Source organism: Robiginitalea biformata HTCC2501, from assembly GCF_000024125.1.
Taxonomy (GTDB): domain Bacteria; phylum Bacteroidota; class Bacteroidia; order Flavobacteriales; family Flavobacteriaceae; genus Robiginitalea; species Robiginitalea biformata.
In genome coordinates, this window is sequence record NC_013222.1 from 57,672 (window position 1) to 519,044 (window position 461,373).

Below are 461,373 nucleotides of genomic sequence, written 5' to 3' on the forward strand. Positions count from 1 at the left end.
TACTTCCAGGACCATGCCGCTTACCGTGGCGCGGATCAGCGTGTTGGCCGCACTGCTCAGCCCGCTGGTGGTACCGGTACGCACAATGTCGTACCGCTTGTTGGCTGCAGAGTACGCCTGTTTGGCCTGGTCGTAACTCACCTGGGCCCGGTCCAGGTCGGCCTGGGAAATGACCCCTTTCTCAAACAGGGTCTGCTGGCGGGAGAAATTGCGGCGCTGGTCGTCCAGGGTAATCTTGGCGTCCTCTATGGCGTTCTTGGCGTCGTTCAGGGCGCTCAGGTTCGGGACTACCTTGAGTTTGGCGATCAGGTCGCCGGATTTGACAAAGTCGCCGCCTTCCACGTAGATCTCCTCGATCACCCCGGAGATGTTCGGTTTGATAAGGACTTCCTCCAGGGGCAGGATGCTGCCCGTGGCCACGGTTTTCTTGATGATGTTCTGGCGGCTCGGCTTTTCGGTCTGGTAGACCACCGGGTCCTCCGCGTTCTTTTTATAGAGGTAATACATGGACCCCCCAAAGGTCAGGGCGATCACAACGAGGATTACAACAGTTACTGACTTTTTCATATGGCTCAATTATTTGACTTCAGAATTCTTCGTGTTATTGATGGTTTTTTGTTATTCAAGAGGTTATTCCGTCCGCAGGGCATCGATGGGCTTTACGCGGATGGCGCTCTGGGCCGGGATGAAACCGGCCAGCAGGCCGGAAGCCATAAGGATCAGCAGGGCCCCCACAACCACCCCGAGACTGACGCTCGGGTTCATAAACATATCCACCGGGCCGTTGGCGTCGAGCAGGGAGTTAACCGCGTAAATAAAAAGGGCGCCCATGGCAATACCCGCCATCCCGGAGATAATCGTCAGGAATATGGATTCCAGCAGGATCTGCAGCTTGATACTCCAGGGTTGTTCTCCCAGGGCCCTGCGAATTCCAATTTCCTTGGTGCGTTCCTTGACCACGATCAACATGATGTTGCTCACCCCGATGATCCCGGACAACAAAACGAGGATCCCCACAAAGTAGGCGATAAACCGCATAGCCCCGAAGAGGCTTTCCACCCTGTTGTACTGTTCGTACAGGTCAAAGTACCCGATGGCCCGCTGGTCGTCCGGGTGAACCTTGTGCTTCTCCTTCAGCGTATTGACGATTTGTTCCTTCAGGGAGGTGATGGACGTCCCGTCGTTGGCGGTAATGGCCATCCAACCGACGTTGTCCGCCCGGTTGAAGGCCTGGGAGAACGTAGTAAACGGCACAAATATTTGTTTCTGCCCTTCTTCCCCGTCCCCGTCATTCGATTTTTTCTTGTAGGTACCCACGACCATGAAATTGACGCCCTGGATTTTCAGGTAGCTGCCGAGGACTTCCTCCCCCGGGTCGTACATTTCGCTGACCACGCCCTCCCCGATCACCGCGATCTTTCGTTTTTCCCGGATATCGTTCTGGTTCAGGAACCGGCCGGCCGTAATCCCCATGGGGTCCTGGTTGATGATTTCCGGGTAATCGCCATAGATGTTATAGGCCCCGGTCTTGATCCCCCGGATGACGTTGCTCCCCCCGCGGAACCCGCCCAGTTGGTTCCGGGGCGAGATATACCGCAATTCCGGGAAACGGCTCTCGAGCAATTCGCGGTCGGAAGTCTTGAAACTGAATTCCCGGTCCTTGGGCAAACCCATGTGGGCCTTGGTGGTCCTGCGGGTCCAGATAAACATCGTGTTGGTCGCGATATCGCCAAAATCCGATTTGATGCCGTTCTCCAGCCCCTTGCCCGCGGCGAGCAGGATGATCAGGATCAGGATCCCCCAGAACACGCCGAATGCCGTGAGTACCGTGCGAAACCAATTGCTGGTGAGCACTTCGAGTATTTCCTTCCAACGATCCCGGTTAAACATGGCGCAGTTCTTTTATGGTTCGTATCGGGCTATTCATCCCGCAGCGCATTGATGACACGGATGTTGGCGGCCCTCCAGGCGGGAAAAAAACCCGCTATCGTCCCGGCCAGGATCAGCACGAACACCGTAGAGAGGGCCACCGTCAGGTTCACTGAAGGGTTCATGATATAATCCACCTCCACATGCGGCCCCACCAGTTCCAGCAGGCCCATGCTCAGGATGAGCCCAAAAAAGCCGGAGAGGGCGGTTACAAAAATGGCCTCGTGCAAAATCATGCCGACAATGGACCAGGGCTTGGCCCCCAGGGCCTTGCGGATACCGATTTCCCGGGTGCGTTCCTTGACCACGATCAGCATGATGTTGCTGACCCCGACCACCCCGGCGATAATCGTACAAATGCCGACAAACCAGAAAAAGAACTTGATGTTGCCCGTAAGGCTGTAGTAGCGCTTGGCTTCTTCCATGGCGCTCCAGACCTGGATCGCGCTCGTATCCTCGGGGGCAATGGTATGCGCCTGCTGCAGGTATTGCCGGAGCTCGTCCTTGAAGGCGACGGCCTCGGCTACCGCCTGGTCAAAATTCCCGGCCGGCGGGAGCGTATAGGCCAGGTTGCTGACCCGATCGCCTCCGTTAAATACTTTCTGGGCGGTTGTGAGCGGGATATACAGTGTTTCCTCTTCCCGTTCCCGCAATTCCTTGTAAACGCCCACAATCTTGAAGGGAAGGCCGGAGAATTCGATGTATTCCCCGATGGGGGTCTCCAGGTGGCCGAATACGTCCTTGCGGATTTTGTCGCCGATAACCACCACCTTGGCCGTACTCTCGATATCCGTCAAATTGATAAACCGCCCCTGGGACATCTTGGCGTTTTCGATAAACTGGAACCCGGAGGCCACGCCGTGGATCCCGTAAACCAGGGCCTCATTCCCGTAGTTTACCGAGACGTCCCGAACGAACAGACGGGGCGATTCCCGCTCAATGCGGTCGCCTTCCGCCCGGCTCCAGTACTCGAAGTTACCGTTGCGGAGCTGGATGCGCCGCCCGGGGTTCATCCCCTTGTATTCCATGGTCGTCATCCCCGGCCAGACCCAGACGGAGGTCGAAGCATCCTGTTCAAACTCGTGGGCAATGCCGTTCTGCATACCCTGGCCAAACCCCAGAAGGATTACCAGTATAAAGATCCCGGAGGCCACTGACAGCCCGGTGAGAAAAGTGCGGAGCTTATTTTTTCGGATGGTATCGAAAATCTCCTGCCATCGCTCGATATCGAACATGGGTTGGTACTTTTGATTGATGAAAACCCGATACGGGTGTTATATAGAAGACGGGAACCCGGCGGGATTGTTACATCTTCCGGCAGGGAATTTTTGTTAAATTTCAGGAGCGTACCTTCCGGTATACCAGGAAGATGAGGGCGCCTACCAGCACGTAGGGGATGGCCATCAGGTAGACGATGCCGTTGTTGATCCCCTCGGCAACAGAGGTGTCCCCGCTGCTCTCCAGCACGGCCCGGCACATGGCGCACTGGGCATTGGCCGCCTCCGGGGCCAGCAGTGCGGCAACCAGTAAAACGACATATGCGGTGGCGTGCTTCATGGGGTCTAGTACGGGTAGTAAGGTGCGATCATCAAATATACGACAACCCCGGTAACCGCCACGTAGAGCCAGACCGGGAATGTAATCCGGGCCAGGCGGCGGTGCCCCCGGAAATCCTTTAAATACGCCTTGGCATATGTGCGCAGCACAAGGGGTATTACTGCGATGGATAACACGATGTGGCTGATCAGGATGGCGTAATAGAGGTAGCGGACATAGCCTTCGCCTCCAAAGGGGGTGGAATCCGAGGTCATGTGGTAGGCCACATACATCACCAGGAATAGCAGGGAAAGGACGATGCAGGTAGTCATCAAGCGGCTGTGCAATACCTGGCGCTTAGTGCGGATGGCCCACAGGGCCGCCAGCAGCAACACGGCGGTAAGCCCGTTGATGGTAGCGTAAATGGGGGGCAAAAACCCCAGGGGTTCCACATCCGGGATGCGGATGCCGAACAACAGGGCCACGACCACGGGGATCAGGATGGACACCCCGTTGATCCAACGGTTCAACTTGCCTTCTTGTACTGATATGTTGCCCGCTTTGGGCGATCCGTTATTCTTATTTTCCATTTTCTTCTTTAAGCAATTTCAACAAGTCTTCCTTGAGCAGGCTGATTTGTTCGGTTTCGCCTGTGTCGTTCGTCCCGTCGGCCCGGCTGATTGTCCCGCGATAATAGACGATCGGGTTGCCGAATTGGTCTTTGCGGGACCGGATATAGCCTTCCCGGTCAATCAGGGCAAACAACCCGGAGTGTTCAAACCCGCCAGGGACATCCGGGATCTCCGCCGCAAAGATATTGAAGCCGGCATTGGCGAGTTCGTAGATACTGTCCCGGGGCCCGGTGAGCAGGTGCCAGTCCATATCCGTAATCCCGTAGCGTTCCGCGTAGTCCTTGAGGACCGCCGGGGTGTCGTGGCGCGGGTTGATCGTAAATGACGCGACCCCGAAATCCTCGTATTCCGCCAGTTCGTCCTGGAGTTCCACCAAGTTGGCGGTCATTTGAGGACAAATGGTGGGGCAGGTGGTGAAAAAGAATTCGGCTACCCAAACCTTCCCGAGATAGTCCGCATCGGTAATAAGCAGGCTGTCCTGATTGGTTAGGGCAAAATCCGGTACTTTGCGGCGCTCCCCGTTCAGGGTGATGTACTCCAGGGGAGCCGAGCCGGCTTCGGACCCCGCTGCGACACTCATCCGATCCCGCTCAACAACCGACCCTTCCCCGAGCCGGTCTGCAATCTTCGGCACAAAAATCGCCCCGAAAACCAGGATGACCGCCCCGATCCAGATGTAGTTGTAATTGCGTTTCTCCGCCATGGTTTCCTGTTATTGCTCCTGGGTGTTCCTCCCCGCCTGATTGCTCTTTAACGCCAGGCGGTATTCCGCCAGGATAATTTTCATATCGTCCTCCATCTTGTTGTTCAGGTCGGCAACCGATGTGGCATCGAACCCGAACTTAAGGCCGGTATCCTCGTCCTTTTTCCTTCCCCTGAGCATCCGGTCCTTGTCGATGATAAACACATAGGGTGTGGCCCCGGTGGCATCCAATTCCAGACCGGTCTCCAGGCTGTTGAAAAACCGGCGAATCTCCGGCATCTCGCCATATACAAAACGCCAATTGCCGATATCCGTAAATGTTTCCAGTTCCCGCATCACGCCGGCTACTTTTTGCTGGGTGCCGTCAGGAGCTACCATCAGCATCTGGAAATCCTGAAATTCATGGAACCGCTTGTAGATCTTCTGGTTCAGGTTAAACATCCGCCCCTGTTGCAACTCTACGGAATCCCCCAGGAACCCAAGCACCGTAATCTTACCCTGCAGGCGCTGCTCCCCCGCAAAGCCATCAAGCTCCGATACAGGTCCGGAAAGAACCGGCAAGCGACCAAAATTTGTGACCCCCGAGGCAAAAAACATATACACCACCAGCGGCAGGATAAACAGGACGGTAAGGACAAATTTCTTCTTCATGGCAACCGATTGCAAAAATAAAAAAAGACGGCCCAACGGCCGCCTTATGTTGTGTTAATTCGCATGGGGTAATACGCCCGGGGGACATGGTGCAAACTCAATAGAGAAGATTTCCTTTTCAGGCAGGCATGTTGTAGAAAAAGATGGGTTCATGCAAAGCCAAACGAAGTAGCTCTGATTTATTTTTTTCTGGTATTAGGCTCTTTCCGCAGCGCATAGCAGCGCTACGCGCAAGGGAAGCAACGCAGCAAGTGGGATAAAGAATGGGAAATGCGAGCTGGTATCGCAGAACCTCCCGCCTGGCGCGTTGGCGCAAGAGAACAGCGAAGGATTTCGCAGAGATTTATTCAAATTTCAAGGCGCTTTCCGCAGCGCATAGCAGCGCTACGCGCAATGGAAGCAACGCAGAAAGGGGGGATTAAAAATGGGAAATGCGAGCTGGTATCGCAGAACCTCCCGCCTGGCGCGTTGGCGCAAGAGAACAGCGAAGGATTTCGCAGAGATTTATTCAAATTTCAAGGCGCTTTCCGCAGCGCATAGCAGCGCTACGCGCAAGGGAAGCAACGCAGCAAGTGGGATAAAGAATGGGAAATGCGAGCTGGTATCGCAGCGCCAACGCGCTTAAAAATCCCAAGCCACAAACCCGTCCTTCCAGACATTGTAGATGTAATCCGCTTCGAAAAGGAGGATGAATATCAGGTAGGCCACCAGGAAAATGGGCGTCCAGACAATGGCGCGACGCAGCGAACTCTTCTCGTCCCGCAGGTGCATGAAGTCCCAGGCGATATAATACGCCTTAACCAGGGTCAGGATGATGAAGATCCAGTTCAGAAGCTTCATCCCCAGGAAATAGTTCCCGGTAAGCGCTGCCGGCTTGAGGATACCCAGTGCCACTTCAATAGCGGTGACAATGGAGAGGAATATCAGTACGCCCCAGATTTTTTGCGTGTTGGAGCGGAATTTGAGCAGGCCCCTGAAAATTTCGAGTTTATGTTCGTGTGCCATCTGTAGCTATTATTCGTTTGATTAAACCAGGTAGAAGAAGGTGAATACGAATACCCATACCAAATCTACAAAGTGCCAGTACAATCCGACCTTTTCGACCATTTCGTAGTGCTTGCGGCGCTCGTAGGTACCCAGGATCACATTAAAGAAAATAATCACATTGATAACCACTCCCGAGAATACGTGGAAGCCGTGGAAGCCGGTGATAAAGAAAAAGAAGTCCGCAAAGAGGCGACTGCCGTATTCGTTGCGGATCAGGTTGGCCCCTTCCACGACCAGGCGCGCATCCCGGATCTTATCGAGGGACTCCTCCCGGTTCAGGATGGTTTTTTCGCCTTCCTCATTGATGGTTTCGGTGCGGATCAGGATGTTCGGGTTGGCGCGGAGACCGGCGGCCACTTCCTCTACCGTGTAAGTAGGCAGGGTGCCTTCGGCTTCAAACCACACGCCGTTGTCCCGGTCGTGCTCCACCCGGGCATCGGCCTGGGGAACCACAAAATCAGCCAGTGCGGCGCGCTCTCCGGTATCTGCATTCACAAATTGCAGGATACGCCCCCCTTTGGTTTCCACGGCGCCGTAATCGCCGCGGATGAATGTCGCCCATTCCCAGGCCTGGGAACCGACGAAAATGGCCCCACCGATAATGGTCAGGAACATATAGAGGATGACCCGGTTCTTCATCATGCGGTGACCGGCGTCGACAGCGAGTACCATGGTCACCGAAGACATGATGAGGATAAAGGTCATAAAGGCCACATAGTACATCGGATACGTCCCGTGGAAAAACGGCACGTGCGTAAACACCTCGTCGGCAATCGGCCAGGTTTCGATGAATTTAAAGCGGGAAAAACCGTAGGAGGCCAGAAAGCCGGAAAATGTCAGGGCATCCGAGACGATGAAGAACCACATCATCAATTTGCCGTAGCTCGCACCCAGCGGGCGGTTACCGCCTCCCCAGACTTTCTCTTCAGCCGTGGTGGTTACCGTTGTATCCATAGTGTCAGTTAGGGTATTAGGATAATTTTAGCAAAAATACATTTTTTTATCTGTTAGAAAAGAAGATTTGAACCACAAACCTCCCCTTTTCTAACCGAAGAAATAGAAGAAAAGCATCAGGTACACCCAAAGCAGGTCCAGGAAATGCCAGAAGGTGCTGCCGAGCTCCATCCCCAGCATGCGGCCGGGGCCGTATTTCCCCCGGAGTTGTTTCACTACGACCACTACCAGGGAGATGAGCCCGGCTACCACGTGGGCAATGTGCACGGCTGCAATCAAGAACAGGTAGGAAAGGGTGATGTTGCTGGTGGGTCCCGTAAAATAGTACCCGTAACCGATCATCTGGGAGAACCCGCTAAACTGCGAATAGATAAATACCAGGCCCGCCACAAGGGTAATCCCGAGCCAGAGCGAACCCGCCCGCTGCTGTCCCTGTCGCACCGACCGGAGCGCCATCATGTAAGTGAGGCTGCTCAATAGGAGGATGCCCGTACTGTACCAGAAAGCCATGGGTAACTGAAAGTCCTCCATCCAGTCCTCCCGGGAACTGCTTACGATGTAGGCACTGGTCCAACCGGCAAATGTCATGATCAGGCTGACGATGCCGAACCAGAGCATCATTTTACTGGCCCGTTCCTTTTTTATCGGGTCCGGTTGTTGGGTGAGATCGCGATTCTTCATATAAAACTATCGACTACGTAAACGATTTGCATCAGGGTGATATAGGTGACGCTGCTGAGCATCAGGCTGCGTGCCGATTGACGGTCGCGCAGCTCGTACAGGCGGAGCGCGAACCACAGCATCACGAGCCCCATCAAAAAGATGAGCACGGCAGCGGGAACGGAGAGGGACAGGCGCCCGGTAATTCCGAAAACGGGGATAATCGATATGACGATCATCCAAATGGTATACATAATAATCTGAACAACAGTACCCGTATCCTTTTTTCCGGTGGGCAGCATCTTGAAGCCGCCCCTGCGGTAGTCTTCGTCCAGCATCCAGCCAAGTGCCCAGAAATGGGGGAATTGCCAGAAAAACTGGATCATGAACAACGTCCCGGGTTCAATCCCAAAGTTGTCTGTGGCCGCCACCCACCCGAGCATAAAGGGAATGGCCCCGGGGATCGCCCCGACAAATACTGCCAGGGGAGTGACGGTTTTCAGCGGGGTATAGACACAGGTGTAGAGGAAAATCGACAGGGCGCCGAAAAAGGCCGTCCGCGGGTTGAGCTGGTAGAGCAAGGCCACCCCGGCCAGCGTCATGACAATCGCTATGGCCATGGCAGTAGATACACGCATCCTCCCGGAGGGGATCGGCCGGTGCCGGGTCCGGTGCATCCGCTTATCGAGGGAGCGTTCAATCACCTGGTTGTAGGCGTTGGAGGCCCCTACCATGCAGTAACCCCCGAGAACGAGGAGCAGCAAGGGAACCGCCCGGATTTCCGAGGCGCCCAGCAGATACCCCGCCACTGCAGAGAATACCACACTGATGGCCAGGCGGGCCTTGGTAATCTCCTTAAAGTCGGTGAAAGCCAGCTGGATGGCGCCGGTCTCTGCAGTACCTGTGGCGGATTTCATACACGGGGTCAATCGGGTGTGCAAAGATACGCACCACCAACCTTCTTTCCAACGCCAAACCGGGGCAAAAAAAATCCCGGCGCCAAGGCCGGGATTTGAATTTTATCAATGGAAACCCTATTGGAGTTTAAACATGATCGGGATAGAAAAGGGAACCCGAACAGCGCGACCCCGCTGCTTTCCAGGGGTCATCTTGGGAAGCCGCTCGATAATCCGGCGCGCTTCTGCCTCGAGGTTCTTATCCGGTCCGCGGAGGCGGATATTGCCGATGCTTCCGTCCTTCTGGATGGTAAACATTACGGACACCCGACCCTGGATCCCCATTTCCTGGGCAATCTCGGGGTAGCGGAAATTCTTGCGGATGTGTTTCTGCATCATTTCGTTAAAGCAGGCACGCTTGTCGCTGGCGCCTTCGCATCCCGGAAATACCGGTACATCTTCAATAACAGCAAAGGGAACGTCGATATCCTCTTCGACTTCTTCCACCACCACGTCATCCACTTCAATAATCTCTTCTTCCTGGCTGGTTTCCGTAGATTCGATAATGGTTTCCTCCACTTCTTCCTCATCCTCCACTACCTCGATCACCTCGGGGGCGGCAGGCGGCGGGGGCGGTGGCGGCGTCTTGATCTGCTCGGTCATCGGCACCTCTTCGTCCAGAAGCTCCTCGACATCCATGGATATATCGTAGTTATTCACTTCGTCGTACGTCTTCCATTCCAGGGCCACATAAACCAGAGCCATTACAAGGGCCAGGCCAAGTACAAAATACAGGCCGCTGTTCCTTCTTAAATCGGCTTTCGGACTCTTTTTCGTTTCCATGCTTATGCTTATTTAATGCATGCTAATTTAACTATTCTTTTGGGAAAAATACAATTAATCCGGCCAATTTAACGCCCCCAGTTCGTGAAACGCCACTTTGAGTGAGGCAACTGCCGCCAGCAGCCCCAGGGAATTCGCCAGGAAATCCCCCCACTCCGGGCTGCGGCCTGTGGGCAAAACAGCCTGAAGGGCCTCAATCACACCGCCATAGGCGGTCAGGACCACTGCGGCCAGCCATAAAGCACCGTTTAACCCCACGCGCCGGCCGGCCCGTTCCCGCAGGGCCAGCACACCCAGGACGGCTGCTATAAGGTAAAAAGTAAAATGGGCGATTTTATCTGCATGTGGCAGCTCAAAACCCGGATCGTCCAGGTCGTCGAAAGGGGCGAGGCAGGCATAGGTGACGGCCGCCATCCAGAGCATAAAAGCCGGGGCGAACCAGCGCCGTTTACCCACCGATCAGCTCTTTGTAGTCGTCCGGCGTGAGCAGGTCGTCGGCCTCCGAGGGATCGCTGAGTTTGATTTTGATCATCCAGCCGTCCCCGTAAGGATCCGTATTGACCTTTTCCGGCTCGTCTTCCAGGGCCTCGTTGAATTCCACAATCTCCCCGCTCAGGGGCAGGAAGAGATCGGATACCGTCTTCACGGCTTCCACCGTGCCAAAAACGGCTTCGCGCTCCAGTTCTTCGTCCAGGGCGTCCACTTCCACGTAGACAATATCACCCAGTTCCCCCTGGGCAAAATCGGTAATTCCCACGATAGCGGTATCCCCTTCGATGCGGACCCACTCGTGATCCTTGGTATATTTCAATTCGGACGGTATATTCATCGGTTTACATTTACAAGTCAGCAAATGTAACTTTTTCCGGGCGTAGAAACCAAACGACCCGGGAAATTCCGGCCGGGCCTGCCCGGGGGCTAGTTCCCGAAGTTGTAACGGAGGGTGAAGCCGGTGTTGATGGTGGTTTGGGGAAAGGCGGTGGACACGGCGAATTCGGAGAAGGAATGGTCGTAGAAAAACAGGGCGTTCAGGTTTTTGCTCAGCGCGTAGTCGGCGGTGAACTTGATGGAAACCAGGTTTTGCCCCGATGTGATCTGGTTGCTGTCCAGGTCCAGGTTCCGGATAATGGTGATGTTGTCCCGGAGGCTCAGGTCGGCTTTCAGGTTCAGATCGCCCTTGAGGCGCTGGCGTTCCCCCCCGATGCGGGTGACGAACTGCACGTCCTTGAACCGGTAGCCGAGGCCCAGGGTGTATTCCTTCCCGTTGATCTCGGTTAGCAGGTTGTTGTCGAAACTCAGGGACAGGGCACGGTCCATGCGCACCTCGGCCAGGACGCTGACGGAATTCTGCATTTCAAAATCCACCCGGACCAGCGGGTTAAACGCGTCGTTCAGCACCACATTGTTGATCAGGATCTCGGGCATCAAATCGCCGGTCTCCACCTCAAACGGGTTGGTCCCCGGGTCGTTGTCGTTTACCAGCTGGTAACGCTCCAGGTTGGTCTGGAACGAGTTGATCGTATAGGCCGAACGATAGCCGTGGCTCAGGGAGAACCGTTTGAATTGTTTCTGAAACCACTTGTTCTTCATCAGGCCCGTATACTTGATATTCCAGTTGGGGATTGGGATATCCCGGAACGTATCCAGGTTGACGCGTTCGGCGTCCTGGCCCGTATAGGCGGCAAAAAAGGCCGGCAGCAACACCTCTTGCTGGGTCTTTCCGTAGCGGATGGGGAAGCCGTCGTCATCCACCCCGATATCTGCACCGTTCCGGTCCGACAGGAGGCGGTTGGCGATGGTCAGCCGGTTGTCCTTGAAGGCCTCGAAGGTCTCCGAGCTTTGTTCGTCGCTCCGGTTAAAGGCGGTGGCCAGCATCATGGTGGAAATGCTGAAACTGCCGTAGGTATTGGGCGCCTGGGGGATGTACTCCCCGTCGGTGACGTTGAAATTCTCCTGGAGCGTCTCGGAGTATTGGCGGTCGGCAATCAGGTCGATGGTGAGTTCGGGTACGGGCTGGGCCGTGGCCGTGATGTTCAATTGCTTGCTGGTCCGCTGGACGAACTGCTCGTTGAACTCATTGAAATTCGTCAACCACCCGTTTTGCGCGGCCAGTTGGCGCACATCTGCCTGGCTCCCGAAGACAAAGCCGACAGTGGGGCGCGTAGTGCCGATAAAGCCGACGCTCTGAGTATAGCCGGGCAGGACAGTCCCGTTGTTTTCGCTGTAGTTCACGTTGATCCGCTTGACCATCGTCAGCAGGTCGATGGCCGTGTTAAAGGCCTTCCCCGTCCGTTTGGGGGCAGCCGACTCCCCATCTTCGCGGGCATTACCGGCCTTGTCCGTACGCGGGGCGGCAATCCCGGTAGTGGGTTTCCCCGTGGATTTCTTCAGGCCGAGCTTGTCGTAGAGGCGCTGCATGCTGAGGGCGGCCGTAAGCGTATGGGTGTTCGCATTCTGTATCGTATTGATGGACGACAGGCTGAGCTGGTCTTCCGGGATGCCCGGATTCTGCGCCTTCGCCACGGCGAGGTTCAGGGCGTCCCCGCCCCGTTGCCAGTCGAAGTTGCTCGTATAGGTGTACTGGGCATTCACAAAGTCGAAAATCGGGATCTTGCTCAGCGGAATCTCGTAGTTCAGGGTCATCTGCTGGGCGTGGCGGTTCGGCTCGCCGATATCGAAGAAGCCGTCCCAGAGCGTGCGGTCTGCCAGGATGTTCGAAAAGGGGTTCCCCTCCTCCTCGTAATAGTTCCGCACAATGCTGTTGTTAGACCCGGTAAGCTGCACCCGCAGGGACTTGGTGAGCGCATAGTTCAGGTTGTACTGCCAGTTAAACCGGTAGTTCCGCTGTTGCAGCAGGGGCAGTTCCAGGGTTTCCACCCCGGGCTCCAGCACATCCCGGAAGCGCTGCTGGTTGAATTGGCGATTGATGTCGGATTGCAGGGAGATGCTCGTGGGGAGCAGGTTGAAGTTGAGCTCCTTGAGCCATTGCCAGTAGCTGCCCCGGAAAAGCGAATCGTTTTTGGCGAAGGGCGCCACCGGGACCGGCTTAAAATTGTGGTTGTACACCACCCCGGCCTGGACGTTCTGGTCCCGGAGTTCGGCCACTTCAAAATCCCGGTGGTCGGTTTCGTTGTAGGAGTAGTTGAAGGTGAAGTTTTCGATGTCGAAGAAATTTGCCTCGGCCTCTTCCCCCCGGTTTTTTCGGACACCGATAAAATTGATGCTCGTCCGCTTGGTATAATCTTCCGCCTGTTCCCGGATCTGTTCGGCATCCGCCGGGCTATCGGCCGCGGCAATCCGGTCCTCGAGTTTTAAGTCGTCGTACACCGGGTCGAATTCCGGGGTGATGAGCTGTTCGGATATCCCGTAATTAAACGGGATCTGCAGGTTCCATTTGGCCGGGAAGAGCTTCCCGATTTCCACGTTGGTCACCACGTCGTAGGAGATGGCGTCCTCCCGGGCCCGCTCGTTCGGCATCTGGTCGATGGCGCCAAAGCCGGAGGTGGAGGTATTCCCCGTAGCCGACACGTTGGCAAAATCGGCCATGTTCGCATCGACGGCTGCCACGGCCGCCCAGCCCCCGTTGTTGTCCAGGCCAGCCAGCCGGAGCTCGTTAAACCAGACCTCAGCGCGGAGCGGGATGTTGTCGATGTTCTTGACCCCTACCATCATGCTCCGGATGCTCCCCAGGGAGGGGTTCCCCCGGATACCGATCCGGGCCCGTCCGGGCTGGCGGGGGGCAAATTCGTCCACCTCCACGGCCACCCCGTCGATCACCTCGTAAAAGGTGATCTCCCCAAGTGTCTGGCTGGCAATGCCTTCTGATTTTACCTTGTTCAGGTCGTCCAGGGCCACGTCGAGTTCATTGATGGCGGGCCAGACCTGCTCGGCCGTGGAAGCGCTGAAGTCCGTAAACTCCAGGGGCACCTCAATCTGGTAGAAGTTCTCCGAGAAGTCCGTCCCGATCCGCAGGAAACCCACCAGGGACTCCGTGTTGAGAAACGGGTCGGATTGGGCGATTTTTTCGGCGTGCAGGAACATCTTGATCCGCTGGTACTGCCGCATGTCCATGCTGACATTTTTAAAGACCCCGCGCGAATCTTCCGGCTCCAGGTTTTCCACCACCATGGACAGGGATTGCTCGTTCTGCCGGACAATCGTGTTGTTGTTGTTGAGTTGCTCCCGGACTACGCCTGGCGGCAATACGTAAGGAATCGGGATACGGGCCTCATTCTCCTCCACGTTAACGGTATTCACGTCCACGCTCGTCCCGTCGTCGGCCGGGTTGTCGTTATTGGTCTGCAGGGTTTTGGTGTAGTTCCGCCAGTCCCCGCGCACCAGGTCGAGGGTTGCGAAACGCAGTACCACCGGGTCGGTAAAACCGGTGACATACATCCGCATAAAACTGATGGAGCGGAAGTCCGTAATCCCCCCCACGGCATCCGTAAAGTCGCTCAGCGGGATCTTGTACTGGATCCAGCGGCGGTTCAGCTGGGTTCCGTTGGGCAGGTTGGGGGTCACCCCTTCCTTAATATCCGTCACATACGGATCGTCCACCGTCACCCCGGGGCGTATCGGGATCCGGTATTCGTAGTAGCTGTTGACCGTGTTCATGGTCAGGTCCCGGTCCACATCCTCCACGTCGGGAAGCGTGGTATTCCCCCGGTTTGTATTGGTGACGGCCACCGGGGAATTCCCTTCCGTGTTGTTGAAGTCCAGGTAGCGTTCCAGCAGGCTGCCCTCCCGGTTAAGGTAGTACGTATAGTTGTCCAGGGCAGGATCCTCGGCAGGCCCGTTGTAGCCTTCCGCCGCCTCATCCGCATCTGCAAGGCCGTCGTACCCGATATCCTGCAGGCTCCGGTTTGTCTCATCGGCGTCAAAGGCGTAGACCAGCGCCTGGGTAGCCGGCACCCGGCCCCAGATTGTCTGGGTGGTGAGGTCGTTGGAGTTTACGCCCGGCAAGCCGTTTTCGTATTGCTTCCGTCCGTCCTCCAGGATGTCCTCGCTGATATTCCCCAGGTTGATCACGAGTTCCCCCGGGCCCGTTGCCTGTCCGTCCACATAGGGGTCCAGGACCCAGAATTGCACGAATTCCACGTTGGACTGCTCAAAATTTGTACTGGAGAGGGACCGCATGATGCCGCCCCATTTCTCCTGGGGGGATTCCGCTTCAAAATTGGGGTTTGCGTTGTACGGCCCTTTCAGGTTCGGGTAATACGCCAGGTCCAGCGTGTTCTGGACGGTTGTCTGCCCCTGGGCGATATCGATGCGCGGGAAGACCTCGTCGATAAAGATGCGCCGGGTGGCATTCAGGGAAATATCGTTGTCGCTGATCCCGGGCGGGCGCTGGTTTGTATAAAATATCGGGTCGATCGTATACCAGGCCAGTTTGGCGCGTTCATAGCCGGTTTCCAGGTCCTCTTCCCCTTCGTCCAAAAACTCCAGCGGAGTACTCGCCAGGCTCCAGCCCAGGGAGGCACGGATATCGATCAGCGCCTGGGCCCCTTCAAAATCATCCAGGTAACTCGTGGTTTCCCCCCGGAAATTCGCGTTGTCCGGTGCATTCGGCTTTAAAAATGCCACCTCTCCCCTCAGGGACAGGTTTGAGGCCACATCCGTATCGACATTGGGCAGCATGTTGGCCAGTCGCGTCAGGAAGGGGACTTCCGTCGAGAAATTCCCGTTCAGGCCAAAAATCGTATTGTTCACCGGCTCCACCCCAAAGTTTGCCTTCTGGGTGAGCGGGCGTTCGTTCAGATTCAGCAACGTGGCCCCGAGCACAAAGTTTTCATTGAACTGGTGCTCTACGTTCACCCCGGTAAACCGCCGGGTCTGTTGCCCGAAAACCGCATTGTTCTCCACGGAGATGTTGATGGGCGTATTGGACGCCTGCAGGCTGGGGTCGAGGATCTGAACGGTCCCCGCCTGGTAGTTTACCGTATAATCGATGCCCTCCTGCAACTGCCGCCCCCCGGCCGTAACCCGAACAGACCCCCTGGGTACGTTGAATGCGCCGATGGGGATACCGTTCCCGGTCTCGGACTTGTAGCGCCCCTTGATCCGGAACCGGTTCTTCTCCGCATCCTGCAGGGAGGCCGCCTTGGTCTGGTTATACATATTGCGGAAGACATACTTCTGCTGATTCTGGTTGTACCCCTGGTCGTCATCCACATCGTAGGTGCCCCCGCCAAGCAGTTCAAACAGGTACTCCCCAAAGGGTTCTACCTTGGTAAAGATGATCTGCCCGTTCTGGGTATTTACGGTGATGCCGGGCACAAAGTCGAAAAACCCGTCGCCCCCGGGCTGCACGTCGTTGTACACATTGAGCCGATCCAGGTTAAACACATCCAGCAATATCCGCTCCTCCAACGGCCTCGGCGTATCCGGCCACCCCACATCCGGGTTGACGGGGGTAATGTAGTTCCTGGGCGTCGGGTCGTTGTAGAGGATGTTCAGCTTAAAATCTTCCTCGCTCAGCTGGAAGGCGCCCGTGGCGTAGATGTTCTTCATCATCAGGTCCCAGATGGGGTCGCTGACGTTGGTGATGTTGCTCTTGAGCAACTTCAGTACCAACGTGTTGTTGTTGATCTCCACCTGGGCCCCCGGGCTCACCGAGGTGGCATCCAGCCCGCCGTTGGCAAATTCCCCCACCTGGTAAATCTGGCCGTTGTAGGTGTACTGGAAGGCCACAGCCAGCACCTCGTCGTTGCTGAGCCGCTGGTTCAGGGAGATATAGCCAAGTTGGGAATTAAACGCGTAATCCCGACCCTGGTCGAGTTTGCGGGCGTTCTCCAGGATGGCGTAATCGAATCCCTGGTTGACGGTATACCCGCCGGGGATTTGGAAGCCGTCGTCCACGGTTGCGATGTCGCGGATATCCGGGGTCAGCACGCCTCCGCTCCCAATCAGGGCCGGGTCGTAGTCGTTGGCGCCGTTGCGCGGCAGGTTCACCGGGGCCCCGCCCGAGTTGAAAAATCCACCAGGCGCCCCGCCGGCCTGGCCGATCCGGGTTTTTTCCGGCAGGCTTTCTCCCAGGTCCTGGATGGCCACCACATTCCGGACGTTGAGCGTCTGCTGGCTCCGGTTGGTTACCCAAACCTCCAGCCGGGTAATCTGTACCTGGCTATTGATATAGGGGTAATCGGCCAGGGCCTGGTCGTACTGGTCGCGGAAATACTGGGAGAGGAAGAAGTGGCGGTCTTCGTCGTAGTCCAGGGCCGTCAGTTCAAATTCGTTGATCGTCCCGCCCCCCTGGGCCACCACCGTATTGCTCTGGGAACGCTGTTCGGAGAATACGGCCGTCACGGTGGTTTTGCCGAACTGCAGCTGGGTCTTTACCCCAAAGAGGCTCTGGGCTCCTGAGATCAGCGAGCTGTTGAGCGGCATGTTTACGTTTCCGATCTCGATTTTTTGGATGATATCGTCTTCGGTGGGGGTATAATCGAGCTTGATAAGGTTTTGGAAGTCGAAGGTTGCCTCCGTGTCGTACTGGGCGGTAATCTGCAGGCGCTCCCCGATCTGCCCGAGCATACTCAGGGAGATTCGCTGGTCGAAGTCAAAGGCGAGGTTGGTCCGGTTGCGGGGCGAAAGGGCCGGGTTGTCGTTTTTCTGCCAGATGACGCCCAGGTCCATCGCCACGGAACCCTGCGGAATCACTTCGATGGTATTCCCCCCGAAAATGGTTTCGAAAAAGCTGTTGTTTACATAAAAATTCGGGAGCAGGTTTTTCCGGGCCTCTTCGCTCCCTTCCTTCCGTCCGCTGAAGGCGTCGATTTTATCTTTGAAATAGGATTTCATGCCCTCCCTGCGGACCAGTTCAAAATAGTCCTCCGGGGTCAGGATGATCGGGTAGGAAATGTCGTAATTCCCAACCGACTCCGTATAGATATAGCGGTCGAGTTTCGCATCATAGGTGTATTTGGAGACGATGCTGGGCGGGTTCTCCATGCGGAGCGACCCCAGTGCTACCCCCGTCTGCACCGAATCCGCCTCGGTTTCCCCGTCCTGGGCATGCGCCGGAAGGGCCGCGAAGACCAGTAGAAAAAGAAGGGAAAATAAAGAAAGACGGTACTTTGTGTAAAATGCCGATGCCCCTGTTTTCAAACTTTTTACAAATTTTTAAGCGTCTGTTTGATAATGCCCTCGACGCTTGCGGAAGGATCCTGGCGAAGTACCGTATCCACGGCCTTTTCGGACTGCTTTCGGGAATAGCCAAGAACCTCTAAAGCAGATAACGCTTCTTCTTTATTTGTATTGTCTGGTTTTAGGGAAACTTCATCGAGGTCGTAGATTTTCAAAATCTTGTCCCTCAGGTCCAGAATAACGCGCTGGGCAGTCTTGGCGCCGATCCCCTTGACAGCCTGTATGGCGGGCACATCCCCGGAGGCAATTGCCTCCCGGAGCTGGGCAGGGGTCATGGAGGACAACATGGTGCGGGCGGTGCTCGCGCCCACGCCGGAAACCGAAATCAGCAGGCGGAAAGCCTCGCGCTCCGCAACAGAGTAGAATCCAAAGAGCGTGTGGGCATCTTCCCGGACCTGCAAATGCGTATAGATCCGGAGTTGTTCCTCGTCCGGCAGGGCCGAAAAGGTATTCAGGGAAATATTGACAAAATAGCCCACCCCGGCACATTCAATTACCAGGTGGGTTGGGTGTTTTTCAATAAGGCGGCCGGTTAGGTGTTCTATCATGGGAATCGGTTGTCAGTACCGGAAATCTCTTCCGGCTGCAGGTGGTTATTTTTTCCTTTTGGCGCGCCGGCGCTTTTCGCGTTCCTGGGCGTCGATCACCGCCACAGCGGTCATGTTGACGATCTCCTCGACGCTGGCCCCCATCTGCAGGATGTGGACGGCGCGCCGAAGACCCAGCATGATGGGGCCAATCGTATCGGTAGCCTGCAATTCCTTGATGAGCTTGTAGGTGATGTTGGCCGATTCCAGGTTTGGGAAAACCAGGGTGTTCACGTTTTTCCCCGCCAGTTTGGAGAACGGGAACTGGCTCTGGCGGAGTTTCCGGTTCAGGGCAAAATCGGTCTGGATTTCCCCGTCTACCACCAGGTCGGGCTCCTGTTCGTGCAGGATGCGGATGGCCTCCCGCACCTTCACCGCCCGCGGGTGTTCGGAGGAACCGAAATTCGCATAGGACAGGAGGGCGATGTTCGGTTCAAAGTTGAATGCCCGGGCCAGGTTGGCCGTCATCCGGGTAATCTCCGCGAGTTCCTCGGCGGTCGGGTCGATATTCAGGGAGGTATCCGCCAGGAAAATCGGCCCCCGGGATGTGATCATCACGTGTACCGTAGCCGCCCGGGACACTTCGCTCGCGCGCCCGATCACCTCAAAGATCGGCTTCACCACGGAGGAATAAGAACGGGAGTACCCTGAAATCATGCCGTCGGCATCCCCCTCCCGGACCATCATCGCGCCAAAGTAGTTTCGCTCCCGCATCTTACTCCGGGAGTTGTACAGGGTACTCCCTTTTCGCTGGCGCAATTCCCAGTAGCTCCGGGCATAGGCCTCCCGTTTTTCGAGGGAATCCTCTTCGTACTGGTCGATGATGGGAATTTCCGCATCGAATTCCAATTCTTCTTTCAGTTCCTCGATGACTTTTCGATTTCCAAGCAGGATGGGGTGGGCAATCCCTTCGTCATGGGCTATTTGCGCCGCTTTGAGCACATCCAGCTGGTCCGCCTCGGCAAAGACGATCTTCTTGGGCATCGATTTGGCCCGGCTCATCAACCAGCGGATCACCTTTTTGTCGTCCCCGGACCGCTGCAGGAGTTCCTCCCGGTAGCGGCCCCAGTCCGCAATGGGCGCCCGCGCCACCCCGCTTTCCATAGCTGCCCGGGCAACGGCCGGCGGCACCTCGGCAATCAGCCGCGGGTCGAAGGGTTTCGGGATGATGTACTCCCTCCCGAAAGTGAGGCGGGTTTCCCCGTAGGCGATATTGACCTGTTCCGGGACGGGTTGTTTGGCCAGGTCGGCCAGGGCTTTGACGGCGGCCATTTTCATTTCTTCGTTGATCTTGGTTGCCCGCACGTCCAGCGCCCCCCGGAAAATAAAGGGGAATCCGAGCACGTTGTTCACCTGATTCGGGTGGTCGGAACGCCCGGTGGCCATGATGATGTCCTTCCGGGTTTTCATCGCCAGGTTATAGTCAATCTCGGGATTCGGGTTTGCCATCGCAAAGACGATGGCGTTTTTGTTCATCGTCTTCAGCATGGCCGGGGTCAGGATATCCGCGATAGACAACCCGATAAACACATCGGAATCCCGGACCGCCTCCTCCAGGGTATCGATCTTCCGGTCGGTTGCAAATTCTTTTTTCTCGGCGGAAAGCTCCGGGCGGTCGCTGCGGATGACCCCCTTGCTGTCGAGCATTACCATGTTCTCCCGGGAAGCCCCGAGCGAACGGTAGAGCCGGCTGCAGGAAATGGCTGCGGCCCCTGCCCCGCTGATCACGATCCGGACGTCCTCAATTTTCTTTTCGGCCAGGTCCAGCGCATTGAGCAGGGCAGCCGCCGAGATGATGGCCGTCCCGTGCTGGTCATCGTGCATCACCGGGATGTTCAGCTCCTCCTTGAGGCGTCGTTCGATTTCAAATGCCTCCGGCGCCTTGATGTCTTCCAGGTTGATCCCCCCGAAAGTCGGGGCCATGATCTTTACCGTTTCGACAAACTTGTCAACATCCTTGGTGTCCAGTTCAATATCTATCCCGTCGATGTCCGCAAAAATCTTGAACAAGAGGCTCTTGCCCTCCATCACCGGTTTGGAGGCCTCCGGGCCGATGTCCCCCAGGCCCAGGACCGCGGTCCCGTTGGAGATCACCGCAACGATATTCCCCTTGGCCGTGTATTTGTACACCTGCTCCACATCCTTATGGATCTCCAGGCAGGGTTCCGCAACCCCCGGGGAATAGGCCAGGGCCAGGTCGCGCTGGGTGGCATAGGGTTTCGTCGGGACGATCTTGATCTTGCCGGGGGTGGGCTTCGCGTGGTAAATCAGGGCCTCCCGGCGTTTTTTTTCCTTGCTCATAATAGCTGTGTTCTACCGCAAAGGTACGCGGGACTGGTCAATTTGGAAATTTGAAAATGGGTCAATTTGAAAAATTGCCGATTTGAAAAATCGAAAATCGCCCATGGGCCGCTTTTCCCTGCCGGAAACTGATGGGTTCTTGCGGGATACAGGGGTATTTTGGTTTTAGGGGGAAGAAGGGGTTCCCCCTGGGGGGCCGCGGGCAAATGACTTTTGGCCTACTCCCCCATAACCTCAGCCACCTCTGCCCTGGCCTTTGCCACGTTCAGCCGCAGGGCCAGCAACCCGGCTATAGCAAAAAAGGCCCCGGCAAACAACATCGCGTTGACGGAGTCCGATCCCAGGAAATTCGAGAAAATCGCCCCGAAAGACAGCGTCTCGATCCCCATCGGGATCACGATCATCATATTCAGGATTCCCATATAGACGCCCCGCCGATCCTGGGGTACGATCTTGGAGACCATACTGTAAGGGATTCCCATCATGGCCGCCCAGCCAATGCCGAAGAGGATCATCGGGAAGAGTACATTCACCGGGTCGTCGATAAACGGAATCCAGAACAATGCCACGGCCGTGCCGAAGAGGCTGAGCGCATAGACCTTTTTCCCTCCAAACCGCATGGTGAGGGGCACGAGGACCAGGGCTACCAGGGCGGTCACAATGTTGTAGGTGGTACTCATCTTGGCCGCCTGGGCCGCTGCCTGGGAAGTGTCAAAGCCCATCGTGGTCCGGAACAGGGGCGTGATAAACTGCCAGTAAACAAAAAGGGCATACCATTGGAACAGGTAAACCCCGGCCAGCTTCCACATAAATTTGGGCATATCCCGGACAGCCTCGGCAATCTCCACAAAAGGCACTTTAAGGCGCTGCGCAAAAGGCAGGGCCTTGTGCCGGTTGATCTCGGCCAGCTCCTTGGCGTCCGGCGGGATTTCCGGGGTTTTCAGTACCGACCAGAGGATGGTGGCCAGCGAGAGGAAGGAGCCGATAAAAAACGAATAATAGAGCCACTTCGGAACGGACCCGGTAAGCTCCTCCCCTCCCCCGAACCAGTCCTGGAACAGGAAGATCGAAGCATTGGCCAGCAGGATGCCGGCTCCCACAAAAAGGCTTTGCATTTGGTAGCCCAGGCTCATCTGCTTATCCGGCAATTTATCGCCTACAAAGGCGCGATAAGGCTCCATAGCCATGTTGTTCCCCACATCGAGCAGCCAGAGCAAACCGACGGCAAACCAGAGGGCCGGGCTCAGCGGGAAGAGGAAGAGGCAGATACTGCCGATCAGCGCACCGATCAGGAAAAAGGGTTTCCTGCGGCCCCAGCGGGGCGACCAGGTTTTATCGGATATCGCCCCGATAATCGGCTGGACGATCAGGCCGGTCACCGGGCCCGCGATATTCAGGATGGGCAATAATTCCTCCGAGGCCCCGAGAAATAGGAATATCGGGTTGATGGCGCTTTGCTGCAAGCCAAAGCTGTACTGGATGCCCAGGAAGCCGACATTCATATTGAATATCTGCCAGAAACTGAGCTGCGGTTTGGGTAGTGACATAAGGAGTTAGTTGGTTGGCTTCCGGTTATCGGCAATTGCGGAATCCGCATAAAATCGGACTTCAATATAGCAACTTAATGGTTTTGCCTCTCTTAAAATGCGAATATTTGCACCTTATTCCCTTTCGAAATCGTTTTCGGAGGCCGTGTCCCCATCCGAAAGGAAGGCGATATTCCGTTTAAGGCCGGAAAACTTGGTCCGCTTAACCGCCGATTTCGGGAAGACCTGGCGAAATACTTCTTCGGTGAGTTCCTCCCAGTCCGCCCGGGTCATTTCCATCAATTCCGGATGGGCGTTAAACCGGGGTTCGCTATGCGGGGTGGCAAATCGGTTCCAGGGGCAGACGTCCTGGCAAATATCGCAGCCGAAAATCCAATCGGCCCACTGTCCGCTAGCCGAAGCCGGGATTTCCGATTTCAATTCAATGGTATAGTAGGATATACATTTGCTGCCATCCACCACATAGGGCTCCGTGATGGCCTGGGTGGGGCAGGCGTCGATACAGGCCGTACAGGTCCCGCAGTGGTCGGTCACCGGGGCGTCCGGGGGCAATTCCAGGTCCAGGATCAATTCGGCTATAAAATAATAGGACCCCACTTCCTTGGTGAGCAGGTTGGAGTGTTTGCCCATCCAGCCCAGGCCGCTCCGCGCCGCCCAGGCCTTGTCCAATACGGGGGCCGAATCTACAAAAGCGCGTCCTTCCACCTCCCCGATTTCGGTGCGTATTACATGCAACAGCTCCCGGAGGCGATCCTTGATGACCCGGTGGTAATCCTCCCCGTACGCGTATTTGGAAACCTGGTAGGTGGATTCCGGTTGCTGCTCTGCCGGGTAGTAATTAAGCAGGAGGGAGACGACGGATTTGGCACCCGGGACCAACAGCGTCGGGTCGAGGCGCTTGTCGAAATGGTTTTCCATCCAGCCCATCTCCCCGTGCATCCCGGCCTTGAGCCAGCGTTCCAGGCGCGGGGCCTCCTCTTCCAGGAAACCGGCCCTGGAGATGCCGCAAGACAAAAAGCCCAGGCGTTTGGCCTCGGCTTTTATCAGTTTCGCATGTGCATCAGCTCCCATGGCATCCCATTTATCCCGAAGGTAGGCGGAATATACGGGAAAAGAAAGTCAGGGACCGGATGGCGGCATATATGCGGGAACGACGTTCCGGACGGGTTTAAGGGATTTCAAATAGGTAAAGATCGCCTCCAGGTCTGCGTCCGAAAGCTTGCTGTAGGCCTCCACCGGCATGGGTGGCATGATCGGGCGACCTCCATCGAGACCCTTGAATTTGCCTTCGCGAACGGCCTTGCCGAATTGATCCAGCGTCCAGGTCCCGATCCCGGTGTCGTCCGGGGTCAGGTTGGCCGCATAGGTAGTCCCCCAGGGACCAACGGCTGCCGTCAGGTCGCCTTTGAACAACACCCATGGGCCTATCGGCACGCTTTCGGGTACAGGGGGCATCGCCTGGCTGGCGTCGTATCCCATCATGTATTTATCCATGTCGGGAACCGGCCCGCGTTCGGTCATCTTCTTGGGCGTGTGGCAATCTGCGCAACCGATGACCCCGACCAGGTATTCCCCCCGGGCCAGCCGGTCGGTTTCGGAGGTTTCGGCCGGCGATCCTGCCGTTGCCATTGTCGTTTGAGTTGCCTGCTCCTTGCAGGAGCTCCCCATAAGGGCCGCCAGGAATAAGCCCGACAGGCAAAGGTGGATTTTGGTTTTCATTGCTTATATACAGTTCGTTACTTCCAGGGTGCGTTAAAAATCAATCCAGCGAAGGGTCGGAAACTGGGACATCCGGGTTGAAGGATGCAAAAACCCCATCCGGATTATCCATCACCACCCAGGCGTGCAGTGTCCAGGCTCCCCCGGCCACTTCCGGGTTGTAATGCCAGTGGTCCTCATCCCCAATAAATCCTTCAGGGGCCTCCGAGTCCGGGGCTGCCGGTATGGCGTATTCAATCCCGACGAGTTTCAGTTTTCCTTGCTTGTTGGGGACATAGAGGAGTATTTCCGGGCGATCCACTTCAAAAGTGCCATCCATCAGGCCCACGTTGATATAGTGGAAGCCCATATTCGGAACGTAAGGGGACGGGTTGAACGGATAGGGGTCGGCATAACCGTGTTTGACGGCCTGCTGAAAACTGTGAAAGCGCATGGCAGCCTTTCGGGCTTGTTTCAACTGGGAATCCAGGGTCTCCACTTTGGTTTTGGCACTCACTGCGCTCAGGGTGGCATCCTCCCCGGTTTCGGGCTTGCTGCAACCGCTGGCCAGCAGCAAAAACACCGCGGCTGCCAACAGGCCCGGCAGGCTCGTTTGGCGGAGCATGGTTCGACATTTCAATAATCGTTCAGACGGATGTTGTACAGAAGTTTTCATAAAACATGGCTTTTAAGTTGTTATGTGCAATGCGCACAAGGTGAATACAGCCACAAGTTGTCCAATCCGTTCCGGGCCGGCCAAAAGAAATGTCGCAATTCCTGACAATTATGTTGCATGGGCCTGAAGCACCCCATTCTACCGGGGGTTTCAACGGTTGAATAGCTACTCAGTATCAGCGATGAACGCACTCGGCGTCATCCCATAACGTTCCCGAAAGCGCTTTGTGAAGTAAGATAGATTGGAAAACCCGACGGAATAGGCCACCTCGGAGACTGTCGCCGAACGGCTTTGCAGGAGCAGGCGCGCCTTTTCCAGGCGGACCTCATTGATTAGCTGGTTGGGTGACTTCCCCGTAAGCGCTTTGAGCTTCCGGTGCAATTGGGCCCGGCTAAAACCCACCTGCTGGGCCAGGAATTCCACGGAGAGCTCCGCACTGTCCAGGTGTGACTCTATGGCACTTCCCACCTTTTTCAGGAAGGCGTCGTCCAATGAAGGCAGGTCGAGTTCCCCCGAAAGCACGAGGGAGGAATGTTGCATTTTTTCCCAGAGTGCCTTTTGCCGACCCATCAGGTTCCGGATTCGGACAAGGAGTTCCCGTGCCTCAAAAGGCTTTGTGAGGTAAGCCTCGGCCCCCTGGAACAGACCTTCCATCTTGTTTTCCTGTCCGGCACGGGCAGTTAGCAGGATTATCGGAATATGACTGGTCTTTGTATTGGTCTTCAGGGCATGGCATAACTCATAACCGTCCTTGCGGGGCATCATCACATCGGATACCACCACGTCCGGTATGTGTTCAATAGCCATCCGCTCACCTTGAAATCCGTCTTCCGCATAGAGGACCCGGTATTTTTCCTGAAGCACTTCCCCTACAAACCGGCGCAAGTCTGCATTGTCTTCCACAAGCAGGATGCAGGGCCGGGAGGGGGCGTCCGGCAACTGTTCCCCGATTCCAGGTTCCCCGGCCTCTTTCGGTTTTACGGCCGTGGGCCGGGCAGCCGGCATCCCGGAGGCGGCCACATGCTCCAGCCGGTTCGGCTTGGGAAAATCCTCCCGTCTAGCCGGCAGGCCAACACGGAAGGATGTACCCTTGCCCGGCATGCTTTCCACGCTAAGCTCCCCTCCCTGGAGTTCTACCAGCTCCTTACAAAGGGCCAGGCCAATCCCGGTACCGTGTGCTTCATCTCCCTCCACCCGGTAGAACCTCTCAAAAATTTGCCCTAGATCAGCGGCTGGTATGCCTTTCCCGGTATCTGAAATTTCCATGAGCAGACGACCGGATTCCAGGCGGGACCGGAAGGAAACTATTCCACCTTCAGGCGTATACTTAAAGGCGTTTGACAGGAGATTGTAAACGATCTTTTCGAGTTTGTTCCGATCGTACCAGGCGGCAACCTCGCTGGAATCCTGCCCCATCTCTGCTGCCTGGGCCGCACCTGCATCCCCCAGGTCCACCCGGAGGGCAATATTGCTGCGCTCAGCCAAGCTCTCAAAGGCAAAGACCACAGATTTCAGAACTTGCTCAACATCGCCGTGGGTCAGCAGGATTTCTGCCTTCCCGCTTTCGATACGAGACAACTCCAGCAATTCGTCCACGAGTCCTTCCAGACGCTCTGTGTTCCGCCTGACCATGTCCAGGTCGCGGGCGGGCAGGCGCACCTCGCTTCCGCCTTCCTTTCCTGAACGGTCCAGTGCTGCCTGAATCGGGCCGCGTATCAGGGTAAGCGGTGTTCGGAACTCATGACTGATATTGGTAAAAAATCGGCTCTTTAAGGCGTTCAGGTCGCTGATGCGCCTGACTTCGCTTTCGGAGACAGCCGCCCGCACCCGTTCTTCAGCCGCCTGTTTGGCAAGGGTCTGCCGTCGGTAGGCGATTCCAAGGGAATAGATCAGCAATTGGAGGAAAATGCCCGTCGCATAGGGGTCCACCCCCAAAAACCGCAAATTGATCAGGCCCATGGACCAAAAGATGCCCACCAGCAGCCCAAGCCCCCCTACCAGGGTACCGATCCCAAAATAGCGTGCAAAAGCATCCCGCTTCAGCACGAGGGCTATGGCCAGGCCCAGGCTACCCAGGGTGTAGACCAGAAGAAATGGGTAGTGCCAACCCACCGCAGTGAAATACGCCTGGGGATCAAAAACGATGACATAGGCCACCACCGTGATGATTTCCGCCAGGGTCAACAGGGCCAACCCCTTGATAAACCGGTCCAGGACAGGAAACTTCTGACGGGAGCCCACATAGGCACGGCCAAAGAACCAAAACGTGTAAAAAACACCGTTGGAAATGGCAATTTGGACTGGGAGCCGGAAGCGGGAGATATCCCCGATCAGCAGGCCTACGGTCATGGCCTGGGTGAGCGTACAAAATCCCAGCCAGAGAACGAACCACAGAATTACCCGCTCGCGCATGTACAGGAATTGGAGCAGGTGGTAGATAAAGATAATCAGTGCCGCCCCGAACATAAAGACGTTAAAACTTGTATTGAATTGGAATATCTGGTGGTAAAAGGGTTGTTCCGGGCTTCGGGCGGTCAGGTGGAAATACGGCGGATAGCCAATGCTGTTTCCCTCCACCCGGATCACCAGGGTCACCGGCACCCCGGAGGGAATCCCGTCGAGCCCCACACTGTTGAGCACCCAGTGGGGCGCCCGGTCGCGCACTGTCTTGGGGTACTCCACCCCGCTCCTCTTGTGAAAGAGCAACTCCCCTCGGGCATAGGCCCAGACATCCACCTTGCCATTGCTCTTGGTCCATGCGGGAGGCCCGATCATTTTATCCTCGAAATGCAGCCTCCAGCCCGGCAGGGTATCGGTGGCCAGCAGGGTAAGCTTCCCCCAGTAGGGCCAGCGTACATCCAGGTATTGCGGCAGTGCATCCCCTTGTTCTGCCCCCATCGGCGGGGCTTCCAGCAAGATTTCCGGCGACAGGACTTCTGTGGAATCCTTCCAGACAGATAAAACTCCATCCAGGGAATGGACCGGGTATTTGGGGTTCAATTCATAGGGCGCCTGGGCTTGTAACCCAAGGGCCCAGACCAGGAAAATGAGGAGGAAGAACCGATTGGTTGGCATGGTCTAATTTAGAACCCGGCGGGGTCCGGGTTTCAAAATACAAAAAATGACGGCTCATAGTATCCGTGAGCCGGGTGGATCCTTCCCTAAAAAAGTCCGGGTTGCCCCCCGCCTTTGATGCGGCCCAGGTGTTGATAGGCGAGTTCGGTGACCTCCCGGCCGCGGGGGGTGCGCATGATAAAACCCTGCTGTATCAGGAAGGGTTCGTACACCTCCTCGATGGTTTCGGCGTTTTCGGAGACCGCCGTGGCCAGGGTGGTAAGCCCTACTGGCCCTCCCTTGAACTTGTCGATGATGGTTGCGAGGATCTTGTTGTCCATCTCGTCCAGGCCGTAGGCATCCACGTGGAGCGCCTTCAGGCCAAAACGGGAGATCTCCATATCGATGTTCCCGTTCCCCTTGATCTGGGCAAAATCCCGGACGCGGCGAAGCAGCGCATTGCAGATCCGGGGGGTACCCCGGCTGCGGCCGGCAATCTCGATGGCGGCGTCCTCCGTGATGGGGACTTTCAGTATTTCCGCAGAGCGCTGCACAATGGTGGCCAGGAGCTCCGTGTTGTAGTATTCCAACCGGCTGGAAATGCCAAAGCGCGCCCTCATGGGGGCCGTAAGCAGGCCCGAACGCGTGGTGGCGCCAACCAGCGTAAAGGGGTTCAGGTGTAATTGTACCGATCGGGCATTCGGCCCGGTCTCGATCATGATATCGATCTTGAAATCTTCCATGGCCGAATAGAGGTATTCCTCCACCACCGGGCTGAGCCGGTGGATCTCGTCGATGAACAGGACATCCCTGGGTTCCAGGTTGGTAAGCAACCCTGCCAGGTCGCCCGGCTTGTCCAAAACAGGCCCGGAGGTAACCTTCAGCCCCACCCCGAGTTCGTTGGCCAGGATATGCGCCAGGGTGGTCTTCCCCAGCCCGGGCGGGCCGTGCAGGAGCGTGTGGTCCAGGGCTTCCTGCCTGAGGTTGGCCGCCTGAACAAAGACCGTGAGGTTTTCCAGGACCTGGGCCTGGCCCGTAAAATCGTCAAAGGAAACCGGCCTGAGTGCGCGCTCAATGTCGAGCTCCTCAGGGGATAGTCCGTCTGCCGTAGGGTCCAGATGTTCATTCATATCACAGACAAAGATAACAATACGGGCCACATACCCCGGTGGCCTAACGGCCCAATTCTTTTTATTTCGTTGATAATTATCATATTTTCTACTGGGAAGATTCTGCTACTTTGTAATGTGATATTCTTGCCGGCCCTGTCCGGCCCTTCCGGCGGCAGGCCGAATGCCACATCGGACCCCCTGGGGTAAACAAACAAGAAACCCTTTTAACACCTTTTAAACATGGCAGCATTCGACCTCTCCAAATACGGCATTACCGTCACAGACATCCACCGGAATACCTCAGTACCCGTCCTCTATGAAATTGGCCTTCGCAACGAACCCGGCACCGCAATTTCCGACGTGGGCGCCCTGCTGGTCTATTCCGGGGAAAAAACGGGCCGGAGCCCCAAAGACAAACGGATCGTCCGCCACCCGGAGTCGGAAAAGCACATCGATTGGGGGGATATCAACATCGGCCTGGACGAACACACCTATATGGTGAACCACGAACGGGCCATCGACTACCTGAATATCTGCAAGCGGCTTTTTGTGGTGGACGCCTTTGCCGGCTGGGACCCGGACTACCGGTTGAAAGTGCGCATCATCTGTACCCGGGCCTACCACGCCCTGTTTATGCAGAACATGCTGATCATGCCAACGGCCAAAGAGCTCGAGGATTTCGGGGAACCCGACTACGTAGTCTTTAACGGAGGCGGTTTCCCGGCGAATATCTATACCAGCGAAATGACCTCCAAGACATCCGTGGATGTACACCTGGAGCGGCGGGAAATCGTGATCCTGGGCACCCAGTATGCCGGGGAGATGAAAAAGGGCATCTTCGGCGTGATGAATTACCTGATGCCGCTTCGCGACGTACTCCCGATGCACTGCTCGGCCAATGTGGGCCACGACGGGGATGTGACCATCCTCTTCGGCTTGTCGGGTACCGGGAAAACCACCCTCAGCGCCGACCCGAAGCGAAAGCTCATCGGGGATGACGAGCACTGCTGGACAGATTCCGGCACCTTCAATATCGAAGGCGGTTGCTATGCAAAGGCCATTGACCTTTCCGAAGAAAGCGAACCGGATATTTTCAATGCCATCCGTTTTGGTACCGTCCTGGAAAATGTGGTCTACGATGAGAAAACGCGGAAGGTGGATTACACCGACACCTCCATTACCCAGAATACCCGGGCCTCCTACCCGATCGAGCATATCGAAAACGTACAGATCCCCTGTGTGGCCGGCCACCCCAAAAACATCATATTCCTCACCTGTGACGCCTTTGGGGTCCTCCCCCCGGTAAGCAAGCTCACCCCGGAGCAGGCCAGCTACCATTTTATCTCCGGGTATACGGCCAAGGTAGCCGGGACGGAAATGGGGGTCACCGAGCCCGAGGCCACCTTCAGTGCCTGCTTTGGGGCCGCATTCATGATGTGGCACCCGAACCGTTACGCGGAATTGCTGGCGGAGAAAATCAGGAAACACGAGGTCACCGCCTGGCTGGTAAATACCGGCTGGACCGGAGGGGCCTACGGGGAGGGTTCCCGGATTAAGCTCAAATACACCCGGGCGATGCTCGACGCCATCCACAATGGGGATTTCGAGCGCGTATCCTATAAGGAAGACCCGGCTTTTGGACTGCAGATCCCGGAGTCCTGCCCGGATGTGCCCGCGGAAGTATTGCTGCCCCGGTCTACCTGGAAGGACCCGAAAGCCTACGACGCCACGATGTCCAAACTCGTTACACTCTTCCGGGAGAATTTCAAACGATTCGAATCGGGGGTTAACCCGGAAATCGTTGCGGCCGGCCCCCAATAAGTGCAAAATCGCATATCCGCTTGGGACCAGGCCACCAGATGCAAGGGAAACCCCGCCTGCCAGCGGGGTTTTTTATTCGCTGATAGCACTTGAAGGGAAACCGGGGAAATCGTAATTTACGGGAATGCAAACCTATTCGTATTCCCAGGGAATCTACCCCTACCTGCCCGTATTCTACGTGATCTGGTCGGACGACCTCCTTTCCGCATCCGAAATAGCCGTGGTGAAAAAAGCCATCGCAGCCGACCCCGGCCTGAGCCATGAAGAACGCAACCGGCTGTTGGGGTGGCTGGACCGGGATTCCCCCCCGGACGCGGAGGAGTTCCGCCACTGGAACCACCTGATTGTCCGAAGCGGGGTCACCTACCGGGAAGATGCCGACTACCCCCTGAGCGAATTTGCGGCAGCTTTTGCCGAATCGCAGGCGCCGGGGGGTTCGCCCCATCCCGTCCTGAGGGATATCGAAGTCAACCTGGGCATACAGCCCAACCACTACCGGCACCTTTTCGGGCAGAATGCGGTACCGGTAGCCGTGGCCAGCGAATTCCAGGGGGAAGTTCTGGCGGAAATGGGCCTCCGCCCGCATTATCCGGACTACCTGACGTGCCGGGAATTCCTGCAGGCCCCCGTTTTTGAGCAGCATCTGGAGCGGGATAAGGAAGCCCATCGGCAACGGGTGCTCCAACAGTTAAAACGCCTGGCTGCCGAGGGGTATGGAGCCCTGGCGTATCCCCCGGAGTACGGGGGGAAAAACGACATGCCCGCCTATGCCACCCTTTTCGAAAACCTGATGTTTATCGACGGGAGTCTGTGCGTCAAATTCGGGGTGCAGTTCGGGCTGTTCGGCGGCAGCATCCAGAAACTGGGCACGAAACGGCACTGGGAGGCCTATCTGAAAGACGCCGGTACGGCCAAATTGCTGGGCTGCTTTGCCATGACCGAAACGCGTCACGGATCGAATGTGCGGGGAATCCGCACCACGGCCACTTATGTAAAGGAGTCCGATGAATTGGTCGTGCATACCCCGGGCCCTGACGACAACAAAGAGTATATCGGCAATGCGCTTCACGCGCAGATGGCTACGGTGTTTGCCCAACTGATCGTGGACGGTGAAAACCAGGGGGTCCACGCCGTGCTGGTACCCATGCGAGACGGGAGCGGCGAGCTGTTGCCTGGAATCCGGGTGGAAGACAACGGCTACAAAATGGGTCTTAACGGGGTGGATAACGGCAAGATCTGGTTCAACCAGGTACGCGTTCCCCGAGGAAACCTCCTGGACCGGTACGGCAGCATTACCGAATCGGGCAGCTACCACTCGGATATCAAAAACCCGAACAAGCGGTTTTTCACCATGCTGGGGACCCTGGTGGGCGGCAGGATTTGTGTGGCCCGGGGAGCCCTGGCCGGGGCGCGGTTTGGCCTGTCGATTGCGGTCCGCTATGCGCTCAGGCGCCGGCAGTTCAACGACGCCGCCCGTGTACAGGAGGACTTGATCATGGATTACCCGAGCCACCAGGTGCGTCTATTGCCCGCGGTGGCCAGCAGTTATGTATACCAGGCTGCCCTGACCCGGTTGCTGAAATCCTATGACGGGGCGGACGGTACGGACACGCGTCAGCTGGAGGCCGGGGTTGCCGGCTTGAAGGCCCTGGTGACCGAGTTCGCGGACCGGACCCTGCAGGAGTGCCGGGAAGCCTGCGGCGGAAAAGGCTACCTCCTGGAAAACCGGATCGGCCAGTTGAAGAACGACGTGGACATTTTCACCACATTTGAGGGGGACAATACCGTCCTGCTGCAACTGGCGGCCAAAAGCCGCCTGACAGATTTCCGGGCGGAATTCAATTCGGACGATTTCTTCGGGGTCTTGCGGCTTCTCGGGACCCAGATCGGAAAGCGCCTGTCCGCCATCAACCCGGCCTATACGAATAAAACGGATAGGGAACATCTCTACAACCCGGCCTTCCACCTGCACGCCCTAACCTACCGCACGGACCGGCTAACCTATACGCTGGCCCTACGGATCCGCGATTATATCAAAAAGGGGGTCCCCGCCTACCAGGCCTTCCTGAAGGTACAGACGCATCTGCTGGCCCTGGGCCGGGCCTATGCCGCCCTGCTGGCATTTGAATTATTCCTCGAACACACGGAGGATCTTTCGGACGACCCGCATGCAGACCTGATCCGGAAACTCGGGACGCTCCACGCCCTGTCGGAGATCCGGGCGGATGCTGCCTGGTACCTGGAACAGGGGTACATCGGCAAAAGGAAGTCGAAGGCTATCCGCAGCCGGGTAGAACGTTTATGTACCGAATTGCGACCCCATGCCCGGGCCCTGGTGGATGGATTTGGCATCCCGCCGACCCGCTTAAGTGAAGTCCCGATTGCCGATCAGTCGGGTTCCTTGTGAAGTTCGGCCCGGTCCGCAAACCGGCGCAAGGTCACCGCGGGTTCCCCATAGAGGTAAGTGCGGGACTGTCCGCTGGCATCCAGGATCAGGGAGGTCCCTGCATGGATGCGGGCCGTTGTCGCCCCGGAGAGGTTTGCTTCCAGGATACCCGCCACCAGTTTTCGGGCGGATAAACCGCTTTCGCCCGAGAGCCTCAACACCGCGTGGTCGCCGATACCCTCGAGTGTCAGGTCGGCATTGTCCCCGAGTTCAGCGGATATCGTATCACTATCCGTGTAGATAGTCGCATCCGAGCGTTCGGCCATCCGAACCACCAGGGATTCCGCCCGGATATTCAGGTCGGCCCTGCTGTTGCCCGCAAGCGTCACATCGCAGAGGGAAGCGCGCAGGCGCAACTCGGCCCCGGCCGCCCCTTCCGTACGGATGCTGAACAGGTCGGCATTAAACTCAGCCTCGCCGATGAGCTTGCCCGCAAGCACTTCCACCCCGGACAGCTCCCGGAAAAAAACGGTGATGTCCAGGGCCCGGCTCCCGGTAATATCGTAAAACGAAGAAATTACAAGCGTGCTGTCCTGCACCTGGAACTGCAAAACATCCACCAGGTTGTCGTCTACCCGCAGCTCGTATCCATCCGATCCCTGCTGGCGGATCCGGACCTCCAGGTCGTCCTCCAGGCGGAGATACTTAAAGGGCGGGAGGCTTTCGGAGATTTTCACCGGGTTGCGGTTTCCCTTGATCCTGGGTTTGCGCTGGGCCCAGGCGCCGGCACCGACCAACAAGGCCAGGACCAGGGCCAGTGCGCGCATTTTCTCTATTCGCTTCATACGGTTCTTTATTCGGACCTAAAGATAAACCAATTCCCGCTTCCCCCGATTCGGCTTGCCCCTTCCTGTCTGCGGCACATGCCCGCACCCCTATCCGGCCACCCGAGCCCTGCCGGCCAATAAAAAGGCCCGTCGGAAGACGGGCCTTCTAAATAATTTGTTGCAGAAATCGCTAATGCTGCAATTCCTCTTCTTCATCCTGGAGCGGGATGTGCTGGGGCACATAATCCTGTCCGGGCAGGATGTATTCCCCGTTCTCGTAGGTCTTGCTGTAATCGTACGGCCAGCGGTGCACCTCCGGGATGGCGCCCGGCCAGTTGCCGTGGATGTGCTCCTGGGGAGCCGTCCATTCCAGGGTTGTGGCCTGCCAGGGGTTCTGGGGTCCGCGCTTGCCGTAAAAGATGCTGCGGACAAAGTTGAAGGCAAAGACCAATTGTGCGGCCGCCGTAATAATGGCAAATACCGTCATCAGCACCTGGATGTCCACGAGTTCATCGAACATCGGGAAGGCGGTGTTTTCGTAATATCTCCGGGGTACGCCGGCCATCCCGACAAAGTGCATCGGGAAGAACACCCCATAGGAGCCTACTGCGGTAACCCAGAAGTGGACATAGCCCAGGTTCTTGTTCATCATCCGGCCCTGGAACATTTTCGGGAACCAGTGGTAGACCCCGGCAAAAAGTCCGTAAAGGGCCGAAATACCCATTACCAGGTGGAAGTGGGCCACCACGAAATACGTGTCGTGTACGTTGATGTCCAGGGTGCTGTCACCCAGGATAATCCCGGTGAGCCCCCCCGTGATAAACGTGGATACCATCCCGATTGAGAACAGCATGCCCGGGTTCAGTTGCAGGTTCCCCTTCCAGAGCGTGGTGATCCAGTTAAACGCCTTAACGGCCGAAGGGATCGCGATCAGGAGGGTGGTAAAGGTAAATACCGAGCCCAGGAACGGGTTCATCCCTGAGATAAACATGTGGTGCCCCCATACGATGGTGGACAAAAAGGCAATCGCCAGGATGGAGGCAATCATCGCCCGGTACCCGAAAATGGGCTTCCGCGCATTGACCGACATCACTTCGGAAACTATTCCCATCGCCGGGAGGATCACGATATATACTTCCGGGTGTCCCAGGAACCAGAACAGGTGTTCAAACAGAACCGGGGATCCGCCCTGGTAGTGCAAAACTTCGCCCTGAATAAAAATATCGGACAGAAAGAACGAGGTTCCGAAACTCCGGTCCATCAAAAGCAACAAGGCGGCAGACAGGAGCACCGGGAAAGAGATCACCCCGATGATGGCCGTGACGAAAAACGCCCAGATGGTTAGCGGCAGGCGCGTCATGGACATCCCCTTGGTCCGCAGGTTGATAACCGTTACAATATAGTTCAGGGATCCCAGCAGGGAGGAAGCGATAAATATCGCCATGGAGACCAGCCAGAGGGTCATTCCCATACCCGAACCCGGCTGGGCCATCGGCAGGGCACTCAATGGCGGGTAGATCGTCCAACCGGCGGCTGCCGGTCCGGCCTCCACAAACAGGGAAATCACCATGATTACACTCGAGAGGAAGAACATCCAGTACGACAGCATATTCAGAAACCCGGATGCCATATCCCGGGCGCCGATCTGCAGTGGGATCAGCAGGTTACTGAACGTACCGCTCAATCCGGCTGTCAATACAAAGAAGACCATGATGGTCCCGTGGATCGTAACAAGGGCCAGGTAGATGTCCGCATCCATAACGCCTTCCGGGGCCCACTTCCCCAACACAGCTTCAAACACCGGGAAGGATTCCCCGGGCCAGGCGAGCTGCATCCGGAAAAGCAGGGACATGGCAATACCGATAAAGCCCATGATCAGGCCGGTAATCAGGTATTGCTTGGAGATCATCTTGTGATCCTGGCTGAAAATATATTTGGTGACAAAAGTCTCTTTGTGGTGATGTCCGTGATCGTCGTGCGCGTGATCATCGGCGATCGCATGTGCGTGTGCTGACATAGTGCTTTTGTTTTATTCTTTTTCTTTTATAGCAATTTTATTCGGCGGCGGTTACGGTCTCCCCAAAAGTCGTCTGACTCTCTATCCACGCCTGGTAATCTTCCTCGCTCTCCACAATGATCTTCATCTGCATGTTGTAGTGCGACTTGCCGCAGATCTTGTTGCAGAGCAAAATAAAATCAAATTCCCACGGATCCGAATTCGGCTCACCTGCCGCTGCGCGTTCTGCCCGAATGGCATTGGTGCGTGCCACTTTTTCCATGACTTCCGGCTTCTGGCGCATCTCGGCGGTGGTGATCGTCGGGGTGAAGGAAAACTCGGTAATCATCCCGGGTACGCAGTTCATCTGGGCCCGGAAGTGGGGCATGTAGGCAGAGTGAAGTACGTCCTGGGAACGCATCTTGAAATTTACCTTCCGCCCAACGGGCAGATGCAATTCCTTCACGATAATGTCGTCGGCGGCATTCGGGTCGGACTCATCCAGCCCGAGCACGTTTGCCCGGTCGATATCGATCATCCGGACATTGGCATCCCCCAGCACATTATCCGCCCCCCCGTAACGAGCCGTCCAGTTGAATTGCTGGGCATAGAGCTCCACAATCAGCGGGTCGTCTTCCTCGTTGACGTCCATGATATTCGTCCAGGTATACAGGCCCCAGATAATCAGTCCGGCCAGGACAATCACCGGGATAATGGTCCAGATAAATTCCAGACGGTCATTGTCCGCGTAAAACAGCGCTTTTTTGCCCTCTTCGCCCCGGTATTTGAAGGCGAAGTAGTGCAGGAGCGCCTGGGTGATGAACTGGACGATAAAGATGATCACAAAGCTCCAGAGCATCAACTGGTCGTAATCCCCCCCGTGTTCGCTGGCGGCTTCCGGCAACAGGAACTTGCTGTATTTCCAGAAACAGAATATGGTGAGCAAATAGATGAACACCAAAAACCCGAACATCAGGTACCCGTTGTTCTTGTTGTCCTCGTCGCTGGCAACTTCCGAATTCGCTGTTTTAGCCTTGAGTTGGGAGAATTCAAAGATCTTGGTCATCTGCCAGATGGCGATAGCCACTAAAACCAAAACAGAGATCGTCAATAATGCTGTCATTGTAAACGGATATAATTCGCTAAATATCTTCTAATAATGAAATTGTCTGCTCTCTTCGATAAACGGGTTCCGCGTCGGTTGCAGCGGCGCCTTGGTCATTGCCCGGAATATCCAGAAAATAAACGCCCCTCCGAAGAACAGCACAGCCCCGATCTCCGGCACCCCGATATACCACTGGTCGCCAACCGTAGCGGGGGTGATCATCAGGTAGACGTCCAGGTAGTGCCCCAGCAGGACCACGATCCCGGTCATGACCACAAACCAATTGATGCGTTTGTAGTCGCTGTTCATCAATACCAGGAGCGGGAACAAAAAGTTCATCGCCACCATACCGAAGAACGGCAGTTTAAAATCTTCAATCCGCGTGACGAAGTAGGTCACCTCTTCCGGGATATCCGCATACCAGATCAGCATGAACTGGCCAAACCAGAGATACGTCCAGAAAATACTGATGCCAAACATGAATTTACCCAAATCGTGGATGTGGCTGTCGTTGACATCCGGCAGGTACCCCCGGGACTTCAGGTAGATTGTTACCAGGGCAATGGTGGTAATTCCCGAGACAAACATGCTCGCGAAAACATACCATCCGAACAGCGTGCTGAACCAGTGCGGGTCAACGCTCATAATCCAGTCCCAGGACATGATGGACTCAGTGACCAGGTAGAACACCAGGAATCCGGCAGACCAGCGGAAATTCTTGATAAAATTCGAGTTGTCATTGGCCTCGTCCTGCGCAAGCGACAGGCGGCGGGACACTTCGCGGTAGGCGATCCATCCCCCAAGGAACACGGCAGCGCGGATCAGGAAAAAGGTCGGGTTCAGGTAGCCGGCCTTTCCCTGCAGTAACTCATCGTGGGCAACCGTTTCGGCATCCATCCACACAAAGAGGTGGTTCATGTGGAGTACGGAAAGGACCAGGATCACAAAAATGGCAATCCCCCCGGGTACCAGGTAGGCGGTAATCCCCTCCATCACCCGGAACAACAAGGGCGACCAACCGGCCTGGGCTGCCCGCTGGACCGCGTAAAAGGCCAGGGTACCCAGCGCCAGCATAAAGAAAAAGAAAGCGGCGATATAGATGGCCGACCAGGGGCGGTTCTGCAACTGGTGGAGCAGATGCTCGTCGTGGTCGAGGGAGTGGTCCGCATCCTGGGCAGCTGCCCCGTGCTCGGTCGTACTGTCGTACGAGGTAGTTTCGTGGGTTTGCGCAGCAGCTTCATGGCCTCCGCCGTGACCGTCGTCGTGGGAAGCCGCGACCATGGCCTTGGCCTCCTCAACCGTTGAAGGGGCAGAGATAAACCCTATGGCCATGCCCATGAGCCCGAGGGCCATGAGTATGACGGATCCGATTTTCAATCTGTTCGAGAAAGTATACATCTGCAATGCTGCTTTATTGTGTTAAATCTTCCTTGAGTTTCATCACGTATTCGGAAACCTGCCACCGCTCTTTCTCATCCAGCTGCGTGGCATAAGACCCCATAGCGTTCTGGCCGTAATAGATCACGTGGTAGGTGGTCCCGACATTGATATTCCGTCCCGGGTCCGCATAGCTGGGAACCCCCAGGATTTTCTCGCGTTTTACCAGGTTCCCCTGCCCGTCGCCCTTGGGCCCGTGGCAAATGGCACAGTACAGCGCGTACAACGCCGCCCCCTCGGCCAGGTTCTCTTCCCGGTTCAGGGAATCCAACGGGCTGGTCAGCGCACGGGACAATTCCTTGCCTTCCGGGGTATTCTCCAGGCCGTAGGGTAAAGCGCCCCGGGCGATGGTGTTTTCTGCCGGGAGCAGGGCCATGGAACCCCCGGGGAGCCATTCCACCTCGTCGTAGGCTTCATAGCCAACCGGTTCGTACATATTGGGCATGTACTGGTAATTGGGCTCCCGCTTGTCCTGGCAGGAGGCCAGGATCAGGATGCCGGTGAATATCAGGGCGGTATAGAGCGTATTCTTCATTGCGCTGTTTTACTTTTCGACTCGGTTGATCTCTACGGCGCCGGTTTCCCGGAGCAGGTCGGTCAGGGCAGCCTCGTCGCCGTGCAATTCGATTTCCATGATAAAGTGGTCGTCCGTGCTGCGCGGATCCGGGTTTTCGGCCTTCTTGAATGGCCAGAGCCGGCTCCTGAGGTAGAAGGTGATCACCATCAGGTGGGCGGCGAAAAACACCGTCATCTCGAACATAACCGGTACAAACGCCGGCATGTTCTCAATATAGCTGAAGCTGGGCTTGCCCCCGATATCCTGGGGCCAGTCCTGGATCATGATGTAATTCATCATCACGATAGCGACTGTCAGCCCGAGGCAGCCGTACATAAACGAGGTAATGGCGATCCGCGTGGGCGCCAGGCCCATGGCCTTATCGAGGCCGTGTACGGGGAAGGGGCAATACACCTCCTCAATGTGGTGCCTGGCGGCCTTAACCTTCTTCACGGCGTGCATCAGCACGTCGTCGTCATCGTAGTATGCCTGTATAACCTTGGATGCCATTGCTGTTATTGTTTTTCATTTAAAAGTTTCGCCTGCCCGGCCCAGTCGTCGCGCTGGGCGCGTCCCGGGAAGGAACCGGTAATCGAATCCAGCAGGTCGTATTCCCGCTGGGTCATCCGGCTCACCTGGGCGAAGGTGTATATTCCGATCTGGTTCAGTTTTTCTTCCATCTGCGGTCCGATACCCTTGATCCGTTTCAAATTGTCCGGGGTTTGGGTAACCGGGTCGAAGGCTCCTACCGCATCCAGCAGGCTGCTCACCTGGGCAGGATCATCGCCCGCAGGGGGCGGAGTGGTTGCCTGTGCAGCCGGCGGAACCTGGTCGGCCGTACGGGGAACTGCTGTGCGGATCTCGTACAGCGGCTTCCCGGCATCCCGCAATTTCTTATAGCGCTCCCCGGAGGATTTCAAAATAGACTTCACCTCGGCCTGGGCGATAACCGGGAAGGTCCTCGCGTAGAGCAGGAACAGGACGAAGAAGAAACCGATGGTGCCGATGAAAATTCCAATATCCACAAAGGTCGGCGAGAACATCGTCCAGGAAGACGGCAGGTAGTCCCGGTGCAGGGAGGTTACGATGATCACGAAACGCTCAAACCACATCCCGATGTTCACCACAATTGAAATGATGAAGGAAACCAGGATACTCGTGCGGATTTTCTTGAACCACATTACCTGGGGAGAGACCACGTTACAGGTCATCATCAGGGTGTAGGCCCACCAGTAGGGCCCGGTGGCCCGGTTCAGGAATGCGTACTGCTCGTACTCCACGCCCGAATACCAGGCGATGAACAGCTCGGTGATATAGGCGCAGCCCACGATGGAACCGGTGATCATGATGATGATATTCATCAACTCGATGTGCTGTACGGTGATATACGCTTCCAGGTTGCAGACCTTCCGCATGATGATCAGCAGGGTCTGTACCATTGCGAAGCCGGAGAAAATGGCCCCCGCCACAAAGTAAGGCGGGAAGATGGTGGTGTGCCATCCCGGGATTACCGAGGTGGCAAAGTCAAAGGATACGATGGTGTGTACGGAGAGTACCAGAGGCGTGGCCAGACCGGCCAGTACCAGGGATACCTCCTCAAAGCGCTGCCAGTCCTTGGCGCGCCCGCTCCAGCCGAAACTCACCAGGCTGTAGATCTTTTTCTGGAAGGGCTTTACGGCCCGGTCGCGGATCATCGCAAAATCCGGTAACAGTCCGGTCCACCAGAAGACCAGGGAAACGGACAGATAGGTGGAGATCGCAAACACGTCCCAGAGCAGGGGCGAGTTGAAATTCACCCAAAGCGACCCAAACTGGTTCGGGATGGGCACCACCCAGTAGGCCAGCCAGGGACGGCCCATGTGAATGATCGGGAAGAGTCCCGCCTGGACCACGGAAAATATCGTCATCGCCTCCGCAGAGCGGTTAATGGCCATACGCCATTTCTGGCGGAAGAGCAGCAATACAGCCGAGATAAGCGTTCCGGCGTGGCCGATACCCACCCACCAGACAAAGTTGGTGATGTCCCAGGCCCAGTTTACCGTGCGGTTCAGGCCCCATGTACCGATACCGGTAGAAATCGTATAGATGATACACCCGATCCCCCACAGAAATGCAGCCAGCGCAATGGTAAATACAATCCACCACTGCTTGTTGGCCCTCCCCTCCACCGGGGCAGCGATATCCACGGAAACATCGTGGTATCCCTTATCACCCAGTACCAGGGGCTTGCGTATCGGTGCTTCGTAATGCGACGCCATAGAATCTTATTTACGTTTCTTAAATTTTATGCTTCGTTGGTATTACGGACTTTGACCTGGTAAAATACATTGGGCCGGGTTCCCACATGCTCGAGCAGGTGGTACATCCGGTCGTCGGCGGCCAGTTTGGACACTTCGCTTTCCGCGTCGTTGATGTCGCCAAAGACGATGGCCCCGCTGCTGCAGGCATTCGAACAGGCGGTCTGGAATTCCTCGTCGGTAACGGGGCGTCCCTCGCGCTTGGCGTCCAGGATGGATTTCTGGGTCATCTGGATACACCAGGAGCACTTCTCCATCACCCCGCGGGAACGCACGTTCACATCCGGGTTCAGGACCATCTTGCCCAGGTCGTTATTCATGTGGTAGTCGAATTCCTCGTTATCGCTGTAGAGGAACCAGTTGAAACGGCGCACCTTGTACGGACAGTTGTTCGCACAATACCGGGTTCCCACGCAGCGGTTGTACGCCATGTGGTTGTGACCCTGGCGGCTGTGCGCGGTAGCTGCAACCGGGCAGACAGTTTCGCAGGGAGCGTGGTTACAGTGCTGGCACATCACCGGCTGGAAGGCCACCTGCGGGTTGGCCGCCGGGTCTTCCATCTCCTCGAAACCGGCCTTGGATTCCATGGCGCCGGATAATTCGTCTTTCTTAATATTGTCTCCCTCAAAGGTGTCTTCCGATGAGTAATACCGGTCGATCCGCAGCCAGTGCATGTCGCGGGAGCGGCGAATTTCCTGCTTCCCTACCACCGGCACGTTGTTCTCGGCGTGGCAGGCAATGACGCAGGCCCCGCAGCCCGTACAGGCATTCAGGTCGATGGACATGTTGAAATGGTGTCCGACCGAGCGGTCGAAGTGGTCCCAGAGGTCGACGCTTGTGGCGGGCACCTCCTGGTGGTTCAGGGACACTTGCGGCACATGGTTCCAGTGGGATGGATCTTCCGTGTTAAAAATTTCCAGGGTCGTCTCCTTGATGATGTCGCCCCGGCCCATCAGCGTATTGTGCAGCTGGATACAGGCAAATTCGTGCATGCCGGCAGCTTTCTCAACAGCTACTTCCTGGACGGAATCCATATTCTCGTACAGGGCAAAAGCGTTCACCCCGGTCTGCATCTCCGATTTCATCCCCACCTGCCTGCCGTATCCGAAGGACAGCCCAAGGGTGCCGGGAGCCTGGCCAGGCTGGATGATTACAGGGACATTTTGCAGGGTGGCGCCATTTACCGTGAGGTTCACATAACTGCCGTCGAGGCCGCCATTGGCGACGTGTTCGTTGACCAGTCCGAGGTCCGCGGCATCCGCCTTGGATACAGTGACGTAATTATCCCAGCTCACCCGGGTGATCGGGTCGGGGAATTCCTGCAGCCAGGGGTTACCCGCCTGCCGGCCGTCTCCCATCCCCACCTTGGAATACAAGATGAGGCTCATGCCCCCGCCTGTGGCGGCGGCCAGTCGCTGGAGCGAGGAGGCAATCGGTACGACGCTGCTGACTTCGCCTTCCGGGGAAGCAGCTTCGGTTTCTTTATCGGTAGCAATTGCAGCGGCTGTTTCCGGGTCGGCCATCCCCATACCTCCCGGTGCGTAGACGCCGTCGTGCAAGGCCTGGTTCCAATCGCCGCCGGCGAGGATTCCCTCCTCCCAGGTCTGGGCGATATAGTCGTGCCATGTCTGTTCTGACCCCATCCAAACCAGCAGGCTCTGCTGGAACTGGCGGGTGTCGAACAGCTCCCGGATCACGGGCTGCATCAGGCTGTAATGTCCTTTCTTGAACTGTGCATCCCCCCAGGATTCCAGGTAATGGTTCGCCGCTGCCGTAAAGGTGCAGAGCTCGGTGGTTTCATTCCAGTTGGTGGAGAAAGATACCGACAGGTCTACTTGCTGCATGGCTTCTGCAAACCCGGCGGATGCAGGGAGGGAATAGGCCGGGTTCACCCCGTCCATGATCAGGGCGCCCACACGGCCGGCCTGCATGTCGGCAATCAGCTGACGTACGGCAGCCGAATTCCCCTGGCGCACATAGCGCGGGGCATCGGGCTCAAAAGCTTCGCTGCCGAGCATTTCGTTGATGGACAGGGCCACGGATTGTGCATCCACATCGTCCAGGCCCGTGAGGACTACGGCGCGGCGCCGGTTCTTTGCAATCTGGCTAACCGCCCGGTCCAGGGCCCGGACCGCCGCTTCGGGCAGGTCTCCGGAAACACTGGTGCCATTGAGCTTGGCATACAGGTGGGCCAGGGCAACCTTCTGCTGGGCCGGGGTCAGGGGCACGCGTTGGTCCGCATTCGCCCCAGTCAGGCTCATATTCGATTCAAACTGTACGTGCCGGGACATCTTCCCGTCCTTGGGAATCCGGCCTTTGGCATACCCGCCGTCGTAGCCTCCACCCTGCCAGTCACCCAGGAAATCTGCGCCGAAGGAGATAATCAGGTCGGCCTTGGACAGGTCGTAATCCGCCAGGGCGCGTTCCCCGTATTTCGCCTCAAAGGCATTCAGCGCAGCATCCGAGCTGATAGCGTCGTAGGTGACGTGAACCGTTTCCGGGTAGGCTTCGGCAAACTCGGCTACGAGCTTTTCCGTAGACGGGCTCGCATAGGTCTGGGTCAGCAGGGCAATCTGCCGGCCGCTACCCTGCAAACTTCCCAGTTTGGCGCGGACGGCTGCATCGAGGCCATCCCAGGCAACATCCCCTTCCGCACTCCGGGGGCCTTGCAGGCGCGTACTGTCGTAGAGGGAAAGGACGGAAGCCTGGATCCGGGCATTCGAACTGCCCAGTACAGCGGCTTCCTTGTTGTTTTCTATTTTGATCGGGCGACCCTCCCGGGTTTTCACCAGGATGCTGGCAAAATCGTACCCGTCGGCAATCGTCGTGGCATAGTAATTGGCGACACCCGGGATGATCCGCTCGGGTTGCATCACGTAAGGGATGGACTTATGCACCGGCCCCTCACAGGCCGCCAGGGAAGCCGCCGCCGTGCTGAAGCCGACATATTTCAGGAAGTCCCGACGGGAAGTCTGGCTCCCCGCCAGCTGCTCCTTGTCGCCCAGGAACGCATCCTCCGGGAGTTTCTCCGGGAATTCGTTTTGTTTCAGCTTCTCAACAATGGAATTGTCCGGGGAAAGTTCCGCCTCGCTCTTCCAATATTTCTTGTTTGATGCCATATGCGATCTGTCTAAACTGATTTGATCCTTAAATTAATAGTGGCACTTGCCGCATTCCAGGCCGCCCATCTGGGCCGCTGTAACCTGTTCCACACCATACTTCCTGGCAAGCTCCTCGTGAATTTTCTCGTAGTAGTCGTTCCCCTCCATACGGACGTTGGTCTCCCGGTGGCAGTTGATGCACCACCCCATAGTGAGCGGGGCATCCTGGTACATGATTTCCATTTCCTCCACGGGGCCGTGGCAGGTCTGGCACTGGATCTGACCCACTTCTACGTGCTGGGAGTGGTTAAAGTAGACGAAGTCCGGCAGGTTATGGATGCGGACCCACTCCACAGGCTGACTCTCGCCCGTATAGCTCTGGGTTTCCTCGTCCCAACCCACGGCGGCGTACAATTTCTTGATTTCGCCCGTGTAGAATTCGTTGGTATACCCCTTGGCCAGGTCTTCCGCAGACGGCCCTTCCGGGTTGCCCGTGTACTCGTAAATAGACTTGTGACAGTTCATGCACACATTCAGGGAAGGAATTCCAGAGTGCTTCGATTTCCGGGCGGAAGAGTGGCAGTACTTACATTCAATACCGTTATCCCCGGCGTGGATCTTGTGCGAGTAGTGGATGGGTTGGATGGGCTGGTAGCCCTGGTCCACGCCCACCTGCATCATCCAGCCGTAGGCAAAATAGGCAGCGCCGAGCATCAGGAAGATGACCGTTACCAGGACCAGGAACTGGTTCTGTGCAAAGGCTTTCCAGATAGGCGTCCCTTTTTGCGCCTTCTCCCTCTCGAGGACCACGCCGCTGGCTTCCGCAATACGGCGCAGCGTCTTGTTGACCAAAACGAGCATCACCACGAGGATCCCGAATACGAGTAACAGCGCCCCCAGCACCAAATCGTTGGACAGGCCGGAACCGGACCCTCCCCCGGCAGCCTGGCCGGCCGCTGGCGCTGCAGCTGTGGCAGGGGCGGGAGGCGGCGCCTCGGTGTATGCCAGGATATCCGCAATATCCTGATCGCTCAGGGTCGGGAAGGCCGTCATGGCCGCCTGGTTGTATTCCGCGTAAATTTCGTTGGCGTAGGCATCGCCGGAAGCAATCTTCCCGGCACTGTTCCGGATCCAGGAGTAGATCCACTCGCAGTCCAGGCCTTCCTCCTCGGTGAGGCGAACGGCGACGTTTGCCAGGGCCGGCCCCGTCATACGGCGGTCCAGGGCGTGGCACGCTGCGCAGTTCTGGTTAAACAATTGTTTTCCGTTGGCAGCATCCCCGGGGCCGCAGGGCCCTTCCTCCCCACCGGCTGCAGCCGAAGCCTCGGCTGCCGGCTCTTGGGCCGCCGCATCATCCTGGGCGGAAAGTGTAGGTGAAAAGAGCAGAGAAACTACTAAACAAAAACCAAAAATAGCAGGAAACGGATGGCGGTTCGGAACCTTTTTCATGTGTCGCTGTTCAATATTTTTTGAAGCCCGGTGAACACAGTCACCAAACTTGGCACGCTTTTGGCATTTATGTTCGCAATGGCCGTGGTTGCTGGCCTTGTGGTAGGAATCGGCTGGTTGAAAAACTCAAAAAATACTGCCAATTCAGACCGTTAAAATTGCGCCCAAATTGTCAGCAAAAATACGACATAGACTTTATTTTGGAAATCTTAAAGGTTTTATAATTTCTAATTTATAAAGGTTCTAAATAATGTATTTCAGTAGCTTAAAAAGCCGTAAAAAAGGTACCTTTAGCCTCACTAAAAGTCACACTTTCACCACTATGAGAAACCGGTTCGCCCCCCTGTTGATCCTCCTGATGTCAACTGCCGGGCTCTTTGCCCAAAGCGGCCGGGTCACTATCGAACAGGACCCGGAAATAGGCAGGTTGCTCGAAATCTACACCAAAAGCAACAGCGAGACGGATTTCTACACCATCCAAGTGGGTTTCGGCTCCTATTCCCTGGCCGAGGAACTCAAGGACGAAGTGGAGCAGGAATTTCCCCAGTGGACAGCCAAGATCGTATTTGATTCCCCCACCTACCGGGTGCAAGTGGGTCGATTCCGGGAGCGGCTTGAAGCCGAGCGCGAATTCCGGGAAGTCCGCAAGAAGTTTCCCGGGGCCCTGCTGCTAAGGCCTGGAGATCGGTAATTGATTTGAAGATTTGCCGATTTGAAAATTTGAAGATGAACAGGGGATAGGCGATTTCAAGCTGAGTTTTGTTCTGCGCGCACATAAATATGTGATGAAGAAGCCGGTGGTATAAAAATTAAGCTACTCCAAAATCCAGGAAATCGAACCCCCAGAAATAAAAAACCGGGGCCCTATGAGGACTCCCGGGTTCTTTTTTATTCGTTCGTTTACAAGCTAGCCCGGCGCACGCAGGCTCATCAATTTCCAGGCTATCTTCGAGATACCCGACACTGGAAATCCCAGTTATTTAACTCACCGAAATCGAGACGTTGCCTGGTTTTCAATTTGCTTAATCTTCAAAATCGGCAAATCTTCAAATCCTCAAATTACCTACAGCGTCTTCTTCACCGCCACCTCCTGGAAGGCCTCCACAACGTCTCCTTCCTTGATGTCGTTGTAGTTCTTGATCTGCAGGCCGCAATCGTATCCTTTGGAGACTTCCTTCACGTCGTCTTTAAACCGCTTCAGGGAAGCGAGCTCCCCGGTGAAGATCACCACGCCGTCGCGAATCAGGCGGATATTGGAATTGCGGAACACCTTGCCGCTGGTAACCATACACCCGGCGATCGTACCGATTTTGGAGATCTTGAAGGTCTCGCGGATTTCGGCGGTACCGGTAACTTCCTCCTTGATCTCGGGGGAGAGCATCCCCTCCATGGCATCCTTGACGTCGTTGATGGCGTCGTAGATGATGGAATACATCCGGATGTCGATTTCCTCCTTGTCGGCAACCTCCCGCGCATTCCCCATGGGCCGTACGTTGAAGCCGATGATGATGGCGTCGGAAGCCGAGGCGAGCAGCACGTCCGATTCGGTAATCGCGCCCACGCCCTTGTGGATGATATTCACCTGGATCTCGTCGGTGGACAACTTCTGGAAGGAATCCGACAGGGCTTCCACCGAACCGTCCACATCCCCCTTGAGGATGATGTTGAGCTCCTGGAAATCTCCAAGTGCAATCCGCCTTCCGATCTCGTCCAGGGTGATGTGCCGCTGGGTGCGTACGTTCTGCTCGCGCAGGAGCTGGGAACGCTTGGAAGCAATCTGCTTGGCCTCGCGCTCGTCTTCCAGGACGTTGAATTTATCCCCGGCTTGGGGGGCGCCGTCCAGACCCAGGATGGATATGGGTGTTGATGGGCCTGCGGATTTTACGTTCTTGCCGCGTTCGTCCTGCATGGCCTTGACCTTCCCGCTGCAGGTCCCCGCCAGGACATAGTCCCCGATGTGCAGGGTCCCGGCAGTTACCAAAACGGTGGATACGTAGCCGCGTCCCTTGTCCAGGAAGGCTTCCACCACGGTTCCCGAAGCGAGTTTGTCCGGGTTGGCTTTGAGTTCGAGGAGTTCCGCCTCGAGCAATACTTTTTCAAGGAGTTCCTTAACCCCCTGCCCGGTTTTGGCCGAGATGTCGTGCGACTGGATCTTACCGCCCCAGTCCTCCACGAGCAGGTTCATGTTGGCCAGGCCTTCCTTGATCTTGTCCGGGTTGGCCGTGGGCTTGTCCACCTTGTTGATGGCAAAGACGATGGGCACCCCGGCCGCCTGGGCGTGGCTTATGGCTTCCTTGGTTTGCGGCATGATGTCGTCATCCGCCGCGATTACGATAATCGCGATATCCGTTACCTGGGCCCCCCGGGCCCGCATGGCTGTAAAGGCCTCGTGACCCGGCGTATCCAGGAAGGCAATTTTCTGCCCGTTCTCCAGGCTCACGCCGTAAGCCCCGATGTGTTGGGTAATCCCCCCGCTCTCGCCGGCAATTACATTCTCCTCCCGGATATAGTCCAGCAGGGACGTTTTTCCGTGGTCCACGTGCCCCATCACCGTGACGATGGGCGCCCGGGGCTGCAGGTCTTCCGGTGCATCCTCTTCTTCCTCGATCGATTCCTCGATCTCGGCGGTTACGAATTCCACTTCATAGCCGAATTCCTCGGCTACGATGGTGAGGGTTTCCGCGTCGAGACGCTGGTTCATGGTTACCATGATGCCCAGGGACATACAGGCGGAAATAATATCGGTGGTGGAGACGTCCATCATGGTGGCCACTTCGCCAACGGTGACGAATTCGGTTACCTTGAGGGTTTTGCTTTCCAGTTCCTGGGCCTCCAGGTCCTTTTCGGTCTGCTGTCGGTGCTGGTCCCGCTTGTCGCGGCGGTACTTCGCGCCCTTTCCTTTTTTGGATTTCCCCTGCAGTTTCTCCAGGGTTTCCCGAACCTGCTTTTGCACTTCCTCCTCGGTAGGCTCTACCTTGTTGGCTGCAAAGCGCTGCTTCCGGCCCCCGGCTTTCCCGCGGCCCCCGGAATCCGTTTTGCTGGTGATCCTCCGGCGGCGGCGTTTGCGGTCGCCGTCGTCCTTCTTCTCTTTCTTTTTCTTCTCGAACTGCGTCAGGTCGATCTTGTCCTTGATCTTGGGGCCGGAGAGTTTCTTGTATTCGGTCTCCATCACCTCGGGCTTTTCGGCAGCGGGCTTTTCCGCCTCCGGCTTTTCGTCGGCCTGGGTTTTAGCCGCCGGCGCCTCTGCGGGCTTTTCTGCCTCCCCGGGCGTCTCCGCAGCCGGCTTTTCAACAGCAGGCTCCTCTTTCTTGGTGGGCGCCCCCTGTTTTTTGGTCTCCTCCAGGTCAATCTTACCTACCTGGGTCGGGCCCGCCAGGTCGGCCTTGGCCTTGACGACTTCAGAACGCGATTGGCGCCTTTCCCGCGCCAGCCGCTTCTCTTCCTGTTCCTGTTCCAGTTGTTGACGAAGCGCTTCCTTCTCCTTCCGCTTCTCCTCCCCTACTTCCTTGGAGGCAACCTTTTTGCTCTTGTCCGAGCGGAACTCATCCAGCAAAACCTGGTATACCTCGCCGGAAATTTTGGTCGTAGGCCGGGCCTCTACCTCATGCCCCTGAGAGGTCAGGTAGTCTACCGCCCTGTCCAGCGAAATATTGAGTTCTCTAAGGACTTTGTTAAGCCTTATGGTTGCGTTTTCTGCCATAGAAATCCTTCGTTCTTACAATAAAAGTGCTAATATATAGCTTAATCTTCAAATTCTTCTTTGAGGATCCGGATCACATCCAAAATGGTTTCCTCCTCCAAATCGGTGCGTTTCACCAGGTCTTCCACGTCCTGTTCGAGCACGGCGCGGGCCGTGTCCAGGCCAATTTTCCGGAGCTCCATAATAATCCACTCCTCGATCTCGTCCCGGAACTCGGTGAGCTCCACATCCTCCTCCACGCCCTCGCGGTACACGTCGATCTCGTAACCGGTCAGCTGGCCGGCCAGGCGGATGTTGTGGCCCCCGCGGCCGATGGCCTTGGAAACCTCCTCCGGCTTCAGGTACACCTGGGCCGTCATGTTCTCATCGTTCAGCTTTACCTGGGTAACGCGGGCCGGGCTCAGGGACCGGGTGACCATGAGCTGGGGGTTGTTCGTCCAGTTGATCACGTCGATGTTCTCGTTGCCCAGCTCGCGGACAATCCCGTGGATGCGGGAACCCTTCATCCCCACGCAGGCACCCACCGGGTCGATCCGGTCGTCGTAGGAATCCACTGCCACCTTGGCCTTCTCGCCCGGTATCCGGACCGCCTTCTTGATGGTGATGAGCCCGTCGAATACCTCGGGGATCTCCTGGTGGAAGAGCTGCTCGAGGAACTTGGGCGAGGTGCGCGACATGATGATCAGCGGCTTGTTGCCCTTGAGCTCCACGCTCTCGATGATCCCGCGGACATTGTCCCCCTTGCGGAAAAAGTCGGAAGGGATCTGTTTCTCCTTGGGCATAATCAGTTCGTTCCCCTCATCGTCCAGCAGGATAATCGCCTTGTGGCGGATGTGGTGAACCTCGGCGGTGTAAATTTCGCCTTCCAGGTCCTTGAACTGCTTGTAGATGGTCGTATTGTCGTGCTCGTGGATCTTGGCGATCAGGTTCTGGCGGAGGGCCAGGATGGAGCGCCGCCCCAGGTCGATGAGCTTCACTTCTTCCGAAACGTCTTCCCCCACCTCAAAATCGGGCTCGATCTTGCGGGCTTCGGAAAGGGAGATCTCCTCGTTGGGCTCTTCTACTTCCCCATCCGGTACCACCACGCGGTTCCGCCAGATTTCGAGGTCCCCCTTGTCGGGGTTAATGATGATGTCAAAATTGTCATCGGAGCCAAACTTGCGCTTCAGAGCCGCCCGGAATACCTCCTCCAGGATGGCCATTAGCGTTACCCGGTCAATGAACTTGTCGTCCTTGAACTCGGAGAATGATTCGATCAATGCGAGATTTTCCATTTTTTCAATCTGCCGTTAAAATTTTAAAACAACTTTTGCCTGTTCGATTTCGGAATGCGGAATGGTTTCCTCCTTCCGAACGGTATGTTTCCCCTTGCCAACCGGCTTGGGTTCCCGCGCTTTCCAGCTCAGGGTAATGTCCTTGTCATCCGCGGCCGTCAGGGTGCCCTGCACCTCCTTCCCGGCCCGGCGTACAGCCAGCTTGCGGCCGATGTGCTTCCGGTACTGCCGGGGCATCAGCAAGGGAGCCGTAGCCCCCGCAGATCCGACTTCCAGCGAAAAATTGAATTCGTCCCTGTCCAGGGAGTGTTCCACGGCCCGGCTGATATCCATGCAGTCCTGGAGGCTGATGCCTTCATCCCCGTCGAGGGTTACCTGTATAGACTGGTCCGGGTTGACTTTCAGGTCGATCAAAAACAATTCCGGCCGGCCCGCGAGGGCCTCGTCGAGCAGTTCGCTCACCCGTTTTTCCAATCGATTGCTATCCATGGTGCCGTCCTAATTTACTTACTGGCAACAAAAGAGGGGACTTTTCGTCCCCTCATTGAATAACCATTTATTCCATAAGTGCTGCAAATATACGACTTTTTCTCTGATATACTAAAATGTTCCCACCTAAGTTTTAAGTATATAGGGCCGCCGAAATCCGGTATCTTTACCCTGCCAACCCAACCGAACTCCATGGAAATTTTCACCTCCTACAACCTGATCATCGCCGCATCGGTGGTCCTGATCCTCTCCTTCTGGTTCAATGGCCTCGCAAAGCGTACGAGCATCCCCTCCGTTTTGATGCTCATCGTCCTCGGGGTGGTCATCCAGTACGGGCTCAAGCTATTCGGCGCCTCTCTGCCGGACCTCTTCGGGGCCCTGGAAGTGCTCGGCATCATCGGCCTGATCATGATCGTTCTGGAAGCCGCCCTGGAACTCGAACTCCGGCGGGATAAGGTTTGGCCCATCCTCAAGGCGCTGTTTATCGCCCTGGCCGGGCTGCTGGCATCCACCTGGGTGGCCGCCCTGATCCTCGAAGCCCTGGTACCCGGCATGGATACCGCTTCGGCCTGGTTGTACGCCACCCCCCTGTCCATCCTCTCGAGTGCCATTATCATCCCGAGCGTCGGGGGCCTTTCGCCGGACAAAAAGGAATTCCATATTTACGAAAGCACGTTTTCGGATATCGCGGGGATCATCCTTTTCTATTTCCTGGCCGGGCAGCTGAACCCGGCAGAGGCGGTGGGCCCGGCGGGCTTTGCGGGCACCATCCTGCTCACCGTGGTGATTGCCCTGGCGGCCAGTTACGGCATCATCCTGATCTTCCAGGGCATCAAGAGCCAGGCCAAGCAATTCCTGCTTATCGCCGTGTTATTGTTGCTCTACGCCATCGGGAAGAAACTCCACCTGAGTTCCCTGATCATCATCCTGGTTTTTGGCCTGGTCATCGCCAATATGAAGTTGTTCTTTGCGGGCCCCTTGCGGAAACACCTCAACGAGGAGCGCGCCCGGCAGATTTACCACGAACTCCATATCATCACCCTGGAAACCGCTTTTGTGGTGCGGACTTTCTTTTTTGTGGTCTTTGGCCTCACCATCGTTTTGTCGTCCCTGCTCAGCATCCGCGTTTTGCTCATCAGCCTCCTGGTCCTGGCGTCCATCTACGCCATCCGCTTTATACTGCTCCGGCCCATTTTCGGCAGGGACTACACCCCCCAGTTGTTCATTGCGCCCCGCGGCCTGATTACCGTCCTGCTCTTTTATGCCATCCCCCCCGAGGCGCAGGTGGCCGGCTTTGACCCGGGCATCCTGCTGTTCATCATCATCGGCACCAGCCTGGTAATGACCTGGGCGATGATCCGGGACAAGCAAAAGCCCGCCACGCTCCTGGATGAAATCGACGAGGAATACGACCTGCTGGACGAGGCATATGATTCAGAGGATGCACTTGAATCCGACCCGTCTTCCGATTCGGCCAGGGAGGACGATGCAGCCAGGGGGGATCATCCGGCAGGCAGCAGGCCGGCGGATGGCAACGGGGGCACCGGACCAAAAAATCCTCCGCCAAACCATTGAGGATCCGCAACGCACCTTGCGCCATCTATTTTTATTGCTGCGACTTGGCCGGATACCCTGCTTGTGTGTACATTTGCAGCAACTTATGACGCCAACCCGACTTTGTTTTGCCCTGTTGCTGCTTTTATTCCTGCCCCTGCCTGGTCTGGCGCAGCCGTCTGTACCTGCGGGCGGAATCCCACACGCGGGCGCAACCACGGGCGAAGATGCTGCTGTTGCGGAATCGGTTGCTGTCACAGCGGTGGAGATCCCCGAACACATCGGGGCCATCGTCGATTCCCTGGCACTTGTCAATGAAATTCACGGAAGCTATGTGGGCTTCTCCGGGGCAACCACCCGGCAATACGAGCATTTTATCCAGCTCTCCCAGCTTGCCTGCCCGGAGGAACTGCTGTTGTTCACCTCCCACGAGAACGCCGTGGTCCGGGCGTACGCCTTCTGGGCCCTGGCCCGCCAACAGTACGAAGGGCTTGAAAAAGTCCTGCTGGAGCACGCGCGGGACGAGGCGCTGGTCCGCGAAGTACAGGGCGGCATGGTTACCACGGTACCCCTCATCGACTTCATGCAATGGGTTGTAGACCCGGACCTGCTGGACACGGAGTCTAAAAAACTGGATACGGATGTATTCCGGCAAATCAGTGAAATCCGGTTTTCGGACCGATGACCCCGAAAGGCCGGCCGCATGAAATCTTCCTTCCTCAAAAAACACGAAGCCTACCTGAGTGAATTTGTCTATGGCGGCATGGACGGGTGCGTGACCACCTTTGCCGTGGTCGCCGGCTCGGTGGGGGCCAGCCTGGACAGCGCCGTGATCATCATCCTGGGCTTTGCCAACCTGATCGCCGACGGCTTTGCCATGTCGGTGGGCGCCTACCTCTCGCACAATACGGCACGGGACAACCGGCTGAAACTCCAGGCTACGGAAAACCCCGCAGCCGGGCAAACCCCGGCAGGTGTGCCGGACCCCGAGCCCGGGAAATCCGCCCTCCGTATCGGGGGGGTGACGTTTGCCTCCTTCCTCGCCATCGGCCTGGTGCCCCTGCTGGTCTATGTGGTGGACTATTTGTACCCCCTGGACGTAAACCACTTCCTGGTGGCCTGCATCCTCACGGGGATCGGTTTCCTCTTTATCGGCCTGCTCAAGGCCTATGTAAACCGCACCCGCATGCTCCGCGCCGTTGTAGAAGTCCTGGCCCTCGGCGCCGCGGCCGCGATTGTCGCCTACTACGTGGGGGATTTGCTGGAGCGGCTGATATCTGGGTGAGAATAAAAAACCCCGGGAGGAAACCCGGGGCTTTCAGCGTTGGCCTACTAGGACTCGAACCTAGAATGACTGAACCAAAATCAGTAGTGTTGCCAATTACACCATAGGCCAGTGCCATAAGAGGCTGCAAATTTAAAACAAACTTTCATTTCGACAAACAAAATTCGCCACATTGTGCGATTGCTGGCAGGCCCTGTGGCAATTGCAATCACGCCTCCGCCCCCTGTTAAACCTTTGCGAAAAAGTCCGGCCCAAGTGGGGGTTATTTACTAAATTCGCCCCAACCCTTTTAAAAGGAACGCTTCATGTTTGCCAAAAACTTCGATAAGTGGGACACCCTCCTCGGGTGGTTTGTTTTTTTAGTAGCTCTTGTAATCTACGGAATTACCACAGAACCAACAGGGAGCTTCTGGGATGCAGGGGAGTATATTTCCACCTCGGCAAAACTGCAGGTGGCCCACCCGCCGGGGGCCCCATTTATGCAGATGATGGGGGCGTTTTTTGCCATGTTCGCCCCGGGGCCCGAAAACGTGGCATTTCTGGTAAACATGATGTCCGGGGTTTCCTCCGCATTTGCCCTGCTGTTTATGTTCTGGACCATCACGAACCTGGGGCGCAAACTCACAGGTTGGAACCAATCGGCTACGGATGCGAAAGGGATGGCCATTCTCGGGGCCGCCCTGGTGGGCTGCCTGTCGCTGGCCTTTTCGGATAGTTTCTGGTTCAATGCGGTGGAAACCGAGGTATACGCCATGGCGAGCCTGGTCATGTCCCTGCTGTTCTGGTTGGGCCTGAAGTGGACGGACAATATGGACAACCCGAGGGGCAACCGCTACCTGGTACTGATCGCCTTTGTAACGGGGCTTACTTTCGGGATACAGTTTATGGGGTTTCTGGCCATCCCATCCATCGGCCTGCTCTATTTCTTCAAACGCTTTGGCGATGCCATCACCCCCTGGAAGTTTATCCTGGCCAACGTGGCCGTGGTAGCCGTGCTGATGCTCGTCTACAAATTCTCGCTCACCTACGTTTTGGTGCTCTTTGGATGGAGCGAGGTGTTCTTTATCAACGAGGTGGGCCTGCCCTTTAACTCGGGGACGATCATCATGGGGCTGCTTTTTGCAGGCGCCTTTTACTACGGGCTGCGCTACACGCGGAAAAACAATTATATCAAGGCGAATACGGTGGTGCTCTGCGGCCTGTTTATGTTTATCGGCTTTTCCTCCTGGCTCATGCTGCCCATCCGCGCCAATGCCAACGTGGTGATCAACGAGAACAACCCGGCAGACGCCCGGGCGCTGCTGGCCTATTACAACCGGGAACAATACCCGGGGGTGGACAGCCCCATCTACGGCACCTATTATTCGGACCGCTTTGCCCCGGCCGGGGAAAACCGGGATGACGAACCCAAATACGAACAGAACCACGAACTCGGCAAGTACGAGATCGTCAACTATTACAAGGAAGCCCTGCCCGGGCCAAACCCGGAACACGTGGGCCTGCTCCCCCGGATGTGGAGCGACCAGCACGCGGAGAACTACATGCGGTACTTCGGCCCCCTGGAGTTCAGCCTTACCGAAAACAACGCCGAATTGCGGCAGGCGGCCAACCAGCTCCGACAGGGCCTGGCCTCCGGAGAAATCGACGAAGGGCAGTACATCGGGTTCCTCAGCAGGTTCGGGGACTACCTCAAGGTGCATCCGCCCAGTTTCGGCCAGAACCTGGACTATATGGTGCGCTTCCAGTTCGGCTATATGTACTGGCGCTATTTCATGTGGAATTTTGTCGGGAAACAGGACGACAAGCAGGGCCGCTACAATGGCAATGGCGAATGGCTGAGCGGGATCGGGTTTATCGACGCGCTCCGGCTGGGCAGCCAGGAGAACCTGCCACAGGACAAACTGGACAACAAGGGTCGGAATACCTACTACTTCCTCCCGCTGCTGCTCGGGATCATCGGCCTGGTATTCCAGCTTTCGCGCAATCCGAGGCAATTCTGGGTACTCCTGGTCTTCTTCCTTTTTACCGGCATCGCGATACAGTTCTATACGAACCCCTACATTTTCCAACCCCGGGAGCGGGATTATTCGCTGGTGGGGTCGTTTTACGTTTTTGCCATCTGGATCGGGCTGGGCGTACTGGCCCTGTTTGAAGAATTCAAGCGCTGGGTGAAACCGAAAATCTGGGCGCCGGCCGTTACCGCCATCTGCCTGCTGGCCGTACCGCTGTTGATGGCGGCCCAAAACTGGGACGACCACGACCGCTCCGGCCGCTACACCGCCAAATCCACGGCCATGGCCTACCTGGACAGTTGCCAGGAAGATGCGGGGGCCATGCTCTTCACCATCGGGGACAACGATACCTTCCCGCTGTGGTATGTGCAGGAAATCGAAAAGTACCGCACGGACGTCCGCATTATTTGTACAAGCCTGTTTGCCACGGACTGGTACGTGGACCAGATGAAGCGAAAGGCCTACGAAAGCGACCCGATCCCCTCCCAGCTCACGCACAACCTCTACCGCTACGGGAACCGGGATGTGATCTACCACCAGCAGCTTACGGAAAACCGGTGGGACATTAAGGATTTCATGAACTGGATTGCCAGCGACCGGCCGGAAACCAAACTGCGCTCCTACCTGCAGCGCATCGGAGCGGATACTTCGGAATACCCCGAAAGCACCCTGGAAACCGTCTTCTACCCCACCAATAAAATCCGGGTGCCCGTAAACAAGGAAAACGTCCTGGCTTCGGGCCTGGTCAAGGAAAAGGACTCCGCGCTGATCGTGGACTACATCGACATCGACCTGCCGGGAGTACTGCCCAAAAACCGGATATTGATGCTCGACCTCCTCGCCAACAACGATTGGAAACGGCCGATTTATTTCTCTGGCGGCAGCTTTGACCAGGCGGAATACCTGTGGATGAAGGAATACCTGCAACTCGACGGGCTCGCCTATAAACTGGTGCCGATCCGGACCGGGAACCGCAACAGTTTTGAGCTGGGGCGCATCGATACGGACCTGATGTACGACGTGGCCATGAACTGGTACTGGGGGAATTCCGGCAGCGATGACATCTATCACGATGTACAGACGCGTTCCCAGGGGCTCTCTTTCCGGTCCAACCTGGCCCGGCTTATGGAGGAGCTGATCGCAGAGAACAAGATTGACAAAGCCCGCGACATCATCGACCTGGCCATGACCCACCTGCCGGTGGAACACTTTGAATTCTACACCTTTGTGGAGCCCTTCGTGGACGGGTATTACAAGGTGGGAGATACCGAGAAAGCCCGGGAGCTATACTACCAGCTAAAAGGCATTTACGTAGATCGCATCGACTATTACGCCGGGATCCCCCTGGACGAACAATACGAACGGGCAGAGGAAATCCTCTCGGACCTGGAGGCCTACAAGCGCCTGAACAATATCCTGATCGACAACAACGACCGGGAACTGGCCGAAAAGGAAACGCTTATTTTCAATGAGCAGATTGACCGGATTGCCTTTATGAACCGGGATAACCTGCTGGACCAGCTGCCCCCTGCCGACCCCGGTGAGATGGCCGACCCGGACCTTATAGACACGATGCCGGTTTCGGATACGACTATGGAAGACAATGTCCGCACGGTGGTACCGGCGGATAGTATTTCTAATTGATTTGAAGGTTTGAGGATTTGAGGATTTGAAAATTTGGTTGAGGTAGTTCAATCCAGCCGAAGACATGCTATCCGAAACGCTTAAGACATACTACTTCATGTCATTAAACCTTTATGTCGGGAGTATGGGAGCTAGTCAATCTTCAAATCGACAAAACCTCATCTTGAAAGATTGCCCATCTTCAAATCGGCAAATTCTCCTATTGAAAGATTCCCAATCTTCAAATTGGCAAATTTTCAAATTTTCAAATCAAACTAAACGTATTCGTTGAGAATACCAATCAGCGTATTCGCATCCTGTTCGCCGCTTTGGCGCCAGACCATTTCCCCCTTTTTGTAGATCATCAGGGTGGGCAGGCCTTTGATGCGAAGTGCCTGGGAAAGTTCCTTGTTCTTGTCGACATCTATCTTGATGACTTTACCCTTGTCGCCCAGGGCGGCGGCCACGTCCCTCAAAACGGGGTGCATGGCGGTGGATTGCTCGTTCCATTCCGCGTAGAAATCCAGCAGTACCGGATGATTCTGATCGATGAGTTCACCGAATTTTGACATACAGATGGCATTGGGTTACCGCTCAAAAGTAAGAAATTTTGCCAAATGGGAATTGAAAGTGCCTGTTATTGAAGGGCGCAGGCCGTTAAATTCAAGTTAAACCGGTTTTTTTCAGCGTTATCACCGTAATCTCCGGCCAGATGCCCACCCGGCCCGGATACCCGAGGAAACCGAACCCCCTGTTCACATTGATGAACTGCCCAAGCTCTTCGTAAATGCCCGCCCAGTAGCGGTAGCGCCATTTCACCGGGCTCCATTTAACCAGGCCGGGAATCTCTATACCGAATTGCATGCCGTGGGTGTGGCCGCTCAGTGTCAGGTGGAAGTGCATCGGGTCGTGGATGACCTTGTCTTCCCAGTGGGAAGGGTCGTGGCTGAGCAAAATCTTGAAATCGTTTTCCCTTATACCCTGCGTGGCCTGCCGCAAATCGCCGGCTTTCTTGAACCCCCCGCGACCCCAGTTTTCCACGCCTACCAGGGCGATCCGGTCATCCCCCCGCTGCAGGTAACGGTGCTCGTTCAGCAGCAGGTCGAAGCCCATCTCCCGCTGCAGCGCCTTCAGGTCTTCCAGATTTTGGGCCTTGAGCTCCTCCGACTCCCATTCCACGTAATCCCCGTAATCGTGGTTCCCTAGGATGGAATATACCCCGTCGGGAGCTCGGAGCCGGGAAAACAGATCCTTCCAGGGATCCATTTCGGACGCTTTGTTATTCACCAGATCGCCAGTAAAGAATATCACATCGCTTTCCTGCTGGTTAATGAGGTCCACCCCGTAGGATATCCGGGGCCAGTTGTCGAAGCTGCCGCTGTGCACGTCGGAAATCTGCGTAATCCGGTAGCCGTGGAAAGCCAGCGGGAGGTCTTTGAATTCCAACTCGTACTTCAGCACCTTGAAGTTGTACTTCCCCCGATACATCCCGTAGAGCAGCGCCCCGAAAGGCAGGGAGGCCACCCCCAGTGCCAGCAGGCTCAAAAAGCGCCTCCGCCCCGGCAGGCTGAACTCGCCCTTCCCTCCCAGGACCTTGTGATAGCCCGCCACCAACACCCGGAAAATATCCTCTGAAAAGAGGAATATCATCGTGATCAGGTTAAAGGTCAGGACGGCCAGCAGGAAACCAAAGGCGTAGCTTTTTGGCCGGCTAAGCACCCGGCCCTCGGCCTCGCCCCAGGTAAACTGGTAGACAAAATTCCCGAGGACCAGAAGGGTGATGGCGATGTAGAGGTAATGGATCCAGGGCAGGCGTGTCCCCGAACGGAGGGCCTGCAAGGTATAGAGGCAAATCAGGAGATAAACAAGGATAAAAAGCAGCCAGCGGATCATTCGTTGCGTTTTTCAAATATACCGTTTTTTGTGCGGCTCCTAGCCCCCGTCGGCTATCGCTTTCAGGCTGTCCACGACCGCTTTCACCACCTCCGGGTCGGAGACCAGCGGCTTCGTTTCCCGAAGCAGTCCCGGGGCATTCATGGGCGGGCCCGGATAGGTTTCTCTCGCAGGCCCCTTGCGGATGCCGGATAGGTGGACCGCCTCAAATCCCTTGCCGGCGAAGAGGCGGATATTCCCCGGGTGGATGCCGCCACCGGGCATCATCCGGATGCGGCGCGCGCGTTGTTGCAGGGATTCGAGAAGCGGGAGGCCTTCCGGAGCCGAAAGGGCCTGGCCGCTGCTCAGGATGGTCTGTACGCCGAGTTCCTCCAGGGCTTCCAGGGCCGCATGGGGGTCCGTGCTCCGGTCGAAGGCGCGGTGGAAGGTAAACCGGGCGTTCCCGGTTGCGCCGAGGAGTTCCCGGGTCCGGGCCACATCTACCCGCCCGTCCGGCTGCAGGCAACCGCTGACAATTCCCTCAAACCCCATCCCCACGCAATGGCGTATATCGCTTAACATGGCGCGGAACTCCGCGTGGGAATACGTAAAATCCCCGCTGCGGGGGCGGATCAGGACGTGGACGGGAATGGAAACCGCCTGCCGGACCTCCTCGAGGAGCCCTCGTGACGGGGTGATGCCGCCCACGGCCAACTCGCTGCAAAACTCCACCCGGTCGGCCCCTGCATCCTGGGCGGCACGGGCCGATTCCACCGAATTGGCGCAAACCTCAACAAGCATAAATACGTATCTTTAGGATCCTAAAATAACCGCTTCAAACCATGCACAGAAGAAAATTCCTAAAAAATTCCTCCCTGGGGTCAGCCGGCCTCATCGGCGCTGCGACCCTGGCGGGATGCCGGGATCATCCGGCCTCCCACGGAGAAGCCAACCTGGCAGGGACCCCTCCTGCACCGGGCCCTGTTGCCCTCTGCACCTGGGATTTCGGGAACGCCACGGAAAAAGCCTGGTCCGTGCTGAACGCGGGGGGCAATGCCCTGGATGCATCCGAAGCAGGCGTCCGGGTGGAGGAGGCCAATGCAGGGAACCAGACGGTGGGGCTGGGCGGGCGGCCGGATCGGGACGGTTTCGTGACCCTGGATGCGTGCATCATGGATGCCAACGGAAATTGCGGCTCGGTAATGGGCCTGGAAGGCTACGTCCACCCGGTATCCGTGGCCCGGAAAGTGATGGAGGAAACCCCCCACGTCATCCTGATCGGGGAAGGTGCGGCCCAGTTTGCCCGGGACCAGGGTTTCGAAAAGCGGGAGTTGCTCACGGAAGCTTCCCGCAGCGATTGGGAGGAGTGGAAAGAGACCGCGGAATATCAACCCATTATCAATATCGAGAACCACGACACCATCGGCATGCTCTGCATGGACTGGGCCGGGGATATTTGCGGCGCCTGTACCACCAGCGGCCTGGCCTTTAAAATGCGGGGGCGCGTCGGGGATTCCCCGGTCATCGGCGCCGGGCTGTACGTGGACAATGAGGTGGGCGGGGCCACCGCCACCGGCCTGGGCGAGGAGGTAATCCGGACTGTGGGAAGTTTTTTGATCGTCGAACTGATGCGCCAGGGAATGTCCCCCCAGCAGGCCTGCGAAGAAGGCGTTCGCCGCATCATGGCAAAGAACCGGGGACGCACCGATTTCCAAATCGGGTTTATCGCCCTGAACAAACAGGGGCAAACCGGCGCGTATTGCATTCACCCCGGCTTCAGTTACCGGCTTTACAACGGGGAAGGACACCGGAACATCCCGAGCGAAACCTACCTGAAATCCTGAGAATCTTAGTAGTTTTAAACCACCATAAAACCGCCATCCATGTCTGAGAAAAAACGCCTGTTCCTGCTCGATGCCTATGCCTTGATCTTCAGGGGGTACTACGCGCTGATCAAGAATCCCCGCATCAATTCCAAGGGCATGGATACCTCGGCGATCATGGGGTTCATGAATTCGCTTTTCGACGTGATCCGCCGCGAACAACCCGACCACCTGGCCGTATGTTTCGACAAGGACGGCAGTGCGGAGCGCACTGAACTCTTCCCGGAATACAAGGCAAACCGGGACGAAACCCCGGATGCCATACGGGTAGCCGTCCCCTGGATCCAGGATATTCTCAAGGCCATGCACATCCCCTGCATTGAACGCAGCGGCCTGGAAGCGGACGACATCATCGGCACCCTGGCCCGCCAGGCCGAGGCGCAGGGATACCAGGTCTATATGGTCACCCCGGATAAGGATTTCGGGCAACTGGTGACCGAAAACACCTTTATGTACCGCCCGGCGCGCATGGGGAACGGAATTGAGATCTGGGGCATTCCCGAGGTCCAGAAACGCTTTGGGGTGGAGCGTCCCGAACAGGTGATCGACTATTTGGGGATGATGGGGGATGCCAGCGACAACATCCCGGGGTTCCCGGGGGTCGGCGACAAGACCGCCAAGAAATTCATCGACCAGTTCGGATCCCTGGAAGGCCTGCTTGAAAACACCGAACAGCTCAAGGGGAAGATGAAAGAGCGGATCATCGAAAACGCGGAGCTCGGCAAACTCTCCAAGAAACTGGCCACCATTTGCGTGGATTGCGACGTCACCTTTGACGAAAAAGACTTTGAACTGAGTATGCCGGACAGCCAGAAAGTACAGGAGCTGTTTGAAGAACTGGAATTTCGCAGGCTCCGGGACCAATTCCTCAAACTCTTTTCAGGGGAGACCGAGAGCGGCCCGGCCGTTGGCACCACGGAAACGGCAAAAAAACAAAACCGCGAAGCGGGCAGCGGGCAGTTTTCCCTCTTTGAGGCGGACGCCAAGGGGGAGCAGGTGGAAGCCTATTCGGGCCGTAAGACCATCAAAGATGTATCCCACCTCTACCAGGCCGTGGGAGACGGCATGGAGCGGAAATTATTCCTGAAAAGCCTCATGGCGCAAAACCGCGTTTGTTTTGACACAGAGACCACCTCCCTGGACCCGCTTGAGGCGGAGCTCGTGGGGATTGCCTTTAGCTGGGAGGCCCATAAAGGATTTTACCTGCCCGTACCGGAAGGCCGGGAAGCCGCTGGGGAAGTCCTCGAAGAACTCCGGCCGTTCTTTGAGTCGGACACCATTGAAAAAGTGGGGCAGAACCTCAAGTACGACATCAAGGTGCTCAGCACCTATGGAATTCCGGTACGGGGGCCGCTATTCGACACGATGCTGGCGCATTACCTGATCAACCCGGATATGCGGCACAACATGGACGTGCTGGCCGAAACCTACCTGAATTACACCCCGGTCCCCATCAGCGACCTGATCGGCAAAAAAGGCAAGAACCAACTGAGCATGCGGGACGTCCCCCTGGAGGACCAGACCGAGTACGCCGTGGAGGATGCGGATATCACGCTCCAGCTCGCCCAGCTCTTTGGGCCGGAACTCCGGGAGGCCCAGACCGAAGAACTTTTCAAGGAAATCGAAATCCCGTTGTTGCGGGTGCTGGCCGACATGGAGCTCGAGGGCATCAACCTGGATACGGGTTTTCTGGAGAAACTCTCCGGGGAGCTCGAAAAGGATATCGAAGGCCTGGTGGGAAAGATCTACGAAGCAGCCGGGGAAGAATTCAACATCGGGTCGCCCAAACAACTCGGGGAAATCCTCTTCGATAAAATGAAGCTGGTGGACAAACCCAAGAAAACGCGGACCGGGCAATACTCCACCGCGGAAGACGTGCTTTCCGGCCTGGCCAAGGAGCACGAAATTGTACAGATGGTCCTGGACTACCGGGGCCTGACCAAACTCAAGAGCACCTATGTGGATGCCCTGCCACAGCAGGTGGCGCCGTCCACCGGCCGGGTGCATACAGACTACATGCAGACCGTGGCGGCTACCGGCCGGCTGAGCAGCAACAACCCGAACCTGCAGAATATCCCGATCCGCACCGAACGGGGCCGGCAAATCCGGAAAGCTTTTATCCCGCGCAGCCCGGAGTACCAATTACTGGCCGCAGATTACTCCCAGATCGAACTCCGGATCATCGCGGCCCTGAGCGAGGAGGACACGATGATTGAATCCTTCAAACGGGGCGAAGACATCCACGCAGCGACCGCCGCCCAGGTATTCCAGGTCCCCCTGGAAGAGGTGACCCGGGAGCAGCGGTCGAACGCCAAAACGGTTAATTTCGGGATCATCTACGGGGTGTCAGCCTTTGGGCTGAGCAACCAGACGAACCTCAGCCGCACCGAGGCCAAGGAATTGATCGACACGTATTACAAAACGTACCCGAAACTTCGGAACTATATCAGCGACCAGATCGATTTTGCCCGGGAGCACGGCTACGTACAGACCGTCCTGGGCCGCCGTCGCTACCTCAAGGACATCAATGGCAGCAACGCCGTGGTTCGGGGTGCTGCCGAGCGGAACGCCGTCAACGCCCCGATTCAGGGAAGCGCGGCCGACATTATCAAGATTGCGATGATCCGGATCTACCAAAAGCTGCGGGAAGGCAACTTCAAAACCCGGATGCTCCTGCAGGTCCACGACGAACTGGTCTTTGACTGCTACCGGGGAGAAGCCGATACGGTGAGCGCCCTGATCAAATCGGAGATGGAGAGCGCCTATGAACTCGCCGTCCCCCTGGTAGTGGATATGGGCTTCGGGGAAACCTGGCTGGAAGCGCATTAGGCGCGTGTCCCCCTATTTTAATCGAAGGAAAAATTGTAGGTAATCGCAAAGAGCGGGCTGTTCAGCACGGATAGTTCGTAGGCACCCAGCGGGCTTTCCAGGAAGATATCGCCGAATTCGCCCCCCTGGCGCTGGGAGTAGAACAGGTTGAAGGGGTTCCGCCGGCCGTACACGTTGTAAATGGTAAAGGTCCAGTCCCCCACCCAGCGGCGGTCCAGTTTTTTACCGTACCGGACCGTCCAGGAGAAATCCAGGCGGTGGTAGGGCCTCAGGCGGGCATTGTTCCGGTCCAGGAAAATCGGGATATCGATATCCTGGTATCTGAAGACGCTGTTCGGGGCTGAATAGGGCCGCCCGGACTGCAATGTAAAATTAAAGCTCCAGGTGTTGTACAGGTCGCCCTCAAAGTTAACCGTGCTGTTGAATACATGGGGGCGGTCAAATTCCGAGGGGTACCAATCGTTGTCGTTGATCCGTTCGCGGAGCCCCGTGCCGTTACTGCGCAGGAAGCTCCTGGCGTAGGTATAATTCAGCCAGCCGTTGACCTTCCCCTCGGGTTTGCGGAAGCTGAGTTCCACCCCATAGGCTTTCCCGTCGGCCTGGATCACTTCCCGCTGCAGGTAGGGCTCCAGGAAAAAATCCGCGCCTGCCTTGTAGGTCAGGTTATTCCGGGACGCGCGGTAGTATCCCTCCAGGGAAATTTCCATCTCGTTGTCCGCGAGCCCCTGATAGATCCCCAGCCCGAAGGCATCGCTCTGTTGCGGGCCGATGAGCGGGTCGGAGGTCTTCCATCGGGAGGTGGGAAGCGGGGTGGTGGTATTGTACAGGTTTTGCAGGTACTGATTCAGCCGGGCGTAACTGGCCTTGACGGAGGTGAACTCCCCCAGGGAGTAATTCAGGCCCAGACGGGGTTCCAACCCATTGTATGTCTTGACTCCTGCCCCGTCCTCGAAGAATGTGGTGGCGATCAGGTTTCCGGTATCCGGGTCGAAGGCGGGCTGGGAAAACGGGCCCACCAATACAAAATGGTTGAGTCGCAACCCGGCGGAAAGCGACAGGTTTTCCAGGGGGGACCAGTTCAGGTTGGCGTAGGCCCCGAACTCATAGCTGTGCTCGGATTGCAGTTCCACCGGGTTGATGCTGTTGCCGGAACCCGGGTCCAGGCTGCCGGGTGCTATCCGGTACCGGGCTGCCTGCAAACCGGCATACCAGTCCAGTCCCTCGCCTACAAAGCGCTGGTATTCCGAGTTCAGGCTCAGATAGCGGACAGAGGAATTATACCGTATCTCATTGTCGCTTTCGGCTTCGGGGAAAATGTTTTCCGGCTGGTAATCCGAGGCTACCAGGATGTTGCGCAAGGTAGAGGAATCATCCAATACATGGGTCCATGCCAGGGTGCCGTTCAGGGTCCGGAACTTATACTGGTTATTCGCAGCATTGATATCCTGAATACGGGTGATCAGGTCCAGCTGGTAAAAATCCCAGGAATAGAACCCGGTCAGGGCCACCTGGTCGTTTTCCCCCGCCAGCCAGAGCAGTTTCATCGTGGCGTCGTGGAAGCGCGCCCGGGTATTGTCCAGCCGTTCGGAAAATAATGGCAGCAGGAAGTCCGTAAAACCGGCCCGCCCCCCGAGGGACAAATTCAGCTTGTCCTTTATGAGGGGGGTCTCAATAGCCAGGCGCGACGAGACCAGGCCCACCCCCCCATTCAGCTTGAATTTGGACGGGAAGGGGTTCCGCGTCTTGACGTCCAGGACAGAGCTCGTCCGTCCGCCAAACCGCGCCGGTATGTTCGCCCGGTACAGGTCTACCTGGGAGATTACCTCCGGCGTGAATACGGAAAACAACCCGAACAGGTGGGTCGGGTTAAATACCGGGGCGTAGTCGTAGAGGATCAGGTTCTGGTCCAGGGACCCTCCGCGAACCGACAACCCGTTGCTGATCTCCCCGGCATTATTGACCCCCGGCAGGAGCGTCATGCCCCGCAACACGTCGAATTCCCCGGCGGCCATGGGAATCTTTTTGATTTCCTGCATCTCGAGTTCCAGGGCCCCCATCTGGGGCGATTCCAGGTTCTCGGCAATCCGTCGGGCCCGCAAAACCACTTCGGACAGCTCCTCGGCTTGCTCCTGCATCCGCACTACCAGGTCCACGGATTCGCGAAGGTCCACCTGCCGCTGTACCCCCTGGAAACCCAGGTAGAAGAATTCCACTGAATAACTCCCCTGTGGAAGGACCCTGGAATAGCGCCCGTCCCGGTCGGTTATCCCCCCGCAGCGGCATTCCCGGATGGCTACCTGTACCCCTTCCAGCGGGGCGTTTCCCGCCGCATCCAGCACCTGTACGGAGAGGGTGGCTTCCCGCTGCTGGGCATTTGCAGGCGCAAGGCAGAAGAGGAGCAGGAGAATGCACCCAAGGTGGCTCCTGAATTGGCTGCAGGTATGTCCGGCTGGCTTGTTCATTCCGGCCATCCTTCGGGTTCGACTGCCGTGCGGTAGGGTCCAGAAAGACAGGGGGCGCTGGAGGTAACGGGCGGGGGCACCGACCCGTATTCCTCGGCTTGTCCTACGATCCGATCTTCCAGTTGGGCTTCTTCCAGGCCAATCCGTTCGATAAAAACGTCCCGGGACACCTGGGCGGCTGCGGTAAACCGCCCCAGGACATACTCGTCCGGGTTGTCCGGGTTGTACAGGTTGCCCAGGAGGGCCGCGGGTAGCGGGGCGTTGAAGCCTGAGTTGTTGTCCACCAGGTCCTTCAGCGTCTTGTAATACCGGTAGGCATCCCGGCCCAGGGTATATTGCTGCAGTTTAACGAGGACGTTGCGCTTTTGGTACAGGAGGATATCGGCCACCGGCAGGCCCGTGGTGGTGGTCCCGTCGGAGAATTCATCCGAGTACACCTCTACCCGGTCGTTGTAGCGGATCTGCCAGCAGGCATCCTCGCAACTGTAGGTGTAGTATTCCTTCAGGGGCGGGCCCGGGCGATCCGGGTCCGGGGTAAAACACTCGCCGTCCCGGTAGACGGAATAATTGTAACAGATGTGGCAATACACCAATTGCTCATAACTGCGGAACTGCCAGAAATAATAGTTTTCCTCCCCCGCAGGATCTGAAAAAGTTACCGAAAGCCGATGCCCGGGGACCTCCCGGTCGTAGTCTTCCGCAAATACGAGCTGCGGGTCGTAGGATACCGATACCTCCCGGATGGGCACAGGCGCTACAGGGCTCTCGGCTGTGGAAAAGTAACGGCGTCCGTCTGCCAGTTCAACCCGGAGTTGCCACTGCTCGCCGATTCGCACTGCAAAATCAGCCGGCGGCAGGTACCGGTCCCCGGATTCGAACAACACTACTTCACGGCCGTCCGGACTGCGGATAAACCGCACATCGGCCCCCTCCAGGAATTCATTCGTCTGCCGGCCAAAAGATTCCCCGGATTCAAAAACCTGGACATAGGAGGCGCCGGGGTCATTAGATGCAAAGGCATCGATATAGACAAGCCCCTCCCGGTAGCTGAATTCCGGGTCCACGGGATCCGTACATCCGGCCAGGCTCCAAAGCAGCAGGAAAATAACAGGGATTCCGCCGAGAATTCGCGGAAACAGGGTTGGCATTCAGTTAGGTTTGTTTGGACTAAAAATAAGGCTTAATGCTTCTGCGGGATATGCGCCAAAAGTTAAAAAGAGTTAAATGTGTGGTTTTAACACGAAATGAATTACAGCGCAAACCGGTAAGTGGCCTTGAGCAGCAGGATATTGCGCGGTTGCGTTTCCCCGAAGATATTCGATTCCAGACTGCCCAGCAGGGCTGCGGCCGGGTCCCCGGAAGCGGTCAGGTCCTGGGACCAGACCAGGAACAATTCGGACCCGGGTACGTACTCCCACCGAAGTACCAGGTTGGACCGGAACTGTATAAAGGAAAAATCCGGGTCCCCGAAGGTGAAATCCACCGTCCCGTCCTGCGCCCGGTCTACGGAATACACCCCGTCCTCAAAGGTGATCTGCCCAGGGCCAAAGGGGGTAATCCGCTCGGCTATCTGCGGGGCCAGCGGGTTTGAAATATGTTTAAATTCCGAATAGCGGCCCCGGGATATAAAGGGTTGCCCCCAATACTGCAGGGTGAGGTTCGGGTTGATTGTATAATTGACCCGCAGCGACATGGACAGCGTGCGCTGCTCGATTGTGCCATTCAGGTATACCGGCTCTCCCCCGCTGACCAGGTTGTCGATATACTGGAGTTTGTCGTTGTTCAGCTCAAAGCCCGGGTAAGCGGAAATCCGCAGGGCGTTGAATGGCTGATAGGTAAACCCGCCTTCCACATAATAGTAATCCCGGGACCCGTCCAGGGCCTGCGAGCCGTTCTGGAAAATGTTAAACCGGAGCTTCTTCCTGCTGTCCGTATTGATGCCATTCCAGAAACTGATGCTGGCGGATTGCCGGAGGCGCGGCCCGCCCCTCAGGGCGAAATTGTCGTATTGGAGTGGCCGGAAGGTGAGCCCGAGGTTCGTGAACCAGTTGCCTGCCCAATTCTGCCAACTGTTTGTGTTGAAAGCCACCAGGTTGTGGTTCCCCGCAAAATCCCAGGCGCTCCAGTGGTTGTAGTTAATCCCCACCCGCCTGAAGGTTTTATCCGGTTTCAGGGTTTGGTAGCCCACCCAGGTATAATGGCGGATGTCGTCCGCCTGCCGCTGAAAGCCGATATCGTTGAGTTCCAGTTCCGGGGAACGCCAGGTGGCCCCGCTCTCAAAACGCCAATGCCCGTTGCCCACCTTGCCCAACTGCAGGTTGCCCCCGGTTCCCGTCAGGGAAGTCCTGGCCGGGTCTACATCCACATGGTCCGCCCCCACGCGCTGGAACAAATGCGCAATGGATTCCTGCGTCCTGAGAATGGCGGCCTCGCTGCCGCTGACATGGCTCCACACCAGACTGCCCCCCAGGTACCAGTCGCGGTTGTTCCACTGGTGCTTAAAATCCACCCCACCCGTATAGGCCGCCTCGTGCAACCATTCCAGGGTTTCCGGCAGGGCTTCCCGGTTGGTGGCCGTAACGATGGTGCCCACGTAGGTGTCCCCTTCGTTGAAATCCTTCTGGACCCGCCCCACCAGGTAATTGGTGAGGGGTTCCACCACTTCGCGCCGACGCTGCCCCGCATTGTCGATTACTGCAGACCGCCGCGCCGTCAGGCTCTCGAGCAGGCCCACAGACCAGCCGTCGCGTGTCTTGCCGCTGAATTTTGCCGCGCCGAGGATGGGCGTGGTGGCCGGCTGGTCCACGAATTCCCCCTCGGCCGTCTCGGGAAACCCCTGGGGGCTCCGTCCAATCCGGCGGGAATAAAACACATTGTCCGAGCCAAAGGTGTTGCCCGCCTGGGACGGGGACACCGGATAGTCAAAGATGTTTTTGTTCTCGATAAAAAACGGGCGCTGTTCGCGGAAAAAAATCTGGAAACCGTCCAGCGCAATAGCCGACGGATCGGCTTCCACCTGGCCAAAGTCCGGGTTGATGGTCAAGTCCAGGGTCAGGTCGTTGGTTATGCCAATCTTGGCATCCAGCCCCCCGGTAAGACCGGTTTCGCTCCCGTCTTCAAAGGGGTTGCCCGCCTGGGGATCAAACGTCTCGCTCCTGGCCACCGTGTAGGGTTGGATCTCCAACTGGTTTTGCGACTCGATATTCCTCAACCCCGTGAGCAGGCCGAATTCGCTGGTAAATCCCGGGGTGTCCACGGGGAGGCGCTGCCAGACAGACCGCTCTTCATCCCGGAAAAACCGGCGCATCACCTGCAGCCCCCATACCTGTTCCGGGGCCTCGCTGAACTTTAACTGACTCATGGGGATGCGCATCTCGGCGGTCCAGCCCGCTGCATCCGTCCGGGTCTTCACATACCAGATGGGGTTCCAGGTATCGTCTTCATTGTTTCCGTTGTTGGAGCCAAAAACATCCCCCTTGACCCCGGCTGCTGAAACGATAAATCCGAAACTGGTCCGCTTGTCGTGGTAACTGTCGATAAAGATCCCCACCCAGTCCCCGTCAAACCCGTCCCTCCGGGAGAGGCGTTTGACGATTTTATCCGGTTCGGTGTCAAAGGCCCGGATACCCACATAGAGGTTTTTGGCGTCGTAGAGGATTTTAAATTGGGTCTGCTGGGCCGGGGGCGTATTCTCGTCGGGGCGCTGTTCGATAAAATCCCCGGCCCATTCCACCTGGTTCCATACCGTTTCGTCCAGAGTGCCGTCGATGACCGGGACGCTCTCCGCACCGATTGCCGCCGTAATATAGTTGCGCCTGGGCACCTCATCGGCCGTAACGGCGCTGGCAGGGGGTTCGGGTTCCGGGATTTCGGCGGTATCCTGCCCCCGTGAAAGGGCGATAACCCCCAGCGAGCAGAGGAGGGCCGTGGAGAATCTGGTCATGGCTGTCAGTTGATTGATGTCTGAATAAAAGACCGGGGAAAACGACAACTGTTACAGGATTTAACCGTTATTTGCGTTCTTTTAACACATCGATCCGGCGCAGCCTGAAAAAGTTGCAGGGAGACAAAAAAATATTGCCGGACAGGCATTTGTAATTCAACTTATTAATCGTACATTTGCAGCCCGTTATTCGGGATTGAAGTGTTTAATGCATAAAAGAAATAAGTAGTGGATACATTAAGCTACAAAACCAAATCCGCCAATAAAAGCACCGTTCAGAAGGAGTGGTTGCTGGTGGATGCCGAGGGGCAGACCCTGGGAAGGCTCGCCTCCAAGGTGGCCAAAATCCTGAGGGGAAAGTACAAGCCGGACTTCACGCCCCACGTAGACTGCGGCGACAATGTCGTGGTGATCAACGCCGAAAAAGTTTCCCTTTCCGGAAATAAATGGGATGCCAAGGAATATATCCGTTATACGGGATATCCGGGCGGTCAGCGCGTACAGACTGCGCGTACGCTTCACGAGAAAAACCCGACTGCACTGGTCGAGAAAGCCGTTAAAGGCATGCTCCCGAAAAACCGGCTCGGCGCGGACCTGTTCCGCAACCTGCGGGTCTACGCCGGCGAGCAGCACGACCAGGAAGCCCAAAAACCCAGAGCAATCAATCTTAACGACCTTAGATAATGGAGGTGATTCATAAAATCGGCAGGAGGAAAACAGCCGTGGCACGGGTATATGTTTCCCAGGGCAATGGCTCCATCACTGTGAACAAAAAAGACCTGGCGGAATACTTCCCGACGGCAACACTTCAATACAAGGTGAAACAACCTTTCACCCTGACGGAAAACGAGAACAACTACGATGTAAGCGTCAACGTATTTGGCGGGGGCATCACCGGGCAGGCGGAAGCCGTGCGCCTGGCGCTTTCCCGCGCTTTGTGCGAGATTGACGAGGAACACCGGGCCACCCTGAAGCCGGAAGGCCTCCTGACCCGGGATCCGAGAATGGTGGAACGCAAGAAGTACGGTCAGAAAAAAGCCCGGAAGAAGTTCCAGTTCTCCAAACGTTAATATCCTGTATCCCCTGCCGCGCGCAGGGGGTACCCTTTATATTTTTTCAATAACCCAAGTTCCTTGAAACGATCTCTTCGGAGAGACTAGTTACCCCCTGAACCGGAAATCCCGGGACAGGGACCCATTTAGTTTAGCATCTAAATGGCGGAGGCATGTGCCGGCCCCAGGGTCGGGACCACCACTCGGCCATTGCTCATTCAAAGAACGTAAACTAAGTTTTCAAAAATGGCTGTAAAAGCTGAAGTAAAAGACCTGTTAGAGGCTGGGGTGCATTTTGGCCACCTCACACGCAAGTGGAATCCCAACATGGCTCCCTATATCTACATGGAGCGCAACGGGATACACGTTATCAACCTGTACAAGACCGTCGCCAAGCTGGACGAAGCTGGCGAAGCCCTCAAAAAAATCGCCGCTTCCGGGCGCAAAATCCTTTTTGTCGCCACCAAGAAGCAGGCCAAGGACATCGTTGCCCAGAAGGTAGCCGAGGTGAATATGCCGTATATCACCGAGCGCTGGCCGGGCGGGATGCTGACAAACTTCGTCACCATCCGCAGGGCGGTGAAGAAGATGGCTTCCATCGACCGGATGAAAAAAGACGGAACCTTCAATACACTTTCCAAAAAAGAGCGCCTGCAGGTAGACCGGCTCCGCGCCAAGTTGGAAAAGAACCTCGGTTCCATCGCGGACATGACGCGCCTGCCGGGCGCCCTCTTCGTGGTGGACACCATGCGGGAGCACATCGCCGTGAAAGAGGCCCAGAAACTCAACATCCCCATCTTTGCCATGGTGGATACCAACTCGGACCCGCGCCCGATCGATTTTGTGATCCCGGCCAATGACGACGCCTCCAAATCCATCGAGGTGATCATGAGCCAGGTGACCCAATTCGTCGCCGACGGGCTTGCCGAGCGCAAATCCGAAAAATCCGCCGAGAAAGAAGGCAGGGATGCCGATACGGACGTGGTTGAAAAAGCCCCGGCTGTTGCCAAGACCGACAAGGCTCCGGCTCCGGCAAAGCAGACCAAGGAAATTGAGTCCGAACCGGTGGTAGAGCAGGAAAAGCCGGCTGAAAAACAGGTGAAGGCCGAGAATGCAGCCGAGCCCGAAACCGTAAAATCCGACTCCCCGGTTGAACAGCCGAAAGCTGCTGAAAAGGAGCAGAAAGAGGAGGGAAAAGCCCCGGCAAAGAAAGAAGCAGCCGCTGAAAAAGCAACCGATAGCAAAGCCGAGGACCTGACGAAAATCGAAGGTATCGGGCCGAAGGCTGCCGAAGCCCTGACCAAAGCGGGGGTAAGCACCTATTCCGCCCTGGCCGGGACCAAGCCGGATGCCATCAAGGAAATCCTTACGGAAGCAAGTTCGCGCATGGCGCACCTGGATCCGGAAAGCTGGCCGAAACAAGCCAAATTGGCCGCTGACGGCAAGTGGGAAGAACTTGCCGAGTGGCAGGAAAAAGCGAAAGGCGGGGTAGAGTAAAACCGCTTTAAGCCAGGAATATTTTATTTAACACAACGGGGGGATACCGTCCCCCTCAAATTCATAAAGAACATGGTTAAGATTACCGCCTCTGAGGTAAACAAATTGAGAAAATCTACCGGTGCAGGCATGATGGACTGTAAAAATGCGTTGGTGGAAGCCGAGGGAGACTTCGACAAAGCCATCGAAATCCTCCGTAAAAAAGGTCAGAAGGTGGCTGCCAAGCGCGCAGACCGCGATTCGTCCGAAGGAGCTGCCATCGCCAGGGTCAATGATTCAAACACCGAAGGTGTGATCGTTTCCCTGAACTGCGAGACCGACTTTGTGGCCAAAAACGATACGTTTGTATCCCTGGCGCAGAAGTTGGCCGAAATTGCCCTGGGACATGCCAGCAAAGAAGAGCTGCTGGCCGCAGATTTCGAAGGGATCAGCGTACAGGAAAAACTCATTGAGCAAACCGGCGTTATCGGCGAAAAAATTGAGATCGGCGACTTCCGCCGCCTCAGCGCTCCGTTTGTCGGGTCGTATATCCACGCGGGGAACAAGATTGCCACGCTTGTGGGCTTGTCTGCCGAAGTAGACGGCGCCTCCGAGGTAGCTAAAGACGTGGCCATGCAGGCTGCGGCTATGAACCCGGTTGCCCTGGACGAAAGCGGGGTGGACCAGGAGACCATCGACAAGGAAATCGAGATTGCCAAGGACCAACTCCGGGAGGAGGGCAAGCCGGAGGCGATGCTCGACAATATTGCCAAAGGCAAGCTCAAGCGTTTTTTCAAGGATAATACGCTGGTGAACCAGGCCTTTATCAAAGACGGTAAGATCAGTGTTGCCGAGTATGTAAAATCGGCCGACAAGGACCTGAAGGTCACCGGTTTTGAGCGCGTTGCCCTTGGGTAAACCGCGCTGTATCCACAGTAAAAAAGCCTCCCCTGCCCGGGGAGGCTTTTTTTATGCCTCGTCGCAAATTCCGTCGGCCGGTACAAGCCGAGGATTATTCGGGCACCTTCTTCCCTACCCCTTCAACCAGGCCTCCCTGAGACGCACAGCCTCAGCCGGCGCTTCCGGGTCGGGCAGGATCAGCAGTTCGGTAACCGTCGGGTTGCCCACCGTCCCTTCCAGGACGATTTCCTCCCCGTCCCGTTCCACCACCATGCGCACCTCGGTTTCCGGGCCCCAGCCAAAGCTTTGGCCAATGAGCATCCGCATGGCATTGAGGGTCACCTCCGTGCCATTGATGCTTTTCAGGACGTCTCCCCCCTGAGCGCCCAGGCCGGTGAAAAACGTATTCAGCGGAATGTCGCTGCGAAGGAAAATGTGGTCCGTATTGTCCGGGTCTACATCGATAAAGGGCATCTGGGATTGCATATCCTTGAGGAAAATCCCGCTTTCAACCTCCTGCTCCCCAAAATCCAGGCCCACCTTATCCAGGTAGGCCGCGTAATTTATCGGCGTGTTCCCGATGACGTGCGCCTGGAAAAAATCCCGGACCTCCGGGTAGGTCATCTCCACAATTTCATCAAAGAGGGCTTCGTCCCGGAACGGGGTATCCTCGTCGTATTTGGCCGAGAGTTCCTTCATCAGCGACAGGACGCCGTACGTGCCCCCGCTCAGCTCCCGCAGCCGGATATCCAGGGCCATATTGATCAGCGCCCCTTTTTCATACACGTTGGCGTACTCCGCCTCGTAGGGCTCCTCCAGGACATTCCGGCTCATCTCCGTAAACGACAGCGAATCGTTGTAATTGGAGGCATTCCGGATTTTGGCAACCATCCGGCTGTAAAAGTCCTCCTCGGAAATCAATTCCTGCCGGACCTGGAACAGGTTGGCGAAATATTCGGTAGTCCCCTCGTACATCCACAGGTGGCGGGACATTTTGGGGGCGTTGTAGTCAAAGTACTGGATTTCCTCCGAGTGGACATTCAGGGGGGTGACGATATGGAAAAATTCATGGGAAACCACATCGACCATCGCCTCCTCCAGCTGCGCGGCGGGGAGCTGCTCCGGGAGGACCACCACGGTGGATGTGTGGTGCTCCAGGGCCCCGAAGCCCCGGGCATCGTTGTCCAGGGTGGAGAGGTACAGCAGGATGTTGTATTCCCGGGTGCCGTCGATGTCGCCCAGAAAGGCTTTTTGCGCCTGCATCATCCGCTCCATGGCGGGTTGAATGGCCGCAGCCGAATAGGCGCCATTCGGGGAATGTACACTGATGTTCACCGTGATATCCCCTACCTGGAAGGTAGCCGGCGGCTCCCCGCTGAGTTGAATCGGGTTGTCGATGACCTCGAAATAGCGGGAGGCGCTATAGGTAAACGTGCCGTCAGGCCCGGGACTCCCACTCAGGGATGTGGCCGGATACAGTCCCTCCGGGATGCGCAGCTCCAGGGTGTACGGCTGCTCCCTGAGGCCCTCGAAGTAGCCGACAAACCCGTGCAGGTTCAACATATAGTGCTCTCCGGCCAGGATATTCGTCCCTGCGGGGGAAAACGGGGCGGGGTCCCCGGTGGCCTCCGAATCGTACGAATCGTTGACATAATACGTAATCCGGTCGAGTTCCCGGGCGCCGGAGATGGACCAGGTGTTGTCGTCCTCGCGGACTACTGGCATCGGGTTGCCCTTATAGTCAAAAGCCGCAAGGCCTTCCACATAGCGTCCGTAATTATCTTCGCTGTAGGTACCCGGCACAGTTTTGGGGATGTAAAATTTCACTTCACCAGCGATAAACGCCCCGGGGTCCAGCGCAACCAGTACCCGGTCATCGCGTACATCCACCAGGTCCAGGCTGGCCTTAATGGGGGTTTCCCCCGCCGTCGGGAGGTTTCTGGTAGCGCTGCAGCCCACTAGGAGGAGGGATAGCATCAGGTGGTAAAACCGAATTTTCATAGTGTATATTGGATTTTCGCAAGGATATAGAAATTAATCGTGATTCCCCCTGGTTTTTAGATTAATTTGGCACTTTAACGGGGCCTCAGGGCCCGGACGGGCTAATAATTTTTGATTATTTTTGTTCGCAAACCAAGCCACACCCCATGCAGTACAAACGAATCCTTTTAAAACTCAGCGGAGAGGCCCTGATGGGCGACCGGTCTTATGGCATCGACCCCGGCAGACTGGCCTTGTACGCAGAGGAAATCCGGGCAGTTGTCGAAAAAGGCGTGGAGGTTGCCATTGTCATTGGCGGGGGAAATATCTTCCGGGGGGTGGCCGGCGCGAGTAACGGCATGGACCGCGTCCAGGGCGACCACATGGGGATGCTCGCAACCATCATCAACGGCCTGGCACTGCAGTCCGCCCTGGAAGACAAAGGGCTGGACACGCGGTTGCAGTCTGCCATCAAGATCAATGAAGTGGCCGAACCCTTTATCCGCCGCCGCGCCATGCGGCACCTGGAGAAGGGTCGGGTGGTCATATTCGGAGGGGGCACGGGCAACCCGTACTTTACCACAGATTCGGCAGCTGTGCTCCGCGCCATCGAAATCGAGGCAGACGTGATCCTGAAGGGGACCCGGGTGGACGGTATCTACACCAGCGACCCGGAAAAGGACAAGTCCGCCACCAAATTCGACAGCATCAGCTTTAAGGATGTCCTGAGCCGCGGCCTGAAGGTCATGGATACCACAGCCTTCACCCTGAGTCAGGAAAATGAACTGCCGATCGTCGTATTTGACATGAACAAACAAGGAAACCTGATGAAAATTGTTTCCGGCGAGAATATCGGAACCGTTGTTAACCTTTAATGGATATATCCAGTTAATACCATGAACGAAGACATTCAATTTATCCTGGACAGCGCAAAGGAGAACATGGATAATGCAATCTCCCACCTGGAAAAAGAGCTCGTGAAAATCCGGGCCGGCAGAGCCAGCCCGTCCATGCTTTCCTCCGTGATGGTGGATTACTACGGGAGCCAGACGCCCCTGAACCAGATGTCCAACGTAAACACCCCGGACGCCCGGACAATTTCCGTACAGCCCTGGGAAAAGGCCATGATCCCGAATATCGAGACGGCCATCACCAATGCCAACCTGGGGTTCAACCCGATGAACAACGGGGAAATGGTCATCATCAATGTCCCCCCGCTGACCGAGGAGCGCCGCAAGCAGCTCGTCAAGCAGGCCAAGGCAGAAGCGGAAGAGGCGAAAGTCAGTATCCGCGCCGCCCGCCAGGACGCAAACAAGGAGATTAAGGCGCTGGACATTTCCGAGGATCTCGAACAGAATGCCGAGATCGACATCCAGGAACTCACCGACACATACACCGAGCGCGTGGACGGCATCCTGGAGCACAAGGAAGCCGAAATCATGAAGGTGTAGCGGGACTTCTGTGCCGAAAGGGACCCCTGCGTCCCGGCCACACACAGCACCAACCCCCTTTTTGACAGGGGGTTTTTTTACGCCCCGTCCGCCCGGTACCAGATCAGGGCAGCCGCTATGAGCGCCAGCGTGCAAAGCACAATCAGCAACCGGTAGGCGCGACGGGCGCGACGCCGGTATCTGCGATGTTTTTCATCCATGGCGCGGGTTCTTGTTGCAAGCTACTAAACTTTTGGCCGGGAGGCTTTTAATTTGGTTTCGCTGCCGAATGTTTTCTACCTTTGCGGCCGACTCCTGGGAATGGCATTCAAACTCACACAAGGCTTCTGGGCCCGTACAGCCCGCATCATCCTGCGCAACCGCATCCTGATCCTGGTCGGGATTGCCCTGGTGACCGTCCTGCTGGCCACCCAGTGGAAAAACATGCAGTTCTCCAACACAGAGGCCAACCTGCTCCCGGACGACCACCCGGCTACACTGGAGTACGGCGCCTTTCTGGAACAATTCGGGGAGGAGGGAAACACGATTGTACTGGCCGTTAAGGATTCCCGCCTGTTTGAACCGGAGGCGTTTAACCGCTGGAATATTTTCAACGAACAGCTGGAGGCGTTCCCGGAGATCGATTTTGTCCTTTCCACGGACAACCTGCAGCGCCTGGTCAAAGACAATGAGGCCCAGGAATTCCGCCTGGAACCCTGGCTCGCCGACAGTGTCCGTACCACCGGGCAACTCGACAGCCTTACCGACGAGCTATTCAACCGCATGCCGTTCTACGAAAAACTCCTCTATAACAAAGAGGGGCGGACCATCCAGTCCGTGGTCTACCTGGACCAGGACCTGGTCAATACAAAGGTCCGCAAGGATTTTGTGCTGAACGACCTGCGCAACCTGGTGGCGGAGTTTGAACAGGATACCGGGATGAATGTCCGCGTCTCGGGGATGCCCTATATCCGGACGATGAACTCCCAGAATATCATCGACGAAATCGGCAAGTTTATCTTTGCCGCCCTGGCGGTGACCTCGTTGATTTTCTTTTTCTTCTTCCGATCCATCCGCGCCACGCTGATTTCGATCTGCGTGGTTATTTTCGGGGTGATGTGGGCCTTTGGGACCCTGGGCCTGCTCCAGTACGAAATCACCGTGCTGACAGCCCTGATCCCGCCGGTGATCATCGTAATCGGCATCCCCAATTGCATCTTCCTGATCAACAAATACCAACAGGAAGTAAAAAAACACGGAAACCAGGCGCTTTCCCTCCAGCGGGTGATCTCCAAAATCGGCAATGCCACGCTGATGACCAATGTCACCACAGCCTCCGGTTTTGCCACCTTTATCATCACGGACAGCCGGTTGCTCTCGGAATTCGGCATCGTCGCCTCCATCAACATCCTGGGCATTTTTGTGCTTTCCCTGCTGATTATCCCGATCCTCTACAGCTTTATGCCGCTGCCCAAGACAAAACACCTGAAGCACCTCAACAAACGGTGGATCGACGCCTTTGTAAACTGGATGGAGCGGATCGTGCGGCACCAGCGCATTACCGTTTACATCGTGGCTATCTGCACGCTGGTGGCCAGCATCATCGGGATCTACCAGATCCGCATCTCGGGCAGCCCCATAGAGGACATGCCCAAGAAGGCCGAATTTTTCCAGGATATCCGCTTTTTTGAAGCCGAATTCGACGGGATCATGCCCGTGGAAATCGTGGTCGATTCCCGCCGGCGCAACGGCATACTGAAACCGGCCACCCTGCGCCGGATGGACCAACTCGGGGAGGTGATCCGGGACATTCCGGAGCTTTCCCGTCCCATTTCCGTGGTGGACCTGGTTAAGTACTCCAAGCAGGCCTACTACAACGGCATCCCCAAATACTACCAGCTGCCGACGTCCCAGGAGAACAATTTTATCCTGGATATCGCCAGGAAATCCAAAGATAACGGCAACCTGCTCCAGAGCTTTGTGGATTCCACCGGGCAGGTGGCCCGGATCACCACCTTTATGCAGGACATGAAAACCGACCGCATGGAGGAAATTGAACAGGAACTCCGGGAGGAGGCCGCCAAGATTTTCCCGGAGGAGCGGTACGATGTCTCCCTCACGGGCAAGGCCCTGCTCTTCCTGAAAGGCACAAAATTCCTCGTGCGGAACCTGGTCCTCTCCCTGGCCCTGGCCATCGGCTTGATCTCCCTGCTCATGGCCTACCTCTTCCGGTCGTTCCGGATGATCGTGATCTCCCTGATCCCTAACCTGCTCCCCCTGGTGATAACCGCAGGGGTGATGGGCTTTCTGGGCGTCCCGATCAAGCCTTCCACCATCCTGGTTTTCAGCATTGCCTTCGGGATTTCCGTGGACGACACAATCCACTTCCTGGCCAAATACCGGCAGGAACTCATCAGCAACCACTGGCGCATCCGCAAGTCCGTCTATGCTGCTCTGCGCGAAACGGGAGTGAGCATGTTCTACACCTCCATCGTCCTGTTTTTCGGGTTTTCCGTGTTCACCATTTCAAACTTCGGGGGCACGGTGGCCCTGGGGGCCCTGGTTTCGGCCACCCTGCTCTTTGCCATGCTCGCCAACCTGATCCTGTTGCCGTCCCTGCTGCTCTCCCTGGAACGGAACATCGCCAACAAGCAGGTACTCAAAAAGCCGCAGATCGACATCCTCCCCGGGGGGACGGGCTCCGGCCAGGACCGGGATTAGCCAGGGGCACAGCCCCGGAACCACCTATTTTTACGGGCACAGTTTGCATCAATACCGTATCTTTGACGCTGTTTAACCGACAGACAAAAAGGAAATATGACGCGTATACGATCCATCCTCAGCGAAGCCCCGTTGCTCAGTGAAGTCAGCGTATCCGGCTGGGTCCGAACCTTTCGTTCCAACCGCTTCATCGCCCTGAACGACGGGTCGACGCTGGAGAACCTGCAATGTGTCGTGGATTTTGAAAATTTTGACGAGGCAACACTCCGCCGGATCAACACCGGGGCAGCCCTGACCGTACGGGGAACGCTCGTGGAAAGTCAGGGCCGCGGCCAAAAGGTGGAGGTACAGGTAAGCCAGCTGGAAATCCACGGGGATGCCGACCCGGAAAGCTATCCGATTCAGCCCAAGAAACACTCCATGGAATTTCTCCGGGAGCAGGCCCACCTGCGAATCCGCACCAATACGTTCGCCGCGGTGATGCGGGTGCGTTCCGCCCTGGCCTTTGGCGTACACGAGTATTTCACCAGGAACGGGTTCTACTATTTTCACGCCCCGATCATCACCGGATCCGATGCGGAAGGGGCCGGGGAGATGTTCCGGGTGAGCACCCTCGATCCGCTGACACCCCCCAGGGACGAGTCCGGCAATGTGGATTTCGGGGAAGACTTTTTCGGGAAGGAAACAAACTTGACGGTTTCGGGTCAATTGGAAGCCGAGGCGTACGCCATGGCCCTGGGCAAGGTCTATACCTTCGGCCCCACCTTCCGGGCGGAAAACTCCAATACCTCCCGCCACCTGGCCGAGTTCTGGATGATCGAACCCGAGATGGCCTTTTACGACCTGGATGCGAACATGGACCTGGCGGAGGATTTCATCCAGGAGGTTATCCGCTATGTCCTGAAGCATTGCGAGGAAGACCTGGCCTTTTTGGATAAACGCCTGGAGGATGAAGAAAAGCGGAAACCGCAGGCCGAACGCTCGGGCATGGGGCTGATTGAAAAACTGCGCTTTGTCACGGACCAGCCGTTTAAGCGGGTTACCTATACGGAGGCTATCGAAATCCTGCGAAACAGCAAGCCCAACAAGAAAAAGAAATTCCAGTACCCCATAGACGCCTGGGGCGCCGATTTACAAAGCGAGCACGAGCGCTACCTGGTGGAAAAACACTTCCAGTGCCCGGTGATTTTGTTTAACTACCCGGCAGAAATCAAGGCCTTCTACATGCGGCTGAACGACGATGGGAAAACCGTCCGGGCCATGGACATTCTGTTTCCGGGGATCGGGGAAATCGTCGGGGGTTCCCAGCGGGAAGAACGCCTGGATGTCCTGCAGGAAAAGATGCAGCAACTGGGCATAGACGAAAAAGAACTCTGGTGGTACCTGGACCTGCGTCGCTTCGGGACGGCCGTCCACAGCGGCTTTGGCCTGGGCTTTGAACGCCTGGTGCAATTTGCGACCGGCATGGGGAACATCCGGGACGTAATCCCCTTCCCCCGAACGCCACAGAACGCAGAATTCTGATCGCTTTTGCGTAATTTTAAATCAAACCCTGAAGACTCCGGACTACTTCCAATCCCATGCTGAAACAACACCTGCAATTAAAACTGTCACAGAAGCTGTCGCCCCAGCAGATCCAGCTGATGAAGCTGATCCAGCTGCCGACACTCGCTTTTGAACAGCGGCTTAAGCAGGAAATGGAGGAAAATCCGGCCCTGGAAAGCGGGAAGGAAGACACGGGCACCCTGGAGGACGAATACGCCGACACCTTTGACGAATCCGAGGACAGCGAACGGATCGAGGCGGAAGACATCAACATCGACGACTACCTGGGCGACGACGAAATACCCGATTACCGTACCCGGGCCAACAACTACAGCGAAGACGACTCGGACCGGCAGGTGCCCTATGCAGCGGGCATATCCTTTACACAGCACCTGCTCAACCAGCTCAATACGGAGTACCTGGATGACCAGGAATGGACCATCGCGGAATTCCTGGTGGGCAGCGTGGATGAAAGCGGTTACATCCGGCGCCCTGTGGCCGACATCATGGACGACCTGGCATTTACGCAGAACGTTTACACCGACGAGGCCACCATTGAAAAAGTGCTCCAAAAGGTTCAGCAGCTCGACCCGCCCGGGGTGGGCGCCCGTTCCCTGGAGGAATGCCTGTTGCTGCAACTGGAGCGGAAGGAGCCCTCCCCTGCCGTGGAGATGGCCATTGAGATCCTCCGGAAATCCTTTGACCACTTCAGTAAGAAACACTATAAAAAGCTCCTCCAAAAACACGATATCGGGGAGGAGGCGCTTCGGGAAGCCATAGGGGAAATCGAGAAACTCAACCCGAAACCCGGCGGATCCTATTCGGGCGGCACCAAAATCGTGGAACACGTAGTGCCGGATTTTACCATCCGGATAGTGGACGGGGAACTCGAGTTGAGCCTCAACGGCAGGAACGCCCCCGAGCTGCATGTTTCAAGGGAATACAGCAATATGCTGGCCGGGTATAAAAATGCCAGGGACAAATCGAAACAGCAGAAGGACGCCGTGATGTTCATAAAGCAGAAACTCGATGCGGCCAAGTGGTTTATCGACGCTATCAAACAGCGGCAGCAAACCCTGTATGTGACCATGAATGCCATCATGGAATACCAGCGGGAATATTTTATGACGGGCGATGAGCGCAACCTGAAACCTATGATCCTGAAAGATATCGCAGACCAGATTGGGATGGACGTGTCGACGGTATCCCGGGTGGCCAACAGCAAATACGTGGACACGCCATACGGGACCCGGCTCATCAAGGAGTACTTTTCGGAGTCCATCAAGAACGAACAGGGGGAAGATGTCTCTACCAAGGAGATCAAAAAGATCCTGGAAACCGTGGTGGGTGAGGAAAACAAACGGAAACCGCTCACGGACGACAAGCTCGCAAAAATCCTCAAGGAGAAAGGCTACCCGATTGCCCGACGGACCATCGCCAAGTACCGCGAACAACTGGGCATCCCGGTGGCGAGACTCCGAAAAGAAATATAATGCGCTTCTTCAGCCAGCTCGTCAGCTACCTGTTCCACCCGCTGCTGATCCCGCTCTATGGCACGGTCCTGTATTTCCGAATCACCCCCAAATTCAGCCCGCTGGAGATGCAAAGCGGCAACGTCCTGCCGGTCTTCATCCTCACGGTAATCATCCCGGTAATCAGCATGCTCATCCTGCGCAACCTGGGCATGATGCAAACCTCCCGTCTCTTGCGGCCCCAGGAACGCATCTATCCGCTGCTGATTTTTCTGGTCCTGCTCCTGATGGTTTTGTTCCGGGTGATCCCGAACAACTACGCGGCGGAACTGTACTTCTATTTCCTCGGGATGATCATCGCCACGGTTGCCTCCCTGCTGCTGGCCCTGGCAGGCAAACCGGTAAGCCTCCACATGGCGGGCGTCGGCACGTTGCTGATGTACCTGATTTCCCTGAGCATCCATTTTGAAAAAAACATCGTCCTGGCTATCAGCGCCTGTACGCTCTGTACGGGTCTTGTCGGGACTGCCCGCCTCTACCTGCAGGTTCACGGACGCGCCTCCGTCCTCACAGGCTGGCTGATTGGCCTGCTATCCCAGCTGATCCTGGTCCGTTTCTGGTTCTAAAGGATGTAAAAGATCAACCCGATCCGCAGGGGCACCATGTCCAGGTCGGCGCCGTCAGGCCCGGGGACATCGCTTTCAAACAGGTTGTTCAGGCCGTAGTACACGTGGAAGTTTATCGTATTGTAACCGATATTCAGCGTCAGGCCGTAGCGGAAATTGTCTGTATCCGTGTTGTAAAAACTGTCTTTAAATTCCGAGGTGACAAATTTGGACCTGGATCCGACCACATACCCCAGTTTGAATCCGGTATAGATGCGCCAGAAACTGTAATCCGTTGCCGTGGAATTCCGCCATCGGAACTGCACGGGCAATTCCACCAGGTGGGTCTCGATTTTATTCCGCTTGTAGGAGTCCTCCTCGTCCAGGATGATGTACTGGAAATCCTCGCCATTCTGAATGGCCCTGAGGTTGCTGTAATAGGAGTTCACGCCATATCCCAATCCGATTCCCAGGGCCAGGGTACGCTTCGGGTTGATGGGAAGGTCCTTGATAAACCCCATATAGATCCCGTAGGATATCAGGTTATTCTGGGAGACTCCTTCCGGCTGGTTCAGGAGCAGGTTAAAGGAGAACCCGACGTAGAACTGGTCTTCCAGGTATTCCGAATCGATGAGGGGCGCCCCGGTATCCAGGGAGTCCTTCGGGAGATCCGTGCCCGTGGGATTGCCTTCCTGACCGATAACAGGGACCAGGCAAAATAGCAGGATGAAAGTGGCGATTCGGGCTTTCATATGCACAACATAAAAAAAACGCTTCAAAGACTGAAGCGTTTTTTACATCTAAATTGGTTTTGAAAAAATGACTCCTACTGGATATTCCGGAAGGCATCCCCTTCGTAGGTCGTATAATTGACTTTCAGGGCATTAACCTTGCGCAGTTCCTGTTTGATATCCGATATCAGGCCCATATTGGCCTCCTTGTCTACCTTGAGTGCCGTGGTCAGCACATTCTGGATATCCTGGGGCTTCTTGGCCCGTTCCTGCAGGATGTAATCCCCGACTTCGGATACACTGGCAAACTTGTCATTCAACTGGATTTTGGGCTCGGTACCAAAGGTCTTCTGGTACTGGGTAGTGGGTTTCCCCACATAAATGTAAATTACCCGGTCCTTCTTTTCCAGCTTCTTGGTTTCACTCGCATTGGGCAACGTATTGTCCACCATCAGCGTATTGTCCTTCATGGTGGTAACCGTCATGAAGAAGAACAGCAGCATGAAAACAATATCCGGCAGCGATGCCGTGGATACCGCCGGGATGTCGCCGTCTTTTTTCTTATTAAACTTAGCCATGTCTCGTCTTTTTTAATTTGAAGTTGTCTCGGCCTCCGAAAGTTTCTGAGGGAAGAGTTCCTGCACACGCAACACCTTTTCCTTCAGTTCTTCCCGGACATCCTCGTCGGTTTCGGGATTGAGATACTCCGCTTCCATATCCGTAAAATCCCGGCCGTACAACCTCTGTGCCTCCCGGTTCCTGAGCTCGTTATAGGCACCTACCAGTTCGTTCTGAACCGTAATATATGTGCCGTAACGGGTCTCCCGGTCGTTCTTGAGCGAAATAATCGCCTTGCCCGGGTTATCCGATGATGCCTCATCCCCGGCGCCTTTGCAGTAATTGCAGGTTCCGTCTCCGCCATTGTCCAGAAAGGCCATGGCTTTTTCTCTCAGGTCCTGCAACTCCGTAAGCTCCTCTTCGACGAGCAACTGACCGTTCTTGTTGATATTCACCGTGAAGATGTTCTTCTGTTTAATCACCACATCCTCTTCCGGCGGCTCGATGGGCGGCAACATACGGTCCAGCCCCGCGTCGGTTTCAATGGTGGTGGTTACAAGGAAAAAGATCAACAGCAGGAAGGCGATATCCGCCATGGACCCTGCATTTACTTCCGGTGGTGCTCCTCTTCTAGGCATATTCCTTGGATTTACTTATTCGACATTTTCTTGATCCCTCCCCACAGCATGGAAGCTACGGCGATAATCACCAGGATGAAGAACATATTGAGGCCTGCGCCGATATTCTTCACGGTACTCTCGGTGGTTGTCACGCCTCTTCCCGCCATTTCCTCAACGGTGCCGTCTGCCCCGTCCGACAGGACATAGGCGATGGCGACTACCAGCAGGAAGCCGACGATGACAAACAACGTCTTTTTCAGGCTCGCCGGGTTGGAGAACAGGTTTTTAAGTGCGAACAACAGGCTGGAGACCACTGCGATTCCCAACAGGATGTACATGATGATAAACATCCCGTTCATGGCACCGCTGTCAATCGCCTCGGAAGCCGGCATTTCGCTTTCGGGAAGCATAAACCACAGAATGGCTGCAATCGCTCCCAGAACTATCAATAATATTTTTACAATCTTATGCATGTTCTATGGTATTAGGCGTCCGACTTACTTCTTGTGATCAACCAGCATATCGATCAGGATGATCGATGAATCTTCCATATCATTGACGATGCTGTCGATCTTGGCAATGATGTAGTTGTAGAAGATCTGAAGGATGATCGCAGTAATCAGACCGAATACCGTCGTCAACAGGGCTACCTGGATATCCCCGGCAATCAGGGAAGCACTCAGGTTACCTACTGCGCTAATTTTCTGGAAGGCCTGGATCATACCGATTACCGTTCCCATGAACCCAAGCATCGGGGCAATGGCGATAAAGAGTGAAAGCCAGGATACGTTTTTCTCGAGTTGTCCCATCTGAACCCCGCCGTAGGCAACTACCGCCTTCTCGGCAGATTCAATACTCTCACCGGCCCGGTCGAGACCCTGATAGTAGATGGAGGCAACGGGGCCCTTGGTGTTGCGGCAAACTTCCTTGGCCGCTTCAACACCGCCGGAAGCCAGCGCATCTTCTACCTGTTGCTTCAGCTTGGTCGTGTTCGTGCTGGCCATATTGAGGTATATGATCCGCTCGATGGCTACCGCCAGTCCGAGAATCAGACAGAGCAGTACGATGCCCATGAATCCGGCACCCCCCTGGATGAATTGTTCTTTAAGAACCTGGGTAAATCCTCTGTCGTCGGCAGCAGCTGCATCGTCCTGTAGCATAACAGTCGCTGTAGTCAGGGTTGAAGACAGGTTTGAAAGGATTGCTGGCGCTTTAGCGCTTACCGTATTTGTTCCGAGGACAAATAGCCCAGCCAGAGCCAGGAATGAGAATAATTTTTTCATTTTTTCAAACTTAAATTTAGATTAGTTATTAGGGTTAAAGATAACAAAAAATTGGAATTAAAAAACTAAAATCAGGGGCTCCAGGCCCCGGAATCCTTAAAAAACCCGAGGGTTTTCAGCATATATTCAGCCTGGTTCAGAAAATCCTTGTGAATCTTTCAAAACCGCCTCCGGGATTAGCTGCGCTGATCCCTCAACCTCTTTCAGTGTGCCGGACAAGCATGGGAATCTCCGTTCGGCTGCGCCGACCGGTTTCCCCCCTTCATCATTTCAATCCGCCTCCGGGATTAGCTGCGCTGATCCCTCAACCTCTATCAGTGTGCCGGACAAGCATGGGAATCTCCGTTCGGCTGCGCCGACCGGTATGCTCTCAAAACCGCGACTTTCAAAAGCGGGCTTTTGACGGCGCTTGTTTTGAGAGCATCACCGCCGCGGTGCGGCGGTGATTCCCTTTTGTGCAGAGAGGAAGGGATTCGAACCCTCGATGCACTTTTGGTGCATACACACTTTCCAGGCGTGCGCCTTCGACCACTCGGCCACCTCTCTAAAATACCCGAAAAACGGGGTGCCCAATAAACAAAAAATTTAGGATTATATGAAATTTTGCCCGGTTAATTTTGGGACATCTCACCCCGTAGCGGGGATTCAAATATGGTTTTGAAGGACTTAGGGGAAACCGACGAACCGAGCAGGTACATGAGCTTGGCCAGGGCGGCTTCCGACGTAATGTCCCGTCCGTCGATCAGCGGTATATCCAGCAGGCCCGAACTGGTTTCGTAACGCCCCATCAAAACGGAGCCCCCGCTGCACTGGGTTACGTTTACGATGTGCAATCCCCGGCCGGCCGCTTCCCTCAGGGCATCCAGGAGCCAGGGGGCCGACGGGGCATTCCCGGCCCCGAACGTTTCCAGTACCACCCCTTTCAAACCGGGGGCACCGAGCTGGTGGCGCAGCCAGTCCGGGTGCATCCCGGGGAAGAGCCGCACCACCCCTACCTGGTTCACGAGGTCCGTGCGCACCTTGAGGGCGCTTTTTCTGGGGGTGCGCCAAAGCGCTTCCTTCCGGACCTTCAGGTGGACGCCGGACACTGCCAGGGGCGGGTAGTTCGGGGAATCAAAGGCTTCGAAGTGCTCTGTATTGACCTTGGTCGTCCGGTTGCCGCGGAACAATTTGTACTCAAAATACAGGCAGACCTCGCGGACCAGGGGCTCGCCCCCTTCCGACAGGGCGGCAATCTGAATGGAGGTAATCAGGTTTTCCTTCGCATCGGTGCGCAGGTCGCCGATGGGAAGCTGGGATCCCGTCAGGATAACGGGCTTGGCGAGGTTCTCGAGCATGAAGCTCAGGGCCGAAGCCGTGTAGCTCATCGTATCGCTGCCGTGTAAAACGACGAAGCCGTCGTACCGGTCGTAATGCTCCCCGATCAGGGTGGCGAGTTGTTGCCAGTGCGGCAGATCCATGTTTGAGGAGTCGATCGGGTTGGCAAAGGCCACCGTATCGATCCGGCAATCGAGCTGGTGCAGCTCGGGTATCTGTTGGAGCAGGTTGTTGAAGTCGAAGGCGCGGAGGGATCCCGACCCGTAGTCGCGGACCATTCCGATGGTTCCCCCCGTGTAGATGAGCAAGATGCCGGTGCCGTTTCTGGCCATAAGACGTACTTTTTAAACGCCAAAGACCTCCCGGGAAGTCTCCGTCGTGATTTCTGCGATGCGCGCTTCGGGAATCCCGTAGATTTCCGACAGGCGGGAAACCACGAATTTCAGGTAGGCGGGTTCATTGCGTTTACCCCGGTGGGGCGTCGGCGCCAGGTAGGGCGAATCGGTTTCCAGCACCAGCGATTCCAGGGGGAGCTCGTCCAGGAACTGGTCGATCTTCCCGTTCTTAAAGGTAGCCACCCCGCCAATCCCGAGCTTCATCCCGTAGGCCAGGGCGAGCCGGGCCTGTTCCAGCGTTCCGGTAAAGCAGTGGAAGATGCCGCGCAGGTCCGGCCCCTGGCATTCGGCGAGGATTTCAAAAATTTCGTCAAAGGCTTCCCGGCAATGGATAACAATTGGCAGCCCCCGGGATTTTGCCATCCGGATCTGCCGGCGAAAGGCTTCCTGCTGGGCTTCGAGCCGGGTTTGGTCCCAGTACAGGTCAATCCCGATCTCCCCGACGGCCACGTAGCCCCCGCGGTCCAGTTCGCGTTCGACATGCCGGAGTTCTGCCTCAAAATCCTCCTTCACGTGGGTGGGGTGCAGACCGCACATGAGGAAAACCTCATCCGGGTAAGCTTCCCGCAAATCCCGCATCCGCTCCGTATAGGCGGAGTCGATGGCGGGGATAAAAAACCGCTCCACGCCTTCGGCCCGGGCACGGGCCATCATCCGGGCCCGGTCCTCGTCAAAAGCTTCCACGTATAAATGGGCGTGTGTATCTGTCAGGGTCACGGCGCAAAAATAGGATTATCTTTATCAAAAAATCTCATGGGCACCCTTAAAAAGTTCCTGCTGGACCGCGGCTTCAGCGCAATGCCCCTGGAACGCACCCGCACCGACCACCTGGCGCTCTCCGGTTCCCTGAACGGGGTGACCGGCCGTTTTATCCTGGATACCGGGGCCTCCAATACCTGCGTGGGGCTCGACCGGACGGAGCGCTTCCGCCTGCTTACCGAAATCTCCGAGATCCGGGCCGCAGGGGCAGGAGCAGTAGATATGGAGACCCTGGTTTCCGATGGGAACACCCTGGCGCTGGAAGGTTGGGAACGCCCGGACATGCAGGTTGTCCTCTTTGACCTCAGCCATGTGAACCAGGCCCTGGAAAGCCAGGACGAACCCCCCGTGGACGGCATCCTCGGGGCGGATATCCTGCACGGCGGCAAGGCAGTCATCGACTACGATTCCTGCAACCTCTATCTCAAATAAAAACCCCGGCCGGGGCCGGGGCATCGCAATAATTAATCCGTTTTTGTTTCCGGTATCCGAGAATACCGATGCCGGGGTACCGGCTAGAGCTCCAACGCTTTTTTCAGGTCCCCGTCCATGAGGTGTTCCACCGGGTTCTCGATCGCCTCCTTAATAGCCACGAGGAATCCGACAGATTCCTTCCCGTCGATAATCCGGTGGTCGTAGGAAAGCGCCACGTACATTACCGGCGCGATGGCGATGGCGCCGTCGCGGACGATGGCCCGTTCGACGATGTTGTGCATCCCCAGGATACCGCTCTGGGGCGGGTTGATGATCGGGGTGGAGAGCATCGAACCGAAGACGCCGCCGTTGGAGATTGTAAAGGTACCCCCGGTCATTTCGTCAACGGTGATCTGTCCGTCGCGGGCCCGGAGCGCCAATCGCTTGACCTCTTCTTCGATGCCGCGGAAACTCAGGTTTTCCGCATTGCGGATCACCGGCACCATCAAGCCTTTCGGTCCGGACACGGCGATGCTGATATCGCAGTAATCGTAGGTAATCATTTCCTTGCCGTCGATCATGGAATTCACCGCCGGGAACTGTTGGAGCGCCCGGATCACGGCTTTGGTGAAGAACGACATAAAGCCGAGTCCCACCCCGTGCTTCTCCTTAAAAGCTTCCTTGTGTTCCGCACGGATATCGAATACCGCAGACATGTCCACCTCGTTGAAGGTCGTCAGCATGGCTGTTTCGTTTTTGGCGGATACCAGGCGTTCGGCCACCTTGCGCCGCAACATGGAAAGTTTGCTCCGGGACTCCCCGCGGGATCCACCTCCGGGGCTGCCCATGGAAGGCACGGCTTTAACGGCGTCGTCCTTGGTAATGCGGCCGTCTTTTCCAGAGCCCTTCACGGATGCCGGGTCGATGCCTTTTTCATCGAGGATCTTCTTCGCTGCAGGCGATGCAACCCCGGAAGCATAGGTTTCCTTGGCCTGCCTGGGTTGCGGGGCCTTTGATCCCCCGGCCTGGCCTGCCTGTTCTTTTTGCTTGTCGAGTTCCTTTTCGGCGTTTCCGCCAGAGCCTTCATCCCCCTTGCCCACGGAATCCGTTCCGGCGCTGCCTTCCTGGTCTTTGCCCCCGGAAGCGTCCGGCTTTTCCGCATCCGTATCGATCAGGCAAACGACTTCGCCAACGGCCACGGCATCCCCTTCTTCGGCTTTCAAGGTGATCACCCCGCTTTCCTCGGCGGGCAACTCCAGGGTGGCCTTGTCGGAGTCCACCTCGGCAATGGCCTGGTCCTTTTCGACGTAGTCCCCGTCCGAAACGAGCCATTGGGCAATTTCCACTTCCGTGATGGATTCGCCCGGAGAAGGTACTTTCATTTCTAGAATCATGCGATTTCCTCTTTTTGTATTTTTTCAGTTGCTGTGTGAAACAAAATCTTACTGTTTCCTATCCCAATGGTATTTTGCCGGCGGCCGCCCGGGTCATTCTTCGTCCGTTGCCACATCCGCAGGAACCGGCCGGCTCATATTGTCTTTTTTCGGATCGAAAACATAATCGATTACCTGCTGGTGCCGCATCTTGGAGCGCGCCGGGCTGCCCGCTGCCGGGGAAGCGTAAAAGCGCCGCGAAGCCACGCGGAAACGCGAGGCATCCGGGAAGTGCATCATCAGGTGGCTCCAGGCACCCATGTTCCTGGGTTCCTCCTGTGCCCAAACCAGGTCTTCCGCATGGGAATATTTCTCGATAAGCTCCTCCATCTGCACCACCGGCAGCGGGAACAATTGTTCCAGGCGGACCAGGGCCACATCCTCCCTGCCCAGTTCCTCCCGGGCTGCGAGCAGGTCGTAATAAAATTTCCCCGTACAGAATACCAGGGATTTGACCTTTTTAACCGATGCCCCGGCATCGTCGATCACTTCCTGGAACCGGCCTTCCGCAAGTTCCTCTACCGTGGAGACGCATTTTGCATGCCGGAGCAGGCTCTTCGGGGTGAAAACCACCAGCGGTTTGCGGAAGTTGACCAGCATCTGGCGCCGGAGCAGGTGAAACAGGTTGGCCGGGGTACTGACATCAGCCACATACATATTGTCCCGGGCGCACAATTGCAGGTAGCGCTCCATCCGGGCCGAAGAGTGTTCCGCACCCTGGCCTTCATAGCCGTGGGGCAGGAAAAGCACCAGGCCGTTCTGCAACTTCCATTTGTCTTCCGCTGCCGAGAGATACTGGTCGATCATGATCTGGGCGCCGTTGCTGAAATCCCCGAACTGGGCTTCCCATATGGTGAGCGTGTTCGGGCTCGCCATGGCGTACCCGTATTCGAATCCAACCACCCCGTACTCGGAAAGCAGGGAATTGTAGATCTGGAAATCGCCCTGTTCCTCCGAGATATGGTTCAGCAGCAAGACCTCTTCCTCGCTTTCTTCCACCTTCATCACCGCGTGGCGGTGGGAGAATGTCCCCCGCTCCACGTCCTGCCCGGAAATCCGCACGTCGAATCCCTCCTGCAGGAGCGTGCCATAGGCGAGCAACTCCCCCATGGCCCAATCCAGGCGGTTGGTTTCAAAGAACATCTTGTGGCGCTCCTTGACGAGCTTGTCTACCTTGCGCAGGAATTTTTTGTCTTCCGGGAGTTGGGTAATCACCCGGGCAACCGCTTCCAGCTTGTCCTTCGGGACCCCTGTTTCCACCGGCTCCATCATTTCCCATTCCCGGACATTTTCAAACCCGTCCCATTCGTCGGCCATAAAGGCGGTAATCCGCGTTTTATCTTCCTTCTTGCTGTCCCGGAGTTCTTCCTCCAGCTTCGCTTTGTAGTCCTCTTCCAGCTTTTTGACAAAGTCCGCATCGATAACGCCTTCGGACATCAGCCGTTCCGCATAAATATCCCGGGGGTTTTGGTGCTTGGCGATGGCCTTGTAGAGCTTGGGCTGCGTAAACCGCGGCTCATCCCCTTCGTTGTGGCCGTATTTGCGGTAACCCAACAGGTCCAGGAATACATCCCGCCTGAATTTCATCCGGTATTCCAGGGCAAAGAGGGCAGCGTGCACAACGGCTTCCGCATCGTCCGCATTGATGTGGAGTACCGGGCTCAGGGTCACCTTCCCCACGTCCGTGCAGTACGTGGAGGTACGCCCGTCCAGATAATTCGTGGTAAAGCCGATCTGGTTATTGACCACAATGTGGATCGTACCGGCCGTGCCGTACCCGTCCAGGCCGGCCATCTGTACCACCTCGTAGGCAATGCCCTGGCCGGCGATGGCGGCGTCCCCGTGGACCACGATTGGCAGGACCTTGGAAAAATCCTCGGGGAAGTGCCGGTCCTGTTTGGCCCGGGTAATCCCTTCAACCACCGCCCCAACCGTTTCCAGGTGGGAGGGGTTGGGCGCAATGTTCATATTGATGCTATCCCCGGAATTCGTCTTCCGCATGGAGGTCCACCCCAGGTGGTATTTCACGTCCCCGTCAAAAATTTCCTGTTCGTAGTCCTTGCCTTCGAATTCGCTGAAGATATCGGTTGCGGGTTTCCCGAAAATATTTGTGAGTACATTCAGGCGGCCCCGGTGGGCCATTCCCATGACAAACTGTTGGACGCCCAGTTCGGCTGCCCGCTCCACGATGGCGTCCACCGCCGGGATCAGCGATTCATTCCCTTCCAGGGAAAAACGTTTCTGGCCGACGTATTTTGTGTGGAGGAAGCCTTCAAAGGAAACCGCCTCATTGAGTTTGCGGAGGATGTATTTTTTTCGTTCCGGGCTGAAATTCGGGTGGTTGTCATTGACGTTGAGCCACTGCTGGATCCACTCTACCCGCTCCGGGCTGCGGATATACATGTATTCCACGCCGATGGCGTCGCAGTAGATCCGCGTGAGGTGGTCGATGATCTCCCGCAGCGTGCTCGGGCCGATCCCAATGATATCCCCCGCGCTGAACACCTTCTCCAGGTCGGATTCCTCCAATCCGAAATTTTCGATTTCCAGGGAAGGCGTATAGGTGCGCCGCTCCCTTACCGGGTTCGTTTGGGTAAACAGGTGCCCGCGGCTGCGGTACCCGTCGATGAGCCGCACCACCTGGAATTCTTTTTTGAGCGAGAGCGGCATGGCCGCTTCATCCCCTCCGGCCGTGCGCACCACCCCGGCCTCCGCATCGATGCCGATTTCCTCCAGGGCGCTTTCCATCCCGAAATCAAATCCCTGGAAAAATGCGCGCCAACTGGGCTCAACACTGTCCGGGTGGGTGAGGTACCGATCGTATAGGTCTGAAAAAAAAGCGGTATGAGCCGCGTTTAAGAAGGAATATCTATCCATCTGAAATAATCTATGCCTCCGGCAAAATAATTTATCAAAAATACAATAATTCGCACCGAATGTCAGGAACGGGGGCCAGTTTTTGCATTACGGCATCCGACCCACCCCCTAGAGCTTCCGCACTTTTTTCTCCCAGGTCCATGCGGATGCCATGGCATCGTCCAGGGAGGACTCCGCTTTCCAGCCCAATTCGTTATTGGCGCGGGTGGTGTCCGCATAGGCTTCAACCACATCCCCGCTGCGGCGTCCCACCACCCTGAAATTCAGTTTTTCGCCCGAGACCCGCTCAAAACTCCGGATGACCTCCATCACGGAACTCCCCGTACCCGTCCCGATGTTGAACACCTCGTAATTGGACTGGTTCTGCTGCCCGAAAAGCCGCTCCAGGGCTACCACATGGGCACGGGCCAGGTCCACCACATGGATATAATCGCGGATGCAGGTGCCGTCAGGCGTGGGGTAATCGTCCCCAAAAACCGACAATTCCTCCCGCAGTCCCGCCGCCGTCTGGGTAATGAACGGCACCAGATTGGCAGGTACCCCCAGGGGCAACTCCCCGATAGCCGCACTGGGGTGCGCCCCGATCGGATTGAAGTAGCGGAGGGAAATCGCCCGGAGTTCCGGGTGTACCCGGCAGGTGTCCCGGATGATTTCCTCCCCCATTTGTTTCGTATTCCCGTAGGGCGATTCGGCGGGTTTCACCGGCGCATCTTCGGTAATGGGCATTTGGTCGGCCTGCCCGTAAACCGTGCAGGAAGAACTGAAGATAAAGGAACTCCCCCCCCTGGCCACCAGCTGTTGCAGCAGGTAAACCAGCGTGCCGATGTTGTTCTCGTAATAGAGCAGGGGCTTCTCGACGCTTTCCCCCACGGCCTTGGAGGCCGCGAAATGGATGACGCCCACGAGGTCCGTATGGCGTGCAAAAAAATCGTTGACCGCAGCCTTTTCCCGGAGGTCCATTCGTTCAAATTCCGGCCGCTGCCCGGTGATTTCAAAGATCCCGTCCAGGACATCTTCCGAAGCGTTGGAACAGTTGTCGATAATCACTACCTGATGGCCTGCCTGCTGCAATTCCACCACCGTGTGGGAACCGATAAAGCCCAGCCCCCCGGTTACGAGTACTTTCATGAATTAAGCGTTTTTAAATGTTTGCATGGACCTGTTAAATCAACCCGCTGCTGGGTTCGGCCTGTTCGATAAATTCGAGGACGGTCCGGCAGATATACGCCAACTGTTCCTCATCCAGCTCCGTATGCATTGGCAGGGAAATCACCTCTTCCGACAGTTGGTTGGTGACCGCAAAATCCGACTCCTTGTAACGCGCATCCGCATAGGCCTTCTGCCGGTGCAGGGGTACCGGGTAATAGATGCCGTGCGGGATACCCGCCTCGGTGAGCCGCTTGGCCAGCGCATCGCGCTTGCCGCCTCCAATGCGCAAGGTGTATTGGTGGAACACGTGACAGTCGCAGGTATCGCATATGCCCTCACAGGACCTGACGGTAGTTGGCACGGTGATTCCTTCCCGGTCTTTGAAGGAGGCGTTGTAATACCGGGCCGCCGCGCGGCGTTTTTCGCAATACCGGTCCAGGTGCGGGAGCTTGGCGCGAAGTACGGCAGCCTGCAGGGAATCCAGGCGGGAATTCACCCCGACCACGTCGTGGTAATACCTTTGGTACATCCCGTGATTGACGATTCCCCGGATCCGGTGCGCAAGCGCATCGTCATCCGTAAAGAGGGCTCCCCCGTCTCCGTAGGCGCCCAGGTTTTTTGAAGGGAAGAAGGAGGTGGCTCCCACATGTCCGATGGCCCCTGCCTTCTGCAGGCGACCGTCGCTGAACAGGTAGTTGGCGCCGATGGCCTGGGCGTTGTCTTCTATGAGGAACAGATCGTGTTCGCGGGCAATCTCCAGCAGTGTCTCCATGTCCGCACATTGCCCGAAAAGATGCACCGGGACGATGGCCCGGGTCTTGGGCGTAATGGCTTTGCGGACCGCTTCCGTATCGATGTTGAAGGTGTCCGGCTCCACATCCACCAAAACAGGGGTCAGGCCAAGCAGGGCGATGACCTCAACGGTGGCGGCGAAGGTGAAATCCGCAGTGATCACTTCGTCCCCGGGTTTCAGCCCGAGGCCCATCATCGCAATTTGCAGGGCATCCGTCCCGTTGGCGCAGGGAATCACGTGTTTAACCCCCAGGTAGGCTTCCAGGTCTTCCTGAAATGCTTTTACCTCGGGGCCGTTGATAAAGGCAGCGGATTCCAGGATGCTGTCAAAAGACTTCCTGACTTCTTCGCGTATATCCGCATACTGGCCCACGAGGTCGACCATTTGAATTTTTCGCATAGGTGTGCGTTGTCATCGCAAACTTACAAAATTCGGACCCCTCGGACAATGGAATTCCAAAAGAACCGTAATTTAGCCCAAAACCCGCTGCCGTTGTATTTCCTGTATGACTTGGCTGTTCGCCTGGCCTCGGTCTTTCTCCATATCCCGGCCGTATTCTCGCCCAAAATCCGGAGTTTCCTCAGGGGGCGCCGGGGGGTGAAAGCTTACCTGGAATCCTTCCGGGAACCCGGCCGGCCGCTGATCTGGATGCACACGGCTTCCCTGGGGGAATTCGAGCAGGGACTGCCGGTCCTGGAGCGGCTCATGGCCGCCTATCCCGGCCATCAGTTCCTGGTGACCTTCTTCTCCCCTTCCGGATATGAGGTGAAAAAAGGGAAGGTGCCCGGGGCGGGCACCTGCTACCTCCCCCTGGATACGCGGCAAAACGTCCGGGAATTCCTGGATGGCGCCCGGCCGGACATCGCCCTCTTCGTAAAGTACGAGGTCTGGCCCAACTTCTTTGCCGGCCTTCGGAGCCGGGATATCCCGCTCGTTTTGTTCTCTGCGCGGTTCCGGGAGCGTCAGGTCTTCTTTCAATGGTATGGCGGATTGATGCGGCGGGCCCTCCAGGGGGTGCGGCAATTTTACGTCCAGGATCCGTTGTCTGCATCCCTGCTAAATGGTATCGGGATCCACCGGATTGCCGTCTGCGGGGACACGCGCCTGGACCGGGTCATGGAAATCCGGAGCCGCGACAACCGCCTGGACTTTATGGAGGCATTCGTCAAAGGCCGGAAATGCCTGGTTGCCGGCAGCACCTGGCCGGAGGACGAAAAAGCCATCCTTCCTTTTGTCCGGGCCCGGGCCGGGGCCACCTGCTGCGCGGTGATTGCCCCGCACAAAACGGATTCGAAAACCGTGGGTGAACTGATGAAGCGACTGGGCAGTGGGGCGGTAACCTACAGCGAGTGGTCCAAACGCCTGGAGGAGGCCGGGGGATTAGCCTCTGGCAAGTCCGGGGACACCCCCCGGGAACCCGGTCTCCCCGCCGGTGAAAACATCCTGGTGATCGACACCATTGGCCTATTGACCCGGATCTACAGCTATGCAGACCTGGCCTATGTGGGGGGCGGATTTGCCACCGGCCTGCACAACACGCTCGAACCGGCCGTCTTTGGCATTCCCGTCCTGATCGGGCCGCGCTATGCCGGGTTCCGGGAGGCGGAGGCACTGGTGGAAGCCGGAGGCATCCTCCCGGTGGCCGGGCCCCTGGAGTTTGAAGAAACCGCCGGGAAACTCCTGGACAACGCCACTTACCGCAGGCAAATCGGCGCGATCAACCGGGACTACATCGATAAAAATGCGGGCGCCAGCATCCAAATCCTTGCCGGGATCCGTAAATTGATTGGATAACCCCTTATCTCCATGTTTCGAATTGCTGCACGCCTGGCCCTGGCCGGCCTCTTGCTGATATTCCTGGGCTGCTTCCCCGACCTGCGCGAGAAGTCCCGCCGTGCGGACGAGGAAAACGCCACCCCTGCGACTCCGGATACGGCCGGGTTGCGCAACCGGCAAAAAGAACGGGATACACCCGGGCCGCCCCGAAAGGCCAAGGACACCCTCCGGCCTCGTATGGCTCTTGTTTCCGGCCGTTAACACCAAGGGGGAAATTTTCACGCTGAACGGGACTGCCAGGCAGCGGCTGGAGTGGGGAATGAACCTGCACGGCGCTGAGCCTTCACGCGCTTTAACCGCAATTTTTCTGTAGTTTTACCGGTATTGACCAAACAAACTTTCGGCGATGGATTCCAAAATCTTTAAAATATCCCTGATTGCCGCCCTGGCCGGTTTCCTCTTTGGGTTTGACACGGTGGTAATCAGCGGGGCGGAGAAGAAATTGCAGCTGCTCTGGGAAACTTCGGATGCCTATCACGGCACGGTAGTAATCGGGATGGCCCTATTCGGAACCGTGATCGGGGCGATCTTCGGCGGTTTCCCCACCAACCGGTTCGGCCGGAAGCGCACGCTCATCTGGATCGGGGTGCTGTATTCCGTATCCGCCATCGGATCGGCCCTTTCCAACGACCCGGTTACCTTCGGGATATTTCGTTTCCTGGGCGGGATCGGCATCGGGGCGTCTACCGTGGCAGCCCCCACCTATATCTCGGAGATTGCACCGGCTGACCAACGGGGCCGGCTGGTGGGCATGTACCAGTTCAATATCGTATTCGGCATCCTGGTGGCCTACTTTTCGAATTACCTGTTAAACGGCATAGGCGACAACGACTGGCGGTGGATGGTGGGCGTGGAGGCCTTTCCGGCCCTTATCTACACCGCATTTGCCTTTGGCATCCCAAAAAGCCCGCGTTGGCTGGTCACCCAACACCGTGAAGAGGAAGCTGCAGGCATACTGGAAAAGCTCGGCCTGAAGTTATCGGTGGGCGACATCGTCAGGGACCTGGAAGCGAATGTACAGGCAGGGGCCGAAACGATATTTATGAAAAAATACCGCTTCCCGCTGCTGCTGGCATTCCTCATTGCCTTTTTCAACCAGTTTTCCGGGATCAATGCATTTCTGTACTACGCCCCCAGGATCTTTGAGCTGGCAGGCCTTGAAGAGAGTACGGCCCTGCTCAGCAGTATTGGCATCGGGGTGACCAACCTGGTTTTTACGCTTTTGGGCATTTACCTTATCGACCGGCTGGGCAGGCGGACGCTCATGTACTACGGATCCTTCGGCTATATCGTCTCCCTGGCTTTGGTGGCGGCTGCCTTCTTCTTTAACTGGACCGGGATGGCCGTCCCCATTTTCCTCTTTGTATTCATCGCCTCCCACGCCATCGGACAGGGGGCGGTGATCTGGGTATTTATCTCGGAAGTCTTCCCGAACCACCTGAGGGGCTCGGGCCAATCCTTTGGCTGTTCGGTCCACTGGGTCCTCGCATGGCTCATCCCTTCTTCGGTACCCTTCCTGATGTCGTGGATCGGGCCCGCCCCGGTATTCGGATTTTTTGCCTTTATGATGGTCCTTCAATTGTTATTCGTCCATTTCATGATGCCGGAGACCAAAGGAATCTCCCTGGAGGAACTCAGCAAACGCCTTCTGCGCAAATAAGGCCTGTTGCCGGAAAATCGCCTGCTGCTGGAATAGCCCGCATGCCATCGGCTGCCGCCGTGTGGGTGCCGGGTCCTTGATGATTTCCCAAAGAAATGCCGGGTTCCGCCGAATGAAATACCGGGTTCCGGACCTGTCTGTTGCGGGAAATTTCGCCGGGAAATATGGGAAACCGACCCTATGGGGGTGCTGGCATGTACCGAATGTTAACAAATTGTGACTCAATCCATTATTTTTCAACAGCGTATTGTTTTTGGCGAAAAAAATCCCTTTTTTTGTGCCCCATAGACAAATGGTATCCTTTTGTCGATGAAATACAGGTGATACTTTCCCCCATTCACCGCTTTAACGAACCATTCATGTAACCCCACCATGCACGAACGTTTCGCCATAGCGATCCTATACCTTCTTATTAACCCCACAAACACATCAATTTCATGAGCGTGAAAACTACCCTAATGCTCTTTTTGGGCATTTTACTATCGTACAACATGTCGGCCCAATGCAGCGGCGCCACATTTGAAGAAGAAAACGGCATCGCCGTAATCCAGGCAGAAAACGTGAATCTCACGGGTGCCTGGCGACAGCAGTCCGGCAATGGTTCCACGGGCAATGGCTATATCACCTGGACGGGGTCCCAATCGTTTCAAACACCCGGGACCGGTACCATTCAATATACCGTCAGAATCAACAATCCCGGAACCTACCGGTTCAAATGGAGAAGTCGCGTCGGCGAAGGAAACAGCAGCACCGAACACAACGATACCTGGCTGCGGATCCAGAACGTCAATGATTTTTACGGCCTGCGCGGCAATAGCCGGGTTTATCCCCGGGGATCCGGAAAATCACCTGCGCCGGAAGGTGCCAGTTCCAATAACTGGTTCAAAGTTTATATGAACAGTCTGAACTGGGACTGGAGAACCGTGACCAGCGATTTCGATGCGCACGATATCTATTTCCAGGTGAACAGCCCGCGTGTAATTACCATCCAGCTGTCCGCAAGGTCCCGGAACCACTTTATCGACCGGATGGTCGTCTATAAAGAGAATCAATATTCGGAGGCGGCTTCTGAAAGCCTCTCCCGTGCCCAGACCATCTGCGACGGCAGCAGCAACCCACCCCCACCCCCACCACCCGATGGAGGCGGAGATGACAACAACGCGCCGACGGTCAACATCACCAACCCCGATAACGGTGAGAGTTTCGCAGCAGGTAGCAGCGTAACCGTTCAGCTGAATGCCAACGATTCGGACGGCAGCATTGCCCAACACCAGATCTTCCTAAATGGAAACCTGGTGGACACGGACGGTGCAAATTACACGCCCTATACGATCCAGAATCTCGCCAGCGGGAATTATACCATCCGGGCGCTCGTTACCGATAACGACGGGGCCACAGATGATGCCACAGTAAGTATTTCCGTGGGTAGCGCACCCCCACCCTCCGGTGGAGGTGGCGATGATGGCGGCGACGAAGACCCGCCTGCTTCAGACGGCGCCATCGAAAGTCTGACCCTGGTAAATACGGCGAACAACGCCAATATTGCCAACATCACCAACGGCCTGACGCTGGACAAGTCCAACCTGCCGGCCAACCTGAGTATCCGGGCTAATACGAGTTCGGCCTCCATAGGCAACATCAATTTCACCCTGTCCGGCCCGATCAATCAGTCGAAAACGGAAGGGGACGACCCATACTACCTATTCGGGGATATCGGGGTGGACCCGATAGGCCGGAATTTTCCTCCGGGAACGTATAGCATCACGGCCCAGGCCGTGAACGGCAACACGCTGAGCTACAACTTTACAATTACCGACAATGGCGATGGCGATGGCGGTGGCGACAATCCTCCCCCGCCACCACCTTCCGGAGACAGCGGCGTGGTTCGCCTGGTATTGGTCAATGCAGCCAACAACACGGAAATTGGCGTGCTCACCCCGGGCATCGAGCTCAATGCGGACGACCTGCCCAACAGCCTGAGTATCCGGGCAGACACCGACCCGGTAGACGTGGGCAATGTCCTCTTTGATCTGTCGGGCCCTATCAGCAACACTCAGAATGAAGGCCTCGCCCCGTACTATGTATTCGGCGATATCGGGGTGGACCCGGTTGGCCGGTCCTTTCCCAACGGGAATTATACTGTTACGGCGAACCCGTCTACCGGGCAAACCCTGAGCCTGTCGTTCTCGATTGTTTCAGGTGGGGGCAGTACGCCGCCCCCTGCGGACGACGATGTCACGTTTACCCTAATCGATGCCAATTCGAACCAGGTGGTCCGGAACCTGACCTCCGGGACGAATATCAGCAGTCCTTTTGACCGGAATATCCGGGTGACGACTACGGCGTCAGGGGTGGAAAGCGTTTTGATGGTCCTGAATGGGGCGCAAAATCGCACCCAGACTGAGAATCTGGCCCCCTATGCCCTCTTTGGGGATAACGGAGGCAATTACAACGCGAATGACTTCCCGAATGGCAGTTATACGCTGACGGCAACATTCTATGCAGGCCCGAACGCAAGCGGCAGCGTGATAGCACGCGAAACGCTCTCATTCACAACCTCGGGCAACAACACCAGCGGGAAAACGAGCGGAGTATTGACCAAAACCATCGCCTACCCGAATCCCGTACAGGGGCGCGAGGTAAACCTGAAGTTTCCGATCCCCAAAAACAACCCAATGGAATACCGGCTGATTTCGTCCGGCTTCCAGGTGCTGGGTACGGGTACCATGGATGCCCAGGGCAGCGATGAGACCAATGTGTCCATCCAGTCGCTCGAACAGGCGCCGTCCGGAATCTACTACCTGATCATTACCGACGGTGTCATTACCGAGTCGGTCAAGATCATCAAAGAGTGACGGGCTAGTTGCCAGCTCATATAAAACCCCCGGTTTCCCGGGGGTTTTTTAATTCCAACGGTTACGGCCGCACCATCTGAAGGAGCCGGCCCGCTCCGTGTCCCAAATACACTTCCACGGGGATTATCGGATGTTTGTCGATTTCAGCCGGGGCCGAAGCTGCTATTGCCCTGTAATTTAGTATCTTGTTGGAAACACTTTATGATTATGGAAGATCAAATATCTGTGGGGACACGATTCCTGAACGGCTTCCTGACCGTGATGGTGGTGCTGCTCGTACTGGTACTCGGTGCAGTAATCATCTCCCTTATCCTGGCAGCCTTCGGAGTTTTCTGACATCTCCGGACCAATACCCTGATTGTAGAAACCTGTGGAGCGTTAAACGTTTCCGGCCATCCCCCAGTGTAACATCCGGGGGTTTTTTTTTGGTTTTTTCTAATAAATCATCAGGTTGCCAGCACGTTGCCCGGATGGTTTGTGCCCATATTTTTTGCACATGCGAACACGATTGTTTAACAAATAGGCGACATTACAAGGGTAATCATCAAAAGCAACCTCTATGAAATCTATTCTCTGGCTCGTAGCCGTTATCTGTATTATCGCATGGCTCCTCGGCCTGCTCGGAATCATCCCCGGACTGGGGACCAGCAGCCTGATCCACGTATTGCTCGTAATTGCAGTGATTGTAATCCTTTACAATATTATCTCAGGACGTAAAGCACTATGACCGGGGGAAGCACCAAACGCGAGATCAAGTAGCCCTGAAACCAAAAAACCCCTCCGTCCGGAGGGGTTTTTTTTTGTACAGGTGAGAGGACTCGAACCTCCAAGCCTTGCGGCACTAGTACCTGAAACTAGCGTGTCTACCAATTCCACCACACCTGCATCCCGGGTAAGTCCTTTTCAGGACCCGGTCCGATTTCACTTAAATCGGGTGGCAAATGTACTGTTTTTTGAAAATGTGAACAAAGAAATTTTTCTTTTCCCGGGGTAACCCGGTATTTTTTTTCAACCTGCCCAATCCTGCACGTCACAAAACAGATATCGCGTATATTTATTCACATATGAAAATCTACAACACCACCGCCGGACCCGTTGCCGATGAGAACGGTTCATTTTTTCTGTTAGACGCCGCCTGGGACGCCCTGGCTTCCCATACGGCTCCCCGGCAGAAGGCGGGCGAACTCCTGAAAAATGCAGCGGCGACAGACAATCCGCTCGGATCCCCCCAAACGCTTTTGCCCCCGATAGGCCGGCAGGAGGTCTGGGCATCCGGGGTAACCTACTACCGGAGCCGGAGCGCCCGGATGGAGGAATCCCGGGACGCGGGGGGCGGCTCATTCTACGACCGGGTCTACGAGGCAGACCGGCCCGAATTGTTTTTCAAGGCGGCTCCCTATCGCGTGACTGGCGACGGAGGGGCCGTGCGGATCCGCAAGGATTCCGGGTGGGACGTCCCGGAGCCCGAACTCACGCTGCTCCTGAACCCGATGGGTGCCATTACCGGCTACACCATCGGAAATGACATGAGTTCCCGCAGCATCGAAGGGGAAAACCCGCTTTACCTGCCCCAGGCCAAGTCCTATGACGGATCCACAGCCCTGGGGCCCTGCCTCTACCTGCCGGAGTCCCCCCTCCCCGGGGATACGGAAATAAGTATTGTCATCTTGCGCAACGGGTCGGAGGCCTTTGCGGGGCAGGTGGAGATTTCGCAGATTAAGCGGTCGTTTGTGGAACTGGCCAACTGGTTGTACCGCGAAATGTCCTTTCCCTATGGGTGCTTTTTGATGACGGGTACGGGAATTGTCCCCCCGAATGACTTCTCGCTGAAGCCCGGAGACGAAATCCGTATTACCATCCCGCCCATCGGGACACTGAGCAATACGGTGGCAGGCAACTGAACCCGGCTCCCGGGCGAACCGCCAGGGAATTCGCGGCCGGGGTTGCCCGGGATCGCCCTGAGGCAGGAGGCAGCCCGCAGTACAGCTCCGGCTACTACACCTTCAATTCCCAGCCTTTCTCGTAGGAACGGCCCCAGGACTGCATCGCTTTTTCGCTGTTGAGCACCTTCCCGGTTGCAGGATCTACCGTCAGGTCGTGGCCGGCGTCCTGGGCCATGTTCCCCAGGTGGCACAGCATGGTGGATTTACTCGCATCGTCTATGGGTGCGGCCAGGACATCGCCCTTGCGGATGGCATCGAAGAAGTTGGCCACATGGGCCACATCCAGGCTTCCGATCCCCTGGGTGTCCGTGGTGGCGCTGAGTTCGGGCTCAAACTCAAACTGTACCGGGTTCCCGCCCAGGTCGTACCGCTTGTAGTAATTCCGGCTGAGCTCAATGGTGCCCTTGTCCCCGTAAATGGTAATCCCACGACCGGGTCGCTCGGGTTTCATCATTCCCCGGCTGTGACCCGTCCAGGTGATGAATTTACCCCCCGCAAACTCAAAAGTGGCCTGCTGGTTATCCGGGAACTCCCAGTCGTCGTCATAGGTGAATTTTCCGCCGAACGAGCTGACCCGTTGCGGCAGGTCTACCCCGAGTGCCCAGCGGCAAATGTCGATTTCGTGCGTGCCGTTGTTGTGGATCTCCCCCGTACCCCAACGACGGAACCAATGCCAGTTGTACGGGTGTACGTTGTCCCGGTAGGCCGTTCGCGGGGCAGGCCCCTGCCAGAGCTCCCAATCCAGGGTATCCGGAACGGGAATTTCCCTGCCGGTTCCGATAGACCCCCGGTTGTTCGAATAATAGGCTTCCCCTTTGTAGACATTCCCGATAACGCCCTTTCGGATATCGTCGATTGCCTGGATGGAGGTTTTGGCCGAACGTTGCTGGTTGCCCATCTGAACGACCTTGCCGTATTTCTTTTGCGCGGCCACCAGCATCTCGTTTTCCGCCGGGTTGTGGCTGCAGGGTTTTTCCACATAGACGTGCTTGCCTGCCTGCAGGGCCATGATCGCCATGGGGGCATGCCAGTGTTCGGGGGTGGCGATAAAGACTGCGTCCACCTCCGGGTCGTCCAGGATGCGACGGAAGTCCTTTTCCACCTGGGGTACGGATCCAAGCCGTTTCTCGCACCAGGCGTTGTGTTCCTCCAGGATGCTGTCATCCACATCGCAATTGTATTTCAGGATGGCATCCGGGTAGGCGTTGATGGCCAGCACATGCGCCTTGCCCCGGCTACGGATGCCGATACAGGCGCACACCACTTTTTCATTCGCCCCCAGGATTCCCGACAGGCCGGCCTGGGGGAACAGGGATGCATGCAGGCCAAGGGCTGCGGCCGATGCGGAGGTTGTACGTATAAAATCTCTTCGAGTTGCCATGGATTCTCAGTTTAGTGTTTTGATCTTGATGTTCCGGAAACTTACCCGGTTGCCGTGGTCCTGCAGCAGGATATGCCCACGCCCGGCTTCCCCGAAGCCCGGCCAGATTTTGTATTTGCTCTCCGATACAAGCTGGCGGTAGGCGTCGCTGCCTCGCTCGTATTCCAGCACTTTCACCCCGTTGAGCCAGTGTTCCACATGCCCGTCCCGCGAGAGGATCCGCGCCGTATTCCACTGCCCGATCGGGTTGACGGGCTTGGCGGGGTCCGCCCGGATCAGGTCGTACAGGGAGGCCATGGTCCGGCTACCCTCGTGGTTGCCCAGTTTGGCATCTGGGTGGCGCTCGTCGTCCAGGATCTGGTATTCCAGGCCGATGGCCGAGCCTTCCCCTTTGTTCAATTCGGTGTCCACATAGTATTTGATGCCGCTATTGGCACCTTCGGTAATCCGGAAATCCACGCGGAGGTCAAAATCCCCGTACAGCGAATCGGTGACGATATCGCCCCCTGCCTCGGATTCGCCTCCGCCGGATGCCAGAACGGTCAACACCCCGTCTTCGATTTCCCAGCCGTAATCCGGGAAGTCTTCAAGACGGGCCCCGTGCCAACCTTCCGTCGATTCCCCGTCCCAGAGGAGCTGCCAGCCATCCTCCTTTTCGGCCTGCGTCAGGTTGTTTTTGGTGACCACCGGTTCCAGGGGCGTATCCCGGGAATAAGCACGTGCCAGGCTGTCCGTCAGAATCCGGATATCCCTCCAGATAATTTCCGTCCCGGCCTGTGCGTCGTCCCCGATGCTGTGAACCTGCAGGGCGATAAAGCCTTCTGAGGTTTTGTCGTCTATCAGGTGGGCAGCGGGCACCCCGTTAATCCAGGTCTTCAGCGTATCGCCGATCGCTTCGATCCGGTAGTGGTTCCAGTCGCCCTGCCGGAATGCCGCCTGGGCGTCCGGGTTGTCGGTAACCGGGACGAGCCAGCCGCGGCGCGCCTCATCGTAAATCCCTGCGCTCCAGCCCCGGTCGGAAGGGTCGATTTCAATCTGATACCCGTGGACACGCCCGTCCATATAATAGTCTTGGCTGTTGCTGCGTACCTGTATCCCGGAATTCATCGTGGAGTCCACCAGGTATTCCAGTTCCAGGATGAAGTCTTCGTACAGCTGCTCGGTGGCCATGAAGGAATTCGGGGTGTCGTGGACGGTGGTTCCCACGATGGCCCCGTCCCGTACGGCGTACTCGGCCTCCCCCCCGAGCTGGGTCCAGCCGGAGAGATCTTCCCCGTTAAAGAGTTCCTGCCAGGGGGTATCGTCTTCGGGTCCCCCCGCGCAGGCCGCCAGCAAAAGGAGTGCCGATAACACGGCTGCCGAGTGCGTCATTCTGATGCGATTCATTGGTTGCATTGATTTTGGTTGTTTTATATACTTCTAATTGATCAATCCTTTTGGGTCGGCCGTTTTTTATCCCGGCAACATCTGCCTGCGCGGCCTACAGGTCAAAAAGCGATGGCAGCCACAGGCTGAGTTCCGGGATATATGTCACCAGGAACAGGGCGATGATCATGGCCACAAACAACGGCAGCAGGGGCCGCACCACTTTTTCGATGCTGGTTTTGGCAATCCCTACGCCCACAAACAACACGGATCCCACCGGGGGCGTGCACAGCCCGATACACAGGTTCAGGATCATGATGATTCCGAAATGCACCGGGTCGATCCCCAATTTGGTCACCACCGGTAAAAAGATAGGGGTAAATATCAAAACCGCCGGGGTCATATCCATAAAGATGCCCACCAGCAAGAGGATCAGGTTAATCAGGATCAGGATGGCCACCTTATTGTCGGTAATGCCTAGCAGCCCTTCGCTGATTTCCTGGGGGATGTGTTCATAAGAAAGTGCCCAGGACATGCTCATGGACGCGCCGATAAGCAGCATGACAATAGCCGTGGTTGCCGAGGCGTCCAGGGCGATACGGGGCAGGTTGTCCAGGGTGATTTCCCGATACACCAGGCCCAAAACCAGACTGTACAGGACGGCAATGGCGGAGGCTTCGGTAGCCGTAAAAATCCCGGCCACAATCCCCCCGATTACCACCACCAGCAGCAAGAGGCTTGGCACGGCATCCAGGAATGTCCGGAAAACCTGCCCGACGCTGCTGCGCTCACCGGTCCGGTATCCCTTTTTCCGCGCCCAGGCCCAGGCGACGACCATCAGGAAAAAACCCGTCAGGATGCCCGGGATATAGCCGGCGAGGAAGAGGGCGGCAATGGATGCGCCCCCGCTGGCCAGGGAATAGACAATCAGGATATTACTGGGCGGGATCACCAGGCCGGTGGTAGCCGAGGTGATATTCACGGCCGCTCCGAACTCCCTGTCGTACCCCTGCTTTTCCATTTCCGGCCCGAGCATGGTTCCCATGGCTGAAGCGGAGGCCAGGGCCGAACCCGCAATGGCCCCCATGAGCATGGCGGAAATAATATTGATAAGTGCCAGCCCCCCTGGCAAGGCCCCCACCAGGGTCTTGGCAAAGTCGATCAGCCGGCGGGCAATGCCGCCCCGGTTCATGAGTTCCCCGGATAGGACAAAAAACGGAATGGCCAGCAGCGCAAAACTGTCCAGCCCGGCCGCTATTCGCTGGGAAACGGTCGTTAGGGCCGGCAGCATCGGGATACTCACCAGGAGCGTGAGCGTGGCGGAAACGACGATGCTCCAGGCCACGGGCGTTCCGATGGCCAGCAGGCAGATAAAACTCAGGATGAGGACAAGCAGCGGGATATATTCCATGGTTCAGCGCCTTAACAGGTCGTGGGATTTATAGTAGATGACGATCAGGCCGCTGAGCGGGATCACCAGGTAGACGTATGCCAGCGGCAGGCGGAGGGCCGGGGAGTATTGTTCCAGGACATAGGTGACAAAGACCAGCCGGCCACCCCCGATAACCAGCCCGAAAAAACAAAAGAGCAGAATAATCCAGTTCACCGCCTGCCGCAACCGGCGTTGCGTCCCGGGTTTCGCCCGGCGGGGGAGGATGTCGATGGCTACGTGCCCGTTCTTCCCGGCCACATAGGCAGCGCCGAGCACCCCGAGCCAGATCATCAGGTAGCGGGCAAGCTCATCGGTAAACGAGCTGGGCGATCCCAATACGTACCGGCTGAAGACCTGCCAGAGCACGTTCAGCACCATGGCCGTCATGATAAGTATCAGGGCGGAGGCGAGTAACCGGTCCAGGCGTTGGCGAAAGGTCTTCATTGCTGAAATTCTTTAATTTGACGGATAAGCCGGCCCAGGGTGGTATCGGCCTCGTAAAGCCGGTAAGCCTCCCGGGACCCTTCGGCAAAGGGCCGTTTGTCCGGACGGGATATTTCAACCCCGGCCGCCGCGACCTTTTCGAGAGCTTCCGCCTCTGCCAGGGCCCACAATTCGCGCTGGTAGGCAATGGAGTTATCCGCTGCTTCCCGGATCCAGGCTTTTTCCTGCTCGTTCAGTTGGTCCCAGAACCGGGTACCCGCAATCAGTACGTCCGGGGAGAAGGTGTGCTCATCCAGGGAATAGTACTTACAGACCTCGTAGTGCCGGGCCAGGTAGAAACTCGGGGGGTTGTTTTCGGCGGCATCTACCACCCCCTGCTGCAGGGCCGTGTAGAGTTCCCCCCAGGAAATCGGGGTTGGGGCGCCCCCCATGCTGCGGATCATGTTGATGGCCGTAACGCTTTCCATGACCCGGACTTTTTTGCCCACCAGGTCATCCGGATGGGTAATTGGCTGGTCCATGGCGTAAAAACTCCGGAAACCGGCATCGTAAAACCCAAGGCCCTTCAGCCAGAATTCCAGGCCGTCGTCCAGGAGTTCCTGCCCTATTGGGCCGTCCAGGATCTCGAAGGCCGCCTCCCGGTCGCGAAACAGGTAGGGCAGCCCGAGGATCCGGGTTTTGGGCGCAAAGTTCTCCAGGGTGGCCGCCGATACCTTGGTCATGTCCAGGGTGCCGATCTGCAGCAGTTCCAGGATTTCCCGCTCGCTCCCCAGTTGCTGGTTCGGGAAGATTTCCATCCGCAGACGCCCCCCCGACAGCCGCTCGAGGTCCTCCCCCATCCGCACCATGGCCAGGTGGACGGAGTGCGTGACATCCAGGCCGTGGGCCAGGTGGATGGTCCGCCCGGGGGGTCCCTGCCGGCAGCCGGCCAACACGAGGCAGAGGCCGGCCCCAATCAGGAAGGCTCGGATGGTTTTCAGGGATGTGCGTTTACGGTTCACTGGGGCGGATGCATTTGTTTTAAAAATCAAAATACGCCTTGGCATTGAAATAGCAGATGTCGCGGACGATTTTTCCCAGAAAGTCGGTGTCGTCCGGTAAACGGCCCCGTTCGATATCCGCCCCCAGCAGGTTGCAAAGCAGCCTGCGGAAATACTCGTGCCTGGGGAAGGAAAGCAGGCTGCGGGAATCCGTCAGCATCCCCACAAAACAACTGAGCAGGCCCATGTTCGACAGGGCATCCAGCTGCCGCTCCATCCCCTGGAGCTGGTCGTTGTACCACCAGCCGGAACCGAACTGGATCTTCCCCCGGATACTGCCGTCGTTGAAATTGCCCGCCATGGTGGCGAAAACCTCGTTCCAGGAGGGGTTCAGGTTGTACAGGATGGTCTTTGCCAACTGGTCCGACCGGTCCAGGTGGTCCAGAAAGCCCGCCAGGCCGCGGGCCTGGGGGAAGTCCCCGATGGAGTCGAAACCCGTATCCGGGCCCAGGGTCTCCCGCATACGCGTGTTGGTATCCCTCAGGGCGCCCAGGTGGAACTGCTGCACCCAGCCGCGGCTGTGGTATTGCCGGCACAGGTGGCTCAGGGTCGCAAATTCGAAATAACGCATCTCCTGCGCCTCTGGGACACGCCCGGCCTGGACATCCCGGAAAAGTTTCTCGATGTCGCAGTAGGGGGTGGCGAAAAAAGCGAGTTGTCCCAAACCGTGATCGGCAATCCGGCAACCCTGTTTGTGAAAATACGCCAGGCGCGCGTCCAGGGCCTGCAACAAATCGGCGTAATTGCGGATGCTCATCCCGGCGGCCGTCTCGAGCCGGTCCAGGTAGCGGCTGTACGCCTTCGGGTCACCGATGGAATAGGCGGCATCCGGCCGGAAGGCCGGCAGCAGTCGCGGGCCGGTTTTAAGGGATTGCGCCTGACGGTGAAACTCCAGGGAATCCACCGGGTCGTCCGTGGTGCAGACCACTTCCACCCGCATCCTGCCCAGCAGACCCCGGGCACTATGCGAAGGTTGCCGCAGCCGGAGGGATGTCTGCTCGTAGATATCCCGTGCGTTTCGCTCGTCCAGCAGGTCGGTAATCCCAAAATATCGCTGGAGCTCCAGGTGGGTCCAGTGGTACAAGGGGTTTCGTACGGTTTGCGGGACCGCCCAGGCCCATTTCATAAACTTCTCTTCGTCCGGGGCGTCCCCCGTGATATATTCCTCCCCGATCCCCAGGGTGCGCATGGCGCGCCATTTGTAGTGGTCGCCCGAGAGCCAGGCCTGGGTACTATTTTCGAAATTGTGGTCCGTGGCAATTTGCCGGGGGGAAAGGTGGTTGTGGTAGTCGATGATCGGCAGGTCTGCGGCGTAGTCGAAATACAGCGTACGGGCCTGGGGGGATTCCAATAAGAAGTCTTCCCGGATAAAGGTCATGGTTGTTTGTTCAGTTTGGCAGGGGGGCCACCGGCCATTCGGCAACTCAGTCACCCGGCTGCATAGCCACGTGTACTTCAGACACGTTTTACTAAAATAGGAAAAGTCGGGGAGGAAGCAACGGGCGCCCGCCGAAAATTCCGTGTCGCTGGCGGCTGGCCACCCCGTAACGGGATATCGGGCTGGCTTTGGGGTGATTTCCCTACATTTAGATACACAAACCACCACCCAACATGCGAATTTCCCGATTTCCGAAGCCTTTAGGCCGGTTGCCCACAAGAAACATCGGCCGGCTACTGCTGGCCCTCCTCCTTTTCCTCCTGGCCAGCGGTTATGCCCTGGCCCAGCCGGAAGTTGCAGAAAGCCGCAATCCGCTATCCGCGAATGCCCCGATGCGCGTGGGGGTGGCCGGCCTGACCCACGGGCATGTGAACTGGGTATTTTCAAGCGCTGTCCGGGGGGATATCGAAATTGCCGGAATCGCCGAGCCCAACCGGGAAGTGGCCCGGAAATACTGCGAGCAGTACGGCTACCCCGCCGATCGCGTCTACGAGAGCCTCGAGGCCATGCTCGATGCGGAGAACCCCGAGGCGGTTTCCGCCTTCGGCACGATTTACGACCACCTGGACATCGTAAAGGCCTGCGCGCCCCGCGGCATACACGTCATGGTGGAAAAACCCCTGGCGGTGAACCTGGAGCACGCAAGGGAAATGGCGGCCCTGGCCATGGAAAACAATATCCATCTCCTGACCAATTACGAAACCACCTGGTACCCGAGCAACCACGAGGCGTATCGCAGGGCGGTCGGCGACTCAGCCATCGGGGCCATCCGGAAGATCCGGGTCCGGGACGGGCACCGGGGCCCGAAGAAAATCGGGGTGCCGCCGGAATTCCTCGCCTGGCTGACAGACCCGGAGCTCAACGGAGGGGGCGCCCTGACCGATTTTGGCTGTTACGGGGCCAACCTGATCACCTGGCTGATGAACGGGCAGCGGCCCGAATGCGTCACCGCCATCACCCGGCAATTGCAGCCGGAAAATAACCCGGAAGTGGAGGACGAGGCCATCGTGCTCCTGGAATACCCCGGTGCCACGGGCATTATCGAAGCCTCCTGGAACTGGCCCATCGGGCGCAAGGACCTGGTGATCCACGGGCTTACCGGGTCGGTGTTTGCGGATAACCGCCACGATTTCCGGGTGCGGATAGCGGAGGGCTATGACGGGTTCCGGGAAGAATCCCTCCGCCTGGAAGAGCGGCCCGCCCCCATGAACGACCCCTTCCTCTATTTCACCGCCGTCGTGCGTGGCAATGTCCATCCCGAGCCCATGGCCCTCTCCTCCCTGGAGAACAACCTGATCGTCATGGAAATCCTCGATGCGGCGCGCCGGAGCGCGGAGGCGGGAAAAACCGTTAAACTGCATATGCCTGTAACCGAAGAATAAAAAATCATAATCATCCAACCTGAATCATGTATACCAGACGCAATTATCCACTGCCGATATTCCTGAGATGGACCCGGCGCTATATTTTTTTTTTATAATCATTGCCGTCATCCCGGTCCTGCCCTACCATTTACTGGGGTGGAAATGGCTGCACCTCCCCTGGCTTCCCATCGGGCTGGTGGGTACGGCCCTTGCCTTTATCATCGGGTTTAAAAACAATGCTTCCTATGGCCGGCTCTGGGAAGCGCGAAAAATCTGGGGCGGCATTGTGAACACCTCCCGCTCCTTTACCGCGATGATCAATGACTTTATCACCAACCAATTCGCCGACACCCCGAAAAGCCCCAAAGATTTGCAAGCCATACGGGTCGCCATGGTCCTGCGCCATGTGGCGTGGATGACTTCCCTCCGGCACGCGCTACGCGTAAAGAAACCCTGGGAAGTCACCGCATACAACAAGATTGACCAAAAGTATATGGAGCGTATGGAAATCCGCGAGTACACCTATTCCCTGGAAGATGAATTGGAGGGGTATCTTTCCGACGAAGAAAAACGCTATGTGCTCAGTTTGAAAAACAAGCAGTCTGCCTGTCTGACCCTGCAGTCCAAACACCTGGCCGAATTACGGCAAAATGGGCTGATTGAAGACTTCCGGCATATGGAAATGCAGGGCATGATCACGGAGCTCTTCACCCTTCAGGGCCAGGCCGAGCGGATCAAAAACTTCCCCTACCCCCGGCAATTTGCCACACTCAATTTGTATTTTGTCTGGTTGTTTATCCTCCTGTTACCCTTTGCCCTGATGAGCGAATTCGACCAAATTGGCCAGTCCCTGCTGGAAACCGGGGACCAGAATCCGGTATTTCGGTTTATTGCCCTGAACTTTGTTTGGTTGTCCGTGCCGTTCAGCGTGGTAATTTCCTGGATATTCCTTTCCATGGAGCGCATTGGCGATGTCTCGGAAAACCCGTTCGAAGGGAATCCGAACGACGTGCCCATCACCACCATGTCCCGGGGCATTGAAATCGATATCCGGCAGATGGTGGGCGATGACCCGGAAGCCATCCCCGGGCCCATCCCCGAGGAGTGGGATTCGCAGATGTGATTGTTATTCCTTTCTCGAGGTTTTTCTTCTTGTCAACCAAAAGGCGGGTAGCATTTTGGATAGTCGTGTCGGTTTTTTACAATTAATTATCTGTATGCATATGTACCTTGGGGTGAATTCCTAACAACCGTGCATTATGAAAATTACAGAAATTGCCCCGGACGTATTCCGCATCTCCATCTATATCCCGGAAATGAATTTGCAATTCAATCATTTTCTTATTCGGGACGAACAACCCATGCTCTATCATGCGGGGATGAAACAACTCTTTCCGGTTTTACGAGAGGCAGTAAGCTCATTAATCAACCCGGCCGATATTAAGTGGATTGGCTTCAGCCACTTTGAAGTCGATGAATGCGGAGCCCTTAATGAGTGGTTGCAAATTGCCCCCCATGCACAACCTGTTTGCAGTGAAGTCGGTGCACTGGTAAACATGGGGGATTTTTCAATCCGGCCGGCCCACGCTATGGCTCAGGATGCCATTCTTTCAACAGGCAAGTACCGGTATCGGTTTATCCGCACCCCACATTTGCCACACGGCTGGGATGCCGGGGTTTTATTTGAAGAAACCAATAAAACCCTGCTTTGCTCCGATCTGCTGCATCAGAACGGGGACGTGAAAGAATTAACAGATTCAGACATCCTGGACCTCCATAGTCAATCCTTGCTCGAATTTGAAAATGGTCCGCTAATGGGCTATACCCCTTACACAAAACGGACCGGCTCCATCCTCAACCAGCTGGCAGACCTGCGGCCAACGACACTGGCGACCATGCATGGTTCTTCGTTTAACGGAGATTGCAGACAGACCTTACTCGATTTAGACCAGGTACTGCGGGAAGTCTGGGAAAATATTGCCTGAAAGGACAAAAACGCCCATCAAAGCTTGTCTTGGCTTTTCAGGATTAATAAATTACAGGAATCCCATCCATTATGCACACTATCCAGGAATTCCAGCCTGCCAATCAGTTGGCCCCGTATATTGCCTGCTATTTTACTGGTGAAATGAATAGCCAGGCCTTACCCGAAAGCAGCCTTACCGTAATCCCCAACGGATGTCTGGAATTGATTGTCCACCTGGAGGAAACATATTGCCGCCTGCCTGGGTCGCGGGGCCTTACCGCCACCCCGGACTATATGTTGATCGGGATGTTTTGCCAACCTTACCAGGTTCATTTCAGCCAGAGCGTCACGGTATTTGCCATTCGCTTCAAGCCGGAAGCTCTTTCCATAATCCTTAAGCTAGGAGGCCCGGATATTTTGGAATCCTACGCCGATATAGAACAAATCCTGGACCCCGGATTCCGGGATCTCTGTCACCGGCTTCGGGAGCTGGACACCACTGCTGAGAGGATTGCAATAACTGAAAAACACCTCTTTGCCCTTTTATCGAAGCAGCCGGAAACTTCGAATTATTTTACCAAAGCGACCCAGATATTGCGTCAATCGGCCACCGGCGATCTGAAGGATGTGAGTGCTGAACTCAATATCAGTCAGCGTCAACTCGAACGAAAATTCAAGGAAGTAATGGGCATCTCACCAAAGAAATACCTCAGGCTCCTGAGAATTGGTAAAGTGATGAACGCCATGCAATCTCGCAGTGATTTAAATCTTACAAATGTGGCCTACCACTGCGGGTATTTTGATCAGGCACATTTTACAAAGGATTTTAAGCTGATCACCGGCAGGACCCCAACCGGTTTTCTGCACGACCAGGATGCATATATGTATTTACCCGAAAGCCGGGAATTAAGGTAGGTGCCTATTTGGGTAGTCCCGGGCTATCACGTTCCGGCTAAATTGAGGGCTAATATTAGCAGTACAGTATTCATATGTCCGGATTCCTGATGAACCCAGGTGAATCCAAAATAAAAAAGCCGGCCCCCGAAGAAGCCGGCATCTCCCGTGTGCAGGCGGAGAGACTCGAACTCACACACCTTGCGGCACTAGATCCTAAATCTAGCGTGTCTACCAATTCCACCACGCCTGCAATTCCCTGCCCAAAGGGCAAAAGGTCTGCAAATATAAATCAAATTTCGAATTGCCCGGACAACTTCAGGGCATCTTTGGCTCGGGTAGCCCTTGCCTCACTTGGTAGTCATCGTTTCCACGCCCTTCCAATCGTCCCCGAGGTCCTGGGTGATCAGGTGGGCGGAACGATTCAGGAATAGTTTAGCCGGCAGGTCGTTTTCATGCATCTTGAAGATTCTCTGAAAGGTGACAGCGGCCATGGCAAAATCACGGTTGAAATAATGGTCCATGGCCTCATCAAAGGTCGGCAGGTGCTGGATCTTGTGGGCCCGTAAATCCTCTGCGTCCCCGTCAATGCATTCATAGAGGTCAATGGGTTTGTTCTTTCCCTTGAGCTGGACCTGGCCGAGATAGCGAAAATCAAAGGCCCCGGGATCGGTGAGGTTTTCCCGGCATTCCTCCGTGAGCAGGATGGAGGCCCCATAGTGCTTTGAAAGCCCCTCAATACGGGCGGCCGTGTTTACCGTGTCCGAGATGATGGCCGCATCCAGGCGCTCACTGTCGCCGGTGATGCCCATAATCAGTTTGCCGTTCTGCATCCCAACCCCCACCTGGACAGGCAGCCGCTTTTTTGCGGCCCGTTCCGCGTTGTATTCGCGCAACAGCTCCTGCATCTGTACCGAGGCATTCAGCGCGCCCTGGGCGCCTTCCGGGAAAAGGGCCATAAACCCGTCGCCGAGGTATTGCATGATAAAGCCCCCGTTTCTGCGGATGATTGGCCCCATCCGGTTGTTAAACCCATTGACGAACAAAAAGTTGTCCCTTGGGCTGATGGATTCCGACAGGGTCGTAAAACCGCGGATATCGGCAAATACGACCGTAACCTCCCGCTCTACGAGGTCGCCGAGCTCCACCTCGGTAATCCGCACTTTTCCCAGGGATTTGATGAACTCCGAGGGGACGAATTTCTGGCTGGCATCGTGGACTTTTCGGATGGCTTCTTCCCGTTCCTTGACTTCCGCAAGCCCCTTCTGGTACAGGTGGGCGCTTTCGATCGCCGTGGCCGACTGCAGCGTAATGGTGGTGAGCAGCTTGAGTTCCGCGGCCGTGTATTCCACGGCATCCTCATGGCCGAGGATCACCATGCCGAGTGTGCGGTGCTTGACCTTGAGCGGGGCGTACATCACCGCCTTCAGGTGGCTCAGGGCCGGATTGGCCGCCACGCGCGAACCCGGGACAATGGCCGACGTCCCCCGACGGATCAACTCCTTGAGAAGTGCTTCCTGGTTCTTGACAAAGGAGCTCCTTTTCGGGTTATCCCCAAAATCCGCCACTTCAATGACCCGGTCCTGCTCGGGGTCATACATCAAAAACAGGCCGTGGGTGGTGTCGATGATCTGGGCCGCCTCCTGCAGGGTAACTTGTGCAATCGATTCCGCATCGATCTTTTCCGAGATCATTTCGCTGAGGCCGTAGATCATGTTGATCTCCCGATACAGCCCGAGGACTTCCTTCCCGATTTTTTTCTTTTCCCATTCTTTGAGAAAAAGGACTTTCAGGGTTTCCATAACCGGCTGTGCATTCTCATCCGCGGAATAGAAGGTCCCGAGAGGTTCCCCGTCGTTCTCCATGGGAATCGCCCGGGAGGCATCGTCCCGCTTTCCCCAAAGCACCTGTCCCTGCGGATCCTCAAAGCAGAAGGTAACACCGAGTTTCTCACAGAGCCCCTCCAGGAGGTTCCGGATGGTGGCGTCCCGTTTGAGGACCTGGCGAAGCGCCTTTTGGGAGGTGGAGAGTTTCATGGTGCGCTGCGGTTTATTTCATCAGGATTTCCTCAGCAATCTCAAACATCTCGTCCGGGTCGAATGGTTTGGTCATGTACTTGTCCGCACCCATATCCAGGCCTTTTTGCCGGTCTACTTCCTGGCCCTTGGCCGTGAGTAAAATGATATAGGTATCGGTGAGCTTTAGTTCTTTTTTGACGCGCTGGCAGACCTCCATCCCGTTCATCTTCGGCATCATCACATCCAGGAAGACCAGGTCGGGTTTCTCCTTCTGGATAATGCTGAGGGCAGCCTCTCCGTTGTCCGCAAACAGCAGCTGGACACCTTCGTCCTCCAGGTCTTCCAGGGTTTGTTCAATCAGCATCCGTATATGGGCTTCGTCGTCGACAATCAATAATTTTTTATTCATATGCGCAGTGGGTTTTTAATTCCGGGGTTACTGGTACACGAAAAACATCACGTTTTCCATCCCCGCTTTCAGTTTCAGTTCTTTCAGGCTTTTTTCGTCCCCGTTCCGGATGGATTTCAGCATGATGATGTCCGGCTTGACTTCGAATGCCATGTCCATGAGGCTGTCCGGATTGGCTTCCATCACCTTATACCCCCGGGCCGAAAGCATATCGCTCAGGGATTTGACGGTAGAAGTGTCCTCGTCAACCACCAGGACCCGTTTATGGGACACCCCCTGTTCCAGGAGTTCATCCACCTCGTGGAACAGCTTCTCCGTATCGATGGGTTTGGTCAGGTAGCGGTCCACTCCAATTCGCAGCCCGCGCTCCTTGTCCTGGACAATAGACAGGATGATAATCGGAATATCCATGGTTGCCGGGTCGTTTTTGAGCACGGCAGCTACGTCGAACCCGTTGATCTCGGGCATCATCACATCCAGGATAATCAGGTCGGGCTTGCTGATTCGCACCATGTCCAGGGCGGCCTTGCCGTTGGCGGCTTCCTTAACCTGGTACCCCGCATCGGAAAGCTCCTGCCGGAGCAGTGAACGGATCGGGGTATCGTCGTCTACCACCAGGATGGTGGCGGATTCCTGGGACTTCACCTGGGAGGAGTGCTTGATTTGCTTCTTGAGGCTCTTGAGGATCCGCTCCAGCTGGATGGGCTGGTCGCTGCCCTCCCCCATCATCGGGATGGAGAAAAAGAAGGTGCTGCCCACGCCGGGTTCGCTCTTCATCCAGATGATCCCGCCGTGGTGTTCGATGATTTCCCGGCAGATGGGCAGGCCCAGACCGGTGCCCTGGGGCTTGTCGGTGAGGGTGTCTCCCGCCTGGCGGAATCGTTCGAATATCTTGTGCTTGTCCTCTTCCGCTATGCCGATCCCTGTGTCCTGGACCTCGACGATCAGCTGGTTCTCCTCCCGGTAGGCATCGATGGTCACCGAGCCTTTTTTGGTGAATTTTACGGCGTTCGAAAGCAGGTTGATCACTACCTGTATGAGTTTGTCCTCATCCCCGTTGATAAGCGGCAGGTCGTCCGGCACGTTCTTTTTAAGTTGCAGTTTCTTCTCCTCAAAGAGGGAGGAAGTGGCAGATACAGCCCGGCCGATCACGTCCTGGAGGAAGATGGGTTTCATGTTCCAGTCCATCCGCCCCGATTCGATCTTGGCCAAATCCAGTACATCGTTGATCAGCGTAGTCAGGCGCTCCCCTTCGGAAACCACCACATCGAGGTTTTCGCTCACCTGTTTCATGGTACGCTTGATCTTCTGGTCGTCTACCGTAACGGCCGGGAAGATTTTCTCGGTCAACCGCTTGCGGATGATCTTTGCAAAGCCCAGGACCGATGTCAGGGGCGTCCGCAGCTCGTGGCTCACGGTGGAGAGGAAGGCGCTTTTGGCCTCGTTGGCATCTTCCGCCCGGGCCTTGGCTTCCCTGGCCTGTTCATACAGGTCCGCATTGTGCAGGGCCACGCCCACGTTGATGGCGATGGTGGTTAGCAATTTTTTGTCCTCCTGGGTAAAGCGGCTCGCCTGCTTGGTGCTCTGCACGCTCAATACCCCGATGATCTTGTCCTCTACCGGGATCGGCACCCCCAGGTAGGAGATGGCCTGTTTCCCGGTCTGTTTGATCCCGTGTTTGTTGTATTCCGCCATGATATCCGTATCCCGGTTGATCAGCAACGGCTCCCCGCTCTGGATGATCCGGGAGGTGAGGCCTTCCCCGAGTTGCATGGGCGGCATCTCGTCCCCGTCCTGGTATACAAAATTGATTACGTTGGTCTCCTCGTCCAGGATGGCCAGGTAGGTGATGTCCGAATTGAACACGTCCTTCATCTTTTTCCCGACCAACTGGATGAGCGCGTTGAGTTCCAGCTTGTCGTTCAGGGCCTGGGAAACCGAATTTACAGTGGCCAGTTCATTGAGGCGTTGCTGCACTTCCCGGGTGCGCTCCTCCACCCGGTCTTCCAGCACTTTCTGCTGGTTTAGCAGGATGCCGGTACGGGCCTTGACCGCCATCCAGATAATTGCCAGGAACCCGATCAGGTAGAGCGCATAGGCCCACCAGGAACGGTACCAGGGGTAGTCGATGCTAAAGGGAACGGAGGCTTCTTCGGAAATATCCCCGTATACGTTTTGCGCCCGCACTTTGAAAGTATAACTGCCCGGGGGCAGGTTGATATATTCCCGACTGGTCTGGGCCGTCCAGTCGGACCAGTCGTCGTCCAGGCCCGTCAGCCAGGTACTGTATTTCATATCCTTTTGTCCGATAAACAGGGGCGCGGCATACCCGAAGGTCATCGAATTGTTTTCATAGTCGATCTCCAGGTCCCCGGGGTAGGCGATATTGCCGGCGTATAGCAGGGAATCCCCTGACATTGTGATGCTCCGGACGTTTACCTGGAATTCAGGGATGCTCGGCTTATCCAATTGTCCCTGGTAGCGGATCACGCCGCCAGGCCCGGAAAACCAGACTACCCAGTTGCCTTCGGCATCGGGTTCTTCGGGGTAAATTGTAAAAATGCGATTATTCTTGAGTTCCCGGAATGTATCGGTGTTTACCGAAATTTTCCCATCCGCCTTTTTTTCGGCAATCATGATGCCCGCCCCGCTATTAAACCAGTGTTTTCCATCTTCACTGGTGAAACCCTGCGAACCCGGCCGGTCCCAATCGATATACTCCTCAAAAAAGAATTCCTTCTCCTCGAAACGGTCCGTGGATGCATTGTACCCAAAGGTTGCTTCAACCTCCCCGGAGAAAATCACTTTTTCGTCGAAGATTTCGTAGAGCCCCAGGCCGGAATCCGGCAGGCCCTGCTCCGGTCCATAGTAAATCAATTCAGAGTTGTCCAGGTTCATTGCCCCGTTTGATATATCCGGGATGACCTTCAGCACTTCCCCGTCGGAAGTCGTATCCAGCCAGAGGGAACCATCCGGCTCCTCGATGATATTCCCCGTTCCCGCTATGAATTTGGTGGTGGTAGATTCCTCTTCAAGTTGCCGGGTGGTTTCATTGTAGAAAAAAGTTTTCAATCCCGTATTATAGGTTACAAAAATGCGGTTGGGGTCAAAAGTACTTTGCCATAAATACTGAGCCCTGAAATCGTAATTCTGATCGCGTCGAACGTCCCTGAACTTCGTTCCGATGATTTCAATAAGCCCCATCCCATTGGTTGCGACATACAAGCGGTCCCGAAATGTTAAAAAATTGCCCCCCTGCCCGTAGGTCCCCTCAATGGGGCGGACCGTCATGTCCGATTCGTCAAGGTATAAGATTCCCCCGTTGCTGCTCATGTACAGGACACCCTGATGCCGGACAACCTCAAAAACCGTGGTATTGATCCCCATATTGGAATCCAGGGTGGTAAAACTACTGTTCAGGTTCACGTTGGAGATCCCATTGAAGAGCGGAAGCCAGAGTACCCCCCGGGAATCCAGGTACAGGTTTAGTACACTTCCCTCCTGGAGTCCGGTTTCCGATGTGTATTTTTGGAGAAGCTCACCCTCGTGACTAAGGAGATAGGCACCGACATTGTTGGAGTTGATGACGAAACGGCCGTCGTCCAGGGCCAGGCCGGGCAAATAGATTTCCCCATCCATGATGTCGTCAATCTCTGTTTTAAACGGCGTAAAATCCTTCCCGTCATACAGAAAAAACCCCTGGGTCCGCGTCCCGAGGAGGATGCGCTCATCGTCGTATTTGAGAATGGAATAGATGCGCTCCCCGGCAAACTTTTCCCCGTTGGGTAGCAATTCAAATTCGTCCTGGTCATTCAACACGGAGAGTCCGACGTCCCAAATGCGAATGTAGTAGGTGTCATCCACAATCGCACTCACGTGCAGCCTGTGCTCAGACACCAGAACCTTCATCCGGGTGCCATCCCAAATAAATACCTTGTATTCTGTCCAGAAATAAATCCGGCCCTTGAAAGAATCCACAAACCAAACATCTTCGAAGGCCTGATGCTCTTCCGGGAGCTGTTTCACCATGGAAACATACTCGTAGGTACCATTTTCGGTAGCGCTGATATAACCCAGGGAACCAGTGCCGCCCACATAAATAGTACCGTCTTCGCCCTTGGCCAGACTGCGACAGCCGGATTCCGTTTCAATACCTTTCCAATTTACCCCGTCGTATTGCAGGAGCTGGAATTGGTTGGCAAAATACATATTGCCCTGGTCGTCCTCGAGGGCCCACCAGTTAATCGGGGCCCCCTGATAGTCCTGGTAGTTGTAATTGTTGATCATGGGCCGCCCGATCTGTTCCTGGGCGGTAAGGGAATGGCTACAAAAAAGAGATAGGACGGCCAGGCACATCCAGGAGATGGTGCGGGCCGAATGCAGTGGTTTGCGCATGATGGTCGGTTATAAAAGCAGGTTACTCAGGGGGAAGGCCTTAGAAAAATACGAAAAAGTCCGGTATGACGGTCATTTTCCGCAAGCATTTAAGAAACTTCTTTTTCGTAAGTTTGGTTTTAGACAAATTGTAACCCATGCCCTCACCAGGTTCGTATATAGCCGCGCACAAGGAACGCTTTGTGCAGGAACTCCTCCAACTACTCCGACTCCCCTCCATCAGCGCCGACCCGGCATTTTCCCAGGATGTCCTGGAAACTGCAGGTGCCGTAGCCCAGGCATTGATACATGCCGGATGTGACAACGTGGAGGTCTGCGATACCGAGGGATATCCCATCGTTTACGGGGAGAAAATCCTGGACCCGGAGTTGCCCACGGTACTGGTATACGGCCACTACGACGTTCAACCGCCGGACCCGGTAGACCTGTGGGACTCGCCTCCCTTTGAACCGGTGATCCGCGAGACGGAACTCCATCCGGAAGGTGCCATTTACGCCCGCGGGGCCTCTGACGACAAAGGCCAGTTTTACATGCACGTGAAGGCTCTGGAGTACATGATCCGGGAAAATAAGCTCCCCTGCAACGTCAAGTTTATGGTCGAAGGGGAAGAAGAAGTGGGGAGCGTAAGCCTCGAGGAGTTCCTGAAGGCCAACCGGGATAGGCTCTCCAACGACATCATCCTGATTTCGGATACGGGGATGATTGCCCGGGACATCCCATCCATTACCACCGGTCTGAGGGGGCTGTCCTATGTTGAAGTGGAAGTGACGGGGCCCAACCGGGACCTGCATTCCGGCCTCTACGGCGGGGCGGTAGCCAACCCGATCAATGTACTGGCAAAAATGATCGCCTCCCTCCACGATGAAAACAACCGGATCACCATCCCGGGGTTCTACGACAAGGTTGTGGAACTCAGCCGGGAGGAACGCGAGCTGATGGCCGAGGCGCCCTTTGACCTGGAGGCGTATAAAAAAGCCCTGGACATCGATGCGGTGCACGGGGAAGCCGGGTACGTAACCAACGAACGCAACGCCATCCGGCCCACCCTGGACGTCAATGGGATTTGGGGCGGGTATACCGGGGAAGGCGCCAAGACGGTCATTCCCTCCAAGGCATATGCAAAGATCTCCATGCGTTTAGTCCCCAACCAGGACTGGCGGGAAATCATGGATGTATTCACCGCGCATTTTGAGAAAATCGCCCCCCCCGGGGTCCGGGTATCCGTCAAGCCCCATCACGGCGGGCAGGCGTATGTGACACCCATCGATCATATTGGTTACCAGGCCGCCAGCAAAGCTTACGAGGAAACGTTTGGGAAAACACCGGTTCCCCAACGCGGTGGCGGAAGTATCCCCATAGTCACCCTGTTTGAGCAGGAACTGGAAAGCAAGATCATCCTGATGGGATTTGGCCTGGATAGCGATGCCATCCACTCCCCCAACGAACACTTCGGAATCTGGAATTACCTGAAAGGCATCGAAACCATCCCGTATTTCTACCGGTACTTTACGGAAATGTCGCGGGGTTAGAACGGTATCCCCCAAGGCAGGATACTGCCCGGGGATGGGAACCGCACGGGTAAACAGCTACGAGAATTTTTATCCTTTCAATATTATTTGTTCCGGCAGGGGCGGCCCGGGAAAAACATAAACTACATTTGTAGAATTAAAATTATTGTTCTATGTTTGTAGAACAAAATTATCTGCCATGAAACTGTCCCGTACCGAAGAAGCCCTGATGAACCTGCTCTGGGAACAAAAGCAGGCCTTCCTGAAAGACCTGGTAGATGCCTATCCGGATCCCAAACCGGCCCCCACAACGGTGGCCACCCTACTTAAGCGGATGGCGGAAAAAGGATATGTGGCATACAGGACCCATGGCCGCTCCCGGGAGTATTACCCAACGGTGAGCAAGAAAGCCTACTTTGCCGGCCACTTTAACAAGCTCATCGCCAATTTTTTCAACGACAGTACCGCCCAGTTTGCCTCGTTCTTTACCCGGGAGGCCGACCTGAGCCGGGAACAGCTCGAGGAGCTGAAATCCCTCATTGAGGAAGAAATCAAAAAGAAGTAGCCATGGTCACCTACCTGCTGAAAAGTACGGCCTGCCTCCTGGTGTTTTACCTGTTCTACCATTTTGTGCTGGAACGGCAGACCAATCACAGCTTCAAACGCTATTACCTCCTGGCCAGCCTGGTGGCAGGCCTGGTGATCCCGGTCATTCCCATGGTCCGGACCGTTGCCCTGCTCTCGCCTACATTCGTTAACTGGGTGGCAGATGCCGGGGGAACAGAAAATCTTTCGGGGCCTGGCGCGTGGGAGGCAACCGCGCCTGCAATCGGCTGGATGGGTTACCTCCTTGGCGGGTCCCTATTCGGCGTGGCGTTTGTCCGTAACCTCATCCGCCTGGTGCGAAAAACCCGCAAGAACCCAAGACTTTCAGGCCCGGACCACACCAAAGTCCTCCTGAGCCGTAACGAACCGCCACACACCTTTTTCCGGTACCTTTTCCTGTTTGGCCCCGCCTATGAGCGCGGGGAAATCCCGGAAGGGATACTGGCCCATGAGGCAGCGCATATCCGCCAGCGGCACAGCCTGGACCTGTTGTTTATGGAGCTGGCCTGCCTGGTCTTCTGGTTCCATCCGGTCATCTGGCTTTACCGCCGCGCCGTACGCCTGAACCACGAGTTCCTGGCAGACCGGGAAGTCCTCCGCTCCGGGCATTCCCGAAAAGATTACCAGCGCCTGTTGCTGGTCATCACCCAATCATCGAATCAGCCGGCATGCACCCATGCCTTTCATTATTCATCCATCAAAAAACGAATCATCGTCATGAAAAATTCCACTTCACACAGCCGTAAATGGCTCACCTGCCTGGTCCTGCTACCGCTCAGCGCCCTGTTGTTCTTCAGCTTCAGCGACCGGAAAACCGAATACCTGCCTGCCGGGGACATCCTGGAAATTCCCCCGCCCGACACCGCCTTCCCGGAATTGCGGGGTGACGTCCCTGCGGAGTTGCCGGGCGTCTCTGCCCTTTCCGGCGAACCGCGCAGTATTCAGCAAGGGGCCACCCGGGCCGAAATGCGGGAGTACGAACGGCTCGCCCGTAAATACAACGAAATGCTCCGGGGGGACGACATCCATATTATCGGGGATGAAGTGTCCCTGATGAAACAGATCTATGCCAAAATGAGCGACAAACAACGGGCGGATACCGAACCCTTTCCGGAGCTTCCCCCGCCCCCTCCGGCCCCGGACCCGCATCCGGTACCGGCGCCCCATAGCGCCAGGAGCCCGCAACCTGCACAACAAGCACATCCCCCGCAACCGGCCCAGCCAGCAAAACCCCGAAACGGAGAGCAACAGGAAATACGGGAAGTCCCGCCTCCCCCTCCTGCACCTTCAGCCCACGGCACCCGGCCCGGAGCTACGCCTCCCCCGCCCCCTCCTCCGCCGGACCCCGAAGAGCACTTGCGGGAACTGGCCTCGCAGGGAGCCGACTTCTTCTACCGCAACCAAGCCATTCCTTCCGAAAAAGCCCTTGAATTATTCCGGGCCGGGGAGGTCAATCGGATCCAGGTGCGCAATTCCGATGGGGGGACCCCCCAGGTTTACCTGGCGGAGTGATGCGCTCGTGGGATAGGGTAACGCCCCCGCATTGTTAAATTCCTCCAAAACGGGCACCAAAAAGCCGGCAAGCTGCGTTCTTGTGTACATACCAAACCCTGAACACTGATATGATACGCAGCTTCTTCATTATTTGCTCCGGGGCAGACCGGGAATTACTCGGTACCTGCTCCCAGGGGGAACAGAATAAATACGCCGGGATCGGCGCCACCATTTTTTTCACCGCCTTAATGGCATTCCTCGCAGCCGGCTATGCGCTGTATACGGTTTTTGATTCCGTCTGGGCGGCCATCCCGTTTGGGCTGGTCTGGGGCCTGCTCATCTTCAACCTGGACCGCTATATCGTCTCGACCATGCGGAAACGGGACCATTTTGGGAAGGAACTCCTGCAGGCCAGCCCGCGGATTGTCCTGGCGGTGATCATCGCCGTGGTGATTTCCAAGCCCCTGGAATTGAAAATCTTTGAAAAGGAAATCAACCAGGTGCTCCTGGAGCGAAAAAACGACCTGACCCTGGCCAACCAGGAGCAGATCGCCCAGCAGTACAACCCGGCCATCGCCGAAAAGCAGGCGGAAATCGCCGGCCTGAAACAGGAAATTGCAGACAAGGAAGCCGCCACGGATGCGTTGTACAACACCTACATCGCCGAGGCCGAAGGACGGGAAGGGACGCTATTGGTGGGCAAAGGGCCTGTCTATGCGGAAAAGCGCGAAAAACACGATGCCTCCCTGGCCGAACTGGCGGACCTCCGGGAGACGAATACGGCCAAAATCACGGCCATCGAATCGGAAATCGCAACCCTTGAGAGCGGATACGCCCAGGCGGTAGAAGGATCGCAATCCGTCATCGACGGGTTTGACGGGCTGATGGCCCGGATCGACGCCCTGGGGGAGCTCCCCTGGTTTCCTTCCTTTTTTATATTCCTGCTTTTCCTCTCTATTGAGACGGCTCCCATCCTGGTAAAACTGATGACTCCGAAAGGGCCGTACGATATGAAGCTCGAGGATGAGGAAACCACCGTTTCCGCCTGGGTAAAACAAAAAGTGGACCAGCGCTTCAAACTGGCCGATACGGACCGGCTCCTCAACGAGCGCATCTACGGGGAAATTGCCGATGAGGAGGCCGTGTACGCCTATAAAAAGGAAAAGGCCGAGCAACTCCTGCGGTTGCAGGCCGATAAGTTCCACGAATTGCAGTCCAGGCATCTATAAAGCCCGGCCCGAAACGGGCCTCCCGAATTTCCAATTCACGAAGGCTGCTTGCCCTCCGGGTCCTCCACAATCCCCATCTTCCTGAGCAGAAAGGAGGCATTCATGGAGTGGCAAACCCCGGGCTTCAACCGGTAATCAAAATGGAGTTCGCCCTGCCGGATTTCCGCATCAAAATGCCAGTTTTCCACCCGGGGTTCCGTGTCCGCCACCTGGCAAAGGCTCAGGTCGTGGGTGGCGATGACCCCCGTGGCGCCCATGCGGACAAGCCGACCCAGAAAAAGCCGGGAGCCTTTGGCCTTGTCCGTGCTGTTGGTACCTTTCAGGATTTCATCCAGGACCACAAAACTGGGCCGCTCTTCCAGGGCCGCAATCAAGAACTGCAGCCGTTTGAGTTCCGCAAAAAAATAGGATTCGCTCCGCGCCAGGGAATCGGAAGTGCGCATACTGCTAATCAACGGGAGGGGCGTATAGCTGAAAGAAGTTGCGCAGACGGGCAAACCGCAATTTGCCATCACCAGGGAAAGGGAAAGCGTCCTTAAAAACGTACTCTTCCCAGCCATATTGGCCCCCGTAATCACGAAGAACCCGCCTTCCCGGATTTCAAAATCATTCGCCACGCGGTTCCCCGGTGGCAATAGCGGATGGGCCAGGCCGCTGGCTGCTACAACAAAGGGGCGGTCGGCGTTACCGCCGAGGGAGACCGGCTGTCCGCTGTCTCCGACATACGCGGCAACTTCCAGCCCCGGATACGTGTAATCCGGGTGGTTGAAGGCAAAATTGCCCAGGCTGCACCAGGCATCCAGCGCGGCTATGCCGCCAAACCAATGACGTACCTGGCTACCGTGTGCGGTGATCCAGGCTTCCACGGCCCGTGACTTGAGCAGGTCCCAGAGCAAAAATCCGTTCCCCAACAAGGCCACCAGGAGGTTGTTTCGCTGGTCCAGGGCCGACAGGTGGCGGGAAAACCGCTTCAGCAGGACGGATACGGCCTCGCCGTCCTTCCGGAGTTTCCCCTGTTCCCGGCAAAGCATTTCGCTTGAAAATTCCCGGTCTTCCACGTGTGCAACCAGCCGGGCATATCCTTCAAAAACATCCTGTACCCGAGAGGCATCGGCTGCCAGTTTCCCGACGCGCTTTGCAAAGTACCCCGCGATCACCAGCCCCGAGAGGAATACCCCTCCAACCGCCCAGGGCGTCACCCATCCCGCCAGGAATGCGCCAAGCAGACCCAGGGATACCAGGCCAAAAAGGTAGGGGGCATAGCGGTAGGTAGGCCGGGTAAAGGGACCGTATCCTTCCAGCCAGTCCAGCGCGGAATGGACGGTGGCACCCTTGTCGGAAATCCGAGCCACTGCGTAGTACTCCTGCCTCCAGTTAACCTGTGGCGCCAGTTCGCGAATGGCTTCCTGCTTTCCCCTGACCGACCCGGTATCATTGTCGGTCAGCCATTTGGCCAGTCGTTCGGCCCCCGGCAAAAGGCCACAGCGGTTGGCATACTGAAAAAAGGACCCGGGCCCGAACAGGTCCAGATCCTCGCTGAAGGCGTGCCCCGAATCACGGTACCCCGTACCCTCGGGCAGGTCTTCATAATCCAGGTCCAGGACCCGGGTTTCGGTTTCGTTCAGGCGGATGAGTTCGTCGCGTTTTCGCCTTTGGTATTTCAGGTCTTCATTCCGGCCCACCAGCCAGCCAAATAGCGCCAGCAACACGAGCGATACTGCGGCAAATGCCCCATGCGAGGCGGCTGCCAAATAAAGGGCGCCGCCCGCACCCAAAAACGATAAAACGCGAAACAGGGCGGTGAGGTGCAACCGCCGGGAAATCGCCTCGCGCTCCTCCCGTAGCCCTTTAAGCCGGGCGGCATATGCCTCTCGGGGGGTCGTCATGGCAGCGCCTCCCATTCCTTCCGGGATTTCGCGGGAAGCGATGCAACAATGAGCTCGTAGGAATGGTCGATGAGTTCCCTGAGCAGGTCTGCGGGAAGCCCCTGCAACATCACGGTATTCCAGTGGTCTTTATTCATGTGGTACCCGGGCAGGATGCGTCCGTCGTATTCCTCCCGAAGCCCCGGGATGCGTTCGGGGTCGGCTTTCAGGTTGGCCTGGGGCGGGTGCCGATCCAGGCCGGTCAGGGCAAACATCTTCCCCATGACCTTAAAGACCAGTACGTCCTGCCCGAACGGAAAACCTTCGGTAACACCCTTTTTGGCCAGGCAATATTCCCGGAATTCCTCTATGTGCATCCCCCGGACTACTAATCGTTCATCGGGATCCCAGTGGAATCGTAAACGATCACCTTTTTCCAGAGGTGCTCGGACTCGGAAATAAATTCGAGGTGCGGCTGTTCCGCCTGGTAGGCGGCCTGGGCCTCGGCAGATTCAAAGGTAACGATCAGCGAATAGGTAAACGACCCGTCCACCACATCCCGGCTGGCCTGGGGCGGCGTGCCGATAAAATTCGTTTTGGCATAGGCGGAGCGGGAAAGGAACTTCTTCAGGGAGGCTTCGAATGCCTGTCGGTCTTCCTGCCTGTCCGGGTTGTGCAGCCAGAAATAGACGGTATGGGCAAAAGCAGGGTCAAAAGTCTTCATGTCGGTGTCGTTTTGGGCGGACAGCACGCCCGGCAAGAGTAGCAGGGCGGCCCCAGTGATAAAGAGAATTTTTCTGATGTTCATTTATGTATGGTTTTATTCAGGTATCCTTTTGGTCGTTCCCGGAAGTATACACCCGGGGGAGCATCCGGGGCTCCTTCCCGAGCTCCAGTGCTTCAAAGTTAAGCTTCCAACCGATGGTTTCCACAATTTTTTCCATTACAAGGATGGCCTCAATCGCTTCGTGCCGGGCGGAATCCATCAGTCCGCTCTCGGGAATCTTCTCGCGAATCTGCGCTTTGGCCTCCCGGTTGAGGGCCGTCATATCCTCGGGCGTGAATGCGTTGAATATCCCGTTGCGGATATCGTAAAATTCCAGTTCCGGCTCTATGGAAAGGATTTCAGGCTGCGGGAATTGCTTTAAATAAACCGTTTTCCGTTTTGGGTCGGAAGTGATTTCCAGTTTCTTGAAGTCGTATCCGATGTGTGCTTTCGCGTGTACCACAATCAGCGCCTTTTTCTTGCTGCTGAAAAGGTTCCCGAAGTGCTCCCGCCGGTTCTCGTACCGGTAGATCTCAGCAAAATCCCCCTCTACCGAAATGAGCTTGCAGACCGAGCGGATCTTTTCCAGGATCACGGTAGACTGGTGCTCGGTCTGGTCTTTGCGCCTTTTCCTGGTAAACAGGGCGTAAAACCAGTACATTGTCATGGCCCCCAACAGGAGCCCGAGGAATAATTCAAGCATGCCGTTTTGCATTTTTTCCGATTTCCCCCAGGTGGGTGTACTGAAACCCCCGGGTATGCTTCAGGCCGTACCCGAAGATCCGGTCCATGGCGACATGACTGAACAGAATGATGCCCGCCAGCTGCAGCAGGGGGAGCGCCAGGAGCATGCCGGCTACCCAAATGGCAAAGGCAAAGCCCCGGTGGTGGAACAGGTTGTACGTCCAGGCCCCGGTAACCGGCCCGGCGAGGTAACCGACCATCCCGATATCCGGCGTAAGGATCAGCAGCGGAAACCACCACCAGGCAAAGGGCAATTGGGCAAAAAGGAAAATTCCCCCGGCAAAAAGCAAAATTTCTTCCAGTTGCAATACGCGCTTCATAATTCCTTGAGTTTAAACAGCAGGGGCCGGCTGGGGCTCGCGTCGTTCTCGATGGCTGCCACCTGCAGGTTGAGCAGGTACCGGCCGTCCGCCAGGGAGTCCGGCACAAAGATAAGCTCCGTAATGGTAGCCGCCGGGCGCGGGTTCCCGGGCAGCCCCCAAAAAGCGGTATGGGCAGCCAGCGCCCCACCGTCCTCCTCCGGGTCCACGGAAGGCAGGTCGATGAGCAGGTGGAGTACCCCCTCCGCTGCAAGCCAGGCGGCCGCCTTAGGGTCCAGATAGGGCGGGTTGGACCCGGACCAGCTCCGGCCTCGTTTGGAGGGCGGGTTTGGGTAGGTCCGGATCACGACTGCTTCGCAGGAAGGGGTCCCTAGGGCTTCCCGCAATTGCCCCAGGGAAACGTGTGCTCCTTTCCCGGCTGGCTCCGGTTCAATACTCACCAGGCGGGCTTCCATCCAGGGCGCGGGGGGGATCGTATTCACCGAATACGGCCGCTCGGTAATATGCCCCATACACTCGGTATGCGTGCCGTGGGCGTGGGGGTTGAAGGTGATATCGTAAAAATTCACGGAGGCGCCTGTGGCGACGCTCCCCGTAAAACCGGGTTGGCCATGGGGTTCCAGGGTGGCCCCGGGAACGCCCCAGGCGGTTATCCCGTTGGCGCTTACGGGGATGGACAGGTCGGTCGGGGCACTTAAATCGGCCAGGTAGGTGGTGCCGTTCTTTTCAAGTCGGGTCTGCATGTTACTGTGAAATCACTTCAAATTAATCATAAATAAATCACTGGCAATCCCGTCCACGAGAAATTTGCCGGCTTCCGTGGCTACCAGGTGGCCCGACCGGGATGCCAGCAAGCCTTTTTCCAGGTAGGGGGCGGCCTGTTGGCGGAGATATTCCGCATATCGCGGGCCAAACTCGCTGCCCACGCGGTTCTCGGAGACCCCCCATTGGGTGCGGAGGCCGGTCATTACCGCTTCGTTGTACCGGTCCCGGGTGCTGAGTTGCTCCGCCTCCCAATAGGTTTTCCCTTCCGTTACGGCCCGGAGGTATTTCAGGTTGGAGGCCACATTCCAGCGGCGGTTTCCCCCGTCAAAGGAATGGGCGGAAGGCCCGATTCCCACGTAGGATTTCCCCTGCCAGTAAGCGGTGTTATTCCGGGAGTGGAACCCGGGCTTCCCGAAATTCGAGATCTCGTAATGGTCGTAACCGGCCTGCTGCAACGTTTCCACCAGGTGGGAGAAATCTTCCCGGGCACGGTGGTCGTCCACCCCGGGGGTCACCCCTTTATCGATGAAGCGGGCCAGGGCGGTGTCGGGTTCCACCGTAAGCGCATAGGCCGAAATATGCGGGGGGTCGAAACCGAGGGCCACCTCCAGGGTTCGCTTCCAGTCATCCGGGCGGCTGCCAGGAATGCCGTAGATCAGGTCGATGGAGTAATTCGCAAACCGGGCGGCCGCGTGCTCCAGGCATTCCAGCGCTTCACGGGCCGAGTGGGCCCGGTTCATCCAGCGCAGTTCGGTTTCGTGAAAGCTTTGGATGCCGATGCTCAAACGGTTCACCGGGCTTAGGGCCAGTTCTTCCAACCGACCGGGAGGCAAATCGTCCGGGTTGGCCTCCAGGGTAATCTCCGCATCCGCAGCCAGGCCAAAGCACGCAGCTGCCCGGCGGATCAGTTGCCCGATTTCCGCCCCGGTGAGCAGAGACGGAGTGCCGCCCCCGAAATACAGGGTCTCTGCCGGCTGCCCGCCGAGTTCGTCCCGTCGCTGCTCCATCTCCAGCTCCATGGCTTCCAGCAACCCCTGTTTGTGTTTGAGGGTGGTCGAAAAATGAAAATCGCAATAGTGGCAAGCCTGCTTGCAAAATGGGATATGGAGGTAGATTCCGGACATGAGCAGCGGGTCGGGAGCTGGGTGTGTGGTGGGTTAAAGGTACGGCTTTTGCCAATTCCCATACGGGGGGCAATCCGGGTGTCACTCCGACGTCCGGCCGGTATTCTGTTTGACAAAGGCCTCCCATCCCGAATAGGACTTCGCCCCCGTGGGCTTGCCCTGGTTGTAGAAGTGGCAGACAGCCGCTGCCAGGCCGTCCGTGCTGTCCAGGTTTTTGGGCAGGGATTTGAGCTCCAGCAGGGACTGCAGCATCCGGGCCACCTGCTCCTTGCTGGCATTCCCGTTGCCGGTGATGGCCATTTTGATCTTTTTGGGCAGGTATTCCGTAATCGGGACCTGTCGGGAAAGCCCGGCAGCCATGGCCACCCCCTGGGCCCGGCCGAGTTTCAGCATGGACTGGACGTTCTTGCCGTAAAAGGGCGCCTCGATGGCAATTTCGTCCGGGTGGTAGGTGTCGATAAGTTCCAGGGTGCGGTCGAAGATGAGTTTTAGCTTGGTGAACGGGTCGTCGTACTTGCGCAGGATAAGCTCGTTCATCTGGACGAATTCCATTTGTTTGCCCTGCACGCGTATAATGCCAAAGCCCATGATGGTGGTCCCCGGGTCGATACCCAGGATAATGGTTTCGGATGCTGTCAGTTTACTCATCGGTTTGCAGGACTAAGGGGAGCCGGAACCTCGTGGCCACCGGGATCCCTCGCTTGAGTGCGGGTTGCAGTCGCGGCAGGCTCCGCAGGCTTCCGGTTACAATTCGCTCAAATTCCGGGTTCGCTTCCACAATCGCCGGGTGTTGTTCCACCGAAGTGATCGAAATTACCCCCTGGGCATCCACCTTAAAATCGATGTGCAGCGTATCTTTCAGGGAGGCTTGTGACCGGAATTCAAAATTTTGCAGGGTCATGGAAAGGTGCATCAGCAAAGTCTCTTCAAAACAGCGGCGCTGCACAGTCTTGTCCTCGGTTTCCTGGCAATCGTCAAACAACGGAAACTGGTCTACTTCGTTGAAGTTGATGGTCTGAATCTCCGCGTCCACCAGTTTTTGGGTCCGTTGCTCCCGCGACTCAAACAGGTTGCAGGCGCTGAGGCAACCGGCCAGCAGTATACCGCAAAGTACGCGATGGTTCATTCCCCAATTTTACTAGGGGGGAAATTACGATTTTATTAGTAATTCCCCGTAACATCTATCTTTGCCTTACGTCTTATGTGTTTGCGTAGAGCTCCTGCCTCGGTGCGGCCGGACCGCTTTAAATTCATCGCCTTATGGACCTTGTTTTGATCTTTTTTGGCTTGCTATGTATGATTTTGGGAGTCCTGGGCAGTTTCCTGCCGGTCCTCCCCGGCCCGCCCATCAGTTGGGTGGGGTTGCTGCTCCTGACGCTGACTTCCGCCGTACCGGACAACTGGTGGTTTCTCGGGATCACCGCGGCCGTGGCCGTGGTGGTGGTAGGCCTGGATTACTGGATCCCCGCCATGGGTACCAAACGTTTCGGGGGAAGCCGTGCCGGGATGATCGGGACCACCGTAGGCCTGCTCGTGGCGATCATCTTCCCGGTTCTGGGAATCGCAGGCATCATCATCTGGCCGTTTCTGGGCGCCGTAGTCGGGGAATTGATCAATAAATCCAATAGCCAGACCGCCCTGAAAGCTGCTTTTGGCTCGTTTGTGGGCTTCCTCACCGGGACGTTCCTCAAGTTTCTGGTCAGCATCATCTACTTTGGACTGTTCCTGTCCAAAGCGTGGGATTACCGAAGTGGATTATTCCCGTGGTTTGATTAGCCCTACCCCGGACTGCCTCCTGGCGGGTCCAATCGAAACCGGGGTGGCCCGGCAAGGGTTCCTACGCACGGATTGCGCTTATTCCCAACTGATTTTTTCGTCCAGCGGGCTGCGCGTGCCCTCCGGAGGTGCCTCGTCGTAATACCCCATATAGAAAAAGCCCAGGCAGCGTTCCCCTTCCGCCAGGTCAAAGAATTCGCCCATATGGCGGATCAGCCCCGGGGAACTCCAATAGGACCCGATCCCCAATTCGGTGCACACCAGCCACATGTTCTGGACGGCCATGGCCGTGGCGGCCACTTCTTCCCATTCGGGCAGCCGCTCCTCCGGGTCGCGCTGCATGCAAATGGCAATAATCGCTGCCGCGCGTTGCGGGTTGTGGTAGAGCTTCTTCGCCTTGAACTCCTTGGGGGACGGATCTAAATCCAGGTACTTGTCGCGCAGGAACGCCCCGAGGGCTTCCCGCTTCTCCCCGGTGACTACTTTAAAACGCCAGGGTTCGGTCCGTTTGTGGGTAGGCGCCCAATTAGCAGCTTCCAGCACGCGGAACAGGGTAGCCCGGTCGATGGGCTGGTCGTTGTACTGGTCGGGGAAAATGGAACGGCGTCGGCGGATCAGGTCTTCGATCATTTGTTGAATTTTCGACAAAAATAACACTTTGCACGGGTCTGCCGGCAGCCGGCCTATGGCTCGGGCGAACTACCCCTGAGGTGTTCGATGCAATGCTGCAGGGCGTTGCTGTGGTGGGCCCGGTTCCAGACCGCTGTCAGGACGGCGCGTTGCCGGATGCCGGACAGTTCCAAAAAGCGGACCTTCAGCTGGAAGCCGTGCTGCAGGGAAGTGGGGACGATGGCTACCCCCAGGCCGGCGGCTACCAGTTTAAAAATCGTATGGGCATGGACAGATTTGTGGGAAACCTGCGGATGGAAGCCGGCATCCTCGCAGATGCTCAGCACGGTCCGGTAATAATCCGGGCTGTATTCCGGGGTAAATAAAATAAAGGATTCCCCGGCAAATTCCCGGATGGATCCCAGGGATTTGCCGCGGAAGGGGTGGTCTTCGGGCACCACCAGCGAAAAGGTCTCCCGGATAACCGGGCAGCCCTCCAGGTCGGGCGGCAGGTCGGAGAGGCGTACAAAGCCCAGGTCGAGCCGTTCCTGGAGCAGGGCGCGGACCTGGGCCTGGTTGGAGAGTTCCTCCAGGCTCGTACGGATATCCGGATAGCGGCTATCGAGTTCCAGGAGCAGGCGGGGGATAACTTCCTGCATGGCAGAGCCCAGGAAACCAATGCGGATCTCCCCGGCCTGCCCTTGGCCTATCCGGCGGGCTTGCCCGAAAATATTCTCCAACCGGTTGAGCTGGGGGATCAGCTGCTCCTGCAGGTAGGCCCCCGCCGGTGTAAGCCGGACTTCCCTCCGGTTGCGAAGGAGCAATTGGGTCCCCAGGTGGTATTCGAGTTGCTGGATCTGCCGGCTGAGACCGGGCTGTGTAATGTCCAGGCGTTCCGCTGCCCGGTGAAAATTCAGCAGGTCTGCAACCGCCATAAAATATCGCAGGTGCCGCAACTCAATTTGATTACTCATAGGCATCAATTATTATAAAATTCGCATCAACAATTATCAAACCTAATGTGTATTTTTAATTTCCGCAATGAAAATCGCAACAATGAGCCAAAAGACACCATCCTTTGCCTATGGAGCCGACCGGCTGACAGTTGGTAAGGCCCTTGGTATTGCCCGGGGCACCTTACCGGGCCAACTCACCGAACCTGTCCTGGAACGGGTCCGCGCCAACCGGGAGGCCGTGGCCCGGATCGTGGCCAAAGGGGAACCCGTTTACGGCATCAATACGGGTTTCGGCCCCTTGTGTACCACCCGAATCTCGGCAGACCAGACGAGCCTCCTGCAGGTGAATATTCTGAAAAGCCACAGCGTGGGGGTTGGCGACCCCATCCGGGGCGAGATCGCCCGACTGATGTTGATCCTGAAATTGCACGCCCTTTCCATGGGGCATTCCGGCGTTGCTGAGACCACCCTGAAGCGCATCCTCTGGCATATCGAAAACGAGGTAACCCCGGTGGTCCCCTCCCAGGGCTCGGTAGGCGCTTCCGGCGACCTGGCGCCCCTGGCCCACCTCTTCCTGCCGCTTATCGGGCTGGGCCGGGTTACCTACCAGGGAGAGGTGCGGGATACTGCGGAGGTATTGGGGAAATTCGGGATGGACCCCCTGGAACTCGGGCCCAAGGAAGGACTCGCCCTGATCAATGGCACCCAGTTTATCGCCGCCCACGGGGTGAGCGTAGTGGAAAAAATGCAGCAATGCCTCTCCCAGGCCGACATTATCGGCGCCATGATGCTCGAGGGGTTGCAGGGCTCCCTCAGGCCTTTCCACGAGGAATTGCACAAGCTACGGCCCTACCCCGGCACGCGACACGTCGCCCACCGGGTACGCAACCTGCTGAAAGGCTCCGAAATCCTCGAGGACCACATTGACTGCGAACGCGTACAGGACCCCTATTCCCTCCGTTGTATCCCGCAGGTACACGGCGCCTCCCGGACCGCCTGGCTCCACCTGAAAGAACTCCTTGAAACCGAACTGAACTCGGTGACCGACAACCCGGTGGTCATTGACGAGGAACTCTCCATCAGCGGGGGCAATTTCCACGGGCAGCCCCTGGCGATGGCCCTGGATTACGCTTGCCTGGCTGCCTCGGAGATCGGGAATATTTCGGACAGAAGGATCTACCTCGCCCTGGAGGGCAACCAAACGGACCTGCCCAAGTTGCTGATGAAGGATACCGGGCTGAACTCGGGCTATATGATGCTGCAATACACCTCGGCCGCCCTGGCGAGTGAAAACAAAAGCCTCTGCTTCCCGGCCAGTGCAGACAGCATCCCCACCTCCATGGGGCAGGAAGACCACGTGAGCATGGGGTCTATCAGCGGCCGGAAAGCCCTGCAGGTGCTCGAAAACGTCGAAAAGATCCAGGCTGTGGAGCTGCTCACGGCCGCCCAGGCCTTCGAGTACCGGAAACCCCTGAAATCCGGTTGGTTCCTGGAGAAAGTCCACGGCCTGGTACGCACCCGGGTCTCTTTTGCCGAGGCGGACCGGGTTTTTGCCACGGATATAGAGGCCGGGCTCGAACTGATCCGGTCCGGGGCACTGATCCGGCTCCTCGATACGGTGTCCCGGAAAAAAGCCCTCAGCCTGAAAACCGATTACGACGAACTATTTGAAACCTATTGATGGAACAGAACAAAATGGACCGAAAAACACAATCGAAAGCAAACCCGGAAACCCATGCGGGCCCGGATGCCGAAGGGCATGGGCAAGGGGGGCAACCCGTCCTGCACCTGGTGGGGCCCTTTGCACAGCTGCTCCCGATGAGCGGGCTTCCCCTCAAGGGTGCCTTGCCGGACACTTCCCTGACCGTACTGGAACGGGCGGGGATCCTGATGGAAGGCAGCCGGGTCCGGGCTATCGGGCCTTTTGACCAGATGGAACAGGAGGCGCGGCGGATGCGGGCTACTATCACCCGGCTTCCCGGGAACCAGGTGGCCCTGCCCGGGCTTGTCGATGCCCATACGCACAGTTGCTTTGCCGGCAGCCGTGCCCGGGATTACGCCTTGCGCAACAGCGGGCGTTCCTACCTGGAAATCGCCGAAGCCGGGGGTGGGATCTGGGATACGGTAACCGCCACGCGCAAAGCCACTCCTGAACAGCTTCGCAATTTGCTCAGGGATCGGTGCCGGCGCTTCGCTGCAGACGGCATCACCACCCTGGAGGTCAAAAGCGGTTACGGGCTGTCGGTAGAAGAAGAACTCAAGATGCTCCGCGTCATTGCCGAAACCGCTGCAGACGTTTCCCAGGATATCATCCCGACCTGCCTGGCGGCGCACAGTATGCCCCGGGATTTTGACGGTTCGGCCGGGGAATACCTGGAGCAGATCGCCGAGGAATTACTGCCCGTACTGCTGAAAGAAGGACTCGCCCGGCGGGTGGATGCCTTTGTGGAACAAAGCGCGTTTTCCCCGGACCAGATCCTGCCCTACCTGGAAACGGCTCGTCGCCTCGGTTACGACATCACCATTCACGCGGACCAGTTCACGACCGGGGGCAGTGAGGTTGCCATCCGATGCGGCGCGCGGAGTGCCGACCACCTGGAGGCCAGCGGCCCGGCCGAGATTGCCGCCCTGGCCAAAAGCGACGTGGTGGCCACGGCCCTCCCCGGTGCCACCCTGGGACTGGGCTGCGGGTACACCCCTGCACGGGCACTGCTGGATGCAGGAGCCGCGCTGGCCATCGCCAGCGACTACAACCCGGGTTCGGCCCCCATGGGCGACCTGCTTACCCAGGCGGCACTGCTCGGGCCCGCCGAGAAGATCTCCCACGCCGAAATTTTTGCCGGGATTACCTTCCGGGCGGCCGCAGCCCTGGGCCTGGACGACCGCGGGGCGCTTGCCCCGGGGATGCTCGCCGACTTCGTCCTCTTTGACACGGACCACTACAACGAAATCCTCTATCACCAGGGACGGCTCAGGCCTTCCGCCGTGTGGAAAAGCGGCCGGCGCATCCCGGACTCGAATGGCAAAAATTAGAGCCTTTGCCAATTCAATTTAGAAGACGACAAAAAATTACAGCATTCCCATGAAGACAAATACCCCGAATACGCTGACGGATTTCCAGAAGGCCATCCGGGCCGGTATCCCGGATACCCTGCCACCGCCGCGGGAAAGAAACCCGGAGGTTCCCCATGCCCCCGTCCGGAAAGACATCCTGGACCCGGAGGAAAAGAAGCTCGCCCTGCGGAATGCGCTGCGCTACTTCCCATCGGAATGGCACGCGGAACTCGCCCCGGAATTCGCCGGGGAATTGCGGCAATACGGCCGCATCTACATGTACCGCTTCCGACCGGAATACCGGATGGTGGCCCGGCCCATCGATGCCTATCCCGCTAAAATCCCGGAAGCGGCAGCCATCATGCTGATGATCCAGAACAACCTGGACCCGGAGGTGGCCCAGCACCCGGACGAGCTGATCACCTACGGGGGCAACGGGGCCGTATTCCAGAACTGGGCGCAATACCTGCTCACCATGCAATACCTCTCGGAAATGACCGAGGCCCAGACACTGCACATGTACTCCGGCCACCCGATGGGCCTGTTCCCATCCTCTCCCGACGCCCCGCGCGTGGTGGTCACCAATGGGATGATGATCCCGAATTATTCCCGTCCGGACGACTGGGAGCGCTTCAATGCCCTGGGGGTGACCCAATACGGCCAGATGACGGCCGGCTCCTATATGTACATCGGGCCGCAGGGGATCGTCCACGGAACGACAATCACCGTCCTGAATGCCTTTCGGCGGGTCTTGCCCGAAGCAACGGATTTTGCAGGGCGCGTGTTTTTGACTGCCGGCCTCGGGGGGATGAGCGGGGCACAGCCCAAGGCGGGGAATATCGCCGGGTGCGTCACCGTATGCGCGGAGGTCAACCCGGCAGCGGCGCGAAAGCGGCATCAACAGGGATGGGTGGACGAGCTCCTCGAAGACCTGGATGCCCTTGCGGCGCGTACCCGACAGGCCATTGCAGGCCGGGAGGTAGTGTCCCTGGCCTACCTGGGGAATGTGGTGGACGTGTGGGAGCGCTTTGCGGACGAAGATATCCCGGTAACCCTGGGCAGCGACCAGACCTCCCTGCACAATCCCTGGGCCGGGGGGTATTACCCGGCCGGGATGTCCTTTGAGGCAGCCAACCGGATGATGGCCGAAGAGCCCGAAAAATTCCGGGAAAAAGTTCGCGAATCCCTGAGGCGGCATGTGACAGCCATCAACCGACACACCCAAAAGGGCACTTATTTCTTCGATTACGGAAATGCCTTCCTCCTGGAAGCCTACCGGGCCGGGGCAGACATCCAGGGGGCGGACGGAAAGGAGTTCCGCTACCCCTCCTACGTGCAGGATATCCTGGGGCCCTTGTGTTTCGATTTCGGTTTCGGCCCCTTCCGCTGGGTCTGTACCTCGGGCAACCCGGAAGACCTGAGAATTACCGACCAGATAGCCCGGGAGGTCATGGAAGCCCAGTTGCAGGACGCCCCGGAATCGATCCGCGGCCAACTGCGGGATAACATTCGCTGGATCTCCCGGGCGGAGGAAAATGCGCTCGTGGTCGGATCCCAGGCGCGGATCCTCTATGCAGATGCCGAAGGCCGGATAGCCATAGCCCGGGCATTTAACGAAGCGATTGCCGACGGACGCCTGCAGGCCCCTGTGGTCCTGGGCCGCGACCACCACGATGTGAGCGGAACCGACAGTCCGTTCCGGGAAACCAGCAATATCTACGACGGCAGCCGGTTTACCGCCGATATGGCCATCCACAACGTCATCGGGGATTCCTTCCGCGGGGCCACCTGGGTATCCATCCACAACGGGGGCGGCGTGGGCTGGGGCGAAGTGGTCAACGGGGGCTTCGGCCTGGTCCTGGACGGTACGCCCGCGGCGGAGAAGCGATTGGCCAATATGTTGTTTTTTGACGTGAACAACGGCATTGCGCGCCGCAGCTGGGCCCGCAACCCGGAGGCCATGCAGGCCCTCAATCGGGAAATCGGGCGGAGCCCGGGCCTTTCGGTACGTCTGCCGCAACTTGTGGATGAGGCAATTTTAAACGACCTTTTCTGAAAATTCCCTTTGGATGAATGCACTGTACCACCTGTGTGAGCCTGCCCTTTACACCGGACGCGAATCGACGAGCCGGGCCTACCTGCACGAAAATGTGCGCGCCCTGGACCTCCGGGGCTCCCTGGCCCGTACGGAAGAACGCATCCCGGCCCTGTTTGGCTACGCCTGCGATGAAGGGGTCCGTCGCAACCTCGGGCGCCCCGGGGCTGCCGAGGGACCGCGGGCCTTGCGGAAAGGCCTGGGAAAATACCCCTGGCAGGTAGGGGCGCCCGGGCATTTGGCCGACGCCGGGGACATCCGCCTGGAAGACGACAACCTCGAAGGCGCCCAGGCCGCCTATGCCGAGGGAGTTTCAAAACTATTGGAAGTGGGATACCTGCCCATGGGAATTGGCGGGGGCCACGATATCGCCTTTGCCCACTACAAGGGAATCCGGAACCACCTGGGCCCCGGAAAGCACCTGGGCATTGTAAACTTCGATGCGCACTTTGACCTGCGCTCCCCCGGGGATGCGCCGCATTCGGGAAGCCCGTTCTTCCAGGTGGCCCGAACCTGCCAGCAGGAGGGCCTGGATTTTCACTACGCCTGCATCGGTGTGCGGCGGGATGCCAACCCCCAGGTACTCTGGGACCGTGCCAGAGAATTTTCCGTGTGCACAATTGAACGGGAAAGCCTGACCCCGGACCAGCTGTCCGGGCATTGCAGGACACTGCGGAAATTCCTCAAACCGCTGGATGCGGTATACCTGACCATCGACCTGGACGGGTTCTCATCCGCCTATGCGCCGGGGGTGAGCGCGGCCTCCCCCATGGGGTACGCGCCTATGGAAATCGCGCCCCTGCTGGATGTGGTGCTCAACAGCGGGAAACTCATCGGCCTGGATATCGCCGAACTCAACCCGGCACACGACCAGGACGGCCAGACGGTTGCGCTGGCCGGCAGCCTGGTCCACCGGATCCTGCACTTTCCGGGACTATTTTAGGCAGACGGCTACTCGAGCCAGGATTGATAGTATTTGCCGTCGTCCAGGTCCAGGGCCGCCTGGGTGAGTTGGAGCGGCTTGAAGGTGTCGACCATCACGGCCAGTTCTTCCGTACCCTTTTTACCGATACTCGCTTCGTAGGTGCCCGGATGCGGGCCATGGGGAATTCCGGCCGGGTGCAGGGAAATGTACCCCCGGTCGATCCCTTTCCGGCTCATAAAATCCCCGTCCACATAGTACAGGACCTCATCGGAATCGATGTTGGAGTGGTTGTACGGGGCCGGGATGGATTCCGGGTGGTAGTCGTACAACCTGGGGACAAAGGAGCAAACCACAAAAGCGCCCGTCTCAAAGGTCTGGTGGACGGGCGGGGGTTGGTGGACCCGGCCCGTGATCGGTTCAAAATCGTGGATTGAAAACCCGTACGGGAAGTTGTAACCGTCCCAGCCAACCACGTCGAAGGGATGGGTGGCGTACACCAGGTGGTGCAGTTGCCCTTCCTTTTTGATTTTGATCAGGAACTCCCCCTTTTCGTCGTGGGTTTGCAGGTTCTGCGGCAGTTTGAAATCCCGTTCGCAGTACGGCGAGTGCTCCAGGTGTTGCCCGAACCAGTTCCGATAGCGTTTAGGCGTGTAGATCGGGTGGTAGGATTCCACGGTGAACAGCCGGTTATCCGGGCCGTCAAAGTGGATCTGGTAGATCATCCCACGGGGGATCAGCAGGTAATCGCCGTATTCAAAGGGGATTTCCCCGAGAAATGTTTTCAGCACCCCGGAACCCTGGTGGACGAACAACAGCTCATCCGCATCGGCATTCTTGTAAAAATACCCGGTTTGGGAGTTCCTGGGGGCCGCCAGCCCGATGTGGACATCCCGGTTAAAGAGGACCACCGTGCGGCTGTCCAGGTAATCGTCCTTAGGGGGCAGCTCCAGGCCTTTGAGCAGGCGCGACTGGATGTGTTTCGACACGGCGGCCCGCGGGGCGACATCCAGCGTTTTATCGATGGATTTTACCTGGGTGGGGCGGTGCAGGTGGTACAACAGGGAGGACATCCCGTCGAAGCCGATGGTGCCGAACAGCTGCTCGTAATGCAGGCTGCCGTCGTCCTTCCGGAAGGTCGTGTGGCGTTTGTGGGGAATCTTCCCCAGTTTATGGTATAAGGGCATGGTGTGCTCGCATTTGTTTCACCCTTAAAAATACGACAATTCGGGGCCATTCAAAAACCGCCCTTTCTGTTTGATGGGGGCAAAACCGAGGCCCGGCGATGGGGCCTTCAACCCGGCAGGGAGGACTTAACCGGGAAGGGGTCCGGCAACCCGGGGCGGGCGGCGGGCGGGGGATACCAACAAAAAAAGCCTCCCTCATCGGAAAGCCTTTCATTGGAAAGCGGCAAAAAATTGCCGCCGACCTGCATTCCCTCTCGGGAACACAACACAACAAGACAAAGATAGCAAAGCATTTTTATTTTCCGGCGTATTGAGTTTCCTTTCTCTTTTTTTTCGTGAAGGGCCGGACAATCAGGCGGGCTGCCTTGTCGTAGTTGATGTAGTTGTATACCCAGTTGAAGAAGACCACCACCTTGTTGCGGAACCCCACCAGGGACATCAGGTGGATGAACATCCAGATAAACCAGGCGGCAAAGCCCCCGAACTGGTAACCCGGCAGGTCTACCACCGCCTTGTTCCTGCCGATGGTAGCCATGCTGCCTTTGTCCTTGTAATTGAAGGGCTGCATTTCCCGGCCTTTAAGGAGCCTTTCCAGGTTGTCCGCCAGGTGCGCCCCCTGCTGCAGGGCAGGCTGGGCCATCTGCGGGTGGCCTTCCGGGTAGTCGTCCGTACGCATCAGGGCGATATCCCCGATGGCAAAAACGGAGCCGTATCCGCGGACGCGGTTCAGCTCGTCCACCAGCAGGCGGCCCGTACGGGAATCGGTGGAGCCCTCCGGGAAACCGGGGAGGAGCGCCCCGGTCACCCCCGCCGTCCAGATGCAATTGGCCGTGCGGAATTCCCGCCTGTCCTTGGTGGTCAGGAGCCGGCCGTCGTAGGTGTCCACAAAGGTGTCCAGATGGATGCGCACCCCCAGGGACTCCAGGAATTCCCGGGATTTTCGGGAAGCGGTTTCGCTCATGGGGGGAAGCACCCGGTCCGCCCCCTCAAACAGGTTGATCTCCATTTCATCCACGGCCAGGTGTTTGTAATCCCGGGGGAATACATGCCGTTTAAGTTCGGCAAAAGCCCCGGCGAGTTCCACCCCGGTCGGCCCTGCGCCGATAATGCAAAAATTCATCAGGGCGCGGCGCTCAGCCTGATCCTCGGTGTATTCGGCCTCTTCCAGGTTCTGAAGGGCCAGGCTGCGGATATTCAGTGCCTGGGGGATCGTCTTCATGGGCAGGGCAAAGTCCCGCATCTGGTCGTTTCCGAAATAGTTCGTCCGGGTACCGGTTGCCAGGATCAGGTAATCGTAGGTAATCTCTCCTTTGTCTGTCCGAAGTACGCCCCGTGCCGGGTCCACCGACTCGGCTTCGGCCCAGCGAAAGTACATATTGTCCAGGCGCTTGAGGATTTTGCGTATCGGATAGGCGATGCTGTCAGGCTCCAGACCCCCGGTGGATACCTGGTACAGCAGCGGTTGAAAATTGTGGTAGTTCTGCCGGTCGATCACCACGAGCTGCACCGGCAGCCCTTTCATCCGTTTGGCCAGGGCGATGCCTGCAAACCCGCCACCGACCAGGACGATGCGGGGATATTCGGTCTTCGGGATGTTCATGGTTAGGGTTTCAACAAAAATACCAAATCCCGCCACCCGGGAGAAATTTCCAACCCCTTAGATGGGGTCCGATCCGCCCGGCGGGAAACGCAATTAAAATCCGTCTGCCAGGGATTTGAGTTTACGCGCATCGGTAATGGAAAGGCGTTTCCCTGAAGTTTTGATCAGCCCTTCCTTGCGCAGTTCGGAGAGCATCCGGATGCAGGATTCGGTGGCCGTCCCAACCACGCTGGCGATATCCTCCCTGGAAAGCACCAACAGCAGGTAGCCTTCCCCGTCCTCCCCGAAATTCTCCCGGAGGTAGAGAAGCGCCTGGGCGATCCGTTGTTTGACGGACTTCTGGGACATATTCACAATCACATCGTCGGCCTCGCGGAGGTCGTGTGCCATGGTTTGCAACACCTCGTAGCTGAACTCGGGGTTCTTGTGCAACGTATCGGTGATGGCTTCCCGGGGGATAAAACAAATCTCCATGTCGTTGACCGCCGTGGCGCTCAGATTGGCCGATTCTTCGGCTACCACGGATCGCTGCCCGAGGACCTGGCCCTTGCTGGCCAGTTTGACGATCTGGTCTTTCCCATTTTCACTCAGCTTGGAAAGCTTGGAAACACCGTCCCGGACGCAGTACACCCCGGCCAGTTTTTCTCCTTCGTCAAAGATGATCTCGCCTTTTTTGATCTTACGGGACACCTTGCTATCTGAGACTGCCTTCAGCTCCTCTTTAGACATGGCTTTCAGCGAGTTAAACTTCCTCACAATGCAGTTCTCGCAGCGAGATCTTCCGATTTCCTCTTCCATAAATATAAATGTAGCGAAAAACAGCGAATCCCGAAAGCTGATATTTATCAGCATTTACCCGGGGGGCCCGTTGCACATTTGCAGTATGATCGGGATTTCCGGACATACGATTCAACAACCCAACGGATGAGCGGCCCCTCCTGCTACCATTGCGGAGACCCCGCTGGCTCCGACGCCGTGGAATTTGACGGGCACACGTTCTGTTGCCGGGGATGCCGGACCGTGTACGACCTGTTCCAATCCCACAACCTGGAATATTACTATGAGTTGGAACAGGCTGCCGGTAAATCCCCTGCCGCCGCCGAGGGGGCTTACGACTATCTGGACGACCCGGAAATTGCCGGTCGCCTGCTGGATTTCCAGGACACCCGCCACCAGGTCATCAGCCTGTCCATTCCGCATATCCACTGCAGTTCGTGTATCTGGATTCTGGAAAACCTGCACAAACTCAACCCGGGGGTTATCAGCAGCCAGGTGGATTTCCCCAGGAAAAAGGCCCGCATCCATTTTAACCCGGAGCTGCTTTCGCTCAAAGCGCTTGTACGGCTGCTCGCAGCCATCGGGTACGAACCCTCCATTACGCTGGACGATTACAGCGGGGGCGGAGAAAAAAAAGACCGCACGCTTACCTACCAGCTGGCCGTTGCAGGGTTTGCGTTTGGCAATATCATGTTCCTTTCCTTCCCGGAATACTTTGAAAGCGGGGAGTACTGGCTGGAAAAATACAAGGTCCTGTTCCGCTGGCTCATGTTCAGCTTTTCGGTCCCGGTGGTGTTCTACTCCGGGATGGGATATTTGCGAACCGCCTGGAAGGGTCTGCGATCGGGCTTGGTGAATATCGACCTGCCAATTGCCCTGGGCATCCTCACCCTTTTTATCCGGAGTACGGTGGAGATCATCGGGGACCTTGGCAGCGGGTTCTTCGACAGCCTTGCGGGTCTGGTTTTCTTCCTGTTGCTCGGCCGGTTCTTCCAGCAGCGCACCTATGCCCACCTGTCTTTTGAAAGGGACTACAAATCCTACTTCCCCATCGCCGTCACCCGCATCGGGGAGGATGGAAAAGAAACCAATGTCCCCGTCTACGAAGTGGCCCCGGGCGACCGGCTGCTCATCCGGAACAACTCCCTGATCCCCGCGGATGCCGTACTCCTGAGCGGGACGGGGCAGATCGATTACAGCTTTGTCACCGGGGAGGCCCGGCCCGTATCGAAAAAAGCGGGGGACACCCTCTATGCCGGGGGCAAACAACTGCAGGGGCCCATTGAGGTCCGCGCGCTCCGGGAAGTCTCCCAGAGCTACCTGACGGAACTGTGGAGCGATTCCGCATTTTCGGGAGAGGCCCGCGGCAGCTTCCGGAATTTCACGGACCGGATCGGGAAGCGGTTTACCCTGGCCGTACTCACCATTGCCACCCTGTCGGCCGGTATTTGGCTGACCATCGACCCGGGCCGCTCCCTGGACGTCTTCACGGCAGTGCTGATCATCGCCTGCCCCTGTGCCATTGCCCTGGCGGCGCCGTTTACGCTGGGTAACCTCCTGCGGATCTTCGGCCGGAACGGGTTCTACGCAAAAGATACGAATGCGCTGGAGCGCATGGCAAAAACCGATACAATCCTGTTCGACAAAACAGGTACCATCAGCACTACCCGCCAGAACCAGATCACCTATACAGGCATCCCGCTGGAACCCCGGGAAGCGCTGGTGCTGAAAAACCTGCTCCGGGCATCCGGCCACCCGCTCAGCCAGACGCTCTACCGGCAGCTGGAACCCCTGGGCATCGTCCCCCTGGAACACTTTCGGGAGCACCTGGGCCAGGGCCTGGAAGGGGGTGCGGAAGGACACTATTTTAAAGTGGGTTCCCGGGGGTTTGTACAGGACAGCGAAATACCCACAGGCCAAGTGGAAAGCGCCGGGGCTGAAGTTCATGTTCGCACGGCTGCAGGCTACAGGGGATGTTTCAATATCCGCAATGCATACCGCGAAGGAGCCGCCGGATTATTCGGCAGGCTTGCTCCCCGGTACAAACTCGCAGTCCTCTCCGGGGATAACGCTTCCGAGGAAGAAGCCCTGGAAGCCCTGCTGCCCCCGCTCACCCCGGCTTATTTCAATCAGCAACCCGGGGACAAACTCCATTTTGTCAGGGAGTTGCAGCAAAACGGCCGGCAAGTTGCCATGGTGGGCGACGGGCTGAATGACGCCGGCGCCCTGGCCCTAGCAGAGGTGGGTATCGCAGTTTCGGAAGACGCCAATTTGTTTACCCCGGCCTGCGATGCCATCCTGGACAGCCGGCAGTTCACCCGTCTGGATACCTTTTTAGGCCTCACCCGAAAGGCCATGGGGATTATCCGGCTCAGCCTCGCGCTGTCATTGATCTACAACGCCGTGGGGCTTTGGTTTGCCGTAACCGGCCGGCTGGAGCCGGTAGTTGCCGCTATCCTGATGCCCCTGAGCTCCATCAGTATCGTGGCATTTACCACCGCTGCCACCAACTGGATTGGTCGGAAACTCGACCGGTCGAAAACTGAAATAAATGCGCGTGGCTGACAAATATCATGTTTTGCCCCTGGCGACAGGGCTAGTTTTACAGCCAAAACCGAATCGGGAATGAGCGTTATCTACTTATTGCTGGCCATCAGTGTCACCGTGGCCCTGGTGTTTTTTGTGGTGTTCGTCATCTCCGTCAGGCGGGGGCAGTACGACGATGCCTATACGCCTTCCGTGCGCATGCTCTTCGACGACGAACTCGTCACTACCGGGGAGCCCGACAAAAAAGAGAATCCTTCAAAACCATCCAACAAATAGTTTCTTTCTATGGAAGTCGAACAGTTTAAATACGACAACAAGATTGTTCAGAAGTTCCTCTATGCCACCATGCTGTGGGGCATCGTAGGGATGCTGGTAGGGCTGCTGCTGGCCTTTATGTTCCTGTTTCCCAACCTCACGGACGGCATCTCTTGGCTGAGCTTCGGGCGGCTGCGGCCGCTCCACACGAATGCGGTCATCTTTGCCTTTGTGGGGAATGCCATTTTTGCCGGGATTTATTACTCCACCCAGCGGCTCCTCAAGGCGCGGATGTACAGCGACGCCCTGAGCAAGATCAATTTCTGGGGCTGGCAGCTGATTATCGTGTCGGCGGTACTTACCCTGCCCCTGGGGTATACCACCTCCAAGGAGTACGCCGAACTCGAGTGGCCCATCGATATCGCCATCACGCTGGTGTGGGTGGTTTTTGCCTGGAACTTTATCGGGACGGTCCTCAAGCGCAGACAGCGGCATTTGTACGTGGCCATCTGGTTTTACCTGGCCACCATCGTCACCGTAGCCGTGCTGCACATTTTCAACAGCCTGGAACTGCCGGTGAGCGCCCTGAAGAGTTATTCCGTATACGCCGGGGTCCAGGATGCGCTGGTACAGTGGTGGTACGGACACAACGCCGTGGCCTTTTTCCTGACGACGCCCTTCCTGGGGCTCATGTATTATTTTGTACCCAAGGCGGCCAACCGGCCGATCTATTCCTACCGGCTGTCCATTGTCCACTTCTGGTCGCTGATCTTTATCTATATCTGGGCCGGGCCGCACCACCTGCTTTATACCTCCCTGCCGGACTGGGCCCAAAACCTCGGGGTCACCTTCTCGGTGATGCTGATTGCGCCTTCCTGGGGCGGGATGATCAACGGGCTGCTCACGCTGCGCGGCGCCTGGGACAAGGTCCGGACGAGCCCGGTGCTTAAATTCATGGTAGTTGCCATCACCGGCTATGGGATGGCCACCTTTGAAGGGCCCATGCTCTCCCTGAAAAATATCAACGCCATCGCCCACTTCAGCGACTGGATCATCGCCCACGTCCACGTGGGGGCCCTGGCCTGGAACGGCTTTCTGGCCTTCGGAATGGTCTACTGGATGGTGCCGCGGCTCTATAAAACGGACCTGTTCTCGGTCAAACTCGCCAACTTCCACTTCTGGATCGGCACGCTCGGGATCGTCCTCTATGCGCTGCCCATGTATGTTGCAGGATTCACCCAGGCGCTCATGTGGAAAGACTTCAACCCGGACGGGACACTGGTCTACGGGAACTTCCTGGAAACCGTCCAGGAGATCATGCCCATGTACTGGATGCGCGCTATCGGCGGGACCCTTTATCTGGTGGGCGTATTCGTGATGTTGTACAATATCGCAGTCACCATCCGGGGTGGGGAGGCCGTCAGCGATGAGCTGGCAGAAGCGGCACCCCTGAAACGGGTGAGCCGCAAACGCCTGGCGGGGGAAACCTTCCACACCTGGCTGGAGCGGAAACCCGTGCAACTGACCATCCTGGCCACCATCGCCATCCTGATTGGCGGGGCGGTCCAGATCATCCCTACCCTGCTGGTGAAATCCAACATCCCGACCATCACGAGCGTTACCCCCTATACCCCCCTGGAACTCGAAGGGCGGGACCTCTATATTCGCGAAGGCTGCGTCAGTTGCCACTCCCAGATGGTGCGTCCCTTCCGGAGCGAGGTGGAACGGTACGGGGAATACGCCAAGGCGGGGGAATTCGTGTACGACCACCCCTTCCTGTGGGGAAGCAAACGGACCGGTCCCGACCTGCTGCGCGTGGGGGGCAAGTACTCGGATAACTGGCACCTGAACCACTTTTACGACCCGCAGAGCACCTCTGCCGGTTCCATTATGCCCGCCTACCAGTGGCTGATCCGGAACGAGCACGACCGCAGCGACATTCAGGATAAGATGCGGGCCATGGTAACCCTGGGCGTGCCCTATACGGAGGCGGATATCGAGGGGGCCTTTGAGTCCATGGAAGCCCAGGCTGCCCAAATCGAACAAAACCTGTACACCGACCCGGAATTTGCCCGGAGTTATGAAAACCAGAAGCAGAACGCACAGGAGAACGGGGAGCCCTTCGTGGAGATGCGCAACCGGGAAATCGTCGCGATGATTGCCTACCTGCAGCGACTGGGTACGGATATCAAAATTGAACAGGGCAGCGAAGTTGCCTCCGAAAAACCATAAGCCATGATGAAATTTGTCAAAAACTATATGGAGACAATCGACGGGGTGGCCAACTACCCGATGATTTCCCTGTTAATCTTCTTTGTCTTCTTTATATTGTTGTTCTGGTGGGTGCTTACCGCCTCAAAACAACACGTGAAAGAAATGAGCGAATTGCCCCTGGAGGACGAACAACCAAAACCGACTGAAAAATGAGACAATCAACCCCCTGGTGGATCCGGATCCCCGTGCTGTTCTTTTTGATTTTCGGCCTGATGGAATACTTCATCGATTCAGGCGACCAACCCGCATTTATCGCCCAACCGGCCGCAGCGCTCTTCCTGGTGGTTGTACTGGTGTTGCTCATTGCCGTGGAACTCATGATGCGGGGCATCGAAAATGTCCTGTACCGGACCCTGGACCCGGCTGCCCGGAAGCGCTACCTGGAAATGAAAGCCCGGCCCCGGCGCTGGGAATGGGGTATGCGCGTGTACAGGAACCTGCTTGGGTCTCGCCCCATCGAAGAAGAGGGCGAAATCATCCTGGACCACAATTACGACGGCATCCGGGAACTGGACAACCGGCTGCCGCCCTGGTGGGTCTATTCCTTCTATATCACCATAATTTTCAGTGTGATCTACATGTTCCGCTACCACGTATTCAGCGGGGACGACCAGCAAACCGAATTCGAGAAAGAGATGGTCGCGGCCCGGGAAGCCGTTGCGGAATACAAGCGCACCGCCGTGGACCTGGTGGACGCGAGCACGGTGGAACTGCTTACCGAGCCTGCGGACCTCGCAGCAGGGGAAGCGATATTTACCGGCAACTGCGCGGTCTGCCATAAAGTGGACGGGGGCGGTTCCATCGGCCCGAACCTGACGGACGATTACTGGATCCTCGGCGGGGGCATCCGAAACATCTTTAACACGATCTCCGAAGGAGGCCGCGACGGGAAGGGGATGGTGGCCTGGAAGACCAACCTGAAACCCGGCGAAATTGCCCAGGTGGCAAGCTATATTGTGGGGTTGCACGGAACAAACCCGCCCGATGCCAAAGCCCCGGAAGGGGAACTCTACGTAGACCCGGATGCCCCGGTGGACCGCGTGGAGGTGGAAACAGACAGTACCGGCGCAGAAGTAATCATCGAAACGGATACCCCCAACCCGCTGGAATCGGAGTCGGACCAATAAGCCCATCCGGACAGGGGCCTGCGGAGGATTGAAAAAGGAATGAAATGAGCAAGGACGAACGGTTCCGGGATTCCATAGGCACCATTGATGAAGCGGGCAAACGCGCCTGGGTTTTCCCAAAAAAGCCCAGTGGCAGGTTCTACACCTACCGCAAGTGGGTGAGCTACGCCCTGTTGCTCATCCTGGTTGCCTCCCCGTTTATCTATGTAAACGGGAACCAGTTTATGCTCTTCAACGTCCTGGAGAGGCGGTTCAATATTTTTGGCCTCCCTTTCTGGCCCCAGGATTTCCACCTGGTGGTGATCTCCATGATCATCGGCGTCATTTTCATCGCGCTCTTCACCACGGCCTTCGGACGGATCTTTTGCGGCTGGATGTGCCCGCAAACCATCTTTATGGAAATGGTATTCCGGCGCATCGAATACTGGATAGACGGGGATCGGGGCGCACAGATGCGACTGGACCGGCAACCGTGGAACCCGGTGAAGCTCCGCAAGCGACTGACCAAGTGGGCAGTGTTCTTTCTGATCTCCTTCGGGATCGCCAATGTATTCCTCGCCTACCTGATCGGGAGCGATACCTTGCTGCGCTATGTGCAGGATGGCCCGGCCGCCCACCTGGGGACCCTGGTGGCCCTGCTCATCTTTACCGGCGTCTTTTATTTTGTCTTTGCCTGGTTCCGGGAACAGGTTTGCATCATCGCCTGCCCGTACGGTCGGATGCAGGGGGTCCTGCTGGACGAGAAGTCGGTGGTGGTAGCCTACGACTACAAGCGGGGGGAGGCGGAAAAAGGGCGGAAAAAATTCCGCAAGGGGGAAGACCGCCAGGCCCTCGGCTACGGGGATTGCATCGATTGCCTGCAATGCGTCCACGTCTGCCCCACGGGGATTGACATCCGCAACGGCACCCAGCTGGAATGTGTAAACTGTACGGCCTGTATCGACGAATGCGACACGATCATGGAGAAGGTAAACCTCCCGAAAGGCCTGATCCGCTACGCGAGTGAAGACGAGATCGCCCGCAAGAAGAAATTCCGGTTTACCCCCAGGATGAAGGGGTATGCCGCGGTATTAACCATCCTGACCGGGGTATTTATCGGCATGCTGTTCCTGAGGAACGACCTGGAGGCTTCCATCCTCAGGCTGCCCGGCCAGTTGTACCAGCGAAAGGAGAACCAGGTAATCAGCAATGTATACACCTACAAACTAATCAACAAAACCACCCGGGAAATCCCGGACGTACATTTCCGGCTGCTTTCGCACACCGGGACGATCACTTTTGTCAAAGGCGACGGCTTTGCCGTGCCGGCGCAGGAACTGTTCGAAGGAACGCTGTTTATCGACATCCCGGAAACCGAGCTCAACGGCGACCAGGACAAGCTCCGGATTGGGGTCTACAGCGGGAAGGAATTAATCGAAACCACGGCGACCCGTTTTCTGGCGCCGAGAACGTATAAATAACGCGCTATGAAAATTAACTGGGGCACCGGGATTGTAATCGCTTTTATCGGGTTTATCGGGTTCATCCTGTATTTCGTAATCCAGGCGAGCGCAGATCCGCGTGCCGAACACGACATGGTCACCGACTCGTATTACAAAAAGGAGCTGGAGTACCAGCAGGAGCTGAATGCCTCGGCCAACCTGAAGGCATCCGGTGGGGGCGTAACCGTCCGGCGGTTGCCCGACGGCCTCGCCATCCGGCTCCCGGAACGGATGGACCCGGCCGCTATCCGGGGCACAATCGGGATGTACAGGCCGTCCGACGACAATCTGGATTTTGAATGGCCCATACAGCCCGGGGACTCCCTGCAGCGGATTCCATCAGACCGTTTGGTCGAGGGGCGCTGGGACCTCCGTATTGATTGGGAATACCATGGGGAAAAATACCTGTACCGGACCCGGCTGACGTACTGAACGGGATCTGCTCGGGGCCCTGCAGGGCATAGACGATTCATACAAAACCTAAAACGACGGGGATTTGCTCGCAACCGCCATCTTGTTGGGCCTCATGGGAAGCCTGCACTGCATTGGCATGTGCGGGCCAATCGCCCTGATGCTTCCCCTGGACCGGGAGTCTGCCGGCAGGCGGTACCTGCAACTCGGCCTGTACCACGGGGGCAGGCTCCTCGCCTACGGGATCATCGGGGGGGTATTCGGGCTGGTGGGCCGCGGGCTCTACCTGTTCGGATTCCAGCAAAAACTCTCCATATTCCTGGGGGTACTGATGATCCTGGCGGTTCTCCTCCCCTGGAAGCGCTTTCAGAACCGCTGGGTGGTGCGTCCGGTTTACCGGGCTGTGGGCCGCTTGAAGGAGGCATTGGGCGGCCAGTTGAAAAAGCGCACCCCGGACACTTTTCTGACCATCGGATTCCTCAATGGGTTCCTGCCCTGCGGCCTGGTCTATATGGCCGTAATCGGGGCGATGGCAGGCGGAACGGTACTGCAGGGTGTGGCCTATATGGTCGTGTTCGGCCTGGGCACCCTGCCGCTGATGAGTGCGGCCGCCCTGTTCGGGAAGTTTCTTAAAGGCCGGTGGGCCGGCCGGCTCAGGCGGGCCATCCCTGTGCTCGTTGTCCTGATCGGTATGCTGTTTATCCTTCGGGGCATGGGGCTCGGCATCCCGTACGTTTCCCCCCGCCCCCCCGGACAAGGGGTTGCCGCGGGGGTGGAGTGCCACCCGTGACGGTCCTGGTTTGTACCGGAAATGAGAATGAATTATCTTTCTCCGTCAAACAAACCAAACATTCCAAGACAGCATGAAAAATCCCAGTTCCTCCCGGAGGTCCTTCCTGAAAAAAACCACCCTGGCTACAGCCGGCCTCACCGCCGGCCCCTATATATTGCGCGCGGAAAACCGCGGTTCCGCCATGGAGCGGAATTACGAGGCGTTCAGCCCCAACGACCAGGTGCAGCTCGGCCTGATCGGCTGCGGGATACAGGGCATTTTCGACACGCGTTCCGCCCTGGAAGTAGCCGGCGTGCAACTGGTAGCCGTATGCGACCTCTATTCAGGCCGGCTGACACGGGCCGAAGAACTCTGGGGCGAGGGCCTTTTCAAAACCCGCGATTACCGGGAACTCCTGGCCCGGGAAGATATCGACGCAGTCATCGTGGCCACTCCGGACCACTGGCATAAACAAATTACCATCGACGCCCTGAATGCGGGCAAGGCCGTTTATTGCGAAAAACCCATGGTGCAGCAATTTGAAGAAGGCCATGAAATCATTGCCGCCCAGAAACGGACCGGCGTGGTGTGCCAGGTGGGCAGCCAGGGTATGTCCTCCCTGGGCAACGAAAAAGCCCGGGAGCTTTACGAGGCGGGCGCCATCGGAGAAATCGTCATGCTGGACATGTACAACGACCGGTATAGCGCGGAAGGCGCCTGGCAATACCCGATCCCCCCGGATGCCAACCCCCAGACGGTAGACTTTGACACCTTCCTGGGCCGCGCCCCGGAGGTACCGTACGACAACACGCGGTTTTTCCGATGGAGGAACTACAGGGATTACGGGACCGGGGTAGCCGGCGACCTGTTCGTACACGCCTTTTCAACCCTCAACTACATCCTGAGCTCGAATGGGCCCGTGCGGGCGCTATCCACCGGCGGGCTTCGCTTCTGGAACGACGGCCGGGACGTCCCGGACGTGACCCTGACCTTCTACGACTACCCCAAGACGGATACCCACGCGGCCTTCAATGCCTCCTTCCGGGTCAATTTTATCGCCGGGGGCGGCGGAGGCGGGGGCTTTCGCCTGGTGGGTACCGAAGGATCGATGGAAGTAGGGCAGAATTCAGTCCGTTTGCAGCGTACCAAGCTGGACCTCGTACCCGGCGGGTATTCGATGATTGCGCAGACCGAGGCAAACCAGGCCTTGTTGCAGGCGGCCTACGAGGAGGCGCTCGGCAACCAGCGCAGCGCCAACCTGAACCTGGGAGAGACCGTCTACGAGGCTCCCCGCGGATACAAAGGTGGGCACTACGACCACTTCTACAATTTCTTCGATGCCGTACGCGGCAACCGGAGTGTGATTCAGGACCCCACCTTCGGGTTGCGGGCCGCCGGGGCCGCCCTGCTGGCCAACGAGAGTTATTACACCTCCCGACCGGTCCGCTGGGACCCGGATGCCATGCAAATTGTTGGGTAAACGGCCCGGCAGGCGGGCCTGTCGCCTCCCTACATCCGGAAGGTCAGTACCGGGATACTGGAATGGTTGGCAATGTCCTCCCCGATGCTCCCCATAAAGAAATGGGTCAGGCCTTTCCTGCCATGGGTGGGGACACCGATCAGGTCGGCCCCGACGTCCTCGCTGTAGGCGAGCACACCGCGTTCCACGCTGTAATCGTTGAAGATGTCTACTTCCAGGCCGGCCTTGGCCTTGTTCAGGAATCGGGATATCTGCTCGTTGATCTCCCGGGTACTCATAAAGTTGTCCCCGGGGATATTGATATAGACCGGCCGGAAGGAAGCGCCAAACAGGCCGGCAATTTTCTGGGCCTCGCGGAACACCTCCAGGCTTTCTTCCCTGAAATCGCACGCAAAAACAAAAGTGTCTACCTGGAAATCGGGCCGGTCCTTCTTAACCACCAGCACGGGTACTTCCGCATTGCGGACCACCTTCTCGGCATTCGAGCCGAAGAAGAGTTCCCTGAGCCCGTCCGATCCGTGGGACCCCATGACGATGAGGTCTGCGTTATGGCGTTCCACAACCTCGTTCACCTCGGAGAACACTTTGTAGTGCTTGATCACCGGGGTAATCCCAACTCCCTTCAGATAGGGTTTGTCGAGAAAATCCTCCAGGCGCTTTTCGGCTGCCTTCAGCAACAGGACCATCTGCTCGGGGTGGAAAGATTCCGCCGAGGAGATCATCGCGTAGTTGAGCTCCAGCATGTGCAGGACAATGATTTCGCCTTCGTTCGATTTGGCCAGGGAGGCCGCGAGCTTCAGGCATATTCTGATTGTTCTGAAAAATCTACGGTACTATTATTGTTTTCATAGTAGTAAAGTTAGGTTAAACGGTCATTGAAAATAAACGCGTTTCAGGCGATTTTTCGTGCAATCGCAAATCGAACGCCATACAGATGTTGCGCATAAAACGCCTGCCCCGTTGCGTAATCCGGATCCCGCCCGGCAACAATTCCACCAGGCCGTCGGCTTCGGGCTGGACAAGGCGCCCGACTACGGCCTCGCGGACATCCGCCGGCAGCCCGAGGTTCCACTGCGTTTCATTGCGGCACATCAGGTTCAGTATATGCCTGCGGACCTGCCGGTCCGCCAGGGTAAGCTGGTGCCCGCGCATCAGCGGCAGGACGCCGCAGTCAACCAGGTGCTGGTATTCCTCCACGCTCTTCACGTTCTGGGCAAAGGCATCCCAGCTGTCGCTGATGCTGGATACGCCCAGGCCGATGGTCAGTTGCGTGGCGGTCTCGGTATAGCCCATAAAATTCCGGTGCAGCTGCCCGGACCGCATGGCCCGGTAAAGCACATCGGACTCCAGGGCGTAGTGGTCCATCCCCACGGCGGCATATCCGCCCTTTCCCAGGATTTCTTCGCCAAGGGCAAATTGCCTTAATTTCCCGGCTGCCCCCGGCAGGTCGGAATCGCGGAAGCCACGCTGGCCATTGCCCTTCATCCAGGGCACATGCGCATAACTGTAAAAGGCGATCCGGTCCGGACGGATGTCCAGGGTTTTCCCTAGCGTGTCCCGCACGTGGTCCGCCGTTTGCCTGGGCAGGCCGTAAATAATGTCGTGCCCCACGGATGTATACCCGATTTCCCGGGACAGGCGCGTGATCTCCGCAACCTCTTCAAAGCTTTGTTTCCGGTTGATGGCCTCCTGAACCCCTGGGTTGTAATCCTGTACCCCATAGGAAACCCGACGAAATCCGAGATCATAGAGAACCTGCAGGTGTTCCCGGGTGGTGTTGGACGGATGGCCCTCAAAACTGAATTCCCAGTCCGGGGCCCGATCCGCAAAGCGCAGGATGCCCCGCACCAGGAGCTGGAGGTTTTCTGGCGAGAAAAACGTGGGGGTCCCCCCGCCCAGGTGCAGCGTCCGGATCACCGGGCGCTTGCCGAAAATTTCGCGATACAGCTTCCATTCCTTCAGCACGGCCCGTATATACGGGTCTTCCACACTGTGGCGTTTGGTGATTCGCTTCAGGCAGCCGCAAAACGTACAAAGGCTCTCGCAAAATGGCAGGTGGATATACACACTGATCCCACTGGCGGCATTGCTCTGGTCAAAACTCCGTTTGGCAGCAACCTTCCAGTTACTGCCCGAAAAACCGTCCCTTTCCCAATAGGGCACGGTGGGGTAACTCGTGTAGCGCGGACCGGGGACATTGTATTTTTTACTCAGGGTACACATAATCAAAGGCGTTTCACACAAAGCTACACCGACCCTGCCCTCCAGAATATGATAATTGTCACCCGGCGGATCGGGCCGTCCAACTCAAAAGGAGTCCCTTTGCGGATCAATACGTATCCTTGATCCAGTCGTAGGGTTTGCGCCGAATCCACTGCCCCCTTGTAAAATCAGGCACATCCTGGGGTTCCCCCCGGCCGGCGATGGACTGTTCGGAGAGCGGGGTCACGCTGCTCCAGGCGGCTGCATCGTAGGCGTCAATGGGAGGGGCCACCCCGAGACGGGCCGACTGCACAAAGGCGTGGAGTACGAAAAAGTCCATCCCGCCATGGCCCGAACCCGAAGCGTACTCCCCGTATTTCTTCCACAGCGGGTGGTCATAGCGCTCCAGCCAGGGGCCGGCGGCATCCCAGCGGTGCGGCTCGGATTCCCCTTCGATATAGATCCGGTCGCCGTCCACCTCCCAGAGCCCGTTAGCCCCCTGTACGCGGAACCCGAGGGAATAGGGCCTGGGCAGGTTGCAGTCGTGCGTGACGATGATTGTCTCCCCCCGGGCTGTGGTCAACGTGGTGGTGATCACGTCGCCCTGCTGGAATTTCAGGGAGGCGTTCGGGTGGTCGGCCCCGCCCCGGGCCACGATATGGTTGTGCAGGCCGATGCCCTTGCTCGCCGTGGAGGTCAGGCTCACCAATCGGTTGCCGCGGTTGATGTCGGCCATTGCCGCCACAGGCCCCAGGCCATGGGTCGGGTAGACATCCGCGTTCCGCCGGAGCGAATGGAGCGTCCGCCAACGGGCTTCCGATATCGCTTTTTCCCCAAATTCCACCCCGCCCCCATAGGGCTGTTTCCCGTCGTTGAACTTCACCTCCCGCAGGTCGTGCTGGTAGCCGCAACGGAAGTGCACCAATTCGCCAAAGACATCCTGCCGCACCATATTCAAAACGGCCAGTACGTCCCGGCGGTAGTTGACGTTCTCCAAAAGCATCAGGTGGGTCCCCGTGGCCTCATGCGTATCGACCAGGTCCCAGCACTCCTCCAGGGTGGTGGCCGCCGAGACTTCCAGTCCCGTATACTTTCCCGCCTTCATCGCGTCCACCGCCATGGGCGTATGCCAGAGCCAGGGTGTGGAAATCACCACCGCATCCACGGATTCCAGGTCCAGCAGGTCCCGGTAGGAATGCTCGTGCTCCCCAAAAGTTGCAGGCGGTTCCTGCCCGGCTTCCACCACCATCCCGGCCGCCGGCTCCAGGCGCCCGGGGTCGATGTCGCAAAGCGCCGTTACCCGGACATCGTCTCGCAACAGCAGGTTCCTCAGGTGGTTCGTGCCGCGCAGGCCCACGCCGATCAGGCCGATCCGGAGGATGTCTTTCCGGGGGGGTCCCGTCATGGAAAAAAGCCCGGAAGGACCCAGGCCGAGGGCGGTTGCCGCACATGCGGAATTCCGAAGGAAGGTACGTCGGTTATGCATATTGAAAGGATCTTGAAGTTTGACGGGAGAAGTTATGAATTTATGGGCTTTCGCCCCTGTTTCCCATTCAAAATAGTATTTTTGGCCTGCAAAGAAAACGCTTCGATGACTTTACTCCTGATGGCCGCGGGACGCGGCAGCCGATACGGAAAACTCAAACAATTCGACGACCTGGGCCCGAACGGGGAATTCCTGATGGAATTCAGCATACACGATGCCCTCGCCAATGGTTTCGACCACATCGTGGTGATCACCCAAAAGGACAATGTGGATTTCCTGAGGGACTATTTGAAGGAGCGGCTGCCCGGGTCGGTTAGCCTGGATGTCCTGGCCCAGGAACTCACAGACCTGCCCGAAGGTGCATCGTTTAGCGGGGAACGCCCCAAACCCTGGGGTACAGCCCACGCAGTCTGGACGGCGAGGGATGTCATCCGCGGGCCTTTTGCGGTAATCAATGCAGACGATTATTACGGGCAGCCGGCCTATGCCCGGGCCGCCGAATTTATGAAGGCAACCGAAGGCAGCAATACCTTCGGCCTGGTGGCCTATACGCTCCGCGATACACTCTCGCCCCACGGATCCGTTTCGCGCGGGGTTTGCAGCCGGGAAGGGAAATACCTCCGGTCGGTGGACGAACGCGTGGAAATCCAGGAGGTAGACGGCCAAATCCGGGATGCGGACAGCGGCCTGGAGTTTGACGGCAACGAGCTGGTCAGCATGAATTTCTGGGTCTGCCACCCGTCCATCTTCCAACAAATAGAAACGGATTTCAGGGAATTCCTGAGCGGCAGCGACGACCCCTCCAAAGGGGAAATCTACCTGCCCTTTGTCATTCAGGACATGCTCAGCGAGGAGGTGGTACAGGTGGAGGTCATCCCGGCCGATAGCCCCTGGTTCGGGGTCACGTATGCGGCCGACAAGGAGCAGGCGGTCTCGGAACTCGCCGACCTATCCGACAAAGGCAGATACCCCAGCCCGCTCTGGGGCTGATCTGAAAATAAAGCGCCCATGGCCACTCCCCAACCAGCAAGGGTCCTCGAAAACTTTAAGATACCCGCCGGGTTGCGGGAACTGCAACCGATTTCGGAGGGCCTGATCAACGATACCTTCAGGGTGTCCATACCCAACTCGGACGGGTACGTCCTGCAACGGATCAATACGGAGGTATTCCCGGATCCGGACGCCCTCATGGAAAACCTGGAACGCATCCTGCCAAAACTCCGGGGGGATGGCTACCGCCAATTGGAACTCATCCGGACAACCGATGGCAGGGCCTGGTATCAGAATGCGGGTTCCGGCGCCTGGCGCCTATACAAATTCATCCCCGGATCCCGGACCATTTCCGATGCACAACAACCGGGGGTTGCACGGGAAACCGGCCGGATCCTGGGACGTTTCCACCAGCTGCTGCAAGACACCGATCCCGGAATGCTGCATCCCGTGCTGCCGGGGTTCCACGACCTGGGCCTACGGATGCAGCAACTCAACGCCGCCGAAACCCAGGGCCTTCCAGACCGGGTGGCCCGGGGACGTAAACTGGCAGAGCAGGCACGGGTACTGGCAAGCCAAATGGAAGCCGTACGGCTGGACACACTCCCCACACGGGTCTGCCACAACGACCCGAAGCTCAGCAATATCCTGTTTTCGACAGGTCTCCGTCCCAAAGCCCTCTGCCTGATTGACCTGGACACGCTGATGCCCGGTGCGCTGCTTTTTGATTTCGGGGATGCCGGACGCACATTGATCAATTCGCTGGCCGAGGAGCAACCGGAAGACGGGACCAACGAAATCGACTGGCGGGCCTATAGAGAATTCTGCCAGGGGTTTGCCGCTGCCTGCCCGGAACTCTCCGCGGCCGAATCGGCCAGCCTGCCGTACGGCCTCCTGCTAATGCCTTTATTGCACGGGGCACGGGCCCTGGCAGACTATTACCTGGGCGACCTCCATTACAAAGTTTCCTATGAAACGCAGAACCTGGTGCGGGCGCGAAACCTGCTCCGGGTGGCCGGGACGGCCGGGGAGGAAATCAATCGGCTCCGGGAAACCTGGGTTGCGGCCCGGGAAGAAACTTAAAGGGCAGACAGGGCCTGGGGTGTGCCGCGCCGGTTGGCTGACAGGGCCTGAATGGCGCAATGCAGTTTATCTGGCAGGAACCCATCCCCGGTTGGCGGATCGCCCCTGCGCGTTACTTAAAGGCGCTGATCCCCGTAATATCCGCCCCGGTTATGAGCAGATGGATATCGTGGGTGCCTTCGTAGGTAATCACGGATTCCAGGTTCATCATGTGGCGCATGATACTGTACTCCCCGGTAATACCCATACCCCCCAGGACCTGTCGGGCCTCGCGGGCGATATTCAGCGCCATCTCCACATTGTTCCGCTTGGCCATGGAAATCTGGGCCGTGGTGGCCCTTCCCTCATTGCGGAGCTGCCCAAGGCGGAAGGCGAGTAGCTGGGCCTTGGTGATCTCGGTGATCATCTCGGCCAGTTTTTTCTGTTGCAGTTGGGTGCCGGCAATGGGCTTGCCGAATTGTACGCGCTCCTTGGCATAGCGCAGGGCCGTATCGTAACAATCCATGGCGGCTCCGATAGCCCCCCAGGCAATCCCGTACCGGGCCGAGTCCAGGCAGCCCAGGGGGGCGCCCAAACCGGACTTGCCCTCCAGGAGGTTATCCTTAGGGACTTTTACGTTGTCGAAAATCAATTCGCCGGTAGCCGATGCCCGAAGCGACCACTTGTTGTGCGTTTCCGGGGTGGAAAAGCCCTCCATGCCGCGCTCCACGATCAGGCCGTGGATCCGGCCCTCCTCGTTCTTGGCCCATACAATTGCGATATCGGCAAAGGGCGCATTGGAAATCCAGAGCTTTGCCCCGTTGAGCAGGTAATGGTCCCCGGCGTCTTTGAAATTCGTCACCATCCCGGCCGGGTTGGAGCCGTGGTCGGGTTCCGTGAGGCCAAAACAGCCCATCCATTCCCCGGAGGCGAGCTTGGGCAGGTATTTCTCGCGTTGGGCCTCGTTCCCATAGGCAAAAATAGGGTACATCACCAGGGAGGACTGAACCGAAGCCGTAGACCGCACCCCGCTGTCTCCCCGCTCGATTTCCTGCATAATGAGCCCGTAACTGATCTGGTCCAGGCCTGCCCCCCCGTATTGTTCGGGGATATACGGCCCGAAAGCGCCGATTTCGGCCAGGCCGGCGAGTATCTCCTCCGGGAATTCCGCTTTCTGGGCGTATTCCTCAATGATTGGGGATACCGCCCGCTTTACCCAGGAACGGGTGGCATCGCGGACGAGCTTGTGTTCCTCGTCCAGCAAATCGTCGAGCAAATAGTAATCCGGGGCTTCAAAAAGATCGGGCTTCATGGGCAGTCATTTCAGTTCCGTCAAAGTTAGCTAAATCTAACAATTTGCCCGGCAGATGTTACATTTTTAAATAGAAGTCCCGGGTGAGATTTTTATAGTCGTCGGTGTATCGGTGCCGGGCCTCTTCAATCACCAATTCCCCTGGGGTATGCCGCACTTGCGTCCTTCCAAACGCCATCAGGCTTCGTTTCACCGGGGCGCCCGCACGCCCGCGCACCCGGAGCACCTTTTGGGGGTACAGCCCCAAGGCCGCGGCCAGCTTCGTAAAATCGGCCTCTGAAGCAAATGGGACGACCACCGAGAACAGGCCCTGCTCCGCCAACAACCGGTCTACCCCTTCCAACAGGCTGTTAAACGGCAGGGAGGCTTCCCGCCGGGCCCGTTCCCGGGCCGGCTCATGGCTGGAGACCTGTTCCGGGTGGAAGGGCGGGTTGGAAATAATCATATCGTACGGGCCGGCAGATTCGGCGACAAATTCTTCCCAGCTGCAGTGATAACAAAACAGCCGGTCTGCCCAGGGGGACGCCTCGAAGTTCTCCACGCAGCACACATAGGCCCCGGGGTCAACCTCCACTGCCTCAATATCCCCGGAAGGGCATCGCTGGGCGAGCATCAGGCCCAGGAGCCCGTTGCCGCTGCCCACATCGAGAAGCTGGCCGGGCGATTCGGGCAACGGGGCCCAGGCGCCGAGCAATACGCTGTCCGTGCCCACCTTCATGGCAGCCCCCTGCTGGGCTACCTGGAATTGTTTAAAATGAAAAACGTCCGACATACCGCCCTGATTAGTGCTCCTGACCGGCTCCTGTTTCCACCCGGCCGGGGGGCCTGTTTTCGACACCCTTCACTCCGGTAAGCGCATCGCCCAGGCGTCTGCGCATGGAATCCGCCTTACGGCTGATGGCTGCCAGCACCTCCGGGTGCCGTTCTGCCAAATTGTTAGTTTCACCCGGGTCTTCCCGGAGGTTGTACAACTCGGGGGCGGTTACGTCCACATAGTCGTACGCGCCGGGCAGGCCATCCGCCCCGGGCTCCTGTCCCTGCATGGTCCGGTAATTGTGCGGCAGCACCAGCTTCCAGTCCCCGTCGCGCACCGCCTGCAATTCATTGACCCGGTAATAGAAATAATAGGCATCCTGCGGGCCCCGGGCTTCCGCCCCGCTCAACAGGCCCCAGGCATTCTTCCCGTCGATTTCCCGCCCGGGTTGGGGGGAGCCCGTTACGGAGGCTATCGTCGGCAGCAGGTCGATGGCCATGAGCGGCTCGTCCAGGACTTTTCCCCGTGGCAACCGGCCCGGGAATTTCATGATGCAGGGTTCCCGCACGCCTCCTTCCCAATTGGTCCCCTTGCCTTCACGCAGCGGTTCGGCCCGGCCGGAGTGGTTGCCGTAGGCCAGCCACGGGCCGTTGTCTGAGGTGAAGATCACCCAGGTATCATCCGTGAGGCCATTGTCCTCCAACGCGCCCAAAACCTGCCCTACCGACCAGTCGATCTCCATGATCACATCCCCGTAAAGGCCCCGTCCGGATTTCCCCCGGAAGGCATCCGAAACAAAGAGGGGAACGTGCGGCTGGGGGTGGGGGACATACAGAAAAAAGGGCTCCTCCTTATGGCGGTTGATAAAATCCACGCTGCGTTCGGTTATCTGCCGGGTCAGCAGCCTCTGGTCTTCCAGCGTATCCACCACGCGCTCCTGCTCGTAGAGCGGTAGCGGCCCAAAATCGAAAACGGGGCCCTGCAGAGGATGCAGCGGCCACATGTCATTCGAATAGGGAATCCCGAAAAACTCGTCAAACCCGTGGCGCGTCGGCAGGAAATCCGGATGGTCGCCCAGGTGCCATTTCCCGAAAATCCCGGTCCGGTAGCCCTGTTGGCGCAGCAGTTCCGCCAGGGTTTCCTCCGCGGGGTTCAGGCCGACAGGGCTGTTGGGCATCAGCGCATTGTGAATCCCGACCCGATTCGGGTAACAGCCCGTGAGCAGCCCGGCCCGCGAAGCGGAACAAACCGGCTGAGCGGCGTAAAAATTGGTCAACAGCAACCCGTCCGCAGCCATGGCGTCCAGGTTTGGTGTAGGGATATCCCGGGCCCCGTACACCCCCACGTCCGAATACCCCTGGTCGTCCGTGAAAATGATCACGATATTCGGGGGGCGGTCTGCCCGGTCCGCTGCCGCGAATTCCGACTTAACGGTCTCCCGGCAGGACACCCCCAGCAGGATGATGGCGAGGAGCGGGTATCGGACACAGCGCTGGCACCACCGGGAAAACTTTTGCAGGAATTTACTCAGGGGCGTGGAAGTCGTTTTCATGGATTGAATGAGGAATTGTTTGGGAAAAATGGATATAAGGATGTCCTGCTGGATCAAATTTGTTAAATCTTTGAAATATCTGCACAAAGTACTTAATTTTCGTACAAACTCAGGGCCGTTTCCAGGCCCCGGACAAACTAAACGACATTGATGCCTTTACGCTTTTCCGGCCGGACCTGTGTCCTGCTCCTGGCCGCTCTTGCCCTGATACCGGCGTGTTCCGAAAAAAAACAACACCCCGTAGACCGGGTAATCGGTAGTTTTTCCGACTCCCTGCCGCATATCGGGCTGCCCCCGGATGCCGATGCTACAGATGCCAACTGGGCCGGGGCCGACCTGGGGCCCAAGCCCCCCGTTAAACCCCTCTACCCGGAGGAATCCGCCAAACACTTCCTGCTCCCGGACGGCTACCGGATGGAGCCCGTACTCACCGAACCGGAAATCGAACAGCCCGGGGCCATCGCCTTTGACGGCAATGGACGGATGTATGTCCTGGAACTCCGCTCGTATATGCTCACCGCCGATTCGGATGGGGAGCTCGACCCGATTAGCCGGATCTCCCGCTGGGAAGACCGGGATCATGACGGGGTGTACGAAACGGGCACCGTATTCGTCGACAGCCTGGTATTTCCGCGTTTTGTCCTGCCCTACGGAAAGGACTGCATCCTGGCCATGGAGAGCAACCGGGACAACGTGTACCGGTATACGGATACAGACGGGGACGGGCGCGCGGACCAGAAGGAATTGTTTACCAACCGCTTCGGGCGGGCGGGCAATGTGGAGCACCAGCAGGCCTTCATGTATTACGGGATGGACAATTGGCTCTACAGTACGGTGAACGCGTTTCGCGTTCGGGAAACCGCAGGCGGTATCATCCGGCAGCCCACGGGGTACAACCACGCCCAATGGGGCCTGACCCACGACGACGATGGCAAACTTTGGTTCCTGGGCGGGGCTTCCGGGGTGCCCTCCTATTTCCAGTTCCCGATCCACTATGGAAATTTCGAAGTCCCGGATGAACTGGCCGAAGGCTTTAAGGTACCCTGGGGTGCCCCCGTCCGTATCGCAGACATGCAGGGGGGCATGGATCAGGTCCGGCAACCCGACGGCTCCCTCAACGAGGTAACCGGGTCTGCCGGGAACGATATCTACCGTGGCGACAGGCTGCCGCGGGAACTCTACGGGGAACTCTTCTACGGGGAACCCGTGGCGCGCATTGTCCGGCAGGTCCACCCGGTGGTTGCCGAGGGGCTGACCACATTGCACAACGCCTACCAAGAAGAAAAATCCGAATTCCTGCGCAGCACGGACCCGCTCTTCCGGCCGGTGGATCTGACCACGGCCCCGGACGGTACGCTCTATGTCACCGATATGTACCGGGGGATTATCCAGGAGGGCCAGTGGGTGCAGCCGGGCTCCTATTTGCGCGCCAGGATCGAACAGTACCAACTCGACAAGGTCATCGGGCTCGGGCGCATCTGGCGGCTAACCCACGAAGGCATCCCGCGCGACAAAACCCGACCGCGTATGCTGGACCAGCAACCATCCGAGTTGATTCAATACCTGAACCACCCGAATGGCTGGTGGCGGGACAAGGCGCAACAGCTCATCGTACTTTCCGGGGATACCTCCCTGGGGCCCCGATTGGAGGAACTCCTGGGGTCCGAATCCGAAGGTACGAATGCCCGGATCCACGCCCTGTGGTGCCTGGAGGGCCTCGGTTTGCTGCAAGAGAACCACATTCGCCAATTGGCCGCAAGCCCGCAACCGCGTCTGCGGATTCAGGCCTTACGCGCCGGGGAAAGCCTCTACCTGGAGGGCCCTGCCGGCCTGGACGCCACCTATAATCGCATGATGGAAGACCCGGTGGCAGATGTCGCCATCCAGGCGATGCTCAGTGCCAAATTCCTGGGGCTCGAAAACCTGGAATCCCGCATCGCGGCAATTGCCGACACATCCGATATCCGGGGGATCCGGCTGGTTGGGGAACAGATCCTCGACCAACTGGAAGCCGGCGGGAACAACCTGGCCGACGGGGATTTCAGCGAGGAACAACTGGCATCCCTGGAACGGGGAAAAGCCATCTACAATGAACTTTGCGTGCAATGCCACGGGGCAGGCGGTATTGGAAAACCTGCGGGCAAGGACCAATTGATGGCCCCTGCCCTGGCCTCCTCCCTGCGCGTCCAGGGGCACCCCCGGTACGCCCTGGGGGCCATCCTGCACGGATTGCAAGGGGAAATCGAAGGAAAGCAATACGCCGGGGGGATCATGGTAGGCAATGCGGAACAATCCGACCGATGGATCGCCGATATCACCTCCTACATCCGGGTGGGCCTCGGAAATGGGGCCTCCCTGGTAACTGAAGCGGATGCAGCTGCTTTCCGGCAGGCCACCCGGGGGCGTCAGGCTCCCTATTCCTATCCGGAACTCCTGGCCTCCATCCCCCGGGAACTGAAACCCACTGAGGCGTGGAAGATGGAAGCCAGCCATACCCAGCCCGTCGTTATCGGAGGGGTTGCCAGTCCGAGGGCGGCTTTCGATTTCGGGGGATGGACCACCGGAGCAGACCAGCAGGTGGGGATGTGGTACCGGATCGATTTTCCGGAACCCATTCGCCTGGAGGAAATCCAGTTTGACGCCCCGGCCAACGGGACGGTATGGGCGGCCGCTAAAAAACCGGCAGCCTATCCCCGGGAGCTCAGCGTCCAGGCTTCCCAGGACGGGCAGACCTGGAAGGAAATAACCCGGGTGCGGCCCGACAGCCTGGAAGTGGCTTTTAAACTGCCTCCAACCCGGCTCCGGGCGCTTCGCCTGGAACTGACCGATGTCCCGGACGACCCGGGCATCCCCTGGTCCATGCGGCAGATGCGCCTCTACGGACAACAGGAATCCCAGCAATCCACTCATTCGAAACCAGAAACAAAATGAAACAAGAGAAAAAAGGCCTGTCGCGCCGCAAATTTATCGGCACCACCGCACTGGTTGGCGCCGGAATAGGGCTCGGGGGTTCCCGGCTCTTCGCCGGCCCGGCCCTGATTAAGAACCCCGGGTATCCGGCATCGGTGATCAGCGGCGTTCAGATTGGCGTTATCACCTACTCCTTCCGGAGCATGCCCGATCAAAGCGCCGAAGCTACCCTGGACTACGTCAAACAATGCGGTATCGGCGCCATTGAATTAATGGGCGACCCGGCCGAATCCTTTGCGGGCAAGCCTGAGAACCCGGTGGATTTCCGCCAGTATTATCGCCTGAGGCGGGCCGAACGCGACGGGGGGCTCAGCGGTGACCAGCAGAAAGAACTCGCCGAACTCCGGGAAGCCAGTGAGGCCTATAACAAGGAAGTAGCCGCCTGGAGGGAGCAAACCTCCATGGAACCCTTTGAAGAACTCCGCCGGATGTATGCTAATGAAGGGGTTTCGATCTATGCCTTCAAGCCCCGGGCATTTGGGGCCGACAACACGGAGGCCGAGATGGACTGGGGGGTACGGGCTGCAAAAGCCCTGGGCGCCAGCCATATTACGCTGGAACACCCGGATAACGACTCACATACCCAAAAACTGGCCCGCATTGCCGCCAAACACGGGATTTTTGTCGCCTACCACGGGCACGAACAGCAAACGCCCACTTTCTGGGACACCGCTCTGAAACAATCGACTTTCAATTCCCTCAACCTGGACCTCGGCCATTATGTGGCCGCCGGGAATGCGGACCCGCTTGGGATCATCCGGGATAAATTTTACCGGATCCAAAGCATGCACCTGAAAGACCGGCAGAAGCCGGAAAACGGGAAGGGGAATGTGGTTTGGGGAAGCGGAGACACCCCCATCCGCGAGGCCCTGCAACTTATGCGGGAAAATAAATACGACTTCCCGGGCACCATCGAACTCGAATACGACATCCCCGAAGGGTCCGACGCCGTAGCCGAGGTGAAGAAATGCCTGGAATTCTGCCGGGAGGCGCTTAGTTAGGGAGCGGCGGGCTGTATGCACCCCGGCCTGTTCCCCGTTCAGGTGAGGTAAAGGTCCAGCAGGCCCTCCGGGGTCCGAATGTGGATGACGCGCTGGTCGCGGTCCACCTTTTCGATAAAGTCGTCCGTAACAGGGATGAGTACTTCCCGCCCGTCCTTGTCCGCCACGAACAGCGCCTGGGCACCCTGGTCATTGACCGAGCGGATTTCCCCCACATCGCCACGCCGGGCATCGTTCAGCCGAAACCCAATAACCTCGTGGTAATAAAATTTGTTCCCCTCAAGCGGCGGGAGCATTTGCAGGGGCAGGTACAATTCGCTGCCGAGGATACGGGTGGCATCTGCCTCCGAGTCGATGTCTTCGAAATGCAGCCGGAGCAAGCGCGTTTTGTGCAACTGGCAACGGCGCAAAAAAAATGGAACCAGGTTGTTCCCTACGGAAACAAACACCGATTCCAGATTTTCGTATAGCTGCGGCTCGTCTGTATCTAACTTCGCCAGTAACTCGCCCTTGAAGCCATGGCGGGAGACAATTTTACCGAGGTAGAAACAGTCTTCCTTCCGCATGGCAAAACAGGCTTATTCCTTATCGCCTGCTGCGGCTTCTTTCTTTTCTTCCTTTTCTTCGGAATCTCCGGCAGCAGCTTTGGGGGCTTCTTCGGCCTTTTCTTCAGCCTTCGCTTCCTCAGCCTTTTCGGCCGGGGCAGCTTCGGCTTTTTCCTCACCGGCTTCCTCCTGAGCAGCATCATCGGCAGCAGCAGGGGCCTCGGCCTCGGCTACTTCGTTTTCCGGTTCTCCGGCAGCTGCAACCGCTTCAACTTCCTCGGCAGCGCTTTCGCCTTCAGGGGTCTCCGGGGTTTCCTCCGCCTCCGGGGCTTCTGCCTCAGCAGCGGCCGCCTTGCGCTTTTCGTTGGCTTCCCGTTCAGCCTCCAGGGCCTTGGCACGCGCTTCCTCCCGGGCTTTTTCCAGTCCTTCGGTTTTCTGGCTTACCTTCTGCTCCTTTTCATCGAGCCATGCCTGAAATTTCTTTTCGGCCTCCTCTTCGGTCAGGGCCCCTTTACGAACGCCCCCCATCAGGTGGTGCTTCAGCAGTACCCCTTTATAGGAAAGGATCCGGCGAGCTGTCTCGCTGGGCTGAGCCCCGTCGTTGAGCCATTGTACGGATTGATCCACGTCTATCTCGATAGTGGCGGGATTCGTATTCGGGTTGTAGATTCCTAGTTTTTCGAGGAAACGGCCGTCGCGCTTGGCACGCACGTCGGCGGCTACGATCCAGTAAAAAGGTTTTCCTTTCTTACCGTGTCTCTGAAGTCTGATTCTAACTGGCATATCACATTAAAGTTTTGGGGTACCCGACCCCGGTTATTAATTCTTGTTACAACATTTCAAGCTGTTCAGCCAAGGGTATTTCTACTGAAAGCGGGTGCAAATATACGCCATTTTGCCAATGAGTAAAGGACTTGGGCGAAAAATTTATACCCCGCGGAGCCCCCATATTTTCATAAAAGCTGTTAAGAGGATGATAAATTGTGCTAAATATTTGATTTACCGCAGGTTGACCAGTATACTATTTTTGTCTTATTGAAAGGCACCACAGAAACAGTAACCACTAAAATGACGATAGACCATGAAGTACACTGAAAAAATTTCCAATAAGTTAAACGAATTACTCGAAAAGACATACGATGCTGAAAAAGGATATAAGCTCGCAGCCGAGAAGGTAGAAGTGCCAGCCGTGAAGGAATTCCTGAACGACAAAGTTAAGCAGCGCTATACCTTTGGGCACGAACTGAAGACCGAAATCCGCGAGTACGGGGAATTGCCAGACAAAGGCGGCAGCTTTAAGGGCGACCTGCACCGTACCTGGATGAATCTCACCAGTACGCTCACCGGCAATGAAACCGAACGCATCCTCGAAGAAGTAGAGCGGGGCGAGAAAGCCAGCCTGGAGCAGTACGATGAAATCCTCGACGATAAGGAAATGACCCTCCCGCCATCTACGGAGCAGCTCCTGAGAAGTCAGCGCAACGCCATCCAGGCAGCCCTGAACACGTCGAAGATGTACGAATCCATCGTATCCTGATCGACGCACGCAAATACCCAATATCAGAACCCGGCCCCGCGCCGGGTTTTTTCTTGCCAGGGGATGGATCCACCGGAACTTTTGCGGTCGCTCGGCTACGGACGGCCCGCACACCGGCTGGCTCCTCGGCCCAGTTAATAACTCATAAAAACTCCATTTTTGCAGCCCGGGGTATTTCCATAATTTTATCCTCCTGATTCCCGATACCTGTCCATGTACCTCATATTCGACACAGAGACCACCGGGCTTCCCAAACGTTGGGACGCCCCCGCCAGCGACACTGACAACTGGCCCCGCTGCATCCAGATTGCCTGGCAATTGCACGACGGGGAAGGGCGGCTGGTGGAACAATACGACGCGCTGGTCCGGCCGGACGGGTTTAACATCCCGTACGACGCCGAACAGATTCACGGTATCTCCACAGACCTGGCGCGGGAAGAAGGGCTCCCGCTGGAAGAAGTTCTCGAGGCATTTCGCGGGGCATTATCCCGCACCCAATTCCTGGTAGGCCAAAATGTCGGGTTCGACATCAACGTGATGGGGGCCGAATTTTACCGGGTTGCAGACGAGGACCCCCTGGAAAAATTCCCGGTACTCGACACGTGTACGGAATCCACGGCAGAACTCTGCCAGCTCCCGGGCGGGCGGGGCGGAAAATTCAAGCTGCCCACCCTCACCGAATTGCACCTGCACCTTTTTGGGGAACCTTTTGAGGAAGCGCACAACGCGACGGCCGACGTGGAAGCCACCGCCCGATGCTTCCTGGAATTGCTCCGCCGGCGGCAATACAGCCCGGAGCAGCTCGGCGTGGCCCCCGGGTATTTCGAGGCTTTCGACCGGGCCAACCCGGGAACTATCGCCCCGATCGGGATTGCCCACAAAAACCTTAAAAAAGCCTCCCGCAAACTCGCGGAAGCCACAGCGGTAGACGATCCCGGGCTCACGCGGGCAGAAATACGGGAGAACGTCCAGGCCCTGGAAGGGGTCCCTTTCGCCCACCTGCACAACCACAGCCAGTTTTCCGTCCTCCAGTCCACCATGGGCATCAAGGACCTGGTGGCCGCCGCGGCGGAATACCGGATGCCGGCCGTGGCCCTGACGGACCACGCCAACATGATGGGGGCCTTCCATTTTGTACGGGAGGTCAAAGCCCACAACAGCAACCTCACCGAGGAGGACCGGGCATCGGGCAAGCGGGACCTCATCCCGATTATCGGTTGCGAGTTCTTTGTCTGCGAGGACCGCAACAACAAATCCGTCAAGGATTACGGCTACCAGGTAGTAATGCTGGCCAAGAATAAGAAGGGCTACCACAACCTGGCCAAGATGTCCTCCATCGCCTACACGGAAGGGTTCTACTATGTGCCCCGGATAGACCGGGAGGTTGTGGAGCGCTATAAAGAGGATGTCATCGTCCTTACCGGAAACCTCTATGGGGAAGTTCCCTCCAAGGTGTTGAACCAGGGGGAAAAACAAGCCGAAGAGGCGTTGCTCTGGTGGAAAGAGCAATTCGGGGAAGACCTCTATGTGGAGGTGATGCGCCACGGGCAGGAAGACGAGGACCGGGCCAACCAGAGCCTGGTAGCCCTCGCAAAAAAACACGAGGTGTCCCTGGTGGCCACCAACAACACCTATTACCGCCGCAAGGAAGATGCGGAAGCCCACGACATCCTGCTGTGCGTCAAGGAAGGGGAAAAACAGGCAACCCCCATCGGGCGCGGCCGGGGCTACCGCTTTGGCCTGCCCAACCAGGAATACTACTTCAAATCCCCGGAGGAAATGAAGGAGCTGTTCCGCGACCTGCCGGAAAGCATCCAGTCCATCGAGGGAATCATCGAGAAGATCGAGCCCTTTGACCTGGCCCGGGATGTCCTCCTTCCAAAATTCGAGATCCCCGAGGAATTCCGGGTGGCCGAGGACGCAGCGGACGGCGGCAAACGGGGCGAAAATGCCTATCTCCGCCACATCACCTTTCAGGGGGCGGAAAAGCGGTACGGGGAGATCACGGAGGCCATCCGGGAGCGGCTGGACTTTGAACTTTCCACTATCGAAAACTCCGGGTACCCGGGCTATTTCCTGATCGTGGAGGATTTTATCCGCGAAGCCCGCAACATGGGGGTGTCCGTAGGCCCCGGGCGGGGCTCGGCGGCCGGGTCCGTAGTTGCGTACTGCCTGGGGATCACCAACATCGACCCGCTCAAGTACGATCTGCTGTTTGAGCGGTTCCTGAACCCGGACCGGGTATCCATGCCCGATATCGACATCGACTTTGACGACGAGGGGCGCTCACGGGTAATGGATTACGTCATCGACAAATACGGCGCCAACCAGGTGGCCCAGATCATCACCTACGGCACCATGGCGGCAAAATCCTCCATCCGGGACACCGCCCGGGTGCTGGACCTGCCGCTCAGCGAAGCGGACCGCATCGCAAAGCTCATCCCGAACATGTCCAAGCTGGCCAAGATTTTCGGGCAGGACGAGGCGGAGCTCAAAAAGAAATTCCGCTCGGACGACCTGGCAAAGGTCAATGAGCTGCTGAACCTGTCCGAGGGCAGCGACCTGGAGGCGCAGACCGTCAATATGGCCCGCGTGCTGGAGGGCTCGCTGCGCAACACGGGCATCCACGCCTGCGGGGTGATCATTACCCCGGACGACATCACGAATTTTGTCCCGGTGGCCACCGCCAAGGATTCCGACCTCTACGTGACCCAGTTCGACAACTCCGTGGTGGAAAACGCCGGCCTGCTCAAGATGGATTTCCTGGGCCTGAAAACGCTGACGCTCATCAAGGATACGGTGAAGATCGTCAAGGCGCGGCACGGTATCGACCTGATCCCGGACGACTTTCCCCTGGACGACGCGGAAACCTATGAGCTCTTCCAGCGGGGCGAAACGGTGGGGATATTCCAGTACGAATCCCCGGGGATGCAAAAGCACCTGAAAGACCTCAAACCGACGGTCTTCGACGATTTGATCGCCATGAACGCCCTCTACCGGCCCGGGCCCATGGAATACATCCCGAGTTTTATCGCGCGGAAGCACGGGCAGGAGGAAATCACCTATGACCTCCCGGAAATGGAGGAATACCTGCAGGAGACCTACGGGATCACCGTCTACCAGGAGCAGGTGATGCTGCTCTCCCAGAAGCTGGCCGGGTTTTCCAAGGGCGAGGCGGACGTACTCCGCAAGGCGATGGGGAAAAAAATATTTGCGCTGCTGCAGAAACTCAAGCCCAAATTCCTGGACGGGGGCGAGGCAAACGGGCATCCGCGGGATGTGTTGGAGAAGATCTGGAAAGACTGGGAAGCCTTCGCCTCCTACGCCTTCAACAAGAGCCACTCCACCTGCTATGCCTATATCGCCTACCAGACGGCCTACCTGAAGGCCCACTACCCGGCCGAATACATGGCCGCAGTGCTCTCCAACAATATGAACGACATCAAGCAGGTAACCTTCTTTATGGAGGAATGCCGGCGGATGGGCCTGGACGTTCTCGGGCCGGATGTCAACGAATCCTATTACAAGTTCGCGGTGAACAAGGACAACCAGGTGCGCTTTGGCATGGGGGCCATCAAAGGCGTGGGGCGGAGTGCCGTGGAAACCATCGTGGAAAACCGGAAAGCTAACGGCCCCTACCAGTCTATCTTTGACCTGGCCAAGCGCATCGACCTGCGGGCCGCCAACAAGAAGGCCTTTGAAAACCTGGCCCTGGCGGGCGGGTTCGACTCCCTGGGCAATGCGCATCGCGCCCAGTACTTCGATTGCGGCACGGACGGGGTGAGTTTCCTGGAGAAGGTGATTCGCTTCGGGGCCCGTTTCCAGGAAAGCGAGAACTCCTCCCAGGTAAGCCTCTTTGGGGGCAGCAGCGAAGTGCAGATTGCCGAGCCGGAAATCCCGCCCTGCGAGGAATGGGGCACCATGGAGACCCTGAAACGGGAAAAAGAGGTGGTAGGCATCTATATCTCGGGCCACCCCCTGGACGATTTTAAGACGGAAATCCAGGCGTTCTGCAATACGGAGATCTATGCCCTGAACGACCTGTCGCCCTACCTCAACCGGGAACTCAGCCTGGCCGGGGTGATTACGGACGTGCAGCACCGGGTTTCCAAAAACGGCAAGGGCTGGGCGATCTTTACCCTGGAGGATTATTCGGATGCCTTTGAGTTTAAGATTTTCGGGGAGGAATACCTGAAATTCCGGCATTTCCTGACCATCAATGCGTTTATCTACCTGAAAGTCTTTGTCCGGGAAGGCTGGGTGAACCGGGAAACCGGAAAAAAAGGCGACCCCCGCCTCCAGTACAACCAGGTCCTCCTGCTGCAGGACGTGATGGACGCCTATGCCAAAAAACTGACCATCCAGCTCGATATCGGGCAGCTGCACGAGAAGCGCATCCGGGAATTGCAGGACACGCTGCGTTCCTTTAAAGGGCAGCACCACCTGAATTTTGTGGTCTACGAGATGGAGGAAGCCATCAAGGTGCAGCTCTCCAGCCGGAAGCAAAAGGTCCACATCAGCTCGGAACTGCTCCATTCGCTCCGCGACCAGGAAGTACATTACAAACTCAATTAAGAAGTCTACCCGCGAACCCCGGCAGGCCATCAGGCTTTATCCCGGCCTGCTCCGCATCCTGCGCCCTGTCCTGCGGCTATCGACGGACTCAATCGGCATATCGACAAATCGAATACGCACAGTGTAAGGGACGGCTTAAATAATTGACTAACTTTGCACTAATTAAAATAAAGCGAATATGGCACTAGAAATAACAGATGCGACCTTTGACGAGGTGGTCCTTAAAAGCGATAAACCGGTAGTAGTAGATTTTTGGGCGGCATGGTGCGGCCCCTGCCGGATGGTTGGACCCATCATCGAGGAACTCAGCCAGGAATACGACGGCAAAGCGGTTGTCGGGAAGGTAGACGTGGATGTCCACCAGGAGTTCGCGGCCAAGTACGGCGTGCGGAACATCCCTACCGTATTGGTGTTCAAGGATGGCGAAATCGTAAACCGCCAGGTAGGCGTGAGCCCGAAAAAGGTATACGCCGAAGCGATCGACGCAGCCCTGTAAGCCTTTCAAAATACATTGCAATCAGAATCCCGCCCCGGTTCCCCCGGTAGCGGGATTTTTTTTTGCCTGCTGTCCGCATTTTACCCGGGGCGTCTGCTCGGGGACGTTACTTCCCCATCCCTTTGTATCTTTGAAACATGGACCTGAGATCGGAACTCCACAATGCCCCCCTGTTTGAAAACCTCGGCCTGCTGGCCCGGCAGGTGGTGGAGGGGTACATCAGCGGGATCCACAAAAGCCCCTTCCACGGGTATTCCGCCGAATTCGCCGAACACAAGGTGTATAACACGGGCGAAAGCACCAAGCACATCGACTGGAAGCTCTTTGCCCGGACAGACAAACTCTACACCAAGCGCTACGAGGAGGAAACCAACCTGCGCTGCCACCTGATCCTGGACAGTTCGGCCTCCATGTATTACCCGGAGGTCGCAAGGCTCAACCTGGACCACCTCCATAAAATGGGCTTCGCCGTCCTGGCCGCAGCCGCCCTGATGGAATTGCTCAAGAAACAACGGGATGCCGTGGGACTCAGTGTCTTTGCCGACACCTACGAGTACTACGCCCCGGAAAAAGGCAGCGAGCGGCACTACCAGATGCTCCTGGCCAAACTGAACGACCTGGGGCTGGCCGGCCGACGGGGCGAAGGCACCGAACTCCACGCCCACCTGCACCTGATTGCCGAAAAGCTCAAGCGCCGCAGCCTGGTGATCCTCTTCTCCGACCTGTTCCAGGACCGCGTGGCGGACGAACAACTCTTTGAAGCCCTCCGCCACCTGAAGTACAACAAACACGAGGTGGTCCTCTTCCACCTGGCCGACCGGGCCACCGAACTGGATTTCGACTTTGAAAACACCCCGAAACGGTTCCAGGACGTGGAGACCGGCAAGCATGTGGACCTCTACCCGGAGACCGTGCGCGCCGCCTACCGGGACGCCCTGGTGCGGTATGTCCGCTCCATCAAACTCATCTGCGGGCAGTACGACATCAAGTACGTGGGCGTGGATGTAGCGGACCCGTTTGCCCGCGTGCTGAATGCCTTCCTCACGGAACGCCAGCGCATTGCCGGATAAGGCGCGCTAAAATTGATCTTTTTGTTTGCCGGATTGAAATAGTACCTTATATTTGCCCACGCTTTTGAACAAAAAGCTCTGACAATTTCCACAAAACCAACTGTTGTTGGTACCCTCCGGGGTTGGAACATTGGTCTGGTAGTTCAGTTGGTTAGAATACCTGCCTGTCACGCAGGGGGTCGCGGGTTCGAGTCCCGTCCAGACCGCATAGGCCTCGATTTTTCGAGGCTTTTTTGTTTATAATCACTTGTAAATCAATGTTATAAAAATGTTAACGTTAAAGAAAAGTTAACCAGCGTGCCGCAATCGTGCTGCATTTTTGACCCTTTTTTACTTCTTGGCAGTATTTTACAATAACTTTTTTCCAGGAAAGTAATCACCGTTAAATAGAATAAAACGAAGTTATCTCCTTACTTTTCTGTTCAAGAAAATGAGCCGAAAGTGAAAATACAATACTGTTCCGATTTACACTTGGAGTTTCCCCAAAACCGAAAGTGGCTGGCAGACCATCCTTTAATTCCTTCTGGGGAGATACTGATCATTGCTGGAGACACCCATTATCTCGGATTTGATTTTGAAAATCTAGACCTTTTTAAATGGGTGTCCGATCATTACCAACAGGTGTATGTGATACCGGGCAATCACGAATACTATGGTGGATTTGATTTGTCTTTACATCAAAAGCCTTTTCAATGGGAATTGCAACCAAATGTGTTCCTTCTAAACAACCAAGCAATAGAAATAAGCGGTATTAGGTTTCTCTTTTCTACACTTTGGAGCCACATTTTGCCTGAAAACATCGCTTCAGTATCTGCTTACGTAAATGACTTCCATAAAATAAGAATGGGTGATAAAATTTTGACGATTGACTATTTTAATCAGCTTCATGCAGAGGCGTTTGATTTTATTACGACAAGTATAAATGACCGTGAAGGCAAAACAGTAGTGGTCACCCATCATCTACCAACACCGCTTTGTAATTCTCTAGAGTTTGAGGACAGTGCTATCAACAATGCCTTTGTTGTAGACCAAACCGATTTCATTACCAGGTCCAATATCGATTATTGGATTTATGGCCATGTGCATAGAAATGTTGGAAATGGCATAAAGTTAGAAGGCACTACCATGTTGTGCAATCAATTGGGGTATGTTCACATAAATGAGCATCACGATTTTTCTAGGGATAGTTTTATTGAAATTGCATAAAATAACCTTTGGCGATGCATTACAAATAGGTCTGAACAGAGTTCTGAGTAGATTGAAAATCATCTTAGAGAAGATAAGTTAAAAAAGCTCGTCGTCTCAAAAAAGACCTTTGTAACAGAAGCATTTTCTCAAACATGTATGAAAATTTAAACATAGTGCAGCTCGACGAATTTCCTATTGACTATCAAATAAAATTCTAGCCAAAAAATTAATTGTAGGTAATTTCCTCTTATCATATTTCCTTATATTCCCATCCAATTAACACTTCTAACCAAAAATTACTTTAGAATGTCTGATACTATAGAGTTCGTTGAACTCAAAAAGTTAAAACTTGACGTTAATAATCCGAGGTTTGCAGAACTCTATAGTGGCAGCAACAAAGAAGAGGATTTAATCCAATACCTTCTTTATAATGAAGCCGCTGAAGATGTCGCTAAAACCATAGTGAGCGTCGGAAAATTTCACGCAGATAAGGCTCTATGGGTTTTGAAGACAGATGGTGGTTATCTTGTAAAAGATGGTAATAGACGCTGTGCTGCCGTAAAAGCCCTGAGAAACCCCACGAAATACGAATTAGATCTCAAGAAAAAAATCATCAAAACTTTGCCAATTCTGGTATATGATGATCCTGATGAATTGGATAAAAGAATTCTTCAAGAACATACAAATAATGTTTTCCGTGAATGGGATAGAATAGCCAAAGCACTAGAGGTTTATAGAATGTTTAGTAAGGGCGACACAATAGAGTCTATGAAAGATATTGATTCCACCCCAACTCAATTAATCAAGTTAGCGAGTTTCTATTATGAGGCAGTGAAAAAAGGTGAAGAAGATTTAAAAAAACTTTTGAGACGTGGTAGAGGAAAAAGTGGTGGTAAGACCATAATTTTTGAAAGACTATTCAGGTACAGTCGTCAATGTGGATATTATTTCCAAAATAAGCCATCTTACAAGATAAAAGTTACTGATCAGGCCTGCTTTGATTCTTATGTTGAGGCTTTGATTCATTATTTGCAAGATTATCCAGAAATAAGAACTCAAGATATTGATTCCTGGAAAGAAACATTTTTTTTAAAGCTTAGCCCATATGGATTCACCCCTTGCGGAAAAAGTACCTCAAGTTCAACAAATGGGAATTCTCAATCCTCCTCGGCCAGCAGCAGTTCTAGTTCTCAAACTAGTCAACCATCTAACCAAGGAAGCCAAACAAATCCAGGAACCACCCAGGCGTCCTCTCAGACCTCATCATCAACAGCACAAAGAGGAAGTACGAAAACAAAACCGGTTTATAAAAGGAAGTCTTTACCGAGAAATCTTACTAAACCCATTAATGAGTGTTATTCCTTGGATAAGGACAAATATTGTAATGCAAAGACTGCAATGACAAGAATTGCTTTAGAATGTGCATTGAAATATGTTGTTGAAAACACTGAATATGAACCATCAAAAAAACTTAAGGATTCTAACTATTTTCGAAATGTTTTTTTCAACCCTGATGGTTCGAAAAAGCCCTTTACTGATTTTAAAAAACTAAAAAATTTGTTTACACAATTAATAGACAACACAGGAGTGCGGAAGGCATTTGAGAATTTTGATATGGAAAAGACTCACCAGACCATCCATAATTATAATGTCGGTGCAACACCATCCGACTCGGTAGCTCTTTGTGACAATCTTATCCCGATACTTGAGTTTTTGTTGCAAAAGGAAGATGATTTAATTAGTAGTCTGAAAAAAGAGAGTTTATAGATGAACTATTCACCCCTCCGTTATCCTGGCGGAAAAAATAAAATCTCAGCATTCATTGCCAAAATTTGCCTTGACAATAAAGTAAGTGGTCATTACGTTGAGCCGTATTGTGGTGGGGCGGCGGTAGCACTCTTTTTATTAATGGAAGGATTTGTTGAAAAGATAACAATAAATGACAAGGACAGATCTATTTATGCTTTTTGGCATTCATTATTGAACCAAACCTCTAAACTTTGTGAATTAATTGAAAATACTGAAGTAACAATAAAAGAGTGGCAAAAGCAACACGATATTCAACAGAATAAAGCCAAGGTTGACCTACTCACGTTAGGTTTCTCGACCTTTTTCCTAAATAGGACAAATAGATCCGGCATTTTAAATGCGAGACCAATTGGCGGGTTAAACCAAGATGGTGAGTACAAAATGGATTGCAGGTATAACAAGGTCGATCTTATAAACCGAATTAAAGCAATCGCTAAAGAGAAAAAAAATATACGCTTGTACCGGAAAGATGCCCTCAGACTAATAGACAAAATCGAAAATGAATCAAACCTCGAAAATACCCTGTTCTATTTTGATCCGCCATATTATCTCAAAGGTACTTCTCTTTATTTGAACCATTACAAAACACAAAATCATAAAGCTGTTAGTGAACGAATTAAAGCAATCAAAAATGTCAAATGGATAGTCTCCTATGATAACGTTCCTGAAATAAGTTCTCTTTATGAGGGTTATACACAGAAGGAATATGAGTTGGTGCATTCTTCCAATGAATCCAAAGTAGGCAAGGAAATTCTTTTCTTCAGTCCAAATATTGAGAGACCTAGATTTAATAATTGGAATCCACTAAAATTTAAAATTCGAAGAAAAGAGAATTCAAATTATTTGGTATATGACCAAGGGCAGGTGATTGATGGTATTCGATTTTTGAAAGCATCGCAAATAAGACTGTTGGTCTAGAAATATGATTCTGCGATTTCAATAAGAAAGTTTATTGAGATTAAAAACCACCATAATTCAAATTTAGCCTATGAAAAAAATTTACTTAGCAGGACCATATACCTTAGGTGATGTTGCTATAATCTTGAGTGTTTTCTTTTTCGCTTCTTCTTTTTGAATCGCTTTTTGTCATCAAGCTCCAGGGTAAAAGCATTCCATGGACTATCATCAGTCGTGCTAGGAATTAATCCAACTGATTGAGCTTTTTCCATATTTGATTTTGATTGCTCAAAAGTCTGGTCTGGCAGTCGTGCAGCAAGTTTTGTCTTTTCTTTAGTTCCTCTTGCTGTTCTTGAATTTTCCTCAAAAGCTCCACCTGTTCTTCGTTCTGAAATATTAGTTTCGAGAATAATTCTACGGTCTCGGTCTTGTTCATAATCGATACGTTTGATGATATTGTTCCATGAATATTTTCGGCCTAAGGTGCTTCCCTTGTAAATAATGCCATCGTACTTAAAGGATATTCCTGTGACTCTGCCGGTGCTTTTGCTAATATTGAACTTGGGGCTTATTTTCCGTTTGCTCAATTCGGTGATGAAATCCGTTATGTTCTTGGAATTTGAGATTGCACTTTCGAGATATTGCTGAAGCATCAATTTGATGGGAGCTTCCCCTGTTCGCAACGCTTTTTGTATTTCTTGATGGGTAATCGATGCTTTTCTTGTTAATTGGATATTCTCAAGATGAGACAATCCATACTTTAGTTCAAGTTTACGAACCAAACGCTCACTTCTTTCATAATCTTTGCTGTCGCTTACCAGTTCTCCGGAAAACTTTACCCTGTTGGCAATGATATGGATATGCTCGTGTTCCTGATCGCTATGTCGATACATGATGTATTGGTTGTCATCGAACCCCATCCCTTTTAGATAATCGTTTCCAAGGGCTACAAACTTTTTATCAGTTAATGTATCCTCATAAGGGAGGTTCAACGAAACGTGATACACCGCCTTTCCCAATCTTGGCCGAAGCTGTCGGACTATATTGAATTCTTGGGTCATATCAACGGTTTTTCCATAGGAAATGTTGGTGTCCAGTACATAACCCACGCCCTGCTCCACCTTTTTTTCGTTATAGGCCAGCACACCATAGAAATCCTTTCCCTTAATCTGCTTGGCTATCACGGTTTTACAATATTTGCTTTCAGGGTATCTAAAGTGCTCCTCATTGCAGATAGATGTTCAATCAATATCGGGGAATTGTTCATTCCCAAATGCACCTTTTTGGTCAATTGGTTCAGGTTGTTTCCGATACGGCCTAATTCGATGAAAAGCTTTCTATTGTCTGGCGGAATCCTTTTTCTGGGCAATACCCTTCCCGTTACTTTCATTCGAATAAAATCGGGAATTGTAATTCCCAAGGTGTCCGCATTTTCAGCTACTATCAGATATTCTTTGACGGTCACTCTCACATTAAGCCGAATTGCTTTTAAATCTTGTATGTTCTTTTTAGGTCTTGCCATATTTTAGGGGTTTGGGGAGAATCCCCAACAAGCCATGCGAACAGAGTGAGCAGTTTTTGCATGCAAAAACATGGCTTGCTTCACGAACTCCGATTACTATTTCATTTGAACTGTACATTTTGATTTTCCCATTTAAGAGTTAGGAAGATGCCTCCCTCATTTTTTCAATAAGGGCTTTGATGTCATCTGGATGAAAAAGCACCCTGCCGCCAAGTGGTATCTTTTTTAGAAATCCTTTTTCAATCCAAGCGTAAATCGTGGGTCGGGTTACCCTAAATTTTTTAACCAGGTCGGCAATGGTCAATAACTGGTCTTCGACTTCTTTTCCCTCTATGGGATTTTCTGTTGATGGTGGGATGTTTTTTTGAATGGAATCAGCAGGAACGTATTCTCTTATTCCATTGTCATCCATGATAAATATTCGTTTCATGGTAGAGTGATTTTATGATTTACTTTATTGAACAAACCTAGCAGCATTAAACGACATTTTCCATGAGTGCCGTACATGAATTGATGTACGGCACTCATGGAAATATTCAAAAATATTTTGTATGGGAATTTTAGGATAGGGATGGAAAAGCTAATAAGCTTTTCCATCGGTATCCCCCTATTTTGAGGGGGTTCTCAAAAAATTGGTTTTTTGAGAACTTCCGCAGAAAACTCTTTGTTAGGGAAAGAAGAATTTTTCAATGGCAGCCCAATATTTTCAAAAAGCTTCCCCTAGCCATCTTTTTCCCCTAACCACAAAAATCCAAAACGTTGCTTTTGGCTTTCTTGAAACCAGGGTTAACCAAAGTTGTGGTGAGGGAGAAAAGAACTATTAGGTTTTAAAGGTTCAGGATGAACAGTCGGGCTATCTAAAAAAGGACTTTCCAAAATGTTCGACACTACATCACCATGTACAATGCTTTATATACACATAGCAATGATTAATGCATTGGATGTTGAAAGTATTATTGCTATAAATAATGCTATAGTGCTATATAGCAATTACCATTTCATCATATAATCATATGGTCATATTGTAATATGAACATATAAGTAATAAGTAGTGGTAAGAAGAATGCTGATTAGAAGTCATTTAAAATCCTTCTCAAGAGTAAGTATTCTCTATCAATAGGATTGGAAATTGGTTCCATAAAAGGTTAATTAACGATACTATCAAAAAAGAACAGAAATGGGACTTGCGTTGATTCTTTAATTCTTTCACCTCTCGAGTCTTTTAAAACGGCCCTTTTTTAAAAGAGTTCTGTTTGATACTGGTGAACGTGTTAACTTTTGCGGCAGATGTGATGCATTATGAATCAAACTTGCTATACCTCCATTTTATATCATTATGTAATTATCCACAAACTGATTTTCCGAACCCTAAACCGTATTAAAAACCAGACTTTAAGAAGTAAGGTTTCTGGGTCTTTCAAATTAACGAATTGCTGATATTACCTATATTGCCAAGAACATGAATACTTGGCACATCCACATAAAAGGCAGGGTTCAGGGTGTTGGATTTCGTCCTTACGTATATCGGCTTGCGCTGGAAAGAGATTTAAATGGAGTTGTCTATAACGCACTTGATGGTGTGCATGTAAAATTTTCTGGGTCCCAAGATCAGGCGAAAGAGTTTTATACGGCTATAATCGATGAAACACCTTCTTTGGCAAGGGTAACCAATCACAAAATTACCAGGGAAACTGGAGAGCGCTACAAAGGTTTTCAAATCCTGCAAGATGAATCCGATGTATGTGCCTCCCTCATCCTTCCCCCAGATTTTGCAGTATGCGAGAATTGCAAAAAAGAGGTTTTGTCAAGCAACAACCGAAGAAAGGGCTATCCCTTCATTACCTGTACACAGTGTGGACCCCGTTATTCCCTAATTACTGAGCTCCCCTATGAACGGGCATTTACCACAATGGAAACTTATCCAATGTGCCCTACTTGTAAGCAAGAATATGGCAATCCTGGAGAAAGCCGTTACCATTCACAAACCAACTCATGTGCAGCATGCGGTATTCGAGTGGCTCTTTGGAACAACAAGGGTCAGAAAATTGAAGCCAATACGCAGTTGGCAATCGATAAAATAATCAGATTTTGGGAGGAGGGAAAAATTATAGCCATAAAAGGAATTGGCGGATATTTGCTAACATGTGACGCCACAAATCCTAAGGCTATCCAAACGCTTCGGAAGAGGAAGCACAGACCTTCCAAGCCTTTTGCCTGCATGTACCCAAACATAAATAAAATAGAGCAGGACTGTTATGTTGACTCCACTGAACAGCAGATGCTTACTGGTGAAGTGGCGCCAATCCTGCTGTTGCAGCTAAGGAAGAAATCTGTAGATATCGCTTTGAGCGATATTGCTCCCGGTCTCAATCAAATCGGAGTGATGCTGCCTTATACCCCATTGTATCTCTTACTGATGCAGGCCTTTGGGAAACCTATCGTTGCCACTAGTGGGAATCTAAGCAACGCATCCATCGTTTTTGAGGATAAAAAGATATTTTCAGAACTATCGGGTATTTGGGATTTTGCACTGACGAATGATAGGGAAATAGTAACCCCACAAGACGACAGCGTAATGCGCTTTAGTCCATTTAAAAAGCAACCAATACTTATTCGTAGATCCCGTGGAGTTGCCCCGAATTACTTTTGGCCGGATATACCAACAGAACAAAAGACGATTTTGGCTTTGGGGGCATCACAAAAAAGTGCTTTTGGATTGCTTTTCGGAGGCCTGTTTTATTTAAGTCAATATCTAGGAGATTTAACCTATCTGGAGAGTGCTGAAAACCTCAAAAGAACCATTGAGCATTTCGTAAATCTTCTTAATTGCAAACCTGAAGTCATTTTGGTCGATAAACATCCTGATTACTATTCTACCGAATATGGTAAGCACCTAAGGGATGCAAACAGAACCAAACTTGTATACATTCAGCATCATTTTGCTCATTTTGCAGGAGTTTTATCCGAACATTCACTGCTACAAAAATCTAAAAGGGTCTTAGGAATTGTTTGGGATGGCGCGGGATATGGAAATGATCGGAACATTTGGGGTGGTGAGTTTTTGGTTTATGAAAACAAGAAAATCAAAAGACTTTCCCATATCGCATATGTCCCTTTAATACTAGGAGACAAAATGGCTGGTGAACCCCGGCTTTCGGCTCTGTCACATTCAGGGCAGAACCCTGCCATACTCCCATTGTTGAAAGACAAGTTTAGCACGAAGGAATGGAAAATATATCAAAGACTATTGGATAAAACTCCACCGCTAAAAACCTCCAGCATGGGGCGCTTATTTGACGCTGTTGCCTGCCTATTGGGAATTATGGATACTCAAACCTACGAAGGCGAAGCGGCCCTGCGACTTGAAACAATGGCACAAACTTATTTTGACCGTCACGAAGACACTCTTGATTCAGGCTATGATACCCAAATATCGTATCTTGATGGCATATCGACTATGCCCATCATTGAAGGTGTGGTCAAGGATTTGAATAATGGCACTGCCAAGGATGAAATTGCATTCAAGTTTCATTATTCACTGGTGAAAATGGTCGAAGAAATTGCTCTTGAAAATACAATTGAGAAAATTGCTTTTAGCGGGGGTGTTTTTCAGAACGGACTTTTAGTGGATTTATTGATGATGCATTTAGAAAATAGGTTTCAACTCTATTTTCATCAGCAGGTATCTCCCAATGACGAAGGTATTGCCCTGGGGCAATTAGCATATTATCAAAATATTGAAGAATGAAATTTCTTAGCGAATACAGGGATGCCGATTTGGCAAAAAAATATTTGGCTGAAATACATTCCACGGTTACCCGGGAATGGAATGTTATGGAAGTATGCGGCGGGCAGACCCATAGTCTGGTCAAAAACGGAATTATGGATCTGTTACCTAAAGAGGTTCAAATGATTCATGGGCCCGGATGTCCGGTTTGTGTTACCCCGCTTAATTTAATCGATAAAGCCATCTATCTCGCTGAGGGCAAAAATGTCATTCTTTGTTCTTTTGGAGATATGCTACGTGTGCCCGGATCGAAAAAGAGTTTGCTCCAGGCCAAAGCTGGTGGAGCAGATGTACGCATTTTATATTCTCCAATGGAGGCCGTCCAAATCGCAAGTGAAAACCCTGACAAAGAAGTGGTCTTTTTTGCGGTGGGCTTTGAGACTACCGCTCCCGCAAATGCTCTTTCAATTGATAAGGCTTATGACCTGGGACTTACCAACTATTCCATTTTAGCTTCCCAGGTGTTGGTACCGCCGGCTATGGAAGCGGTCATCGAAGATGAGGAAAGTAAAATTGATGCTTTTTTGGCCGCCGGCCACGTATGCACAATTATGGGTATGGATGAATATTATCCATTAGTGGCCCATTACAGAATCCCAATGGTAGTCACTGGTTTTGAACCTGTGGACCTTTTGCAGGGTATACTACTTACCGTTCAACAATTGGAAAAGGGTAAGGCCGAACTTCAAAATCAATATAGCCGTGTGGTTAAGCCGAAAGGAAACCCAAAAGCCCAGGAACTCATCCGTAAGATTTTCATGGTCTCTGACCGGGAATGGCGGGGTATAGGCACTATTCCTGCCAGTGGGTTTGAGGTAAGACCCAAATATGCCGCCTTTGATGCCAATCTAAAGTTTACTATCCAGGTCGAAAAAGTGGAGGAGCCCAAAGAATGTATTGCAGGATTGGTTCTAAAAGGCATTAAAAAACCAAAACAGTGTTCACAGTTCGGCAAAAAATGCACGCCCCAAAATCCGATGGGTGCCCCCATGGTCAGTTCAGAGGGAGCTTGTGCCGCATACTATCACTTCAGTGGAGCCGCAGAAACCGTTGCATAATCTTACCTATCCCAACAATGTCAAAAAAAAACCTGAAAATGAAATTGCAATGTCCAATGCCTAAATTGGACTTTGACATTATCACATTAGGTCATGGTAGTGGTGGCCTTTTGACAAACAAATTATTGGATTCCGGTGTTTTTCATCTCTTTGACAATGAACACTTGCAACAGCGCCATGATGGAGCTATGTTGACCTTAGAGGGAAAAACCGCATTTACTACCGATAGTTTTGTCATCTCTCCTATTTTTTTTCCGGATAGCAACATTGGTGAACTGGCAGTAAATGGCACGGTAAACGATTTGGCCATGTGCGGGGCAATTCCACAATACCTTTCCTTGAGTTTTATTCTGGAGGAAGGCCTAAAAATGACCGAGTTCTGGGAAATATTGGTATCCATAAAATCCGCAGCGGAACAGGCGAATATTCAGATTGTAACCGGAGACACCAAAGTGGTCGAAAGAGGAAAGGGGGATAAAATATTCATCAATACTACCGGTATCGGGCAATTACATGCCAAAGCGGATATTGCTCCTTCTAATGTGCAACCAGGGGATAAGATTATCGTAAGTGACTCCATTGCGACCCATGGTGTTGCCATAATGTCCGTGAGGGAAGGGTTGGAGTTCGAATCCGAATTAAAAAGTGACACCCGCGGACTAAGCCATATGGTTTCCGAGCTGCTCGACACATTTGGGGTGGATATTCATTTGCTCAAGGACCCCACTCGAGGCGGGGTGGCAACCGTCTTAAATGAAATTGCCAGAGACAGAAATCTGGGTATAGAAATCCTGCAAAAAGACCTTCCTTTACAAAATGAGGTAAGCGCACTTTGCGAAATTCTCGGCTTGGACCCGCTTTATGTAGCGAATGAGGGCATCTTCATTGCAGTGGTCAAAGATGCGATTTCCGAAAAAGTGGTCGAAAAGCTTCAAAGTATGGAATATGGCGCAAATGCTTCCATTATCGGTGATGTAACAGAAAACCATCCAAAACAGGTGGTGCTCAAAAGCGCCATTGGGGGTAGACGCATTGTTAATATGCTGGCAGGAGAACAATTGCCACGGATTTGTTGAATATTTTTGGTTTAGAAATTATTTTCTATTTTGTCAATCAAACCAAACCTAAACTCATGAAAAACATTGCTCTTACTGCTATTTTGCTATTTGCGCACGCACTTTTCTTCGCACAGGAACAAACTCAGGATACTATACAAATAGACCCTGTAGAAGTCACTGCGGCACGATCTTCTTCCCCCCTAAAAGACCTGCCGATTACGGTAGCCCTAGTAAGTCAACGCACTATTCTTGAAACGCAGCCCCCCTCTGCCACGGAAACTTTAAAGTACATTCCGGGTGTCGCCATTCAAAACGATGGAGGCATCACCAGCACTCCTATAATAAGAGGCCTTTCCAGGGAACGCGCGCCCATTCTTATCGATGGAAATTCCTTTGTGGGCGGACGAATCAGAAGCTACGCCTTGATCGATCCATGGCAAATTGAGAGGGTTGAAGTGATTAAGGGCCCTGCCTCTGCCTTCTGGGGCAGTGATGCAGTAAGTGGATTGGTCAATGTAATTACCAGAAGAGCAGAAAATGGATACGGCAAAGATTTCAAGGTTGGCACCAGCCTTTATGGGGGCTATCAGTCCGTCAATTCCTATTCGAGGGGACGCCTTGAAGTGGAAGGAAGAGGTAATGGTTTTGATTTTTTAATCGGAGGAGGTCTGCGTGATGCCGATAATACAGATACGCCTGGGGGTGAGGTGCCAAACAGCCAATTCAAATCAGCCTATTTTGATTGGAATATTGGATATTCTCCTTCCGAGAATCATCGTCTTGAATTTAGCGGAAAATATTTTAAAAATGACAACGTGGGCTTTCCAGGTGGGTTAGGAGCACCGGGTCCGCCGGTACGTGACCGTGTTTTTGCTCCCGATGAGCAGACCGGTTACAATTTCAATTATACCGGTAAAAATATATCGAACACTATTGAAGAGGTGGGATTCAATGCATATTTCAAACAGCAAAGACTGCACATTGACCAAGTGACCAATGTATTTTTTGAAGACACTATGGACATCAATCGAAGAATCGATGTCAGCTTGGACGTGGATGTGGATTTTGGTGGTTTCAAGGCCTTTACAGCACTTCGATTGGCAGAAAATTCCAAGTTGACCGTCGGTGCGGATTTTTTGAGGGAACATCGTTTTGGTACTAAAAGGGAGTTGGTTGTGGACATATTTAATCCAATGGGTGCACAAGTGAATCAAGTGGCACCGCCGCCAGGACAAATCCAACCGGATAGTGATGCGACTTTCTTTGGGGTATTTGCCGTTGAGGAATGGAAACCCAGTGAGGTTGTTGATCTGTTGTTCGCACTACGGTTTGATAATTTCAAGACAGAAATAGAGGACGAACCCTTTTTTATTCCAGAAATCGCCGATTTATACAATGAGGACAACACTTCAGATAACAACACCGCCCTTACCGGTAACATAGGTGCTAAAATCCATGCATCGGACAGATCAGATTTCTCGATCAATTTGGCCAACTCATTCCGGGCCCCAGATTTGTTTTCCAAATACAATTTTGCCGATGGGGTCATCCCTAACCCCGATCTTGGTCCTGAAAAAGGAGTATTCTACGAATTGGGTTATGCTTACGATGGTTCAAAGTTCGATATCGGCCTCAATTTTTACCAAAATTTCCTGAATGATCTGTATGTCCCGGTCAGTGTGGATTTTCAGGGTACTCCGAATGTTCAGAATCAAGCCGTGGGGGAAGCCAGACTGACAGGTTGGGAATATCAGCTGAGCTATGCTATTGGCAAGTTGTCCAGTGTTTTCTGGACAGGTTCCTATATTAGGGGAAAAGACCGGGAAACTGATGAAAACCTTGCCTTTATGCCTGCGGATCAAAACATTTTCGGATTTCAACTTCGAGATAACCGCAATGCATTTTTCGGACGGGTGGAAGGCATCTTTACAAGCAAGCAAGATAGACCGGCCCCCACGGAAAGGGAAACCGATGGTTATAGCCTTTTCAATATCAGTGGCGGAATAAATCTGCATGAGGTCTGGCCAAAGTTTCCCTATTCCAAGTTGGTGCTATCTGTGGACAACCTTACGGACAAAGAATACCAAAGTCATGTTTTTAGAGGCACTCCTGGAAATCAAACCCGATTTTTTGCTCCGGGTCGAAGCATTAATGCCCAACTCATAATCAAACTGGGCGTCGCTGGTAAATAGTACATCAATTGTGGGCAGTACAAAACAGAAAATATTGAAATCAGCAATTGGGCTTTTTAACCAAAAGGGGCTGGTCAATGTTCGACTGCAACAAATTGCTGATGAGACCGGAATAAGTGTAGGGAATCTTGCTTATCACTATCACAGCAAGAAAGCCATCGTTCTCGCCATAGATTCCGAATTGGGGGAAGAATTGGAGCTACTGCTTTCGATAGACCAAAACTTTCCTTCATTGCTTGATTTTGACAATCATCTGGGGCGCTATTTTTTTATACTGAATCGTTATTCGTTTTATTTTCTAGATCTTTTGGAAATTGAACGGGCCTATCCAAAGTTGCATTCAAAACGGGTGGATTATGTAGAGAAAATGATTGCACAAATACATGAATGGCTTTTGCTCAATGTGGAAAAAGAAATCTTAAGGCCAGAAAAAATGGAAAATCAGTATCAACATCTTGCTGAGTCCATATGGATGATCATCACGTTCTGGCTCACCCAACGCCAAGTGCGGGGTAAAACCGATATCGGTGAAGGCCACTTTAAGGAGTTTGTCTGGAACCAATTGATACCATTGTTCACGGAAGCAGGTTGGATGGAGTTTGAAGCGGTGATCCTTCCACAATTAAAATTTTACTTGGACCAATCTATCTCAGTGGATTTCCGTAAATTACCTTAATTGTAAATCCTAGTTCATGTGTTTGGCAGTACCTGGAAAAATTATTGGCTTTGAAGATACCGTTGAAAGTGTGTTCAAAATAGGCAAGGTTTCCTTTGATGGAATAGTGAAGAAAATCAATCTGGGGCTGGTACCGGAGGCAAAAGAAGGTGATTATGTACTTGTGCATGTAGGTGTGGCCATGAGCATTGTTGATGAAGAAGAGGCGAAGCGAACCATGGATTTTCTTCTGGGAACGGACGAACTTGATGATATTCGACCCGATGAGGAATAATAATACCAAATTGAAATGAAGATAGCAATAGCAGGAAAAGGAGGGGTAGGCAAAACGACCATTAGCGGTACACTTTGTCGTATTTTAGGAGCCAAGGGGGATAAAGTACTTGCTATTGATGGCGATCCCAATCCCAATCTCTCCATTGTTTTGGGAATTGACAAATCTGATGCGGGGCCACCTAATTTAAGTACCGATATCATCGAAAGGGTTGAGACTGAAGATGGCAAATGGAAATTTCAAGTAAGGATGCCATTTCAGGAAGTCTTGGAAACCTATGGGCAAAAAGCCACGGATAACGTGACCTTATTAATGGTGGGCAAGCCCGAAAAGGCCGGTACCGGATGTATGTGCGGTTCCCATACAGTAGTCCGCGAATTGGTGAATGCTGCACTAAGTTCAGAACAGGGACAAATCATGGTTTTGGATACGGAGGCATCCTTAGAGCATATGAAGCGCGGTACTTCGAAGTACGTGGATAAAATATATACTGTGGTGGAACCTTACTACAGATCGCTTGAGGCAGCCTCAAGATTTGCTGAAATGGCACAACAATTAGGCATTGGACAGGTTGAGGCCATTGCCAATAAAGTACGGACCAAAGAGGATGAAATGGCGATACGCGAATACTGTGCAAAGATAAACCTACCTATAGCGGTATTTGTGCCCTTTGATGAACAGGTCATGGCAGCCGATTTAAAAGGAAAATCTGTAATAGATTTTGACCCGGAGGCGAAAGTTGTAAAAGCCCTGGAAGCACTAAGTGCTGCTATTTTGAAGAATTAGTTCAACGCTCCACAAGTTCCGAGCCATCTCTTCTGTTGAAGAAACCATCGGGTAATTCGCGGCCCAAATCAACATCTGAATATACATATTCGTCCATGACCTTGCCATTGGGCCAATAACGGGTCCAACGATGGCTGAATGTAATTCCATCCACGGTTTTGTGATCGGTCCAATAAATTTCTTCAGGTCTGGTCTCTCCCTTATCGGATTTGTTGTAATATTCCACCTTGTGTATCAGTTTATCCTGAGTGTCGACATAAAATCGCCAACTGTCCTTCCCTACTTCAGGATCATACGAAATATCCAGTAAAGTAGGTTCTTTGCCGGACCCTCCCAATAGGTTCAACTCGGCGATATTGAAGCCTGTAGACGCCAAACTTGCGTTCACGCCCCTATCTTTCAGTTTAAAGGGCATTGAAAACCTGAAGAACGCCATTGACGAAGCGCACTGGGGGTCGCAGAATTTAGAATCACACATCATGCCCTCTTCCTTGGCGGCAATCATCGGATCAACGGTTTGATTGTCCTTTGTTGCCCAAAAGCCATAATCATCTTTGCCCACAACTACTTCGCTATCGTTATCTCCGACAGATTTAACCTGGAGCTTTAGCCCTTCCACGGTTCGTTTAAAGTAAAAGGTCTCTTCGGTAGATTTTAATAATTCCCCCGTTTCGTCATATAAGTTGTGGGTACGGGTAAACTGTCCTTGATCAATATCGTTCCATGTATCCAGGCCACCGGCAGCGTCAACAATCTCATCCACAAATTCCGCTCCCGTGGGCTCCCTTAGTAAATTTTCCCACGCATAATAACCTACAACAGCTAGGGCAAGCACCAATGCCCCTGCCGATAACAATTGCATACGCTTAACGGTGATGGGTCTTACCAAATCCTTAACCTGTAAATCAACCCACCAAGGAATTTTTTCTTCTGATTTTTTCTGTGATTCTTTTGGGCCCTTCGAAGGCTTAATGTCTTGATTCATAACAAGCTGTTTACATTTTAAAAATACGAAATTCAGGAATACAATGAAACCGTTTCTTACTGTTGTTCTTTATTCAAAATTTGCAAGTTTTTTCTGGCTCAACCAATTTTGCAATTTACGCATGGCTTTTGGGAGGGCGTCTTCCACTGCTTCACTCATACCAACCGCAAAATCATCATGCTGTGCAGCCTCACAACCCAGTATATACACTTCATTGGGCAATACCTTCAGTGCTTTTGCCAACATCAACGCCCGAATGGGGTTGGTATAGTGCATATCGGCCAAAAAAGTTCTTTTTTCAAAAACAGGCATTTCTTCGATATCCGAAACCTTTTCCATCTCCCTAAAGTAGATGTGGCCCGCTTCTTCTCCCCAAGCCACGGCATCCGCCAAAATCAGAATATCATAGCCTGCATGTAACTCTTGCACCAAATGAATCCCCCCGATACCTACCTCCATGACCATAATATGGTCTAAGTGCGAGACAGCATCCCGAAACTTTTTGGCGAACTCAATACCAAAGGCATCATCCTGCTTCAATTCATTACCAACTCCCGCAACCAGGATCTTTTTCAACGCATCAGCCAACCCATCTAGTTCTTTACTTTAAACAATTCCTCTGGTAATTCTATGTCAAATTGAATATTGGAATTACTATAAACAGTTCTTAAGTATACGGGTTCCCTGTTTTCATTGGAAACATAACTTTTTCTTTCCTTGGTTACCACTATGCCGTCAACTTCTATAAAAGTGTCATAATCGGTATAGGTGTATCCTTTTCCATGATCCAAAAAGTTGGCCACAAACTGATAATTGTCTGTATTCAAATAGTAGTTCCATGTATGCATCCCTCCTGAGCTTCCCGCTCCCTTTTCATAGGTGACCTGAAGATTGTGAACTATTCTGTTATTGGACAGGGTATCAATTCCTTCATATTTCAATAGGGTTCCGGGAGCCTTTAATTTAAATGGCATACATACCATATATTGTGAGCCGAATGATGAATTCCAGGCTGAATTTACGGCCACCTTATCTTCTTGAATTTCCCCGTTTACCAGTTTCCAGGCCTGCTTGCCGTTATTAACTATTTCGTGTTTGTTACCATCGAGTTCCCAGCTCATATAAGTCTTGAAGGAAGGTTTTAATTGGTACTTATGTATTTGTGCAACGGTTCGCAATAAAGTTCCGCTGGAATCAAAGCTTTGAATGTTTTTTGTGTAGGACATGGTCTTCTTAGCGGACCAATTGCCCATACCTCCGGCACTATGTATCGCCTCTTTGACGAGTTTGTCAGCTTTGCTCAATTCTTCCTTGGCAGGTACTGTTCGTTCTACCGAACTATCTTTTTTAGAATCACCCTTGCATCCCAGGCCCAAAAGGCCAATCAATACAATAAGAAGAAGACTATGTTTTCTCTTGCTTATCAGGAAGGTTGGTATTTTCAAAATCATAAAGTTCCAAAAGTGTGTTTATGGTATAGTCTTGTTTCAGGGTATCCTTCAAATCGGGATAACTACGTTCAATGGCCTGCAGCATTCTTGAAAGTGGCTCCCGGTGCATTAAATCAAAATACTTTAAAATTTCAGCCGTAAGTTCCCTGGTTTCTTCATCAGGAATGTTCCCCGACTGCTTCACCAGTTCCTGCACATACTGCATAATCTCCTTAAACTCTACGTTGTTGAATAGTACGGGTTTCATATTAGTGGGAGCCGCTTGCACAGTTATGGACACAATTGTCAAGTTTGACACCGTCTGGACCGTAACAGAATTCACAATCAGGGCCGCATTCGCCATGACCTGCTTTTTGCATACCCTGAAAAGCTTCAGCAAACTGTCGACCCCCCTCTTTTTTGCCTGATTTCGATAATTTATAGTGGATATTTCCATCTTTATCCAGCATCACTAACAATCCGATATCTGTAAGCTTATTTAGATGGTATTCCAAATTTTGATAGGACGTATTGAGAAAGGGAAGCATTTGGGTAAGGCTTACCTCGCTGCCCATACCTTCACCATGCATCCAATACATGACCTGCAGTATTTCTTCCTTCCAGAACAAGGAGCGCAATGCACTATCTTCTACCGATTCATTTTTCATACACTTTCTTCAAATAAAGTATCTCCCCTTAATTTTTCGGTCTCTAAAACAATATCGTTTTCTTGAGCAAACTGCCCTAAAATACGCAAAATTTCAGGAATTTTTGCCTCAACTTCAGCTGTTAGATACTCCCCCGCCTGTTCCGCTCCAGGTTCAACATCAACCAAATAGACCTCTTTTGGCCAAATCTTGAAGTGCTCACCAATGACCAAGAGGTTTTCAACCGAGATGACCCCGGTGGCCGCATCACCAACACAGGCCTGAATTTGTTTTTCAGAAGGTAAATGACCTAACCACTGATACACGGATATATCACCAATTTTTCTTTCGGGCCTTTCAATGGCCACCAAAAAAACCACCCGATCAAAAGACTTTTTTAACGTCTGGAAATATTGGACAATGGCTATAGGTCCCCAGTTCATTTCTTCTACGGTAACCGGGCCATTCCATGAAATGGATTGTAATTGAGGTAGCAGAATTGGCCCAACCGAATGGTTGCGAAGTATATGATAGCCTACCGTACCAATAAGCACATTTTTACTCGACCCCACAGGCACAGGTTGTTACTTCCCGTGTTACCATATGGTCGGTATCCTTGGCCATAATATGCGTGGTACACGGCATACAGGGATCAAAACTCCGTATCGCCCTTAAAATATCTATTCCTTTATAATCCTCCGGATTGTCGAACTTTTCAAGGATCGGAGTATTGAGCACCGCCTCTTCATAGGGGCCCATTTCTCCCCAGGGTGTTCTTGGTGCCGCATTTAATGTGGAAGGGGTAATAATCTGATAATTATCGATGACACCGTTCTCAACAATAAGATGGTGGGTTAAAAAACCTCTACCGGCGCCCCATGCACCAAATCCAATATGTGTTCCTTTTTTAGGAATTTCGTAGGGTACGCTCACTTTGGTTTCCCCATTCTTGATCAAATCCATGGCCAACAACCAATTCTCCATGGCTACCATGGCAGAGTAAGGAATACAATAGGCCCTTGCCCTATTGCGTTCAAAGGCATTCCAATGTTCGGGAATCTTCCATTCCAAAGTTTTCTCGGGTAGATAGTGCTTGGGCACATGAATTTTCATGCTGGTGCCTGTATTTTCCAAGAACCTACTTGCAGGGGCTTTTTGGGCCTTGGCAGTCAGATACATTCGTGTATATGCGCCGGCTTCCATGGGCATTCTATCCCAAGTAGGAGCGGTATCCCAACTATAACGGTCTTTCCAGCTTTGCTTTCCAGGTTTTGGAATGGTTTCCTTGTTCCAAGGATGGTTGGGACTTAAGGGCATTCCATTGGCATCTTCCTTAAAGCGATGTCCGTCCCATTTTTCATAATAAGAGTGCTCCACAAATTCTTCTATCCCGGCATTGAGTTCGGTAAGTTTTGTGGTGACCACTTCTCCATCCACCAACACTCCTGGAGTGGACCATCGTGCCTCTCCCCATTTATCACAATTTTCAAAAGAGGCATCGTAATGTTCCGGTCTATCCCATACGCCAGTATCCATCATGGTGGCAGGGCGAATACCGCACTTAGCATACTCCGGATTGCTTTCCAAAAAGAAATCGAAAACATCGTCCCAGATTCCGGTTACCTTTTGGCTGTAGTCAAAAAACTTGATCAATCGACTATAGACTTCGTTAAGTACGGTAATGTTGACAGTTACGGAAAGTCCGCCTGGGACGACTGATTGAGGGTGTGGGTATTTACCACCTATCAACACGTAAGCTTCCCTGGCCACCCGCGTCATGCTCAAGGCCTCCAAGTATAATTTGCCCTTCAAGGGATTTAAATCTTTCATGATATCCAAAATGGTATCATAACCGTGTACCTCTTTATTCTTGGCTTTTGTATTGGCCGCCTTATCCAAAAGTTCAGGATTGGTTTCACGCACCAACTCCTCTGAATAATCAGGGCCAGCCAACAGAAAAAGATGTAAAGGGTGATCGTACAGGTACTCTATCGCCAGAAGAATATTACGCATTACAATTCCCAATGGTGGTGGTTTAATCCCCAAGGCCATTTCAATGGCCAAGGCAGCAGTAGTAGCGTGCACTCCACCACAAACTCCGCAGGCTCGACTACTGATATAGGCAGCATCCCTTGGATCGCGCCCTTTGAGAATCACCTCATAACCACGAAAAAGGGTAGCCATGGAATTGGTAGATAATACTTTCCGCTTTTCCAGATCGACCACACTATGAAAAGCCAAAGCCCCTGCCACTCGAGTTACGGGATCATAGTCGATGTTTCTGATGAATCCATTGCGTTCCAAGAGCCCTTTTAAAACTTCCTGTTCCTCGCCTAAGTCAACTACTTTATGTTCATAGGGGTCCGCAAGGCCCTCTTTTAGATAAGCATTTCCTTGTTCATCAAAAGCAATCGGTAAATTTTTAAAGCACATAGGCGATATCGTTATTTCAATTTAAATTCTTTAGGCCAGTTTAAGCACTTTGGCAATTGCCACTAAATGGGAATCCACTGAGGACAACCCCCCATGCAATTTTTCCAAAGCTCCATTGATGACCCCCACCTTTTCTCCTAAGGGACTGGTATCATCCTGTATTTTCTGTAAGCCCCCCGCCAAACCTTCCAAATGAGTGCCGGCTCTTCTAAGAGCAACGATGATAAGTACTAAATATACAACTAATACAAGCACTAAAAGTGTTACTATTATTATTGTGGCTATAAACAGAGTCGATGAGTTCATACGCTTTCAGTTAATTTTTTCAGCTCGTGTGGCCAAAGTTGTTTTTAGGGTATCTGCATTTTCATTGATAGACCCGGCCACATCCAACATACCTGAAGCAACACCAATGGTATCGTTTAAAGCTTTGATATGTTCCGTATTGCCTGCCACACCAATACCTGCTTCTTTCATTTCCTTAAAATAGCGCTCAATTGACCTTGAAGCCAGCCAGGTCCTATGTAACAGGCGCACCAAATAAGGTAATATAAGCACTGTTACTATTAACAAAATCAACCATAAGATGTTTACTGCATTCATATCAAATGTTTTGCTTAACGGCTGCATTTATTGATTCTTCAAGTTGACCATCCACCACTTTAAGTCCCTCGGCCACTTCGGTAAGTGCGCCATTCAGCTTGGTGACTTGAACGGGAAGATGTCCCGTCTCGGTTTCGATTGCCCTGAGACCCAATCTCAGTTTGGCGAGATAACTTTGACCATCTCCTCCAATGCTGGTAAGAAGTTTTATAATTCCGTGCAGGTAGTACACCAAAACATAAACCAAAAGAAGTACCGCCAAAATGGTAATGATCATTAATATCACGTTCATAAACTAGAATTTTTAGAGCTTTGCAACATACAATGTGGACATCCCGGACAACCTTCAATGTGTTGGGTAATGGCCTTGGAACCTCCAACAATGGCCACTGCGGAGTTCAGTATTTTACTGGCCACTTGATTGGTCTTGGTCAAAAACAAGGGGATATGTATGGTGTTGTTCGCTGTCAATTTACCTTGCGTCCAAATATCAGCGGCTGTACGGTCAATATCTTTTGCGGTCTTTTTTATCAAATTGAGCAGAAAGGCAACTACCCCAATAACCACTAGGCCAATTACCAGTGATATTATCCATAATTGTATTCCCGTATCCATATAATTTTCAATTAATACATTATTCCAAAGCTTCTGCCACCAAAGTGGCATGTGCTTCAATGGCCTCTGCTTCTTTCTGAATACCCGCGGCCACGTTGTTTGTGGTCTCTAATTCCCAAATACTGTTCGTATTGTTCTTTATCTGGGTCACTATTTCCAAAGCGGCCCCAGCCAGTCTAAGAATACGTTTGGCAGCCAACCATACCAAAATCAATAGTACTGCAGCAATAACAACAATTACCGAGACCAAGGCTAGTCCAATCAACCATTCGTTTAAAAGTGCTTCGTTTTCCATTTCCATTTTTATTTATTGGAACCAGGTTTAGGGCTATCACTAAACTGCATTTTCTCATAGGTATAATGCATCACCTTTTTGACCAAATTGGGCTCTTTGACATGTCCCCAGCCGGAGGGTACCTTGCCCTCTTTGTTCCACTTTGGGGTCCGGTTTTGGAACGCCATCGTCATTTCGCGCAAATTGCGAATAACTGTGCCGGTTACACGTGAAATATTGGAGGAAACCATTGTTCCCGGAGCCGTTTTATAAAATGGTGCAAAACTATCGGGAAACCCGGGCATGGTGCACCCTATACAAGGAGCACCCACATTCATACATCCACCTGCGTGATTTAGGGCTCCTCTTTTGTTTATGTTGCATTGCACCACTGGGCCCCAACATCCTATTTCTACCAAACATTCCTTGTCCCCATGTTCTTCGGCAAAAGTACCTTCCTCATAAAATCCTGCTCGGGTACATCCTCTATGGACCGTTTCATCAAATAACCATGATGGTCTCCCTAGCTCATCGAATTCCGGTAAGGGGGCCAATCCATTGAGAAATAGCAACACGGCCGCAATGGTCTCGGTAATATTATCACCCTGTGGAGCACATCCAGGAATATTGACCACTGGGAGCCCAAGAGCACTTCGATAATCCTCACCCAATAAATCCATGACACTAGCTGCATTCGTTGGATTATTTGCAGCAGCAGGGATTCCTCCCCATGTTGCGCAGGTCCCTACCGCGATGACTGCTGCAGCATGTTCTGACATTCTGGTTACCCAACTTGACGAAGGTATGGGTTGTGGATCACCATTCTCATCCTCATCGGCCCCGAGTCCAGACCAGTATCCTCCTGTCTGCGCCGCTATACTTTCGTCCATAATTGAACCTTCACATAGCACTACAAATGGAGCGCCAAGTTCTCCCTTGGCCGCCAAACGAAAAGGTTTAATGAACTCCTCCCCAGCATTCACGGATAAAACAGGATGATGTAAAATAACTTTCGCCGCTCCGGGTATTGTTCCGTTTAGAAGATTTTCAACCGAAGGATTTGTTGCACCTACAGTAGCAATAGAGCATCCATCACAACTGCCTCCTGCAATCCAAAAGGCATGTACCACATCAAAAACATTGGAAATGGGACCTTGAAAGTGTTTGGCTAGATTTTGTGTCATATCTTCATAAAATTAGAGCAAAAGCTTTTAAATTCTTAATAGAATTACACATTTATTATAGAAAATATTTTCTAATCATAGGTTAATTGATTTCGGGATTGTTTGTAAAAGGGTGGTTTCAAATCAAACTGGAAAACCAAATTAAAGTGTGCTCTAAGCATAGAAATCCATTACCATTCATTTTGATAGGTTATGGGTTTTATAAACGGGAACTTTTTCGAGACAAAATTTTTAGACGAAAAGAGAATTATATTCACTAAAAAGCATTACTTTTAGTGAATACATTCACTAGATTCATATGATTAAGCGGATTTTAGAAGAAAAAATCACTCAACGGCTTGATAAGGGAAAAGCAATTCTGGTCATCGGACCCAGACAAGTTGGAAAAACGACCTTGATCAATTCCATTTTGGACAATAGGGAACATCTGTTTTTGGATGGTGATGATTCCACCGTCAGAAACCTATTGACCGACCCCAATACCGAGCAATTAAAGAGCATTATAGGCAACCACAATACTTTGTTCATCGATGAGGCCCAACGTATTGAGAATATAGGGTTGACCTTAAAAATCATTACCGACCAATTCAAAAAAGTACAGTTATTGGTAAGCGGATCTTCAGCCTTTGAATTGAACAACCAGACCAGCGAACCATTGACCGGAAGAAAATGGGAATACAAATTGTATCCAATTTCTTGGCGGGAATTGGAGGACAGTATTGGTTATGTAAAGTCAGAGCAGCAGCTCGAATTGAGAATCCTTTATGGTATGTATCCTGATGTCATTAACAATCTTGGGGACGAAATCGAGGTTTTAAAACAATTGACCAACAGTTATCTCTACAAAGATATTTTGGCATTTAGCGGAATACGAAAGCCCCAAATGCTGGAAAAGTTACTTCGTGCTCTGGCCTTGCAGTTGGGCAGCGAGGTGAGTTACAACGAACTTGCCCAATTGGTAGGCGTTGATAAGAACACCGTTGCCAATTACATCGATGTTCTTGAAAAAGGGTATGTTGTTTTTAGGCTATCTAGTTTCAGTAGGAATCTAAGGAACGAAATAAAGACCAACCAAAAGATTTACTTCTACGATACAGGTGTTAGAAACGCTGTCATCGGTAATTTCAATCTGTTGGACAGCAGAAGCGATAAGGGGGGGCTCTGGGAGAACTTCTTGATAGCCGAGCGTATCAAAAAACTGGCCTACGATGGCTCTTTGGCCAATTCCTATTTTTGGCGAACAAAACAGCAACAGGAAATCGATTACGTTGAAGAAGTCTCAGGCCAAATAACAGGTTATGAGTTCAAGTGGAGTGAAAAAGCAAAAGCAAAGCTTTCCAAGTCCTTTATGGTAAGTTACAATGCCGCTATCGAAGTAATCCACAGAAATAATTTTAGGGAATTTGTTTAGCACTTTCCAGATACTAATCTCTACCAACATATAAACGGGCTGAAAATCCTTTAAGACTAATTCAATCCAATCCCCAAGCCTCCTTCAATTTTTGGGCAGCTTCATAATTAGAGATTTTCAGATAACGGCGAAAGGCCTTTTCAGATTTATGCCCTGAAATTTTCATTATCAACTGTACATCGATGCCATTCAAGTAAGCATTGGTACAAAAAGAACGCCTGCACGTATGGGAACTTATTAATTTGTATTTTTCTAAAAGTTGTGCCTCTTTGATAGTTCCACGTTTATGTTCGATTTCAACTTTCTGGTGAAGTTTGGCCGAATCGCCCAGTTCTTTTATGCGCCTATTAAAGGTAAAAGAATCAATATCAGGGGCATATCCGCTGTATTTATCTAAGATTGCTTTGACCTGCTTACGAAGCGGCACTACTATTCGGCCAGAAGTTTTCTTTTGCCGAATATTCAAAAATCCTTCACTATCCAAATACTCAGGTCGGATTCTAGAGATATCGGAAAATCGAAGTCCGGTTAAACAACCGATTACAAAGAAGTCTTTTACCTTTTCCAATTCTTTATCTTCTTTACAATCGACATCGGCAATGGCCTGTATCTCATCATCGGTTAGGTAAATATGGTCAACCTCTTCCTGAACTACCTTGAATGAGGAAAGGTCAATGGGTTTAATACGGTTTCTTCGCACTCGATCGTTTAGAAATGCTTTTAGGTTTTTAACCAATTTGCCGATGGTATTGTTTTTCATACCAACACCTCCATTTTTCAAGGGCGCATGATAGGCAAGGTAATCCGTCCACTCTTGGTAAAAATGATAATCGAAGGCGTTAAAGTCTATTATAATACCGGAAAACTCTTCAAAACCTTCCAGATGCTTTTTAAGGGAATTGTAATCTTTAATAACATCCTTAACTACCTTTCCTTTTTTACTTTCCAAATAATCTTCAAACTCGGTAAAAAAGTCTTGAAGTGGTTTTTGATTTACCGATGGTTCACCTTCTTCAAATTGTTTTTTGAAAAGTTTTTTTGAAAGTGGTTTGCCTTGGTTTTGAAAAGAAGTAACTATTTGATTTGCCAAACTGTCCATTTGGGTCAGTTGAACAAATTCGGATGCCACTTCTTTGGACTTTTTAAGAAATGATTTTTCCTTGTTCCAATATTTAGATGGTATTTCAATACCCGTGTCAATTTGAACTCTGGAATTACGATTTTCATAGTATCGTAATTTGACACTATGCGTTCCATTTAGGTTCGATTTATCCGATATGTAAAACTTATAATTGTACATTAGCGTGCCGCATTCGTGCCGCATTTTTCACGAAAAGTAGTGTTTTATAGTGTAAAATAAAAATCAGTATTAACTTAAAATACTGATAATCAATAAAATAATGTATGTTAATGAAAAGTTAAATTGTTATGGAAGCATCCCGTCCAGACCGCTGTAAAGCAAAACCCTTCGCACGCAAGTGCGGGGGGTTTTTTCGTTTCGCAGCCCTTGAGCTTGCTCAAAAGAGCGGAGAAACGGAAAAAGCCAACGGCGGCGATAGCCGGCGGAAGGATTTTGCTTTACAGCAGGCCCACCCCTTGGGCCGCTTTCGAATGAAGTGAGAAAGCAATCCCGGCCCAAAAATGACAGATTACCAATAAAGCTCCTAAGCTTGCTCTCAGATTCGGATGAATGAAAAAACACCGCCGGACAACGAAGTTGGCCGGAGGGTTTTACTTGACAGCAGGCCCACCCCTTGGGCCGCTTTCGAGCCGAAGGCGAGAAAGCAATCCCGTCTTATGGGGACGCAGGGATTTCGAGCGCAGCGAGAAAAGAATCCCGTCTTGCGCGAAGGCAAGAATTTCGAGCCGAAGGCGAGAAAGCAATCCCGTCGCATAATTGATCACCTATCCCGCAACATCCCGAGAAATTCCTCAATCGCAGCAAAATACCCCCCCGGGTTATCCAGCCAGCCGTAATGTTTGCTCTCTTCAAGGATGACCAACCGGGAATCCTGTAAAATCCGGTGTGCCTTCCCGGCGAGTTCCGGGCTCACGATATCCTGCCTGCCATGCAGGATCAATACCGGGCAGGCCAACATGCGCATTTGAGATTTCACGTCATAACCCATCCGCCTGAGGTCCTGCCAGACGAGCCGGTTGATTGTACGGTTCCCCTGGGTGAGCCGCTCGGCCACTACCGGTATATGTTCCCGATGGTACACATAAGCCGGGGCCAGGAATTCCCCCCGCTTTAACCGGGTCGCATGGGTGGTGTCGCCGCGTTGGATCCTGCGGTTGTAATAACGCAGGGAATCCTGCTCAACAGGGGTCAACCCACCCGGGATATCCAGGGTGGCCAGCAATTCCAAATCCATGCCCCCTGAAGAGGACTGGATCATCCCCAGCAGCCTGTCCGGGTACTTCGAGGCATAGTAATACGCCAGGATGCCCCCGAAGGAATGCCCCATCACCACCCACCGGTTGATCCCCAGGTGCCGGCGCAGCGCCTCGATGTCCGCGACCATCCGATCCATGGTAACCGTGGAATCATTGACGACGTCCAATTCGGACAAGCCGGTCCCCCGCTGGTCGAAGAGTATTACCCGGTTGTTTTCGGCCAGATTCCCGGCCATCATAAGAAACCCTTCGCTGCTCATCCCCGGGCCGCCATTGATAAGCAGAACAGGCAGGCCTTCCCCCAGGTCCCGATAGTGGAGGGTAACGCCCGGCAGTTCCAAAAAATGGCTGGCCTGGGCGATGAGAGGCTGAGTCCAGGGATTCAAAAAGACCAGCAAGAGCCCGAGCCAAAAGTTCGAGTTGTCCGCAAGTAGATTTTTACAGCTGTATATCATAGAAGGAATATCGTAAGTAGTCCTCGTAATCTACCGCTTTGATTCCACTTCCTGGTAAGATATGATCAACCTTATCCCCAAAATCTCCGATTCCGTATCTTAAGGCCTCCAATACAACCAACCATGAAACGATTTGCCTTCCTCCTGCTGGCCCTTTGGGTCCTCCCTGCAACTACCCAGCAACCCTCACTACAACAAATCCTTGGTTACAGCTTCCCAACCGAGCTGACAGCCTCAGAAACCAGCGGCCTGGTTGCCTGGGTGGAAAACGCCGAAGGGGTCCGGAATATCTACTACGCAAGGGGCCTGGAGTACCTGCCGGTGCAACTCACCCGTTACACGGCGGACGACGGGCAGGAACTGTCCCAGCTCCGTTTCGGCCCCGAAGGGAAAACCTTGTGGTTCGTACGCGGCGGGTCTGCCAACCGCCAGGGGGAATACCCGAACCCCGTAAGCATGCCCGACCCGCCGGAGCAGACGATCCATAAGGCCTCCCTGGAAAACTCGGACATCCAGGCCCTGTCGGAGGGGCACCACCCGCTGCTGGCCGGGGACCGGGTTATCTTCCTCAGGAAAGGGCAGCCCCGGATCATGGATTTGAGCGGGGAAAACGAAAGCCCGCTCTTTAAGGTGCGGGGTTCGGTTTCCGGCCTGGCGCTCTCCCCGGATGGATCCAAACTCGCCTTTGTCAACAGCCGGGGGGATCACAGTTTTATCGGCATCTACAACTTTGCCACGGAAGCATTCCATTTCCAGGATCCCAGCATCGATCGGGACTCCGACCCGGTCTGGTCCCCGGACGGGCAGCAGCTTGCCTTCCTCAGGACGCCGTATGAGGAGCCGGAATTATTTGTCCCCCGGCGTCAGGGACTCCCCTTTTCGATACGGGTCACAGAGGTTGCCAGCGGGAAAACCCAAACTATCTTTACAGCAGATGCAGGGACGGGCAGCGTCTTCCAGGGGGTTTCCGCTTCCAACCAATTGTTCTGGACGGCCCGAAATACGCTGATATTCCCCTGGGAAAAGGACGGGTGGCGCCACCTGTATGAACTCCCTGCTGGTGGCGGGGAACCCCGGCTGATTACCCCGGGGGCCGGCGAAGTACAGTATGTTTCCCAAAACACGGACCGGGGAACGCTGCTTTTTAATTCCAACCAGGCAGACCGGGACCGGCCCCATATCTATTCGTATGACGGCGGCCTGAAACAGCTTACCCGGGGCGAATCGCTTGAGTGGACGCCCGTCATGGATGGAGACGGAGCGATTTTCTGCCTGGGCTCCACAGCCACCGATCCTGCCAATGTCAAGCGCATAATACCTGGCGGCATCGAGGCGGTTACCCGGGACCTCAACTATCCCTCCGAATCCCTGGTGGTGCCCGTCGCCGTTTCCCTTACCGCCAGCGATGGCCACCCGTCCTACGGCCAGCTCTTTGTCCCTCCCGGCCTGAAAAGAGGCGAAAAAGCCCCGGCAGTGATCTATTTCCACGGGGGGTCGCGCCGGCAGATGTTCCCGGGGTTCCACCACCTGGGGTACTACCACTACGCCTATGCAATGAACCAGTACCTGGCCCAGAACGGGTATGTGGTGCTGAGCCTGAATTACCGGAGCGGGACCGGCTACGGCCTGGAATTCCGGGAAGCCGAAGGGTACGGGGCAGCTGGTGCCAGCGAATACCGGGATGTCCTGGCTGCGGCCGGTTTCCTGCAAAACCACCCGCAGGTGGATGCCTCCCGTCTGGGCCTCTGGGGCGGGTCGTACGGGGGCTACCTGACCGCCCTGGGCCTGGCCCGCAACTCGGATCGTTTCAAAGCCGGGGTGGATATCCACGGGGTGTACGACTGGAACAACATCATCGAAGGCTTCATGCCCAGCTACAACCCGCTGGCCAAGCCGGAATTTGCCAAAAGGGCGTATGAGGCTTCCCCCATCGCCGTGATGGAGGGGTGGAAATCTCCGGTGCTTTTGATCCACGGGGATGACGACCGCAATGTGCCTTTCAGCGAGACCGTAAAGAAAGCCGGGCGCCTGAGGGAATTGGGCGTAGAATTCGAACAGCTGGTCTTCCCGGACGATGTCCATATGTTCCTCCTGCACGACAACTGGTACCGGGCCCTGGAGGCCACCAAAGACTTTTTTGACCGCAAGCTGAACTAGTTTTGCGATCGGTTCAAGGCAGGGGTCGCTCAGGGAGCGAGACCGCCGTAATAATGAAAGCAGGGCTCTGACATGAAAGAAAGCAGGGCTACGGCATTACACAAAGCAGGACTACGGTTTAAAATATCCCCGGCAATATCCCCGCCCCGGATGCGTTCTAATATTCCGCAACCACTTAATTGCCAATATTATGAAAAACGCATATGCCATCCTGGCAGGGGTATTTTTCCTGTTCTGCACCGCAGGCATCCAGGCCCAGGGCCTGTACCACAAAGGCACCCTCCAGCTCAAAAAAGGGAAGGAAAAGGAAGTATATATCGAAATAGACTTTGGCTTCCCGCAGCGGTTCCAGCAAGGAATCACCTACGTGGAGCCCAAGGACTGGGCCAAATACCAGAAAACCGGGAAACTCAAGGGAAAGATGAAGCAGAAGATGGAGCCCAAGCACTTTGAGAGCTTTACCCTGGAAGACGGACGGGTCTTCGAAACCATCTGGTATACGGACCTTACGGGCCGGGCCATCAAGATGATCCCGAAGCGGATGACCCTGCAGCGCATTGCCGACGGGCCAATCAAGGTGTACAAACTCTACAGCCGGACCACCGGGAAGATCAACCACGAGCTGGCAGACTATGTCATGGGCAAGCGGGAAGACCTGGTCAACTATATCCAGAACAATTTCCAATTGCTCATCCACAAGCACAGCAAGCACCCGAAAAACGTCCAGCAGATCAACCTGCTCAACTACATCGGGGACAATGCCCGCGTAAAGGAAAACTACGACAAGAACCACTACGGGCTGCGCGACCAGTTTTCGGCAGAGCACAAAATGGGTATCTATGTAGGGAAGGAATACGAGGCTGCTTTCCTGCGCCTGGTCAACGACTACAACGGGGATACCGGGGCCGCCCGGTAGCCGCGCCGAATACCGTAAACCCAACCCCTCTGCAGCCAATTCCAGGGGGGTTTTTATATTGGCAACATCCTGACGCACATACCGTTTATCCCATTTCCCACAGAAATTTTATTGTCATTCCGACAGACATGCGCTATCTTAAAATGCCAAAAAACACCTGTCCAATGAAATGTTTACGACTTACCGGACCGATGATAGTCCTGTTGCTACTTCCAGCATGCGGGGAATCCAAAAAGGAAGCGAACAGCCCGCAAGGGGCCGATGCAGCCGTGGAGGAAACCCCTTACGGGGATGAATCCAATGCCTCCCCGGCGCAACAGGGTGATTATTCAGCGCTTTACGCCCTGGGTGAATCCTGCAAACTAACCCCTGGACAACTAGCAGAAGCCCTCGATTTGGAGGCGGGGCAGGTTGAGGAAAAAGGCAATTACCAGGGGAACTGCACCTATGCGGTTACAGAACCCGGAGGCCTGACCATCCAGTACCAGGTGGGCAACGAACGCTGGCCGCAGGACATTGTCCTTGACAATATCCGCACGGCCCGGGAAAGCGACCTGTACGACATCCGGATGAGTGATTCCGGCGACACCTATATCACCCGGCACCCGGCCCAGGGATTCCTGCTCCTGCTGAACCCGGAGTACGCAAACCCCGTTAAGATCAGCTTCAACTATTTTAATCCGGACGGCCCGAAACTTACGGAGGCCCAGATGGCCCAGCGCCGGGAAAACACCTATAAAATAGCCAATTACCTCATCGAGAGCTACCAAAAATAACCAACCATGAAACCGAATAACCAACTCTGGATTCTCGGCGTCCTGCTGCTGGCAGTACTTCCCGTCAGCGCCCAGCCGTTCTCCCTTAACGACAAGATCCAACCCGTGGAACTGGCCCTGCAGGAAGATAGCCGCCCGGGGCGCGGGGATGCTAAATTCCTGGCAACCCTGAGCACCGTCGACACCACTAATTATTATTACATCACGGGCCACGATATGTTTCGGTTTGTGGATATTATTGTGAAAGGCCTCGGGAATTCCTCCCCCCTGGAAGCTTCCCTGGTCTACGACAACTGGAAAGACGTGGTCGAGACGCAATCCTCCGGTCGAGCCGAAGACGGGATCATGCATTTTCAGGTGAGGGCCTACGGGGCCATTGGCCTCATCATAAATTCGCCCAGGGATGAAACGGTAAATTTCACAATCATGGCAAGCGCCAGTACGCCGCGTAAATCCTACCTGGGCAACCCGTTTGTCCCGATCAGTGACGGGGATGCAGTGGCAGGAGCGGCAGGGACTTCGGGAGAAGGGGGCAGTTCCGGAAACAATACCTTCCTGTATATCGCCCTCGGGATAGCCCTTTTGGTCATCGGCCTTTTGGCCGGAAAGCTTATGGGCCGGAAATCGGCATCGGTGATTGCCCTAATGCTGACTTTTACCTTCCAGGCCGCCGGGCAGAATGGCGCCACACCCGGATTCTTTTACAAAGACCGGTACTACAACGGGGAAGACCTGGATAACGGCAAGTTTGAGGAGGACCTCGAGGAGGAGATGGGCGATGGCTATGACCCCTCGGATGATATCAGCGATTTGAACGACAAATTAAACAGCATCAAGGAGTTCCTGGACAATGCGACCAACCTGTACGACAGCTACTCAGGCCTCGGGAGTTGCATCAATTCCACACCCCTCCCCGGGGAACCCCGTATCCCTTCTTTTTGCGACGAACCCCTGACCACGGCCGGCCCGGATAACGAAAACAGCTGTGCCGCGTGTTTCCTGGATGCCCGCAGGCAGTTCAATGAGGTGCGCTACCTTTTTGAGCAATTGGCCACGATATACAAATGCACGAAGGATTTCTCCAATGCGGCCCTGTCCTTCGGGGACAACGCATCCGGGATCCATGCGGTTTCAGGTATGGCCTGGCAGACCCAGCGCCGGAATATTGAAAAATCCATCGTAGACCTGGAAGCCGCCTACGACAATAAGTATGGCGAACTGTTGAACAGCCTGTCGGAGTCCATGCTGAAACTCAGCGAATGTGAAGCCAGGTACGGCGTGGAGGACTGGTTCGACCGCTTCGGGTATATGTATTTCGAATTTATCAAAGACAAATATCGCCGAAAGGATTGACCATGGGATTAAACGAATTGAGATTGATTGGGATGGCATGGGCCTGCTGCCTGGTCCTGGGTTGTAAATCAACCGGGCCGGCAACCGCCCCGGCACCGATAGAGCATAGCATCCTGGGCTCCTGGGAGGGGTGTGACGGACGGGTAGTTACGTTTACCCGTGAACCGGATGGTCTGATTCTGGGGCATTACTCGGAATTGGGCGGGCTCGGGAAGTACGGTTTTACACGGCTTGAAGAGGGATACCGGATCCGCCGGCAGGGCCGGGGCACCTACAACGGGAAGGTGAAATGGCGGGATACCAAAGGAAACGCATCCTGGAAAAACGTGGTAATCACCATTGAAATCGACAACGTCTTTCGCAGTGACGGTTCGGATAGTTGCAGTGCTGAAATGACCCGGCTGGACCCTTGAATTGGTTGGTTATCCTATGCTATATTTGGCTGGCCGGCGGGATGCCGGTCCAATTGATCCTTGCATGAAAAAGTTGCTACTCCTCTTTTTGGTCATCAGTTCACAGCCTATCCTGGCCCAGATCGAACAGGATAAACTATTGCACTACGGGGCCGGCGTGGCCTCCGGGGCGGCCGGTGCCTTTATCGCACACGAAATCTCCGGCGGCAACCGCTGGTGGACGCTCACCGGGGCCGTCGGGGGAAGCCTGATTGCCGGGCTGGCCAAGGAAGCCATCGACAAAAACCGCTACGGCGTATGGGACAACGGCGACCTGGCCGCAACCGTAGCCGGGGGCGTTACGGTTGGGGTGGTCATCGAGTTGTTCCGCGGGAAAAACCGACGCGGCCGGACCAATGCCTCCCGGAGCTTCCGGGGCTTCCGGGTGGTCGCCGGCAGGTAATTTTATTCCTCCGCTATCTGGACGGCCAGGCCATTGACGTCAAAATACTCGGAAATCTGGGAAATTTTACCGGCTTCATTAATGGTTATCAGCGTAAAGAATTTCACCCCCACATCCTTGCCGGACTCCGTATGCGTAGCGTGCCAGGTGCCATAGACCCGGATTACGTCCGGTTCGATGGTGGCAGTGGCTTCAGGAAATACCGAGCCTGACCAGTACGCCCCGACGGTGGAATCGGGCATGACGATCCCTTCGTGCCATTGGATGTTGTCAAAGTTCTCGTGGTACCCCCTGATGCCGGACAGGAATTCCTCTTTCCCGACCCATTGGCCCCCATTGTAGGCGGGCGGGCTAAATTGCAGCGTATCGGCCAGCATCCCGTCAATACGCTCCAGGTCTTCGGCAGCATGGGCGGCAAATAGGCTCTCTATGATGCCCACCTGTTTCTCAAAAGCCTGGTAATCCGGTTGGGCTTCTGCCGATTCCGACATTTCAGGTTCCGGTTGTTCCCCGCACCCCGCAAGGGCAATTACTGCCAGTGCCGACAGTACAAAATTCAAAGCTTTCATAATTAATTGGTTTTAAGGTTATCTATCTTCTTAAGATACAAAAACTTAGGATACAAAAACTGCACCCGGATCCGGGTGCAGCCTTCATCAACCAAATAACCAACTAGCCCCTCCCGGAGGGTCCGGAAGGAACGCAAACCATCATGAGCGAACAGACACCCTCAAGGGGATGTCCCGAATGGTTTGCAACCTATATACGGAACAGAGGTACCAAAGGTTCAGTTTCTCAACTGGATGCCTGCAGCGGTCAGCACCCGGTAGATGAACTGGATTTCCCGCTCGTCCACCTCCCCGTCCGAATTGGCCGCTTCATTGAGCAGGCGGGCCAGGAGTTGTTTCTGTTCGTCCGGCATGGCGCGGAGTACGGCCAGGGCCTCGGCGGGCTCGGTATTCCGGGCCTCCAATATCAGGTCCGGACCCACGTCCAGCGTATCGGACAGGCGGTTCATAAAATCTATTTCGCCGTCTTTGATTTCCTCATCCATCTGGATGACTTCGTCAATGGTTTTGAGGACGGCCAGTTTTTCCATTAAATTAAAAGGCATTCCAAAGATTTTACCTGCAGCCGAGTGTAATTTCTGCCGCTGCTGATTTGCAGGCGAAAAGATAGGAAGATATTCGGTTGGTACCTATGGCACGAACCCCTCCAGCGGCAAATATTCCCGCAATTTGTCTACAGGGCGGCAGTAGGGATGTATTTTTACAAAACTATGGAAGGAAATTACAACGTACTGGGAACAAAACTCATCCCCTGCAGCCGGGACCCGCTTACCGGGTTTTACCGGGACGGGGATTGCCGTACGGGGCCAGGCGATACGGGTACCCATGTGGTTTGTGCGGTCATGACCGCAGAGTTTCTGCAGTTTACACGCTCCCGGGGGAACGACCTGAGTACCCCGATGCCCTATTTTAATTTTCCCGGCCTGCAGCCCGGGGATAGCTGGTGCCTGTGCGCCTCCCGCTGGAAAGAAGCCTACCGGGAAGGGGTGGCACCTCCGGTCATTCTGGAAGCCACGCACCGGAAAGCCCTGGAAATCCTGGAATTTGAGTGGTTGCTGGAATACAAGCACACCCCGGAAGATGCGGCCGGGTAGCTTTGAAGATCAATCGGGTTCAATTTCCCGGAGGATCCCCTGAATCAATTCGAGCTCGGCATCGGTAATCCGCCCGTCGGCCCCCGCGGCCTCCCGCAGCAGCACGGACAGGGCGTGCTTTTTGTTTTCGGACATAAGCTTCAGAACGGCCATGGCCTGTGCGGCCTCTACATTCCGTGCTTTTCGGATCAGGTCCATCTTAAACCCGAGCACTTTGGCCAGGTGTGCGATAAAAGACGCTTCTTCCTCGTAGACGAGTTTGTCCACCAGGATTACTTCATCCAGGGCCTTGATGACGGCCAGCTGTTCGACTAGGTTGTATTTCACACGAATCCGTTGAGTTCCAATGATGCGGTATGGAGTTAAACCCTCCCCGAGCCGGGCAGGATCAGGATTTGGATTGTACCCCGGGGCCCGTTTTGGATTTCACCCCCGGGCCTGTTTTGGATTTCACCCCGGGGCCCGTCTTGGACTTGACCCCTGGCCCTGTTTTGGACTTGACCCCCGGGCCTGTTTTGGACTTCACTCCCGGGCCTGTTTTGGACTTCACCCCAGGGCCTGTTTTGGACTTCACCCCAGGGCCTGTTTTGGACTTCACCCCAGGGCCCGTCTTGGACTTGACCCCCGGGCCTGTTTTGGATTTAACCCCCGGGCCGCTCTTGGGCGACAGCGGGGATTTTGGATTCGATGCATCGGACATGGCTTTGTTCTTAAGTAGTTAGTATATTCACTATATTAGTTAAAATAACCATCTAATCCAAGGATTTCGACCGGTATTTCCCTCTCAAAAACAACCGGTTACGGCATATGAAATTCAGTAAATTCATCAAGGAATGCCAGGAGTACAATGTCCTGAAAAACATTTCTATTTACATAGTTTCCAGTTGGGTTTTGCTCCAGGTGATCGACCTGATTGCCGGACCCCTGGGTTTTTCAAACCAGGTAGTGGCCTGGGTGCTCATCCTCCTGCTGATCGGCCTGCCGCTTTACATCTTCGGGATTTGGAAACTCAAACTGGCCAATTCCATCAAAAGGAAACCCGTAACCGACGCCGAAGGCAACCCGGTTCCCGGTAAATTCCGGCGGAGCGGCTTCCAGAAAATCTACTTCTTCTTCCTGGCGCTGATCAGCCTGATATGCCTGGGGATCGCGCTGTTTATTGTCAACACGAATTTTGTCCGGTCCATGGACCTCCCGTCCCTGGAAACCGGCGATAAAATTGCCATCCTGGAGTTTGAAAACCTTACCGGCGACCCGGAAAACGACCTGGTTGGAAAGATGGCCGTGGACTGGATCATCCACGGGGTTACCCGCAACAAGCTGGGCCAGGTGATCTCCCCGGAAATCATCTCGGATTATTCCAAGGTGCTGCGGGCCAGCCTGGTCCCCTCTGAGGATAATGGGCTATTCAGCAATTACCTGAAACCCTCCCGTATCGTGGAGGGGGAATACTACCTGGCCGACGGCCGGCTCATCTTCCAGTGTGCGATCCTGGACGGGTCCATGGACCGGACGCTGATCTCCTTCGAACCCGTATCCTGCGACCCGGATTCCCCGCTGGATTGTATCGAGGCACTGAACCAGCGGATTCAGGGCTATTTTGTGAATGTGGAGCGCAAGGAGGAAAGCCTGGAGGAACACCCGCCCAAGTACGAGGCATACGAATTATTCAACCGGGCGAAACAGTGGCGCTACGAGGATGACCGGAAATACCTGGATCTGCTCAACCAGGCCATTGCCGCAGACACCACGTTCTTTGAGCCGAAAATCTACCGGTTCATGCACTACTTCAACCGGGGGGCATACCGCACTGCGGACAGCCTGCTGACCCGGATCAAGCTCTCCTCGGGCATGTTCCCCAGGCAGCGGAACCTGCTGAATGTATATGATGCCCTGTTACAGGGCAACCACCGCAATACCTACCGCTATCAGAAGGAGGAGTACAAGATTACGCCCCTCCACCTGGAGACCAATTCGAACATGATGGTATTCACCCTGCAATTGGTGAACAAGCCCCGGGGGGTGGACTCCATTTTCCGGGAAGTGGCAATGGGGGAAATGGACCTGTCCCAATGCGATTTTTGCACCGAGCGCTACAAGATCAAGGCGATGTCGGATATTGAACTGGGAGACTTCCCCGCGGCCATCGCGCTGTTGCGGCAATTTGAGGACGGGGTGGAATTCGGGATCCTGAAGAAAATCCTGCTGCGCGCCCATATCCGGAAGGGGGACTTCCCGAAAGCCCAATCCCTCCTTTCACGCTACGCGGACCTTTTTGACCCCGCCCAACTTTCCGACATACGGCTTTTTGCCGCCAAGGAATTCATCATAGCAGGCCGGCAGGACCTGGCGGATGCAACGCTCTCCGAGATCCTTACTGACCAGGACTACGGGTCGGCCAAAACAGATTCCACGGCCCTGCCTGTAATAGCCGAAAGCCTGTTTTACAAAGGGGACTACCAGGAGGCGGAAACAGTCCTGGAGGAACTCACCGGCCGGGGGGAAGCGGATTTTTATTTTACGAGCCTGCTGGCGGCCTGCTATCATAAAAATGCTGAGCCCCAACGGGCTGCGGCATTGATTGCGGACCTGGAGTCTCGCAAAGGACCCTACCAGTTTGGGGAGGTGCCCTATTCCCTCGGACAGTATTACGCCATTACCGGCGATGCACAACGAACCTACCAGTACCTGCTTCGGGCAATAGCCGAAGGGCACTGGTATGAAACGGGCGCGTTCCGGAACGACCCATTGCTCAAAGATTACATCAATACGGACACCTTTTCCAGGATACGGACCTTCTGGCATTGATTCGCCTGTAAAGCACTCAAACTATGGACTTACTTCAGAACGCGCACGCCCTGCTCATCGGAATTTCCTACGAAGACGGCCTGGATACCATCGGGGATGCCGAGGACGTGGCCCGGATCCTCCGGGACCCGGAGCGCTGCGGTTACCCGCCCGGGCAGGTTACCTTACTGACAGGGGCGGATGCCGACCGGAAAGGAATCCTGGGAGCGCTCGAGGCGCTGGCGGAGCGAACCGACGAACAGTCATCCGTCTTCCTCTACTATTCCGGGCACGGGGATGTGCTGGATGGTGTATTCCATTTTGTCCCCCATGGAATCCGGGAGGGGATGGAATACGACGAATATACCGCCGCCTGGGTGACCGCCGAGGAAATCCGGGATCGGATCAATGCCCTGTCTACCCGGAGGCTGATCTTTTTTATGGATTGTTGCCACGCAACGGGAATTGCTTCCAGCGGTTTCCGGCCAAAAATCGCCGGGTCCGGGGACGAAGGCCCGGGCAAGCAGGGGCCCAGCTTTGAAAAACTCGAAGGCCTTGCCCAGAAAGTGGATAATGAAAAGGGCATTTCCATCGTCGCTTCCTGCAAGGAGGAACAGGAATCCTACCAGCTCAACGGAGATAAAAACAGCGTATTTACCAAATACCTGCTGGAAGCCCTGGAGGGGAACCACCTGACCGAGGTGACCGACCCGTACGTACGTATCCTGGAGGTGGCCGGCTACCTGCTCCGGGTAGTCCCCGAGACCATCGAACAGGTAGCCCGGGATTGCGACCCGCCCCTGGATATCCGCCAGGAGCCCTATGTCAACCTGGAAATGTACGACAATTTCATCCTGAGCCGGATCCCCGGAAACCGGCCTGCCCAGGGCGCCTCAGCCACCGTTGGAAAGGCTCCGGGTGTAGCGGCCACGGATAAATCGGCCCCGGAGGCGGGCCAGCCCCAGGCCAAAGAGGCCCGGCTGATCTACCGGGAAACCCCCGGGGCGAACAACCTGATCTTGTTTATCCACGGCTTTACCGGGGAGGCATCCCGGACGTTCGGGAGCCTGCCGGACCTGCTTATGGACGACCCGGAGTTTGACGGCTGGGACATGAAACCCTTCGGGTACTCGCAGTTTATCGAACCGGAACACGGGAAACAGGTGTGGGGCGGGATCCGGGATATCCAACGCATCGTGGACTATTTCTGTACGTCTGTGAAATATAAATTTGCCGACTACGACCGGATTGCCATTGTCGCCCACGGCCTCGGCGGGCTCGTGGCCCAGAAAGCACTCTTGCAAATCCCCGGGGATGCCCTGGGCAAAATCTCCCACCTGGTCCTGATGGGGTGCCCGAGCCATGGGCTCGCCCCGGAGGAATTCGAGGCGGAATGGCACAAGGACTACGCGCAGATGCGACGTGAAGGCCCGTTTATCTCGGGTTTGCGCAAAGACTGGGACACCCGGTTTGGGGGGGAGTTACCATTTTCGCTCAGCGTCATCGGGGCCTCCTCGGACACCTTTGTATCGCCCGAATCCTGTTTCGGGCCTTTCCCGGAGGCGGCCTGCGTTACCCTGGACGGGGACCACTTCTCCATTGTCCGGCCGGATGGGCCTCAGGCGCCATCTCACCGGCTCATCCGCGAATTCCTCACCGGTTCGGAAGCCCTCGGGGAATTCGGGGACGCACAGGAGCGCAACCTCGCCCTGGGCCGGTACGAAGCCGTGGTACGGGAACTCGGGGAAGACCCGATGGCTTTAAGCGGCAAAGGGATCAAACAACTGGTCTTTGCGCTGGAGGGGCTGGACAGGAGGGATGAAGCCATGAAATTGCTGGATTCCCATCCGGAGGCGGAGCGATCCACCGACCTGATGGGGATTATCGGGGGACGGTACAAACGGGCCTACCTGCGCAAGCCCAACAAGAAAGACGGGGAAACCGCCCAGGTGTATTACGGCATCGCCCTGGATGCCGCCCGCGAAAAGAACGATTCCCCCCAGGTCTACTACCTGGCGATCAACCTGGCCTTCCTGGCCCTGGTGGTGGATGAAGACCGCGATAGCATGCAGACCTTTGCCCGCCTGGCACTTGAAGCCGCGGAGAATTCCCCGGATTCCCTCTGGAAAACAGCCACCCTGGGGGAGGCAGCCCTCTACCTGGGCGACCTGGAGGCAGCCCAAACCCACTATGCCCTGGCCTCCTCACAGGCGGGGATACGGGAAAAATTATCCATCCACCTGAATGCCCTGGCCGCCTATTGCGAATTGTACGAAACCCGCAGGGAGGAAGACGCATTTATCCGGTTCCTCAAGGCGCATTACCTATCCTGATCCACACCCCGGCATGAAACACTTTAAAAAAGGGCAAATACCCGATTTGGATTTTCAAAAGGCGGTCAAAAAGCCGATTCCCATACGATGCGTCCAACTCGACGTTCCTTTCCGGGTGGAAACCATGGAGGGGGTAATGGAGGGGAAAGCCGGCGACTGGCTGGTGGTGGGGGTGCATGGGGAAATGTATCCTATCGATGCGGAAATATTCAGCAAGACCTACGATCTGGTCCGCTAAGGCGCAACTTCAAAAGCGGCGGCCCTGATTCAATAGGCAACTTTTAAAAACAGGACATCTCCCAGGATTTTTCGTTCCAGGACCAAAACCAGGTTGCCATTCTGGATAAAGGCCCCTTTCTTCCCCTTGACCGAATTACCGGTAAATTCATTGTACGCCGCCCGGTTGCTTTTGGACAGCAGGACATCCTCCACCTTGGGTATCCGGCTGCTTTCCACATTCGGTTCACCCAGGCGGAAGACCAGGTCAAAAACCCGGTCCTGCCCCAGCAGGGAATCGTCGTCCACCTCATCGGTGAGCGCGCGTCCGGCAAACAACCACCCCACCCGGCTTACTGCGCGGATGCGTTCCAGCGCTTCCTGGGATTGGGGGGACAGGTCTTCTTTGGTGCTTCCCTCGGTGTTTTCAATATGGGTCCTCAGGTATTCCAAATAGGCGTTTGCCGTATTGGTGGTTTGCGCCTGGGTCCACTCGGGGTCCTGACTGAGTTCTTCCTGCTTCTCCCGGGCTGCCTCCAGATGCCCGGCCACTTCCGGGAAGTTGTATTTATCGACGGCCTGGAGGTAATTGGTATACGCCTCCACCGTGCCCTCGCTGTCGGCAATCTCCCAGTTTTCCTCATCGAGCTCGGCCTCGAGGTCCTTTAGTTTTGCCAGGATATCGACCCATAATTCACTCATATCCGCCTTTAACTTCCCGGCCACATCTTTTCCGGGCCGGTAGGCGGCTTCCTCTGCACCGGCTGTGATATCCCCGGGGTCTTCACCAAGGGCTTCTATCTGAGCCCTCACGGCATCCTCCCTATAAAAAATGCCCTGTTTTTCGATGGATTCCAGCAATTTCAGATAGGGCTCCTGGGGGGAAATGCCCGCCTGCTCCGGGTCGTCAGAGGCTTGGGGGTCCTGGTCCTGGAGTTGTTCAAAACTGGCCACTGCCTGCGCCTTCAGGTCGTTGTAGGTCCTCATCGTATCCAGGGAATCCCGGATTATCGGGTAGACGAAAAAATAGACAGCGGCAAGTACCATCACCCCTGCCAGGGACCATATCCCGATCTTGAGGTTGCGCCTGTTTTTCCTGTCGCGTTTTTCCGCTTTTTCGCTATCCCCAAGATATTCGCGGCATGCCGCAAATAGTGTGTTGTAGCGTTTGGCCCAGGCCTCGGTGGGCTGGAACCGCTCATACCAGTCCCGGGCCAGGGACAGTTCCGTCCCCTTGAGCAGGTCCTTCTTTTTATCGGCATAGAGCTGGTAATCCTGGGAGAGTTTCATGTAAGTGGATGCCATTTCCCCTTCCTCTTCCACCCATCGGTCCAGTCGCTTCCATTGCCGGATCAGGCTCTCGTGGGAGATATCGATGATGTTGTCTTTTTTGTCGGACATCTGGTCGATCATCAGGAAGGACCGCCGGCCTTCGATAAAGACACGGATTACCTTGTCCAGTACGGCTTCGCTGGTGCCGGTGAGTGCGAGCAGTTCCCCGTAGTGCGCCGGGCGCCGGGTTTTGCGGCCGTGCTCATCGACGGTAGTCAATGCCTGGAACATTTGTTTGGCCACCTGGAACTCATTTTTGTCCAGGGTCTTAAGGGCCTCATCCGCATGGTTCGACAAGGCGTTCTCCAGGCCTCCGATGGCCTTGTAATCTTCCAGGTCCATCTCCCCATTGGCATCCTCCCGGGTCTCAAATTCCCAGATGCGCATCAGGGCATGCTGCAACAGGGGAAGCTCGTCCTGGACCCGCCCCATCTCGTTGAGCAGTTTGGAACTCAGGGCGGAATTTACCCGGGCACCAAAAAGCCTGGCGGGGCCCTCGATAACCATTTTAAGTTGTTGGCGGTTCAGGCGCGGTACCAGGTACAGGCTCTGGTTCATCGCCTCCGGCAGGCCGTGGAACTCCGCACAATCCCCGATAAAGTCGGAACGCATGGTCAGCACAACATAGATCGGCAGGTCCTTTTGGCGGGCGAGCTCCAGGATGATATTGACAAAATCGATGGCATTGTCCCGGCGTTTCCGGTTCCCTTTCTCCGTGGCAAAACGAAAGAGCTCTTCGAATTGATCGACCAGGATGAAAAAATTGGTCTTGCGCTCCCGGAACAGGGGTTCCAGCAGGGAGAGGATTGCGTCTACCCCTTCCTCTTCGATAGTTTGCACCAACTGGTTGGTGGCATCGGCGTCGTGGGCCTGATACAATTCGCTCAACAGGGATTTCGCCAGGTTCCCCATGGGGTTCTGCCCGGGTTTCATGATGGAGATCAACCACTGGTCGCTGTCGTCCACGAGGTACCCCGCTTTGAGGGAAGGGATGAGCCCGGCGCGCAGCAGGGAAGACTTCCCGCATCCGGAACTGCCCACCACGGCCACAAAATGGTGCGCATGGAGCCGTTGCAACAATTCCATGGTTTGTTCCTTCCTTCCAAAAAACAAAAGGCTTTCGTCGTCGTTGTACGGCCGGAGGCCTACATAGGGGTTTTCCACATCTACTAGCATCAGGCGGGCATTCTGAGTTCCTTCAGGAATTCCTCAATAGCGGCATCATTGAGGTCCGGGTTGTCGCTCTGGTCGATCATGTTGATCTTCAGCAGCCGCTGGTTAATACCGATATCGGCATCCTCCTTGTGCGGCGGGGCCACGTAGATAAAAAAATCTTCCACCGGGTAGTTGTTTTTCATGATGAGCTGCAGGGCTGCGTTAACGCGTTCCTTGACCCATTCCTTGGAAACATTGCCGTAAAGAAAGATCAGCTTCCTCACCTGGCTCATCCGGTTGCCGAGCATTTCGAGGTTTTTCAACGGGTCGTCTTCCTGGGGGTTGATAAATGGGAGTATTTGTTTCTGGACGAGTAGCCGGCTGAGGTCCAGGGCGTAGAGGTGGTCCTTTTCATGGGTATCCAGCAATACGGACATCCTGCCGTCCGATGGCATTTCCGCTGGTTTTCGATCCTTGATCTGTTGGGCGTAGTCCTCGATCTGCTGGGCCAGGGAACTTTTGCTTCCCCGGATAAATTCATATTGTTTGTCCACCAGCTTGCCGGCTTCCACCGCCGTCAGGAAATTCCGGTATTCCCCTTCCTCTATATCGGCAAATTCGGCATCGCTGGGTATCCAAACCATCTGGGGGGTCTCCGACTGCAGGCAAATTTCGGTTTGAACCTGCGGGTACCACAGGTCGGGTTGGTCCACCAGTTCGCGCCCCGGGTAAATATCCAGGAGGTTCACCGCCAGGTCGGCTCCGGCTACGGCTTCCTCCGTGGCCGCCTTCAGGGCATCCGATGCATCGGGGGGCGGGATCCCGCACTTTACGCGGTAACCGCGTTTTCCGAGCTCGGCAATCAAGCGCTTCCTGGGGCTGCGCAGTGTGTCCGGGACTTCGCTCATAAAAATCGTAAATGCATCGTCGTCCGCGGTTTCAGCTTGGGCAGGGTCGGCGGCAAGCTTCGTGGTTTGGCTGGCCAGTTTGGCCGGAGCCTCACACCGGGTCTTCATGGCCTCCAGCAAACGCGCCACGGCATTTTTTACATGGCGCATCTGCGCCTTGAATTTGGGCGATGTCGTCTCTACGGTTTCGCCAAAGTCGTCGGCAGTTTCGGCATCGTGGAAGGGAAAGCCGGTGGTCCCGTTCAGGGGCTCCAGCCACTTCTCGTGGGGAATGTTGTTCAACAACACATGCAGGATGCGGGACTGGTCGCCCACCTTGAGTCCGAGTTTATCCGCACTGGCAGAATCGCGGAAGGTACCCAGCTCCTGTTTGCAATAGTCCGAGGCGTTATAACCCGGCGAATCCAGGCAGATGATAATGGCCGATTTCCGAATCCCGTCGGCGATGGAGTCGTCAAAGAGGACGCTGCCGTCCAGTTTTTTGGTGTCCCACCAAATCTTAACCGAGTCCATCCGGCCGAATTGCCTGGCGAGCATCAGGTTGAGGTTCTGGTAAAACTGCTTGATCCATCCGTCTTCCTGGTCCGGAAAACAAATATTGTCTACATGAGCATAACTGATAAAGATGTCATACTCGTACCCGGGTACGTATGCCATGGAGTGACGGTTTGGTGGTTAGTTCTCTGTAAGGTAGTGAATTAATCCGAAATACAGAGGTATTTTCAGGCCCCCGCTTCGGAGGCCCCGCTCGAAGCCATAATTTCGTTCCAGCCGCGATTCTCGTTGCTGAGGATATCTTCCACATTGCTGACAAACAAGGCGTAGGCTTCCCGGTTGCCGGCATAGGCCCGTGTACGGGTTTGATAGAGTATTTTTTCACGGAGCAGCGCCTCGGCCGCGGTCCGGTAGCTCAGCCACTTCTCCTGGAATTTGTAGAGGGCGGCAATCCCGGTAGCCATTGCCGTCAATACCCCAAGGCAGGCCACAAGCAGGCCGTCAAACTGGCTGTTCCACTGGGAATATCCGGCCACCAGCGGGATCAGCGAACCCGAAACGATGATGATGCCGCTGAACAGCATGTGGTACTTCTTGTTGCGGGTGCTTTTTTTCCGGTACCAGTTCAGTTGGTCGTCCACCCGGTCACGCATAAATTGTTCCTCGTTCATTTCCATGGCAATGAGAGAATTACCCGTTACAAGTTACACCTTTTCATTTCACCCGGCATATAGCAGCCCCTTTTCCAATCCGCGGAGTTCCGCCAGGCCTTTCAGGCGTCCAGTAAGGGAATAGCCCGGATAGCTCTTGCTGCCGTGTTCCAGCTCGTGTAAAAAGCCGTGGTCGGGCCGCATTGGCAGGGAAAGCCCCCGCCGCGCCATCAGCCGGAGGAGCCGGGAGACCACTTCCTCCATCGGGACATGGCCGTCCAGGTGGTCGGATTCCCGGAAGGCACCGTCTGCCTCGTGGGCGACGTTTCTGAGGTGGAGAAAATGAATCCGCTCCCCAAAGGCGTCTACCATGGACGGCAGGTCGTTCGTTTTACCGGCGCCCAGGGAGCCCGTACAGAAACACAGGCCGTTGGCAACACTCGGTACGGCATCGAACAGCTTTTGGAGGTGATCATGCCCGGATACCACACGGGGGAGCCCCAGCAGCGGATAGGGCGGGTCGTCCGGGTGGACCGCCAGCACGGCGCCGCTGGCCTCGGCTACCGGCACCACGGCCTCCAGGAACTCAATAAGGTGCTTCCGCAACCGGGATTCCGGGATCCGGTCGTAGTCGGCCAGCAACGCCATCAATGCGGCCTCCGTAAAATGCTCGTCGCTCCCCGGGAGCCCCTGCAGAACCGACCGCCGGATGCGGTTGCGGCGCTCCTCGCCCAGCGAATCATCGAGTGCTGCCGCCCGTTTGCGAACGCCGGCATCGTAATCGGCATCGGCCCCGGGGCGCCCCAGGCTGTGGATATCGAACCAGGCAAAGGCCGCGCGGTCAAAACGGAGGGTACGGGTGCCGTCCGGGTTCGGGTGCTCCAGTTCAGTACGCACCCAATCCAGCACCGGCATAAAATTGTAGGTGATCACCCGGATGCCGCAGGCGGCCAGGTTCCGGATGCTTTGTTGGTAATTGGCGATATGGTCCAGGTAGTCGCCTTTTTGCTGTTTGATCGCTTCGGAAACCGGGAGGCTCTCAACGACCACCCATTCCATCCCGGCTTCCCGCACCACGCGTTGGCGCTCGCGGATGGCAGCGGTTTCCCAGACCTGGCCGGGCGGGATTTGATGGAGGGCAGTCACGATACCCGCTGCCCCGGCCTGTCGGATAGCGGTCAGGCTCACCCCGTCCTGCGGCCCGTACCACCGCATGCAGGGCATCATCCGATAGTCCTCAGGACCTCCTTTCAGCCCCTTGCTACTTTTTGACATGTGTTGTTTTCTTTAATGATACATCCAGACTCTGAATCCCGATTCATCGGGTTCAGAAACCGATACTGTTGCCTCCGTCCACAGGCAGGACCACCCCGGTAATAAAGCGGGCTTCCTCGGAAGCCAGGTAAAACACGGTATCGGCAATGTCCTCCGGCAACCCCATTTCCCCCATCGGGGTCCGGGCAAAAACCCGGTCTTTACGCGGGGGGTCGCTGTCCAGCGCCTTGGCTGTCATCGGGGTCTTGATAAATCCCGGGGCAACGCAATTCACGCGGATGCCCATAGGCGCCAGTTCCACGGCCATAGCCCGCGTCAACCCCTCGATAGCCGTTTTGCTGGCCGAGTACGCCACCACATACGGAAGGCCATATTGGGCAGCCATGGAGCTGATATTTACGATGTTGCCCTGCCCCTGTTCCTTCATCACCTTGCCGGCTTCCCGGCTGATGGAGAAAACGCTGTGCAGGTTGGTTTGCAGGATTTGGTTGAATTCGGCGTCACTGACCTCCAGCAGGGGTTTTTTCATATTGATCCCCGCGTTGTTCACCAGGACGTCGATCCGGCCTGCTGCCTCCTGCACCTGCCGGACGGCCCCGGGGATATCCTCCAGGCGCGACAGGTCCAAAACGAGTTCCCGGGCTTGCGGCCCGAGTTCCTTGCAGGTTTTACGCGTTTTCTCCGGGTTGCGTCCCAGGACATAGCAAATGTGCCCTGCCTGGCAAAACTTTTTGGCGGTGGCATACCCCAATCCGGAGGTTGCGCCGGTAACAATGACTATTTTCTGTTTCATATTGTAAAATCTGTTATCTATAAAATGGCCCCAGCATCAATCCCATTGCGGGCGAATCCCGGGGGCATAAGGGAATTTCAGGTTTTTGTAATAGTTCAACGGATGTGCCGGAGGTTCCATCCCCTCCGGGAACTCCCTGCCGGAAAACGTCTGGAAGTACAACATACAGGCATCCTTCCACCACCGCGCTTCCTGCAACTGGATCCCCAGCCGCATCTCCACATCCCGGTAGGCCGCATCGGGTAGCAGGCCCTTCAGCCCCTGCCAGTCCGACAGCATCCCGGACACCGTGTCGATGCCTTCCTGGTATTTCAACCCGAGGCCCTCCCAGAGGGTATGTCCGTCACGCAATTTATAGTCCCAGGGAAGGTGGTGGAACCACAGCAGGAATTCCTCCGGACAGGTAGCCGGGTCCCCGTATCGCTCCGCGAGTTCCGGGGCGTACTGGGCCACTGCATTGCTCCCTGTGGAAGTCCGGTCGAACCCGATACCCAGCGAATCCGCCTGGTGGTAGTATACGGGGTTCCATTCCGGGCGGGAATGCTCGTCCACCCAGGGCCCCGGGCCGTAATGGTGGCTCGAGTCGAATATGTGATGAAGCCCCAGGGGCGTCATATAATTCACGACGGCCTCCCGGGAGCGCATCATCAGGGCCTGTACCCGGCTTACAACCACCGGGTTATTCCCGAAAGTTGCCCGGATCCATTCCTCGGCAATGTCTCCGCTGTCCAGGTTGGGGTCCCAGGCCAGCCTCCCGAAGCCGTACCAATCGGCCTGCCCGAAAGGGTGGCCCGTCCAGTTGATATCCGTCCCGATATTGGCTACCCCGGCCATCCCGCTCAACGGCTTGTCGTGCAGGCTGCCGTCCACTACCCGGGCCACCGTAGACCCCGGGCCCTCCCTGTACGTATCCGTTTGAAGGACTTCCTCGAACAGCCTGGGGAGGTAAACCAGGTGGGTGGCAAAGCCCAGGTATTCCTTGGTGATCTGGAATTCCGCAAGCATCGGGGTTTCCGGCATCGCCCCGAACAACGGGTGGACGGGCTCCCTGGGCTGGAAGTCGATCGGGCCGTTTTTTACCTGCAGCAAAACGTTTTCGCGAAATTTTCCATCCTCGGGCGCAAACTCCGTATACGCCTGCTTTGCCCGGTCGTCCGGGTCTTCTTCCGAATAGACAAAGGCCCGCCAGATCACATTCCCCCCGTATGGAGCCAGGGCGTCCGCCAACATGTTGGCACCTTCCCGGTGGGAGCGACCGTAATTCTGCGGCCCCGGCTGGCCCTCCGAATTCGCTTTGACCAGGAACCCCCCGAAATCCGGGATTTCGGCGTACAATTCTCCCGCTTTGGCCGCCCACCAGGCAATCACCCGGGGGTCGAGCGGGTCGGCAGTTTCGAGACCGCCAATCTCCATGGGGGCCGAAAACCGCGCTGTCAGATAAAGCCGGATCCCGTATGGGCGAAAGATATCGGCCAGGGCTTTGGCTTTTCGGATATACGGTGCCGTAAGTACGAGCGCATTCGAATTCACATTGGTCACCGCCGTGGCGTTGATCCCCACAGAGGCATTCGCCCGGGCGTAATCCGCATACCTGGGGTCCCGCAGCTCCGGGAGCGTATGCCAGTTGAAGATGGAGAAACCCGCATACCCCCGTTCCACTGTCCGGTCCAGGTTGTCCCAATGATTGAGCATCCGCAGTTTCGTCTTCGGCGCGTCCAGCAGGTCTATGCCATCCAGGGGCTGGTGGGTTTGCACCAGCCGGAGGAGCCGGTAGGCCCCATAGAGCAAACCGGCGTCATCTGCGGAGGTTAGCACAAGGTGCTTTTTCTCCCCGGCCCGGACTTGCCGGATCAGGAAACCTTCCGCAGGGATTTCAGGGCGATCCATTATTTCCCGGATAAAGCGGGGCAGCCTGTCCCAGGTGGCAACCAGCAGCAGGCCCGCCTCTGCGGATTTCATTCCCGCAGGCGCTGGCAATGATTCCAGGGGCCGTTCGAGCATGCTGCCGAGGCCTTCCGTCAATTCGCGGTAAACTATTTGCCCGGTAGCTCCCACGGGCTCCATATACATTCCTGTGATGGCTTCCCGATAGGCATCCTTCAGGCGGGCATCGTCCAGCGGCTCGAAATTCAGCCAGAGATCATACCCCCAGGGGATTGGATTCGGCGACGCCACAACGGCCCGGTTCGGTTCCGGCAAACACCTGGCGGTATCGGCCAGGTGCGGTTCCCGCGAATCGCTGGCCCCGGGCTTTGGGAGGACCTGGCCTGAAAACAGGAAAAAAAGGATCAGGAGGGTAAATACCGGAGGTGCCGGTCGGATGCTGGTAAACTTCATAATGGGTTGGGCTGTCAAATTCCGAAATTTAAGGAATTTTTGCTGCAATTATCCCGGAGTCTGCCAGGGGGGATTTATCCACCCAAAACAGGGTCGGCCCCTATTGAAAATTTTGCCCGCGGATTTGGGGAATTCAGATTATATACGGATTTTAACGGGCCCAAAAGCCAAATCGGGGATTCCCCCGGGAAAATAATCAAACACGCCCTGCACAAACAATGTACTGGATTGGATATGATATCGGGAGTTCTTCCGTAAAAGCTGCCCTGGTTTCCGACGCCGATGGTTCCGAAGTGGCCCGGGTCCAGTATCCCAAAAAGGAAATGCCCATTGACTCCCCCCAGCCCGGATGGGGCGAACAGGACCCGGACCTCTGGTGGGAGCAGGTGCGCCTCGCCACAGCAGAACTCCTGAAAATGCCCGGTATCGACCCCAAAGCAATCCGGGGCATCGGAATCTCCTACCAGATGCACGGTCTGGTGGTAGTAGATGCATCCCTGCGTCCGTTGCGCCCTTCGATCATCTGGTGCGACAGCCGCGCGGTGGGGGCCGGGGAAAAACTCCTGGACCTGGCAGGCGAGGAAGCCTGCAGGGAACGCCTGCTGAACGGCCCGGGGAATTTCACCCTGTCCAAACTGGTCTGGGTACGGGACAACCAACCCGACGTATTCAGTCAAATCCATAAAATCATGTTGCCTGGGGATTACATCGCCCTGCGATTCTCCGGGAACGCGACCACTACGGCATCGGGCCTGTCCGAAGGCATTATGTGGGACTTCCGGGACGACCAGCCGGCCGGATGGCTCCTGGAAAAAGCAGGGATTAGCCCGGATTTGCTGCCCGAGATCGTCCCAACTTTCGGCGTCCAGGCGACACTTAGCGAAGCCGGTGCCCGGGAAACCGGGCTGCCCGAGGGGATCCCCATCCTGTACCGGGCCGGGGACCAACCCAACAACGCCCTCTCCCTGGATGTTATGCAGCCCGGGGATGTAGCAGCCACCGGAGGCACGTCCGGGGTAGTCTACGCCGTGACAGATGCCACCCGGACCCGGGAGATGAACCGGGTCAACAATTTTGCCCATGTAAACCACACCCGGAAGGCCCCCCGAATCGGCAAACTCCTCTGTATCAACGGCACGGGCATCCAGTACAGCTGGATGCAGCAGCAAGTATCCCCAAATGCCAGCTACCCGGAGATGAACCAACTGGCCTCCGAAATTCCCGTTGGCTGCCAGGGCCTGCGCATTTACCCGTTCGGCAACGGCGCCGAGCGCATGCTGGGCAATGCCCGGGTGGGGGCGCGGATCCAGGGCCTGAATTTTAACACGCACACCCGGAGCCACCTGTACCGGGCCGCCCTGGAAGGCATTGCCTTCTCGTTTGTCTACGGTATGGAAATTATGGCCGCAGACGGGGTGGGCCTGGGCAGGATAAAAGCCGGGAACGACAACCTGTTCCGGGCCCGGACATTTGCTGAGACCATCGCGACGCTTACGGGCGCCACCATCCAAATGGTGGCCACTACCGGGGCAGTGGGGGCTGCGCGGGCTGCTGCAGTGGCCGCCGGGGCATTCGGCTCCATGTCCGAAGCCACGGCTACCGACAAGGTACAACTGGAATACGCCCCATTGGCTGGCACGGAGCCGTACCGGGAAGCTTATGCCGACTGGAAAAACGAACTGAATAACATCCTAAAACAACACAAACCATGATTACCACCGGAGACAAAGAATACTTCAAAAATATCGGGAAGATCCCATTCGAAGGCAAGGAGTCCGACAATCCCCTGGCCTTTAAATACTACGACGAAAACCAAAAAGTCGGCGACAAGACCATGAAGGAACACTTCCGGTTTGCGGTTTGCTACTGGCATACGTTCACCGGGCTCGGGGCCGATCCATTCGGGGCGCCCACCCAACAATTCCCATGGCTCGAAAATTCAGACCCCGTGCAGCAGGCCAAGGACAAAATGGACGCGGCCTTTGAGTTTATCACCAAGATTGGCGCGCCCTATTACTGTTTTCACGACTACGACCTGATCGCCGAGGGGCCCACCCTGGCCGAATCGGAACGTCGCCTGGACATCATCACGGACTACGCCCGGGAAAAGATGGACGCCTCCGGGGTAAAGTTGCTCTGGGGCACTGCCAATTGCTTCGGCAACCCGCGGTACATGAACGGGGCCGCCACGAACCCGGATTTCAAAGTACTGGCCGCAGCCGGGGCCCAGGTTAAAAACGCCCTGGACGCCACCATCAAACTGGATGGGGAAAATTACGTGTTCTGGGGGGGACGCGAAGGCTATATGTCCCTGCTCAATACGGACATGAAACGGGAACAGGACCACATGGCCAGGTTCCTGCATATGGCCCGCGACTATGCCCGGAAGCAGGGCTTTAAAGGGGTCTTCTTTATCGAGCCGAAGCCCATGGAGCCCACCAAACACCAGTACGATTTTGACTCAGCCACCGTCCTGGCCTTTTTGAGCAAGTACGACCTGCTGGACGACTTTAAGCTGAATATCGAAGTGAACCACGCCACCCTGGCGCAGCACACCTTTGAGCACGAATTGCAGGTGGCAGCGGACAACGGCCTGCTGGGCAGTATCGATGCCAATCGGGGCGATTACCAGAACGGCTGGGACACCGACCAGTTCCCGGTAGATGTGTACGAACTTACCCAGGCGATGCTCGTGATCCTCGAAGCCGGGGGCTTCCAGGGAGGAGGCGTGAATTTCGACGCCAAGATCCGCAGGAATTCCACAGACCTGGAAGACATCTTCTATGCCCACATCGGCGGGATGGATGCGTTTGCAAGGGCGCTGCTGGCCGCGCATGCGGTGCGGACCCAATCGGACTTCCTGAAAATGCGGAAGGATCGCTACGCGTCCTTTGACAGCGGGAAGGGTGCCGAATTCGAAGCGGGCAAACTGTCGCTGGAGGATCTCCACAAATTTGCAGGAGCGAACCAGGAGATCCCGCGGACGAGCGGCCGGCAGGAACTCTACGAAAACATTATCAACCAATTTATCTGAAAATCCCAGGGAAAGGGCTGCACCGGAGGTTTGGAGCCAATCAGTTTCCGGGCCTCAGGGCATGACATTCTCGGGGATTGCGCTGCGCAGTTTCCGCAGGGCCACCTGCCAAATACGCGGAAGAAGTGAAAGGGCCACGAGGGTCAACCCGGCAGTGGCCAGCACCCAGGTATGCGCCAGGGTTTCGGAAAAATTGAACAGCAACAGGATCATACCGCTTGAGAACGGCAGGGAACACGCCAGCAGGTTCACGGCAAAACCGTTGTCGAAAGTAGGCTGGGTGCGGGTTTCCGCCTTTTCCCGTTCCGACACCAGGTGCATGTGCGCATAGGGCCAGAAACTGCAGGAGCTTTGCGGAAAAACAATGACGAGCAATGCCAGGGCCGGGGTAAGGGCCGGCAACAGCAGCAACATCAATGACGAGAACAACAGGGCCAACCCGGATCGCCAACTCAGCAGTAAGGCGATCGTGCGCAGATCAGATAAACTCACGCGTACTGCCATCCCGATAAACAGCAACACCAGGGCTACCATCATCACACTGAAACGATTTATGGCAGCGGCTATAAAACCGGGCAGGCTTTCCAGATTCAGCCCTGCGATCAACAAAATAATGGCGGTGCCAATTACGAGGTTGATAGGTTCTCGCACCAATGAGAGGAAAAGTCCCCTCAACTTTTTTGCAACCGGGGCCTTCCGGTCGGTGGGACGTCCCCCCTGGTGGTACCAGTGCATGGCCAGCAGGTAGAGGAGGATCAGCCCGAAAAATTTGTTGCCCACATCCGCCAGGGCCGCCAGGGCAAGGCTCGATTCATCCATGTAGGCCATAATAAACGGGTAACAGGACAACCCGGGCGCCAAAGAGGGCAGCATCAGGGCCAGCGTCCGCCGCTGAGGAGCCCCGTGTCGGGGGGCAAATAGCGGGAGTGCGTACCGCACTGCCAGGAACATCGCCAGGTTAAAGGCCAGTGCCAGGCCCGGCAGGAGGAGCAGGCCGGGTTTGAGTTCCACTTTTAGTAGCGCCAGGAAGATGGTTGCCGGCAGGGCCACATTCAGGATGATCAGTTTGATGCCTTCCAATTGCTGCCGCCCGGCCAGGCGTTTCTGCAGCAACAGGCCGATGCCCACAATCAGCAGCAATTCCAAGGTCCGTTGTAGGGCTGGATCCATATCAGGCGGTTGCGTTGGGGCTATTAAACAAGGGTCTTCCGGACAGCATCCAGGAACAGGTCCATTTCTGCACGCGTACCCATACTCACCCGGCACCAATTCTGGTCCATAAACCGGAATGCCCGCACCCCTACATCCAATGCAGTCATCCTGCTGAGGAATTCACGCCCTTCCATCTCGATAGGGAAAATCATAAAACTCGTGTAGGAAGGAACCGGTTGGTGGCCGAGTTCCTGCAAGGTCTCGAATACATGTTTGCGCACCGAGGAATTCAGGGAGCGGCATTCGGCCAGGAATGCCTCGTCCGACATGCTGGCTGCGGCCGCGGCTATGGACGGGCCGGATATCCCCATCCCGCCTCGGGTAATCGCATTGATCCGTTCCAGGGTTTCGGGCAGGGCCACGGCATATCCCACCCGCAGGCCGGCCATCCCGTGGATTTTTGAAAAGGTGCGGGCTACGATCACATTCTTGCCCTTTGCCACCAGGGAAACCATGGATTGCCGTGCTTCCGGCTCCAAAAAGCCCAGGTAGGCCTCGTCGACAAAAACGGGAACCTGATCAGCGACCCGGTCGCAGAACTTGAGCAAAGCATCGGCCGGCGTGAGGGTTCCCGTAGGATTGTTCGGGTTACAGATATATACCAGGCGGGTCTGCTCGTCTATGGCTGCCTCCATGGCGTCCAGATCGTGCGACCAGTCGGTTTTCAACGGGACGGGCTTCCAGTCCGCCCCGCAGGCTTTGGCCACCTGGATCAGGGACATATAGGAAGGGTCGGCGGAGACCACGTTGCCGCCGTCCCGGAAGAAGACCATGGCGGTTTTCTCCAACAGGTCCGAAGACCCAGGGCCTGTAATGATATTTTCGGGTGTTACCCCTTCGAGTTCCGCAATGGAGTCAATCAGGCCCATGAGATCCCGCCAGGCGTAGCGGTTGCCGTTGGCCGCGGCAGCACCGAGTGCCTCCCGGGCTTTGGCCGACGGGCCGTAGGGGTTTTCGTTGGCATTCAACTTGGCTGCCAGGGCAGTTGGGCGAGGCGCTTTGGGCAGGTATTCCCGGAAGAACGGACTGTAAAGGGCTTCCCCGGCCGGGTTTATCTGCAGTGGGGCGCGGGGCGTTTCACAGAGACCGGAGACCGGGATCATCCCGATCCCACCGGCCGTAAGAACAGTGGTGCGCATCCAGTCCCGGCGGTTGAAGGTACGTGGTTTCATGAGGTTGTGATTAGCGGTTTTGACAGGGTTTTGGTTCGTGCTGATAGGTTAAGTTCCATAAAAATCCGGGGGCCGGCGAAAATTCCTTTCATTTTTACGGGGTTCGGGAAGCGGGCTGCCCGAATTTGTCAAACTGGTAATTTTAGGGGGGTAAAATTCCGCGGTTGGGAATTTGGGCCATCGCCGTTCAGGAGCCTTTGGCCCGGGGCCTCCCCGGTTCGCTTTCCGGCTGGCTTTCCGGTTGGCTTTTCCCTTCGCTTTTTGCCAACGCGTCCTCTTGCTGCCGGAGCGAGAGGCGTTTGGCAGCCGTCTTCATATCTGCATAGCGGGGGTCCGGTATGTAACCCTGCTTCTCCATCCGGAGCACCTCGAGGCTCAGGAACCCGAATTCACTCACCACCTTGCCATAGGAGCGGTAGATGCCCCGGCCCCGGAAGCGGTACCTGGCCGCCACCGGCGGGAACAGCACCGTGTCGAACACCTCCCCGTACAGGTCTATAAAAGTGGCAAAGTGCATGCGCTTCCCGTTGTGGGTCTTTGTGTTCTTGACCGTCACCAAATACCCGTAGATGTCGATATACCGCCCCATGTATTCCGGGAAATGCCTGCAGCCGTTCCGGTTGGCCGGCGGCTCCTCCAGCAGGTCAAAGGGGCTGCAGAGACAGAAGCCCAGCAATTCCATCTGGGTAAAGGCGGTTTCCAGTTCCGTGCCGTGCAGGCTGGGGATGCGGAACTTTGTCTGCTGGGGCGGAAACAGGCGCGGGTGGTCCGCAACGCCTCCCCTGGAAAGCAGCAGGTGCGCCTTCCATAGCAACCGGTGCTTCTCGGCCCCTGTACTGCGGAAGGCGTCGATACGGACCAGGATGCTGAGTTGCTCGATGGAAATAGGGACCCGGTCCAGGAAATCTTCCAGGTCCGAAAATGCCCCCCCGAGCTGCCGCTGCCTGACAATCCGGTCCATGACCCGGCCCTCCAGTTCCCGCAGGTACATGAGCCCCAGGTAAATGTCGGCCCCTTCGATCCGGTTGGCCACCCCGGAGCGGTTGATACAGGGCGGGTGGACCCGGGCCCCGAGCATCCGCGCCTCGTGTACATAGCATTCCGGCCGGTAGAAGCCACCCCCGTTGTTGAGTACCGCCACCAGGTACTCCAGGGGGAAATACGCCCGCAAGAACAAACTCTGGTAACTCTCCACCGCATAGGAGGCCGAATGCCCCTTGGCAAAGGCATAGCCGGCAAAACTGGCCACCTGCTCCCAGATTTCCGAGATCAGGGATTCGGCGTACCCCTTCCTGCGGCAATTGGCTACAAACGCCGCTTTGACGCGCTCAAACTCCTCGCGCGAGCGGAATTTCCCGCTCATGCCCCGGCGGAGCACATCGGCCTCGCCCAGGCTGAGCCCGGCAAAGTAGTGGGCCACCTTGATCACGTCCTCCTGGTAGACCATCACCCCGTAGGTGTCCGGCATGATGTCCAGCAAAACCGGGTGGGCCTGTTTCACCCGCTCCGGATCCCGGTGGCGCAGGATGTATTCCCGCATCATCCCGCTTTTGGAAACCCCGGGCCGGATGATGGAACTCGCCGCCACCAGCCCCAGGTAGTTGTCCACCTCCAGCTTTTTGAGCAACATGCGCATGGCCGGGGACTCCACGTAAAAGCACCCCATGCACTGGGCAGACCGGATCAGCTCATTGACCGCGGGGTCTTCCTTGATTTTGCGGATATCGTGGATATCCACCCCCCGGGTTGCCTCCGGCTGGTTCTGCCGTGCAATCTCCAGGGCTTCCTTAATCTTGGCCAGGCCGCGCTGGGCCAGGATGTCGAATTTGTAGAGGCCCGCATCTTCGGCAATGACCATGTCGAACTGGGTGGTGGCAAAGCCCTTGGGCGGCAGGTGGGTGGCGGAAAACCAGTGGATCGGCTTCCCTGCGATCAGGATGCCCCCTGCGTGGACGCTCAGGTAATTGGGCATCCCCCGGATCAGCTGTCCGTAGCGAAGCACGAGCCGGGCCACCCCGTCCAGGCGGGAAGACTCGTACGACCCGTCGCAGAGCTGATCGATCTCCGCCTTGGGCAGCCCGAATACCTTCCCGAGTTCACGGATAATCCCCCGTTCCCGGAAAGTCACGTACGTCCCCAGCAGGGCCACGTGCTGAAAGCGGTCAAAGATATACCGGGTAATCGCTTCCCGGTCCCTCCAGGAAAAGTCGATATCGAAATCCGGGGGGTTTGTGCGGAACAGGTTGATGAACCGTTCAAAATACAGGTCCAGCTCAATGGGGTCCACATCCGTGATGCGCAGCAGGTAGGCGACGATGCTGTTGGCCCCGCTCCCCCGCCCCACGTAGAAAAACCCCCGGCGGCGGGCTTCGCTGACAATGTCCCAGTTGATCAGGAAATAGGAGACAAACCCCTTGGCCCGGATCAGTTCGAGCTCCTTGGCCAGCCGCTTTCGGATCTGCGGGCCGGGGGCGCTGTACCGGTAAGGCATGCCCTCCTCGCAGAGCCGCTCCAGCAACGCCTCGTCCTCCTCCCGGCTGCCCGTGTAGGTGTCCAGGTTCTGGGGCTGGCGGTTTTCCGAGAAATCGAAGTGGATGCTGCAGCCTTCCATCAGCGCCCGGGTATTCTCCAGGATAAAGGCGTACTCGGCAAATACCTCGGCCAGGTTGGGCAACGCATACATACAGTCTTCCGGATGGGCCTGTTCGGACTCCGGCAGCTTGCTCAGCAGCGCGTTGTTGTCGATGGCCCGGAGCAGCCGGTGCGCGTTAAAATCCCGTTTGTTGCGGAAGGTGACGGGTTGCAGCACCACCAGCCGGTCCCGGCGTTCGACCAGGTGGGAGAAAGGCAGCCTTCTTAAGTCCCGCACCGAGATGCCGATGTATTCGTGGGGTGCAAAATCCCCGAGTTCTGCCAGCAGCACCCGCTCAAAGGGGTAGATAACCACCGCGTCCGAAAAGGCCGGCGCCCGCTCCGGGAGCGGGTGTTTTCCGTGCAGGTGGTCCGAGAGGAAGGCATTGAGTTCCATGTAGCCCCGGTTGTTCTTCGCCAACCCGACAAAGCAGGATTCCACCCCGTTCCGAAAATCGATGCCCAGCAGGGGCCGCACCCCGAACTCCGGTGCCCGACGCACAAAATTCAACCCCGCCGAGGTGTTGTTTATATCCGTCAGCGCCAGGCAGGACACCCCGTTTTCCCGGGCGAGTTCCAGCAGGTCCACCTCGGAAAAGGTGCCGTAGCGGAGGCTGTAGTATGTATGGCAGTTCAAATACATGTTTCAAATTCCAAATCACGGGCTGGCTCCCGAATCCCCATCTTCAAATCTTCAAATCGGCAAATCTTCAAATCAACTACTGTTTCCGATGCGCCAGCACCGTCGGCGGCTGCCCGTTAAACGGGTTCTGCATCCGGCCGATGGTCCGGGCCCCCATCCCCGAGGCCCGCAGGACGCTCTTGTCCCCGAAGCGCTCCCGGATGCGGTCCATGGCCGCGTACAAATTCAGGGCTTCCTGGGTGTCGTCGAACAGGTCGATCTGGTAATTCCCCGGCACCAGGTGGCTGAAACGGACCCCGATCAGGCGCACCAAAAGCCGCCGGTCGTAGAGCCTTTCGAAAAGGTCCATCACCCGGGGAATCAGGATGTGGTCTGCAGAGGTATACGGGATGCGCAGCTGCCGGGAATACGTGTTGAAGTCCGAATACCGCAGCTTGACCGTGACGCAGGCGGTGAGCTTGCCGCCCCGCCGGAGCTGGAAGGCCAGGTTCTCGGTCATGGCGGTGAGGATACCGCGCAGGCGCACCACGTCGATGGTGTCCCGGTCGAAGGTGCGCTCGGTGGAAATCGACTTCCGCTCGCAGAAGGGGATGACCGGGCGGTTGTCGATACCGTTGGCGCGCTTCCAGATGACCGTGCCATTGGCGCCCAGCACCCGCTGCACCACATCGAGGGGCATTTCCTGCAGGGTCCGGACCTGCCGCAGCCCGAGGTTGCGGAGCGTCTGGTAGGTCTTGTCCCCCACCATCGGGATCTTCTTGATGGACAGGGGGGCCAGGAAAGGCTTCTCGTACCCGAAATCGATCTTGAGCTGGTTGTTGGGCTTCGCCTCCCCCGTGGCCACCTTGGACACTACCTTGTTCACCGAAAGCCCGAAGGAAATGGGCAGGCCGGATTCCCGGATGATGCGCTCCCGGAGTTCAGAGGCGTAGCGGTAGCAGCCAAAAAACCGGTCCATGCCGGACAGGTCCGCGTAGAACTCGTCGATACTCGACTTTTCGAACAGGGGCACCTGTTCCCTGATGATGTCCGTGACCTCGTCCGAGTGTTTGCTGTAGGTACCCGCATTGCCCCGGATGATCACCGCTTCCGGGCAGAGTTCCCGGGCCATCCGCATGGGCATGCCCGAATGCACCCCGTACCCCCGGGTCTCGTAGCTGCAGGCCGCCACCACGCCCCGGTCGCTGAGCCCGCCCACCAGGATCGGCTTGTTTTTCAGGCGGCTGTCCAGCTTGCGTTCCACCGAGACAAAAAAGGTGTCCAGGTCCAGGTGTAGGATAGTTTTTTGCATAGCGTTTCTCAAAAAAAGAGGGAAGCTAATTTATGGATATTTTCCGTTTTTATGGAATTATTCCAATTTATAAATTGTTAAAAATGCCGGGGCGTTGCAGGGCGGGGGGTTAGGTTCGTTAAAGGGCAGGTAGGTAGGTGGGTCAGGGTTCCAATGAATCAAGTTGCGCACCCCCATACTTCGGGATGATCGCAGACAAAAAAAAACGGGGCAATGCCCCGTTTCAAAATCACCTCCAAAAGATCACTTCCGGGAGAGGGTCACTAGGGAGAAAGCTCCCACAGCCATCACCAGGTCGCGGACGGCCACATCCACAAAGCTCCACGTGAGGAGAAGGGAAAGGGCAATAAGCACAAGCCAGGCGGCGACCACGATCCCCCCGATCATCGGACGGAGCAGGACCAGAGCGCCTGCCGCGATCTCCACAATCCCCACCACAGACATGAAAACACCGGCCTCCACCGGGATCAGGTCCAATAAACCGGCAGACACATATTGGGACCAGTCCGTCAGGATATTGGTAAACTTATCCAGTCCGGCCACAATGGGCACCAGGCCAAAAGTATACTGCAATACGCGCTTTACGAGATAAACACTTTCCAGAGTCATAATAAGGGTTTTAGAATTATCACCCTTTGGATGAAACTTAAGGGAATCGGTTACATAAGTGCGAGTATTTCAACTGGGGCATCGGAAATTTTTCGGAGGTACGACCAGTTGTTACCGATTCTCCCCATATCCCTGCCGCTCCATTTCGTCAAAGGCTATCGCCGCATGGGCACTGGCGGCCCCCGCGCTCATTTCGGCGGCAATCCAAATCGCCTCAGAGATTTCCTTCGCCGATGCTCCTGCCTTCAGGGCCTGGGCGGTATGGGCCCGGATACAATACGGGCAGCGGGTGGCATGGCCCACGGCCAGGGCGATCAACTGCTTGGTCCGAACGTCCAGGGCCCCGGGTTTAAAAACCGTTTGGCTAAAGGTGCGCCACGCATCGCTGGTTTCCGGGGTCAGGGCGGCCTGTTTGTTGAACAGCCCCCGGGTAGACCCCGGGAACAGGTTGTCGGATGTGGTACTCATAGCGCACGGGATTCATTGCGCATCCAGGTGAGCACGCCTTCCACCACCCGGTCGCAACGGGCATTCCCGAACTCAAAGACAGTTCTGGTGTCCGTGGCCTTGAAGAGGTATTCCTTCATCATGTTGCGCGCCCGGTGGAGGCGCACCTTGACGTTGCTGTTGCTCAAATCCAGGCTCTTGGAAATCTCCTTGATCTCCAACCCTTCGACTTCCTTAAGCATATACACGATTTTGTATTTCCGGGGCAAGGCGTCAATGGCGTGTTCAATATAGGCCAGGGATTCCCTGTGCATGGTGATACGTTCTGGGTTCATAATGGATTTATCGGGTATTTGGGGTGCCTCCGCATCTTGGTTAATCTCCACGGTGAGCATTTGTTTGCCCTTTCGGATTCGCATCAGGGCTTCGTTGATCCCTATGCGGATGAGCCAGGTCGAAAACTGGGATTCGTTGTTGAACTGCCGCAATTTGCGATACGCCTTGATGTAGGCTTCCTGCATACAGTCTTCTATGTCCTCCTCCCGAGAAAGGTAGCTTCGTATTGTCCTGTACATCAACTCGTTATGTCTTCGCATCAGGACCTCAAAGAGTTCTTTGTCCCCGCCGAGCACAGCTTCGATGATCCACGGGTCGGGCCGGGAGGCTATGTCGCCGGCCTTTTTTTCTTTTGGTGTGGTTTGTATATCCATGAAGGTGTTGTTTCCCATTAGATGCTCCAAAAATCCCCAGGTTACAAATTTGTAACCCGTCGTTCCCTTCTACATCCAATTTACGAATTCGGAAGAAGACTTCCGGTAAAACTATGATTCAGATGAACTACCACGTACAGATCAAATCCATCTCGCGTCTTACCCATGACACACTCTGCCTCCGCCTTTCCAAACCCCACGGATACCGCTATGGGATTGGCCAGGCCATAGAGGTGGCCATCGACAACCCCGGATATGAACAGCAGTTCAGGCCCTTTACCCTGACCAGCCTCCCCTTCGACCCCTACCTGGAGTTGATCGTCAAGGTATACCCCGACCATGGCGGGTTTACCCAGGCGCTGTCCCGTTTAGGGGAGAATGGTCCCCTGATCATCACCGCGGCCTGGGACTCCTACGACTACCGGGGCGAAGGGGTGTTTATTGCAGCCGGTTCCGGAATTACCCCATTTATCCCCATGATCCGCCAACTCTCCCTTTCCGGGCGTATCCCGGGCCACACCCTGCTTTACGCCAACAAGACTGAAGCGGATATCATCCACAAGCAAGCCCTAAATAAAGCCCTGGGCTCCCGGTTCATCAACATCCTGAGCCGTGAATATCATTCCAAGCTCGATTACGGGCGCCTAGACCAGGCCTACCTCAAGGACAAGGTATCGGACTTCTCCGAACATTTCTACATCTGCGGCCCGGAAGCCTTTTCCGGGGCCATCAAGGGATACCTGATCAACCAGGGTGCGGCCGAGGCGCAAATCCAAATAGGATATTGATATGAAGCAAGACGCTCAACCAGGTGCCCGTACCCAAGAATCCCAACGCAATGGGGAGGCCGACCCTGTAAGTCCCGGCGCCGTGGGGGCGCCCGGCATACCCGATCGGTCCAGGGGCGAAAAGATAGACACTATAGCGCATCATTTTGGGAAGATCATGCAGGCCCTGGGGATGGATCTCTCGGATACCAGCCTGGCCGATACCCCCATGCGCGTAGCGCGAATGTATGTGAACGAGACCTTCCGGGGCCTTTCCGCGAAGAATTTCCCCAGAATCTCCTTCTTTGAAAAAGCCCCCGGCACCCCCGAGATGATCGTGGTGAACGACATTACGCTCTATTCCTACTGCGAGCATCACTTTGTCCCCTTTTTTGGCAAAGTCCACGTGGCCTATATCCCGGGTGACCGCTTGCTGGGGCTCTCCAAGGTGAACCGCGTGGTGGATTACCTGAGCAGGAAACCCCATTTGCAGGAACGCCTCACCCGTGAAATTGCAGACACCCTTTCCGAACTGCTGCAAACCCGACACGTGGCGGTTTTTGTGGAAGCCCAGCATCTCTGCGTGGCCTCCCGGGGCGTCCGAGACGCCAAAAGCATAACGCGCACCGGCTGCTATCTGGGTCAGTTCCAGAATACGCATACCCGTGCCGAATTCATGGCTTCCCTAAAAATGCAGGGCAGTTTGTAACCTGTCCCGGTTTATAGCATCCAAAAGGAAAGCTCTAATAAATACATACCATGAAAAAACTAGTAATCATTTGTTGCCTGGGGTTGTTTGCATCGGCAACCCTGCTGGGGCAGGACAAAACCAACCTCAGTGATGCAGAAATCGCCTCGGTGGCGGTGGTCGCCAACCAAATCGACATTGAATTTGCCGAAATGGCCATAAAAAAAAGCCGGAACGCGGAAATCCTTGATTTTGCGAAACGAATGGTCCAGGACCATCAGGCAGTCATCGGACAAGCTTCCGCCCTGGTTTCAAAATTAGGGGTACAACCCCAGGATAACCCAATCAGCCAATCCATGCTGGCCGATGCCCGATTGACCCAGAAGGAACTGCGCAAAGCGCCTCGCAAGGCATTCGACGCCCGGTACATCGCCAACGAAGTGGCCTATCACAAAGCGGTGATCGAAGCCATTCGCGACGTGCTTGTCCCCAATACCGAAAATGGGGAACTCAAGGAGTTGCTCCAAACGGTCCTACCGGCCCTAGAGGCTCATTTGGGCCATGCCGAAATGGTTCAGAAGAAATTGGGCAAATAATGAAAATAGTTTACGGATTACTATTTCCCCTGGGCTTCTGGGCAACCCTGATCACCGGAAGCGACCGTGAGGCAATCCCCGATGCGAGGCTCCCCAAAAGGCACACGGTGGAGATATTCAGAATGAAATTCAACCCGGCCGAACTGCACGTCAATCCAGGGGATACTGTTGTATGGGTCAACAAGGATTTTGTCCCCCACGACGTCACCGAAGAGAAAACCCGGGCCTGGACTTCCCATCCCTTCGGGCAAAATGAATCCTGGAGTCGGGTAATCACCGAGGATGTAGATTACTTCTGCAACCTTCACAAAGTGATGAAAGGCACCATAGTGGTAGAGTAGGGTTCCTTAGCCCCGACAGTGTATAACAAACGCGTATTCAACAACGTCGATAAATAGTCAAATCAACTTAAGTATGAAAAAAAAATATATCGCAGCAGCAGGCAGCTTATTGCTGGCTGCCGGGCTTCTTACCCGGTGTACCAAAACTGAAACCATTACGGAAACCATCACGGAAACCGTAACAGACACCATAATCCAAACCGAAATTGACACCCTGTTCCTGGACCCCTCCCTAGTGGCCGAAGGCAAGGAAATCTTCCGGCACGACACCTTTGGGGATGAGGCGTTCTGGAGTGGAGTTCTCCACTTGGACAAGGCGATCCTCGGGGAGGCCAACGGGGGCTACGGCGACGGTGTAAGCCCGGCTACCGCCCTGGTTGTGGGGCTCAAGGTAGATGCCGAAGCACTGCCCTCCGAGGTGGTCTCGGCCATCCAGGCCGGGCAGGTAGACCTCGAGGACCCGGCTACTACGGTGGAACTCCTCCGCCTGAATTCCGTAGTGGGCGTGAAGGGGAATTTCGATGACAACGGTGATTTGTCCTCAATCGGAATTACGTGTGCACTGTGCCACTCTACTGTAGACGATTCCTTTGCCGACGGGATCGGCAAGCGGCTGGACGGGTACCCGAACAGGGATCTCAATGTGGGGGTGATCGTATCCCTTACGGATAACGCCCAATTCCTGGCCGACCTCCTGCATGTGGACGAGGCCACGGTGCGCACTGTACTTACCGGATGGGGGCCCGGGAAATTCAACGCCGGGCTCATGGCAGACGGGATTGCCACCAAACCCGACGGGTCCATCGCGGCGAACTTGCTTCCCGCGGCCTACGGACTACAGGGGGTACACCTGGCCACCTATACCGGGTGGGGGGACGTAACCTACTGGAATGCCTTTGTGGCCAACCTTGAAATGCACGGGCAGGGTAACTTTACAGATGCACGGCTCAATGATCCGATCCAGTTCCCCATCGCGGCCGAAAACAATTTTGGAAACGTGACGAATTCCCCAGACCTCATTACCGGGAAACTGCCGGCACTGCAGGCCTACCAACTCTCGCTAAAAGCGCCTATCCCCCCCGTGGGAAGCTTTGACGCGGCTGCGGCCGAGCGTGGGAAGGTGGTCTTTGAAGGCGTGGCCCAGTGCGCCACTTGCCACATTGCCCCCATCTTTACCGATGCGGGCCAGAACCTCCATACGGCCGAGGAAATTGGCATCGACGATTTTGAGGCCAAAAGGTCCCCCACCGGGAAATACCGGACCACTCCCCTCCGGGGATTGTGGGCCCGGACCCAGGGAGGGTTTTACCACGACGGGCGCTTTGCCACTCTGGCGGAAGTGATCGATCACTACGATTCGCACTTTCAGCTGAACCTGTCAACCGCAGACAAGAACGACCTCAGCGAATATCTGATGTCCCTATAGCATGGTTTGGTGGTTTAAGTTGGTTGGTTTGTTGTTTGCCCCAGACCCGTTCGTCCTCTACGACGGGTCTGGGATTTATTGCTGCCGAAATCCGAGGGAAGGAGCCCGGCGGGACGTCTGGGATGTTACCTGGACAGGAGCCAGGCACTCTCCGGCCAGGGATCCCGATCTAGAACACGACAGTTATTGCAATCAAAACCATAGCTCATGAAAAATTCAAAAATCATCTTTACCACCCTGTTTGCCTTTGGGGTGTATTTTGGCCTGGACGACCTGTATTTCGGCACCGTTCGAAATGGGATAGACCAGGTGGTCAACCAACGGGGCACCAGCCACAACCTGGCTTACCTCCTCTCCGGAATTCCCCTGTACCTGGGCCTGTTAATCATGCACCGGCCCCAGGATTTTTTCAAGGTTTTGGGATTAAGCGGCCCGTTAGGCCGCGCGGTGCGCTTTGCTTTTTTATGCACCCTGCCCATGGTGTTGGGGTATGCGATCCTGTTTTCGCCCTCCCGGGAGGTCACCTTGAACGGCTTGTTGATTTCAGGTCTTGCAGCTGCCTTTTTTGAGGAAGTCTTTTACCGCGGGTTCCTCTTTGGACAACTCTACCGGTATACCCGCCTGGGCTTCATCCCAGCGGTGGCCCTGGGGGCGCTCCTGTTTGCCGCTATTCACCTGTACCAGAGCCAGGACCTCTGGATTTCGCTGGGGGTCTTTGCTACCACCTTCCTCGGGGCCGTGGTATTTGCCTGGACCTATGCGGAGTGGGATCACAACATCTGGGTTCCAGTCATGCTGCACCTGTTTATGAACCTGGCCTGGATGCTATTTGCGGTCAGTGACAATGCCCTCGGTGGCGTCTATGCCAATGTCTTTCGCATCGTTACGATCGGTGCCATTATTGGCCTGACCCTGTTCTATAAGCGACGACGCAACATCCCGCTGGAAGTGACCCGGCACACCCTCTGGCTCAAGCCCGGCCAACCCGTTGGATATACGCCATGAATCGAGTGCGCCCCACGCATTTTACTTCCCGGATCCTGGCTTACCTGGGCAGTACCCGGCTCATGGCCCTGCTCTTTCTAGCCCTGGGTGTCGCCATGGGATGGGCCACCTTTATCGAAAACGACCTGGGCACCCCGGCGGCCCAGGCCCTGGTTTACCGGGCCTGGTGGTTTGAGGGCCTGATGTTGCTCTTCGTGGTCAACTTCCTGCTAAACATCCGCAAATACGGCCTGGAAAAGCGGCGCAAATGGCCCGTACTCCTGGTACACGCCAGTCTTGTGATCATTATCCTAGGGGCCTTTGTAACCCGGTACTTTGGGTATACGGGGCTAATGACCATCCGGGAGGGGGAAGTGTCCAATACGGTATACTCGGATGAGGCCTACCTGAGGGTTGCCATGGAGGAACCCAGGGGGTCGACACCTACCCGTCGCATCATCGAGCGCCCCGTACTACTATCCGGGGCCACCCCCTGGCACAATCGCTTTGAGTTGCACACCGAGTTCAACGGTAGCCCCATCCAGGTGTCGTATCGAGACTTTATTCCTGATGCACGCTACCGGTTTAGGGAGCAAACCGGGGGGGCATTGTATCTCCGTATTGTGGAGACGCACCGGGATGAGCGGCATGAACACTATCTCAGGGAGGGGGTGAAAACAAACTTCCACGGACACCTCTTTACACTGAATGCACCACAACCCGGAGCGTTTAATTTCACCTACATCTCGGACACCTTGTATTTAAGCCCATTCCGGGCCGGCTCCCATACCGACATGGTTTCCCGGGAATCCACCCCCCTGCCCCGCAGGGTAAATGAAAGGGCCAGACGGGGGCTTTATCGCTTTGGCGACCTGCAGTTTGCCCTGTCCGCCCCCCCCAGGGCGGGCATACTCCTGTTGGAACCCGCAAGGGCTGAACAGCGGGGGGAATCCCCGGATGCCCTCCTGCTGCAAATCCGGGCGGGGGATTCCGTTCGGGACACCGTGGTCCTGGGCCAGGCCAGGGCCGCCGGGGAACCGGTGCACCTCAACATAGACGGGAAGGATTTTGAACTGAGCTACGGCAGCAAGCTGCACAGTCTTCCATTTGCCCTGGAACTCCTGGACTTCGACGCCCAAAAGTACCCTGGCACACAAACCGGGTATTCCGGGTTTAAAAGCCGGGTTCTGGTCCGGGACCCCGACCGGACCTTTGAGGCGGACATCTTTATGAACCATGTCCTGGATCACGGGGGGTTTCGGTTTTACCAGGCCTCCTTCCATGCGGACGAAAAAGGGACCATCCTATCGGTAAACCACGATGCCGCCGGGACCTTGATCACCTATACGGGATACTTCCTGTTGTACCTGGGTCTCCTTGGCGTGCTCTTTAGCAGGCATACCCGCTTTGCCCGGGTGGTCCGGCAATTGAACGCCCATGCCGCCTCCCGGGCAGGGGTGCTGGGCCTGACACTCACCCTGAGCGGCGCCCTGGGGGCGCAACAGTCCCCGGACCCTACGCACCCGGAGATCCAGGCCCGCCTGGATTCCATTGTGGACTACTATGCCCCACCTCCTGACCACACCTCCCGGTTTGCCGGGTTGGTCGTGCAGGATCCTGACGGCAGAATGAAACCCATGGACAGCTATGCTTCGGAGATCCTGCGCAAACTCAGCAAACGGGAGGTGTACCGCAACCTGACGGCAGACCAGGTGGTACATTCCATGCTGCAACTGCCCGAAATCTGGTTCAACGTCCCCCTGATCTACCTGGGCAAGGATAGCCGGCCCCTGCGTAATTTGCTTGGGATATCCGTACCGCTGGACCGCGTGCCCCTGGTGGCCTTTTTTCGGGGGGATGGGGGATATAAGATCGAGGCCGAAGTAAAAACGGCGCACCGGGCCCGCATCCCCAGCCAGTTCCAAAAGGACCTCATTGCCGTTGACGGCCGGGTGCATCTGTTGCATGCGATCCTCTCTGGACGGGCCATGCGGCTGTTCCCCCTCCCCGGTCACGACATGAACCTGTGGATTTCAACCGCCGAACTTGGGGAAAAAGCCCAGACCCTTACCGCTCCGGATTCCACCTTCATCGCCCAGGCATTGCCCATCTACTTTGATGCCTGCAGCACGGCTGCCAGGACCGGCGACTACACCGAAGCAACTACCATTCTCAGGCACCTGGAACGCTTCCAGCGCCACCACGGAGCGGAGGTGATCCCAAACCCTCTGAAAATCAGGACAGAAATGCTGTACAATCGCCTGAACCTGTTCAAAAACCTGGTTCAGGCCTACCTCTTTGGGGGCCTGCTCTTGTTGGCACTGGCTATTCGAGGGATTTTCCGGGCGTCGCGACCCCTCCGATTGGGAATTCGACTGCTCATGGCCGTCCTGTGGTTGTGCTATGCCATCCATACCGCGGGTTTGGGATTACGCTGGTACATCGCAGGACACGCCCCCTGGAGCGACGCCTATGAGACCATGATATACATTGCTTGGGCCACCATGCTGTTCGGGATCTACCTGGGCCGGAAATCGGCTCTTGCCATGGCCTCCACGGCCTTTGTGGTATCCGTGATCCTGATGGTTGCCCACTGGAACTGGCTCGATCCGGCAGTAGCAAACCTGCAACCCGTACTGAACTCCTATTGGCTGATGATCCACGTAGCCATTATCGTTGCCAGTTACGGGCCGTTCACCGTAGCCATGATTCTCTGCCTGTTGGTCCTGGCGGGTATGGTGTTTTTGAACCGACGCAACCGCACCTCCCTATCAGCGCCCCTGCGCCAGCTCCTGCTTTTAGCCGAACTGGCCATGACCATGGGCCTGGTGATGCTGACCATAGGAAATTTCCTGGGCGGGCAATGGGCCAACGAAAGTTGGGGCCGCTACTGGGCCTGGGACCCAAAAGAAACTTGGGCATTGGTTAGCATCCTGGTCTATGCCCTGATCATCCACATGCGCCTGGTCCCGGGGTTGCGAGGCCGGTGGGTCTTTGCCATGATGGGGGTTGTGGGGTATTCGGCCATCCTGATGACATATTTTGGGGTAAACTTCTACCTCTCCGGCCTGCATGCTTATGCTAGTGGGGAGCAATTGGTTACCCCCTCCGTGGTCTTTTATGCTATCGGGGTCGTTGGTATTCTTGGGGTGGTATCCTATGTAAAAGCACATCGACACCACGTATAACCTCTTGAAATGCCCCATCCGGGTCCGAATTCCTAAGGATCGCTCAAAGTGCCTCCTTATAGATTGGGTATCCGGTCTGTACGTGCGCAGCATCAACGCCCATGCCCAGCAGCAAGCCGTGTATCGACTTTTCAAAAGAGCGCGGGCCACAGACATAATAATTGGAAGCGTCTTTATGGACCACCTGCCGCAACAGATTTTCGGAAATGTGCCCCGTATACCAGCCTTTCCCCGTTGGCACCGGACTCCGACTCACAACACAGGTAAAGCCATGACTTAAGAGGGATGCGAGTTCCTCCTCATAGAGCATGTCGGACGGTTCGCTAATGGCATAAACCAGGTGATGATCCGGATACAACTGTTTACCTTGGGCCGCAAGCTCCCGTAGGAGAGGTAGAAATGCAGTAATGCCGGTACCGGCAGCAAGGAATACCCCGGGGCCAATATACCTGTATACTTCCCAGGGAGCGGTTATCTGTAAAGTGGCCCCCGGCCAAAGGCGGGATAGGCTGCCAGTGAGACTCCCCGGGTTTGGGCGGATTTTCACGATCAGCTCAAGATAGGGGTCCGCGGGACGGTTGAACAAGGTAAAAGGAGCCACATCCAGCTCATGTCCTGGTTCCGCAATACTTACATCAATAGCCTGACCCGGTCTAAAGGTGTAACCGTCTGGTTTTTCCAATTGCAGTCGGAAGATATCCTGGTTAACGCGCTCAATCCCGAGAAGACTGACCTGATAGGGAAAAATAAATCCTCGCATGGTGTGTTGTTTAGTCAATTTATCTATTGGATTCGTGTACGCCCCTGGGGTTACATCTGATAACACATCCGGCGCATATACCTCCAAACCCAGCCTGAAATAAAAGGAGTAGGTCCTCAGTCTCAGTTGCCTGTACGATCGCTTTGCGCTAGTAATGGAATCCGAACAGTAATGCCCAGGTCAATTTAAACCACATCACAATCGTCCGGTCGGCATGCTCTCTCTGCATCAAATTAGCAACAAAACCTGCAGGATGTGTGCTAAAAAACCAGGGGCGTGCCCGGAAAAAACTCTCAAAAAAATAAAATTCTGGGCGCCAGGGAGATAGAAAACCCTTAAAAAAATTTTAACATCCAGCGGATAGGGTAAACGGGTATATAACTGTTATAACCCCAAAAAACAACACACCATGAAACGAGTAAACATGAAACGAACGATTCAATCTGTAATCCTCGCAACGGCAGTAACCGCTTTTACTGCATGCAGCAGCGACGACCGAGGTGAATCCATGCCGGAGGAAACCTCGCAGACAACCTTTAAAATCACCGATGCCCCTATTGACGACGCCCAGGTGGAAGGCGTCTTTGTCACCCTGGCCGACGTCCGCGTCGACGGGCAGTCCCTGGAGGGATTCTCCAAGACCACCATCGAACTTTCCGCCCTGGTGGAAGGGCAAACCCTGACACTCGGGGAGCTCGACCTGGCTGCGGACAGCTATTCCTCCCTGGAACTGGTCCTGGATACGCAAACCGATGCGGCCGGGAACACCCCGGCCAATTACATCGCCCTGGCCAACGGGACAAAAGAGGAGCTCGAGGCTTCGGCCGAAACCATCCGCGTGACCGACGGCTTTGAGGTCATCGCCGGTGCAGCCAACGAAATCGTCATCGATTTTGACCTGCGGAAAACCATCACCAAGTCGCAGGGGGCCCTGGAGGCCGATTACGCCTTTGCCTCCACGAGCCAGCTCGAGGCAGGTATCCGCGTGGTTAACGAACAGGCAACCGGCGAGATTGAAGGTACTGTTACCGATTCCCAGGACTACGCAGAAACCATTATCGTTTACGCCTACCCGGAAGGGACCTTCAATGCGGAGGCTGAAACCCAGGGCGAAGTGCAATTTGCCAATGCGGTGACCAGCAGCAAGGTGAGCGGCCTGGACAATTCCTACAGCCTGAATTTCCTGGAGGAAGGCACTTACGAGCTGGTCTTTGCATCCTATGAGGAAACCGAAGGCAGCGTGAATTTTGCAACCCTCCTGGAAGTGGAATCCACCACCGGGCTGAACCTCGGGGCACTGACCCTGTCCGCCGCCCTGCAACTCAGCGCGAACGTAACCGTAACCGGGACGTTGTAACCCCGGATAAAACCGGATCAAATATCTGAATGAAGCCCCAGCGGAATGCCGTTGGGGCTTATTTATGCTCCCTATCGGAGCGAATAGTGGCAGCAAATCCATTGGAGCAAATATTCGAACCGTCCGGGCACCCCTGTCCCCTGTGATCATCTTATCTTATGGGTATTCAAGTTAATAACAACAAAAACCCATATCATGACGAATGAAGAATTGAAAGGAAAATGGAATCAGGTGAAAGGCAAGTTCAAGCAACGCTATGGCAACCTGACGGACGACGACGTCACCTTCTCAGAAGGCAAGTTCGACGAAATGCTTGGGCGCATCCAGGAAAAAACCGGGAAGCGCAAGGAGGAAATCCGCAAGGAGATCGAAAGTTGGTAGGATCCCCGAGATTGAAAACCGCAAAAAGCCTCCGTTGGGGGCTTTTTTTTGTCGATACGGCATTGCTTGCCTGGCGGCAAGCTTCCCTACTCGCTCCATCAACACATTCTCAATAAGGAACAAGTCAAAACTTCGCGGTGGGATTGCTTGCCTGACGGCAAGCTTCCCTACTCGCTCGTTTTGAAAACCAAAAAAAGAAACGCTTCGCTTACTTCCAAAAAAGAAGCGAGCTTCTTTTTTGGAAGCCCGCTCGCATTTCACTCTTTTTTTGGTTTATTCGTACCTCGGGTGGGATTTATGAATTCATTTTTTTTGACTCAAAATGCCTCTATTTATCTGTTTATCAGATTTTTAAATTGTTAAAGTTCTCTGCTGATTTCCTTCTATTTCCTATTTTTAGTCCTAAACCGTCACTTTTCCGTCACCTGAAAATGGCCGTACATCTAAGAAGTCGAAAACTGAAATCGGGAGATAGAAGTCTCTATTTGGACATTCACCACCATGGCGATCGTTGGAGGGAATTCTTAAAAATACGTATTTCCCCTAAGGATTCTGATCGGACGGAGAAAAAACGAATTGCAGAAAGAATTAGGGCTAATAGAGAATTGGAACTCCTCTCCCAGTCAACCGGACATATTCCAAGTCACCTTACGAACTTGAACTTTTTTGACTTTGCCGAGAATTATCTCAGCAATTATCCATTTAAGGATGTTCGAATTGTACATAATGCCGTTCAAAAATTCAAAGTGGCTTTGGGAAATACCAGATTGACTTTTGCCCAAATTACCCCTAAGGTCATGGAAGCTTTTAAGGACTATCTGATTCATGAATCCGGGCTTACGGGCGAAACCGCGCATAACTATTTCACTCGTTTCAAGAAAATTTTAAAGGCGGCCAAAATTAAAGGATATTTAAGGGAAATGCCTACGGCTGATATTCGCTTTGCGAATCCGAATAAGGACGATACGATCCGGAAACAAGTTCTTGATACGAAAGAATTACAGATTCTGGCTACAACTCACTGCGGAAATTCAGAAGTAAAGCGAGCTTTCCTCTTTGCCTGTTATACTTCCCTGGGCCTGGCAGAAATTAAGCTACTGAAATGGTCGAACATCAATAAAGGCCGCTTGATTACATACCGAAACAAAACGGGAGAAATAATCAATAATCGCCTGAATCCAACAGCCCTAATCATTTTAGGTGAACCAAAAGGTCGAAATGAATTTGTTTTTCAATTGCAAAAGTTGAGTAACAACGGGGTAAATAAAGCAATTGAATACTGGGTGAAACGGGCAGGGATCCAAAAGCACATTACCTTCTATTGTGCCCGGCACACGTTCGCCTGCCAGCTCCTTATTCACGGTGCGAATTTAAAGACCGTAGCAGATGCCATGGGTCACAGCTCAACACAAAGTACCTTGAAATACCTGAATTATGTGCAAAAACTACAAGACGAGGCGATCGACAAATTACCGGTTCTTCAAATTGACTGATTTCACATTGAGAACGCTGTCAAAACCATTTCGCTTACCCATGATGCTACGGAATTGAGTTTTGATATATTATATCTTGTAAGATATCAATGAAGATTATGGATAGTATTTTTATACACATACCTCAACGGTAAATCGAGAGGTCGCAATAAACTAAAGTTAACAACACGAGGAGTTCTGCTGAATAGGTGGACAGGCCACAGTACCGTAAGAACAGAATACACAGCAATCCCCGTCATTTGGTTTTAATACTTGATTGCAATTATCACATTCATAAAAGAATTGACAGGCCGTGGTTGGCATTTCTTCTGCCTTTTTGTGACCGCATTCTGGGCAGGTAATCGTAGATTTTAATATAGTAGTTTCCATAAATAATAGTTAGAGCATATAGGTTAGGTCAGATGCCATTGTAGGATATGAAAATATCATTGTCCGCAAATCGCTTATGGTCATCTTGGTCTTTATCGCCATTGCGAAAAGATTGATGGTTTCTTCACAATGAGGCCCGATAAGATGTGCGCCCAAAATGGTATTGTTATCTTTATCGATGATTGTTTTAAAAGCATATTCATCCATATTCAGGTGTAGACTTCCCAAAAAATCAACTTCTTGTTCTAGGAAAAAGCAAGTACAAAAACCAATATTGTCGTTATCAAGAACAAAAGCACTATGGCAAGTATGCCATAAACTCTGTCTTTCCTACTAATACCATCTTTTGTGGGTTTTCTTTTATTTTTTCTTCGTTTCCTTCGATTCTCGCTCATCATCATACAATTAAAAATTCAGAGTGATTTCAGCGTCGTTCTTAATCTTAAATGACTTAATGCCGCTATGCGACTATTTATACTTACTCCAATATTTATACTTACTCCAATTAGTCATGATAAACAGCGTTACCAGAGTTTATATCACATACATATGAGGGGTATATAGACCGACTTTTGCCGTAGTTATGTTATTTGGCATAACTCTTAATTTTTCCATCTTCTTCTTTTGGATTCCTGACCTTTCTAAAATATAACCCCTTGGACTGTATTTGATTAACGTAATGTGGCCGTTATTTCTCCGCAGGTTAACATTTCCTCTCCGTAATACGGATTACGAATCTCCTTTTCCAGACTTACCCAGTATGCACCATTGTTGCTATCTGCCATTGGACAGTAATTGCTGAAAACGGTTTGATTAATGCCGAAAAGCTGTATTGTGCTTATCATATGGGCCGATAAATGCTTGAAATGACTTCTTTGTTCAGCAATTTCAGTGGCAATTGCAATAGCATTGGCAGAGGCTCTTATTTCCTTTTGAAGAGTCATCCAATGGTTATGAGCCTTATCATTTTCAAGTAATTTCATATCTACCCCGTCAAGGCTTTTCCCGATTTCTTTTGCAGAAGACTGGGCTTTACCCGCGTTGTCGGCGACCAAGGCATCTTTTAAAAGCGTGTACCCTTCAAAAACAACTTTCAGCTGCTCTTGAAAATTATTGGAAACCTTTAAACGCTTGTCCATTTTGGCATGATCAACAGTAGGTTCGGACGTTTCGCTACTTTCTGGTTGCATTCCTAAATGTCCTTCGTGACCCGTCATCGTCTTGCCGCCTTTTGCATTCATCATCGATTTTTTTCCTTGCAACTGGGCAGCGGCATCCACTGTAAAGGTTCCGTTGGTCACTATTTCATCGCCGCCTTCCAGTCCGCTCAAAATGGTAAAACTTTCGCCGTTGGTATTTCCCAATGAGACTTCCCTCATTTCAAAAATCGGTTCGTCGGGGTTGGTCTTTACATAGACGACAGAACGTTCGCCCGTCCACATCACCGCGGTTGAGGGAACGCTTATCACTTTACCCGACTCATCGTTCGGCATATCTATTCTTCCCTCTACGAACATCCCAGGTTTTAATAGGCCTTCCGAATTGTTAAGTACAGCACGGACCATTACCGTTCTCGTAGTGGAATTCAACAGTGGATCCACAAACGATACCTTTGCCGTAAATTCTTTGTTCGGATATGCATTGGTAGTAAGCTTGATTATTTGACCTGTCTTTAGGGATGCTATCTGATTTTCATAGGCATCAAATACCGCCCAGACAGAATTCAGGTTTGCTATTTTATAGAGAGGCTGGCCCTGTTTAACATAGTCTCCTTCTTCGACCAGTTTTTCTGTTACCGTTCCAGATACAGTGGCATAAACGGGAAAGTTTTCTTGAACTTGTCCTGACTCCTCAATACCATTGATTTGTTTATCAGATAGCTTCCATAATTTTAGCTTGTTACGGACGGCCTTGTATAAAGCAGGCTGGGATTCTTTCAACGATGTCGCGGTTAACAATTCCTGCTGTGCCGACACCAGTTCAGGGGAATAAATTGTAGCAAGTAGTCTTCCTTTCGCCACCCTTTCTCCGGCATAGTTTACATACAATCTTTCAATCCTGCCTCCAAAATAAGTAGCCTGTACAGCGTTGGCCTCTTCGTTTTCCCTAATCTTCCCTGAAAGTTTTAAGGAATTTCCATCCATGCCGCCCACACCGACCACAGTAGTACGTATGTTGGCCAAGGCCATAGCATTTTCGGTCATCCTAATTTCATTGGCACTAAGACCTTCGGTCCCGGTATCCGCTGGAATCAAATCCATTCCACAAATAGGACAATCGCCAGGTTCTGGCTGCATAATTTGTGGATGCATAGAGCAGGTCCACATTTGTTCGGCCGTTTCGCCAGAGTGGTCGTGCGTATCTGACATATCTGACAAGTCCTTTACCGCTATCTCATCCTCCGCCGAAATGCTGAAAATAAAGTATCCCGCCAAGAGTCCTACGATAAGGGCCGTTCCAATATAAATGATATTTTTGTTCATAACTTGTTTGTTGTATTGTTCTACAATGTTATTCTTCCTGAAGGCGATTTATCATTGCTTTCATTTCAGAAATTTCTCTCTCTTGGGCTCTAATGATTTCTTCAGCCAGTTTTTTTACTTCCGGGTCTTTTAAATCGGCTCTTTCACTTGTTAAAATGGCTATAGAGTGGTGTGGTATCATCGCTTTCATCCAAAGTATGTCACCGACAGTAGAACGTTGCTCCCTTACCAAGATCAAAGCCCCTGTAAAGAGGATAATACTTCCCAGAACTATAGCCACATTCTTCGTTTTATTTTGGTACATACCACGCATTGCTACAAACATTATGATGGCCATAGCTGCGATACCAAGGCAAACCATATAGAATCGCGTAAGGCTAAACCAAACATGGTCCCATTCATAGGTGTTCAGATACATGGTGATATACATTGCCAAAAAGGAGCAGGAAAGCATTGCAACAAAGCGTGTATACTGATTTTTTGATTTTCCTGAAGTTGTGTTTTCGATTGAATTCATGCTTTTTGGTTATTTTATTACTAATTATTTAAATTTCTTCTTCAGTTTTCTGATTGATAGGGAACTGATGTACCATAGTACAAAACCACTTAAGACTGTTATCAATCCTAAAAGTGAAAATGCCCTTAATAGGACCGTGTTGAAATCATCCCTTCCCTGATAATCCATTGTATGAGTCATCCAAAGGAAATCAAACCAACGCCAATCCCTGTGTCTTACGGTTTGAAATGCACCATTTTCAATAGCAACATAGGCCTTTAAATTTTGAGGTGTTTCATACGAAATTTCATAAGCCGGAAGTGGACGACCTCGATATTCGTGATGTTTATCTACCGTATCGATTCGTTGAATTTCAGCTATTTTTAAATCGGCTAACATATACCTACTTGCAACTTGCTGTGCCTCTTCTTTAGAGATTCCATTTTTCTTTCGACCTGTTCTAGCATTATAAAGCTGTGCTTCATTAATCCAATAGTAGGGCTCATTTGCTATTTCCAGTAGTTCCAAAGATTGGACGGGTTCTTTTGTGGCAAGTTGGGATGTGCCGAGCAAATCATTAAAAGAAGTCTGCACAGGTGATGCCTTTTTATAATGATCACCGTGTATCTCGTCTATGTCTGTCCAGCTGAAATACATACCGCTTATTGTCCATATCAGAAACTGAATACCTAAAAAGAGGCCCAAGTAGCGGTGTGTTTTTCTAATCCATTTTGCTGTTTTTCTACTGACCATCCTACTCTATTTTAAAAGGAAATTCAATCGAGACTTTTTTCCAACTCATTGAGATTGTTCCAGAGGTTTCTGTTGCTTTAACTATTCTATACTCCAAATGTTCCTTGATTTCTTCTGTAGTCTTAGGCGTGACTTTTAACCTTAAACCAACATCACTTGCATTAAAGGGAAGTAAACCATCAAAAATTTTGCGGTTTCGAACTCCTGGCGACGAATAATCAATAGGAATTTGCGCATCGCCCACCATAGTCATTGTTTCGGTATGCGGACTAAATGGTTTTTTCTTATCGGATTCAGCGGCTTGAGAAACTGTTTCTACTTCTTTCGTCACATTTTCTTTGGGCCCTTTACATTCTTGTTTGCAGGAAGCGATAAGGAAAATACCAAATACTACTATCATGTTTTTCATTCGTGATGCTCTTAATTTGTGTATCCCTAAAGTATTCTTGTTAACATAACGACTGCCATTGCAATCATAATGGCGTTTTCGATAAAGGTAGCTTCGGTCATTGGTAGTTTGAGTGCTGTCCCCAGACAAGCGCATTGTATTGATTTTTTGTCCAGTAATATTTTGGTAACGCCCACGGTTGTAATTCCCAAAATGACTAGCGTAGCAATCAATGCGATAGGTATTTCAAAACGTATCAAGAACATCAATCCCAGCGCTGATTCGATAAATGGATATACCCAGGCATAGGCTGGCACTACTTTTGCAAGCGGGTCATACATTCTAAAACTATCTGGAAAGCCTTTCAAGTCCAAAATCTTAAAGAAGCTGAAAACAATGAAAAACAACCCCATAAAGTCGAGCATTGCACTATTCCAATTTTCCCGCTGATAGTTCAGTAATATTGTTGCAATAGCGATATACCCTAAAATGATGAGCAAGGGTTTGAGCTGTTGTAGTTTTGATTTTTCAGTCTCCCCCTTCGCGAAAAAGTTATTTGCATCATTATCAGTACTCACCAAAGCATTTTTCTCTGCCCTCTTTTCTGAAATGGTATATTTTTCGGAAAGAACTTTTTGAAATGTTGCAGTATCAATATAGCTATCCATTTGTATAACGGCTTCTTCCTTTTCGAGGTTTACGGATGCGTTTGTGACACCGCTTACTTTTGAAAGCTTATCCTCAACACTAGTACGACAACCATTGCAGGTCATCCCTTGTATGTGATAAGTGTGTTTCATAATTACTTTATAAAGAATTTTACAATCAGTCCACCTACCAACCACACATAACAGATATAAGCAGCATATTTTAGAACGCTTTCCAGAAATGGGCTCTTCGGTGCCATTTCGCTCATTGAGTGCTCTACATCCTTCCTCTTGAAAAACCCCAAGTATATCAGAAATGCTGAAATTGCGAGGAAGGAAATGTTTAAATAGAAGGTATAGTCAATTTTGAAATGATCCTTATCCTGAAACTTGACCTGTGAGGGGTCTGGCAATATACTCATCAGGTCAAAAGAGTAATGCAACACCAATGAGGCTACTATTAATGCGGTGAATAATAGGAATAAAATAAAAATCGACATTTTCCAGCCGTAATATTTAGCGTTGATTCGCAGTACTGGAAAGACCACCAAGTCGCTAAAAATAAAGGCCATAACCCCAGCAAAACTCACGCCCTTGCCAAATAGTAATGCTGCCAAAGGAATGTTGCCCATAGACCCAATGAAAGTTAAAAATGCTGCGACAGGCCCAACGATGACATGTTCGAGTATTTCCAAAAATGTAAAATCGGTATTTCCCTGGCCACTATTTATGAATAGTGTTTGGAAAAATGAATCAGGGACGAATGCTGCTACTATTCCGGCAATTGTAAAGCCTACGGTTACGTCTTTCCACACCATCTGCCATTCCATCTTGTATTTCTTGGCAACTCGTGCCCAGCTATTCTCTTGCTGAATCTGCTTTTTCCAGTCTTGGTTGTCAGACATTTCATCATCTTCCTGCCCTTCTAGATTTTTACGTGCTTCTTCAATCAGTTTTATGGGGTTGACAGTACGGATGAGAATCCACGAAATTAATATCAATAACAAGCCCCCCATATATTCACCGACCACAAATTGCCATCCTAAAAAAATTGAAATGATAATTCCTAATTCTATAACTAAATTGGTCGATGCCAATAAGAATGCGACAGAAGAGACAAAGCTCGCCCCCTTCTTAAATAGAGACTTTGCACTTGCCAAAGCCGCAAAACTACACGAGCTGCTAATGAACCCGAAAAACGTACCCAACAGCACACTTTTGGATTCGTCTTTTCCCATAGTTCTCTGCATTCGTTTTTCGGTCACAAATATCTGTATCATACTACTTATGATGTAGCCCAAAATGAATGCCCAAAGCGCCATCCAGAAAAACCCGGTAGTCGTATAGGCTGCTTCTCCCCATTGTTGTAAAAATTCACTCACAGGTTAAATTTTATTATTTTGCATTTCTGGATGATGAATGTGTTTTTATTATCTGCCATTTACCATCTACCCTTTTAAGGATAGAAGTTGCCACCCCCTTTTTCTTTATCGTTCTACCCTCGCCTTTATCATTTGGGTTGAGAACGATGGTGTAGATGTAGGTTTCAGTAGTAAATGCGTAGGGCAAGTCCACTTCTACATCAATTTGATAATCTGAAAAATCAAACTTTTTGAAATGCTCTAATTCTGGTCCTAGGTGATGTTCTATGTAGTGCGCATAGGAGCCCTCGACTCCACCGGATTCAAATACTTCTGAGTCGCTTGCAAATAACTCGTAAGTACCTTCGGTCGTAAGGTTTTGTAGGGCCTCTTTATATGATTTCATTACTTTAAGCACAGCTTCTTTTTCCTTCTTCGCATTTTGACAGTACACTTGACTCGTGGTTATTGCGAAAAGCGTTAAGATTGTAGTTAATTTTCTCATCTTTTTAAGTTTTAAGGTTATTTACTCGAATTCTATTCACATTTGCAATACCAAAGACGAGCACAAAAAATCTAAGGGCCACTTCAAGGACCACCAAGGTTTTAGCTGTAACGGTTATTGGAACTATATCGCCGTATCCCACAGATGAGAATGTAATCAAACTGAAATAGGACATGTTGAAAAATGCCAACAGTCCATTACTTCCCGAACTATTATTTATTTTAAAATGAGCAGAATCAATAAGGTGTAATGCCGTGTAATCTATTGCAAATGAAAAAACTATCAGTATGATTAGATATCCGAACAAAACCAAAACGTGGCTCAATAAATGGCTCTGACCAATAATTTTCATCAATTGATTAAAGGATAAGGCTATTATAAAACCTATCTTACTTAGCGTAAGTGCTAAAAGTATAATCACAACATAAGAAGCATCAATATTAGGCAGGACATAGAGCCCGATAGCAGTAGCAAGAAGCACAATCAATAGTACGTACTTTGAACTATTGAAAAGTTGCCAATAAAAGGCAGCTGTGGTTTCTATATCTTTTTCTTCACTCACTCCTTTGAGGGGTTTACAAAAATTTCGTCATAAGTCTTTGTCTCGGTTTCGTTTATACGCCTAACAATGTATTTTTTTTGTATGCCCTTCCTATTTTCAAGGCCCATTGAACCCAGTAACTCTTTAAAAGCTTCCATCGTGTTTTTATGGTAATTTGCCACTTTGGCCTTCTTATCTTCCACAACTAAAGATTTTACCCTCGACGGCTCCATTGTGGTAATTCCCGTAGGACATTTGTCCAAATTGCATTTTAACGATTGTACACAGCCCAGGGCAAACATCATTCCTCTGGCACTATAGCATGCATCTGCTCCAAGTGCGAGCATTCGATAGATATCAAAAGCCGAAATGATTTTCCCTGCAGCCATTAATTTTATCTCATCGCGAATCTTGTGTTTTACTAACGTAGAATGCGCAAAATGAATGGCCTCTACTATTGGCAGCCCTGCCCAATGTAGGGATTCCATATGGGCAGCGCCCGTACCTCCTTCGGCACCATCGATGGCTATGAAGTCTGGATAATTTTGATTTTTAGCCAAACTTTGAGCCATACTATCAAATTCATCTTTCTGCCCGATACATAGTTTTATTCCTATAGGTTTGCCATTGGAAAGTTTTCTCAATTTATCAATGAAAAAAATCATTTCCTCATCGCTTCCAAAGGCTGAGTGATGCGGAGGTGATAAAATTTGTTTACCCTTTTCAACAACCCTGAATTTTGCAATTTCTTCTGTGTTTTTCTTTGCAGGTAGTATCGCACCAAATCCTGGTTTGGCCCCTTGTGAAATTTTGATCTCGATCATTTTTACTACCTCATGCAAGGCGATATCCCTAAACTTTTCAGTGTCAAAATTACCTTCTTTGGTACGGCATCCGAAGTAACCGGTTCCGATTTGAAATATGATATCAGCACCATATTCTTGGTGATAAGGCGTAAAACCACCTTCGCCCGTATTCTGGGCAAAACCAGCAATTTTAGCACCGCCATTAAGGGCCAAGGTTGCGTTTTTGCTAATTGAGCCGTAGCTCATTCCTGACAGATTTAGTATGCTTGAAGAATAGGGCTGTGTGCACAAAGAACTACCCACCGTTACCCTGAAATCATCGTTTACTTCTTTTACCGGATAGGTGGAATGTGTAAACCATTCACGACCCACCTTATCATACGGTATTTGTGTGCCAAAAGGCTGGCTTTTATTAGCATCCGCGGCACGCTTATAGATTATTTCCTTTTGTATCCAGTTAAAGGGCTTTCCTTCCGCCCTGTTCAGGAGAACGATTTCTTGGAATACATGCCGTTGTTTTTCCAGAAGATTGGTTATTCTTCCAAATAATGGATAGGTACGCCTTATGTTGTTGGATTTCTGACAATAATCGATCAGTCCTAAAATCAACAAAGGAATTATTATTAAAGCGACACCCCACCATAAAGGGTACAAAATGAGCATGGCTGCCAATACCAAAACCAATAAAACGCTCATAATAATAAATCCTCTTCTCATTGTCCTTGATTCGTTAAAATGCCTATCACTTTCATTGTAGTCCAGCCTTCTATATAATCCAACTGCGAACCATGATGTCCTGCCTCGGACAATGCTATTTCAAATCCACGGTGCATTTTGATCCAAAACAGGCTTATTATTTTCAGATTAGCAGCAAGGACACTTGACCATAGTGTTCAATCGGCATATTAATCGTGTTATGCCAATACACGTTTTGCCATTTCTGTTAATCCCTCTGAACGCCGATGTACCCAAATACTGGCCACATACGTCCCAATAAACCAAGATGAAAAAATATACTGGCAAGGGTCAATTTGGCCAAAAGAAATTGTTTTGTTTTGCTGTTTGTTATTGCTTGTATCGCAACAATCTTTCATGCTATTCATTCTTTGTGCCTGTCAAGGGAAGGGCATTAAACACTAACCATTTACTAAATATTCCCTTCCCATAACAGGACTTTGTTCATCGACACTATTGTCTGGGCAGAAATGGGAAATGCTAAATAATTAACCAAATAAAAACGCTTCCCAAGCCCGCCTAGAGCTATATCTTACTATACTTTTTCCTTTATAAACTTCTTGCAAATCAAAAAAATCAGCCATGGCAATATTGTAAACTGAAGTACGGGAGACAGGCCCACTTCTACTATTGGCAATCGCGGCATGGCATCGGCATAGGACCAATCACCCCTAGCGGTATGCCAAACCTCAGCCAGGATCGCCCCGAAAAATCCGACAAGGACCAAGAACAATATTCTTTTCAACCCCCAATTTTGCATCCAATACACATCTTTAAAAATGAGTCCGAATGCAAAAAGAAGTATGAATACCATCAACATATCGGCGACGGATGCCAAAGCACAGAAGGAAATATGTTTCAAATCGTATTCGAACCCTTCGTACAGTGGGCCCTGAGTTAGCTCCCATATAAAATTCAACATAAAAGCCGTTACTGCCACTGCAAACACAAACCTCTTATATTCCCCTTCGTCTTTTACCTGTTTCGCAAAATATAAATAGCCCAAAATGACCAAAGTCAACACTATGGTGGGCACAACGAAAATGCCAAGGGTTAATTCTTCCATTTATTTTCTATTTAGACTGCTTTTGTAGCACTAAAATTGGCGTTCAATTCTATGGCCAATACCAACCGGATATTACCTGAAAGGGAAGGGGCTAACCAACTAACCAACCAAACTAAATCGCCCCTTCCCATATCAGGCTTTAATTATTCGATTACTTCCGCCACCTTTCCACAACTGAGCATTTGGGCGCCGTAATATGGGTTACGGATGTCCTCGACAGAGGATAACCAATAGGCGCCCCCATTCAAGGCCATAGGACAAAAATCCTTATACAATTTGCCGGATGTTATTTTTCCTCTCAAAAGTGCTTCCATTTCAGTGCTCAGTTCTGAAAATGCTTTTCGCTGTACCTTTAAGATATCCGTAGCGGCAATCTTTTGTGATGCCGATAATGCGGCATCGGCACCTTCAACTTTACCAAGTGCTTCGTTCAACATCTCAGCACCCTTTTGGGCATCTCCAGGATTTGAACCGACCAGATCATTTTTTACGTGCTCATAATGTTCGTAGGCATAGGCCACATTCTCATTACCGAACTCAACAGGCGTTTGCTTCATTTCCATTTTGCTATGGTCATGGTTCAACTTTATCTTTTCCTGTGCGTAAGAAAAAGTAAGGGTCAGTATCACAACGGCTGAAACCCCGTTTTTCAAAATTTTCATTGTTACCCTTTTTAAGTTATTCAATTATAGACTGTCCTTTAATTTTGATACCCAATCCAAAACGATTTTCTTTTCGGTGTCCGAAAGTCTTGCATCCCTATGGATGAGGGTGTACGATGTAAGGGGCATTTCATCATCCTCGATTTGGCTTATAATGGATTTTAGTTTGCTATTCTTTCTTCGCGATGAATAGGAATCCCATTCATTAAAATTCAATTCTTCCTTGCCATGCTCCACATGGTCTTCCAAGTACCACGCTACCGGTTGCACCTTGTTGTACCAAGGATAGTCGGTATTGTTACTGTGGCAGTCATAACAAGAGGTCTTAATGATGCTCTCAACATTTTTTGGCACCTCGTTTACGACCATAAAGTCCGTTTTTGGTACCACATCGCTTTTATTGCGTTCGGTGGGCACAAATTGGATGCCCACCAATGCAACCAGCAAAATCCATCCTGTGACCTTTACCGCCTTCACTTAATTGATCTGCTTTTGTACACTACCGCAGGTCATCATTTTACTTCCGTAATAAGGGTTTTTTATTTCTTCAGTGGCACTCAACCATTGTGCTCCCTTATTATTGTTGTACATGGGACAATAGGCTTGGTAAAGTGTTCTTTCCGAACCTGTTATAGCCAATAGGTCAATGACATCTTTGCTCAAAATATCAAAGTGCTCGCGTTGGTGCCCGATGTCGCTTTTGGCTATATGTTCCGCATGCTCTGTGGCATCTTCAATAATGTCTGCTAACTCGGCCCGTTGTTGGACTGAAAATTTGCTCGTGTCAAAATCCTTAAGACTACCTTCCAGCTTTTCCCCTGCCGTTGCTGCACCGTCTTTATCATCTGATACAAGGGCGTTTTTGAGCGCTAGATAATCCGCGACGACTTCTGATGACATCATAGCCATTCCGCCCTGGTTCATATTATCTTGGTCCATTTGTGAATGGTCTTCCATGGTACCGTCCATGTGGCCGCTGTCATCCAGATGTTCGGTATTGTGGCCTTCTTGGTTTTCTTGCTCCTTATTCTTGTCTTTACAAGATGTGGCCATTAGGGCTATGATTGCCATGGCCAAGATTCCGGTTGTTACGTTTGCTTTTTTCATTTTCGGTTTTGATTTTAGATTTACAGTTTAAAATTTGTTTGTCCGATATTGTCAAGGACCTTTTTTAGATTTTCCTTTGTTTTTTTTGCTATTTCTTCGACATCCTTTTTAAGGGAAGAAGACCAGGTAACCGAAGTATCCTCCATTGAAACCTCTACCACCGATTCATCCTCTATCTCTTTAATGGTCACGTTACAGGGAAACAAGATGCCCATTTGAATATCGTTGGCGATTAGGTCAGCGGCGGTATCTTGGTCACAGACCAAGAGAATAAGATGCTTGGGCATATCTTTCATTATTACGCCCAAATATTCCTTAACATCGAATTCGGCCACGATATCAAGGCCCAACCTATCAAGTTGATCCTTCACATTCTTGACCGCTTCCCCAAAAGTGAGATTATATCTTTCTGTTACACAATAGCGGGTATTCATGCTCTCGCTATAATTTTGATTGGGAATCTCCCTTTTGTCTTTGCCGTTTTCCATCCTCTCGTTTTTAAAGTTTTCCGATCACATGCTCAAGCCTGGAAGTTATCTCATCGGCCACCTCGGTCAATTTTTCATTTTCTACTGCTTGCATCGAGGCCATCGGGTTTACCGCGGCAACTTCTACCGTACATTCCTCGATTTCCTGCACGATTACGTTGCAAGGAAGCATAGTGCCTATCTTATCTTCGGCCTCCAATGCTTTATGTGCGTAGGGCGGGTTACAGGCACCCAGAATTTTATACTTTTTGAAATCGACGTCCAATTTCTTTTTCAAGGTTTCCTTGACATCGATTTCGGTCAGAATACCAAAACCTTCGTTTTTTAGTTCCTCGGTAACCTTTTCGATTACTTTGTCAAAGTCTTCGTTCAGCGTTTTATTGAAATAATAGTTCATCTTCTTAGTTTTTAGAATTAATCGTTCGTTTTTGTTCTTCGTATTCCTCTTTTGACATTTCGCCCTTTGCGAAACGGTTGTCAAGGATAGCCATTGGATTTTCCTTGCTTTTAGAGCTTCGCGGACTTCCTCCTCTGAAAAGGAATATGGCCAATATCAAAATGATCGGTATCAGTATCCACCACCACATCATCATAGCTGTATCTTTTAATTGTTACATAAATTGTTCTCATTTCCAATGGAATTCGGGTGTTTACTGCCCTTTATTCTTCATTTTCTCTTTCATTTTTTGCATCATTCCGGGATTTTTTTCCATCATCTTCTGCATCATTTCTTCCATCATGTCAGGATTTGCTTCCATCATTTTTTTCATTCTTTCCTTCATTTCCTTTTTCATCATTTCATTGTTGTGCATTTTTTCCATCATCATCTTGCGGCCCTTTTCGCTTTCCATCATTTTATCCAGCATTTTGGAATGCATCTTTTTTTTCATTTCAGGATTCTTTTCCATCATTTGCTGCATATGGGCCTGCATTTTTTCCTTCATTTCAGGATTCTTGTCCATCATCATTTTCATATTTCCCGACTCCATCTGTTCCATATGGGTCTTCATCAATATCTTTTTGGCCTCTTCGTTTTTCCGAGCCTCACTGATGAAGTTTGTAAACTGTACCGGGTTCGAGATAATTTCCTGGTAAATGGCATTTCTATTTTCTTCGACCTGCATGGTCTCGGAAGCATTGAAAGTTGATTTGCATCCCGTAATTGTTCCAATAAATCCGATTACTACTAAAATCTTTACTGTCGTTTTCATGTTTTCCAATATTTTGGATTAATAAATCTTCTATACTGTGTCCGATTTTATATCGGACTAATCTTTTCTTTTCAAAAACCATTTTTCCCCTGTAAATATGAGTACCATCAGTACTGCTGCCACGACTACCACCAGTATATCGCTCAATGCCTTTATATACAGAAAAGCTCCCAGAACGATAAAATCCAGAAAGATGGCAGTTGCGATTATGTAGGTATTTGCCTTTATTTCCTTTTTCAGATTTTTTAAGATGCCCCAATGGATTCCGATATCCATAATCAGATAGAGGATCGCCCCCAAGGAGGCGATTCGTGTGAGGTCGAACAAAACGGTCAAGGTGATGGCTAAGACAACGGTGTATACCAACATATGCCTTTGGATACCACCCGACATACCAAAATGGTTATGGGGAATAAGCTCCATATCGGTAAGCATGGCCGTCATTCTAGATACCGCAAAAACACTTGCCACGACTCCGGAAATCGTGGCTACAATTGCGATACCTACCGTAAACCAAAGACCATACTTGCCAAAGGCCGGTTTTGACGCTTCTGCCAATGAGTAATCTTTGGCTTTTATAATTTCTTCTATGGAAAGATTAGATGATACCGCAAACGCGACCAATAGGTATACCAAGGTGCAAATGCCCAAAGAAATGATAATGGCCCTGCCTACATTTTTATTTGGATTTACAATTTCGTCCCCGCTATTGGTTATCGTGGTAAACCCCTTGTACGCCAAAATCGATAAGGCCAAAGCCCCTAAATAACTTGTTATTGGATACTCGCCCAAATCGCCGGATGGTAGTACCTCGCCAAAAGAATATCCGGCGGCCCAAAGTCCACCAATGGCAAAAATGGAAATACCGCCAATCTTCAAGATGGCCATGACCAAGGATGATTTGCCAATAACATTGTTTCCTGAAATATTGATCAAAAAGGCTACGACCAATAGCAGAACACCCAAAATCGGAACCCAAATACTATCATCGCCCACATCGAACAATTGTAAAGTATACGAGCCAAATGTTCGTGCGACCAGACTTTCATTAATGACCATTGAGAAGGCCATCAATAAGGCTCCGGAAGCGGTCAATGCACTCTTACCATAAATCTTTTTCAGGTAATTGGCTATTCCACCTGCGGATGGATAGGCATTTGACATTTTTATATAGGAGTATGCACTAAACCCTGAAATAATGGCACCGACCAAAAATGCAATGGGAAACCATTGCCCGGATAACTCAGCCACTTGGCCCAAAAGGGCAAAAATTCCCGCACCGATCATTACACCCGTACCCAAGGATACAGCTCCGGTCAAGCTCAGGCTATTTTTTTTGTATTGTGCCATTAGTTAAAATCTTAATGACAGGCCACCACCCGCGCCGAAGCGGTTGTCGTAACTTCCCATTAACGAAAAATCCCTACTTAAAACAAATTCGAGGCCTACTTGCCAGGTAACCTCTTTTTCAAAATCGGTTCCTGGTTCAAAGTCATTGACCCAACCAAAATCCATTTGATATTCATATTCACCATAGAGGGCCACATTTCTAAAAATCATCGTGGCTGTAGATAATGAAATGGTAGGTCGCAATTTGTTATCGATGCGTAAATCTGAATCGATTAACAGTGGAAGCAAATAGCGTACACCCACGACACCTGTTGTGGAAATCTCATCCATACTATCTTCCATCTCATTTTCCATGTTTACTCCTCCAAACACCCTGAAGTAGCTATTGAGCCAACGTTCATATGTAAACTCAGCTTCCAAGTTTTCGTTCCAACCGTATTCGCCACGAAGGATAAACTGATTGCGAATGTTGGTGGCCGTAAGAAAAAGTTCGCTCAGGTGACTGGCCGTCGTTACCTCGCCCCACGTCCAGATGTGGTCAGCTTCAGTAGTCAAGTTGGAAAGTGGATAGCCCATTAAGCGTTCATCACGAGGGGTATCATAACTGAACACTCTCGCCATACCACTATTCATATGGTAAAGAACGTGGCAATGGAAGAACCAGTCGCCGTACTCAACAGCGTCAAATTCGATAACTACTTTCTGCATCGGTGCGACGTTTACCGTATGTTTCAACGGACTGCGATCACCATTTTCATTCAGCACCCTAAAAAAGTGCCCGTGCAGGTGCATCGGGTGGTGCATCATCGTCATATTGTTAAGTGTAATGCGCACGACTTCGCCCTGATTGATTTTAATCTTATCGGTTTCCGAAAGCGGCACACCGTTGATTGACCAAACGTAGCGGTTCATATTCCCGGTAAGGTTGAACAGCATCTCTCGCACAGGTTTGCCCTCTTCAAACTCGGTAGTGCCGGGAGCTTCTAGATAATGATAGTTGAACTCTGGATTACCACCTGTTTTCATATTATCACCGATCACTTTGTCCTGCGGCACCATATAGCCCATATTCATTCCACCGTCCATTTGCATTTTGTCTTCCTTCAACTTCATATCCTGATGAGCCATTCCGTCGCCCTTCATTTTGGTGGAATCTTTGTCCTTTTTCATCCCATCCATTTGCATTCCATCCATCTTCATGGCATATTTCATCATCTTTTTAATGGAATCGTTTTTTGAAGGATTCAACTTAGCGGCAGGGGCACCCATCTTCATATCCATTGACATGAGTTGCTGCATTTGTTTTATAAGGTCAGGTACGGGTACATCGGGTGCCTTGAAGATATCGCCTGTCCCCATATAGGCGGAAGCCTGTCCGGAACCGTCTTGTGAGGTGACACGGATTTCCAATTTACCGCTTTCGGGAACGGTTACGATAAAGTCATAGGTTTCGGCAACGCCGATAAGGGTTTTATTTTTCTTTACGGGGACTACGTCCAAACCGTCCGCAGAAATCAGCATAGGGTCCTCGCCCCCAAACGTGAGCCAGAAGTAGGTGGCAGCCGCGGCATTTACAAATCGTACACGGACCTTTTCGCCAGGTTTGAAATCGGGATAGTTCTGTTCTGCCCGTCCGTTGATAAAGAACAGGTCATAATAATTGTCAAGTATGGCCATATCGGGCATACGCTGCCACATCATTTTCAGTTTGGCACCAACGGCACCCTTGGCAATAACCTTATCCCAGCTTTGTACCTGGTTTTTCTTGATGAGATACCATTCATTGCCCCGCTTTAAATTTTTAAGCTGCGTTTTAGGATTTTCGTCCATCCAATCGGAAAGGACAAGCACTAAATCTTTATCATATTCCAAATCAGTATCTTTAGGATTGATTTGGATTGAGCCATAAACGCCCCTTTGTTCTTGTAGACCTGTATGTGAATGGTACCAGTAAGTACCTGATTGCTTTAGCGCAAATTTGTATTGTTGGGTTTCGCCCGGTTTTATGGGTGGTGTTGTGAGATAAGGAACGCCATCGTAAAAGTTTGGAAGAATTAAACCGTGCCAATGCACGGAGGTCTCCTCATCCATTTTGTTGGTCACGTTGATAATGGCGAATTCACCTTCGTTAAATTCAAGATTTGGCCCGGGAATACCACCATTTATAGTCATCGCCTTTACATCCTTCCCTGTATAGTTGACCGTTTCGTAACCAATGGTCAAATCATAGACCCGTTCTGGCCAGTTGTCAATGTTTTCTTCAGTGTCGTTCGCTACGAATTGTGCATTGATTGCCAGTGACATCAAAGAAATCAGTAGTGTCGTTATTTTAGTATTCATAGGTGTTAATTTTTAAGTTCACAGTCAATAGAAAATAACCGTTCAGTTGCTCATGCCTTACCCTATGTGATTCTATTTCTAACTTTTTAAGTAATTGATGTTCGACGATTGTATATAGTATCCTTTAATGGATTCGATTTGATTTATCTGGAACTTCAATTGCAGTTCCTGAACATCGAGTACATCATTAAAATCAATAGTTCCCGTTTCGTAACTTTTAATAAGGATTTTTTCTGCTTCGATGGCTTTATCTATATTTCTCTGTTGCACATTAAAGCGTATCCTATTTGCATCCCTTTGGTTGATCGCTTCGCTCAACAAGGTTTTCAGTTTGTTAGTTCTTTCGGCCTTCTGCGCGGTGATTTCCTGTTGCCGCAGCTCATTCTGTTTTGAAATGGATTGATACTTGTTATTGAAAATGGGTATGGACAAGGAAACCATCGGCATTACGATATCCTTTCCGTTATCGCTGAAGTCCATCGCGGGCCGTTCAGCGACAGGTATATAATCGAGTCCAAAACCAAGATCGGGCAATGCCTCTTTTTGATTCAACAGCTCGGATTTTTCTACAGATTCGTACAATTTGTCGTACTTAACAAGTTCCGGATGTAATTGAAGATCTCCTTCTGCAAAAACAGGATCTACTTCGGGTATGGTAAATTCATAATACACATCGACCTGTGTATTTTCCTCCCTGTTGAGCAGATTGTTGAACAAGGTTTGCTCGGCCTGATATTCCTCACTTAAGACTTCTTTGCTTTGTTCCAGTTCATTCTGACGTATCTGTAATCTAAGCACATCTACAGCGGAGGCTTTACCTACTTCGACCGAGGTCAAGGCCAGTCGTTCATAGGTTTCCAATAGTTCGATATTTTCATCGAGCACCTTTTGTTTTGCACGGATTGCAAAGAGGCGATAGTAGGATTGGGAAACGGCCAAGGTCAATTTTCGCTTGGCGATGACCAGATCTTCATATTGTGCATCGGCTAGTGAACTGGCATAATTTTCCCGTGCGGTAATCGTGCCGAACCAAGGGATCATTTGCTTGGCGGAAAACCTTGCCTTTTGGGCACCTGTTCGAGTTTCCGGTTCACTGGCAAAGACTCCCGCACTTATTTCCGTATTAGGAAACGTTTTGACCTCATTGATTTTTTCCGAGGCGATATTGTAGCGCAGTTCATAGGCCTGAATCTCAGGGTTGTTCAATTCGGCCTGCTCAATCAAACTTTCCAACTCCTGTGCATTAATAGCAGCAATGGACATGATTCCTAAAAAGAGCTGTACGTATTTTTTCATTTCGACAATCGTTTTAATTGAAACTCCGCTTTCCAACTGTATAAAACAGGAACCACAAAAAGGGTAATCAGTGCGATAAGCATCCCGCCAAAACTTGGTATCGCCATGGGTATCATAATATCGCTACCACGGCCTGTGGAGGTCAGCACTGGCAGTAAGGCAAGAATTGTCGTTGCCGTGGTCATCAAACAGGGACGGATACGTTTTTCGCCTGCTTCCACTACCGAATCCCGAACGCCCATAAGGGTATCCGGTTTGTTTCTATCGAAAGTCTGTGTCAGATAGGTCGCCATGACTACACCGTCGTCCGTGGCAATACCAAATAAGGCGATGAACCCGACCCAAACGGCGACGCTAAGATTTATAGTGTGCATCTGGAAGAGGTCGCGTAGGTTTTCGCCAAAGAAATTAAAGTTTAAAAACCAATCCTGACCATAAAACCAAATCATCAAAAACCCTCCAGCAAAGGCGACCGCTATACCTGTGAATACCATTAACGATGTACCCACGGAGCGAAATTGGAAATAGAGGATCAGGAAAATAATAGTCAATGCCAAGGGTACCACCACAGACAAAGTTTTTTCAGCCCGTAACTGGTTTTCATAGGTTCCCGTAAAGAGATAGTTGATCCCTTTGGGAACTATCAGTTCGCCGCTATCGATTTTTTCCTGAATCAAGGCCTGGGCGTTTTCGACCACTTCCACTTCCGCGAAACCGTCCAACTTATCGAAGAGTACGTAGCCCACCAAAAAAGTATCCTCACTTTTGATGACCTGTGGCCCTTTTTCGTAGTTGATGGTTACCAGCTCGCTCAAAGGAACGGGATTCCCTTTTTCAACGGGTACATAAATTTCCTTTAGGTCCTGCGGGTTTTCCCTAAGTTCCCTAGGATACCTCACACGAACCCCATAACGTTCCCGGCCTTCAACGGTCTGGGTTAGTACCATGCCACCAACGGCCACCTGTAATACACTTTGTACATCTTCTATGGTAATACCATAACGGGCCAATCGTTCCCTATCGATATCTATCAAGAGATAGGGTTTGCCCACAATCCTATCGGCAAATACCGCTTCGTCCTTGACCCCCTCGGCTTCTTTCAGGATGTCTTCCAATTGAATCCCGAATGCTTCGATTTGCTTTAAATCCTGACCTTTGACCTTGATGCCCATGGGTGCCCGCATTCCTGTCTGTAACATGACCAGTCGGGTTTCGATGGGCTGTAGTTTCGGGGCGGAGGTAACACCTGGGAATTTGGTCACCTTGACAATTTCTTTCCAAATATCGTCGGGCGACTTTATTTCGGGTCGCCAGTTTCGAAAATACTCGCCGTCCTCATCAGGTATCAGGTCTTTTTGCTGTATGGAAAAAGCAGATTTTATCGAAGATTCCTTATAATCCGCATCATCCGTATCGACCTCTAAATTCGGATTGGTCACAAAAGTACCGTCCCTCAGTTCGAACATGCCATCTTCATTTACTTTGTAGCGTTGCCATTTTCTATCTTCATCGAGCATGTATTCCGGTTTGTACTGAATAACATTCTCGTACATGGAAAGTGGAGCGGGATCTAGGGCCGATTCCGTTCTTCCTGATTTACCGACTACAGTCGCTATTTCCGGAATACTGGCCACGGCCATATCGAGTTGCTGAAGTACGCGTTTGTTCTCTTCTACCCCTGCATGTGGCAACGATGTGGGCATCAGAAGGAAGGAACCTTCGTTGAGCGAGGGCATAAATTCCTTTCCGGTATTTCGCATAATCATCACACCGAACACAACTATCGCGGTCGGGACTGAGAGGAAAATAAGTTTGTTGCGCAAGGCCCAACGTAAAATTCGGGTATAATAATTTCTGAAAATCGTAAAGAAACCCAAAAGCCCGAAACAGATAAGACCCACGAATATCAGGTTCCAGAAAATGCTTTTGTCCAACCCCAAGGGCCTCCAGTATTCGGCGAGGACAAAAACAATGGCAAATGCCGAAATGATGATATTGATCAAATTGGCCCGATTATCGGAAATCGTGAATCCCGATGAAATTTTTGAGGCCAATTCGGGATATTTCAAGAGGCCTACCACACCAAAGGCTATCAATATCAACCCTAACAAAGAGCCATAGACAATGGCAAGAATTCCCAAAACGATAAGCACCCCATTGACACCATAGCCCAGCGTATTCTTTACACTCTTTTTACGAAACAGAAATGCTGCAAATGGCGGTATCAAAAATAAAGCGACGATAATGGATGCAGTCAATGCAAAGGTCTTGGTAAAGGCCAGTGGGCGAAAGAGCTTTCCTTCTGCCCCGATCATGGTAAAGACAGGGATAAAGCTGATAATAGTGGTCATTACCGCCGTTAAGATAGCACCCGACACTTCCGCTGTTGCCGTATAAACAACTTTATTGATGGATTCTTTACCATCAGATTCGTCCAAATGCCGTATAATATTCTCGGAGAGGATGACCCCTACATCGACCATGGTGCCAATAGCGATAGCGATACCCGACAGCGCTACGATATTGGCATCCACGCCAAAAAGTTTCATAGCGATAAAGACCATCAGCACTGCAACCGGCAACAGTCCGGAAATCAAAATGGAAGCCCTTAGATTAAAGACCATGACAATAATGACCAAAATGGTAATCAGTATTTCCAGGGTCAGTGCCTCATCGAGGGTTCCAAGTGTTTCTTGAATCAACTCGGTTCTATCATAAAACGGGACAATGGTCAATTGCGATGTTGTCCCGTCGCTAAGTTCTTTTGAAGGAAGCCCCGCACTGAGTTCGTCTATTTGGTCTTTAACATTGTTGATGACTTCCATGGGGTTTGCACCGTAGCGGGCCACGACCACGCCACCAACGACTTCGGCACCTTCCTTATCCAATATTCCCCTTCGGGTAGCTGGGCCATGTGCTACCCTGGCAATATCCCCAATACGTATCGAGGTAAAATCGCTCGAAGTAACCACGGCGTTCTCTAAATCGGACAATGATTTGACATAACCCAGCCCGCGAATCAGATATTCGGCCTGATTGATTTCCAAGGTTTGCGCACCGATGTCCCTGTTGCTCTGTTTTACGGCTTTTACGACTTGTTGCAGACTGATACCGTACTGCTTCATCAATTCCGGGTTTACATCGACTTGATATTCCAGAACGTAACCGCCAATGGAAGCCACCTCGGAAACCCCACTCGCCGAAGAAAGGGCATATTTCACATAGAAATCCTGTATGCTGCGAAGTTCCTGCAGATCCCAACCTCCGGTAACATTGCCATCCTTATCACGGCCTTCGAGCGTATACCAAAAAATTTGGCCCAATCCCGTTGCATCGGGCCCCAGAGCCGGGTTGACACCTTCCGGTAACAATCCTGCCGGTAGTGAATTCAATTTCTCAAGGATACGGCTACGGCTCCAATAGAACTCAATATCCTCCTCAAAAATGATATAGATACTCGAAAAGCCGAACATGGAGGAACTACGGATGGTCTTTACGCCGGGAATGCCCAATAAAGATGTGGTCAATGGGTAGGTTATCTGATCTTCGATATCCTGTGGGGACCGACCGTCCCACTTCGTAAATACGATTTGCTGATTTTCCCCAATATCGGGAATGGCATCAACAGCAACCGGATTTCTGGGTAGTGCGCCGGTATTCCATTCAAAAGGTGCATTTACGATTCCCCAGCCTACAAAAAGGGCGAGCAGCAAAACCGCTACCAATTTATTTTCTATGAGAAACTTTATGCTTTTATTTAGCATGATTAGGATAATTAAGTAATTGGAAATTCAAGTTGACAAAACCAACAAAAACCAACTTGACCCTAACAATAAATAATATGTTGGGCCTAAATTGTCAATTACTTAAAAATCAAATCAGAAAGGTCTGATCCAGAACTTGGATGTCCCGTATCAGTGGTGGGGGGGAATAATCCTTAAAAGGAACGATTTTCGTATCAAATCCTTCGTAAAGGTTTATGAAAGAATATAGAAATGATACTACAAAGACTTGTTGCTCATCGTTGAGATTTTCATATGAAATCTTTAAATCATCTTGGCCAGCAATGGCTAGTGTTTGATCCTCGCAGCAACCTTTATTTCCTATAAGGTGGTAATGTGAATCTTTGGATTGTTGCATCTCCATTCCACAAGACTCCGCTTTACCGAAAAAAGAGAAATCCACCAAAACATCGCCGCAATAATGCCGATCAACGGCAAAGGAGAACGTCGATAACAGCACTAAAAGTGCCATTATAGATGACGATATTTTGCAAAATCTTTTTTTCATTAGGTATGTAAATCTACAAAAACTTTAACACTTTTTTTCTGTTTAACATATTTTACGACATCTTCATCTGACATAACCAGCATAGTTTGTCCAAATTAATCCGATCTGAGTTCCATTAGCAATTGGTCCAACTCGTTAAAAGTCTGGAGGTTTGGCCATGATCAAAACCTGCCGACTCAAAATCCTTGTGTATAAACCTGCCATTGTTTTGTGACAAAGCCCCTTTCTGAAAGTCCAGGTCTACAGTAAAATAATTCCCTTGGTAACGAGAGACCCGTCTGACCACCATCTTTAGAGCAACAATTCAAACAAGTGAAAAACAAGAGCAAAAGCCGGCCCTGCACCTAAGTTCTGCAAATAACATTTTGTTCCTTAATATCGCTTTTATGATATTGAATGTTTATATGTGCCCTTTTCCTGTGCTTGAATCAGTAATTCCAAGCGATTTGCTGCGCTTTCCAAGATATTGCTAGTGAGAAACTATACCAAAGACATTGTTTAATTCGTAATTACGAATCTTTTAGTCTTAAACATGACCAATATCATATTTTTGTTTAGCCCTCCTGGTTATTTTTAAAAGCGAATTCTTAACGGATTTAAATGCAAAAATTTGAAAAACAAACAATTACAGTCATATTCAAATCAAAGTTATATGAAATAGGCTAAACAAAAACAATTAGCATTAAGAATTGAAGCGAATTTGTACTAAAATATTATCCATATTTCTCACGTGTACGGTATTATTTACCACCACGTCTTTTACGGCGAATATGCATTTTTGCTGTAGCAAGTTGGTGAGCTTATCTGTGACTGGTGAGGCAAAACCATGTGATGAAAAGCTTCAAAAACCAGAAAATACCACGAAGAAATGTTCTTTGGAGCAAAAAGATTGCTGTAGTACTGATTCTTTTATCAACATTGGTAATGATGATTTAAGGAAGGTTTCATCTGAGCTTGATTCGCATGCTTTTGTCTTTTTAAAAGCATTTTTCCACTCCTATTTTAGTCTATTTCAAGAACTTGAGCTTAAAACAGTTTCCGTTATAAACCATGATCCTCCCTAGATCGAACGGGACATACTCATACTTCACGAAGTTTTCTTGATTTGATTTTTATTTAAGCGGATTAACAATCTGTGCTTCCCATTGCCAACAGCCCATTGTTTGGTTATCTACTGTCGCGTCCATTTTCTGGCGACACCCTTTTTCGACCTGTATTTTATCAGAGAATCAATCCTCCGATTGATTTATTGCTCAGTTATGAACACGAACATTTTCATACATGGAATCCACTAGAGTTTATTGGGTTATGAATATGGTCTGTAGTCGGTGCCTAAAAGTCATAAAGCAAGAATTGCGTGATTTGGGAATTCCGGTATTGTCCCTTGAATTAGGGAAACTTACGGTAAAGGCCCAAGAAATATCAATTGCCGAAGTAGACCGAGAAGTGATGGATGTCCTCCATTCCAACGGCTTTGAAATAGCCAAAAGTGAAGAAGAGATGATAGTCGAGCAAATAAAGATTGCTTTGATATCATTGGTTTCCGATGTTCCCTTTGATATAAAGGAAAATATTTCGGACTATCTGACAAAATCGTTGCATAGAGCCTACAAAGTGCTGAGCAAAAAATTTTCAAAAAATGAAAATACCACTATAGAAAAATATTTCATCAAGTTGAAAATTGAAAAGGTAAAAGAGCTCATACAGTTGCGGCAGCATACCTTTTCTGATATCGCTTATATGCTCGATTACAGCAGTGTTAACCACTTATCCAGACAGTTCAAGGAAATCATGGGCATGAGCATGACCGATTACAAGAATAGCCAAGTGTGGCAACGGGGCTTTCTTGACGAAATTATATAGATAAAAAAGAATATTATGAAGTTATAACTGACCCATAAAAAATAGTTTTAACTCAACAACCTAATTGATTCAAAATATGAAAATAACTAAAACATTATCAGGACCTATTACGCTTACGGTGCTTCTACTTCTCTTGGCGATACCGAGCGTGAATTCACAAGAAAAATGGGAAGCGCCCGAAAGTGCGGATAAATTGACTAACCCCTTGAAAAATGATGCCTCTGCTGTTGCCAATGGCAAAAGAACTTACAAAATGCTTTGTGTGATTTGCCATGGCGCAAAAGGAAAGGGAGACGGCATGGGAGGAGCAGGCCTAACTCCGAAACCTACCGATTTGACCAATACGGATGTGCAGGCCCAGACCGACGGAGCTCTTTTCTGGAAGTTAACCGAAGGGCGTTCACCCATGGCCTCTTATAAAAGTGCATTGCCGGAAAAGAAAAGATGGGAATTGATTAACTATATCAGAACCTTAAAAAAATGAAAAAGCTACTAGTATTTATGACCATTTTGGCGTTTGGGTCTTCAGCATTTGGACAGACCTACAACACCTTTGAACCGAGTAAGACCCAATTTATGCTGCGTGGTTACGGCCACACGGGGTTCGAATATATGGATTCGGGCGACGAATCAGAATCTACTTTTCTGGGATCGGCTTTCGCTCCTATATTCCTATACAAACACTCTGACAGATTGATGTTCGAGGCTGAACTGGAGTTTGTGTTGGAAGGGAATGAATTAGAAACCGGTTTGGAATATGCAGATGTCATGTACGTGCTCAACAAGAACATGACCGTTCGGGCTGGGAAATTTCTTTTGCCCTTCGGCACATTCATCGAAAGGTTGCATCCCGCGTGGATAAACAGATTGCCCAATGCCCCCTTGGGCTACGGACACGATGGCATAGCACCCTCCTCGGGTATCGGTGTAGAGCTTAGGGGGGCATTTGATTTAGGTGGCCCCAAATTAAACTATTCAGTGTACTCGACCAACGGCCCAAGAATAAAAGATGGATCTGAAGAACCGGAAGAAGCAGGTATTTTGGAATTTGCGAACTATGAGGATACCAATTTGGCCAAAGCTTTTGGTGGCCGAATCGGGTTGTTGCCTTTTTCAGATTCTTCTACTGAAATTGGTTTTTCAGCCTATTCAACCAGCGGCACAGGGGAAGAGGGTTCAGAATTCGAGGACATTGGTGCTTTTTTGTATGCCCTGGATTTTTCCTTGGTGAAACAAATACCGGGATTGAGTGGCATAGTGGATGTAAAAGCACAATATAACAGTTCCAACGTGGATACGGCCACATTTATCGAAATGCATGAAGATGGTGATTTAGAAGAATATTCTTTTGACAATCAAAGTAACTCCTTTTATGCCCAACTGAGCTATAGGCCCACAATGGCCAGCAGTGACTTCGTGAAAAAATTGGAGCTTGTTGGAAGGTACTCAGACTTTAACGCACCTGAAGGCGCTGAGTGGGAAGAGAAATCAACACAATATGCCTTCGGACTCAACTATTGGTTGAGCTGGCGGTCGGTAGTGAAGCTTAGTTATCAGACCACAGAAACTGAAGGAGGCCATGATGGAGATGGAATCACCAATACAAACGGTTTGTTTTTGCATTGGGCCATAGGATTTTAATTAAATCATAAAAATTAGAGAAATGAAAACAGTGTATAAATTATCAATCGCTTTGGGGCTCATGGTTGCATTTGGACTGACGGTCGTCGCCTGTTCATCGACCAAGGACAAAAATACCGATGTGCCAGCTGATTCAGTGGTAGAAGCTTCCGAAGAATTTAGTATAGAGAAATCCGGGGCACAACTATGGGGAGAGACCTGTAACCGCTGTCACATTGCCCCGTCGCCGGCTGATTACAACGATACGGACTGGGAAACTATAAGCTTACATATGCGGGTGAGGGCAAACCTGACCGAACACGAAAGTAAAAAAATAGAAGAGTTTCTTAAGTCAGCTAATTGATGGATGGAAATGCTCCCATAGCCGCTGGGCCATTTTGGTTATGGGAGCAAAATTCCAAGCATAATAAAGGAATATCACCTAAGGACACTTACATATTAATTATAAAAATTAGAACCAATGAAAACAGTATCACTAATGCTCTCTATGATTGCGTTCATAGCTCTAGGGAGCTGTAACCAAAGTGTAGATGCCAACGCACTACTTGAAAATACCGAAACAAGAACTGAAATCATGAACACAATAGTAGGCAATCATAGTTATATGACCGAATTTATGGATGCCATGCAGAATAATGACCATGCTATGCAAATGATGCAGGGCAATACTAAAATGATGGGAAACATGATGCAGGCAGACGGTATGCAGATGATGATGAAAGACAGTGTGATGATGAAGAACATGATGCAAAATATGATGAAGGACGGAAAGATGATGGGCGACATGATGCAAATGATGCACGAAAAAGGGATCATGAGCAAAGACTGTATGGAATCTTGTATGAAAATGATGGGAGACAAGGGAATGGACACGAAGGGAATGATGGGTAACATGCCATCGGGATCTTCCAATGCCGATCACTCTGAAAATCACTAAAGTTTAATTTAAATGAATACAGAACCATGAAAAATCACTGGTTATGGATGGTCATCGGATGTGGCCTACCCCTATTGCTTATTTTTTTGCTCCCGTATTCGGAATCAAAGGCAACCTGACCCTATTCACTTTTATCGTTATCATGTTTGCTGTGCATTTGTTAATGCCAATGCGACACGGTGGCCACAGTCATGGTCTAACAGAGGATAATCTGAAAAGGAAAAGTGAAGAAAAACAGGACAAGGACAAAGAACAGCACCACCATTGAAAACGAAAGACTTATGAAAAAGAGGTTTCAAATAGACGGGATAAGTTGTGGAGGTTGTATCACAAGGATCAAGAAGGTTTTGGAAGGCCATGAGGCTATAGATGAAGCGAAAATATTCTTGAATCCAAAAGGAGTTGCTAAAATCAATATGAACGAGAATCTTTCAATAAATGATTTGCAGAAACAACTCGATCAGCTTGACGGTTACACAATAACTGAAATAGAATAAATAAGTATTAACATTTAAAACAAAAAAACTATGCATTATTTCGATGGACACTGGGGCGGTATGCACTTTATATGGTGGATCATATGGTTGATCCTATTAATCTGGATATTCTTTGTCCCATACGACATCCCCTATCGGAAAAACGAGAACGAGAACCCAAACGATATTCTTAAAAAGCGATTTGCCAAAGGCGAAATCTCGAAAGAAGAATATGAGGAATCAAAGAAAGTTTTGGAATCTGATAAATAACAAAAAACGAAAATCATGAATCGAATCAACATAAAAAAATTAGGCTTTGCCATGGGGCTTACAGGAGCATTGGTATATCTGGGTTGTATAGTAGTAATGTTAACAGCCGGCCGTGAGGGAACAATAGATTTCTTCAACAGTTTGCTGCACGGGTTGGACACTACAAGTATCATTAGAATGGATGTCCCCCTTTGGGAAGCGGCCATAGGCATTGTCCAAACTTTTATCATAGGGTGGCTGATCGGAGCACTTATAGCGGCATTTTATAATGTACAGTTAAAAAACAGAAGAGTGTGAAAAAAATAGCAGTAGTTGGATATGGAGTCATCGGAAAAAGAGTGGCCGATGCCGTTAATGTACAAGAGGATATGGACCTTTTCGGGGTCTGCGACATCATTAGCGATTGGCGCATACAGACCGCCTTGGAAAAAGGTTTTGCAGTATTTGCCGCAACCAAGGAAGCAAATGAAAAAATGCGATCGGAGGGAATATGCGTTGCAGGTTCTATGCAAGAGCTATTGGAACGGGTTGATCTGGTTGTGGATTGTACCCCCAAAAAGATTGCGGCTAAAAATGTTGAAACCTAGAGGGAAAAAGGAATCAAATTTATCCTTCAAGGAGGGGAAAAACATGAAACCACAGGCCATTCCTTTAGTGCAGAGAACAATTATGAATCGGCCGTAGGTTTAGATTCTACAAGAGTGGTTTCATGCAATACCACATCCATCTTAAGAACACTGACCACTCTAAAAAGAGCCGATTTGCTCAATTATGCAAGGGGTACTCTGTTAAGACGTGCCACTGACCCCTGGGAAAGCCATTTGGGCGGCATTATGAATACGATGGTGCCCGAAAAGGAAATCCCGAGCCACCAAGGTCCGGATGCACAAAGTGTGGATCCCGATCTCGGTGTAATCACATCGGCGGTAAAAGTACCCCAAACTTTGAGCCATATGCACTACTGGAACGTAAAGCTAAAGAAAAATGCATCCAAAGAGGAAGTACTAGCTGCCCTTAAAACGTCGACCCGTATCAAATTGATACACTACGATCAAGGGCTGGTCTCGAACAACACCATTAAGGAAATGTATCTGGATATGGGACGGCCTTGGGGCGATATGTACGAAGTGGCCCTGTGGGAAGACATGCTCAAAGTCGTGGGCGACGAACTGTTCTATGCCTATGTGGTGGATAATCAGGCCATCGTAATTCCTGAGACCATTGATGCTATACGGGCATTGACAGGTATCGAAAATGATGGTCAAAAATCCATCGTCAAAACCAATAAAAGTTTGGGAATTAATTAAAAATAGAGATGACATTTGAAGAAATAAAGGAACATTTAGGGGACACGGCATCTTTCTACCTGGAACATGTAAGTAATAAGATTACCAAGGATGAATTGCAGTTACCAGAAAAACACGTTGTGGACAAGGTATTCGTCAACACTGATCGTAATACTCGGGTCCTCGGAAGCCTTTCACAACTTTATGGTCACGGAAATCTTGCTGGCACAGGATATCTCAGCATTCTTCCTGTCGATCAGGGTATTGAACATAGCGCCGCTTTTTCCTTCTATAAAAATCCTGACTATTTTGATCCTGAGAACATCATAAAATTGGCTATCGAAGCAGGCTGCAACGGAGTGGCCTCGACTTTCGGGGGCTTGGCCCTTTACGCACGGAAATATGCGCATAAAGTTCCGTTTATCGTAAAAATAAATCACAACGAGCTCCTGACCTATCCCACCAAATATGACCAAACCCTCTTCGGTACTGTGAAGGAAGCTTGGAATATGGGTGCCGTGGCAGTCGGCGCGACCATTTATTTCGGTTCCGATGAAAGTAATCGGCAGTTGAAGGAAATCTCCGAGGCATTTGCGGAGGTGCACAGTCTTGGGATGGCCACCATTCTCTGGTGTTACACCCGAAACGAAGCTTTCGAAACCGATACAGAAGATTATCATTCATCGGCCGATTTGTCAGGGCAGGCCAATCATCTTGAGGTTACTATACAGGCGGATATTATCAAGCAAAAGTTGCCAACTACCAATTTTGGATTCAAAAACATTGGATTCGGCAAATACGAAGATGCCATGTATGAAACCTTGACCACGGAACATCCCATTGACCTATGTAGGTTACAAGTGGCAAATTGCTATATGGGAAAAATCGGGTTGATCAACTCGGGAGATGGCTCCAAGGGAGAATCCGACCTGACTGAAGCGATCATTACGGCTGTCGTCAACAAACGGGCCGGAGGCTCCGGTCTGATCTTAGGAAGAAAGGCTTTTCAGCGGCCGTTCAAAGAGGGGGTAGAACTGTTACGTGGCGTACAGGGCGTTTATTTAGAGAAGAAAGTAACCATAGCATAATGGATAATCAAGAATGTTCGATACGGAAATAAAATCACTGAAATCCCTTAACCACTACCTGCAAAAATTGGTGGAAGATAGGTTATGGCTAAAAGTCATCATTGCACTGTTCCTTGGGGTCGGTCTCGGACTGTTGTTAAGTCCCCAAAATGGTTGGATAACCAAAAGCACTGCCGATGTTCTTGGCAATTGGTTGGCCCTACCTGGCATGCTCTTTCTTAAATTGGTACAGATGATCATGATACCCTTGATCGTTGCCTCTATCATTACAGGTATAGCAAGTAATGACAAAGAGAATCTGAAAAAGCTAGGTGGTGGGGTGCTCTTATATTTTATTTCCACAACAATTATTTCGGTAACTATAGGTACGATCCTTGCCTTAATCTTTCGCCCTGGCAAGTATCTACATCAACAAGCCGTTGCGGATCATGAAGAGGCTTTGACCAGTAATGCCGAAAGCACCGAGCTGTCATTCGGCTTGAACGATATCCCCACTGCTATAACAAATTTGTTGCCCGACAATCCCTTGGCATCCATGGTAAGCGGCGAAATGTTGAGTATTGTCATTTTTACTATTATAATAGGTGTTGCCGTATTGTCCCTTCCCGACGACTTGCTAAAACCTGTAAAATTATTATTGAGTGCCATTCAGGAAATCTGTATGACCGTGGTCAAGTGGGCCATGTTACTGGTTCCCGTTGCCGTTTTCGGCTTGATGGCGCAACTGACTTCTAGCGTTGGTCTAAATTCCCTTTCAGGTCTGGGCTTTTATGTGCTCGTCGTCTTGATAGGGCTATTGTTGTTGGTCATAATTTACCTGATAGGTGTAAGCCTTTTGGGCAAGGGAAATCCGTTACGGTTTTTACGTAAGATCAGGGATGTGCAACTGCTGGCCTTCTCGACCACAAGTTCCGCGGCGGTAATGCCACTCTCCCTCAAAACTGCGGAAGAAGAACTAAAGGTTGATCCTACAATCAGTAATTTCATAATCCCTATCGGAGCCACCGTAAATATGGACGGCACGGCGCTTTACCAGACCATAACCACCCTCTTTATTGCCCAAGCATACGGACTGGAAATGGGCCTTTTGAATGTCATCGTGGTGGTGGTTACCATCGTTGCGGCGTCTATAGGGACACCTGCAATACCCGGAGGGGGCGTTGTGATTTTAGCTTCCGTACTATCCGGTGCAGGCATACCGGCAGAAGGAATAATCATCATAATAGGGGTGGAACGGTTGCTTGGAATGTTTCGGACGGCAGTAAACGTTACCGGCGATCTTACGGCCTGTATGGTATTCAATCGATTTTATGGAAATATGCCCATCACAGGCTCAGATAAAGTACTAAAAACACAAGAAGAGTGTTCCACTGTTTAAAAACCAGAATATGAAAAGATCGACCGATGACGTGAACGTTAACAACCAAGATTGAACTATGGACACAAATATTAAACATGTTGGGGCATTTATCTCGGTATGCGATTCCCCTGGAATGAATGCAGCAATTTACCCAACCATCTTTACAAGCTTCTTCACCCGCTATGAAAACCTGAAGCAACTTGCTTGCTTTTGCGGGGCAGCCCCCTTTGAGTATACCTACGGGACCAGCCCTCAAAAGTGGGCCAAAACACACCATATGGAAAACCGCGTCTTAAAAAGGCAATTCCACATGTGTGCCCTCTCTGCAATCAATCACGACCCGGAATTAAGGGAATACTACCAACGAAAAGCAGCCGAGGGAAAGAATAAAATGCTGGAGATAAATAATGTTCGGAATAAACTAATCCTGAGGAACTGTACCGTGATGAAGCGTCAAAAACCCTAGGTTCGGGAAGCTGCGTTATGATCAGAATTAGGTTTTGACTGATTCATGGAAATCCGGCTGACACAACATTGACAATTATTGCCGAAACTATCATACACAACTTAAATTGTTTCGAGAAGTGCAACGCTTTTTTAATGAAATGACAGGCAAAAAGGCGACAACGCATATCATAAAGATCAAACATATACTACCTAATAATAATAACAATGAAAAATATACTAGTACCCACAGATTTCTCTGAAAACTGCACTAAAGCTGCGAAACTCGGAATAGACATGGCCAAACTTTTTGATGCCGAGATTCATTTTTTCCATTTGATACAGACCCCTGTTGATTGGGTAAAGCTGGAGAAGGAAAAGGAAAAACGGCATCCTGAAACCTTGAAAAAAATCGGCAGTGCAAAATCCGCTTTACGCGAGCTGGAAAAGAAGGCAGAACAGGAACATTTGAAATGTCAAACCTTCCTTCAATATCAAGTAGGAACCAAGCATATTATAAAACATTCGGGGCATTTTGACCATGATTTCATTATCACGGGCAGTAGCGGCACTAAGGGTGCTGTACGTGAATTGTTGGGTAGTTACGTGGAAGAGATCGTCAGAAAATCGGATGTTCCGGTAATCGTGGTCAAGGAGGACGAGGTTGCTTTCCCTTTTAAAAATATCGTATTTGTTTCTGATTTTGAAGAGGATGTAAGTCAAGCATTTAAGCATGTTATTTCCATTGCAAAAAAATGCAATGCACATATCCATCTATTGCGCGTCAATACGAAAACGGATACCAATAGTATTCAAGCAGGACTAAAACCTATCCAAACATTTGTTGAAAAGTTTCCAGGCCTGAAACATTATTCCATGTTCGTCAATAACGAACCCTCTGTAGAGGTGGGAATCAATACCTTCTTAACGTATGAACCGGCGGATTTAATTGCCATGTGTACGCACGGGAATACGGGTTTCTTAAACTTATTTTCCAAAAGTATCGCTGAGGGTGTAGCCAATCATTCCACACTTCCGGTAATGACAATACGCATTTAGGAATGGGAGTAATACAGGTTAAAAAATATTCGGGCGAAATGGAGGCATTTGATATGAATAAACTTGTCAACTCCCTAAGACGTTCTCAGGTCGATGAAAGTCTTGTACAGCAAATCGCCCATGAAGTAGAAGGAAATATTGAGGATGGAATGACCACAAAAAAAATCTATCAAATGGCCTTCAGGATGCTAAAAAGCAGGGCAAGGGTAAGTGCGTCGCGATATAAGCTAAAAAAGGCCTTAATGGAACTTGGGCCATCCGGTTACCCCTTTGAAAAATTTGTTGGCAAAGTATTGCAGTATGAAGGCTTTGAGGTAGAAGTAGGGGTACTCGTCAAAGGCGATTGTGTACAGCATGAAGTGGACGTGATTGCCCAAAAAGGGAATAGGCACTATATGATAGAGTGTAAATATCACAGCGACCAAGGCCGGTTTTGCAATGTGAAAATCCCGCTCTACATCCAATCTAGATTTTTGGATGTTCAAAAGCAATGGGAAAAGCAAGAAGGTCACAAAAACAAATCACACCAAGGCGGTGTTTACACCAATACCCGATTTACAAGTGATGCCACACATTATGGAAACTGTGTCGGGTTAATGCTGACCAGTTGGGATTATCCCAAAGGAAAAGCACTAAAGAATAGAATAGACACAGCTGGCCTGCATCCCTTAACCTCACTGACCACGATTACCAAATCGGAGAAATCGAAATTGTTGGAACATGGAATTGTACTTTGTAGGGAAATAAAGGACAATCCCGATGTGTTGAAAAAAGTTGGGATTGATGGGGCCAGACGAAAAAAGATTCTAGCCGATTCGCAAAGTCTATGCGAAACCCATCAACCAAACACTTGAATTATGACCGAAAGAACTATTAATATCCATTTTTTAGGAGCGGCTGGTACTGTTACTGGTTCCAAATATCTTCTGGACACAGGGGACAGAAAAATACTTATCGATTGCGGTCTGTTTCAGGGGCTCAAAGAACTACGCTTAAAAAACTGGGAATATCCACCTGTAAACGTCACCGAAATTGATGCCGTATTGCTTACCCATGGCCATTTGGACCATACCGGCTATCTGCCAAGGTTGGTAAAGCAAGGTTTCAAAGGGCCTATTTATGGCACCTATCCCACTTTGGACATCGCCAAGATTATATTGAACGATAGTGCCAAAATACAGGAACAAGAGGCCGAACGTGCCAATAAGGGAGGGTATTCAAAGCACAGTCCCGCAGAACCGCTGTACGATTTAAAAGATGTTGAAAAGACCATTCCGTATTTCAAGGGAATACCACTCAACCAGTGGCTTCCCATTTTAAAAAATGTAAAAGCAAGATTTCAGTATAACGGACATATTCTCGGAGCAACCTATATTGAATTGGATGTGCAGGACAAACGATTTGTCTTTTCAGGGGATATTGGTAGAACAAACGATTTGCTCTTATATCCACCTGCTAAACCAAAAAGAGCCGACGTGCTGTTTATGGAATCAACCTATGGCGGTAGGTTCCATCCCGAAGAGACGGAAGCGCTTCCCGAAATTGAAAAATTGGTCAACGAAACCGTTTCAAGGGGCGGTAGCCTTTTTATACCAAGTTTTTCGGTTGAACGCGCCCAATTGATGATGTTGATATTCTGGAGGCTATTAAAAGAAACCAAAATTCCGAAAGTCCCCATGATAATGGACAGCCCAATGGGTGCCAATGTCTTGGAACTATTTCACAGAACACGTGACTGGCATAGGTTGGAAGATGACGAGTGTGACAAAATGTGCTCCCACTTTACCGTTGTTAGCAGCTACCGTGAAACTATGGAACTGAGAAGTGATGACAAACCAAAAATTGTCATTGCCGGAAGCGGAATGCTCACAGGCGGCAGAATGTTGAACTATCTGGAAACCCAGGCACAAAACCCCGATAACACTTTACTCTTTGTTGGCTATCAAGCGGAAGGTACCCGTGGAAGAAAATTATTGGAAGGAGAAAAGGAAATAAAAGTGTATGGAAAGACTGTATCCTTCAAAATGCAAGTGGCCGAGATTGAAGGTCTTTCGGCCCATGCAGACCATGCCGAATTGTTGGATTGGTTGAGTGATATAAAGATTCAGCCAGAAAAAATATTTATCGTTCATGGCGAAAGAGAAGGGGCCGAGGCCTTAAAACAGGGAATCAAGGAAATCTATGACTGGGATAGTGAAGTTCCCCAACTCTATGGTATCGAAGAGTTAAAGTAGGTAAGAAATTACGAAAGAATAACATGGAAATGGAAGAAAAATCAAACATCCTCAAATATAAATCGCTAGGTATTTACACGCAAAATGAAAACGTTGTGTATATGCGAGAAGATTGTCATGTCTGTATTTCAGAAGGGTTTGAGGCATTGACCCGTATAAGGGTATCGAACATGAGCTCCTCGATAATTGCAAGTCTGCATATCATTACTTCAGAAGTTCTTAGGCAGGGCGAAATAGGGCTGTCACAAATAGCAGCAAAAAAACTCAAAGTATGGGACGGCGAAACGTTATACGTGTCCCATTTGGAACCCATAGAATCATTGAGCTTTGTAAGGGCAAAAATTTATAATCAAAAGCTCGGTTATACAGCTTACAAGGACATCATCACGGATATCATCGAAGGCGATTATTCCAATATCCACTTATCGGCATTTATTACGGCCTGTGCAGGCGACCGAATGGATATCGATGAAATCTCGGACCTTACCAAGGCGATGATATCCTCGGGAAAACAACTGGATTGGAAGAAGGAAATAGTGGTTGACAAACACTGTATCGGGGGATTACCGGGCAATAGAACTACGCCTATCGTTGTCGCAATTGCCGCCGCTTACGGGCTGACCATGCCCAAAACTTCCTCACGGGCCATTACTTCTCCAGCGGGTACGGCCGATACTATGGAAGTATTGACGAATGTTACCCTTTCTGGCGAAGAAATCAAACGTGTCGTGGAACAGGAAGGCGGCTGTTTGGTATGGGGCGGTACGGCACAATTAAGCCCAGCGGACGATATTCTCATTAAGGTGGAAAAAGCCTTGGATATTGATAGCGAAGGTCAACTGATTGCCTCGGTATTGTCTAAAAAAGCGGCTGCAGGTGCTACCCATGTGGTAATCGACATTCCTGTTGGGAAAACGGCCAAGGTGCGCAGTGAAGAGGCCGTGCAAAAACTCAAGGAACATATGGAAGCCGTAGGCAATGCAGTAGGGCTTAAAATAAAGGTGGTCATTACCGATGGCAGCCAGCCCGTGGGCAGGGGTATCGGCCCTAATTTAGAGGCGGTTGATGTGCTAAGTGTTTTGCAGAATAAGAGGGATGCGCCACAAGACCTAAAAGAACGAGGATTATTGTTGGCGGGGCACCTCTTGGAGCTATCGGAAAAAGTGGAAACAGGAAAAGGCCTTGATACAGCGAAAGAATTGTTGGAAAGCGGAAAGGCTTATCAAAAATTCGAGGCCATCTGCAAGGCCCAAGGAAGATTTTCAAAAACCTATGTTGCCCCTTACCAATTTGAGATGCATGCACCTAAACGTGGTAAGGTCAAAAAAATAAACAATCGAAAGATTGCAAAACTCGCAAAATTGTCGGGAGCACCACAATCCAAATTGGCGGGCATTTCGATGAACGTCCGGTTGGGCGATGAGATAGAAAAGGGGGGATTGCTCTATATACTCCACGCAGAAACAAATGGGGAACTGAACTATGCCTTGGAATATTATGAGAATCATGATGATATAATTACAATCCAATAAAAAGAACTTATGCAAACGATATTATTTAGCCTTCCCGGCAACCAAGAATTAACGGAACTCCTAGCAAAGAAAATGAATGCCGAAATCGGGGAATGTGCGATACGAAAATTTCCTGATGGCGAGTCCTATACTCGCATTCTGTCCGATGTAAAAGGAAAATGTGTGGTATTGGTCTGTACCCTTCACGAACCTGATGTAAAGTTGTTGCCTCTTTACTTTTTGAGCCATACGGCCAAATCATTGGGGGCAATGTGTACCTGTTTGGTGGCACCCTATTTGGCTTATATGCGCCAAGACAAGGTTTTTAACGATGGTGAGGGGGTTTCCTCCACCTATTTTGGAAAATTGATTTCGGGCTTTGCCGATAGTATCACGACCGTCGATCCCCATTTGCATCGCATAAGTTCTTTAGGCGAGGTATATGATATTCCGAATAGGGTTATCCATGCCGCGGATGCCATCTCCAAATACATCAATGAAAATATACACAATCCGGTATTAATAGGCCCTGATTCCGAAAGCGAGCAATGGGTTTCCGATGTAGCCAAAAAAGCCGAAGTTCCATTTACCGTATTGCAAAAGGTGCGCCATGGTGATCGTGATGTTGAAGTTTCCGTACCCAATGTAGCGAAATATAAAGTATCCACTCCAGTCCTGGTGGATGATATCATATCTACGGCTCAGACAATGATAGAAACCACGGAACATTTGAAGAATGCCGGAATGAAACCGGCGATATGCATCGGAATCCATGCTGTTTTTTCCGGAAACGCCTATCAAGACCTTTGGGATGCCCATGTGAAAGATATCATTACTTGCAACACCATACCACACCAATCGAACGGTATTGACCTAAGTGATGTCATAGCCCAGGAAGTAACTGAACTGATGTACCATACATGAAAAGTACCATTTACATTTTGACCGTTTTATTGTCATCTTTTTTAGTACAGGCACAAGAAGAAATGCTTATAGGCCAACTCGCCGACAGATTGGTGGTGCGGGAAAATTATGATGAAAATGGAGTTTTTCGCAATAAGCAAACCTTTCAGGCGGGAGGGTTAATAGAAACGGATGGATATTATGAAATTGAGGTAGAAACCGAATTCTTTGATGAAAACGGGAATTCAACGGATAAATACTCCACCACCTATCGCTGTCGGCCAGAAGCATCGAGTGTTATGGTAATGGCATTTCCATTTTCAAATCGAAAATCGAAAGAAACCGAAATAAACACCAGTTCCAAAAATTTCAAAGATTTATACAACATGGACAGTTTGAAAAATGTTGAACTTGAAATTAGTTTTGATTCGGGATTACTGGATTTTTTCGGCTCAAAAAGTAAAATCTACATTTTTGACCGAAAGCTTAATCCTAAAACAAAAGACATTCAAATCAATTCAAAACTTACGGTGAAAGCCTATTCGTGGGGCATACGCATAAAGGAACTTGAATATTCAGTTCTTGAAAAACTATCGAAAAAAGGGCTGTTGTCCTATCAAAAATTTGTAGAAAACGACGGAAGCTATTTTACGATAATCTATAAATAATAGCAAAGAAAATGAAGAGTTACGATACACTTTCAGAGGCGATAAACGCACTTCAAAATAGGGGATATACCTATAACTTTAATCTAAATCCCCATTGTTTGGAATGTGCCGCCCTAAAATTGGAAATACATCCCGAAAATTTTAAGGTGGATGAAATGCACCGCTTTGAAGGAATGAGCAGTACCGATGACAACAGCATTCTGTATGCAATTTCATCCAAAGATGGAATTAAGGGCACCCTAGTCGATGCCTATGGGGTATATGCACAGAACATTTCCGAAGAAATGCGAAAAAAACTACGATAACACTTCAATAAAGAACATGGAAAATCACGAGCATCACAAACACGATCATAGTAAAAGAAGTAAGGGTTCCGCAAAGGAAAAGGCAGTGGATAAAAAGACCGAATTGAAAGATTCACTGGCCGAAAAAACCGAGCATGGCCATACCAAAACCATGGATAAGGAACACAATATGAGCCATGATGAACATTCCGACCATAATCCGAAACATGGGCAGATGGGTCATGACCACCATAAGATGATGATCGCTGACTTTAGAAAACGTTTTTGGGTAACCTTGGTACTGACCATACCCATTCTATTTCTGTCGCCGATGATCCAAGAATTTTTCGGCTATGATTTTTTGTTGCCGGGCAACCCGTACATTCTATTCGCAATATCGTCCATAGTTTATTTCTATGGTGGCTGGCCTTTTTTAAAGGGATTCTGGTCTGAGGTGAAAAAAGGTGCCCCGGGAATGATGACCCTGATTGCCATGGCCATAAGTGTGGCCTATTTTTATAGTTCGGCTACCGTTTTTGGCCTTGAAGGTGTTGATTTCTTCTGGGAACTGGCTACCCTTATAGCCATTATGCTTGTAGGCCACTGGATAGAGATGAAGAGTGTTCTGGGAGCCTCAAAAGCCCTGCAATTATTGGTAAGTATGATGCCCGCCGAAGCACACCGCGTAAATGGCGAAACAATAGAAGATATAGCACTGGAAGATTTATTGAAAGGTGATTTGATCCTGATAAAACCAGGAGAGAAAGTTCCTGCGGACGGTATTGTCGTGGAAGGATCGAGTTACTTGAACGAATCAATGCTTACGGGGGAATCTAAACCTGTAAAAAAAGAACTAAACGACAAAGTGATAGGTGGTTCGGTAAACGGAAACAGTAGTTTAAAGGTCAAGGTAGAACATACTGGTAAGGATAGTTATCTCAATAAAGTGATAACCATGGTCGAGGAAGCCCAAAAAACAAAATCCAAAATGCAGAACCTTTCAGATAGGGCTGCCAAATGGCTTACCTATATTGCATTGGCCATTGGTTTTGGCACATTGGCTGTTTGGCTTGCATTGGGATTCCCCTTTGTATATGCCTTGGAACGAATGGTCACGGTTATGGTCATTGCCTGTCCCCACGCATTGGGTCTTGCCATTCCATTGGTAGTAGCCATTTCCACAGCAGTTTCGGCACAGAACGGGTTGTTGATCCGCAACAGGACGGCATTTGAAGAATCCCGAAAAATATCCGCTCTGCTTTTCGACAAGACCGGAACGCTGACCAAAGGGGATTTTGGTGTTACCCGTATAGAGTCGGTAGACAATAACAATTCCTCGGCCGAAGTATTACGGCTCGCCAGTGCTTTGGAACAAAGTTCCGAACACCCTATTGCAGTTGGCATCATCAAAAAAATCAAGGAGGATAAGGTAATCATCCCAAAACCTAAAAATTTTAATTCTATAACCGGAAAAGGTGTTGAAGCCACTGTTGAGAACAAAAAGATAAAAGTGGTAAGCCCTGGTTATTTAAGGGATGAAAAAATAGATATTCCAAAAGATGCCTATAGTGATGCTGCTGAAACAGTTGTATTTGTTTTAATCGATGGGAAGTTGGCAGGATACATTGCACTTGCCGATGAGATCAGACCGGAATCCGCCGAAGCGATCAGGATTTTCAAAAAGAACAATATTAAAGTGCTCATGGCAACAGGAGACAATGAAAAGACAGCAAAGGCGGTGAGCGAAAAATTAGGACTTGACGGGTATTATGCCGAAGTTTTGCCACACCAAAAGGTTGAAATCGTAAAGCAATTACAGGAAAAGGAGGAATTTGTAGCAATGACCGGCGATGGGGTTAACGATGCCCCTGCACTGGCACAGGCCAATGTTGGCATTGCAGTCGGTTCAGGTACCGATGTAGCCGCAGAGACAGCAGATATTATTTTAGTAAACAGCAATCCACAAGACATCGCTAACCTGATTTTGTTTGGGAAGGCCACCTATAACAAGATGATCCAGAACCTGATATGGGCTACCGGTTATAATGTTGTCGCAATACCCCTTGCCGCAGGAGTCCTATACGCTTCGGGATTTGTCCTTGGTCCGGCCGTAGGAGCCGTATTTATGAGCTTGTCAACCATCATTGTCGCCATAAACGCCCAATTACTAAAAAGGAAAATTGCGAAGAAATAGATGAACAAGCCACAAAAACTTGGCAGGATATTTTTGATTCTGCTAAGTCTATTTGTCGTTATGTTAGGGTATGGGATACTACTGCCCATTCTCCCCTACTATACGGAAAGATTGGCATTAAAAGATAATTTAGATGCCGACCGGATTAACTTCCATATCGGCATGTTGACCAGTATTTATCCGTTGTTCCAACTCATATTCGTAATTGTATGGGGAAGACTTTCCGATAAATATGGTCGTAAGCCCATAATTCTAGTAGGCCTAATCGGATTTATAACAATGAACTTGCTGACCGGGCTGGCTACTTCGCTTACAATGCTCTATTCCGCCCGCATTTTTGGGGGAATTTTCACTTCATCCGTCATTCCTGTAAGCAATGCCTATCTAAGTGACATAACCTCTCAAAAGCGAAGAACCAAAACAATGGCATGGTCCGGAGTGGCCATTAGTTCTGGTGTTATTTTTGGCCCTGTTTTGGGCGGCCTCTTATCGCAGACCAATGTGCACTTGGAACTATCTTTTGGGATATTTCATTTTAACCGATTTTCGATTCCATTTCTTTTTGCCGCCATATTAGGTTTGATCATATTGTTCGTAATTATAAAATGGTTGAAGAACACGGCAATTGTGACCAGGATTAGAGAAAAAACGATAAAATTTGATTTTACCTTAAGTAACTATTTTATCATCCTACTGCTGCTATCCTTTGTAATGCAATTTGTTGTGACCCTCTTTGAAACCGTCTTTTCAATCTATGGCAAGGATGAATTGGCGTTCAATAGTAGTCAAGTGGGTATAGGCTTTATGCTTTGCGGTTCTGTGATGGCGGTATTACAGCCTGTTTTTGCTACTTATGGGGAAAAGATAATAACCTCAAAACAGCAAATAACGTTAGGCTTATTGATAACAGGGGTATCGCTCTTAATGTTCCCTTTTTTACAAAGTGAGCTATCTGTATATGGTATGATAATACTATTTGCCAGTGGCGGTGCCATGGTAACCCCGAATCTGCTTTCGGCAGTCTCTTTGTTATCCAAGGAAGATACGGGAAGAAATATTTCCATTCAAAGCTCCTCCAACAGTATCGGCCAGATTTTAGGGCCTGTGTTGGGAACATGGTTGCTGGCAGGTGGCTTTTATTATCCTTTTATAATTGCAGGATTGATCATTTTGATGGCGATAGGATTGGTTTACTATCTACAAACAAAAAATTAGGGTTTCTTGTTATTGTGAAAAAAAAGTAACCCTATTTTTATGGGGTATGAAAAAGGAATAATCAATTTATTGATAATGCATCAATGAGTTTCGTCGGCCTGCAATCGTGATGACCAAAGCGTTCAAGAAAATAATAATCTTGCTTTATCGACATGAGTTCACAGAATATGTATGTGCGAGATAAAATTAATTGCATCGGTTGAGTCACTAAGTTAAAAGGAGAAGCTAAAGTAGGAGCCTTTTTTTCTTATCACTCCATGTCAAACCTCGAATCAATACAAACAAGTCACCTCTTTTGATAGACCGAAATAGAATTCTCCTTAAAATTTGTAATGTACAGATATTCCATATCCAACAAAACATCCGTAGGATAATTGATCCCTTCTTCCAAAACTTGAAACAATTGCCCATCATAGCCATAAATCAAAACACGATCGTTCTCTTGATCTGTTACCGCTATTTCCTGACTATTCAATTCAATACCAGAGGCCACGTTTATTTGGTCATTGAGACCAATCGTCTTTAAGTGTTTTCCACCAAAACCAAAGACCTGAACCCTGTGGTTATAGGCATCGGCAACATATACCTTGCTGCCTCTCAGTTTTACATCAATAGGATAATAGAGCTTACCATCTTGATGACCTTGCTTTCCAATCGTGACACTCGTATCCGCGGTCTGTATAATAATACGGTGGTTATAAAAGTCCGCTATGGCCACCGTATCCCCATATACCGATACTCCTGCGGGGGCTTGAGGACGTTTTTTTATTTGAAGGGGGTTCAACCTTCCGTTCCGATACTTCCAGATGGTGTCCGTCAAAAATTCGGGGATGTACAACGACTTTTTATCACTGTGGATGTTCATTGGCCGTTGTATGCCAATAATGGAATCCAAGACCCTTCCGTTCAAGTCAATTCTAAAAAGTCGGAAATAATCCGGGTCCGAAAACCAAATGGTTTCCCCGTCCTTGGCCAATGCCAGGGGACGGGATTCTATAGGTAGCATAATTTTCCTTTCGAAATGCCATTGTTTTTGAACCTTTTTACAACTAGATATGAAAAGAAGCAAAAAAACAACGGGGAAGATGTACACCTTTCTAAAATTCATACCAAAAATTTACAATCATAGAAATGAAAACCAGGGATGTAATTATCCATAGAGACCAGGAGTTGATACCACGATGGATTTTACCCTCTTGGCACGACTTCCTCCGGCAAAGCTTCTTTGAGCCTTCAAAATTTTTATAGTGTGCGACCCCAAGGCTGCCAACCGAAAATAGGGTCAGATAGAGCTCAGCGGGGTGTACCCATTGAAAACCTCTACTTATAAATCCCAATCCGGCCACCACCGAAAGCAATGCGGGAATGAAACAACACATCAAGGGAAGAACGGCAGCAAGCAAACTGGAACCCAATAACATTTTGTCGAAAGACTTCATAAAAACTTATTTGATTTTTGTAAGTGTTATGGCCCATCGGCCCGAAAGGTTTCCATCCTCCTCATCTTCTACCGTACCACTTAAAGTTGTCATTCCAGGAGTCAATGCTTGCAGTAGTTCAGTCGGTGAATGCTGCGATATATCAAATAGCTCTTGGCCGGTATCAATTACCCACAGCCCGTTTACCTTCTTCACGGTTCCTGAAATGGTGATTTGGGCTTTCTTTGCTGAAAATCCATTTTGTTTCACTTCTTCCTGAATGCCCTGTAATGTGAGTTTGTTTTCAGTTGCCAGTTCCAAATACGCTTTTCCATCGTTAAGGCTCACCCTTACATTTTGAAGTCCGTCCATTTTTTTTAGACCGCGTTCCAGGCCATAAGCACAAGGCGCACAATCCATCCCATAGACCTCTTGGTCCACTTTTTGAATCTGTGCCTCTGAACTCAAAGTACCAAGTAATGTTATTATCAAAATCAATGCTATTTTTTTCATCTTCTTAATTTTTAAAATTTGATTCTATTATAACCAATAACTTAGATTAATGGATACTCTGTAATTTTCTTTTATTGAGCTTGGGGTCAGGTCCTGCACCACCGGAAACAAGGCTCCAAATGAAATCCCCCACGCTCCGTACAAACCTAAAAATGAAGGCCCCATCAATACTTTTTTGCTTCTTGAATCCCTAAAGTTTTGTTGTTCGTTATATTTATTGTCTCCCGGAAATTCTGCCACGGTTTCTATAAAAATCCTCCAATCGGGTTTTGGATAATCGCCCATAAAGATATTGGGACGATACCCTACCACGACACTCGCGTATGGCAGGTCGCCAAGTTGTTCGTTGTCTTTTTCAAAATAATACTGATAGCCACCGCCTAACCACACATACCAAGTACGTGAGGCGTATCCCGTAGAAATTGCACCGTGGATGGAATTGCCCACATTTACTTGCCCTCGAACATCATCAGTAGGGGCTGATACCCCTAAAATCGCTGTAGATTCAAATCGCTTCCCGACCCCATAGGCATTGGAAAAAAATCGGTACCAAAGAGATGCTTCAATATCACCATTGGCGGGCATATTGCTGTTTCCCCTTGTTCTCGGTGCATTGTCAAGGCGCTCTATCATAGTGGGTGTGGTCAAGTTAATCTGCAAATCTTCTGTGATACCATAGGAAAACAGATAACGCAGCATATAGGATGTTTCGTTCTCGGTGCTCAAACTCATACTTGCGACATTTAAATCCACGCCTCCCTTGGCGAGGGTAGGGGTCTGTAAACCGTATAAGGGCCCGTGTCCCTGTGCATTAACAATAGTTATTGTCGATGAGCAAAGGATAATGATGAGAACGAATCTGAGATGAAAAGTGGAAAAGGACATAATCACTTGTTTTTAAATGTTAAGCTGCTATTTCTTAACAACCCTCGGCACAGCAACAGGATATTTGGTAAAAAATGGCTGTACCCAAATCTTTTTTTTAATTTTGCCCAATACCTGCTTCTATCAACTTTTCTTTGGTAATGGCGGAATCCTTGCAGCAATCCAGTAATTTTCCATTTACGGCTATTGCGGGTATTTTTTGTACCCCATATTCGTTCATCTTGGTAAGACAAGTCTTATCATCGCATTTTTTTACCAAATCGTATGTTGTCACTTCACATCCATCACAGGTCAGTTCCTCAATCATTTTGACCACTGGGTCACAAACGGGGCAGTTGGCTGTAAAGACTTCTACTTGACTTTTCATAATCTATTTTTTAATAAAATTTTATTCATAATGGCTTATTAAATAAGCACGGTACAAAGGTAGGTGGGTGCCTGGGGTGGTCTCCAAACAATATTTCAAAAAAAATGACCCATAATTTTGGGCCATTAACTGGGGTCGTTGTTTCGCTAGTACTATTCCTTGTTGGAGTCTTCCAATTTGGATTTAAGTGCGGCGATTTCTTTCATTTTGTCAGTAAGACTTTCCAGTTCCAAGTCAGGAAACTGTTTCCGTATAAATTCAATACGGTCTTCATTACCACAATCTCCAGGACAAGCTTCCAAGGTTTCTGAAATTTTGATTGCTAAAGCCTTTCTGTAAGTTTCGTCCAGTAACAGAAAATGAGCCTTGTCCAAACCCTTTTGTGCTGCCTTGAACTGTATCAGTATCTTTTCAGGATCTGTATCCTCGTCCAGCATCTTCATGAGGCCGCTAAGTTGCCCATTGATACTTTGCAATCTTGTTTTTATGTCCTTACTTAAATCCCGTGGTATCATTGATAAAAATTTTATTGCAATGTAACTATGCTCTTGGGGTGGTCTCCAAATAATTTCCCGAATTTATTGGCAGCATTTTGAATCTTCCTGAATTGGTGGACAGGATACAGTACCGTAAGAACAGAATACACAGCAATCCCCGTCATTTGGTTTTAATACTTGATTGCAATTATCACATTCATAAAAGAATTGACAGGCCGTTGTTGGCATTTCTTCTTCTTTTTTGTGGCCACATTCTGGGCAGGTAATCGTGGATTTTAATATAGTAGTTTCCATAAATAATAGTTAGAGCATATAGGTTAGGTCAGATACCATTGTAGGATATGAAAATATCATTGTCCGCAAATCACTGATGGTCATCTTGGTCTTTATCGCCATGGCAAAAAGATTTATTGTTTCTTCGCAGTGAGGCCCGATCAGATGCGCGCCCAAAATAGTGTTACTATTTTTATCGATGATTGTTTTAAAAGCATATTCATCCACATTCAGGCGTCTCGCATTAAACCAATTACCCACTTTTTCAAAATTGACGTTGATATCAAAACCTTTTTCCTTGGCCTTATCTTCCAATAGGCCAACCGTTGCCATTGTGGGCAAAGTGAAAACCACGGAAGGCATTGGGGGATAACTGACTTTTTTCTTATTTCCTTTAATGATATTTGAAGCTACGACGTGTCCTTCCAAAACAGCTACGGGTGTTAAGGGCAATCCTCTTGAGTCCGCTGCATCACCAGCTGCATATATGTTCGCGTTCGATATGCTCTGAAGGTATTCGTTGACCGCTATCCCCTTTTTTGAGAAGGATATACCTGCTTTTTCCAATTCTAAATCAAAAATGGCAGGCGGACGACCCGCGGAATTAAATACTGCTTTCGATTTGTAGGTAGTTTCCATTCCTTCAGAAATTCCTGTGGTTACAAAGTGACCATCTTCACTTTCAATTTTAGAAACTTCGGTTTCAAGAACAAGCCTAACTCCTAAATTAATTGTGGCATCAACCAAATGTTTTACAATATCCTTGTCAAAGTTTTCTAGCGGACGTTTCCCCCGGTGTACTATCGTTACCTCGGCACCGGAACGTGCCGCAATATGGGCGAATTCAAAAGCTATATATCCACCACCGATGAAAAGCAGGGATTCTGGCAATTCCTTAAGGTTTAGAAAATCCGTACTCGTTTGCGCAAGCTGTCCGCCTTCAAAGTCTAAAACTTTTGGTTTTGAACCGGATGCAATTACAACATTATCAGCTTGGATGGTCTGGTTACCTACACTTAAGGTATTTTCATTTATAAACGCAGCGGAACTGTGAAAGGTATCGATGCCGTTCTTCTTATACCCCTTTTCTATTTTCCTTGGCATTTCATCGACAAAGGTCTGTTTGAACGCCATTATATCCTTCCAGTTGATATCCGGAATGGTATCAATGCCTTTCCCTTGAAGCCGTTTGGCAAAGTCACGTACTTCCGTGGCACCGATAATTACTTTTTTTGGGTCACAGCCTCGTAGGGCGCAGGTGCCACCATAAGGCAGTTCATCAGTAATGCCCACCGAAAGACCTTTTGAGGCACATTTATAGGCGATTGTCATACCGGACATACCCGAGCCAATAATGAAAACATCATATTTTTTCATCTACTTATTTTCTTTAGTGGTTTTCTCGACCACTTTATAGCCGGTACTTTCTATAGCTTTTCGGATTGCGGGCAAATCGGTTTTGGTCTTGTCAAATTCCACGATGGTGTTGGCATTTTCATAGCTGGCTTTGACCGAAATAATTCCATCCAATTTATTGACTTCGCTTTCTACATGTGCCTCACAACCTGCACAGGTCATTCCCACAACATCAAAAGTATGTTGTTCGATATTGGATTGAGAAACATAAACGATATCCTTGGTGGGCTGCGCATAAAATAGATTAGTATAGTACGGAAAGGCCAGCATCAATCCCGCAAATACCGTTACGATGAACAAAAACTGTTTGGATTGCCAAAACGTAGGTTTTGCATCATCCTCACAGACGCAATCAATTTCTTCCTGAGTTTTCGGCCGCAGTTTCTGATACCACGCAAACACCAAGACAATAATGGTCAGGCCGATAAGATAGGGTCTAAATGGCTCGACCCAGGAAAATGTAGATGCAATACCACTTGTTCCGGCAATCAATGCCAAGACAGGGGTTATACAACATATTGATGCTGCTACAGCTGTAAAAATGCCCGCATAAGCCGCCGTGTTTGAGGTTTTGTTTGGTTCCATCATATGTTTTTAAGCTGTTCTTTTTCTTATGGAGAGTGAATTGAAAATTCCATTTAGAATATTGTCCTCATTCTTGACCAGCGAATAATAAAGTGTTTGACCATCACGTCTCGATATGATGATACCTGCATCTTTCATTTTTCGAATATGCTGGGACACGGCAGGCACACTCATTTCTAGTATATCCGCGATATCACATGGGCACAGTTCATTCTCAATGTTCAATAGGAATAGGATTTTCAGTCGTACCTCGCTTCCCGCAAGAGACAGAACTTTACTTACTGCCTTAAAGCTGTTCGAAGAATTCTCTATAGTTTCCCTGCATCTCGATATCTGTTTCTTATCTGCCTCGTTCCGTGTACAAGTTATTTCCAAGCTCATTTTTCTTGAATTAATTCATAAACAAAAATATAATTATTATTTTATTTAAGAAAATTCTTAAGTATATGAATGCGTAATGAGACCTAATTATTCTGTTTTAATCCCAAGTCATCCGCTGCAACCGAACCGCATTGAAAATGGCCAAAAGTGCCACCCCAACATCTGCAAAAACAGCTTCCCACATCGTAGCCAGGCCGCCGGCACCCAGAATGAGTACGATTATCTTCACCCCGAACGCTAATCCGATATTTTGCCATACAATATTTCGAGTCGAACGTCCTATTTTTACCGCTCTTGCAATTTTACTCGGTTGGTCGGTCTGGATGATAACATCTGCAGTTTCAATAGCCACATCACTTCCCAAACCTCCCATTGCTATCCCCACATCACTGGCCGCCAGTACGGGCGCGTCATTGATGCCATCGCCCATAAAGGCCACAGTGGTGTCGGGTTGTTTTTTGAGGATTTCAACTTCATTCAACTTATCTTCCGGTAGGAGCCCCCCTTTGGCCCAATCGATATTCAACTCCTGAGAAACTTGCTGCGTAATGGAGTCTTTGTCACCTGAAAGCATGATGATTTTCGAAATTCCTGCATCCCTGATTTGCTCTATAGCCCGTTGAGCATCTTCTTTCAGTTCGTCGGCGATGGTCACATAACCTGCAAATTTTCTGTCTGTGGCGACCATTACAATAGATTCTACAATACCTTCCGTTTCAGAAGGGACTTCTATGCTATTTGCGGTCATCAGGGCTTTGTTTCCAACTAGCACGCTCTTTCCGTTGACCGTACCTTCTAAACCCTTACCTGCCACCTCGGTAACTTCGGTGGCCTCATAATCTGACCCGGCTGCCTTATACTCCAATATCGCCTTTGCAATGGGATGGGTGGATTGTTCTTCCATCGCCATCAGGTATTTCATAAACTCGGCTTCCTCAAATACCATGGACTTTATTTCCTTTATTTTAAATACCCCTTTTGTAACTGTTCCCGTTTTATCCATGACCACTGTATTTACTTTTGTCATGGCGTCTAAAAAGGAGGCCCCTTTAAAAAGAATTCCGTTTCGAGATGCCGCTCCCAACCCCCCGAAATATCCCAGGGGAATAGAAATGACTAAAGCACAAGGGCACGAAATCACGAGAAAAATCAAAGCGCGGTACAGCCAATCCCGGAATACATAATCATCCACAAAAAAATAAGGGAAGAACGTCAGGCCAATAGCGAGGAAAACAACGATAGGTGTATATATCCTTGCAAACTTCCTGATGAACAGCTCAGTCTTGGATTTTCTGGCAGTAGCGTTCTGCACCATATCCAGAATCCGTGCGATCGAACTGTCCTTGAATTCCTTGATTGTCTCGATTTCGACAACGCCATCGAGGTTGATGCTTCCGGCAAAAACCTCGTCACCCTTATTGATAGTGTCCGGTTTGCTTTCGCCTGTAATGGCAGCCGTGTTCAACGAGGCTTTTTCGGATAAAAGCTTGCCATCCAAGGCAATTTTTTCACCGACGCGCACTTGTATCCTTTCACCAATTTCTACGGTTTCCGGGTCTACGGAAATGAAATTCCCGTTACGAAATACCAGTGTATGGTCCGGCCTTTCATCCAGAAGGGCCCGAATATTTCCTCTCGCGCGATTCACGGCTGCATTCTGAAACAATTCACCAACCGCGTAAAACAGCATAACGGCAACACCTTCTGGGTATTCCCCTATGGCAAATGCCCCCAGGGTCGCAAGGGACATCAAGAAAAATTCCGTGAAGAAATCGCCTCTCCTGATACTGTTCCAACCCTCACGGATGACGGGGAACCCTACGGGTATATAGGCTACAGAGTACCAAATAATTCGAATCCAACCTTTAAAAAAGGGAAAAGTGTCAAAGTAATCAACGGCAATGCCGCTAATGAGCAAAACAAGGCTGAAAATGGCGGGCAAGTAGGTTCTGAAATTAGAAGTTCTCCCGGGATTGTTATGGTTATGCCCGTCCTCACGTCCATGTTCGCCCTGGTGTTTTTTGGGACCTATGTCCCGTAGGTTTACTTTTTTCTTTTTCATATCATGCGGATGAATTTCAGGCAACAGCCTGAGGGGTAAAGAGTGTATTGAAATTTTTCTTGAATGACACCCTCAAAATTATCTTTCATGGTCATGCAACAACAGTGCAATCACTGTCCGCTGCACTTTTCACAAATCCCTTTCAAAACGAGATTAGCGTCCTCTGCCACATACCCTTCCGGAAGGTTAATATGTGGAATCTTGTGTTGTGTTAGGCATACTGTTTCGTCGCAGTTGTTGCAATGAAAATGCAGGTGCAAATCCTGCTCGAGGTCACAATTGCAACCAGGTTCACAAAGGGCAAATTTTTGAATTCCGGTGCCATCGTCAATTTGATGTACGACTCCGTTTTGCTCAAAGGTTTTCAAGGTTCTGAAAAGAGTTGTGCGTTCCGCCTTGACAAAGGCATTTTCAATATCGGTGAGGGACAAGGCTACATCTTTTTCAGCAAGAAATTTGTAAACGAGTATTCGCATGGCAGTAGGGCGCACACCTTTTGTTTCTAAGGTTCTTTCTATTTCTTTCATTCTATATCCTCGTTGTCTTTGATTTTTCTTGCTTTGATAAAGGCCGCCCAACCCTCTTTTGCCGCGTAGGGCACTATCAACAATGCCGCAACAGGGTCAGCCCACCACCAGCCCAGCCATTTCACAAGCAATAGGCCTATTAGGACTACCACGGTTTGATACAGACAGATAAAAGTATCTTTGGCATCTGCCAGTAAGGCAGGGCTATCCAGTTTATGCCCGTACATTCTTTTATAATAAATCAAAATAGGGTTAACCCACAGGGAAACTATCAGTATTACGATACCTGTCGTAGACCAAGAAGCAGTTTCTTGACTCATTAGTTTTGTAATGGAATCATAGGAAATGAAAAGGCAAATTAGGGCAAACGAAATGGCGATTACGTACATTGTGGTCATTTTTCTTTTCGCTACGAGCCTCTCATCCAGTCCTTTGATTTCGCCGTGCAACCGCCATCCTAAAGTTCCCGCACTAATCACTTCGATAGTACTGTCCAATCCCCAGCCAATCAATGCCGAACTATTTGCCGTGAATCCCGCTATTAGCGATACGACTACCTCTATAATATCATAAATGACATTCCATATTTGAAGTGAGCGTGCTTCCTTTAAATTTTGTTTTCTCTTTTTGTTCATATCGTTAATGTCCTTCTTCCTCGTTTTCCCCTTTTTTTATTTCCGCCATTAAATAATAGGCATTATTAAAGGCATACCTGGTGTTGGGTTCTTGTTCGGTCAGAAATTCGATTGCGACCCATTCACCGTCTTGCGTGCTTTTAGCTACTTCGCAAGGAATAAAAGCCCAACCATCACCTTCCTTTACAGCTGAAAAAACAAAGAACTTGTTGCCATCAGATGCTATGGCACTTTCCGGGATCGCTGTTGTCATTGTATTTTCCGTTTGTATGCGTCCCTGGATGTACATCCCTGGTATCAGCTTGCCTTCCTTGTCCTCGATTTCGGCGTGTACATGGATTGCCTTCGGGTTCTGCTCAAAGGTTTTTCCAACGGAATATATTTCGGCCGTAAGTTCCTTTCCGGGTATGGATTGAACATTAAACCTAACTAATTGTCCTTCCGCTACCTTGTAGACATCCTTTTCGAAGACCATCAAATCGGCATGTACGTGGTGGGTGTCTACGATTTCCATAAGGTCGGTCTGTGGCTCTACAAATTGGCCTGTTTTGATTTCTACTTTTTGGACAAATCCTGCAATGGGGCTTTGTAGAGCAACCCGTTGGTAAATTTTACCATTTCTCAAACCGGAAGCACTAATATTCAGTTGTAATAGTTGTGCCTCCAATCCGTTTACTAAACTACGCGATGCCTGATATTCTGCTTCGGCTTTCTGAAAATTTGCACCGCTCCCCACCCCTGCAACGTACAGGGTTTTTTGTCGTTCGTATTCTTTTTTAAGAAACTGGCTATTGCTATATGCATTTAGGTAATCCGTCTGTTTCTCAATAATATTAGGATGGGATAGATAGGCGACCGTTTGCCCCTTGGTGACCTGATCTCCCTCAAGTACCTCGATAGATACAACGTTGGAGCCGACAACTGAAGTTATGGTGGCCTCATTTTGTGGCGGCACTTCCAGTTGTCCATTGGCTTCAACGTATCCGCTCATATTGCGCATTTTTAAAGTGTCTATTGCCATGTGCAAGGCCTCAAACTGGTGTTTGGTCAACAGGACCTTATCGACTTCGCTTTTGGAATTGGCTTGCTCCAACGCAGAGCGAGATTTTGTGCTCTCTTTAGTTTCGCTGTTGGAATCGCCACAAGCGGTCAACCCAAATGACATAACGAACAGCCCGATTAACGTGTATATGAATAGATTTTTCATGTTATTGATTGAAATATTGTAATTCAAAAACTGATTTTAGATAGTTATCAAGAGTGTTCAGGGCCTCCATTTCAGTATTTATGGCATCCCGTATGATTTGCGTGAATGCGGCATAGTCTACAGCACCTTCTGTATAGGCAAGCAATGCTCCAATGCGCTGTTCCCCGGCAAGCGGTAGTGCTTTATCCCTATAAAATTGCCAGGAAGTTTTCCATTTCTGATGAGTTTGTACCGCTTGTCGATATTCGGATTGCAGTTGACGTTGGATAAAATTTGCCTGTTCTCTTGCAATTTCACTATCAATTTTGGCAGCTTTTGCCTCACTACGTAGCGTGCCGGAAAATAAGGGAAGTGATAGGCCTGCCTGATAGGTGTAAAAACCGTTTTCGCCACTCACCTGTTGCAACCCTCCTTGCAGGTTAAAATTTGGCAATAAATCCGTACGAGCAACTCGGTAATTGGCTTCGGCTTCGTCAATTCGCTTTTGTGAAAGTGCCAATTCCGGATGCTTAGCTAAATCCACATCGAGACTTACAGCCCCAATCTCACGTTCGTCAAGCTTTCCTGGAACTGTGTAATAGGTGTCCGAGACCAACCAAAGGTTGAGCTTTTGCAAGGCTATCAAATAATCACTTTCGGCCTGTTGCAATTTATTGCTGATTTGCAACGCTTGATTGATCGCAGATGCATATTCCAACCTGGAAATGGCCTCTACCTCAAAGTTGAGTTCGACAGCCTTTTCGAATAGTGCGTATATCGAATCCAGTTCACGATACAATTCATATTTCTGTCGTTGTTGGTATGCTTGTGACCACGCCTTTTTTGCTTCCTGTTCTACTTGCAAGCCAGTTAAGTCATGAGCGGTTTCTGCCAAAGCGATTCGCTGTTTCTGCAATCGCCTTTTCGCACCGATTCCGAACAGATTGATACTCTGTTGCCCAATACCTACTATAGTATAAATTCCCTGACCATCACCTACCTCCTCACCTCCCGTAAATACTTGAGTCTTGCCAAGATCATATGCCGTCCCTTTAAGTGTGTTTTGTTTTTGGATTTCCAGCTGTTTTGTTTTCAGAAGCGGATAGTTTTCCCTGGCAATTTTACCAGCCTGTTCTATGGAGATAATTGGAAGTGAATCTTGTTCTTGTTGCGCTTTTGCAAATGTGGAAGTGAACAAAAGACCTGCCACGGCCATAGCAGAAACTAATTTTGAATTGAGTTTCCTCTCCCGTTCTGAACGATTCTCAACCCATTGATAAAAAATAGGAAGGATCAACAGCGTCAGAAGTGTTGAAGATATCAATCCGCCGATTACCACAGTTGCCAAGGGTCGTTGCACTTCAGCCCCTGCGGATCCTGAAATTGCCATCGGAAGAAAACCTAAAATGTCCGTGAACGCCGTGAGCATAATAGGGCGTACTCTGCGTTTTGTTCCCTCGAGAATACGAACATTAAGGTCAGCAACACCTTCCTGTTTCAACTCGTTGAACCCACTGATCATTACCAATCCGTTGAGTACCGCTACGCCAAAAAGCACAATAAAGCCGACCCCTGCTGAAATACTAAAGGGCATATCCCTGAGCCATAGGGCGAAAACACCGCCTATGGTCGCCATCGGGATGGCCAGGTAAATCATCAAGGATTGTGGAAATGATTTTAGGGCAAAATAAATTAGGATAAAAATTAGTAATAACGCTACCGGAACTACGGTCTGCAATCGCTCACTTGCCCTTTCAAGATTTTCGAATGCACCACCATATCGAATAAAATAACCGGGAGGCAAATCAAGATTGGCATCCAGTTTATCCTTAATCTCATTGACCAATGATTCCACATCGCGGCCACGCACGTTTACACCCACGTAGGTCCTGCGGTTGGTATTGTCCCGGCTTATTTGCATCGGTCCCGGTATATATTCAATTGCGGCCAGTTCTTGAAGCGGGATCTGTGACCCATTCGGCAAACTGATGTACAATTTTCTTATGTCATTGATATCTGAACGGTTTTGCTCATGGAGCCTGACGACCAAATCAAAACGCTTTTCTCCTTCAAAAATGACCCCTGCGTATCCGCCAGCAAAAGCAGATTGCACCATCATATTAAGTTGGTCGATGCTAACTCCATACTGCGCTAACTTATCTCGATTGTATTTTATGGTCATCTGGGGCAATCCAGAAGTAGCTTCTGCCCGCATATCACCGATACCATCCGTTCCTGCAATGATTTGGGTAATCTCGTCCGCTTTTGAGGCTAGCACATCGATATCCTCACCGTAAATTTTGATGGCCACATCCTCACGGATACCCTCTAACAGTTCATTGAAGCGCATTTCGATCGGTTGAGTAAACTCATAATTTACACCCGGAATAATGCTTACCGCTTCTTTCATTTTGGCGATAAGCTCATCCTTAGATGCTGCGGACACCCATTCATCTCGTGGTTTAAGGATTACAAATACATCGGCAAAGTCCATGGGCATCGGGTCAGTGGGCACTTCGGCCACACCAATGCGGCTCACAATCTTTTCCACTTCAGGAAATTCGGCCATGACAATACGCTCTACTTTGGTAGTGGTTTCAATAGTCTCGCTCAGCGAACTGCCTGGCTTTAGAATGGTGTGGAACGCAATATCCCCTTCGTCCAGTTGAGGTATAAACTCACCACCCATTCTGGAAAATACGAATGTGGCAACGGCAAATAGGGCAACGGCGATACCCACGACCCATTTTCCTTTCTTCAAAGCATTTACTAAAAGAGGTTCATACTTTCTTTGAACCCAAAGCACAAACCGATCGCCCCAAGTTTTCTTCTTCGTTTTAGGCGGTTTTAAAAATAGAGCTGACATCATGGGCACATAGGTTAGGCACAATACCATGGCTCCAATCATTGCGAAGATGAACGTTAGCGCCATTGGCCGGAACATTTTTCCTTCGACTCCTTCCAATGCCAAAATGGGAAGGAAAACAATTAGGATTATCAACTGTCCGAAGAAAGCGGCATTCATCATCTTTTTGGATGCATTTGCGGCTATCTCATCACGGTCTGCCCTATTCAAGGCTTTCTTTTTAAGTAAATAACTACCCATAAGAAATACACTGGCTTCCACAATGATTACCGCACCATCTACGATAATACCAAAGTCGATTGCCCCCAAACTCATCAGGTTTGCCCATACGTCGAAAACGTTCATCAAAATAAAGGCGAACAAAAGTGAAAGTGGAATGGTGGATGCTACAATCAAACCACCGCGCCAGTTACCCAAGAGAAACACCAATACAAAAATTACAATGAGTGCGCCTTCCAAAAGATTGTTCCGTACCGTTCCCGTGGTTTCATTTATGAGTTTGCTTCTATCCAACAACGGTTCGATAATCACCCCTTCCGGTAGCGATTTCTGTATTTCGGCCATCCGTTCCTTGACTCGGACAATGACCTCGTTTGAATTTGCTCCTTTTAGCATCATTACAAGCCCGCCTACGACCTCGCCTTCGCCATCCTGTGTCAAAGCTCCATAGCGAACGGCTGAACCAAAGCGTACTTCGGCAACGTCACTTACCGTAACAGGCACACCATTTTCATTTTTAATAACGATTTTTTTTATGTCGTCAAGACTCCGTACAAGACCTTCACCCCGAATAAAATTGGCCTGATGGTTTTTCTCGATGTAAGCACCCCCCGTGTTTTTATTATTCGATTCAAGCGCTTTGAACACATCGGTTATGGTAAGCCCGATTGCTTTCAAATCATTCGGGTTAACAGCCACTTCATACTGTTTTATTTTCCCGCCAATGGCGTTGATTTCCACAACGCCCGGCACCATTGCCATTTGTCGCTGTACAATCCAATCCTGCATTGTGCGGAGGTCGGTCAGGGAATATTTATCCTGAAATTCAGATTCAACCTTTAAGGTATATTGATAGACTTCGCCTAAACCTGTAGTGATAGGCCCGATGGAAGGTTGGCCGAAGCCTTCTGGAATGGCTTCACGTACTTCGGTCAGTTTTTCAGATACTAGCTGTCTGGGTAGGTAGGTTCCCATCTTGTCATCGAATACGATGGTAACTACCGAAAGTCCAAAACGGGAAATCGAACGGATTTCTTTGACACTGGGCAAATTGCTCATTGCCACCTCCACAGGATAGGTTACGAATTGTTCAATGTCTTCCGTTCCAAGATTGGGAGATTGGGTTATGACTTGTACCTGATTGTTAGTAATATCCGGCACGGCATCGATCGGCACCTGGGTCATACTGTAGGTGCCGGCACCAATCAGTGCAAGTGTAAGCAGACCAATAATGAATTTGTTATTGATTGAAAAATCAATGATTCTGTCGATCATGGATTTAAGTGTTAATACAGTTATATATGGACTGTTGCTTTCGCGAAAACGAAAACAGCCTGGAATTTCCCGCTGAAAAATTTCAAAACAGGATGTAATTATCCTATGTAAACTGAATTAACCTTTTGGAGGCTGGAATAATCGGATGGAAATCTCCTTGCCCATACGATCAAAATGGGCGAAGTTATTTTGTGGTATTGTGAGTTGAAGAGGTTCGAAATGAGATACCCCAAAATTTACGGTATGAACGTGACAGCAATGGCACTGACAAAATGGGGAGCAAAGTTCGCAATCAAAATTGTGATTGTCTGATAGATCGATGGAAAGTGTAGTATGCTCCCCCTCTATTGCAACACTGGTATCGTTGCAAGGAAGAACATTAAGAGACAAAAAATAGACCGTTAAAAGGATAGCCGTCCACTTCACTTCGCAAAAATAACGAAAAGAACTTGCAACCGAATTGCAATGTTGGTTTACGGTTAAATGAACCCCAAATCCTTACCCCTAACTTTCGCGCACGGTCCCTGTTTCGATTTTATAGCGTTCGGGTAGATAAGCGCTAGTAAAATCGAAATAGGGCGCGACCTGCTTTTTGCCAATTTAAGTTTTAAGTAAAAAAACAATTGTTATTCCCCAGCCTAATAGATTTAAAAAACTCCAGGCCCAAAACAGTTTTACCTGCCAACCCGGTATCGTTTGGGCTTTTTCAATTTTGTTATTTATCCCCAGCACTATTTTTTCTAGCTCAAAGTGACGCTTGCGCTGGATTTCATGGTACTCCCAGAGTATCTTATTCACCAAAGAAATGTCAGGCTCCAGCTTGTAGTCTTTCAAGCTTGCCTGAAGGGTTTCCAGTTTGTTCACGCTCTTTTCAAAACTGTGAATCTCCTCAGTGAGTAATTCCGCTATTTCATCCAGTTTTGCCATGTCCTTTACAATTCAATGCTGGCACTTCGCACTTTTTTCAGGGCCAGTTTCAGGGCTTTCTTTACTATCGTTGTTGCCAGGTTCGGGGAAAGGGATAGTGTCTTTCCCGATATCAGTATCGTCCTATCCTTTTTGATTCGTTGGACCTCCAGTGATCCTAAGTTCATCTGCTTAGCGATGTTTCCCGCAGAAAGCGATCGGTGGACAGCACTTCCCTTGAGGTCATGTCCTTTGTACTGAAACCGAAAACCCTGTAATGCGCCTTGTTTATTAATGTAAGGCTCAATATGTACCTCTTTCTGCTGCATCTGGGCGATATAGGTGTCAAAGCTTCGAATACTCGATTTGGCAAACACTTTATCGTGGATCGCCTTTATCTCAGAGCGGATTCCCTTTAGTTCCTCTAATTTGAGTTCCTGAATATCCCTAGCCGTGGATAGCCCCATGTCCCGTGCGACTTTTTCAGCCGCCAGCTGGCTCCGCTTTCCGATATAGTTGTCCTTGTACGCTTTCCCATGAAAGTCAATGCGATTTACATAAAGATGTATATGGGTATGTTCCCGATTTCGATGGACAAAGGCAATGGCCTGACGGTCCTGTAATTGCATTGCTTCCATAAACCGCTTGGTGATTTCCTTTAGGTCTTCTGTATCCAACCCTTTCCCATCTTCAATGGTCGGGCTTAACACAAAACTCAGCGTGTTTTTCGTGCAGCGCTGATTCTGTTCTTGCACCAACCGGAATTCTTCGGCAATTTCACTTGGGTTATCCCCGGACAAAAACTCCTTAAGGATCACCTCGAATTCCTTTTCCTGTTTCATGCCATAGGCTACAGAAGCCCGGGTATGCGCTATGGATTTTCCTTTCCCGATCATTTTTTAAAACTCAGCAGGTGCATGCGGATCTCATCGGCTAGCTGTGATACTTCATCGGCCAATCCGGGATTTCGCTGACGAAACATGTTCCCAATCCGTTTGAAGTTGTTCTCGTATTTGACCAACATCTTATAGGCTTCAATCTGCTCTTGCGTCAGTCGCTCAATAATCTGATCCTCAAAGGCAGCTCTGCGGCAAAATTCACTTAAAGACAAGCCGCTCTTTCGAGCCTTAACTTTTAGATGCTTCTTCTCGTAAACCGTACACCGGAATTGAACGAATTCACGTTTCAAGGCACCTTAATCTTTTGCGACCATGGGGAGCAAAAGCAAGATTTGTCATGACAATGACACATCTTGAAATTCTCACCAAAGTGGAATTCGTTGAAAAGCATATTTGACTTCATCACAGCATCATCGATTCCGAAAAGAATACCTTAAAGCTGCATCCTCAATCTCGAATTGAGCCTTTCTGTTATTTCGCAATAACCAGGAATTGAGTTTGGCCTTCTCAAAGAAAATGAGCTTACCGTTGGGCTTGCTGTGTGGAATAATACCTGAGGCAGTTAATTTGTAGAGATAGCTTCGGGACATGCCGGTGTACAGACATGCCTCTTCAAATGTTAAAACTTCCTTGTGAAAAGACAATAGAAGTTCAATACGGTCCAGCCGTTCCAGGATCATTGAATTGTCCATTTAAATAGATTTTAAGGTTACTTTTAAATGAACAAAAGCGCTTTTGTTTTTATTGAAGAATTCTTAAAAGAAGTTAGAAAATCGAGCCTCCGATCTGCCCCTCGCAATTCAAATTTTATCCACATCTTCTTTCGTTTGAAATCGGACAATCAAATGAAAACAATGGAAAACAAACCCAATTACCAGAATTCAATTTCATTTAAAATGCATTGGATTCTGTCCGAAAAAAATGACCTAAAAATCAAAAGAATTGGAGTTATCAACAGGCTGTTTTCTCCATCTGGTAAAATGGACCCACTGCAGGCGGCAAAAATGGGTCGAAACACTTTAAAAGGGAGAATAAATGAAATGAAAAGTGTTAATACTATTTGTTTCGAAAAACAGAGAATCTGAATCAATTAGAATCAGCCAAAACCGTCACTTATTCGTCACTTGAAAAATACAAAACCCTGTAAATCAATACGTTTACAGGGTTAGTCTGTACCTCGGGTGGGAATCGAACCCACACTCCCGAAAGAACCGGATTTTGAATCCGGCGCGTCTACCAATTCCGCCACCGAGGCAATTTGCGGTTTGCAAAACTAAAAAAATTATTCTTCCGGCAACTGAAATTATGGCGGATTTATGCTTTTGCGACTCAGATAATTGTGTAAATTTGCACCTCCTTTCGAACGAGGGAGTTAGCGAGATCACCTAAAGTTGCTGTAATGTCCTATACGGTACCGGAACCCAAGTTGTTTGCCTGCACGCAGAGCCAGGCCCTGGGTAAAGAAATTGCAAAGGCCTATGGGGCAGACCTGGGCAAGGTTATTTTTTCCCGCTACAGCGACGGCGAATTCCAGCCTTCCTTCGAGGAATCCATCCGGGGGGCGCGGATTTTCATCATCGGCTCCACCCATCCGGGTCCGGAACACCTCATGGAGATGCTCCTGATGCTCGACGCTGCCAAACGCGCCAGCGCCCGGCATATTACCGCGGTGATGCCCTACTTTGGCTGGGCCCGCCAGGACCGCAAGGACAAACCCCGCGTACCCATTGCCGCCAAACTGGTGGCCAAGATGCTGGAAACGGCCGGGGCCACGCGGATTATTACCATGGACCTGCACGCCGACCAGATCCAGGGCTTTTTCGAAAAGCCGGTAGACCACCTGTTTGCCTCCACCCTCTTCCTTCCGTATCTGCGGAAGCTGAAACTGGACAACCTGACGATTGCTTCTCCGGACATGGGGGGTTCCAAAAGGGCCTACGCCTACTCCAAGGCGCTGGAAAGCGACGTGGTGATCTGCTACAAGCAGCGGGCCAAGGCGAATGTGATCTCGCATATGGAACTGATCGGGGATGTGGCCGACAAAAACGTCGTCCTTGTGGACGATATGGTGGATACGGCCGGCACGCTTACAAAAGCGGCCGACCTGATGATGGAGCGCGGGGCAAAAAGCGTCCGGGCCATTACCACGCACGGGTTGCTGTCCGGTAGCGCGTACGAGCGGATCGAAAATTCACGGCTGGAAGAACTGATTATCACGGATTCCATCCCGCCGCGCCAGGAAAGCCCCAAGGTAAAGGTGCTCAGTTGTGCGGAACTCTTTGCGGATGTGATGCACCGGGTGCACCACAATACCTCCATCGCATCCAAATTTTTAATGTAGCATATTAATTCAATCTATATAATGAAGTCAATTACAATTCAAGGATCAGAAAGAGAAAGCGTGGGCAAGAAGGCTAGTAAGGCCCTACGTAATGCTGGAAAGGTCCCTTGCGTGGTATACGGAGGGGAAGAACCATTACACTTTGCAGCGGATGAAATTTCGTTTAAAGACCTCGTGTACACCCCCAATGCCCATACCGTGGTAATTGAGTTCGAGGATGGCCGGAAGATCGATGCCGTATTACAGGACATCCAATTCCACCCGGTAACCGACAACATCCTGCACGTGGATTTCTACCAGTTGTTCCCGGACAAGGAAGTGACGATGAAAATCCCGGTACGCCTGCTGGGGAATTCCCCGGGGGTTCGCAACGGTGGACGCCTGCTCTTCCGCAAGCGGAAACTCGTTATCCGGGCGCTGCCGAAGAACCTGCCCGATTTCTTCAACGTGGATATTTCCAACCTGAAGATCGGCGACCTGGTAGCTGTTGATACCCTGAAAAGCGATGAATTTACCATCCTCCACCCGGATACGACCGTAGTGGTGCAGGTGAAAACGCAACGGAAGGCTATCGTCATTGAAACCGACGAGGAAGACGAAGAAGGACTGGAAGGCGAAGAGGCCGCAGCAGCGGAAGGCGCCGAAGGAGAAGCCTCCGAAGAACCGGCCGCAGAGGCCCAGGAATAAACCGGACGCTCCCTGTCAAAGCCGGGAGCCCCGCATCATGGAAAGCATCCTTTCCGCCCCCCGGGTCGGTATGGGTGCTTTTCGTATTTTCGGCCTAAAACCAACAGGGTGCTACATCGGTTATTTCCGGGCCTGTTCAGGCCAGACATCAAGCTAAACGAAACAGACCCCATGAAGAAATTCCTGATCGCGGGGCTCGGCAACATCGGCGACGAATACGCCGAAACCCGCCACAACATCGGATTCCGGATCCTGGACCACCTGTCCCGGTCGGAAGACTTTTCATTCGAATCGGCCCGCCTGGGAGAAGTTGGCACCTGGAAGGTGAAGGGCCGGTCCCTGCTCTGCCTGAAACCCGCCACCTACATGAACCGCAGCGGCCGGGCGGTGCAGTACTGGCTCGACAAGGAAAAAATCCCCTTGCAAAACCTGCTCGTGGTCACCGACGACCTGAACCTCCCGTTCGGCACGCTTCGCCTGAAAACCAAGGGCAGCGACGGGGGCCATAATGGGCTGAAGGACATCCAGCAAATATTGGGCACCACGGGCTATGCGCGATTCCGGTTCGGGATCGGGTCGGAATTCTCAAAAGGCCGGCAGGTGGATTACGTGTTGGGCAAATGGGAGGAAGCCGAGCAGGAAGCCCTGCCTGAAAGGCTGGACCGCTCCGCGGAACTCATCCGGAGTTTTGCGTTGGCCGGGCCGGGAATTACGATGAACCAGTTCAACAATACCTGAGGGTGCGGGTCCCGAATCACCCCGAATGGCCTGTCAAAAGACCCGAAATGACGACACCCCGGAGCGGGAGGTATTCCCCTCGGAATCCCGGCTGAGGATTTCCCAGTAGTACACCCCGCCGGACTGTACGGGCACTACCAGGGACAACTGCCCGGAGCCCACCGTTTGTTCCAGGGAGAGATTGGAGGCATCCGTCCCAAAATAAATTTCGAATTCCACCAGGTCGTTATCCGCATCGGCCCCGTCCCACCGCAGGGTAACTTCCCCGCTGGCGTCTGGCGTAACCGTTTCCCCGGACACCGGGTCTTTGTGCTGGGCAGGGAACGGCGGGTAGGTCAGGGCGGAACCCGCGTTGAAAAATTGCCAGGCTCCCCCGGCCGGTCCGTCCATACCGGACTCGCTGCGGGCAATGACGTTCCAGGAATAGGCGGTCCCCTTCTCCAGGACCAGGCTGGCGCTCAGGCCCGATGTGATGACGTTTTCGGTGACGTTCGTCTGCAGGTTGCGGACAGTTAGCTCATAGCGCACGGCATGGGGCGTGTCCGCCCACCGGAATTCCACTTCGCTGGTGGTCTCGCTCCGGGAAATGCCCGTGGTGCATTCCGAATTATTCTCCGGATAGGCCAGGCTAACGGCCGGCGGCACCTTGGGGGAATCGTCGCTCCCGCAGGACACCAGCAACCAACCGAATACCAACATAAGTAAAGCGCGCTTCATCTCCTGAAAACTTTTAAGAGTGCTTCCTGTTGCCCGGATTGCACCCGCAGCAGGTACAAGCCCGACGGAAGTACCGGCAGGGAAAATTCTTCATTGTGGCTCAGGGGCTGCCTGGCACTACGGTACAGCAGCCTCCCGGAAGTATTGAACAATTCCAGGGTGACGGGTTCCCGGATATCCGGCAAATACAAGCCGATGCGGTCCGAGAACGGGTTGGGTGCAGCCGAAATGGAATCCGATGAAAAGTAGGAGGCTTCATAGCTGCCCTTACAGGCCGGGACGGCCGTAACTTTCAGATCGTTGTTCCCGGGCTGTAATTCCAGGTGGAGCGGTCCGGAACCCACGGTGCGTTCCTCCCCGTTCAGGGAAACGACATAGGAAACGGCCCCGTCCAGGTCCAGGTCAATCCCCGAGCCGCCCGCCGACCGGCTTACCAGCACACTCAGCGGATCCGGGCTGCCGATGGTGACGGTATAACACTGGGCTTCATAGGTTATGGGCCCGTCGGTGCCCGATATACAAATGTCGTATTGCCCGGTGGCCAGGTTCCTCAACTCAAAGGAGTTGCTGAACGCCCCGGATTCGTCCAGGCCATTTCCCCGGATGGTAATGGTGTAATCCAGCGATCGGGAGGCGGTGACGCGAATGGCCCCATCGTCCGTACCCACACATTTCTCGCCCGAAATAGCGATGTCGAACTGGTCCGGGGCAAAGCGGTAAACCGGGCAGCCATTGGCATCGACCACAGCCCCGGGCGGGGTTCCCGGGCACAGGTCGTCCCCGTCGTCAAAAACCCCGTCCCCATCCGCATCCGGACGAAACTGGCCCTCCACGCAGAGTTCCAGGCTGAAACCATTCAGGGCACCGCCGTCCGCCGGGGCCGTATCCTCCACGATCAGCACCCATTCCCCGAAACTCGATTCCCCGTCGAAGGCGTTCAGCGAGCCGAGCGGCCGCACGAGCCCCGAAATGGCCGGGTTGTTCCCGCAAATAAACGACGGGGCATCGGCGTCAAAAGTGGCGTCCACATCGTTTGCCTCGGCACAGGAGTTGGAAATAAGCGTAATTTCTGTCCCGGCCGGGGAACGGAGTTTAATCACCAGGTCGGCGAGGTAGCTGTGGCTGAGGTCCAGCCCTACCCGCGCGCCGATGACCGTCTGATCGTCCGCGAAAAAAATGCTCGAGGTCACCGTGGGCGTCCCGGTGGACGAAATGGTGATGGGAGTTCCCTGGGCGGTAAGCGTCTTGCAATCCGTGGCGATGGTCCGGAAGGAAGCGGCCGCGCCAAAGGCGCCCTGACCGCAGTCGTTGATGGGCCTGACACGCCAGAAATAGGTGGTATCCGGCAGCAGCTCCTCGGGTTGGTATTCCGCAAGGTAAACAACCTCATCTACCAGGATCCCCGAGAACCCGGCATCTAACGCCAGTTGGACCCGGTAGGAAGTGGCTTCCTGTGTCGCCTCCCACTGTAGCCGGGGCACCAGGCCGACATCTGTGGCATCTGCTTCCGGGCTGAGCAAGGCGGGAGCAGTAAAACTTCCGTCGGTAAGCCGCAACTGGACGGGCAGGTTGAAATTCCCGCCCGGGGCCGTCCCGGTAATCACCAGGGGGTAGAGCCCCGGCGCCGCGGCAGCAGTATTGGTAATGGTCAGCGTCAGGTCGGTACCGTCTGTCTGGACAGTCGGGCTGCTGAAGCCGGACCCGAGCCCGGCGGGCAGGCCGGATACCCCGAGGGTAACCTCTTCGGCAAACCCGTCAAAGTTGTGATAAGTAAAATCATATACGGCGTCCACAGGCTGGCATCCCACCGCTTCGAGTTCCTGTGCAGCGAGCACAAAGGGCTGCTGGGTAATCGTAAAATCGGCCTGGTTGACGGAAAAGAAAATATTGTCCGAGGCCTTGACCATAATCCGCCCCCCCGTGGTGGCCGTCCCGGGAAGCTGTACCTGGGCACTCCCGGTGTTCGGGACCCCGGAAGCCAGTAGTACCGGGAAGTCCTGCCCGCTGTTCAGGGACAGGAAAATATCCACCTCCTGGCAGTTGATAGGGGCCTGGTTGGTTGCGCCCGTCTCCCAGCTGATCGTCTGGATACTCCCCCCGGCAAAATTCTGGGTGCTCTGCTGGGAGATCACGCGGAAGGCATCCGGCTGCGAAACCACCCGCACGCTCACCAGGTCGGAAGCCACCTGCCCGCCCCCCGGGGCATTGTCCCGGACGGTCAGGGCAAAGGTCATGTCCCGTTCAATCTCCGATACGGTTTCCCAGGCGGAACCGGAAGCCGGGCTCACCTGGGTCAGGTTGCCGGAGGCCACCCGGCTCAGCCGGGGAAAGTACCGGCTGGGGGAAACCCCGGGCGGCAGGGAACGGAAATTGGCCCCGCTTGGGTTCTGCGGCCCGAAGGAGGCGCGGGTAACTACCCCGTCGTCTACCTGTTCCCATGCGTAGGTAAGGATATCCGACGCATCGGGGTCCGAGGCATCGGCTTCCAGAACAAAAGCGGTGCCGGCGGGAATGAAATAATCCGGCAGGGGGTTCACCGCGGGCGGGTTGTTGGCGAGGGCCGTCGTAGAGGCACAGGAGGTGCCGGCCACATATTGCGCAATCTGCACAATGCTGAAATAGTGGAAGTAGTCGTCCCCTTGTTGGGCCACGTTGTTGCCTTCTGCGATGCCTGCATACCCCATGATAGTGGTCCCGGAAGCGGGTTCCGCCTGGACGCCGGAGCCCTCTGAATCAAAGGACCACGTGTGGTTTGCGCCGAACTGGTGCCCCATCTCGTGGGCCACAAAATCCAGGTCAAACCGATCGCCCTCCGGAGTGGGCGTAGCAGCATACGCGCTGCCCTTCCGGTTCTCGCTGCAAACCGCACCGATGAACCCGGCATTCCCGGCTTCCGACCCCCGGTGGAACAAATGGCCGATGTCGTAGTTGGCCGATCCGATCTGGGCGTCGAGCGTGGTTTGGACCTCCGAGCTGAAATTCCCGCCAAAGGGATCCGTGGAAGGATCCGTATAGATTACCTGGTCGTTGCCTGCTACCAGCACGAGGCTGATGGCCAGGTCCGTCTCAAACACCTCGTTGATCCGGGTAAGCGTGGCATTTACGGCCGACAGTGCGCTCCCGACGGTGCCCCCGTGGTATTCCGCGTACTCCCCTGTGGTTGCCACCGCCAGCCGGTAAGTCCGCAAGAGTTGGTCGTCTACCAACTTGGCCGCACGGGAGGAAGCCGGCTTGGCAAATTCCCGGTAAGCCCGGGTTCCGCATTTCCAGGCCGAAGGCAGGGCCTCCTTCTGGTCGCGGCGATAAAGCAGGTACCTGGCGCCGCTACCCGGCACTTTCTCCAGGAATCCGGACGCTTCCCGCCCGGGTTCGCTCACCATGCCCTGGAAACCCGAAGGGGACATACTGAAGCGGATCCTTCTTGCCGGGTTCTCCGGGCTGACCCCCAGGTAGGAGCGGATTTCCGGGTACCGCTCCTGGAGTTCAGGCGCCATGACCGACCGCTCGCGCACCAGATAGGGCTGCAATTCGCCCCGGCTGTCCGGGAAATACATACGCTTGGCGGACCCGGGGTTTCCGTTGAGTTCCTCCAATGCCCGGCGCATCCCCATTTCATCCAGGGTAAAGCCGCTGCCTTCCTGTGGTTTCAGCAGCTCCCCGGATGCCGTCCGGCGAAGCTGGATGGCGTTATCACGTTCCCACAACCCACTGGTTTCCTGAGAGAAGGAACAAAAGCTGAGCAAGAATATGGGAATTGATAAAACAAGACGTAGCTTTGTCTTCATTCATGGGGCTTTGCATCGCTAAAAATACGCCTTTTTTATTATTTTGATTCCGTGATAACCGTCCGAGGTCTTTCAGAATACCGTATTGAGCGGCCCAGCGTGGTTACCATCGGCACCTTCGATGGTGTCCATATCGGGCACAGGAAAATCCTTAGCCGGCTGACGGATTTTGGCAGGTCGCATGACATGCAGTCTACCTTGCTCACCTTTTACCCGCATCCGCGGATGGTACTGCAGAAGGACAGCGGCCTGAAATTGCTGAACACTATTGAGGAAAAGACGGATATCCTCCGGGAAACCGGCCTGGACTGCCTGGTTATCCACCCGTTCACCCAGCGTTTTTCGCGCCTAACTGCCACGCAGTTCGTGCGGGAAATGCTCGTGGAAAAACTCCACACCAAAAAAATCATCATCGGGTACGACCATCGCTTTGGCCGGAACCGCACGGCAAACATCCAGGACCTGGAAGCTTTCGGGAACCTGTTCGACTTTTCCGTGGAGGAAATTTCTGCCCAGGAAGTGGACGAGGTATCGGTGAGTTCCACGAAAATCCGGAAGGCCCTGGAAGCCGGGGACCTGGAAACGGCCAATGCCTACCTCGGGTATCCCTATATGCTCTCCGGCACCGTCCGACGGGGCAAAGGCCTGGGGCGGAACCTCGGTTTTCCCACGGCCAACCTCGGGATAGACTCCGAATACAAGCTCATCCCCGCCAATGGGGTGTATGCGGTTCGCAGCCAACTGGGAGACCGGGAGGTTTTCGGCATGATGAACATCGGGTCCAACCCGACGGTTGAGGACTCCGGCCAGCACATTGAGGTGCATTTTTTTGACCTGGACCAGGACCTCTACGACCAGCCCCTGCGCGTCGGCCTCCTGGCCCGTCTCAGGGACGAGCGGAAATTCGATTCCCTGGAAGCCCTGAAAGAACAGCTCTCCCTGGACCAACAAGCGGCCCGCCGGGCCATACGCCAACGATGATCCGGCGCCTGCTCTATTCCCGGATGGACAACAGCCCGCTGATCCTGTTCCGGATGTTTTACGGGGTATTACTGGCCCTGGAGTGCTTCGGCGCCATCGCCACCGGCTGGGTGCGGCGCTACCTGGTGGAACCCGAATTCACTTTTACCTTTATCGGCTTTGAGTGGCTGCAACCCCTGCCGGGTCCGGGGATGTATGTCTATTACGCCCTGATGGGGCTGCTGGGTATCGCCATCGCCCTGGGGTACCGCTACCGGCTGAGCATCATCCTGTTCACCCTGCTTTGGACAGGCACCTACCTGATGCAGAAAACCGCTTACAACAACCACTATTACCTGCTGATCCTCATATCCGGGCTGATGTGTTTCCTCCCCGCCCACCGGGCGAGGTCCCTGGACGCCAAACGCCGGCCGGAAATACGCACGGATACCATGTACACGGCCGTAAAATGGACGGTTGTCCTGCAATTGTTCATCGTGTACACCTATGCGGCTATCGCCAAGATATACGACGACTGGCTGGATTTCAGTTTTATCGGGTTGCTGATGGCTGGTAAGGCAGATTACCCGCTGATCGGAACGATTCTGCAGGAGCCCTGGGTGCACCGGTGCATCGGCCTGTTCGGGATCGCATTCGATTTCCTGATCATCCCCCTCCTGCTCTGGAAGCCGACCCGAAAATGGGCCTTTGGCGCCTCCATTTTTTTCCACCTGTTCAACTCGGTGGTTTTTCAAATCGGGATATTCCCTTACCTGTCGCTGGCGTTTACCGCGTTCTTTTTTGAACCCGAAACCATCCGCCGCACCTTTTTCCCGACCAAGGCCGCCGGGCAGTGGCAACCCCCCTCGGGCCGCCCCCGGTATGCCGGAATCCTGCTGGGTGTGGGCGCGTTGTATTTCACCCTGCAGGTGTTCCTGCCCATCCGGCATTACGCAATTCCCGGCGATGTCCTATGGACTGAAGAGGGACACCGCATGAGCTGGCGCATGATGCTCCGGAGCAGGCGGGGCACCATCCAGTTCCGCATTGTCGACAAGGCCACGGGCATCAGCGAACCCGTGAAACCGGAAAATTACCTGACCCCCCGACAGTACCGCAAAGTACTCGCCTACCCGGATTTTATCTGGCAGTTTGCCCAATACCTCAAGAAATCCTATGCGCGGCAGGGGAAGGATATTGCCGTCTATGCGGCAGGCAACCTGCGGATCAACCGGCAGCCGGCAGCCCCCTTTATCGACCCGGAGGTAGACCTGGCGGCAGAACCCTGGGATCACTTCCGCCACCACCGCTGGATCCTGCCCGCCCCCTGGGAATTGGAGTAGCCGGCATAACCCGCGCCGATCGGTGGCCGTTCCGTTGGCTGATTCCATATTTTACCCTTAAATTTGCAGCCTAAATTTGCACGGAACATGCTGCCACTGCACACCTTGCGGGAAAATCCCGATTCAATCGCCCAAGCCCTCGGCAAACGGGGGATCGATGCCCAACCCATGATTCAGGAAGTACTGGAATTGGACAAGCAGCGCCGTACCCTGCAGACCCAATTGGACGCCACACTGGCGGAGGCCAATACGCTCTCGCGGGAAATCGGGAATTTGTTTAAGGCGGGGAAATCCGAAGAAGCCCAGGAACTGAAGGCCCGTTCAGCGAAACTCAAGGAATCCTCCAAAGCCCTGACGGAATCCCTGAACGATGCAGCAGATACCCTGCAGCAAGCCCTCTACCAGGTACCGAACGCTCCCCATACCTCCGTTCCGGCCGGAACGGACGAGGAGGACAACGAGGTGGTCTTCACATCCGGGGACCTGCCGCAGGCCGGAGGCAGTGCCCTGCCCCACTGGGAACTCGCCGCCCAATACGACCTGATCGATTTTGAGCTCGGGGTGAAAATTACCGGGGCGGGATTCCCTGTTTACAAGGGTAAATGCGCCCGGCTCCAGCGCGCGCTGGTGAGCTTTTTCCTGGACCGCAACACGGAAGCGGGATACCAGGAAGTTCAGGTCCCCCACCTGGTCAATGAAGCCTCCGGGCTAGGTACGGGCCAGCTGCCCGACAAAGAGGGACAGATGTACGAACTCCGGGACGACAAATTGTTTTTGATCCCTACTGCAGAGGTCCCCGTTACCAATATGTTGCGGGACGAGTTGATGGACCTCGGCGACCTGCCGCTCTGCTATACGGCCTATACCCCCTGTTTCCGGAGGGAAGCCGGCAGCTATGGCGCGCATGTGCGGGGGCTCAACCGGCTGCACCAGTTTGACAAGGTGGAAATTGTGAGGGTGGAAGAACCCGGGAATTCCTACGCGGCCCTGGAGCAAATGGTAGAGCACGTCAAAGGCCTGCTCGGCGAACTGGGGCTCCCGTATCGCATCCTCCGGCTTTGCGGGGGTGATCTGGGCTTCACCTCCGCGCTGACCTACGATTTTGAGGTCTGGTCGGCGGCCCAGGAACGCTGGCTCGAAGTGAGTTCCGTATCGAATTTTGAGGCCTTCCAGGCCAACCGCCTGAAACTGCGTTACCGGGACGAAAACAACAAGCCGCAACTGGCCCACACCCTGAATGGAAGTGCCCTTGCACTGCCGCGGATCCTGGCGTGTATCCTGGAGGATTACCAGGACGAATCGGGCATCCGCATCCCGGACGTGCTGGTGCCCTATACCGGTTTCGACCGGATCGAGTAGCAGGCCCGGGGCGGGAGATCGCCCTGTCGGGACCGATGCCCGGGGAACACCCGGAAAGGCCGCCCCGTATTACTTCGTATCTTTGTACAAAGCCCTGTTATGAAACAATTCCTGTGCTCCCTGGCAGTCCTGTGCCTTTCGGTCGTTTCGGCCCAGGAAGATTTCCTGGCCAAGCAGTATTTCAACGACGGGGATTTTGACAAGGCGGTTGTGTATTACGAGAAGCTTGCGGAAAACAACCCGAGACGGACGGACTACACGGAAGGCCTCGTGTTGTGCTACCACCAGCTGGAGGCCTACGACAAAGCGATCTCCTTTCTGAGCCGGCGCCTGGAGGAGGGCAATGCCTACCCGACACTCCTGATCGATATGGGGTATACCTACCTGCTTATGGATCGGCCGGAGGAGGCCGAAAAATGGTATCGCCAGGCACTGGAGACCATCGAATCCAACCCGAATTTCGGATATGGGATCGGGTTTAAATTTCAGCGGTATACCCTCCTGGATTATGCCCTGCAGGCCTATTCCCGCGCGATGGAGCTCAACCCGGAACTCGATTTTAATTTTCAAATAGCCCGTATTTACGGGGAACAGGGACGTATCGGGGAAATGTTCGACGCCTATATGGACCTGTTGCAACAACGGGAGTCCGCCAAGGCGAATGTACTCCGGGTAATCGAATCCTTTATCGGTCCGGATCCGGAAGCCGAAAACAACCAGTTGCTCCGACGCGTCCTGCTTACCCGGGCGCAGAAAGACCCGGACCCGCTTTGGAACGAATTGCTCAGCTGGCTGTACCTGGAACAGGGGCAATACGCCAACGCGTTTAACCAGGAAAAGGCCATATACCGGCGCGTACCGGAGGTCCGGCTCGACCGCATGGTGAACCTGGGTCGCAGCGCGGAGGAGGCCGGGGCCGTTGAGGCTGCTGTCGCTGCATTTGAATTTGTGGTTGCCGAAAGCAACGACCCGGTAAGCCGGCTCAACGCACGCCTCCACCTGATCGATATCGGCCTGGCCGACAACCGGGAAAAAGACCTGCGGGAGGCCGAACAAGCCTACGAGGAGCTGATGGACGAATACGGCTATGCCGCTTCCACCCTGCAATTGCAGGTGGCCTATGCCAAATTCCTGGCCTTCCGCCTCTCCAAACCCGACCGGGCAATCCGCATCCTGAAAAACAGCCTGGACCTGCCGCTTCCGGAATATGCGGAAGGCTACGTAAAGCTCAGCCTGGGAGACATCCTCGTCTTTGACCAGCGGTTTAACGAGGCGCTCATCTTGTTCTCGCAAATCCAGAAATTGCTGAAAAACGACGTGATGGGGCAACAGGCCCGCTTTAAGGTTGCACAGACCAGTTTTTACAAGGGGGATTTTGACTGGGCGCTTACCCAGCTGAAGGTCCTCCGCAATTCCACGTCCCAGCTCATCGCCAACGACGCCATGCAGCTCAGCCTGATCATTTCGGACAATTCGCTGGAGGACTCCACCCAGACCGCCCTGCGGAAGTACGCCCGGGCCGACCTGCTGGCGTACCAGCAAAAAAACGCGGAAGCGCTCGCGGCCCTGGACGAAATACTGACCGGCCACAAGGGGGAGAAAATCGAAGACGAGGCCTTACTGATGCACGGCAGGTTGCTCGAAGCGGCCGGCGATTATTCAGGTGCCCTACTGAGTTATCGCAAAATCGTTGAGTTCTTTGGGCAGGACATCCTGGCGGACGACGCCCATTTTGCCATGGGGGAGCTGTACCGAACCCGCCTGGAAGACCCGGCCAAGGCCATGGAACACTACAGGGAAATCATCTATCGCTTCCAGGACAGTTACCACTTCCCGGAAGCCCGCAAACAATTCCGGAGGCTGCGGGGCGACCCCGTCAATTAAACCCCCGGGGAAACACCAACTCTACATGATCATTTACAATGTAACCATCAACGTCGAAGATGCTATTCGCAAGGAGTGGCTCGAATGGATGCGCACCACCCACATCCCGGACGTAATCGCCACGGGCGCTTTTAAAAACGCGCGGATTTGCCGGGTACTCGTCGAGGAGGAGATGGGGGGGACCACCTATTCGGTTCAGTACCTGGCTCCGGATCGCCAGTCCCTAGAAGCCTATTACGGGGAACACGCGGCCAGGCTGCGGCAGGAAGTAACCGACCGGTACGGAGACCGTTTGGTGGCCTTCCGCACGGAACTTGAAATCATCAGCGAACACGAATGACGGCGTCCCCCGCATACCGCTTTGTCCATGGCGCGCTACCCGATCCGGGGGTCCGGAACCGGGCATTCGGCTGTGAACCTCCGGCCGGAAATACCGCACCCGATGAGCAGGGATAGGGGCAAGCGGAGATCCCCGGCCAAAAAGGGAGGGGGCATGGGGCGAAAAGGCGATACCCAGCGCACAACGGGGGTTCGCGCCAAAAAACACCTCGGCCAGCACTTCCTGACGGATGCTTCCGTCGCCATGCGGATTGCCGGAACCCTGAGCCCGGATGGTCCGCCCCGGATCCTGGAGATCGGGCCCGGCACCGGGGTGCTGACCGCTTTCCTGCTCAGGCGGCCCGTGGACCTGCTGGCCGTGGAACTCGACGGGGAATCCGTGAAGTACCTCCGGGAGGTTTTCCCTCTGGAACTGGCTTCGGAAACGACGTCCTACAAGTCATTCGAGGTACTGCACGGAGATTTCCTGAAGCTCGACCTCCCCGGCCTCTTCGGCGGGAAACCCTTTGCGGTTACCGGCAACTTCCCGTACAACATTTCCACCCAGATCGTCTTCCGCGTCCTGGAAAACCGGGAGCGGATTCCGGAATTCAGCGGGATGTTCCAGCGGGAGGTGGCCGAACGCATCTGCGCAGGCCCCGGGAGCAAGACCTACGGCATCCTGTCGGTCCTGGTTCAGGCCTATTACCTGGCGGAATACCGCTTTACCGTGCCCCCGGAAGTCTTCGACCCCCCGCCCAAGGTAGAATCCGGGGTACTGCATTTACGCTACCGCACAGATACCCGGGCCGACTGGGATTACCAACACCTCACCCGCCTGGTGAAAACCGCCTTCAACCAGCGCAGGAAAACGCTTCGCAACAGTCTTAAAAGCCTGCCCGTCCCCGATTATCTCAAAGAAGATGCTATCTTTGACCGGCGCCCCGAACAACTGGAAGTACGGGAATTTATCGCCCTCTCAAAGCGCATCTGGGATGACACCGTTTAAACTCACCGACGAGCTGCTGGCGGAAATCCAGCAATTGATAGAAAACCGTCAGAACGATTCCCTGCGTTCGCTGATGGAAGAGGTGCACTATGCGGATGTGGCCGAAATTATCGACGAACTCCACGAGGACCAGGCCACCTACCTGATCAAGCTGCTGGACAGCGAAAAAACCTCGGATGTCCTTACCGAACTGGACGAGGATGTGCGGGAAGCCATCCTGGGCAACCTCTCATCCCAGGAGATCGCCGGGGAGCTCGCGGAACTCGATACGGACGACGCGGCCGACATCGTGGCGGAACTCCCCAAGGAAATTGTCCAGGAGGTCATCTCCAAGATCTCCGATCGCGAACACGCCCGCGACATCGTCGACCTGCTGCGATACGACGAGAATTCGGCCGGTGGACTGATGGCCAAGGAGCTCGTCAAGGTGTACGACCACTGGACGGTGCTCACCTGCGTCAAGGAAATGCGCCAACAGGCGGAAAACGTAACCCGGGTCCACTCCATCTACGTCGTCAACGACCAGGGCATCCTTATCGGCCGGTTGTCCCTGAAGGACCTGCTGACCGCTTCGACCCGCTCGCCGATCCGCGATATATATATATCCCACGTGGATTCGGTAAACGTGAACGAAAAACCCGAGGAAGTGGCCCGGATCATGTCGAAATACGACCTGGAAGCCATTCCGGTGGTAGATGAAATCGGGCGCCTGGTGGGGCGGATTACCATCGACGATATCGTGGACGTCATCCGGGAAGAAGCCGACCGGGATTACCAGATGGCGGCAGGTATCTCCCAGGATGTGGAAGCGGACGACAGCATCTGGGACCTGACCCGGGCCCGGTTGCCCTGGTTGTTCCTCGGCCTGATCGGCGGCCTGGGCGCCGCAGCCATCATGGGCGGCTTTGAGGAGATGATTGCCCGGCACGCCATCCTGTTCTTCTTCACCCCCCTGATTGCGGCCATGGCGGGGAATGTGGGCGTACAGTCCAGTGCAATTATCGTACAGGGGCTCGTCAACGACGACCTGAAGGGGAGTGTCGGTAACCGGCTGATCAAGGAAATGCTCCTGGCCCTGCTCAACGGGGTGATCCTGGCCGTCGGCCTGCTGGTGTTTACCTGGATCTGGAAAGGGAGCTTCCCCACGGCCCTGGCCATTTCCATCTCCCTGATCGCGGTGATTGTCGTAGCCGGCGTCATCGGCACATTTACCCCGCTCTTTTTACACAAACGCGGCATCGACCCGGCCATTGCAACCGGGCCTTTCATCACCACGAGCAACGACATCTTCGGCATCCTGATCTATTTTTGGATCGCCCGGTTTGTGCTTGGGATTTAGACGGGGCCTCCCGTTTCGCAAATGCCCGGAATCTTCTGTATCTTGGTCCCCTTCCGGACCCACGTAACTGCAATGCGATGAAAAAAGTTCTGCACCTGGACGAAAACCACCCGCTGCTCGAGGAAGGCCTGGCGGCCCTGGGGTTCAAAAACCACAGGGACCACACCGGTACCCGGCAGGAAATCCTGGAAAAAATCGGGGCATACCACGGCATCATTATCCGCAGCAGGCTCCCCGTCGACAGGGAATTGCTGGACCGGGCCAAAAACCTGGAATTCATTGGGCGGGTAGGTGCCGGCCTGGAAAACATCGATACCCGGGCGGCGGGCGAACGGGGCATTTTCCTGGCTGCCGCACCCGAGGGCAACCGCAACGCAGTAGGCGAACACGCCCTGGGCATGCTCCTCTCCCTGATGAACAAATTGCACACGGCCGATGCCGAGGTCCGGGAAGGCCGGTGGCGACGGGAGGCAAACCGGGGTGTGGAACTCGACGGCAAGACCGTGGGCATCATCGGCTACGGCAATACGGGCCAGGCCTTTGCGCGCAAACTCCGGGGTTTTGACGTACAGACCCTTTGTTATGATATCGTGGGGGGCGTGGGCAACGGGGATGCCCGCCAGGTAGGGATGCCGGAATTGATGCAGCACGCCGACGTGGTCAGCCTCCACGTGCCGGAAACGCCGGAAACCATCGGGATGGTCGATGCCGGATTCCTGGGCGGTTTCGCAAAACCCATCTGGCTCCTCAACACGGCCCGCGGCAAATGCGTCCGGACCGGCGACCTGGTGGATGCCCTGCGGACCGGTCGGGTTTTGGGCGCCGGCCTCGATGTCCTGGAATACGAGAAATCCTCCTTTGAATCCCTCTTCGGAGAGGACGGCATGCCCCCGGACATGCAAGAGCTGATCCGGTCTCCCCGGGTCCTGCTGAGCCCGCACGTGGCGGGGTGGACTGTGGAGAGCAAGGAAAAGTTGGCTGCCACCATTGTGCGAAAAATCAAGGAGCATTACCAGGGAAAGTGATTCCCGGCGCCTCCCGCGGTTTACCCTGCATTTTATATCTTTCCCATATGTGGCGGACCATTTGGATTTTCTCGGCCCTGGCTCTGGCAGTATGGATCCTGCTGCGCATTGGCCGTCTGGGGTACTATAGCGGGACCACTGACCCGGAATGGATATTCGGCAGCCTGGCCGTGCTATTCCTGCTGATCGGCATGGGATTGCAGCGGCATGCCCGCCCGAAACCCCCGTCCCGGGAAGCCGACCAACGGAAAATCCGCCAGCTCGGGCTCACCCCCAGGGAATGCGAAGTGCTCCTCCCCCTCTGCAAGGGTTTGTCCAATCGGGAAATTGCAGACGAACTCCACATCTCCGAAAGCACGGTGAAAACCCATGTTTCCAACCTGCTGGTTAAACTCGATGTCCGGCGCCGCACCCAGGTTATCCGCAAGGCCCGGGCGCTGAATCTCCTCCCCGAAGGCAGCGCATAAATTTCCGGGTCGGAAGGCCCAAAGGATAAAATTGGTACTTTAGTATGAAGCCCACTCCCCCCGGGCCGGGTATTTTTATACCAACCTAAAACCAGAACCCATGAAAAAGACAATCATCCGGTACGGCCTTTACGGGGGCACGGTCATTTGCGTACTCTTCCTGCTGAGCCTTTACCTGGCCGACGGCCTGGATTTTGGCGCCCAGGAAGTGATCGGGTACGCCTCCATGGTGGTGGCCCTCAGTTTTGTGTATTTCGGGATCCGGCATTTCCGGGACCGCGAAAACAGCGGTACCCTGAACTTTGGAGCCGGGCTGAAAATCGGCCTGGGCATCAGCCTGATCACCGCCCTGATGTTCGGAATCCTGGACGTGATCTATGTAAAGTATATGAACCCGGATTTTATGGAGACCTATTACGCCTCCGTCCTGGCCGACCTGGAAGCCTCCCTGCCCGAATCCGAATTCCAGGAGCGCGCCCGGGCCATGGAGGCGGAAAAGGAACTGTTTACCAACCCCCTGATGAATTTCTTCCTGATGTTTATCACGGTCTTCCTCATCGGGTTGATCATGAGTATTATATCCGCACAGATCCTGAAACGAAAGCCTTCGACGGCGACATCCTGAAACCAAAGCCTTCGACGGCGACATCCTGAAAACCGACAACAACCAAAAATATACCCGCCATGCAATACGAGGCAACCAGTGCAGACGACTACATTTCCCAGCTGCCGGAGGAGCGCCGGGAACCCGTCTCCAGACTTCGGGAAACCATCCGGACCCACCTGCCGGAAGGATTTGAGGAATCCATCAGTTATGGGATGATCGGATACGTGGTGCCCCATGCCCGCTACCCGGATGGCTACCACTGCAACCCGGAACTCCCGTTGCCCTTTATGAGCCTCGCCAGCCAAAAGAACTACATCGCCGTCTACCACAGCGGGATCTACGCGGACCCCGAACTCAACCAGTGGTTCCTGGACCGGTACAGGGCCCTGGATATCGGAAAGCCGGATATGGGCAAGAGTTGTATCCGCTTCCGGAAACCCGATAAAATACCCTATGGGCTCATCGGGGAACTCTGTGAAAAAATGGAGGTGGAGGATTGGGTTCGCATGTACGAAAAAGCAATAAAAAAATAAATAAGAGCAATCATGGAGAAGCGAGTAACCGGCCTGGGAGGGTTTTTCTTTAAAACCAAAGACCCGGACCATATCAAGGAATGGTATAAAAAACATCTGGGGATTCCCACGGACAACTACGGGTGGACCTTCTGGTGGAAAGACGAGAACGGCAGGGATTGCAGTACCCAGTGGAGTCCCTTTAAAATGGACACAAAGTACTTTGAGCCAAGCGAAAAACCCTTTATGATGAATTTCCGGGTGGAAAACCTCCGCGAGCTCCTGGCCGCGTTACGGGAAGAAGGTGTACAGGTGGTGGGTGAGATAGAAGAATACGACTACGGGAAATTCGGCTGGATCCTGGACCCGGAAGGCAATAAAATAGAACTCTGGGAACCTGTGGATTCCGCATTTCTGGAATAAGGAATAATTTGCTACATTGGTGATACTAAAACCAACACCAATTACCATGTCAGACGAAAATAAAGATTTCGGGGATAAGGCCCGGGAAGCCGGCGAAGATGCAAAAAAAGCTGCCGGAGATTTTAAAAGCGAAGCCAAGAAAACCGCCGACGAATTCAAGGAAGGCCTCAACAGCGCCGGGGGGGAGAACAAAAAAATCCTGGCCGGGATACTCGCCATTGTGCTGGGCTCCCTGGGCGTGCATAAGTTTATCCTCGGATACCAGAAAGAGGGGATTATCCTCCTGGTGGTCACGGTCATCGGCATGGTGCTGACCTGTATCGGCGTGGGCATCTTTGTGGTTTGGGCCACCGGCCTGATCGGACTCATCGAGGGCGTCATCTACCTGACCAAAAGCGACGAGGAGTTCTACAATACCTACCAGGTGGGGAAAAAGCCCTGGTTTTAAGGGAAATCCGCACGGGTCCGGAGATAACCCCTTCTTTGGAAAAACGAAAAAAGCCGAAAAACACACTTCGGCTTTTATTTTTAATCTTATTATCGTAATATTGCGATATATAAATTGTAAAACATGGGCGTTTCCAAAACCCAACTCTTCGACCAGCGACAGAATGAAATTGCGCAGATTGCCCGGGTACTGGCTCATCCCGCACGGGTAGCCATCCTGCAGTACATCAGCCGGCAGGACTCCTGTATTTGCAGCGACCTGGTGGAAGAAACCGGCCTGGCCCAGGCCACCATCTCCCAGCACCTGTCGGAAATTAAAAAAGTCGGGTTGCTCCGGGGGAATTTTCAGGGAAGGAACCTCTGCTATTGCATCGATACCGACCGGTGGAATGAAATACAGGGGTTATTCGGGTCTTTTTTCACCCGAATCAGCAGCCAGTGCTGTTGACCCGCCCTGCGCATCAAATACCCGGCAGATCCCCGGCAAATCCCTGTTGATTCCCGCAAATCGAGCCACACAAAAACAGAAACAACAATTGAATCCAATACCCGAACCCATGAAAACTTCTGAATTCCTGAATCTCCTGGAAAGGCACCCGGAAAGGGAGCTGAATTTTGAATACGCCCCCGGGAAGCTGCTGCGGCCCGATTACCATATCACGGAAGTCAAGAATATCCGTGTCGACGCCACGGATTGCGGCGGACGCTCAGACGCGTGGACGGAAACCGTCATCCAGCTATGGGAAAGCCCTGTCCCGGAGCATACGGATCGCTCTATTACCGCACGGAAAGCCCTGGCCATCCTCTCCCGCGTCAACCGCAAGCAACCGCTGATGTTGGACAGCCCGGTAAAATTTGAATACGGCAACCGGCAATTCCACACCGCCCAGTTGCACGTTGCAGGGGAGGTGGTGGAAGGAGACCACCTGGTCCTCCGCCTCTCCCCGGAAGCCACCCAGTGCAAGGCGAGCGATATCTGCGGCACCCCGGAACCCGCCCCAGTTGCCGGGGCCCGGAATGGTTGCGACCCCGCGTCTGGTTGTTGCTGATAACCTGAAGGCCCCATGCAGATCCGAGACATGCAACCCGAGGACTGGCACGAGGTAGCCCGAATCTATGAAGAGGGGATCGCTACCGGGTATGCCACTTTTGAAACCCGGGTCCCGGCATATGAAGACTGGGACCGGGCACATCTCCCCTTTGGCCGTCTGGTAGCCGAAATCTCCGGACAGGTTGCGGGGTGGGCGGCTCTTTCTCCGGTCTCGGGCCGCTGCGTCTACGGCGGTGTGGCCGAGGTGAGCGTATATGTGAGTTCCGCCCAGAGGGGTAAGGGAACGGGAAAAGCGCTGCTCAGGAAGCTGATCGCCGAGAGTGAACAGCAGGGAATCTGGACCCTGCAATCCGGGATTTTCCCGCAAAACGCCGGGAGTATCCGCCTGCATGAAGCCGTCGGCTTCCGCCGGCTGGGTTACCGGGAAAAAATTGCCAAAAGGGACGGTATCTGGCAGGACAATATCCTGTTTGAACGCAGAAGCAAAACCGTCGGCACCGATTAAACATTTATTTCACCAAAACAAGCATTCTACACCCATGAAAAACATCCTTGTACTTTGCACCGGGAATTCCTGCAGGAGCCAGATGGCCCACGGATACCTGGAAGCCCTTCAGTCCGAGCCCGCCGCCCGCATCTATAGCGCCGGGGTGGAAACCCACGGGCTCAACCCGGACGCGGTCCGCTTTATGGCCGAAGACGGGATCGACATCTCGGGGCACACTTCCAACCATGTCGATGAATACGAAGGCATTGCCTGGGACTATATCATCACCGTGTGCGACCACGCGCGGGAGAACTGCCCGTTTATCCCGGCGCCCGGCGCCAAACGGCTGCACCAGAACTTTTCGGATCCGTCCAAAGTTACCGGTTCGGAAGCCGAGAAGCGGGAGGCCTTTATCGCTGCACGGGATCAGATCAAGGCGTATTGCCGGGATTTTATTGAGCGGGAGCTCCGCTAGCCTGTTCCCCGCCGGCCCCTTCGGCCAGGCGTCGCTCGAGTTCTGCCTGGAATTCCTCCATGACCGGCTTTACGGTGTCCTCGGGGAGGTCGGCGATCCGGATATACATCAAACCGTCTACCGAATTGTTGAATAGCGGGTCTACGTTGAAGGCCACCACCCGGGCATTCTGCTTGATGTACTTTTTGATCAGTACGGGCAGTCGGAGGCTGCCGGGTTCCACCTCCTCGATGAGCTTGTCGAACTTGTTCAGGTCGGACTCGGTTTCGTCAAAGACGAACTCCTTGTCCGCATCGTTGAGCTTTACCTTGAATTCCTTTTTCGGGCGGATATACTGCGCCACATAGGGGTCCCAGTAATGGGACTTCATAAATTCGATCATCAGGGATTTCGAGAAGTTCGAGAACTGGTTGCTGATGCTCACCCCGCCAATCAGGTACTGGTGTTCCGGGTGCCGGAGCGTGGTGTGCACTATGCCCTTCCACAACAGGAACAGCGGCATGGGTTTCTGCTGGTATTCCTTGACGATATAGGCGCGGCCCATTTCGATGGAACGGCTCATCATGCCGAATAGTTCGGGTTCAAACCGGAATAGGTCCTGCAGGTAGAACCCGTCGATGCCGTATTTCTCGAATATTTCCGACCCCATCCCCATCCGGTAGGCCCCGACGATTTTCTTCTCCTGGTCGTCCCAGAGGAAAAGGTGGTGGTAGTAGTCGTCAAAGCGGTCCAGGTCGATGGACTTGTTGGTCCCTTCCCCAATGGCCCGGAAGGTCACTTCCCGCTGCCGGCCAATCTCCTGCAGGATAAAAGGCATGTCCTTCTTCTGGGCGAGGAATACTTCGTAATTCCGGTTTTGCAGCAGGCGGCAGTTCTTTTCGCGCAGCTTCTCAATTTCCCCCTGGATCACTTCGCTCCGTACGGCATCGGCAATGCGACGGGGCGGCTTGGGGATTTTCAGGCTGCCGGGGATCTGGTCTATGAGTCGCTCCCGCTCATAGGCATTTGCCAGGAGGTAGGTCTTCCTCCTGAGCAGGTCCGAGAATTCCTCCAGGGTATCGTGTTCCTTTTGCACGGCAACCGAAATGGGGTGGCCAATCCGCACCTTGATGCTCCGGTTCCGCTGGGTGGTGAGTTCCGAAGGGAGTTTGGCGGTTCGGAAAATATCGTTGATCCGGGAGAGGTAATAAAACAACCGGCTGTTCCGGGCGTGGAAATAAATGGGGACTACCGGGACCTCGGCGCGGCGGATCAGCTTCAGGGCCGCTTCCTCCCAGGGCTTGTCCACGAAGTGCTGGCCTTCCTTGTAGGTGGAGACCTCCCCGGCAGGGAAAATGCCCAACGGGTGGCCACCCCCCAGATGTTCCATGGAGCGCTTGAAACCCGCCACCGAACTCTTGGCGTCCCGGTGGTTTTCAAAGGGGTTGACAGGCATGATAAACGGGGCCAGCGGTTCAATCCGCTGCAACAGGAAATTGGCGATGATCTTGTAGTCCTGCCGGTGCTGCAGCAGGAGTTTCAGCAAGAGCACCCCGTCAATCCCGCCCAGGGGGTGATTGCTGATTGTGATAAAAGCCCCTTCCTTAGGCAACCGTTTAATGTCCTCTTCGGGGATTTCAAAGTCGATTTCGTAGTGCTCGAGGATCCGTTCCAGGAACTCGGTACCCTCCAGGTGCCGGTGCCGCTTGTAAAAGCGGTTGATGCTGCTGATCCGCGTAATTTGCATCAGGACCCAGCCCATCAGGGTTCCGAGGAATCCATACCGGTCCAGGTTGATGGCCCGGGACACCTCCTTGGCAGTCACTAAACTCATAGGTTGCTGTTGCTATACAGGTAAAGATAGAAAATTGACCGGGGAGGACCCCTACAATCCGGGAATTTCGAAATGTCTGTGAAGGAATTACCGCCCCGCGGTCACTTCACCACCAACTGCACGGTTTCCTTGCTCCGCTGTTCCAGGAGTACCTCCCGGCCATTCTGCAAAGAGCGGATCGCCTCCGCATTGAAATGGCGGATGGTATAAAGGGATACGTTCTCGTGGTGGACCACCTTGAAGCGTCCCCGGAGCTGTTGGAGCAATTCGGGCAACCGGCCAAACTTGTTGTCGATGCACACGGAGAAACTGATGGCCGAATTCTGGATCATATCGACCTTCATCCGGTGGTCGTGGAGCAATTTGAACAGGTCGCCGATGCTGTCCTCCACAATAAAGGAAAAATCCAGGGAAGACAGCCGCATGAGTACCTGGTCCTTCTTGACGATAAAGCACGGGACCTCGGGTTCGATCCCCTTGCCGGAGCCCACCGTGGTCCCCGGGTCGGCCGGCTTCAGAAAGGACTTGACGTGCAGCGGGATTTCCTTTCGCTGCAGGGGTTGCAATGTCTTGGGGTGGATAACCGATGCCCCGTAAAACGCCAGCTCAATGGCCTCCCGGTAGGAGATCCGGTTCAGGAGGCTCGCCTGCTCAAAATAGCGCGGGTCCGCGTTGAGGACCCCGGGCACGTCCTTCCAGATGGTAACCGATTGGGCATTCAGGCAATAGGCGATAATGGCCGCCGTATAATCGGATCCCTCCCGGCCCAGGGTTGTGGTGAAGTTGTTCTCGTCACTCCCCAGGAACCCCTGGGTAATGAAGAGCTCTTTCCCCGGGGCCAGGGTGGCGATTGCCTCCTGGGTACGCTCCCACTGGACGTTGCCGTCCCGGTAATTCGAATCCGTTTTGATGTATTTGCGGATGTCCAGCCAGGTATTCGCGATGCCGCTATCCTCCAGGAAGGCGCTGACAATTACTGTGGAGAGCAGTTCCCCATAGCCGACGACCTGGTCGTAGACAAACCCGTATTTGGGCGACTTGTTCCAGGCGAGGAAACCTCGCACCTCTTCGAAGAGTCCGCGAAGCCTGTCGAAAACCGGGTGCCCTTCGGCCGGGAACAATTCCCCGGCGATACCGAGGTGATAGGCCACCACCTCATCCAGCGCAGCGGCCAGCGTGCCTTTGTCCTCAAAATAGGCGCGCACCACGGCTTCCATCGCGTTGGTGGTCTTTCCCATGGCGGATACCACCAGGAATGTCTTTTCCGTCCCCGTCTCGCTGAGCACCTTCAACACATTGCGGACTCCGTCCGCATCCTTTACCGAGGCACCCCCGAATTTAAATACTCGCATATTCCTTGAGATAAGCTTCAATCCCCGCCTCGTCCAATTGGACAACGTCCCAGTCCCTCAGGACCCGGGCTCCGCGGGCTTCATAAAAGTCAATTGCAGGTTCGTTCCAGTCCAGAACTTCCCAGCACACGCGCTTAACCCCCTGCCCGGAGGCGTACCGGATCACTTCGGTGAGCAGCGCACTGCCCACCCCCAGGCCGCGCGCCTCCTCGGTGACGATCAGGTCTTCCAGGTGGATGGCCGGGCCCTTCCACGTCGAATAACGGGGATAGATCAGGGCCATACCGACGATCCCGCCATCCCGTTCCGCAACAAAGCAGCGGAACTTCGGGTCGGGTCCGAAACCGTCCCGGAGCAGCTGCTGCTCGGTCACTTCAACGGCATCGGGTTCCCGTTCGTAAACGGCGAGCTCCCGAATCAACCGGTATACTTCTTTCATGTCCGCCTCCTCAGCGGGTCGTATGCTGGTTTCCATATCTGTTACAAATAAAACACAAAGTTATAAATCTTAAAAACGACTGATAAGCGAAAACGATATAGTTTCACAAAATAAACGATATTTGTGGGCACAACCACCTAATACGCCCGGATGCAGAGAAAAAACAAGACCCTCGGGGAGTTCATCATTGAGAACCAGCAGGAATTCCAGTATTCCACGGGCGAATTGTCCAAACTGATCAACGCGATCCGCCTTGCAGCCAAGGTGGTTAACCACGAGGTGAATAAGGCCGGGCTGGTGGACATCCTGGGAGCTGCCGGCGAAACGAATATCCAGGGTGAGAGCCAGCAGAAACTCGATGTGCTGGCCAATGAAAAATTCAAACAGACATTGCAGAACCGGGAGATCGTCTGCGGCATTGCCTCGGAGGAAGAAGACGATTTCATCACCATCAATTCCCAGGACGAACAGCACCAAAACAAATACGTCGTACTGATAGACCCCCTGGACGGCTCGTCAAATATCGACGTGAATGTGTCGGTGGGAACCATATTTTCGATCTACCGGCGGGTCACCCCCATCGGGTCGCCTGTGTCCCTGGAGGACTTTTTGCAACCCGGGGTGAACCAGGTAGCGGCCGGGTATATTATCTACGGCACCTCCACGATGCTCGTCTATACCACCGGGCACGGGGTAAACGGCTTTACCCTCAACCCGGCCATCGGCACGTTTTACCTCTCCCACCCCAACATGCAGTTTCCGGAAACGGGCCGTATCTACTCGGTCAACGAAGGGAATTACACGCACTTTCCGCAGGGGGTCAAAGACTATATCAAATACTGCCAGAAGGAAGAGGACGACCGGCCCTACACGTCCCGGTACATCGGTTCCCTGGTATCGGATTTCCACCGGAATATGATCAAGGGGGGCATCTACATCTACCCAAAGAGCAGTACGGCCTTCAACGGCAAACTCCGGTTGCTCTACGAATGCAACCCAATGGCTTACCTGGCCGAACAGGCCGGGGGCAGGGCATCGGACGGGTACCGCCGGATCCTGGAGATTACGCCTACAGAACTGCACCAGCGCGTGCCGTTTTTCTGCGGGAGCCGTAAAATGGTGGAGAAAGCCGAGTCCTTTATGGCGCAATACGCCTGAGCCCGGGGGTGAGAACGGGGCAGAGGAACGGCCATCGCAATTCTTCCGGCACTTTACTTCCGGCGCTCCATGAGCAGCAGGTAGTCTTCAAACGGAATCTGCCCGCTGAAAATTTCCGTAGAACTTTTAAGCACCTTGTCGGCCATTTCTGAGCTGAAGCCGATCCCGATAGCGTACTTGCGTACCAGATCCTCTTCTTCCGCGTCGATTCCGTGGTCCGAGAAGATGATCCGGAAGAAATCGTAGAGCCGCTCGTAGCGCTTCTTCATCTCGAAGGGGGCCTCAATCGGGTATTTGTTTTCCTTCTTCATCACCTCCTTATATTCGGCATCGGTGATATTGAGTTTCTGGGCAAAACGGTCCAGGATTTCCTTTTCCGCCGGGTTGACCGCTCCGTCAACGGCCGCCAGGGAGGCGATGGCTGCAAAGTGCGCCAGGTTGCGGCGTTTCTCGGAGTGGTTGTATAAATCTAAAATGGGCATGGTCTGCAATGCGTTTATCTCTGCAAATATATTTCTTTTCAAAGGATTTGCCCGCTTCCCCGAAGGGTTTTAACCCTTCATGGCGCAAAGATTTACAGGTCCCTTAGAAGGGGGTTTTACCATGGGTTCCCACGGGGGAAACACAACGGGTAATGCCGGCCAAATCGAAACGGACGCCAAACGTTCGGGGTCCTTCCTGTTCCCGGAATTCCGTACCTTCACACAGCTATGGAAAAACCGCTTCTGGAATTCACCGACAGGGGCATTTACTGCCCGCCTGCCGACGTCTACCTGGACCCCTGGAAACCCGTGGACCGCGCCCTGATTTCCCACGGCCATGCCGACCACAGCCGGCCCGGTCACGGCCGGTATATCACCCATCATAGAAACGTACCGATTATCCGCCACCGGCTGGGCGATATCCGCGTCAGTGGCCGGGAATGGGGGGAATCCTTTACCGTCAACGGCGTGCGCTTTAGTTTTCACCCGGCCGGACATATTATCGGATCGTCCCAGATTCGGGCGGAATACCAGGGGGAAGTCTGGGTGTTTTCGGGCGACTATAAAACCGAAGACGACGGCCTGGCCACGCCGTATGAACCTGTGCGTTGCCATAGTTTTATCACGGAATGCACATTTGGGTTGCCGGCGTTTAAATGGCGGCCGCAAGCGGAAGTACTGGGGGATATCAACGCCTGGTGGGCGCGGAACCGGGAAGGGGGGAAAACCTCCGTTTTGCTCGCCTATTCCCTGGGAAAAGCCCAACGACTCCTGGCTGGCCTGGACCCGGACATCGGCCGGATCTATACCCACGGGGCCATTGAAAATATGACGGAAGTACTGCGCCCGCTGGCCGGATTCCCGGAAACCACCCGGGTAACCGGGGAAACCACGAGGGAGGAACTCCGCGGCAACCTCGTTCTGGCCCCGCCCAGCGCCCATGGCAGTACCTGGATGCGGCGGATGGTGCCCTATGAGGTAGCCGCTGCCAGCGGCTGGATGGCTTTTCGGGGGGCAAGGCGCCGGCGTGCGGTAGACCAGGGTTTTGTCCTGAGCGACCACTGCGACTGGCAGGGGCTGCTTGATAGCATCCGGGCCACCGGGGCGGAGCGCGTCATCTGCACGCACGGATACGCCCATATTTTTTCGCGCTTCCTGGCCGAAAACGGGTACGACGCACGTACAGAGGAAACCCAATACGAGGGGGAAACCCCCGAAAACGACACGCAGGTAGTGACATGAGGGCATTTGCGGAACTCATACGGACCCTGGATGCCACCAACAAGACGAACGTCAAGGTGGATGCCCTGAGCAGCTACTTCGACAGCGCCCCGGGGCCGGATAAGGTCTGGACCATCGCCATCCTTTCGCACCGCCGCCCACCCCGTCCGGTCAATACCCGCCTGCTTCGGGAATGGGCGTCGGAACTGGCGGGCATCCCGCTCTGGCTATTCGAGGAGAGTTACCATATCGTGGGCGATCTGGCTGAGACTATCGCCCTGGTGATCCCGCAGTCGGGGAACCCGGATTCGGGAGCCCGTTCCCTGTCCGATTACCTGGAGGACATCGTGGCGCTCAGGGGCCGTGAAGAATCCGGAAAAAAAGCCTACCTCCAGGAAAACTGGCAAAAACTGGGGTTCTATGAGCGATTTGTCCTCACCAAATTCATGACGGGCGGCTTCCGGATCGGGATCAGCCAGAAACTCATGACCCGGGCCCTGTCGCAGGCCACGGGCATCGGGGAAGACCTGCTCGCCTTCCGGCTGATGGGCAATTGGGACCCGGCCAATACGAGTTTCCAAGAGTTGGTGTTGCAGGAGCAGCAGGCCGAAAATCAGTCCCGACCCTACCCCTTCTACCTGGCCTATCCGGTGGATGAGACGCCCGAAGACCTGGGGGATCCCTCGGCATGGCTGATGGAGCACAAATGGGATGGGATCCGGGCGCAACTCATTGTGCGCGGGGGGACCCATTTCCTCTGGAGTCGGGGCGAAGAGTTGATCACCGGGAGCTACCCGGAACTCGCGGACCTGGCGGAGGCCCTGCCCGACGGCACGGTCATCGACGGGGAGATACTGCCCTACCCCAAGGGACAGGTAGGAAGCTTCAACGACCTGCAAAAGCGACTGGGCCGTAAAAAAGTCACCAACGCCCTGCTTCAGAAGATTCCGGTAATCCTCAGGGCCTACGACCTGCTGGAATGGAAAGGCAAGGACATTCGGGACCTGCCCTATACGGAGCGCCGGGCCCTGCTCGACCCGCTGATCGAACCCCTGCAGGCAGACCCCAACTTGCCGGCAGACCTCTCGGCAACGCTGGAAATCAAGGACTGGGATGCGGCCCGGAAAGAACGCGGGCGGGCACGGGAACTCCGGAGCGAGGGGCTCATGCTCAAACGACGGGCATCGGCTTACGGCGTGGGAAGGAAAAAAGGGGATTGGTGGAAGTGGAAGGTAGACCCCTTCACGGTGGATGCCGTGCTCACCTATGCCATGCGCGGCCATGGACGGCGCAGCAACCTTTTTACGGATTACACCTTTGCGCTCTGGGCCGATACGGAAAACGGCCGCGAGCTGGTTACGTTTGCCAAGGCGTATTCCGGACTGACGGATGCCGAATTCCGGCAGGTGGATGCCTGGATCAAGCGGAATACCCTGGAGCGTTTTGGTCCGGTCCGTTCCGTGAAGCCCGAACACGTTTTTGAAATTGCCTTTGAGGGGATTGCCCGGTCCGGGCGGCATAAAAGCGGCTTTGCCACCCGTTTTCCGCGGATCGTCCGCTGGCGGAAAGACAAACCCATTTCCGAGGCAAACACGCTTGCGGAACTCGAAAACATGATCCCCTGAACCATGGCAGGCCCCAAGCACCCTACCGGGCAACCCCCGGATACCGACGCCCTGATGGCCATCGCCTCCGATTGGTTTAAACGGCAAGGCTGGGACCCATTCCCCTTCCAGCACAAGACCTGGGCCGCCTTTATGGAGGGCCGCCACGGCTTGTTGAACGCCCCCACCGGAAGCGGGAAAACCTACGCCCTCTGGTTCCCGATCCTCCTGGAGTATATGCGGCAGCACCCAAATTTCCGGGATGGGCACAAAAAAGGTCTCAAGGCCATCTGGATCACCCCGCTGCGCGCCCTGTCCCGGGAAATCCACCAATCGGCCGAACGAATCACCCGGGACCTCGACATCCCATTTGAGGTGGGGATACGGACCGGCGACACCTCCAGTGCCGAACGCGCCCGGCAACGCAAGATCCTCCCCGACCTGCTGATCACCACCCCGGAAAGCCTGCAGTTGCTCCTGGCCACCAAGGGCTATAAAAAGCTGTTCGCGGACTGCTATGCCATTGTCGTGGACGAGTGGCATGAACTGCTCGGCAGCAAACGAGGGGTACAGATGGAGCTGGCCCTCTCCCGCCTGAAAACCATTTGTCCTGCCCTGCGGATCTGGGGGATTTCCGCCACCATCGGCAACCTGGAACAGGCCCGGCAGGTGTTGCTCGGTCCGGAATCCGGCGCCCTGGAAAATTCCGTGCTGATCCGCGCGCAAATCGACAAGAAAATTACGGTCCGGAGTATTATCCCGGATACGATGGAGACCTTTCCCTGGCGGGGCCACCTAGGGCTCCACCTCCTGGAACACGTCATCCCGATTATCCGGAACAGCAAGACCACGCTGCTCTTTACCAATACCCGGGGCCAATGCGAGATCTGGTTCCGGGCCTTGCTGGAAAAACACCCGGAACTCGCCGGGGACATTGCCATGCACCACGGGAGCATCGACAAGGCCACCCGGAACTGGGTGGAACAGGCCATCCGGAACGAAAGCCTCCGCGCCGTGGTCTGCACCTCCAGCCTGGACCTGGGCGTGGATTTTGCACCCGTGGAGACCGTGGTGCAGATTGGCGGGCCCAAGGGGGTGGCCCGGTTTCTGCAGCGGGCCGGCCGGTCCGGGCATCGGCCGGGGAGGGAAAGCGTCATCTATTTCCTGCCCACCCACGCCATGGAACTCATCGAGGCCTCCGCCCTGCAACAGGCCGTTCGCAAGCAGGCCGTGGAAGACCGCATCCCGTACCTGGCCAGTTACGACGTCCTGGTCCAGTACCTGACTACCCTGGCCGTGTCGGATGGCTTCCTGCCGGAGGAAATCTACCGGGAGGTGACCGGAACGTTCTGCTACCAGGCCATGAGCCGGGAAGACTGGGAATGGCTGCTGAACTTCCTGGTGATGGGGAGCCAGAGCCTGGCCAGTTACGACGAATACAAAAAGGTGGAGGTACTGCCCGACGGGTTGTTCAAGGTTACCAACCGGGGCGTCGCCATGCGGCACCGGTTTCAGATCGGCACGATTGTGGGGGACGCGCACATGACTGTAAAATACCAGAAAGGCGGGTACATCGGGACGATCGAGGAGTGGTTTATCTCCAAACTCAACCCCGGCGACGTCTTTACTTTTGCAGGGCGCAACCTGGAATTTATCCGGATCCGGGACATGGTGGCCCAGGTGCGGAATTCCAGCAGGAAAACCTCTAAGGTGCCCAGCTGGATGGGCGGGCGATTGACCCTGTCGAGCGAGATGTCCGAACTGCTCCGGGAAGAACTCTATTCGCACCGCCGGCCGGCCGGGGAGCAATCCCGGGAAATCCGATCCCTGGACGCACTCTTTAAACGGCAGCAACTCGAGAGTATCGTCCCGGGGCCGGACCAGTTCCTGATTGAAACCTTCCAAAGCCGGGAGGGGTACCACCACCTGTTCTACCCCTTTGAAGGACGGTTTGTACACGAGGCCATGGCGAGCTTGCTCAGTTACCGCATCAGCCTGCTGTCCCCGATCACCTTTTCCCTGGCCTACAACGACTACGGCTTTGAGCTCCTGTCCGACCGGGAACTGAATATCGGGGTGATCCTGGACAACGACTTGTTCAGCCCGGAATACCTGCTGGACGACTTGCAGAAAAGCCTGAACGCCACTGAAATGGCCCGGCGGAAATTTCGCGACATCGCTGTGATCAGTGGCCTGGTGTTTACGGGTTACCCGAAAAAGGGGATCAAGATGAAGCACCTGCAGAGCAATTCCCAATTGCTCTTTGAGGTGTTCCGCGACTACGAACCGGACCACCTGCTCTTCCGGCAGGCTTTCCGGGAGACCTTTGAGCACCAATTGGAAGAAGGACGCCTGCGAAAAGCCCTGGAACGGATCTCCCGGCAGGAAATCCTCTGGAAGGCCTGCGAAAAATACACGCCGTTTTCCTTCCCGATTATCACGGACCGGCTGCGGGAAAAGCTCTCCAGTGAAAAACTCGCCGACCGCATCCGCCGGATGACACGGATCCTGACCCGCGGAGGTCGCTGAGATTCGGTATCTTTGACCAGATGACGCACTCCCTGGAACTCGCCGGCGAATCTGTGGTATTCCACCCCTGGGGCGGCCTGTTCTGGCCAGCCGCCTCCACGCTGTTGCTCAGCGACCTGCACCTGGGGAAGGTGATGCATTTCCGCAAACACGGGGCTGCCGTACCCCGCGCTGCGATCCGTCGAAATTTCGATAGGCTTGAGGCCATCCGCAGGCATTTTGAGCCCCGGACGCTCTGTTTTCTGGGCGACCTCTTCCATTCGCATATCAACCGCGAATGGCAGCTGTTTTCCGATTGGGCCGGGGCGTGCACTTCCCGGATGCAACTGGTGGTCGGCAACCACGACGTTATTTCCCCCCTGCGCTACGAGGCCCTGGGCATTGAATTGTACGACTCCCTGGAAGCCGGGCCGTTTACCCTGACCCACCACCCGGAGGCAGCCGCGGGCCGGTTTAATATTGCAGGACACATCCATCCGGCGGTCCGGTTGGGTGGCGCGGGGCGGCAGACGCTTCGCCTGCCCTGCTTCCACCTGAAAACCAACCAACTGATCCTCCCGGCATTCGGGGCGTTTACCGGCACCCATGCCCTGGACCCGGAACCGGGCGACCGGTTTTTTGCCCTGACCGGGGATGCAGTGGTTCCCCTGGAGGCCGCTATTTCCGGTACCCCAACTAAAAGCAGCAAGTCATGAACAAGACCTGGTCGTACCTGAACCTTTTATCCGCGATGCTGGTCCTGGCAGTCAACGGGATATCCCAATCCGGTATGTGGCCCTATCCGGCTGTCGGGGAAATCAGCCGGAAATACGATACGCTCTTCACCCCGGCAGGATATGCCTTTGCCATCTGGGGTCTTATTTTTATCGGGTTGCTGGCCTTTGCGATCTACGGTATCTACCGGAGTTCCCGCTACGATCGGGACAACGAATTTATCGCCCGTTCCGCCCCCTGGTTTATCGGGGCAAACCTCCTGAATGCCGCCTGGGTGGTGGTCTTTACCAGGGAGTGGATCGGCATGTCCCTGCTGGTGATCGTTGGGTTGCTGGCCTGCCTGGCCGCAATCATCCGCAGGCTAAATATGGAGCGGTGGGACGCCCCGATTGGCACCATCGCCTTTGTCTGGTGGCCCATCTGTTTCTATTCCGGTTGGGTTTCGGTTGCGGTTATCGCCAATGCCGCCCTCTACCTGGAATACCTCGGGTGGGACGGCTGGGGGATCGGTCCTGTTCAATGGGCCCTGGCCCTGGTCCTGGTGGCATTTGCCCTCAACGTATTTATGGTATTGAGCCGAAACATGCGGGAATTTGCCCTGGTCGGTATCTGGGCCCTGGCTGCCATCGCCTTCCGCCACCAGGAGTCTTCCGGGCCGCTTTTTTACGTGCCCCTGGCCGGCGCCGCCCTGCTCCTGCTGCTCGTCGGGTGGCACGGCTACCGAAACCGCAGGACCAATCCGATGCGGAAGTTTCAGGAGCGCTTTACCCACGGCGATCCCGAAAAATCGTGAAACCCGCACCAAAAATTGCCCACTTGCTGGCATCCCCCTATTTTTGCACAAAATTTTGCCTTTGAATCTGGAAACGATCCGGGAAAAATTCCAACAGGCCCCTTTTTTCAGGGATCTGCAGGACGCTATTGCCCAACCCGCCGCAACGGTGTCCCTGGACGGGCTCACCGGATCTTCCCTCTCGTTTGTCGTTGCGGAAACCTTTAAAGCACAGGTCTGCCCCATGCTCGTCCTGCTGGGCGATAAGGAAGAAGCCGCCTATGTGCTGAACGACCTGGAGGAACTGCTGGGCCGGGACAATGTGCTTTTTTACCCGGGCAGCTACCGCAGACCCTACGAGATTGAGGAAACCGATAACGCCAACGTACTGTTGCGGGCGGAAGTGCTCAGCCGTATCAGTTCCCGCAAGAAGCCGGCCCTGATTGTCAGTTACCCGGATGCGCTGTTCGAGAAGGTGGTTACCCGGAAAGAACTCAGCCGCAATACGCTGAAAGTCCGGGTGGGCGACAACCTCTCCCTCGACTTTTTGAACGAAACGCTCTTTGAGTACCATTTCAAGCGGGTCGATTTTGTAACCGAGCCGGGCGAATTTTCGGTGCGGGGAGGCATCGTGGACGTATTCTCCTTCTCCCATGACGAACCCTACCGCCTGGAATTCTTCGGGGACGAAATCGACAGCATCCGGAGCTTTGACGTGGAAACCCAGTTATCGACGGACAAACACAAGAAGATTACCCTGGTACCCAATGTTGCCGACAAGATACTGCACGAGGCCCGGGAGAGTTTCCTCAAATACATATCGGACCGGACCCTGCTGTTTATCAAGCAGCCCGAACTTTGTTTTGCCCAGCTGGACAAGCTTTTTAAGAAAGCCGGGGAAGCCTTTACAAAACTGGAGGGCGAACTGGCCCATGCCGAACCGGGAGCGCTCTTCCTGGACGGGCGGTCGTTTCGGGAGGAGCTCGGCGGGTTCCGCACGGTGGCCCTGGACGGGAAATCCGGCGAAACCGGAACGGCCGGTACAGCGCTTCGCGTCCGGGTCATGCCCCAACCCGCCTTTAATAAGCAATTTGAACTGCTTCGGGACACCCTGGCGGAAAACGCAGAAAAGGGAATGCAGAACTTCCTGTTCTGCTCCTCCCAACAACAGGCCAACCGCTTCCGGGATATCTTTGAAGAGATCGGCCGGGATGTCCCCTATTCCACCATTGTCCGGCCGCTTTACCGGGGTTTCCAGTCCGAGGAACTCGGCCTCAGCTGCTACACGGACCACCAGTTGTTTGAGCGCTACCACCGCTTCCACTTGCGCAACGGGTACGCCAAGAAGCAGGCAATTACCCTGAAGGAACTCAACAAACTCGAAATCGGCGATTACGTCACCCACATCGACCACGGGATCGGCAAATTCGGAGGGCTGCAGAAAATCGATGTGGAAGGCCGGCAGCAGGAGGCCATCAAACTGATCTACGGCGACCGGGACATCCTCTATGTCAGCATCCACTCCCTGCATAAAATCGCCAAATACAACGGCAAGGACGGGACCGTGCCGAAGATCTACAAACTCGGGTCGGCTGCCTGGAAGAAACTCAAGGCGAAAACCAAGTCGCGCGTCAAGAAAATCGCCTTCGACCTCATCCAGGTCTATGCGAAGCGACGGATGAAAAAAGGATTCAGCCACGCCCCCGACAGCTATCTCCAGCACGAACTGGAGGCCTCTTTTGTCTATGAGGACACCCCGGACCAGAGTACCGCCACCGAAGCCGTGAAGGCAGATATGGAAAGTGAACGCCCCATGGACCGGCTGATTTGCGGGGATGTGGGATTCGGAAAAACCGAGGTGGCCATCCGGGCCGCCTTCAAGGCGGTGGATAACGGGAAGCAGGTGGCCGTCCTGGTGCCGACGACCATCCTGGCCTTCCAGCACTTCCGCACCTTCGGGGAACGGCTCGCCGAGATGCCGGTAACCGTCGATTACCTCAACCGGTTCCGAAGTGCAAAGGAGCGGCGCACGCTGTTGGAGAACCTGAAATCCGGGAAACTCGATATCGTGATTGGCACGCATCAACTGGTGGGCAAACAGGTGGAATTCAAGGACCTGGGCTTATTGATTGTGGACGAGGAACAAAAATTCGGCGTCTCGGTCAAGGACAAACTCAAGAGCCTGAAGGAACATATCGACGTGCTGACCCTTACGGCAACCCCCATCCCGCGCACGCTTCAGTTCAGCCTGATGGCCGCCCGCGACCTTTCCGTCATCAACACGCCGCCCCCAAACCGCTACCCGATCGAAAGCCGGGTGGTCCGATTTGGCGAGGAGGTAATCCGCGATGCCATCCGATATGAGATCCAGCGCGGCGGGCAGGTCTTTTTTGTCCATAACCGGATCGAGAATATTGCAGAAGTGGCCGGGCTCATCCAGCGCCTGGTCCCGGATGCCCGCGTCGGCATCGGCCACGGCCAGATGGAGGGGAAAAAGCTGGAGAAGCTCATGCTCGATTTTATGAACGGCGAATTCGACGTACTGGTTTCCACGACGATCATCGAGAGCGGCCTGGACGTAACCAATGCGAATACGATACTGATCAATAACGCGAATAATTTCGGCCTGAGCGACCTGCACCAGATGCGCGGCCGGGTGGGGCGGAGCAACAAAAAGGCCTTTTGCTATTTTATCACGCCCCCCTACCACGTGATGACAGCGGAGGCGCGCAAGCGAATGGAAGCCCTGGAGCAATATACCGAGCTGGGCAGCGGCTTCAACATCGCGATGAAAGACCTTGAAATCCGCGGGGCGGGCGATTTGCTGGGAGGCGAACAGAGCGGGTTTATCAATGAAATCGGCTTTGAGACCTACCAGAAAATCCTGGCCGAAGCCATTGACGAACTCAAGGATAACGAATTCAAGGACCTCTACCGGGAAACGGAAGGCCCCCGGCAGCAATACGTCCGGGACTGCCAGATCGACACGGATTTTGAGCTCCTCTTCCCGGACGATTACATCAATAGCGTTTCGGAACGGCTCAGCCTGTATACCGAATTGAACGATACGGACAATGAGGAGGATCTGGCCGCATTCCGGAGGAAACTGGAAGACCGTTTTGGCCCGCTGCCGGAACCCGCGTCCGACCTGCTGGAATCCGTCCGGCTGAAGTGGATGGCGACCGCCCTGGGGCTGGAAAAAATCGTGATGAAAAAAGGGAAACTGATTGGTTACTTCATCGCCGACCAACAATCGGAATTCTACCAAAGCGCCGTCTTCAAACGGATGCTGCAATACGTGCAATCCCACCCCGGGAGTGGCCGCCTGAAAGAAAAGCAAACCCGCAACGGGCTGCGGCTGCTGCTGGTTTTTGAACGGGTGACCTCCATCGGGAAAGCCCTTGGGGCCCTGGAACCCATTGCCGGTTCGCGCGTACCCCAGGCCTGATTTGCCGCCCGCGCCAATTCCCGTGATGAATGGTTATCTTTAGGTCTGTGAACGCACGCATCTAAACCGAATTCCATCAACCGAAAACAGATACGGATTACCCTATGAAACGACTCTTCCTTCTCCTCGTCCTCTGCCTGCTCGCCCTTCCCGCCCACAGCAGCGAACCCATCGACTCCGTTTACCTCCGCCAGCACTACGACCTGGCCGAATACCACATCCCCATGCGGGATGGGGTGGAACTGTTTACGGTGGTCTACACGCCGAAAGACCAAAGCCGGACCTATCCGATCCTGCTTAACCGCACCTGTTATAACGCCTCGAATTACTCCAATTACCAGGTGAACCGCTACCCTTCGGATTACCTGGTCCGGGACGGGTATATCCTGGCCTACCAGGATGTGCGGGGCCGGTACATGAGCGACGGCACCTTCGACAATATGACCCCGAATATCCCGGGAAACGACCCGGACGACCCGACTGCCATCGACGAAAGTTCGGATACCTACGACACCATTGAATGGCTGATAAACAACATCGGCAACAACAACGGACGCGTGGGCATGTACGGGGTGTCCTATCCGGGTTTTTACACGGCTGCCGCCCTCCCGGATGCCCACCCGGCCCTGAAAGCTTCCTCCCCTCAGGCGCCGATCTCGGATTTCTGGTTCGACGATTTCCACCACCAGGGGGCCTACCTCCAAAGCTATACGGCGGCCTTTGCCGTGTTCGGATACCAGAAGGAAGAACGGACCCGGGAACCCTGGTACCGGGACAAGATCATGCGTTTTTACGGGGAGCCGGCCAGCGACGGGTACGATTTTTACCTGCGAAAAGGCCCGTTAAAAAATATCACCGAACAATTCCACCACGATAATTTCTTCTGGGAACAAATCGTGGAACACCCGAATTACGACGACTTCTGGCAAAAACGGAATATCCTGCCCCACCTGCGCGGGATCGACCATGCGGTGATGACCGTCGGGGGGTGGTTCGACGCCGAGGACCTGTACGGGCCGCTGAATATCTACAAAACCATCGAGGCCCACAACCCGCAAGCGAAGAACACCCTGGTGATGGGACCCTGGGACCACGGGGGCTGGACGCGGGAGCGCGGGCAGACCACCCATAACCACATCTATTTCGGCGACAGCATTTCCACGCACTATCAAAAGGAAATCGAACGGCAATTCTTCAACTACCACCTCAAGGACGAGGGCACCCTGACCCTCCCCGAGGCCTATATGTTCGATACGGGCACCAAGCAGTGGAGGAGCTTTGATCAGTGGCCCCCGAAAGACGTGGCGCCGCTCTCCCTGTATTTCGGGGAAAACGGGACGCTTTCCCTGGACAGCCCAACGGACCCCGATGCCGTGTTCTCCTATACCAGCGACCCGGACAAGCCGGTTCCGTATACCTCCCAGACCGAGGGGCTCACCTTTACGCCCCGCCGGTTCATGAGCGACGACCAGCGGTTTGCCTCCCGCAGGCCCGATGTGCTCACCTTTGAGACTGAGCCCCTGGAGGACCCGCGGACCATCGCCGGGGAAATCCTGGCCAAACTACAGGTATCCATGACGGGCAGCGATGCGGATTTTGTGGTGAAACTCATCGACGTGTATCCCCAGGACCACGAAAACTACGAGCACAACCCGGGAAACATCGTCATGGGCGGGTACCAGCAACTCGTTCGTTCCGAGGTATTCCGCGGCAGGTTCCGCAACAGTTTTGAACACCCGGAGCCCTTTGTGCCCGGGGAGGTATCCGAGGTAAATTTCCGGTTGCAGGATGTGCTGCACACCTTTAAGGAGGGCCACCGGATCATGATACAGATTCACAGTACCTGGTTTCCCTATATCGACCGGAACCCACAGAAATATGTGGACAACATCTACAAGGCCGACGAGGAGGATTTTATCAAATCCACCATCAGCGTCCACGGGAGCTCGGTGATTGAAGCGGGCGGCAAGGTGGGCGAAGCCGGCCCGGTGGAAGTCCGTTTCGAATCGTTTATACGCGATTAAATCGCGACCCGGGACCGACCGGGATTAGGCTACTGCCCTGAACCGAATGGGCTTCCCGGGGCCACGGCCAGGGGAAATTATTATGCCCCGTGAAAATTTAAAGGGATTTCAGGTCTTTGATGACCGTAAACGCATTGTCTACCTGATCCTCGTCCACGAGGATGGTAAATTCATTCGTGGTGGAGATCACCTCGTAGAGTACGATGCCCTCCCAGGCCAGGCGCTGGAAAATAAAGTAATAGATACCGGGGACCGAAACATTCTCCGCAGGCAGTTTTACGGTGATGGACGAGAGGTTTTCGGCCTTTTGAGTTTGCCGCTCGGCGCTGAAAACATCTTCCACTACGTCGTCCAGGCTGTTGCTGACCACGATGTTTAATTCATTGACCCCCCGGGACGAGGTATAGAAAACATCCTTGTTCTTGTTAACCACCTCCAGCAGGCGCCCCTGGTTGCGGAGGATCGTATCCGAAATCAGGAAGGTAAAATCGGTCAGGGAGGACCTGACAGTTATTTCCCCGATATTCTTCAGCACTTTGACAATCCGGTGGGTGGCCCGGAACTCCAGGTCGTCGGAGAGTCTTTTCAGGGCCATCACAATGGCCCCGTTTCGCACTTCCTTGCCCAACTGGGCTTCGATCTCGGGGCGAACCTGGCGGGAAAGCGAAGTCAGGTTGATGATGCCCTGGGCCAGCGCGGTCTGCAGGAAGGGTTTCTTTTTGATGTAGTGCTCGACGACGGAGGAAATCGTTTTCATGTCAGTCTGCTTAATTCGTTGATTACTGGTTGATTGGTTACTTATCAGGAACAAACATAACAATTTGTTACAAAACAAACAACTATTGAAAAAAGTAAAATGCATCTTCCAGATGGACCAGCCGATACCCCTCGCGCAAACGGATTACCTGGATAATGTCGAACCGGACTTCCGCCCGTAGGCCGTTACTGCGGACATAATGGTCGGCAGCCCGCACGAGCCGGGCTATTTTTGACCTGGGGATGCTTCGGGAAAGCGCCTCGTAAAATGCCCGGGTACGGGTTTTCACTTCGATGACCACCAGGACCCCTTCCCTGAAGGCCAATACGTCAATTTCAGCCCGTCGGTACCGGTAATTCCGGCACAGGATCCGGTAACCCGACGCGAGCAGATAGCGGACGGCATAGTCCTCCCCTTCCCGGCCGATGTCGCAGGTGGTCTCCTCTGGCATGTTCTGGTTGGGTTTCAATAAACGTACAACCCGCGGATTGTGAATATTTTGTGCATTTCATCGAAAAAATATGCCGTTTACCGCAATTCTCAAGCATTCCCCTTACTTTGAGACCGCAATACAACGAAAATAGTTTCTATGCGATACTAAGCAGATTGTAAGCGCGTTAAGAATTTGCCCCCTAAACACATGAACGTTCTTAAAGCCTACAACTACTATGGAATACTTCGTGAACTGCAATACGGCCCCCCTTACGCCGTATGCACCCCCCCTGGACAAAACCCGGGTGGAACACCTGTTTAGACGGGCCGGCTTCAGCGCTTCGGTGCAGACAGTGGACCAATCGGTGGGCCAGACTGCCGGGACGCTGGTGGACAGCCTGGTTAACGACGCCCTGGCCCTCCCGCCACTACCGGCTCCTGCCTGGCAGGATTGGAACCGGGCCAACTACCCGGCCGACGACGATGCGGCCGGACCCATCATCCGCAGCCAGCGGGATTCCTGGCGCCTGGATTACACCCAGGCCCTGTTGGACAATAACCTGAGGGACCGGATGAGTTTCTTCTGGAGCAACCACTTTGTTACGGAGCTCGAGATTTACGAGAGTCCTTCGTACCTGTATTACTATACGGATTGCCTGCAGCGTAATGCCCTGGGCAATTTCAAGACATTCGTCAGCGAAATAGGCTTAACCTACGCCATGCTGTATTACCTGGACGGGGTTTACAACAACGGGGACAACCCGAACGAAAACTACGCCCGGGAGCTGTACGAACTTTTCACCCTGGGAGAGGGCAACGGCTACACGGAACAGGATATTATCGAAACCGCACGGGCCCTGAGTGGGTATACCGAACGGGGCGAGGAGCGCTGGGACCCGGTGATTTTTGACATCACTACCTTTGACCCGGGGGTAAAGACCATCCTCGGCCAATCCGGGACCTGGGGGTACGACGACGTCATCGATATCCTCTTTGAGCAGCGGCCCAACGAAATTGCCACATTCATCTGCCGGAAAATCTACGAGTTCCTGGTTCACCCGGATTCCAATGATGCCACCGGAAATGCAGAGGCCATCATTTCCGGGATGGCCACTACGTTTATCTCCAACAATTTTGAACTGGCCCCGGTTGTTTCCCAACTGCTGAAAAGCCAGCATTTCTTTGACGACAACGCCATTGGCGTAATTATCAAGAGCCCGTTTGATTACTATCTCAATTTTATCAACGAAACGGGTTTTGGCTACGACGACACAAACCTGTCCTTTGCACTGGAGTCCTCCCGCCTTATCGGGCAGGAGCTTTTTGAACCGGTGGACGTAGCCGGTTGGCAACGCGACCGCCAGTGGATCAACACGAATTTCATTATCGGCCGCTGGCTGACCATCGAAGTGATGATCCAGGGTTTCTTCCAGGCCAACCAGGAACAATTCCGGACCCTGGCCATGGATGCCGTGGGCCCGGCAGACAGCAATACGAGCAACCCGGAAACCGTCGTGCGCGCCCTGGTAGACAAGTTCCTCCCCAAAGGACTCCTGACACCCCAGGATTTTGAGAACGCCATGGACGTCTTTAAGATCGACGATGTCCCTGAAAACTACTACGGGTCCGATAACATCCCCGGGGGCCTCGGCCTCTGGATGCTCGCGGTCAGCCCCGAAGTCCCACAGCAGGTTTTCCTGCTGCTGATGTACCTCTCACGGCAACCCGAATTTCAACTCAAATAACCTACGACTATGTGCAATAATCATATACCGCTTCCCAAAGACCCCCAGAGTGCCCACGACAAGGAGCACATTGTCTGGAGCCGCCGCTCATTTTTACAGGCATTAGGCATTGCCGGGTCAGGGTCCATGATGCTTGGCAGCAACATGCTCAGCGCATCGGCCCCATCCCCACTGACTGCGGCAATCGCCAATGCCCCGGGCGACGGAATCCTCATCCTGATCCGCCTCTCCGGCGGGAATGACGGCCTGAGCACGGTAATCCCCATTGAACAGTACGACACCTATGCAAATGCGCGGCCAAACATCTATATCCCGGAAAGCAAGGTCCTGAAACTGACCGACGAATTCGGGGTGCCTTCCTATATGCAAGCCCTGGAGGAAATGTGGGGCGAGGGGTCTTTCAAGGCCGTCCACGGAGTCGGTTATGAAAACCAGAGCCTCTCCCACTTTACCGGTTCGGATATCTATGCGAACACAGACCTGACAACCACCGGGTTTTCCGGGTTGGATACCGGTTGGATGGGGCGCTACTTTGAAAACATCTACCCGGATTACCTGATCAACCCGCCGGCAGCCCCGGCCGCCATCCAGATCGGGCAGTACGGCAATCTGGTTTTCCAGGGGGAAGAGACGAATTACGCCTTTGTCGCCTCGAACATCAACCAGCTGGAGGAAATTGCCGAAACCGGCGTACAGTACAGCCTGGATGCCGCCCTGTTTGACAATTGCATGTACGGCGACCAGCTCCGGTTCCTGCGCGGGGTGGCCAACACCACCTACGAATATTCCGGGCTGATCCACGAAGCCTATATGCGCGGCCAGAACCAGGTGGAATACCAGGACAACGGCTTTGCCCGGCAGCTGGCCCTTTTGGCCCGCCTGATCAAGGGGAACCTGGGTACCCGGGTCTACATGATCTCCATGGGCGGTTTTGATACCCACGGGAACCAGCCCCTGATCCACGAACGCCTGATGACCAACCTGTCGGTAGCCGTCAAGGACTTCTATGAGGACCTGACCTTTACCGAGCAGGACGACAAGGTGCTCAGCATGACTTTCTCTGAGTTTGGCCGCCGGATCTACGAAAACGGGTCCAACGGCACCGACCACGGGAAGGCTGCCCCCACCTTATTCTTTGGTGCCGGCCTGAACGGCAGCGCCTTTGTGGGCGACCACCCCTCCCTGGACGACCCGAACAGCCGGGGGAACCTGGAGTACACCATGGATTTCCGCGACCTGTACGCCACGGTCCTGGCCGAATGGCTGTGCGTGGATATCCCGCTGGTGGAGCAACACCTGCTGGGGCATGCCTACAACCCGGTGAACCTCGGGTTCAATTGTTCCGGGGTGGACTTCGACGATATCGCTTACAGCGACCAACCCCCTACACCCCCGACGCCCGGGGACGGCACCCCGGGAGACGAACCTACGCCTGAAGAGATCGAAGCCATCGTCCACAAGCCCTATTACCCGACGGAATCCAACCCGCACATCCACGTGGAGATGCCCTTCAGCGCCCATATCGATATCTCGCTCTACAACATACTCGGGCAGAAAATCGCAACCCTCTTCAACGAAATGGTCTTTGAGGGCAGCCTGGAGATCAACGTCCGCGACCGGGTGCCGCGCCACCTGGCAACCGGCAAGTACATCTACCGGATCGGCGTACAGGACCGCCACCTGGCCAAATCGATCATGGTGGCCTGATCCCCCGCCCGCGGCAAGATTAATGCCCCCGGACACTGGACGCCCCGGATATTCATATCTGTCCAGTGTCACGGGGGCTTTTCTTTTGATGACGGGTTTGCCGGCACCGGTTTAATTTGGTTATTTTTGTGGCTTAACCAAACGCCTATGTCCGACGCGAAAGGCTCCTTTGAGAGGACCACGATTACCGCCGCCCTCCCCTATACGAATGGCCCGATCCACATTGGCCACCTGGCCGGGGTCTACGTCCCGGCAGACATATACAGCCGGTACCTGAGGCTCCGTGGCGAAGAAGTACTGTTTGTCTGCGGCAGCGACGAACACGGGGTGGCGATCCCGATGAAAGCCGGTAGGGAAGGCATTTCCCCCAAAGAGCTCATCGACAAATACGATGCGCTGATCCGCGAGTCCTTTGAGGCCTTCGGCATCGCCTTCGACAATTATTCCCGTACCTCCGCCCCCATCCACCGCGAAACCGCCTCGGCATTTTTTACCAAACTCCACGACCAGGGCGATTTTGAGGAGCAGGTAACCGACCAGCTCTTCGACCCGGAGGCCGGGCAATTCCTGGCAGATCGTTTTGTGGTGGGAACCTGTCCGAAATGCGGGCACACGGAAGCCTATGGGGACCAGTGCGAAAACTGCGGCTCCTCCCTGAATGCGACAGACCTGATCGACCCCCGGTCTGCAATTAGCGGGGCCCAACCGGTCCTAAAGCAGACCCGGCATTGGTTTTTACCCCTGGACCGCTATGAGGGCTTCCTCAGGACGTGGATCCTCGATGGCCATAAAAACGACTGGAAACCTAACGTCTACGGACAATGCAAGTCCTGGATTGACGAAGGACTGAAACCCCGTGCTGTAACCCGCGACCTGGAATGGGGCATCCCGGTTCCCCTGGAAGGGGCTGAAGGGAAAGTACTTTACGTATGGTTCGATGCGCCCATCGGCTATATTTCTTCCACCCGGGAATGGGCCCGGCGGGAAGGCGCGGATTGGGAAATCTGGTGGAAGGACCCCGGTACCCGGCTGCTGCACTTTATCGGGAAGGACAACATTGTCTTCCACTGCATTATCTTCCCTTCCATGCTCAAGGCCCATGGAGATTTCATCCTGCCCGAAAATGTACCGGCTAACGAATTCCTGAACCTGGAGGGGCAGAAGCTCTCCACTTCCAAAAACTGGGCGGTCTGGCTGCACGAGTACCTGGAGGAGTTCCCGGATATGCAGGATGTGCTCCGGTATGCGCTCACCGCAAATGCCCCGGAGACCAAGGACAACGACTTTACCTGGAAGGATTTCCAGGCCCGGAACAACAACGAGCTCGTAGCGATTTTCGGGAACTTTATCAACCGGGTGGCCGTACTGACGGATAAATACAAAGGCGGCCAGGTGCCCGCCCTGCAAAACCTCAGCGAAAACGACCGCAATACCCTGCATGCGATGCGGGCCTATCCCGCCCGGATTGCAGACTGCCTGGACCGGTTCCGGTTCCGTGAAGGCTCCCAGGAGTTGATGAACCTGGCACGCCTGGGCAATAAATACCTGGCGGACGAAGAGCCCTGGAAGGTGATCAAGGAAGACCCGGACCGGGTGGGCACCATCCTGGGGGTCGGGCTGCAGGTAGCGGCTGCCCTGGCCGTGCTCTGCGAACCCTTCCTCCCGTTTACCGCCGGACGGCTGCGGGAGATCCTGAATCTGGGCGCACTGGATTCCCCCCTGGAGTGGGAAGCCGTATCCCGGGAGGCAGTGTTGCTTCCCGCCGGGCACGCCATCGGGGAAACCCGCCTGTTGTTCCGAAAAATAGAAGACGCAGAAATCGAAAAACAACTGCAAAAACTACACGAGACGAAAAAACAGAACGAAATGGACAATTCTTCCGTAACCCCGCAAAAAGACACCATCCAGTACGACGATTTCACGAAACTCGACCTGCGCGTGGGCACCATCCTCGAAGCCGAGAAAATGCCGAAGGCGGACAAGCTCATCGTGATGAAAGTGGATACGGGTATCGATACGCGGACCATCGTTTCGGGGATTGCCAAGCAATTTGCGCCTGAAGACCTCGTCGGGAAACAGGTAACCGTGCTGGTGAACCTGGCCCCCCGGCCGTTGCGCGGGGTGGAGAGCCAGGGGATGATCCTGCTCGCTGAGGATGCGGAGGGCAACCTCGTGTTCCTTACCCCCGAACAGGCCCTCGCCAACGGTTCGGTGATCAGCTGAGGCCTTGCTGAAAATTGCCTTCCATCCCATCTATGCCCATCCGCTGCCGGAAGGCCACCGCTTCCCGATGCAGAAATACGAGCTCCTGCCCCAGCAGCTCCTGCACGAGGGTACTGCGGAGCATGAAAATTTTTTCACCCCCGGCCTCCCGGAGGATTCCGAAATTCTCAGGGCCCACGATGCCGCGTATTTTGAGGATTTACAAACCGGCCGCATCCCGCCACGGGAGATGCGCAAGGTGGGTTTTCCCTGGAGTGAGGCCCTGGTCCTGAGGGAGCGGACCATTGCACAGGGGACCATCCGATGTTGCCACTACGCCCTGGAGAACGGTGTTTCCATGAATATTGCCGGCGGCACCCACCACGCGTACCGGGACCGGGGGGAGGCATTCTGCATGCTCAACGATCAGGCCATCGGGGCCTGCCACCTGCTGGCAAACAACCTGGCCGAACGCATCCTGATGCTCGACCTGGATGTGCATCAGGGGAATGGAACCGCGGCAATATTCCGGGAGGAACCCCGGGTATTCACCTATTCCATGCACGGACAATCCAACTACCCGTTCCGCAAAGAAGTGTCTGACTGGGACGTCCCCCTGGCCAAACAAACCGGTGACACCGAGTACCTGACCACCCTGGAGACCCATCTTGAAAACTTGTACGCGCAAGTACGGCCGGATTTTGTATTTTACCTCTGTGGAGTGGATGTCCTGGCCACCGATAAGCTGGGCACCCTTGCGCTGACCCCTGAAGGTTGCCGGCAGCGGGACGCAATGGTATTCCGGTGGTGCCGCAGCCATGGCCTTCCCGTTCAATGCAGTATGGGAGGTGGATACTCCCCCCAGATACGCACAATTGTGGAGGCCCACGCCCAAACGTTCCGAACCGCCCAAAGCCTGTATTTCTGATGGTTAGAAATATTTTTATCGCCTTCCTGTGTTGTCTGGCCGTCCCCGTATCCGCTCAGCAATCGGGACGCAGCATCGACGCCGGTACCTGGCAGCAATTCACCTACGACCTGGGGAGTATTTTCGGGGGCGTTGGATATTCGTATTCCCGTCCACTCTACTGGGGTGGACAGCAGTGGGGTAATTTTGCGCTCCTGGTCGGGGCAACCGGCGGGGCCTACCTGGCGGATGTACCAGTGTCGGATTATTTTATCGGGATCCGGGAGGACGTACCCAAATTTATCCGGGATTACGGTTGGGAAATTGGGAGCCCGGCAAACAACTATATGCTGACGGGGGGCGTGTACCTCACCGGCCTCTTCCTGAAAGATCCTAAACTGCGGCGGACCGGGGTTTTGCTGGTGGCATCGGCCACCTCGGCGGGATTCCTGCAGCAGGTGCTGAAATCTGCTATTGGAAGGGCCCGCCCTTCGAGCGGCCTCGGGAAGGCTACATTCAGCCCGCTTTGGCCGGGGGACAACGACTTCCACTCCTTTCCATCGGGGCATTCCATCCTGGCCTTTACCAATGCCTATGCCATTGCCAAACAGTTCCGCAACCCCTGGCTCAGAGCAGGGATCTATACCGTCGGGCTCGTACCGGGCATATCGCGCCTCTGGGAGGGGAAACACTGGCTTTCCGACGTGGTTTTCAGCATTGGCATCAGCATTTTCACCGTGGAAGCCATCGATCGCTACCTGGACCGGCGCTACGATGAAAAATACGGACAGGATCCCGACCAGGCTCAATGGAACCTCACCTTCGGGCCGGGCACTATCGGGATGCAATACCGGTTCTGACGTTTCAGCTCATTCCGAATACCCGGAAAAGCTCCTTCCCTATTCCCCGGATCAGATGGACTCCACCCAAAAGAACTATTCCCTGGAGAAAAGGCTATATTGAGGAACCGAATTCCTTTCCCATGAAAACAATACGTTTCGCCCATCTCGCAATTGCGGCAACCCTTTCCATCCTGTCGGCATGTGGTGAAAAAAAGAAACTGCAGAAAACCCGCCGGGTCCAACGCCCGGGCCTGAAAGGCCCGATGCCGCCGCCGGCAAACTCAGCCCGTATTCTGCCGTATTCATCTTCTCCCTGGGCATTCTTGTCAGCAACTTTGCGTTTAACACACTGCTAAGGAGTTCCGGGGCGCGCCCCGCGGGGTGACCCCATTATTGAACAGCATGCTGATCCTCTATATACTGGGACTCGCATGTATTGTGCTTTCCCGGTAGCGGGCTTCTCTGAAACAGTTTGTATCTTTATAAAAAACCGCAAACATGTTAAAAAAGAACGTAGAAACTGCCCTGAACGGACAGATCCGCGTAGAGGCACAATCCTCCCAGATCTACCTGTCCATGGCCTCATGGGCAGAGGTAAAAGGGCTGGAAGGCATCTCCCAATTCCTTTACAAACATTCCGACGAGGAACGGATGCATATGCTAAAACTTGTACGATACGTCAATGAACGGGGCGGACATGCCGTGGTTTCCGAGCTGGATGCTCCTGAAACCGATTTCGGGTCGTTCCAAAACCTGTTCAAAATGCTTTATGAACACGAAATTTACGTGTCGGAATGTATCAACGACCTGGTCCATGTGACCCTGGAGGAGAAGGATTACGCCACCCATAACTTCCTCCAATGGTACGTGGCAGAGCAAATCGAAGAAGAAGCCCTTGCCCGGACCATCCTCGACAAGATCAACCTGATCGGCAATGACAAAGGCGGGCTTTACCTGTTTGACAGGGATATAAAGCAAATAAGCGCGGATAGCGCAGCCAGCGGGGAAACCGCCTGACACCCTGCCACAACCCTATTTAGAACGAATAAAAATTACTACTTTTGAAGGCAGCCTGTCATTCCGATGGGTTTACGGTCTGTTGCCTGAATGGGAAAGAAAAAGAAAAAAAAGAAATGTGCTGCCGAACTCCTGCTTCTGCGGGAGCAGCGCCTGCAGGAAATCCTCCGGACGGGATGTGCCCCCGAGGGCTGTAAATCCAAGTGCTGTAAGAAGTTTAAGAAAGGAGAGCACAAGCGGTGTCGCAAGTGCCCGTGCAAGGATTTATTGAAGCTGGCCCGGTCTAACCCCGGTTTTCAACAGGTGGCTTAACCGGTTGCCGGCTGTACTCGCCGGCCTTCGGGCCAAACGACCTTCGGGCCAAACGGAATGCCTATTCAGGCCCGGCGGCAATCAAGCCGCCCCCCGAATCCAGGGACCCGAACATCCAGGAATCCCCGTTGGAATCCGAACCCATTTGCAAATAGAACGAAGCCTGTAGATAGTAGTAATCCCCGTGCAAGCAGGAAGGGCCACAGCTTTGCTGATGGGAGGAATACACATCCCTTTTCGCCTGGATGTACACTTTGTAGGCAGCCAGGTTTTGCCTGTATAACTCGCGTTCAAAAGCCCGTTGGTCCGTCCAGAAATCCATTTCCTCCTTGCCTCCCTCCAACTGCAGTTGTTGTTCATAGGCCGCATCCGTTTGTGCCTGCCGAACGAAAAACGCCGGATTGGGAAGCCCCGGGGTGGTTTCCCGAATTTGCTCCGTACCGGATTGGGCAAAACCCGTATGTTTCGCCACCGGTTGTGCCAGTGCCCCTGAACAGCTGATCAGGGCAGCAAACAACCAATATGTGGCTTTAGAGGACATGAGCGGGTGCTTCTATTATATTGGACGATCCAACCATCCAGAAGTTACCGAAACACCCGCTTTTTTCCTAAGAAATGAGGCAATACGCCCCTTTTCTCGTTCAATTGCGGTAAAATACTACTTCCCCAGTAGCAGGAGTTCCGAACACCGCACCTCCGTCACGTATTTCCGCTGGCCTTCCTCGGTATCGTAATGCCGGTGTATGAGTTTGCCCTCCACCGCCACTTCTTTACCCTTGTTCAGGTAACTTTCCACAATATCCGCAATTTTACCCCAGGCTACTACCTGGTGCCATTGGGTGTCCGTTACTTTTTCGCCTTGCGCATTTTTGTAGATTTCATTGGTTGCCAGGGAGAACCGGGCCATTTTCCCGCCTCCGTCCAGCACGGTAACCTCCGGGTCCTGGCCGAGGTTTCCGATTAGTTGTACTTTGTTCCTTAGGGCATTCATAGTGTTGTTAGGTATTTGTTAAACATCGCTCCGGGTATTCGCCCCCCGAAAAAACAAACATAATCCCGGATCCAGCCCAAAATCGGTAGTTACGCATTTATACCCGCGTCCACCCGTTTATACCCGTTTATACCCGTTTGCTACCTGTTTGCAAACAGCTGACCCTTCCCCGGCCGGGTAAGCCGCGAAATCAGAGGGATAATTCTTATATTTCCTGAATACGAAACCGAGAACCGACCCATTATGAGAAATCATCCCATCCTGTTACTTCTCTGCCTCTTCGTCCTGGCCTCCGGGACGGCCCAGGAAACAGCCGCGGAACAGCAAACAGCCGCACTCGTTGCCCAAATCGAAAAGGAGGCAGTCGAAAATTCCCAACTGGAAACCCTTGCGCACCAGCTGATGGACGTCATCGGGCCGCGCCTGGTAGGCACCCCGCAAATGAATAAAGCACACGAATGGGCCGTAGCCACGTTTAAGGAATGGGGCATCCCGGCCGAAAACGAACAATGGGGTACCTGGCGGGGCTGGGAGCGGGGTATCTGCCACATCGACCTGCTGGAACCGCGGGTGGTAAGCCTCCACGGAAGGCAACTCGCCTGGAGCCCTTCAACTCCCGCCAAAGGCATTACGGCCGATTTGATCACCCTGCCCGAAGTGGCAGATTCCCTGGCATTTGCCCGCTGGCTCCCGGAAGTAAAGGGCAAATGGGTCCTGGTTTCCATGCCGGAACCCACGGGCCGGCCCGATTATAACTGGGAGGAATGGGCAACGGAAGCCTCCTTTGAAAAAATGAAAAGCGATCGGGAGGCCCAAACAAAGGCCTGGCGACAAAACCTGAGGAATACCGGCTATTCCTCCCGGTCTATCAACCAGGCCCTGGAAGCCGCAGGGGCTGCAGGCATTGTCCAGTCGCGCTGGTCGGGGGCCTTCGGGGCCAACAAAATATTCAGTGCCAACACGGAGGAAATACCCGTGATTGACCTCTCCCTGGAAGACTACGGCATGCTCTACCGGATGGCCGAGAACGGGGATGGCCCGCGCCTCCGCGTGGTGGCCGAGTCCCGCGAATTGGGGCGTGTGCCCACTTTTAATACGGTGGCAACCATCCGGGGAACCGAATTGCCGGACGAGTACATTGTGCTATCGGCGCACTTCGATTCCTGGGACGGGGGAACAGGTGCTACCGACAACGGCACCGGGACGCTGACGATGATGGAGGCGGCCCGGATCCTGAAAAAGGTATACCCGAACCCGAAGCGAACGATCATCGTCGGGCTCTGGGGGAGTGAGGAACAAGGGTTAAACGGCTCCCGGGCGTATGTTGAGGACCACCCGGAGGTGGTCTCCGGCCTGCAGGCGCTCTTTAACCAGGACAACGGCACGGGCCGCGTGGTAAATATTTCCGGGCAGGGATTCCTGCACGCCTACGAATATCTGGGCCGCTGGCTGGAAGCCGTGCCGGACCACGTGACGGAGCACATCGAAACCCAATTCCCCGGCAACCCGGGACGGGGCGGATCGGATTACGCCTCTTTCGTCGCCATGGGGGCGCCGGCCTTTTCCCTGAGTTCCCTGAGTTGGAGTTACTGGAACTACACCTGGCACACCAACCTGGACACCTATGACAAAATCGTATTTGACGACGTGCGCAACAATGCCATCCTGACCGCGGTACTCGCATATATGGCCAGCGAAGACCCGGAGCGGACCTCCCGGGAGAAGGCGGTCCTTTCCGTCAACCCCCGTACCGGGGAGCAGCGGGAATGGCCCGAACCCCGGTCGCCCAACCGGGAAGGAGGGCAGGACTGACCCGGTCGGAGGCCCTATCTGCCACCTGACTGCGCCGAATCGCATCCGCAAACCAAGACAACCACACCAAAAACAGACCTTATGAAAAATACCATCTGCCTTCTGCTCCTCCTGGCCCTTGCGGTGGGATGCCGGCAGGACCCGCAGCCCGTCACACAGACTGAAGGAACTACCGAAAACCTGGTCATGGCCGACCCAACCGGCCAGGGCATGTCAGACGAGCGCCTGGACCGCATCGATTCCATGCTGCATCACGCCATCGCCGGGGACCAGATTCCCGGTGCGGTGGCCCTGGTAGCCCGGAATGGAAAAATCGTGTTGCACAAGGCGTACGGCCTGGCAAATGTCCGGGACAGCCTGCCTTTCCGCCCGGACGGGATTTTCCGGATCGCTTCCCAAACCAAGGCCATTACCGCAACCGCGGTGATGATGCTCTGGGAAGAAGGCCGTTTCCGGTTGGATGACCCCATTGCCGATTACATCCCTGAGTTTGCCGATACCGGTGTCCTGGATACATTCCGCGAAGCGGACAGCAGTTTTACAACCACCCCCCTGGAAACCCCGATTACCATCCGGCACCTGCTTACGCACACCTCCGGGATCGGTTACGGGATGATCGACGGGGACCCCCGGTTCCGGAAGGCTTATGCCAAAGCCGGGATTGTCGATGCATTTACGGCCCGCCCGGTGACCCTTGCCGAAAACATCCCCAAACTCGCCCGCATGCCCCTCCACCACGAGCCCGGGGAGGGCTGGACCTACAGCGAAGGCCTGGACGTGCTCGGGTACTTTGTGGAATTGGTGTCCGGCAAGCCCTTTGACGCCTTCCTCAAGGAACGGATTTTCGACCCCCTGGGCATGGCGGATACCTGGTTCTACCTTCCGGAAGACCGCGCTGAGAGGCTGGTTCCCGTGCAATATTGGGACCCGGACGACGGGGATTGGAGGCCCTTCACCACGGATGTATTTGACATCGATTACCCGAAACAGGGCGCCCGCACCTACTTTGCAGGCGGTGCCGGCCTATCCAGTACAGCCATTGATTATGCGGCCTTCCTGCAGATGTACCTCAACGGGGGGGAATACAACGGACAGCGGCTCCTGAGCCGGACAACTATTGAAACCATGATGGCCAACCAGATCGGCGATCTCTGGTCCGGCGGCCCGAAGGATTACGGCCTGGCCTTTGCCATCGTGAACCCGGACGGCGTGGCACAGGGGGGCGAAGGCGGAATCGGCACCTTTGATTGGGGCGGCTATTTCAACACCCAGTATTTTGCCGACCCCGGGGAGCAGCTGATCGGGATCCTTATGAAGCAAACCCAGGGTGCTGGCAAGGACGAAACCGGATGGAAATTCCGACAGATGGTCTTCGCCGCCATCGACGACTGATGGTGCGATAACCCTTCCCGGGAGACCCGCCATAGCGGGCGCCCGCGGATATAACCGAAAATCAAAATTTCCTGAGCTTTAATCAACCTGTATCGATGAAAAAACACCTGATCCTTCTTCTGACATTCACCCTTGTAGCGCAAGCATCTTACTCCCAACGCAATCGGCGGCAGGCACCCCGGGAAATCCTGCCGGATTCCCTGTATTCGGGCCTGGCCTGGCGGAACATCGGGCCCTTCAGGGGCGGTCGGAGTGTGGCGGCATGCGGGGTGGCAGACCAGCCGGGAACCTATTACATGGGGACTACCGGGGGTGGCATCTGGAAAACCGGGGACAACGGCATTACCTGGAAAAATATTTCGGACGGCTTTCTGAAGACCGGGACGGTAGGCGATATCGCCGTGGCGCCTTCCGACCCGAATGTCGTACTCGCGGGGATGGGCGAACACGCAGCCCGAGGGGTGATGACTTCCATGGGGGACGGGGTTTACCTCTCCCGCGATGCCGGTACTACCTGGGAGCACATTGGCCTGGATAAGAGCCGGCACATCTCCGACGTGATCATCCATCCGACGGATCCGGACACCTTCTATGTGGCTGCCCAGGGGGCCCAGTACGGCCCGGGCGGGGACCGGGGAGTATACAGGACCGCCGACGGAGGGCAAACCTGGGAGCGCGTGCTGCATGTAAACGACTGGACGGGAGCCGCCTCCTTGAGTATGGACCCCAAAAACCCGCGGATCCTCTATGCGGCCATGTGGGAACACCGCCGGTATCCGTGGACCATGGAGTCCGGGGGCAAAGGTTCGGGCATCTATAAATCCTCCGACGGCGGCACCACCTGGGAAAAATTGGGCAAAGGGCTGCCGGAGACATTCGGGAAGGCAGGGATATCCGCCTCCGGGGCGCGTTCCGGCCTCGTCTATGCCGTCCTGGAAGCCGAAGGCGAGCAGGCGGGGGTTTACCGCTCGGACGATGGGGGTGGCAAATGGCGGCAGGTGAATAAGGACCGGATCAATGTCGCCCGGTCCTGGTACTACATGGAAATTTTCGCCGATACGCAGGACCCCGAGCGCGTCTATGTACTCAATGCCCCGATGACCCGCTCTATCGACGGGGGAAAGACCTTCCAGCCTATCCCCACGCCGCACGGGGATAACCACGATCTTTGGATCCACCCGGAGGACAACCAGGTGATGATCAATGCCAATGACGGGGGGGGCAACATTTCCCTCAACGGGGGAGCCAGCTGGAGCAGTCAGGAAAATCAGCCAACCGCCCAATTCTACCGGGTGATCACGGACAATCAGTTCCCCTACCTGGTCTACGGCGGCCAGCAGGACAATTCCGCCATTGCAATTGCCAGCCGGACTTCGGACGGGGGCATCGACTGGAAGGACTGGCATTCGGTGGCGGGTTGCGAAAGCGCGTACCTGGCCTTTGACCCGGACGACCCGGACGTAGTTTACGGGGGATGTTACCAGGGGATCATCGAGAAGTGGTTCCGGGATCGCCGGACGGCGAAGGAAATCCAGGAATACCCCGAACTCGGCCTGAGCAAAGCCCCGGAAGACCAAAAATACCGGTATAACTGGAATGCGCCCATTGTGAGCGACCCGTTTGACAGGAATACGATTTACCATGCCGGGAACGTCGTGTTCCGCTCTCAGGACGGGGGCCTGAGCTGGGAGGTCATCAGCCCGGACCTCACCCGGGACGAAGCCGACAAACAAGGGCCCGGAGGTGGCCCGTTCACCAACGAGGCGGCAGGGGGCGAAAATTACAACACGATCATGTACCTGACGGCATCCCCCCACGAACAGGGGACGTTGTGGGCGGGAAGCGACGACGGACTGATCCACCTGACCCGCAACGGAGGCGAAAGTTGGGAAAACGTCACCCCGGAAGGTATGGGCCAGGGCATTGTCAACAGCATCGAGGTCTCCCCCCACCACCCGGCCACCGCCTACGCCACGCTGATGCGGTACAAATTTATGGACCTGACTCCCTACGTCTATAAAACGACGGACTACGGCGCCAGCTGGAGCCTGGTCACCGACGGCCTGGACGACCCGAATGGGTTTGTACGCGTTGTCCGCGAAGACCCCATACGCCCCGGCCTGCTCTACGCGGGTACGGAAACCGGGCTGTACATATCGCGGGACGCGGGAGGCTACTGGCAGCCCTTCCAGCTGAACCTCCCGGTAGTGCCCATCAACGATCTCACATTCCGCAACAACGACCTGGTGGCGGCAACCGCCGGCCGGGCCTTCTGGATCCTGGACGACCTGTCCGCGCTCCAGCAGGATTACGACCGCCGGCAACCCATCTCCCTGATTCAGCCGCGGGAGACCGTGTTGTTTTCCGGGGGATACCAGGAAAAGCCGACACCCGGGCTGGGCCAGAACCCCAAATCCGGGGTCATCCTGGACTACTACCTGGGGCGTGAGGCGGATTCCGCCGAAATCGTCCTGGAAATCCTGGAGAATAACCGCGTAATCCGCAGCTATACGAACCAACCCCCAAAAGATTTCAAAACCTGGCCGGGGGGGCCGTCCAAACCGGAAACCCTGACAGCCCATACCGGACTGAACCGATTTGTCTGGGACTTTCGCCGGGAAGCCATCCCGGCCGTGGACGGGGTATTTGTGATGGGGGATTATTCAGGTTCCCGTGTGGCACCCGGAAATTATACCGCCCGGATCCGCATGGATTCCACAGAGGCTACCCAGCCCATCCGGATTGTGCCCCGGCCGGATATCGGGGCGACCCCGGCAGATTTCCGGGAACAACAGGAGGCCCTGTCGCAAATTGAGGAGGCCCTGCGCGACATGCACCGCGCCGTCAACCAGTTGCGTTCCGTCCGCTCCCAGCTGGAGACCTACGCCGATTTGCTTTCCGGGGATGAAAAGGCAGAACCCCTGCTGAAGCTGGGCGACTCCCTGTTGCAACGGATTACGGACTGGGAAGAAGAACTGATCCAGCCCCGGCAGAAAACCTTCCAGGACGTCATCAATTACAACAACCAGCTCAATGCCGAATTCATGTACCTGAAGGGTTACATCGACGGCGCGGAACCGGTCCTCACCCAGGGGGCGCGCGAACGCCTGCGCGACCTCATGACTGCCTGGCGAAGCCTGGCACGCGAGCGGGACGCCATTGTAAACGAAGGCATGGAAGGCTACAACCGGAGTTACCGGGAGCTCGGGTTGCCGGCGCTGATTATGGAAGACTGAAAGGCATTTACAGCCCCGGGAGGTACTTTTGGGGCCATGAGGGGGATATGCAGGGAATGCGGGGAAGGATTCAGCGGCCGGTCGGACAAGCGTTTTTGTTCGGATGCCTGCCGGAACGCCTATCACAATTCGCGAAACCGGGAAACCAACGGGCTGTTCCGTTCGGTGAATAGGCGGCTTAAGCAAAATTACCGCATCCTGCACGCCCACCTCAGGGGGCAGACCTGCGGGGTTATCCAAAGACAGGAGTTACTCGCCGGGGGTTTTGATCCAAACCTGTTTACCGGTATCGCGCGGGATGCCGGGGGTAAGCCAGGTCATCTGGTATACGATTTCCGCCTTGTTTGGCGGGGGGATACCTGCTGGGTACAAAGGGTACAATGCGGCCCGGGGACTCCCGGGGGCGGTGCGCTATTTCCAGTTTTGGGAATTCAGCTTCAGGGCAGCCACAACGATATCCTTCCGGCTGATCTGCCCGATGAGCAACCCATCCTTCATAACGGGTAAGCGACGGCGGTTGTTTTTGTGAAACACCCCGGCCGCGTCGAAAATGGACATGTCATGGGGGATTGTTTCCACCTCCTTGGTCATAAAACGCTCGACGCTTTTATCCAGGATCGGCTGGTTGAAATACCTGCTTTCCGAGATTTGCTTCATGCAGTCGGCCTCGGAGACAATGCCGACCAAAAACCCGTTGTCGTCCAGTACGGGACCCCCGGAAATCCGGTGGCGCGTAAAGGCTTCCATCACTTCGAGAATCGACTGATCGGGTCGGAAAGTGACCAGGTTACGCGTCATATAATCGGACACCAGGATGGGGGCGTCGTATTCTTTTTTCGATGGATCCTTGGCCCTGCGGCCCTGAAAACTCTTAATAGCCATGGAGTTATATTTAGTCAGGTTATTCTTAAATATAGTATTTTCTTTCAATACCTTCTAAATTAAATCGCTGAAATGCCGGGGCCCTGCAATTTTTTATACTTTTAATTGCGAAATCCTCAGTATGAAACCTACCGCTACCGTCCTCTGCCTGCTCCTGCTGCTGGCAGCCACCTTCTGGGCTTTTGAAAGCGCTACTCCCCGCTACCATGAGGACGCGGATGTCCCGGCGGCCGAATTCTCCACCGACCGGGCGATGGAGCACGTTGTAGCGATAGCCCGAAAACCCCACGGGGTAGGTTTTCCTGGACACGATGACGTACGGGAATACCTGGTGCGCACGCTTCGCGGAATGGGCCTGGAACCCGAATTGCAGGAAGGATACACGGCCGGCGACTGGGGCAACCTGAGCAAGGCGGTCAATATTCTGGCCCGGATACCCGGGACGGGGTCCGGAAAAGCGCTCCTGCTCCTCTCCCATTACGACAGCAGCCCGCATTCCTCCTTCGGGGCGAGCGACGCGGGCAGCGGAGTGGCCGTGATCCTGGAGGCCGTCCGCGCCTACCGCGAATCTGGTGAGCAGCCTGCCAACGACATCATCCTCCTGTTTTCGGATGCCGAAGAGCTCGGCCTGAACGGGGCCGACCTTTTTGTCAACCAGCACCCCTGGGCCCAGGATGTGGGCCTTGTGCTGAACTTCGAAGCACGGGGCAGCGGGGGGCCCGGGTACATGCTCCTGGAGACCAACGGCGGAAATTCCGGACTCGTGGACGCTTTTGTTGCTGCCGGGGCCGAATACCCCGTCGCGAATTCGCTGGCCTACAGCATTTATAAAATGCTTCCCAACGATACGGACCTGACGGTCTTCCGGGAGGACGGGGATATCGAGGGGATGAACTTTGCCTTCATCGACGACCACTTTGACTACCATACAGCCCTGGACACCCCGGAACGATTGGATCTCAGAACCCTCGCGCATCAGGGCAGTTACCTGGTCCCCCTCCTGGAACACTTTAGCCAGGCTTCCCTGGACGGCCTGAAAAGCGGGGAGGATTCCGTCTATTTCAACCTGCCTTTTTTTGGGCTGGTCACCTATCCCTTTCGCTGGATCTGGCCGATATTTGGCCTGGCGGTGCTCGGTTTCCTCCTGGTCTGCGCGATTGGTTTACGCAACGGGCAACTGCACGGGAGGGGAATCCTCAAAGGGTTTGCCCCGCTATTCGCCTGCCTGATACTCAACGGCGCGGCCGGCTACTTTGCCTGGCCGCTGCTCAAAACCCTCTACCCGGGCTATGGGGATATCCTGCAAGGCTTCCCCTATAACGGCTACCTGTATATCGCTGCCTGGGCGGCCCTGGCGGCCGGCATCTGTTTCCTGGTGTATTCCAGGTTCCGGAAACTCCCACCGGCCGATACACTGGTGGCCCCACTCCTCCTTTGGTTGGTACTTTGCGGGGTGCTGAACATCTACCTGCCCGGGGCAGCTTTTTTCCTGATCCCGGGGATCGCCCTGTTGATGGCGCTGCTGATCAGCTGCCTGAAGGAGTCCCCCAATCCGTACGTCCTGTGCCTGTTGGGCATCCCCGCCCTCTGGATTTTTGCGCCGTTTGTTAAAATGTTTCCGGTGGGTCTCGGGATGAAAATGCTGATCGCGGCGAGCCTGATGACCACCTTCCTGTTTTTGTTGCTCCTCGGGCTGCTGGCAAGGCTTCCCAACAAAGCGCGCCTCGGCGGGTTGGGCCTCCTGTTGTTTGCCGGGTTCCTGGCAGGGGCGCATTTCTCCAGCCGGTATACCCCCGAAAACCCTAAGCCCACCAGTTTGCTGTACGTGGGCCAAACCGATACGCAACAGGCCTTCTGGGCCACGTACGAACAGGTCCCTTCCGATTGGACGCAGGCCTACCTGGGCCCCGAACCGGAGCGGCCGGAAACCGCCGGCCTGCATACGCTGAGCAGCAAATACAATTCGGGTTTCACGTTTATCCGCGAAGCGAGCCGCAAACCCATCCCGGAACCCGCCGTGGAAATCCTGACGGATACCCTGATCGGCGGCCGGCACCACCTGGTTCTGGAAATTATCCCCCAAAGGGATATTAACCGCCTGGAAGTCTTTGCCACCGGGGCGGAACTCAGCGCTGCCCGTGTCAACGGGGTGGAGCTTTCCGAGGATTACCTCGACCGGCGACGAGGCGGCAAACTGGTCACCCACTATGTGAGCGACAATGCCCCGACCCGTCTGGATTTGGAATTCCCGGCCGGGGAGGCCCTGGAACTGACCCTGTACGAAGCCTCCAACGACTTGCTGGATAACCCCTGGTTCAGCATCCCCCCGCGGCCCGCTGAAACGATCCCCATGCCATTTATACTGAACGATGCCGTCCTCTTGATTAAATCCCTGCATTTTGAGTGATTCCCCCGACTCCGCCCGTCACACTTTACCGGATGCCCCCGGGACCATCGGCATCCTCGGTTGCGGCTGGCTGGGTTTCCCCCTGGCCGGCAGGCTACTGGAATCCGGTTATTCGGTACGGGGAACCACTACGCGGGCCGAAAAGTTGGACAAGCTGGAAAATGCCGGGATACGAGCTTTTCAAGTGGTGTTGACGGAAACCGGCTTTACCGGGGATTGGCGGGAATTTCTGCAAGGGCTCGACCTGTTGGTATGCAATATTCCCCCGGGGATCCGGGCAAATCCGCAAACGGATTATCCGGCCAAAATACGCCACCTGGTCCGCGCCCTTGAAGACCATGGGGTCCCCCGCCTGATCTACATCGGGAGTACTTCGGTCTACGGCCGCAGCCAGGGGGTGGTGGACGAAGCCGCGGAACCCGAACCGGACAGCGAAAGCGGCAGGCAACTGCTGCGGGCGGAAGAAATCCTCCGGGCTTCCCCTCTCGCCGGGTCTTCACTCATCCTTCGATTTGGCGGGTTAATCGGTCCGAATCGCCACCCGGTGACGATGCTCTCCGGGCGGACGGGGCTTTCCGGGGGGAATGACCCGGTGAATCTCATCGAACGTACAGACTGCCTGAACCTCATTGAACGGGCGATACGCGACCCTTCCCAGGTAGGTATTGCCAACGGGGTAGCCCCGGGCCACCCGGCCAAGGCCGATTATTATCAAGGCGAAGCCCTGGAACGGGGCATCCCGCCACCCCAATATGTGGATTCCACAGGACAAAAACCGGGCAAACGCATAAAAAGTAGGCATTTTCTTGTTAATACGTACGAATTTCTGACAACTCCTGAGGCCTGATTCACCACATCCCAGGTGTGTTTCACAACAAAATCATCGACAAATGGTTAATTTATTCCGTTGATTTACAGTTTTTTATCGATAAACGGTAACTTTAGTATAGTTAAAACCACATGTCATGGAAACAAAACACATCGAAGAACGGATCGTTTCCGACCTCGAGGAGTTGATCTCCGAGAGTTGCGGAAAAAATCAGAATGACGAGCGATATCGCGAACTCCACCGCGATCTGCTGCGCAACCATTACAATGCGGCAGACGTGGACATCGACTACCATCGCAAACGCATCAGGATGTTTGTACTAGCGGACAATGCCAGTTACCGGCCGGGAAAAGTCAACCTGAACCTGCCGGTGCTGCACGTCAACCTATTGTTTAAAAACCTGAAGGCATTCCTAACCGGATGTTTGCAGACAGACCGCAAAAGTCTGTCTTTCTACGCCCAATTGCTCAGGCGGTTCCGGGCCGGCAAACGCCAGGCCGTCCTGTACTGATCTGTCCCGCTAACCAACCATGACCCAATTCAAGAGGGGGGCCGAATGACGCCCCCCTTTTTTGTGCCCGCTTGTATCCTCGTAATGCGAGTTCCCTGCCAATCAGGATCAGACCGGGACACCCGGCTTTCAGGGGTTGCTGGTGCGACTACAAAAAATAACGTAATTTTGCCCACCTGAAACACTGTCAAAATGAAAAAACTGGTTTGGCTTATCCTGCTGGCCGCAGGATTCCAGCTGACTGCCCAAACGGAGTCGGCCCTGAAAAAACACTATGAGGATTACTACCGCCAAATGCGCGTGCAGGGCGATGTGCGCGGAGTGATCAACGCCCTCACCCACCTGAACCTCCTGGATTATTCCGTGGAGCGGCGGGACACGCTGGCCTACGTATACGCCAACAACGACCAGCACCTGCAGGCGCTTAACCTGCTGGGGGTGGACCTCAGCCCGGAGGATTCGGATATCGCCCTGCAGGTCAAAGCCCTTTCCCTGAAATCCCTGAACCAGCCCAAACGTTCGCTGGAGCATTTCGAAGCCCTGTTCGACCGCAACCCGAACCCCTACCTCTCGTATGAGATCGCCGATCTGAAAATCCAGGTGGGAGAAAATGCCGGGGCGCTAACCGCCATCGAATACGGTATTGAACACGCTACGGACGAGATGAAATACGCCTTTTACGAAAGGCAGCAGCCCTACGAGGTCTCGCTGAAGTCCGCATTGATCCACCTCCGCGGCCTGGCGCAATACGGTATGAACCGCAACAACATCGACAAGGCGATTGCCAGTTTTGACGAGGCCCTGGCCATGGATCCCAATTTCAACCTGGCCAGCCTGAGCAAGCAGGCACTCGAATCCAGGAAACAACAGGCGCAGGAAGGGGAAAACCCGGATAACTAACCGGATAACTCCAGGGAAGCAAAGGCCGCATACCAAAAGCGTGCCGACCCGCCGGTATCAATGGCGCGATACGTATCAATCCCTTCGAATCCGGCTATTGCCCGTCACCGGTAAGGCGGGCGCGAACCAGGCTATCTCGTTCTCTCTTCAGGGCAACAGCCCCCTCCACCTCTTCATTGGGAATGGTCATCGACAGGACATAGTGCGCAATCTTCCAGCCTTCCGGGGTTTTCACCAGTGTCCCGGACCCCCTGCAGAGTTGCATCCAGGTATCCAGCAGTTCGTCGAACCAGGCGGTTTTTCCCCCGGGCCCAAGGTAGATATTCCGCTCGATAGCCCGGAATGACCAGGCCTTCCCCTGGTCAAAATACGGCCTGGAAAATTCCATGAAGGCCTCCCGGTCCCAATTTTCAGAGGCATCCGTGCCGATGAACACCCCGCCGGGGGCCATCAAACCGAAATACGCATCAAAATCGGCGTCCGAAGCGGCCTGGTGCCAGGCCGTTAGCAAACTGTCCAAATGTTTTTTTTCGGCTTGCTGCCCCGCCACCATCAGGGGCAGGCAACACATGAATAACAGGGAGAATCTTTTCATGGTCTGGGTTTTAGTCCTCGTCAAAGAGGGACGGGTCGAGCTGGCTGGACTCCACGCGGTTGAGCTGAGACCGGAAGGCGTTATAGGCTTCCAGGAACTGGCGCAGTGCCGGGCGGTAATCCCTGCGGTAATACAGGGCCGCCTGGGTTTTCAGCAGGAATGTCCGGACCACCCGCTCCCTGCTCCTGACCGATGGGATATTAAATAGTTCCGGGAATTCCGATTCCTCGAGGGCCTGAAAATCGGCGGTGAGTTCCTCGAGTTTTAATTTCATTTCTTCAGGACCCTGCACGTTGTATAGGGATGCGATGCGCTCCTCGAGCGCGGTAAACGCCTCCCAATCTGCCACTGCAGTGCGGACCGGACCCTGCAGACCCACCGGTTCCGGCAGGGGGAGCGTGTCCGGGAGGGTTCCCTCAGGGGGGCTGTCAATCCGCGGGCCCGCCGGCTGGTCACAACCGGAAAGCACGCATAAGAGCAGGAAAAAAGCGCACAATTTCTTCATAATCGAAGGTACAAATTTACAAAGAGTTATCTTTAGCCGCGCAAACTATTAGCGCACGCGATATGGCCAAAACCATCTTGATTCTGGGCGCCTGCGGGCAGATCGGCACGGAACTCACCCTGGCCCTGAGGGGGATTCACGGGCCGGAGGCCGTGGTGGCGAGCGACATCCGGGAGGGCGATTCCGAACTGATGGGTTCCGGGCCGTTTGAAATCCTGGATGCCACAGACGCCGACGCCATGGAAGAGGTGGTAGTGCATTACGAGGTGGACGAGATTTACCTGATGGCTGCTATGCTGAGCGCTACGGCCGAAAAGTTCCCGGACCGGGCATGGAACCTGAACATGAATACGCTGTTCAACGTCCTGAAGCTCGCCAGGGAAAACAAGATTTCCAAAATATTCTGGCCATCGAGCATTGCGGTCTTCGGGGGTACGACCCCCAAGGAGGATACCCCCCAGTCCACCGTGATGGAACCGAGTACCGTATACGGCATCAGCAAACAATCCGGGGAACGCTGGTGTGCCTACTACCATCGGAAATTCGGCGTGGATGTGCGCAGCCTCCGATATCCCGGGCTCATCAGCTGGAAGACTCAGCCGGGAGGGGGCACCACGGACTACGCGGTAGAGATCTTTCACGAAGCCTTGAAAAACGGCACCTATACGAGTTTCCTGGACCGGGATACACGCCTGCCCATGATGTATATGGACGACGCGATCCGGGCGACCATCGAATTGATGCGCGCCGATGCGGAGGCCCTGAGCATCCGCTCTTCCTACAACCTGCAGGCAATGACCTTCAGCCCGGAGGAACTCGCAGAGGCCATCCGGCGGGAGATTCCGGATTTCAGAATTGAATACGCCCCGGATTTCCGGCAGGAAATCGCCGATTCCTGGCCGAGCCGCATAGACGATTCCCAGGCCCGGGAGGACTGGGGCTGGCAGCCGGAATACGACCTGCAGAAAACCACCGCTACCATGTTGGCTGAATTGCGGGCTCAGGCAGGCTGATAGTTGAGCTTCTTCTCTATCGCGCGGATCATGCTGTCCGCAATGTCCTTGCCGGTGGCATTTTCGATGCCCTCCAGGCCCGGCGACGAGTTGACTTCCAGCAATAACGGCCCCTTGTTGGACCGGATGATATCCACCCCGGCGACCGCCAGGTTGAGCACCTTGGCCGCCTTGATAGCCAGCTTCCGCTCCTCGGAGGTGATTTTTACCGGGGAAGCACTCCCCCCCTGGTGGATGTTTGCCCGGAATTCGCCTTTTTCCGCCTGCCGCTGCATGGAGGCCACCACCTTGTTGTTGATCACAAAGCAGCGGATATCCTGGCCATTGGCCTCCTTGATAAATTCCTGCACCAGGATGTTTGTCTGGACGCTTTTAAAGGCATTGATTACGCTTTCGGCGGCCTTGTTGGTTTCGGCCAGCACCACCCCTTTGCCCTGCGTGCTCTCGAGGAGTTTGATGATCAGGGGCGCCCCGTTCACCATCTTGATCAGGTCCCGGGTGTCGTTCGGGGACTTGGCAAATCCGGTAATGGGGATATGGATGTCGTGGCGGGAAAAAAGCTGGGAGGCAAATAGTTTGTCGCGGGATTGCGTAATGGCCTCGGCGGAATTCAGGCAATAGACCCCCAGGTTGTCGAATTGCCGGATCAGCGCGCAACCGTAAAACGTGACGGCGGGCTTGATCCTCGGGATGATCGCGTCGAATTCATTGAGGATGTTGCCCCCACGGTAGCGGATTTCCGGGGAGCGGGCATCGAGTTTCATGTAGGCGAGCTCCACGTTGAGGAACACGATTTCGTGCCCCCTGCCCTGGGCGGCTTCCATGATGCGCTTGTTGCTGTAGAGCTGCGGGTTGCTGGCAAGGAGCGCAATCTTCAGGCCGGACCGGGAAGGGCGATGTGGCTTGTACAGCCCTTCGAGTTCCGCGTCGCTGATCTCCTGCTGGCTGAAACTCGCAGCGGGGTTTACCAGGTAGCGTCCCGAGAGGGCCTCCCGGCCCAGGAGCATGCGGTACTCCATCGTGTCCCGGCTGGCCAGGGTTACTTCGATTTCAAAGGTATCCTCCCCCAGGCGTACAGGTGTCCGGATAACCAGGCGCTCCTCGGTGATCCCCGAGGAACTTTTTACATACCGCCGGTCTACCAGTTTCGCTTCGCACGGAATAGTGATACTGCGCGTATCCTGGAGCGGGTGTACCTCAAAGTGCACCCATTCTTCCCCGTGCTTCATCACCACCTTGATATTGGTGGCCTGCATGGAGGATGTCTTGGCCCCGGAATCCACCCGGGCCTTTATTGCCGGGATGCCCAGGTCGTCAAAGACGCACCACTCTTCGCTCCCGAGCGTTGGTAATTGGGTCATGGAAATCTAAATTTAAGGGCTGGCCACCGGAAGCTGCAGGCGGCACGGGAAAAAGTTGATTGCATTCGGTTTGGGCGGAATCACATTTCCGGGTCGTCTTCCGAATCGATTTCGACGTCCGGAATGGCCTCCGGGTCATCGTCGTCAAAATCCTCGTAGTCTTCCTCCTCGTAGTTGGCCATGGTTTTCTCCAGCTTGGCGCTGATTTTAACCAGGTATTTCGTGTCGTCCGTGGTAACTTCTACCGCTTCCACGCGTTCGCCCTGCGCATTCCTGAAGGTGATGATGTTGTCGTCGTCGTAACCGTCCGGATACTTCTCGACCAGCAACTTCAGCACCTCGGGGGTCAGTTTCTTAAAATCTACTATGACGCGCTTGAGGTTATCCATAATTACATGTTTAAAAGGTAAGCAAAAATTAAGGGCGCGACAATCGTCGCGTCGCTCTCCACGATAAACTTCGGTGTGTCGATCCCCAGTTTTCCCCAGGTGATCTTCTCGTTGGGCACCGCGCCGGAGTAGGATCCATAGCTCGTGGTGCTGTCGCTGATTTGGCAGAAATAGCTCCAGAACGGCGTCTCGGTGCGCTCCAGGTCCTGGTAGAGCATCGGTACCACGCAGATGGGGAAGTCGCCGGCTATGCCGCCCCCGATCTGGAAGAATCCGATCCCCTTATCGGAATTGTCCGTATACCAGTCGGCCAGGTAGGTCATGTACTCAATGCCGGATTTCATCGTGCTGGCTTTCAGTTCGCCCTTGACCACGTAGGAAGCAAAGATGTTTCCCATGGTGCTGTCCTCCCAACCCGGGCAAACCAGGGGCAGGTTCTTTTCCGCCGCCGCGTACATCCAGGAATCCTTTAAATCTATCTCGTAATGGGGTTCCAGCACGCCGGAGAGCAGGAGCTTATACATAAATTCATGGGGGAAATACCGCTCCCCGGCCGCTTCTGCATCCTTCCAGATCTTAAAAATGTGCTCCTGCAGCCGCCGGAAAGCTTCTTCCTCCGGGATGCACGTGTCGGTTACCCGGTTGAGGCCTTTTTCCAGCAGCGCCCATTCGTCTTTCGGGGTGAGGTCCCGGTATTCGGGGACCCTCCGGTAATGGCTGTGGGCCACCAGGTTCATGATGTCCTCCTCCAGGTTGGCGCCCGTACAGCTGATAATATGCACCTTGTCCTGCCGGATCATCTCGGCAAAAATCCGCCCGAGCTCGGCAGTGCTCATCGCCCCGGCCAGGGAGACGAGCATTTTTGCGCCCTGGTCCAACTGGTCCTGGTAGCCTTTGGCGGCGTCCACCAGGGCGGCGGCGTTGAAGTGGCGGAAGTATCGGGTAATAAAATCGGTAACCGGGGCATTTGAATCCATGTTCTTAACTTTTATCGGGAGGCGACATTGGGGCATAGGGCAAGGCGCCGCGGCGCTCAGGCATCCCCTTCGATCGCATCCTCCCTGAATTTATAACTCAACATTTTATAATACAACTTGGCCGCCAGGAAATCCGAGGACCGGTCGGCCGGGTTGGGGCAGAGCTCCACGATGTCGAAGCCCACCACGTTTTTTTCCTCAAAGACCCGAAATAAAAATTCCAGGGTCTCGTACCAAAAGAGGCCCCCGGGCTCCGGGGTGCCCGTGGACGGCAAAATGGACGGATCCAAGGCGTCCAGGTCAAAAGTGATAAACACGTTGTCCGTGAGCAACTCAATGACCTTGTCCATCCAGAACTCGTCCGCAGCCATTTCGTGGGCAAAAAACACCTTCTCCGGGTCCATATAGGTCTTTTCAATAGCATCCATGCTGCGGATGCCCACCTGAACCAGGTTGGTGGTTTGCGATGCCTCGTGCACCGCGCAGGCGTGGTTGTAGGCCGTGCCTTCATAGGTTTTACGCAGGTCCGCATGGGCGTCGATCTGCAGGACGGTCAGGTCGTCGAAGCACTCGTTGAAGGCCCGGATCGACCCGATCGATAGCGAGTGCTCCCCCCCGAACAGCGTAACGAACTTGTTTCGCATGATGTAATCCTTCACCTGGTCGTGGACCGCGTTAACCACCCCCTCGGGGTGATCCCCCGTGACAGGCGGGGCCAGGTAGATGCCCTGACGGTACACCTCCGTGCCGGTTTCGATGTCGTAGAGCTCCATGTTTTCCGATGCCTCCAGGAAGGCGTCGGGGCCTTTGTCCGCGCCTTTTCCCCAGGTACTCGTACCGTCATAAGGCACGGGGATCAGGACCACGGCGGCTTTCTCCATTTGCGAGAATTCGTCAGGAATCCCGGCGTAATTCTTCGATTGTTTCATAGGGGTAGTCAATTAGGTTTTACAGGTGAATGATTTTGGATTTCACGGGCCATTCAGGAGGCCGTTTCCCGTTTTTTACCGGTGCGCAGGCTGGTTTGCGCTTCCGGTTCCCCGTCGGGGCCCGGACCGTAACCCAGGATCTGCATGTGGTCCCGGGCCGTTTGCTGTTCGCTGAACACCGATATAAATACCTCGCCGTTTTCTTCCCGGTCTATCAGCAGGTGCTTTGGCTGGGGGATCAGGCAGTGGTGCAGCCCCCCGAACCCGCCGATGGTTTCCTGGTATGCCCCCGTATTGAAAAACCCGATGTACAGGGGTTTGCCCGAATGGAACTTGGGCAGGTAAATGGCATTCATGTCCTGCTGGCTGTTGTAATAATCGTCGCTGTCGCAGGTGAGCCCGCCCAGGAGTACGCGCTCGTACGGGTCGTCCCAGCGGTTTACCGACAGCATGATAAAGCGTTTGTTGATGGCCCAGGAATCCGGCAGGGTCGTGATAAACGAGCTGTCAATCATATTCCATTTCTCCCGGTCGTTCTGTTGTTTCTGGTACAACACCTTGTATACGGCCCCGCCGCTTTCCCCCACGGTAAAACTGCCGAATTCGGTGAAGATGTTGGGCGGGGGCACGTCTCCTTCCTCGCAGGTGAGCTTAATCTGGTTCACGATCTCATCCACCATATAGGCGTAATCGTATTGGAAGGAAAGGGAATTCTTGGTCGGGAAACCCCCGCCGATATTCAGACTGTCCAGGCTCGGGCACAGCTTTTTCAGGCGGACGTATACCTTGAGGCACTTGTTGAGTTCGTTCCAGTAATACGCATTGTCGCGGATCCCCGTATTGATGAAAAAATGCAGCATCCGGAGTTCCACCTTGTCGTTATCCCGGATCTGGTTCTCGTAAAACGGGACGATGTCCTTGTAGCCGATCCCCAGGCGGGAGGTGTAAAACTCAAACTTCGGCTCCTCCTCGGAAGCGATTCGGATCCCGACCTTGAAAGGTTGGTCGATGACTTCGTCCAGAAGGGAAAGCTCCTCGTAATTATCGATAATCGGGATGCAATTCCGGTGGCCTTCGTTGATAAGCCGCCCAATATTGTCCACGTAGGCCTCCCGTTTAAAGCCGTTGCAGATCACGTAGGTGCGGTCGCTGATCAACCCCTGCGCCTTCAGATTCTCGACAATATCGATGTCGAAGGCGGAAGATGTCTCGATGTGGATGTCGTTCTTCAGGGCTTCGTGCAGCACATAGCGGAAATGCGAGCTCTTGGTGCAGTAGCAATAATAGTACTTACCCGGGTAGTCGTGCTTTTCCATCGCCTCGGCAAACCAGTCCTTGGCCCGGTTGATATTCTGGGAAATCTTGGGCAGGTAGGTAAACTTCAGCGGGCTGCCGTAGCGCTCAATCAGGTCTGTGAGGGAAACCCCGTGGAAACGGAGCCGGTCCCCCTCCAGGTCGAACTCTTCTGTGGGGAAATAATAAGTCTGATCGATAAGATCCCGATAGGTAATATTCATAATGGTTGAAATTCTATGCCGACCCGGTATCTGCCGGGGCCGGAAATTAGTTCATAGGCCTCCGTGTCAGGGAAAATAAGCCAATTGGAAGTACACGTACAAGTCCGCAGGAACCGGCGGAGCGGAAAACGATGCTTACGGAAGTTAGCTTTAAACTTCGGTTGCCTATCTGATAGGCCGTGATGGGGTATGACTTCCTTTTTCCCCACCACCCGAATATACAAACACGATTCAAGATGTTCAGCTAGTCCAAATGGGTCAGCCCCATTTTTGACGGCTGCAAATGAAAACTTTTTTTTTAAATATAACCGGTTTTTTGCGTTTTTTTTAAATATCATTCACCTCGTCATTCAACTAGCTGGTTTTCAGTATCTTTAATAATTTTCTGAACCGTAAATATGTTGTAATTTAGGGGGATTCAAAGTCTGAAACCATTATGAAACGATTAATTTTTTGTGCGATCGCCTCGGTGCTATCCGCCTGGGGCGTGGGGGCCCAGATTAGCCCTGGCGCCTACAAGGCCGTTGAAATGCACGGGGACACCACCCGGAACCACCTGCTGCTCGTTTCCGATAACTACATCATCCATACCACTTACGACAGCCAGCCCGCCCATTTTATCAGTACGATGGGAGGCTTCTACGAAATCGGCGAAGATTCGCTCCGGGTAGACCTGGAATTCAATACAGACTATGAGAAAACGGGAGAAAAGGTGCACCGGGTGTCCTACGGCTATGCAGACGGCAACCTTATTTTCAACGAAAACCACGCCCGTCCCTACCGGCGGGAACCCGACCTGGACCAACCCCTGGACGGCGCCTGGCTCTTTGCCACCCGGGGGCCGGATACCGGGCAGGAACGCCGGGGCGATAACAGCGCGCGCAAAACACTCAAGTTCCTGAACAACGGATATTTCCAATGGGTTGCCTACAATTCGGAAACCATGGACTTTATGGGGTCCGGAGGCGGCCGGTACGCGGCAGACCAGGGCATCTATACGGAACAGATCCAGTTCTTCTCCCGGGACGATTCCCGCGTGGGGGCCGAGTTGGAATTCTCATTTGAACGCAAGGGGGACGACTGGCACCACACCGGAAAGAACAGCCGGGGGGAACCCATGTACGAGATCTGGTCGATCCGTTAGGATTTCGGCCGGGGCAGTTGTGCCATTGCGTCCAGAGGAAGCCCGAGAGGGGCCCGAGCGCATCCAGGAGCGGCTCGCAATCCCGTGAAATCTTCCTGCAGAATTATTAATCCGCCGACCTGCGGATGTCCGATTTACCCCCGGTCTTCTCCAGGAGCCGGATGGTCCGGATTTCCACTTCCTTGTCTATGGGTTTGAGCATGTCGTAGATGGTAAGGGCCACCACGCTGGCCCCGTGCATGGCTTCTACCTCCACCCCGGTTTTGTAGTGGGTCCGGACGGTCATCAGGATGCGGATTTCCATACCGTCCATTTCATATGCCACCCGGGCCTCCTCGATGGGCAGGGGGTGGCAGTCCGGCAACAGGTAGGGGGTTTGCTTTACCCCGAGCAGCCCGGCAGCCTTACTCATTTCCAATACATCCCCTTTGGGCACCCGGCCTTCCCGGATGGCCCGGATGGTTTCCTCCCTGCCGGTGCGCACTATGGCCTCTGCCGTAGCAGACCGCAGCGTTACCTCTTTGTGGGTTATGTCTACCATGAATTGTTAATTGCTTGGGTTATTTATTGACTTTCCAGGCATAGGAATCGTCGCCGAACAACTCCTTGCCAAATACCGGCAATTCCTTTTTGATGCGCTCCACCAGCTCGTGCAGCGCTTCGAATACCGCCTTCCGGTGCGGGGACGAAACAAACACAAACAAGCAGATCTCCCCTACGGCCACTTCGCCCAGGCTGTGGTAGATATGCATGCAGCTCAGGTCGTATTTGCCGAACAAATCTTCCCGGATCTCATGCATCTTCTCATGGGCCATCTCCTCATAGGCCGTATAGGCAATCCCCGTCACGGTTTTGCCGTCAATCTCGTCGGCCCGGACCTGGCCCAAAAAAATGTCATGGGCCCCAATCCCGGTCTTGGACTGGTGTTTGGCAATGGACTGCGCGATAAAATCCGGGGCGATGGGCCCCTCGATAAAAAGCGCCTTCTTTTTGGCAATGCCCTTTTCAGTTTCTTTCTTCGTTTCCATGTTCCGAATCTTTCCCTGCTAAGGTAGGGAAGATATTGCGAATCCCGCGGCTGGCAGCCCCACTTGCTCATGGCCGCCGGGCCTGGCCGGCATACCTCATTATACCGACCACGCTGCGGCCTGGACAAAAAACGCCTCCCCCCGGAAACCACAAGCCACGCGGAAATCCGTCCACACAGAGCCCTCCGATTTTGAAGCCGAGCGCCCTGAGATTTTAAAAAGTATTCATAAATTCGCAGACCCTTTTACGGCGGCCCCGTAGTTCAATGGATAGAATAGAAGTTTCCTAAACTTTAGATCCAGGTTCGATTCCTGGCGGGGCTACAAATAAGCACAAAAACACCCCGGCAACCGCCGGGGTATTTCATTTCCGGAGGTTCGCGTAGAAAGCTCGCTTTCTTAAGCGGGCCGAGGGAAATGAAATCCAGGCTGGCAAAGCCAGCATGGGGTTTTTGTATTTTCAGAATGGAGCCGCCAGGAACTGCGGAGCTGTAACGAACTTTAGTGAGTGGAGGCGAAGCGATTCCTGGTGTATTTTCAGAATGGAGCCGCCAGGAACTGCGGAGCGCAGCGAAGCGATTCCTGGTGTATTTTCAGAATGGAGCCGCCAGGAACTGCGGAGCGAAGCGAAGCGATTCCTGGGTTGGGTTCCGGCAGGATCCCCAAAGGAACAACGAGGCGCTCCAGCGACCACCTGGCAGGATCCGTCCGATACTTTTTGTTTGAAAACAGAGAAAACGTTTTATCTTTGCACTCCCAACGGCTCCGTAGTACAATGGATAGTATATGGGTTTCCGGTACCCAGGATCTAGGTTCGATTCCTAGCGGGGCTACAAATAAGCACAAAAACACCCCGGCAACAGCCGGGGTATTTTATTTCCGGAGGTTCGCGTAGAAAGCTCGCTTTCTTAAGCGGGACGAGGGAAATGAAATCCAGGCTGGCATGGCCAGCATGGGGTTTTTGTATTTTCAGAATGGAGCCGCTTGGAACAACGAGGCGCTCCAGCGACCACTTGGGAGCTCGCGCCGAGTTATCTCCTGCGGGGCTTCAGACCGGAGCCGTCAGGAACAACGAGCAAAGCGAAGTTATCTCCTGCGGGGCTTCAGACTGGAGCCGCCAGAAACTGCGTAGCGCAGCGAAGCGATTCCTGGGATGCAGTTCAGACTGGAGCCCCAAAGGAACAACTAGCGCAGCGAAGTTATCTCCTGCGGGGCTATTGTACACACCCGCACCACCTAATCCAGCCTCTTCTTGACCTTCATGTCACTTTAATAACGTCTTAGCACGTGCTTTTGTCCGGTTGACAGAGCGAAAGCCAGTAACGATATGTAAGGACTCAGGCAAATCCTAGAGTCTGCCTTTGGTAAAACCCGTCTGTTCCACTTAGAAAGCAAGTAAAAGCTTCTTTCGCGCTGCAAGCCCCAAAGCCTTACCAAAACTAATCTGCTTGCGAGGCTTTCAGCTAAATACTCTATATAGGGTATATTTGAATGGACCGATCCCTTAGAAATAATCCCTATTCTGAAATATCTTAAGAGCATCGTATTATTTCAAAGGCGAATTATTCCTTTAGCCCTTCTACTTTCTATCCCGGCGGGCCTTATAGCCAATGGCAATTTCCAATTCTTTGGATATTCCGTTTTAATCTTTGCACTTGCACTTCAGTATTGGGTGTATGATCACAAGCGCCCCCAGGAGTATTATTACTATTACAACTTAGGGCTAAGTCCGGTCAAACTTTGGCTTTCCACTTTTGTAATTGGTTTCATTCTATTGATTATCTCTTTTCTGCTATGAAAACTCTGCACATAGATAGCGTAAGAAAGTCATACCAGAACAAGGTCATTCTCAGCGATATTTATCTGGCATGCAAAACAGGTGAAATCGTTGGGCTTTTGGGCCGCAATGGCAGTGGAAAATCAACCCTGCTTAAAATCATTTTTGGGTCTGAAAGAGCGGACAATAAATTTGTACGGGCAGGTGATAGAATTATCAGGAATATTACAGACGGCAGAAATCTTGTCAACTACTTACCTCAGGATAATTTCTTGCCCAGAGGCGTTCGCATCCGAACACTATTCGAGTTATTTCTAACGTCCAAAATGAATAGGCATATTCTTGAGCACGAATACGTCCAACCACTGCTCAATAAAAAGAATGATGAATTGTCAGGTGGTGAGAAAAGGATCGTTGAGATTTTATTACTCATTCATTCTAATGCCGACTTCATTCTCCTGGATGAGCCTTTTAACGGGTTGAGCCCAAAACTGTGTGATTACATCTGCGAGTACATTAAACAACTTGCCCCAACCAAGGGGTTTATAATTTCAGATCACGACTACACGAATATCATCAACCCATCAGATCGAATAGTTGTACTAAAGGATGGTTACCTGCGCGAGATTAAAGACAAAGCAGAGCTGGTTGAATTGGGATATCTTTTGGAAAGCCACCTGTAATCATACGGTCAGTCTTTCAGGGTATACTATGAGTCGAAAATTTCATTTTTGACGAAATTCCAAACTGATTATCAGGGCGTTAGAACGTTTTTGATCCAAAAATGCGTTATTCCCCCAATCTGGAAATCCCATAACTGATTGATAATGTGATGAGTGCGAAACGCAACCTGCCAGCGGCAGGTTACCCTCTTGCTCTTCAAAAAAGACCTTTGCGAAGCAAAGAATAAGCACATCAAACGGAGTATAAACTTCCTCGCTCAGCAGGGTTAGTTAGTGGCAAGATTTGGGTTTTGATTAAACGAAAAAGATGGACTTCAATAAATCTCAACTTGTGAATCCATTCATCAAAATAAATTAGGCTTTGAAGGAATTTTCTTTATTTCTACACCTTCAATTTCTATATTGCTTTTTGGTTGGATAAAGTGCATTATGCACTTTATCCATACGTTTTGAAACAAAAATTCGACAAGATGAGGGAAGCCGTAAAAAACAAACAGCCCAATTTTTCTATTTTGCATTTCTAGCGAATATTAATCTGAATGAAAAGACAATTATTTTTTGGAAGTTTTATAACCTTGCTTTGTGGTGGATTAATATATGTGTTGTTTCGAACCGCAACGCTCAAAATGTTCGTTTGGTACGAAACGATTGGTTTAGGCGGATTAATAAATGAACTTCGAAATTGGTCTTTTCAATTTGCCGGTAAACTTCCTGAATGGATTTTGTTCTCTCTTCCCGACGGTCTTTGGATTTTCTCGTATGTCTGCTTAATGTTGGCGATTTGGCGAAATTCATTTTCATTTAAAAACGCCATATGGATTTTAATTATCCCCATTTTGGCAATCAGTAGCGAAATTGGACAGTATTTAGGTCTTGTTATTGGAACATTCGATTTTGCCGATCTGCTTTTCTACATTTTTGGAATGACCTTACCATTCATATTTTTTACAAAAACCATTAACTTAAAATTTCAAATTAAATGAAAGAAAATTTAAAACATTTGATTTCATTCATGGCATTGGCAATATTTGTTTTCATTGCTTTTGGCAGTATGGACGATGATAGTTCTTCATCATCTTCAAGCTCATCAAATTCCGTAAGTTCAGACAATTCAGTAACAACAAAACAAGTTGGCGAAACATTATCAACCCAATATTTTGATGTGACCATAAATAAGGTAAGCCTTCAAGATAGAGTGAGTACAGGAAATCAATTTGCCGACTTAAAAAAAGAAGAAGGAAATCAATATTTGGTTTTAAACACAACGTTTAAAAATACTGATGATGAGAGCAGAATGATTATGGATGGCGAAGTTCTAATAAACTATAACGGAAAGGAATATCTTTTCGATAAATCCGAGACAGTGATGCTCGAAGGTTGGGGTTTGATGTTAGACCAAATAAATCCGCTGACTTCAAAAACAACCAACCTAGTATATAAAATACCGAGTGAAATTACCGGACCAGCTTACTATCGCCCAGGTCGTTCGAATAGTGATGATTTAATTGTTATCGGAAACATTCAGTAAAAACTGCTCCTACCATTGTATAACCGCAATTACGGTGGAATTTCTTATTAAAAATTCACACCTGCTGACAAACTTTCCTCTGTGGAGAAAAGTTTGTGCATTCTTAATCCATAACTGACGATTATACTGGATCGTTAAGTGCAATCATGAAATGTATGAAGGTCTTTAGATAATGCTTCTCGAAATTTCCGACACATTCGATTCCAATTACAAAAGACTACTCAATCTTATCTCTCTATATGAGAGTTTGAATACAGCAAATCGAGGGAGAAAAAGCACTTCTCAATTAGAATTATTAAGAGCTACCGTTGTTTTTGCACACTCAACGCTTGAGGACTTTATGAGAAGCATTCAGGCATGGAAAATGCCAAGTACAAAGTCAGATCATTTAAATGATGTCTGGCTACTTGAAAATCCAAGAAAAACAAAGTTTTCCATTCAAGAAATCTATCAATTTCGATCGATGAAGGTTGAAGATCTAATTGAAAAATCTATTAAGAGTTACCTGGACTTTCAAAGCTATAACCAACCAACGGATCTAGCGAAAGCGATTCAATCTTCTGGTTTAACCGTATCCGATGAAATTAAAGAGCTATTCCCAAAATTAGCTCCTTTAATGAGTAGAAGGCATCATATAGTTCACCAAGCGGATAGGAATAATAAAGTAGGAAGTGGTCACCACAAGTATAAATCTTTAAATTTGAGAGAAGTTAAGGATTGGATTTCAACCATAGATAGCTTTGCAGAGCTATTAATTATTGAAATACACAATGGGTAAATTCGAGATAACACAAGATAAATCAGGTAAGTTTCGGTTTAAATTAAAAGCTAGGAACGGACAGATTATACTTTCTAGTCAAGCCTATACTACAAAATCTGCGGCGGAAAAGGGAATCGAATCTGTAAAGATTAACTCCAATAATATTTCCCGCATCATTAGAAAGCGATCTAATGACGGTAAATTTTACTTTAATCTTAAAGCGGCCAATGGCCAAATAATTGGTACTAGTCCATTATATAATAGTAAAACAGGCCGTGAAGGAAGCATTCATACTCTTAAGGAAAGTAAAGAAGTAGAAACAAGTACTTAAAAAGCATACGAAGAAAAGAGAAGAAAATAACCTAATTTATATATCCTGAACTGTAGCTTATTAAGCGGTACTTACAATTTGATTGGTTTTGCCTACATTTGAATAGACGAATCAAAATCACCGTTTTAACATTCGCAGATCGTCTATATCAAGGAGCTGAAAATCGCAAACACCCTTAAATAAAAGGGTCAGATTCACTTGGAACACCGAGCAAAGCGAAGGTATCTCCCTGAACGTATTCCTTCACCCGCCATCACCATTTCCCAGCCCCCCGTTTCAAGTCTTGCACGGAAATTCCTTATATTGAAAATCCCCCACAAAAATGATCAACCCGATTTTCTCTGCCCCCGACTAAACCGATTTCGAAATGCAGCTACTAAAAACACTTCTCCTTTCAGGGCTATTACTCCTTTTTCTTGCGTGCTCAAAAGGCGATTCGGGAACGGACCAAACAACAAATCCGCCGAATAACCAATCCGGTCAATCTCCGGATTCCGGCTCGGACTCCGATGAAAACCCGGCGGATGACGAGAATACGGGGGGACAGCCGGATGCTGTGGATATGGAAGATTTCACCGCAGCCGTAGCGGATTTTATGGCGAATCGCGGTTTAAAAGGCGGGCAGGTTGCCATTACAAGAAATGAGAAGCTGGTTTACCTGCAATCTTTCGGGGATGCAGACGATGAAACACCGGTGCATGACCAGTCGCTCTTCCGGGTTGCCAGTATATCCAAACCGATTACCGTATTGGCTATATCCAGGCTGGTAGCGGACGGGAAATTAAGCATGGGCGACCGGGTTTTTGGAACCAACGGGCTTCTTGGTACCCAATACGGCACGCCGCCTTACCAGGACGGAGTTGAAAAAATCACCGTGAATGAACTGGTTGAACATAAATCCGGTTTTAAAAATGAGCCCTACGATATTATGTTTGACGAGGTTTCCCTGAGTCACCAGCAGCTGATCGACAGGGTCCTGGATGAACGCACCTATGTAAGGTCCAACCCCTATTACTACAGTAATTTCGGATACTGTTTGCTGGGGCGGGTCATCGAAGCGGTGACGGGTATGAGCTATGAGGATTATGTCGAACAAAAAATCCTATCCCCCATGGGCATTTCAGCCATGAAAATAGGCGGCAACACCCTGGATGAAAGATTTGAAAATGAAGTCCTATATAACTCTTCCTGGTTCGACCCCTATGCGATGAATGTAACCCGCATGGACGCGCATGGCGGGTGGATAGCCTCGGCAAAGGACCTGGCGCGAATAGCGGTTCACTCGGACACCCGTAGTGTCGTTCCCGATTTACTCGATTTCGGTGATGCCGAAAGTTATTTGGAAAATGGGACCTATTTGCATTACGGCGCCCTTCCCGGCACGCTCGCTGTACTTTCGGTGAATAGCCCATTTTGTTATACTGCCGTATTCAACACCGGAAATGCGAACTATGATTCGGTCCTCAACGCTTTTGCGGACTTTATGAACGATCAGATCACCTCCCGCCAGGAGTGGCCGGAAGCGGACCTGTTTTAGTCAGCGAAGCGGTTGCCCCGGGAATACCCGCCAGGTCAAAGCAGCCCTTCTTGCTCTAATTCCTTTTCAAGACGCTCGTGATGCGCCCAGAACCGGTCCCGGATCTTCTGAAGGACGGCAGCATACCCCGGGTGGCCTTCCAGGGGCTCCATCACCGGGTCCTTTTCGATAAATAGCAAAATCCAATACTGGAAATTGTCCTGCGCTGCAAAGACCTCGAGTTGCTCAATAGCCTGGTCAAGCTTCCCTTCATGGGCATATTTGACAGCCAGGCTCGCCGGTTTGTAAATGGACTCGTCCCTTTCGCAGTAGGCCGCATAGGAGCGATAGAATTCCCCGGCCATTTCCGGTCTGCCAACCGCCTCAAAGACCCGGCCGATTTTTAAATCTTCCTGGGGGTAGATGTCCAGCCCGCTGCCTTCCCGGGCCCGGACAAATTTCCCATAGTAATAATAGGCGCTGTCATATTCCTCCTGAAAGTAAAAGGACTTGCCCACTTCCTGCAGGATGTCCAGCCGGGTGGTATCCTTCTGCCATTCCCTGACCAGGGATCGCTGCATCCTGCCAAGGTCCCGGTCTATAGCGAACTGAATAAAGACCCGGACAAAGGAGGCATATTCGTTTTGCGGGAAATAGGCAATGGACTGGTCGATGTACTCCATTGCCTGGTCCGGGAATCCCGTCTGGATAAACGCATTGCCCAGGTGCAGGTTGGAATAACTCCGGGTGATGGAATCCCCGGCCCCGAATTCCAATTGGTTCCCCTTAAGCGCATACTCCAGGTACTTTCCGGTATCCGGGACAATCCGGGCATAATAGTCGGAGAGCAATTGGTAGACCAGGACGGAATTGGGGTTGTATTCCAACGCTTTCTCCAGGTGCGGCAACGCCAGCCGGTACTGCTTCACCTGCATGTAATAGAGGGCTTTGGCAACCAGGCTTTCCGCCAGTTTGGAATCATAGAGCAGGGCCTTGTCGGCCAGGTTGTTGATCCGGTCCGTATACTTCTTTTCGGCCAGGTCCATATCCAGTAAAAAATAGGCGATGGCCATATTTGCATAGGCCTGGGCAAATTGCGGGTCCTCCCCTATAGCCTGCTCAAAAAGGCCGATGGCCCTGAGCAACCCTTCCCCGTTACCCGCATGATAGGGTTCAAGCGCCTGGAGGTAATAGTCATAGGCTGCAAGGTTCTCCGTGGGGACTTTTTCGATTTGTTCCCTTTCTGCCGGGGTGACGATGGCTTCAATGGCTGCAGCAATCTTCTGCGCTACTTCGTGTTGCAGGGCGAAAATATCCCCGAGTTCACGGCTGTACTGCTCTGCCCAAATCTGCCGGTCCGTGGCCGCCTCGATCAACTGGATATTGAGTAGCACCCGGTCGCCTTCCCGCTGTCCGCTCCCGGCAATAAAGTAATTGACCTCGAGTTCCCCTGCCATTTCTTGTATGGTTTTATCCGAATGACGGTACTTCTCTACAGAGGGCCTGCTGACGACGCGCAAGTCCTCGATTTTCTGCAAATTGTTCAGGGTGGATTCCATCAGGCCATTGACAAAATAAGTATTCGTCGTATCGCTGCTTTCGTTTTTGAAGGGCAGGACGGCGATGGATTTTTCGACCTCGATGGAAGTGGGTGGCCTGGAAAGGAAATACAGCAGGAAGGCCAGAATACCCAGGGCCAGGGCTACAGCCGCGATCGATTTCCAGCGGGGTTTCACTGCACTGGTTAATGGCGTCCCATGGGCACTTGCCCCCGCCTCCATCGGGCTGTCCCCTGGCTCGGCGGATGCATTCTCAAGCGCCCTTTCGGCCGCTTCTCCCGGGGGATACCCGTAGTGCTCCCGGAAACACTTGATAAAATACGAGGTGCTGCCAAACCCTACCCGGTAGGAAACCTCGGTGACATTCAGCGTGGTCTGGCGTAGCATTTCCATCCCCTGCTTTAACCGGACCTGCCGGATGAATTGGCTGGCAGACAGTCCGGTATGCTTCCTGACTTTCCGGAGCAGGCTGGAGCGGCTCATGTTCATGGCCTCCGCCAACTCGGATACTCCAAAATTTTCCCGTGCGATATTTTCAAGCAACAGGGTTTCCGCCCGGGAGATGAAATGTTCTTTCTTGGATGGGGTATCCGGCATGATGTGCTGATTCCCGTCCAAATTAGCAAAAAAACACGGTCTGCGTCATAATTTATATCGCTGCAACATAGGTTTCACCCCTTCGCCAAACTTTATGGATTGGGCCGCATAGCTGATAGGCCGGGCCTTTACCCCTACCCGATCTTTGTAGAAACAAATAGGAACATCAAAAACAATCACAATGAAAACTTTAAAGATCAAACCGTTGAAATCGCTTATCTATACCGCTTTTCTGGGTGCGCTACTCATTTCAAGCGCCGGATCCTGCCAGGATGCGAAATCACAAACCGGGGTAGCCAGGCCCGAAATGGATATCCATACAGCAGTCCTCTATGGCAACCTCGATGCAGTTAAGCAGCATGTCGCCGCGGGAACGGACCTCGATTCCCAGGACCCCATGGGCGGGTATCCGTTGATAGCCGCAGCAACCTTCGGGCACACTGAAATTGCCGAGACCCTGATCGATGGCGGTGCCGACATTTCGGTTACCAATAATGACGGATCCACTGCACTCCACGCCGCCGCCTTCTTCTGCCGGGTCGAAATCGTACAAGCCCTGCTGGATGCGAACGCCGATAAAACCGTGCGAAATAAGTTCGGGTCAACACCCAGGGAATCCGTCATGGGTTCCTTCTCGGATGTGAAACCCATCTATGAGATGATGCAGTCGCAATTGGGGGCACTGGGCCTGAAACTAAATATGGAGGAACTCGAGGAAACCCGCCCGGTGATCGCCATGATGTTGCAGTAACCTTATAAACCATCCGTGCCATGACACCTCAAAGAAGATACGATATCGACTGGCTGCGCGTAATTGCCATCGGCTTGTTGCTGGTCTATCACATAGCCATCATTTTCCAGCCCTGGGCGATGCTCGTCGGTTTTATTGGGACAGAGGAGCCCCTGGAGGCTATCTGGAAGCCCATGACGCTGCTGAACGTCTGGCGCATCCCGCTCCTGTTCTATGTTTCCGGGATGGGGGTCTGTTTTGCCATCCGCAAACGCAACTGGCTGCAGTTGCTGCGCGAACGAAGCCAACGGATCCTCCTGCCTTTCGTATTCGGGTTTTTGGCCATCGCCCCGTTGCATTTCCTGGTCTTCCAGGAATACTACGGGTTGCCCCTGGGCTATTACCCGCATGCCGGGCACCTCTGGTTCCTCGGGAATATCTTTTGCTATGTCTTACTGCTTTCCCCCTTATTCTTTTACCTGAAAAAGCACGAGGAGGGGCGATTCGTTCAAAAACTGAGATACCTGATGCGAAAGGCCGTTGGGCCTCTGAGCGTCATTTCCTTTTTTGTCATCGAAGCCCTGCTGGTCCGGCCAAGGCCTTTTGAATTGTATGCCGAGACCTGGCATGGTTTCTTTATCGGGCTACTGGCTTTCTTTTTCGGATTCCTTTTTGTGCTGATCGGCAAGCCCTTCTGGCAAACGGTTCTCAAATGGAGGTGGCTGTATATTGGCCTGGCCGCATCCCTGTATACCCTCCGATTCCTGGAATTCAATCTGAGTGCCCCGGGGTACCTCATGGCGATTGAATCCAACCTGTGGATCTTCGGCATTTTTGGCTTCGGGTATAAATACCTGAACCGACCGGGCGCAACCCTGCGCTACCTGAGCCAGGCTGCCTATCCGGTATATATCATCCATATGGCGGTCTTGTATACCGCGGCCATGCTCATCCTGCCCCTGGAGCTGTCGCCATTTCTCAAGTTCCTGGGCATCACGGTATTTACCGGGGTGATCTGTATGCTCCTTTATGAATTTGTTATTCGCAGGATCGGTTTTCTAAGGCCGCTGTTCGGGCTGAAGGTGAAAGCCGGGACTGAAACCCGGAAGCCCGTGTTGCCAAAGTCCGCCGGAACGATGGAGTAGTTCGTATGGGATAATGGGACAGCAGCCTAATCCCGCACCTCAACCACCGCTTCCACCTCCACGGAGATATTCCGCGGCAGGGAACCCATCCCCACGGCTGCCCGGGCGTGTTTGCCGCGGTCTCCGAAGACCGCCACCATCAGGTCCGAGAACCCGTTGATCACCTCGGGCTGGTTGGTAAAGCCCGGTGCGGCATTCACCATGCCGTGTACCTTAACGATGCGCACCACGCGGTCCAGGTTGCCGAGTTCCGCCTTGAGTACGGCGAGTTGGTTGATTGCCGTCAGCCGGGCGGCCTCGTACCCTTCCTCCTCGGTAAGGTCCGTGCCCACCTGTCCGGTAATATAGGTGCCGTCTGCCTTTTTGGGGCCCTTTCCGGCCAGGAAAATCAAGTTGCCGCTGCGGACTGCATTGACATAGTTTGCCACGGGGGTGGCAGCTTCCGGCAGGTCGATGCCGAGTTCTGCCAAACGGGTTTCCGGGTCGAAATCGGGGTCCGGGGAATCTGCGGCATCGCGCATTGCCCCGGATTCAGCCGATTGTGATCCGGATCCGGCCGACGGGTCCGCAGGGGTGTCATGGGTATTGGAAGGCCCGTTGCAGGAAAGGGTCAGGGCCAGGGCGATGAATGCCCATACAGTGCGTTTCATATACGTCAGGTTTCCCGGGAAGATACGAATCTTCGATCAATGGAATTCCCATGGAAAAATGGCAGGGCAGGTACCCGGCGGATGCCGGTTATTCTTCGAAGGTGAATATCGCTTCGATGGGCTTTTCGAACAACCGGGCGATGCGAAAAGCGGTCGGGAGGCTCGGGTCGAACTTCTCTTTCTCGATGGCGTTGATGGTCTGCCGGGATACCCCGATGGCACTTGCAAGCTGTTCCTGGGTCCAGTTCTTTTCGGCGCGAAGGACGCGGATGGTGTTTTTCATGATCTGGCTTTTATGAATTACCGGTAGCGCCGGTTATTGAACCAGATGGCCAGCATGTAGCAAATGCCCATAAACATCACCAAAAACGCAATTTCTGCGTCAAAGGGAATCAGGTTCGTGGCATCCATCATCGAAAAAGCGATACCCACCACGAGGGTCAGGCCCAGGGTCAGGCCCATGGATTCCAGCTGGATCTTCTTCTCCAGTTCGTCGCAGTTTTCCAGTAACCGCCGGTTGGAGAGGATCATGCCGATACCCACCAGGATATTTACCGCCAGGGCGACGATGGTGATCCACGGATTGCCGTCCCAGATAAATTCGGCCCCGAAAACCACCAGGGCCGTGGAAAGCACCCAGGCAAATGTCCAGGCTCCCAGGTTCCTTAGTTGTTGTTTACGCGTTGTTTGATTCATATCGATGGTTTGCATTGTAATTAATGTTTGTCTTTTTGTAAAACACACTTTACAAATATATGCAAAAAATCCAATATGTCAAGTTTTATTTACAAAATGTATGAAAGTTTACAGGGAATTATCGAGGATCCCCTCCTCGGGTTTGTGGTAGAGGTCCGCCAGTTCCGTCATCAGGTAATCCAGGATGCGTTCCTGCTGGGCGCCTTTGCGGTAGAGCGCCAGGGAGGGCCGCAGTTGTTCCCGCATAAAGAATTCCAGGTCGTCCGACCCGTAGGTGTTGAAAGCCTTCCAGGCAAGCAGCCCTTCGAGCATTTGCCGGTGGGCGATATATCGCCTGCGCGCGGTTTCATAGTCCCGCTGGAGTTTGCGGCTGGGTTTCGAATCGGTATTCCGGATTTCAAGGGAAAGTTCCTGGAAGGACCTGCGTATCCTTCGGTCCGCCTTCATGGCCTCCGCGATGAGCCGGAAATAGGCGCGGCTGACAAGTTTCGGATAGGTCTCCACGAATTCCGGGTCGGCCGAAGCGGAGCTGCCGTCCGTCCAGTCCGGGAGGGCAAAATAGGCTTCCTGCCGGGCCGCTGCATCATCCGGCCCCAGTTCCAGGGCGTATTTCCAATTCTGCGATTCCACCACGGATTCCCAGGTTTCGGCATAGGGGTCCTCTTCCTGTTTCAGGGTGGCGCAACCCCAACAGGAAACCAGCAGGAAACCCGCCAGCAGGCGTAGAAAAATCGGCTTGGATATCATTCCCCAGTGTTCTGAATCAACCAAGTACGCAAATTTACAAAGCCCCGGGAAATCCTCCTGACCAAACACGTCCTTTTCTCGTTAACCGGAAACAGCCGGAGATCGGGCCGGCGATCTCCGGTTGCTGCGTCAGGGCATGGGCGGCAGGTACAGGGCGCCGATCCCGGCTTCCTGAAGCGCCGCGTTAAAGCCAGGTACCCGGGAATCCAGGATGCGGCGGGCGGTTGCGCGGTGCTGCGCCCAGCGTTGGTTCAGGGCGGCTATCTTCTCCTTAGTCCCCTTGTTAACCCTCGGGATCCCGCTGTCCCCGTGGTTCAGGGCGGTCAGGTATTCGGCTGTAAACCCGTTTACGTAGTTTTCCACATCGTCATAGGCCTTGGAAAGCCGCTGCACCATGGTGGAATCCCATTGGTCCATCTCCGCAGCCAGGTCTTTTCCCTGCCCGGCGAGTTCGGGCTTCCCGGCTTCTTCCAAATGCCCGATAAGGTCCTTCAGACGCATGCGAGCTTCCCGCATGCCATTGGTCATGTGGGTCATTTCCCGATAGGTCGCTTCGGCCCCTTCCATAAACTCATGATAGTCTGAGAACTCGGCCTCCGTGGTGGGCAGGGCCGGATTCGGCAGGATAGAGGCCGTGGCCTTCTGGCGGGTATCCCCGTGGATAAGTTCCAGGGTATACGTACCCGGGATGGCCCGGTGGCCCCGGAAACTGCCCTCGATATAAACCTCGGGTGCCCCGGGCAGGGGCGGGTACCGCATGTCCCAGACAAACCGGTTGAGCCCCGGCTGACTGGGCAGGACGGGCGGCCTGGGGGGTGCCCCTTCGTACGACCTATAGGAGTCGTCGGCCTGGGAACTGAACGCGCGGACCAGCTTCCCGGAGGCATCGCGGATTTCCAGCCGCAATTCCGTGGAATCGACCGTCTGGGGCAGCTGGTAATACACCGGCATGCCGCTGGGCGGGTTGACCCCGGCAAAGGGGTGAGTCCCGTTGGGGTCCGGTCCGTCCATGGAGCTGTACCAGTTCGGATAGATCGCATCGCCCGGGGTATAGAGTTTCAACCCATCCGTACGGCCGGGGACCTGCCGCAACAAGGCCATATCGTCACAGATCCAGAACGAACGGCCCTGGGTAGCCAGGATCAAATCGCCAAAACGGATCTGCAAATCGGTGATCGGCACCACGGGCAGGTTGGATTGGAAGCGTTCCCAATCCGTACCCCCGTTATAGGACAGGTAGAGGCCCGTTTCCGTGCCGGCCACCAGCAGGTCTTTTCGGACCGGGTCTTCCCGGACCACCCGGGTATAGGCCCCGTCCGGGATCCCCCGGTTGATAGCCGTCCAGGACTTCCCGTAGTCCGTACTTTTCAGTAGGCCGGGTCGAAAATCGTTGAATTTATACCGGGTGGTGGCGATATAAACGGTACCCGGGTCGTGGGGGGAAATTTCGATGGCGTTGACCAGGGTCTCTCCCTGGCCTTTCGGCGTCACGTCCTGCCAGGTAGCACCCCCGTCCCGGGTAATGTGGACCATGCCGTCATCGCTCCCCGCGTACATCGTGCCGGGTTCATGGGGCGACTCGATGAGGTACGAAATCGTCCCGTAGTTTTCGGCCCCCACCGCCTCGTTCGTGTAGGGCGCTCCCCCATTGCCTTGCTTTTCATCCAAATCGCGGGTGAGGTCCGGGGATATCACGTCCCAGCTCATCCCCTGGTCCCGGGTCCGCAGCACGTACTGGGCCGCGTGGTAATACGTGTCCGGCTCGTGCATGGAACGAATAATCGGCGCGTTCCAGTTAAACAGGTACTTCATTTCCCGGGCCGGCAACCCCAGGTAGAGGTTCGGTTCGATCATGACCAGGGTCCCCGTTTGCGAGGGTACGTCCAGCAGCTCCACATAGCCGAGGTAACTGCCCCCCATGACCTTTTTCGGGTCGTTCGGGTCGAAGCCCAGAAAGGCGCTTTCCCCCCCGGCCGAGGGGCTCCAGTGCTCCCGGCCGATCCCGGAAGAACCCATCCCGATACTGGCAATCTTGACCGAGGTATTGTCCTGCTGCCCCCCGTAGAGGTTGTACGGGAAGAGGCTGTCCACGGCTACCCGGTAGAACTGGGCAGTGGGCATGTTATCCTGGCGCGACCAGCTGCTGCCCCCGTCAAAGGTGATCTCCGCCCCCCCGTCGTCGGAAATTACCATGTTTTTCGGATTTTTCGGGTTGATCCACAAATCGTGGTAGTCGCCGTGGTTCGTGCGGATTTGCTCCCAGTTCCGCCCCCCGTCGATGGATCGGTAGGCAGAGGCGCTTAAGACGTAGACAGTGTGTTCATCCACGGGGTCCGGGGTCACTTCGATATAATACCAGGCCCGCTGCACGAGCCGGTGGTCATCGCTCACGCGGCTCCAGCTCGCCCCTGCGTTTGCAGATGTAAAAAGCCCGCCTTTTTCCTTCTGCGTGTCGCTTTCAATTACGGCGTAGAGCCGGTCCGGGTTGGCCCGGGACACGGCAATGGCCATTTTACCTTTCTCCTCGGGGAGCCCCTTATGGATCTGCTTCCAGGTCTCGCCCCCGTCGGTGGATTTATAGAGCCCGCTGCCCGGCCCGCCGCTGACTACCTGCCAGGGCTTGCGGATATGTTCCCACATGGCGGCATAGAGCACCTGCGGGTTGTGTACATCCATGGACAGGTCGCTGCACCCGGTGAGTTCATTGACAAAGAGGACGTTTTTCCAGGTCTTTCCCCCGTCCTCGGATTTGTAGATGCCCCGTTCCCGGGTGGGGCCGTGCAGGGCGCCCTGGGCGGCCACCCATACCCGGTCCGGATTTTCCGGGTGGACGATGATCCGCGAAATATGCCGCGTGAGTTCCAGCCCCAGGTGCTCCCAGGTCTTCCCGCCATCTACGGATTTGTAGACCCCGTCCCCATAGGAGGTCATCACCCCCCGGGGGGCGTGTTCCCCCATGCCGACATAGACCACGTTCGGGTGGCTCTCCGAAACCGTAACGGCCCCGACTGAACCGGTTTTAAAATATCCATCGGAGATATTCGTCCAACGCTGTCCGGCATCGGTGGTCTTCCAGAGCCCGCCCCCGGTGGTCCCCATATAATAGGTAAGCGGGTCGCCGACAACCCCGGAGGACCCCGTAGAGCGCCCACCCCGGAACGGTCCGATGTTCCGGAATTTCACCGGGGTCAGGTATTCGTTGATTTCTTGGGCGAAGGAAGTTGAAAAGGCCAGGCTCAACAGGCCGGCCAGGAGGAAATATCTTTTCATTTTGTTGGTCTTTATTGGCAGGAACCGGATCCGGTCAATGGGATTCGGGCCCGGGTAGGTAATATCTGGTTTAGTTTGCGGGCACCGATACGGTCATATTCCGATAGGAAATCGGGCCGTGGTCGCCCTGGAGCATGATGGGCCCCGGTTCGCCCTCTGCGCTGTCGAGGGCGCCCCCGGTAATCCCCGGGATGATCTGGCGGTGGATGATCGTCTTGCCATTCAAGACCACGGTGACCCGGCGGCCCACGAGCGTGATATCGTATGTCTGCCACTCCCCGGCCCGGGCGGCGGCCATTTCATTCGGGCTCAGGAAGCCGTAAACCCCGCCCAGATAGATAGACTCCGGCTGCTTCCCGTAGCTGTCTTCCACCTGCACCTCATACCGCCCCCGCAGGTAAATCCCGGAGTTGGAGCCTTCGGGGACGCGAAACTCCACGTGCAGCTTGAAGTCGTCAAATTTTTCAATAGTCATCAGGTTGGCGCCCGAAGCCGGGCTGTTGAGTACGCCGTCAACAACCTCCCACTGGTTTGTATCGCTCCCCGGGGTGGTGGTCCACCCGTCGAGGCCCGAATCTGCAATCAGCGGGCGGGCGGGGGTCCAGGCCTCCGGCTCCTCCCGGAGCAGTTCCGGCGCGCGAACCCCTTTAAATGAATGGCTCGTGCCCGTGTGGTAAAGGAGTTCCCCGCTGATCGTGTCGCCCTCAACTTTTCCGTGTACATGCATGTAGTGCTTTCCGATCCACTGGGGAGGCAGGCTGAAGGAGAAACTCCCGCGGTCGGCGTGGACCTCGGATATGGGCCGGGCACTCCCTGCGAAACTTACATAGTATCCCACCAGCGTGGATTGTCCGGATAATTTCACTTCCAGCCAGGAGGGCAATTCGCGCCCGTCCATGGAAACGGTGAGGTCCCAGCGCCCGATTACGGGGCTGTCCGGCTGGGCGGATGATATATAAATGCCGGCCAACAACATCACAGACGTGAGGATCCTGGCCGCTGGCACACCCAGGGGGCCACCAGCAAAAGGAAAGCGGGAAATTTTCATGAATCGTGCATTTTTGGTGTCAGTCGCGTAAATGTAGCCAATTAATCGAATTCCCGCCACCGGCTTAAATGAGGCCCAAACTGTATATTTGAAGGCGCCTGGTTCGCATTGCACCTTTGTGGAACGCTTATGACACAGATACTATTTGCCAACTCCCCGGAAGCCTATGCGGCGATTGAAGAACTAGCCGATACGATCTGGCGCGAACACTACATCCCCATCATCGGCAAGCCGCAGGTAGACTATATGCTGCGCAAATTCCAGACTGCCGGCGCCATCGCCGGGCAGTCGGCCGCCGGTATGCGCTATTACCTGCTGGAAGACCGCGGGCAGCCCGCCGGGTATTTTGCTTATGAAAAGCAGGGGGAAGCCCTCTTCCTGAGCAAGATCTATGTCCTGAAAAGCCACCGGGGCAGGGGTTTGGCACGGGCAGCCATGGAACATATCCGAAACCAGGCCGGGGTCTGGGGCTGCCGGCAGATTGCCCTCACGGTAACAGGACATTTGGCAAGTATCCTGGGCCTATGAGCGCATGGGGTTTGGAAAAGGGGAAGGCACCGTTCAAGGACCATTGGGGATGGCCTTTATCATGGACGACTACCGGATGGTCCTGGAACTTAGCTGAACGCCCGCGTAATTCCCGGGACAAACCGATCCATAGCCAGCCTCAGCGGTCTATTTTAAAATTCTGCAATTTGATGTCGTCCAGCCCGTCCTCGTCAAAGGGATACTCCAACTGGTCCTGGATGTTATAAAGGGTTACCAGGATAAACTGCGTCAGCAAAACAATAAAAAATACGACAATGTCCGGATGGGTGGTGCCGATATTCATCAGGATGTTCGGGGCGTACACCAACGGAAACAGATAGATGAATATCAGGCAGTACGCCTTGAGGGACACCGGGGTCCGGTGGATATTGATGGCGTGCAGGTTTTCGAAACCTTCGTGCAGGTCGTTTAAAAACCTGAAAACCCGGTCCTTGAGTTTGACGGGGGCCAAGGCGCCGAGTTCCAGCAGGTATTCATGGATGTGGTTGATGCTCTCATCAACCGCCTTTGTGGAGGGGTCATTCCTGCCCAGGTGTTCGATGGTTTTGTCGCTGATGCTGGAAAGCAACCCCGCCATGTGGTTTTTCTGTTCCTGGGGAAGTGCCTCGTTGCTGCCGATGTAGTACGACAGGGTTTTCAGGGCGCTCCGGAACTGGCTGAAATGCTGAAGCGCTTTTTCCCTGCGCCGGAACGAGCCGCGGATGGAAAAGACCAATGGGAAAACAATGGCAATACTGAGCAAAGTCAGGTCCACATTGTAGGCAATCTGGAATTCTAGTGCCAGAAAAGTGACCAAAGCAGAAGCCAGCAACACCCTGAGTGTTCGCCAATTAATAATGGACAAATAAATATTTATGGCGTAAATTTTTATTATCTTAAAGCATTGTTAACGTCTAAGATAGTGAAAATACAATCCCGATTACTGGGATGCCTGTTGATTTTGCTCCTGCAGCTTCCGGGCGCCATCCTGGGTCAACAAGAGCCGGCAGATGGCGCAGCCAAACCGCTTTTCAGCAGCACCGAGCGGCTTGACGTTCGGCTGAGTTACTCCAATCGCGACCTGATCCGGGACACGAACGACAGTACGTATCTGAATACGATGCTGCTTTACCGGGTTGGGGACGAGGCCTGGGATTCTGTGGAAGTCCGCATTCGCGCCAGGGGAAATTGGCGGAAGGCCAACTGTTTTCTCGCGCCGGTTAAAGTCCGGATCAAAAAGGCCGCTGCCCGGGGAACGTTATTTGAAGGCATTAAGGAACTGAAATTTGTCCTGCCCTGTGCGCCCACCGACGACTGCGCCGACTACGTCCTGAAGGAATACCTGGCGTACAAATTTTATGAGATGGTCACCCCGTTCCACTTCCGTACACGCCGGATGCGGCTGGAATATGTAGACCAGAAGAAGCGGAACGAAAAAGCCTATGAACTCGAAGCGTTTATGATCGAGGATATTGCAAACGTGGCGGACCGAAACCGGGGTAAACGCCTGAAACGAACCGTACACCCCTTACAACAAGACCACCTGAGCTCCGTACAGAACGATTTCTTTCAGTTTATGATTGGCAATACGGACTTCTCATCGGCCTACCAACACAACGAAAAACTTATATTCGTCGATGGCCGGCAAGCCATCCCCATTCCGTATGATTTCGACATGAGCGGCATGGTAAATGCCCACTATGCGGTTGTTTCCAGTGTACAGGGCGATAACCTGGACATTGAAAAGGTTACCCAGCGACTCTTCAGGGGGTTTAAGCGGGATCCGCAGGTCTTCGATGCGGTGCGCCGCCAATACCTGGACCTGAAACCCCGGGTGATGGCCTATCTGGATTCCATGGCGGAGGATTTTCACAATAGCCGGCAATTCCAGAACACCCGCGACTTCCTCGAAAACTTTTTTCAGATTCTCAGGGACGATACGTCCTACCGGGAGCAGATCCTGGTTTCTGCACGGGACCAATAGGTGCTGTCAGTCGAGTAACTCGTCAAGAGGCTGGCCGGCCGCCCCGGGCAGCGGAGTGAGATTGAGCACACGGGTCAGTGTCGGGACAATATTGGCCGGATGCACCAGGCGGTCGGTGGAACCTTGTGGAATCCCCGCGCCAAACCACAACAGCGGCACATGGGTGTCGAAGGCATATCCGGAACCATGGGTGGCTCCTCGAACTTCGGAGACGGCGATTCGATAATTCATAGTTGGCGCATAACCTGGTTCGTAGACGAGTAGCACATCCCCTGACCGGTTCGCATAAAATCCCTTCTGCAACATGGCCGGCAGTGGGGCTTTCATCGCTTTCTCTGCCAGGTCAGATGCCGTCAGGGCATAGCGAACACCCGGTTGCTCAGCCATGAATGCAGCGGCGACCTGCTGGATTTCCGCAAGTGGAATTCCCTTTTCTTCTGCCAGTTTGCGGTTTAGATAGATCTGTTCGGTGCCAAACGATTCAATCCAATTAAAAGCGCCGTATCGAAGGGACAGATGGAACATCAGATCCTGACGGTATCTGGGAAGTACCGCCAACCCTGCAGGAAGACCCTGTTCCTGCGCCTGGGATACCACCGGATGGACGCCGTGATCAGAAGTCAGGAAGAGGAGGTACCGGCCCTGCCCGACCTCCTGGTCCAGCGCCTGGAGGAGTTTGGCAATATCCCGGTCGAGCCGCAGGTAGATATCTGCCATTTCCACCGATTGCGGGCCAAAAGTATGCCCTGCCACGTCGGGGGTTGAAAAACTGATCCCTAAAAAGTCGGGAATCGAATCCTTTCCGAGCTCCTCAGACCGCAGGGCCCTCAGGGCAAATTCCCTTACGAGTTCATTCCCGTAGGGCGTGGCCCAGAGGATGTTGTGATAGGGTTGCCCTTCCCCGTATTCACTGCGCATCGCAGCCAGGTCGTAGGGAAAAACCGGGGCATCCTTGCCCTTGAGGACCACCTCGTATGGGTTGTCGTCCGGGGCGCTGTTCTTGTAGGCCTCCATGGGAAGCAACGGGGTCCATGTCTGATGCATATAGTTTTCAGAAAGACCCGCTGCGTTGAAATCTTCCACCCAGGCAGGGAGCGCGTCCATGTAATAGGTGCTGGAAACAAAATAACCCGGACTGGTTTCCCAATCGTGCCAGTACGCGGCATCCGCCTGGTGGCCCCCGGGCAGTATCGCCCCCCGATCCTTCAGGGAAATGCTGATAATCCGCGACTCCGGCCCCGCCCATTCGCGCAGACGGTCCGAAAGTGTGGGCGCCATCAACCGCGCTGGTGAACGGCCTTCTCCATTCGGCATCAGCGATCCGATAATTTGCACGGTGGTATCCCCTACGTTGTCAACTATTCGGCCCGCGTCCCGGTCGTACCATGAATTCCCGATAATCCCGTGGCCGGAAGGCGTGGTGCCCGTGTAAATGGAGGCATGACCCGCCGCGGTTACGGTAGGTATGTAGTCGTACTGCATATTCTCAAAGGAGTAACCTTCGCGGAGGAGTCGCAGAAAGCCCCCATCGCCGAAATTTTCACGGTATTTTTCCAGATAATCAAATCGCATCTGATCCACCACCACGCCCACGACGAGTTTTGGGCGCAATGCCGCATCCGACTGTCCATAACCCACCGGGAAAGTCAGCAGCAACAGGAAAATGAGCCGGATGGATCCCATGGTTTTTAGCTTAAACGATCTGTTCCGGGAAATTTACGCAATTTCCCCGGCAAACCGGTCTTTAGCCGTGCAAAACAGGTCGCCGAATCTAGGTGCGATTCATACGCTAATCCGAACCCGTCCGCCTGAGTTTGCTGATGAAATCGCTGGGGCTGAGGCCGTATTGCTTTTTAAATATATTCGAGAAATAACTCCTGCTGTTAAAACCCACGGAATAAACCACCTCGCTGATGTTCATATCCGTCTTCCGCAACAGGTTGCGCGCCGTTTCCAGGCGTACGTGCCGCACGTAATCCGCCACGGTCCGGGTATAGAGGCTTTTAAACCCTTCCTGCAGTTTGTACTGGGAAAGCCCGGTGGCCTTCGACAGGGCAGGGAGCGAATAATCGCCGGCAACCTGCTCAGAAATTTGCCGTGCAATGTCCCGGACTATCATTAGTTCCCGGCTCAGGACCCGTACGTTACCGTTTGTGCCGGCCATGGATTCTTCGTGGTCCATGATGTGGGCGGAGAGGATTTGGAGTATCAGGCCTTCTATCTGCATGATGCGGATCAGGCCCCGGGATTCCAGGCTATACAATTTTTCCACCAGGGGGGCCAGGGCCAGGTTATACGATCCCTGGTAGGCAAACGCCTGCCGCCTTTCAACATCGTGGAACACGTCGTAGAGCCGCTGGTTTAAGGTTTCGACCACCTGCAGCCTGTTGCTGATGAATTTTTCGCGGTCGATGCGGATGGAGTTGATCTTCAACGGCACCCCCGCTGGAAATTCCCCCGTTTGAAACCCCTCGGCCGGACCGGTGACGATCACGGACTGGAATTGCTCGAATTTCCGGGTTTCGGATTCGTGCCCGAAACGGTGTTCGCTATGACCTTCCAGGCAATAGACAAAGTGGATCGGGTTATATCGTATGGTACAGATGCGAAATACGGTTGGCTGGTGAAAAACAATGTCGTAGTCAAAGACGCTGGCTCCCCATTCGAATTCCCGATAACGCAGGGATCCCCTGGCGTACTGGTTGTCTATATCCAGGACGTATTCGCCCCAGTAATCGGTCAGTTCCCCGCCCAGAACATTTTGCACCTGTGCAAAGTATTCGGAAATGGAATTTGCCTTGATAGAAATGGTCAACATGATCGGTTTCTGCTTTGGTCCCAGCCCGGGAAAACGGATAAAACTTAATCTCCCCAATGACCGGACGTATGCAATATTTACGCTTTCCCGCATCAAAACAGATGTTAAAACAATCTTATAAGATTACAATTAGTTACCAAAAGCCCCGTAAATATTATGAATTCGCACTTGCAAACCCGTAGTGATTCCCCGGTAGCGATAGGAGTCTTCCGGGCCATCAATCCGGCACATTCCGACGAATTAGGATAATTTCTTCCCGAATTACATCAATCGAGGCACGGCTTTTGGGGTAATTTTGAAAAAAAAGAATCCTATGACCTATGAGTTCTATTCCGGTTTGATTGTCGGGATCATCAGCGGGGTTTGCCTGTTGATCCTGTTGCGGACCTTGTTCAGCCGCGCAAAGGCTACAGACAGGGCCTCAGAGTCCCCGGGACGCGACCGGGACCAACAGGTCCAGCCATTTATCCCGATGAACCATCGCCAAATAAACTATTTCCAGGGCGGGGAAGACGCTTCCGTATCGCGGATCAAGGAAAAACTCCGGCAGTTTAAAATCCGCAATGGTTTCTATATGGAAGCGGATGAGTCCAATTGGTAGCGGGCCACGCTCCCTGCCCGGGATACCGGCAGCTACTGAGCCACCGGACAGCCGGGGCACAACGATTCACCAGATATAAAATAAAAGCCCGCCATTTCTGGCGGGCATTTTTTATGCATTTTATTTTCCGGCTTTCGCACGAATCGTTACGGATCGTACTGCCGGTATACATTCATTTTATTACAATACCAATACGTAAAGGAGTAAAGAGGATAACCAGAGCAGGAAATAAACGGCTGGCTTTTTTAACTGTTCCATAGTTATTCTATCATTGGGTTCCTCCACAAATTATAAATCTTCGGCCGGCCGGGTTGTTGAAATCCGTTCAAAAGGTTGCACTATTCGATAAACGGTTCAATACCATGCCCGGGCGGGTCGATTCAGCCCATAAAAAAAGAAGGAGCAGCACGCGACCGTTCCTTCTTTTTGTTGCCAGGCGGGCTGCCGGCCAGCCCGGCTTATGATTTTCCCCACTCAAAGCCTTGCCACACCGGTTTTCCAAACCTGGAGTCGCAAACTAATTCAAATAAACCGCCTCCCTGATCGCTATTAAAACGGAAAACGGTTTTTTAAACCGGACAAGGCTTTTAGTGGAAGAATTCGTACCTTGTAGAGGTTATGATGCGCCTTTTTGCCATATCCATGTCCGCCCTGATGCTCCTGCAAAGCTTCCATGTAACGGTATCGGACCTGGTGCAGCTCGACGAACTGCTTGAGCACGCGCAATATCACCGGCAGCAATTCGGGGACAATTTTTTCGTATTCCTCTCCAAACACTATGGAGCTGAAAAAGAGGAGCACAGCCGGGAGCACCAGGAAGAGCAACCCCAGCACGAGCAATTGCCGTTCCAGCAATTGGCACACCTAAGCGGCGCGCACACCTTCATCCTTCGCAAACCTGCTTTTGAATTTGGCTGGCTTCCTGAATCGCCCGCACAAAAACCGAATTTCCACTATATCCCACTGCGGTCTACCCCTTTCCAATCCGGGGTTTTCCAGCCACCGCGACAAGCTTAATCACATTTTTTCAAACCATTTGAAGACCGGACACCCACCAGGGTGGCCCCGGATATTTGTTTGATTCTCACCCTTGTGATATGCTCAACAACATCATTGATTTCAGTATTAAAAATAAATTCCTGGTCCTCTTGTTTACGGGCGCCCTGGCCGCTACCGGCCTGTACTCCCTGACACGGCTATCCGTGGGCGCCGTTCCGGACGTGACCAACAACCAGGTGCAGGTGATTACCACTTCCCGCAATTTGTCTACTCAGGACATGGAGCGCTTTATCACCTATCCGGTGGAGCTCGAAATGGCCAACTTGCCAGGCGTTGAAGAAATACGATCCGTTTCCAAATTCGGGCTTTCCGTAGTTACCATCGTTTTTGAGGACCGTCTGGGCACCTACCTGCCCCGACAGCTGATCGCGGAAAAGCTCAATGCCGCCGCCGACCGGATTCCCGAGGGATTCGGGACACCCACGATGGGCCCCATCAGTACCGGATTAGGAGAAATATACCAGTACATCCTGGATGTAGAACCCGAATTCAGGGACCGCTACACAGCTACAGAACTCCGGACGATCCAGGATTGGATCATCAAACGACAACTTTCGGGTATCCCCGGGGTGGTGGAGGTCAATACCTGGGGCGGAAACCTGAAGCAATACGAAGTTGCCGTCAATTCGGACCGGCTCATGGCCATGGGGGTAACGGTATCCGACCTGGTGGATGCCCTGGAGGGGAACAACGGGATCGCAGGGGGCAGTTACATTGAAAAAGGCAACCAGGCGTATTTTATCAGGGGGGAAGGCCTGATCGGTTCCCTGGAGGACATACGGAATACCGTCGTCAAAACTATCGACGGGATCCCGCTCTATGTTCGGGATGTTGCCCAGGTAGGCTTTGGGCGGGCGCCGCGATTCGGAGCGATTACCGGCAACGGGGAAGGCGAGAAGGTCCTCGGGCAGGTAATGATGCTCAAAGGGGCCAATTCCAAAGAGGTTATCCAGGCCGTCAAGGAACGGGTGGCCTCTATCTCCAGGTCGCTGCCAAAAGGGGTGTATATCAATGCCTTCCTAGACCGCAGCGAGCTCATCGCCCGCACTACGTCCACCGTAGTGGAAAACCTGGTCCTGGGGTGCCTGATCGTCATTTTCGTCGTGGTCCTGTTGTTGGGGAATTTCCGGTCCGGGCTTATTGTCGCCTCGGTCATCCCCCTGTCCCTATTATTCGGTATCTCCCTGATGCACCTATTCGGGGTGGATGCCAACCTGATGAGCCTGGGGGCCATTGATTTCGGCATCATTATCGACGGGGCCGTTATCATTGTGGAATATATCGCCTATCGATTATCCAGGCGTTTACCCGGCAGCGCTGAGGGGGGTGGGGAACCGCTGAACATCCGGCGGGACAGAATCACGCGGGAAGGCGCTTCCAAAATGATGACTTCGGCGATTTTCGGACAATTGATCATCCTTATCGTATTTATACCTATCCTGGCATTGAGCGGGGTGGAAGGGAAAATGTTCCGTCCGATGGCCCTCGCTTTCAGCTTTACGCTGATCGGCGCTATAATCCTTTGCTTTACCTACGTCCCTGTTATGTCCTCCCTGATCCTCAAACCAGTGGACCCGGATCGCCGGACGTTCCCGAACCGGATGATGACGCGCCTGAAACACTGGTACGGCCGGGCTCTTGGCTGGGCTTTCCGGCGCAAGCGCATGGTTATCAGCGCGGCGGGCGCTTGCCTGTTGCTAGCACTTGGTTTATTCGCTATCATGGGCGCAGAATTCGTGCCCACCCTGGACGAAGGGGATTTTGTCATTCAACCCGTCCTGAAAACAGGTACCAGCCTCCAGAAAACCATCGAGACGACCACGCGAATTGAAAATATCCTGCTGGAGGAGTTCCCGGAAGTGGAGCAGGTTGTTACCCGGATTGGCGCGGCAGAAGTTCCCACTGATCCCATGAGTATGGAGGAAAGCGATGTGATCATTACCCTGAAACCCCGCAGCGAGTGGGTATCGGCCACCAGCAAGGATGGCCTGGCCGCCCGGTTCAAGGAGGCACTCGCAGTGATTCCCGGTCTGGAGGTGGAATTCACCCAGCCTATTGAAATGCGTTTTAATGAATTGATAACCGGGGTACGGGCGGATATTGCTGTCAAGGTGTTCGGGGAAGACCTGAATCAACTGGCCCGTCTGGGCGATCGCATCAAAACCCTGGCAGAGACGGTCCCCGGGGCTGCCGATATTGTCGTGGAAAAAATCGAAGGGCTCCCGCAATTGAACATCTCCTACGATCGGGAGCGCATTGCGCGATACGGTCTGAACATCCGGGAAATCAACCAAACGCTTTCGCTCGCCTATGCCGGCAGGCCCGTAGGCCAGGTTTACGAAGGCGAACGCCGATTCGACCTGGTCCTTCGCCTGGAGGAAGGCCATCGAGGCCGCCTGGAGGAAGTCGGGCAACTCTTTATCGACCTGCCCGGAGGCGGGAAGGTACCCTTATCCGAAGTCGCCCGGGTGGAATTGCAGGAAGGGGCTGCAAAAATCTCCCGGGATGACACCCGTCGGCGGATGGTGGTCGGGATCAATGTGCGAAACCGGGACCTGCAATCCGTGGTGGATGATATACGCGGGCTTGTAGAGGAGAAAATCGACCTCCCCCCCGGATATAGTATCACCTACGGCGGGCAGTTCGAAAACCTCCGCAGTGCCAAATCGCGTTTGGCTGTCGCCGTGCCCATTGCCCTGTTGCTTATTTTCATCATGCTCTATTTTGCCTTCGGGTCTGCTCAGGACGCACTGATGATCTTCTCGGCCATCCCGTTGTCGGCAGTGGGCGGTGTATTCCTGCTCTGGCTACGCGGGATGCCTTTCAGCATCTCCGCCGGAGTGGGTTTTATCGCACTCTTCGGCATCGCCGTCCTCAACGGGATCGTTATGATAGAGCACTTTAAGGAATTAATGAAAAAAGGGGGTGAAAACCTGGAGGCCTTGATCCGGCGGGGCGCAACCGACCGGCTTCGGGCCGTTCTGCTGACAGCCTCTGCGGCTGCCCTCGGATTCCTGCCTATGGCTGTTTCAACCAATGCAGGTGCCGAGGTTCAAAGGCCGCTGGCAACCGTGGTAATCGGCGGGCTGGTGAGTGCAACGCTATTGACGCTGATTGTCCTACCGGTACTCTACAGCCTGTTTTCCAGGAAAGACAAGAAGGTGGGATTCCCGCTTCCCCGCGGCGGGAAACTTCCGGGGGTGCTCATGCTACTGGTACTGTCCGGGCCCCTTCAGGCGCAGGACCTCGGGATATCCCTGGACAGTCTCCTGGCCCGGGCGGAAAAGAACAACAGCAGGCTCCGGGCGGCCGACCTGCGGCGGGAAACGGCAGAAGCCCTGAGGGGTACGGCGTTTACCCTGGATAAGGCGGAATTGTTCTACAGTCGCGACCAGAACAACCTGGCCAATGGCGTCCCCCTGGATGTAATCGGGATCCGGCAGCGCTTTGAATTCCCTACCGTTTACACAGCCAAACGGAATGCCCTCCGCTATGAAGCGGCAATGGCAAACAATTCCTATGAATCTGAAAAACGGGACCTCTATCTTCAGATCAGCAGCCTGTACAACAGCTATGTGATCGCACGTGAAAAGTTGCGCATTTACCGGCAACTCGACACCCTCTACTCCCGTTTCGCCCGGGCAGCGGACCGGCGGTTTGAGCTCGGGGCCACCAACTACCTGGAAAAAGTAACAGCCCGGTCCAAGCAGCAGCAGATCCGGTTGGAACTGCAGGCAGCCAGGACCCGCGCCAGCAAACTCGAGTCGGAAATCCGGCTTCAGGTGCAGGACGACAGCCTGCCGCCCCTGGAAGCCCCGCCGCCGATGGAACTGGTGGCCGCACCGCCGGATATATCCCAAATCCCAGAAATCCGAAACTTCCAAAATCGGCTTGCCGCTCAAAAATACACCCGGAAACTTGAAGCAAACCGCCTGTTACCCGACCTGAGCGCAGAATACTTCCGGGGGACCAACGAGGTGACGAAAAATGCCTTTGAGGGGTATTTGCTGGGAGTCAGTATCCCCGTATTCTTTGGGGGGCAGGCCTCCAGAATCCGTGCTGCCCGCCTGGCGGAATCGGCCATTATCGAGGATCAGAAAGCTTACTCCCTTGGGCTGGATACCAGGCAGGAGCAATTGCAGGAACAGCTGCAACAGGAACGTCAGGCTCTTTCTTACTATAAGGAAGAAGGCAACCAACTGGCAACTGCCATCATGGAGGCCGCTGAGGCCGGGTTCCACAATGGGGAAATCGATTTTTTCAGGTATATCGAGAGCCTGGAAAACAGCTATGGGATCCGACTGGACTACCTGGACCAATTGGAATCCTATAACCAAAGCATTCTCAACATTAATTTTATCAAATACTGATATGTTTACACCTGGAATTTTATATCGAATCGGGATGCTCCTGTTGGCCGTTGGGCTCGGCGCCTGCAATTCCCGGGAAAACCCTGCCGGTAATCTGGCAGATAGAGAACCGGCCGGGGATATCGTCCTGATCAGCCCGGAACAATTTGATGGAAACGGCATGCAACTGGGGCATCCTCAGATGCGAAATTTTGCGGAAATACTGGAAGTTAGCGGTACTATCGACGTCCCCCCGGAAAACCGGGCCGTCGTCAGCGCGGTACGGGGCGGGTTTGTCAAATCCATCTCCCTGCTCGTGGGTGACCGCGTCCGGAAGGGACAGCGGATTGCGGCCCTGGAAAATCCTGAATTTTTACAACTCCAACAGGATTACCTGGAAACCCGGGAACAATTGCCGTACAAAAAGGCCGAATACCGCCGGCAAAAAACACTCTACGGGGAAAAAATCAGCTCGGAAAAAAGTTATCTGCAGGCAGAAAGCGATTACAAAACCGCCCTGGCGCGGTTGGGGGGCCTGGGCAGCCAGTTGAAACTCCTGAATTTTGACCCGGAAACCCTGGAGCCCGGCAACCTGCGTGCCGAAAGCCAGGTGTACGCCCCAATTGCCGGTTCCGTCACCCAGGTAAACGTAATCAAAGGAGCTTTTGTATCCCAGGCCACGGAGATAGTCGAGATCGTCGACGATGACCATATTCACCTGGAGTTGACTGTTTATGAAAAGGATATCGGCAAATTACGGATCGGGCAGCCTATCCGGTTCAGCCTCCCGGAACAATCCGGGCAGCAGTACAATGCCGAAGTCTATCTGATCGGTACGTCAATCGGGCCGGACCGGACCGTTAAAGTTCATGCACACCTGGCAGAAGCGACCGGGGCAAACCTCCTGGTAGGGATGTTCGTCCGGGCACAAATTGAACTGGGTGATCCGGGCACCGGCGAAAACTCCGGCAGCACCTCCGTGACCGGTGCCCGGGACAACGCGTCCCCTTCGGCCATGCTGTCCCTCCCGGAGGGAGCGGTGGTCACCCAGGGCGGCCAATCCTACATCCTGGTCCTGGAGGAGCAGCGGGAGGATGGCTACCGGATGCGGCAAATCCCGATATCCACAGGCCAGAAGGCCCGGGGGTTTGTTGCTGTAACCGGGGACGGCCTCAGTAGAGAAACCACGGTCCTGGTCCGCGGGGCGTTTAGCCTGATAGCCGCACCTTAAAAATCGGCTGGCGCTATTCCGGCTGCAGGACCATCCGGGCATCCGCATGCTTCAGGATGGAATCCCTTGAGTAATACAGGGGAAAATATTGGTCCCTGGCCCAGGCCTCAAACAAATTGCCGTAATACGGGCTGTCCGGGTCGCCGGACTGGCCCGGGCTGTTCATGGCGCGGGCCCGGTCCCAGTCCCCTACCGGGACCACCAGGCGGAATGTGGCCCCGCTGCTTTGGTTCATGTTGTTACCGGTAGACCCCGGCGTGTACCCGTTGCCGCCCCGCGGCAGGGGCCCGAGGTCCAGGGATTCCCGGCGGTCGGGCAACAAGCCGCTCAGCGGGTGGCGGATGGTAATGTGTTTCAGCTTCGGCTGCCCGTACTGCCATTGGGACATATCGGCTCCCAGGCGCTGTTCCAGACCCTCAACGGCCGATTCAAACGCCTCTTTGAGGAAAGCACTCCGGGCAGACGGGTTGCCGAAGCGCTGCCCCGGTTCCCGAACCCACTGCAGGATACGCTCCAGTTGCAGGCTCCCGATATGCGGTTTTGCGGCCTCCGGGACAAATTGCTCATGCGCTGCTTCGCGGATCCGGTTTTCCCAGGCCACATAGATGGCCGCTGCCACCGATTCCGGCTCCAATCGGTAATCCCAGCCGGACAACTGCTCCCGGGCCTCAGCAGCGCGCCCGCTGAACTCCATCCCCTGCAGATATGGAGTGAGTTCCCGGGCAGGCAGTGACAGGTAATCGGTCTGCAGGGCCTGCATTTCTTTGAGGTCGAGCGGTTTCTCCCTGCCGAGCACCTCCTCAATCCGGTCACCCCGGAAGGGGTCCGACCAGGAATATCCAACGGCATCCCACCGGTCATACTCCGGGGGGGACACGTTCTGATTGGCCGTGGCGATAAAATCTTTATCCGGGTTCAACGCATGGGGCTTCTCCACAATGGGCAAATAGCCGTCCCACTCGTGGGAGCCGTCCCCGGGCACGGGCACCAAACCGGAAAAATTTGGCCGGATCGGGGCAATGCCCACCGCCTGCCAGCCGATGTTGCCCGCCGTGTCCGCCCAGACCATGTTTTCCCCGGGAATATGGCTGTAATTGCAGGCTTCCCGGAATTCCTCCCAGGAACGCGCCTGGTCCATCCTGAGCGACGCCAGGTAGGGTGCCCCCCCGGGCTCCAGCCAGGCGCACCGCATCGCGTAGGCCTTGTTCCGCAACGTATCCTGGAAGAGGACCGGCCCGTGACGTGTATATTTCAGCGTCACATCCTCAGCCTCGCGGCCTTTCACGGGGATGGATTCGCGGATGGTTTCCATTTCTTCCCAACCCTCCCGATACCGGTAGCGGTCCGGGTCCTCCGGGTCCGTATCATAGACGTAGATGTCCTCCCCGTCCGTCCTGAATACAGTCAGGCCCCAGGCCCCATGGGGGTTGTGGCCGATAGACACCCCTGGGATCTCCGGCTCGCCACCGCCGATCACATCCCAGCCAGGCGCCACCAGGTGGACCATATAGCGCAGGGATGGCACACTGATCCGGCGATGGGGGTCATTGGCCATTACCGGGTGGCCGCTGGCCGTGCGTTCCCCTGCAACCACCCAGTTGTTGCTGCCAATCGACAGGCTGTCGGACACAGGCAGTGCAGGTTTATCAGCTGCAGTCAGGAGGTCTGGGGTATCCGGATTACCCATGAGGTTTTCAAGCGCTACGCTACTACCCGGGAAGCCAGGGTCCATGTCCTCCGGCTCAAAGCGAACCGGCTTGCGGTAGGCATTGTAAAGTTTCAAAATGTCTTCGGAAAGGGACTCCGCATCAATGCCGTCCGCCAATTCCAGGTCCGGTTCTTTCGGGTGAAACCAGAGGAGGGATTTCACGGCCTCCTCCCCGATGGCCGCCACCGCCCGTCCAATAGCCAGTTCCTCGTCGCTGTTGCCCAGGAGCCCCTGATGGCGGGAGATCACCACATCCGGGGTCCACTTTCCGGGCAGGATTCCCAGAGCCCGGAACTCCAAGGGCAGGGATTCGGGATGGGCCAGCGCCTCCTCGATATAGGCATTGACCCCGTCGGTATACGCCCGGATGATGGCCGAACCCCGTGGGTGGTATACGCCAAAGTCCTCCTCCAGGTCGCCCCGATAGGCAAACAACCGCGTCCCGATATCCCGTTGGAGTTCCCGTTCGCCCAGGATTTCGGCTACCGTCCCGGTGGCCTGCCGCCGCCAGATTTCAAACTGGAACAGCCGGTCTCGGGCGGCCAGGTAGCCCTGGGCAAAAAACAGGTCGTGTTCGTTCTTCGCGTAAATATGGTTGATGCCGTACGGGTCGCGGATTACCTCGACGTTCTCCTGGATCCCGGGAATCGTGGGGCCTGCCTCCCGCTCCTGCCGGCAGGCTGTAAGGGTTGCCATCAGGAGCACCGCGCCAACGACAGGTTGCAAGGCTTTCAGTAGGCGCCGGTAAGCAAGTCGGGGGGAATTCGGTAATTTTTCCATGTTATTCGGTAGCACTTTTTGGTTGGATTTCTTCCAGTTTTTCAACTCTGGCGGTGTTGGACTCAATGGCCGAATCTGTAAACCAGGCGTCCCGGAATTCCTTGCGGGAAAAGAGCTCGAGCTGGTCCCCGAAGTGCGGGGATCCCGGCTGGGTGGCATTTCCGTAACTCAGCAGCACCTTGGCCCGGACGGAATCCGCAAATTCAATCACCCCGACCCAGGAATCGCCCCCACCCACGTACAGGTGGTCTTCGTCCCCGGATCCCGGCCATGCAACGCGGAATACCCCCAGGGAACCGTCCGTGCCGTTGGCGGGCAAATCCTTCCCATTGTAATTGATCCGGTAGTAGTCGCCCCAGGGCACCTCCAGGGTGCCGTATTTCCCGGTGATTTCTTCTGCGCTTGCTTCGAGCAGTTGTACGGCCCGCGCCGGGTCCGCCAGGCCATCCGGGGTGGTAGTGGGGGCTTCTTCATCCCAGGCAACCGCATAGTTGGAACCCCTGTAGGGCCCGAACTTCTGCGCCCAGTTAAAAAACAACAGGGTACCCGTACTCTCCGCATCGGCTGTCCGGTCCCAGGCCTCCAAATGGTCCATTGCGGCCCGGGCCCCATCCGAACCCAGGCTGTCTACCGCCCGGGCCAGGTCGTCTAAAATCCGGTCCGCAAATTCCAACCGGGTAGAGAGCTTGTACTCCTGGAGTTCCTCAAAAGTGACGGATTCATCCTCGAGCAGCATACGGGCCGAACGCTGGGGCCGGAAAGGCATGTAGCGCGGGGCCATATACCCCGGGTAGTCGTCCGGGTTGAGGGTCATGGGGATCGTACTGGTCCAGGGGGGATCGTTTGCGTTTTGCAACCAGCCATTGGCCGGGTTTTTGACCTTGGGCAAATCCTCATAGGGGTGCACCTCGGTCCAGATATCCGCGCTCTTTCCCCCGGGCACTACCCGGTCCCAATACGCCCAGGCATCCTGTCCGCGTTGGGGCACCAACCCGTTGAACAGGTAAAAGATATCCCCGAAGCGATCGGCGTACATTACATTCCAGAACGGGATTTGCGCCATCTGCAAGGCATTCTCGAATTCCTCCAGATTGCTGCTGTTGATCATCCGCCACCACTGTAAAAACATATTGGGCCGGTCCATCCCAACCATCCGGATGGTCAGGGCCTTGTCGTCGCCACGCTTCACGACGGGACCGTGCTCCGTCCGGAAAAGGGGTAGTTCCACATCCGACAGGCTGCCATCTTCCTGCCGAACCCGGATGGTGGTTGCGGATTCCTGAAAAGGCGTAGGTTCACCATCCAGGAGGTACCCGCCTTCGGTCAGTTCCACCTCGTAGAGATCCGAATTGTCGATGGTATTGTCCGTATGGCTCCAGCCGAGGTTTTCATTAAACCCAATCGCGATGCCCGGGAACCCTACCAGGGTAGTCCCGTACATGCGCCTGCCTTCCAGGATCAAATTCGATTCAAAAAACAGGAATTCCCCGAACCAGGGCAGGTGCGGGTTCTGGACGAGCATCGCATTCCCGGAAGCCGACCGGGACGGGCCAACGGCATACGTATTGGAACCCATATCCGGCCATCGCTGGACCCTGCCGAGGTCCGAGCCGCCGATAAAACGGGTAAAGACCACGTACATACTATGCATATTGACATCCTTGGGGGTAATAGGCAGCACCTCACGGTTTTCCGGTTGGATGGCCTCGGGATGGGCCTCCGCATAAGCATTCATCCCCCGGACAAAAGCTGCGTAAATCTCCCGGAGCTCCGGGTCCTGGGAGTCGGCCCACTCCTCTGCCAGGACATCGAACCCCATGGTCCGGATGAGCTGGTCGTCGGCCAGTTTGGAGGGACCCCAGTACTCGGCCCCCCTCCCGCGGGAAGTCCCGTAGAGTTTCAGGATATGGTTGGCGTGGTTGTGCATCTGGGCCCAGCCCTGCATAAAGAAGAGGTCCTCCTGGTTGGAGGCGTAGATGTGGGGCACCCCGTAGGTGTCCCAGACAATGCGCGCCTCCTGACCTTCCTGTTCACAGGAAATCAGGCAGACACTGGCAATCAGGCAAAAAAAGAATCGTTTCATTCGGGTTGGTTTTTCCTAAAGATAGGAAAATTGCCCCGCTGGAACGGTGTCAGACAAATAGCAGGATGACCGTCAACAGGAAACCGGCACCCGCAAAATAGAGCCCTTTTTTGAATACGGGTGCCCCGGGCATGAACATCCAAAAGGCAGATATCGAGAAAAATAACAGGGCGACGCCAAAGAAGATTCCCAGCCAAAAAAGCGGGTTGCCGGAATGCATTTTATGGAGGTTGTTCATTTTTTCCAGGACCACCGGCAGCCGCTTCTCGGTGTACCGGGCTTCACCGGTTGCCACATTATAGCTGCCTCCCTGGAAGTAGATCATATCTCCTTCCGTCCGTTCAACCTCAAACCCCCGTCGCCTCAGGGCAGACCCGAGTTCCTCCCCTTCCAGGCCGGTCGGCAGGTTCGTGTTGACCTGCACATCGCTTTTCATATAATCCGTATTGCGGAATGTAAGGACGATACCGCTGATAGCGTAAACGGCCATGATCCCCGCCAGGAAAAAGCCGAGGTAACGGTGGAATACCCGGAATTGGTTGCTGATTTTTCGGTTGTTGAATTGCATGGAAAGGCTGTTTTTTTTAAGGCTCCGGGCCCACCCCGGCGCGTATTTTCGTCAATTTAGACACGGCAATCCCTCAATGGTTTAATGCGGCAACACCGATAAGCGACCAACGGCCTTTAATCCTGTCCTTTTATATATGGCGGGTGGACTGTTCACTCAACAACCGGGTGATAGAAAGAGATCCCACAGGTGGCCAGGGCCTCCTGCGGGAATCTCAATTCAATCCCTCCCCTTGATATACGGCGCGCCGGCCGCCTCCAATTTCCGCTCCAGGGCAGGCACCATCTGGTCGGCAATCCGGTTTACCTGCGGCTCCAGTTCCCCGAGCATGTCCCGGGCTGTGTCCAGGCTTTGCCGGTGCATGGCTGTGGGGCCGTACGTGGTGTTCATCCCGCGGTAGGCAGTCACGAAGAAATTCTGGACGGAGGGTGGGTTCCGCTCCCCGATCTCATCCCGGGCCGGGCTGCCCTCTGTTTTTATCTGGAGCTCCCGGATGGCTTCCCGCAATTCCTGCACTTCACCCGCCAGGCCGGCCGGGGAGGCCGGGGTTTGCTCCAGGGCCTTCTCAAAGCCCTTGAGGGATGTTTCGGCCTGTTCAAAACGGTCCCGGAGGACTTCCATCCGCCGTTGCACTTCCGCCAGGTCCCGGCGGTAGGTGTTGTAGTTGTCGTAATCCATGCCTCCCAGGACACCTTCGCGGATTGGCTTTACTTCAAACGACACCCCTTCATCCAGTACTGTAACCTCACCTTCCTTTTCCAGGGAGAGGCTGGCGGTATAGTTGCCAGGCGTGGCCAGCGGGCCCCTGCTGAACCAGCCCCGGGAATCGCGCTCCGGATCGATGGCCCCGGTACTTGCGTGGCGGAGGTCCCAGGCAATGCGGTGGGTCCCCTGGGATGCTTTTTGCTGGATATGGCGGATTACGTTCCCCTGGCTGTCACGGATGGTAAGCCAGACCCGGGCGGGCTGTTCGCTGTTCTCCTCATCGAGGGCCGCATAGCCGGGGAAGGGGATGTCCGCCTTTTTCTCATTGGCCGCTTTTTCTGCTTTTTGCCGCGCTTCTTTGGCAGTTGTGAATTCATCGGCCAGGTGATAGGTGAATACCGCCCCAAACTCCGGGTTCTCAGCCAGGTAGAAATCGGCACCGGTGTTCCCGAGTTCGCTTCGGGGCACATACCATTTGGCGGGTCGCGGGGCAAACAACTTGCCGCGGGCCGAAAGGTTTTCAGGGGTCATCTCCCGCAGCGCGCTATAGTCGTCAAGGACAAAAAATCCCCGCCCGAATGAGGCTGCCACCAGGTCGTTCTCCCGTTTCTGGATGGCCAGGTCGCGGAATCCCATGTTTGGGGTCCCGGGCAGTTTCTGCCAGTTGCTCCCTCCGTCCAGGGAGGTGTATACCCCGAACTCCGTGGCGGCAAACAGCAGGCTGGGGTTAACGTGGTCCTGGACGAGCCTCCAGACGAGGGTCCGCTCTGGGAGGTCCGCCGCGATGGACGTCCAGGACTGCCCCCGGTCTGTGCTCTTGAACAGGTAGGGGTTGAAATCGCCTTCCTTGTGGTTGTCCAGGGCCACATAAACCGTATTGGCGTCGTGGAGGTCTGCCTTGATGTCGTTCACAAAACTCCGGGCCGGGAGGCCGAGGCGCGTTACCGGGATGCGGTCCCAGGAACCGCCCCCGTCGCTGCTTACAGCGATGTACCCGTCATCCGTCCCCGCATAGAGCAACCCTTCCTGTACGGGGGATTCGCTCAGGGAAGTGATCGTGTTGTAATTGGACATGGCCCCGACGTCCCAGGCGTTGTCCCAGGATTGCTGCCGGCCCATGATGGGCAGTTCCAGGCGCTCCTCGTTGCGGGTGAGGTCGCCGGATATCGGCGTCCAGGAATCCCCGCGGTTCTCCGATTTCCAGACGCGGTAGGAGGCAAAATACAGCCGGGCCGGGTTGTGGGGGGAAACCACGATAGGTGCATCCCAGTTAAAGCGCTCATGCGGGTCTCCGGGCCCGGGCTGCGGCTGGATGTACACCTGTTCCCCTGTGGTCAGGTCTACCCGGTGCAGGCCGCCCTGTTGGGTTTCTGCATAGATGATGTTGTTGTACTCAGGGTCCGTGGCGGACTGGTGCCCGTCGGCGCCCAGGGTCTTATACCAGTGCCGGTTGGCAATCCCCTCCTCTTCGTCCGTAGCCGAAGGACCACCGGCCGAGCCATTGTCCTGGGTCCCGCCAAAGATGTGGTAGAAAGGCTCCGCGTTGTTGACGGCCACCTTATAGAACTGGGTGAGCGGGAGGTTTTTGTGGTACCTCCAGGTCTCCGCCAGGTCAAAGCTTTCATAGATGCCGGCATCCGTCCCAATCATCAGGTAATCCGGGTCGTCTTTTTTGAATGCCATGGCGTGGTTGTCCGAGTGCTTGTCCTCCTCTTTCAGCTGCGTAAAGGTCTTCCCGCCGTCTTCGGAGGTGAGTACGCGGACGTTCATCAGGTAGAGCCGGTCGAACTTATGCGGGCTCGCATAGAGCTCCTGGTAGTAGTGCGGCCCGGTGCCGCCGGACACCGTGTTGGACATCTTCTTCCAGGACGCCCCCCGGTCTGCCGAGCGGTACACCGCCCCCTGGGTGCGGTCCAGTTCGATGGCCGCGTAGAGTACATCCGGGTCCTGGGGCGAGATGGCCAGGCCAATTTTCCCCATATTCGACTTGGGCAAACCCGAGGTGAGTTCCTCCCAGGTCTCCCCCCCGTCGGTGGATTTATGGATCCCCGTCCCCGGGCCACCGCCCATCAGGGCAGCTACCGTCCGGTGACGGTCCCAGGTAGCCGCGTAGAGTACCTGCGGGTCGCGCGGGTCGATAAGCAGGTCTGTGGCCCCGGTCCACTCCGCATTGCCGAGCACGCGGTTCCAGGTGGCGCCCCCGTCCGTGGTTTTGTACACCCCGCGTTCGCCCCTTTTGCTCCAGAGCGGTCCCTGGGCGGCCACCCAGACCACATCGGAATTGTCCGGGTGGACGATAATTTTAGAGATATGCTCCGTCTGCTTCAACCCGAGGTTTTCCCAGGAAGCGCCGCCGTCCTTGGACCGGTAGATCCCGTCCCCGTAGGCCACGTGGCGACCCCCGACGTTTTCGCCCGTACCTACCCAGATAATGGCCGGGTTTTGCGGGTCCAGGGTTAAACACCCTGTGGAATACGATGCCTGTTCGTCAAAGAGCGGTGTCCAGGTAGTGCCGGCATTCTCTGTTTTCCATACCCCGCCGGATCCGACGGCCACATACCAGGTATCGTCATCCTCCGGGTGGATGGCGAGGTCGGCAATCCGGCCGGAAAGGAAAGCCGGGCCCACATTCCGGAATTTAAAGGCCTGGAGTGGTAGCTTTTTTTCCTCGACGGCGTTTTTCGATTTGTTGCGTTGCGCATGGGTCGGCATCCCCTGGAGCAGCAGGAACGCGCCCAGGAGCAGTAGGAAGGTGTGTCTCATTTTCTTTGTGTGTTTTTCAGCTGCCTAAAAATAACAATTACAGGCGACTTTACTGCCTTGGTCCCGGCCAGGATCCCACCGCGAGCTATTATTAAAAGTCTTTCTTCTTCGCCTTTCTGTACAGGCTCCAAACCGGCAGGAGCGTCCATAGGATCAATACGGCTCCGGAAATCAGGAACCCCAGCTGCGTCCCCAGGAATTTCTTGAATACAGCTCCCGTGTAGCCGAGCAAAGCCGAAATATCGAGCTCGAGGAGAATGAGGATACGCGACAGGTCTATCGGGTTGAAAACCGTGGCGGCAAGGGAAAAGGAATCCAGCGGATACTCTTCAAAGGCGATCAGCGCGAGCAGGAACAACCCATCGTAAATAACAGCCATAAACAACCATAGGAGGACGGCGTAACCAAAACCTTTGATCTTGTTTTCATTAAAAATCGCAATATTGAAAGCCAATCCTGCGAAAATAAAGGTGAGAAATGCGCCGATGAGGATCAAAAGGGCAAAGTTCACAATGACCCCGCTTTGGAATAGGCCATACAACACAAAAGGCAGGCCCAAGCCGAGGACAAGGCTCAGGGTAAGGGAACCCGCCACACCCAGGAACTGCCCGAGGAATATGGAGGATCGTTTCAGGGGCTGGGCCAGGAGCAGCTCGGTGAATTCACGTGAATTGTAAAAGTACATGACCCCGAAAATTGTGGCGATGAGCGGGACTAAAATAATGATGATGTTCATCAGGGTAATCACCGCCTTGGAAAGGTCGTTGTTCAGGAACAACAACACGGATCCGAGCAGCAGGTAAAACAGGAAGTACACATAACTCCAACGGCTGCGCATCAGGTCGTAAAAGCTGTATTTGAGGATTTTAAGCATGTTGTTTCTCACTGGTTATGGCCGCAATGGCGTGTTCCAGGTCATGTTGACCTGTTTTTTCCAATAGTCCCGAAAGGGTTCCGGTGTAATAGATCTTTCCTTCCAACAGGTACACCACCTGGTCGGCAATCTCCTCCACGAATTGCATAATGTGGGTCGTGATCAGGAAGGTCTTTCCAGCCTCCCGCTCTTTCCGGATCAAATTTTTCAGGGCGATCATGGCAGTCGGGTCCAGGCCGGAGGTGGGTTCATCCAGGATAATCACCGGACTGTCGAACATAAAGGTCAGCACCAGATTGACCTTTTGCTTGGTACCGCCGGAGAGGTTGGCCAGTTTTTTATCCAGGAAGGGTTCCAGGCCAAACAGCTCAATGAGGGACACTTCATCCCCGGGTTTTTTCCGCAGGTCCTTGATCATTCCTATGAGTTCCTTCACCCGGATGTTCCCTGGAAAATTGGCGATCTGGGGCAGGTAGTTGATCTCTTCCCGGTATTTCCACTGGTTTTTTACCTTTTGCCCCTTCACCCGGATATCGCCCTTATTGGGGATTACCAGCCCCAAAACACATTTGATAAGGGTGGTTTTCCCCGAACCATTCGGACCCAGGACCGCATAGATGCCGCCTTCAGGAATCTGGAGGTCCACCCCTTTGAGCACTTCATTTTTGGCAAATCGCTTGTGGACGTTATCTATTTGGATCATTTGATTATGCGCATTTGTGGTTGGTTGTCCGCCAGGTTGTCCGGGGTAAATACCGGCGACACCCTTTCGGAAAAATCGATCAGGTCCATAAACAGGCTCCTCAACAGGATCAGGGTCTCCGGGGTACGGTTTACAATATATGAGAACAGTTTTACAGGCCGATGTGGCACATCGCCCACCCCATTCTTGTCCAGGTCATACCCGGAGTAGTTGCTCCAGTAGTTCCCTTCAAAGCTGTTGTCGTTTACATTGCTGTTGTAGGATAGGTCAAAGGAATTGTACAGGAAATTATTGCGGTGGAAGTTGTTGGAATAGCAGGCGCCCAAAACCCGGATGGCCCAGCCGTTACTGACAAAATTGTTTCCCTCATAGGTGATCCGGTTAGACCCTTCTATATTGATCCCCACGGTATTCTCCTCAAAAAGGTTGCCGATGATCTCCGCATCGTTGATCTCCTTCAGCAACATCCCGTAGGCAGCCGTCCCCCAATTTTTGCGGAACCGATTCCCGGTCATCCGGATTCGTTTGGAGAACATCACGGCTACCCCGGCCCCGTTGTTTTCAAACAGATTGTCCGAATAGACATTGTCGTTGGAAAACATAAAATGGAGCCCGTAGCGGAGGTTCTTCCTGCTTGAATTCCCCCGGATGCGAATCGTATCCGAAAATTCAAGGTAGATCCCGTCCCGAACCCCCTCTATCCGGTTTTCGGATACTTCCACATTGTTGGAATACCAGAGCTGGATGCCATTGCCGGAATTATATTCGTCGACGGCATCGCCGGAAATTTGGTTTCCCCTTACCACCCCGCCCCGGGATTTTTCCAGGTAGATACCAAAGAACAAATTCTCAAACCGATTGTCTTCAATCGCAAAACCTTCACTCTGGACCACCCGGATGGCGGCGTGGTCCGAGGTGTAGCTCACCCCTACATTGCGAATCGCAAACCCTTGAATACGGACATCGTCAGCTACCACACGGATCACCTCCCCCTGTTCCTCCCCGTCGATTATGGGGTATCCCTCTCCTATCAGCGACAGGGGTTTATCCACCAGGATATTGTATTCCCTGTAGTACCCTTTCCCGATCAGCAGTGTATCATAGGGTTCGGCCAGGCGAATGCCCTCCCGTATGGAAGTTACCCGGCAATCTTTGCATACATCAATGGTGCGGGCGCTCATCGCGTCGATTCCCACAGCGAATACTAGTAAAAAAGCAAAGGTGGCACGTAAGAGGTCCGCTTTCATATGGTTCCGCCCTTTTCGGGTTTTGTTTAATCTTTAAAGCGGTTGTTGATTTCTTGCCAGGTATACACGTCGCCTCCGTGTTTTATCTGGGCCTCCACCGCCTGTGCTTCGTTTTCAAATGCCGTCAGGTATTCCCCCATCGGGCTGGGTATGCCTTTACTGACCAGGTAGGAAGCCTGGGTTGCGTCCAGGAGCTCCCCCGGCCGGGGATAGGTGTTGACCAGAAACAAGGATACAGATTGGGCCTCCACCTCCCGGAGGTGATTCATCATGCATTCCACGGCGTCAAACTTAAACACTTTGCCCTTATTGGTAACTATTTCGGCCCCGTGTTGCTGGTCCACGATGGCCATCCTGCAGAACTGGCAGGCATCTGCGCCGTAGTCTATGGGTTCGGGCGCTACCTTACAACCCGCTGCAAGGGCAATCAGCAGCCCGGAAAACATCACGGTCCTGGGCAACCGGGCAAAAATTCTCAGGGAAAATCCAGTAGTCATCTCAATTCTTTTTTGGGTTTATTCGGTTTTTTTGGAAGACTTCCAGCCCAGGTAGCCGGCCAGCAGGGTCATGGTCATCCCTACAAACATCATCCAGGCGCCGGGTGCCGGCAGGGAGGTGACGTCAAAATTGAGCATTTTGACATGACCGAACAGGGGTGGCTTATAGGTCATGGGTGTACCGTCGGGATTCTCCAGTTTCATAATCGCATTGGGGTCGAGGTTGGTCCCGTAGTCGACCATCCAGTTATTAAAATCGTACATGCCCATAATCCCGAGTACAGACATCAGCAGGAACCAGCCAAAAAACCATCGATACCCGACCTTTTTGAAATACCCCAGCACGCCCACAATTATACCGAGGACTATCATGGCCCCCACAATAATTGGAAAGGCACTGAACTCCCACATATCTTCGTCTTTGGGCAGGGTCCTCATACCGATGTAGTGATTCAGACCATCGATGTTCTGGATATCAAATTCGCTAACACCCCTGATCCCGTTGATATGTATATTCATCCCAAGGGGTTCCGGGTATTGGGGAGCCCCCAGCATGATGTTCCAGAGGGGCAGGAAATACAATCCCAACAGGAAGAGCGGCCCCAGAATCATAAGTGTACTTGCTTTTTTCATGGTGTCTGTAATTGCGTTGCGTATGCTGATCAATAGAAAAAGCGGGCAGGTTTTCACACAGCCCGCTTTCCCCAAAAGAACCAACAAATTAAGGCAGGGACCCGGTTTATTCTCCTAACGACCAGGACAATTCCAGGTTCGAATTGGCCGGGGATACCCTTACGTACCCCTGCATTTCCTGGTGCAGGGCCGAACAGAAGTCCGTACAGTAGAAGGGCCATACCCCTACCTGCTTCGGTTCCCAGACAATGGTTTTCGTCTGCCCCGGCATGATCAGGATCTCCGAGGTGTTGGCGCCGATGACAGCAAAGCCATGGGGCACGTCAAAATCCTGTTCGTGATTCGTCATGTGGAAATACACCCGGTCACCGACCTTGATCCCCTCGATGTTGTCCGGGGTAAAGTGGCTTCGAATGGTGGACATGTAAATATGTACGTCACGGCCATCCCGTTCCACCCTGGCATCGGCAGGAGATTTAATCCCATAAGGGTGATTGTTCTCATCCAGGCGGTAGATTTTCTTGGAATTTTCCCGCAACAGATCCGCCGGGCATCCAGCGGCATAGTGCGGTTCCCCGTGTGTCGGGAAGTCGTAGATCAACTCCATTTTCTCACCTGAGATATCGTATATCTGGGCAGAGTGCTCCATTTCGGGCCCTGTGGGCAGATATCGGTCCTTGGTGATCTTGTTCATCGCCACTACGTATTTGCCAAAGGGCTTACGCGAGTTCCCTCCGGGAATCATCAGGTGGCCAACAGAATAAAAGGTGGGCTTCCGGTCTATCACTTCCCAGGAGCCTAATTTCCACTTCACGACCTCAGAGGAGATAAAGAAAGTGGTGTAAGCATTGCCATCGGCGTCAAATTCGGTGTGGAGCGGGCCGAGGCCACCGCTTTTAACCGTGCCGGCCAGGACATCCTCGAACTTCAGGATCGGGATGCCGTAGGCTTCCCCGTCGAACTTTTCCCCCTCGATGGCGGCAATCATTCTGTCAAAGGAATGCACAGTCAGGTCGGCAGAGAGTTTCCCGTTGCCGATGATGTACTCCCCTGACGGGTCTACGTCACACCCATGGGGGGATTTTGGAGTCGGCAAAAAGAAGATTGCCCCGGGGACTTCGGCAGGATTTACGGTCAGCACTTCCTTCTCCATGGTTGTGGTGGCCATATGCGTGCTCTCGTCGTAAACATTGTGGGCGTAGTTTGCCGGCATTTTGGTGCCTCCGCCGTTATTTACATATTCCTCGATTTTCTTCCAGTTGATGGCAGCGATGAAATCCTTGTCATTCTGGGAGGAATTCACCTCCTGCAGCGTGCTGGCTTCTTCCGTGTTGTAGGTGGTGAAGAAGAACCAGCCATGGGATTTCCCGCGGCCGGGGTGGGATAAATCGTAGTTGAATCCGGGCATCAGCAGCTGGAATTTGATATCCATATGCCCGTGTTCCTGATCTACCGTAATAAACGTCAGGGCACCTTTAAAGTTCCCTTTGTATTCATTGATGGGCATATCCCGTTGCGGGACGGGAACTGAAAACCGGGTTCCGGCAACCACGTATTCCGTGTTTTCCGTAATAAAGGAAGAACTGTGGTTCCCCGCACTATTGGGCACCTCGATGATTTCTTCGGTTTCGAAGGTGCTCAGACTTACCCTAGCGATCCTGGGGGTATTGTTTCCGTTGATAAAAATCCAGCGACCGTCCAGTTCCCCATTGGTTTGGGAGATATCCGGGTGGTGAGCGTCATCCCATGGCACAAAACCGTAGGAGGTGTTGAGCATGGGCTTGGTTTCTTCGGAATACCCGTAACCGGAGGTCGGGAATTGGGAAAAAACCGGGATTTCCTTGAACATCCTCCCCGAAGGAAGGCCGTAAACTGTCAGGTTTCCACTGTAACCCCCGGAAAGGAACGCGTAATATTCATCCTGTTCCCCCGGAGCTACGTATACCTTTTCCGCGGCACTTGATGTGAGGGCCCCGTTAGAAGACCCGCCGCCCTGATTGCACCCGGAAAACAGCAGGGCTGCCCCGGAAAGGGTTATTCCAATGATTGATTTAATATGTTTCATGATGCAAATTCTATTTAGGATTATGTTGCTTGGATTTCAGGTTATTGCGGAGGCAGCATGACTTTATCCACCACGTGGATAATCCCGTTGCTCGCAGGAACGCTGGCTACGATTTTAGCGCCCCCCACATAGACATCGTCGCCCTTTACTTCCACCGGGACGCTTTGGTCGTTGGCCTGACCGAGTTTCTTAAACTTCTTTAGAAACTCCTTGTCGTAGTTCCCCGGGGTTACGTGGAATTTCAGGATGTTGGCCAGAGCGTCCTTGTTCTCGGGTTTCAACAAGTCTTCTACCGTCCCTGCGGGCAAGGCGTCAAAGGCTTCATTGGTGGGGGCAAAGACCATCAGGGGCCCGGCATTGACAAGGGCATTCTCCAGGTCCGCTGCCTGCACAGCCGCAGTCAACGTCGTGTGGTCCGGCGACCCGGCGGCAATATTCAGGATGTTCGGCTCGGATGCTTCATCTTTGATAAAGGCCTGGCCCTGTTCCTTGGACACCTCAACGCCTGAACCGGAGTCTGTTGCCTGTGCGGACGCCTCAGGGTCTGATTTACATCCCATAATGGCGAGGCCCATCAAAATAATGCACCAAAAAAAGGTTTGGTTGATTGTTTTCATATCGTATTATTTTAAGGTTCTGAAATATTCCAGTACGGCCCTGGCTTGCTCTTCGGTAAGGCCCTGATTTGCCATGGGCGACCCGTTAAATTCCATTAACAGATCTTTCGCCAGCGGGTCTTCTTTGACCATTTTTTCAGGTGCCAGGATCATGTTCATTACCCACTCCGGGGTCCGGCGTTCCAAAATACCATTGGGGGCAGGTCCGATAAACCGTTTGCCGACCTTGTGGCAGGCCAGGCACATCTGATTGTAGACGGCCTCCCCTTCCGCGGCCATTTCCTGGTCAATCTCGGGATCAAGGGTCACCGAAGTAATGGGGCCTACCCCCTTATTGGTGAGGTCCACCCTTTCAGAGGCCTTGACACCTTCGGTTGCCGGGGTTTCGGCCTTGGTTGCATCCTGGGAGCTTTTGCGTTCTATCTTGAACCCATCAGCTTCCTTATTCTCCTTCTTTTCACCGCAGCTAAGGGTGATCAACCCGACGAGCAATGACATGCTTATTAGTATTTTTCTCATTTTTGAAAGATTTAACACGACAAATGTATCGGTGGAATACCGCGGAAAACATGATATTTGTCATTAAAAGGATAAAAACATCTTTTAATCTTCGTATGGTGAAATCTGCCACAGAAATTCCCGATTTCAAATGATTTCAAAAACCGCGAAATACGCTATTAAAGCAGTGATCTATTTGGGGTTGCATTCCAGCGAGCCCAAAAAGATCCTGACCCGGGACATGTATGAACAAATCCATGTTTCGGAATCCTATTTGGCGAAAATCCTGCAGGTATTGTCCAGACACAATATCATTTCTTCCATCAAAGGAAGGAACGGGGGGTTTTACCTGTCTGAAGAAAATAAAAACCACACGCTGATGGATATTGTCAGGGTGGTAGACGGGGGTCAGTATGTGGAATCCTGTGTTCTGGGGATCAGCAATTGCAATTCTGAAAACCCGTGTGCCCTGCATGACCTGGTGGGGAAAGGAAAAACGGAATTCAACAGGGTCCTGGAAGAAGTGACCATAAAAAAACTGATAGCTTCTCTCGAAGATCGGCAGGTTTACTTTCCACTCTGAATGTGCAAATGACCCGCTCCACAATACGCCCGGGATGCGGCTGCTTTCTCGTACTGTCGATCGCTTCGCAAAATCCAGGATATTCCCCGGAAATTTTCAGGTGATATACCCCCTGGGGGTAACCCGCTTCTCAATAGGGTTATAGTCCCGGTCTCCATTCTAGCTTAACCGGAACCTTTTATGGGAGTTTCCTGCTTACTTCTTCAATTTCTCAGCCACTGCATCATAAGCCTCCTGGGAGAGTACTTCCGTCCAGGTGGTCTCCCCGGTATAGATGGCCAGGTAAGTCACATCGTGTTCTTTGGAGGATGCATGCCAATGCTCGGTCTCCTTTTCGCATTTGATAACATCCCCGACCTTCATGCGCATCGGGTCCTTGCCACGTTCCTGGTAGTAGCCTTCGCCTTCCACAACGATCAGCACCTGCGGGGCATCGTGTTTGTGCCAATCCAGGGTGGAATTCGCCTTAAAAGTGGCTTTGGTGATGTTGTATGGGAGGTCTCCTTCGGCCCGCAATACCCCATTCAACCAGGCTTCCCCGATATAATGGGTATTAGGAGCTTTTCTGCCCTCGTCCTTATAAGAACTGACGCTATAGTCGGAATTTTGGGAATTCCCTAAAAGCGGTATGGCCAGCATTAAAAAGAAAATCGCGTATTTCATGAGGTATAGAGTTTAACCTTAAAAATAGAGAAAATTGGCTGCAACAAACGTGCAACCGGTGGGATATGCTAAATTTAGGTAAAAAATGAGGGGCTGTTTATTTGCTGCGCTTTTAATCATTTGCTCCCAGATCGGCCGGGGCCAGACCTTAAAAGAATGCTACCAGGAAAGCCAGGAAGCCTTTCAGGTCAAGGACTATGAGCGCTATCTGGACTTGACAAGGCAGGCATTGCAACTCCACCCCTCCCACCCGGAACTGCTGCTCAACGAGGTGGAAGGACTTATCCTCTGCGGGCGAGAAAAACAAGCATACCAGGCCCTGGGCAGGTACCTGAGCTGGGATGCCTCAGACCGATTCGAACAAAAGCCGGCCGTGGATTCCTTCATGCGCCAGGGCAGTTTCAGGAAAAAGCTGGATAAAAAACTCCGGGCGTATTCAAAAACCATACGGCGGAGTGAAACGTTCCTCCGGCTCGCGGAAAAACACCATTTTGAGGATATCGCACTCACCCCGGACTACATCATACTTTCCGAGGTGAACCAGGGGGCTGTCCATTTCCTGAGTCGCCAGGACCACCGGCTTGTTGCGAAAGTTACCCTCCCGGGGTCCGCCCTGAGCTTATTGGTCGGGGATAATGGGCAATACCTTTATGCGACTACCAGCGTCATCCCCCAATTCGCGGGATACAACCCGGAGCAGCAATACAAATCCTACCTCAGCCAGATCGATATTGGGACAAAAAGCGTTGAGGGCAGCCTTGAAATACCTGGTGAATCCATCCTGGGGTCCATGGCTTCCAACGGACAGGGCACAATTTATATCAGCGATTCCCGGCGCCCCATCCTCTATAGGGTGAACGCCCGAAACCTGGAGCTGGTCCAAACCCTGGAGATTTCAGATGCCTTTAATCTGCAGGGGATAACATATAACCATGCGGATCAAAAACTTTACCTCGCGGACTATATCAAGGGTATTTTAAGCCTGGACGCAAACGATTTGTCCATCAGGAAATGGCTGCGTTCGCCCGAATTTTTGCTGAAGGGGATCGACGGCCTGTCGGCTCTGGATTCCCGCAACCTGATTGGCATTCAAAATAACTCGAACCCCATGCGCCTGATCCGGATTTCCATTGAGGCTTCCGGGGAGCTAAAACGCGTGCAACTCCTGGATAACGACCTGGATCTCGGGGGGGAACCCACCAACGGAAAGTTGTTGGCGAACCACGCATTCTATTACATTGCCAACAGCCCCTGGCCGCACTATGATCCGGACACCCATAAACCTCAACCGGATAAGTGGCAGGGATTGGTCATAAACCGTATACAGTTCTAACATGCAACCCCGGATAACACCCTATAAAGAAGCCCACTGGCCCGAGATCAGGCGCATTTTCCTCAGCAATACGCCCAAATACTTCGATCCCGGGGAATTGCAGGACCTCAGGGACTATCTGGATCGCCAGGCCGATAGTTATTTTGTGCTTACAATAGAGGATCAGGTTGTGGGGAGTGGAGGGTATTGCCTCTCCGGGCCGGGACTGGGAAGGCTTACCTGGGATTTCCTGGATCCAGCATTCAAGGGACAGGGCCTGGGGTCCGTACTGATTGAGCACTGCCTGCACTGTTTGACTTCAGATCCCGGGATCGAAAAAGAGGAGGTATGCACCTCCCAGCTGGCCTATCAGTTCTACGAGCGGTTCGGGTTTGAGCTGATCCGGAAGGAGAAGGATTACTGGGCGAAAAACCTGGACCTCTACTATATGGTAAAGCGCCTGGTATAGCAACATACGTCCGGCAACTATCCGTTTCAGGTTCGGCACATCCAAGGCTATGAGGGTCGAAGTGGCGAAGGTGCCCGCCGGTGCGCTGGCGAGAGCCCAATGAAATAAAAAAAGGCCGGTGAAAACCGGCCTGTGAAATGCTCCCCCTCTTGGACTCGAACCAAGGACCCTCTGATTAACAGTCAGATGCTCTAACCAACTGAGCTAAGGAGGAATATTTTTTGCTTGTTAAGCGGGTGCAAATATAAATTATTTTTATTTACGAGCAATCAAAGATGCCGAGAAATTCATCGCCCGGGCGCTTGTACAACCGGGGGTTCCCCTCCATAATTTCAGGCCCCGGTTTCCGAATCCGGCGGGCCGCTTACTTGAACAACGCCTTGTACACATCGTTCCCATTCGCAAACAGGATAAGGGCGATGAGCAGGAAGAATCCCACCATCTGGGCGTACTCCATAAATTTGTCGCTGGGCTTGCGGCCGGACACCATCTCGTAGAGCAGGAACATCACGTGCCCCCCGTCCAGGGCCGGGATGGGCAACAGGTTCAGCACGGCCAGCATGATGGAGAGGAAAGCGGTGATCTCCCAGAAGCCCTGCCAGCTCCAGAAGTCCGGGAAGATGTCGAAGATGGCCTTGAAGCCGCCCACGCCCTTGTACGCCCCGGTACTCGGTGTAAATATCTTTTTCAATTGCAGCCAGTAGCCGCCAATCTGGTCCACAAATTTGCGGCCGCCCACGGCGATGCTCTCCCCGAAACTGTACTCCTCGGTTACCGTATCGAAATAGCCCATCTCCGAGAAGCGCTTCATGCTGCCCCCGGGATAGATGCCCAGTTTCCCGTTTTCGTCCGTCTGCAGTTGCAGCGTGCGGGTTTCCGCGTCCCGTTCAATACTTACCGGGATGGTCCGGTTGGCCAGGGTATCCATGATGGGTGCCACCTGGTCGTAGTACTTGACGGGTTCCCCGGCGAGGGAAAGCACCAGGTCGCCGGGTTGCAGGTCGGCGTCCTTGTTCAGGGAACTGTCGGAGACTTCCCCAACCATAAACGGGAAGCGCAGGTTGAACAAACTCAGGTCCTCCCCGGTGGAAAGCTGGCCGAGGAAGTCCTCCGGCAGCTCAATTTCGCGCTCCACCCCGTCCCGCTCAATGGTGATCCGGTCTGCGGTGATCATGTTGCGGCGGAGGTCGTCGTACTTTGCGTAGCGCTGCCCGTCGATGGCTACCAGCTTGTCGCCCGTTTGGACGCCCAGCTCCAGGAGCACCGGGTTGGTCACGTGGTAGCCGTCTTCGATGCTGTCTGCAGCGATATAGGCATCCCCGTAGGCAAAGGAGGTCCCGATATAAATGACCCAGGCCACCAGGAAGTTCACCGTTACCCCGCCCAGCATGATGATCAGCCGCTGCCAGGCCGGCTTGGAACGGAACTCCCAGGGTTTGGGCGGCTCGTTCATCTGGTCGGTATCCATGCTCTCGTCAATCATCCCGGCGATTTTCACATACCCCCCGAGCGGCAGCCAGCCAATGCCGTAAACCGTTTCGCCGATCTTTTTCTTGAATAGCGAAAACTTAATATCGAAAAACAGGTAGAATTTCTCGACCCGGGTCTTGAATGCCTTGGCGGGCAGGAAATGCCCCATTTCGTGCAGCACGATCAGGAGCGACAGGCTGAGGAGGAATTGCAGGGCTTGAATCAGGATTGGAGACATAGGCTTCTCGCGGTTTAAAACGCACAAAAGTACACTTTTACAAACGCTTTAAAAAAGAAATCCGCCGGGTGCGGACATCTTTAAGAAATAATTAGCACGCGCGGCCCGGCGTGGTTTTGACCGGGATGCGCCCGTTGCGTACCTTTGCAAAAAAGCACGCCATGCGCTCCCTGCTCTTCCGCTACAAATATTTCTGGATCACGCTGGTGGTGGTTTCGGGCGTCATCATCTACCTGATGTACAACGCCCTGGAACCCCGGCAGGTGCTGCCGGTCTACCAGCCGGCCGACTTTAACCCGGAACTCGTGGACGCGGAGATCAGCCACATCAAGAAATACCACCGGGTGGCGGACTTCAGCCTGGTCAACCAGAACGGGGATACCATTACCCGCAGCGATTACGACGGGCACATCTACATCGCGGATTTCTTTTTCACCACCTGCCCAACCATCTGCCCGATCATGACCGAGAATATGGCCTACCTTCAGGACGAGCTCCGCGACCAGCCGGAAGTGCTGCTCCTCTCGCATTCGGTGACCCCGGAAATCGACTCGGTACCCCGCCTCAAGGAATACGCCCTGGAAAAGGGGGTGATGGACGAAAAGTGGAACCTGGTAACCGGGGACAAAAAGCAGATTTACGAACTGGCGCGAAAATCCTATATGGCCGTAAAGACCGACGGGGACGGCGGTCCCTTCGATATGATCCACACGGAAAATTTTATCCTGGTAGACAAGGAAGGGCGCATCCGGGGGACCTACGACGGGACCCGGCGGGAGGAGATGGCGCGCCTGCTGGAGGAGCTGCAGATCCTGCAGGCTTCCTACGCAGCCCCGGACTGAGTGTTCCGGCCCAACCCGGAGACCGGGCGGGGGCAACCCGGCAGGCGGGGGCAACCCAACTGCTCGGGGTTAGAACGAACCCCGGTGACGGGACCGCTTAACGGCGCTCCGGACACTCCCCTGAATCTTTTTGGCCGGGGAGGCTCCGATATCCGCAATTTCACGTATTTTTGTTCTTGCTTATAATCAATCTAAATAAAAATTGGGTTTGAACGTAGCGGACTTACGTCGCGGGGAGCGCGGTGTCATCAAGGAATTTACCGAAGATGTACTCCCCATAAAGCTCCTGGAACTGGGTTGCCTGCCCGGGAACATTATCGAAATGGTCCAGGTGGCCCCGCTGCGCGACCCCATCTACATAAACGTCAACGGCTCCCACATTGCCATCCGCCGCGAAGTGGCCCGCCAAATTGCGTTGGAACCCCTCCCCTCCAATGAGTAAGGACATCAAGGTCGCTCTTATCGGCAACCCAAATACCGGGAAAACCTCCGTTTTTAACCGGCTCACCGGCCTGAACCAAAAAGTTGGCAATTACCCGGGGATCACCGTGGAGAAAAAACAGGGGGTTTGCAAGCTCTCCCGCGGCATCAAAGCGCATATCCTGGACTTGCCGGGCACGTACAGCCTGAACACGACTTCCCTGGACGAGAGTGTGGTGGTGGAACTGCTCCTCAACCGGAATGCCCCGGATTTCCCGGACGTGGCCGTGGTAATCAGCGACGTGGAGAACCTTAAGCGCAACCTGCTGCTATTTACCCAAATACGCGACCTGAGCATCCCGGCCATCCTGGTGATCAACATGGCCGACCGGATGCGGCGCAAGGGGATCAGCCTGGACGTGGAGGCCCTGGAAAAACGACTCAATACGCGCATTGCCCTGATCAGTACCCGGAAGAATACGGGGATCGAAACGCTGAAAAATCACATTGAACGCTACCGGGAAATCCCGGCTTCGCCCTGTGTAGACGTCTCCGTAATAGACCCGGAGTATTTCGGGCGGCTCAAAAAGACCTTTCCGGGGGAGGAACTCTACAAACTCTGGGTGGTCATTACCCAGGATGTGAATTTTACACCCCTGCAAAAAAACCTGAGGGGGGAGGCCCCTACCTACGACATCAAATCGCGGGGTGAACTCAAGCGGTTGCAGCACAAGGAGACCATCCTGAGGTACCAGTTTATCAACGGGGTCCTGAAAGAAACCTACAAGGTGGATTGGGCCGCCGCCAAAGGCTTGCGCGCCACCTTCGACAAGGTCCTCACCCACAAGGTCTTTGGATATCTGATCTTTTTCCTGATCCTGTTGACGATTTTCCAGGCCATCTACGACTGGAGCGAGGTGCCCATGGACTTCATCGACGCGGGCTTTGCCTCGGCGAGCGAATGGATCAAAAACACGCTGCCGCCGGGCATGTTTACCGATCTGGTCGCCGAAGGAGTGGTGGCCGGGATCGGGGGGATCGTAATATTTATCCCTCAAATCGCCTTTTTGTTCTTCTTTATCGCCCTGTTGGAGGAATCCGGTTATATGAGCCGGGTGGTCTTTCTGATGGACCGGGTGATGCGGCCCTTTGGCCTGAGCGGCAAAAGCGTGGTCCCGCTCATGTCGGGGACCGCCTGCGCCATTCCGGCCGTGATGGCTACGCGGAATATCGAGAGTTGGAAGGAACGGCTGATCACCATCCTGGTGACCCCGTTTATGACCTGTTCCGCCCGCCTGCCCGTCTACCTGATCATCATCGCCCTGGTGATCCCGGAAGGCCGGTTTATCGGGCTGAGCTACCAGGCCCTCACGCTTATGCTGCTCTACCTGGTGGGCTTTCTGGCCGCAATCCTCTCCGCCATGGGGCTGAACCGCATCCTGAAAATCCCGAACAGGAGCTTCTTTGTGGTGGAGATGCCCAATTACAAGTGGCCTTTATGGAAGAATGTCTTCTATACGGTCGTCGAAAAAACCAAAAGCTTTGTCTACGGGGCCGGGAAGATCATCCTGGCCATTTCCATTGTACTCTGGTTCCTGGGCTCCACCGGGTACTCCGAGGAATTCCGGAATGCCGAAGAGATTGTGACCGAACGGGTGCAGTCTCAGGGCTTCAGCGAGTACAGCAAGGCGTATATGGACCAGAAAATGCAGGAATACCGCAGTACGCTCCGGGCGGGGGTTACGCCCGCTGACGGTCGGGTGCCCGTTGGCAGCGTTCAGGATTCGATTGTAAAATTTCGGTCGTTGCTGGAGCTGCGGGCGGTGAATCAGGAAATCGCCGGCTACAAATTGGAGCATTCGCTTATAGGCCGGATGGGCAAGTTTATCGAACCCGCCGTGGAACCGCTTGGGTACGACTGGAAGATCGGTATTGCCGTACTCACTTCCTTCGCTGCCCGGGAAGTCTTTGTCGGGACGCTGGCGACGATTTACAGCGTGGGCAGCGACGAGGAGGAAACCATCAAGAACCGGATGGCTGCCGAGGTGAAGGAGGATACGGGCGAACCGCTCTTTAACCTGGCTTCGGGGATTTCCCTGCTGCTCTTCTACGCCTTTGCCATGCAATGTATGAGCACCCTGGCCATCGTCAAGCGCGAGACGAACAGCTGGAAATGGCCCATCCTCCAATTGGTGTTTATGAGCGCATTTGCCTATATTGTAGCTTTCGCTGCCTACCAAATACTCGCATAATGGAATGGAATTTGCAGAACATACTCGCCTACCTCACCGTTGCTCTGGCCATTGCCTGGCTGGTGCGCAAATTCCTCTGGCCTTCTGCTAAGAAATCCGGGGATTGCGGGGACGGCGATTGCGGCTGCCATTAAATCGATACACTATATGAAAAATATTTCTGCCCTGCTATTGCTGGCCGCCCTCCTGCTGGGGGCTTCCTGCGGCAGCTCAAAATCCGGCAATCCCAATGGGGAAATCACCGATATGCAAGCCGAGATGGACGAGCGGAACAGCGCCGTGATCCCGCTGATCACCCGTATCCGCAGACTGCCCGGCATCTCCATACAGAACGGGGTGCCCGTTCTTTCCAAAAGTGCCAATTCCATGTCGGGGTCCCAAACCGAACCCCTCTATGTGCTGGATGGCCTTGCCATGGGAAATTCGTTCCGTCAAATCGAAAATGTTGTCCAACCTGTGGATGTCAAATCCATTAAGGTGCTCAGATCGTCCGATGCCTCCTTTTACGGCTCCCGCGGGGCCAACGGCGTCATCGTGATCACCACCAAATCCGGGGGCTAGTTATTCGAGGCGGATCGTTATCCGGGCGTCTGCCTGCACGTGCATCATGCAATCCTCAAAAGTTGGCGGGCCAAAGGTCCGCATCCGGGCATTGGAGAAGCCCAGCGGCTCCTTGGGGACGCCAATCCAGTTCGTATCGAGCCTTTTGTTGCTGTTGCGGTCGTGAAAAATGGCCAGGGCATAGGTCCCCGCCGGCAGGTCCTCCACAGAAATCAGCGTAGTGCCTTTACTGGCCTTTACGCTATCTGCCCGAAATACCCCCTCCATGGACAGGAAGTCCTTTTCATGGGTATATAAGGCTATCTGGATCTCACCTTCCGAGGCCTCTACCCCTTCCACTTCGATCTCCAGGCGGTTCTGGGCCGGCAGCGCCCAGGTAGCCAGCAAAGTGATCAACCCGATGATATTTCTCATAACCGTTTGCGTTCAGTCGGCCAAAAATACAGCTAACGGGTAAATCCCGAAAGCCCGTTTGCATATCATTTGGGCGGCATACAATATTGCGGTTGGCTATATGGAGCGATTTGAAAGCTTAAAACGAATTGTAAGCAGCGTACGTACCTGATTGCATCGTACTTCTAGGGCTCCCGGGTGCGGTACTCCTCGTGTTTGGCCTGTAGCAGGTTATAGACGGAATGGGTCTCGGCGGAGTCGGCAAAATTGAGATAGAGCGTCAGGCTGTCGCGGTAGCGCACCGCGATTTTATCCTGCCTCAGGTCATCTACCAAAATGTATACGGGCCGGGCCGGCTGTAACGAATCCCTGAAGACCCCTTTCTCCAGGGCCCCGGCCGAAAATCCACTCTGGCGTTCCAGCTGCGGCAATTTCGGCACCCAACCCACGCTATTGATCTCGGCATAGGGCAAATCCAGGTAATAGATCCCGGAGAGGAGCTGCATGCGGTGCGGTTCCAGCCGGGTCCAGTTCCGGTAATGTGCGGTAAAAGCCAGGGCGCATACCACCAGGCAGGCTACCAGGAGGAGGTTCCAGAAAACCGATCGCTTGGTTCGGGCCATTGTACCTTGTTGTTTAATTGTATTGCGCGGTCCGGTCTGAAGGAAACTCGCCGGGGGCGCTATACCTCTAACGGAGATTCCGTTTAAAAAATTACCGTCGGCAGCCGTTATTTTCACCCTGGGCGTCTCCCTGCGTTTTATCGGAGAGGTCCCGCGAACAAATGGCCCCCGGACCCACGCGATAATTTCGTATATTGAACATGCCTGCGGCTCAGGAGGCTGTGGGGATCTAACGAAAACAAACCTTTTTGAAAATGAAAAAAATTATCCTTTTAATCATGGGCGTCGTCTGTTTCGGCGCTACAGCCCAGGACGAAGTGGTTGTCCCGGGAATTTCGGGGATGCTCGAGCGGGTTCAGGGACAGATGGTGGACCTGGCCGGGGCATTCAGCGAAGAACAAATGGGGTGGCGTCCGTCCGAAGGGGTTCGCTCCACAGGCGAGACCATTCTGCACACGGCGGCAGCCAATTACTACATCGCCATGCGCATGGGCTTCCCGCCGCCAGAAGGCGTGGACATCATGAATATGGAGGCCATTGAAGGCAAAGACAACATCATCGAAACCTACAAGAAGTCTTCCGCATTCATCAATGAAAAGCTGCAAATGGTAGACCCGGGCAGTTTTGGGGAAGAAGTCGATTTTGGCTTTGCCAAGATGAACAAGCTCTCGGGCCTGTTGGTGGTTTTGGAGCACAACGGGGAACACAAAGGGCAGCTGATTGCCTACGCCCGTTCCAACGGGGTGGTACCCCCCTGGAGCGAAGGCGGGCAATAGCCTGGCAGACTACAGATAAAAGGAACCGGCCGCGAAGGCCGGTTTTTTTTATCCCAGGGCCGCGTTTATCCCAAGCCCACGTCCAGGGCCATCATAATGATAAACCCGCCGATAAAGCCCATGGTGGCGATATCCGTGTATTTGTCCAATTGGGTTTCCGGGATAACCTCCTCAACCACCACAAAGATCATTGCCCCGGCTGCAAAGGACAGCGCATAAGGCAGGATTGGCTGAAAGGTGAGGACCGCCCAGGCGCCGAGAACGGCTGCGACGGGTTCCACCATGGCAGAGGCCTGCCCGTACAGCCAGCTCTTCTTTCGACTCAGGCCGTAGCGTCTAAGCGGCATGGCCACGGCAAAGCCTTCCGGGAAATTCTGCAGGCCGATGCCCAGGGCGAGAGCCACGGCACCCCCTATGGAAGCGCCTTCAAACCCGGCGGCCACCCCGCCGAACAAAACCCCCACGGCCAAACCTTCCGGGATATTGTGGAGCGTAATGGCCAGGGTCAGCAGCGTGGTGCGCCGCCAACCCGTATCGATCCCCTCCGCTTCGCTTTCCTTGAAGTTGATATGGAGGTGGGGCAGGATTTTATCGAGACCGAAAATAAACACAGCCCCGAGCAAGAACCCGACGGCGGCGGGCATGACTTTTTCAAAGCCTTCGCCCGGGCTCATTTCAATACCGGGTGCCAGGAGGCTCCAGAAACTCGCAGCCACCATCACCCCGCCTGTAAACCCGAGCATCCCGTCCAGGACGGCCCGGTTCATCGTCTTGAAGAAAAAAACCAGGGCCGCTCCCAATGCGGTAAGCCCCCAGGTAAACAGGGTGGCATAGAAGGCCGCCAGGATCGGGTCGATGGATTGCATGTAGTCTACTACTGCTTTCATGAGGCATTGTTTGGTTTGATATACAGGTTGGACGCAATCTGGTGGGAGATGCGGAACGCCTCCCCATCCAGCCGGATGCGCATACTCTTGTCGAATTCTTCTTTTTCCAGGATGGATACCTTTTTCCCCAGTGCAATGCGATGCCGGTCAAGGAACCTCAGGAAGGTCGCCGAGGAATCCTTCACCCCCACAAATTGCCCTTCCGAAGGCACGGGCATGGCCGAGAGGAGTTTCTTCTCCCGGGTTTTGAACACCCCGTTCTTATCGGGGATCGGGTCGCCATGGGGGTCGTAGTCCGGGTATTCGAGCAGGGCATCCAGCCGGTCGATCAGCACCTCGCTCTCAATGTGCTCCAGCTGTTCGGCTATTTCGTGGACCTGATCCCATTTGAAGTCGAGCTTTTCTACCAGGAACAACTCCCACAACCGGTGTTTTCGGATAATCTTCAATGCCTGCCGGTTCCCCGATTCGGTCAGGGAAACCCCCTGGTACTTCCGGTAGTCTACCAGGCCCTTTTCAGATAACCGCTTAACCATATCGGTTACCGAGGAGGGCTTGGTGTCCATCTGGGCGGCGATCGCATTGGTGGCCACCGCCACGGAGCCCCCCTTGCAGAGGTGGTAGATGCCTTTCAGGTAATTCTCTTCGGAATGGGTCATCCGGGGTAAACGTTGAAATTTTAGTTAAAGCAAAAATACATTTTTAATTGTAAAAACAAATTTTTAGCTTTGTCTAAATTTTATTTTAGTAAGCATGAATATCCGCTGTATCCTCCCGATTATCAGCCTGCTCCTTGGCCTGGCACCCGCCCTGGCCCAGGATCGGGAATTGAGGGGAATGGTAACGGATTCCGAAGGCCCCGTTCCCCTGGCGAATGTCTACCTGCGGAATCTGGAAACGGGAACTGCCACGGATGTGGACGGGCAGTTCCGCCTGGAGGGCCTCCCCGATGGCACGCATACCCTGGTGGTATCCGCCGTAGGATATCGGACCCACCGCCAATCGGTCCGCGTGGGGCCGGCAGGCTCCCGCCTCGAGATTCGGTTGCAGCCCCGGGCGGAACAATTGAACGTGACAGTGGTTACCGGGACCCTCAAGGCAGTCCGCCGTTTTGAGAGCCCGGTACCTGTTGAAGTCTATTCCCCCGCTTTTATCCGGAAGAACCCAACTGCCAACGTTTTTGAGGCACTTCAGGCCGTAAACGGGGTGCGCCCGCAGATCAATTGCAACGTGTGCAACACCGGCGATATCCACATAAACGGCCTTGAGGGGCCGTATACCCTGGTACTGATAGACGGCATGCCGATTGTCAGCGGCCTGGGAACCGTATACGGGTTGTCGGGTATCCCGAATGCGCTGATCGAACAGATCGAGATTGTCAAAGGGCCAGCCTCTTCGCTATACGGCAGCGAGGCGGTGGGCGGTCTGATTAACATCATCACAAAAAATGCGCTGACGGCCCCGGAATTCTTTGCCGACGGCTTTGCCACGGGCTGGGGCGAATACAACCTGGATGCCGGGGGTTCCCTGCGGATCGGGGAGAACACCCGGGTGCTCACCGGTATAAACTACTTTAACTACGATGTGCCGACAGACAACAACGGGGACAACTTTACAGACGTCACGTTGCAGGATCGGATCTCCGTCTTCCAGAAATGGAATTTCACCCGGGATTCTTCCCGGGAATTCTCGTTGGCAGGGCGATTTTTTTACGAAGACCGCTGGGGGGGCGAAATGCAGTGGACCCCGGAATTCCGGGGAACCGATTCCATTTACGGGGAGAGCATCTACACGCGACGCTGGGAACTTCTCGGCCGGTACCAGTTGCCCCTGCCCGAAAAACTCCTCCTGTCCGTATCCTATAACGACCACCGCCAGGATTCCTGGTACGGCGACCTCCCCTACCTGGCCGACCAGCGGATCGGCTTTGGGCAGCTGAGCTGGGACAAGACAGCCGGGAACCACGACCTGCTGATAGGGGCTGCACTGAGGTACAACTACTACGACGACAATACCCCGGCTACGGATTCCCCTCGGGGCAATGACCCGGACCGGGTCTGGATCCCGAGCCTCTTTGCCCAGGACGAATACCGGTTCTCCGGCAAACACACGCTGCTGGCCGGCCTGCGATACGACCAGGATCCCCGGCACGGGAGTATCTGGACCCCCCGGGGGGCCGTAAAGCTCCAGCTCGGGGAACACGAACTCCTCCGGCTGAACTTCGGGACCGGCTTCCGGGTAGTCAACCTGTTCACCGAAGACCACGCGGCCCTTACCGGCGCCCGGGACGTGGTGATTGCCGAGGACCTGCTCCCGGAACAATCCTGGAACCTCAACCTGAATTACCTCAGGAAATTCTACACGCCCGACGGGCACTTTTTTAGTGTGGACGCCTCGGCTTTCTACACGGATTTCTCGAACCAGATCCTGCCCGATTACGATTCGGACCCCAACCGGATCTTCTACCGGAACCTGGATGGCCGGTCCGTTTCCCGGGGGTTCAGCCTCAACCTGGATGCGGCCTTCGCCAATGGCCTGCGGGTGGCTGCCGGGACCACGTTGCAGGACGTCCGCGTCGACGCTGAAGGGACCAACAGCCGACCTGTGCTCACCGAGCGCTATTCGGCCACCTGGAGCGTCTCCTTCCCCATCCGCCCGCTGCAGCTGACGGCTGATTATACGGGCAACCTCTATGGCCCCATGCGCCTGCCCCTGGCAGGGGACCTGGACCCGCGTCCGGAATATTCCCCTGCCTGGAGCATCCAGAACATCCAGTTCACCTTCAAGGGGCTCGAGCATATGGAAATCTATGCGGGGGTCAAGAACCTGCTGAACTGGACGCCGAACCGGGGTACGCCCTTCCTGATTGCCCGGGCCGGGGACCCCTTTGACAAACAGGTGCAATTCGACGCGTCCGGGGACCCGGTACCCTCGGAAGGCAACCCCTATGGCCTCACTTTTGACCCCGCCTATGTCTATGGGCCCAACCAGGGGATCCGCGGATTTGCCGGGTTGCGTTACCAGCTCTGAAGGCCGCCTGCAATAGCCGGCTATCCCGCTTGCCCGGGCATTCCGCCTGCCGGGGATATTCCGCCCTCTCGCAGCGGCAAGCGTTTCACGGCCGAATTCGTACTTTTGGAACCGGGCCTTTCTGCCGCTATGGAACATTTTGACTTTATCATCATCGGGGGCGGGGCCTCCGGCCTCCTGCTCGCCGAAGCCATGGGGCGCGACACCTGGTTTGACGGGAAGCGGATTGCCCTGTTCGAGAAACAGGAGCAAAAAGGCAATGACCGGACCTGGTGCTTTTGGGAGTCCGGCGAGGGCGCTTTCGACGAATTGATCGAAACCCGCTGGGACCGGATGCGTTTTCGGGGAACCGGGATCGACCGGGTGCTCCCCCTGCTTCCGCTGACCTACAAAATGCTCCGCGGGGAAGATTTTTACGCGTCCTACTACCAAAAGATCGCCACCTGCCCGAATATCCATGTCATACGCGAAGCGGTAAACCATGTTGAGGAGCGCCCCGATGGCGCCTTTCTGAAGACGTCCCGGGCCTCCTATACAACCTCCCGGGTTTTCAGCAGCGTCCCGTTTTCCCAGCCGCCCCTCCCCGGGCGCCCCTATCCGCTGATTCGCCAGCATTTTATCGGGTGGCGCGTCCGGGTCCCCCGGCCGGTCTTTGATCCGGACACCCCGACCTTTATGGATTTTGGCATCCCGCAGCGCGGAAACACGCGCTTTATGTATGTGCTCCCGGACTCCCCGACGGAGGCCCTGTTGGAATACACGCTCTTTTCAAAAGACCTGCTGGAACCCGGGGAATACGAGGCAGCCATTGAAGCGTACCTCCGGGAGGAATACGGGGTCGGGGAATATGAAATCCTGGAAAAAGAACGCGGGAGCATCCCGATGACCTGCAACGATTTTACGGCCCGGGACAGCAAACATATCACCCATATCGGGATTGCCGGGGGCTGGGCCCGTCCAAGCACGGGCTACACCTTCTGGAACAGTACGCAGCTGGTTCCCCGGTTGGTAAAGGCCCTCAAATCCGGGAAGCGCCTGCAAATGGCGCGGCGGGACCGCTTCTGGTTCTACGATTTGGTGTTGCTGGAGGTGCTGGCGGGCAACAATGCCCGCGGGGGTGAGGTGTTTTCCGCCCTCTTCAGGCGCGTCCCCCCCACCCGGATATTGCGTTTCCTGCACCAGCAGACTTCCCTGGGCGAAGACCTCCGGATTATTGCGGCCTGTCCGAAACGCTTGTTTATCCGCGCCTTGTGGCGTTCCTTCCTTAAAAGTCTCGGCGGAGCAGCCACTCCCCAAAATCGCGCAGCGCCGCCTTGGCCCGGGGGTTTCCGGTAAGCGTATCGAGCCTGGCAAATGCCTCGCGGGTGTAACCGCCAATCTGATTGCGGGTCTGCCGGTCGGCCCCGCAGGTCTCAAAAATCTGGCGTACCCGGTCTACCTTGGACTGCGGGTTGGTGGGTCGGACCGAATAGAGGTCCCGAAGCTCCCGGGCATCGTCTGCCCCGCAACGCTCCAGGGCCTGCAGGTAGAGATAGGTTTTTTTGTTTTCAATGATATCGCCCCCCACCTGTTTGCCAAACGTCTCCGGGTTTCCAAAAACGTCCAGGTAATCGTCCTGCAACTGGAAAGCCAGGCCGAGCCGGATCCCGAAATCGTAAACGGCCTCCTGTTCCGCTACCTCCGCACCGCCGATGATGGCCCCCATTTGCAGGGCACAGCCCAGGAGCACAGCCGTCTTGAACTCAATCATCCGCAGGTATTCCGGAATGCCCACGTCATCCCGGGACTCAAAATCCATATCGTATTGCTGTCCCTCGCAAACTTCCAGGGCCGTCCGGGAAAACAGCCGGGTGAGCGGCTGGAACAGTTCCGGGGGATAGCCGTCTAACTGCTGGTAGGCGCGAATGAGCATCGCATCGCCGGAGAGGATGGCGGTATTCGGGTCCCATTTTCGGTGGACCGTGGGCCGGCCGCGCCTGAGCGGGGCCGCATCCATTATGTCGTCGTGTACCAGGGAAAAATTGTGGAAGATCTCCACCGCGGCCGCAGCGGGCAACGCATTCTCCGCGGGGGCCCCGAATAGTTCCGCGCTCAATAAGACCAGGACCGGCCGCATCCTTTTTCCCCCCAGGTCCATGATGTACCCGATGGGTTCATAGAGCCCGGCCGGCTCCCCGAATTGTAATATTTTCTGCAGATAATCGTCAAATGACTGGCGGTACTGCTCGATGGATTCAATCATAGCCTTCGAATTTTTCCGAAAAATATGCAATAGAATCGGAAGTCTTCGTCTATACAGGTGCAAGCCGGCAACTAAATCAACCCGATGGCCCCAGCCAAGGACAATTACAACAACCTGAACCGATTCTTCCGGGACGAATACGAATCCCTGAGCGGCTATGTGCGTTCCCGCATCGACGACACGGCCGAACGGGATGCCGAGGATATCATCCAGGACGTGGCGCTGCGGCTTTTCTCCAGGGCAGACGACCTCTCGCAAATTAACAATATTGCCGGGTTTGTCTACCGCGCGGTCCGGAACAGGATCATCGACGTGATGCGGACGCGAAAAGGGAAACAGAGCGATAATGAGCGGCTGGAGGAGCGATGGTCGGAATTTGCCGAACGATTTTACGGGGAGTCGGCCGAAAGGTACCCGGAATCCACGATGCGGCAACTGAAAGTGGGGATCGAAAACCTGAAGCCCAACTACCGGGAGGTGATCCTGGCTGTGGATTTTGAGGGCTACTCCTACCGGGAGTATTCCGAAATGACCGGGATCTCCCCGGGGACACTTATGTCCCGGAGGCACCGGGCGCTGTCGATCCTGCAGAAAAATTTTATGTCTGAAAAGGCAGTGAAAATCATTACGAGAGATATCAAAACGGTTTACAAATAAAAATCAAAAGTCATGGATTACGGAAAACATATGGAAAAGCGGATGGAGGCCCGCGTCAAACGGGGGGTGGCTAAAGGCGTTAAAATATTCTTTTTCATCCTGTTGGGCATTGGAATCTTCCTGCTGGTGGGCTATGCCTTTATGCTGCTTTGGAACTGGCTGATGCCCGAGCTGTTCGGACTCCCCACGGTGGGTTACTGGAAAGCCTTCGGCATCCTGGTCCTGGCCAAATTGCTGTTCGGGTTTGGCGGCCACGGTTCGGGGGGCGGCAAAAAGAAATCCGGAAAAGGCGGGGAACGGCCCGTTTGCCGGAACCGGGTTTTCGAAACAAAGGACAAATGGGCCTACTACGACCGATTCTGGAACGAGGAGGGGGAAACTGCCTTTAACAACTACATCCAAAGATTGAACAATGAAACAGGAAATGCCCCGGCCGAGGAGCATCCGGGAACGGATCGATAGGGCCTTTGGCCTGGCGCTGCTATCGCTCCCTGCCGGGCCGGATACATCCGAGCTGCAAGTCACGCCCTCCGAAGAAACAGCTCCCTGAATGTGTCCCGTGTACCCGGATTGGGTAAGGTGATTGTTAAATAATCGTAAAACCTTGGAAACTTTTTTTGTTTTTAAAGTTTCCACCCTACATTTGCCCCCCCTATGAAAGAACAAATCATCGATACCGCCTGCGAGATGTTCCTGCAACTCGGCTTTAAGAGCGTCACCATGGACGATCTGGCCGAACGATTGGGGATTTCCAAAAAGACAATCTATCTGCATTTCAAGAATAAGACGGAACTCATCCACGAATGCACCTGCAATCTGTTCGAGAAGATCTCCCTGGGCATCACCTGTATTACCGATCAAGGGCTGAACCCCATCGAGGAGCTATACGAAATCAAGAAATTTGCGCTGACCCACCTGAAGGACGAGAAATCCTCCCCCCAGTACCAGCTCCGCAAATACTATCCCCGAATTTTTGAATCCCTCAACGAACAGAAGTTCGCCATGATGAAGGAGTGTGTGTTAAAGAACATCAACCGGGGGATGGCGATGGGGATCTACCGGGCCAACCTGGATCCCGGCTTTGTTGCCCGCATCTATTTTGCAGGGGTAACCAGCCTGAATGACGAAGACCTTTTTCCGAAATCCGACTTTCCGATGCCGGGCCTGATGGACCACTATCTGGAATACCACCTGCGGGGCATCGTTACACCCGACGGCCGGAAAGTCCTCAATAAAATCATCAACTCAAATCTGGAATAAATGCGATTGATTCGTATCGGAATCCTTGCCCTGCTGATTGCCCGGGCGGGATATGCCCAAGAAATGACACCCCCTGCCACCCAATCAGGCACACCCCCCCTGACCGCACAATCCGCGGATCAGGAGGCCGAGGCCCCCGTGGCCTTTAGCCTGGAGGAAGCGGTGGCCTTTGCCCTGGAGCACAATTACAGCGCCATCAATGCGAACCGCGATATCGCGGATGCCGAAAAGCAGAAATGGGAGACCATTGCATCGGGCCTGCCGCAGATCAGCGGGGCGGTAAGCTATCAGGACCAGCTCAAGCAACCCATTTCCCTGATCCCGGCCGAGTTCTTCGGGGGAGAACCCGGCACCTTCGAGGAAATTGTATTCGGGCCGCCCCGGACCATGAGTGCCACGGCCACCCTGCGCCAACAGATCTTCGACGGTTCCTATATCGTCGGAATCCAGGCTACCCGGGCATTTTTGAGCTACAGCCAAAACAACCGGGAAAAAACCGAACAGGAAGTGCGCCGGGCCGTGGTGGAATCCTACGGGAATGTTCTGCTGGCCCGCGAAAGTGTGGAATTGCTGGAAAAAGACATTGCCGCCGTAGACAAAAACCTGTTTGAAACCGAGAAGCTCTACGAGAACGGCCTGGCAGAAGAGGAAGACGTGGAACAACTCCAGATTACATCGGCTACCCTGCACAACAACCTGAGCAGCAACCAGCGCCTGGCGGAAATTACCCTGCAGATGCTTAACGTCACCATGGGCCTTCCCCTGGACCACCCCACGCGCCTTACCCAGGACCTGGATGAACTCGTGGAGCAGGAAACGCGGCCCGAACTGCTGGAATCCGGTTTTATCCTGGAAAACAACGTCGATTATAAACTCGCCCAGAACCTCAACGAGCAACGGTTCTACGAACTCAAACTCGCCCGGAGCCGGGCGTTGCCAACCCTGAATGCTTTTATCAACTACGGCCGGACGGGCTTTGGCGATCCGCTGGCCTATTTTGACGGGGACACCCAGAGCTTTCAGTCTTCCATCCTGGGGTTTGACTTATCGATCCCGATTTTCAGTTCCCTGGGCCGGAGCGCCTCCACCCAGCGGGCCAAAATTGCGCTTGAAAAGGCCAAAACCCAGCTGGAGGAAACCGAACAACAACTCGAACTCCAGCTGAAACAGGCCCGGAGCGATTACACCCTGGCCATCGAAACCTTCCAGACGAGCAAGGCAAACCTGGCCCTGGCCGAACGCATTGAGCGCAAAAACACGATCAAGTACTCCGAAGGCCTGGCATCCAGTTTTGAATTGCGCCAGGCACAAACCCAGCTCTATTCGGCTCAGCGGGAGTACCTGCAGTCTATGGTGGACGTGATCAACCGGAAAACAGCCCTTGAAAATATCCTCAACCCGTGATGAACCGAATGCTACCGATACAAACCAAAATCCCGATACAGACCAAAATCCTGATTTCAACAACCATCAATCATACACCCATGAAAAATATTCTCCTTCTGACCTTTGCCCTGCTGGCCCTTTCGGGTTGCGGAAGCAGCCCGGACAGCGACCTGGACACCCTCCTCGCCAACGGGGACCTGGAAGCCATCAAAGCCCGGCGGCAGGAATTGTCCGAGACGGAAAAAAACCTGAAAGCCTCCCTGCGGCAAATCGATTCGGTTATCGCCTCCCTGGAGGGAAACGCCAACCGGCCCCTGGTATCCACCATGCAGCTGCAGCCCGCCCGGTTTGACCATTACCTGGAACTCCAGGGCGATGTGCAGACCAAACAGAACGTCCTGCTCTACCCGGAAATGGCGGGCACCCTGGAACGCGTTCTGGTCGAAGACGGGGACCAGGTCCGCAAAGGACAGGTCCTGGCCCGCATCGACGACGGCGGCCTGTCGAGCGGCCTGGAGCAACTCCGCACCCAGGCGGCCCTGGCAGAAACCACCTATGAGCGCCAAAAACGCCTCTGGGATCAGAATATCGGCTCGGAGATCCAGTACCTCCAGGCCAAAACCGAGTTTGAATCCCTGACCAACCAGATCCGTCAGGCCGAGGCCCAATTGGCCAAGTCGGCCATCCGGGCTCCTTTCAGCGGCATTGTGGACGACGTGCTTCTGGAAGCGGGAACCACCGTCAACCCGGCGGCCGGCATGCCTGTGATCCGGCTGGTAAACCTCTCGGATATGTACGTGGAAGTAGATGTACCGGAAAGCTACCTCCCGAGCGTCCGCCCGGGTAAGGACGTGATGATTTTCCTGCCGGTCCTGGGCGACAGCATCCGGACGAAAGTCCGGCAAACCGGAAATTACATCAATCCGACCAACCGGTCCTTCAGCGTGGAGATCCCCGTGCCCAACCGGGATGGGAAGATCAAGCCGAACCTGACGGCCCGCGTCAGCATCAACGACTATTCTGCCGAGGCAGCCATCCTGGTCCCGCCCTCGGTGATCTCCGAGAATGCCGAGGGCCAGCAATACGTGTACCTGGCGGAGGACATCGATGCTGAGGGCGTGGGAACGGCGGTTAAGCGCCTGGTGGAAACCGGCCTGTCGCAGGGCGACCAGGTGGAGATCCTCAGTGGCATCGAAGCCGGCGACCAGATTATCACAGAAGGGGCCCGCCGCGTTCGCGAAGGGCAGAAAATCCAAATACTGAACAAAGCATGAGCCGACAGAAAAAGAACGCAGACAAGGAATTCTGGCTCTCGTCCTGGGCCATCGACAACCCGTCGGTGATCTATGTGATGATCGGCATCTTCCTGGTCATGGGAATTTCCGCCTACCAAAACATGCCCCGGGAGGATTTCCCGGAGGTGGAGGAAACCAAGGTGTATATCAGCACCCCCTATCCGGGCAACACGGCCGAGGATATCGAGCGGCTGATCACCGACCCGCTGGAAGACCGGCTGAAGAATGTGAGCAACCTGGTGGAACTGACCTCCACTTCCCAGGAAGACTACTCGATGATCGTTGTGGAATTTGACGAGAACATCAGCGTCCAGGATGCAAAACTCAAGGTAGAAGACGAGGTGGATGCTGAAAAGGCCGGGGAAGACTGGCCGATATTCAACGGCGCCAAGGTGGAGCCGAACGTATTCGACCTGAACCTGGCGGAATCCTTCCCGATCATGAATGTCAACCTCACCGGCGACTACCCGGTGGAGCAGCTCAAGGAGTTTGCGGAGTACCTGCAGGACGAGATCGAGGACCTCGACGAGATTAAGGAGGTGGACATCCGCGGGGCCCAGGACAAGGAGGTGGAAGTGGCCGTGGACATCTACAAGATGATGGCCGCCAAGGTGAGCTTCGACGACGTGCTGAACGCCATCCGCAATGGGAACATGACCATGTCTGCCGGGAACCTGCAGACCAATGGCCAGCGCCGGACGGTTCGCATCCTCGGGGAAGTGGAAGACCCGGACGAACTGCGGAACTTTGTGGTAAAATCCGAAAACGGGAATGCCGTGTATATCAAGGACGTGGCTACGGTGACCTTCCACGAAGAAGACAAGACCACCTATGCCCGGGAGAAAGGCCGGAGCGTGGTGATGCTCGACATCAAAAAGCGGTCGGGTAAAAACACCATCGAAGCGGCCAACAAAATTCGCGACCTGGTACAGGAGGCCCGGGAGGATTATTTTCCGAGGGATCTGAACGTGACCATCGCCAACGATTCCTCGAGCCGGACCCTGAACCAGGTGGATGACCTGGTGAACAATATCATCTTCGGCATTCTGCTGGTGGTCACCGTGCTCATGTTCTTCCTCGGGTTCCGCAACGCGCTTTTTGTGGGCTTTGCCATCCCGATGTCCATGTTTATGTCCTTTATGATCCTCTCCTGGCTCGGCTACTCCCTGAACACAATGATCCTCTTTGGTCTGATTATGGGCCTGGGGATGCTTGTGGACAACGGGGTGGTGGTTGTAGAGAACGTCTACCGTCTGATGGATGAGGAGGGCATGTCCCGACTGGAAGCCGCCAAAAAAGGGATTGGCGAAATCGCGGTGCCGATTATCATCTCCACGGCCACCACGGTGGCTGCCTTTGTCCCCCTGGGCCTCTGGCCCGGTATCATGGGGGAGTTTATGATTTTCTTCCCGATCACGCTTTCCGTCGTACTCGGCTCGTCGCTTTTTGTAGCCATCTTCATGAATTCGATGCTCGTATCGAACTTCATGGAAACGGGCGAAAAGGAACTGACGCGGAAACAGCTCGTGAGGCTGTCGCTGATCCTGATACCCCTGGGGATTTTCATCCTGATCGTGGGGGGCGCCATGCGCGGGCTCGGCTCCCTGATGATCGTCACGGCAGGCTTGTCCTGGCTTTACCGGTACGTGATCAAAAAACGCGCAAACCGCTTCCAGCGGGTCACCCTGCGCCGGCTGGAGAATTTCTATGAGGGCCAACTCAAACGCGCCCTGCGGGGCCGGAACGTCTACTGGTATGCCGGGACAATGTTCGTCCTTTTGATCGCCGCGTTTATGGCCTTCGGCGCTTCCCTGGCGAGCCAGCGGACCAAGGTGGAGTTTTTCCCGGACAATACGCCCAACGAGATCTATGTGTATATCGAATATCCCCAGGGTACCTCCATCGAAAAGACCAACGAGATCACCAAGGCCATCGAGGAACGCGTGTACGCCGTGGTAGACAGCGACACCTATATGATGGGCGATCGGAACGTGCTGCTCGAATCGACGGTTTCCCAGGTGGGGCGTGGGGCCGAGAACCCATTTACCGAAGGGGGGACGGCCGCAGAAATGCCGCACCGGGGAAAAATCACGCTGTCCATGCGGGAGTACAAATACCGGGAAGGCAAGGATACGGAGGAATTGCGGCTCAGGATCCAGCAGGCCCTGGAAGGGGTGTACCCCGGGGTAGAGATCTCCGTTGAAAAAGACGCAGTGGGCCCGCCCGCCGGCTACCCGATCAACGTGGAGCTGGAAGGAAAGAATTACGACACGCTCATCAACCTGGCCGAGCGGATGCGGAATTTTATCAACAGCAAGAACATCGAGGGAATCGAGGAACTGAAGATCGACGTGAATAAGAGCAAGCCCTCCATGGAAGTGATCGTGGACCGGGAAAAAGCCGGGGAACTCGGCGTGGCCGTCGGCCAGGTGGGCAACCAGCTGCGGCGCTCCATATTCGGGGACAAGGCGGGTATCTACAAGGAGGACGGGGAGGATTACGACATCAATGTCCGCTTCAACGAAGACCTCCGCTACAACACGAGTGCCCTGTTCAACCAGAACATCATTTTCCGAGACCCGGCCACCGGGCAGATCAAGGAAATCCCGGTCTCGGCCGTAGCCAGCCACCGGAACACCTCCGGGTTCAGCGCCATCAAGCATATCGATGCCAAGCGCGTGGTGACTGTCTACTCGGGCCTCACCCCCGGGTTCACGGATGCCGGGGCCATCGTTTCGCAAATCCAGGACGCCATGGAGGAATTCGAAGGCGTCCCGCCGAATGTCAGCATCGACTATACCGGCCAGCTCGAGGAGCAGAACAAACAGATGCAGTTCCTGGTGGGGGCTTTCTTCTCCGGCCTCGGGCTGATCATGCTGCTGCTGGTCTTTCAGTTTGGCGGGATATCGAAGCCGGCCATCATCATGACTGCCATTTTCCTGAGTTTTATCGGGGTCTTTGGCGGGCTGATCATCACGGGATGGTCCTTTGTCATCATGATGACCATGATGGGCATCATTTCCCTGGCGGGCATCGTGGTGAACAACGGGGTGGTCCTGCTGGATTACACCCAGATTCTGATCGACCGGAAAAAGGTAAAACTCGGCCTGGACGACCGGGAATTGCTGACACTGCCTCAGGTAACAGAAGCCATCGTCCGGGGCGGAAAGGCCCGTCTGCGGCCCGTACTGCTGACGGCCATCACCACCGTGCTGGGGCTTATCCCGCTGGCTATTGGCCTGAACATCAATTTCTTTGGGCTTTTCAGCAGCTTTCAGCCGGACATCTATATGGGCGGGGACAACGTGATCTTCTGGGGGCCCCTGGCCTGGACCGTGATCTTCGGGCTTATCGTGGCGACGTTCCTGACGCTGATCATCGTTCCGGTGCTCTTCAACATCACCTACCGGATTAAACTGGCCGTGCGCAAGCGGCGGCCGAAATCGGAAGAAGAGGCGAGGCGACTGCAGGAAGCCGCCTAGTCCCGAAAAAAGGGATCCGGCCAAAGGGGGAAGTTCGCAAAAGGCTTGCGGGCTTCCCCCTTTCTGCTGTACCTTTGCCAGCACTAAATCACGACATATGTACCGATCACATACCTGCGGGGAACTCAGGGAAGAACATATCGGCCGGGAGGTAACCCTTGCCGGCTGGGCCGGGAAAGTCCGCGACAAAGGGTTCGTAGTCTGGATCGACCTGCGCGACCGATACGGGATCACCCAACTGGTATTCGACCAGGAGCGCACGCCGGCAGCCCTGCTGGATCAGGCCCGGGAAACCGGAAGGGAATACGTCCTGCAGGTTAAAGGGAATGTGATTGAGCGCGCCTCCAAAAACCCGAAACTGCCCACGGGCGGCATCGAGGTGCTCGTGGAGGAAATGACCGTCCTGAACCCGGCCGAGACACCCCCGTTTACCATCGAGGACCAGACGGACGGGGGGGACGAACTCCGGATGAAGTACCGGTACCTGGATATCCGGCGCAACCCGGTAAAGAACAAGCTGATGTTCCGGCATACGGTAACCATGGAGGTCCGCAAGTACCTGTCGGACCAGGGCTTTATTGAGGTGGAAACCCCCTACCTGATCAAATCCACCCCGGAAGGGGCCCGGGATTTTGTAGTCCCGAGCCGGATGAATGCCGGGGAATTTTACGCCCTGCCCCAATCCCCACAGACTTTTAAGCAACTGCTGATGGTTGGCGGTCTGGACAAATACTTCCAGATTGTCAAGTGTTTCCGGGACGAAGACCTCCGCGCGGACCGGCAGCCGGAATTCACCCAGATTGACTGCGAGATGGCGTTTGTGGAACAGGAAGATATCCTCCGGGCTTTCGAGGGACTGACGCGTCACCTGCTCAAGGCCGTAAACGGAGTGGACACGGGCGAATTCCCGCGCATGACCTACGACGAGGCGATCCGGCGGTACGGCTCGGACAAACCCGATATCCGTTTCGGTATGGAATTCGGGGAACTCAATGAGGTGGCCCGACACAGGGATTTTAATGTTTTTAACCAGGCCGAGCTGGTGGTGGGGATTGCCGTTCCCGGCGCTGCCTCCTACACCCGGAAGGAGATCGACGCCCTGGTAGACTGGGTAAAGCGCCCCCAGGTAGGCGCCAAGGGCATGGTCTATGTGAAATGCAACGACGACGGCAGCTTCAAATCCTCGGTGGATAAATTTTATTCCCAGGAAGACCTGGCCCGTTGGGCTGAGGCTACGGGCGCCACACCCGGCGACCTGATCTGCGTCCTCAGCGGGGATGCCGGGACAACCCGCAGCCAGCTCAGCATGTTGCGGATGGAACTCGCCGGCCGCCTGGGCCTGCGGAACCCGAAAGAATTTGCCCCCCTGTGGGTCACGGATTTTCCCCTGCTGGAATTCGACGAAGAGTCCGGGCGCTACCACGCCATGCACCACCCGTTCACGGCCCCGAAACCCGGCCAGCTGGAATTGCTGGATTCGGACCCGGGAGCCGTGCGCGCCAATGCCTACGACCTGGTGCTGAACGGGAACGAGATTGGGGGCGGTTCCATCCGGATCCACGATAAAAAAACCCAGGCCGTCATGTTCCGGCACCTGGGCTTTACCGAAGCCGAAGCCCGGGCGCAATTCGGTTTCCTGATGGATGCCTTCCAGTACGGGGCGCCCCCCCACGGCGGTATCGCTTTTGGGCTGGACCGGCTGGTCGCCATCCTGGGCGGGCAGGAATCCATCCGGGATTATATCGCCTTCCCGAAAAACAACAGCGGCCGGGATGTAATGATCGACGCCCCTGCGCCCCTGGACGCGGAGCAGCTCCGGGAATTGCACCTGGGCCTGCTGGAATCCTGAGCGGTACGCCGGTTTCCGGGCGGACCTGTTGAAAATACATCGGCCGGGGTCCGGGGCCCCGGTATTTTTGTACTTTTAGGTAGATCGATCGGTAGATGGGCAACCAACCACATAGCTTACTGACCCGGTTCCTCAAGTGGCGGTACAAGCATATTTCCCATAAGACCTTTACCCACCTGATGAGCGTGGTCCTCGGTTTTCTGGCCGGCCTGGCTGCAGTTACCCTGAAGAACGCCACCTATTTCATCGAATCGGCCCTGGACCGGGGCGTATTGTTCCTGAGCGAAGAAATCTACTTCATCCTGCCCATCGTGGGGCTGACCCTGGTTTACCTGTACGTAAAATACGTGCACAAGGCGAAACTGGAACACGCCATCTCCTCCATCCTCTTTGCCCTCTCACGGAAGAAAGGGCTCATCCAGGCCAAAAAAATCGTCACCCCCCTGATCACCGCGCCGCTGACGGTTGGCTTCGGGGGGTCTGTGGGGTTGCTCGGCCCGGCCGTGGCCAGCGGAGCCGCCATCAGTTCCAACATTTCCCGCATGCTGCATATCAGTTCCCAGGAACGCTCCCTGTTAATTGCCTGCGCCTCGGCCGGGGCCATCGCCTCGGTGTTCCAGGCGCCGATCGCCGCAATCATCTTTGCCGTGGAGGTATTCAGCCTGGACCTGACCATGCTCTCAATGCTCCCCCTGCTCCTGGCCTCCATTTCCGGGGTGCTCACCTCCTATTTCTTCCTGGGGGACGAAAACCTGTTCACCTTTGAGCTGCAGGATTCCTTCGCCGTCCGCGACAGCCTGTACTATATCCTCCTGGGGATGGGGACGGCCGTGGCTTCCGTCTATTTTACGCGGATGTATTTCGGGATCATGAAACTCTTCCAGCCGCTGCGCAGCCCCAAGTACCGGTTGCTGGTGGGCGGCCTGGCAATCGGGACGATGCTGTATTTTATCCCGCCCCTCTACGGGGAGGGCTTCGGCTTTATCAACAGCCTGCTGGAGGGCGACCACCTGGCTGCCCTGGGCACCACGCCCTTTGACGCCTATACGCACAATATCTGGGTGGTAATCGGGTTGCTGTTCGGGATTACGCTGTTTAAGGCGGTGGCGATGACCACCACGTTTGCCGCCGGGGGGGCCGGGGGGATCTTTATCCCGACCATGGTGATGGGCGGCGCCCTGGGGAACATGCTCGCCAAGGTGATCAACAACCTGGGTCTCGGGCTGTCGGTGAGCGAGTCCAATTTTACGCTCATCGGGATGGCGGGCCTGATTGCCGGGGTGATCCACGCCCCGCTGACCGCCATTTTCCTGATCGCGGAAATCACCGGGGGCTACGACCTGTTTGTCCCCCTGATGATCACGGCTGCCATGTCTTTCCTCATAACGCGAAATACAATGGACCACACCATCTACACCCGGGAACTCGCCCGCATCGGCGCATTGATCACCCACAATAAGGACCAGACCGTCCTGACGCTCATGGAACTCGACGACGTAATTGAAACCGGCTTCCGGGAGGTGCGAAAGGAGATGACCCTGGGGGAAATGCTGCTGGAATCCGTGGCGAAGTCTACCCGGAATATTTTCCCCGTGGTGGATGCCGACGGCAAGCTCGAGGGGATCGTCCTGTTGGACGACATCCGGGAATTCATGTTCGATACGGCCATGTACGACAAAATCACCGTGGCCTCCTTTCTGCAAAACCCGCCCGAAAAAATCTTTTACGAATCGGACAGCATGAAGCAGGTGATGAAGAAATTCCAGGACAGCGGGGCCTGGAACCTCCCGGTAGTCCGCAACGGGAAGTACGCCGGTTTTGTTTCAAAATCAAAACTGCTAACCGCTTACCGCCGCAAGTTGATTACCTTTGCACGGTAATGCGCACCCTGATACGATACGTGGTTTTGGCGATTGTCCTGGCCTCCCTGGCAGGCATTATCTACGGTTTTACCCGGATGGAGGAAGCCCCCCAGCAAGCCAACAAGTTCATAGGCTTCGGGGTAGTGGGCCTGTTCCTGCTGGCCATGCCCCTGTTTTTGGTTTCGGAATCCCGCGGGAAGAATATGAAGGATTACATGCTGACGGACCAAAAAATCCGCGAAATGCGCGAGAACCGGAAGAAATCCCCTGAAAATCAGTAATTTTTCCTAATTTCACTTTTTACAGGTACGACAGTTGAAAGAATTTCGTTTAACTTCGTACAACTTTTATTACTTAATATTTTTTTAAATGACTGGAACTGTTAAATTTTTCAATGAGTCCAAAGGTTATGGATTCATCACTAACGACGACACCGGAAGGGACATCTTCGTTCATGCCACGGCCCTGGACGGGCTGGTGCTGAACCAGGGGGACAAAGTAGAATATCAGGAAACTGAAGGACGAAAAGGAATGGTTGCGGCCGATGTGCACGTAATCGGATAGTTATATTTTATTTTGATGACAAGTACGCACCGCGCCCCTGGCGCGGTGTTTTTTTTTGCTCATATACCGGGTGGCTAGTTCAGGTTCCGGCGCTCGATAAAGAACCGCTTGAGCAGGGCGGCGGCCTCCGCCTCCAGGATCCCCGGGGTAACCAGGGTCCTGGGATGCAGCTTCCCCCCCATGGCGGTGAATCCCCGCTGGGGGTCCGGCGCCCCGTAGACCACCCGGGAAACCTGGCTCCAGTACAGGGCCCCGGCACACATCTGGCAGGGTTCCAGGGTCACGTAGAGCGTACAGTCCGTCAGGTACTTCCCCCCCAGGAAATTGGCAGCGGCGGTAATGGCCTGCATTTCTGCATGGGCCGTAACATCGTTGAGTTTCTCCGTGAGGTTGTGGGCCCGGGCAATGACCCGGTCCCGGACGGTGATCACCGCCCCTACCGGCACCTCCCCCAGATCAAATGCCGCCTCGGCCTCCTGCAGGGCTTTCCGCATAAAAAACGCATCGTCGAGTATCAATTCCATCGGGCTAAAAATACAATATCTCGTCCGATCCTTTCTATCTGCGGTCCTGTCCATTCCACTTCCCGGAAATCGAATTTGCAGTACCTTTACCGGCGAAGATGCAAATCCTGGAGCAAATAAACGACCCGGCCGACCTGCGCGCACTTCCCGAAGACCGCCTCCCGCAGCTTGCGGCCGAACTCCGGGAATTCATCATCGACGTGGTTTCCGTCAAGGAAGGGCACCTGGGTGCCAGCCTGGGGGTGGTGGAACTGACCCTGGCCCTCCACTATGTGTTCAACACCCCGGAAGACCGGCTGATCTGGGATGTGGGCCACCAGGCCTACGGGCACAAAATCCTCACCGGACGGCGTGAATCGTTCCATACCAACCGGCAACAGGGGGGGATCAGCGGCTTCCCGAAACGGGACGAAAGCCCGTATGACGCCTTCGGTACGGGCCATGCTTCCACCTCCCTCTCCGCCCTGCTCGGCATGGCCCTGGCGGCCCGGCTCCAGGGAAAAATCGCCCGGAAGCACGTGGCCGTGATCGGGGATGCTTCCATTGCCGGGGGAATGGCCTTTGAAGCGCTGAACCACATGGGAGTGGCCGATACGGACGTGCTTGTCGTCCTCAACGACAACGCCATCGGGATTGACCCCAGCGTCGGGGCGCTCAAGGAATACCTAACCCGGGTCAAGGCCGGGGGGGCTGCCGGCGACAACCTGTTTGAAAACCTGAACCTTCACTACACCGGGCCCGTGGACGGCCACGACCTCCCCGGGCTGGTAGCCACGCTGAGGAAACTGGCCTCAAGGCCGGGACCCAAGCTGCTCCACGTGGTTACCACCAAGGGGAAAGGCCTCCGGCAGGCCGAGGAAAACCAGGTGGTCTACCACGCCCCGGGGCGTTTTGACAAATACACGGGCGACCTGATCCGCCGCGAAAACGATCCGGGGCGGGGGCCGAAATACCAGGATGTGTTCGGGCATACCCTGGTGGAACTGGCCCGGGAGAACCCCCGCATCGTCGGGATTACCCCGGCCATGCCCTCAGGGAGCTCCCTGAAATACCTCATGGAGGAATTCCCGGAGCGGGCCTTCGATGTGGGCATCGCCGAACAGCACGCGGTAACTTTGGCGGCCGGGATGGCGGCCGATGGGGCGGTTCCCTATTGCGCCATCTATTCCACCTTCCTGCAGCGCGCCTACGACCAGGTGATCCATGACGTGGCCATCCAACAGCTCCCCGTGGTATTCTGCCTGGACCGGGCCGGCCTGGTGGGCCAGGACGGGGCCACCCACCACGGGATCTTCGACATCGCCTACCTGCGGTGCATCCCGGGGCTGGTGGTGATGTCGCCCATGGACAACCGGGAGCTGCGCGACATGCTCTACACCGTCCAACTGGAACCCCGGGGCCCGGTGGCCATCCGCTATCCGCGCGGCTATAGCCGGCAGGCCAGTTGGAAACACCCTTTCCGAAGAATTCCCGTGGGAAAGGCACGAAAATTGCAGCAGGGAATAGCTGTTGCGGTGCTTACCCTGGGGCCCCTGGGCCAAACCATCCGGGAGGTATTGGGGGAAACGGAGAATCCGGAAGCCTTTGGGCATTACGATTTCCGGTTCGCCAAACCCCTGGACCGGGAAGCCTTGCGGGAGATTGCCCTTGCCTATGGGCAGGTGGTGACCTTGGAAGACGGGTGCCGGGAGGGCGGGTTTGGCAGTGCCGTCCTCGAAGCCCTTGCCGAGATGGGGTATAGCGGGAAGGTGCATCGCCTGGGTATCCCGGATGCCTTCCCCGGGCACGCCACAACCCAAGAACTATACGAAGAGCTGGGGCTCGACAAGGCCTCCCTGCTCCGGACCTTAAACAACCTGACGCATGAGTAACATCGGCGCGAAAACCAACCTCGTTGCAACAGCCTGCCTGTTGCTTTCAACCCTGGCCTTCGGGCAGGATACAATCCCCCGGACCATCGACAGCATCCCGACGGACACCCTGGTGATCCGCACGAACCAGTATCCGATCCGGATCATCCCCCGGGGGGTCAACCTCACGAACCCGGTGATTACCTTCAACGAGACCAAGCCGCTGATGCGCCGCAAAAAGCGCTTCCGGGTACCGTCGTTCTGGGAAAAGAAGAACGAATTCGACCTGCAACTCAGCGAGGTGGCCTTTGTTAACTGGAATGCAGGGGGCGACAATGCCGTATCGGCTATCGGCAAGCTCTACTTTGAGCGGAACTACAAATTCCGCTATTTCCAGTGGGACAACGACCTGGAACTCCGCTTTGGCTGGAACGCCCAGGAAGGGCGAAAATGGCGGAAAACGGACGACGCCATCCGGCTGAGCAGCACGATCGGCTACCGGCGGGATACGATCAGCAATTGGTACTATTCCGTGAAGATGAACTTCAACACGCAGTTTGCCGACGGTTTTAAATACCCGGACCGCAGCAAACCCATTTCCCGCTTTATGGCTCCGGGTTACCTGTTCCTCGGGGCGGGTACCTCCTATATCCCCGAGGGGAAGGACTTCAACCTCTATATCTCACCCCTGACCTTCAAGGGTACCTTTGTACTGGACCAGACCCTGGCCAACAACGGGGCGTTCGGGGTGGAAAAAGCCGTACTGGACAACAACGGCAATGTCCTGGAGCCCGGGTCCAACCTCTTTGCGGAACTCGGGTTTTTGGTTACCCATAAATGGGAATTGCCGATAACGGACAACGTGATTTTGAACCACAACCTCTCCCTTTATACGGACTACCTGCGGGTGTTCGGGAATGTAGACGTAGACTGGCAGGTCAAATTTAATTTCAAGGTGAATGAATTCATCCAGGCCACCCTGCTCACCCACCTGATTTATGACGACGACATCCTGTTTGACCGTGTAGAGGCCGACGACGGCACGGTGATTGACCCGGGCTCGCCCCGCACGCAGTTCCGACAACAGCTCGGCATCGGCATCAACTACAAATTCTGATCAGAGCTGCTTCCCGCTGATTTTGTTGTGCAGGTGGACGGCCGCCCCGTCCGAGAGGCTGGCCACATAGGAACAGGCCTGCAGCAGCACGTCGTAAACGGAGGTTGCCCCGGGCATGCGGGTGGTTTCCGGCAGCAGCTTCAGGATGAGCCCGTCGTAGGCGGATAATTCGCCTTCGAGTTGGCAGACCAGGGCTCCGGTCACTACTTCCAGGATGTCTGAGAGGATCGCATACCCGGCCACTTCCTTTTCCACCACCTCGGGCGACTGGTAGATGCGTTCCACGCTGATATTGAGGATGTCCGCGATCTGCGCCTTGTATCGGCTCCGATCCAGGAGGGCTACCGGGAATTCCCCGCTGAGGATCTCGGGCTCGTTTTCCATAAATACCCGGACGGCATCCCGCACCAGGGAATTGATTGCGATGGCCCGGAGGTAGCCCAACCGATCCTGCATGGCGGGGATGGCGCGGTACTTCTCCGTGTTGATGCCGTCGCTCACCAGCTTGATCAGGTATTCCAGGGCAAAGTCTTCCGGGATCAGCCCCAGGTTGATCCCATCCTCAAAGTCGATGATTGTGTAGCAGATATCGTCGGCGGCTTCCACCAGGTAGGTGAGCGGGTGCCGGCAATAGAAGCGGTCGGCCCCGGAGCCCAGCGTTTTCAGGCCGAGTTCCTCCGCCACCTCCCGGAAGCTGTCGGTGTCCGACTGGAAATACCCGAATTTTTTGGCGGCAATATGGGGGGCGGGTTTCCTGGGCAGGGATCCCTTGGGGTATTTCATAA

At 53.8% G+C, this 461,373-nt stretch carries 411 protein-coding genes and 9 tRNA genes (2 of these 420 running past the window's edge); 200 read left to right on the top strand and 220 right to left on the bottom strand.

What is annotated here, in order from left to right; translation table 11 throughout:
- The 23 genes from RB2501_RS00240 to ruvB form a co-directional block, all read right to left on the bottom strand.
- Positions 1–567 carry the 5' portion of an efflux RND transporter periplasmic adaptor subunit gene (locus RB2501_RS00240; protein ID WP_012813631.1) on the bottom strand. The gene continues 546 nt to the left of window position 1, outside the view, so 567 of the gene's 1,113 nt are visible here — the first part of the coding sequence; the start codon lies at positions 565–567; its stop codon lies beyond the left edge, outside the window.
- A gap of 63 nt (positions 568–630) precedes the next feature.
- Positions 631–1,890 (bottom strand): ABC transporter permease, encoded by a 1,260-nt coding sequence (locus RB2501_RS00245; protein WP_012813632.1) that lies wholly within the window; start codon positions 1,888–1,890, stop codon positions 631–633.
- Positions 1,891–1,919: 29 nt separating this feature from the next.
- Entirely contained in the window at positions 1,920–3,164 is a 1,245-nt protein-coding gene (locus tag RB2501_RS00250; RefSeq protein ID WP_012813633.1) for an ABC transporter permease, read from the bottom strand.
- A 103-nt stretch (positions 3,165–3,267) separates the two neighbouring features.
- The gene (locus RB2501_RS00255) at positions 3,268–3,486 is read right to left on the bottom strand and encodes a hypothetical protein (RefSeq protein ID WP_012813634.1); all 219 of its coding nucleotides are present in this window, start codon (positions 3,484–3,486) and stop codon (positions 3,268–3,270) included.
- A gap of 5 nt (positions 3,487–3,491) precedes the next feature.
- Complete coding sequence (locus RB2501_RS00260; RefSeq protein ID WP_012813635.1) at positions 3,492–4,055, bottom strand: DUF420 domain-containing protein; 564 nt, start codon at positions 4,053–4,055, stop codon at positions 3,492–3,494.
- Positions 4,045–4,800 (bottom strand): SCO family protein, encoded by a 756-nt coding sequence (locus RB2501_RS00265; protein ID WP_012813636.1) that lies wholly within the window; start codon positions 4,798–4,800, stop codon positions 4,045–4,047. The genes RB2501_RS00260 and RB2501_RS00265 overlap by 11 nt, the downstream gene beginning before the upstream one ends.
- Before the next feature lie 9 nt (positions 4,801–4,809).
- Positions 4,810–5,451: a hypothetical protein gene (locus tag RB2501_RS00270; protein ID WP_012813637.1), complete on the bottom strand. Its 642-nt coding sequence runs from the start codon at positions 5,449–5,451 to the stop codon at positions 4,810–4,812.
- 621 nt (positions 5,452–6,072) lie between these two features.
- The gene (locus RB2501_RS00275) at positions 6,073–6,456 is read right to left on the bottom strand and encodes a cytochrome C oxidase subunit IV family protein (protein ID WP_012813639.1); all 384 of its coding nucleotides are present in this window, start codon (positions 6,454–6,456) and stop codon (positions 6,073–6,075) included.
- Between the two features lie 21 nt (positions 6,457–6,477).
- Positions 6,478–7,452 (bottom strand): cytochrome c oxidase subunit 3, encoded by a 975-nt coding sequence (locus tag RB2501_RS00280; protein WP_012813640.1) that lies wholly within the window; start codon positions 7,450–7,452, stop codon positions 6,478–6,480.
- 90 nt (positions 7,453–7,542) lie between these two features.
- Positions 7,543–8,133 carry a cytochrome c oxidase subunit 3 gene (locus RB2501_RS00285; protein ID WP_012813641.1) on the bottom strand — a complete coding sequence of 197 codons (591 nt, stop codon included), beginning with the start codon at positions 8,131–8,133 and terminating at the stop codon, positions 7,543–7,545.
- Complete coding sequence (gene cyoE, locus RB2501_RS00290; protein WP_012813642.1) at positions 8,130–9,029, bottom strand: heme o synthase; 900 nt, start codon at positions 9,027–9,029, stop codon at positions 8,130–8,132. The genes RB2501_RS00285 and cyoE overlap by 4 nt, the downstream gene beginning before the upstream one ends.
- Before the next feature lie 117 nt (positions 9,030–9,146).
- Complete coding sequence (locus RB2501_RS00295) at positions 9,147–9,851, bottom strand: energy transducer TonB (RefSeq protein WP_012813643.1); 705 nt, start codon at positions 9,849–9,851, stop codon at positions 9,147–9,149.
- 54 nt (positions 9,852–9,905) lie between these two features.
- On the bottom strand, positions 9,906–10,307 hold the full coding sequence (locus RB2501_RS15670; protein ID WP_148214251.1) for a VanZ family protein: 402 nt from the start codon (positions 10,305–10,307) through the stop codon (positions 9,906–9,908).
- On the bottom strand, positions 10,300–10,680 hold the full coding sequence (gene gcvH / locus RB2501_RS00305; RefSeq protein ID WP_012813645.1) for a glycine cleavage system protein GcvH: 381 nt from the start codon (positions 10,678–10,680) through the stop codon (positions 10,300–10,302). Before gcvH ends, RB2501_RS15670 begins: the two co-directional genes overlap by 8 nt.
- Before the next feature lie 89 nt (positions 10,681–10,769).
- Positions 10,770–17,954 carry a T9SS outer membrane translocon Sov/SprA gene (sov, locus tag RB2501_RS00310; RefSeq protein WP_012813646.1) on the bottom strand — a complete coding sequence of 2,395 codons (7,185 nt, stop codon included), beginning with the start codon at positions 17,952–17,954 and terminating at the stop codon, positions 10,770–10,772.
- A gap of 5 nt (positions 17,955–17,959) precedes the next feature.
- The gene (ruvA, locus tag RB2501_RS00315) at positions 17,960–18,541 is read right to left on the bottom strand and encodes a Holliday junction branch migration protein RuvA (protein ID WP_012813647.1); all 582 of its coding nucleotides are present in this window, start codon (positions 18,539–18,541) and stop codon (positions 17,960–17,962) included.
- Between the two features lie 45 nt (positions 18,542–18,586).
- Positions 18,587–20,881 carry an NADP-dependent malic enzyme gene (locus RB2501_RS00320; protein WP_012813648.1) on the bottom strand — a complete coding sequence of 765 codons (2,295 nt, stop codon included), beginning with the start codon at positions 20,879–20,881 and terminating at the stop codon, positions 18,587–18,589.
- Positions 20,882–21,099: 218 nt separating this feature from the next.
- Positions 21,100–22,428 (bottom strand): MFS transporter, encoded by a 1,329-nt coding sequence (locus RB2501_RS00325; RefSeq protein WP_012813650.1) that lies wholly within the window; start codon positions 22,426–22,428, stop codon positions 21,100–21,102.
- Between the two features lie 114 nt (positions 22,429–22,542).
- Entirely contained in the window at positions 22,543–23,499 is a 957-nt protein-coding gene (gene queG / locus RB2501_RS00330; protein WP_012813651.1) for a tRNA epoxyqueuosine(34) reductase QueG, read from the bottom strand.
- 48 nt (positions 23,500–23,547) lie between these two features.
- Complete coding sequence (locus RB2501_RS00335) at positions 23,548–24,147, bottom strand: hypothetical protein (RefSeq protein ID WP_012813652.1); 600 nt, start codon at positions 24,145–24,147, stop codon at positions 23,548–23,550.
- Positions 24,148–24,187: 40 nt separating this feature from the next.
- Positions 24,188–24,751, bottom strand: a complete 564-nt coding sequence (locus RB2501_RS00340) for a hypothetical protein (RefSeq protein ID WP_012813653.1) — start codon at positions 24,749–24,751, stop codon at positions 24,188–24,190.
- A gap of 216 nt (positions 24,752–24,967) precedes the next feature.
- Complete coding sequence (locus tag RB2501_RS15675; protein ID WP_012813654.1) at positions 24,968–27,877, bottom strand: hybrid sensor histidine kinase/response regulator transcription factor; 2,910 nt, start codon at positions 27,875–27,877, stop codon at positions 24,968–24,970.
- 86 nt (positions 27,878–27,963) lie between these two features.
- Entirely contained in the window at positions 27,964–28,986 is a 1,023-nt protein-coding gene (gene ruvB / locus RB2501_RS00350) for a Holliday junction branch migration DNA helicase RuvB (RefSeq protein ID WP_012813655.1), read from the bottom strand.
- 222 nt (positions 28,987–29,208) lie between these two features.
- Between ruvB and pckA the strand changes: the two genes are divergently transcribed.
- Positions 29,209–30,789 (top strand): phosphoenolpyruvate carboxykinase (ATP), encoded by a 1,581-nt coding sequence (gene pckA, locus RB2501_RS00355; protein ID WP_012813657.1) that lies wholly within the window; start codon positions 29,209–29,211, stop codon positions 30,787–30,789.
- A 124-nt stretch (positions 30,790–30,913) separates the two neighbouring features.
- Positions 30,914–33,196: an acyl-CoA dehydrogenase family protein gene (locus RB2501_RS00360; RefSeq protein ID WP_012813658.1), complete on the top strand. Its 2,283-nt coding sequence runs from the start codon at positions 30,914–30,916 to the stop codon at positions 33,194–33,196.
- Here RB2501_RS00360 and RB2501_RS00365 read toward each other — a convergent pair.
- The 9 genes from RB2501_RS00365 to RB2501_RS00405 all read right to left on the bottom strand — a co-directional run bounded on the left by RB2501_RS00365 (position 33,178) and on the right by RB2501_RS00405 (position 45,943).
- Complete coding sequence (locus RB2501_RS00365) at positions 33,178–34,020, bottom strand: GIN domain-containing protein (RefSeq protein WP_041326863.1); 843 nt, start codon at positions 34,018–34,020, stop codon at positions 33,178–33,180. The genes RB2501_RS00360 and RB2501_RS00365 overlap by 19 nt on opposite strands.
- A 172-nt stretch (positions 34,021–34,192) precedes the next feature.
- Complete coding sequence (locus tag RB2501_RS00370) at positions 34,193–36,019, bottom strand: cytochrome c oxidase subunit I (protein ID WP_041326864.1); 1,827 nt, start codon at positions 36,017–36,019, stop codon at positions 34,193–34,195.
- A gap of 37 nt (positions 36,020–36,056) precedes the next feature.
- Positions 36,057–37,121 (bottom strand): cytochrome c oxidase subunit II, encoded by a 1,065-nt coding sequence (locus tag RB2501_RS00375; protein WP_041326865.1) that lies wholly within the window; start codon positions 37,119–37,121, stop codon positions 36,057–36,059.
- A 30-nt stretch (positions 37,122–37,151) separates the two neighbouring features.
- Positions 37,152–38,501 carry a hypothetical protein gene (locus RB2501_RS00380; protein WP_012813662.1) on the bottom strand — a complete coding sequence of 450 codons (1,350 nt, stop codon included), beginning with the start codon at positions 38,499–38,501 and terminating at the stop codon, positions 37,152–37,154.
- Between the two features lie 13 nt (positions 38,502–38,514).
- Entirely contained in the window at positions 38,515–39,075 is a 561-nt protein-coding gene (locus RB2501_RS00385; RefSeq protein ID WP_012813663.1) for a c-type cytochrome, read from the bottom strand.
- Between the two features lie 9 nt (positions 39,076–39,084).
- The gene (locus RB2501_RS00390; protein ID WP_012813664.1) at positions 39,085–39,606 is read right to left on the bottom strand and encodes a DUF3341 domain-containing protein; all 522 of its coding nucleotides are present in this window, start codon (positions 39,604–39,606) and stop codon (positions 39,085–39,087) included.
- Between the two features lie 5 nt (positions 39,607–39,611).
- Positions 39,612–41,354, bottom strand: coding sequence for an NrfD/PsrC family molybdoenzyme membrane anchor subunit (nrfD, locus tag RB2501_RS00395; protein ID WP_012813665.1), 1,743 nt, complete (start codon positions 41,352–41,354; stop codon positions 39,612–39,614).
- 26 nt (positions 41,355–41,380) lie between these two features.
- Positions 41,381–44,512, bottom strand: a complete 3,132-nt coding sequence (locus tag RB2501_RS00400) for a TAT-variant-translocated molybdopterin oxidoreductase (protein ID WP_012813666.1) — start codon at positions 44,510–44,512, stop codon at positions 41,381–41,383.
- 33 nt (positions 44,513–44,545) lie between these two features.
- Entirely contained in the window at positions 44,546–45,943 is a 1,398-nt protein-coding gene (locus RB2501_RS00405; RefSeq protein ID WP_012813667.1) for a cytochrome c3 family protein, read from the bottom strand.
- A gap of 322 nt (positions 45,944–46,265) precedes the next feature.
- Between RB2501_RS00405 and RB2501_RS00410 the strand changes: the two genes are divergently transcribed.
- Positions 46,266–46,634, top strand: a complete 369-nt coding sequence (locus tag RB2501_RS00410; RefSeq protein WP_012813668.1) for an SPOR domain-containing protein — start codon at positions 46,266–46,268, stop codon at positions 46,632–46,634.
- 372 nt (positions 46,635–47,006) lie between these two features.
- Here the strand turns inward: RB2501_RS00410 and infB are convergent, their stop codons facing one another.
- From infB to rimP, 3 genes are read right to left on the bottom strand one after another with little or no spacing between them, the layout of a single operon-like run.
- A complete protein-coding gene (infB, locus tag RB2501_RS00415) occupies positions 47,007–49,643 on the bottom strand; it encodes a translation initiation factor IF-2 (protein WP_012813669.1) in 2,637 nt (878 codons plus the stop codon).
- A 41-nt stretch (positions 49,644–49,684) separates the two neighbouring features.
- Positions 49,685–50,917 (bottom strand): transcription termination factor NusA, encoded by a 1,233-nt coding sequence (gene nusA, locus RB2501_RS00420; protein WP_012813670.1) that lies wholly within the window; start codon positions 50,915–50,917, stop codon positions 49,685–49,687.
- 15 nt (positions 50,918–50,932) lie between these two features.
- On the bottom strand, positions 50,933–51,406 hold the full coding sequence (gene rimP / locus RB2501_RS00425) for a ribosome assembly cofactor RimP (RefSeq protein ID WP_012813671.1): 474 nt from the start codon (positions 51,404–51,406) through the stop codon (positions 50,933–50,935).
- Between the two features lie 192 nt (positions 51,407–51,598).
- Here rimP and RB2501_RS00430 point away from each other — a divergent pair, with 192 nt between their 5' ends.
- The 3 genes from RB2501_RS00430 to RB2501_RS00440 all read left to right on the top strand — a co-directional run bounded on the left by RB2501_RS00430 (position 51,599) and on the right by RB2501_RS00440 (position 54,245).
- Complete coding sequence (locus tag RB2501_RS00430) at positions 51,599–52,981, top strand: cation:proton antiporter domain-containing protein (protein ID WP_012813672.1); 1,383 nt, start codon at positions 51,599–51,601, stop codon at positions 52,979–52,981.
- Positions 52,982–53,066: 85 nt separating this feature from the next.
- Positions 53,067–53,645, top strand: coding sequence for a hypothetical protein (locus RB2501_RS00435; protein ID WP_148214252.1), 579 nt, complete (start codon positions 53,067–53,069; stop codon positions 53,643–53,645).
- Between the two features lie 18 nt (positions 53,646–53,663).
- Positions 53,664–54,245: a VIT1/CCC1 transporter family protein gene (locus tag RB2501_RS00440; protein ID WP_012813674.1), complete on the top strand. Its 582-nt coding sequence runs from the start codon at positions 53,664–53,666 to the stop codon at positions 54,243–54,245.
- 39 nt (positions 54,246–54,284) lie between these two features.
- On the opposite strand, the gene RB2501_RS00445 is transcribed toward RB2501_RS00440, so the two are convergent.
- A tRNA-Gln gene (locus RB2501_RS00445) sits at positions 54,285–54,356 on the bottom strand.
- 194 nt (positions 54,357–54,550) lie between these two features.
- Here RB2501_RS00445 and RB2501_RS00450 point away from each other — a divergent pair.
- Complete coding sequence (locus tag RB2501_RS00450; RefSeq protein ID WP_012813675.1) at positions 54,551–57,901, top strand: glycosyltransferase family 117 protein; 3,351 nt, start codon at positions 54,551–54,553, stop codon at positions 57,899–57,901.
- 254 nt (positions 57,902–58,155) lie between these two features.
- Here the strand turns inward: RB2501_RS00450 and RB2501_RS00455 are convergent, their stop codons facing one another.
- The 3 genes from RB2501_RS00455 to RB2501_RS00465 form a co-directional block, all read right to left on the bottom strand.
- The gene (locus tag RB2501_RS00455; protein WP_012813676.1) at positions 58,156–58,452 is read right to left on the bottom strand and encodes a thioredoxin family protein; all 297 of its coding nucleotides are present in this window, start codon (positions 58,450–58,452) and stop codon (positions 58,156–58,158) included.
- Between the two features lie 91 nt (positions 58,453–58,543).
- Positions 58,544–59,773, bottom strand: coding sequence for a metallophosphoesterase (locus RB2501_RS00460; RefSeq protein ID WP_012813677.1), 1,230 nt, complete (start codon positions 59,771–59,773; stop codon positions 58,544–58,546).
- Between the two features lie 39 nt (positions 59,774–59,812).
- Positions 59,813–60,553, bottom strand: a complete 741-nt coding sequence (locus RB2501_RS00465) for a copper homeostasis protein CutC (RefSeq protein ID WP_012813678.1) — start codon at positions 60,551–60,553, stop codon at positions 59,813–59,815.
- A 41-nt stretch (positions 60,554–60,594) separates the two neighbouring features.
- Here RB2501_RS00465 and RB2501_RS00470 point away from each other — a divergent pair, with 41 nt between their 5' ends.
- Together RB2501_RS00470 and polA are read left to right on the top strand one after the other, a co-directional pair.
- Positions 60,595–61,596 (top strand): isoaspartyl peptidase/L-asparaginase family protein, encoded by a 1,002-nt coding sequence (locus RB2501_RS00470; RefSeq protein ID WP_012813679.1) that lies wholly within the window; start codon positions 60,595–60,597, stop codon positions 61,594–61,596.
- Between the two features lie 39 nt (positions 61,597–61,635).
- Positions 61,636–64,464, top strand: a complete 2,829-nt coding sequence (gene polA, locus RB2501_RS00475; RefSeq protein ID WP_012813680.1) for a DNA polymerase I — start codon at positions 61,636–61,638, stop codon at positions 64,462–64,464.
- A gap of 17 nt (positions 64,465–64,481) precedes the next feature.
- Here the strand turns inward: polA and RB2501_RS00480 are convergent, their stop codons facing one another.
- From RB2501_RS00480 to RB2501_RS00490, 3 genes are all read right to left on the bottom strand, one after another.
- Positions 64,482–66,926 (bottom strand): TonB-dependent receptor, encoded by a 2,445-nt coding sequence (locus tag RB2501_RS00480; protein WP_187289178.1) that lies wholly within the window; start codon positions 66,924–66,926, stop codon positions 64,482–64,484.
- On the bottom strand, positions 66,923–68,074 hold the full coding sequence (locus RB2501_RS00485) for a DUF4249 domain-containing protein (protein WP_012813682.1): 1,152 nt from the start codon (positions 68,072–68,074) through the stop codon (positions 66,923–66,925). The genes RB2501_RS00480 and RB2501_RS00485 overlap by 4 nt, the downstream gene beginning before the upstream one ends.
- 101 nt (positions 68,075–68,175) lie before the next feature.
- Entirely contained in the window at positions 68,176–70,869 is a 2,694-nt protein-coding gene (locus RB2501_RS00490) for a DUF5916 domain-containing protein (RefSeq protein ID WP_012813683.1), read from the bottom strand.
- Between the two features lie 228 nt (positions 70,870–71,097).
- Between RB2501_RS00490 and rplM the strand changes: the two genes are divergently transcribed.
- The 4 genes from rplM to tsf all read left to right on the top strand — a co-directional run bounded on the left by rplM (position 71,098) and on the right by tsf (position 74,315).
- Complete coding sequence (gene rplM, locus RB2501_RS00495; protein ID WP_012813684.1) at positions 71,098–71,553, top strand: 50S ribosomal protein L13; 456 nt, start codon at positions 71,098–71,100, stop codon at positions 71,551–71,553.
- A complete protein-coding gene (gene rpsI, locus RB2501_RS00500; protein ID WP_012813685.1) occupies positions 71,553–71,939 on the top strand; it encodes a 30S ribosomal protein S9 in 387 nt (128 codons plus the stop codon). Before rplM ends, rpsI begins: the two co-directional genes overlap by 1 nt.
- A gap of 228 nt (positions 71,940–72,167) precedes the next feature.
- Positions 72,168–73,418, top strand: coding sequence for a 30S ribosomal protein S2 (gene rpsB / locus RB2501_RS00505; protein WP_041326867.1), 1,251 nt, complete (start codon positions 72,168–72,170; stop codon positions 73,416–73,418).
- A gap of 72 nt (positions 73,419–73,490) precedes the next feature.
- On the top strand, positions 73,491–74,315 hold the full coding sequence (tsf, locus tag RB2501_RS00510; protein ID WP_012813687.1) for a translation elongation factor Ts: 825 nt from the start codon (positions 73,491–73,493) through the stop codon (positions 74,313–74,315).
- Positions 74,316–74,429: 114 nt separating this feature from the next.
- On the opposite strand, the gene RB2501_RS00515 is transcribed toward tsf, so the two are convergent.
- Positions 74,430–76,298 (bottom strand): M61 family metallopeptidase, encoded by a 1,869-nt coding sequence (locus tag RB2501_RS00515; RefSeq protein WP_012813688.1) that lies wholly within the window; start codon positions 76,296–76,298, stop codon positions 74,430–74,432.
- 146 nt (positions 76,299–76,444) lie between these two features.
- Here RB2501_RS00515 and pyrH point away from each other — a divergent pair, with 146 nt between their 5' ends.
- Positions 76,445–77,152, top strand: a complete 708-nt coding sequence (pyrH, locus tag RB2501_RS00520; protein ID WP_012813689.1) for a UMP kinase — start codon at positions 76,445–76,447, stop codon at positions 77,150–77,152.
- 21 nt (positions 77,153–77,173) lie between these two features.
- On the top strand, positions 77,174–77,728 hold the full coding sequence (frr, locus tag RB2501_RS00525; RefSeq protein WP_012813690.1) for a ribosome recycling factor: 555 nt from the start codon (positions 77,174–77,176) through the stop codon (positions 77,726–77,728).
- Positions 77,729–77,805: 77 nt separating this feature from the next.
- On the opposite strand, the gene RB2501_RS16415 is transcribed toward frr, so the two are convergent.
- Positions 77,806–77,928, bottom strand: coding sequence for a hypothetical protein (locus RB2501_RS16415; protein ID WP_262500401.1), 123 nt, complete (start codon positions 77,926–77,928; stop codon positions 77,806–77,808).
- Between the two features lie 100 nt (positions 77,929–78,028).
- Between RB2501_RS16415 and RB2501_RS00530 the strand changes: the two genes are divergently transcribed.
- From RB2501_RS00530 to RB2501_RS00545, 4 genes are all read left to right on the top strand, one after another.
- Complete coding sequence (locus RB2501_RS00530) at positions 78,029–80,428, top strand: efflux RND transporter permease subunit (protein WP_012813691.1); 2,400 nt, start codon at positions 78,029–78,031, stop codon at positions 80,426–80,428.
- 96 nt (positions 80,429–80,524) lie between these two features.
- Positions 80,525–81,952: an asparagine--tRNA ligase gene (gene asnS, locus RB2501_RS00535; RefSeq protein WP_012813692.1), complete on the top strand. Its 1,428-nt coding sequence runs from the start codon at positions 80,525–80,527 to the stop codon at positions 81,950–81,952.
- A 56-nt stretch (positions 81,953–82,008) separates the two neighbouring features.
- On the top strand, positions 82,009–83,466 hold the full coding sequence (rpoN, locus tag RB2501_RS00540; RefSeq protein WP_012813693.1) for an RNA polymerase factor sigma-54: 1,458 nt from the start codon (positions 82,009–82,011) through the stop codon (positions 83,464–83,466).
- Positions 83,466–84,071 (top strand): hypothetical protein, encoded by a 606-nt coding sequence (locus tag RB2501_RS00545; protein WP_012813694.1) that lies wholly within the window; start codon positions 83,466–83,468, stop codon positions 84,069–84,071. The genes rpoN and RB2501_RS00545 overlap by 1 nt, the downstream gene beginning before the upstream one ends.
- Here the strand turns inward: RB2501_RS00545 and RB2501_RS00550 are convergent.
- The 8 genes from RB2501_RS00550 to RB2501_RS00585 form a co-directional block, all read right to left on the bottom strand.
- Positions 84,068–84,802, bottom strand: coding sequence for a porin family protein (locus tag RB2501_RS00550; protein ID WP_148214253.1), 735 nt, complete (start codon positions 84,800–84,802; stop codon positions 84,068–84,070). The genes RB2501_RS00545 and RB2501_RS00550 overlap by 4 nt on opposite strands.
- Before the next feature lie 74 nt (positions 84,803–84,876).
- Entirely contained in the window at positions 84,877–85,359 is a 483-nt protein-coding gene (locus RB2501_RS00555; protein WP_012813696.1) for an ExbD/TolR family protein, read from the bottom strand.
- Positions 85,360–85,371: 12 nt separating this feature from the next.
- A complete protein-coding gene (locus tag RB2501_RS00560) occupies positions 85,372–85,977 on the bottom strand; it encodes an ExbD/TolR family protein (protein WP_041326868.1) in 606 nt (201 codons plus the stop codon).
- An 11-nt stretch (positions 85,978–85,988) separates the two neighbouring features.
- Positions 85,989–86,432 (bottom strand): hypothetical protein, encoded by a 444-nt coding sequence (locus tag RB2501_RS00565; RefSeq protein WP_041326869.1) that lies wholly within the window; start codon positions 86,430–86,432, stop codon positions 85,989–85,991.
- Between the two features lie 24 nt (positions 86,433–86,456).
- The gene (locus tag RB2501_RS00570; protein WP_041326870.1) at positions 86,457–87,242 is read right to left on the bottom strand and encodes a MotA/TolQ/ExbB proton channel family protein; all 786 of its coding nucleotides are present in this window, start codon (positions 87,240–87,242) and stop codon (positions 86,457–86,459) included.
- A gap of 458 nt (positions 87,243–87,700) precedes the next feature.
- Positions 87,701–87,788: transfer RNA gene (locus RB2501_RS00575), tRNA-Ser, on the bottom strand.
- Between the two features lie 65 nt (positions 87,789–87,853).
- Positions 87,854–88,891 carry an asparaginase gene (locus tag RB2501_RS00580; protein WP_012813700.1) on the bottom strand — a complete coding sequence of 346 codons (1,038 nt, stop codon included), beginning with the start codon at positions 88,889–88,891 and terminating at the stop codon, positions 87,854–87,856.
- Between the two features lie 12 nt (positions 88,892–88,903).
- Positions 88,904–89,671 carry a TatD family hydrolase gene (locus tag RB2501_RS00585; RefSeq protein ID WP_012813701.1) on the bottom strand — a complete coding sequence of 256 codons (768 nt, stop codon included), beginning with the start codon at positions 89,669–89,671 and terminating at the stop codon, positions 88,904–88,906.
- A 36-nt stretch (positions 89,672–89,707) separates the two neighbouring features.
- Between RB2501_RS00585 and RB2501_RS00590 the strand changes: the two genes are divergently transcribed.
- Complete coding sequence (locus tag RB2501_RS00590; protein WP_012813702.1) at positions 89,708–90,145, top strand: retropepsin-like aspartic protease; 438 nt, start codon at positions 89,708–89,710, stop codon at positions 90,143–90,145.
- A gap of 83 nt (positions 90,146–90,228) precedes the next feature.
- Here the strand turns inward: RB2501_RS00590 and odhB are convergent, their stop codons facing one another.
- The 4 genes from odhB to RB2501_RS00610 form a co-directional block, all read right to left on the bottom strand.
- Complete coding sequence (odhB, locus tag RB2501_RS00595; RefSeq protein WP_012813703.1) at positions 90,229–91,521, bottom strand: 2-oxoglutarate dehydrogenase complex dihydrolipoyllysine-residue succinyltransferase; 1,293 nt, start codon at positions 91,519–91,521, stop codon at positions 90,229–90,231.
- Between the two features lie 93 nt (positions 91,522–91,614).
- Positions 91,615–94,437, bottom strand: a complete 2,823-nt coding sequence (locus tag RB2501_RS00600; protein ID WP_012813704.1) for a 2-oxoglutarate dehydrogenase E1 component — start codon at positions 94,435–94,437, stop codon at positions 91,615–91,617.
- A 108-nt stretch (positions 94,438–94,545) separates the two neighbouring features.
- On the bottom strand, positions 94,546–95,565 hold the full coding sequence (gene galE / locus RB2501_RS00605) for a UDP-glucose 4-epimerase GalE (RefSeq protein ID WP_012813705.1): 1,020 nt from the start codon (positions 95,563–95,565) through the stop codon (positions 94,546–94,548).
- Positions 95,566–95,599: 34 nt separating this feature from the next.
- Positions 95,600–96,778 carry a DegT/DnrJ/EryC1/StrS family aminotransferase gene (locus tag RB2501_RS00610; protein ID WP_012813706.1) on the bottom strand — a complete coding sequence of 393 codons (1,179 nt, stop codon included), beginning with the start codon at positions 96,776–96,778 and terminating at the stop codon, positions 95,600–95,602.
- A gap of 93 nt (positions 96,779–96,871) precedes the next feature.
- Between RB2501_RS00610 and RB2501_RS00615 the strand changes: the two genes are divergently transcribed.
- The 6 genes from RB2501_RS00615 to RB2501_RS16085 all read left to right on the top strand — a co-directional run bounded on the left by RB2501_RS00615 (position 96,872) and on the right by RB2501_RS16085 (position 103,457).
- Positions 96,872–98,173, top strand: a complete 1,302-nt coding sequence (locus RB2501_RS00615) for a 3-deoxy-D-manno-octulosonic acid transferase (protein ID WP_041327359.1) — start codon at positions 96,872–96,874, stop codon at positions 98,171–98,173.
- A 12-nt stretch (positions 98,174–98,185) separates the two neighbouring features.
- A complete protein-coding gene (locus tag RB2501_RS00620; RefSeq protein WP_012813708.1) occupies positions 98,186–98,416 on the top strand; it encodes a hypothetical protein in 231 nt (76 codons plus the stop codon).
- A 145-nt stretch (positions 98,417–98,561) separates the two neighbouring features.
- On the top strand, positions 98,562–99,875 hold the full coding sequence (locus tag RB2501_RS00625; protein WP_012813709.1) for a sugar porter family MFS transporter: 1,314 nt from the start codon (positions 98,562–98,564) through the stop codon (positions 99,873–99,875).
- 443 nt (positions 99,876–100,318) lie between these two features.
- Positions 100,319–102,730, top strand: a complete 2,412-nt coding sequence (locus tag RB2501_RS15680; protein WP_148214254.1) for an Ig-like domain-containing protein — start codon at positions 100,319–100,321, stop codon at positions 102,728–102,730.
- Positions 102,731–102,937: 207 nt separating this feature from the next.
- Complete coding sequence (locus RB2501_RS16420) at positions 102,938–103,066, top strand: hypothetical protein (protein ID WP_262500402.1); 129 nt, start codon at positions 102,938–102,940, stop codon at positions 103,064–103,066.
- A gap of 223 nt (positions 103,067–103,289) precedes the next feature.
- A complete protein-coding gene (locus tag RB2501_RS16085; RefSeq protein WP_012813712.1) occupies positions 103,290–103,457 on the top strand; it encodes a lmo0937 family membrane protein in 168 nt (55 codons plus the stop codon).
- Between the two features lie 76 nt (positions 103,458–103,533).
- Here the strand turns inward: RB2501_RS16085 and RB2501_RS00640 are convergent.
- Positions 103,534–103,615: transfer RNA gene (locus RB2501_RS00640), tRNA-Leu, on the bottom strand.
- 179 nt (positions 103,616–103,794) lie between these two features.
- Between RB2501_RS00640 and RB2501_RS00645 the strand changes: the two genes are divergently transcribed.
- On the top strand, positions 103,795–104,631 hold the full coding sequence (locus RB2501_RS00645; protein WP_012813714.1) for a fumarylacetoacetate hydrolase family protein: 837 nt from the start codon (positions 103,795–103,797) through the stop codon (positions 104,629–104,631).
- Positions 104,632–104,725: 94 nt separating this feature from the next.
- Here the strand turns inward: RB2501_RS00645 and RB2501_RS00650 are convergent, their stop codons facing one another.
- The 6 genes from RB2501_RS00650 to uxaC all read right to left on the bottom strand — a co-directional run bounded on the left by RB2501_RS00650 (position 104,726) and on the right by uxaC (position 111,713).
- Positions 104,726–106,054 carry a Gfo/Idh/MocA family protein gene (locus RB2501_RS00650; protein ID WP_012813715.1) on the bottom strand — a complete coding sequence of 443 codons (1,329 nt, stop codon included), beginning with the start codon at positions 106,052–106,054 and terminating at the stop codon, positions 104,726–104,728.
- Between the two features lie 6 nt (positions 106,055–106,060).
- Positions 106,061–107,440 (bottom strand): 3-keto-disaccharide hydrolase, encoded by a 1,380-nt coding sequence (locus RB2501_RS00655; RefSeq protein WP_049764807.1) that lies wholly within the window; start codon positions 107,438–107,440, stop codon positions 106,061–106,063.
- Positions 107,441–107,534: 94 nt separating this feature from the next.
- Entirely contained in the window at positions 107,535–108,830 is a 1,296-nt protein-coding gene (locus RB2501_RS00660) for a TRAP transporter large permease (protein ID WP_012813717.1), read from the bottom strand.
- 3 nt (positions 108,831–108,833) lie between these two features.
- Entirely contained in the window at positions 108,834–109,295 is a 462-nt protein-coding gene (locus RB2501_RS00665; RefSeq protein ID WP_012813718.1) for a TRAP transporter small permease, read from the bottom strand.
- The gene (locus tag RB2501_RS00670) at positions 109,292–110,296 is read right to left on the bottom strand and encodes a TRAP transporter substrate-binding protein (protein ID WP_012813719.1); all 1,005 of its coding nucleotides are present in this window, start codon (positions 110,294–110,296) and stop codon (positions 109,292–109,294) included. The genes RB2501_RS00665 and RB2501_RS00670 overlap by 4 nt, the downstream gene beginning before the upstream one ends.
- 19 nt (positions 110,297–110,315) lie before the next feature.
- A complete protein-coding gene (gene uxaC / locus RB2501_RS00675; RefSeq protein ID WP_012813720.1) occupies positions 110,316–111,713 on the bottom strand; it encodes a glucuronate isomerase in 1,398 nt (465 codons plus the stop codon).
- Between the two features lie 233 nt (positions 111,714–111,946).
- Between uxaC and RB2501_RS00680 the strand changes: the two genes are divergently transcribed.
- From RB2501_RS00680 to RB2501_RS00695, 4 genes are all read left to right on the top strand, one after another.
- Positions 111,947–113,155 (top strand): Gfo/Idh/MocA family protein, encoded by a 1,209-nt coding sequence (locus RB2501_RS00680; protein ID WP_148214256.1) that lies wholly within the window; start codon positions 111,947–111,949, stop codon positions 113,153–113,155.
- A 67-nt stretch (positions 113,156–113,222) separates the two neighbouring features.
- Positions 113,223–114,260 carry a bestrophin family protein gene (locus RB2501_RS00685; protein ID WP_012813722.1) on the top strand — a complete coding sequence of 346 codons (1,038 nt, stop codon included), beginning with the start codon at positions 113,223–113,225 and terminating at the stop codon, positions 114,258–114,260.
- Positions 114,261–114,396: 136 nt separating this feature from the next.
- On the top strand, positions 114,397–115,122 hold the full coding sequence (locus tag RB2501_RS00690; protein ID WP_012813723.1) for an MBL fold metallo-hydrolase: 726 nt from the start codon (positions 114,397–114,399) through the stop codon (positions 115,120–115,122).
- Between the two features lie 71 nt (positions 115,123–115,193).
- Positions 115,194–116,018, top strand: coding sequence for a DUF6597 domain-containing transcriptional factor (locus RB2501_RS00695; protein WP_012813724.1), 825 nt, complete (start codon positions 115,194–115,196; stop codon positions 116,016–116,018).
- 150 nt (positions 116,019–116,168) lie between these two features.
- Here the strand turns inward: RB2501_RS00695 and RB2501_RS00700 are convergent.
- The 4 genes from RB2501_RS00700 to RB2501_RS00715 all read right to left on the bottom strand — a co-directional run bounded on the left by RB2501_RS00700 (position 116,169) and on the right by RB2501_RS00715 (position 122,819).
- Positions 116,169–116,250: transfer RNA gene (locus RB2501_RS00700), tRNA-Leu, on the bottom strand.
- 97 nt (positions 116,251–116,347) lie between these two features.
- Positions 116,348–118,033 carry an adenylate/guanylate cyclase domain-containing protein gene (locus tag RB2501_RS00705; protein WP_012813725.1) on the bottom strand — a complete coding sequence of 562 codons (1,686 nt, stop codon included), beginning with the start codon at positions 118,031–118,033 and terminating at the stop codon, positions 116,348–116,350.
- Positions 118,034–118,046: 13 nt separating this feature from the next.
- Positions 118,047–118,424 carry a response regulator transcription factor gene (locus RB2501_RS00710; RefSeq protein ID WP_012813726.1) on the bottom strand — a complete coding sequence of 126 codons (378 nt, stop codon included), beginning with the start codon at positions 118,422–118,424 and terminating at the stop codon, positions 118,047–118,049.
- A 27-nt stretch (positions 118,425–118,451) separates the two neighbouring features.
- The gene (locus RB2501_RS00715) at positions 118,452–122,819 is read right to left on the bottom strand and encodes an ATP-binding protein (protein ID WP_012813727.1); all 4,368 of its coding nucleotides are present in this window, start codon (positions 122,817–122,819) and stop codon (positions 118,452–118,454) included.
- Positions 122,820–122,956: 137 nt separating this feature from the next.
- Here RB2501_RS00715 and RB2501_RS00720 point away from each other — a divergent pair, with 137 nt between their 5' ends.
- The 4 genes from RB2501_RS00720 (at position 122,957) to RB2501_RS00735 (ending at position 127,656) form a co-directional block, all read left to right on the top strand.
- Complete coding sequence (locus tag RB2501_RS00720; protein WP_012813728.1) at positions 122,957–124,348, top strand: dipeptidase; 1,392 nt, start codon at positions 122,957–122,959, stop codon at positions 124,346–124,348.
- A 178-nt stretch (positions 124,349–124,526) separates the two neighbouring features.
- Positions 124,527–124,892 carry a BlaI/MecI/CopY family transcriptional regulator gene (locus RB2501_RS00725; protein WP_012813729.1) on the top strand — a complete coding sequence of 122 codons (366 nt, stop codon included), beginning with the start codon at positions 124,527–124,529 and terminating at the stop codon, positions 124,890–124,892.
- Positions 124,893–124,894: 2 nt separating this feature from the next.
- Entirely contained in the window at positions 124,895–126,445 is a 1,551-nt protein-coding gene (locus tag RB2501_RS16425) for a M56 family metallopeptidase (protein WP_012813730.1), read from the top strand.
- Between the two features lie 110 nt (positions 126,446–126,555).
- Complete coding sequence (locus RB2501_RS00735) at positions 126,556–127,656, top strand: DUF4407 domain-containing protein (protein ID WP_012813731.1); 1,101 nt, start codon at positions 126,556–126,558, stop codon at positions 127,654–127,656.
- Between the two features lie 35 nt (positions 127,657–127,691).
- On the opposite strand, the gene RB2501_RS00740 is transcribed toward RB2501_RS00735, so the two are convergent.
- The 9 genes from RB2501_RS00740 to RB2501_RS00780 form a co-directional block, all read right to left on the bottom strand.
- Positions 127,692–129,542, bottom strand: a complete 1,851-nt coding sequence (locus tag RB2501_RS00740; protein WP_012813732.1) for a MutS-related protein — start codon at positions 129,540–129,542, stop codon at positions 127,692–127,694.
- The gene (locus tag RB2501_RS00745) at positions 129,539–129,898 is read right to left on the bottom strand and encodes an MmcQ/YjbR family DNA-binding protein (protein WP_012813733.1); all 360 of its coding nucleotides are present in this window, start codon (positions 129,896–129,898) and stop codon (positions 129,539–129,541) included. Before RB2501_RS00745 ends, RB2501_RS00740 begins: the two co-directional genes overlap by 4 nt.
- An 11-nt stretch (positions 129,899–129,909) precedes the next feature.
- Positions 129,910–130,329, bottom strand: coding sequence for a Dabb family protein (locus RB2501_RS00750; RefSeq protein WP_012813734.1), 420 nt, complete (start codon positions 130,327–130,329; stop codon positions 129,910–129,912).
- Positions 130,330–130,345: 16 nt separating this feature from the next.
- A complete protein-coding gene (locus tag RB2501_RS00755; RefSeq protein WP_012813735.1) occupies positions 130,346–130,990 on the bottom strand; it encodes a DUF4230 domain-containing protein in 645 nt (214 codons plus the stop codon).
- On the bottom strand, positions 130,983–131,351 hold the full coding sequence (locus RB2501_RS00760) for a DUF4260 domain-containing protein (protein ID WP_012813736.1): 369 nt from the start codon (positions 131,349–131,351) through the stop codon (positions 130,983–130,985). The genes RB2501_RS00755 and RB2501_RS00760 overlap by 8 nt, the downstream gene beginning before the upstream one ends.
- Positions 131,348–132,094, bottom strand: a complete 747-nt coding sequence (locus RB2501_RS00765) for a cyclase family protein (RefSeq protein WP_012813737.1) — start codon at positions 132,092–132,094, stop codon at positions 131,348–131,350. The genes RB2501_RS00760 and RB2501_RS00765 overlap by 4 nt, the downstream gene beginning before the upstream one ends.
- A gap of 12 nt (positions 132,095–132,106) precedes the next feature.
- Positions 132,107–133,240 carry a radical SAM family heme chaperone HemW gene (hemW, locus tag RB2501_RS00770; protein ID WP_012813738.1) on the bottom strand — a complete coding sequence of 378 codons (1,134 nt, stop codon included), beginning with the start codon at positions 133,238–133,240 and terminating at the stop codon, positions 132,107–132,109.
- 81 nt (positions 133,241–133,321) lie between these two features.
- Positions 133,322–133,888, bottom strand: a complete 567-nt coding sequence (ruvC, locus tag RB2501_RS00775; protein ID WP_012813739.1) for a crossover junction endodeoxyribonuclease RuvC — start codon at positions 133,886–133,888, stop codon at positions 133,322–133,324.
- A complete protein-coding gene (locus RB2501_RS00780; RefSeq protein WP_012813740.1) occupies positions 133,881–134,366 on the bottom strand; it encodes a hypothetical protein in 486 nt (161 codons plus the stop codon). Before RB2501_RS00780 ends, ruvC begins: the two co-directional genes overlap by 8 nt.
- 134 nt (positions 134,367–134,500) lie before the next feature.
- Here RB2501_RS00780 and RB2501_RS00785 point away from each other — a divergent pair, with 134 nt between their 5' ends.
- A complete protein-coding gene (locus RB2501_RS00785; protein WP_041326871.1) occupies positions 134,501–135,016 on the top strand; it encodes a DUF456 domain-containing protein in 516 nt (171 codons plus the stop codon).
- A 78-nt stretch (positions 135,017–135,094) separates the two neighbouring features.
- Here the strand turns inward: RB2501_RS00785 and RB2501_RS00790 are convergent, their stop codons facing one another.
- Together RB2501_RS00790 and RB2501_RS00795 are read right to left on the bottom strand one after the other, a co-directional pair.
- Positions 135,095–135,646: a nitroreductase family protein gene (locus tag RB2501_RS00790; RefSeq protein WP_012813742.1), complete on the bottom strand. Its 552-nt coding sequence runs from the start codon at positions 135,644–135,646 to the stop codon at positions 135,095–135,097.
- Positions 135,647–135,699: 53 nt separating this feature from the next.
- Entirely contained in the window at positions 135,700–136,599 is a 900-nt protein-coding gene (locus tag RB2501_RS00795; protein WP_041326872.1) for a LysR substrate-binding domain-containing protein, read from the bottom strand.
- Positions 136,600–136,681: 82 nt separating this feature from the next.
- On the opposite strand from RB2501_RS00795, the gene hutH reads away from it, so the two are divergent.
- Genes hutH through hutG form a run of 4 tightly spaced genes read left to right on the top strand, consistent with a single transcriptional unit; the run spans position 136,682 to position 142,673 of the window.
- Positions 136,682–138,262: a histidine ammonia-lyase gene (gene hutH, locus RB2501_RS00800; protein WP_012813744.1), complete on the top strand. Its 1,581-nt coding sequence runs from the start codon at positions 136,682–136,684 to the stop codon at positions 138,260–138,262.
- A 14-nt stretch (positions 138,263–138,276) separates the two neighbouring features.
- Positions 138,277–139,614 (top strand): imidazolonepropionase, encoded by a 1,338-nt coding sequence (hutI, locus tag RB2501_RS00805; protein WP_148214259.1) that lies wholly within the window; start codon positions 138,277–138,279, stop codon positions 139,612–139,614.
- A gap of 49 nt (positions 139,615–139,663) precedes the next feature.
- Positions 139,664–141,691: a urocanate hydratase gene (locus RB2501_RS00810; protein WP_012813746.1), complete on the top strand. Its 2,028-nt coding sequence runs from the start codon at positions 139,664–139,666 to the stop codon at positions 141,689–141,691.
- 13 nt (positions 141,692–141,704) lie between these two features.
- The gene (gene hutG / locus RB2501_RS00815; protein ID WP_012813747.1) at positions 141,705–142,673 is read left to right on the top strand and encodes a formimidoylglutamase; all 969 of its coding nucleotides are present in this window, start codon (positions 141,705–141,707) and stop codon (positions 142,671–142,673) included.
- A gap of 8 nt (positions 142,674–142,681) precedes the next feature.
- Here hutG and RB2501_RS00820 read toward each other — a convergent pair whose 3' ends face one another.
- The 3 genes from RB2501_RS00820 to RB2501_RS00830 form a co-directional block, all read right to left on the bottom strand.
- Positions 142,682–143,839 carry a homogentisate 1,2-dioxygenase gene (locus tag RB2501_RS00820; protein ID WP_012813748.1) on the bottom strand — a complete coding sequence of 386 codons (1,158 nt, stop codon included), beginning with the start codon at positions 143,837–143,839 and terminating at the stop codon, positions 142,682–142,684.
- A gap of 295 nt (positions 143,840–144,134) precedes the next feature.
- Entirely contained in the window at positions 144,135–145,439 is a 1,305-nt protein-coding gene (locus tag RB2501_RS00825) for an NAD(P)/FAD-dependent oxidoreductase (RefSeq protein WP_012813750.1), read from the bottom strand.
- Between the two features lie 93 nt (positions 145,440–145,532).
- Complete coding sequence (locus RB2501_RS00830) at positions 145,533–146,168, bottom strand: Crp/Fnr family transcriptional regulator (RefSeq protein WP_148214260.1); 636 nt, start codon at positions 146,166–146,168, stop codon at positions 145,533–145,535.
- 195 nt (positions 146,169–146,363) lie between these two features.
- On the opposite strand from RB2501_RS00830, the gene RB2501_RS00835 reads away from it, so the two are divergent.
- The 9 genes from RB2501_RS00835 to RB2501_RS00875 all read left to right on the top strand — a co-directional run bounded on the left by RB2501_RS00835 (position 146,364) and on the right by RB2501_RS00875 (position 156,563).
- A complete protein-coding gene (locus tag RB2501_RS00835) occupies positions 146,364–148,781 on the top strand; it encodes a heavy metal translocating P-type ATPase (protein ID WP_012813752.1) in 2,418 nt (805 codons plus the stop codon).
- Between the two features lie 60 nt (positions 148,782–148,841).
- Positions 148,842–149,039: a cbb3-type cytochrome oxidase assembly protein CcoS gene (ccoS, locus tag RB2501_RS00840; RefSeq protein WP_012813753.1), complete on the top strand. Its 198-nt coding sequence runs from the start codon at positions 148,842–148,844 to the stop codon at positions 149,037–149,039.
- Positions 149,040–149,048: 9 nt separating this feature from the next.
- A complete protein-coding gene (gene ccoN / locus RB2501_RS00845) occupies positions 149,049–151,250 on the top strand; it encodes a cytochrome-c oxidase, cbb3-type subunit I (protein WP_012813754.1) in 2,202 nt (733 codons plus the stop codon).
- A gap of 3 nt (positions 151,251–151,253) precedes the next feature.
- The gene (locus RB2501_RS00850) at positions 151,254–151,445 is read left to right on the top strand and encodes a hypothetical protein (RefSeq protein ID WP_012813755.1); all 192 of its coding nucleotides are present in this window, start codon (positions 151,254–151,256) and stop codon (positions 151,443–151,445) included.
- Positions 151,442–152,419, top strand: coding sequence for a cbb3-type cytochrome c oxidase N-terminal domain-containing protein (locus RB2501_RS00855; RefSeq protein WP_012813756.1), 978 nt, complete (start codon positions 151,442–151,444; stop codon positions 152,417–152,419). The genes RB2501_RS00850 and RB2501_RS00855 overlap by 4 nt, the downstream gene beginning before the upstream one ends.
- A 44-nt stretch (positions 152,420–152,463) precedes the next feature.
- Positions 152,464–153,879, top strand: a complete 1,416-nt coding sequence (gene ccoG / locus RB2501_RS00860; protein ID WP_012813757.1) for a cytochrome c oxidase accessory protein CcoG — start codon at positions 152,464–152,466, stop codon at positions 153,877–153,879.
- A 6-nt stretch (positions 153,880–153,885) separates the two neighbouring features.
- On the top strand, positions 153,886–154,332 hold the full coding sequence (locus RB2501_RS00865) for a FixH family protein (protein WP_012813758.1): 447 nt from the start codon (positions 153,886–153,888) through the stop codon (positions 154,330–154,332).
- A 64-nt stretch (positions 154,333–154,396) separates the two neighbouring features.
- Positions 154,397–155,101 carry a sulfite exporter TauE/SafE family protein gene (locus RB2501_RS00870; protein ID WP_083760660.1) on the top strand — a complete coding sequence of 235 codons (705 nt, stop codon included), beginning with the start codon at positions 154,397–154,399 and terminating at the stop codon, positions 155,099–155,101.
- A gap of 73 nt (positions 155,102–155,174) precedes the next feature.
- Positions 155,175–156,563, top strand: coding sequence for a Gfo/Idh/MocA family protein (locus RB2501_RS00875; protein WP_012813760.1), 1,389 nt, complete (start codon positions 155,175–155,177; stop codon positions 156,561–156,563).
- Between the two features lie 29 nt (positions 156,564–156,592).
- Here RB2501_RS00875 and RB2501_RS00880 read toward each other — a convergent pair whose 3' ends face one another.
- The 3 genes from RB2501_RS00880 to RB2501_RS00890 all read right to left on the bottom strand — a co-directional run bounded on the left by RB2501_RS00880 (position 156,593) and on the right by RB2501_RS00890 (position 160,251).
- Positions 156,593–157,306, bottom strand: coding sequence for a universal stress protein (locus RB2501_RS00880; protein ID WP_012813761.1), 714 nt, complete (start codon positions 157,304–157,306; stop codon positions 156,593–156,595).
- 121 nt (positions 157,307–157,427) lie between these two features.
- The gene (gene hemN, locus RB2501_RS00885; RefSeq protein WP_012813762.1) at positions 157,428–158,786 is read right to left on the bottom strand and encodes an oxygen-independent coproporphyrinogen III oxidase; all 1,359 of its coding nucleotides are present in this window, start codon (positions 158,784–158,786) and stop codon (positions 157,428–157,430) included.
- Between the two features lie 106 nt (positions 158,787–158,892).
- On the bottom strand, positions 158,893–160,251 hold the full coding sequence (locus RB2501_RS00890) for a Gfo/Idh/MocA family protein (RefSeq protein WP_041326873.1): 1,359 nt from the start codon (positions 160,249–160,251) through the stop codon (positions 158,893–158,895).
- Positions 160,252–160,356: 105 nt separating this feature from the next.
- Here RB2501_RS00890 and RB2501_RS00895 point away from each other — a divergent pair, with 105 nt between their 5' ends.
- Complete coding sequence (locus RB2501_RS00895; RefSeq protein WP_012813764.1) at positions 160,357–161,241, top strand: nucleotidyltransferase family protein; 885 nt, start codon at positions 160,357–160,359, stop codon at positions 161,239–161,241.
- An 18-nt stretch (positions 161,242–161,259) separates the two neighbouring features.
- Positions 161,260–162,324, top strand: coding sequence for a phosphotransferase enzyme family protein (locus tag RB2501_RS00900; protein WP_083760661.1), 1,065 nt, complete (start codon positions 161,260–161,262; stop codon positions 162,322–162,324).
- 112 nt (positions 162,325–162,436) lie between these two features.
- Here the strand turns inward: RB2501_RS00900 and RB2501_RS00905 are convergent, their stop codons facing one another.
- The 3 genes from RB2501_RS00905 to RB2501_RS00915 are packed head-to-tail and all read right to left on the bottom strand — an operon-like array spanning position 162,437 to position 165,921.
- Positions 162,437–163,615 carry an acyl-CoA dehydrogenase family protein gene (locus tag RB2501_RS00905; RefSeq protein WP_012813766.1) on the bottom strand — a complete coding sequence of 393 codons (1,179 nt, stop codon included), beginning with the start codon at positions 163,613–163,615 and terminating at the stop codon, positions 162,437–162,439.
- Positions 163,616–163,673: 58 nt separating this feature from the next.
- Positions 163,674–164,387 (bottom strand): tRNA1(Val) (adenine(37)-N6)-methyltransferase, encoded by a 714-nt coding sequence (locus RB2501_RS00910; protein ID WP_012813767.1) that lies wholly within the window; start codon positions 164,385–164,387, stop codon positions 163,674–163,676.
- A 10-nt stretch (positions 164,388–164,397) separates the two neighbouring features.
- Positions 164,398–165,921 carry a sulfatase family protein gene (locus RB2501_RS00915; protein WP_148214261.1) on the bottom strand — a complete coding sequence of 508 codons (1,524 nt, stop codon included), beginning with the start codon at positions 165,919–165,921 and terminating at the stop codon, positions 164,398–164,400.
- A 150-nt stretch (positions 165,922–166,071) separates the two neighbouring features.
- On the opposite strand from RB2501_RS00915, the gene RB2501_RS00920 reads away from it, so the two are divergent.
- The gene (locus RB2501_RS00920; RefSeq protein ID WP_041326874.1) at positions 166,072–168,852 is read left to right on the top strand and encodes a DUF7133 domain-containing protein; all 2,781 of its coding nucleotides are present in this window, start codon (positions 166,072–166,074) and stop codon (positions 168,850–168,852) included.
- On the top strand, positions 168,849–169,892 hold the full coding sequence (locus tag RB2501_RS00925) for a sugar phosphate isomerase/epimerase family protein (protein WP_012813770.1): 1,044 nt from the start codon (positions 168,849–168,851) through the stop codon (positions 169,890–169,892). Before RB2501_RS00920 ends, RB2501_RS00925 begins: the two co-directional genes overlap by 4 nt.
- 38 nt (positions 169,893–169,930) lie before the next feature.
- On the opposite strand, the gene rimM is transcribed toward RB2501_RS00925, so the two are convergent.
- Both rimM and RB2501_RS00935 read right to left on the bottom strand, forming a co-directional pair.
- A complete protein-coding gene (gene rimM, locus RB2501_RS00930) occupies positions 169,931–170,458 on the bottom strand; it encodes a ribosome maturation factor RimM (protein WP_012813771.1) in 528 nt (175 codons plus the stop codon).
- A gap of 12 nt (positions 170,459–170,470) precedes the next feature.
- Positions 170,471–171,220 (bottom strand): 30S ribosomal protein S16, encoded by a 750-nt coding sequence (locus RB2501_RS00935; RefSeq protein WP_083760662.1) that lies wholly within the window; start codon positions 171,218–171,220, stop codon positions 170,471–170,473.
- A 298-nt stretch (positions 171,221–171,518) separates the two neighbouring features.
- Between RB2501_RS00935 and RB2501_RS00940 the strand changes: the two genes are divergently transcribed.
- From RB2501_RS00940 to RB2501_RS00975, 8 genes are all read left to right on the top strand, one after another.
- On the top strand, positions 171,519–171,974 hold the full coding sequence (locus tag RB2501_RS00940) for a ferritin-like domain-containing protein (protein ID WP_012813773.1): 456 nt from the start codon (positions 171,519–171,521) through the stop codon (positions 171,972–171,974).
- Positions 171,975–172,187: 213 nt separating this feature from the next.
- The gene (dnaE, locus tag RB2501_RS00945) at positions 172,188–176,549 is read left to right on the top strand and encodes a DNA polymerase III subunit alpha (protein WP_012813774.1); all 4,362 of its coding nucleotides are present in this window, start codon (positions 172,188–172,190) and stop codon (positions 176,547–176,549) included.
- Between the two features lie 178 nt (positions 176,550–176,727).
- Complete coding sequence (gene trxA, locus RB2501_RS00950) at positions 176,728–177,045, top strand: thioredoxin (RefSeq protein ID WP_041326875.1); 318 nt, start codon at positions 176,728–176,730, stop codon at positions 177,043–177,045.
- A 137-nt stretch (positions 177,046–177,182) separates the two neighbouring features.
- Entirely contained in the window at positions 177,183–178,115 is a 933-nt protein-coding gene (locus RB2501_RS00955; protein WP_012813776.1) for a DUF58 domain-containing protein, read from the top strand.
- Between the two features lie 132 nt (positions 178,116–178,247).
- Positions 178,248–178,321 (top strand) — tRNA-Asp (locus RB2501_RS00960).
- A 235-nt stretch (positions 178,322–178,556) separates the two neighbouring features.
- On the top strand, positions 178,557–179,321 hold the full coding sequence (locus RB2501_RS00965; RefSeq protein WP_012813777.1) for a metallophosphoesterase: 765 nt from the start codon (positions 178,557–178,559) through the stop codon (positions 179,319–179,321).
- Between the two features lie 288 nt (positions 179,322–179,609).
- A complete protein-coding gene (locus RB2501_RS00970; protein WP_012813778.1) occupies positions 179,610–181,070 on the top strand; it encodes a hypothetical protein in 1,461 nt (486 codons plus the stop codon).
- Positions 181,071–182,030: a DNA adenine methylase gene (locus RB2501_RS00975; protein WP_012813779.1), complete on the top strand. Its 960-nt coding sequence runs from the start codon at positions 181,071–181,073 to the stop codon at positions 182,028–182,030. It begins immediately after the preceding gene.
- Between the two features lie 116 nt (positions 182,031–182,146).
- On the opposite strand, the gene RB2501_RS00980 is transcribed toward RB2501_RS00975, so the two are convergent.
- The 3 genes from RB2501_RS00980 to RB2501_RS00990 all read right to left on the bottom strand — a co-directional run bounded on the left by RB2501_RS00980 (position 182,147) and on the right by RB2501_RS00990 (position 183,961).
- Positions 182,147–183,193, bottom strand: coding sequence for a relaxase/mobilization nuclease domain-containing protein (locus RB2501_RS00980; protein ID WP_012813780.1), 1,047 nt, complete (start codon positions 183,191–183,193; stop codon positions 182,147–182,149).
- Positions 183,190–183,531, bottom strand: a complete 342-nt coding sequence (locus RB2501_RS00985; protein ID WP_012813781.1) for a plasmid mobilization protein — start codon at positions 183,529–183,531, stop codon at positions 183,190–183,192. Before RB2501_RS00985 ends, RB2501_RS00980 begins: the two co-directional genes overlap by 4 nt.
- Positions 183,532–183,670: 139 nt before the next feature.
- Positions 183,671–183,961, bottom strand: a complete 291-nt coding sequence (locus RB2501_RS00990; protein WP_012813782.1) for a helix-turn-helix domain-containing protein — start codon at positions 183,959–183,961, stop codon at positions 183,671–183,673.
- A gap of 1,029 nt (positions 183,962–184,990) precedes the next feature.
- Here RB2501_RS00990 and hypF point away from each other — a divergent pair.
- From hypF to RB2501_RS01025, 7 genes are read left to right on the top strand one after another with little or no spacing between them, the layout of a single operon-like run.
- Positions 184,991–187,279, top strand: coding sequence for a carbamoyltransferase HypF (gene hypF, locus RB2501_RS00995; RefSeq protein WP_041326876.1), 2,289 nt, complete (start codon positions 184,991–184,993; stop codon positions 187,277–187,279).
- Positions 187,276–188,376 (top strand): hydrogenase formation protein HypD, encoded by a 1,101-nt coding sequence (hypD, locus tag RB2501_RS01000; protein WP_012813785.1) that lies wholly within the window; start codon positions 187,276–187,278, stop codon positions 188,374–188,376. The genes hypF and hypD overlap by 4 nt, the downstream gene beginning before the upstream one ends.
- 17 nt (positions 188,377–188,393) lie before the next feature.
- A complete protein-coding gene (gene hypE / locus RB2501_RS01005) occupies positions 188,394–189,452 on the top strand; it encodes a hydrogenase expression/formation protein HypE (RefSeq protein WP_238528083.1) in 1,059 nt (352 codons plus the stop codon).
- A 56-nt stretch (positions 189,453–189,508) separates the two neighbouring features.
- Positions 189,509–191,626, top strand: a complete 2,118-nt coding sequence (locus tag RB2501_RS01010; RefSeq protein ID WP_012813787.1) for a TonB-dependent receptor plug domain-containing protein — start codon at positions 189,509–189,511, stop codon at positions 191,624–191,626.
- Between the two features lie 34 nt (positions 191,627–191,660).
- Complete coding sequence (locus RB2501_RS01015; protein WP_012813788.1) at positions 191,661–192,302, top strand: TetR/AcrR family transcriptional regulator; 642 nt, start codon at positions 191,661–191,663, stop codon at positions 192,300–192,302.
- A 16-nt stretch (positions 192,303–192,318) separates the two neighbouring features.
- Complete coding sequence (locus RB2501_RS01020; protein ID WP_012813789.1) at positions 192,319–192,576, top strand: HypC/HybG/HupF family hydrogenase formation chaperone; 258 nt, start codon at positions 192,319–192,321, stop codon at positions 192,574–192,576.
- 15 nt (positions 192,577–192,591) lie between these two features.
- On the top strand, positions 192,592–193,362 hold the full coding sequence (locus RB2501_RS01025) for an ATP-binding protein (protein ID WP_012813790.1): 771 nt from the start codon (positions 192,592–192,594) through the stop codon (positions 193,360–193,362).
- Position 193,363: 1 nt separating this feature from the next.
- Here RB2501_RS01025 and RB2501_RS01030 read toward each other — a convergent pair whose 3' ends face one another.
- From RB2501_RS01030 to RB2501_RS01090, 13 genes are all read right to left on the bottom strand, one after another.
- Entirely contained in the window at positions 193,364–194,347 is a 984-nt protein-coding gene (locus RB2501_RS01030; RefSeq protein ID WP_012813791.1) for a hypothetical protein, read from the bottom strand.
- Between the two features lie 69 nt (positions 194,348–194,416).
- Positions 194,417–194,935: a hydrogenase maturation protease gene (locus RB2501_RS01035; protein ID WP_012813792.1), complete on the bottom strand. Its 519-nt coding sequence runs from the start codon at positions 194,933–194,935 to the stop codon at positions 194,417–194,419.
- A 5-nt stretch (positions 194,936–194,940) separates the two neighbouring features.
- A complete protein-coding gene (locus RB2501_RS01040; RefSeq protein WP_202944103.1) occupies positions 194,941–195,798 on the bottom strand; it encodes a DUF6503 family protein in 858 nt (285 codons plus the stop codon).
- On the bottom strand, positions 195,752–196,045 hold the full coding sequence (locus RB2501_RS01045; RefSeq protein WP_012813794.1) for a hypothetical protein: 294 nt from the start codon (positions 196,043–196,045) through the stop codon (positions 195,752–195,754). Before RB2501_RS01045 ends, RB2501_RS01040 begins: the two co-directional genes overlap by 47 nt.
- A 1-nt stretch (position 196,046) precedes the next feature.
- A complete protein-coding gene (locus RB2501_RS01050) occupies positions 196,047–196,445 on the bottom strand; it encodes a hypothetical protein (protein WP_012813795.1) in 399 nt (132 codons plus the stop codon).
- Positions 196,442–196,996: a hypothetical protein gene (locus RB2501_RS01055; protein ID WP_041326878.1), complete on the bottom strand. Its 555-nt coding sequence runs from the start codon at positions 196,994–196,996 to the stop codon at positions 196,442–196,444. The genes RB2501_RS01050 and RB2501_RS01055 overlap by 4 nt, the downstream gene beginning before the upstream one ends.
- Positions 196,983–198,857 (bottom strand): nickel-dependent hydrogenase large subunit, encoded by a 1,875-nt coding sequence (locus RB2501_RS01060; RefSeq protein WP_012813797.1) that lies wholly within the window; start codon positions 198,855–198,857, stop codon positions 196,983–196,985. The genes RB2501_RS01055 and RB2501_RS01060 overlap by 14 nt, the downstream gene beginning before the upstream one ends.
- 30 nt (positions 198,858–198,887) lie before the next feature.
- Positions 198,888–199,163 carry a hypothetical protein gene (locus RB2501_RS01065; protein ID WP_012813798.1) on the bottom strand — a complete coding sequence of 92 codons (276 nt, stop codon included), beginning with the start codon at positions 199,161–199,163 and terminating at the stop codon, positions 198,888–198,890.
- 6 nt (positions 199,164–199,169) lie between these two features.
- Complete coding sequence (locus RB2501_RS01070) at positions 199,170–199,460, bottom strand: hypothetical protein (RefSeq protein ID WP_041326879.1); 291 nt, start codon at positions 199,458–199,460, stop codon at positions 199,170–199,172.
- 1 nt (position 199,461) lies between these two features.
- Positions 199,462–199,752 carry a hypothetical protein gene (locus RB2501_RS01075; protein WP_012813800.1) on the bottom strand — a complete coding sequence of 97 codons (291 nt, stop codon included), beginning with the start codon at positions 199,750–199,752 and terminating at the stop codon, positions 199,462–199,464.
- Positions 199,749–200,126, bottom strand: a complete 378-nt coding sequence (locus RB2501_RS01080) for a hypothetical protein (protein WP_394330208.1) — start codon at positions 200,124–200,126, stop codon at positions 199,749–199,751. The genes RB2501_RS01075 and RB2501_RS01080 overlap by 4 nt, the downstream gene beginning before the upstream one ends.
- Positions 200,095–200,370, bottom strand: coding sequence for a hypothetical protein (locus tag RB2501_RS01085; RefSeq protein WP_148214262.1), 276 nt, complete (start codon positions 200,368–200,370; stop codon positions 200,095–200,097). The genes RB2501_RS01080 and RB2501_RS01085 overlap by 32 nt, the downstream gene beginning before the upstream one ends.
- Before the next feature lie 8 nt (positions 200,371–200,378).
- Positions 200,379–201,533: an NADH-quinone oxidoreductase subunit B family protein gene (locus RB2501_RS01090; protein WP_049764813.1), complete on the bottom strand. Its 1,155-nt coding sequence runs from the start codon at positions 201,531–201,533 to the stop codon at positions 200,379–200,381.
- Between the two features lie 298 nt (positions 201,534–201,831).
- Between RB2501_RS01090 and RB2501_RS01095 the strand changes: the two genes are divergently transcribed.
- Positions 201,832–202,944 (top strand): ATP-binding protein, encoded by a 1,113-nt coding sequence (locus RB2501_RS01095; RefSeq protein WP_012813805.1) that lies wholly within the window; start codon positions 201,832–201,834, stop codon positions 202,942–202,944.
- A 61-nt stretch (positions 202,945–203,005) separates the two neighbouring features.
- Here the strand turns inward: RB2501_RS01095 and RB2501_RS01100 are convergent, their stop codons facing one another.
- Positions 203,006–204,268: a site-specific integrase gene (locus tag RB2501_RS01100; RefSeq protein ID WP_049764814.1), complete on the bottom strand. Its 1,263-nt coding sequence runs from the start codon at positions 204,266–204,268 to the stop codon at positions 203,006–203,008.
- Between the two features lie 104 nt (positions 204,269–204,372).
- Here RB2501_RS01100 and RB2501_RS01105 point away from each other — a divergent pair, with 104 nt between their 5' ends.
- On the top strand, positions 204,373–204,564 hold the full coding sequence (locus RB2501_RS01105; RefSeq protein ID WP_012813808.1) for a hypothetical protein: 192 nt from the start codon (positions 204,373–204,375) through the stop codon (positions 204,562–204,564).
- A 281-nt stretch (positions 204,565–204,845) separates the two neighbouring features.
- Here the strand turns inward: RB2501_RS01105 and RB2501_RS01110 are convergent, their stop codons facing one another.
- Positions 204,846–205,796 carry an alpha/beta fold hydrolase gene (locus RB2501_RS01110; protein WP_148214263.1) on the bottom strand — a complete coding sequence of 317 codons (951 nt, stop codon included), beginning with the start codon at positions 205,794–205,796 and terminating at the stop codon, positions 204,846–204,848.
- A gap of 123 nt (positions 205,797–205,919) precedes the next feature.
- Between RB2501_RS01110 and RB2501_RS01115 the strand changes: the two genes are divergently transcribed.
- The 6 genes from RB2501_RS01115 (at position 205,920) to RB2501_RS01140 (ending at position 211,853) form a co-directional block, all read left to right on the top strand.
- Positions 205,920–207,953, top strand: a complete 2,034-nt coding sequence (locus tag RB2501_RS01115) for a prolyl oligopeptidase family serine peptidase (protein ID WP_012813810.1) — start codon at positions 205,920–205,922, stop codon at positions 207,951–207,953.
- Positions 207,954–208,143: 190 nt separating this feature from the next.
- Positions 208,144–208,869 carry a hypothetical protein gene (locus tag RB2501_RS01120; protein WP_012813811.1) on the top strand — a complete coding sequence of 242 codons (726 nt, stop codon included), beginning with the start codon at positions 208,144–208,146 and terminating at the stop codon, positions 208,867–208,869.
- A gap of 164 nt (positions 208,870–209,033) precedes the next feature.
- Positions 209,034–209,645, top strand: a complete 612-nt coding sequence (locus RB2501_RS01125) for a hypothetical protein (RefSeq protein ID WP_041326880.1) — start codon at positions 209,034–209,036, stop codon at positions 209,643–209,645.
- Between the two features lie 6 nt (positions 209,646–209,651).
- Entirely contained in the window at positions 209,652–210,998 is a 1,347-nt protein-coding gene (locus RB2501_RS01130; protein WP_012813813.1) for a hypothetical protein, read from the top strand.
- A 23-nt stretch (positions 210,999–211,021) separates the two neighbouring features.
- On the top strand, positions 211,022–211,411 hold the full coding sequence (locus RB2501_RS01135; RefSeq protein ID WP_187289180.1) for a hypothetical protein: 390 nt from the start codon (positions 211,022–211,024) through the stop codon (positions 211,409–211,411).
- A gap of 64 nt (positions 211,412–211,475) precedes the next feature.
- A complete protein-coding gene (locus RB2501_RS01140) occupies positions 211,476–211,853 on the top strand; it encodes a hypothetical protein (protein ID WP_012813815.1) in 378 nt (125 codons plus the stop codon).
- A gap of 2 nt (positions 211,854–211,855) precedes the next feature.
- Here the strand turns inward: RB2501_RS01140 and RB2501_RS01145 are convergent, their stop codons facing one another.
- Both RB2501_RS01145 and RB2501_RS01150 read right to left on the bottom strand, forming a co-directional pair.
- Complete coding sequence (locus RB2501_RS01145) at positions 211,856–212,422, bottom strand: nuclear transport factor 2 family protein (protein WP_012813816.1); 567 nt, start codon at positions 212,420–212,422, stop codon at positions 211,856–211,858.
- A gap of 218 nt (positions 212,423–212,640) precedes the next feature.
- Positions 212,641–212,967, bottom strand: a complete 327-nt coding sequence (locus RB2501_RS01150; RefSeq protein ID WP_041326881.1) for a TerB family tellurite resistance protein — start codon at positions 212,965–212,967, stop codon at positions 212,641–212,643.
- Between the two features lie 165 nt (positions 212,968–213,132).
- On the opposite strand from RB2501_RS01150, the gene RB2501_RS01155 reads away from it, so the two are divergent.
- Positions 213,133–213,516 (top strand): DUF2237 family protein, encoded by a 384-nt coding sequence (locus tag RB2501_RS01155; RefSeq protein WP_041327371.1) that lies wholly within the window; start codon positions 213,133–213,135, stop codon positions 213,514–213,516.
- A 9-nt stretch (positions 213,517–213,525) separates the two neighbouring features.
- Here the strand turns inward: RB2501_RS01155 and RB2501_RS01160 are convergent, their stop codons facing one another.
- Entirely contained in the window at positions 213,526–213,843 is a 318-nt protein-coding gene (locus RB2501_RS01160) for a hypothetical protein (protein WP_012813819.1), read from the bottom strand.
- A gap of 480 nt (positions 213,844–214,323) precedes the next feature.
- Between RB2501_RS01160 and RB2501_RS01170 the strand changes: the two genes are divergently transcribed.
- The 3 genes from RB2501_RS01170 to RB2501_RS01180 are packed head-to-tail and all read left to right on the top strand — an operon-like array spanning position 214,324 to position 218,874.
- Positions 214,324–216,324: a tetratricopeptide repeat protein gene (locus tag RB2501_RS01170; RefSeq protein WP_012813821.1), complete on the top strand. Its 2,001-nt coding sequence runs from the start codon at positions 214,324–214,326 to the stop codon at positions 216,322–216,324.
- Positions 216,325–216,347: 23 nt separating this feature from the next.
- Positions 216,348–218,636 (top strand): caspase family protein, encoded by a 2,289-nt coding sequence (locus RB2501_RS01175; protein WP_012813822.1) that lies wholly within the window; start codon positions 216,348–216,350, stop codon positions 218,634–218,636.
- 13 nt (positions 218,637–218,649) lie between these two features.
- Positions 218,650–218,874 (top strand): hypothetical protein, encoded by a 225-nt coding sequence (locus RB2501_RS01180; RefSeq protein WP_012813823.1) that lies wholly within the window; start codon positions 218,650–218,652, stop codon positions 218,872–218,874.
- 29 nt (positions 218,875–218,903) lie between these two features.
- Here RB2501_RS01180 and RB2501_RS15685 read toward each other — a convergent pair whose 3' ends face one another.
- From RB2501_RS15685 to RB2501_RS01210, 6 genes are all read right to left on the bottom strand, one after another.
- Positions 218,904–221,360: an nSTAND1 domain-containing NTPase gene (locus RB2501_RS15685; protein ID WP_012813824.1), complete on the bottom strand. Its 2,457-nt coding sequence runs from the start codon at positions 221,358–221,360 to the stop codon at positions 218,904–218,906.
- Positions 221,360–222,904: a toll/interleukin-1 receptor domain-containing protein gene (locus RB2501_RS01190; protein ID WP_012813825.1), complete on the bottom strand. Its 1,545-nt coding sequence runs from the start codon at positions 222,902–222,904 to the stop codon at positions 221,360–221,362. Before RB2501_RS01190 ends, RB2501_RS15685 begins: the two co-directional genes overlap by 1 nt.
- Positions 222,905–222,969: 65 nt before the next feature.
- Positions 222,970–223,419: a DUF4231 domain-containing protein gene (locus tag RB2501_RS01195; RefSeq protein ID WP_012813826.1), complete on the bottom strand. Its 450-nt coding sequence runs from the start codon at positions 223,417–223,419 to the stop codon at positions 222,970–222,972.
- A 42-nt stretch (positions 223,420–223,461) separates the two neighbouring features.
- Positions 223,462–224,667: a mannonate dehydratase gene (gene uxuA, locus RB2501_RS01200; RefSeq protein WP_238528084.1), complete on the bottom strand. Its 1,206-nt coding sequence runs from the start codon at positions 224,665–224,667 to the stop codon at positions 223,462–223,464.
- 52 nt (positions 224,668–224,719) lie between these two features.
- A complete protein-coding gene (locus RB2501_RS01205; RefSeq protein WP_012813828.1) occupies positions 224,720–225,460 on the bottom strand; it encodes an SDR family NAD(P)-dependent oxidoreductase in 741 nt (246 codons plus the stop codon).
- Between the two features lie 36 nt (positions 225,461–225,496).
- The gene (locus tag RB2501_RS01210; RefSeq protein WP_012813829.1) at positions 225,497–227,797 is read right to left on the bottom strand and encodes an alpha-glucuronidase family glycosyl hydrolase; all 2,301 of its coding nucleotides are present in this window, start codon (positions 227,795–227,797) and stop codon (positions 225,497–225,499) included.
- Positions 227,798–228,015: 218 nt separating this feature from the next.
- Here RB2501_RS01210 and RB2501_RS01220 point away from each other — a divergent pair, with 218 nt between their 5' ends.
- Complete coding sequence (locus RB2501_RS01220) at positions 228,016–229,509, top strand: xylulokinase (RefSeq protein WP_012813830.1); 1,494 nt, start codon at positions 228,016–228,018, stop codon at positions 229,507–229,509.
- Positions 229,506–230,831 (top strand): xylose isomerase, encoded by a 1,326-nt coding sequence (gene xylA / locus RB2501_RS01225; RefSeq protein WP_012813831.1) that lies wholly within the window; start codon positions 229,506–229,508, stop codon positions 230,829–230,831. Before RB2501_RS01220 ends, xylA begins: the two co-directional genes overlap by 4 nt.
- A 54-nt stretch (positions 230,832–230,885) precedes the next feature.
- On the opposite strand, the gene RB2501_RS01230 is transcribed toward xylA, so the two are convergent.
- The 7 genes from RB2501_RS01230 to RB2501_RS01260 all read right to left on the bottom strand — a co-directional run bounded on the left by RB2501_RS01230 (position 230,886) and on the right by RB2501_RS01260 (position 239,546).
- Positions 230,886–232,001, bottom strand: coding sequence for an AEC family transporter (locus tag RB2501_RS01230; protein WP_012813832.1), 1,116 nt, complete (start codon positions 231,999–232,001; stop codon positions 230,886–230,888).
- Positions 232,002–232,024: 23 nt separating this feature from the next.
- The gene (locus tag RB2501_RS01235; RefSeq protein WP_012813833.1) at positions 232,025–233,215 is read right to left on the bottom strand and encodes a pyridoxal phosphate-dependent aminotransferase; all 1,191 of its coding nucleotides are present in this window, start codon (positions 233,213–233,215) and stop codon (positions 232,025–232,027) included.
- A 187-nt stretch (positions 233,216–233,402) separates the two neighbouring features.
- Positions 233,403–236,489 carry a DNA polymerase III subunit alpha gene (locus RB2501_RS01240; RefSeq protein ID WP_012813834.1) on the bottom strand — a complete coding sequence of 1,029 codons (3,087 nt, stop codon included), beginning with the start codon at positions 236,487–236,489 and terminating at the stop codon, positions 233,403–233,405.
- 76 nt (positions 236,490–236,565) lie between these two features.
- Positions 236,566–237,780 carry a DNA polymerase IV gene (gene dinB, locus RB2501_RS01245; RefSeq protein WP_012813835.1) on the bottom strand — a complete coding sequence of 405 codons (1,215 nt, stop codon included), beginning with the start codon at positions 237,778–237,780 and terminating at the stop codon, positions 236,566–236,568.
- Between the two features lie 243 nt (positions 237,781–238,023).
- Complete coding sequence (locus RB2501_RS01250) at positions 238,024–238,389, bottom strand: hypothetical protein (protein ID WP_041326883.1); 366 nt, start codon at positions 238,387–238,389, stop codon at positions 238,024–238,026.
- 111 nt (positions 238,390–238,500) lie between these two features.
- A complete protein-coding gene (locus tag RB2501_RS01255) occupies positions 238,501–238,857 on the bottom strand; it encodes a carboxymuconolactone decarboxylase family protein (RefSeq protein WP_012813837.1) in 357 nt (118 codons plus the stop codon).
- The gene (locus RB2501_RS01260; protein WP_041327378.1) at positions 238,854–239,546 is read right to left on the bottom strand and encodes an RNA polymerase sigma factor; all 693 of its coding nucleotides are present in this window, start codon (positions 239,544–239,546) and stop codon (positions 238,854–238,856) included. Before RB2501_RS01260 ends, RB2501_RS01255 begins: the two co-directional genes overlap by 4 nt.
- A 122-nt stretch (positions 239,547–239,668) precedes the next feature.
- Here RB2501_RS01260 and RB2501_RS01265 point away from each other — a divergent pair, with 122 nt between their 5' ends.
- The 7 genes from RB2501_RS01265 to ccsA all read left to right on the top strand — a co-directional run bounded on the left by RB2501_RS01265 (position 239,669) and on the right by ccsA (position 247,536).
- Positions 239,669–240,334: an FAD-binding oxidoreductase gene (locus RB2501_RS01265; protein ID WP_041327379.1), complete on the top strand. Its 666-nt coding sequence runs from the start codon at positions 239,669–239,671 to the stop codon at positions 240,332–240,334.
- Position 240,335: 1 nt separating this feature from the next.
- Complete coding sequence (folE, locus tag RB2501_RS01270; protein WP_083760664.1) at positions 240,336–241,022, top strand: GTP cyclohydrolase I FolE; 687 nt, start codon at positions 240,336–240,338, stop codon at positions 241,020–241,022.
- Positions 241,023–241,072: 50 nt separating this feature from the next.
- Entirely contained in the window at positions 241,073–241,597 is a 525-nt protein-coding gene (locus RB2501_RS01275) for a DUF4142 domain-containing protein (RefSeq protein WP_012813841.1), read from the top strand.
- Positions 241,597–241,938 (top strand): plastocyanin/azurin family copper-binding protein, encoded by a 342-nt coding sequence (locus RB2501_RS01280; RefSeq protein ID WP_012813842.1) that lies wholly within the window; start codon positions 241,597–241,599, stop codon positions 241,936–241,938. Before RB2501_RS01275 ends, RB2501_RS01280 begins: the two co-directional genes overlap by 1 nt.
- A 73-nt stretch (positions 241,939–242,011) precedes the next feature.
- Complete coding sequence (locus RB2501_RS01285; RefSeq protein WP_012813843.1) at positions 242,012–243,364, top strand: hypothetical protein; 1,353 nt, start codon at positions 242,012–242,014, stop codon at positions 243,362–243,364.
- Between the two features lie 207 nt (positions 243,365–243,571).
- A complete protein-coding gene (locus RB2501_RS01290; RefSeq protein WP_012813844.1) occupies positions 243,572–244,369 on the top strand; it encodes a CPBP family intramembrane glutamic endopeptidase in 798 nt (265 codons plus the stop codon).
- The gene (ccsA, locus tag RB2501_RS01295; protein ID WP_012813845.1) at positions 244,366–247,536 is read left to right on the top strand and encodes a cytochrome c biogenesis protein; all 3,171 of its coding nucleotides are present in this window, start codon (positions 244,366–244,368) and stop codon (positions 247,534–247,536) included. The genes RB2501_RS01290 and ccsA overlap by 4 nt, the downstream gene beginning before the upstream one ends.
- Positions 247,537–247,579: 43 nt before the next feature.
- Here ccsA and RB2501_RS01300 read toward each other — a convergent pair whose 3' ends face one another.
- Positions 247,580–248,296, bottom strand: a complete 717-nt coding sequence (locus RB2501_RS01300; RefSeq protein WP_041326884.1) for an FAD-binding oxidoreductase — start codon at positions 248,294–248,296, stop codon at positions 247,580–247,582.
- Positions 248,297–248,705: 409 nt separating this feature from the next.
- Between RB2501_RS01300 and RB2501_RS01305 the strand changes: the two genes are divergently transcribed.
- The 3 genes from RB2501_RS01305 (at position 248,706) to RB2501_RS15690 (ending at position 251,527) form a co-directional block, all read left to right on the top strand.
- The gene (locus tag RB2501_RS01305) at positions 248,706–249,653 is read left to right on the top strand and encodes a DUF4382 domain-containing protein (protein ID WP_238528085.1); all 948 of its coding nucleotides are present in this window, start codon (positions 248,706–248,708) and stop codon (positions 249,651–249,653) included.
- A gap of 195 nt (positions 249,654–249,848) precedes the next feature.
- A complete protein-coding gene (locus tag RB2501_RS01310; protein WP_012813848.1) occupies positions 249,849–250,034 on the top strand; it encodes a CsbD family protein in 186 nt (61 codons plus the stop codon).
- A gap of 485 nt (positions 250,035–250,519) precedes the next feature.
- Positions 250,520–251,527: a site-specific integrase gene (locus RB2501_RS15690; protein ID WP_238528086.1), complete on the top strand. Its 1,008-nt coding sequence runs from the start codon at positions 250,520–250,522 to the stop codon at positions 251,525–251,527.
- Positions 251,528–251,686: 159 nt separating this feature from the next.
- Here the strand turns inward: RB2501_RS15690 and RB2501_RS16350 are convergent, their stop codons facing one another.
- The 24 genes from RB2501_RS16350 to RB2501_RS01435 all read right to left on the bottom strand — a co-directional run bounded on the left by RB2501_RS16350 (position 251,687) and on the right by RB2501_RS01435 (position 274,421).
- Entirely contained in the window at positions 251,687–251,896 is a 210-nt protein-coding gene (locus RB2501_RS16350) for a GDCCVxC domain-containing (seleno)protein (protein ID WP_083760665.1), read from the bottom strand.
- Between the two features lie 9 nt (positions 251,897–251,905).
- Positions 251,906–252,103, bottom strand: a complete 198-nt coding sequence (locus RB2501_RS01320) for a hypothetical protein (protein ID WP_012813850.1) — start codon at positions 252,101–252,103, stop codon at positions 251,906–251,908.
- Between the two features lie 464 nt (positions 252,104–252,567).
- Positions 252,568–254,379 (bottom strand): efflux RND transporter periplasmic adaptor subunit, encoded by a 1,812-nt coding sequence (locus RB2501_RS01325; protein ID WP_012813851.1) that lies wholly within the window; start codon positions 254,377–254,379, stop codon positions 252,568–252,570.
- 28 nt (positions 254,380–254,407) lie between these two features.
- Positions 254,408–254,896, bottom strand: coding sequence for a DUF305 domain-containing protein (locus RB2501_RS01330; RefSeq protein ID WP_148214265.1), 489 nt, complete (start codon positions 254,894–254,896; stop codon positions 254,408–254,410).
- Positions 254,897–254,920: 24 nt separating this feature from the next.
- A complete protein-coding gene (locus tag RB2501_RS01335) occupies positions 254,921–255,628 on the bottom strand; it encodes a PepSY domain-containing protein (protein ID WP_015752917.1) in 708 nt (235 codons plus the stop codon).
- A 1-nt stretch (position 255,629) separates the two neighbouring features.
- Positions 255,630–256,037, bottom strand: a complete 408-nt coding sequence (locus RB2501_RS15695) for a DUF2911 domain-containing protein (RefSeq protein WP_015752918.1) — start codon at positions 256,035–256,037, stop codon at positions 255,630–255,632.
- Between the two features lie 26 nt (positions 256,038–256,063).
- Positions 256,064–256,816 carry a heavy-metal-associated domain-containing protein gene (locus tag RB2501_RS01350; protein ID WP_015752919.1) on the bottom strand — a complete coding sequence of 251 codons (753 nt, stop codon included), beginning with the start codon at positions 256,814–256,816 and terminating at the stop codon, positions 256,064–256,066.
- 2 nt (positions 256,817–256,818) lie between these two features.
- Positions 256,819–258,045 (bottom strand): permease, encoded by a 1,227-nt coding sequence (locus tag RB2501_RS01355; protein WP_041326885.1) that lies wholly within the window; start codon positions 258,043–258,045, stop codon positions 256,819–256,821.
- Positions 258,046–258,058: 13 nt separating this feature from the next.
- The gene (locus RB2501_RS01360; protein WP_015752921.1) at positions 258,059–258,529 is read right to left on the bottom strand and encodes a YybH family protein; all 471 of its coding nucleotides are present in this window, start codon (positions 258,527–258,529) and stop codon (positions 258,059–258,061) included.
- Between the two features lie 4 nt (positions 258,530–258,533).
- Positions 258,534–259,091 (bottom strand): ion channel, encoded by a 558-nt coding sequence (locus RB2501_RS01365; protein WP_015752922.1) that lies wholly within the window; start codon positions 259,089–259,091, stop codon positions 258,534–258,536.
- Positions 259,088–260,593, bottom strand: coding sequence for an FMN-binding glutamate synthase family protein (locus tag RB2501_RS01370; protein WP_015752923.1), 1,506 nt, complete (start codon positions 260,591–260,593; stop codon positions 259,088–259,090). Before RB2501_RS01370 ends, RB2501_RS01365 begins: the two co-directional genes overlap by 4 nt.
- Before the next feature lie 553 nt (positions 260,594–261,146).
- Positions 261,147–261,677 carry a hypothetical protein gene (locus RB2501_RS01375; RefSeq protein WP_015752924.1) on the bottom strand — a complete coding sequence of 177 codons (531 nt, stop codon included), beginning with the start codon at positions 261,675–261,677 and terminating at the stop codon, positions 261,147–261,149.
- A 143-nt stretch (positions 261,678–261,820) separates the two neighbouring features.
- Positions 261,821–262,339, bottom strand: coding sequence for a DUF3347 domain-containing protein (locus RB2501_RS01380; RefSeq protein ID WP_015752925.1), 519 nt, complete (start codon positions 262,337–262,339; stop codon positions 261,821–261,823).
- Between the two features lie 24 nt (positions 262,340–262,363).
- Complete coding sequence (locus RB2501_RS01385; protein ID WP_015752926.1) at positions 262,364–262,816, bottom strand: heme-binding domain-containing protein; 453 nt, start codon at positions 262,814–262,816, stop codon at positions 262,364–262,366.
- Entirely contained in the window at positions 262,817–263,446 is a 630-nt protein-coding gene (locus RB2501_RS01390; protein WP_015752927.1) for a DUF3347 domain-containing protein, read from the bottom strand.
- A 20-nt stretch (positions 263,447–263,466) separates the two neighbouring features.
- On the bottom strand, positions 263,467–263,934 hold the full coding sequence (locus tag RB2501_RS01395) for a DUF302 domain-containing protein (protein WP_015752928.1): 468 nt from the start codon (positions 263,932–263,934) through the stop codon (positions 263,467–263,469).
- 10 nt (positions 263,935–263,944) lie between these two features.
- Entirely contained in the window at positions 263,945–264,331 is a 387-nt protein-coding gene (locus RB2501_RS01400; protein WP_015752929.1) for a DUF302 domain-containing protein, read from the bottom strand.
- Between the two features lie 4 nt (positions 264,332–264,335).
- Entirely contained in the window at positions 264,336–264,527 is a 192-nt protein-coding gene (locus RB2501_RS16460) for an SHOCT domain-containing protein (protein ID WP_015752930.1), read from the bottom strand.
- A 57-nt stretch (positions 264,528–264,584) separates the two neighbouring features.
- Positions 264,585–265,145 carry a hypothetical protein gene (locus RB2501_RS01410; protein WP_238528088.1) on the bottom strand — a complete coding sequence of 187 codons (561 nt, stop codon included), beginning with the start codon at positions 265,143–265,145 and terminating at the stop codon, positions 264,585–264,587.
- 57 nt (positions 265,146–265,202) lie between these two features.
- On the bottom strand, positions 265,203–266,495 hold the full coding sequence (locus RB2501_RS01415; RefSeq protein WP_015752932.1) for an APC family permease: 1,293 nt from the start codon (positions 266,493–266,495) through the stop codon (positions 265,203–265,205).
- Between the two features lie 3 nt (positions 266,496–266,498).
- Positions 266,499–268,835 (bottom strand): multicopper oxidase domain-containing protein, encoded by a 2,337-nt coding sequence (locus RB2501_RS01420; protein ID WP_015752933.1) that lies wholly within the window; start codon positions 268,833–268,835, stop codon positions 266,499–266,501.
- A 78-nt stretch (positions 268,836–268,913) separates the two neighbouring features.
- Positions 268,914–270,131: a TolC family protein gene (locus RB2501_RS01425; protein WP_015752934.1), complete on the bottom strand. Its 1,218-nt coding sequence runs from the start codon at positions 270,129–270,131 to the stop codon at positions 268,914–268,916.
- A complete protein-coding gene (locus tag RB2501_RS01430; RefSeq protein WP_015752935.1) occupies positions 270,128–273,895 on the bottom strand; it encodes an efflux RND transporter permease subunit in 3,768 nt (1,255 codons plus the stop codon). Before RB2501_RS01430 ends, RB2501_RS01425 begins: the two co-directional genes overlap by 4 nt.
- 109 nt (positions 273,896–274,004) lie before the next feature.
- Positions 274,005–274,421 (bottom strand): HYC_CC_PP family protein, encoded by a 417-nt coding sequence (locus RB2501_RS01435; protein WP_041326887.1) that lies wholly within the window; start codon positions 274,419–274,421, stop codon positions 274,005–274,007.
- 689 nt (positions 274,422–275,110) lie between these two features.
- On the opposite strand from RB2501_RS01435, the gene RB2501_RS16535 reads away from it, so the two are divergent.
- The 24 genes from RB2501_RS16535 (at position 275,111) to RB2501_RS01545 (ending at position 293,854) form a co-directional block, all read left to right on the top strand.
- Positions 275,111–275,485: an HYC_CC_PP family protein gene (locus RB2501_RS16535; RefSeq protein ID WP_407918603.1), complete on the top strand. Its 375-nt coding sequence runs from the start codon at positions 275,111–275,113 to the stop codon at positions 275,483–275,485.
- A gap of 217 nt (positions 275,486–275,702) precedes the next feature.
- The gene (locus RB2501_RS01440; protein ID WP_041326888.1) at positions 275,703–276,284 is read left to right on the top strand and encodes a helix-turn-helix domain-containing protein; all 582 of its coding nucleotides are present in this window, start codon (positions 275,703–275,705) and stop codon (positions 276,282–276,284) included.
- Positions 276,285–276,360: 76 nt separating this feature from the next.
- Positions 276,361–276,768, top strand: a complete 408-nt coding sequence (locus RB2501_RS01445) for a c-type cytochrome (RefSeq protein ID WP_015752938.1) — start codon at positions 276,361–276,363, stop codon at positions 276,766–276,768.
- Positions 276,765–277,925: a porin family protein gene (locus RB2501_RS01450; RefSeq protein WP_015752939.1), complete on the top strand. Its 1,161-nt coding sequence runs from the start codon at positions 276,765–276,767 to the stop codon at positions 277,923–277,925. The genes RB2501_RS01445 and RB2501_RS01450 overlap by 4 nt, the downstream gene beginning before the upstream one ends.
- Positions 277,926–277,947: 22 nt before the next feature.
- Positions 277,948–278,268, top strand: a complete 321-nt coding sequence (locus RB2501_RS01455; RefSeq protein WP_015752940.1) for a hypothetical protein — start codon at positions 277,948–277,950, stop codon at positions 278,266–278,268.
- Between the two features lie 117 nt (positions 278,269–278,385).
- Positions 278,386–278,862 carry a hypothetical protein gene (locus tag RB2501_RS01460; RefSeq protein WP_041326889.1) on the top strand — a complete coding sequence of 159 codons (477 nt, stop codon included), beginning with the start codon at positions 278,386–278,388 and terminating at the stop codon, positions 278,860–278,862.
- Positions 278,863–278,905: 43 nt separating this feature from the next.
- On the top strand, positions 278,906–279,130 hold the full coding sequence (locus tag RB2501_RS01465) for a hypothetical protein (protein ID WP_015752942.1): 225 nt from the start codon (positions 278,906–278,908) through the stop codon (positions 279,128–279,130).
- A 13-nt stretch (positions 279,131–279,143) separates the two neighbouring features.
- A complete protein-coding gene (locus RB2501_RS01470; RefSeq protein ID WP_015752943.1) occupies positions 279,144–279,359 on the top strand; it encodes a heavy-metal-associated domain-containing protein in 216 nt (71 codons plus the stop codon).
- A 60-nt stretch (positions 279,360–279,419) separates the two neighbouring features.
- A complete protein-coding gene (locus RB2501_RS01475) occupies positions 279,420–279,608 on the top strand; it encodes an SHOCT domain-containing protein (RefSeq protein WP_015752944.1) in 189 nt (62 codons plus the stop codon).
- Between the two features lie 15 nt (positions 279,609–279,623).
- The gene (locus tag RB2501_RS01480) at positions 279,624–279,905 is read left to right on the top strand and encodes a DUF5676 family membrane protein (RefSeq protein ID WP_015752945.1); all 282 of its coding nucleotides are present in this window, start codon (positions 279,624–279,626) and stop codon (positions 279,903–279,905) included.
- Entirely contained in the window at positions 279,902–280,195 is a 294-nt protein-coding gene (locus tag RB2501_RS16360; RefSeq protein WP_238528089.1) for a hypothetical protein, read from the top strand. The genes RB2501_RS01480 and RB2501_RS16360 overlap by 4 nt, the downstream gene beginning before the upstream one ends.
- 21 nt (positions 280,196–280,216) lie before the next feature.
- Positions 280,217–280,915, top strand: a complete 699-nt coding sequence (locus tag RB2501_RS01485) for a type II glyceraldehyde-3-phosphate dehydrogenase (protein WP_238528126.1) — start codon at positions 280,217–280,219, stop codon at positions 280,913–280,915.
- 8 nt (positions 280,916–280,923) lie between these two features.
- The gene (locus tag RB2501_RS01490; RefSeq protein WP_015752946.1) at positions 280,924–281,982 is read left to right on the top strand and encodes a class I fructose-bisphosphate aldolase; all 1,059 of its coding nucleotides are present in this window, start codon (positions 280,924–280,926) and stop codon (positions 281,980–281,982) included.
- 13 nt (positions 281,983–281,995) lie between these two features.
- Complete coding sequence (locus tag RB2501_RS01495; RefSeq protein ID WP_015752947.1) at positions 281,996–283,360, top strand: dicarboxylate/amino acid:cation symporter; 1,365 nt, start codon at positions 281,996–281,998, stop codon at positions 283,358–283,360.
- A gap of 58 nt (positions 283,361–283,418) precedes the next feature.
- Positions 283,419–283,808, top strand: a complete 390-nt coding sequence (locus RB2501_RS01500; RefSeq protein ID WP_083760666.1) for a transposase — start codon at positions 283,419–283,421, stop codon at positions 283,806–283,808.
- Positions 283,809–284,014: 206 nt separating this feature from the next.
- On the top strand, positions 284,015–284,845 hold the full coding sequence (locus RB2501_RS01505) for a universal stress protein (protein WP_041326891.1): 831 nt from the start codon (positions 284,015–284,017) through the stop codon (positions 284,843–284,845).
- 2 nt (positions 284,846–284,847) lie between these two features.
- Positions 284,848–285,699: an ATP cone domain-containing protein gene (locus RB2501_RS01510; protein ID WP_015752950.1), complete on the top strand. Its 852-nt coding sequence runs from the start codon at positions 284,848–284,850 to the stop codon at positions 285,697–285,699.
- A 3-nt stretch (positions 285,700–285,702) separates the two neighbouring features.
- Positions 285,703–287,079: an MBL fold metallo-hydrolase RNA specificity domain-containing protein gene (locus RB2501_RS01515; RefSeq protein ID WP_015752951.1), complete on the top strand. Its 1,377-nt coding sequence runs from the start codon at positions 285,703–285,705 to the stop codon at positions 287,077–287,079.
- A gap of 23 nt (positions 287,080–287,102) precedes the next feature.
- Complete coding sequence (locus RB2501_RS01520) at positions 287,103–288,611, top strand: thymidine phosphorylase family protein (RefSeq protein WP_238528090.1); 1,509 nt, start codon at positions 287,103–287,105, stop codon at positions 288,609–288,611.
- A gap of 9 nt (positions 288,612–288,620) precedes the next feature.
- Positions 288,621–289,514: a ribose-phosphate pyrophosphokinase gene (locus RB2501_RS01525; RefSeq protein ID WP_015752953.1), complete on the top strand. Its 894-nt coding sequence runs from the start codon at positions 288,621–288,623 to the stop codon at positions 289,512–289,514.
- A complete protein-coding gene (locus RB2501_RS01530) occupies positions 289,511–290,161 on the top strand; it encodes a hypothetical protein (protein ID WP_041326892.1) in 651 nt (216 codons plus the stop codon). Before RB2501_RS01525 ends, RB2501_RS01530 begins: the two co-directional genes overlap by 4 nt.
- Positions 290,162–290,172: 11 nt before the next feature.
- Positions 290,173–290,466 (top strand): hypothetical protein, encoded by a 294-nt coding sequence (locus RB2501_RS01535; RefSeq protein WP_015752955.1) that lies wholly within the window; start codon positions 290,173–290,175, stop codon positions 290,464–290,466.
- A gap of 151 nt (positions 290,467–290,617) precedes the next feature.
- Positions 290,618–292,639, top strand: coding sequence for a copper-translocating P-type ATPase (locus tag RB2501_RS01540; protein WP_394330209.1), 2,022 nt, complete (start codon positions 290,618–290,620; stop codon positions 292,637–292,639).
- Positions 292,640–293,854, top strand: coding sequence for an MFS transporter (locus RB2501_RS01545; RefSeq protein WP_015752957.1), 1,215 nt, complete (start codon positions 292,640–292,642; stop codon positions 293,852–293,854).
- A 286-nt stretch (positions 293,855–294,140) separates the two neighbouring features.
- Here RB2501_RS01545 and RB2501_RS01550 read toward each other — a convergent pair whose 3' ends face one another.
- From RB2501_RS01550 to RB2501_RS01635, 19 genes are all read right to left on the bottom strand, one after another.
- Complete coding sequence (locus RB2501_RS01550; RefSeq protein ID WP_015752958.1) at positions 294,141–294,962, bottom strand: NHL repeat-containing protein; 822 nt, start codon at positions 294,960–294,962, stop codon at positions 294,141–294,143.
- Positions 294,963–295,299: 337 nt separating this feature from the next.
- Positions 295,300–295,785 carry a heavy-metal-associated domain-containing protein gene (locus tag RB2501_RS01560; protein ID WP_015752959.1) on the bottom strand — a complete coding sequence of 162 codons (486 nt, stop codon included), beginning with the start codon at positions 295,783–295,785 and terminating at the stop codon, positions 295,300–295,302.
- A 27-nt stretch (positions 295,786–295,812) separates the two neighbouring features.
- Positions 295,813–296,517, bottom strand: coding sequence for a hypothetical protein (locus RB2501_RS01565; protein WP_238528091.1), 705 nt, complete (start codon positions 296,515–296,517; stop codon positions 295,813–295,815).
- 250 nt (positions 296,518–296,767) lie between these two features.
- Positions 296,768–297,037: a thioredoxin family protein gene (locus tag RB2501_RS01570; protein ID WP_015752961.1), complete on the bottom strand. Its 270-nt coding sequence runs from the start codon at positions 297,035–297,037 to the stop codon at positions 296,768–296,770.
- 152 nt (positions 297,038–297,189) lie between these two features.
- The gene (locus RB2501_RS01575) at positions 297,190–297,480 is read right to left on the bottom strand and encodes a metal-sensing transcriptional repressor (protein WP_238528092.1); all 291 of its coding nucleotides are present in this window, start codon (positions 297,478–297,480) and stop codon (positions 297,190–297,192) included.
- 135 nt (positions 297,481–297,615) lie between these two features.
- Complete coding sequence (locus RB2501_RS16365; protein WP_083760667.1) at positions 297,616–297,828, bottom strand: GDCCVxC domain-containing (seleno)protein; 213 nt, start codon at positions 297,826–297,828, stop codon at positions 297,616–297,618.
- Positions 297,829–297,837: 9 nt separating this feature from the next.
- On the bottom strand, positions 297,838–299,184 hold the full coding sequence (locus tag RB2501_RS01580) for a dihydrolipoyl dehydrogenase family protein (protein WP_015752963.1): 1,347 nt from the start codon (positions 299,182–299,184) through the stop codon (positions 297,838–297,840).
- Entirely contained in the window at positions 299,185–299,808 is a 624-nt protein-coding gene (gene merTP / locus RB2501_RS01585) for a mercuric transport protein MerTP (protein WP_049764880.1), read from the bottom strand.
- Positions 299,809–299,817: 9 nt separating this feature from the next.
- Complete coding sequence (locus RB2501_RS01590; protein WP_015752965.1) at positions 299,818–300,189, bottom strand: ArsR/SmtB family transcription factor; 372 nt, start codon at positions 300,187–300,189, stop codon at positions 299,818–299,820.
- 97 nt (positions 300,190–300,286) lie between these two features.
- A complete protein-coding gene (locus RB2501_RS01595) occupies positions 300,287–302,251 on the bottom strand; it encodes a heavy metal translocating P-type ATPase (RefSeq protein ID WP_015752966.1) in 1,965 nt (654 codons plus the stop codon).
- 110 nt (positions 302,252–302,361) lie between these two features.
- On the bottom strand, positions 302,362–302,778 hold the full coding sequence (locus tag RB2501_RS15935) for a Fur family transcriptional regulator (RefSeq protein WP_015752967.1): 417 nt from the start codon (positions 302,776–302,778) through the stop codon (positions 302,362–302,364).
- Positions 302,775–303,413, bottom strand: a complete 639-nt coding sequence (locus RB2501_RS01605; RefSeq protein ID WP_015752968.1) for a cation transporter — start codon at positions 303,411–303,413, stop codon at positions 302,775–302,777. The genes RB2501_RS15935 and RB2501_RS01605 overlap by 4 nt, the downstream gene beginning before the upstream one ends.
- A 4-nt stretch (positions 303,414–303,417) precedes the next feature.
- Entirely contained in the window at positions 303,418–304,620 is a 1,203-nt protein-coding gene (locus tag RB2501_RS01610; protein WP_015752969.1) for an efflux RND transporter periplasmic adaptor subunit, read from the bottom strand.
- A 1-nt stretch (position 304,621) separates the two neighbouring features.
- Positions 304,622–308,959: a CusA/CzcA family heavy metal efflux RND transporter gene (locus tag RB2501_RS01615; RefSeq protein WP_015752970.1), complete on the bottom strand. Its 4,338-nt coding sequence runs from the start codon at positions 308,957–308,959 to the stop codon at positions 304,622–304,624.
- A gap of 117 nt (positions 308,960–309,076) precedes the next feature.
- Entirely contained in the window at positions 309,077–309,385 is a 309-nt protein-coding gene (locus RB2501_RS16465) for a DUF6660 family protein (protein ID WP_083760668.1), read from the bottom strand.
- 174 nt (positions 309,386–309,559) lie between these two features.
- The gene (locus RB2501_RS01620) at positions 309,560–309,886 is read right to left on the bottom strand and encodes a DUF6730 family protein (protein WP_015752972.1); all 327 of its coding nucleotides are present in this window, start codon (positions 309,884–309,886) and stop codon (positions 309,560–309,562) included.
- Between the two features lie 5 nt (positions 309,887–309,891).
- Positions 309,892–310,761 carry a relaxase/mobilization nuclease domain-containing protein gene (locus RB2501_RS01625; RefSeq protein WP_015752973.1) on the bottom strand — a complete coding sequence of 290 codons (870 nt, stop codon included), beginning with the start codon at positions 310,759–310,761 and terminating at the stop codon, positions 309,892–309,894.
- Positions 310,758–311,054 (bottom strand): mobilization protein MbpA, encoded by a 297-nt coding sequence (gene mbpA, locus RB2501_RS01630; RefSeq protein WP_015752974.1) that lies wholly within the window; start codon positions 311,052–311,054, stop codon positions 310,758–310,760. Before mbpA ends, RB2501_RS01625 begins: the two co-directional genes overlap by 4 nt.
- 120 nt (positions 311,055–311,174) lie before the next feature.
- A complete protein-coding gene (locus RB2501_RS01635) occupies positions 311,175–311,456 on the bottom strand; it encodes a helix-turn-helix domain-containing protein (protein WP_015752975.1) in 282 nt (93 codons plus the stop codon).
- Between the two features lie 153 nt (positions 311,457–311,609).
- On the opposite strand from RB2501_RS01635, the gene RB2501_RS01640 reads away from it, so the two are divergent.
- Positions 311,610–311,849 carry a hypothetical protein gene (locus RB2501_RS01640; RefSeq protein WP_148214266.1) on the top strand — a complete coding sequence of 80 codons (240 nt, stop codon included), beginning with the start codon at positions 311,610–311,612 and terminating at the stop codon, positions 311,847–311,849.
- Positions 311,850–311,937: 88 nt separating this feature from the next.
- Here RB2501_RS01640 and RB2501_RS01645 read toward each other — a convergent pair.
- Positions 311,938–312,019 (bottom strand) — tRNA-Leu (locus RB2501_RS01645).
- 144 nt (positions 312,020–312,163) lie between these two features.
- On the opposite strand from RB2501_RS01645, the gene RB2501_RS01650 reads away from it, so the two are divergent.
- From RB2501_RS01650 to pth, 3 genes are all read left to right on the top strand, one after another.
- Complete coding sequence (locus tag RB2501_RS01650) at positions 312,164–313,105, top strand: ribose-phosphate pyrophosphokinase (RefSeq protein ID WP_015752977.1); 942 nt, start codon at positions 312,164–312,166, stop codon at positions 313,103–313,105.
- A gap of 21 nt (positions 313,106–313,126) precedes the next feature.
- On the top strand, positions 313,127–313,792 hold the full coding sequence (locus tag RB2501_RS01655; RefSeq protein ID WP_041326895.1) for a 50S ribosomal protein L25/general stress protein Ctc: 666 nt from the start codon (positions 313,127–313,129) through the stop codon (positions 313,790–313,792).
- Positions 313,793–313,963: 171 nt separating this feature from the next.
- Positions 313,964–314,530 carry an aminoacyl-tRNA hydrolase gene (gene pth / locus RB2501_RS01660; protein WP_015752979.1) on the top strand — a complete coding sequence of 189 codons (567 nt, stop codon included), beginning with the start codon at positions 313,964–313,966 and terminating at the stop codon, positions 314,528–314,530.
- Between the two features lie 33 nt (positions 314,531–314,563).
- Here pth and RB2501_RS01665 read toward each other — a convergent pair whose 3' ends face one another.
- Complete coding sequence (locus RB2501_RS01665) at positions 314,564–315,247, bottom strand: hypothetical protein (protein WP_148214267.1); 684 nt, start codon at positions 315,245–315,247, stop codon at positions 314,564–314,566.
- A complete protein-coding gene (locus RB2501_RS01670; protein ID WP_015752981.1) occupies positions 315,244–318,951 on the bottom strand; it encodes a reprolysin-like metallopeptidase in 3,708 nt (1,235 codons plus the stop codon). Before RB2501_RS01670 ends, RB2501_RS01665 begins: the two co-directional genes overlap by 4 nt.
- A gap of 132 nt (positions 318,952–319,083) precedes the next feature.
- Between RB2501_RS01670 and RB2501_RS01675 the strand changes: the two genes are divergently transcribed.
- From RB2501_RS01675 to RB2501_RS01755, 17 genes are all read left to right on the top strand, one after another.
- The gene (locus tag RB2501_RS01675) at positions 319,084–320,013 is read left to right on the top strand and encodes a bifunctional riboflavin kinase/FAD synthetase (RefSeq protein WP_041326897.1); all 930 of its coding nucleotides are present in this window, start codon (positions 319,084–319,086) and stop codon (positions 320,011–320,013) included.
- Positions 320,010–321,335: an HTTM domain-containing protein gene (locus RB2501_RS01680; RefSeq protein WP_015752983.1), complete on the top strand. Its 1,326-nt coding sequence runs from the start codon at positions 320,010–320,012 to the stop codon at positions 321,333–321,335. The genes RB2501_RS01675 and RB2501_RS01680 overlap by 4 nt, the downstream gene beginning before the upstream one ends.
- A gap of 87 nt (positions 321,336–321,422) precedes the next feature.
- Positions 321,423–322,694: a serine--tRNA ligase gene (gene serS / locus RB2501_RS01685; protein ID WP_015752984.1), complete on the top strand. Its 1,272-nt coding sequence runs from the start codon at positions 321,423–321,425 to the stop codon at positions 322,692–322,694.
- 99 nt (positions 322,695–322,793) lie between these two features.
- Positions 322,794–324,578, top strand: a complete 1,785-nt coding sequence (locus RB2501_RS01690; protein WP_015752985.1) for a tetratricopeptide repeat protein — start codon at positions 322,794–322,796, stop codon at positions 324,576–324,578.
- A 25-nt stretch (positions 324,579–324,603) separates the two neighbouring features.
- Complete coding sequence (locus tag RB2501_RS01695; protein WP_015752986.1) at positions 324,604–324,918, top strand: DUF4286 family protein; 315 nt, start codon at positions 324,604–324,606, stop codon at positions 324,916–324,918.
- A 21-nt stretch (positions 324,919–324,939) separates the two neighbouring features.
- Positions 324,940–325,905 (top strand): 16S rRNA (adenine(1518)-N(6)/adenine(1519)-N(6))-dimethyltransferase RsmA, encoded by a 966-nt coding sequence (gene rsmA, locus RB2501_RS01700; RefSeq protein WP_015752987.1) that lies wholly within the window; start codon positions 324,940–324,942, stop codon positions 325,903–325,905.
- Entirely contained in the window at positions 325,892–327,244 is a 1,353-nt protein-coding gene (gene mgtE / locus RB2501_RS01705) for a magnesium transporter (protein ID WP_015752988.1), read from the top strand. Before rsmA ends, mgtE begins: the two co-directional genes overlap by 14 nt.
- Positions 327,245–327,321: 77 nt before the next feature.
- Entirely contained in the window at positions 327,322–328,269 is a 948-nt protein-coding gene (locus tag RB2501_RS01710) for a 2-hydroxyacid dehydrogenase (RefSeq protein WP_015752989.1), read from the top strand.
- A gap of 47 nt (positions 328,270–328,316) precedes the next feature.
- The gene (locus tag RB2501_RS16470; protein ID WP_015752990.1) at positions 328,317–328,736 is read left to right on the top strand and encodes a response regulator transcription factor; all 420 of its coding nucleotides are present in this window, start codon (positions 328,317–328,319) and stop codon (positions 328,734–328,736) included.
- Positions 328,737–328,836: 100 nt separating this feature from the next.
- On the top strand, positions 328,837–329,361 hold the full coding sequence (locus RB2501_RS01720) for a DUF4199 domain-containing protein (RefSeq protein WP_015752991.1): 525 nt from the start codon (positions 328,837–328,839) through the stop codon (positions 329,359–329,361).
- Between the two features lie 59 nt (positions 329,362–329,420).
- Positions 329,421–329,876: a DUF1801 domain-containing protein gene (locus tag RB2501_RS01725; RefSeq protein WP_015752992.1), complete on the top strand. Its 456-nt coding sequence runs from the start codon at positions 329,421–329,423 to the stop codon at positions 329,874–329,876.
- 12 nt (positions 329,877–329,888) lie between these two features.
- The gene (locus RB2501_RS01730) at positions 329,889–330,278 is read left to right on the top strand and encodes a VOC family protein (RefSeq protein WP_015752993.1); all 390 of its coding nucleotides are present in this window, start codon (positions 329,889–329,891) and stop codon (positions 330,276–330,278) included.
- 46 nt (positions 330,279–330,324) lie between these two features.
- Positions 330,325–330,726, top strand: coding sequence for a TM2 domain-containing protein (locus RB2501_RS01735; RefSeq protein WP_015752994.1), 402 nt, complete (start codon positions 330,325–330,327; stop codon positions 330,724–330,726).
- Between the two features lie 123 nt (positions 330,727–330,849).
- The gene (locus RB2501_RS01740; RefSeq protein ID WP_015752995.1) at positions 330,850–331,173 is read left to right on the top strand and encodes an ArsR/SmtB family transcription factor; all 324 of its coding nucleotides are present in this window, start codon (positions 330,850–330,852) and stop codon (positions 331,171–331,173) included.
- A gap of 109 nt (positions 331,174–331,282) precedes the next feature.
- Entirely contained in the window at positions 331,283–331,774 is a 492-nt protein-coding gene (locus RB2501_RS01745) for a DUF6428 family protein (protein ID WP_015752996.1), read from the top strand.
- A 15-nt stretch (positions 331,775–331,789) separates the two neighbouring features.
- Complete coding sequence (locus tag RB2501_RS01750) at positions 331,790–332,281, top strand: GNAT family N-acetyltransferase (RefSeq protein WP_015752997.1); 492 nt, start codon at positions 331,790–331,792, stop codon at positions 332,279–332,281.
- 34 nt (positions 332,282–332,315) lie between these two features.
- Positions 332,316–332,738: an arsenate reductase ArsC gene (locus RB2501_RS01755; protein WP_015752998.1), complete on the top strand. Its 423-nt coding sequence runs from the start codon at positions 332,316–332,318 to the stop codon at positions 332,736–332,738.
- Here the strand turns inward: RB2501_RS01755 and RB2501_RS01760 are convergent.
- The 3 genes from RB2501_RS01760 to RB2501_RS01770 form a co-directional block, all read right to left on the bottom strand.
- Positions 332,716–334,551 carry a GNAT family N-acyltransferase gene (locus tag RB2501_RS01760; RefSeq protein ID WP_015752999.1) on the bottom strand — a complete coding sequence of 612 codons (1,836 nt, stop codon included), beginning with the start codon at positions 334,549–334,551 and terminating at the stop codon, positions 332,716–332,718. The genes RB2501_RS01755 and RB2501_RS01760 overlap by 23 nt on opposite strands.
- Before the next feature lie 101 nt (positions 334,552–334,652).
- A complete protein-coding gene (locus RB2501_RS01765; RefSeq protein WP_015753000.1) occupies positions 334,653–335,903 on the bottom strand; it encodes an aspartate kinase in 1,251 nt (416 codons plus the stop codon).
- Positions 335,890–336,378, bottom strand: a complete 489-nt coding sequence (locus tag RB2501_RS01770) for a GNAT family N-acetyltransferase (RefSeq protein ID WP_015753001.1) — start codon at positions 336,376–336,378, stop codon at positions 335,890–335,892. The genes RB2501_RS01765 and RB2501_RS01770 overlap by 14 nt, the downstream gene beginning before the upstream one ends.
- Positions 336,379–336,492: 114 nt before the next feature.
- On the opposite strand from RB2501_RS01770, the gene fbp reads away from it, so the two are divergent.
- Positions 336,493–337,500, top strand: a complete 1,008-nt coding sequence (gene fbp, locus RB2501_RS01775; RefSeq protein WP_015753002.1) for a class 1 fructose-bisphosphatase — start codon at positions 336,493–336,495, stop codon at positions 337,498–337,500.
- Positions 337,501–337,553: 53 nt separating this feature from the next.
- Here fbp and RB2501_RS01780 read toward each other — a convergent pair whose 3' ends face one another.
- Complete coding sequence (locus RB2501_RS01780; protein WP_015753003.1) at positions 337,554–337,982, bottom strand: TerB family tellurite resistance protein; 429 nt, start codon at positions 337,980–337,982, stop codon at positions 337,554–337,556.
- A gap of 228 nt (positions 337,983–338,210) precedes the next feature.
- On the opposite strand from RB2501_RS01780, the gene RB2501_RS01785 reads away from it, so the two are divergent.
- The 7 genes from RB2501_RS01785 (at position 338,211) to RB2501_RS01815 (ending at position 350,294) form a co-directional block, all read left to right on the top strand.
- Positions 338,211–339,224, top strand: coding sequence for a ligase-associated DNA damage response exonuclease (locus RB2501_RS01785; protein WP_015753004.1), 1,014 nt, complete (start codon positions 338,211–338,213; stop codon positions 339,222–339,224).
- On the top strand, positions 339,221–340,828 hold the full coding sequence (locus tag RB2501_RS01790) for an ATP-dependent DNA ligase (RefSeq protein ID WP_015753005.1): 1,608 nt from the start codon (positions 339,221–339,223) through the stop codon (positions 340,826–340,828). Before RB2501_RS01785 ends, RB2501_RS01790 begins: the two co-directional genes overlap by 4 nt.
- Positions 340,829–340,831: 3 nt before the next feature.
- Positions 340,832–343,336 carry a ligase-associated DNA damage response DEXH box helicase gene (locus tag RB2501_RS01795; RefSeq protein WP_015753006.1) on the top strand — a complete coding sequence of 835 codons (2,505 nt, stop codon included), beginning with the start codon at positions 340,832–340,834 and terminating at the stop codon, positions 343,334–343,336.
- A 20-nt stretch (positions 343,337–343,356) separates the two neighbouring features.
- On the top strand, positions 343,357–344,031 hold the full coding sequence (gene pdeM, locus RB2501_RS01800; RefSeq protein ID WP_015753007.1) for a ligase-associated DNA damage response endonuclease PdeM: 675 nt from the start codon (positions 343,357–343,359) through the stop codon (positions 344,029–344,031).
- Positions 344,028–344,843, top strand: a complete 816-nt coding sequence (locus RB2501_RS01805; RefSeq protein WP_015753008.1) for a TspO/MBR family protein — start codon at positions 344,028–344,030, stop codon at positions 344,841–344,843. Before pdeM ends, RB2501_RS01805 begins: the two co-directional genes overlap by 4 nt.
- A 61-nt stretch (positions 344,844–344,904) precedes the next feature.
- Positions 344,905–348,270: a transcription-repair coupling factor gene (gene mfd, locus RB2501_RS01810; protein ID WP_015753009.1), complete on the top strand. Its 3,366-nt coding sequence runs from the start codon at positions 344,905–344,907 to the stop codon at positions 348,268–348,270.
- 104 nt (positions 348,271–348,374) lie between these two features.
- Complete coding sequence (locus tag RB2501_RS01815) at positions 348,375–350,294, top strand: CocE/NonD family hydrolase (protein ID WP_015753010.1); 1,920 nt, start codon at positions 348,375–348,377, stop codon at positions 350,292–350,294.
- A gap of 97 nt (positions 350,295–350,391) precedes the next feature.
- Here RB2501_RS01815 and RB2501_RS01820 read toward each other — a convergent pair whose 3' ends face one another.
- Together RB2501_RS01820 and RB2501_RS01825 are read right to left on the bottom strand one after the other, a co-directional pair.
- Positions 350,392–351,051, bottom strand: coding sequence for a hypothetical protein (locus RB2501_RS01820; protein ID WP_015753011.1), 660 nt, complete (start codon positions 351,049–351,051; stop codon positions 350,392–350,394).
- 82 nt (positions 351,052–351,133) lie between these two features.
- On the bottom strand, positions 351,134–351,502 hold the full coding sequence (locus RB2501_RS01825) for a YraN family protein (protein WP_041327397.1): 369 nt from the start codon (positions 351,500–351,502) through the stop codon (positions 351,134–351,136).
- 217 nt (positions 351,503–351,719) lie between these two features.
- On the opposite strand from RB2501_RS01825, the gene RB2501_RS01830 reads away from it, so the two are divergent.
- The 7 genes from RB2501_RS01830 (at position 351,720) to RB2501_RS01855 (ending at position 359,903) form a co-directional block, all read left to right on the top strand.
- Positions 351,720–353,228 carry a DUF1800 domain-containing protein gene (locus RB2501_RS01830; protein WP_015753013.1) on the top strand — a complete coding sequence of 503 codons (1,509 nt, stop codon included), beginning with the start codon at positions 351,720–351,722 and terminating at the stop codon, positions 353,226–353,228.
- A gap of 9 nt (positions 353,229–353,237) precedes the next feature.
- Positions 353,238–354,935, top strand: a complete 1,698-nt coding sequence (locus RB2501_RS01835; protein ID WP_041326898.1) for a DUF1501 domain-containing protein — start codon at positions 353,238–353,240, stop codon at positions 354,933–354,935.
- A gap of 147 nt (positions 354,936–355,082) precedes the next feature.
- Entirely contained in the window at positions 355,083–357,158 is a 2,076-nt protein-coding gene (gene metG / locus RB2501_RS01840; RefSeq protein WP_015753015.1) for a methionine--tRNA ligase, read from the top strand.
- Positions 357,159–357,162: 4 nt separating this feature from the next.
- The gene (locus RB2501_RS01845) at positions 357,163–358,065 is read left to right on the top strand and encodes a histone deacetylase family protein (protein ID WP_015753016.1); all 903 of its coding nucleotides are present in this window, start codon (positions 357,163–357,165) and stop codon (positions 358,063–358,065) included.
- The gene (locus tag RB2501_RS01850) at positions 358,065–358,904 is read left to right on the top strand and encodes a phosphatase PAP2 family protein (RefSeq protein ID WP_015753017.1); all 840 of its coding nucleotides are present in this window, start codon (positions 358,065–358,067) and stop codon (positions 358,902–358,904) included. Before RB2501_RS01845 ends, RB2501_RS01850 begins: the two co-directional genes overlap by 1 nt.
- Positions 358,905–359,026: 122 nt before the next feature.
- Entirely contained in the window at positions 359,027–359,242 is a 216-nt protein-coding gene (locus RB2501_RS16090) for a hypothetical protein (RefSeq protein WP_148214268.1), read from the top strand.
- 142 nt (positions 359,243–359,384) lie between these two features.
- Entirely contained in the window at positions 359,385–359,903 is a 519-nt protein-coding gene (locus RB2501_RS01855; RefSeq protein ID WP_015753018.1) for a ferritin, read from the top strand.
- 373 nt (positions 359,904–360,276) lie between these two features.
- Here RB2501_RS01855 and RB2501_RS15700 read toward each other — a convergent pair whose 3' ends face one another.
- A complete protein-coding gene (locus RB2501_RS15700) occupies positions 360,277–360,756 on the bottom strand; it encodes a hypothetical protein (RefSeq protein WP_148214269.1) in 480 nt (159 codons plus the stop codon).
- Positions 360,757–360,873: 117 nt separating this feature from the next.
- Positions 360,874–361,206 carry a single-stranded DNA-binding protein gene (locus RB2501_RS01870; RefSeq protein ID WP_015753021.1) on the bottom strand — a complete coding sequence of 111 codons (333 nt, stop codon included), beginning with the start codon at positions 361,204–361,206 and terminating at the stop codon, positions 360,874–360,876.
- 243 nt (positions 361,207–361,449) lie between these two features.
- On the opposite strand from RB2501_RS01870, the gene RB2501_RS01875 reads away from it, so the two are divergent.
- The 3 genes from RB2501_RS01875 to RB2501_RS01885 all read left to right on the top strand — a co-directional run bounded on the left by RB2501_RS01875 (position 361,450) and on the right by RB2501_RS01885 (position 367,646).
- On the top strand, positions 361,450–363,018 hold the full coding sequence (locus RB2501_RS01875) for a M20/M25/M40 family metallo-hydrolase (protein ID WP_015753022.1): 1,569 nt from the start codon (positions 361,450–361,452) through the stop codon (positions 363,016–363,018).
- 81 nt (positions 363,019–363,099) lie between these two features.
- The gene (locus tag RB2501_RS01880) at positions 363,100–364,410 is read left to right on the top strand and encodes a serine hydrolase domain-containing protein (protein ID WP_015753023.1); all 1,311 of its coding nucleotides are present in this window, start codon (positions 363,100–363,102) and stop codon (positions 364,408–364,410) included.
- Between the two features lie 95 nt (positions 364,411–364,505).
- On the top strand, positions 364,506–367,646 hold the full coding sequence (locus RB2501_RS01885) for a VPS10 domain-containing protein (RefSeq protein WP_015753024.1): 3,141 nt from the start codon (positions 364,506–364,508) through the stop codon (positions 367,644–367,646).
- 411 nt (positions 367,647–368,057) lie between these two features.
- Here the strand turns inward: RB2501_RS01885 and RB2501_RS01890 are convergent, their stop codons facing one another.
- Complete coding sequence (locus RB2501_RS01890) at positions 368,058–368,528, bottom strand: CBS domain-containing protein (protein WP_041327400.1); 471 nt, start codon at positions 368,526–368,528, stop codon at positions 368,058–368,060.
- Positions 368,529–368,649: 121 nt separating this feature from the next.
- On the opposite strand from RB2501_RS01890, the gene RB2501_RS01895 reads away from it, so the two are divergent.
- The 4 genes from RB2501_RS01895 to RB2501_RS01910 all read left to right on the top strand — a co-directional run bounded on the left by RB2501_RS01895 (position 368,650) and on the right by RB2501_RS01910 (position 373,175).
- Positions 368,650–370,935 (top strand): M20/M25/M40 family metallo-hydrolase, encoded by a 2,286-nt coding sequence (locus tag RB2501_RS01895; RefSeq protein ID WP_015753027.1) that lies wholly within the window; start codon positions 368,650–368,652, stop codon positions 370,933–370,935.
- Positions 370,928–371,782, top strand: coding sequence for an SDR family oxidoreductase (locus RB2501_RS01900; protein WP_015753028.1), 855 nt, complete (start codon positions 370,928–370,930; stop codon positions 371,780–371,782). The genes RB2501_RS01895 and RB2501_RS01900 overlap by 8 nt, the downstream gene beginning before the upstream one ends.
- Positions 371,783–371,900: 118 nt before the next feature.
- Positions 371,901–372,275, top strand: a complete 375-nt coding sequence (locus RB2501_RS01905) for a hypothetical protein (protein ID WP_015753029.1) — start codon at positions 371,901–371,903, stop codon at positions 372,273–372,275.
- A gap of 192 nt (positions 372,276–372,467) precedes the next feature.
- Positions 372,468–373,175, top strand: coding sequence for a hypothetical protein (locus RB2501_RS01910; RefSeq protein ID WP_015753030.1), 708 nt, complete (start codon positions 372,468–372,470; stop codon positions 373,173–373,175).
- A gap of 94 nt (positions 373,176–373,269) precedes the next feature.
- Here RB2501_RS01910 and RB2501_RS01915 read toward each other — a convergent pair whose 3' ends face one another.
- Together RB2501_RS01915 and RB2501_RS01920 are read right to left on the bottom strand one after the other, a co-directional pair.
- Positions 373,270–373,770 (bottom strand): nuclear transport factor 2 family protein, encoded by a 501-nt coding sequence (locus tag RB2501_RS01915; protein ID WP_041326899.1) that lies wholly within the window; start codon positions 373,768–373,770, stop codon positions 373,270–373,272.
- Positions 373,771–373,780: 10 nt separating this feature from the next.
- Positions 373,781–374,275, bottom strand: coding sequence for a hypothetical protein (locus tag RB2501_RS01920; RefSeq protein ID WP_015753032.1), 495 nt, complete (start codon positions 374,273–374,275; stop codon positions 373,781–373,783).
- Positions 374,276–374,337: 62 nt separating this feature from the next.
- On the opposite strand from RB2501_RS01920, the gene RB2501_RS01925 reads away from it, so the two are divergent.
- On the top strand, positions 374,338–375,288 hold the full coding sequence (locus RB2501_RS01925) for an NAD-dependent epimerase/dehydratase family protein (RefSeq protein WP_015753033.1): 951 nt from the start codon (positions 374,338–374,340) through the stop codon (positions 375,286–375,288).
- Here RB2501_RS01925 and rimK read toward each other — a convergent pair.
- From rimK to RB2501_RS01950, 5 genes are all read right to left on the bottom strand, one after another.
- Complete coding sequence (gene rimK / locus RB2501_RS01930) at positions 375,276–376,649, bottom strand: 30S ribosomal protein S6--L-glutamate ligase (RefSeq protein ID WP_015753034.1); 1,374 nt, start codon at positions 376,647–376,649, stop codon at positions 375,276–375,278. The two genes, RB2501_RS01925 and rimK, sit on opposite strands and share 13 nt — an antisense overlap.
- 80 nt (positions 376,650–376,729) lie before the next feature.
- Complete coding sequence (locus RB2501_RS01935) at positions 376,730–377,038, bottom strand: hypothetical protein (RefSeq protein WP_015753035.1); 309 nt, start codon at positions 377,036–377,038, stop codon at positions 376,730–376,732.
- Positions 377,039–377,040: 2 nt separating this feature from the next.
- Positions 377,041–378,015, bottom strand: coding sequence for a deoxyhypusine synthase family protein (locus tag RB2501_RS01940; protein WP_015753036.1), 975 nt, complete (start codon positions 378,013–378,015; stop codon positions 377,041–377,043).
- A gap of 56 nt (positions 378,016–378,071) precedes the next feature.
- Positions 378,072–378,944, bottom strand: a complete 873-nt coding sequence (gene speB / locus RB2501_RS01945; RefSeq protein WP_015753037.1) for an agmatinase — start codon at positions 378,942–378,944, stop codon at positions 378,072–378,074.
- A gap of 53 nt (positions 378,945–378,997) precedes the next feature.
- Complete coding sequence (locus RB2501_RS01950) at positions 378,998–380,461, bottom strand: arginine decarboxylase (protein ID WP_015753038.1); 1,464 nt, start codon at positions 380,459–380,461, stop codon at positions 378,998–379,000.
- Between the two features lie 436 nt (positions 380,462–380,897).
- Between RB2501_RS01950 and RB2501_RS01955 the strand changes: the two genes are divergently transcribed.
- A complete protein-coding gene (locus RB2501_RS01955) occupies positions 380,898–381,605 on the top strand; it encodes a hypothetical protein (protein ID WP_083760670.1) in 708 nt (235 codons plus the stop codon).
- Between the two features lie 106 nt (positions 381,606–381,711).
- Here RB2501_RS01955 and moaC read toward each other — a convergent pair whose 3' ends face one another.
- On the bottom strand, positions 381,712–382,146 hold the full coding sequence (gene moaC / locus RB2501_RS01960) for a cyclic pyranopterin monophosphate synthase MoaC (RefSeq protein WP_015753040.1): 435 nt from the start codon (positions 382,144–382,146) through the stop codon (positions 381,712–381,714).
- 19 nt (positions 382,147–382,165) lie between these two features.
- Positions 382,166–382,633: a molybdenum cofactor biosynthesis protein MoaE gene (locus RB2501_RS01965; protein ID WP_015753041.1), complete on the bottom strand. Its 468-nt coding sequence runs from the start codon at positions 382,631–382,633 to the stop codon at positions 382,166–382,168.
- A gap of 252 nt (positions 382,634–382,885) precedes the next feature.
- Between RB2501_RS01965 and RB2501_RS01970 the strand changes: the two genes are divergently transcribed.
- The 8 genes from RB2501_RS01970 (at position 382,886) to RB2501_RS15705 (ending at position 389,249) form a co-directional block, all read left to right on the top strand.
- A tRNA-Arg gene (locus tag RB2501_RS01970) sits at positions 382,886–382,957 on the top strand.
- A 437-nt stretch (positions 382,958–383,394) separates the two neighbouring features.
- Positions 383,395–383,466, top strand: a tRNA-Arg gene (locus RB2501_RS01975).
- 961 nt (positions 383,467–384,427) lie between these two features.
- Positions 384,428–385,093 carry an ATP-binding cassette domain-containing protein gene (locus RB2501_RS01980; RefSeq protein ID WP_015753042.1) on the top strand — a complete coding sequence of 222 codons (666 nt, stop codon included), beginning with the start codon at positions 384,428–384,430 and terminating at the stop codon, positions 385,091–385,093.
- Between the two features lie 539 nt (positions 385,094–385,632).
- Positions 385,633–386,076, top strand: coding sequence for a hypothetical protein (locus RB2501_RS01985; protein ID WP_015753044.1), 444 nt, complete (start codon positions 385,633–385,635; stop codon positions 386,074–386,076).
- Positions 386,073–386,621, top strand: coding sequence for a DUF4352 domain-containing protein (locus RB2501_RS01995; protein ID WP_083760671.1), 549 nt, complete (start codon positions 386,073–386,075; stop codon positions 386,619–386,621). The genes RB2501_RS01985 and RB2501_RS01995 overlap by 4 nt, the downstream gene beginning before the upstream one ends.
- 247 nt (positions 386,622–386,868) lie before the next feature.
- A complete protein-coding gene (locus RB2501_RS02000) occupies positions 386,869–387,399 on the top strand; it encodes a HEPN domain-containing protein (RefSeq protein ID WP_148214270.1) in 531 nt (176 codons plus the stop codon).
- Positions 387,392–387,712, top strand: a complete 321-nt coding sequence (locus tag RB2501_RS02005; protein ID WP_015753048.1) for a YegP family protein — start codon at positions 387,392–387,394, stop codon at positions 387,710–387,712. Before RB2501_RS02000 ends, RB2501_RS02005 begins: the two co-directional genes overlap by 8 nt.
- Positions 387,713–388,274: 562 nt before the next feature.
- Positions 388,275–389,249, top strand: a complete 975-nt coding sequence (locus RB2501_RS15705; protein ID WP_187289181.1) for a serine hydrolase domain-containing protein — start codon at positions 388,275–388,277, stop codon at positions 389,247–389,249.
- 35 nt (positions 389,250–389,284) lie between these two features.
- Here RB2501_RS15705 and RB2501_RS02015 read toward each other — a convergent pair whose 3' ends face one another.
- Complete coding sequence (locus RB2501_RS02015) at positions 389,285–391,384, bottom strand: helix-turn-helix domain-containing protein (protein ID WP_041326902.1); 2,100 nt, start codon at positions 391,382–391,384, stop codon at positions 389,285–389,287.
- A gap of 181 nt (positions 391,385–391,565) precedes the next feature.
- Here RB2501_RS02015 and RB2501_RS02020 point away from each other — a divergent pair, with 181 nt between their 5' ends.
- Both RB2501_RS02020 and RB2501_RS02025 read left to right on the top strand, forming a co-directional pair.
- A complete protein-coding gene (locus RB2501_RS02020; RefSeq protein ID WP_015753051.1) occupies positions 391,566–392,135 on the top strand; it encodes an ankyrin repeat domain-containing protein in 570 nt (189 codons plus the stop codon).
- Between the two features lie 20 nt (positions 392,136–392,155).
- Positions 392,156–393,259: an acyltransferase family protein gene (locus RB2501_RS02025; protein WP_041326903.1), complete on the top strand. Its 1,104-nt coding sequence runs from the start codon at positions 392,156–392,158 to the stop codon at positions 393,257–393,259.
- Between the two features lie 26 nt (positions 393,260–393,285).
- On the opposite strand, the gene RB2501_RS02030 is transcribed toward RB2501_RS02025, so the two are convergent.
- The 6 genes from RB2501_RS02030 to RB2501_RS02055 form a co-directional block, all read right to left on the bottom strand.
- Positions 393,286–393,909 carry a RidA family protein gene (locus RB2501_RS02030; protein WP_015753053.1) on the bottom strand — a complete coding sequence of 208 codons (624 nt, stop codon included), beginning with the start codon at positions 393,907–393,909 and terminating at the stop codon, positions 393,286–393,288.
- Between the two features lie 88 nt (positions 393,910–393,997).
- Positions 393,998–394,192, bottom strand: coding sequence for a helix-turn-helix transcriptional regulator (locus tag RB2501_RS02035; protein ID WP_015753054.1), 195 nt, complete (start codon positions 394,190–394,192; stop codon positions 393,998–394,000).
- Between the two features lie 17 nt (positions 394,193–394,209).
- Positions 394,210–394,605, bottom strand: coding sequence for a hypothetical protein (locus RB2501_RS02040; RefSeq protein ID WP_148214271.1), 396 nt, complete (start codon positions 394,603–394,605; stop codon positions 394,210–394,212).
- Between the two features lie 108 nt (positions 394,606–394,713).
- The gene (locus RB2501_RS02045) at positions 394,714–395,352 is read right to left on the bottom strand and encodes a hypothetical protein (protein WP_015753056.1); all 639 of its coding nucleotides are present in this window, start codon (positions 395,350–395,352) and stop codon (positions 394,714–394,716) included.
- Positions 395,353–395,481: 129 nt separating this feature from the next.
- On the bottom strand, positions 395,482–398,622 hold the full coding sequence (locus tag RB2501_RS02050) for a WD40/YVTN/BNR-like repeat-containing protein (protein WP_015753057.1): 3,141 nt from the start codon (positions 398,620–398,622) through the stop codon (positions 395,482–395,484).
- A 70-nt stretch (positions 398,623–398,692) separates the two neighbouring features.
- Entirely contained in the window at positions 398,693–399,670 is a 978-nt protein-coding gene (locus RB2501_RS02055) for a 3-keto-disaccharide hydrolase (RefSeq protein WP_015753058.1), read from the bottom strand.
- 129 nt (positions 399,671–399,799) lie between these two features.
- Here RB2501_RS02055 and RB2501_RS02060 point away from each other — a divergent pair, with 129 nt between their 5' ends.
- On the top strand, positions 399,800–400,198 hold the full coding sequence (locus RB2501_RS02060; RefSeq protein WP_015753059.1) for a GNAT family N-acetyltransferase: 399 nt from the start codon (positions 399,800–399,802) through the stop codon (positions 400,196–400,198).
- Positions 400,199–400,337: 139 nt separating this feature from the next.
- Here RB2501_RS02060 and RB2501_RS02065 read toward each other — a convergent pair whose 3' ends face one another.
- Positions 400,338–401,063 carry a hypothetical protein gene (locus RB2501_RS02065; protein WP_238528093.1) on the bottom strand — a complete coding sequence of 242 codons (726 nt, stop codon included), beginning with the start codon at positions 401,061–401,063 and terminating at the stop codon, positions 400,338–400,340.
- Between the two features lie 57 nt (positions 401,064–401,120).
- Between RB2501_RS02065 and RB2501_RS02070 the strand changes: the two genes are divergently transcribed.
- Positions 401,121–402,182 carry a hypothetical protein gene (locus RB2501_RS02070; protein WP_015753062.1) on the top strand — a complete coding sequence of 354 codons (1,062 nt, stop codon included), beginning with the start codon at positions 401,121–401,123 and terminating at the stop codon, positions 402,180–402,182.
- Between the two features lie 6 nt (positions 402,183–402,188).
- Here the strand turns inward: RB2501_RS02070 and RB2501_RS02075 are convergent, their stop codons facing one another.
- Complete coding sequence (locus RB2501_RS02075; RefSeq protein ID WP_015753063.1) at positions 402,189–403,865, bottom strand: alkaline phosphatase family protein; 1,677 nt, start codon at positions 403,863–403,865, stop codon at positions 402,189–402,191.
- Between the two features lie 106 nt (positions 403,866–403,971).
- Positions 403,972–405,000: a helix-turn-helix transcriptional regulator gene (locus tag RB2501_RS02080; RefSeq protein ID WP_041327406.1), complete on the bottom strand. Its 1,029-nt coding sequence runs from the start codon at positions 404,998–405,000 to the stop codon at positions 403,972–403,974.
- Between the two features lie 313 nt (positions 405,001–405,313).
- Here RB2501_RS02080 and RB2501_RS02085 point away from each other — a divergent pair, with 313 nt between their 5' ends.
- The 4 genes from RB2501_RS02085 (at position 405,314) to RB2501_RS02100 (ending at position 412,240) form a co-directional block, all read left to right on the top strand.
- Positions 405,314–405,601 (top strand): hypothetical protein, encoded by a 288-nt coding sequence (locus RB2501_RS02085; RefSeq protein WP_015753065.1) that lies wholly within the window; start codon positions 405,314–405,316, stop codon positions 405,599–405,601.
- A gap of 618 nt (positions 405,602–406,219) precedes the next feature.
- Positions 406,220–406,618, top strand: a complete 399-nt coding sequence (locus tag RB2501_RS02090) for a hypothetical protein (RefSeq protein WP_015753066.1) — start codon at positions 406,220–406,222, stop codon at positions 406,616–406,618.
- An 80-nt stretch (positions 406,619–406,698) separates the two neighbouring features.
- Positions 406,699–411,030, top strand: coding sequence for a CusA/CzcA family heavy metal efflux RND transporter (locus RB2501_RS02095; RefSeq protein WP_015753067.1), 4,332 nt, complete (start codon positions 406,699–406,701; stop codon positions 411,028–411,030).
- Position 411,031: 1 nt separating this feature from the next.
- Positions 411,032–412,240 (top strand): efflux RND transporter periplasmic adaptor subunit, encoded by a 1,209-nt coding sequence (locus RB2501_RS02100; RefSeq protein ID WP_041326904.1) that lies wholly within the window; start codon positions 411,032–411,034, stop codon positions 412,238–412,240.
- 13 nt (positions 412,241–412,253) lie between these two features.
- Here RB2501_RS02100 and RB2501_RS02105 read toward each other — a convergent pair whose 3' ends face one another.
- From RB2501_RS02105 to RB2501_RS02160, 12 genes are all read right to left on the bottom strand, one after another.
- Positions 412,254–414,728 (bottom strand): penicillin acylase family protein, encoded by a 2,475-nt coding sequence (locus RB2501_RS02105; protein WP_015753069.1) that lies wholly within the window; start codon positions 414,726–414,728, stop codon positions 412,254–412,256.
- A gap of 1 nt (position 414,729) precedes the next feature.
- Positions 414,730–416,811 carry an acylase gene (locus tag RB2501_RS02110; RefSeq protein ID WP_015753070.1) on the bottom strand — a complete coding sequence of 694 codons (2,082 nt, stop codon included), beginning with the start codon at positions 416,809–416,811 and terminating at the stop codon, positions 414,730–414,732.
- A 49-nt stretch (positions 416,812–416,860) separates the two neighbouring features.
- Positions 416,861–417,379, bottom strand: a complete 519-nt coding sequence (locus RB2501_RS02115) for a PepSY-associated TM helix domain-containing protein (RefSeq protein WP_015753071.1) — start codon at positions 417,377–417,379, stop codon at positions 416,861–416,863.
- 219 nt (positions 417,380–417,598) lie between these two features.
- Positions 417,599–420,847: a WD40/YVTN/BNR-like repeat-containing protein gene (locus tag RB2501_RS02120; protein ID WP_015753072.1), complete on the bottom strand. Its 3,249-nt coding sequence runs from the start codon at positions 420,845–420,847 to the stop codon at positions 417,599–417,601.
- Between the two features lie 91 nt (positions 420,848–420,938).
- Positions 420,939–421,721: an ABC transporter permease gene (locus RB2501_RS02125; RefSeq protein WP_015753073.1), complete on the bottom strand. Its 783-nt coding sequence runs from the start codon at positions 421,719–421,721 to the stop codon at positions 420,939–420,941.
- Positions 421,714–422,424 (bottom strand): ABC transporter ATP-binding protein, encoded by a 711-nt coding sequence (locus RB2501_RS02130; protein ID WP_015753074.1) that lies wholly within the window; start codon positions 422,422–422,424, stop codon positions 421,714–421,716. Before RB2501_RS02130 ends, RB2501_RS02125 begins: the two co-directional genes overlap by 8 nt.
- Positions 422,421–423,605, bottom strand: a complete 1,185-nt coding sequence (locus tag RB2501_RS02135; RefSeq protein WP_015753075.1) for a nitrous oxide reductase family maturation protein NosD — start codon at positions 423,603–423,605, stop codon at positions 422,421–422,423. The genes RB2501_RS02130 and RB2501_RS02135 overlap by 4 nt, the downstream gene beginning before the upstream one ends.
- Positions 423,606–423,697: 92 nt before the next feature.
- Positions 423,698–424,168, bottom strand: coding sequence for a nitrous oxide reductase accessory protein NosL (locus tag RB2501_RS02140; RefSeq protein ID WP_238528094.1), 471 nt, complete (start codon positions 424,166–424,168; stop codon positions 423,698–423,700).
- A gap of 18 nt (positions 424,169–424,186) precedes the next feature.
- Complete coding sequence (locus RB2501_RS02145; RefSeq protein WP_015753077.1) at positions 424,187–424,801, bottom strand: hypothetical protein; 615 nt, start codon at positions 424,799–424,801, stop codon at positions 424,187–424,189.
- 106 nt (positions 424,802–424,907) lie between these two features.
- The gene (nosZ, locus tag RB2501_RS02150) at positions 424,908–426,866 is read right to left on the bottom strand and encodes a Sec-dependent nitrous-oxide reductase (RefSeq protein ID WP_015753078.1); all 1,959 of its coding nucleotides are present in this window, start codon (positions 426,864–426,866) and stop codon (positions 424,908–424,910) included.
- A gap of 41 nt (positions 426,867–426,907) precedes the next feature.
- Positions 426,908–427,483 carry a fasciclin domain-containing protein gene (locus tag RB2501_RS02155; RefSeq protein WP_015753079.1) on the bottom strand — a complete coding sequence of 192 codons (576 nt, stop codon included), beginning with the start codon at positions 427,481–427,483 and terminating at the stop codon, positions 426,908–426,910.
- A 6-nt stretch (positions 427,484–427,489) separates the two neighbouring features.
- Positions 427,490–428,002, bottom strand: coding sequence for a c-type cytochrome (locus RB2501_RS02160; protein ID WP_041326905.1), 513 nt, complete (start codon positions 428,000–428,002; stop codon positions 427,490–427,492).
- A gap of 130 nt (positions 428,003–428,132) precedes the next feature.
- Between RB2501_RS02160 and RB2501_RS02165 the strand changes: the two genes are divergently transcribed.
- Positions 428,133–428,564 carry an RrF2 family transcriptional regulator gene (locus RB2501_RS02165; protein ID WP_015753082.1) on the top strand — a complete coding sequence of 144 codons (432 nt, stop codon included), beginning with the start codon at positions 428,133–428,135 and terminating at the stop codon, positions 428,562–428,564.
- Positions 428,565–428,759: 195 nt separating this feature from the next.
- On the opposite strand, the gene RB2501_RS02170 is transcribed toward RB2501_RS02165, so the two are convergent.
- Positions 428,760–429,227, bottom strand: coding sequence for a cupin domain-containing protein (locus RB2501_RS02170; protein ID WP_015753083.1), 468 nt, complete (start codon positions 429,225–429,227; stop codon positions 428,760–428,762).
- A gap of 85 nt (positions 429,228–429,312) precedes the next feature.
- On the opposite strand from RB2501_RS02170, the gene RB2501_RS02175 reads away from it, so the two are divergent.
- Both RB2501_RS02175 and RB2501_RS02180 read left to right on the top strand, forming a co-directional pair.
- A complete protein-coding gene (locus RB2501_RS02175; protein WP_015753084.1) occupies positions 429,313–430,560 on the top strand; it encodes a YncE family protein in 1,248 nt (415 codons plus the stop codon).
- A gap of 1 nt (position 430,561) precedes the next feature.
- Positions 430,562–431,008, top strand: coding sequence for a GNAT family N-acetyltransferase (locus tag RB2501_RS02180; RefSeq protein WP_015753085.1), 447 nt, complete (start codon positions 430,562–430,564; stop codon positions 431,006–431,008).
- Between the two features lie 140 nt (positions 431,009–431,148).
- On the opposite strand, the gene RB2501_RS02185 is transcribed toward RB2501_RS02180, so the two are convergent.
- Positions 431,149–431,222: transfer RNA gene (locus RB2501_RS02185), tRNA-Asn, on the bottom strand.
- A 150-nt stretch (positions 431,223–431,372) separates the two neighbouring features.
- On the bottom strand, positions 431,373–432,716 hold the full coding sequence (gene rseP, locus RB2501_RS02190) for an RIP metalloprotease RseP (protein ID WP_015753086.1): 1,344 nt from the start codon (positions 432,714–432,716) through the stop codon (positions 431,373–431,375).
- A gap of 161 nt (positions 432,717–432,877) precedes the next feature.
- Here rseP and RB2501_RS02195 point away from each other — a divergent pair, with 161 nt between their 5' ends.
- From RB2501_RS02195 to RB2501_RS02210, 5 genes are all read left to right on the top strand, one after another.
- The gene (locus RB2501_RS02195) at positions 432,878–433,558 is read left to right on the top strand and encodes an SCO family protein (RefSeq protein WP_041327410.1); all 681 of its coding nucleotides are present in this window, start codon (positions 432,878–432,880) and stop codon (positions 433,556–433,558) included.
- A 208-nt stretch (positions 433,559–433,766) separates the two neighbouring features.
- A complete protein-coding gene (locus tag RB2501_RS02200; RefSeq protein ID WP_015753088.1) occupies positions 433,767–434,000 on the top strand; it encodes a FeoA family protein in 234 nt (77 codons plus the stop codon).
- Positions 433,993–436,230: a ferrous iron transport protein B gene (feoB, locus tag RB2501_RS02205; RefSeq protein WP_015753089.1), complete on the top strand. Its 2,238-nt coding sequence runs from the start codon at positions 433,993–433,995 to the stop codon at positions 436,228–436,230. Before RB2501_RS02200 ends, feoB begins: the two co-directional genes overlap by 8 nt.
- A complete protein-coding gene (locus RB2501_RS16095) occupies positions 436,230–436,364 on the top strand; it encodes a hypothetical protein (protein ID WP_015753090.1) in 135 nt (44 codons plus the stop codon). Before feoB ends, RB2501_RS16095 begins: the two co-directional genes overlap by 1 nt.
- Before the next feature lie 13 nt (positions 436,365–436,377).
- Positions 436,378–436,791 (top strand): TonB-dependent receptor plug domain-containing protein, encoded by a 414-nt coding sequence (locus tag RB2501_RS02210; RefSeq protein ID WP_015753091.1) that lies wholly within the window; start codon positions 436,378–436,380, stop codon positions 436,789–436,791.
- On the opposite strand, the gene RB2501_RS02215 is transcribed toward RB2501_RS02210, so the two are convergent.
- Positions 436,792–437,205 (bottom strand): DUF2141 domain-containing protein, encoded by a 414-nt coding sequence (locus tag RB2501_RS02215; RefSeq protein ID WP_015753092.1) that lies wholly within the window; start codon positions 437,203–437,205, stop codon positions 436,792–436,794.
- Positions 437,206–437,369: 164 nt separating this feature from the next.
- Positions 437,370–437,807, bottom strand: a complete 438-nt coding sequence (locus RB2501_RS02220) for a hypothetical protein (protein WP_015753093.1) — start codon at positions 437,805–437,807, stop codon at positions 437,370–437,372.
- A gap of 254 nt (positions 437,808–438,061) precedes the next feature.
- Here RB2501_RS02220 and RB2501_RS02225 point away from each other — a divergent pair, with 254 nt between their 5' ends.
- The gene (locus tag RB2501_RS02225; RefSeq protein ID WP_015753094.1) at positions 438,062–438,583 is read left to right on the top strand and encodes a DinB family protein; all 522 of its coding nucleotides are present in this window, start codon (positions 438,062–438,064) and stop codon (positions 438,581–438,583) included.
- A gap of 65 nt (positions 438,584–438,648) precedes the next feature.
- Here RB2501_RS02225 and RB2501_RS02230 read toward each other — a convergent pair whose 3' ends face one another.
- Together RB2501_RS02230 and RB2501_RS02235 are read right to left on the bottom strand one after the other, a co-directional pair.
- Positions 438,649–439,470, bottom strand: coding sequence for a ZIP family metal transporter (locus RB2501_RS02230; RefSeq protein ID WP_015753095.1), 822 nt, complete (start codon positions 439,468–439,470; stop codon positions 438,649–438,651).
- The gene (locus RB2501_RS02235) at positions 439,467–440,129 is read right to left on the bottom strand and encodes a metal-dependent transcriptional regulator (protein WP_015753096.1); all 663 of its coding nucleotides are present in this window, start codon (positions 440,127–440,129) and stop codon (positions 439,467–439,469) included. The genes RB2501_RS02230 and RB2501_RS02235 overlap by 4 nt, the downstream gene beginning before the upstream one ends.
- 94 nt (positions 440,130–440,223) lie before the next feature.
- Between RB2501_RS02235 and RB2501_RS02240 the strand changes: the two genes are divergently transcribed.
- Positions 440,224–442,500, top strand: a complete 2,277-nt coding sequence (locus RB2501_RS02240; RefSeq protein WP_015753097.1) for a TonB-dependent receptor — start codon at positions 440,224–440,226, stop codon at positions 442,498–442,500.
- A 129-nt stretch (positions 442,501–442,629) separates the two neighbouring features.
- Positions 442,630–443,835, top strand: coding sequence for a lycopene cyclase family protein (locus tag RB2501_RS02245; protein ID WP_015753098.1), 1,206 nt, complete (start codon positions 442,630–442,632; stop codon positions 443,833–443,835).
- On the opposite strand, the gene RB2501_RS02250 is transcribed toward RB2501_RS02245, so the two are convergent.
- A complete protein-coding gene (locus RB2501_RS02250) occupies positions 443,765–444,742 on the bottom strand; it encodes a polyprenyl synthetase family protein (protein WP_015753099.1) in 978 nt (325 codons plus the stop codon). The genes RB2501_RS02245 and RB2501_RS02250 overlap by 71 nt on opposite strands.
- Before the next feature lie 84 nt (positions 444,743–444,826).
- On the opposite strand from RB2501_RS02250, the gene RB2501_RS02255 reads away from it, so the two are divergent.
- The 10 genes from RB2501_RS02255 (at position 444,827) to RB2501_RS02300 (ending at position 457,097) form a co-directional block, all read left to right on the top strand.
- Entirely contained in the window at positions 444,827–445,399 is a 573-nt protein-coding gene (locus RB2501_RS02255; protein WP_015753100.1) for an RNA polymerase sigma factor, read from the top strand.
- A gap of 12 nt (positions 445,400–445,411) precedes the next feature.
- Complete coding sequence (locus RB2501_RS15710) at positions 445,412–445,861, top strand: hypothetical protein (protein WP_015753101.1); 450 nt, start codon at positions 445,412–445,414, stop codon at positions 445,859–445,861.
- Positions 445,862–446,053: 192 nt separating this feature from the next.
- Positions 446,054–446,659, top strand: coding sequence for a TetR/AcrR family transcriptional regulator (locus tag RB2501_RS02265; protein WP_015753102.1), 606 nt, complete (start codon positions 446,054–446,056; stop codon positions 446,657–446,659).
- A complete protein-coding gene (locus RB2501_RS02270) occupies positions 446,660–448,063 on the top strand; it encodes a TolC family protein (RefSeq protein ID WP_015753103.1) in 1,404 nt (467 codons plus the stop codon).
- 80 nt (positions 448,064–448,143) lie between these two features.
- Complete coding sequence (locus RB2501_RS02275; protein ID WP_041326907.1) at positions 448,144–449,319, top strand: efflux RND transporter periplasmic adaptor subunit; 1,176 nt, start codon at positions 448,144–448,146, stop codon at positions 449,317–449,319.
- Positions 449,316–452,822 (top strand): efflux RND transporter permease subunit, encoded by a 3,507-nt coding sequence (locus RB2501_RS02280; RefSeq protein WP_015753105.1) that lies wholly within the window; start codon positions 449,316–449,318, stop codon positions 452,820–452,822. Before RB2501_RS02275 ends, RB2501_RS02280 begins: the two co-directional genes overlap by 4 nt.
- A 97-nt stretch (positions 452,823–452,919) precedes the next feature.
- Positions 452,920–454,671, top strand: coding sequence for an aspartate--tRNA ligase (aspS, locus tag RB2501_RS02285; RefSeq protein ID WP_015753106.1), 1,752 nt, complete (start codon positions 452,920–452,922; stop codon positions 454,669–454,671).
- 95 nt (positions 454,672–454,766) lie between these two features.
- On the top strand, positions 454,767–456,551 hold the full coding sequence (locus RB2501_RS02290; protein ID WP_015753107.1) for a chloride channel protein: 1,785 nt from the start codon (positions 454,767–454,769) through the stop codon (positions 456,549–456,551).
- Entirely contained in the window at positions 456,551–456,814 is a 264-nt protein-coding gene (locus RB2501_RS02295) for a hypothetical protein (protein ID WP_015753108.1), read from the top strand. Before RB2501_RS02290 ends, RB2501_RS02295 begins: the two co-directional genes overlap by 1 nt.
- 88 nt (positions 456,815–456,902) lie before the next feature.
- Positions 456,903–457,097 carry a cold-shock protein gene (locus RB2501_RS02300; RefSeq protein WP_015753109.1) on the top strand — a complete coding sequence of 65 codons (195 nt, stop codon included), beginning with the start codon at positions 456,903–456,905 and terminating at the stop codon, positions 457,095–457,097.
- Between the two features lie 74 nt (positions 457,098–457,171).
- Here the strand turns inward: RB2501_RS02300 and RB2501_RS02305 are convergent, their stop codons facing one another.
- Positions 457,172–457,621 carry a nucleoside deaminase gene (locus RB2501_RS02305; RefSeq protein WP_015753110.1) on the bottom strand — a complete coding sequence of 150 codons (450 nt, stop codon included), beginning with the start codon at positions 457,619–457,621 and terminating at the stop codon, positions 457,172–457,174.
- 98 nt (positions 457,622–457,719) lie between these two features.
- Here RB2501_RS02305 and RB2501_RS02310 point away from each other — a divergent pair, with 98 nt between their 5' ends.
- Positions 457,720–459,492 (top strand): 1-deoxy-D-xylulose-5-phosphate synthase, encoded by a 1,773-nt coding sequence (locus RB2501_RS02310; RefSeq protein WP_015753111.1) that lies wholly within the window; start codon positions 457,720–457,722, stop codon positions 459,490–459,492.
- Positions 459,485–460,588, top strand: coding sequence for a DUF3078 domain-containing protein (locus RB2501_RS02315; RefSeq protein ID WP_015753112.1), 1,104 nt, complete (start codon positions 459,485–459,487; stop codon positions 460,586–460,588). Before RB2501_RS02310 ends, RB2501_RS02315 begins: the two co-directional genes overlap by 8 nt.
- On the opposite strand, the gene dgt is transcribed toward RB2501_RS02315, so the two are convergent.
- Positions 460,589–461,373: the 3' portion of a dGTP triphosphohydrolase gene (gene dgt, locus RB2501_RS02320; RefSeq protein WP_041327419.1), read on the bottom strand. The gene runs 562 nt beyond the window's last position; the window shows 785 of its 1,347 coding nt (coding positions 563–1,347); the start codon falls outside the window, past its right edge; it ends in the stop codon at positions 460,589–460,591.

Coding starts and splice junctions, on each gene's coding strand:
- RB2501_RS01830 (WP_015753013.1), top strand. CDS start 351,720: ATGGAATACTTCGTGAACTGCAATACGGCCCCCCTTACGCCGTATGCA.
- ccoS (WP_012813753.1), top strand. CDS start 148,842: ATGAGCGTTATCTACTTATTGCTGGCCATCAGTGTCACCGTGGCCCTG.
- RB2501_RS00920 (WP_041326874.1), top strand. CDS start 166,072: ATGCCTTTACGCTTTTCCGGCCGGACCTGTGTCCTGCTCCTGGCCGCT.
- RB2501_RS02005 (WP_015753048.1), top strand. CDS start 387,392: ATGGGTAAATTCGAGATAACACAAGATAAATCAGGTAAGTTTCGGTTT.
- ccsA (WP_012813845.1), top strand. CDS start 244,366: ATGAATCGAGTGCGCCCCACGCATTTTACTTCCCGGATCCTGGCTTAC.
- RB2501_RS15710 (WP_015753101.1), top strand. CDS start 445,412: ATGGATTACGGAAAACATATGGAAAAGCGGATGGAGGCCCGCGTCAAA.
- RB2501_RS00250 (WP_012813633.1), bottom strand. CDS start 3,164: ATGTTCGATATCGAGCGATGGCAGGAGATTTTCGATACCATCCGAAAA.
- RB2501_RS01435 (WP_041326887.1), bottom strand. CDS start 274,421: ATGAAAAAAAGATTTTGCAAAATATCGTCATCTATAATGGCACTTTTA.
- RB2501_RS01880 (WP_015753023.1), top strand. CDS start 363,100: ATGAAAAATACCATCTGCCTTCTGCTCCTCCTGGCCCTTGCGGTGGGA.
- RB2501_RS01310 (WP_012813848.1), top strand. CDS start 249,849: ATGACGAATGAAGAATTGAAAGGAAAATGGAATCAGGTGAAAGGCAAG.
- RB2501_RS01020 (WP_012813789.1), top strand. CDS start 192,319: ATGTGTTTGGCAGTACCTGGAAAAATTATTGGCTTTGAAGATACCGTT.
- RB2501_RS01560 (WP_015752959.1), bottom strand. CDS start 295,785: ATGAAAAAAATAGCATTGATTTTGATAATAACATTACTTGGTACTTTG.
- RB2501_RS00690 (WP_012813723.1), top strand. CDS start 114,397: ATGAAAATTACAGAAATTGCCCCGGACGTATTCCGCATCTCCATCTAT.
- RB2501_RS01935 (WP_015753035.1), bottom strand. CDS start 377,038: ATGGATAACCTCAAGCGCGTCATAGTAGATTTTAAGAAACTGACCCCC.
- RB2501_RS01650 (WP_015752977.1), top strand. CDS start 312,164: ATGTCCTATACGGTACCGGAACCCAAGTTGTTTGCCTGCACGCAGAGC.
- RB2501_RS01150 (WP_041326881.1), bottom strand. CDS start 212,967: ATGCCTTTTAATTTAATGGAAAAACTGGCCGTCCTCAAAACCATTGAC.
- RB2501_RS00900 (WP_083760661.1), top strand. CDS start 161,260: ATGGCCACTCCCCAACCAGCAAGGGTCCTCGAAAACTTTAAGATACCC.
- RB2501_RS01950 (WP_015753038.1), bottom strand. CDS start 380,461: ATGAATATTACCTATCGGGATCTTATCGATCAGACTTATTATTTCCCC.
- RB2501_RS02315 (WP_015753112.1), top strand. CDS start 459,485: ATGAGTAACATCGGCGCGAAAACCAACCTCGTTGCAACAGCCTGCCTG.
- RB2501_RS00940 (WP_012813773.1), top strand. CDS start 171,519: ATGAAGTACACTGAAAAAATTTCCAATAAGTTAAACGAATTACTCGAA.
- RB2501_RS00515 (WP_012813688.1), bottom strand. CDS start 76,298: ATGAAAATTCGGTTTTACCACCTGATGCTATCCCTCCTCCTAGTGGGC.
- RB2501_RS00720 (WP_012813728.1), top strand. CDS start 122,957: ATGCCCTCACCAGGTTCGTATATAGCCGCGCACAAGGAACGCTTTGTG.
- RB2501_RS00790 (WP_012813742.1), bottom strand. CDS start 135,646: ATGATCGAAGACCTGATCCGCCGACGCCGTTCCATTTTCCCCGACCAG.
- RB2501_RS01610 (WP_015752969.1), bottom strand. CDS start 304,620: ATGAAAAATCTATTCATATACACGTTAATCGGGCTGTTCGTTATGTCA.
- RB2501_RS01540 (WP_394330209.1), top strand. CDS start 290,618: ATGGATAAGGAACACAATATGAGCCATGATGAACATTCCGACCATAAT.
- RB2501_RS01395 (WP_015752928.1), bottom strand. CDS start 263,934: ATGGAAAACGGCAAAGACAAAAGGGAGATTCCCAATCAAAATTATAGC.
- dinB (WP_012813835.1), bottom strand. CDS start 237,780: ATGCAAAAAACTATCCTACACCTGGACCTGGACACCTTTTTTGTCTCG.
- nosZ (WP_015753078.1), bottom strand. CDS start 426,866: ATGAAACATATTAAATCAATCATTGGAATAACCCTTTCCGGGGCAGCC.
- RB2501_RS00780 (WP_012813740.1), bottom strand. CDS start 134,366: ATGAACCATCGCGTACTTTGCGGTATACTGCTGGCCGGTTGCCTCAGC.
- RB2501_RS01570 (WP_015752961.1), bottom strand. CDS start 297,037: ATGAAAAGTCAAGTAGAAGTCTTTACAGCCAACTGCCCCGTTTGTGAC.
- RB2501_RS00580 (WP_012813700.1), bottom strand. CDS start 88,891: ATGGCCAGAAACGGCACCGGCATCTTGCTCATCTACACGGGGGGAACC.
- RB2501_RS02170 (WP_015753083.1), bottom strand. CDS start 429,227: ATGAAATACGCGATTTTCTTTTTAATGCTGGCCATACCGCTTTTAGGG.
- pdeM (WP_015753007.1), top strand. CDS start 343,357: ATGACGCACTCCCTGGAACTCGCCGGCGAATCTGTGGTATTCCACCCC.
- RB2501_RS02225 (WP_015753094.1), top strand. CDS start 438,062: ATGAAAAAAATTATCCTTTTAATCATGGGCGTCGTCTGTTTCGGCGCT.
- RB2501_RS16085 (WP_012813712.1), top strand. CDS start 103,290: ATGAAATCTATTCTCTGGCTCGTAGCCGTTATCTGTATTATCGCATGG.
- RB2501_RS00610 (WP_012813706.1), bottom strand. CDS start 96,778: ATGCGAAAAATTCAAATGGTCGACCTCGTGGGCCAGTATGCGGATATA.
- RB2501_RS01495 (WP_015752947.1), top strand. CDS start 281,996: ATGTTCGATACGGAAATAAAATCACTGAAATCCCTTAACCACTACCTG.
- RB2501_RS01415 (WP_015752932.1), bottom strand. CDS start 266,495: ATGGCACAATACAAAAAAAATAGCCTGAGCTTGACCGGAGCTGTATCC.
- RB2501_RS02130 (WP_015753074.1), bottom strand. CDS start 422,424: ATGATCCAAATAGATAACGTCCACAAGCGATTTGCCAAAAATGAAGTG.
- RB2501_RS02195 (WP_041327410.1), top strand. CDS start 432,878: ATGCGCTCCCTGCTCTTCCGCTACAAATATTTCTGGATCACGCTGGTG.
- RB2501_RS16365 (WP_083760667.1), bottom strand. CDS start 297,828: ATGGAAACTACTATATTAAAATCCACGATTACCTGCCCAGAATGTGGC.
- RB2501_RS01595 (WP_015752966.1), bottom strand. CDS start 302,251: ATGAAAAAGAAAAAAGTAAACCTACGGGACATAGGTCCCAAAAAACAC.
- xylA (WP_012813831.1), top strand. CDS start 229,506: ATGATTACCACCGGAGACAAAGAATACTTCAAAAATATCGGGAAGATC.
- RB2501_RS02215 (WP_015753092.1), bottom strand. CDS start 437,205: ATGAGAAATATCATCGGGTTGATCACTTTGCTGGCTACCTGGGCGCTG.
- RB2501_RS01920 (WP_015753032.1), bottom strand. CDS start 374,275: ATGAAGAAATTGTGCGCTTTTTTCCTGCTCTTATGCGTGCTTTCCGGT.
- RB2501_RS01770 (WP_015753001.1), bottom strand. CDS start 336,378: ATGGAAACCAGCATACGACCCGCTGAGGAGGCGGACATGAAAGAAGTA.
- merTP (WP_049764880.1), bottom strand. CDS start 299,808: ATGGAACCAAACAAAACCTCAAACACGGCGGCTTATGCGGGCATTTTT.
- RB2501_RS00485 (WP_012813682.1), bottom strand. CDS start 68,074: ATGCCAACCCTGTTTCCGCGAATTCTCGGCGGAATCCCTGTTATTTTC.
- RB2501_RS01590 (WP_015752965.1), bottom strand. CDS start 300,189: ATGAGCTTGGAAATAACTTGTACACGGAACGAGGCAGATAAGAAACAG.
- tsf (WP_012813687.1), top strand. CDS start 73,491: ATGGTTAAGATTACCGCCTCTGAGGTAAACAAATTGAGAAAATCTACC.
- RB2501_RS01060 (WP_012813797.1), bottom strand. CDS start 198,857: ATGTGCTTTAAAAATTTACCGATTGCTTTTGATGAACAAGGAAATGCT.
- RB2501_RS01805 (WP_015753008.1), top strand. CDS start 344,028: ATGAACAAGACCTGGTCGTACCTGAACCTTTTATCCGCGATGCTGGTC.
- RB2501_RS01290 (WP_012813844.1), top strand. CDS start 243,572: ATGAAAAATTCAAAAATCATCTTTACCACCCTGTTTGCCTTTGGGGTG.
- RB2501_RS00550 (WP_148214253.1), bottom strand. CDS start 84,802: ATGAAAGCCCGAATCGCCACTTTCATCCTGCTATTTTGCCTGGTCCCT.
- RB2501_RS00530 (WP_012813691.1), top strand. CDS start 78,029: ATGGCATTCAAACTCACACAAGGCTTCTGGGCCCGTACAGCCCGCATC.
- RB2501_RS00975 (WP_012813779.1), top strand. CDS start 181,071: ATGAACTATTCACCCCTCCGTTATCCTGGCGGAAAAAATAAAATCTCA.
- RB2501_RS01885 (WP_015753024.1), top strand. CDS start 364,506: ATGAAAAAACACCTGATCCTTCTTCTGACATTCACCCTTGTAGCGCAA.
- frr (WP_012813690.1), top strand. CDS start 77,174: ATGAACGAAGACATTCAATTTATCCTGGACAGCGCAAAGGAGAACATG.
- RB2501_RS01075 (WP_012813800.1), bottom strand. CDS start 199,752: ATGAACGTGATATTAATGATCATTACCATTTTGGCGGTACTTCTTTTG.
- RB2501_RS16420 (WP_262500402.1), top strand. CDS start 102,938: ATGGAAGATCAAATATCTGTGGGGACACGATTCCTGAACGGCTTCCTG.
- RB2501_RS00925 (WP_012813770.1), top strand. CDS start 168,849: ATGAAACAAGAGAAAAAAGGCCTGTCGCGCCGCAAATTTATCGGCACC.
- RB2501_RS00360 (WP_012813658.1), top strand. CDS start 30,914: ATGCAAACCTATTCGTATTCCCAGGGAATCTACCCCTACCTGCCCGTA.
- RB2501_RS16415 (WP_262500401.1), bottom strand. CDS start 77,928: ATGGATGAAAAACATCGCAGATACCGGCGTCGCGCCCGTCGCGCCTAC.
- RB2501_RS01085 (WP_148214262.1), bottom strand. CDS start 200,370: ATGGAAAACGAAGCACTTTTAAACGAATGGTTGATTGGACTAGCCTTG.
- RB2501_RS00390 (WP_012813664.1), bottom strand. CDS start 39,606: ATGGCATCCAAGGTTATACAGGCATACTACGATGACGACGACGTGCTG.
- RB2501_RS01170 (WP_012813821.1), top strand. CDS start 214,324: ATGAAATTCAGTAAATTCATCAAGGAATGCCAGGAGTACAATGTCCTG.
- RB2501_RS01450 (WP_015752939.1), top strand. CDS start 276,765: ATGAAAAAGCTACTAGTATTTATGACCATTTTGGCGTTTGGGTCTTCA.
- RB2501_RS00830 (WP_148214260.1), bottom strand. CDS start 146,168: ATGTCTAAAGAGGAGCTGAAGGCAGTCTCAGATAGCAAGGTGTCCCGT.
- RB2501_RS00880 (WP_012813761.1), bottom strand. CDS start 157,306: ATGCTGGAGCTCAACTACGCGATGATCTCCTCGGCGGAATCTTTCCAC.
- RB2501_RS01115 (WP_012813810.1), top strand. CDS start 205,920: ATGAAACGATTTGCCTTCCTCCTGCTGGCCCTTTGGGTCCTCCCTGCA.
- RB2501_RS01690 (WP_015752985.1), top strand. CDS start 322,794: ATGAAACAATTCCTGTGCTCCCTGGCAGTCCTGTGCCTTTCGGTCGTT.
- RB2501_RS01030 (WP_012813791.1), bottom strand. CDS start 194,347: ATGAATCAAGACATTAAGCCTTCGAAGGGCCCAAAAGAATCACAGAAA.
- RB2501_RS16090 (WP_148214268.1), top strand. CDS start 359,027: ATGAAAACAATACGTTTCGCCCATCTCGCAATTGCGGCAACCCTTTCC.
- RB2501_RS01500 (WP_083760666.1), top strand. CDS start 283,419: ATGGACACAAATATTAAACATGTTGGGGCATTTATCTCGGTATGCGAT.
- RB2501_RS01465 (WP_015752942.1), top strand. CDS start 278,906: ATGGATGGTCATCGGATGTGGCCTACCCCTATTGCTTATTTTTTTGCT.
- RB2501_RS01720 (WP_015752991.1), top strand. CDS start 328,837: ATGAAAAAGACAATCATCCGGTACGGCCTTTACGGGGGCACGGTCATT.
- RB2501_RS02040 (WP_148214271.1), bottom strand. CDS start 394,605: ATGAATCAAACAACGCGTAAACAACAACTAAGGAACCTGGGAGCCTGG.
- RB2501_RS00865 (WP_012813758.1), top strand. CDS start 153,886: ATGAAAATTAACTGGGGCACCGGGATTGTAATCGCTTTTATCGGGTTT.
- RB2501_RS02275 (WP_041326907.1), top strand. CDS start 448,144: ATGAAAAATATTCTCCTTCTGACCTTTGCCCTGCTGGCCCTTTCGGGT.
- RB2501_RS01240 (WP_012813834.1), bottom strand. CDS start 236,489: ATGTATTTGAACTGCCATACATACTACAGCCTCCGCTACGGCACCTTT.
- RB2501_RS00985 (WP_012813781.1), bottom strand. CDS start 183,531: ATGGCAAGACCTAAAAAGAACATACAAGATTTAAAAGCAATTCGGCTT.
- rimP (WP_012813671.1), bottom strand. CDS start 51,406: ATGGATAGCAATCGATTGGAAAAACGGGTGAGCGAACTGCTCGACGAG.
- RB2501_RS00850 (WP_012813755.1), top strand. CDS start 151,254: ATGATGAAATTTGTCAAAAACTATATGGAGACAATCGACGGGGTGGCC.
- RB2501_RS02025 (WP_041326903.1), top strand. CDS start 392,156: ATGACACCTCAAAGAAGATACGATATCGACTGGCTGCGCGTAATTGCC.
- RB2501_RS01755 (WP_015752998.1), top strand. CDS start 332,316: ATGAAAAACATCCTTGTACTTTGCACCGGGAATTCCTGCAGGAGCCAG.
- RB2501_RS16425 (WP_012813730.1), top strand. CDS start 124,895: ATGGTCACCTACCTGCTGAAAAGTACGGCCTGCCTCCTGGTGTTTTAC.
- RB2501_RS01925 (WP_015753033.1), top strand. CDS start 374,338: ATGGCCAAAACCATCTTGATTCTGGGCGCCTGCGGGCAGATCGGCACG.
- RB2501_RS02100 (WP_041326904.1), top strand. CDS start 411,032: ATGTTTACACCTGGAATTTTATATCGAATCGGGATGCTCCTGTTGGCC.
- RB2501_RS02030 (WP_015753053.1), bottom strand. CDS start 393,909: ATGAAACGCACTGTATGGGCATTCATCGCCCTGGCCCTGACCCTTTCC.
- dnaE (WP_012813774.1), top strand. CDS start 172,188: ATGTACCTCATATTCGACACAGAGACCACCGGGCTTCCCAAACGTTGG.
- RB2501_RS01665 (WP_148214267.1), bottom strand. CDS start 315,247: ATGAAGCGCGCTTTACTTATGTTGGTATTCGGTTGGTTGCTGGTGTCC.
- RB2501_RS02230 (WP_015753095.1), bottom strand. CDS start 439,470: ATGAAAGCAGTAGTAGACTACATGCAATCCATCGACCCGATCCTGGCG.
- RB2501_RS15700 (WP_148214269.1), bottom strand. CDS start 360,756: ATGTCCTCTAAAGCCACATATTGGTTGTTTGCTGCCCTGATCAGCTGT.
- RB2501_RS16460 (WP_015752930.1), bottom strand. CDS start 264,527: ATGATGATGTGGTGGTGGATACTGATACCGATCATTTTGATATTGGCC.
- RB2501_RS02060 (WP_015753059.1), top strand. CDS start 399,800: ATGACACAGATACTATTTGCCAACTCCCCGGAAGCCTATGCGGCGATT.
- RB2501_RS02300 (WP_015753109.1), top strand. CDS start 456,903: ATGACTGGAACTGTTAAATTTTTCAATGAGTCCAAAGGTTATGGATTC.
- RB2501_RS16470 (WP_015752990.1), top strand. CDS start 328,317: ATGTGGCGGACCATTTGGATTTTCTCGGCCCTGGCTCTGGCAGTATGG.
- RB2501_RS01250 (WP_041326883.1), bottom strand. CDS start 238,389: ATGACTCTGGAAAGTGTTTATCTCGTAAAGCGCGTATTGCAGTATACT.
- ruvC (WP_012813739.1), bottom strand. CDS start 133,888: ATGAGTAAACTGACAGCATCCGAAACCATTATCCTGGGTATCGACCCG.
- RB2501_RS00400 (WP_012813666.1), bottom strand. CDS start 44,512: ATGGCATCAAACAAGAAATATTGGAAGAGCGAGGCGGAACTTTCCCCG.
- RB2501_RS15695 (WP_015752918.1), bottom strand. CDS start 256,037: ATGAAAAACATGATAGTAGTATTTGGTATTTTCCTTATCGCTTCCTGC.
- RB2501_RS01995 (WP_083760671.1), top strand. CDS start 386,073: ATGAAAGAAAATTTAAAACATTTGATTTCATTCATGGCATTGGCAATA.
- RB2501_RS01565 (WP_238528091.1), bottom strand. CDS start 296,517: ATGAGTTTGAGCACCGAGAACGAAACATCCTATATGCTGCGTTATCTG.
- RB2501_RS01620 (WP_015752972.1), bottom strand. CDS start 309,886: ATGGCAAAACTGGATGAAATAGCGGAATTACTCACTGAGGAGATTCAC.
- RB2501_RS01110 (WP_148214263.1), bottom strand. CDS start 205,796: ATGATATACAGCTGTAAAAATCTACTTGCGGACAACTCGAACTTTTGG.
- cyoE (WP_012813642.1), bottom strand. CDS start 9,029: ATGAAATCCGCCACAGGTACTGCAGAGACCGGCGCCATCCAGCTGGCT.
- RB2501_RS01445 (WP_015752938.1), top strand. CDS start 276,361: ATGAAAATAACTAAAACATTATCAGGACCTATTACGCTTACGGTGCTT.
- RB2501_RS00890 (WP_041326873.1), bottom strand. CDS start 160,251: ATGCATAACCGACGTACCTTCCTTCGGAATTCCGCATGTGCGGCAACC.
- RB2501_RS00410 (WP_012813668.1), top strand. CDS start 46,266: ATGAGAAACCGGTTCGCCCCCCTGTTGATCCTCCTGATGTCAACTGCC.
- RB2501_RS00560 (WP_041326868.1), bottom strand. CDS start 85,977: ATGCCTAGAAGAGGAGCACCACCGGAAGTAAATGCAGGGTCCATGGCG.
- RB2501_RS01440 (WP_041326888.1), top strand. CDS start 275,703: ATGGAATCCACTAGAGTTTATTGGGTTATGAATATGGTCTGTAGTCGG.
- hemN (WP_012813762.1), bottom strand. CDS start 158,786: ATGTGTACCCTGAGTAAAAAATACAATGTCCCCGGTCCGCGCTACACG.
- pyrH (WP_012813689.1), top strand. CDS start 76,445: ATGCAGTACAAACGAATCCTTTTAAAACTCAGCGGAGAGGCCCTGATG.
- RB2501_RS01605 (WP_015752968.1), bottom strand. CDS start 303,413: ATGAACAAAAAGAGAAAACAAAATTTAAAGGAAGCACGCTCACTTCAA.
- RB2501_RS02245 (WP_015753098.1), top strand. CDS start 442,630: ATGGAACATTTTGACTTTATCATCATCGGGGGCGGGGCCTCCGGCCTC.
- RB2501_RS01235 (WP_012813833.1), bottom strand. CDS start 233,215: ATGAAACCACGTACCTTCAACCGCCGGGACTGGATGCGCACCACTGTT.
- RB2501_RS01305 (WP_238528085.1), top strand. CDS start 248,706: ATGAAACGAGTAAACATGAAACGAACGATTCAATCTGTAATCCTCGCA.
- RB2501_RS01400 (WP_015752929.1), bottom strand. CDS start 264,331: ATGAACTATTATTTCAATAAAACGCTGAACGAAGACTTTGACAAAGTA.
- speB (WP_015753037.1), bottom strand. CDS start 378,944: ATGAAACAATCGAAGAATTACGCCGGGATTCCTGACGAATTCTCGCAA.
- RB2501_RS01725 (WP_015752992.1), top strand. CDS start 329,421: ATGCAATACGAGGCAACCAGTGCAGACGACTACATTTCCCAGCTGCCG.
- RB2501_RS02120 (WP_015753072.1), bottom strand. CDS start 420,847: ATGAGACACACCTTCCTACTGCTCCTGGGCGCGTTCCTGCTGCTCCAG.
- uxaC (WP_012813720.1), bottom strand. CDS start 111,713: ATGACCTTTATCCGGGAAGACTTCTTATTGGAATCCCCCCAGGCCCGT.
- RB2501_RS01430 (WP_015752935.1), bottom strand. CDS start 273,895: ATGCTAAATAAAAGCATAAAGTTTCTCATAGAAAATAAATTGGTAGCG.
- rpsI (WP_012813685.1), top strand. CDS start 71,553: ATGGAGGTGATTCATAAAATCGGCAGGAGGAAAACAGCCGTGGCACGG.
- mgtE (WP_015752988.1), top strand. CDS start 325,892: ATGACACCGTTTAAACTCACCGACGAGCTGCTGGCGGAAATCCAGCAA.
- uxuA (WP_238528084.1), bottom strand. CDS start 224,667: ATGTCAAAAAGTAGCAAGGGGCTGAAAGGAGGTCCTGAGGACTATCGG.
- RB2501_RS00370 (WP_041326864.1), bottom strand. CDS start 36,019: ATGTCAGCACACGCACATGCGATCGCCGATGATCACGCGCACGACGAT.
- hemW (WP_012813738.1), bottom strand. CDS start 133,240: ATGTCCGGAATCTACCTCCATATCCCATTTTGCAAGCAGGCTTGCCAC.
- RB2501_RS00465 (WP_012813678.1), bottom strand. CDS start 60,553: ATGCTTGTTGAGGTTTGCGCCAATTCGGTGGAATCGGCCCGTGCCGCC.
- RB2501_RS16350 (WP_083760665.1), bottom strand. CDS start 251,896: ATGGAAACTACTATATTAAAATCTACGATTACCTGCCCAGAATGCGGT.
- RB2501_RS02250 (WP_015753099.1), bottom strand. CDS start 444,742: ATGATTGAATCCATCGAGCAGTACCGCCAGTCATTTGACGATTATCTG.
- RB2501_RS01535 (WP_015752955.1), top strand. CDS start 290,173: ATGAAGAGTTACGATACACTTTCAGAGGCGATAAACGCACTTCAAAAT.
- RB2501_RS01145 (WP_012813816.1), bottom strand. CDS start 212,422: ATGAAAGCTTTGAATTTTGTACTGTCGGCACTGGCAGTAATTGCCCTT.
- RB2501_RS00570 (WP_041326870.1), bottom strand. CDS start 87,242: ATGAAAAAATTATTCTCATTCCTGGCTCTGGCTGGGCTATTTGTCCTC.
- RB2501_RS01850 (WP_015753017.1), top strand. CDS start 358,065: ATGGTTAGAAATATTTTTATCGCCTTCCTGTGTTGTCTGGCCGTCCCC.
- RB2501_RS00405 (WP_012813667.1), bottom strand. CDS start 45,943: ATGAAAAAGGTTCCGAACCGCCATCCGTTTCCTGCTATTTTTGGTTTT.
- RB2501_RS01045 (WP_012813794.1), bottom strand. CDS start 196,045: ATGAAACCCGTACTATTCAACAACGTAGAGTTTAAGGAGATTATGCAG.
- RB2501_RS01640 (WP_148214266.1), top strand. CDS start 311,610: ATGAAAACAATGGAAAACAAACCCAATTACCAGAATTCAATTTCATTT.
- RB2501_RS01090 (WP_049764813.1), bottom strand. CDS start 201,533: ATGACACAAAATCTAGCCAAACACTTTCAAGGTCCCATTTCCAATGTT.
- RB2501_RS01760 (WP_015752999.1), bottom strand. CDS start 334,551: ATGAGTTTAGTGACTGCCAAGGAGGTGTCCCGGGCCATCAACCTGGAC.
- RB2501_RS00915 (WP_148214261.1), bottom strand. CDS start 165,921: ATGAAAACGACTTCCACGCCCCTGAGTAAATTCCTGCAAAAGTTTTCC.
- RB2501_RS00695 (WP_012813724.1), top strand. CDS start 115,194: ATGCACACTATCCAGGAATTCCAGCCTGCCAATCAGTTGGCCCCGTAT.
- RB2501_RS01255 (WP_012813837.1), bottom strand. CDS start 238,857: ATGAGTACCACATCCGACAACCTGTTCCCGGGGTCTACCCGGGGGCTG.
- RB2501_RS02160 (WP_041326905.1), bottom strand. CDS start 428,002: ATGAGAAAAATACTAATAAGCATGTCATTGCTCGTCGGGTTGATCACC.
- RB2501_RS00825 (WP_012813750.1), bottom strand. CDS start 145,439: ATGAACATCCCGAAGACCGAATATCCCCGCATCGTCCTGGTCGGTGGC.
- RB2501_RS00625 (WP_012813709.1), top strand. CDS start 98,562: ATGGATTCCAAAATCTTTAAAATATCCCTGATTGCCGCCCTGGCCGGT.
- RB2501_RS01220 (WP_012813830.1), top strand. CDS start 228,016: ATGTACTGGATTGGATATGATATCGGGAGTTCTTCCGTAAAAGCTGCC.
- RB2501_RS01655 (WP_041326895.1), top strand. CDS start 313,127: ATGAAGTCAATTACAATTCAAGGATCAGAAAGAGAAAGCGTGGGCAAG.
- RB2501_RS01490 (WP_015752946.1), top strand. CDS start 280,924: ATGACATTTGAAGAAATAAAGGAACATTTAGGGGACACGGCATCTTTC.
- RB2501_RS00935 (WP_083760662.1), bottom strand. CDS start 171,220: ATGCCAGTTAGAATCAGACTTCAGAGACACGGTAAGAAAGGAAAACCT.
- RB2501_RS01835 (WP_041326898.1), top strand. CDS start 353,238: ATGTGCAATAATCATATACCGCTTCCCAAAGACCCCCAGAGTGCCCAC.
- RB2501_RS01940 (WP_015753036.1), bottom strand. CDS start 378,015: ATGGATTCAAATGCCCCGGTTACCGATTTTATTACCCGATACTTCCGC.
- RB2501_RS00620 (WP_012813708.1), top strand. CDS start 98,186: ATGTTTCGAATTGCTGCACGCCTGGCCCTGGCCGGCCTCTTGCTGATA.
- hypE (WP_238528083.1), top strand. CDS start 188,394: ATGTCAAAAAAAAACCTGAAAATGAAATTGCAATGTCCAATGCCTAAA.
- RB2501_RS00280 (WP_012813640.1), bottom strand. CDS start 7,452: ATGGATACAACGGTAACCACCACGGCTGAAGAGAAAGTCTGGGGAGGC.
- rpsB (WP_041326867.1), top strand. CDS start 72,168: ATGGCTGTAAAAGCTGAAGTAAAAGACCTGTTAGAGGCTGGGGTGCAT.
- RB2501_RS02310 (WP_015753111.1), top strand. CDS start 457,720: ATGCAAATCCTGGAGCAAATAAACGACCCGGCCGACCTGCGCGCACTT.
- RB2501_RS00755 (WP_012813735.1), bottom strand. CDS start 130,990: ATGCTTGAATTATTCCTCGGGCTCCTGTTGGGGGCCATGACAATGTAC.
- RB2501_RS00255 (WP_012813634.1), bottom strand. CDS start 3,486: ATGAAGCACGCCACCGCATATGTCGTTTTACTGGTTGCCGCACTGCTG.
- RB2501_RS02075 (WP_015753063.1), bottom strand. CDS start 403,865: ATGGGATCCATCCGGCTCATTTTCCTGTTGCTGCTGACTTTCCCGGTG.
- RB2501_RS01190 (WP_012813825.1), bottom strand. CDS start 222,904: ATGGCATACGTACCCGGGTACGAGTATGACATCTTTATCAGTTATGCT.
- hypD (WP_012813785.1), top strand. CDS start 187,276: ATGAAATTTCTTAGCGAATACAGGGATGCCGATTTGGCAAAAAAATAT.
- RB2501_RS00455 (WP_012813676.1), bottom strand. CDS start 58,452: ATGTCAAAATTCGGTGAACTCATCGATCAGAATCATCCGGTACTGCTG.
- RB2501_RS00645 (WP_012813714.1), top strand. CDS start 103,795: ATGAAAATCTACAACACCACCGCCGGACCCGTTGCCGATGAGAACGGT.
- rimK (WP_015753034.1), bottom strand. CDS start 376,649: ATGACCCAATTACCAACGCTCGGGAGCGAAGAGTGGTGCGTCTTTGAC.
- RB2501_RS01750 (WP_015752997.1), top strand. CDS start 331,790: ATGCAGATCCGAGACATGCAACCCGAGGACTGGCACGAGGTAGCCCGA.
- RB2501_RS02045 (WP_015753056.1), bottom strand. CDS start 395,352: ATGATATCCAAGCCGATTTTTCTACGCCTGCTGGCGGGTTTCCTGCTG.
- RB2501_RS00820 (WP_012813748.1), bottom strand. CDS start 143,839: ATGCCCTTATACCATAAACTGGGGAAGATTCCCCACAAACGCCACACG.
- RB2501_RS01910 (WP_015753030.1), top strand. CDS start 372,468: ATGAAAAAACTGGTTTGGCTTATCCTGCTGGCCGCAGGATTCCAGCTG.
- RB2501_RS02055 (WP_015753058.1), bottom strand. CDS start 399,670: ATGAAAATTTCCCGCTTTCCTTTTGCTGGTGGCCCCCTGGGTGTGCCA.
- RB2501_RS01765 (WP_015753000.1), bottom strand. CDS start 335,903: ATGCGAGTATTTAAATTCGGGGGTGCCTCGGTAAAGGATGCGGACGGA.
- RB2501_RS01050 (WP_012813795.1), bottom strand. CDS start 196,445: ATGAAAAATGAATCGGTAGAAGATAGTGCATTGCGCTCCTTGTTCTGG.
- RB2501_RS01025 (WP_012813790.1), top strand. CDS start 192,592: ATGAAGATAGCAATAGCAGGAAAAGGAGGGGTAGGCAAAACGACCATT.
- RB2501_RS01205 (WP_012813828.1), bottom strand. CDS start 225,460: ATGAAACAGAAAATAGTCATTGTTACCGGCGCAACCTCCGGATTGGGG.
- RB2501_RS00470 (WP_012813679.1), top strand. CDS start 60,595: ATGCACAGAAGAAAATTCCTAAAAAATTCCTCCCTGGGGTCAGCCGGC.
- RB2501_RS01780 (WP_015753003.1), bottom strand. CDS start 337,982: ATGCCCATTTTAGATTTATACAACCACTCCGAGAAACGCCGCAACCTG.
- RB2501_RS01285 (WP_012813843.1), top strand. CDS start 242,012: ATGAAAAAAAAATATATCGCAGCAGCAGGCAGCTTATTGCTGGCTGCC.
- RB2501_RS02090 (WP_015753066.1), top strand. CDS start 406,220: ATGATGCGCCTTTTTGCCATATCCATGTCCGCCCTGATGCTCCTGCAA.
- RB2501_RS02020 (WP_015753051.1), top strand. CDS start 391,566: ATGAAAACTTTAAAGATCAAACCGTTGAAATCGCTTATCTATACCGCT.
- RB2501_RS01325 (WP_012813851.1), bottom strand. CDS start 254,379: ATGAACAAAAATATCATTTATATTGGAACGGCCCTTATCGTAGGACTC.
- RB2501_RS00375 (WP_041326865.1), bottom strand. CDS start 37,121: ATGACAGCATTATTGACGATCTCTGTTTTGGTTTTAGTGGCTATCGCC.
- RB2501_RS01410 (WP_238528088.1), bottom strand. CDS start 265,145: ATGAAAACGACAGTAAAGATTTTAGTAGTAATCGGATTTATTGGAACA.
- RB2501_RS00895 (WP_012813764.1), top strand. CDS start 160,357: ATGACTTTACTCCTGATGGCCGCGGGACGCGGCAGCCGATACGGAAAA.
- RB2501_RS01965 (WP_015753041.1), bottom strand. CDS start 382,633: ATGGAAACGAAGAAAGAAACTGAAAAGGGCATTGCCAAAAAGAAGGCG.
- RB2501_RS15935 (WP_015752967.1), bottom strand. CDS start 302,778: ATGAAAGAAATAGAAAGAACCTTAGAAACAAAAGGTGTGCGCCCTACT.
- RB2501_RS00855 (WP_012813756.1), top strand. CDS start 151,442: ATGAGACAATCAACCCCCTGGTGGATCCGGATCCCCGTGCTGTTCTTT.
- RB2501_RS01870 (WP_015753021.1), bottom strand. CDS start 361,206: ATGAATGCCCTAAGGAACAAAGTACAACTAATCGGAAACCTCGGCCAG.
- RB2501_RS00385 (WP_012813663.1), bottom strand. CDS start 39,075: ATGAAGAATACGCTCTATACCGCCCTGATATTCACCGGCATCCTGATC.
- pckA (WP_012813657.1), top strand. CDS start 29,209: ATGGCAGCATTCGACCTCTCCAAATACGGCATTACCGTCACAGACATC.
- hutH (WP_012813744.1), top strand. CDS start 136,682: ATGAGCCAAAAGACACCATCCTTTGCCTATGGAGCCGACCGGCTGACA.
- RB2501_RS01280 (WP_012813842.1), top strand. CDS start 241,597: ATGAAAATAGTTTACGGATTACTATTTCCCCTGGGCTTCTGGGCAACC.
- RB2501_RS01480 (WP_015752945.1), top strand. CDS start 279,624: ATGAATCGAATCAACATAAAAAAATTAGGCTTTGCCATGGGGCTTACA.
- RB2501_RS00460 (WP_012813677.1), bottom strand. CDS start 59,773: ATGATCCGCTGGCTGCTTTTTATCCTTGTTTATCTCCTGATTTGCCTC.
- RB2501_RS02085 (WP_015753065.1), top strand. CDS start 405,314: ATGACCTATGAGTTCTATTCCGGTTTGATTGTCGGGATCATCAGCGGG.
- RB2501_RS01455 (WP_015752940.1), top strand. CDS start 277,948: ATGAAAACAGTGTATAAATTATCAATCGCTTTGGGGCTCATGGTTGCA.
- RB2501_RS01505 (WP_041326891.1), top strand. CDS start 284,015: ATGAAAAATATACTAGTACCCACAGATTTCTCTGAAAACTGCACTAAA.
- RB2501_RS01855 (WP_015753018.1), top strand. CDS start 359,385: ATGTTAAAAAAGAACGTAGAAACTGCCCTGAACGGACAGATCCGCGTA.
- RB2501_RS01735 (WP_015752994.1), top strand. CDS start 330,325: ATGTCAGACGAAAATAAAGATTTCGGGGATAAGGCCCGGGAAGCCGGC.
- RB2501_RS01580 (WP_015752963.1), bottom strand. CDS start 299,184: ATGAAAAAATATGATGTTTTCATTATTGGCTCGGGTATGTCCGGTATG.
- RB2501_RS01825 (WP_041327397.1), bottom strand. CDS start 351,502: ATGCCAGAGGAGACCACCTGCGACATCGGCCGGGAAGGGGAGGACTAT.
- pth (WP_015752979.1), top strand. CDS start 313,964: ATGAAGAAATTCCTGATCGCGGGGCTCGGCAACATCGGCGACGAATAC.
- RB2501_RS02015 (WP_041326902.1), bottom strand. CDS start 391,384: ATGCCGGATACCCCATCCAAGAAAGAACATTTCATCTCCCGGGCGGAA.
- RB2501_RS02305 (WP_015753110.1), bottom strand. CDS start 457,621: ATGGAATTGATACTCGACGATGCGTTTTTTATGCGGAAAGCCCTGCAG.
- RB2501_RS02240 (WP_015753097.1), top strand. CDS start 440,224: ATGAATATCCGCTGTATCCTCCCGATTATCAGCCTGCTCCTTGGCCTG.
- RB2501_RS00565 (WP_041326869.1), bottom strand. CDS start 86,432: ATGCATAAGATTGTAAAAATATTATTGATAGTTCTGGGAGCGATTGCA.
- RB2501_RS00325 (WP_012813650.1), bottom strand. CDS start 22,428: ATGTCACTACCCAAACCGCAGCTCAGTTTCTGGCAGATATTCAATATG.
- RB2501_RS01890 (WP_041327400.1), bottom strand. CDS start 368,528: ATGGCTATTAAGAGTTTTCAGGGCCGCAGGGCCAAGGATCCATCGAAA.
- RB2501_RS00555 (WP_012813696.1), bottom strand. CDS start 85,359: ATGGCTAAGTTTAATAAGAAAAAAGACGGCGACATCCCGGCGGTATCC.
- RB2501_RS01080 (WP_394330208.1), bottom strand. CDS start 200,126: ATGCCACTTTGGTGGCAGAAGCTTTGGAATAATGTATTAATTGAAAAT.
- RB2501_RS00835 (WP_012813752.1), top strand. CDS start 146,364: ATGAGCGGCCCCTCCTGCTACCATTGCGGAGACCCCGCTGGCTCCGAC.
- RB2501_RS00785 (WP_041326871.1), top strand. CDS start 134,501: ATGGACCTTGTTTTGATCTTTTTTGGCTTGCTATGTATGATTTTGGGA.
- RB2501_RS00735 (WP_012813731.1), top strand. CDS start 126,556: ATGATACGCAGCTTCTTCATTATTTGCTCCGGGGCAGACCGGGAATTA.
- RB2501_RS00480 (WP_187289178.1), bottom strand. CDS start 66,926: ATGAACAAGCCAGCCGGACATACCTGCAGCCAATTCAGGAGCCACCTT.
- RB2501_RS01425 (WP_015752934.1), bottom strand. CDS start 270,131: ATGAAAAAATACGTACAGCTCTTTTTAGGAATCATGTCCATTGCTGCT.
- RB2501_RS01375 (WP_015752924.1), bottom strand. CDS start 261,677: ATGGAAGAATTAACCCTTGGCATTTTCGTTGTGCCCACCATAGTGTTG.
- RB2501_RS01065 (WP_012813798.1), bottom strand. CDS start 199,163: ATGAACTCATCGACTCTGTTTATAGCCACAATAATAATAGTAACACTT.
- RB2501_RS01515 (WP_015752951.1), top strand. CDS start 285,703: ATGACCGAAAGAACTATTAATATCCATTTTTTAGGAGCGGCTGGTACT.
- RB2501_RS01795 (WP_015753006.1), top strand. CDS start 340,832: ATGGCAGGCCCCAAGCACCCTACCGGGCAACCCCCGGATACCGACGCC.
- RB2501_RS02095 (WP_015753067.1), top strand. CDS start 406,699: ATGCTCAACAACATCATTGATTTCAGTATTAAAAATAAATTCCTGGTC.
- RB2501_RS00910 (WP_012813767.1), bottom strand. CDS start 164,387: ATGTCGGACGTTTTTCATTTTAAACAATTCCAGGTAGCCCAGCAGGGG.
- RB2501_RS01820 (WP_015753011.1), bottom strand. CDS start 351,051: ATGAAAACGATTTCCTCCGTCGTCGAGCACTACATCAAAAAGAAACCC.
- RB2501_RS01615 (WP_015752970.1), bottom strand. CDS start 308,959: ATGATCGACAGAATCATTGATTTTTCAATCAATAACAAATTCATTATT.
- trxA (WP_041326875.1), top strand. CDS start 176,728: ATGGCACTAGAAATAACAGATGCGACCTTTGACGAGGTGGTCCTTAAA.
- RB2501_RS01530 (WP_041326892.1), top strand. CDS start 289,511: ATGAAAAGTACCATTTACATTTTGACCGTTTTATTGTCATCTTTTTTA.
- RB2501_RS02235 (WP_015753096.1), bottom strand. CDS start 440,129: ATGACCCATTCCGAAGAGAATTACCTGAAAGGCATCTACCACCTCTGC.
- RB2501_RS01635 (WP_015752975.1), bottom strand. CDS start 311,456: ATGGACAATTCAATGATCCTGGAACGGCTGGACCGTATTGAACTTCTA.
- ccoG (WP_012813757.1), top strand. CDS start 152,464: ATGAGCAAGGACGAACGGTTCCGGGATTCCATAGGCACCATTGATGAA.
- RB2501_RS02110 (WP_015753070.1), bottom strand. CDS start 416,811: ATGAAACGATTCTTTTTTTGCCTGATTGCCAGTGTCTGCCTGATTTCC.
- ruvB (WP_012813655.1), bottom strand. CDS start 28,986: ATGAATGAACATCTGGACCCTACGGCAGACGGACTATCCCCTGAGGAG.
- RB2501_RS00600 (WP_012813704.1), bottom strand. CDS start 94,437: ATGGATAGATATTCCTTCTTAAACGCGGCTCATACCGCTTTTTTTTCA.
- RB2501_RS02180 (WP_015753085.1), top strand. CDS start 430,562: ATGCAACCCCGGATAACACCCTATAAAGAAGCCCACTGGCCCGAGATC.
- RB2501_RS01525 (WP_015752953.1), top strand. CDS start 288,621: ATGCAAACGATATTATTTAGCCTTCCCGGCAACCAAGAATTAACGGAA.
- RB2501_RS15685 (WP_012813824.1), bottom strand. CDS start 221,360: ATGCTAGTAGATGTGGAAAACCCCTATGTAGGCCTCCGGCCGTACAAC.
- RB2501_RS01010 (WP_012813787.1), top strand. CDS start 189,509: ATGAAAAACATTGCTCTTACTGCTATTTTGCTATTTGCGCACGCACTT.
- metG (WP_015753015.1), top strand. CDS start 355,083: ATGTCCGACGCGAAAGGCTCCTTTGAGAGGACCACGATTACCGCCGCC.
- RB2501_RS01350 (WP_015752919.1), bottom strand. CDS start 256,816: ATGAAACACACTTATCACATACAAGGGATGACCTGCAATGGTTGTCGT.
- RB2501_RS00955 (WP_012813776.1), top strand. CDS start 177,183: ATGGACCTGAGATCGGAACTCCACAATGCCCCCCTGTTTGAAAACCTC.
- rseP (WP_015753086.1), bottom strand. CDS start 432,716: ATGTCTCCAATCCTGATTCAAGCCCTGCAATTCCTCCTCAGCCTGTCG.
- moaC (WP_015753040.1), bottom strand. CDS start 382,146: ATGGTAGACATAACCCACAAAGAGGTAACGCTGCGGTCTGCTACGGCA.
- RB2501_RS01740 (WP_015752995.1), top strand. CDS start 330,850: ATGGGCGTTTCCAAAACCCAACTCTTCGACCAGCGACAGAATGAAATT.
- RB2501_RS00545 (WP_012813694.1), top strand. CDS start 83,466: ATGCGCTTCTTCAGCCAGCTCGTCAGCTACCTGTTCCACCCGCTGCTG.
- RB2501_RS00660 (WP_012813717.1), bottom strand. CDS start 108,830: ATGGAATATATCCCGCTGCTTGTCCTCATCCTGAGTTTTATCTGCCTG.
- RB2501_RS01040 (WP_202944103.1), bottom strand. CDS start 195,798: ATGATTTTGAAAATACCAACCTTCCTGATAAGCAAGAGAAAACATAGT.
- RB2501_RS00335 (WP_012813652.1), bottom strand. CDS start 24,147: ATGAAAACCAAAATCCACCTTTGCCTGTCGGGCTTATTCCTGGCGGCC.
- polA (WP_012813680.1), top strand. CDS start 61,636: ATGTCTGAGAAAAAACGCCTGTTCCTGCTCGATGCCTATGCCTTGATC.
- RB2501_RS01265 (WP_041327379.1), top strand. CDS start 239,669: ATGAACTACCACGTACAGATCAAATCCATCTCGCGTCTTACCCATGAC.
- RB2501_RS15675 (WP_012813654.1), bottom strand. CDS start 27,877: ATGCCAACCAATCGGTTCTTCCTCCTCATTTTCCTGGTCTGGGCCCTT.
- RB2501_RS00490 (WP_012813683.1), bottom strand. CDS start 70,869: ATGACCAGATTCTCCACGGCCCTCCTCTGCTCGCTGGGGGTTATCGCC.
- RB2501_RS02175 (WP_015753084.1), top strand. CDS start 429,313: ATGAGGGGCTGTTTATTTGCTGCGCTTTTAATCATTTGCTCCCAGATC.
- nusA (WP_012813670.1), bottom strand. CDS start 50,917: ATGGAAAATCTCGCATTGATCGAATCATTCTCCGAGTTCAAGGACGAC.
- RB2501_RS00365 (WP_041326863.1), bottom strand. CDS start 34,020: ATGAAGCGAATAGAGAAAATGCGCGCACTGGCCCTGGTCCTGGCCTTG.
- RB2501_RS00760 (WP_012813736.1), bottom strand. CDS start 131,351: ATGAAGCGCGTATTGCAACTGGAAGAAATTTTGCTTTTTGCCGGGGGA.
- RB2501_RS02265 (WP_015753102.1), top strand. CDS start 446,054: ATGAAAGAACAAATCATCGATACCGCCTGCGAGATGTTCCTGCAACTC.
- RB2501_RS02155 (WP_015753079.1), bottom strand. CDS start 427,483: ATGAAAACAATCAACCAAACCTTTTTTTGGTGCATTATTTTGATGGGC.
- RB2501_RS01330 (WP_148214265.1), bottom strand. CDS start 254,896: ATGAATTCAATCGAAAACACAACTTCAGGAAAATCAAAAAATCAGTAT.
- RB2501_RS00710 (WP_012813726.1), bottom strand. CDS start 118,424: ATGAATAAAAAATTATTGATTGTCGACGACGAAGCCCATATACGGATG.
- RB2501_RS00590 (WP_012813702.1), top strand. CDS start 89,708: ATGGGCACCCTTAAAAAGTTCCTGCTGGACCGCGGCTTCAGCGCAATG.
- RB2501_RS01130 (WP_012813813.1), top strand. CDS start 209,652: ATGAAACCGAATAACCAACTCTGGATTCTCGGCGTCCTGCTGCTGGCA.
- ruvA (WP_012813647.1), bottom strand. CDS start 18,541: ATGATAGAACACCTAACCGGCCGCCTTATTGAAAAACACCCAACCCAC.
- fbp (WP_015753002.1), top strand. CDS start 336,493: ATGCAGAGAAAAAACAAGACCCTCGGGGAGTTCATCATTGAGAACCAG.
- queG (WP_012813651.1), bottom strand. CDS start 23,499: ATGGGAGCTGATGCACATGCGAAACTGATAAAAGCCGAGGCCAAACGC.
- RB2501_RS16095 (WP_015753090.1), top strand. CDS start 436,230: ATGGAATGGAATTTGCAGAACATACTCGCCTACCTCACCGTTGCTCTG.
- RB2501_RS02210 (WP_015753091.1), top strand. CDS start 436,378: ATGAAAAATATTTCTGCCCTGCTATTGCTGGCCGCCCTCCTGCTGGGG.
- RB2501_RS01420 (WP_015752933.1), bottom strand. CDS start 268,835: ATGAATACTAAAATAACGACACTACTGATTTCTTTGATGTCACTGGCA.
- RB2501_RS01120 (WP_012813811.1), top strand. CDS start 208,144: ATGAAAAACGCATATGCCATCCTGGCAGGGGTATTTTTCCTGTTCTGC.
- RB2501_RS01980 (WP_015753042.1), top strand. CDS start 384,428: ATGAAAACTCTGCACATAGATAGCGTAAGAAAGTCATACCAGAACAAG.
- RB2501_RS01460 (WP_041326889.1), top strand. CDS start 278,386: ATGAAAACAGTATCACTAATGCTCTCTATGATTGCGTTCATAGCTCTA.
- RB2501_RS01360 (WP_015752921.1), bottom strand. CDS start 258,529: ATGAGAAAATTAACTACAATCTTAACGCTTTTCGCAATAACCACGAGT.
- RB2501_RS02255 (WP_015753100.1), top strand. CDS start 444,827: ATGGCCCCAGCCAAGGACAATTACAACAACCTGAACCGATTCTTCCGG.
- RB2501_RS01230 (WP_012813832.1), bottom strand. CDS start 232,001: ATGGATCCAGCCCTACAACGGACCTTGGAATTGCTGCTGATTGTGGGC.
- serS (WP_015752984.1), top strand. CDS start 321,423: ATGCTGCCACTGCACACCTTGCGGGAAAATCCCGATTCAATCGCCCAA.
- RB2501_RS00740 (WP_012813732.1), bottom strand. CDS start 129,542: ATGACGACCCCCCGAGAGGCATATGCCGCCCGGCTTAAAGGGCTACGG.
- RB2501_RS01140 (WP_012813815.1), top strand. CDS start 211,476: ATGAAAAAGTTGCTACTCCTCTTTTTGGTCATCAGTTCACAGCCTATC.
- galE (WP_012813705.1), bottom strand. CDS start 95,565: ATGAAAGTACTCGTAACCGGGGGGCTGGGCTTTATCGGTTCCCACACG.
- RB2501_RS00270 (WP_012813637.1), bottom strand. CDS start 5,451: ATGAAGAAGAAATTTGTCCTTACCGTCCTGTTTATCCTGCCGCTGGTG.
- RB2501_RS00725 (WP_012813729.1), top strand. CDS start 124,527: ATGAAACTGTCCCGTACCGAAGAAGCCCTGATGAACCTGCTCTGGGAA.
- RB2501_RS02050 (WP_015753057.1), bottom strand. CDS start 398,622: ATGAAAAGATATTTCCTCCTGGCCGGCCTGTTGAGCCTGGCCTTTTCA.
- RB2501_RS01710 (WP_015752989.1), top strand. CDS start 327,322: ATGAAAAAAGTTCTGCACCTGGACGAAAACCACCCGCTGCTCGAGGAA.
- RB2501_RS02295 (WP_015753108.1), top strand. CDS start 456,551: ATGCGCACCCTGATACGATACGTGGTTTTGGCGATTGTCCTGGCCTCC.
- RB2501_RS01125 (WP_041326880.1), top strand. CDS start 209,034: ATGAAATGTTTACGACTTACCGGACCGATGATAGTCCTGTTGCTACTT.
- RB2501_RS00970 (WP_012813778.1), top strand. CDS start 179,610: ATGTCTGATACTATAGAGTTCGTTGAACTCAAAAAGTTAAAACTTGAC.
- RB2501_RS00905 (WP_012813766.1), bottom strand. CDS start 163,615: ATGAAGCCCGATCTTTTTGAAGCCCCGGATTACTATTTGCTCGACGAT.
- RB2501_RS01915 (WP_041326899.1), bottom strand. CDS start 373,770: ATGAAAAGATTCTCCCTGTTATTCATGTGTTGCCTGCCCCTGATGGTG.
- RB2501_RS01790 (WP_015753005.1), top strand. CDS start 339,221: ATGAGGGCATTTGCGGAACTCATACGGACCCTGGATGCCACCAACAAG.
- folE (WP_083760664.1), top strand. CDS start 240,336: ATGAAGCAAGACGCTCAACCAGGTGCCCGTACCCAAGAATCCCAACGC.
- RB2501_RS01180 (WP_012813823.1), top strand. CDS start 218,650: ATGAAACACTTTAAAAAAGGGCAAATACCCGATTTGGATTTTCAAAAG.
- RB2501_RS00430 (WP_012813672.1), top strand. CDS start 51,599: ATGGAAATTTTCACCTCCTACAACCTGATCATCGCCGCATCGGTGGTC.
- RB2501_RS00435 (WP_148214252.1), top strand. CDS start 53,067: ATGACGCCAACCCGACTTTGTTTTGCCCTGTTGCTGCTTTTATTCCTG.
- RB2501_RS01895 (WP_015753027.1), top strand. CDS start 368,650: ATGAAACCTACCGCTACCGTCCTCTGCCTGCTCCTGCTGCTGGCAGCC.
- RB2501_RS02270 (WP_015753103.1), top strand. CDS start 446,660: ATGCGATTGATTCGTATCGGAATCCTTGCCCTGCTGATTGCCCGGGCG.
- RB2501_RS00650 (WP_012813715.1), bottom strand. CDS start 106,054: ATGGCAACTCGAAGAGATTTTATACGTACAACCTCCGCATCGGCCGCA.
- RB2501_RS01955 (WP_083760670.1), top strand. CDS start 380,898: ATGAAACGATTAATTTTTTGTGCGATCGCCTCGGTGCTATCCGCCTGG.
- RB2501_RS02135 (WP_015753075.1), bottom strand. CDS start 423,605: ATGAGCGCCCGCACCATTGATGTATGCAAAGATTGCCGGGTAACTTCC.
- RB2501_RS01875 (WP_015753022.1), top strand. CDS start 361,450: ATGAGAAATCATCCCATCCTGTTACTTCTCTGCCTCTTCGTCCTGGCC.
- ccoN (WP_012813754.1), top strand. CDS start 149,049: ATGGAAGTCGAACAGTTTAAATACGACAACAAGATTGTTCAGAAGTTC.
- RB2501_RS00265 (WP_012813636.1), bottom strand. CDS start 4,800: ATGGCGGAGAAACGCAATTACAACTACATCTGGATCGGGGCGGTCATC.
- RB2501_RS02145 (WP_015753077.1), bottom strand. CDS start 424,801: ATGAAAAAAGCAAGTACACTTATGATTCTGGGGCCGCTCTTCCTGTTG.
- RB2501_RS01695 (WP_015752986.1), top strand. CDS start 324,604: ATGATCATTTACAATGTAACCATCAACGTCGAAGATGCTATTCGCAAG.
- RB2501_RS00685 (WP_012813722.1), top strand. CDS start 113,223: ATGGACCCGGCGCTATATTTTTTTTTTATAATCATTGCCGTCATCCCG.
- RB2501_RS00245 (WP_012813632.1), bottom strand. CDS start 1,890: ATGTTTAACCGGGATCGTTGGAAGGAAATACTCGAAGTGCTCACCAGC.
- RB2501_RS00745 (WP_012813733.1), bottom strand. CDS start 129,898: ATGCACATAGAGGAATTCCGGGAATATTGCCTGGCCAAAAAGGGTGTT.
- rimM (WP_012813771.1), bottom strand. CDS start 170,458: ATGCGGAAGGAAGACTGTTTCTACCTCGGTAAAATTGTCTCCCGCCAT.
- RB2501_RS00655 (WP_049764807.1), bottom strand. CDS start 107,440: ATGAATCGCATCAGAATGACGCACTCGGCAGCCGTGTTATCGGCACTC.
- RB2501_RS02080 (WP_041327406.1), bottom strand. CDS start 405,000: ATGTTGACCATTTCTATCAAGGCAAATTCCATTTCCGAATACTTTGCA.
- RB2501_RS00990 (WP_012813782.1), bottom strand. CDS start 183,961: ATGAAACGAATATTTATCATGGATGACAATGGAATAAGAGAATACGTT.
- RB2501_RS02220 (WP_015753093.1), bottom strand. CDS start 437,807: ATGGCCCGAACCAAGCGATCGGTTTTCTGGAACCTCCTCCTGGTAGCC.
- feoB (WP_015753089.1), top strand. CDS start 433,993: ATGAGTAAGGACATCAAGGTCGCTCTTATCGGCAACCCAAATACCGGG.
- RB2501_RS01520 (WP_238528090.1), top strand. CDS start 287,103: ATGGAAATGGAAGAAAAATCAAACATCCTCAAATATAAATCGCTAGGT.
- RB2501_RS02115 (WP_015753071.1), bottom strand. CDS start 417,379: ATGCAATTCAACAACCGAAAAATCAGCAACCAATTCCGGGTATTCCAC.
- aspS (WP_015753106.1), top strand. CDS start 452,920: ATGTACCGATCACATACCTGCGGGGAACTCAGGGAAGAACATATCGGC.
- RB2501_RS01095 (WP_012813805.1), top strand. CDS start 201,832: ATGATTAAGCGGATTTTAGAAGAAAAAATCACTCAACGGCTTGATAAG.
- RB2501_RS01210 (WP_012813829.1), bottom strand. CDS start 227,797: ATGAAGTTTACCAGCATCCGACCGGCACCTCCGGTATTTACCCTCCTG.
- RB2501_RS01905 (WP_015753029.1), top strand. CDS start 371,901: ATGGAAACAAAACACATCGAAGAACGGATCGTTTCCGACCTCGAGGAG.
- hypF (WP_041326876.1), top strand. CDS start 184,991: ATGAATACTTGGCACATCCACATAAAAGGCAGGGTTCAGGGTGTTGGA.
- RB2501_RS01070 (WP_041326879.1), bottom strand. CDS start 199,460: ATGAATGCAGTAAACATCTTATGGTTGATTTTGTTAATAGTAACAGTG.
- RB2501_RS02290 (WP_015753107.1), top strand. CDS start 454,767: ATGGGCAACCAACCACATAGCTTACTGACCCGGTTCCTCAAGTGGCGG.
- nrfD (WP_012813665.1), bottom strand. CDS start 41,354: ATGGCGTCGCATTACGAAGCACCGATACGCAAGCCCCTGGTACTGGGT.
- RB2501_RS01260 (WP_041327378.1), bottom strand. CDS start 239,546: ATGGATATACAAACCACACCAAAAGAAAAAAAGGCCGGCGACATAGCC.
- RB2501_RS01550 (WP_015752958.1), bottom strand. CDS start 294,962: ATGAATTTTAGAAAGGTGTACATCTTCCCCGTTGTTTTTTTGCTTCTT.
- RB2501_RS02280 (WP_015753105.1), top strand. CDS start 449,316: ATGAGCCGACAGAAAAAGAACGCAGACAAGGAATTCTGGCTCTCGTCC.
- hutG (WP_012813747.1), top strand. CDS start 141,705: ATGAATGCACTGTACCACCTGTGTGAGCCTGCCCTTTACACCGGACGC.
- RB2501_RS01575 (WP_238528092.1), bottom strand. CDS start 297,480: ATGAAGATGCTGGACGAGGATACAGATCCTGAAAAGATACTGATACAG.
- RB2501_RS01470 (WP_015752943.1), top strand. CDS start 279,144: ATGAAAAAGAGGTTTCAAATAGACGGGATAAGTTGTGGAGGTTGTATC.
- RB2501_RS02125 (WP_015753073.1), bottom strand. CDS start 421,721: ATGCTTAAAATCCTCAAATACAGCTTTTACGACCTGATGCGCAGCCGT.
- RB2501_RS00275 (WP_012813639.1), bottom strand. CDS start 6,456: ATGGCACACGAACATAAACTCGAAATTTTCAGGGGCCTGCTCAAATTC.
- RB2501_RS02140 (WP_238528094.1), bottom strand. CDS start 424,168: ATGACTACTGGATTTTCCCTGAGAATTTTTGCCCGGTTGCCCAGGACC.
- RB2501_RS00450 (WP_012813675.1), top strand. CDS start 54,551: ATGTTTGCCAAAAACTTCGATAAGTGGGACACCCTCCTCGGGTGGTTT.
- RB2501_RS00665 (WP_012813718.1), bottom strand. CDS start 109,295: ATGAAGACCTTTCGCCAACGCCTGGACCGGTTACTCGCCTCCGCCCTG.
- RB2501_RS00440 (WP_012813674.1), top strand. CDS start 53,664: ATGAAATCTTCCTTCCTCAAAAAACACGAAGCCTACCTGAGTGAATTT.
- RB2501_RS00680 (WP_148214256.1), top strand. CDS start 111,947: ATGCGAATTTCCCGATTTCCGAAGCCTTTAGGCCGGTTGCCCACAAGA.
- RB2501_RS01275 (WP_012813841.1), top strand. CDS start 241,073: ATGAAAAAACTAGTAATCATTTGTTGCCTGGGGTTGTTTGCATCGGCA.
- RB2501_RS00795 (WP_041326872.1), bottom strand. CDS start 136,599: ATGAGTAATCAAATTGAGTTGCGGCACCTGCGATATTTTATGGCGGTT.
- RB2501_RS01785 (WP_015753004.1), top strand. CDS start 338,211: ATGGAAAAACCGCTTCTGGAATTCACCGACAGGGGCATTTACTGCCCG.
- RB2501_RS01545 (WP_015752957.1), top strand. CDS start 292,640: ATGAACAAGCCACAAAAACTTGGCAGGATATTTTTGATTCTGCTAAGT.
- RB2501_RS00380 (WP_012813662.1), bottom strand. CDS start 38,501: ATGTATACTTTCTCGAACAGATTGAAAATCGGATCCGTCATACTCATG.
- RB2501_RS01680 (WP_015752983.1), top strand. CDS start 320,010: ATGATCCGGCGCCTGCTCTATTCCCGGATGGACAACAGCCCGCTGATC.
- RB2501_RS02035 (WP_015753054.1), bottom strand. CDS start 394,192: ATGAAAAACACCATCCGCGTCCTTCGCGCCGAAAAGAACTGGACCCAG.
- RB2501_RS00750 (WP_012813734.1), bottom strand. CDS start 130,329: ATGAACATCAGAAAAATTCTCTTTATCACTGGGGCCGCCCTGCTACTC.
- RB2501_RS01195 (WP_012813826.1), bottom strand. CDS start 223,419: ATGGAAATGAACGAGGAACAATTTATGCGTGACCGGGTGGACGACCAA.
- RB2501_RS01155 (WP_041327371.1), top strand. CDS start 213,133: ATGGAAGGAAATTACAACGTACTGGGAACAAAACTCATCCCCTGCAGC.
- RB2501_RS01100 (WP_049764814.1), bottom strand. CDS start 204,268: ATGCGGCACGAATGCGGCACGCTAATGTACAATTATAAGTTTTACATA.
- RB2501_RS01510 (WP_015752950.1), top strand. CDS start 284,848: ATGGGAGTAATACAGGTTAAAAAATATTCGGGCGAAATGGAGGCATTT.
- hutI (WP_148214259.1), top strand. CDS start 138,277: ATGGACCGAAAAACACAATCGAAAGCAAACCCGGAAACCCATGCGGGC.
- RB2501_RS02165 (WP_015753082.1), top strand. CDS start 428,133: ATGATTTCAAAAACCGCGAAATACGCTATTAAAGCAGTGATCTATTTG.
- RB2501_RS01730 (WP_015752993.1), top strand. CDS start 329,889: ATGGAGAAGCGAGTAACCGGCCTGGGAGGGTTTTTCTTTAAAACCAAA.
- RB2501_RS01625 (WP_015752973.1), bottom strand. CDS start 310,761: ATGATCGGGAAAGGAAAATCCATAGCGCATACCCGGGCTTCTGTAGCC.
- RB2501_RS01815 (WP_015753010.1), top strand. CDS start 348,375: ATGAAACGACTCTTCCTTCTCCTCGTCCTCTGCCTGCTCGCCCTTCCC.
- RB2501_RS15705 (WP_187289181.1), top strand. CDS start 388,275: ATGGAAGATTTCACCGCAGCCGTAGCGGATTTTATGGCGAATCGCGGT.
- RB2501_RS00810 (WP_012813746.1), top strand. CDS start 139,664: ATGAAGACAAATACCCCGAATACGCTGACGGATTTCCAGAAGGCCATC.
- infB (WP_012813669.1), bottom strand. CDS start 49,643: ATGGCAGAAAACGCAACCATAAGGCTTAACAAAGTCCTTAGAGAACTC.
- asnS (WP_012813692.1), top strand. CDS start 80,525: ATGACGCGTATACGATCCATCCTCAGCGAAGCCCCGTTGCTCAGTGAA.
- RB2501_RS01320 (WP_012813850.1), bottom strand. CDS start 252,103: ATGGATGAATATGCTTTTAAAACAATCATCGATAAAGATAACAATACC.
- RB2501_RS01300 (WP_041326884.1), bottom strand. CDS start 248,296: ATGCGAGGATTTATTTTTCCCTATCAGGTCAGTCTTCTCGGGATTGAG.
- gcvH (WP_012813645.1), bottom strand. CDS start 10,680: ATGAATATACCGTCCGAATTGAAATATACCAAGGATCACGAGTGGGTC.
- RB2501_RS01105 (WP_012813808.1), top strand. CDS start 204,373: ATGGAAGCATCCCGTCCAGACCGCTGTAAAGCAAAACCCTTCGCACGC.
- RB2501_RS01175 (WP_012813822.1), top strand. CDS start 216,348: ATGGACTTACTTCAGAACGCGCACGCCCTGCTCATCGGAATTTCCTAC.
- RB2501_RS00320 (WP_012813648.1), bottom strand. CDS start 20,881: ATGAGCAAGGAAAAAAAACGCCGGGAGGCCCTGATTTACCACGCGAAG.
- RB2501_RS00715 (WP_012813727.1), bottom strand. CDS start 122,819: ATGCGCAAACCACTGCATTCGGCCCGCACCATCTCCTGGATGTGCCTG.
- RB2501_RS01390 (WP_015752927.1), bottom strand. CDS start 263,446: ATGAAAAAAGCAAACGTAACAACCGGAATCTTGGCCATGGCAATCATA.
- rpoN (WP_012813693.1), top strand. CDS start 82,009: ATGCTGAAACAACACCTGCAATTAAAACTGTCACAGAAGCTGTCGCCC.
- RB2501_RS01335 (WP_015752917.1), bottom strand. CDS start 255,628: ATGGTCAGTAGAAAAACAGCAAAATGGATTAGAAAAACACACCGCTAC.
- RB2501_RS00875 (WP_012813760.1), top strand. CDS start 155,175: ATGAAAAATCCCAGTTCCTCCCGGAGGTCCTTCCTGAAAAAAACCACC.
- RB2501_RS00285 (WP_012813641.1), bottom strand. CDS start 8,133: ATGAAGAATCGCGATCTCACCCAACAACCGGACCCGATAAAAAAGGAA.
- RB2501_RS01380 (WP_015752925.1), bottom strand. CDS start 262,339: ATGAAAATTTTGAAAAACGGGGTTTCAGCCGTTGTGATACTGACCCTT.
- RB2501_RS00295 (WP_012813643.1), bottom strand. CDS start 9,851: ATGGAAACGAAAAAGAGTCCGAAAGCCGATTTAAGAAGGAACAGCGGC.
- RB2501_RS02105 (WP_015753069.1), bottom strand. CDS start 414,728: ATGGAAAAATTACCGAATTCCCCCCGACTTGCTTACCGGCGCCTACTG.
- RB2501_RS00705 (WP_012813725.1), bottom strand. CDS start 118,033: ATGAAACTCTCCACCTCCCAAAAGGCGCTTCGCCAGGTCCTCAAACGG.
- RB2501_RS01370 (WP_015752923.1), bottom strand. CDS start 260,593: ATGAGAAGAGGATTTATTATTATGAGCGTTTTATTGGTTTTGGTATTG.
- RB2501_RS01985 (WP_015753044.1), top strand. CDS start 385,633: ATGAAAAGACAATTATTTTTTGGAAGTTTTATAACCTTGCTTTGTGGT.
- RB2501_RS01745 (WP_015752996.1), top strand. CDS start 331,283: ATGAAAACTTCTGAATTCCTGAATCTCCTGGAAAGGCACCCGGAAAGG.
- odhB (WP_012813703.1), bottom strand. CDS start 91,521: ATGATTCTAGAAATGAAAGTACCTTCTCCGGGCGAATCCATCACGGAA.
- RB2501_RS01475 (WP_015752944.1), top strand. CDS start 279,420: ATGCACTTTATATGGTGGATCATATGGTTGATCCTATTAATCTGGATA.
- RB2501_RS00340 (WP_012813653.1), bottom strand. CDS start 24,751: ATGCTCCGCCAAACGAGCCTGCCGGGCCTGTTGGCAGCCGCGGTGTTT.
- RB2501_RS00260 (WP_012813635.1), bottom strand. CDS start 4,055: ATGGAAAATAAGAATAACGGATCGCCCAAAGCGGGCAACATATCAGTA.
- RB2501_RS00765 (WP_012813737.1), bottom strand. CDS start 132,094: ATGCAGACCCGACTTGAAAAGAACGGCACCACCTACCTGGCCGATTTA.